Consider the following 450,907-nt stretch of genomic DNA (forward strand, 5'->3'; position numbering starts at 1 on the left):
GCGGCGGGAGCGCCGTCGCCGACCTCCCGGTCGCCCGAAGCGCACGTTAGCACTCCCCCAAGCCCACCTTGAAGGCAGGGTGACGCACCCCGTCATGCGGGCACGTCAGCGGCCCTCGCCGCGCGGGCGTCGGCTCAGGCCTGCCCGCCGTCGAAGTAGGCGCGGAGCTCCTCCGCCACGGGCGGCACCTCGAGCGGCACACCGCCGCTGCGGATCGACTCCGCGCCGCGGATCCCGGTCGCGACGGCCTCGCGCGCCGCGAGGGCGGAGACGTCGGTCGCGCCGCCGCTGCGGGCGAAGCGCAGGAACTCGGCGACCAGCCGCGGATCCGCGCCGCCGTGGCCGCCGTCGGTGTCCTCCGCCCGCGCGACGACCTCGACCGCGTCCGGCCGGCCGGGCCCCGAGCGGCGGGACTCCCAGAGGTGGATCTGGTCGCCGCTGCCGTCCCCCATGTTCTCGATCCGCCCGGCGTCCCCGATCACCGTGTAGTTCCGCCAGTAGTCCGGGGTGAAGTGGCACTGCTGATACGAGGCGAGCACCCCGTTGTCCAGGGTCATCTGCAGCATGGAGATGTCCTCGACGTCGACCACGGGGTTCAGCTCCTTCTGCGCGGTGGGCGGCCAGATGTCCTCGTCGTACCAGTCCCACATCCGGCGGTCGGTGTTGTCGCGACGGTCCTCGATGTCGCCGTAGACGGCGAGGTCGCCGATGCCGGAGACGCGGCGGGTGTAGCCGCCCGCGAGCCAGTGGATGACGTCGATGTCGTGCGCGCCCTTCTGCAGCAGCAGGCTCATCGCCTTCGCCCGCTCGGCGTGCCAGTCCTTGAAGTAGAAGTCGCCGCCGGTCCCCACGAAGTGGCGGCACCAGATCGCGCGCACCCGGCCGATCCGCCCCGAGTCCACGATCGCCTTCATCTGCCGCACCACGGGCATGTGCCGCATGTTGTGGCCGATGTACAGGCGGGCCCGCTTCTCCGCGGCGAGCGCGAGCATCGCGTCCGCGTCCTCGAGCCGGATCGCGAGCGGCTTCTCGCAGAAGGTGGGCAGGCCCGCGCCGAGGGTCGCGAGGGCGACCTCGGCGTGCGCGAAGTCCGGGGTGAGGATCATGACCGCGTCGACCTCGTGCTCGGCGAGCAGCTGCTCGACGCTCCCGACGGTCGCGACCTCGGCGCCGATCTCCTCCCGCGCGGTCTCGCGGCCGCGCTCGCTGGGATCGGCGACCACGGTGATCCGTGACCCCTCCCCGGGCCGATGGGCGTGGAGCGCGACGGAGCGGCGCATGCCGAATCCGATGACGCCGATGCGCAGGTCCTCGGTGGGCTCGGCTGGGGTGGCGGGGTCGAGCGGGGTCATGGCGAGGTCCTTCTCTGCGTCCGACGGCGGATCGCACCGGCTGGCGCACAACCTTTCACGCGACGCTATCGGCGCTCCCGGGGGCGGTCAAGGGATCCGGCCGGGATCCTCCCGAGGCTCGCGGGCCCACTCGACCCGGCCGGGACCCTCCGCCGCGCCGTCGGCCCCACCGCCCGAGGTCCCGGAGTGGTCACGGTCCCCCGGGCGCCCGCACCCCGCCGGGCCGTCGGTCGTAGTGTCGACGGGTCAGTGCCGTCGCTCCGGAGAGGTCCTCACCCCCGATGTCATCCAGCCCGCTCACCGCTCTGCTCGATGCCGCCCGCCTGGGCGCACTGCTCACCACCCGGGGCGGGAGGGTCGTCGCGAAGGTCTCCCGGCCCGACGCCAAGGGCACCGCCTATCGCACGGGGCTCGTCGAGATCACCGACGCCGGCCTGCTCACCCTCACGCGCGGCGACGCCTCCGTGGGCACCGTCGCCCTCGCGGAGGACGGCACCACCTTCTTCACCGCGAAGCGCACCGGCGAGGACGGCTCCGAGGCGGAGGACGCGCAGCTGTGGGGGCTGCCGCCGCGCGGCGAGGCCCGCGAGCTCGCCTCCCGGCCCGGCGGCTTCGGCGACCTGCACCTGGGCAAGGACGCGCTCGTCGCCCAGCTCTCCGTGCACTCCCAGGCCACGACCGAGGCCGAGCACCGCGAGCTGTCGAGCCGGCGCGAGGACGCGAAGGTCACCGCCGTGCTGCACGACGGCTTCCCCACCCGCTACTGGAGCGACGACCTGGGGCCGGCGCGCGAGGTGCTCGCCGTCGCCGAGCTCCCCCGCGACCTCTGGACCGCCGCCGCGGTCGCGGAGGACGGCGACACGGACGCCGAGAGCTCCGACGCGAAGGACACCTCCCGCTCGGTGCTGCGCTTCCGGCACGTGGCCCTGCCCCCGGGCCGCCTCGTCGACTGGGTCGCGGACGACGCCGGCACCCGCGCCCTCGTCTCGATGCAGGACTCCGTGGGCGAGCTGGTGGGCGTGCCGCACCTGCACCTCGTGGACCTCACCGGCGCCGAGGCGCCGCGCCTGATCCTCCCCGGCACCGCCGAGGTCGAGCACTCCCCCGTCTCCTTCAGCCCGGACGGCCGCCGCGCCGTCGTCTCCCGCGAGCAGACCTGGAGCGGGAGCGCCTCCCTCGACGTGCGTCCCCTGCTGCTGGACCTCCGCACCGGGGACCTCACGGAGCTCTGGCCGGAGCTGGACCGCTGGGTGCAGCCGATCTGGCTGGACGACGCGACCCTCGTCGCGGAGAGCGACGACACCGGACGCGGCTCGCTGTGGATCGGTGGCCTCGAGGACGCCGCCCCGCGCCTGCTCGCCTTCGGCCCCGAGCAGGAGCTCAGCCCCGCAGGGATCTCCGTGGCGGGCGGCGCGATCATCGCCTCCGTCTCCGGCGTCGCCTCCCCGCCGCGCCCCGTGCGGGTGGATCCCGCGAGCGGCACGGTCACGGACCTCCCCCACCCCGCCGGCGCCTCCTCCCCGCAGCCCGTCTCCCCGGGCACGCTCACCGAGGTCACCGCGACCGGGGTGGACGGCACGGGCGTGCGCGCCTGGCTGCGGCTCCCCGAGGGCGAGGGCCCGCACCCGCTCGTCGTCTTCGCGCACGGCGGCCCCTGGGGGTCGTGGAACGCGTGGACCTGGCGCTGGAACCCGGACCCGTTCGTCGCTGCCGGCTACGCGGTGCTGCTGCCGGACCCGGCGATCTCCACCGGCTACGGGCAGTCGATGATCGAGCGCGGCCAGCACGAGCTGGGCGGCGCCCCGTTCACCGACGTCATGGCGCTCACCGACGCCGTGATCGCCCGGGAGGACGTCGACGCCGAGCGCACCGCCTTCGCGGGCGGCAGCTACGGCGGCTACATGGCGAACTGGGTCGCCGGGCACACGGGTGACCGCTTCCGCTGCATCGTCACCCACGCGTCCCTGTGGGACACGCGCGTCATGGGCCGCACCACGGACAACGCGGGCTGGGAGCCGCCGATGCGCACCCAGAACGACCGCTTCGACCCGAGCGCGAGCGTCGCCGACATCGAGGTGCCGATGCTCGTCATCCACGGCGACAAGGACTACCGGGTGCCGATCTCCCAGGGCCACGCCCTCTGGTACGACCTGCTCACCTTCTCCGCGACGCCCAAGGACGAGCACGGCCGCACCCGCCACCGCTTCCTGTACTTCCCCGACGAGGGCCACTGGGTGCTGGGCCGCGGCAACGCGCAGGTCTGGTACGAGACGTTCCTGGCCTTCCTCGACGAGCACGTGCGCGGCGAGCACACGGAGCGCCCCGCGACGCTCGGCTGATCCGCGACCTCGGCGATCGGCCGACGGGCCCCCGCTCCCCCGGGGCCCCGTCGGCCGATGACGCTCAGCAGGTGGGGCTCACGTCCTTGCTCGCGGGGCCGTCCTGGTCGAGGGCGTCGAGCACGATCTGGTGCACCACGGGGTCGTTGGGGCTCTGGTCGTGCGCGAAGGGGTCGCGCGGGCAGAGGTCCTGGAGGACGAGGTTGGTGACCTGCTCCTCGGGGCCGTCGAGCGCCTGCGAGGTGTAGGGCGTGACGATCTCGTCGTGCTCGGTGGAGATGACGGTGTAGTCGACGCCGGGGACCGTGTCAGGGATCGAGGCGAGCTCCTGCATGAAGGCGCTTCCGGCCTGCTGGTCGATGCAGGCGGCGCAGGTCCTGTAGGCGATGCCCTGGTCGGCGTGGGCGAGCGCGCTGCCCTCGCCGTCGTCGTCGCGGACGATCAGGCCCTGTGTGCCGTGGCTCGAGGGGGCGATGCCGACGAGGTCGTCGACCTTCGCGGCGCCGCCCTGGAAGCCGATGTACCAGCGGGGCATCATGCCGCCCTGGCTGTGGCCCACGAGGTCCACCTCCTGCGCGCCGGTCGCGCTGAGCACGCGGTCCACGAAGGTGCCGAGCTCGGTCGCGGAGTCGCGCACGGGACCGGTCGCGGGGACGACGTGGGTGACGCCGTAGTCGAAGGCGTAGACGCAGTAGCCGGCGTCGGCGAGGACGGGCGCGAGGGTCCACCAGTTCTTCGCCATCGTCTCGAAGGTGCCGTTGACGAGGACCACGGGCTCGGGGTGCTCGGCGGAGGGAACGCAGTCCCAGTCGTTCGCACCGGGCGGGCTGATGCCGAGGGCGTCGGCGCGCGTCGTCGGCGCGGCGGCGAGGGCGAGGACGGCGAGGATCGCGGCGAGGAGGGCGAGCAGCGGGCGCGAGGGACGCCGTCGCAGCAGCGGTCGGGGCAGGGTCAGGGACGGTGCGGTCATGGTGATCTCCTGGTCCGCCGGGAGCATCCGAGAGCCACGTTACTCATCGGTCACCGGCTTGCTGCGGGACCGTAGCAGGCTGCCCCGACGTCCGGAAGGGACATCCGCACATCGACACGGGACAGACCATCGACGCAGGTCAAAGCCCTGCGTTCGACTCAGGCGGCCGATGATCTGCGCGAGCGTGCCGGCGCCCTCCCATGTGCCGGAGCGGATCAGCGCGGTCCGCTGCGAGGAGAGGGGGACCGCGTTCCGGGGGACCGCGTTCCGGGGGACCGCGGCGCTCAGCGCGTCGCGCGGGGGTCCCCGACCCGGCCCGCGACGAGCGGCGCACCGGTCGAGGTCTCGAAGGCGACGAGCACGTAGGGCGCGTCGATCACGAGCTCCTTCGGCTCGGCGGGCGCGGAGGTCGCGCCGACGCTCACGGCCGTCGCTGCGGCCGCCTCCATGCCCTCCTCGTCGACGGTGATCACGGCCTTCTGCATCACACCGGTGATCCGGAGCTGCTCCTCAGCGGTGATGCCGGTGAAGTCCGCGTCGTCGGTGAACGGCGCGTCCATCCCGAGCTCCTGCAGCACCGGGACGAGGTCCCCGTCCCAGCCGAGGTCGATCTTCGGGACGGTGAGGGCGACCGTGTCCGAGGAGTCGCGGATCCCGGCGAGCACCGCGCCGAGCCCCTCGGCGGTGGGATCCGCGGCGCCGTCGGCCGTCTCCGCCCAGGCGTCGAGCAGCTCCTGCGCGGTGCCGGCGGGTCGCACGAGCGCGAGACCGAGGTCGTCGCCCTCGGTGGGCAGGGCGGTCGCGGTGCACAGCTCGTCCTCGTACCAGCCGTGCGCGTCGCCGTGGAGCATCGGCGTCGTCACCTCCTCCCCGCCGTCGAGGGTGAACGGACCGTCCTCGAGGGTGAGCGGGCTGGGCCAGGCGGCCTTGAGGTGCAGGGTGTTCACGAGCACGAGCCGCGTGGCCTCGGTGAGCATGCCCTGCGGCACGAGCTCCTCGATGAGGCCCGCGGTCTCCTCCTCCACCCAGTCGTTGATGCGGGTGCGGGCCTTCTCGCGGGGGCCGTCGGCGGTGAAGTCCGCGGTCCAGACGCCGCTGCCGAACCAGCGGGCGAGCGCGTCGAGGTAGTCCTGCCCGGCGTCGAAGCCCTCCTGCGCCCAGGTGGCGCAGGCGAGGGAGGCCACGGCGGGCTCCGCCGCGTCCGGATCGTCCTCCTCGCGCTCCACCTCCCCCACGGCGGCGAGCACCTGGTCGAGGGTGTTCGCGGCGGCGGCGATGGTCTCGGCGTCCCCGCCGAGCACCTGCTCCATCTGCTCCCGGGTGCTGCCCGCGGCGCCGAGCGCGGCCATGGTGAGCGCGATCTGCGCGGAGAGCGGGGAGCACACGAGGTTCACGGCCTCGCGGTCCGCCGCGGCGAGCAGCCGGGCGGTGAAGGGGAGGACGGCGGCCGCGACCTCCTCCGCGGGGCCCGCCGGCTCGCGGTCCACCTCGGCGCGCAGGTCCGGCTGGGCGGCGGAGCCCTCGTCGCTGCAGGCCGCGAGGCCCAGCGCGAGCGTGGGGAGCACGAGCCCGGCGCCCAGCACGCTGCGCCGTCGGGCCGTCGCGAGCGGTGATCGCGAGGAGCGGGTGGAGGGCAGCGGTGCGGCGTCCATGCCCCCATCCTGCCCGCCCCGCCCCTCCCGCGACACAGGACGGCCCCTGCCCCGGCGGCTCGTGGGAGTCGCAGGGCAGGGGCCGTGCCGGGCCCGTCGGGGCGTCAGCCCTTGACGGAGCCCTCCGTGAGGCCGCCGCGCCAGAAGCGCTGCAGCACCAGGATGAGGATCGCCAGCGGGATCACCGAGAGCAGCGCGCCGCCCACGGTGAGCTGGTAGAACTCGGGCAGGCGGTCCGTCTGCGCGCGCCAGTTGTCCAGGCCCAGGGTGATCGGGTACAGCTTCTCGTCCGCGAGCATGACCAGCGGCAGGAAGTAGTTGTTCCAGATGCCCACGAACTGGAAGAGCAGCACGGTGACGATCGCCGGCACCAGCTGCGGAAGGGCGATCCGGTGGAACAGCGCGATCTCGCCCACGCCGTCGATCCGCCCGGCCTCGAGCACCTCGTCCGGCACCGCCGCGTTCGCGTAGATGGAGGAGAGGAACAGGCCGAAGGGGCTCACGAGCGAGGGGATGAGCACCGACCAGTAGGAGTTGGTCAGGCCCACGGAGCTGAACAGGAAGAACAGCGGCAGCGCGGTCGCCGTGCCGGGCACGAGCACACCGCCCAGCACCATCGCGTAGACGAGCTTCTTGCCCCGGAAGTCGTACTTCGCGAGGGCGTAGCCGGCGGCGACCGCGAAGTAGGTCGCGAGCGCGGAGCCGAGGCCGGAGTAGATCAGCGAGTTCAGCGCCCAGCGGGGGAAGATCCCGCCGTTGGCGGTGAGCACGTTGCCGAGGTTCTCGAACAGCTGGAAGCCGCCGCCGAACCAGAAGCCGTTCGTCCCGAAGAGGGCGTCGGTGGACTTCGTGGCGTTGACGATCACCCAGTACACGGGCACCAGGAAGTAGATCGCGACGATCGCGAGGATCGCCGTGACGATGATCGTGACGGCAGGGTTCCGGCCGGCGGAGCGGCTGCCGGAGCGGCCGTCCTCGGCGGGGGTGCGGCGCTTGGCCGGCTTCTGCGCGGGACGGGGGCTGGTCGTGGTGCTCATCGGCGCTTCTCCATCCACTGCGAGATCCCCAGGGCGACGGCCGAGAGGACGAAGGCGGAGACGGCGATGATCACGGCCTGCGCGGCCGCCATGCCGATCTCGTTGTACTGGAACGCGTAGGCGTAGGCCGACATGTTCGGCGTGTACTCGGAGGTGATGCCCGCGCTCATGGTCTGCAGCAGGCGGGGCTCCGCGAACAGCTGCAGGGTGCCGATGATCGAGAAGATGATCGTCAGCATGAGGGCCGGGCGGATCAGCGGCAGCTGGATGTCCTTGACGACCCGGAAGGTGCCGGCGCCGTCGATGCGGGCCGCCTCGTAGAGCTCACCGGGGATCGCCTTCAGCTGCGCGATGATGATGAGCATGTTGTAGCCCGTGTAGGTCCAGGTCACGATGTTCGCGATGGACCACAGCACCACGCCCGGGGCGAGGAAGTCGACGTCGATCCCGATGATCCCGAGGGTGTCCACGATGGGGCTGAGGCCCGGGATGTAGAGGAAGGACCACAGGATCGTCGCGATGACGCCCGGGATGCCGTAGGGCAGGAAGTAGGTCGAGCGGAAGAAGCCCGGCCACTTCGCGCTCGCGCTCTCGAGCAGCAGCGCGAGCACGGTCGCGGCGACGATCATGACGGTCACCTGCACCACGCCGAACAGGATCATGCGCCCGATCGAGGCGATGAAGTTCGCGTTGGACAGCGCCGCGGCGTAGTTCTCGAAGCCGGCGAAGACGCTCTTCACGCCGTCCTCGCCCAGCAGCCCGCTGCGCTCGACGGTGGTGAAGCTGTAGCCGACGGCCATGATGATCGGCACCACGACGGTGCCGAGGAAGAGCACCAGGAACGGTGCCATGAGGATCCAGGGTGCGGTCTTCGACCTCATCGTGCCTCCTCCGCGTTCAGTCCCATGCCCTGCATGATCTCCACGATCTCCTTCTGCACGGCGGGGAGCATGTCCACGAGCGGCACCTCGCCGCTGACCGCCTTCGTCATGCCGTCGCCGATCATCGCCATGGCGCGCTGCATGAGCGGCGCCCAGGTCCACTCGAGGTTCTGGCCGGCGGCCATGGGGACGATGACGTCCTCGTTGTAGTTCTGGCCGGAGAAGAACTCCGAGGGCTGCTGGCGGATCTTGCCGATGTAGTCCTTCGCCGGCGACCAGCCGATGCCGGAGTACTGGATCATCGCGTCGATCCCGGCGGGGTCGGTGCACATCCACGTGAGGAACTCGAGCGCCTCGGCAGGGTGCTTCGCGGTGGAGAGCACCGCGGCGGAGGAGCCGCCGTGCGCGCCGGAGGCGTAGCCGTCCTCCCAGGTGGGCATCGGGGCGACGGCCCACTTGCCGGAGCCGCCGGGGACGGTCTCGATGAGGGCGTCGGACCACGACCCGGAGATCGAGGCGAGCACCTTGTCGTCGCCGGCCGCCGCGTACCAGGGGGTGGTCATGGCGCCGTAGCCGGTGCCGACGAGCTTGTCCTCGAGGATCCCGTCCCAGAACTCGGCGACGCGCATGGAGGCGTCGTCGACCATGTTCACGATCCAGCCGTCACCCTCGGGCTTGTACCAGACGGCGCCGGACTGCATGGCCCAGGCGACGGGGTGGGAGCCGTCGGAGGGGTCGAGGGTGATGAGCGTCTTCCCGGCCTCCTGGACGGCGCCCGCGGTCTCGCGGAACTCGTCCCAGGTGGAGGGGGCCTTCAGGCCCAGCTCGCCCTCGAGGACCTCACGGTTGTAGAAGGTCGCGACGGGGCCGGTGTCCTGCGGGACGCCCCAGACGTTGTCGCCGACCTTGGCCTGGCTGATCGCGCCGGGGTCGAAGGCGGAGAGCTTGTCGTCGAAGCCGTAGCGGGAGAGGTTCACGAGCGCGCCGGCGAGCGCGAACTCGGGCACCGAGCGCAGCTCGACCTGGGCGATGTCGGGACCGCCGCCCGCGGAGACCGCGGAGAGGATCTTGGCGTAGCCGCCGGAGTTGCCGCCGGGGATCCAGGTCGTCTCGACGCGGATGCGGTCCTGGCTCGCGTTGTAGACGTCCGCGACCTTCTGGAGGTCCTTCAGCCAGGCCCAGTAGGTGATGGTGACGGGGCCGTCGCTCGCGGGGATGGTGGACTCGGCGTTGACGTCGCCGGGGTTGGGCGGCGCGCAGGCGGCCAGGGCGGCCGTCAGGGCCGCTCCTGTTCCCACCAGCGCGGAGCGCCGGGTCAGACGGGGCTTCATCGCTCTCCTTCTCGTTCCTCGTCCTCGAGGTCGCGGCAACACTACCCACGAATCCGTGTGCATGCACTATTTGCCCGGCCTCCCCGGAGTCACGGTTCGGGAACGTTCACCACGTGGGGCCCGCCGCACCGCGGCACCGCCGCACCCGGGACGCGGGCCGTCGTAGGCTCGAGGCGCACCCACCCGCGCGAAGGAGCCCCGTGAACGCCGAGCCCGCCACCCCCTCCCCCGCCGAGGACGACTCCCCCGCCGCTCCCACCCGCGACGCCGCCGCGTCGGCCGCGACATCGGCCGCCGACCGCAGCAACCCGGCCGACCGCCTCGTCACCACCGAGCACAGCATCGACCTCCCGGGCGGCCCCCTCCGCTATCGCGCCGTGACCGGCACCGTCGTGCTGCGCGAGGAGCCCGAGGGCGGCGAGTACGGCCGCGCGAGCGCCTACGCCGAGATGTTCTCCGTCAGCTACCTCGCCCGGCCGGCCGACGGGGCCGACGGCACCGCTGCCGACACCGCCTCCCGGCCCGTCGTCTTCGCCTTCAACGGCGGCCCGGGCGCCTCGACCGTGTGGCTGCACCTGGGCGTGCTGGGCCCGCGCCGGGTGGTCGCCGGGGACGCCGGCTCCCCCGTCGGCCCGCCCTGGGGTCTGGTCGACAACCCCGAGACGCTGCTGCGCGACGCGGACCTCGTCATGGTCGACGCGATGACGACGGGCTACTCCCGCCCCGTCCCCGGCGCGAAGCACGACCGCCACCACGGCTTCGCCGCGGACCGCGACCTCATCGCCTCCTTCGTCGTGGACTGGCTGACCCGCCACGACCGCTGGAGCTCCCCGGTGCACCTGGCCGGCGAGTCCTACGGGACCACGCGCGCCGCCGCGGTCGCCGCCCGACTGCTCGAGCGGTACTGGGTCGCGGTCGCCGGCATCGCGCTGATCTCCCCAGTGCTGGACTTCGGGACGCTCGAGTTCACGGCCGGCAACGACCGCCCCTTCGTGCACTACCTGCCCACCTACGCCGCGATCGCGCACGCGCACGGCAAGCACGAGGGGCGCCTCCTGCAGGACGTGGTCGACGAGGCGGAGGCCTTCGCGGAGCAGGAGTACCCGGCGCTGCTCGCGGCGGGCCTGCGCCTGGGGCCCGAGCAGGTCGCCGAGGCCGCCGCCCGGATCGGCGCGCTGATCGGCGTGGACCCGGACTGGGTGGAGCGGGCGGATCTGCGCGTCGAGCACATGGCCTTCCTCGCCGAGCTGCTGCGGGACCAGGGCCTGGTCACGGGCCGGATCGACGGTCGCTTCACCGCCCCCGCCGGGGACCGCAATGCCGCCCAGATGGAGACGGACCCCTCGATCGACCAGCTCGCCCCGGCCTACACGGGCGCGCTGAACCAGTACCTCGCGACCGAGCTCGGCTACCGCGACGACGTGGTCTACGAGATCATGGCCGGCCGCGTGCACCCGTGGAGCTACCAGGACTTCGAAGGCCGCTCCGTCGAGGTCGCGACGGACCTCTCCCGACTGCTGCGCCGCAGCCCGCACACCCGGGTGCTCGTCTCCCACGGCTACCACGACGCCGCGACGCCGTTCCATGCGAGCGAGCACGTGCTCGCGCACCTGCAGATCCCGCGCGAGGTCGCCGAGCAGCGGATCCGCGTCGAGTACTACGAGGCCGGGCACATGATGTACTGCCACGAGCCGAGCCGCCTCGCGCTCTCTGAGCACCTCGCGGACCTGGTCCGCGGGGCCGTCGGCGCCTGGTCCGAGCGGTCCGACGGCGTCTGACCTGAGCAGGCCGACCGGCCGACCGGCCGGCGGGCCGACGGGCCGACGGGCCGACGGGCCGACGGGCCGACGGGCCGACGGGCCGACGGCGGATCCTGCCGCCGCGCCGGCTCAGCCCGCGGCGGTCCCGGAGCTGCTGCCGGAGCCGGTCGCCGCCCCACCCTGGGTGCTGCCGCTGCTCGAGCTGCCGGAGGAGCTGGATCCGCTCGAGGAGCTCGACCCGCTGCTGCTCGAGCCGGAGCGGCTGGAACCGCTGTCGGTCGAGCTCGACGAGCCGGAGTCCCCGGAGCTCGAGCTCGAGCCGCTGTCCGTGCTCGAGCTGTCGGTGCTCGAGGAGTCGGAGCTCGAGTCGCCCGTACCGGAACCGTCCGTGCTCGTGGAGCCCGAGCTCGAGCCGTCCGTGTCGGTGTCGCCCGTGCTCGAGGAGCCCGAGCTCGAGCCGTCGGTCGAGGAACCCGAGCCCGAGCCGTCGGTGCCCGTGCCGTCCGTGGTGGACGTGTCCGTGCTCGTGGAGTCCTCACCGGTCCCGTCGGTGCTCGTCCCGTCGGTGGTCGTGCTGTCGTCATCGGTGCCGCTCGAGTCGTCCGTGCCGCCGGAGTCGTCGCTGCTCGTGCGGGACTGCACGGCGTCACTCCCGGTCACCGAGCGCTGGATCTCGCCGGTCCCCGGGGAGAGCTCGACGCCGATCGCCCGCTGCACGCCGAAGACGGCGGCGAGACCGATCAGCCCCATGGCGAGGGTGGTCGCGGCGATCGTCGTCCAGCGCCGGCGCGGCGATCGGGCCGCGGCGCGGCCGTCACCCTCGAGGGGGCGACCGTCAGCGTCGAGCGCGGCGAGCCCGTCCTCGGCGCTGCGCACGGCGAGCCCGTCCTCGGTGCCGTCCGCCACGACGGTCGCACCACCGTCGGCCGCCGCCTGTGCATCCGCCCCGCGCTTCCGCCGCCGCCCCCGCAGGGTCGTCACCCGCTGGACGGTCTTCAGCGCGGCGGCGCTGCGCTTGACGGAGTCCGTGTAGATCGCGACGGCCCCGGCGGAGATCACGGAGGTGAGCGCGGCGCCGATGACGGTGCCGGCCACGCCGAGGTGCCCGCCGACCACGGAGGCTGTGGCCGCGGCAGCACCGCCCGCGAGCAGGCTCGTCGGCGAGAGGCTCCGCAGCGCCGAGTCGCGCTCCTTGCCGTCGCCGCCGTCGGGCGCGGGTGCCCCGCCCGTACCGTTCCCGGGAGGCGGGCCGCTCGGCCTCGCACCGGTGATGTGGTCGGTCCCGGCCCGTGCCGCGTCCCCCTGCCCCACGACCACCACGGCGGGCGGCCGGGCGGACTCGGAACTCGCGGCGGGCGACGTCTGGTGATGCACGGAGGAGGACATGGCACCACCGTGGAACGCTTTCGTCAGCGTTCCCCAGAGCCTTCCTCAGAGAACCCTGAAAGTCTCACGATCACCACCTTGACCTGCACCGATGCAGCCGATGAGCATCGTCACAGGCGGAACGTCCTCACGGTCCGCGCCGGCTCCGCACGAGCACTCCACCTCCCGCGCACGGCACCTCCGCGGCGCCTCCGCATCGGCACCCGTCGACCCGTCCACGACGGTCCGACTCGAGGGGCGGCACAGGGGCCGGAGGGGGCGCCGACCGGGCCGACCCACTCGCTGCGCCCGGCCACCCCACCGACGACGGGACCTCTACGTACGGGTCGGCCCCTCAGGGCGGGGACCCGTACGAAGAGGTCCCGTACACCCCGGCCCCCGGTGCCCGGCCCTGCGCCCGGCCCCGGCCCCCCACCTGCCACGGGACGTCCTCGCGCAGGTGTGCCCTTCACGGCAGGGACCTGCGCGATGACGTCCCGTGCGCCCAGGCGCGCAGCCGTGCACCGGACCCAGGGAGGCGCCCGTCAGGGACGGGCCGGCGAGGTCGAGTCGCGGACCACGAGCTGCACCGGGACCACGACGTTCGCACGCACCCCACCGTCGATCTGCTTGCCGAGGGCGTCCACCAGCTCCACGGCGATCCGGCGGAAGTCCTGACGCACGGTGGTGAGCGGCGGGTCCTCCGCCACGGCTCCGGCGGAGTCGTCGAAGCCGCCCACGAGCACGTCCTCGGGCACAGCACGGCCCGCCGCGCGCAGGGCGGCGATCGCCCCACGCGCCATGCGGTCGTTCGCGGCGAAGATCGCCTCGACGTCGGGGTGCTCGGCGAGGATCTCGGCGGCGCAGTCCTCTCCGCTGCGCTCCGAGTAGTCCCCGTGGCGGACGGTGACGATCCGCGCCGCGGCCCCCTCCGCGACGGACCCGTCAGCGCCCTCGGGCCCATCGGCCGCGCCCGTCCCACCGGCCCCGCCCGTCCTGCCGGCGTCACGGACCGCGTCGGCGAACGCCTCGGGGCGCAGGCTGCCGCCGGGTGTGTGCGCGGGGCCGGCGATCACGGCGAGGCGGCGGGCCCCGCGCTCCAGGAGGTGCCGGGCCATCATCCGGGCGCCCTCGCGGTCGTCCGCGGCGACGAAGGCGACGCGGTCCTCGAGGCCCGCCGGACTGCCCACGTTGACCAGCGGGATGCCGGCCGCCTGGATCCGCTCGAAGAGATGGTGCTGCGGCTGCGCGGAGGCCGTCACGGCACCGTCGACACCGCTCGTGAGCAGGAAGTTCTCCGCGCGCTTGGCGCTGTCCTCGTCGCCCGCGAGGAGCAGCACCATCGACTGGTCGCGGGCCGCGAGGGCCTGGCCCACCTCGATCACGAGGGACTCGAAGGTGGGGTCCTCGAAGAAGCTCGCGGGCGGCTCGTCGATCACGAAGGCGACGGTGCCGCTGCGGCCGGTGCGGAGCCGGCGCGCGGTGGAGTTCGCGACGTAGCCCGTCTCGCGGATCGCCCGAGCGATGGCCTTGGCGGAGTCCGGGGACACCCAGTGCCCGCCGTTGAGGTGCCGGGAGACGGTGCCCGTGGAGACGCCGGCGCGACGGGCGACCTCGGTGATCGTCGGGCGCTTGCCCGAACCGCTGGGTCGTGGGGTGGCCACGTGGCTCCTTCCTCGGGGCGGGTGCCGCGGGGAGGGCGGCGTCCGCTCGCCAGTATCGCCCAGCGGCGCGCCGCCCGCAGATCAGCCCTTGACGGCGCCGCCGGTGAGATCGGACTGCCAGTAGCGCTGCAGCAGGAGGAACAGGGCGATCAGCGGCAGGATCGAGACGAGCGCCCCGGTGACCACCGTCGTGTACATCGCGGGCTGGGAGGCGCCCTGGTTCATGAGCGTGGACAGGCCCACCGTGATCGGGAACAGGCTGTCGTCGCCGAGCATGATGTACGGGAGCATGTAGTTGTTCCACACGCCGACGAACTGGAACAGGAACACGGTGACCAGGCCCGGCATCATCATCGGCACGGCGAACCGGGCGAAGATGCGCAGCTCACCGGCGCCGTCCGTCCGGGCCGCCTCGATCATCTCCCGCGGGATCGACGCCCCCGCGTAGATGCGGGCGAGGTAGATGCCGTAGGGGTTGAGGATGCTGGGCAGCAGCACCGCCCAGTACGTGTTGGCGAGGCCCACCTCCGCGAACAGCAGGTACTGTGGGACGGCGAGGATCACGGCCGGGAGCAGCACACCGGCGAGGATGACGTTGAAGAAGAGCTTCTTGCCGCGGAAGTCGAACAGGGCGAGGCCGTAGCCGGCGGCGGCGGAGACCACGGTCGAGACGAGCGCGCCGCCCACCGCGTACAGGACGGTGTTCCCGGCCCACCGCACGAACAGGCCGTCGCGATAGGCGAAGAGGTCCCGGAGGTTCTCGATCAGGTGGGTCGAGGGGGCGAGCGTGAAGGTGGAGAACAGCTCGTCCGGGCTCTTGGACGCGGCCACCAGCACCCAGACGACGGGGAGCAGGCAGTACAGCGCGCCGAGCAGGAGGACCGCCGTGGCGAGGATCGAGGGGCGCTCGGCGCCGACCCCGCCGGAGGGTGCCGAACGGCCGTCGACGGGACGTCCGCCTCGGGAAGATCGTGCCGTCGCGGCGGGTCGCGCGGTCGTTCCGGCCGACGGGCCGGTCGCGGGGATGGCTGAGGTGCTCATGGTGGGGCTCACCGCTCTTCCTGGGCGAAGGCCTGGCCGCGCACGAGGCGCAGGAAGCCGAAGGAGATGACGAAGGTCGCGAGGGCCACGAGCACGGAGCCCGCGGAGGCGGAGTAGATGTCGTTCTCCGTGAAGGCGTCCTTGTAGATCAGCATCAGCGGCGACCAGGTCGTCGAGATCGAGCTGGTCAGCGGTCGCAGGAGCATCGGCTCGGCGAACACCTGGAGCGTCGCGATGATCGAGAAGACGCAGGTCATGATCAGCGAGGGCAGGATCATCGGGACCTTCACGCGGAGGGCGATCTGCAGCTCGGAGCAGCCGTCCAGGGTCGCCGCCTCGTAGAGCTCGCCGGGCACGGAGCGCAGCGAGGTGTAGAGGACGACCATGTTGAAGCCGGTGCCGCCCCAGATCCCGATGTTCGCGATCGCGAGGAGCACGAGCTGCGGGGACAGCACGTCCGGCAGGCTGCCGCCGAGGGCGTCCGCGACGAAGTGGAAAGGGCTGGTGCCGGGCAGGTAGAGGAAGCCCCACAGCAGCGAGGAGATCACCGCCGGGACGGCGTAGGGCAGGAAGATCGTGATCCGGGCGATGCGTCGCAGCCGGGCGCGCTTCGAGTCCAGCAGGAGCGCGAAGAGCAGGGCGAGACCCAGCATGACCGGGACGAGCACGAGCCCGTACAGGAGCACGCGGCCGGCGCTGCCGAGGAATTCCGGATCGGCGAGCACCTGTGCGTAGTTGCGCAGGCCCGCCCACTCCTGGTGGCGCCCGCCCTCGCCGAGGCCGAGGCCGACGACCTGCTCACGGCGCACGCTGACGTAGAGGGCGTAGAGGATCGGGATGGCGAGGAAGGCGAGGAAGCACACCGCGGCAGGGGCGACGAAGACGTAGCCGAAGCGGTCCGTGCGCCGGCGCAGGGTGGAGGCATTCGTGGAGCTCATGCGAGGTCGTACCCCTGGTTCTCGAGGTCGGCGACGGTGCCCGCCTGGATGGTGGCGAGGGCGTCGACGAAGGCTGCGGCCGTGGATCTCTGGGTCGCGGTGCCGAAGGCGTCGTTGAAGATCGAGTAGGCGACATTGACGTTCGGTCCGAAGGTGAGGGGGCGGACGCCCTCGGCGTTCGAGGTCGAGAGCTCGTAGAAGTCGGGCTGGTCGGCGAAGAACTCGGGCGGTGCGGAGAGGGCCTCGGCCGCGCCGGCCTGATCGGCGGGGAAGACGCCGCTCTTCTCGACGAGGGCGCGGACGCCGTCGGCCGAGGTGTTCATCCACTCGGCGAAGCGCACGGCCTGGGCGCGATGCGGCGAGCCGACCGTGACGGCGGTCGTGGAGCCTCCCCAGTTGCCGGTGGCCGTCTCCCCCGCTTCCCACTGCGGCAGCGTCGCCATCCGCCAGGAGCCGGCGGTGGAGCCCGCGTTGCCCGCGAGCACTCCGGGTGCCCACGCCGCGGAGACCCATCCCGCCTGTGTGCCGTTGTTCAGCGCCGCGTTCCACTGCGGGGTGTACATCGGGTCCCGGGCGATGACGCCCTCCTCGACGAGGCCGCCCCAGAACTCGGCGACGCGGCGTGCGGGCTCGGAGTCGACGTCCACCTTCCAGCGGTCGCCCGCGATCTGCCACCAGGAGGCGCCCGCCTGCTGGGCGAGGCCCATGAACAGGCCGGGGTCGGTCGAGGAGAAGGTCCCCAGGTACAGCGACGGATCCGCGCTGTGAAGGGCGCGGGCCGTCTCGGCATACTCGTCCCAGGTGGTGGGGACGCCCAGGCCGTGCTGCTCGAAGATGTCGGCGCGGTAGTAGAACTGCAGCGGCCCGGTGTCCTGGGGGATCGCATAGACGCTGTCGCCCTGAAGCTGCACGGAGGACCAGATCCCCTCGGCGAAGTGTCCCGCCGTGCTCGGCGCGAGGTCGGCGGAGATGTCCGCGACGGCATTCGCGGAGACCAGCGAGGTGATCGCCTGGTACTCGGCCTGGACGAGGTCGGGGGCGCCGTTGCCGGCGCGGACGGCCGTGAGCAGCTTGGTGACCGCGGCGTCGCCCGCGTCCTGCCGGCTCACGACGACCTGCAGGTCGGGGTTCTCGGCGTTCCACACCGCGACGACGTCCTCGATGCCGGGTGCCCAGCTCCAGAAGGTGAGCTCGGTGGTGGTGCCCGAGGATGCGGATCCGCACCCGGCGAGCCCGGCGGCGCCGACAGCGGTCCCGGCGAGCGCGGCGCCGGCGGTCAGCAGGGAGCGGCGTGACGTGCCGCGGCCGGGCCGGTGTGGTGGGGCACTGGTCATCGTCGCCTCCTCGCGATGGGCGCTCCGCTCGGGATCGAGCGGCGCTGGCGGGAAGCGTAGGACTGTGATCGTTTACAGTCAAGCGGCAGGCGTGGAGGTTGCTTAATGACCCGCCGCATGCCACAGTCCTGCACCATGCACCGTGATCGTTTCCAGTCCGACGGCCCCACGACCCCCGTGCCGCCCGTCGGAACGTCGAGTGCCGCTGGCGCCCTTCGCGACCCCGCCCGCCCCTCCTGGCCGCTGGACCTGGACGGCCTCGCCTACGGCGGCGACTACAACCCCGAGCAGTGGCCCCGGGAGACCTGGGCGGAGGACGCCCGCCTCATGCGCGAGGCCGGCGTGAACCTCGTGAGCGTCGGGATCTTCTCCTGGGCGACCCTCGAGCCCCGCCGCGGCGAGTTCCACTGGGAATGGCTCGACGAGGTGTTCGCGCTGCTGCACGCGCAGGGCATCCGCATCGACCTCGGGACCCCCACCGCGGCCCCGCCCGCGTGGTTCTTCCGCGACCACCCGGAGGCGCGGGTGATCGACCGCGAGGGCCGAGCCCTCGGGCCGGGATCCCGCGGCATGGCCTGCCCCTCCTCCCCCGCCTACCGCGCCGCGGCCACCGGGATCACCCGCGCGCTGGCCGAGCGGTACGGCGACCACCCGGCGCTCGCCCTCTGGCACGTCCACAACGAGTACGGCGCCCCCGTCGGCGAGAGCTTCTCGGACGCCGCGCAGGAGGCCTTCCGCGACTGGGCGCTCGCACGCCACGGCTCGCTCGACGCCGTGAACACCGCCTGGGGCACGGCCTTCTGGGGCCAGGTGCTCGGCACCCGCGAAGACCTGCACGCACCGCTGCCCACGCCCTCGATGCAGAACCCCTCGCTCGAGCTCGACTGGCGCCGCTTCAGCTCCGAGCAGATCCTCGACTGCTTCCGCGCCGAGCGGGACGTGCTCCGGGAGATCACCCCGCACGTTCCCGTGACCACGAACTTCATGGCGCACACCTGCCCCAACATCGACCTGTGGAAATGGGCTGACGAGGTCGACGTCGTCGCCAACGACCACTACCTCATCGCGGCAGACGAGCGGAACTTCGTCGAGCTCGCCCTCGACGCCGACCTCACCCGGTCGCTGTCCCGCGGGCGTCCCTGGATGCTCATGGAGCACTCCACCTCCGGGGTGAACTGGCAGGGCCGCAACGTCGCGAAGCGCCCCGGCGAGATGGCCCGCAACTCGCTGTCCCACGTGGGCCGCGGCGCAGATGCCGTGATGTTCTTCCAGTGGCGTGCTTCCCGCAAGGGCGCCGAGAAGTTCCACTCGGCGATGCTCCCGCACGCCGGGACCGGCAGCCGGGTCTGGCGCGAGGTCACCGAGCTCGGCGCGACCCTCGGGTCCCTCGCGGCGATCCGCGGATCGAGGGTCCGCGCCGACGTCGCGATCCTCTGGGACTGGGAGTCGCACTGGGCGCAGGACCTCCCCTGGCGCCCCTCCGACGCCCTCCGCCACCGGGCGCAGATCCAGACCTGGTACGAGCGACTGTGGCGCGACCACCTGGCGGTCGACTTCGCGCACCCCGAGGACGACCTCAGCCGGTACCGCCTGGTGCTCGCCCCCGCCTCCTACCTGCTCACCGACGCCGCGGCGGCGAACATCGACCGCTACGTCCGCGAGGGCGGCCGCCTCGTGGTGGGACCCTTCTCCGGCGTGGTCGACGCCGAGGACGGCGTGCGCGCCGGCGGTCTCAACGCCGCGCTCGCCCCGGTGCTGGGAGTCGCCGTGCACGAGTTCTGCCCGCTGCGCGAGGGCGACGAGGCACGGATCGTCCTCGACGGGAGCCCGCTGCGCGCCCGGATCTGGTGCGAGGACCTGCACCTGGAGGGGGCCGAGCCCGTCGGCACCTACGTCGACGGCCCCGTGCCCGGCGGCGTCGCCGCGACGCACCACGCCCGTGGCGAGGGGCACGCCTGGTACGTGGCCTCGGACGTCGACGTCGAGGACCTCGCGGCCGTGCTGCGCGAGCCCTACGCCGCCGCCGGCCTCACCGTGCGGGACCTCCCCGAGGACGTCGAGCTGCTCGAGCGCACCCACGGGGACGGTACCTGCCACCTCATCGCGATCAACCACACCGCGGAGCCGGCGCGCATCCCCGTCGGTGACGGGGACCGGCTCGAGGTGCCTGCCGGCGGCGTCGCCACGGCACGGCTCGCCGCGGGCGCCTGACAGCCCTGCACCGCACCACCGCAGAACCACGACAAGGGAGAACGATGACGTCCACCCCGCACCCCGCCCACCGCATCCCGACCGGCTCCCCCGGCTCCTCGATCTCGCGCCGGGGCCTGTCCCGGCTCGCCGTCGGCGGCGCCGCGGCGATCGGCGCCACGGCCGCCGTCGACGGCACGGCCCTCGCCGCTCCCCCGTCCGTGCGTCCCGGCCCCGGGGGCGGATCCGGCCTCGTGAACGCAGGGTTCACGGACGAGCTCTCCGGCTGGAGCGTCTCCGGCGCGCCGTCGGCCGCCTCCGTCGGCGCGGGCGGCCCGACGGGCGATCGTCGGCCCGACGTGCTCCGCCTCGAGCCGACCGACGGCGCCGAGGTCACCGCGCGCCAGCGGGTGCAGCTGGGCCGCGGCAGGGACACGGTGCTGCGCGCCCGGGTCCGCGCCGGCGGGGAGGGCGGCGCCGCTCTCGAGCTGCGCACGCGCGGCCGGGTGCATCGCACCTCCGTGCCGGTGACCGGGGATGACGGCCTCTGGTTGGATCTCGCCGTGGGCGCTCCCGAGGCGCGCGGCACCCTCGAGGTGTCCCTCACCGTCACGGGCCGCGACGGGGCGTGGGCGGAGTTCGACGACCTCGAGCTCGAAGCCGGCGCCGTCGAGCGCTCCGTGCGCGGCGTGGACCTCTCCGGCGTGCCGAAGAACGAGGCCCACGGCGCGGAGTACACGACGGCGGACGGCTCCGCCGCCGTGGACCCGGTCGAGGTGATCGGTGCGCACGGCGCGAACCTGGGCCGGCTGCGGGTCTGGGTCGATCCGGCGGACGGCTACTGCACCCCCGAGCACACGCTCGCGATGGCACGCCGGATCCGCGCGGCGGGGATGGACGTGCTCGTGGACCTCCACTACTCCGACGAGTGGACGGACCCGGGAGCCCAGCACGTGCCCGCGGCCTGGGCGGGGCTCGATGCGGACGGTCTCGTCACCGCCGTCGCCGAGCACACGCGCCGCACCCTGACCCTGCTGCGCGAGGCCGGGGTCGACGTCGCGATGGTGCAGGTCGGCAACGAGATCAACCCCGGGATGCTGTGGCCGCTCGGCCAGACCTGGGACGTCGACGAGTCCGACGACGTCGCGGGCGCCCAGTGGGAGAACCTCGCCCGCTTCCTCACGGCCGGCTCCCGCGCCGTCACCGAGGTGTACCCCGACGCCGCCGTGATGCTGCACCTGACCAACATCCACGACGGCATCGACGGCCTGACCTGGTGGCTCGACGAGGCCCAGGGCCGCGGCGTGCCCTTCGACCTCATCGGCCTCTCCTACTACCCCTACTGGCACGGCACGCTCGCCGACCTGCAGGAGGCGGTGGCCGTGCTCGGCGCGCGGTACGACCGGGACGTGATCGTCGTCGAGACCGCCTACCCGTTCACCCTCGAGGACGACCCGCGCGTGCCCTACCCGAACATCGTCACCGAGGAGACCCCGCTGCCGGAGGGCTATCCGGCGACCCCGTCGGGGCAGGCGGCGTTCTTCCGTGCGGTGCAGGACGTGACCGTCTCCGCCGCGGGCGGCCACGGCCGGGGTGCCGTCTACTGGGAGCCCGCCTGGACCGCGGTCGAGGGCGCCGGCTGGGACCTGCACGACCCCGCCTCGGGCAACGCCTGGGAGAACCAGGCCATGTTCGACCACGAGGGGCGCGCGCTCCCCGAGGTGCTCGCCGAGCTCCGCTGACCGCCCCGGGCCCCGGCTTCCCCGCCGCCGCACAGGCCACGGGACGTCTTCGTACGGGTCGGCCCCTCAGGGCGGGGACCCGTACGAAGAGGTCCCGTGCGTTCAGCGGCCCCGCCGCGCCCCGCCGCCCACCGGCTGCGGGCCGGCCCCACGCCGCGCCGCTCAGCAGCAGCGGGCGCCGGGGTTCGCGTCCTGCTCGGCGTACTTCGCGCGCCAGAACTCGCGCTCGGTGAGCGGCGGGTGGGTGCAGCCGGTGATGCGGTGGTGGTGGAGGTAGCGGTCGTAGGCGTCGGAGCCGAGGACCCCGCGCGCGAACCGTCGGACCTCCCGCAGCGCCGCGACCAGCGCGGCCCCGCTCATCAGTGGCCTCCCCCGGCGAGGTCCTTCTCCGGGTGCTCGGCGAGGTACGACTTCCACTGCCCGCCGAGCTCCTTCTCCGATGCCGTCGGCACCATGCCGGAGGGGGCGAAGTACTCGGACTCCACGTACGGCGCCTCCGTGTCCAGCAGGTTCACGCCGCGCAGGGCCTGGAGGGTGCGCCACAGGGACACGATCAGCACGATGATCGTGCACACCACGAACAGGATCGAGAGGGAGCCCTGCACGGCGGTGTTGAAGACGACGGCCTGCATGTCGTCGGCCGTCTTGGCGAGGCCCAGCTCGGTCTTCCCGGCGGCGAGGGCGTCGCGGTAGGCCATGTGGTTCGCCCAGTAGCCGACCTTCGGATCGGCGGAGAAGATCTTCTGGAACGAGCCGGTGATCGTGACGACCGCGGTGAACAGCAGCGGCACGGCGATCACGAGCAGGGAGCGGCGCCGGCCCTTGCGGGCGAAGACGACGAGGCAGATCGACAGGGCGATCGCGGCGAGCAGCTGGTTGGCGATGCCGAACAGCGGGAACAGCGTGTTGATGCCGCCCAGCGGGTCGAGCACGCCCATCATCAGGATCGATCCCCAGCCGGCGACCATTATCGCCGTGGTGAGCCAGGCGCCGAGCCGCCACGAGTGGTCGCGGAAGCGCTGGTTGATGCCGCCAAGGGCGTCGGAGAGCATGAAGCGGGCGACGCGGGTGCCGGCGTCGACGCTGGTGAGGATGAACAGCGCCTCGAACATGATCGCGAAGTGGTACCAGAACGCCATCATGCCGGGGCCGCCGATCAGGCGGTGCATGATCCCGGCGAGGCCCACGGCGAGGGTGGGGGCGCCGCCGGTGCGGGAGACGATCGACTCCTCCCCCACCTGCTTCGCGGTCTCCTCGAGGGTCGCGGGGTCGAGGTTCACGCCCATGAGGCCCAGGGAGTTGACGAACTGGGCGGCGCCCTCGACGGTGCCGCCGGTCGCGGCGGCGGAGGAGTTCATGGCGAAGTAGATGCCGCGGTCGATCGAGACGGCGGCGACGAGCGCCATGATCGCGACGAAGGACTCCATGAGCATGCCGCCGTACCCGATCATCCGGGTCTGCGACTCCTTCTCGACGAGCTTCGGGGTGGTGCCGGAGGCGATCATCGCGTGGAAGCCGGAGAGGGCGCCGCAGGCGATGGTGACGAAGAGGAAGGGGAACAGGGCGCCGGTGAAGACGGGGCCGTCGGTGCGGGAGGCGAACTCGGAGATCGCGGGGGTGTCGATCTGCGGGCGCACCAGGACGATCGCCGCGGCGAGCATGACGATCGTGCCGATCTTCATGAAGGTGGAGAGGTAGTCGCGGGGCGCGAGCAGCACCCACACGGGCAGCACGGCGGCGAGGAAGCCGTAGGCGATGATCGCCGCGGCGAGGACCGGGCGGTCGAGGTGGAAGAGCGCCTGGCCCCAGTCGCTCTCGGCGACCCAGCGGCCGGAGACGATCGCGGCGAGCAGCAGCACGACGCCGATCATGGAGACCTCGAAGACCTTGCCGGGCCGGAGGTAGCGCAGGTAGATGCCCATGAACACGGCGATCGGGATGGTGAGGCCCACGGAGTAGACGCCCCAGGCGCTCTCGCCGAGGGAGTTCACGACGACCATCGCGAGGATCGCGACGATGATCAGCATGATCGTGAGGGTCGCGATGAACGCGGCGATGCCGCCGACGATGCCGAGCTCGTCCCGGGCCATCTGGCCGAGCGAGCGGCCGTGGCGGCGCATGGAGATGACGAGGACGAGGAAGTCCTGGACGGCGCCCGCGAGGATGACGCCGACGATGATCCAGATGGTGCCGGGGAGGTAGCCCATCTGGGCGGCGAGCACGGGTCCCACGAGGGGGCCGGCGCCGGCGATCGCCGCGAAGTGGTGGCCGAAGAGGATTCGACGGTCGGTGGGGACGTAGTCCTTGCCGTCGTACGAGGTCTCGGCGGGGGTGGCGCGGGTGTCGTCGGGCCGGACGAGCTTGTCCTGGATGAACTTCGCGTAGAAGCGGTAGGCCACGAGGTAGGTGGCGACGGCGGCGAAGACGAACCAGATGGCGTTGACGGCCTCGCCGCGGGCGAGGGCGAGCATGAGCCAGCCGAGCGCGCCGACGAGGGAGATGCCGACCCACAGGGCGATCTTCGGCGGGGTCCAGCGGCGCTCCTCGCGGCGCGCGGCGGGGTCCACGGCGGCGGGCGGCGGGGTGGCGGTGGCCGTGGCGCCCGGGGAGGGCGCGGCGTCCGGCGGCGGGCCGGCGTGCGAGGAGGGGCCGGGGGAAGCGGGGGACAAGGGGGACCTCCTGGGGTCGTCGTCGACCGGCCGCCGGGGATCGCGGCCGTCGACAGGCTAACCCGCTCAGGTCAGCCGACGTGGCACTACCATCCCGACCCCACCCGTGTCCCCGTTCGCCGCAGGTGGCTCTCCCCTGTGAGCGAACTCGGTGGTAGCGTGGCCGCCCGGCGGCACCCCGCCATCGCCCCGCGGCCGACGCAACAGCGCGTCCCGAGCCCAGGGCGCTCCCCCATTCCTTCCCTCGAAAGCAGTCCCCATGGTCGACGTCCGCTTGGACGCGCAGTGGATCGATTACGCGATCATCGCGCTCTACTTCGTCTTCGTCCTCGGTGTGGGGTGGTTCGCCAAGCGCGGCGTCTCCAACTCCATCGAGTTCTTCCTCTCCGGCCGCTCGCTGCCCGCCTGGGTCACCGGCCTCGCCTTCATATCCGCGAACCTCGGTGCGGTGGAGATCATGGGCATGTCCGCGACGGGCGCCCAGTACGGCCTGCCCACCATGCATTACTTCTGGGTGGGCGCGATCCCGGCGATGCTGTTCCTGGGCGTCGTGATGATGCCCTTCTACTACGGCTCGAAGGTGCGCTCGGTCCCCGAGTTCATGCGCATGCGCTTCGGCACCGGCGCCCACCTCGTGAACTCGATCAGCTTCGCCGTGGCGCAGCTGCTCATCGCGGGTGTGAACCTGTCGCTGCTCGCGACGATCGTGAACCGCCTGCTGGGCTGGCCGATGTGGGTGGGGCTCATCCTCGCCGCCGCGTTCGTGCTCTTCTACATCACCGTCGGCGGGCTCTCCGCCGCGATCTACAACGAGGTGCTGCAGTTCTTCGTGATCGTCGCGGCGCTGCTGCCGCTGACGCTGATCGGCCTGCACCGCGTGGGCGGCTGGCAGGGACTCACGGAGAAGATCTCCGGCAACGGCATGCTCGGCTCCTCGGAGCTGCACACCTGGCCGGGCGAGCAGCTCTCCGGCTTCGACAGCCCGATCCTCTCCGTCGTCGGCATCGTGTTCGGCCTGGGCTTCGTGCTCTCCTTCGGCTACTGGACGACGAACTTCGTCGAGGTCCAGCGCGCGATGGCCAGCAAGTCGATCACCGCCGCGCGGATGACGCCGATCCTCGGCGCGTTCCCGAAGATGTTCATCCCCTTCATCGTCATCATCCCGGGCATGATCGCCGGCGTGCTGGTCACGGACCTCGCGCAGTTCAAGCAGATGGACTACGCGAAGGACGCCGCGGGCGCCGCCGCCACGGGCGTCACCTACAACGACGCGCTGCTGCTGCTCATGCGGGACGTGCTCCCCAACGGCCTGCTGGGCGTCGCGATCGCGGGCCTGCTCGCCGCGTTCATGGCCGGTATGGCCGCGAACATCTCGGCGTTCAACACGGTGGTCAGCTACGACCTCTACCAGCAGTACGTGAAGAAGGACGCGCCGGACGACCACTACATCAAGATCGGTCGCCTCGCGACGCTCGTGGCCTGCATCGTCGCGATCTTCACGGCGCTCATCGCCGGGCAGTTCTCGAACCTCATGGACTACCTGCAGACCCTCTTCGGGTTCTTCAACGCACCGCTGTTCGCGACGTTCATCCTCGGCATGTTCTGGAAGCGGATGACGCCGACGGCCGGCTGGGCGGGCCTCGTGGCGGGCACCCTCTCCGCGATCGTGCTGTGGGCGAGCTCGACCTTCTTCGAGGTGTTCACGCTGCCGGGCCAGGGCCTCGCGTTCCTCTCCGCGGCGACCGCCTTCGTGGTGGACATCGTGGTCTCGGTGATCGTCACCCAGTTCACGACGCCGAAGCCGGCGCACGAGCTCAAGGGCCTCGTCTACTCCGAGACCCCGCGCGCCGATCTCGTGGACCCGGACGAGAAGGCGCTGCCGTTCTTCCGCCGTCCGGTGCCGATGGCCGGGATCGCGCTGGCCCTCGTCATCATCCTCAACGTCGTCTTCGCGTGACCGCGGACCAAGGAGAACCTGACATGAACTCGCACAAGGACACGAGCCCTGCGGCCGATGCCGCTGCGGCCGACGGCTCGGCGGCCGACGTCCCCGGCGACGCGACGGTCCAGACCGCCGGCGCCTTCGACATCCGCAACTTCATCGGCCTCCTCGTCGGCATCTTCGGCGTGGTGCTGGTGCTCATGGGGCTGTTCGCCTTCGACCCGGCGGAGTCCGCGAAGACCGACGGCATGAACGCGAACCTGTGGGCCGGGATCGGCATGGCCGTCGTCGGCGCCGCCTTCCTGCTGTGGGCGAAGCTCGAGCCGATCCGGATCGTGGTCCGGGAGAACGAGCCGGGCGCCGAGGACAAGAAGGACATCGCGGCCCTCTGACGCTCGCCCCACCGCGACACCCGTCCCACCGCGGCGCGGCCCCGCTCCCCTCTCCGGGAGCGGGGCCGCGCTCGTCGGGCCCGGTGCGGGCCTTCCCCACGGTCCACCGCGCGGGCCGTCGTGGGTGCAGGATGGAGGCGTCCGCCCGATCCCGTCCCGGAGGAGAGCACCGTGACCACCGCCGTCAGCCCCGCCCGCATCGCCGAGCTCCTCGAGCGCACGCCGCGCAGCTCCTTCGTGGACGGCGCGTTCCTGGGCGGCACGCCCGCGCTGGACGTCGTCGACCCCGCGACCGGCCGCCCCCTCACCCAGGTCGTCGACGCCGACGCCCCCACGGTGGGCCTGCGCGCCCTCGATGCCGCGGCCGCCGCCCAGGAGGAGTGGGCCGCGACCACGTCCCGCGAGCGCGCCGAGATCCTGCAGCGCGCCTACACGCTGTGCCACGAGCGGGCGGAGGACCTCGCCCTGCTCATGACCCTCGAGATGGGCAAGCCGCTCGCGGAGGCCCGCGGCGAGGTCGTCTACGGGGCGGAGTTCCTGCGCTGGTTCGCGGAGGAGGCCGTGCGAGCGGGCGGTGAGTTCCGCCGGGCGCCCGCCGCGGACCACGCGATCCTCACGACCGTCCGGCCCGTCGGCCCCGTCCTCGCGATCACGCCGTGGAACTTCCCGCTCTCGATGGGCACCCGCAAGATCGCCCCGGCCCTCGCGGCCGGGTGCACCGTCGTGCTCAAGCCCGCCTCGCTCACACCGCTCACGAGCCTTGCGCTGATCCAGATCCTCGCCGACGCCGGCGTGCCCCGCGGTGTCGTGAACGCCGTGGTCACCTCGGACTCGACGGGCCTCTCGAGCACGCTCATGGCGGATCCGCGCCTGCGCAAGGTCTCCTTCACGGGCTCCACGGGCGTGGGCCGCACCCTGCTGGGCCAGGCGGCGGAGCACGTGCTGAAGGCGTCGATGGAGCTGGGTGGGAACGCCCCCTTCCTCGTGCTGCCCTCCGCGGATCCCGCGGCGGCGCTCGAGGCGGCTGTGCCCGCGAAGTTCCGCAACAACGGCGAGGCCTGCACGGCCGCGAACCGCTTCTACGTGCACGCCTCGGTGGCGGAGGAGTTCACCGCGGGCCTCGCCGAGCGGACGAAGGCCCTGCAGGTGGGGCCGGGGATCGCGGAGGGCACGACGATGGGCCCGATGATCGAGGAGAAGGCGCTCGAGAAGATCGAGGAGCTCGTCGCCGACGCCGTGGACCGCGGCGCGAAGGTCCTCGCGGGCGGCCGACGCCCCACCCCGGAGGAGCTGCCGGAGGGCTGCGAGGGCGGCTACTACTATCTGCCGACCGTCCTCGCGGACGTCCCGCTCGAGGCGCGCGTGCACCGCGAGGAGATCTTCGGTCCGGTCGCCCCGATCACCGTGATGGACGACGTCGACGAGATGGTCCGTGCCGCGAACCGCACCGAGTTCGGGCTCATGAGCTACGTCGCCGGCTCCGACCTCGCCGAGGTCACCTCGGTCGCGGGCCGCATCGAGTCCGGCATGGTCGCCGTGAACCTCGGCGTCGCCTCCGATGCCGCCGCCCCCTTCGGCGGGGTGAAGGAGTCGGGGCTGGGCCGCGAGGGCTCCCACGAGGGGCTCGACGAGTACCTCGAGAAGACCTACATGCGCCTGCCCCTGTGACGCCGGCGGACGCGCCCGTCAGGCTCCGCCGCTGCTCCCCCGCCGACGTGCCTCGCCTCGCCGCGATGCGTCGTGCACGGGAGCGGTGGATGGAGCGTCGGGGCGTGGTGCAGTGGGCGGTCGGCTCGCTCGACGACGCCACGATCCATGCCGAGGTGGGCCGCGCCGAGTGGCACGCCCTCGACGCCGGTGGGCCGACGGGGCCCGGCGCGTTCGAGGCCGCGGTGCGCCTGGTCGACGCGGACCCGCTGTTCTGGGGCGAGCACGAGCGCGCCGCGGACCCCGCGCTCTACGCGCACGGGCTCATGACCGATCCGGCCGCCTCCGGCCGCGGCCTGGGCGCACTGGTGCTCGACCTCGCCGAGGCGGAGGCCGAGCGTCGGTCCCGACGACTGCTGCGCCTGGACTGCGCGCCGCATCTCCTCCCCTACTACCTGCCGCTCGGCTTCACCGAGGTGGGTGCGAAGGACTTCCCGACCTTCCGCACCGTCCTGCTGGAGCGCCCCGCCGGCGCGATCCGCGCCGGTTGACGTGCCAGGACCCCCGGGCACGGTCGAGCATCGGTGCCGGTGCCGTTGCCGGTGCCCGTGCCCGTGCCTGTGCCGGTGCCTGTGCTGGGACGCTCCAGAGATGGCTTGAAAATGAGCCAAGGGCCCGGGGCCAGGGCTATGGCTATGGCTATGGCTATGGCTATGGCTCAAGAATCGACCACGCCTGGAGCGCCACGACCACACACCTGCCGACCCCGGGCGACCCGGTGATCCGCACGCGCGCCGACACCGAGCGCTCGGCTCCCGACCTGCATAGACTCGCGGGATGGGGACCACGATCTATCTGACCGGCGAGGCCAAGGCGCCGAGCAACAATCCGATCACGACGCAGTGGGGTTTGTTCTTCGTGGGCCTCGTCGTCGATACTGAGACCCACGTCATACGAGCTGCGGACTGTTCCGCCACCCTCCCGCTGACGACCGAGTTCGTGCGGGAGCTCCTGGTGGGGCGCTCCCTCCTCGACGACGACGCCCTGGTGGGAACCATCACCGACAGGTACCACGGCTCCTCGCAGCGGGCGCTCGCCGCCTCCGTGCGCAGCGCAGCAGCGAAGTACCGCGACTTGGCGGCCGGCTCCTCCGCCTGACCACAACCGCATACCCGCTCCGTCCGCCCGGGACCTCACCGAACCGGAACCCGTCGGAAGCATCCGCAGCGCGCCCTCGCGGCGCCCTGTGCGATGCTTCCGATTTTTTTGTCCCCGGAACCGGCCGGAGCCCTTCCCCCTCTGAGGAGTCCCCGTGATCACCGACGGCCTGCTCATGCTCGGCGTCCTGCTCGGACTGTCGTGCGTGCTCATCGTCCTGGAACGCACCACCGGCTGGAAGCTGTTCAAGTACGTCCCCGGCATGGTGCTGATGTACCTGCTGTGCGCCACCCTCAACTCGATCGGCGTGTTCGGTCAGGACGAGGCGACCCGCGCCCCCATCACCGAGGTCAAGAACGTCCTGCTGCCGGCGATGATCTTCCTGTTCCTCTTCGGCTGCGACCTGCGCAAGATCATCAAGCTGGGCCCCAAGCTCCTGCTGACGATGTTCGTCGCCTCCGCGTCCCTGTTCATCGGCATGGTGCTCGTGTACGCCCTGTTCCAGGGCGCGCTGCACCCCGAGGCGTGGAAGGTGCTCGGCGCGCTGCTGGCCTCCTGGACCGGCGGCAGCGCCAACATGGTCGCCGTGCAGGACATCCTGCAGGCGCCCGAGAACATCTTCGGCTACGCCCTGATCACCGACACGATCATGTACTCGGTGTGGCTCATGCTCATGTTCGCCTCGGTCGCGATCTCGCCGCGCTTCAACCGCTGGACGAAGGCGAACACCGCCTACCTCGACGTGCACGCGGGCGCCGCGGAGGAGGAGAAGCAGCCGATCACCGGCACCTCCCTCGCGATCGTCGCCTTCGGCGCCATCTTCGTCTCGACGCTCTCGATCTGGATCGGCGGCCTGCTGCCGGAGTTCGGTGCGGTCGTCAACGGCACCACCTGGTCGATCCTCATCGTCTCCGTGCTGGGCCTCGTCGTGGCGCTCACGCCGCTCGGCACCACGGCCGGCGCGAGCGAGATCGCGAGCCTCATGCTGTTCGTGGTGATCGGCCAGATCGCCTCGGGCTCGGACTTCTCCGCGATCACCGAGGCGCCGCTGTACCTGCTGATGGGCGTCCTCGTGCTCGTCGTGCACATCGTGATCATGCTGGCCTACGCGAAGATCGCGAAGGTCGAGCTGTTCTCCCTCGCCGTCGCCTCGACGGCGAACATCGGCGGCATCGCCTCCGCGCCGGTCGTGGCGAGCGCCTTCAACCGGCAGCTGGTGCCCGTGGGCGTGCTGTTCGCGCTGATCGGCTCGTTCATCGGCACGTTCGTGGGGCTCATCGCGGCGCAGGTGATGTCCGCGCTGTGAGCATCGACGACCGCTCCCCCGCCGCTCCCCTGCACGTGGTGGCGGTGCGCGCGCACCGCCACCGCTCCCCGCTGCTGCGCCCCTTCGTCACCGCCGCCCGCCGCACCGACTCGGTCGCCTTCGTCGTCGCGGAGGTGGAGCTCGACGGCGGCGTCGTCGGCCAGGGCTCCGCGGCGGAGACGGTCGCGGTCACCGGCGAGTCCGCCGCCACGATCCACGAGGCGCTCACGGGCCCGCTCGGCGCGGCCCTCACCGGGGCCCGCGGCACCCTGCCGGAGCTCGCCGCGCGGATCGCCGGCGCCCTCCCCGGGGCCACGAGCGCGAAGGCCGCGCTCGACGTCGCCCTGCACGACGCGGCCGCCCGTGCCGCCGAGGTCCCGCTCGTGGAGCTGCTGGGCGGCTCCACGGGGGGCGAGCTGCTCAACGACATGACCGTCTCCCTCGAGGAGCCGGAGGTCATGGCGCGGCGCGCCCGCGAGGCCGTGGACAGCGGCGAGCAGATCCTCAAGATCAAGCTGGGCCGCGACCCGGAGGAGGACCGTCGGCGGCTCGACGCGGTCCTCGAGGCGGCTCCCGGGGTGCGCCTGCGCCTGGACGCGAACCAGGGCTGGAGCCCCGAGGAGGCGATCCGCATCCTCACCGGGCTCGAGGCGGACGCCCTGCCGATCGACCTCGTCGAGCAGCCGGTCGCGGCCGCCGACCTCGACGGCCTCGCACAGGTGCGGGCCGCGGTGGGTCTGCCGATCATGGCCGACGAGGCCGTGTGGACCGCGGCCGACGCGCGCCGTCTCGTCGACGCGGGCGCCGCGGACCTCCTCAACATCAAGCTCGCGAAGACGGGCGGGGTCCGGGAGGCGCTCGCCATCGCCGACGTCGCCCAGGAAGCAGGCCTGACCTGCATGATCGGCGCGATGATGGAGCCGCGGATCTCGATCACGGCGGCCGCGCACCTCGCCGTCGCGCATCCGGCGATCACGCTCATCGACCTCGACCCGCCCGCCTGGTTCGCCTCGCCCCTGCCCGGCGGCGGATACGTCCAGGACGGTGCTCGTCTCCGCCTGCTGGGCGGCCCCGGGCTGGGCCTCGACCTCCTGGACCCGTCGAGCGATCCTGACGGGGGTGAGCACTGACCTCCTCCCCGCAGGACCTGGAACCCGGACCTCATCCCGATCCCCGTCGCGGCGGACCACCCGCCGCGGCCCCACCGGAAGGACCTCTCATGTCCCGGAACGACAGCACTCCCCGCAGCATCCGTCCCCTGACCGGCGCCGACGCCGGCTTCTCCCGCCGTGCCGGTCTGCACGCCGCCGCGCTCGGCGCCGCGGGCCTCGGCGCGGCCGGCCTCGCGACCGCCGCCGGCGCCTCGAGCGCCCTCGCGGCCCCGTCGGCCGTCGCAGGCCCGTCGGCCGCCACCACCCGCGCTCCCCGCGCCGGGGAGGAGGCCGTCGTCGCGGTCTCCGCGACCACACTCTGGGTGGAGCCGCGCACGAACCGGCCCGGCATCGACGACCCGTCGCTCACGAACCCCGTGGATCTCGACGCGTGGAACGCGAACATGCAGGACACGGAGACGCGGCGCTGGCTCACCGGCGAGCTCGAGTCCCAGGCGGTGCTCGGCAGCCGCGTGATCGTCGACGAGGTCGACGGCGACTGGGCGCACGTGGTCGTCACCGCGCAGCCCACCCCGCGCGACGAGCGCGGCTACCCCGGCTGGGTGCCGCTCGCACAGCTCGTCCCCGACGACCGCTTCCTCGAGCGGGCCGAGACCGCGCCGACGGCGACCGTGACCGCGCTGACCAGCCGCCTCACCGGCACCCCGTCGGGCAACCACCCGGGGATCCCCGTCTCCTTCGACACGGTCCTGCCGGTGCTGAGGCGCACCGCGAAGGCCGTGCAGGTGGCCGTCCCCGGCGGCGAGCCCGCCTATCTCCCCGCCGCCGACGTCGTGGTCCGTGAGCCGGGCGGGACGCCGCCGCTGCCCACGGCCGACGAGGTCATCGCGACCGGTGAGCGGTTCCTGGGCCTGCGCTACCTGTGGGCGGGCGTGAGCGCGTGGGGCTTCGACTGCTCCGGGTTCACGTACACGCTCTTCCACCACCACGGCATCACCCTGCACCGCGACGCCGGCCCGCAGATGCGGAACTCGGGTCTCGAGGAGGTCGCCCGCGAGGATCTCCAGCGCGGTGACCTGGTGTTCTTCCTGACGGAGCCGGGCGCGACCTCGATCCGCCACGTCGCCATGTACGTGGGCGACGGGATGATCATGCAGGCGCCGAACGCGTCCCGCAGCGTCGAGATCATGTCCCTCGAGGAGTACGACACGGACGGCGAGTACGCGGGCGCGCGACGCGTCCCGCTCGCCGGCTGATCTGGGAGGGAACGGGGCCCGTGGCCGGTCATCGACCGACTGCGGGCCCCGTCGCCGTTCAGGCCGGCGCGAGCACGGCGGGCGGCAGCAGCTCCCGCGCCGCCGCGACGATCCGTGCATCGGCCTCGTCCTGCGGCAGCCCGGAGGTGAGCACGGCGAGCACGCGCCGCTCGGGCGAGCCCGCCTCGCCGATCACGGCGACGTCGTGGCGGTAGCCCTCCACCCATCCCGTCTTCGAGCCGGCGTCCACGCCGTCCCGCAGCACGGTGGTGATCACGCGGATCCGCTGGGCGCGCAGGGCGTCCAGCGCGAGCGTGCGCGCGGCGTCCCCGAGCAGGTCGGGGTCCCCGGCGAGGGCGTGCACGGTGCGGGCGAGGTCCCGGGCGGAGGTCTCGTTCGTGGCGCCCGCCGTGATCGCGGAGGCGTCCCCGATGAGCCGCTCGACGCGCGTCGCCGTGAGGCCCAGGCGCGCGATGGTGCCGGCGACAGCGGCGAGGCCCTGTTCCGGGGGTGCGCCGACGCCGCCGCCGAGCAGGGCCACGGTGTGGTCCGTCGCCTCGTTGCTCGAGCGGTCGATCATCCGCACGAGCAGCTCGCGCACCGCGATCGGCGCCCCCTCGGCCGGGTGCGTGGGGTCGAGGTGGTCGCCGCCCAGGATGAAGGGGCGGCCGTCGGCGCCGACGAAGCCGCGCGTCGCGGGGACCTTGGCGTCGAGGTCGAGTGCGCCGCCCTGCGCCGCCTGCAGCGCGGCGAGCAGGACGTGCAGCTTGATCGTGCTCGCCGCGTAGAAGGGACGATCCGTGTCTCGCTCGTGCAGCACCCGGCCCGCCCCGTCCAGCAGGCACACGGCCACATGCTCCTCGGTGCTCGCGGCGGCGGTGGGCAGGGGCTCGGCACTCATGCCTCGACCCTACGGCCGACGGCACCGCGCCCGCTCACGGCGCCGAGAGCTGCACGGTCCGGGTCGTGCCGTCCTCGAGCGTGAGCGTGGCCTCCGGGGTCGGGTGGGGGTCGCCGTCGTCGGTGATCGGCCACCAGGCCAGGAACAGCCCGTCGTCGATGCTGGCCTCGACCGGCCCGGCCGAGGTCTCCAGGACCATGCTCTCCACCTGATCGCCCACATGGCCGGCGACGGCGGTGTGTCCGGAGGGCTGCCATCCGTTCTGCGCCTCGGCGGAGGAGAAGGCGGTGTCCACGACGACGGCGATCGCCCCGTCGTCCGGCACCTCCCCCGCCCCGGGCGGCTCGAGGGCCGAGGTGGTCCCTCCGACGGGCTCCTGTCCCGGCACGAGCGTCGCCAGGCAGAGCAGCTCGTCGCCGTCGCCGTCCTCGCCGATCGCGAGCGTGGTGTCTCCTCGCTGCTCCTGTACCCGCAGTCGCGGCTCGACCGGACCGGTCTCGGGGTTCGGCGTGCTCCACCAGGTGAGGCACTGCTGGGCACCGGCGCTGTCCGGGGCGGCCGGTGACCCGGCGGCGGTCCAGGAGGCGGCGGCGGTGGTGGGTCGCAGCGCCCCCAGCCCGGCGGCGGCGCCGACGCCGAGCACGCCCGCGACGACGGCCGCGAGGGCGAACCGGCGCACGCGCCTCCCCCGACGCGGCGGCACGGCGGCAAGGACGCGCCGGGGCGTCGTCCGGGGCGTGGCGAGGATGCTCTCGAGGTCCGCCCGGGCACGCTGCGGTCGAGCGGCGGGCGGGGCGGGATCGAGGCTGCGGGCGGCGGCGTCGAGATCGGCGGTCTTCATGAGGCGGGCTCCTGGGTGGCAGGACGACGGGCGGCGACGGGGAGCGAGTCCCTCCTCGGCGGTGACGGGGCGGGCCGCGCCTCCATCGAGGCGCGGAGCCGACGGCGCGCGCGGGACAGGCGCAGCCGGAACGCGACCGCGCTGATCCCGAGGACCTCGGCGGCCTGGGCCGAGGTGAGGCCGTCGAGCACCGCGAGGGCGAGAACCTCCTGCTCGGCGGCGGCGAGGGAGTTCCATGCCGTCGCGAGGTCGATCCGCAGCACGGCGGCGTCGTCCTCGTCGTCGACGATCCCTCGCGCGGAGCCGCTGTCCACGAGTCGCACCGCTAGCGCGTCCCGGCGGCTCGAGCCGCGACGCGAGTTCGCCATGATCCCGCGCGCGATACCGAACACCCAGGCACGTGCGTCGCCGTGGTCGGCGGGCAGGTCGTCGAGCCGGCGCCAAGCGACGAGGAACGCCTCGGCCGTGACGTCCTCAGCACCGTCCTCGAGGCGACGGCGGACGAATCGCAGCACCTGGTCGTACGCGTCCTCGAAGAGCGCGACGAATCGCTGCTGGTCCTCGGAGCCCTGTGGTGTCGTCACGTCCCGTTCCTGTCCGGCATCCCGCCGGGCGTGTCACCGGCTCGAGCCGTCGTGCGCTCCGGCGGGGGTCTGCGGCGACTCGTGCCCCCGGAGACAGGGCTCCACCCGTTCCCAGAGGAGGCGGGCGCAGTCCTGCGGCGACGTGTCACCCTCGGTGCGGATGATCGACGCCGGCGGCAGGAGCTCGCGGAGCGCGGCGGCGTCCGAGAGCGCATCGGCGACGAGCGGCTCCGGCTCGCCGCGGCCACGGAGCCGGGATGCCCGGGCGGCGTCGTCGATCTCCCAGCCGAGGACCGTGACCTGATCGGGCGGCGGGAGCTCGTCCGGCACCTGCACGAGGAGCACCATGTCGAACCCGGCGCGCGTCACCAGGGCAGAGATCCGCTCCCAGTGGCGGTCGTAGGCCGGCCAGAGCGATGCCGCGGACGGGTCGGCGATCCGGACGCCCAGCAGGGCCCCGTCCTCGAGCACCTCGTCGATGTCCACGATGACAGCGGAGCCTCGGGCCAGCGCGATGAGGTGGGGCAGCACGGTGCTCTTCCCCGTGCCCGGCGGTGCCGCGACATGGATCAGCTCTCCCGCTCCCTCGGTGCTCATGCCCCGACCCTACGGCCGACGGGCCCCGCACCAGAGAAGAATCGGCATCCCAGGGAGCATGCCGGTCGGGTCATGCTCCCTGGGGTGCCATCGGTGTGCCCGAGGGCTGCTCAGCGCTCGCGGCGCAGCGGATCGTCCTCGGTGAAGGGCTCGTCCTCGAAGGCGTCGACGTCCTCGTCGTCGCCGTCGAGCTCGGCGACCTCGCGGGGGTCCTCGCCCTCGGCGACCATCTCGTCACCGTCGCGGTTGCCCTGCTCCGCGGCGGCGACGTCCTCCTCGCCGAGCTCGACGGGGAAGTCCGCGGCGGAGTCGGTGCGCTCCTCGGCGTCCCGCTCGCGCTCGAGCTCGAGGATCGCGTCGGCGTCCTGGACCCCGTCGGGGCCGGTGAAGTCGCGGTCGACCTCGGGGCGGTCCTCGCCGCCGTCGGTGGTGACCTCGTCGTACGGGTTCTCGCTCATCTGATCCTCCTGGTTCTCGGTGCTGCGGATGCTGCGGGCGGTGGCCTCGGCTCAGGCGCCCTGGTGGCCGCCGAACTCGCTCGGGTTCGGGCCCTGGCGGCCGTCCTCGCCCTTGTGCAGGGCGCTGATCTGCGCGATCTCGTCCTCGGTGAGCTCCACGTCGAGGGAGGCGAGGTTCTGGGCGATGCGCTCCGGGGTGACGGACTTCGGGATGACGACGTTCCCGAGCGCGAGGTTCCAGGCGAGGATCACCTGGGCGGGGCTCACCTCGTGCGCCTGGGCGATCGCGCCGATCACCGGGTCCTCGAGCTCGCCGCCGCCCTGGCCGAGCGGTGACCAGGACTCGGTGACGATGCCCTTGCTCCTGTGCAGCTCACGCAGCTCGGGCTGGGTGAAGTACGGGTGCAGCTCGATCTGGTTGAGGACGGGCAGCACGCCGGTCTCCGCCTCGAGCTTCTCGAGGTCCTCGGCGCGGAAGTTGGAGACGCCGATCGAGCGGATGCGGCCCTGCTCGTGGAGCTCGACGAAGGCCTTCCAGGTCTCCACGGCGAGGCCCTTGCCGGGCGCGGGCCAGTGGATGAGGTAGAGGTCCAGCTCGTCGAGGCCCAGATCCGCCATGGTCGCGTCGAAGGAGCGCAGGGTCGCGTCGCGGCCCTGGTCCTGGTTGGGGCACTTCGAGGTCACGAAGATGTCGTCGCGCGCCAGCGAGGAGGCGGCGAGGGCGCGGCCCACGCCCTGCTCGTTGTTGTAGCCGCGGGCGGTGTCGATGTGGCGGAACCCGGTCTCGAGGGCGGTGCCCACCACCTCGGCGGCCTCGTCGTTCCCCACCTGCCACACGCCGAAGCCGAGCTGCGGGATGGAGCGGCCGTCGTGGAAGTCGATGCGGGGCGTCGTGGTCATGGGGGTGTCCTCCGTGAACGTCGATGGTGATCAGCAGGTACGGGATCCACCCTAGCCACGCCGGAGGGAACGCTCCCAGGAATCTCCGACCGTCCGGTCCTCAGGGGGCGGTGGGTCCGATGCCGACGGGCCTGCTGCTGGGATCGTCCTGCAGCCAGGCCCCCAGCTCCCGGGGGCGCACGTCGAACTCGTGGAGCCGGTCGATCGGCAGCCACACCGATCCCACCTGGCCGGGATCGGGATCGGTGCCCAGCCCCGGCTCCTCCCCCTCCGCGAGGCCGCACCAGTAGGCGACGTTGACCTGGTGGAACGGCGGGATCGGGGCGCCGTCGACGAGCCGCCGGCCCAGCTGCACCTCGTACACGCAGGCCACCTGGAAGACGTCGACGTCGGCGCCGATCTCCTCGCGGCACTCGCGCCGCAGCGCCTGCTCCTGGGTCTCGCCGTGCTCCTGGCCGCCGCCGGGCGGCCCGTACAGCTCCTCGCCGTCGGTGGTGAGGACCTGGTTCATGAGGACGTGGCCGTCGCGGACCACGAGCGCCTTCACGCCCAGTCGCGGTGAGCTCATGCGTCCTCCTCCCCGGCGAGCAGGCGCGAGGCGCGCCCGGCGAGATCGGTGTCGTCGGCCGCGTCGAGCAGCCGGGTCACCTGCGCCTCGTCCCGCAGCACCGCCATGAGGTGCTGGAGGGCGCGCAGGTGGGCGCGGGCGTCGGTGAGCAGCGGCATGGCGATCAGCCGCACCGGCAGGCGGCGCACCTGCCCGTCCTCGTCCGTGCCGCCGCCCATCTCGCCGAAGCCGACGGGCTCGGCGAGGGTCGCGATCGCGAGGCCGGGCCGATGCACGAACTCCGGGTCGGCGTGCGGGATGGCGGTGGGCAGCGGGGTGGGCAGGCCCGTGGGGTAGCTGCGCTCCCGCTCGAGCAGCGCGGCGGAAAAGCCCTCGGCGACGGAGCCTTCGTCCAGCAGGTGCGCGGCGAGGGTGCGCAGGGCGTCCTCGGCGTCCGCGGCGCGCAGGCCGCTGAGCGCGAGGACGATGTCGATCTCCCCCTCGGGCACGGGGGGTTCCGGTCGCGGTTCGGTGGGCGGCATCGCTCTCCCTCGTCTGGCCTCGGGCGGTGCCCTGATTCTGGCACCATCGGCGCCGCGACGGGGAGCCCTGCGTACGCTGGGCCCGTCCCCGCCGCGCCGATCCCCTGGAGCCTCGATGCCCGCGCCCCGTGACACCGCCGTCGTCGTCCGGGCGGCGCGCCTCTACTACGAGCTGGGCCGCTCGCAGACGGAGGTCGCGGAGGAGCTGGGGCTGTCCCGCTCGAACGTCTCCCGCATCCTCACGCAGGCCCGGGACCGCGGGATCGTCGAGATCACGATCCACGACCCGGACGGCCCGCCCCGCCGCGACGAGACGCTCGAGGCGGCGCTGCGCTCCGCGTTCTCCCTGCGGGAGGTGCACGTGGTCTCCGCGCCCCGCACCCCCGGGATCGACGCCGTGGCACGCGAGGGCGCGGCGCTGCTCTCCCAGCGCGCGCCGCAGGTGGGGAGCATCGGCGTCTCCTGGGGGCAGACGGTCCAGAGCGTCGTCGCGGCGCTCGAGTCGCTGCACCTGCGGCCGGCCCCGCGGGTGCTGCCGCTCGTGGGCGGGCACAGCGCCCTGGACCAGCTCGACGCGGGCGAGTCGGTGCTGCGCACGCTCGCCTCGCGGCTCGGCGCCCGCGCGGAGACGCTCTACGCCCCGGCGGTGCTCGAATCCGCGACGGCGGTCGCGACGCTGCGCGGGGAGTCGAGCATCGGCTCGGTGCTCGAGGCGGCCGCGCAGGTGGAGCTCGCCCTCGTGGGCATCGGCTCCGCGGGCGTGCACTCCTCCCCGCACATCGTGGAGCTCATGCGCCTGGACGCCGCGGAGCGCGAGCGGTTCCTCGCCCAGCGCCCTGCGGGGGACGTGTGCGGGCGCTTCGTGGACGGCGACGGCGTGCCGCTCGGCGCGCCCACGGATCAGCGGGTGCTCGCGGTGACCTTCTCCGAGCTGCTGCGGGTCCCCGAGGTGCTCGGGGTCGCGGCGGGCGCGGAGAAGGCCCCGGGCGTCATCGGCGTGCTGCGCTCGGGCGCGATCCACACGCTCGTGGTGGACACGGACCTCGCCCGGGCGATGCTCGAGCGGGCCTGATCTCCTCCTCTTCCGCGCTCAGGCGCGCCCGGCGATCGCGTCGCCGAGGCGGGCGGTGAGCGCGGCGTCCACGGGCAGGTCCACCCCGTCGAGCTGCCGGATCGGCGCGGCCAGACGGCCCGAGGAGAGCAGCCAGGCGGCGTCGGCCTCCCGCACCTGCTCGATGGTCAGCAGCTCCTCGCCGCACTCGGCACCCTCGGCCCGCAGCAGTGCGAACGCGCTGGCCACGCTCGTGCCGGGCAGCACGCCCGCGTCCACGGGGGTCGTCACCCAGCGGTCACCGAGTCGCACGAGCAGGGTCGACGTCGGCCCCTCGAGGGCGTAGCCCTCGGAGGAGACGAAGAGGACCTCCTCCGCGCCGCGCCGCTGGGCCTCGCGCAGCACGGCCATGTTCACGGCGTAGCTGAGGGTCTTGGCGCCCGCGAGCAGCCAGGGGCTCGACGCCGGCGCGGTGGTGGGCAGTCCGCGGTCCAGGGAGACGACGCTCAGCCCGGCGCGGGCGGGGGCGTAGTCGTCCGCGACGCGGGCGTGGATCCAGCAGCTGGGCACGCCGCTGCCCTCGACGCCGCGGGTGAGCGAGAGGCGCACGGTCAGCTCGGGCACCGGCGGGTGGGCGGCGACGGCCGCCTCGAGCGCGGCGCGGAGCACGTCGTGGTCGGGGCCCGCCAGGTCGATCATGGCGGCGCTGCGGGTGAGGCGGTCCAGGTGGGGGCCGACGTTCGCGAGCGTGCCGTCGAAGGCGCCGAGGGTCTCGAAGACCCCGTCGCCGCGGGTCGCGACGAAGTCGGTGACGAGGAGCTGCGCAGCCGACGGGTCCGCCTCGCGGAAGTCCGGTGCGCCGCCTGCGGCGGGACCGTAGGCGCGCTCGACGAGGATCAGCACCGGGGCGGGTGCGGCGCCCTCGGGGCGGGCCTGGTCGGTGCCGGGCTGGGCGGCGGTCGTGGACGTCATCGGTTCCTCCTGTCGGCGCGGCCGCGGGGGTGCGCGCGGCCGGGTCCAGGGTAGACCCGGCCCGGCAGGCTCAGGAGCGGCCGATCTCCGCCCCGGCACCGCCGGCCCGGGAGCTGCCCGGCCCCATGGCCTCACCCATCATCTGCAGGATCCGCTCGAGCAGGCTCATGCCGCCCTCCTCGGTCCGGACTCCGACGTGGGAGGCGACGCTGCCGCCGCTCTGGCCGGCGCCCTCGGCGGTCCCGCCGCCGGTGCCGCCCGATGCGCCACCGCCGGACCCGCTGCCCGAGCCGCCACCATCGGCACCGCTGTCGCCCGCGCCTCCGGAGCCGGAGCCGCCACCGGACCCGCCGCCGCCGCCCGAGCCGGAGCCCCCACCGGAACCGCCGGAGGAGCCGGAGCCCCCGCCCGAGGCGCCGGATCCCTCGGACCCCGCACCCTCCTGCGAGGGCGAACCGGCGGACCCCTCCGCCGCGCCACCGCCCGCGGAGCCCGTGCCGCCGCCGGCGCCGAGCTCGTCGCCGATGCCCAGGGCGTCCCCGACCCCGAGCCCGGCCCCGAGGTCACTGCCGAGCCCGCCGCCCGCACCGGAGAGGAGCTGCGCGAGCCCCATGCCGGCGCCCACGCCCGCGAGGAAGCTCTCGAGGTCCAGGCCCTCACCGCCCGCGCCGCCCATGCCCCCGCCGAGCATGTCGCTCAGTGCGGAGCCGATGAGCCCGCCGAGCAGCCCCGCGAGCAGGCCTGACTGCCCCTCCGGGGTGTCCAGGAGTTCGCCGAGCGCCTGCTGGAGCGGGCTGCCGCGGTCGCCGAGCAGCGCGTCGAGGATCGCCGCGGGGTCGCCCGAGGCGAGGGCCTCGGAGAACGCGGCGAGCGCGTCGCCGTCGGCCCCGGACTCCCCACCGGATCCGCCGGACGCGCCGCCGTCACCGGAGCCGGCTCCCGCGCCGCCACCGGCACCGGAACCCCCGCCGGCACCCGATCCCGCACCGCCGCCGCCCGACCCGGAGCCCCCGCCCGGGGCGTCCGGCGCCGAGGTGGCATCCTGCTCCTCCGCGTGGTGCAGCAGGCGACGGGCGTGCAGGCGCAGCTCGACCGCGCTGTCCTCGAGGCCCGCGCGCACGCTCCCGCTCCAGCGCGCGCGGAAGCGGTCCGCGTCCTCACCCGTCCACTCGGTCCCGTCGATCGCGGAGCGCAGCTGCGCGTACAGGCCGTCGATCTCGTCGGCCCGGCGCGAGACCGTCGCACCGAAGGCGCGCAGCGCCTCCGTGTCCGCCCCGATGAAGGTGCTCATCCGTCCTCTTCCCCTGCCTCGGCCCTGGTCGTCCCCCGGTCCCGCTCACCGTAGCGGCGGTCCCCCGCCCCCGGCGATGGGGAGCACTCCCCATCGACGGGGCGCGCTGAGCACCGGCACGGCCACCCCCTCCCGGGGCATACAGTGGTCGGCCGTGACCTCCCCCAGCACGCCATGGACGCCGTGATGACGACAGAGCCACCCGCCGCCGAACGGCCCGCATCCCACCACCACGTGCCTCGATGGGCCCTGCCCGCCGCCGTCGCCGGCGGTGTGCTCGGCGCGATCCAGTCCCGGGTGAACGCGGATCTCGCCGCCGCCCTCGACGACGGCTTCGTCGCGGCGGCGATCTCCTTCGGCTCGGGGCTCGTGCTGATCCTCGTGCTGCTCGTGTTCCTCCCGCGCGTGCGCACGCTCGCCCGGGCCTTCGTGGGTGACCTGCGCAGCGGCGCCTTCCCCTGGTACCTCGCGCTCGGCGGGCTGGGCGGTGCGAGCTTCGTGCTGGGCCAGGGCCTCACGGTGGGCCTGGTGGGCGTGGCCCTGTTCATCGTGTGCGTCGTCGCGGGGCAGACGGTCACCGGGCTCGTCGTGGACCGCACGGGCCTGGGCCCCGGCGGGGTGCGGCACCTGACGCCCACCCGGCTCGTGGGCGCCCTGCTCATGGTCGCCTCGGTGGCCCTGGCGATGTCCGGCGGGATCGCGACCGACGCGCCCTGGTACCTGCTCGCCCTGCCGATGGTCGCGGGCGTCGCGGTGGGCCTCCAGCAGGGGGTCAACGGCCGGGTGTCCCAGCACAGCGGCCACTTCGTGGTCGCGACGCTCGGCAACTTCGTCGTCGGCACCACGGCGCTGGTCATCGCCGCGCTCGTGCACGTGGCGGTCGTGGGGGCGCCGCAGCCGCCGCCCGCGAACCCGCTGCTCTACATCGGCGGGGCGCTGGGCGTCGCCTTCATCGCCCTCGCGGCGCATCTCGCGGTTCCGCTCGGCGTGCTGACCCTCGCGATGTCCACGATCGCGGGGCAGATCATCGGCTCCGTCGTGATCGACGCGATCGCCGCGCCGGGCCATCTGACGCCGTTCACGATCGCGGGCACGGTGCTCACGCTCGTCGCCGCCGGGGTCACGGCCTCGCGGCCCCGGCGGGTCTGACGGGCGCCTCCCGGCCGACCGTCCTGCTCAGTCGGGGACGACGGCGAGCACGCGACCGCCCGCACGCCAGGCGACGTGCCAGTCCAGCGGGTCCCCGGGCAGCTCCGCGTCGATGACGGCGACGCGAGCTCCGAGCGGGGCGCCGCGCAGGTCCGCGACGGCGGTCGCGCCCTCGGGCAGCGTGGGCAGGGGGCCGGCGCCGGCGCCGGCGGCCGCGACGATCGGCAGCTCGCGGGCGGCGAGCGCGGCCTCCCGCTCCGGGTCGTCCTCCGCGCCGAGGCCGAGGACGTCGGCGAGCAGGTGCTGCTCGAGCAGCTCGCCGAGCACCTCCGCGCGCAGGGTGTCCTTGCCGGCGGCGTCCTCCCCGTGCAGCTCCACCACGCGCGCGTCGAGCTGCGCGAGGGCGGCCTCGAGCGCGTCGGCCACTTGGGTCATCCAGCCGGCGAGGTCCTCCGCGGCGAGGGTCAGGGCGAGGTCCTCGCCGATCCCGTGCACCGCACCGGGGGTCCCGGCGTCGTCGAGGGTGAGCACCACCGCCACGTCCTCCCCCTCGTACAGGGGGTAGTAGGTGGTGTGCTCGCCGAGCAGCGTGTACGGGCCCACGTCCACGCGCTCCTCGACGAGGAGGTCGAGCACACGGGACCCGCCGGCCTCGATGCCGCCGATCTCGTCGACGATCTGCTCGAGCGCGGGCGGCGGATCCGCGGCGACCTCCTCCTCGCCGGTCGCGAGGCCCGGCAAGAGGGTGACGTCCTGCGCGTGGGAGGTCGCGATCGAGCTGAGGCGGTCCACGATCGGGCGGAGGTCCCGGATGGGAAGGACGGCGGCGGGGGCGGGCCAGGACAGGTGCGAGGGGACGGGCGCGGTCATGCGCTCATCGTGGCACAGCCGCCCCCGCGATCACCCTGCCGGGAGGGCCTGTCCGCGCAGGGCTCACTCCTCGGGGTCGAGGCGGTGCGCGCCGGGCCCGGGCCGGGTGACGAGCGTCGTGGCGCGGGCACCGGCCTCGGGGAACTCCTCGCGGTACGCGGCGAGCCACCGCCGCGCGAACTGGTCTGCGAACTCCTCAGCGGATTCCTCCGCCTGCGCGCCGTCCGCCCCGTCGGCTCCGTCGGCCCCGGCGGCCCCGTCGGGCGCCTCCGGACGGCCGACGAGGGCCCACACGCTGCCGCCGAAGCCGGCGCCGAAGGCGCTCGCGGCGTGCGCGCCGAGCTCCCGGGCGAGCCGCTGCAGGCGCACCGTCTCGGGGATCTGGTTGCCGAGGCCCGTCTCCGCACCCGCCTGGGACTCGTCCACGAGCGAGCCGAGCTCCGCGAGGTCACCCTCCTCGAGGGCGAGCGCGGCGGCGGGCACGATCCGCTCCGACTCGGCGACGAACTGCTCGAGCCGGCCGGTGAGCGGGCTGTCCTCCCCCACGAGCTCCCGCAGCCGGGAGAGCGCCGCCGGGCCCGTCGCGAGGGCATCGGCGAGGGTGCTCTCGGTGCGGCCGGTCGCCTGCTGCCAGCGGGTGACGATCTCGCGGGCGGCGAGGGAGATGCGGTTGTAGTCCGCGAGGGCGGCGCCCGTCTTCTCCGCGTCGACGCCGCTCACGGCGACTACGAGGGACAGCCCCGCGGGGAGCGCCACCTCCCGCTCGCGCCGCACGGGGCAGAAGGAGTACTGCACGAGCGCCCCCTCGACGCCGCACAGGATCGCCGTGTGGTCCTCGCTGCCGCCGAAGGTGCCCACCCCGTGGTCCCCCGCGAGGGAGCCGAAGCTCTGCCCGTTCTCCACGCAGCCCAGGTACTCGCCGAGCTGCTCGTCGGTCGTGATCTCGGTGGTGAAGGGCGGCTCGTCGGCGACGCCCGCGAGGTCGAGCAGGGCGAGGGCGAGGCCCACCACGAGCGCGGAGGAGCTGGACATGCCCGCGGCGAGCGGGAGCGTCGAGGTCACGTGCACCTCGGCGCCGCGCAGGCGGCCCGGGAAGTTCGTCTCGAGGCGCTCGACGACGGTGCGCACGTACCCGCCCCAATGCCCGGGCGGGGAGGGATGGCGGGCGGGGGCGTCGAGATCCACGACGACGGGATCGCCCGCGAGCGCGCTGGTCACGTGCAGCTCGCGGTCGGTGCGCTCGACGGCGCGCACGGTGTGGCCGAGGTCGACGGCGGCGAGCAGGGAGCGGCCGCCCGCGTAGTCGGTGTGCTTGCCGAGCACCTCGATGCGGCCGGGCACGAACCAGGTCGCGGTGCGGGGGCTGGACCAGTCCGCGTGGGTGGGCTCCTCCGCCTCGCGGCGCAGCTGCTCGAGGACCGTGCTCACAGGGACACCTCCACGCCCTCGAGCGCGCGGGCCACGGCGGAGACGTCGGCCCGGGAGGAGAGGTCGAGCACGCCGGCCTCGACGGGGACGACGGTGAACGGCTCCCCCTCGCTGATGAGCAGGCGCACGGCGTCGATGATCTCGAGCTCGCCGCGCACGGAGGGCTCGATGCGGGTGCAGGCCTCGAAGATCGCGGCGGTGAACAGCCACGCGTTCATCGAGATCGGGCAGTCCCGGCCGAGGTTCTCGAGGGTCTCCTCGTCCGGCTTCTCGATGATGTTGCGCAGCTGCCGGTGCTCGTCCACGGCGGCGACGGCGAAGGCGCTGATCCGGTCCTCGGCGATGTTGGAGCCGGCGACGAGGGCGTCCCGGTCGAAGCCGACGAGCCCGGCGCCCTGCACGGCGACGAGCGCCTCGAGCGCCTCGCGCGGGTAGAAGTTGTCCGAGTTCAGCACGACGATCCGCTCGTCGCCCGCGAAGTCCGCGGCGGCGGCGACGGCGTCGGCCGTGCCGCGCGGCTCCTCCTGGACGGCGGTGGTGACGGTGAGGCGGCCGCCGCTGCGGGAGGCGGCGTACTCGCGCAGCACGTCGTGCTCGGGGCCGAGCACGAGGCACACCTCGGCGATGCCGACGTCCGCGAGGGTGGACAGCACGTAGTCCAGGAACGGCCGGCCCACGTCGATCAGGGCCTTCACCCCGCTCGCGGCGACGCTCGCCTGCGCCTCGTCGAGATCGGCGTCCGCGTCCTCGCGGCGCATGCGGGTGCCGAGCCCCCGCGCGAGGATCACGGCGCGGCGGACGGTGTCGTTGTCTTCGGTGTCGTGGCTCACCCCGCCGAGTCTACGGAGCGCCCCGGCCGCGAGAGAGCTCCCGCCACCCCGCCGGCAGCGCCGCCGGGCGACCGTCCCGTCCGGAGGACGCCTAGGCTCGGGGCGACCGGAAGCATCAGATTCCAGGAGGCCGGGAATGAGCACGGAGCAGGCGTCGACGAGCACTCGCCGGTGGATCGGGCAGGCCGTCACCTCTCTGCTCCTCGCGGGAGGCGTGCTCATGCCGTACGCGCCGTGGCTGATCCCGAACGGCGTGGCGCGGGTGGTCGTCATGGTGGCGCTGCTCGCGGCGGGGCTGCTGGTCTACGGGATCGCGATCCGGCGGGCGGATCTGCCGCGGGCGGGCGCCGCCCCCACGCCCGTCGCCTCGCGGATGATCCTCGTGGGGGTCATCGGTCTGGCGGTGCTCTCCGCGCTCGTGATCGAGAGCATCCATGCGCCGCTGTGGTTCCCGCTGCTGATCGTCGTGGCGGCGCTGCTGCTCCTCGCCTTCCGGCTCGACGCCCGCCCGCGCGAGCCCTCCCGGCGCTGAGCCCGGGCGCTCACGCCGCGGGGGCCTCCACGGGCCGCGGCTCGCGGGCGCAGAGCGCGGTGACCACGGCGGCGGCGACGGCGAGCACCCCGTAGCCGATGACGATCTGCTCCACCCCGTACCAGCGGGTGAGCTGGCCCGAGATCAGGCTCGCGGCCATCGCGCCGCTGTAGGAGAGCAGGTAGACGGCGGCCATGGTGGGAGCGGTCTCCGCGGGGGTCGCGGTGGAGAGCACGGAGCGCACGCTCGCGCTCATCGCCATGCCCTGGCCTGCGCCCGCGACGACGCTCGCCGCGATGAACAGGACCACGCTGTCGAGGGCGAGCGCGGTGAGCACGCCGAGCACTCCGATCGCGAAGACGGTCATGCCGGTGCGCTGCGCGGTCGCGGCGCGCATCCGCCCGCCGATCGGCGCGCCGAGCACGCTCGGCAGCATGTAGGCGGAGAACACGACCGCGAAGACGACGGCGTCGTCGGTGCCGAGGCCGTCGGCGACGACCGACGGGCCGAAGGCCTGGTAGAAGGAGCCCATCGCCCAGGTGGAGACGACGACCGCGGCGAGCGCCGGCAGCAGCGGGCGGGCGGCGGCGGGCACGGCGACCCGGGGTCGGAGGGAGGCGAGGGCGCCGCGCAGGCGCGGGCCGGTCTCCGGGGCGATCGCGAGCGCGATCAGGCACAGCGTCATCGCGCCCGCGCCCACGAGGAACACGGTCGTGGTGGGGCGCGGGCCGTGCTCGACGATCAGCCCGGAGCCGAGCGCCCCGAGGGTGAGCCCGACCATCGGGGACTGCGATGTGATCATCGTGGCGAGCCAGGCGGGGCGGCGGGGTGCGGCGTCGACCACGTAGCTCATGACGGCGCTGCTCGCGATCCCGCAGCCGAGGCCCGAGAGGAAGCGGCCCAGGGCGAGCGGGGCGAGGGAGTCCACGCGGAGCATGACCAGCGCCCCGGCGAGCAGCAGCGCGGCGGCGGCGAGGGCGAGCGGGCGGCGGCCCAGGTGGGTGGAGAGCCGGCCCAGCACGAGCAGCGCGAGGATCGTCCCGGCGAAGTAGGCGACCGTGGCGAGGGAGAAGTCCCCGTCGGTGAGGCCGTCGGCCCGGCGGTAGGTCGTGAACAGCGGCACCGGTGAGGAGGAGACCGCGAAGGCGAGCACGAGGGTGAGGGTCGCGGCGACGAGGGCGCGCGGGGAGGCGCGGTGCTCCGTCCCGGGAACGGTGGCGGTGACGGGCTGCGCGGGGGCGGCGGGCATGGGGATCCAGGGGGGGTCGAGCAGGGTGGGTTCTCGCGGTGACGCGGGACGGGCGGGGCCGACGGGCCCGCGTCACCGTCCAGGATCCTCCGTCACCACGGCGCGAGGGAGTGCCCGCCGGTACCCCTCAGCGGTCCCTGCTCGCCGGCTCAGCCGCCCGGGGCGATCCGCTCCCGCAGCGCGGCGACGTCGGCCACGTCGATCTTCCCGTCGCGGGAGTCCGCGATCAGCTCGCGGGCGGCGGGCACGGAGTCCCAGGTGTTCCACAGCAGCACGCCGACGATCCGGCCGTCCTCGACGTGGTGGACGACGGCGGCGCCGCCCTCCTCGTCCCACAGCTCGACGTTCTCGCCGCGGCCGTCGAGCCGGCCCACGGCCTCGTAGCCGTCGTCGAAGAGGTCGGAGTAGAACAGCGGCGTGTACGCGTACTCGGCGTCCCCGCCCGCCATGGCCGTCCCGGCGGCGGTCCCGGAGGCCTCGGCGTGGTCGATGTGCTCGACGTGGCGGGCGCCCAGCAGGGGGTCCTCGAAGCGGATGACGTCCCCGGCGGCGTGGATGTGCGGGGCGGAGGTGCGCAGGTGGGCGTCGACGACAATCGCGCCCTGATCGTCGAGCTCGAGGCCGGCGTCCCGGGCGAGCTCGGTGCGCAGGCGGGCACCGAGGGCGAGCACGGCGACCTCCGCGGTGAGGGTGCGGCCGTCCTCGCCGCTCAGCGTGAGGCGCTCCCCCGCCTCGAGGCCGGCGAGGCGGAAGCCCTTCTCGAGCCGCACACCGTGGCCGCCGTACACGCGCCCGAGGTGCGCGGTGATCGAGGGTGGGAAGAGGCTCTCACCGATCGCCTGCCCGGAGATCACGAGGGTGACGGAGGCGCCCGCGACGCTGAGCCCGGCGGCGATCTCGGTACCGAGGTAGCCGCCGCCCACGACGACCACCTCGGTGCCCTCGCCCACGAGCTCGCGCAGGCGGCGGTAGTCGGCGACCTCGCGGAGGGTCACGATCCGCGGGTCCTCCGGGGCGCCGTCGAGGGCCCGCGCGGCGGACCCGGTCGCGAGCAGCAGCTCCCCGTAGCCGACGCTCTCCCCCGTGCTCAGGGTGACGGTGCGCGCCTGCGGGTCGATCGCGGTGACCTCGGTGCCGGTGAGCAGGGTCGCGCCGGTGTCATCGGCGGTGCCGAGGTCCTGCGAGGCGGGGTCCGGGTCCTCTCCCGTCCAGAGGTCCTTCGTGAGGGCGGGCCGGTACACGGGGCCGTCCTCCGCGGCGGAGACGAGCAGGATGCTCGCCCCTTCCTGCTGCTCGCGGATCGCGCGGGCGGCCTTGTCCGCGGCGATGCCGCCTCCGACGACGACGTGGTCGTAGCTGCTCTGCAGGGCGGGCGATGACGAGGTCATGGTGGCTCCTTCGCGAGGCGGACGCCGCCACCCTAGCCCTCGCCCAGCACCGCCGCGAGGGCACCGACCGCCTGCTCCGCCTGCGCGGCGGTGAGGTCCCCGGGGAGGGTGAGCCGCACGGCGGTCTGCGCGGCCTCCCGGTCGATACCGAGGGCGGTGAGCACGTGCGAGGGCTCGTCGCTGCCGGCGGCGCACGCGGAACCGGAGGAGGCGACGACGCCGCGCCGCTCGAGGTCCAGCAGCACGGACTCGCCGCTGCGGCCGGGGACCAGGAAGGAGGCGTGACCCGGCAGGCGCGCCTCACGTGGCCCCGTGAGCACGGCCCCCGCGCGCTCGGCGGCCTCGAGCAGCAGGTCCCGCAGCGGCGCGATCCGCGCGGCCTTCTCCTCCCGCTCGGCCTCCGCGAGCTCGAGGGCGACGGCGAGCGCCACCGCGAAGGCGACGTTCTCCGTGCCGGAGCGTCGACCACCCTCCTGCCCGCCGCCGTGGACGAGCGGCTCGATCGGCAGGCGGCCGCGGATCATCGCGAGGCCGGTCCCCTTCGGGGCGCCGATCTTGTGGCCCGCGAGGGTGAGGGCGTCCGCACCGAGCCCGCGCAGGTCGATCCACCCGGCGGCCTGCACCGCGTCGGTGTGGAACAGCGCGCCCGCGTCGTGGGCGACCGCGGCCAGCGCCGCGACATCGGAGACAGCACCGATCTCGTTGTTCGCGGCGGCGAGGGAGACGAGCGTCGTGTCCTCCCGCAGCGCGTCCCCGAGTGCGGCGGGGGTGATGACGCCGTCGGTCCCGGGGTCCACGACGGTCACCGAGAAGCCGTGCACGCGGCGCAGGAAGTCGACCGACTCGAGCACCGCCTCGTGCTCGAGGGGGGACGTGACCAGATGCTTCCCGCGCGGGGAGGCCAGTGCCAGGCCCTTGATCGCGAGGTTCGCGGCCTCGGTCCCGCCCGCGGTGAACACGATGTCGCTGCGGCGCGCGCCGAGCACGGCCGCGGCCCGGCGGCGGGCGTCCTCGAGCCCCGCGGCGGCGGCCTCCCCCACCGCGTGATGGCTCGAGGGGTTGCCGAAGGTGCCGGTCAGGTACGGCCAGGCCGCCTCGAGGGCCTCCCGCCGCACGGGCAGCGTCGCGGCGGCGTCGAGGTAGATCACGCGCGGCTCCCGCTCACGCGGAGACGGCCATGTCGAGCCCCAGGTCGAGACTGCGCACGGAGTGGGTGAGCGCGCCGGAGGAGATCATGTCGACGCCGGTGCGGGCGACCTCCGCGACGGTCTCCTCGGTGATCGTGCCGCTCGCCTCGACGATCGCGCGACCGGCGACCTGCTCGACGCCGCGGCGCAGGTCCTCGAGGGAGAAGTTGTCGAGCATGATGACGTCCACGCCGCCCGCGAGCACCGGCTCGATCTGGTCGAGGCGGTCCACCTCGACCTCGATGCGGGTCATGTGGCCCAGCTGCTCGCGCGCCCGGAGGATCGCGGCGGTGAGGTCGATGCCCTGCTCGCGGAGCACGGCGAGGTGGTTGTCCTTCGCCATGACGGCGTCGGAGAGGGAGAAGCGGTGGTTGACGCCGCCGCCGCAGCGCACGGCGTGGCGCTCGAGGGCGCGCAGGCCGGGCGTGGTCTTGCGGGTGTCGGTGATGCGGGCGCCCGTGCCCGCGACCGCGTCCACGAGCACGCGGGTGCGGGTCGCGATCCCGGAGAGCCGCTGGACGAGGTTCAGCGCGACCCGCTCCGCCTGCACGACGGCCCGGGCGGGGCCGGTGATGTCGGCGAGCACCGTGCCGGCGGGGAAGCGGTCGCCGTCGGCCGCCCGAGGCGTGACCTGCACGGTTCCGTCGGTGAGGCGGAAGGCGGCCTCGAGCACGTCGATCCCGGCGAGCACGCCGTCCTCCCGCGCCACGAGCTGCGCGGCGGCTCTCGCGCCGGCGGGCAGGAACACCTGACCGGTGAGGTCGCCCCAGGGGGCGTCCTCGGCGAGGGCGGCGGTGACGACGGGGTCGATCTGGGCGCGGGTGAGCATCAGCGGGTCTCCAGGGGGTGCAGGGAGGCGGGAGCGGCGGACGTGCCGGCGGGGCCGACGGTCGCGGCCTCGCAGGGGTCGTCGAGGCGGTGATGGGCGCCCACGGAGCGCGGCCGGGCGAGCGCCGCGGCGACGAGCAGGCGGCCCAGTTCGAGGAGGTTGCGGTCCTCGAGCGCGTTGATCGTGCGGGGCGCGGGGGCCTGCCAGCCCTCGAGCACCGCGGCGGCCTCCCGGAGCTGCTCACCGCTGCGCAGCAGGCCCGCACGGGACCACATCAGCTGCTGGAGATCGGCACGGGTCCAGGTCACGGGGCCCCCGGCACCAGCGGCAGCGGCAGCGGCGTCCGTCCCGGCCCCGTCGTCCGCGGCCTCCGCCGCGGCGACGGCGGCGGCGTCCTCCGCGGCGGCGACCCCGGCGCGCGCGCCGAGCACGGCACCCTCGAGCAGGGAGTTGGAGGCGAGGCGGTTCGCGCCGTGCACGCCGGTGCGGGCGCACTCCCCTGCGGCGAGCAGCCCCGGCAGGCTCGTGCGGCCGTCGAGGTCCGTGCGGATCCCGCCCATCCAGTAGTGGGCGGCGGGGGTGACGGGGATCGGCGAGCGCCCCCAGTCCAGGCCCGCGGCGCGCACAGCGGCGTCGATCGTCGGGAACCGCTCGCGCAGCCGGTCCCCGCCGATCCCTGTCGCGTCGAGCCGCACGGGCAGCCCGCCCTGGGCGGCCATGGTGCGCGCGATCGCGCGGGCGACGACGTCCCGCGGGGCGAGCTCGGCGCGCGGATCGACGGCGGGCAGGAAGCGTCGGCCGTCGGCGTCGCGCAGCACCGCGCCCTCCCCGCGCACGGCCTCGGAGACGAGGAAGCCGCCGGGCACGGCGAGCGAGGTGGGGTGGAACTGGTAGAGCTCGAGATCCGCGAGGGCCGCGCCCGCGCGGGCCGCTGCCGCGACCCCGTCACCGGTCGCGACCTGCGGGTTCGTGGTGTGGGCGAAGAGCTGGCCGGCGCCGCCGGTCGCGAGCAGCACCGCTCCGGCGCGCACCAGTACCGAGCGTCCGTCGGCCCCGAGGAGCCGCGCCCCGCGCACGCGCCCGTCGTGGACGACCAGGTCCGCCAGCGCGGTGCGCTCGAGCACGCGGATCCCGCGCTCGCGCACGGAGGCGACGAGCGCGAGCTCGATCGCGCGGCCGGTCGCGTCACCCCCGGCGTGGAGGATCCTCGGGCGACCGTGGGCGCCCTCGAGGCCGAGCGCGGGGGCGCCGTCCTCGTCCCGGTCGAAGGCGACGCCGCGCTCCACGAGGCGGGCGATCGCGGCGGGCCCCTCCTCGCAGAGCAGGCGCACGGCCGCCTCCTCGGCGAGGCCGGCCCCGGCGGCGAGCGTGTCCCGGGCGTGGTCGGCGGCGGTGTCCCCGGGGCCGACGGCCGCGGCGATCCCGCCCTGAGCGTGGAGGGTCGCGCCCGCGGCGAGCGCGCCCTTGGTCACGAGCAGCACGTCCGCGTCCCCGTCGATCTCGAGGGCAGCGGTGAGCCCGGCGATCCCGGAGCCGACGACCAGCACCTCGGCGCGCAGGACGTCGGCGTGCGGCGCCCCGCGGGTCGTCACCGGGCGCTCCCGGCGAGCGGTGCGGGCTTCGCGGCGAGCATCCGCTCGAGGGCCACGCGGGCGGGCTCGGCGACGTCCGGGGAGACGCTCACCTGGTTGACGACCTCGCCGCGCAGCAGCGCCTCGAGCGTCCAGGCGAGGTAGCCGGGGTGGATGCGGTACATCGTCGAGCACGGGCACACCACGGGGTCCAGGCAGAAGATCTCGTGCTGCGGGTGCTGGGCGGCGAGCCGCTGGACGAGGTTGATCTCGGTGCCGATCGCGAAGGTCGTCGGCTCCGTCGCGCCCTCGATCGCGCGGCGGATGACGTCCGTCGAGCCGGCCTCGTCGGCCGCGTCGACGACCTCCATCGGGCACTCGGGGTGGACGATGACGCGCACGTCCGGGTGCTCGGCGCGGGCCTTGTCGATCTGGGCGACGGTGAAGCGCTTGTGGACCGAGCAGAAGCCGTGCCAGAGCAGCACCCGCGCGTCGCGCACGGTCTGCTCGTCGTTGCCGCCGAGCGGCCGGCGCGGGTTCCACATGGCCATCTCGTCGAGGCCGATCCCCATGGCCTTCGCGGTGTTGCGGCCCAGGTGCTGGTCCGGCAGGAAGAGCACGCGGCGGCCCCGCTCGAAGGCCCAGGCGAGCACGGTGGAGGCGTTCGAGGAGGTGCAGACGATGCCGCCGTGGCGGCCCACGAAGCCCTTGATCGCGGCGGAGGAGTTCATGTACGTCACCGGGATGACGGGAGCCAGAGCGTCGCCGTCGGCGCCCTCGTCCTCGAGCACCTCCATGAGCTGCTCCCAGCACTCCTCGACCTGGTCGATGTCCGCCATGTCCGCCATCGAGCAGCCGGCGGCGAGGTTCGGGAGGATCACGGCCTGCTCGGGGGTGGAGAGGAGGTCCGCGGTCTCCGCCATGAAGTGCACGCCGCAGAAGATGATCGCCTCCGCCTCGGTGCGGGCCTTCGCCGCGGTCGCGAGCTGGAAGGAGTCGCCCACGTAGTCGGCGTACTGCACGACCTCGTCGCGCTGGTAGAAGTGGCCGAGCACGACGACGCGGTCGCCGAGCTCCGCCTTCGCCGCGCGGATCCGACGGTCGAGCTCCTCGGCGCTCGCCTCGCGGTACTCGGCGGGGATCTCGCCCTGGCGCGGGGCGACGGCGGGGATCGCATCGGCCATCGAGGCGCCGGGGCCGTAGCCGGGGTCCTCGCGGTCCACGTCCCAGGGGGCGTCGAGCAGGCGGGTGGAGCAGGAGCTGCCGGCGGCGGCGCCGGCGGAGATGTCGCGCAGCGTGAGCTCGACCGAGGCGGTGGTGGTCATCGGTGGCCTCCGTGGTTCAGGGGTGGTGGGACGGCGGGTCAGGCCCGGGTGAGCGGGCCGTTGTCGGCGAGGTGGATGGACTCGTCGTGGCGGAACAGCCGGGCGGGGCGGTGCCGCCCGCCGGTGCGGAACTCGTCGGTCGGGACGAGCCGGCCCGACGCCTCCATCTGGCGCCGGAAGTTCGCGGGGTCGAGCGGTCGCTGCAGCACGGCCTCGTGGACGCCGCGCAGCTCGGCGAGGGTGAAGGTCTCCCCGAGGAAGGCGGCGGCGATGCGGGAGTACTCGAGCTTGTTGCGCAGGCGCCACAGGGCGTACTCGACGATGAGGTTGTGGTCGAAGGCGAGCTCGGGCAGCTCGTCGGCGAGGAACCACTGGACGTTGACCCCGGCCACGCCCGCGTCGGCCTCCTCCGGGCGCACCATCGCCCAGTAGACGATCGAGACGGTGCGCTCGGCGGCGCTCGGGGCGCGGTCGGGGCCGCCGAAGGCGTAGAGCTGCTCGAGGTAGCGCGGGCGCAGCCGGGTGGTCTCCCCGAGGGTGCGGCTCGCGGCGGCGCCGAGCCCTTCGCTGGCCCCGAGCGGGCCCCCGGGGAGCGCCCATCGCCCCTGGTGAGGGGCGCGGATGCGGCGCACGAGCGGGAGGTGCACGGCGAGGCGGCGCGTGGTGGGGTGCGGGCGCAGCGCGAAGATGACCGTGGAGACGGCGAGCGCGACGCGCTGCTGCTCGTCCGGGGTCGCGGGATCGCTCATGGCCGTCCACCTCCTGTTAAAGTCACCGGCACCTTTACGTGTGGCGAGGAGCTTAGGCTCAGGCAGACCAGAAGCCGGAGGGATGACCCAGATCTCGTGATACGGATCACAGCTCCGATGACTCGAACTCCCCGGACCGACGGCGCCCCGACCCGCCCGCTCCCCTCGCCGCCCGCGGCGTGTGAGGCCCGTCGCCCCGCACCCCATCCGCCGTCTGACCTCCCTAGGCTCGGTGGGGCCGTCCGCCCCGGGGCCCGAAGGCCCGCGCACGGCAGAAGGCGAGGACCATGACCACCACCGCCCCCGCGCGCCCGGCACCCGGCAGCCGCAGGCCCGGCCGGATCGCGGCCGCCTCGATGATCGGCACCGCGCTCGAGCAGTTCGACTTCTACCTCTACGCCTACTTCGCGGCGTTCTTCGTGGGCCCGCTGTTCTTCGACCCGCTGGGCCCGGCCGGATCCACCCTCGCCTCCTTCAGCACGATCGCCGTCTCCTTCGTCATCCGCCCCGTGGGCGCGATCCTCTTCGGCCACATGGGCGACCGCCTGGGCCGGCGCGCCACGCTGCTGTGGACCGTGTCGATCATGGGCGTCGCGACCGGCCTGATCGGCCTCCTGCCCACCTATGCGCAGGCCGGCTGGCTCGGCGCGATCGGGCTCGTGGTGCTGCGCCTCGCGCAGGGCATGTCGCTGGGCGGGGAATGGGGCGGCTCCGTGCTGCTCGCGACCGAGCACGCGCACCCCGTGCGCCGCGCCTTCGCCGCCGCGATCCCCCAGCTGGGCTCGCCGATCGGCTCGATCCTCTCCGCGGCGCTCTTCCTCGTGCTGCCCACGCTCCTCACGGAGCAGGCGATGGCGGACTGGGGCTGGCGCGTGCCCTTCCTCATCGCCTTCCCGCTGCTGCTCATCTCGCTGTACCTGCGCCGTACGGTCGAGGAGACCCCCGAGTTCGCGCGGCTCTCCCGCGAGAAGCGTCGCGAGCGCATGCCCGTCTCCGAGCTGCTGCGCTCGCGGCCGCTGGCCCTCGTGCTCGCGATCGGTGCCGCCCAGCTGGGCATCGGCTCCTACGCGCTCATGAACACGTACACGATGAACTACGGCGCAGCCGTGCTCGGCTTCCCCTACACCGAGCTGCTGACGGCCGCGACGATCGGCGCCCTGCTGCAGCTGGTCACCGTGCCCCTGTTCGGGGCGCTCGCGGCCCGCACGAGCTCCTGGCTGGTCGTCGCGATCGGCGCCGCGGGCACGGCGCTCATCGCCCTGCCGATGTACGCGCTGCTGGGCTCGGCGACCTTCGGCGTGCTCGTCGCGATGATGGTGATCGGCGGGATCCTGCCCACCATGTCGTGGGCGGCGCTCGGCGGGCTCATGGCCGATCTGTTCCCCGGCCGCTTCCGAGCCTCCGCGCTCTCCCTCGCCTACGCGGTCGCGGCGACCGTGAGCGGCTTCGTCCCGCTGCTCACCGGTGCGCTCGGCGGCCTCACCGGGCAGGCCTGGTGGCACCCGGCGCTCGTGCTGATCGCCCTCTCCGTCGTGACCCTCGCCGCCGCGATCGGCGCCGGACGGATGGGCAGGCTGGAGGCTTGATCCTCTAGGGTCTTCTGCGGCGTCGCAGGGGGCGGCGCCGCCGATGAAGGGCCTCCATGCAGCACGACCTCGACCTCACGCCGCTCCGCCGACGGGTCCCCGTGGCGTCGTGGTGGCGGGCTCTCGCGAGCGACCCCCAGCTCCTCATGGGCGTCACCTGCGGCGCCCTCATGGTGCTCGCCCCGACGATCGCACTTCCCGCCGCGCTCGGGATGCACGCGCAGGCAGGCGTGCTCTGGTTCCTCACGATCCTGCTCGCCCTCGGCCTCGGGGTGCTCGGCATCCTCGCCGTCCCCGTGATGGCGTCCGCCCGCCTGGACGCCTTCGCCCGGGCGAACGGGATGGTCGTGAGCCGCTCCGTGACGGCGCGGCACTACGCCGCGGCGCCCTTCCGGGAGGGCCGACGGTTCATCCGGGAGTCCGTGCGCACGGGCGATGAGCTCTTCGTCGAGGTGGGCAACTCCCTCCTCACCGACGTCGTGGGGCTGTCCGTCTCACCGTCGGGGATCCGCCCGCGACAGAACGCCACCCCCGAGGTGTTCCTCCGCGCCCGGCTCCCCGCCCTCGTCGACCACACCGACCCCTCCGGCCCCACCCGCGCCGCACCCGGCCCCGAGGGTGCGATGGGCCTCCTCACCGCCGACCTCGACCGGGAGCTGCGCGAGCTCGCCGGGCACTACACGATCGGCGTCACCGGCCGGGACCTGACCGTGCTCGGGACGCGGTGGCTGAAGGTCGGCTCGACGGATCAGCTCACCCGGGCCTTCACGCTCGTCGACATCCTCGCCGCCCGGGCGACCGCCATGGCCGGTGTCACCTCGGTGGCCCCGTCCGTGCCCGCCCCCGCCCGGGCCTCCGTGGCGACCGCGCCGGCCCCCGACCCCGACCTCACGGCCCCGCGCCGGAAGGTGCACCCCCTCGTCGCCATCCCCGTGACACTCGGCCTGCTGATCACCCTCCCGATGCTCTTCGGCCTCGTGATGTCCCGGATCGACGGCCACCTCCGCGGCAACGAGGTCGGGACCATGCTCGTCATCGGGATCTTCCTCGCCGTGTGCGTCGGTGCGCTCCGGCTCGCCCTGTGGCTGCTGACCGCGCGCCGCGACCCCGACCACAACTGACCCGTCCACAGCGGACCCCCGGCACTTGCCCTCCACCCCTCCGAGGTCTAGGTTCTCCCCTCAGGTGACACGTTTCACCATTCCCCGGTCACCCCCGGACACAGGAGTTCGCATGGCCGTCGACCCCGCTCGTCCCGCTCGTTCCGCCCACCCCACGGGTTCGCGCCGCCCCGCGCGCCGCTCGGTGCTCGCCGCCGCGGCCGTCGCCGCGCCGCTGGGCCTCGTCGCGACCGCCGGCGCCCCCGTCGCGCGGGCGACCGGCCCCACCGGGCGCTCCACGACCTTCGACCTGCACTGCGAGGTCCTCGACAGCGGTGAGCAGGTCACCTCCCTGGTCATCGACGCCACCCGCCGCGGCCGGCTGCTCGCCGGCGACGCGCTCCCCTCGACCTTCTCCGTCTCCGTGCGCGGCACGAACCCCGTCTCCGGTGCGGTCGTCGTGGACACCGAGCGCACGGTCACCGCCGTCACCGTGGACCGCGCGGGCACAGTGACGATCACCCTCGAGCACGGCTACGGGGTCGAGGGCGCGTCCACGCTCGACTACCTGGCCGACGAGGGCCGCAACGTCCAGCTCGACCTCGAGTACACCGTCCTGCAGCACTCCCCGCTGCCGGCGAACGGCAAGGGCGCCGGCTCCGCCTGGCTCGGCGAGCTCACCCAGGGCGACCTCGTCTCCCCCGAGGTGGACGCCTTCACCTCCCACGTCACCGACTCGGGTATGAACTACCGCCTCTTCTCCCCCGCGACCCGCGGGCGGTCCCGCGCGCTCCCGCTGGTCATCTGGCTCCACGGCGGCGGCGAGGGCGGCATCGGCGAGGGCGGTGCGGTGCGCTACGACAACGAGGTCCACCTGCGCGCGAACCGCGGCGCCCTGGGCCCCGCGACCGCCGAGGCGCAGGAGATCCTGGGCGGCGCGCACGTCGTCGCCCCGCAGTGCACCTCCGCCTGGATGCTCGACGGCCCCGCCTTCGCGCCGCTGGTCTCCGAGGTCATCGCCGAGGTGCAGCGCACCCGCCGGGTGGACCCGGACCGCATCCACGTCATGGGATGCTCCAACGGCGGCTACATGACACTCAAGATGGTGGTCGAGAACGGCGGCGAGTTCGCCTCCGCCGTCCCGATCTGCGGCGTCGTCGACACCTTCTACGGCTCGACCGACCCTCTGGTCAGCGACGCCGAGCTCGCCGCCATCCGCACCCCCACCTGGCTGATCGCCGCCGCGGACGACACCACCGTCGACCCGCAGGCGAACACCGTCCACGCGCACGAGCTCATCGAGGACTCCCTGCTGAGCCTGTACGACGACGTCACCTACGACGGCGTCTCCTACCCCGGGCACTGGTCCTGGATCTACGCCGCCCGCAACGACCCGCGCGCCGAGGGCGAGAGCCTCTGGGGGTGGATGGCCGCCCAGCACCGGTGACGGCCCGCGGGCGCGGGGCGCGATCGGCCCGCCCGGCGTGCCAGGATTGGCCAGCGCATCCACGCACCGCCGGGAGGTCACCATGGGACGCGAGATCGGCTCGACCGAGTACACGCGCGGCCAGCGCACGCACTACCGCCACGAGCTGCGGAGGAACCTCGACCTCTTCGAGACCTTCCTCGACACCGCCGAGTTCGTCGACGAGGGCACGATCGGGGTCGAGCTCGAGCTGAACCTCGCCGACGCCGAGACCATGGCGCCCTCGCTCACCGCGGACGACGTCCTCGCGACCCTCGCCGAGCGCGCCGGGGCCGACGCCGACGACGGCGACTTCACGCACGAGATCGGCCGCTACAACGTCGAGGCGAACCTCCCCGTCTCCGCCCCGCACGGCCGCGGCCTCGCGGATCTCGAGCGGTCGCTCGGCGAGCGCATGCAGCGCGCGGACTCCGCGGCGCAGGAGCACGGGGCGCGCGTGGTGCCCGTCGGCCACCTCCCCACGATCTCCGCCGAGCTCTACGAGGGCGAGGAGTGGCGCGCACCCGGCCACCGCTACGCGGCGCTCGAGGCGAGCGTGCTCGAGGCGCGCGGAGAGGAGATCGCGCTGCGCATCAACGGCGAGGGCAAGGGCCTGGACGCGACCTTCGACTCGATCGCCCCGGAGTCCGCGTGCACCTCGCTGCAGCTGCACCTGCAGGTCCCGCCCGAGCAGTTCGCGGCCGCCTGGAACGCGGCGCAGGCGATCGCCGGGCCGCAGGTCGCCCTCGCCGCGAACTCCCCGTTCCTGCTGGGCAAGCGGCTGTGGCACGAGACCCGCATCCCCGCCTTCGTGCAGGCCCTCGACACCCGGCCGCCCGAGTACGCGGCCCAGGGCGTGCGGCCGCGCGTCTGGTTCGGCGAGCGCTGGATCACCTCGATGTTCGACCTCTTCGAGGAGAACGTGCGCCTGTTCCCGGCGCTCATCCCCGAGTCGCGGCAGATGGCGGAGGAGCCGCTGCTCACCGAGGGCGCCTCGCCGCGCCTGCACGAGCTCATGCTCCACAACGGCACCGTCTGGCGCTGGAACCGGCCGATCTACGATCCCGGCACGGACGTCCCCCACCTGCGGCTGGAGAACCGTCTCCTGCCGGCGGGGCCGACGGCCGCGGACATGGCCGCGAACGCCGCGTTCTTCTACGGGATCGTCCACGCGCTCGTCTTCGAGCGGCGACCGCTGTGGTCCCGCATGAGCTTCGAGCAGGCGGACGACGCCTTCCAGCAGTGCGCCCGCTGGGGCCTCGAGGCGCGGATCCGCTGGCCGCGGGTCACGGGCCGCGTGCGCGTCGCCGATCTGCTGCTCGAACAGCTGATCCCGCAGGCCATGGCCGGCCTGCGGGAGCTCGGCGCGGATTCGGCGGTGGTGGACCGCTACGAGTCGATCCTCACCGCGCGCGCCCGCTCCGGCCGCAACGGCGCCCGCTGGCAGATCGACACGGTCACCTCGCTCGAGCTGCGCGGCATGGACCGCCCTGCGGCGCTCGCGGAGATGACCCGCCGCTACCGCGCGGGCGTCGACTCCGGGGACCCCGTGCACGAGTGGCCCGTCCCCGCCCGCACCCCGCGGGTCTGAGCCGCCCGGCCCCGTCCCGCGGGACCCTGACCGCTCAGCGGCTCAGTCCCGCCAGCGCCGCATGACGACGAACTTCGTGACGGTGGCGATCACGGTCGCGGCGAAGAGCGCGACGGTCTGCACGCCGGTCGGCGCGGCGGGCCACACCCCGCCCAGCACGGCGAGCGATCCGGCGGTGAGCGCCCAGGTCAGCACCAGGATCGCGAATCCCTGCAGCTGGTGCAGCAGCGCCCCCTCCTTCGAGCGGACCCCGAAGGTCCAGCGCCGGTTCAGCGCGGTGTTCACGACGGTCGCGATCACGAGGGCCGTGAGGTTCGCGCCCTGGGAGCCCAGCAGCCCCAGCGCGTGGAGCAGCGCGAAGCCGCCCAGGTGCAGGACCGTCGTGAGACCGCCGACGAGCGCGAAGCGGATCACCTGCCCGCCGGTCTGGTGCGAGGGCCGCGTGCGCCCCATGCGGGCACGGATGTCCTCCACGGGGAGGCGGCCGGAGGCGAGGGAGCGGCGCACGCGGGCCACCCCGCGCAGGTCGTCGCGGGCCGTGCCGACGACGTCGACCCGGGAGTCGGGGTCGTCGTACCAGTCCACCGGCACCTCGTGGATGCGCAGCCCGCAGCGCTCGGCGAGCACGAGCAGCTCTGTGTCGAAGAACCAGGCGTCGTCCTCGACGAGGGGCAGCAGCTCGGCGGCGACGTCCGCCCGGATCGCCTTGAAACCGCACTGGGCGTCGGTGAACCCGGCGCCCAGCAGCACGGAGAGCAGGGCGTTGTAGCAGCGGGAGACGAACTCGCGCTTCGTGCCGCGCACCACCCGGGAGGAGCGGTGCAGGCGCGTGCCGATCGCGAGGTCGCTGTGCCCGGAGATCAGCGGCGCGACGAGCGGCCACAGCGCGTCGAGGTCCGTGGAGAGGTCCACGTCCATGTAGGCGAGCACGAGCGCGTCGGAGTCGGACCAGGTGCGGCGCAGCGCCCGCCCCCGGCCCCGCTCGGTGAGCTCGACGACGGCGACCTCGGGGTGGGCGGCGGCGAGCTCGCGGGCGATCTCCGCGGTGCCGTCGTCGGAGCCGTTGTCCGCGATCGTCACCCGGTAGGGGTACGGGAACGTCGCCTCGAGGTGCCCCAGGAGCCGCTGCACGCAGGCGCCGACGGTGTGGGCCTCGTTCAGCACCGGCACGACGACGTCCAGGACGGTCGTGCCGACGGGCGGCTCGGCGACCACCTGCGGCCGGGGGTCGGTCACGGCGCCCGCGCTCACGAGGCCGTCCCGGTGGCGTCGGCCCCGGAGAGCGGCTGGGTGAGGTCGTAGAACTGCGTGTCGCCGATGGTGACGGTCTCGTAGTTCTCCGCGGCCCACTCCTGGATCTCGGAGCCGGTGTCCGCGCCGCCGTTCTGCTGGCCGCCGAAGCCGCTGCTGGTGGCGAGGTAGTGGATCTCGCCGTCGGCCACGTCCTGCTGGAACTCGGCGAGGGTGGGGCTCGGGTCGCTGCCGTTGAAGCCGCCGATCGCCATGACGGGCCGCTCGGTGGCGAGCTGCAGCGCCGCGGCGTTCTGCGAGCCGATGGTCGCGGCGACCCAGGTGTACTGGTCCGCGTCCTCGAGCAGCGCGTAGACGACCTCCTGGGAGGGGGTCTCGCCGTCGAGCAGGCCGCTCATGCCGCCGCCTCCGCCGGCGCCGCCCGTGGCCGTCTCGCCCGTGCCGGACTGCCCGCCGGGAGCGGAGGGCATCTGGCCGGTCTGTCCCTGGGACTGGCCGGTCTGGCCCTGGCCCTGCGTCTGGCCGGTCTGGCCGCCGGGCGCGGCGGGCATCTGGCCCTGCCCCTGGCCCGTCTGGCTGGGCGGCTGGCCGCCGCCCTGGCCTCCGCCCATGCCGCCGCCGGGGCCCCCGCCCTGACCGCCGCCACCGGGCATGCCGCCCCCGGGACCGCCGCCCATGCCGCCCTGGGAGGCGGGGCCGGCGGTGACGATCGAGCCGGTCTTCGCGGTGCTCACCGTGTTCGCGGCGAAGGCCGCCTGCCCCGCGAAGGCGGAGACGAGGGCGAGCGCCGCGACGCCGATGAGCATGCTGCGCCGCAGCCGCGGGGCGAGCACGATGCCGATCGCGGCGAGCACGCCCGTGACGCCGACGACGATCGGCAGCGCGACCGGGTAGGCGCCGGTCCGCTCGAGGAGCACGCAGCCCCAGGCGGCGGTCACGAGCATGACGAGCGCGAGGATCGCGCGCACCCACCAGCGGCCGCGGCGCTCCCACAGCTCCCCGGCGCCGATGCCCACGAGGGCGGCGATCGCGGGGGCGAGGGCCACCGTGTAGTAGTCGTGGAAGATGCCGGCCATGAAGCTGAACACGAGCATCGTGACGATCAGCCAGCCGCCCCACACCATGAGCGCGGCGCGGCGCAGGTCGGTGCGCGGGGCGCGGAAGCGCAGCGCGACGGCGGCGACGAGCAGCAGCAGCGCGGCGGGCAGCAGCCAGGAGATCTGACCGCCGCTGGAGTCGCCGAACATGCGCAGCAGGCCCGTGCTCCCCCAGCCGCCGCCGCTGTTGCCGCCACCGCCGCCGCCCACGGAGCCCGTCTCGTCGCCGGTGAGGCGGCCGAACCCGTTGTAGCCGAAGGTCAGCTCGAGGAAGGAGTTCGTCTGGCTGCCGCCCACGTAGGGCCGCCAGCTCTCGGGGACGAGCTCGACGATCGCGACCCACCAGCCGCCGCCGACCACGAGCGCGGCGACGGCCGCGAGCAGGCCGAGGATGCGGCGGCGCAGGGTCGTCGCCGCGAAGAGCGTCCAGGCGAGGCCGAAGAACGGCACCACGAGGAAGGCCTGCAGGGTCTTGGTGAGGAAGGCGAACCCGATGAGCGCGCCCACGACCGCCATCCAGCGGATCGAGCCCTTCTCGATCGCCCGCAGGGTCGCCGCGGCCGCGAGGGTCATGAGCAGCACGAGCAGCGCGTCGGGGTTGTCGAAGCGGAACATGAGCACCGCGATCGGGGTGAGCGCCATGGCGAGCCCGGCGAGCAGGCCGGCGCCGATCCCGGAGTGGCGGCGCACGGTGGGGGCGACGACGGCGACCGTCGCGATGCCCATGAGCACCTGCGGGAGCAGGATCGCGAAGGAGCTCAGCCCCAGGATCCGCACGGAGATCGCCATGAACCACAGGGAGGCCGGGGGCTTGTCCACCGTGATCGCGTTGCCCGCGTCGAGGGAGCCGTAGAAGAAGGCCGTCCAGCTCTCGGAGCCGGCCTGCGCGGCGGCGGCGTAGAACTCGTTGGCGTAGCCGTTGACGGTGAGGTTCCAGAAGTACAGGACGGCGGTGCCCAGGAGCAGCGCGGCGAAGGCCGCGACCGCGCACCAGGGGTCGGTGGGGCGCAGGCGGTCGCGGAGCCCGGCGCGGTGCGCGCGGCCCGGCGGCGCGGGAGGTGCGGCGTCGGTCGAGGTCGGGGTCGTCGGGGCCGACGAGGGCTCGACGGACGGAGGTGTGGTCGTCATGTCCACGAGCGTCGGCGCGGACCCTATGCATCTGCTGTGCGGCGCCCATGGTGCTGATGAGAGCCCATCGGCGCAGGTGGCGCGGTGATCGCGCTCACCACGCCCGCAGCCGGAGGTCGCCGTGCCCACGCCCGGCCCGTGCCCCGCACAGCGGATCGACAGATCGGGGTCGCACCGTCGTGCCATGGCCTTCTCCACCGTGCACACCGCTCCCGCCCCGACCGTCGGCGTCCACCCCGCTGTCGACCCCGTCGACCCCGAGGACATCGCCGACGGCGCCCCCGTCGGCCCTGCCGCCGACGGCGCACCGGCCGCCGCGGCGCCCGCGTCGGCCCCGGCGCTCTCACCGGTGGAGTGGGCGGGCCGCAAGCCGGCCGTCCCCGCACGCCTCGCGCGCAGCGTGCGCCGCCACCGCGGCTGAGGCGCCGCCCGCCGCGGCGCACCGCGCCGGACACCCGCCCAGGATCCGAGATCTCGTCTCGGATCCTGGGCGGGCGCCCTATCGTGAGCGGGTGACCGAGAACTCCCCCTCCCCCTCCTCGACCCCCTCCGGCTCCTCCCCCGCCGGCGCCGCCGCCGACCGCGCGAAGGAGGACCGCTCCGCGCGCATCGCCGTGACGGTGTTCCCGCTGCTCGTCCTCGCGGCCGCCGCGGCCGGCTTCCTGCTGCCGGACACCACGAAGCAGCTGGTCCCCTACGTGAACCTGCTGCTCGGCATCATCATGTTCGGCATGGGGCTCACGCTGACGATCCCCGACTTCGCCCTCGTGGTGCGCCGCCCGCTGCCCGTGCTCATCGGCGTCGTCGCCCAGTACGTGATCATGCCGCTGCTGGGCCTCGGCGTGACCGTGCTGCTGCAGCTCCCGCCGGAGCTCGCCGCGGGCGTGATCCTCGTGGGCTGCGCCCCCGGCGGCACCTCCTCGAACGTCATCAGCTACCTCTCCAAGGCGGACACGGCGCTCTCGGTCACGATGACCTCGATCTCCACGCTGCTCGCCCCAATCCTCACGCCGCTGCTGACCCTGTGGCTCGCCGGTCAGTACATGCCGGTCAACGGCGGCGAGATGGCGCTGTCGATCGTGAAGATCGTGCTCGTGCCCGTGGTGCTGGGCCTCGTGGTGCGCCTGCTGCTGTCGAAGGTCGTGGACCGGATCCTGCCGGTGCTGCCCTGGCTCTCCACGATCGCCATCGCGATGGTCGTGCTCGCCGTGGTCGGCAACAGCGCGGACAAGGTCCTCGAGGCCGGCGCGGTCGTGCTGCTCGCCGTCATCCTCCACAACGTGCTCGGCTACCTCCTGGGCTACGGCTTCGCCCGCGTGCTCAAGCAGCCCGTGCGCTCCGCCCGCACCGTCTCGATCGAGGTGGGCATGCAGAACTCGGGCCTCGCCGCGGGCCTCGCCGCCCAGTACTTCTCGCCCGCCGCGGCGCTGCCGGGCGCCGTGTTCTCGATCTGGCACAACCTCTCCGGCGCGGTGCTCGCGATGATCTACCGCCGCTTCGGCACGGACGACGACGCCGCGACGCCGGCGCGCGCTGGGACCCCCTCCACCGACGCCTGATCCACGCCGATCCCGCCCGATTCAGGCCCGGTGTGCTGGGTCACATTCAGCCGGATTCCCCGTTCACGCATAAGCCGCTGACCTGCGGTGATGCCGCGATGGCCAGCGCCTGCCCAGCTGGGGGCACCCGCTCTCAGGTTCTTGGCAGGGGTGCTCCAGCGAACCTTCCGGGAGCCCGTGTGTAGTAATCCCATCGCGTCACGGAGGACCTGCTGACTGAGGAGGAGGCAGAGTCCACGGTTCCGGGACGCGGGGGAAAGGGATGGCCCCGGCTCGTGGGGACGAGCCGGGGCACCTTCTTGTGCGGACACGTCCTGTCACCCCTCTCGGCGCACACTGGCCCGATGACGACACCGGATCCCACCCCGCCGCGCGACGACGCCAAGGACACCCTGCACCGCTACCTCCGCGAGGCGAGCACGGCCCTCGTGAGCAAGGTCGAGGGCCTCCCCGAGCGGGAGCTGCGCCTGCCCCGCACCCCCACCGGCACCACGCTGCTGGGCCTCGTGAAGCACATGGCGAACGTCGAGGCCGGCTACTTCGGCGAGACCTTCGGCCGCACCTACCCGGCACCCGAGGAGCTCGTGCCGGAGGAGGCGGTCGACGCCGATCCGCAGGCGGACTGGGTCGTCGGCCCCGAGGAGAGCGCCGTGCAGGTGCTCGCGACGTACGCGCGGGTGCGCGCCTTCGCCGACGAGACCATCGCCCTCCTGCCCCTCGACGCGGCCGGGCACGTGCCCTGGTGGGGCGAGCGCGGCGAGGTCACCCTGCACCAGGTCCTCGTGCACGTCGCCGTGGAGGTCTCCCGTCATGCCGGGCACGCGGACATCCTCCGGGAGCAGGTGGACGGCGCCGCCGGGCTGCGCGGCGCCGGGGACAACCTGCCCGGCGCGGACTACGACCTCGTCGCCTACCGGGCCCGGCTGCAGGCGATCGCCGACTCCTTCTGAGCCGCCGCTCCCCCGCCCGTCAGGCGAGGGCCGCGTCGAGCGCCCGCCGGAGCCGCTCGAGACCGGCCTCGAGCACGGGCGTGGGGGTCGCGATGTTGAAGCGCTCGAAGCCCGCCCCCTCGGGCCCGAACACGGTGCCCTCGTCGAGGAACAGGGCGGCCTCCCCCGCGGAGAGACGCGCGAGGCGCTCGGCGTCCAGGCCCAGCGGCCGCAGGTCCACCCAGCTCAGGAAGGTGCCCTCGAGCGGTGCGACACGTGCGCTCGGGACGTGCTCGGCGAAGAACGCCGTGAGCACGGCCTGGTTGCGGCCCACGAGCGCGATGAGCTCGTCGAGCCAGCCCTCGGCGCGCGTGTACGCGGCCTGGACGGCGACCGCGCCGAGCACGTCGGGGTTGTCGAAGCCGAGGTCGTCGCGCGCCCGCGTGAAGCGGTCCCGCATCCCCGGGTCCGGGATGACCGCGTTCGCGATGCCGAGGCCGGCGATGTTGAAGGACTTGCTCGTCGAGGTGAGCACGAGGGTACGCTCCGCGAGCGCGGGGTCCACCTCGGTGACGACGGTGTGCCGGTGGCCGGGCTGGACGAGGTCGTGGTGGATCTCGTCGCTGATCAGCAGCAGGTCGTGCTCGACGACGATCCGGGCGACGGCCTCGAGCTCCTTCCGCTCCCAGACCCGGCCGGTGGGGTTGTGGGGGCTCGCGAAGAGCAGGGCGGTGGTGCGCGGGTCCCGGGCCTGCTCCTCGAGCAGGTCGAGGTCGATCCGGAAGCGGCCCTCGCGCTCCACGAGCGGGTTGCGCACCACGCGCCGGCCGCTCGACTCGATCGAAGGGAACATCGGGTAGTAGGCGGGCGTGTTCACGATGACGCCGTCGCCGGGCGCGGTGAACTCGCGGATCGCGAGGGTGAAGGCGGGGATCACGCCGGGCGTCACGCGCACCCACTCCGGCTCCACGTGCCAGTCGTGGCGCCGCGCGAACCAGCCGGTCACCGCGTCGAGGTAGGCCTCCGTCGGGACCGTGTAGCCGAGCACGAGCCCGCCGGCGAGCGCCTCCTGCAGGGCCTCGATGATCTCGGGCGCGTTGGGCAGGTCGAGGTCCGCCACCGAGAACGGGGCGATCGGCCCGTCGTGGGCCGTGAGGTCGGTGCCGTGCGCGGCGGCCGCGCGGTGCATCGCCGCCCACTTGGAGGAGCCCATGGCGGTGCGGTCCACGAGGGTCTCGAAGTCGTAGCGGGTCATGCGGGCGGTTCCTCCTGGGGCGCGGGCGGGCGGTCCCAGGCTAGGAGCTGCGGCGCCGACGCCCGCCGCCTGTCACGGACTGTGAACGGCGCGTGGTGCCGTCGGACGTGCTCAGCGGCGCAGGTCGATGCCGAACACGCGCCGGATCTGCGCGACCGCGTGCCGGGTGAAGCGGCGGTCCGACGGGGTCGAGGCGAAGGGCACGAAGAGCCCCGGATGATCGGGATGGGTGACGCGGCCGTGGCCGGATCCCGGGGTCACCACGAACCCAGCCTCCTGCATGCGCACGAGCAGCTCGCGGCGGGAGGTGGGGTGGCGGGTGCCGGTGCCGCCGCGGGCGCTGCGGCCGGCGGCGAGATCGGCGAGGTCGAGCGCGGGCTCGTACTCCTCGGGCCGCACGGACAGGGCGTAGGGCGTCGAGAACAGGCCGATCACCGCGTTGTCCGCGCGCCGCACCTGCACCACGATGCCGCCGCGGCGGAAGTGGTCGCTCGTCCCGGCGTCCGCGGTCCAGGCGTCCTCGGGGTCCGCGACGGCGAGCACGATCTGCTCGCTGTCCACCCCGTCCACGCCGACGGTGCGCACGAGCCCCTCGTCGATCCGCAGCGGCCTCGGCAGGGGACGGGGGTCGTCGGCGCGCAGCGAGTGCACGGCCTCCGCGGGCGGCGCCGGCTCGGGGCGCGGCAGCTCGACGGTGCGGGCGCGGCGGCGGGGCAGCGGGGCCGACGGACTGCGCGACGGATCGGCGGCGGCAGCGACATCCCCGCCGTCGGCTCCCTCCGCACTGCCGGCACCGGCGGGCCGGGCGCTCCAGTCCACGGGCCGCACGCGCTGCGCGGGCGGGGTGCTCCCGGCGAGCGCCGCCGGCGTCGGTCGCGGTGTCCTGGCCATGCGCTCCCCTCCTCGTCACTCTCGCCGTGTTCGCGGCGTTCCTCCGTGTTCCGGCAGGTCCTGCCGCTCCCCCGATGGTGCCACGGACGGGACCCGGGGATAGGGTCGGCCCGTCGCGGTGTCCCGCCGCGGCCCCTGACCCCGGAGGACTCCCCGCGTGACCCGCACCGCCGCCCGTCGCCCCTTCCACCGCTCCGGCCTGGGCGTCCTCACGTCCGTGCTCGCCGTGGGCCTGATCGCGGCCGGCTGCACGAGCGGCGTCGAGGACCCGGTCGCCTCTTCCTCCGCCTCCGATGCGGGCGGCGTGAGCGGCGCCTCCGACGGCGGCGGCGGCACCGTCGTCCTCGAGCCCTCCGACGGCGGCACCGGGCAGGCCACCGTCGAGGTATCGAGCGACCCGTATCCGGTCACCCCGGCGCCCGAGGGCTTCGAGCCGCCCGCCGCCTGCACCGGCGAGGGCGCCTATCTCACCGAGGTGGGCTCGCCGTCGACGCCGGACCTCCCCGAGCGCGGCGGCGAGTCGCTGAGCATCGAGGCCACCTCCATCGACGGGGACAAGGCGGTGCTCAGCGCCACCGTCGACGGCGGCACCCGCGCGATCGAGCCGGCGGCGATCGGCGAGACCGTCTCGATCGAGGACCAGTGGACGATCTCGGTGACGAGCGTCTGCGGGGACACGGACCAGGTCGAGTTCGACCTCATCGACTGACCCCGCACCGGCGCGGACCGCTCGGCTAGCCTTCCACGGTGACCGCGCCGCATCGCTTCGACCTCGACCGGATCGGCGAGGGCCTGCCCGTCGCCGCCGCCCGCGCGGAGCTCGAGGCGGCCGCCGCGACGGGTGCGCTCGTCGTCACCGCGCCGCCCGGCACCGGCAAGACGACCCTGCTGCCGCCGCTGATCGCGAACCTCCTCGCCGAGCGGTCCCCGTCGGCCGCCGCATCGACCCTGGTCACGCAGCCGCGGCGGGTGGCGGTGCGCGCCGCCGCGCGCCGGATCGCCCAGCTCGACGGCAGCCGCCCGGGCGGCCCCGTCGGCTTCACCGTTCGCGGCCAGCGGGAGGTCGGGGCGTCCACGCGCCTGGAGATGCTCACCCCGGGTGTGCTGCTGCGGCGCCTGCTCGCGGATCCCGAGCTGCCCGGCGTGGGCGCGGTGCTGCTCGACGAGGTGCACGAGCGCTCCCTCGAGACGGACCTGCTGCTCGGCATGCTCGCCGAGGTGCGCCTGCTGCGGGAGGACCTGCTGGTCGGGGCGATGTCCGCGACGCTCGACGCCGCTGCGGTCGCCGATCTGCTGGGCGGCGCCGCGATCGTCGAGGTGCCGAGCGCCCTGCACCCGCTGCGCCTGGACCTCGCGCCGCCGCCCACCCCGCGTCTCGACGCCCGGGGCGTGACCCGCGAGTACCTCGACCACCTCGCCCGCACCGCCGCCCGCACCCGGGCGGAGGAGGACTGCGACGCGCTCGTCTTCGTGCCCGGGGCGCGGGAGGTCGACGAGACGGTCTCCCGCCTGCGCGGCCTCGTCGGCGACGGGGTCGAGGTGCTGCCCCTGCACGGCCGCCTCGACGCCACCGCGCAGGACCGCGCGACGGGCGGCCGGCGCCCGGGCGAGCTGCCGCGGATCGTGGTCTCGACCGCGATCGCGGAGAGCTCCCTGACCGTGCCGGGCGTGCACCTCGTGGTCGACGCGGGCCTGTCCCGCGAGGTGCGCCGCGACCGCGGCCGGGACATGACGGGCCTGGTCACGGTGAGCGCCTCGCGGGCCGCGATCGAGCAGCGCGCGGGCCGCGCCGCCCGCACCGGCCCCGGCCGCGCGGTGCGGGTGCTCTCCCCCGCGGACCTCGCCGGCATGCCCGCGCACTCCGCCCCGGAGATCACCGCGGCGGACCTCACCGACGCGGCGCTGCAGCTCGCCTGCTGGGGCACGCCCCGCGGCGAGGGGCTCGCCCTGCTCACGCCGCCGCCGGAGCGGGAGATCCGCGCCGCCGAGGAGACCCTGCGGGCGATGAGCCTCGTCGACGAGGACGGCCGGGCGACGCCCGCGGGCGAGCGCGCCTCCCGCTGGCCCGTCGGGGTGCGCGAGGCGCGCGCCCTCGCGGACGGCGCCCTCGCCCTCGGCGCCCCGCGTCCCGCGGCGGAGGCCGTCGCCGCGCTCTCCGGCGACCACCGGCCCGTCGGCGCGGACCTCCCGCGCCTGCTGCGGGACCTGCGTGCTGGGCGCGCGACGTCGTCGGCCGCATGGCGCCGGGAGGTCGAGCGGCTCGAGCGGCTCGTGCGCGGCGAGCGTCGGGACGCGCCCCCGTCGGCCCTGCCGTCGCTCACCGCGGGCGGCGAGGAGGAGCGCGTGGGCGCCGTCCTCGCGCTCGGCCGGCCGGAGCGGATCGCCCGCCGGGTCGACGACGGCCCCCGCGGCGAGCACCGCAGCTACCTGCTCGCCTCCGGCACCCGTGCGGCGCTGCCCGCGGAATCGACCCTGCGCGGCGCCCCGTGGCTCGCCGTGTGGGAGGTGCAGCGGGCGGAGGGACGCGCGGCCGACGGCACCGGCGCCGTCATCCGCGCGGCCGCACCGCTCACCGAGGCCGATGCCCTGACGATCGGCGCCGGCCTGCTCGTGCGCGACCGGGACGCCCGCCTCGAGGACGGCGCGGTGCGCGTGCGGGAGCGGCGGCGCCTCGGCGCGATCGAGCTGTCCTCCACCCCGGTCGCCGCGACCGCCGAGGATGCCGCCCCCGCTGTGCTCGCCGCCGTGCGGGCCGAGGGGCTCGGGGCCCTGCGTCTCCCGGAGACCGCACGTGACCTGCGCGCCCGCCTCGCGCTCGTGCACCGCGAGCTCGGCGATCCGTGGCCCGCGATGGACGAGGCGTCCCTGCTGGACACGCTCGACACCTGGCTCGGGCCGCAGCTCTCCGGCCGACGGGGCCGCGCCGCGACCCGCCTCGACACGGTCGACGTGACCGCCGCACTCCGCACCCTGCTGCCCTGGCCGGAGGCCGCCGCGCTCGACGAGCTGGTGCCGCCGCGGCTCGCGGTCCCCTCCGGCAGCAGCGCCCGCATAGACTACCCGGACCCCGACGACCCGGGTGCCCGCCCCGTGGTCGCCGTGAAGCTGCAGGAGCTGTTCGGCCTCGCGGAGACCCCGCGGCTCGTGCAGGGGCGCGTGCCGGTGCTCTTCCACCTGCTCTCCCCGGCCCGCCGCCCGCTCGCCGTCACCGACGACCTGCGCTCCTTCTGGGACGGGCCCTACCAGGACGTGCGCAAGGAGATGCGCGGCCGCTACCCGAAACACCCCTGGCCGGAGGACCCGTGGACCGCGCCGGCGACGGCCCGCACCACGCGGCGGAGCTGAGGAGGGTCAGGACCCGCCGGCCATCGTGGTCGTGCTCGCGGAAGTCGCCATGGCGGCGTTGAGGGCGTCGATCATGCGGCGCAGGGCGGCGGCGGCCGGCACGTCGGCGTCGAGCGCCTCGACGGTCCGGTCGAGCTGTCGCCGGGACATGCCGCCGGACTCCTCGCGCAGGATCCTCTGCCCCACCCGGAGGGCCTTCAGGATCTCCAGCAGCACGGCGTCCTGCAGGCTCGCCCGCCGGGTCCCCTGCAGGACGGCGCCGAGGCGGGCGCGGAGCTCCGCCTCGAGGACCGAGCTGCCGGCGGGCCACGAGGTGAGGAACCAGCCGTCCTTGCGCCGCACCTCGCCGGCGGCCGCGAACGCGTCGCCGATGGTCTCCGTGACGTCGCAGTCACGCTTCCCGAGCAGCGAGCCCATCCTCGGGGACCGCAGCGTGGTCAGGTGCGCGAGGACCTGGTCCAGCTCCGCCACGCCGGTGGGGGCCGGGTCGAGCACCTCGACGCGGGGGCTGCGCCCCTCCGTCAGGGCGATCCGCTCGCGCAGCAGCAGCTCGGTCAGCACAGCAGCGACGAGCGCCTGTCGGCGGTACTGCGTCGCCTCCTGGCGGCCGGACTCGTGAGTCAGGAGCAGGAACATCTCGCCGGGGATCGAGGTCATGCCCCCAGTGTGCCCCGGGGCATGCGCGAGGTCACCACCCGATCGTCGGGGTCCTGCCCGACGCCCGTCGGCCCCGGGCCCGAAGTCCCGGTGAACCTCCAGCCGTGCCTGGCAGGATCGGCCGGACGCCCTCCCGCCCCGACCCGAGGACCCCATGCGCTCTGCCTTCTCCCCCGCCCGCCTCTACGGCACCCTCGCCCTCGCGGAGGCCGTGACCTGGGCCCTCCTGCTGATCGGCATGTTCCTCAAGTACGGGCCGCAGGTCACCGAGCTCGGCGTGCGGATCGGCGGCGGCCTGCACGGCTTCGTGTTCCTCGCCTTCGTCGTCGCGACCGTCGTCGTCGCGATCGACCAGCGCTGGCGGGCCGGCGAGCTGCTGCTGGGCCTCGCCTCCGCGATCGTGCCCTTCGCGACGATCCCCGCGGAGCGCTGGCTGCTGCGCCGAGGGAAGGTCGGCGAGCAGTGGCGTCTGCGGGAGGAGCCCGCGCGCACCGCGCCGGAGAAGCTCGTCTCGCTCGCCGTGCGCCGCCCGGTCCCGTCGGCCGTGATCGCCGTGGTGCTGGTCGCCGTGGTGTTCTCCGCGATGCTCGTGGTGGGCCCTCCCGGGAGCTGATCGCCCTCCGCGACCGCCCGTAGACTTCCCCGGTGCAGTGCCACCACTTCGACGCCGGGGAATGCCGCTCCTGCACCCTGCTGCCCCTCCCGCGCACCCGTCAGGTGCAGGAGGCCGGCGCACGGATCCGGGAGCTGCTCTCCCCCTTCGTCGACCCCGCCGCCGGCGCCGCGCCCGGTGACGTGTGGGGGCCGCCGGTCCTGGGCGCCGAGTCCGGCTTCCGGGCGCGCGGCAAGATGGCCGTCTCCGGCACCGCACAGGAGCCCGTGCTGGGCCTGCCCGGTCAGGCCGAGGGTGCGGACCTCTGCGACTGCCCCCTCTACCCCGCGGGCGTCGAGGCCGTGCTCGAGGGCGTGAAGGCCCTCGTGCGCCGCGCGCAGGTGCCGCCCTACAGCGTCGCCCGACGTCGCGGCGAGCTCAAGAACGTCCTGGTCACCGCCTCGCCCGACGAGGAGCACGTGGTGCGCCTGGTGCTCCGCACGGACGCCGCGCTGGGGCGGATCCGCGAGCACCTGCCGCGGCTGCTGGAGGAGCACCCCTCGATCGTCGCGGTCTCCGCGAACCTCCATCCCGAGCACACCACGCGGGTGGAGGGCGAGGAGGAGGTGCCGCTGTGGGGCGCCGCCTCGATCGGCGTGCGCACCGGGGACGTGGTGCTGCGGGCGCGACCGCGGTCCTTCCTGCAGACCCACACGGAGGTCGCCGGGCAGCTGTACCGCCAGGGCGCCGCCTGGATCGCCGAGGCGCTCTCCGCCCCCGCGCCCCGCGTCTGGGACCTCTACTGCGGCCTCGGCGGCTTCGCCCTGCACACCGCCCTCGCCGCGCCCGCCGCCCTCATCACCGGGGTCGAGGTCACGCCCGAGGCGATCGACGGCGCCCGCGAGGCGGCCGCGGCGCACGGTCTCCCGGTCACCTTCCTCGCCGACGACGCGACCGCCTGGGCGCGCCGCGAGGCGGAGGGTCCCGAGGGTCCGCCGGATGCCGCGATCGTCAACCCGCCGCGGCGCGGGATCGGCCCCGAGCTCGCCGGCTGGCTCGAGGGCTCCGGCGTCGCCGACGTCGTCTACTCCAGCTGCAACCCGGCCACGCTCGCCGCGGATCTCGCCGCCATGCCCTCGCTGCGGATCGTCGCCGCCCGCTACGTCGACATGTTCCCGCACACGGAGCACGCCGAGGTGATCGTGCGACTGCGCCGCACCCCGACCGCCGTCCCCTCCCCGAAGGATCCCCGATGACCACCGCCCCGGCCGCCGAGGCCGCCCGCGTCCAGCTGCTGTCCCTGGGCGGCACGATCTTCATGCACCAGGACGCGGACGGCCAGGGTGCCGTGCCCTCCGACGATGCGGGCGCCCGCCTCGCCGCGGGGCTCCGGGGCGCGGGCGGCGACGGCGGGATCGAGCTCGTGCACGAGGAGATCGCGAACGTCTCGTCCGCCTCGGTGCGGCCCTCCCACCTGCGCACGGTCCTGCAGCGGGCGCGCGCCGCTGTGGACGCGGGCGCCCTCGGCGTGGTCCTCACCCACGGGACGGACACGCTCGAGGAGACGGCGTTCCTGCTGAACCGGTTCTGGGACCGGGACGCGCCGCTCGTGGTCACCGGCGCGATGCGCCCCGCGAACGCCGCGGGGGCCGACGGGCCCGCGAACCTGCAGGACGCGGTGCATGCGGCGGCGGCGGCGCTCGCCCGGAGGCTCGGCGTGCTCGTCGCCTTCGACGGCGCGCTGCATCTCGCGGACCGGGTCACGAAGGCGTCCTCGCGGTCGGTCTCGGCCTTCGCCTCGGAGCCGTCGGGCCCCCTCGCGCTGGTCGACGGGCCGCTGCTGCGCCCCCTGTTCCCGGCGCCGATGCGGCCGGCGCTCGTGGGCGGCGACCTGCCGGAGGAGCTGCCGACGGTGGCGACGATGACGAGCGGGCTCGGCGACGACCTCACGCTGCTCGATGCCTTGGCGAGCAACGGGTCGGCGGCGGGACTGCGGGGCCTCGTCGTCGCGGGCGCCGGCATGGGCCACGTCGCGGCGGGCGCCGTCCCGCGGCTCACGGCCCTGCTCGAGGCCGGGGTGCCGGTGGTCGTCGCGACGCGGGTGGCGAGCGGCGGCACCTCGGAGACCCACTACGCCTACCCCGGCGCGGGGGCGGATCTGGTGGCGCGCGGCATCGTCATGGCGGGTCTGCTGTCCCCGCAGAAGGCGCGTCTCCTACTGCAGGTGCTGCTGGCCACCGGCGCCGATGCCGCGGCGATCCGGGAGGCGTTCGCCGGCTTCGGCTCCTGAGGGGTCGGCGCTAGACCGCGGCGTCCCGCAGCGACGGCGCGAGCGAGGTGTACTCGTGGCCCGTGGGGGTCGTGATGCGCAGGACCTTCCCCGACGCCACGGCGGCGTCACCGGCATCGGCATCGGCACTACCGGGCACGATGGCGGCGCTGGGCGCGAGGGTGGCACCGACCGCGAGGCCGGGCTCGAGGCGCGAGTCCCAGCCGGGCATCTCCCGCACGTGGTTGAAGCGCTCGCAGTGGCCGACGCCGTTGCTGAGGTCGGTGGCGCCGCCGTCGGCCGCGCGGTGCACGTGGTCGATGTCCCGGATCGGCGCATCGCACCAGGGCGTGCGGCAGTGCTGATCGCGCAGGCTGATGAAGCGGCGCACGGAGCCGGTGAAGAAGCGACGGCGGGTGTCCATGCCGTTCAGCTCCCCGGTGGCGGGATCCGTGTACAGCCGCCGGATCCAGCGCGAGGCCTCCTCCGGCGGGGCGATCGGCAGGGTGGTGCCCTGACGGTCCGACGGCGATGACTGCGATGGGTGCGGCGATGTTGCCTGCGACGGCGGTGGCGGAGGCGGAGGCGGCGAGATGACGCCGCGCGGCGGCGGTGCGCCGCCGGGTGGCAGTGGTCCAGTGCTGGGCGGAAGCAATCCGGTGCCGGGTGGCACCGATGTGCGATGCGGGGTGCGGAGCGCCGCGGTCGCCCCGAGCGCGAGGCCGCGGGCGACGCCGCCGGGGAGGGGCATGCCGTCGAGGGTGGCGGTCTCCTCCGCGCCGGCGAGCAGCGTGCGGTCCGTCATGAGCAGCTGGATCTCGATTGGCACCCCGACCATGGGGGACCGACCTGTCACGCGCTCCACGAGGAGATCCGCCATGACGGCCCCCGCGGGCAGCGAGCCGCTCTCCCCCGTGGCCCGGGCGGTCGCCGCCGCGGAGCGGAGCGCGGCGATCATGGCCACGCCGTCCTCGACGGGGACGAGGGCGTGGAGATGGCTCATGCCGTCCGGGGCCGGCCGCAGGCCCAAACGCCGGGAGGCGACCGCGAGGGAGCGGCGGCGGACGGCGGCCTCCGGATCCAGGGACTGCGCGAGGGCGAGGGCCCGGCGGCCGGCGGCTCCGGCCGTCAGGGACGGGAGGACCGGGGCGAGGGCCTCGTCGACCCGGTCGCGGTCCTCCTCGTCCAGGAGCAGGACGTTCCGCGCCACCTGGCTCGCACCCCAGTCGCTGATCCGGCCGCCCTCGAGGAGGCGCAGGGTGCGGGGAAGGCTCTCGACCAGCACGCGATGGAAGGTGAGCTGGTCCGAGGCCTGCTTGGGGGTGACCCGGCGGGCGAGGGCGAGCTGATCCGCGATCCCCCGACCCAGGTCCTTGCGGGGCACGCCGAGCCTGCGCTGCTCCTCCAGCTGCGCGTCGCGGAAGGCGACCTCCGCCCGCGCCTGGACGGCGCTCAGCGATGCGCGTGCGGACTCGAGCGCGGCGACGAGGTCGATCTGAGTGGAATCAGGGAGTGCGGAGAGCTGCTCCGACGAGGGCGCACCGGCGAGCAGATCCGCCATGTCACGCATCCATTCTTCGACCATCATTCCCCCTCCCCCAAGCGTCAGATCAATTATCCACGTCGACACACACCCATCGATCTGACCTGCGTCGTCCAGTGGATCCATTCTCCCAGAACACCCGTTCGACAACAACGCTCACTCGTCAGGAACATGAAATTGTGGATAACCACAGAGTGGGGAGGAACGATTCATCGCTCCTCCCCTGGCCGACTCCTCGGCTATGGGGAGGAACGGCGGGATCGGGGGCCGATCGAGCCGCGGAGCCGCGGAGCCGCGACGCTCAGCGCACGGGGGCGGGGTCAGGACCCGCTGCCGCCCCGGAGCGAAGACGTCGCGTCCGTCCCACGGCGCGGACGGAAGGCGGCGAGGGTGCTGCGCCAGGTCTCGTGGAGGGTGCGCCCGTGGCGCCATTCGCGCCAGGTCAGCAGGATGATCGCGAGGTCCAGCACGGTGAGCAGCGCCATGCCCCACGTCGGCCCCACCACGAGGGCATAGACCTGGTAGACGAGGAACACGCCGAGCGCCCCGATCGCCCAGGGGTAGACCCGGCGGGACCCCAGGAGGAGGGCGGCGACGATCGCGACCTTCACGACGCCGTGGAGGAGCACGTAGGCGGCGAGGAAGGTCGTGGTCCCCGTGTCGAGGTGGGCGAGGGAGTGCAGGAGCGCGCGGGCGATCGCGTCGTCGGGGTCCTCGCGCAGCTCACCGGCGGTGAGCAGACGGGCGAGGTGCTGCAGCTGCGCGGGGGTCGTGACGAGGAGCAGCACCCCGCCGATCAGCTCGAGCAGGCCGTCGATGCCCTTCCCCACCACGCCGACGAGGAAGACGAGGTCCAGGACCGGGCGGGAGCGATGGGCGTGCGGACTCGTGGCGACCATGCCGACTCCCCTCCCCCGGCGCAGGCTGCGACCGATGCGGCGAAGCGTAGCGCCGGGGGCCGGGAGGGCTCTCGGCGTCAGACGACGGAGTGCCGCACGAGGCAGAAGGGATGCCCGGCCGGGTCGAGGTAGACCTTGAACGACCCCGAGGCGGAGGGCTGCTGCTCGTGGACCGTCGCGCCGAGGGAGAGGACGCGCGGCTCGGCCTCCTCGACGTCGCTCACGGAGAAGTCGAGGTGGAACTGCTGGGGGTGGGTGCCCGTCGGCCAGGTCGGGGCGACGTAGTCGTCGATCCGCTGGAAGGCCAGGGTCGCCTCGCCCTCGAGGTTCTCCGGGGTGATGCCGCCGCGCGGCGGGGTGAGGGTCGTCCAATCGCGGTCGGAGCCCTCCTCGATGCGCCAGGTCAGCAGCTTCGCGTAGAAGGTCCCGAGCTCGAGCGCGTCCGGGCAGTCGAGGACGACGAGGTCGAGGCGGGGGATGACGGGGTCCTGGTCCAGGTTCTCCATGACGACACGGTAGGGCGCGAGGAGTGCTCCGGGAAGGCACTTCGCAGGTTCCGGCCCGCGGCGTCGCCCGCCGGACGCCCCGGGGACGCACGCTGTTCACACGAGCACCCCGCGGCACCATCGTCGCCTCCCGGGTGACAGACTGGTGGGGTCCGCATCGCCGGCGCGCGAGCGGCCCCGGACGGCGCCCCCGCGCCGCCCGCCCCGGCCCTCACGCCGCGCCGCATCGAAGGAGGCCCCATGCCCATCGCCCTCGACCCGAGTCCCGCACTGCAGGAGTTCGCGCATCCCGAGAAGCTCGTGACGACCGAGTGGCTCGCCGAGCGGATCGCCGCCGGCGAGGCCGACGGCCCCGAGCTCGTCGTCGTCGAGTCCGACGAGGACGTGCTGCTCTACGAGACCGGGCACATCCCCGGCGCCGTGAAGATCGACTGGCACCTCGACCTCAACGACACGGTCACCCGCGACTACGTGGACGGCGAGGCCTTCGCGGCGCTCATGGACCGCCACGGCATCACGCGCGGGACCACCGTCGTGCTCTACGGCGACAAGTCGAACTGGTGGGCCGCCTACGCCCTGTGGGTGTTCGAGCTGTTCGGCCACGAGGACGTGCGTCTGCTCGACGGCGGCCGTGCCGCCTGGCAGGCCGAGGGGCGCGAGCTGACCACCGCGGAGCCCACGCGCGCCGCGAGCAGCGGGTATCCCGTGATCGAGCGCCAGGACGCGCCGATCCGCGCCTTCCGCGACGACGTGCTCGGCTTCCTCGGCGGGCAGCTGATCGACGTCCGCTCTCCCGCCGAGTACACCGGCGAGCGGACCCACATGGCGGACTACCCGCAGGAGGGCACCGTGCGCGGCGGGCACATCCCCACCGCGCGCTCCGTGCCGTGGGCCCGCGCCGCCGCGGAGGACGGACGCTTCAAGCCGCGCGCCGAGCTCGAGGCGATCTACCTGCAGGAGCTCGGCTACGACGCCGCGCAGCCGACGATCGCGTACTGCCGGATCGGGGAGCGCTCCTCCCACACCTGGTTCGTGCTGCGGTACCTCCTGGGCTTCGAGGACGTCCGCAACTACGACGGCTCGTGGACCGAGTGGGGCAACGGCGTGCGCCTGCCCGTCGCGGTGGGCACCGAGCCGGGCGAGGCGCCGGCCCGATGAGCCCGATCGACCACACCGTGCCCGACGCCCAGGACGCCCTGCCGGAGGCCTTCCAGGAGATCGCCGACGACTTCCACGCCCTGGGCCCGAAGGACCGCCTGCAGCTGCTGCTGGAGTTCTCGCAGTCGCTGCCGGAGCTGCCCGAGCGCTACGCGGAGCACCCCGAGCTGCTCGAGCCGGTCCCCGAGTGCCAGTCGCCGATCTTCCTGGTCACGGAGGTGGAGGGCAGCGGTCGCGAGGCGATCGCGCACCTGTTCTTCTCCGCCCCGCAGGAGGCGCCGACGACCCGCGGCTTCGCCTCGATCCTCGCGGAGGCGCTCGACGGGCGCACCGTGGGCGAGGTGCTCGACACCCCGGAGGGCGTGACCCGGGGGCTGGGCCTCGCGGAGGTCGTGAGCCCGCTGCGGCTGAACGGCATGGCGGGCATGCTCGCCCGCATCAAGCGTCAGCTGGTGGAGAAGGCCGGGGCCTGAGCCCGCGCCGGGCGAGCCCGGGTCAGCTGCGGTCGCCGCGGCGGTCGTAGGCCTTCCGCAGCTTCCCGGCACCGTCCTTCGCGGCGTGGAACACCTTCTGACCCGCCTCGGAGCGGTAGAAGTCGTTCGCGGCGCCGAAGGCCCGGCGGCCGGTCTCCGAGTTCGCGAAGCGCCAGGCCGCGTCGAGGGGCACCTTCGCGCCCTGCGCGCCGGCGGTGCCGCGGCCGCCGTCCGCGTCGGTGGTGCCGGCCGACGGCGACGTCCCCGACGGCTCGCCCCGACCCGGGCGCCCCTCGCGCTCCGCCGCGGGGGCGGGGTCGCAGCGGCCGGCCTCGATCTCCTCGTGGCGACGTCGGGCGATCTGCAGCTCGAGCGGCGTGCGCACGAGCCGCACGAGCGCCTCGCGCACCTCCTCGCGGATCGTCGCGGCCTCCTTCGCCACGAACTCCTCCTCGCTGCGCGGGGTGCCCTCGGGCAGCAGGGTCGCCTCGCCGCGGGAGTCTCGCTCGGCGAGCTCTGCCTGCTGCAGCGCCCAGGCGCGGCCCAGCAGGTAGGAGACCAGATCGGCGGCGGCCTCGGGTCCCAGGCCGTAGCCGTCCCGAGCGGTCGCGGAGCGCAGCAGGGCGCGGGCGTCGTCCGCCTCGAGGGTGCTCGGGGCGATGTCGAGGGCGCCGATGACGTCCTGCGTGAACAGCTGGAACTCGGCGTCGCCGGGGATGTCGGCGCGACGCAGCTCGGCGCGGCCGAAGTCCGGGGGCAGGGTCACGTGGCGCACGCCGTCGCGCGCGAACTCGTCCTGCGCGGCGCGGCGGGCGAGTCGACGGGCGGAGCGGACCACGGCGGCCGCGTCGGCGGAGCGGGGCAGGTCGGGGTCGATCGCGCGCGCCTCGGCGAGCAGGCGCGAGCGCTCACGGGCGGCGGCGCCGAGCGGCAGTGACGGGAGCGTGCGGGGCAGCGGGAGACGTCGCGGGGACATCGGGTCACCTCCGGGATCGGCCTGGACCCCCATCGTAGGGCGGCCCGCTCCCGTGACGCCGGGTGACCTGGCTGTGGGCCGCGCAGTGCGGGGGGCGCTACCGTGGCGGGAGCACGTCCGAACCCGCCGGCCAGCACCTCCAGGAGCCCCCTCCATGCCCATCGCCGATCCCACCGCCGCCGAGCTCGAACAGCTGCAGGACGAGGCGGTGCGGCTCACCCAGGAGCTCATCCGCATCGACACCTCGAACTTCGGCGGGAACGATCCGGAGACCTGGGGCAAGGGCGAGACGGAGGCCGCCGACCACGTGGTCGCGCAGCTGCGCGAGGTGGGGCTCGAGCCGGAGGTGTACGAGTCCGCGCCGGGCCGGCCGACGGTGGTCGTCACCCTCCCCGGTGAGGACCGCGAGCGGGGCGGGCTCATCATCCACGGCCACCTCGACGTGGTCCCCGCGCGGGCGGAGGACTGGAGCGTGGACCCGTTCGGCGGGGAGATCCGCGACGGGATGCTCTACGGCCGCGGCGCCGTGGACATGAAGGACATGGTCGGGATGATGCTCGCGCTCGTCCGTCACATCGCCCGCACGGGCGCCACTCCCCCGCGGGACCTGCGCCTGATCTTCTTCGCGGACGAGGAGAACGGCAGCGTGTGGGGCGCGAAGTGGCTGGTCGCGGAGCATCCCGAGCTGTTCGAGGGGTACACCGAGGCGATCAGCGAGGTGGGCGGCTACTCGATCACCCTGCCGGAGCAGGCGACCGGCGAGGACGTGCGCGCCTATCTCGTGCAGACGGCGGAGAAGGGCTACGCGTGGGGCCGGCTGCGGGCCACGGGCCGGGCCGGCCACGGCTCCGTGCCCAACGACGAGAACGCGATCGTGCGCCTTGCGCGGGCGATCACCGCGATCGACGAGCACGAGTTCCCGATCGAGTACGTGGCGAGCGTGCGGGCCCTGTTCGACGGGGTCACCGAGATCACCGGCACCGCCTGGGACGAGGAGGACGTCGACGCGTTCCTGCCGCTGCTGGGCGGGGCGCGGCAGTTCGTCACGGGGACCCTGCGGGACTCCGCGAACATCACCCAGCTCGACGCGGGATACAAGGTCAACGTCATCCCGCAGACGGCGGAGGCGGGCTTCGACGTACGCTACCTGCCCGGGCACCTCGACGAGGTGCTCGACCTGCTGCGCGAGCTCGCGGGGGAGCACGTCGAGGTCGTGATCGACAACCTCGGCGTCGACACCGACGCCCCGCGCGAGGGCGCGCTGTACGACGCGATGGCGGCGGCCCTGCAGGCGGAGGACCCGGGCTCGAAGGTGCTGCCGTACTGCCTGAGCGCGGGCACCGACAACAAGCCGCTGACCCAGCTGGGCATCGCCGGCTACGGCTTCACGCCGCTGCAGCTCCCCGCGGATCTCGACTTCGCGCCGCTGTTCCACGGCATCGACGAGCGGGTGCCGGTGGACGCGATCCGCTTCGGCGCGCGGGTGCTGCTGCGCCTCGTGCGCGACTGCTGAGGCGCGCGGGCGGGCCGGTCAGGCCGTCGGCGCCGCCGTCGGCCCCGGCTCGTCGTCGACGCGCACGGGGACCTCGGGGATCGGGTCCTCGGGGCCGACGCCCGTGAACCAGGGCGGGAGGACGCGCAGCAGGATCGTGAGCAGCTCCCGCGGGTCGAGCTCCTCCCCGGCGAGGGCCTTCTCCTCGGTGTCCAGCAGCCACGCGGCGATGACGTGGATGTAGCCGCCCGCGAGGAAGCGGGACATCTCCCGCTGCGGGAGGTGCGAGGGCACCTCGTCGCCGAGCACCTGGAAGGCGTACTCGAAGAGCTCGGCGTAGATCCGCACGAGCCCCATGTAGGGGCGCTGGGTGAACTTCCAGTCGATCGCACCGCGCAGGAAGGCATGGTGCTCGACCACGTAGGCGGAGGTCACCGCGGCGGAGTACTGGACGATCTCCTGCACGCTGCGGCCCTGGTGGAACAGGGCGACCGTCTCGACGCGGATCCCGTCGAGCAGCTCGTGGACCATCGCGCCGATGAGGTCGTCGAGGCCTCCGAAGTGGCTGTAGAAGGCGGCACGACTGACGCCCGCCCGCTTGGCCAGTGCGTTGACGGTGACCTCGCCGTCCGCGGCGCTCAGCTCGCGGGCGGCGGCGTAGATCGCTGCGCGGGTACGGGCCGGACGGGGGTCCGGGGCGCGCTCATCGGATGCCATTCGCACATCGTAAGGCCGGTTCTTGGGGAACCGGGACAGGGCGCGACGGCGGTACCCTTTCCCGGACCGCCGCAGCACAGAGAGGCACTGCCGATGGCACAGCGCACCGTGAGGATCGCGAGCACGAGCGGGCTCCACGCCCGCCCCGCCGCGATCTTCTCCCAGGCCGCGACGGAGCAGTCCGTCGAGGTCACCGTCCAGAAGCAGGGGGGCGACGCCGTCCCGGCGCGGAGCATCCTCATGCTCCTGACGATCGGCGCCGACCACGGCGACGAGGTCACGCTGCGGGCCGAGGGCGAGGGCGCCGACGAGGCCGTCGACGCGCTCGCGGCGCTGCTCGAGAAGAACCTCGACGAGGAGTACTGAGCCCACCCTCACGAGCGGTCAGGCAGTGCGCGGACGCACCCGGATCGCCGCGAAGCCGACGACCGCGACGAGCGCGGAGCCCGCGCCGAGCAGCATGGCCGAGTCAGGGCCGCGCGCGTCGACGATCGCGCCGCCCACGACCGCGCCGATCATGATCGCGATCTGGAAGGCCGTGACCTGCAGCGCCACGGCGGACTCGACGCGCGTGGGCTCCGTCGTGGCGACCCACAGCTGGGTGAGCACGGGGACCATGTTGAAGCTGACGCCCCAGGCGACGACCGCGAGGGCGAGGACGGCCGTGTGCTCGGTGAGCGCCATGCCCACGAGGGCGAGGGCGAGCAGGGAGAGCGCCGCGACGAGCGCGGGGCGCAGGCGGCGGCTGCCCCAGCCGCCCAGCAGGTTCCCGGCGAGACCGCCGAGGCCCCAGGCGAGCAGCAGCACGGCGACCGCGGAGGCGTCGACCGCCTCGATCGCGACACGGATGTACGGGTAGGCGGCGAAGTTCGCGAAGGCCGCGACCATGATGACCGCGACGCCGGCGACGAGGCGGCGGTTGGCGAGGGCCGCGCGCATCATGGCGAAGCCCGCGCCGGGCGAGGCCGGGACCCGCGGCAGCAGCAGCGCGAGGATCACGCCCGCGAGCGCGGTGACCACGGCGACGAGCGCGAACACGGCGCGCCAGCCGATCACGTCGCCGAGCACCGAGGAGACGGGCACGCCGACGATCGTCGCGGTGCTCGTGCCGAGGGCGACGGTCATCGAGACGAGCGGGCCGCGACCGGTGACCTGCACGCCGACGGGGAGCGCGAAGGACCAGAAGCCGGCGATCGCGGCGCCCAGCAGCACGCGGGCGAGGAGCACCACGGCGAGGCTCGGCGCGATCGCGACGACGAGGTTGGAGAGGACGGCGAGGCCCAGCAGGGCCAGGAGCACGGTGCGACGGTCCGCGCGCGGCACGATCGAGGCGATCGTGGGGGCGGTGAGGGCACCGGCGAGGGCGGTCGCGCCGACGGTGAGCCCCGCACGCCCCTCGGTGACGGAGAGGTCCGCGGCCATGCCGGGCAGCACGCCCGCGGGGATGAACTCGGCGCTGACCAGCGCGGCGGTCCCGGCGGAGAGCGCGAGGGCGATGACCACGGGGTGGCGGGTGCGGCCCGCGGCGGCGTCCTCCGTGAGGGCGCCGGGCATGATCACGGGGACCTCGAGGGTCGTGGTGGGGACGGCGGGAGCGGGGGTGCCCGTCTCGCAGGAGGAGGGGGACGATGCCATGGGGAAATCCTCCACCCGGAGGTTCCGTGCTGGCGAGACCCCCGGACCGCTCTGGTGACGGGCACCACGACCACGCTCCGGGACGCGCTTGTCCGCCTCACGAGACCGTCGCGGTGCCCGGACACGACGAAGGCCCCCACCGTGCGGTGGGGGCCTTCGCGGACCGGGACGGCGTCCCTGGTCACGAGCGGTAGCGGCGGGATTTGAACCCGCGGTACGGGGTTACCGTACACATCATTTCGAGTGATGCACCTTCGGCCGCTCGGACACGCTACCGCCGATCACCCTACCGGCCCGCCCGCCCGCCGTTCAATCCGTCCTCCCCACCTGCGAGCGGGCTCACAGCGCACCACCGCCCGCGCGCCGCGGATAGGCTCGCCGTCATGACCTCGACCTCCACCGCCCCGGGCGCCGCCGCCGGCCCCGACGCCCCGCGCCCCGCCCACCGCGAGACCCTCCGCACGCACCACGGGGACACCGTCACCGATCCCTTCGAATGGCTCCGTGACAAGGAGGACCCCCAGGTCATCGCGCACCTCGAGGCGGAGAACGCCTATGCGGACGCCCGCACCGCGCACCTCGCGGGCCTGCGAGAGGAGCTCGTGCAGGAGTTCGTGGGCCACACCCAGGAGACCGACCTCTCCGTCCCCGTGCGCCGCGGCGACTGGTGGTACATCACCCGCACCACCGCCGGGGACGACTACCCCGCCTTCACGCGCGTCGCCGAGTCGCCGGAGCTGCCCCGCGGCGCGGGCGGCGTGCCCGCGATCGAGCCCGGGGAGCTGCTGCCCGGCGAGCAGATGCTGCTCGACGCCCAGGCCGCCGCGAAGGACGCCGAGTTCTTCTCGCTCGGCGGCCTCGCCCCCTCCCCCGAGCACGACCTGCTCGCCCACGCCGTGGACCTCGCGGGCGACGAACGCTTCACGATCGTCGTCAACGACCTCACGACCGGGACCGTGATCGACGAGTCCGTCACCGGCACCGGCTACGGCCTCGCGTTCTCCGCCGACCAGCAGTGGATCTTCTACGCCCGCGTGGACGACGCCTGGCGCCAGCACCAGATCTGGCGGCACCGGATCGGCGGCGACCCGTCGGCCGACGACCTCGTGCTCGAGGAGCCCGACGAGCGCTTCACCGTCTGGTTCGAGCGCTCCCGCGACGGGAAGGCCCTCGTGCTGCAGTCGAGCTCGACGACGACCGCGGAGGCCTGGATCCTCGACCTCGCCGACCCGACGGCCGCCCCGCGCCCCGCGGGCGGGCGCCGCGACGGCGTCGACTACACGGTCGAATGGGCCGGTGACCGCCTCCTCGTCGTGCACAACGACGGGGTGGAGGGCTTCGCGCTGGCCGAGGCGCCGCTCGACGCCGCGGACTCCTCCGCCTGGACGCCGCTGCTGAGCGCCGGGGAGGGCGAGCGCCTGCTGGGTGTCGAGTCCTTCGCCGGCTGCGTCGCCCTCGAGCTGCGCGCGGGAGGCCTCGCCGCGGTGCGCGTCATCCCCCGCCGGGCCGACGGCTCCCTCGACGTCGAGGCCGCCTGGGACGTGGATGACGGCGGGGAGCTCGACGTGGTCGAGCTCGACACGAACCCCGCCTGGGACTCCCCCGCCCTGCGCTACCAGCTCACGAGCCTGCTCACCCCCGCGACGGTCGCCCAGGTCGACGTGGCCTCCGGGGAGCGCACCGTGCTGCGCCGCACCCCCGTGCCCGGATACGACCCCGAGCTGTACCGCGAGCAGCGGCTCTGGGCGACCGCCGAGGACGGCACCGCCGTGCCGATCTCCCTCGTGGCCCGCACGGACGTGCCCGCGGACGGCACCGCCCCCGGCTACCTCTACGGCTACGGCTCCTACGAGGTGAGCATCGACCCGTCCTTCGTGCCCACGCGCCTGTCCCTCCTGGACCGCGGGCTCGTCGTCGCGATCGCCCACGTGCGCGGCGGCGGCGAGATGGGCCGCGACTGGTACGAGCAGGGCAAGATCCTCGCGAAGAAGAACTCCTTCTCCGACTTCGTCGCCGCGGCCGCGCACCTCGTGGACCAGGGCCTCGTGGCGCCGGACCGGCTCTCCGCGGAGGGGCGCAGCGCCGGTGGCCTGCTCATGGGCGGCGTCGCGAACCTCGCGCCGGAGCGCTTCCGGGCGATCATCGCCGGCGTGCCCTTCGTCGACGCGCTCACCACGATCCTCGACCCGAGCCTGCCGCTCACGGTCGGCGAGTGGGAGGAGTGGGGCAACCCGCTCGAGAGCGAGGAGGTCTACCGGTACATGAAGGAGTACACGCCCTACGAGAACGTGCGCGCCGTCGAGTACCCGGCGATCTTCGCCTCGACCTCCCTCAACGACACCCGCGTGTTCTACGTCGAGCCGGCGAAGTGGGTCGCGCGGCTGCGGGAGACGGTCACCTCGGACCAGACGGAGCGGCCGATCCTCTTCCGCTGCGAGATGGTCGCCGGGCACGGCGGCCGCTCGGGCCGCTACCGCAAGTGGGAGCAGCGGGCGGACGAGCTCGCCTGGCTGCTCGACCAGCTCGGGGCGACCGCGCGGGTCTGAGCGGGCCCGTGACGTCCGGAGGGCCCGCCTGCAACTGCAGGCGGGCCCCCCGTGGTGGCGCGTCGGAACGATGTCCGCGCCGATCAGAACGCCGGGATGACCGAGCCGTCCTTGTAGGTGTCCGTGATGAAGGTCTTGACGTCCTCCGAGTGGAGGAGGTCGTCGAGCTTCTTCAGGGCCGCGTTGTCCATGTCCTCGGTGCGCACGGCAAGGAAGTTGGCGTAGGGGTTGCCCTCGCCGGCCTCGAGCACGAGCGCGTCCTCGGAGGGGACGAGGTCCGCCTCGATCGCGTAGTTGCCGTTGACGACGGCCGCGTCGTAGTCCGCGAGCGTGCGGCCGATGAGCGCGGCGTCGACCTCGGAGAAGGTGAGGTTCTTGGGGTTCTCGGCGACGTCGTCCGGGGTGGCCTCGGTGGGCTCGATGCCGTCGGTGAGGGTGATGACGTCGTTGTCCGCGAGCAGCGCGAGGGCGCGGCCGCGGTTGGTCGGGTCGTTCGGGATCGCGATCTCGCCGCCGTCGGGCAGCTCGTCGATGCTCTTCAGCGCGTCGGAGTACAGGCCCAGCGGCTCGATGTGCACGCCCTCGAAGGCCGTGATCTCGTAGCCGTTCTCCTTGATCTCGGTGTCGAGGTACGGCTTGTGCTGGAAGTAGTTCGCGTCCACCTCGCCGTCGGAGAGCAGGCGGTTGGGGACCTTGTAGTCGGACTGCTCCTGCAGGTCGAGCTTCAGCCCGGCGCCCTCGGCGAGGTTGTCGGAGACGAACTGGAGGATCTCCAGGTGCGGCTTGGGGGTCGCGGCGACGCGGATCGTGGTGACGCCGCCGTCGGAGGCGAGGGAGTCACCGTCGGAGGAGCCGCCGCCGCAGGCGGCGAGGCCGGCGGCCGCGAGGCCGACGCCGGAGACGGCGAACAGGGAGCGACGGTTCAGGATGCTCATGAGGGGTGGACCTTCCGAGGAGGGGTGGGGAGGGGGCTCAGGCGGTGCGGGCGCGGTGGTCGACGGCGCGCCCGAGGCGCGAGCCGATCCACTGCACGGCGATGACGATGAGGACCAGCAGGATCACCGTCGCGACGATGATCTCGGTCTGGTAGCCGGTGTAGCCGCGGTTGTAGGCGAGCTGGCCGAGGCCGCCGCTGTTCACGGAGCCGGCCATCGCGGTGTAGCCGATGACGGCGATCGTGGTGGTGGTGATCGAGCCGATGATGCCGGGCAGCGCCTCGGGGATCAGCACCTGGCGGATCACCTGCCAGCGGGTCGCGCCCATCATCTGCACCGCCTCGATCTTCCCGGCGGGGATCTCGCGCAGGTTCAGCTCGAACAGCCGCGCCGCGAAGGGCACGGAGGCGATGACCAGGGCGAGCATCGCCGCGTTGGGGCCGGTCGAGCGGCCCAGCAGCAGCTGGCTGAGCGGGATCAGCGCGATGATGAGGATGAAGAAGGGGAACGAGCGCAGCACGTTCACGACGAAGCCCACGACCCGGTTCGCGGCGCGCACGGCGGGGCGCGGCGAGGATTCGGTCTCGAAGAGCGCGACGCCGAGCGGCAGCCCGAGCAGCACGGTCAGCACCATCGTGCCGGCCGTCATGTAGAGCGTGACGAGGATCGACCACCAGAGGCTGCCGGTGCCGGTCCACTCGGTGAAGGCGCGGTTCTGCGCCCACTCCTGCAGGGTCTCGATCATGCGGCCACCTCCCGGGCGACGACGCCGGCCTCGGTGAGCTCGGCGGTGAGGGCGGCGAGGAGCTCGGGCCCCGCGGGGCGGCCGTCGGCCCCGCGCAGCGCGAGCTGCACGCGACCCACCTGGCGGCCGCCGATGGTCTCGATGGTCCCGGCGACGATCTGCGCCTGGGCGCCGTGGCGCTCGGCGGCGCGCACGAGGTCCTCGCTCGTGCGGAGCGTGCCGGAGTCGCCGTAGTCGCAGGTGAGGATCGTGCCGACCACGCCCGTGGGCACGGGCGGCAGCGGGATCAGCTCGCCGGAGAGCGGGCCGTGGGGATCCGCGGCGACGTCGACGAGGTCGCCGGTCTGGGTGACGCGGCCGTCCTGCAGCAGGGTCACGGTGTCGCAGACCTCGCGGACCACCGCCATCTCGTGCGTGATGATGACGACCGTGATGCCGAGGCGCTCGCGGAGGTCCGCGAGCAGCCGCAGGATCTGGCGGGTGGTGCCGCCGTCCAGGGCGCTCGTGGGCTCGTCGCACAGCAGCACCTTGGGCTCCGCGGCGAGGCCGCGGGCGATGCCGACGCGCTGGACCTGGCCACCGGAGAGCTGGGCGGGGTGGTTGTGCTCGCGGCCGGAGAGGCCCACGAGCTCCACGAGCTCGGCGACGCGCGCCTCGCGCTGGGCGCGGGGCACGCCGGCGATCTCGAGCGGGTGGGCGATGTTCTGGGCGGCGGTGCGGGAGTCCAGCAGGTTCGCGTGCTGGAACACCATGCCGAGGTTCCGCCGCGCGCCGCGCAGGGCGGCGCCGTCGAGGGCGGCCACGTCCGTGCCGTCGATCTCGACGCGGCCCGAGGTGGGCTTCTCGAGGCCGGTCAGGCAGCGGATGAGCGTGGACTTGCCCGCGCCGGAGCGGCCGACGATGCCGTGGATGCGGCCGGCGTCCAGGTGGAGGTCGATGCCGTCGAGCGCGACGACGGGGTCTCCGCCGCCGGGGGCGGGGAAGACCTTGCGCAGTCCGTCGAGAGTGATCACGTCAGGCAGTGAAGCATCCAAGCGCCCCTTTCCGGCACCCCTGTTCATACGGAGAAACGAAGTTCACAGGACTACCCTCGGCCCATGAGCGACCACCTGCCCCGCTTCGGCGACGCCCCCGCCGGCCCCTCCTCGACCCTCGATCCGGACGGTCGCCTGGCGATCCGTCGCCTGCTCCCCGGCACCGTCGAGGACGCCTGGAGCGCCCTCACCGACCCGGCGCAGACCGCGACCTGGTTCGGCACCTGGCGCGGCGACCCCGCCACGGGGATCGAGGTGCAGATGGACGCCGAGGAGGGCCGGCCGTGGATGGAGGCGAGGGTCCACGTGTGCGACGGCCCGCGGCGGCTCGAGCTCGAGACCGGGGAGGCGGGAGACCCGTGGGTCCTCGAGCTCACGGTCGAGGAGGCCGGCCCCGGGTGGACGGCGGTGACGCTGCGCCAGCGGGTCGCGGAGGCGGAGGCCGCGGAGATGATCGGCCCCGGCTGGGAGTTCTACCTCGACCGCCTGGTCGCCTCGCGCACGCGCGGGGACGTGACGGCCATCCGCTTCGAGCCGGACTACGTGCCCGGGCGCTGCGACCACTTCCGGGCGCTGTACCCCGCGACCTGAGGAATGTCATGACCGGGGCGTGAGGATCGCACCGGAGCCGATGACCGGGCGCCCTGCCGCCCCGCCGCCCGCGGCGGCAGGCTGGTCCCCATGACGAACAGCACCGCAGACCCCGTCCTCTCCGCCAGGGGGCTCACCCGCCGCTACGGCCGCGGCGCCTCCGCCTACACCGCCGTCGACGGCATCGACCTCGAGGTCCGCCGCGGCGAGCTCTTCGCCCTGCTCGGCACCAACGGCGCCGGGAAGACCTCGACCCTCGAGGTGCTCGAGGGCCTCGCCCCGGCGAGCGCCGGCACCGTGAGCGTCCTCGGCATGGACCCCGTGGCGGACCGCCGCGCGGTGCGCCCCCGCCAGGGCCTCATGCTCCAGAGCGGCGGCTTCCCCGCGGACCTCACGGCCGCGGAGGCTCTGCGCATGTGGACCTCGACGCTCTCGGCCCCGCGCCCCGTCGGCGAGCTGCTGGCCGCCGTCGACCTCACCCACCGCGCCGGGACCCGCATCTCCTCCCTCTCCGGCGGCGAGGTGCGGCGCCTCGACCTGGCCTGCGCGATCGCCGGGGACCCCGAGCTGCTCTTCCTCGACGAGCCCACGACGGGCCTGGACCCCGAGTCCCGCTCCCGCGCCTGGGAGCTCGTGCGGGGCCTCAAGGAGCAGGGCACCACGATCGTGCTCACCACCCACTACCTCGACGAGGCGGAGTCCCTCGCGGACCGGCTCGCGATCATGCACCAGGGCCGGATCGTCCGCGAGGGCACGGTGGACGAGGTCGTCGCCGGGCACCCCTCCCGGATCCGCGCCGACCTCCCCGAGGACGCCCCGCTCCCGCCGCCACTGCACGGGGAGGCCGTGCTGCGCGGCGGCCGGCTCGAGGTCTCCACCGAGTCCCTCGCCGATGACCTCCACACGCTGCTCACCTGGTCCCGTACGGAGCAGGTCCCGCTGCGCGGACTCGACGCGCGCGCCGCGAGCCTCGAGTCCGTGTTCCTCGCCCTCGCCTCCTGACCCCTGCCCCACCCACGGAAGGACCTCCCATGCCTGCCATCGTCGGCCTCTCCCGCGCCGAGCTCACGCTCCTGGTGCGCAACCGCACCCAGCTCTTCCTCGCCCTCGCGTTCCCGCCCGCGATCACGGTCTTGTTCGCCGCGCTGCTCAAGGACCAGCAGCTCGCGCCCGCCCAGCTGATCCCCCTGCTGGGCGCCCAGTTCGTCATCGCGCTCGTGTTCATCGTCTACTACAACCTGCTCTCCACCTATGTCGCGCGGCGCCAGGAGCTCGTGCTGAAGCGCCTGCGCACCGGCGAGGCCTCGGACGCGACCGTGCTCGCCGCGGCCGCCGTGCCCGCGCTCGCGATCGCCGCCGTCATGACCGTGCTCATGACCGTGCTCGCGATCGTGCTCATGGACCTGCCGCTGCCCGAGCGGCCGGTGCTCGTCATCGCCGGGATCGCCGCGGGCGCGCTCGTCATGGTCCCGTTCGCCCTGCTCACCGCGAACCGCACCCGCACCGTCGAGGCGGCGGGCGTGACCTCCCTGCCCGTGATCGCCCTGCTCGTGATCGGCGCCGGCGCGATCCCCACGGACGGCCTGCCCGAGGTCGCGCAGCGGGCGATCTCCCTCATCCCCTCGGCCGCGATGGACGACCTGCTCCAGCTCGGCTGGCTCGCGGAGGATCCGTGGTCCGCGGCGCTGAAGCCCCTCGGCGTGCTCGTCGCCTGGCTCGTGCTAGGCCTGTGGGCGGTGCGGCGGGAGATGCGCTGGGAGCCGCGCGGCTGATCCGGCCCGGAACACCTGCGGACCGCCTGACCTGAGAGGATGACCATCATGACGCGGACGATCGAGGGGAAGGCGCCGGGCGTCGGCCGGCCGTGGGAGGTGTTCCGCGACTACACCATCTGGTCCGTCGCGCTCCTCGTCGGCTCCATCCCGGCGCTCGCCGCGCTCTTCCTCCGCGCGGCCGGCGAGGGCGTCCCGGGGACCGTCACGACCGTCGCCCTGGTGGGGGTCTCGACCGTGCTCTGCAGCGTGGCCGGGTGGCAGGTGACGGCCGCCTGGGCCCGGCGCCCCGCCGCTCCCGGCCCGGCCGGCTCCCTCCCCCGCGTGGGCTGGATGCGCGGCCCGCTGCACACCCTGGTCCTGCCCGTGCTCCCCGCCATCGCCTCGCTCGTGGTGCTCGCCCTCGGTGCGACGACGGTGAACGTCGCGGTGGGGTGCGTAATCGGCGGGGTCTCGACGCTCGCCCTGCGCGTCCCGTGGACCTGGGCGGGCGGCGCGATCACCGTGGCGGCCCTGCTCATGGTGCCGCTGGGCCTCTCGCTGTTCGCCGCGGTGATCCTCGCAGTCGTGCTCACGAGCCTCGTGGGCGCGTGCCGCAGCTCCCTGTGGCTCGCCGCCCTGGTGCGCGAGCTGGACCTCGCCCGGGTCGCTCAGTCGCGGCTCGCGGTCGCCGAGGAGCGGCTGCGCTTCGCCCGCGACCTGCACGACGTCACCGGCCGGGACCTCTCCGCGATCGCCGTGACCGGGGAGCTCGTCGCCCAGCTGGTCGAGCGGGGCGATCCGCGGGCGGCCGAGCACAGCCGGGAGGTGGCCCGGATCGCCCGCGGCTCCCTCGCCGAGACGCGGGCGCTCGTACGCGGGTACCGCGAGGTGGACCTCGCCGCCGAGCTGCGGGGCACGGTGTCGCTGCTCCGCTCGGCCGGGGCGTCGGTGACGGTGATCGGCGGGGCGGAGGACGTCCCCGCCGCGCTCGCGGAGCCCGCCGCCTGGGTGCTGCGCGAGGGCGGCACGAACGTGCTGCGCCATGCGGACGCCCGGTCGGTGCGGATCCGCCTGGGCGGCGACGGCGTCGAGGTCGACAACGACGGGCTGCGCCCGCAGCCGGAGCGGGCCGAGCAGGAGGAGCACATGGAGGGCAGCGGGATCACGGGCCTGCGGGAGCGCTTCGGCGAGCGTGCGCGCATCACCGCGGGCCGGGAGGGCGAGCGCTTCGTCCTCCGCGCCGCGTTCACGGGGACCACGGAGGCGAGGGAGCGATGACGGAAGGGATCGAGAGGACCACGGTGATCCTGGTCGACGACGAGCACCTGATCCGCTCGGCGCTCGCCACGATGCTCTCGCTCGAGGAGGACCTCGACGTGGTCGGCGAGGCGTCGAGCTGCGCCGAGGGCGAGGCGCTCGCGCGGCGCCTTCAGCCGCAGGTCGCGCTGCTGGACCTGCAGATGCCCGACGGCGACGGCCTCGAGCTCGCGCGGCGGGTCGCGGCGGTCTCCCCCGCCACGCGGGTGCTGGTCGTGACCTCGCACGCGCGGCCCGGCTACCTCAAGCGCGCCCTCGCCGAGGGGGTGCTGGGCTTCCTGCCCAAGACCGCGGCCGCCGGGGAGCTCGCCGCCGCGGTGCGGACCGTCGCCGCGGGCCGCCGGGCGATCGACCCCGAGCTCGCCGCGGAGACGATCTCCTCGGGCGACTCCCCGCTCACCCCCCGCGAGGCCGACGTCCTCGAGTACGCGGCCGACGGCGCCCCGGTCGACCAGATCGCCCGCCGCGCGCACCTCGCCGAGGGGACGGTGCGCAACTACCTCTCGAGCGCGCAGGCGAAGCTGCAGGCCGCGAACCGGCACGAGGCCGCCGCGATCGCTCGCCGCCACGGCTGGATCTGAGGGCGGCGGCGCTACAGCCGCCCGAGCGCCTCGATGTCCTCGAAGAAGTCGGAGACGACCTCCGCGCTCACGGTCGGGCGGAGGCCGGAGAGCGCCTCGAGGTAGTCCGCGGTCGACGGCCCGGACCCCTGCTCACCGTCGGACGGCGCCTCGACGGCCCGCTCGAAGGCGCGCTGGGCGGCACGGCGGGCGCCGTGCTCGATGTCCGCAGGGGTGAGGCCCTCGCTCGCCGCGACGAGCGCCTCGAGGTCCACCTCGGCGGCGACCGCGGGCGGCACGTAGCGGCCCCAGATCGCGTGCCGGGCGGCGGCGTCGGGCAGGCCGATCGGGAGCACGAAGTCGAAGCGGCCGTGGCGCAGCAGGGCGCTGTCGAGGGAGCGGATGAAGTTCGTGGCGCAGATCAGCAGGCGGTCGTCCTGGTCGCGCACGGCGGGGATGATCTTCAGCAGCTCGTTGGTCACGCCCTGCGTGGGCGAGGGCGGGTCGCCCTTGCGGTGGGAGGCGATCTCCTCGACCTCGTCGATGAAGACGACGGCCTTCTCGAGCTCGGAGATCCGCGAGAAGGTCTCGCGCAGGGCGGAGGCGAGCCCGGCCGGGTCCCCGCCGAGCCGCGAGGGGATCACCTCGACGAAGGGCCACTGCAGGCGGGAGGCGACGGCCTTCGCGAAGGTGGTCTTGCCGGTCCCCGGCGGTCCGAAGAGCACCACGGCCCGCGGCGGCACCACGCCGAAGCGCTCGGCGACCTCGGGCTGCGAGAGCGGCATGACGAGCCGGCGCTCGAGCAGCTCCTTCTCCGCGGTCATGCCGCCCACGGCGTCCCAGGCGCCGCGGGGCAGGATCCGGCCGCCGAGCTCGCGCAGCAGGGCGAGGTCCCGCGCCTGGACGGGGATGCGGCGCTCGGCGTAGCGCAGCTCGTGCTCGAGCGTGAAGCCGGCGCCCGCGAGCACGTCCCGCGCGAGCGGGTCATCGGCGGGGACGAGGCTGCACAGGGTCGCGATGCCGCTCAGGGCGAGGCGCCGCTCGAGGGCGTCCAGGAGGGTGCGGCCCAGGTCGCCGTCCCGGTGGTCCGGGTGGACGCCGAGGTAGACGATCCAGCCCTGCTCGTGGGCGGCGCGGCCGACGGCGGCGCCGAGCAGCGGGCCGTCCTCGTCGGCGAGGGCGACGACGGCGACGTCGGCCTGCGCGGAGGCGAGGACCTCGGAGAGGCCGTAGACGGGTTCCCGCTCGCTGACGTCCGCGGCGCGGGTCGCGTCCCAGAGGGCGACCAGGCGGCCCAGGTCGTCGGAGCGGATCTCGCGGATGATCGGTGCGGCCACGGCGGGTCCCCTGTCCTCGGCGGCGGGGCCTCGAGCCCGCCGGTGAGCTGGATCACAGGCCAGGATCGTACGACACGGGCGGCGGGCGGCCCGGCGGCGTCCCGCGGGCGGGACCTCAGCGCCGGCGGCGCGCGCGGAAGAACTCCCGCAGCAGGTCCCCGCACTCCTGCCCGCGCACGCCGGTCGTGAGCTCGACCCGGTGGTTCAACCGCGGCTCGCGCACGAGGTCGTAGAGGGAGCCCGCGGCGCCGGCCTTGGGGTCCATCGCCCCCACGACGACCCGCTCCACGCGCGAGAGCACGATCGCCCCGGCGCACATCGTGCACGGCTCGAGGGTGACGACGAGCGTGCAGCCGGTGAGGTTCCAGCGGCCCTGCACACGGGCGGCCTCGCGCAGGGCGAGCACCTCGGCGTGGGCGGTGGGGTCCTCGTCGGCCTCACGGCGGTTGCCGGTCACGGCGAGCACCTCGCCGCCGGGGCCGACGACAACGGCGCCGATGGGGACGTCCGCCGGCTCGCGGTCCGCGGCGGCGCGCGCCTGGGCCAGGGCGAGGCCCATCAGCTCGTCGTCGGTCATGGGACCATCCTCCCCCGTGTCAGGAGCGCGCCTCCACCACCCGGTACCGCGCCTCGAGGAAGCCGGCGTTGCGTCCGGTCTCGAGCAGCTCGAGGTCGAACCGTCCGCCCAGCAGCGGCTTCCCCGCTCCGAGCGTGACCGGGGCGATCGAGACGAACAGCTCGTGGAGCATCCCGGCCCGGGCGAAGGCGGCCGCGAGGTCCCCGCCGCCGACGATCCAGACGTCCTTCCCGCCGGCGGCCGCCTCGATCGCGACGCGGTGCTCGGCGGGCGGACCGGAGACGACCGTGATCCCCTCCGGGACCCCCGCGGGAGCACGATGCGTGAACAGGAAGGTGGGCTCGGTGTAGACCCAGGCGCCCTCGACGGCACCCTCGTGCGCCTGCACCCAGTCGTAGGTGGAGCGCCCGGTGACGATCGCGCCCACGTCGGCGATGAACGCGTCGTAGGGCAGGACGCTCTCCTCCCCGGTGGGCTGGGACAGCAGCCAGTCGAGGCTGTCGTGCTCGTCCGCGAGGAACCCGTCGAGGGTGACGGCCGTGAAGAAGCGGTAGCGGGTCATGGTAACGAGTATCCGGTCGATGCCCGACGTCCGGGAGCCTCCGGTAGATTCGCCCCCATGCGCACCCTCGAGATCGATCATCCCCTCGTCGCCCACAAGCTCACGGTGCTGAGGAACAAGGAGACCCACTCCTCGGTGTTCCGCCAGCTGGCCGACGAGCTCGTGACGCTCCTGGCCTACGAGGCGACCCGCAACGTCGCCGTGGCCCCCGTCGAGCTCGAGACCCCGGTGACCCCGATGACCGGCACGAAGCTCGCGAACCCCAAGCCGATGGTGGTGCCGATCCTGCGCGCCGGCCTCGGCATGCTCGACGGCCTCACCCGCCTGCTGCCCACCGCGGAGGTCGGCTTCCTCGGCATGGTCCGCAACGACGAGACCCTCGAGGTCACGACCTACGCGAACCGTCTCCCGGACGACCTCTCCGGCCGCCAGTGCTTCGTGCTGGACCCGATGCTCGCGACCGGGCACACGCTCATCGCGGCCGTCGACTACCTCCACGAGCGCGGCGCCCGGGACATCACCTGCGTGACCCTGCTCGCCGCGCCCGAGGGCCTCGCCGCGATGGAGGCGCAGATCGATCCGGCGATCGACCTGACGATCGTCACCGCCTCGATCGACGAGAAGCTCAACGAGAAGGGTTACATCGTCCCGGGCCTCGGCGACGCGGGCGACCGCCTCTTCGGCGTCGTCGACTGATGACGCACCCCTCCCCCCACCCGGACCGCTCCCCGCTCGAGCACTGGGAGGAGCGCTACGGCTCCGCCCCGATCTGGTCGGGGAAGGTCAACGCGACCCTGGCCGACGTCGCCGCCGCGTGGACCCCGGGCCGCTCGATCGACCTGGGCTGCGGGGAGGGCGGGGACGTCCTCTGGCTCGCCGAGCACGGCTGGGACGCCCTGGGCCTGGACCTCTCCCCCACGGCGATCGGCCGCGCACGCGAGGAGGCCGCCCGCCGGGGCGCCGCGATCACCGGTCGCGCCCGCTTCGAGGCGCAGGACCTCTCCGCCTGGGAGCCGGCGGCGGGGAGCGCGGATCTCGTGACGGCGTCCTTCCTGCACTCCGACGTCGCGCTGGACCGGACGGGCATCCTGCGCCGGGCGGGCAGCGCCGTCACCGCGGGCGGACGCCTGGCGATCCTGTCCCATGCGGCGCCGCCGCCGCGGTCCGCCGCCCTGCACGAGGGCCACGGCCCGCGGATGCTCGGCGCGGCCGAGGAGCTCGAGCTGCTCGCCCCCGCGGAGGAGGACTGGGAGGTCGAGGTCGCGGAGGACCGCTCGCGCCCGGTGACCGCACCCGACGGCTCCCCCGCGGCGCTGCCCGATGCGCTGATCGTCCTGCGCCGGCGCTGAGCTCTGCGGCAACCTGCACGGATTCCCGCAAGATCGATCTTTTCAAAAAGGTCACCGTTTTCTATTCGGAGAATGTTTCCGAATGGACGCAGGCAATGCATTCCTTCCTGGAATTCTCGGCGGAACGGGTCCACACTGGCGCCAGCGCCCCCGGCGCGATCCGCAGCACCGCCACCCCCAGGAGGACCCATGACCGCCGTCGACATGCCCCGCGTCTCCGAGTGCACCGTCTCGGGATGCTCCTACAACCACGAGCACGCCTGCGGCGCCTTCGCCGTGACCGTCGGCCAGGACACCTCCTGCGCGACCTTCATCCCGCTGGACGTCAAGGGCGGCCTCAGCAAGGTCGTCACCCAGGTGGGCGCCTGCCAGAAGGCGGACTGCATCCATAACCAGGACCTCGAATGCACGGCGGAGTCCGTGCGCGTGGGCGCCGGCGCCGACGCCGCGGACTGCCTCTCCTACGAGAAGCGCTGAGCGAGGTCCCAGACCCCCTGCCGCGACCCCCGCACCTCCCCCTGCACGCCCGCCGTCCCCACCCCGGGGACGGCGGGCGCTGTGCGTCCGGGCCTGCGTGACACTTCAGGCTCCAGGGAACTCACAGTTCAGAGCCCTTTTGACCCTCTCGCGGTCCCGGAATGTGAACAGCCCCTTGCTCACGGGGCGGCTTCCCGGCATGCTTCCTGGCATGTCATCGATCAGCACGCGCACCGTAGTGCGCCCCGCGCCGGCCGCCCTCCGGGCTGCCCGCGCCATGATGTGCTCGATGATGATGATGTGCATGATGATGCGCATGATGCGCCGTCAGCCGAGCCTCTGATCGCTCGAGACACCCACGGGGTCGGCTGACAGGAGCCGGCCGGAAGGCGCGGGCTCCAGGTGCCCCCGGGAGTACAGCCCCTTCGATCCGCCACCGGCAGGATCACGCAGGGATCCCGGATCCACCACCCGCCGCGCACCGCGCCGCACCCTGGAGATCCGCATCATGACCATCGCCCTCGATCGCCCCGCCACCCTCGGCCCCACGCATGCCCGCCCGGTCACCGGCCGTCCGCTGCAGCGGGCCGCCGCCCCCGTGGAGGACGGCGTCACCATCACCCTGACCCTCACCCTCCCCGCCGGCACCGGTGACGTGGAGGCGGCGCTCATCGCCGACGAGCTCCGCAGCCACGCCCAGCGCCAGACCGCGACCCGCCAGGGCCGCACGTCGGTCTCGGTGAACAGCCCGCACACGTTCCGCGCCACGGGCGCCGTGCGCTCGCTCCCGCCGCGCCGCACCGGCGAGGCGGCGATCAGCCCGCTGCGTCCCCGCCGCGGCGGGGTCGTCTCGCCCAACTCCCCGGCCCGCCGGGACGCGGAGGCCGCACGCCGCCGCGCCCTGCAGGCCACGGCCGTGAGCCCGTCGAGCGCCTCCTCCGCCCCGGACGACTCGCTCATCGCGGACCTCTACGGCCGCCGCGTGCGGATCGACGGCACGGACGTCGACCTCACCTACAAGGAGTTCGAGCTGCTGGCCCATCTCGCACGCAACGCGCGACGCACCGTCTCCCGCGAGGAGCTCATGGAGACGGTCTGGGCCGGTGCGCCCGAGGAGACCGGTGAGCGCACGGTGGACGTGCACGTGCGTCGTGTGCGCACCAAGCTCGGTCGCTACCGCAAGCTCATCTCGACGGTGCGCGGGGCGGGCTATCGCCTGGATCCCGGCAGTGACGTGAGCATCCTCGGCGCCTGAGCGCAGGACGACGGCGGCCGCCCCGGGATCGGGTCCCGGGGCGGCCGCCGTCGTGGCTCGCGCGCGTGCGCGACGGGGTGGAGAAGAAAGAGATGAGCGGCCCGGAGCGCTCAACCGCACGAGGCGGGGGCTCACGGACCGCTCATCAGGCCTGTCGTCCGTCAGGGGTGGGTGCGGGCGAACAGGCAGGACGGGCAGCCAAAGGTGGGGGAACCTGGCACAGAGCCCGTCCGGCCGCTCCCCATGAGGGGGGTCCTGAGAAGCGGCACATCTATGAAGCTATCACCGGGGGCGCCGCGGAGGAGCCCCCTCGAGCAGTTCGTCCCGGATCCTCCGGGGCCTCCCCCGAAGACCCCTCCGGGCCGTCCGCTCGGTAGCGAGTCTATGCCCCTCCGCGCCTCGTGACAACGCATGACGCCGACATGTTTTCGCAGGTAGCACCCAGTAACTGAGAAAACGTTGAAAAAGTGAGCAGCCGCCCGGACTCGTGGGCAGTCGTCAGAAACGACGCCCGGCCTGGACTCCTCCCGCTCTGCCGAGCCCTCGGCGGGGCCGGCCGCCCGGGACGCCCGCGGGCGCGGCGTGCCCTTCGCCACAGAGGGCGATCGTCCCGGCTGTGGGCGCTCAGGCCTCGTCGAGGCCCTCGAGCACCAGGAGCGTCGCGTCGTCGTGGATCTTCCACTGGCGGCGCGCGGGATCGAGCCCGAGCTCCGCCTCCCGGATCCGGTCGAGCAGAGCCTCGGGATCGGTGCGCAGCGCCGCGGCGAGGCCGTCGTCGTCCACGAGCCCCAGCAGGTCCACCGCGCGCGTGACCCCGTCGGAGACGAGGTGCACGCGGTGCAGGTCCGCGAGCGGGACGGCGCCCACGAGCGCCTCCCCCGCCGCCTCCACCTCGTGCCGCGCGACCCAGAAGCCGCCCGGGGCGTTGCGCAGCGACTCGACCACCTCCGGGTCACGGTGCGCGCGGACCGTCTCCTCGACCCGCTCGTCGCTGATCCGCTCGATCGTGCCGTCGGCGCGCTCGAGCAGGACGGAGGAGTCCGCGAGGACGAGGTGCTCGAGGAGACCCTTGCGCACGCGCACGGCGAGCACCGTCGCGGAGGGGCCACCGCGGTCCAGATCGCACGTGCCCGCGTGCAGCGCGGCGACCTCGCCGATCGCGCGGGCGAGGCTGCCCTGCAGGTCCGCGCCCTCGTCCTGAAGGGCGAGCAGGAGGCGGGCGGTCAGGGTGCGGGCGTACCAGGCCACCGAGTGGGAGCAGCCGGCGCGGAACCGGGCCGGCATCCCGGCCCCGTCGATGAGCACGGCCGCGGCGCCGAGCACCCCGGCCACGTCCTCGTTCGGACGCTCCGGGTCCTCGGGGGCGGCGGCTCGGGTCAGGAGGCGGGCGCGCATGGCGTCACGCTAGCCGACGGCCGCGGGAGTGGCGCCGTCCACCATCGGCGCCCCGGGCGGGCACGCGGGGGCCGGGCGCCCGTACAGTGGTGCGGTACGCGTGTCGCGCCGTCCGGGCGCCGGCCGTCCGGACCTGGGAAGGGACCATCGATGATCGCGCAGGCGCGGATCACCTCCGACACCTCTGCCACCGTGCATCTCCCCGCGGGGACGGTCGAGCTCGAGGGCGAGGATCTGGTGGAGATCCGGTCCCGGGTCAAGCAGGTCTTCATCACCGCCGCCCAGGAGGCCGACGCCCCCGTCGACGTCGTCATCGTCGAGCCGGACGTGCACCACCACCTGCGGGTCGAGCCCTCGGGCCGGATCACCGGCCGCGAGGCGGACGACCGCCCCTTCTACGGCCCCTCCGCCGACACCCCCCTCGAGGCCCCCTCCGCCGCGGAGACCACGGGTCAGCACGCCGCGATCGGCTCCCCCGCGACCGACGAGCACCCCGCCCTGGACGAGGACGGGAGCGTGCGCCCCAGCCGCGCCCACCGCCGCCGCGCCGCCGCGCTCCCGCCCGCGGGAGACCAGGACGGCGAGCACACCACCGCCTCCGCGGCCGACGCCCCCTCGCCGTGGGCCCCCGCCGCGGCGCGCTCCGCGGCGTCGGCTCGTTCGGCCGCATCGGCGGGCTCGGCTCTGTCGGCCGCATCGGCGAGCTCCGCGGCGCCCGCGCCGTCGGCCGTCCCGGGGCGCCCCGCCGCGTCGACCACCGCCGCCCCCACGGCCGCCCCCGCTCCCGCCGCGCGCCCGCTCCCCTCCGTCACGGCCGCCGCCGCCTCGCGACCCACGCTGCAGGACCTCCAGTCCTCGACAGCGAAGGGCGTGCACGTCAAGGCCGCGCAGGGATGGCAGGGCACGCTCACCAAGCTCACGGGCGGCCGGATCTCCCCGCGCCCGGGTCGCAAGGAGCGCCTCGAGCACGAGCGCCTCGAGCGCATCCGCCGCCCCCTCGAGGGCCCCCGCAACATCGCGGTGGTGAACCTCAAGGGCGGCGCCCACAAGACCACCTCCTCGCTCATGATCGCGGCGACGCTCGGCGTGACCCGCGGCGGCAACGTGCTGGCCTGGGACAACAACGAGACCCGCGGGACGCTCGGCTGGCGCGGCGTGCCCACGGACCACCACCGCACCGTCGTCGACCTGCTCCACGACATCGAGAGGATGCAGGGCCCGCACGCGAGCGCCGCGGATCTCGACCCCTACGTGCGCCCCCAGGGCGGCATGCGCTTCGACATCCTCGCCTCGGACGAGGACCCGGGCTCGATGGCCTCGATCGACGCGGAGGCGTTCAGCGAGCTCAACGACTCGCTCTCCCGCTTCTACCGGATCAAGGTCATCGACACCGGCAACAACGTGCGCGCCTCGAACTGGCTCGCCGCCGTCGAGAACGCGGACCAGCTGGTCATCGTCTCGACCGTCCGCGAGGACACCTTCAACGCGGCCGCCTGGATGATCGACGAGCTGCGCGCCACGGGGCTCGCCGGCCAGGTCGACCACGCCGTGACGATCCTGTCCCACGGCTCCGCCGGGAAGTTCGACCCGACCCTGCGCAAGCGCCTGCTCGCGCACTTCGGCGCGCACACCCGCGCGGTCGTCGAGGTGCCCTTCGAGAAGCAGTTCGTGGACGGCTCGCACCTGGACTGGTCGCGGATCCACCCGCGCACCAAGGACGCCTGGCTCGACGCGACCGCGCTCATCATCGACGGCCTCTGAGCCCGTCCGTCGGACCCGACGGCCATACTGCTGCGATGCCCTCCCGTCACCTGCACCTCGTCGTCGACGACGACCTGGGCCCCGCCCTGTGGGTGCGGGAGCAGACGGCGCCGGGCCGCGCCCGCGCCGCCGAGGACCTCACCGCGCTGCAGGAGACGGCCCCGGAGCCGCTCGCCGCGGCGCTCGCGGTGCTGCCCGATCGTCTGCGCCACCGGGTGCGGCTGCGCGGCCGCGCAGGAGCACCGGACCGCCGCGTGCCGGCCGCCGCGCTCACCGGCCCCGAGCTCGTGGGGCTCGTGGAGGCGGTGCGCGCCCTGCTCGAGGCGCGGTTCGGCGAGGACGCCCTCGAGAGGGTGAGCGCCCTCATCGCGCAGGGCACCCCGGTGCTGCTCGGCGAGGACGTCGCCGCCATGCCCGATCTCCAGGCGGCGACCGTGCTCGACGTCGAGGCCGCCCGGCTCGTGGCCCGCCGCGACCTGCGGATCCTCGGCACGGAGCGGCACGGCCTGGCGGGGCTGGTCTGGCGGGGACCGGACCCGGACCGGCCCCCGCTGCTCGACGCGCTCGTCGACGCCCGCGCCCGCGCCGCCTTCGCCGCGCATGTCGGGAGCGTAGGCGCCGAGGACAGGGACGGGGACGAGCAGGACCCGCTCGGCGTGCTGCCCGCGCTCACGGCCGACGGCGAGCTCGGCGGGGACCTGCCGGCGCAGCGGGCCGTCGCCGCCGCCCTCGAGGCGTTCCGCGACTCCGGCCGGGCGGTCGTGCTCGCCTCGACGGAAGACGAGCTCGTGGTGCGCCTGTTCGAGCCGGAGCCCGGCAGCACCGACTGGCTGCTGCAGACCTGCCTGCGCCAGGAGGACGGCACCGTGCACCCGGTGGACGCGCTGCGCGCCGTCGGCGGCCTCACCGCCGCGGGCGCCGCGGAGGCGGCCGCCGCGATCATGCAGCGCTCCCCCGTGGTGCGGGGCGCCCGCGTGGACACGACGGGGCTGGACTGGGTCCTCACGACCCCCGAGGTCTCCACCCTGCTCGCGGAGGACGCCGCCGCCCTCGAGCGGGCCGCCGTGACCGTGCTCCTCCCCCGCGGCTGGACCGCCCAGCGCACGACCGTGCGCGCTGAGCAGGCGGACGAGCCCGAGGACGCCCGGAAGAAGGGCTCCGGCGTGGGGATCGGGGCGATGGCGAGCTTCCGCTGGCGGGTCGCCGTCGGGGACACGGAGCTCACCGAGGAGGAGATGGAGGAGATCCGCGAGGCGCAGTCGGAGATCGTCCACCTGCGCGGGCAGTGGGTGCGGCTGGACACGACGACCCTGCGCGCCGCGGAGCGCTTCCTCGACGCCTTCGCCGCCCGCACGGGACAGCCGCGACGGCCGCGCACACCCGAGGAGCAGGCCGCCGCGGAGCGTCGCCGTGAGCAATGGCGGCGCGCGCAGGATGCCCGACGGCAGGGCGAGGCCGGAGGACCCGGGACACCCGAGCCGGAGCCGGAGCCGCGGCTCACCCCGGCGGAGTTCACGGGTGACACCACCTGGGCGGAGATCTTCTCCCTGCTGCTCTCCCCCGACGCCGCGGACATGGGCTTCGCCTACGACGCGATGACCTCGACGGGCGGCGAGGGCCTCGCGCGGCTCCTCCCCGGCGGCCGCGGTCCCGAGACGCTGCCCTCCCCCGCCACGCTGCAGGCGACGCTGCGGCCGTACCAGCAGGACGGCCTGGACTGGATGTGGGCGCTGGACCGGCTGGGCCTCGGCGGGATCCTCGCCGACGACATGGGCCTCGGCAAGACGATGCAGGTGCTCTCCCTGCTGTGCCGCGAGCGCGAGCAGGGTGACGACTCACCGGCGCCGGGGCCGACGTTGCTCGTGTGCCCCATGTCCGTCGTCGGCGCCTGGCAGCGGGAGGCCGCGCGCTTCGCCCCGCAGTTGCGGGTGCACGTCCACCACGGGGGCGCGCGGCTGCGCGACGCCGGCTTCGCGCAGCTCGCGAGGCGGCACGACGTGGTCCTCACGACCTACTCGCTGCTCGCCCGGGACCTTGAGCTGCTGCGCTCCGTGCCCTGGCACAGGATCGTGCTGGACGAGGCGCAGCACGTGAAGAACCCGGGCACGCAGGTCACGCGCGCCGCCCGCAGCCTGCAGGCCCCGCACCGGCTCGCGATGACGGGCACCCCGGTCGAGAACCGGCTCGGGGACCTGCACTCGCTCATGGAGGTCGTGAACCCGCGCCTGCTGGGCAGCGCCGTGCAGTTCGCCGAGCGCATCGCCGACCCGATCGAGGAGGAGGGGGACGAGGGGGCGCTCGCACGGCTGAAGTTCGTCACCTCGCCCTTCGTGCTGCGACGGGTCAAGACGGACCGCTCGATCATCGAGGACCTCCCGGAGAAGACCGAGCTCACCCGGGTCGTGAACCTGACCCCCGAGCAGGCCGGGCTCTACGAGGCGATCGTCGAGGAGCTCATGGCCTCGGTCGACGGCGCCGCCGAGAACCAGCGCCGCGCGCTCGTGGTCTCGACGCTCACCCGCCTCAAGCAGGTCTGCAACCATCCCGCGCACTACCTCGGCGACGGCTCCGCGCTCGTGCGCGGCGGCGCGCACCGCTCGGGGAAGCTCGAGCTCGTCGACGACCTGCTCGAGAACGCCTTCGCGGACGGCGAGAAGGTCCTGCTGTTCACGCAGTTCACGCAGTTCGGGCACCTGCTCGCCCCGTACTGGGAGGAGCGCTTCGCGGGCTACGGGATCGACGTGCCCTTCCTCCACGGCGGCGTCGCCAAGCCGGACCGGGACGCGATGGTCGCGCGCTTCCAGGAGCGCACGGACGAGCCGGGGCTCATGCTGCTGAGCCTGCGCGCGGGCGGCACGGGGCTCACCCTCACGGCCGCGAACCACGTCGTGCACCTGGACCGCTGGTGGAACCCGGCGGTCGAGAACCAGGCGACGGACCGCGCCTTCCGGATCGGGCAGCGCCGCGACGTCACGGTGCACAAGCTCGTCTCCGCGGGGACCGTCGAGGAGCGGATCGACGGGGTCCTCGCGGACAAGCAGCAGCTCGCGGATCTCACGATCGCCCCCGGGGAGGACTGGATCGCCTCCCTCGACGACGCGGCCCTGCGCGACCTGCTGAGCCTGGACGCGGCCGACTCCTGGGAGGGCGACGGATGAGCATCACGCTGCGGTCACGGCGCGGCGCGATCGGGAAGGGCTGGCACGCCGTCGCCCTCCGCACCGCCGCGGAGCTGCTGCTGGGCCCGGGCCGGGCGAGCGGCGGCCGGGCCGACGCCCGCGCGGGCCGCGTGCAGTGGCTGGACCTGTCCCCCGGCCGGGCCCGCGGCGCGGTGCTCGGCGCCGACGGCGAGGTCCACGAGGCGCAGCTCGACCTCGCGCCGCTGGTCGGGGCGGACCGCGCGGTGGTGCTGCGCATCGCCCGCGCGCACCCGGAGCTGCCGGCGCGGCTCGCGAGCGGCACGTACCCCGAGGAGATCGAGCGGGAGCTCGCCCGCGAGGAGGTCTCGCTGCTGCCGCGCGGCGCCTCCGAGCTCTCCCACGACTGCTCGTGCCTCGACTGGCCGGGCCCGTGCCGGCACGTCGCGGCGCTCGTCTACGTGCTCGTGGAGTCCGTGGACGAGGACCCGACGGGCCTGCTGACCCTGCGCGGCCTGTCCCTCGGCGACCTGATGGCGCCGCGGGACGAGGCTCCGGCGGGCGGCGTCCCCTCCGGCGCAGGGGCCGACGACCCGGAGGATGCGTCGGAGGCGGAGCCGGGCTCCCCGGGCGCCGGGGGCGAGGGCACTCCGGGGCAGGGCGCCGTGGATCCGCGGCGCCTGGACCCGGCGCCGCTCGCCGCCGTGATCGGCGAGCCCCCGGCGGCGCTGCTCGCGAGCTTCTTCGCGGCCGCCGAGCTCGAGGACGGCGAGCCCGAGGGCACCACTCCGGATCCCCCTACAGTGGAGCCATGACCTCCCCGAACGTCGCGCCCGACCCCTCCGCCGCAGGAAGCACCGTCCCCGAGGAGGCGCTCCGCGAGATCACCGCGCTCTTCGAGGAGGCCGTCGCGACGCACCGCACTGCGGGGATCACCTGGGCCGTGATCGGGGGTCACGCGCACACCGACGCCGTGCTCGCCCACGGGGCCGCGGGGCACCGGGCGCTCGAGGCGGGCAGCCCGGCCGCGGGCTCCTCCCCGATGGACCGCTCGACGGTCTCCCGCATCGCCTCGATGACGAAGTCCTTCACCGCGGCGACCGTGCTCGCGCTGCGCGACGAGGGCCGCCTGCGCCTGGACGACCCGGTCTCTGTGCACGTCCCCGAGGCGGCGGGCGCCTTCGAGCAGGAGCCGGACGACCCGGAGGTCACCCTGCGCCACCTGCTCACGATGAGCGCGGGCCTGGTCACGGACAACCCCTGGGGCGACCGGCAGGAGGCGATGACCCGGGAGCGCTTCGCAGAGGTGCTGGCCGGGGGCCTCGGCCACGTGCACGCGGCGGGCACCGGCTTCGAGTACTCCAACACCGGGTACGCCCTGCTGGGCCGCGTGATCGACGAGGTCACCGGGACCCCCTACGCCGAGGAGATCCGGCGCCGCTTCCTCGGGCCGCTCGGGCTCGACGCGACGGGGTGGTCCGCCGCGGAGGTCGACGTCGCCCATCTCGCCACCGGGCACCGCCTCGCGGACCGCACCGATGCCACCCGCTTCGAGCAGGTGCCGCTCGACTCCCCCGGCGTGTACGGCGCGATGGCCGGCCTGTTCTCGACCGTGGACGACGTCGCCGCCTGGGCGCGCTTCCTCGCCGCGGCCGACGCCCCCGCAGTAGCCCCCGCCGCGGGCGAGCACGCGGGGCTGCTCTCGATCGCCTCCCGCCGGGAGATGCAGCAGGGCCACCGGCTCCAGCCGTGGGCCGCCCTGCCCGCCGGGGAGGACGGCCGCTCCCCCGGTTTCGACCGGGTGCGCGCCTACGGCATGGGCCTCGTCGTCGAGACCTTCCCGGACCTCGGCGAGGTCATCTCCCATTCGGGCGGCTACCCCGGCTACGGCTCGTTCATGGTGTGGCACCGCGACAGCGGCGTCGGCATGGTGGCCCTCGCGAACAGCAAGTACGCCCCCGCGACCCCGCTGTCGATGGAGGCGCTGCGGATCCTGCGCCGCCACAGCCCCGCCCTGCTCGCGCGCCGCGCCCCGCAGGCCGCTCCGCGCGCCCTCGAGGCGGCGGCCGGCGCCCTGGAGTGGCTGCGCACCGACGACCCGGCCCTCGTGGAGGCGTGGTTCGCGGACTCGATGCTGCTGGACGTTCCGCTCGTCGAGCGCCGTCGTCGGCTCGACGCCTCCCTCGCCGCGGCCGGGCTCACGGCCGCGGACCTCGAGACGCTGACCCCGGGTTCGGCGCGGGCTCTGAGCCGCGCCCACCTGCGCTGGCGCCTCGCGGGCCGCGGGGACGGCGTGCCGGGGACCGCTCCGGTGGACGTGCAGGTGGACCTGCTGCTGGACCCGCGCCGGGAGGCGCTGCTGCAGGCGCTCGACGTCACCGCCGTCGCGCGGTGAGGGGCGTCAGAAGACAGGGTTCAGAAGACAGGGTTCAGAACACCGACAGCAGCACCGCGGCGACGATCGCGCCGAGCACGAGGGCGGAGCCGCCGCCGATCCCGATCGCCATGTAGGTGCCGGTGCGGTCCGCGGGCCGCTGGCCGGTCCCCGTGCCGGTGGCGCCCGTCCCCGTGTAGCCGGTCCCGGCCCACTGCTGGCCGGTCTGCGGGGAGCCGACCCCCGGCGACGGCACCCCCGGGGAGTGCTGGGCCCGGCCCTGCGGAGCGGGAGCGGCGGAGGCCGTCGTCGGCACGTACCCCTGCTGCACCCGGCCCGCGCGGATCGCCTCGAGGGACGGCGCGGCGGCGGACTGCGCGGGCCGCTCGGGGCGAGCGACGCCGGGGGCGTTCTCCGGCATCGGTGCGAGGGTGTCGTCGAAGCGCAGCGGGGTGCCGTCGGCGAGGGTGAGCGGGTATCCCGAGGGCACGCGCGGCAGGTCGCGGCGCACGGCCTCGGCGTCCTGGTAGCGCTGGTCCGGCTGCGCGGCGAGCAGCCCGCGGATCACGGCGGAGAGCTTGGGGGTCACGCCGCGCAGGTGCTGGTCGAGCTCCTCCGGGCGGAAGGCGCCGTCGTGCAGCTTGAGCGGCCCGTTGAGCGCGACGAGCGCGACCACCCCCGCCGCGTAGAGGTCGTGGGAGGGGGTGGGCTCGGCCATCGAGAACAGCTCGGGCGCCATGTAGCCGGGGGTGCCGTTGACCATGCCGACGTGCGTGAAGCGGACGTCGGACTCGTGCACGGCGATGCCGAAGTCCGCGAGCCGGGCATGGGGCCTCGCGGCGCCGCGGGCCTCGAACATGATGTTCGCAGGCTTCACGTCGCGGTGGATCCAGCCCTCGCGGTGCACGTGCGCGAGGCCGTCGAGGAGCTGGTCGAGGATGACGACGACGGCGGGCTCGGAGAGCTTCCCGCGGCGCTTGACGACCGATTCGAGGGTCCCGCCGCTCACGAGCGGCATGGCGATGACGACGTGCTCGTCCTCCGCGCCCCAGCCGTAGGGGGTGAGCAGGTGCGGGTGGTCGAAGCTGACGCCCTTCTCGCGCACGAAGCGCATGAGGTCCGCCGAGTCGCGCTGGCGCAGCACCTTCGCCGCGCACACCGCCTGCGCCTTGGCGTCCCAGGCGCGCCACACCGACCCGGAACCGCCGGTGGCGATCAGGTCGATGAGCGCGAACCGCCCCACGATCACATCTGCCATAAGGGGGCCAGCATATCGGCGGCGTCGCCCCGGCGTTATCCTGGCCGCTCCGGTGTGGACGCAGGAGGAGGGGATCCGATGGGCGGCGACGGCCTCGCAGGCTTCCTGGACCCCGTGGCCTTCTCCTGGATGATCCTGCTGCTCCTGCTGCTGGGGACCCTCCTGCTCACGATCGGCTCCGCGGTCTGGATGCTGCTGCAGCCCGACGAGCCCGAGCTCGACACGACCCCGCTCGTGGACGACGCCGTGCGCCGGGACCGGGAGGCTGCCGCGCTGATGCGCCGCCGCCTCGACGCGGACGCCGGCCGCACCGACACCACGGCGCCCGAGCTGCGCTGAGGCCCGTCGCCCGACGCCCAGGGTGAGGGCATCCGCCCGCTCCGCACCTCGTGTTCACCCCCGCGCCCCTCCCTGCTCATCCGGTCCTCGCACCGCGGAAATCCCCGCTCCCTAGCGTGCTCCGCACAGGCGCCGGCGGACGGGGGAGGGATGGCGATGAGGTCAGGACGCACCCTTCTCCTCGCGGTGGACGGTCTCGCCCCGGAGGACGCCGCGCCGCTGCGCGAGGCCGCCCGCGTGCCGGCCACGGCCGGGGAGCTGACCGTCCGCCCCGGCGGACCCTCCGAGCCGGCCCCCGCGCTCGCCTCCGTGCTCACGGGGACGACGGTCGCCCGCACCCGTGTCGCCTCGGAGATGCCCTTCCTCCCGGGCGCCCCGGGAGTCGTCTCCGCCTGGTACGCCTCCGCGCTCACGGCCCCCACCCTGCTCGACGCCGCCGAGGGCGAGGGCGCCGTGACCGCCGCCCTGCAGTGGCCCGCGACGGCCGGCGCCGGCGTGTCCCTCTGCCTCCCGCTCGTGGAGGACGTGCGCCATTACCAGAACCGCTGGGAGATGGCGGAGTCCACGAGCTCGCCGCGCATGGTCGCCGAGCACCTCGCGCCGCGCCGCGAGGCCGGGGTGCAGCTCTCGCAGGTCCCCCCGGACGCCCTCGTCGCCGAGATCGCGGCGGAGGTGCTCACCCGCTCCCCCGTCGGCCTCGCGGCCGTGCGGCTCACGGGCCTCGCCCGCGCGCGCCGGGAGGACGGGATCGGCTCCCCCGCCGTGCGCCGCGCCCTCGCGGACCTGCTCGACGCGGTCGCCCAGATCGCCGCGGCCTTCGGGGCGGGGCCCGACGATCGCACCGTCCTGGTCCCGGGGCGCCCGCTCGTGCCGACGGTGCTGCTCGTGCACCCGAACACGGCGCTCGCCGCCCGCGGCCTGATCCGCACGGACGGCCCGCGGCTCGCGTCCTTCCGCGCCCTGGTCTGGCCCGACGGCCCGCGCGGGGCGCTGCACGTGCGGCGCGAGGAGGGGGAGGCGGTGCGCCGCCTGGCCCTCGACGTGCTCGGCGAGCTCGCCGAGCACCATCACCTCACGCTGCGCGAGGTCGACGACGGGGTGGGCGCCACGGGGCAGACCGACGTCATCGCGGTGCTCGAGGGGGCGCCGGGGACCGTCGTGGGCCTGTCCCCCACGAACCGGCCGCTCGTGGACGGGGACGATCCGTACTACGCGGGGCCGCGCGCGGTGACCGACCCCTCCGCGGTCTCGACGGCGCTGCTCGCGGGGCCGGGCCTGCCCACCTCGCCCGTCGAGGGGAGCTGGGCGGATCTCGGGGCGACCCTCGCCGCCGCGCTCGACCTCCCGCTGCCCGCCGCGACGGGCCGGGCGCTGCGCTCCCCCGCGCCGGCCTGAGGGCTCAGCGCTCGCGCAGTCGGGCCCAGAGGCGGGGGAGCAGCCCGGGCTCCGGCGGGCGAAGGCGGTCGCGGAGCTCGTCGAGAGCGGGCGCGTCGTAGGCGATGTGGTGGGCGCCGTCGTGCACCGCGGGATGCGGCGGAAAGGCGTCGGCCTCCTGCGGCGTGACCTCGATGCCGAGGCCCAGCGCCACGCGCCGTTCGCCGTCGGCGTCGAGGACGACCTCGAGGGAGTCGGCCCCTGCGCCGCCGGGCAGGTGGAGCTCCGCGTCGACGTCGGCCTGCAGGCGGTCCATCGCCGCGGTGAGGCGCTCGGCGAGGTCCGGCTCCGCGAGCACCCGCTCGCGCAGCGGGATGACCACGAGGTTGCCGCCGACGTCGGTGATCGCGTCCGCGACGTGGTGGGTGCCGCGGCGCTCCCCGTGCTCGTGCAGCGCGAGGCGCTGGATCACGAGGCGAAGGGTGCCCTCCGGCGCGACGGTGCCGAGGAGCGCGGCGAGCGCGGCCGTCGCCGGGGAGCTGCCGTCCCAGGGGACGGTGGTGCCGATCTCGAGGGGGTCGACGGTCGCCTCCGGTGCGGAGGCCTCGTCCGGGGCGTCGATCTCATCCGGATCAGGTGGGAAGGTGCTGGCCACGGCCCCATCCTACCGAGCGGTCGGGCCGTTCTCAGTGCGCGTCCGCGGTCGCGGGACGGGCACCCACGGCGGCGCGCACGGCCGCGATCTGGGAACGCCAGGCGCGCTGCGCGGCGACGCCCGGTCGCACGATCGGGAAGCCGTCGCCGTGGCCGGGCTCCTCATGGAGCACGGCCTCGCCGCCCGCGGCGGCGATCCGCTCGACGAGCGCGCGGGAGTCCGGGGCGAGCAGGTCGTCCCCGCCCACGGCGAGGTGCACGGGCGGGAGCCCCTCGAGATCACCGCGCAGCGGGCTGATCCGCGGGTCCTCGCGGTCCGCGCCGTCGGCGTACATCCGCGCGGCCTGCCGGTGCTCGCCGTCGAGGCGGTGCTCCGCGGTGAGGTCCGCCCAGGGGACGGAGAGCAGCAGCAGGGACGGCTCGGTCACGCCGAGCGTGGCGAGCTGGGCCTGCACGCCGAGGGCGAGGCCGGCGCCGGCCTCGTCGCCGGAGAGCACCCAGCGCCCGGCGGGGAGCAGCGCGGCGCGGTCCAGGGCGTGGAGGGCGTGGAGCACGTCCTCGTCCGCCCGAGGGAAGGGGTGCCGCGGAGCGAGCGAGTAGTGGATCATCGCGGCGGCGACGTCGGCCCGCCGGGCGACCTCCTCGAGCCAGGTCCAGTGCTCTGTGCGCTCGCCGCGCAGGTAGCTCCCGCCGTGCAGGTGCACGATCACGCCCCGCGCGGCCTTCTGCTCGTCGATCCAGGTCACGGGGACGTGTCCGTGGCGGCGCCGGCGCACGCGGTCGCGGCTCGCGACCGATCGCGGGGGCGTGGTCGGGGACTGGGTGGCGAGGATCCTCAGGGCGCCAAGCGTGCCGATGCTCATGGGAGGAATCCTCGCACGAGACCCTCCCGGAGGGCAGGGACCTGCGTCAGGCGCCGTCGGCCGGGGTCGCGCGGAGGGCGAGGTCGTCGTCCACGGTGCCGGGCCGCGCGGCGACGAACCCGGCGACGCCGAGCACGACGCCGGTCAGGGCGAGGAAGGAGAGCACCGCGGGGATCGAGCCGGTCGCGTCGAGCAGGCCGCCGGCGACCAGCGGGCCGACGGCCGCGAGGACGTAGCCGAGCGGCTGCGCGATCCCCGAGAGCCGGGCGGTCACGGCGACGGCGCAGGTGCGCGCGGGGATGAGCGCGATCGCGGTCGGGAAGGCGAGACCGGCGATGCCGAGCACCGTCGCCCAGACGAAGGGGCTCACCTGCGGGAGGAGCATGAGCCCCACGTAGCCGGCGGCGGTGAGCACGCCGTAGCCCGCGCAGATCCAGGGCAGGCGGCGGGAGCGGGAGACGAGGGTCGGGACGATCAGACCGCCGACGATGCCGAAGGCGCTCAGCACGCCGACGACGACCCCGGCGGTCGCGGGCGAGGTGCCCTCCGAGGTGAGGATCTGCGGGAGCATGCCGAACTGGCAGTAGGCGTTGAGCGACTGCATGCCGAACATGACGGTGAGCGCGATCGCGCGCGGCGAGCGCAGGATGCGGCCCTGCACCTGCCCCTCGGGCGGGGGCGGCGGGAAGTCGTGGCCGGTGCGCGTGAGCACGACGGCCCAGACGAGCACGGGCGCGACCCCGATGAGCCCCCACAGCGGGAGGGAGTGGCGCCAGCCGTCGGCCTCACCGCCCGCGAGGGGCACGGCGAGCATCGCGGCGGCCGTGGCGCCGCTCGCGAGGACGACGGAGTAGAGGGTCATGAGGCCCACCACGCGGGTACCGCCGTGCTGCTTGATCCAGGCGGGCAGCAGCACGTTGCCGAGGGCGGGGCCCAGCAGGGCGACCACGGAGAGCAGCACGAACAGGCCGAAGCCGTCGACCGTGGGCCGCAGCAGCAGGCCGAGGGCGACGAGCACGAAGGAGGCGAGCACGGTGCCGGTGAGGCCGAGCACCCGCGCGACCGGCACGGCGAGCGAGCCGACGATGCCGAAGGTGAGGCAGGGCAGGGCCGTGAGCAGGCCGGAGGCGACGGCGCCCTGTCCGTAGTCCGCGACGATCTCCGACATGAGAGGGCCCACGGAGGTCGCCCCGGGGCGGAGGTTCAGGGCGAGGAGCCCGACGGCGATCACGGCCAGCAGGGGGCCGACGGCGCGACGGGAGGAGGGGGTCACCCGTCCCTTCTACACCCCGTGGGCACGCCGTGGTGGAGGCGTCCGCTTCGCGGGGGTGCGTCCGGTCCCCGCTGTGATCCGCGCCGCGCCGCGCGGACGACTCCCCAGGATTGGTTGCCTTTTCATCTATCGTGGCCGCTCCGCACTCCCCTCCGGAAGGACGACCATGTCTTCGCACGCCGCCCGTTCCACGACCTCCCACCTGGGTCTCCTGATCGCCCGCCTCGTGCTCGGCGTCATCTTCCTGCTCCACGGCTACCAGAAGGTGGTCCAGTGGGGCTTCCCCGCGGTCACCGACGCCTTCGCCGGCATGGGCGCGCCGATGCCGGGGATCACCGGCCCCGTCGTCGCCGTGCTCGAGCTCGTGGGCGGCGCCCTGCTGATCCTGGGCCTGCTCACGCGCGTGGCCGGCGTGCTGCTCGCGATCGACATGGTGGGCGCCGTCGTGCTCGTCCATGCGCAGAACGGCGTGTTCGTCGACGCGGGCGGCTGGGAGCTCGTGGGCGCGCTCGGCGCCGGGGCGCTCGCCCTCGCCGCCGCCGGCCCGGGCCGCTTCGCCCTCGACGCGCTGGGCGGCGGCTCCCGCCGTCGGCGCTTCGCGGCCCGCTCCTCCGCGACCGCGGAGGCCTGAGCGGTCACCGCGGCGGCCCGCGCAGCCGGACCGCAGAGGACCGTCGGCCCCGCCCCCTCGGGGGACGGGGCCGACGTCGTCGTGCGGACGGCGGGAGGGCCGCTCAGTGGTCGACGGCGGCCTTCTCGGAGCCCGCGCCGGTGAGCGAGCGGACCTCCATCTCCGCCTGCTTCAGCTCGTCGCCCGGCCCGGAGGTGATCGAGCCGAGCCAGCCGAGGAGGAAGCCGAGCGGGACCGAGACGATCGCCGGGTTCGTCAGCGGGAACCAGGCGAAGTCCACGCCCGGGAACATGGCCTTCTCGCCGCCGGAGACCACCGGGGAGAAGAGGATCAGCACGACCGCGCTGATGAGGCCGCCGTAGATGCTCCACAGCGAGCCGCGGGTCGAGAACCGCTTCCAGTACAGGGAATACAGGATCGAGGGCAGGTTCGCACTCGCCGCGACCGCGAAGGCGAGGGAGACGAGGAAGGCGACGTTCTGCTCCGCGGCGAGCACGCCGCCCACGATCGAGATCGCCGCGATGACGACGGCCGCCGTGCGGGCGACCTTCACCTCGCGCGCCGGATCCGCCTCGCCGCGCTTGAGCACGCCGTTGTAGATGTCGTGCGCGAAGGAGGCGGAGGCGGTGATCGTGAGGCCCGCGACCACCGCGAGGATCGTCGCGAAGGCGACCGCGGAGATGATCGCGAGCAGCACCGAGCCGCCGAGGGCGTAGGCGAGGGCGGGGGCCGCCGAGTTCGAGCCGCCGGGCAGCGAGCCGATGACGTCCACGCCCACCATCGAGGCGGCCGCGAAGCCCAGCACGAGGGTGCACAGGTAGAAGAAGCCGATGAGGGCGATCGCCCAGGTCACCGAGCGGCGCGCCTCCTTCGCGGTGGGCACCGTGTAGAAGCGCATGAGCACGTGCGGGAGCCCGGCGGCGCCGAACACGAGCGCGATCGCGAGGGAGACGAAGCCGAGCTTGCTCGATCCGGTCTCGCCGTACTGGAGCATCGGGTCGAGGATCTTCGTGCCGTCCGGGTGGGCCTCGACGGCCCGCTCGAGCACGGTCGAGAAGTTGAAGCCGTTCAGCGCGAGGATCCAGACGGTCGTCACGCCCACCGCGCAGATGAGCAGGACGGCCTTGATGATCTGCACCCAGGTGGTGCCCTTCATCCCTCCGATCAGCACGTAGGCGATCATCACGATGCCCACGACGACGATCACGGCGCTCTGCCCCACCCGGCCGTCGATGCCGAGCAGCAGGGAGACGAGCGCGCCCGCGCCGGCCATCTGCGCGAGCAGGTAGAAGAAGGTCACGGCGAGGGTCGAGCTCGCGGCGGCGGTGCGCACGGGCCGCTGGCGCATGCGGAAGGACAGGACGTCGGCCATCGTGAACTTGCCGGTGTTGCGCAGCGGCTCGGCGACGAGCAGCAGCGCGACGAGCCAGGCGACGAGGAAGCCGACGGAGTAGAGCAGGCCGTCGTAGCCGTAGAGGGCGACGGAGCCGACGATCCCGAGGAAGGACGCGGCGGAGAGGTAGTCGCCGGCGATGGCGATGCCGTTCTGGCGCCCGGAGAAGCTGCGGCCGCCGTGATAGAAGTCCGCGGCGCTCGTGTTCTGCCGGGAGACCCGGATGACGACCGCGAGGGTGACCACGACGAAGGCGAGGAAGATCGCGATGTTGAGGACGGGGTTGCCGACGTCCATGTCAGTCCTCCCCCTCGATCTCGACGCGCAGCCGCTCCGCGAGCGGGTCGAGCTTCCGGTTGGCGTGGCGGATGTACAGCCAGGTGATGAGGAAGGTCATGACGAACTGGCTGATGCCGAGCAGGATGCCGAGGTTCACGTGGCCGATCACGGGGATCGCCATGAGCCCCTCCGCGTACGTGGACAGCAGCACGTAGGCGAGGTACCAGACCAGGAAGGCGGCGGTCATGGGGAAGGCGAAGCTGCGGAAGGAGGTGCGCAGCTCGCGGAAGTCCGCGGAGTCCTGCACCTCCCGGTAGCGCTCCGGGGAGGGTTCGGGGGCCGGGCCGTGGGGAGGCACGGGCGTCGATGACGTCATCGCGGGCACAACTCCTTCGTTCTGCGCGGGTCCGAGGTGAGGAGTCCTCGGACGGCACCGAACCTAGCAGGCGTGATGCCGGTCACGCGGGAGGGTGTGGACCGCGGCGGCGCCCGGGGACGCCCGCGGGCTAGCCTGCTCCTCTCCCCGTTCCCGAAGGACCCCTCCATGACCAGCACCGACCCCGGCACGACCGCCGCCCCGCGTCCCCTGATCCGCGCCGCGCGCACGGAGGACCTCGCGGGCGTCGGCGGGATCCGCGAGCACGCGATCCGCACCTCGACCGGGCTGTGGACGGACGAGCTGCCCACCCCCGCCCAGCTCGAGGCGTGGTTCCGCGAGCACCTCGAGCGCGGGGCGATGCTCGTCGCGGTCGATCCCGCCCTCGAGGGACCGGAGGCCGTGCTCGGCTACGCCTCCTACGGTCCGCTCGTGCCGAAGAACGGCTACCGCTTCACCGCGGAGAACTCCGTGTACCTGCGGCCCGAGGCCCAGGGCCGCGGGCTGGGCACGGCCCTGCTCGGGGCGCTGCTGGACCTGTGCCGCGAGCACGGCATGCACTCCGTGGTCGCGCTCGTCGAGGCGGGGAACACCGCCTCGATCCGGCTCCACGAGCGCTTCGGCTTCGTCGAGGCGGGGCGCCTCGTCGAGGCGGGCTGGAAGTTCGACCGCTGGTGGGACCTGGTGCACCTGCAGCTGCGGCTCTGAGCTCGCCCACCACGACCGACTCACGGGAGCGGACTCGGGCCTGCCCCTCGCCTGAGCAGCGCGTCCTCCGCGGCGTTGCCCGGGCAGCGCAGCGCCTCCTGCGTCGCGGCGGCGGACTCCTCCTCGCGCCCCGCCACCCGCAGCAGCTCGGCGCGGGCCACGTGGAAGGGACGGTAGTCGGCGAGGTCCTCCGCGACCCCGTCGAGCTCCGCGAGGAGCAGGGTGGGATCGTCGCCGCGGCGGGCGCGGGCGACGGTGCGGTTCAGCTGCACCATCGGCCCCGGCCAGTGCCGCAGCAGGTGGTCGTAGAGCTCGACGACCTCGTCCCCGTCGACGTCCTCGGCGCGCTCGGGCACGCAGCGGGCGGCCGCGATCGCGCCCTGCAGCAGGTAGGGGCCGCGGTGCCCGCCGCGCAGGGCGTCGAGGACGAGCTCGTCCGCCCGGTCCACGGCAGAGCGGTCCCAGCGCGTGCGGTCCTGCGCGTCGAGCGGGACCGGCAGCCCCTCCGCGTCGGTGCGGGTCCCGGCGCGGGCCTGCACGAGCAGCGCCTGGGCGAGGAGGCCGTGCACCTCGCCCTGCCCGGGCAGGAGGCGCTTCAGCAGCTCGAGCAGCCGCACCGCCTCCCCCACGAGGTCCGGGCGGTCGTGCCGCTCCCCGGCGGGGGCGGTGTGACCGGCGGCGAGCACGAGGGAGATCGCGTCGAGGACCGCGGTGAGGCGGCCGGGAAGCTCCTCCGGCTCGGGGACGCGGCAGGGGATGCCGCTGAGCGCGATGCGCCGCTTCGCCCGGGTGAGGCGGGCGCCCATCGTCGGCACGGGCACGAGGAACGCCGCCGCGATCTCCTCGGTGCTCAGGCCCAGCACGAGACGCAGCACGAGCGCCACGCGGGACTCGGGGGCGAGGGCGGGGTGCGCGCACAGGAACAGCAGGCGCAGCCGCTCGTCGCGGACCACGACCTCGGACTCGTCGATCACGCGGGGGTCGCCGTCGGACGTGCCCCCGTCGGCCGCGCCGCCGTCGGCCCCTCCCCCGGTGTCCCAGAGCAGCAGCGGGAGCTTGCGCCGGAGGGTCTGCTCGCGGCGGCGGGCGTCGAGCGCGCGGCGCCGGGCGGTGACGGTGAGCCAGGCGCCGGGCCGCTCGGGCACCCCGTCCCGCGCCCACTGCTCGAGGGCCTGGGCGAAGGCCTCCGCGGTGGCGTCCTCGGCGAGGTCGAGGTCCCGCACGGCGCCGGCCGTCGCCGCGAGCACCGCGGCCCAGTGGTCGCGGTGCGCCGCGGCGACGGCACGGTCGACGGCGGCCCGATCGGCGGGCGCGCCCGTCGGCCCCCTCATGCGGTCATGGGCCGCACCTCGACGCCGCCGCCCTGGTGGAGGATCGGGTTGCGGCGCGCCACGGCGATCGCCGCGTCGAGGTCCGGGACGTCGAGCACGTAGAAGCCGACGACCGTCTCCTTCGCCTCGAGGTAGGGGCCGTCGACGAGGCCGCCGGCGCGGATGGAGGTGGTCGCGGTGTGCGCCGCGAGCGGGCTGCCGAAGGTCATGACGCCCTCGGCGACCATCTCCCGGGCGTAGGTGTCGTGCTCGGCGAGCTCGGCGGCGAGCTGCGCCTCGTCCGTGGTGCGCCGATCCTCCGGGTGGTACATGAAGACGGTGTAGCGGGGCATGGCGGGATCCTTCCCTCGGTCCGGCGCCTCTCGCCGGCTCTCACCCTGTCGTCGCACAGCCTCCCCCGGATCGACAGCCCTGTCAGGCCGGATCAGCCGCTGAAGCCGCCCCCGCCACCGGGCATGTCCTTGAAGCGCGAGTAGTGGCCCTCGAAGGCGACCGGGATGGTGGCGGTCGCGCCGTTGCGGTGCTTGGCGACGATGAGGTCCGCCTCGCCGGCGCGGGAGGACTCCTTCTCGTAGTAGTCCTCGCGGTGGATGAGGAGGATGAGGTCGGCGTCCTGCTCGATCGAGCCGGACTCGCGCAGGTCGCTCATCATCGGCTTCTTGTCCTGTCGCTGCTCGCTGCCACGGTTCAGCTGCGAGATCGCGATGACGGGGACCTCGATCTCCTTCGCGAGCAGCTTGAGCGCACGGGAGAACTCCGAGACCTCCTGCTGGCGGGACTCGACCTTCTTGCCCGAGCTCATGAGCTGCAGGTAGTCGATGACGACGAGGGAGAGGTCGTGCTTCTGCTTCAGGCGCCGGCACTTCGCGCGGATCTCCATGAGCGACATGTTCGCGGAGTCGTCCATGAACAGCGGGGCGTCGGCGATGCGGCTCATGGCGCGGGCCATGGCCTGCCAGTCGCGGTCGTCCATGGAGCCGTCGCGCATGCGGTTCATCGGCACCTGCGCCTCGGCGGAGAGCAGACGCATCGTGATCTCGGTCTTGTCCATCTCGAGGGAGAAGATGACGCTGGACTTGCCGTTGTGGATCGAGGCGGAGCGCAGCACGTCCATGCCGAGCGTCGTCTTGCCCATCGCGGGGCGGCCGGCGAAGATGATCAGCTGGCCGCCGTGGAGGCCCTGGGTGAGGTCGTCGAACTCGGCGAAGCCGGTGGGCACGCCGGTGACCTGGCCGCCGCGGTTCTGGGTCGCCTCGATCTGGTTGAGGGTCTCGTCGATGACCTCGCCGAGCGGCACGAAGTCCTCGCTCTGGCCGCGCTCGGTGACGGCGTAGACCTGCGCCTGCGCCTCGTTGATGACCTCCTCGACCTCGCCGCCGTCGGTCGCGTAGCCGAGCTGGACGATGCGGGTGCCGGCCTCGACGAGGCGGCGCAGGGTGGCCCGCTCGACGACGATCTCGGCGTAGTAGCCGGCGTTCGCCGCGGTGGGGACCATGTCGATGAGGTCCGCGAGGTAGGCGCCGCCGCCCACGCGCTGCAGCTCGCCGCGCTTGGAGAGCTCGTCGGAGACGGTGACGAGGTCCGCCGGTTCGCCGCGGCCGTAGAGGTCGATGATCGCCTCGAAGATCAGCTCGTGCGCGGGGCGGTAGAAGTCGTTGCCGCGCACCGTCTCGACGACGTCGGCGATCGCGTCCTTGGACAGCATCATGCCGCCCAGCACGCCGCGCTCGGCGTTGAGGTCCTGGGGCGGGGTGCGCTCCAGGCCGCGATCGGGACCGGCTTCGAAGGCTTCTGCTGTCGTCACCGGACCAGTGTAGGAACCCGGGCGGATCCTCGGGCCCCAGGGGGCGGCCGATGGGGGTGATGTGCGTCTGGGGAGGAAGGACCACGGTCGACGATGCCCGCATCGCCCCTTGAAGCCGGGCAGTGCACCGGAGGTACAGTGCTGACACGCATTGGACCACTGGTACACATCCCATGCACCGGATCGGAGACGACCATGAGCTCGGACGCGACCACGACCACGCGGGCCCACGCGAGCCTGCTGCCCTTCGCCCTCGCCCTGATCGCCGCGAACGCGGCGGTGCACGTGATCCTCGTGCTCGCGGGCAACCGGATCACCGTCCTCACCACGCTCCCCCTCCTCGCCGTCGCGATCGGCACGGCGATCTACCTGCTCACGAGCGGCCGCGCGCTGGGCCGGGTGCGCTACGGGCGCTTCGTCGCGCACGCGCTCTGCTACGCGACCGTCAACGTCGGCTACCTCCTGCACGCCTACCTGCTGATCGGCCTCGGCTCCCCCGCGATCGCCGGGAGCGGCAGCGGCACGGCGATCGATCCGACGTGGCTCGGCGCCTCCCTCGGCATGGCCGGCCTCTGGGGCCTGGGCCTGATCCTCCACGGCGTCGGCGCCGTGCTGGACCGCGGCTTCGAGGCGCCGCGCCGATGACCGGCGCGGCGGGCCTCGGCCCCGAGGACGCCGAATGGGCGGGAGAGCTCGCGCGCTCCTGGGTCGAGGTCTACAAGAAGTCGGCGACCACGCTCGCGCTGCTGCGCCTGATCGACGCGCACGGCCCGCTCCCCGCGGCGGGCCTCGCCCCGCTCTTCGAGGAGACGACGGGCTGGACCCTCACCGAGCGCGGGCTCTACCGCACGCTGCGGCGGCTCGCGGAGTCCGGGGTGCTCGCCATGGAGCGGGTCGACGTGGCCCGCACGGGTGCGAAGCGGCAGGACTTCTCGCTCACCGCCGTCGGCCGCGACTACCTCGAGCGGATCGAGCGCGAGCTCGTCTGAGGCGCCCTCACCCGTGCTCCCGCCGCCGGAACACGATCAGCTTCTGGACCACATAGCTGAGCGCGAACAGCAGCAGGTCGGAGGTGATCTTCGCGGCCACGAGCGGCATGCCGAGCGCGGTGAGGGCGCCGACGATCGCGACGCCGCCCGCGAGCACGACCGCGGCGAGCGCGACGTAGCCACTCAGCGCGCGGCGCAGCGGGGCGCGGCGGCCGGAGCGGAACACGAGGTGGCGGTTGATCGCGAAATTCGCGCCGCCGCTGACCACCCGGGCGAGGGTCATGCCGAGCCAGACGGGCGCCCCGAGCGCGACGGCGCCGAGAAGCAGCCCCGTGTCGATCGCGAAGGCGGCGAGGCCGCTGCCCGCGAAGGTGAGGACGGGGGCGAGCACGCGCAGGGAGTCCCGCAGCGGGCGGAAGTGGCTCGTCGCGTTCTCGTCGACGTACACGGTCGCGATCGGCAGCTGCCGCAGGGTGATCCCCTGGCGGGCGGCGGCGACGAGCATCGTGTACTCGTACTCGTAGCGGTCCCCGGGCACGGTCCCGGCCCAGTCGAGCAGGGTCGCGGGGATGCCGCGCAGGCCCGTCTGGGTGTCGCCCAGGCGCACCCCGGAGACGGCCTCGAACAGGCGGGCGCTCACGGCGTTGCCGAACCACGAGCGCAGCGGCACCTCGCCGCGGGCGAAGGAGCGCACGCCGAGCACGATCCCCCCGGGGCCGGTGGCCGTGCGCGGGGCGTCGAGCGCCTCGATCACGCGGAGCACGTCGGCCAGGGTGTGCTGCCCGTCGGCGTCCGCGGTGACGACGCCGCGACCGGGCAGCTCGGACTGCACGAGGGTGAAGGCGGCGCGGAGGGCCGCCCCCTTGCCGCGGTTCACGGGCAGGTGCAGGACGCGCGCGCCGAGCACCTCGCACACGTCGAAGGTGACGGCGTGGTCGGGGCCGGAGCCGTCGTCCACGACCACGGACTCGACGCCGTGGGCGGCGAGCGCGGCGACGAGCTCGACGAGCTCCGGGCCGGGCTCGAGCGCCGGGATGACGACGACCGCGGAGGGCGTCGTCGGGGCGTCGGGGCGGGACGGGGCCGGCGCGGGGGCCGTGCGGGAGGTCGCGGTGGGTCGCTTCTGGAACTGGATGGTCATGTCGTCACCCCGCCACGTAGAGGATGTCGCTGGTGGCGCGCTCGCCACCGTTGCTGGGCTGGTTGAGGATCGCGCCGTCGACGATCATGACGCTCGAGCCGCCTCCGTCGAGGTTGTAGCCGGTGGTGCAGCCGAGTCCGGCGAGGATCTCGCCGAGCTCCGGCAGGCCCACGCCGCGCGAGTAGCCCTCGCTGCGGCCGTCGACCACGAGGAACACCAGGTGGTTGTCGCCGATCACGCCGATCGCGGTGCGCGGCTGCTCGCCCTGGATCGAGTGGTTGCCGACGTTGGTGTCGATCTCGATGTCCTCGACGCCGTCCGGCACGGCGCCGTCGACGAGGACGGCCGGGCCGAAGCTGAGGGTCTGCCAGACGCCGGCGTCGAGCAGCTCCTGGGCGCTCGTGGCGGTCTCGTCGTAGACCTCGACGTGGCCGTCGGCGTAGAAGGCGAGGCCGTCGCGGGCGGGCTCGTCGCGGTAGATGACGCCGTTGCGGATCTCGATGCCGGTGTCGCGGAAGCCGTAGTAGTCGCCGTTGATGGCGAGCACGGCGTCGTGGTCCGAGGCCATGGTGCTGGGATTGTCGGTGATGTTCTGGCCGAACTCGTCCTGCGCGAAGGCGGAGCGGATGATGCTCGCGTCGTCCACCTCGATCTCCGCCGCGTACCAGGCGAGGGCCTCGGAGCCGGTGCCGGTCGCGGTGGAGGTGAGCGTGATCGTCGTGGTCGAGGAGGTGTAGCCGGTCTCGGTGTACGCGCCGTCGGTCGCGAGGGCGGCAGTGGTCGCGGAGGTGCCGGCGGCCTCCTCCGCGGCGGAGACGCTCGAGACCTCGACCTTCTCCCGCAGGAAGCGGTCGTAGGCCCAGGCGGCGGAGCCGCCGGTGCCGGCGAGCACCGCCACGCCGCCGCCGATCAGGGCGCGGCGGGTGACGGTGCGGCGGCGGGTGCGGGTCGTGGTGGTCGACCCGCCCGTCGGGGGCGGGGTGGGAGGGCTGGCGGGGTCCGGTGGAGTTCTCATGCCCTGGAGATTCCGCCGCGTGCCTATGCGGCGGTGCCCACGGATGCTGTGCCGTGCCTGTGCGTGCCCGCCGACCGCTCCACGCCGGCGCCCGCCACGCGTTCCCGCAGGTCAACGGCTCGGAGTAGGTCGAGGTCACCCGCTGTTCATCTCTCATACAGGTACGACAGGGCGGTCATAGGAGATCCATAGGCAGGCCCCGGAGGGTTGCTCCCATCAACCCCCGACCCCGAGGAGCCCCCGATGTCCGCCTACCTCCTGTACGCACTCGACCTCGCGGCCGTGCTGACGCTGACCTTCGGCGTGTACTGGCCGCGCCACCGCCGCCGCGACCTCGTCGTCGCCTTCCTCGGGATCAACGTGGGCGTGCTCGCCGTCGCCGCGCTGCTCGCCGGATCCGCAGTCTCCGCGGGCCTGGGCCTGGGCCTGTTCGGCGTCCTCTCGATCATCCGCCTGCGCTCCGACGAGCTCGCCCAGCACGAGATCGCCTACTACTTCGCAGTGCTCGCCCTGGGCCTCGTCGCCGGGCTCTCCACCACACCCTCGGTCCTCGCGGTCGTGTTCATGGTGCTCATCGTCGCGACGATGGCGATCGTGGACCACCCGGCGCTGCTGGGCAGCCACCGCCGCCAGCTGATCATGGTGGACCGCGCGATCGCCGACGAGCCCACCCTCCGCGCCCACCTCGAGGAGATGCTCGGGGCCGACGTCACCGCCCTCACCGTGCAGCGCCTCGACACCGTGGCCGACACGACCCTCGTGGACGTCCGCTACCGGGTGCGCCCGGGCCGCCGCTCCGCCGGGCACCTGGCCCCGTCGGCCGATCGACTCACCGCCCCCGCCGAGGAGCCCGCGCTCGCCGCCCGCACCGCCGAGGCCCCGGTGATGGCGCGATGACCGCCCTGGACACCCTGCCCGCGGTGGGCCTCGAGGAGATCACCGAGCGCGCCGCCCTCATGACCCGCGTGGACCGCAAGTACCTCGTCCCGCGCGCGGAGGTCGACGGGCTGCTCGCCGGCTCCCCCGCCGAGCTGCGGGCCCTCGAGATCGACGGCCGACGCCGCCAGGCCTACCTCTCCCTCTACTACGACACCGAGGACCTCGCCGCCTACCGGGCGGCGGCCACGGGCCGACGTCGCCGCTGGAAGGTGCGCCGACGGGTGTACGTGGACTCGGGCGCCTCGTTCCTCGAGGTGAAGACCCGCACCGGCCGCGGGGAGTCCTCGAAGCTCCGGATCGCCCTCCCGGCGGAGACGGACGGGGCCGTCACCGGGATCGCGGCGTCGGACCCGCTCACCGATCCGCTCGCGGGACCTGCGCTCGACTTCGTGCTCGAGACCCTCGCGGAGGCCGGCTGCGCCACCCCGGAGGGACCGCTCGTCCCGGTGCTCGCCACCACCTACGACCGCTCCACCGTGCTGCTCGCGGAGGAGGACGCCCGGCTCACCCTCGACGACGCGCTCGTCTGGACCGGCCCCGGCGGCGACGCCCGCCGGCTCGCGGACCAGGTCGTCGTCGAGACGAAGGCCGGCACCCGCCCCAGCAGCGTCGACCGGGCGCTGTGGCGGGCCGGCCACCGCCCGCAGCGCCTCTCGAAGTACGCGACGGGACTAGCCCTGCTGGACCCCGAGCTCCCCGCCAACCGCTGGCACCGCACGGTGTCGCGGCTCGACACCGCGCAGCACCTCCACACCGCCGCCTGACCCCATCACTCCCGGAAGGACCCCGCCATGACCTCCACGACCCCTCGCCGCCGCGGCCTCCGCCGCCTCACCACCGCCGCCGTCGCCGGCGCCGCGACCCTCGCCCTCGCCGCCTGCGGCGCCGCGACCGCCATCACGGGCGCGGACTCCTCGAGCGAATCGACCACCTCCACGAGCAGCAGCTCGTCCGCCGTCGCCACCACGGCCTCGGACGAGGGCCGCACCAACGACCTGCTCTCGAGCCTCGACCTCACGAGCCTCGACACCCATTACGACGAGGACGACCTCACCTGGGACTCCTCCGGGGAGCAGGCGATCACGCTCTCCGACTCGGGCTCCACCTCGGACTCCGACGGGGTCACCGTGGACGGCTCGACCGTCACGATCACCGAGGGCGGCGTGTACCGGGTCTCCGGGACGCTCTCCGACGGCCAGCTCGTCGTCGCCGCGCCGGACGACGAGACCGTCACGATCATCATGGACGGCGTCTCGATCACGAACAGCTCCGGCACCGGCATCGCCGTGACCAGCGCCGACGAGGTCACCCTGTCCCTCGAGGAGGGCACCGAGAACTCCGTCGAGGACGGCTCCGGCTACGAGGTCTCCGACGACTCCACGCCCGTCGCGGCGATCGCCTCCGCCTCCGACCTCACGATCGCGGGCAGCGGCTCGCTCACCGTCACCGGCAACACGAACGACGGCATCTCCACCAAGGACGGCGTCGTCATCGCGAGCGGCACCGTCACCGTGAACGCGGCGGACGACGCCGTGCGCGGCAAGGACTACGTCTCGATCCTCGACGGCACCCTCGACCTCACGAGCGGCGGCGACGCCATCAAGTCCGACAACTACGAGGACGAGGACCGCGGCTGGGTGCTCATCAGCGCCGGCGACATCACGATCGACTCCGGCGACGACGGCATCGACGCGGAGCAGGCGGTCGAGGTCCTCGACGGGACGCTCACCATCTCGCAGTCGGTCGAGGGCATCGAGGCGCAGGACGTGATGCTCGTGGGCGGCACCACCTCGATTACGGCCTCCGACGACGGCGTGAACGCGACCGCCGCGAACACCGCCGACTCGACCGACGGCACCACCGCGGACTCGGGCGAGACCGGCGGCCCCGGCGGCGGCGGTGGCGGCGAGGAGGACGACGGCTCGTGGCTGTCGGTCTCCGGCGGCACCCTCACGATCGACGCGGGCTTCGACGGCCTCGACTCCAACGGCTCGATCTCGCTGACCGGCGGCACGCTCGACATCACGAGCGCCGACAACGGCGGCGACTCCCCCGTCGACGCGAACGGCGACATCACCTTCGACGGCGCGACCCTCACCGCGAACGGCACCGAGATCACCTCTGCGGACGATCTCAGCTCCGGCGGCATGGGCGGCATGGGCGGCGGTCCGCAGGGCTGATCCGCAGGATCCCGTCGCAGGCCGTGGCGCGGCGACACCGGGCGGGTCGTCCCCTCGGGGGCGGCCCGCCCTCCTGTCAGCCCTGCTGGGCGCGGGAGGAGTCGATGATCTGCAGCGATCCGCCCTGCGGGTCCGCGATCGTCGCGACGCGGCCGAAGGGGCTGTCCATCGGGCCGTCGAGCACGCTCCCACCCAGGGCCGCGACCTGCTCGGCGGCCCGGTCACAGTTTTCGACGGCGATGTAGGGGCGCCAGTAACTGGGCACCTGCTCGGGCAGCCACGGCGAGGCGTCGCAGAGCCCGGCGCTCGCGCCCTCGCCGCCCTGGTCCGTCGCGTAGCGGAAGGAGTCGTCGTCCGACGGCATGCGCACCGCGTCCCAGCCGAAGACGCCGCGGTAGAACGGCTCGGCGACGTCGAAGTCCTTGGTCATGAGCTCGAACCAGGTGGGAGTGCCCGGGGTGCCGGGCGTGTCGAAGCCGGCGAAGGGGGCCGCCTGCCAGAAGCCGACGGCGGCGCCCGAGGGGTCCTGCGCGACGGACATGTGGCCGAGGCCCGGCACCTCCATCGGCGGGAAGAGCACGGTGCCGCCCGCGGCGGGGATCGCCTCCGCGGTCGCGGCGGCGTCGTCGGTCGCGAGGTAGACGGTCCAGGCGGTGGGCTGCTCGGCGGGGTCGGGGACGCTGCCGTCCGGGTTCATCGCGGCCATGAGCCCGCCGACGGGATGCCCCTCGCGGGTCGCCATCGTGTAGTGACCGAACTCCTCGCCGGTATCCGTGAGGTCCCAGCCGAAGAGCTCGCCGTAGAAGGTCTTCGCCCCCTCGATGTCATGGGTGAACAGGTCGATCCAGCAGGGCGTCCCGGCGCGCGGCGCGGGACGGGAGTCGGTGGCGGCGGGGTCCTGCGGCGTCGTCGGGCACTGCTCGGACATGACTGCTCCTCGATGGGTCAGCTGCGCCCCGGTGGGCGCGGGTCGTCGCCGCGAACGCTACTCGCGGCCCGTCGGGCGGGGAAGAGGACCGTCCGCGCGGAAGGGAACCGGCGGCGGGACGGTCTCAGCCGCGGTCGGTGGTGCCGAGCACGTAGGCGGCCTGGCCGAGGTGCTGGGCGGCGTCGTCGATGATGCTGACCAGGCGCACCGCCCGGGTGATGGGGGCGCCGTCGTACTCCCCGATGGCCTCGTCGAGGTCGGCGTCGGCGAGCGTGCCGAGGTAGTCGTGCAGCGCGTCGGCGGTGGCGAGCACGTAGTCGACGAGGGCGTCGCCGTCCTCGACGACGATCGCGCGGGCCTCCCCCTCGCTGTGCCCGTAGCCGACGGCGCGGCCGGCCTCCCCGAGGCCGAGCCTCTCGCCGAATCCCTGGGCGTTCCAGACCTCGGGCTGCCCCGAGAGGTGGGCGAGCTGCACGTCGATCTCGCGGCCCGTGTGCCAGAGCAGCCAGGCGAGGGAGTTCGGGTGGCCGGCGGGGTGGGCGTTGAGCACGGCGGGGTCGAGCTGCCCGCGCAGCGCCTCGGCGGCGTCGCGGGGGCGGGAGGCGAGGTCGAGCAGGATGCGGCGGGCGAGGGTTCCGGAGCTGCGCGTCATGGTGACGACGCTACTCCGCGGGTGGGACCGTCGAGCGGTCGGGGCCCGGGTCAGTCGGGGTCAGTCGGGGGCGATGACACCGGCGGACTCCTCGGGGTGGCGCTGGAGCCAGCTCTCGATGAAGGGGCACACGATGATGATCCTGAGGCCGGCGGCGCGGGACTCGCGGAGGGCGGTGCGGGCGAGCACGGAGGCCACTCCCCCGCCGCGCTGGGCGGGGTCGGTGACGGTGTGGAGCAGTTCGATGCGGCCGCGCCGGCGCTCGTAGGTGGTGATGCCGACGACCTCGCCGTCGCGCACCGCCTCGAAGCGGCGTGCCCCGGTGTTGTCCCGCACCTGCACGCGACCGGGTGGGCCGGGCGGCGGGCGCTCGGTGGTGGGCCGGTTGTCGGGGTCGTAGGAGGTGTCTGCCTCGGCGGTCATGGCCGTCTCCTCGGGCCGGGCTCCCTACGCTACGGCAGTTCGACGCGCCATGGCAGGGCTCCGCCGGGTCAGAACGGCGGCGGGACGTCGAACGGATCGGGTGGCGGAGGCGGGAGCGGGGGAAGCGGCGGCGGGGGCGGCGGGTCGATCCCGGCGGGCCCCTGCCAGTCCTCGTAGTACTCGACGAGCTGGGCGCTGCGACGGAGCAGGTACTCCTCGTGGAGCTCGTCCTCCACGGAGCGGGCGAAGAACCCCGCCGCCTCGAGCTCCCGCTCGAGGGCGGCGTCCCGCTTCGCGCGGAGCCCCGCCTGGTAGCGGTCCCAGGCCGTGCGGAAGTCCGCGGCGAGGACCTGTGTCACGAGGTCACGCTGCGCCTCGACCTCCGTGGAGGTCAGCTCCCCCACCGTCCACCTCGTGCTGCCGGTGTCGGTGCGTTCCGGGTCGAGAGCCCTGCTGGTCTTCATCCGATGGTGGGTGCGGCACAGCCGGTGCAGGTTCTCCGGGCTCGTGGCACCGCCTCTGCCCGGACGGATATGGTCGAATTCCTGGATATGGTCCGATTCCCCGATATCCACGACCCGCCGCGAACAGCCGGGCACGGCACATATCGGGTCGACGACCTTGAGATATTCCACCATCGCCGTGGACGGCCGGTACGTCGTCGCCGCGACGGGGAGGAATTCCCCGGTGACCGGATCCGTCAGAACCCGGTGCCAGGCGGTCGCGTTCGCCGCGAGGTCACGGGCCATGGCAGGAGGGATCGGCACCGTCCCGTCCAGCATCCCCGGCGCATCCGTCACGCCGAGGAGGGACAGGACGGGGACGACGAGGTTCATCCGCACCGCGGCGGCGGGGACGGGGACGCCGTCGGTCCCGATCTCGGAGCGGGTCAGGAGGACGTAGCGGATCGCACCGAGCGGCATCGGAGCCCCGGTGCGGGCGGCGTCACCGTGGACGTCCCAGGGGATCGCCACCCCCGCTTCGCCGGCGCCGATGCGGGCGAGCGCGTGGCGCTGCGCATCCTGGACGGCATGCGCGGCGCGGTCGAGGCGCTTGGCGAGGTCGAGGATCTCCGGGGCGGGGCCGGTCACGGTGAGCTGCGCGGTGCCGTCGTCCTCGCTGGGGAGGACGAGCTCGACGTCCCGTTTGGACTCGGCGGTGCCGCCCGCCGCGGCGGCTGTGTCGACCCAGGCGACGAGCTGCCGCAGCAGGGTCCAGAACCTGTCCGCCGGGAGCGTCTCGAGCTGCCAGGACGAGACCTGCTCGTCGACGAAAGTACGCTGAGCAGCGGTGAGACTGCGGACGGAGCGGAGCAGGTGATCGCACCATTCCGGCGGCAGGGCGCCGGACCCGACCTGGGCGAGGCATCGCGGGAGATCGGCGACGGCCATGCGCGCATCACGGAGGCGGCCGGCGGCGCGGCCGAGCTTGGCGCGCAGCACCACACCGACCGCGACGGCGTTCAGGTCGCCGTCGTCCCCCGCGTCCTCCACCCAGAGCTCCGCGAGGTCCGTCAGCTCCGCGACATAGGCGGCCGCCTGCACCTCGCGACGCCGGCGCAGGATCCGCTGCAGCGCCGCCGACTCGGGCGAGCCCTCCTCGACCTCCGCACGGGCATCGAGGTTCTCCTCCGTGACCCCGCTGCGCCCTCGCACGGAACCCCGCAGACGGCGCGGGAGGGAGCGAGCGTCCAGGGCGACGGGAGGGGGGGCGGCGCCCGAGGAAGCCTGCGGGGCAGGCGCCGAGGAGTCGGGCGGGACGGGCACCGAAGGGACCGCGAGGACGGACGCCAGGGGGTGCTGGGAAGCAGAGGCCTGCCCGGAGACAGCCTTGACCGGAGCCGACATCCCCACACCTCCTCGTGCTCATCGGGGCCGGGGATCCCCATGAATCCCCACCGTTCCGCTCCCCTTATTTTAGAACGTCTGATCGACGAAGGCGAGCACATCGAGAGAACCCATCGAAATTGTGGATAACGTCGAGTGGGGAGGAAAGGCGGCGGGATTCAGGCCTCCGCGGAGAGCCGGCCGACGAGGGCGTCGATCCGCTCGAGGTCGTCGGCCTCGGCGTCCTGGTTGCGCCACTGCGCCTGGGCCTGCAGCGCAGCGGCGAGCGCCGCCTCCCGCTCCCCACGGCGCTCGAGCAGCAGCGCATGCTGCTCGTCAAGGTAGGCGCGCCAGTACAGGGCGCGCTCCTCATGACCGCCCGGGGCGAGGCCGATCACCTCGCGGGCGCCGTCGAGCAGCTGAGGCAGCTCCTCGGCGTCGGGCTCCGCGGCGGCGACCGCCACGAGCTCCCCCACCCGCGCATCGACCCGGTGGTCCCACAGCAGGGCCGAGGGCAGCAGGAGCCGTCCGCCGTCGGGCCGGGTGCGGCGCTCGATCGCGCGGGCGGCGGCGCGCGCGGTCGGCGTCTCGCCGAGGTCCATCGCACGGCGCAGCACGAGCGCGAGCGCCTCGAGCTCGATCCGCAGGAACGGCCCGCGCCGCGGGGCGGGGGTCGCGAGGTCGTCGCTCAGCCAGCGGGCGTCCGCCGCGACCCGGCGCAGCTGGAGCAAGGAACCGCGCAGGTCACCCTCGCGCTCGTACAGCGTCGCGAGCAGGCGCGCGGCCTCGAGATCGGTCGACCGGTCGCGGTGATCGCGCGCGATCCGACGCACCTCCTCGAGCGCCTCGCGGGCCTCGTCTGCCCGCCCCACCCGGATCCGCTGGCCGGCGACCGCGAGCAGCGGTCCCGTGCGCAGCTCGTCCCGCCGCAGTGAGCGCTGCAGGGAGGCCAGGCGGCCCGCAGCGAAGGAGGCATCCCGCTCGAGGCCGGCCGCGGTCAGCGCCTCGAGCAGGTCCGTCACGAGGCCCACGCGCAGCGGCGCGTCCTCGACGCGGCGCATGACGCCGAGAGCATCGAGGGCGTGGCGCACCGCGGCGAGCGGATGCGAGGCGCGCAGGGTACGGGCGAGGACGGCGTGGGCGGCGATGCGCACCCGGTGCGGATCGGCCCGGCGCGAGGCCTCCGCCTCGGGGTCGGCGTCCACCTCCTCGAGCAGCTCGAGGGCGTCGAGCGCAGCCGTCGTCGCGGACTCCGTGAGACCCGCGGCCTCGAGCGCCTGGGCGAGCCGCAGGCGCAGCATCGGCTCCGGCGCGCCGAGCAGGTCCGCGCGCGCGGCCGGCAGGGCGTCGAGGGCCGCGCGGAGGACGCGGATCCGCCGACGGGGGTCCGTCGCGGTCGCGGCGGGGTCCGCGGGGCCCGCGGGGCCCGCGAGATCCGCGCACGCGGGGCCGACGGCGCCGCGGGCCCGGCGATGCGGGACGTCGAGCTCGCGGACCACGGCGAGCAGCTCCGGGGTGACGGTCGCCGGGGCGGCGCGACGCCGGCCGGCGCGGGGGCCGTCGGACCCTTCGCCGCCGTCGGCCGGCTCCCGCAGCACGCCCCGCTCGAGGAGGACCTGCGCGGTCGCCACGGCCTGGGCCGCGTGGCCGGCCCGGCGCTGCGCGCGCAGCAGATCGCCGGCGGCGGCGGCGACCTCCTCGTCCGTGCCCACGCGCGCGAGCGCCGCGAGGCGGGCGGAGGCGAGCACGGCGAGGTCCGCGGCGACAGGAGCGGGAACAGGGGCATGGCCGACGACGGAGCCGCCCCCCGGGAGCGGCATGGCGGCGAGGGCCACCGCCTCGCGATAGCGCTCCGCGTGCGTGAGATCGCCCACACGCTGGGCGAGCTCGAGCGGCGTGCGCGGGGCAGGCAGCGGGAGCTCCGGTGGCCGCAGCGCGACCCGCAGCTCCTCGGGATCGGGGAGGCCGACCTGGTCGTCGCGGCCGCCGGTCTCCGGGAGGGAGGAGGCACCGGGGACGATCACGCGACGAACCTACCAACGAACCCTTCGCGCATCTTGGGGAGACGGGGACCACCCGAGAACGCCCCTCACCGGGCGCGACGCCGAACCTCCGGAGCCGTAGGATGGACGCGGTGCCCAGGGCCCCCGGGGCTCGTCCGGGCACCGTCGGCAGGCATGGTGAGGAGCCCCTTTCGTGACGATCAGCGCGGGCGCGACGATCCGACCTGTCACGGACCCCGCACGCGGGCTCCACGACGGGCACCTCCACCTCGACGACAGCATCGACCGCGTGGTCGTGACCGACGTCGACCTCGACGGCTACCTCGAGACGCCCCACCGTCGGCTCCCCGTGGACACGGCCGCCGTGGCCGCCCAGCCCCTCGACCCGGCCGTCGCGCGCACGCTCGGCGTGATCCAGCGGCTCGAGGGATCCGCGCTCGCGGAGTCCCGCGCCATGCTCGCCACCTGGACCGGCAACGAGGCGCGCGTAACCGCGTTCCTCGCGACCTGGCTCGTGGAGCGCTACTGGCAGGCCCGGGCCCTGCGCGACGTGCTCACCCTCGACGACCCCGTCGAGCGCCCCCGCCCGCTCGCCGCCGCCGGCCCGGCCACGACGCTGCGCCGGATCCACGTGGCCCGCGTGCAGCCGCTGCTCTCCCCGCTGTGGACCGTGCTCGCCGGCGAGGCCGTCACCGCCGGCCACATGATGCGCCTCGCGATCCAGGAGACCTGGCTGCGCGAAGCCCTCACCCTGCTCGCGGGACGGCTCGACGGGGAGGCCCGACGGGTCGCCCTCGAGGTCGCCGGCCGCCACGACGACGCGATCGCGTTCCTCCGCGCGGAGGCGACCGCCCGCGTCACCCGCTCGCGCCGTGAGGCGATCGCCGCGCGGCTCGTGCTCACCCTCGACGACCCCCTGCACGGCGGCGGCGTCCCCGACCCGGACCTGCCCGCCGCCCTCGCCGAGCTCGGCGCCGACCCCGCCGATCTCGCCGCCCTCGACCGCGCGCGCCACGACCTGACGCGCCTCCTGCCCGGGGCGGACCTCCCCCTGGGCCCCTCCTCCCGCGTGAGCGCGCGCACCCGCGCTGCCCTCCCCTCGCTCACCGCTCGCGACTCCGGAACAGGAGCCTGAGATGGCCTTCGACCTCGACAAGTTCACGACGACCTCCGAGCCGCTCCAGTACGACGACCTCGATTTCTCCCTCTTCGAGAGCCAGCCGCTGGACGAGGCGACGCTGCGGGACCTGCGCTACATGTGCGACGTCGAGTTCCACACCAGCTGCTACCTGCGGGACATGCTCGTCACCCCCTCCCATCACGAGGAGGACGCCGGCGGCTTCATGACCATGTGGAACCGCGAGGAGTTCTGGCACGGCAAGGCCCTCGCGGACGTCCTCGCCCGCCACGGCATCCTCGTGGACTACGACGAGGTGAAGGCCAAGCGCGTGAAGCTCGGCTGGTACAGCTCCCTCGCCGCCTTCAAGCAGTCCGCGCTGACGAACCTCGCGGGCACCGACTTCGTCGCCGTCCACATGACCTGGGGCGCCGCGAACGAGCTCTCCGCCGTCGCCGCCTACCGCCGCCTCGCCGCGATGGTCGAGCACCCTGTGCTCTCCCCGCTCCTGCAGCGCATCGCCCAGCAGGAGACCCGGCACGTCGCCTTCTACACGACGCAGGGCCGCGAGCGGCTCGAGGCCTCGACCGCCGCGCAGAAGCTCACCCGCATGATCCTCGCGAAGGTGTGGCGGCCCGTCGGCTCCGGCGTCATGGACGACTCCGAGGTCAAGCACGTCATGGGCCACCTCTTCGAGGGGCACTTCGACGAGCTCGACAAGCTCGACAAGCGCGTCCAGAAGATGCCCGGCCTCGAGGGGCTGACGATCTTCCGCGGCGCCTTCGCACGCCTCGGCCTGGCGGCCTGACCAGGCGCCTCTCCGTCTGAGAGAGCTCTCATCGGCCGCTCATCGCGGCCTCACCCCTCCGCGGTCCACTTCTCGGGTCAGCAGCCGGCAGCGTCCGGCCCCGCGCCCCGCCCGAGGAGTCCCCCATGACCACGATCGACCGGTCCGCCGCCCCCCTACCCCGCCTCCGGCCGCCCCCAGACGTGGGCGGCCGCGAGCGCGGTGCCGATCGCTCAGGCGCTCAGGCTGGTCCCGATCCAGTAGCGCCGCAGGGAGCGGCCGTCGTCGTCCTGCACCGCGTCCTCGAAGCGGCCGCCGCAGCGCTCGATGACCGCGCGCGAGGCGGGGTTCTGCTCGTCGCAGATCACGAGCACCTCGTCGATGCCGCGGCGGCGGGCGAAGGGGAGGATCCCTCGCAGGGCCTGCGTCGCGAGGCCGCGGCCCCGGGCCGACGGTCGCACGCCGTAGCCGACGTGCCCGCCGAACCGTGCGAGGAAGTCGTTCAGCTCGTGCCGCAGGGCCACGCTGCCGAGGTACTCGCCGTCCTCGACCAGCCAGCGGTAGGTGCAGGTGACGAAGCCCGGTCCGGCGGGCTCCGCCTCCTCGGCGAGCAGCTGCGCCACCCAGGTCTCGAAGCCGTCCCGCTCGAGCAGCGAGGCCGCGTCGCGGATGCCCGCGCCGTCCTGGTGGGCGCCGTCCCATTCGCGCATCGAGGTGCGGAAGGACGGGAACAGGGCGGGGTCCGGGGCGACGAGGTCCATCGTGCGAACCTACCAAGCCGCCCCGGCCCCGAGCCCACGGGACCGGCCGGGCTCAGCCCTTCTCGAGCGACCCGTCGTAGGCGCAGATCGCGTCGACCTTCTCCGCGGAGGAGGAGGTGGGGTCGAACTCGAGGTCGAGCCAGACCTTGACGAGCTCCTTGGCGAGCTCGAGACCGATGACCCGCTCACCCATGCACAGGACCTGCGCGTTGTTCGACAGCACGGACCGCTGCACCGAGTAGAGGTCGTGGGCGGTGACGGCGCGGATGCCGCTCACCTTGTTCGCGGCGATCGCGACGCCGAGGCCCGTGCCGCAGACGAGCAGGGCGCGGTCCGCCTCGCCGGCGGCGACCTTCTCCGCCGCGGCGACGGCAACGTTGGGGTACAGCTCGCCATCCTCGCGGCCTCCGACGCCGACGTCGGCCACGGAGGCGACGCGGGGGTCGTTCTCGAGCAGCTCCTTCAGGGCGGACTTGTGGCCGAAGCCGGCGTTGTCGGATCCGGTGATGATGCGCAGAGCCATGGGAGGACCTTCCAGGTGAGGGTGGATGTTCGGGGTCAGGAGAGCTGCTCGCCGAGCAGCGTGACGATGCGGGAGAAGGAGATCGCGCCCGGGTCCGGCGTGCCCACGGACTTGTCCCCGTGGTTGCGGGCGCGGCCCTTGGTCGCCGCGATCTCGGCGGTGCCCTCGGCGGCCGCCGTGGCCTTCGCCGCGGCCTCGGTGATCGCGGCACCGGTGGAGCCCGCCGCCCCGCCGTCGGCGCCGCCCGCCGCGGCGAGGGACTCGCGGAACGGGACGGCCGCGTCGACCATCGTCTTGTCCCCCACCTGCGCGCCGCCGAGGCGCTCGATCGCCTCGACCGCCTGGATCAGCCCCGTGCGCAGGGCGTCGCCCGTCACGGCGGCGTCGTCGGCGAGCGCCCGGCCGAGGCTCGTGAGCGCCGCGCCCCACAGCGCACCGGAGGTGCCGCCGGCCTCCGCGGACCACGCCGCCCCGGCCTGCACGAGGACCGTGCGGGCGCCCGCGCCGCCCTCGACGCTGCGCTGCGCGGCCGCGCGCGCGGCACGGATGCCGAGCAGCATGCCCTGCCCGTGGTCGCCGTCCCCGGCGACCTGGTCCATGCGCCCCAGCTCCGGCTCGAGCCCCGTGAGCAGCTCCTCCACCGCGCCGAGCACCTCGAGCACGCGCGCGGCGCCCTCCTGTGACTCCGCCGAGGCCTCCGGGATCGGGTCCTCGCCCGGGGCGTAGACCTCCCCGCGCTCCTCGCCGAGCGGACCCTTTACGACGGCGCCGCGGCGGAAGGCCGGGGCGTCCGCCGGGGCGAGCCACAGCCGCTCGAGCTCCTCGTCCAGGCGCATCACCGTGAGCGAGAGGCCCGCCATGTCCAGGCTCGTCACGTGCTCCCCCACCTCGGGGCGCACCACGGTGAGGCCGCGCTCGGCGAGGAGCCCCGCGACGTGCTTCCACACCACGAACATCTCCTCGTGCTTCACGGTGCCGAGGCCGTTGAGGACCACGGCGACGCGGTCCGAGTCGAGCTCGGGGGTCTCCTCGAGCACGCCGTCCACGAGCACGCGGGCGAGATCCGCCGCGCTCGGCATGTCCACCTCGTCGATGCCCGGCTCGCCGTGGATGCCCAGGCCGATCGCCATCCGCCCCTCGGGGACGTGGAAGAGGGCGTCCTCCGCACCCGGCAGGGTGCAGCCGTCGAAGGCGACGCCGAGCGAGCGGGTCGCGTCGTTCGCCTTCCACGCGAGGCGCTCCGCCTCGTCGAGGTCCGCGCTCTCCTGGATCGCGGCGCCCGCGACCTTGAAGACGGTGAGGTCGCCGGCGATGCCGCGCCGGTCGCGGTGGTCCCCGCCCTGCCCCGAGGCGATGTCGTCGCTCACGGCGACGATGCGCACGTCGATCCCCTCGGCGCGCAGCTTCTCGGCGGCGACGCCGAAGTGCAGCACGTCCCCGGCGTAATGGCCGAAGCCGAGGATCACACCGCCGCCGTTCTCCGCGTTCCGCGCGACCGCGTGGACCTGGTCCGAGGACGGCGAGGAGAACACGTTCCCGCAGGGCGCGCCGTGCGCGAAGCCCGGCCCCACCCAGCCGGCGAAGGCCGGGTAGTGCCCCGAGCCTCCGCCCACCACGAGCGCGGGCTGCCCCGCCGGGGTGGCCGCGGCGCGGACCACCCCGCCGTGCACGCGCAGCAGCTCCTCGGGGTGCGCCGCGACGAGGCCCTCGACGGCGTCGGAGGGGAAGGACAGGGGATCGTCGAACAGGTAGGTCATGGGACTCTCTCCGGGATGAGGGGCAGGACGGGGCCGTCGGGGGCCGTCAGGCGGCCGTGTAGCCGCCGTCGATCGAGAGGACCGAGCCGGTGACGAAGGAGCTCGCGTCGGAGGCGAGGTACACGGCGGCGCCCGCGAGCTCGTGCGGCTCCCCCGGGCGCTTCATCGGCGTCATGAGGTTCCACTGGTCGATCTGCGGGCCGCCGGCCTCGTAGAAGCCGCGGGTCAGCTCGGTGCGCATGTACCCCGGGGCGATCGCGTTCACGCGCACGCCGCGCTCGGCCCACTCGAGGGCCGCGGAGCGGGTGAGGTTGTGGACCGCGGCCTTCGAGGCGTTGTAGGACGCCTGGGTCTGCGGGACGTTCGCGATGATGCCGCTCATCGAACCGGTGTTGATGATGCTGCCGTGGCCGCGCTCGAGCATCCTCCGGCCGACGGCGGAGAGCACGTGGTACACGCCGTCGAGGTTGAGGGTCATCACCGCGCGCCACTTCTCGGCGTCGCCGTCCTCGAGCGGGTGGTGGATCGTGCAACCCGCGTTGTTCAGCAGGATCTCGATGCCGCCCACCTCGTCGTCGATCGCGGCGACGGTCTGCTCGACCTCCGCCTGGTCGGTGACGTCGAGGTGGCGGTAGTCCACGCGCACGCCGGTCTCGGCGGCGAGGTCGCGGGCGGCCTGCTCGCCGGTCTCGTCGTCGATGTCGGCGAGGACGATCGGGGCGCCGTGCTGGGCGAGGCCGCGGGCCATGGCGAGGCCCAGGCCCTTCGCGCCGCCGGTGACGAGGGCGGTGCGGCCGGTGAGGTCGAACAGCGGGGACGGGGTGGGGGTGGTGCTCATGGGGTGCTCCTTCGTGAGGTGCTGCGGAGAGGGGGTGCCGGGTGGGGTCAGGCGGCCTCGTCGGCCGACTCGAGGACGGGGCCGTGCAGCCGCGGCTGATGGACCTTGAGGAAGTAGGTCATGGCGAAGGCGCACGCGTAGAGGGCCACGAACGCCCAGACCACGGCCACGTTCCCGCCGAGCGGGCGGACGATCGCGACGACGGCGCTGCCCAGGAAGGTCGCCCCGCCCGCGGCGGTCGTGTACATGGCCATCGCGGCGCCGGTGTGCTCCGGGGCGATCGCCGGCATGATCGCGCCGAGCGGCACGAAGCCGGCGAGCATGATGCCGAAGACGGTGCCCGCGGCGACCGAGACGGCGAAGCCCCAGTCGGAGCCGGCCGGCACCATGTGCGGCACGTACCACCACAGCAGCAGGCCGATCGCGGAGCCGAGGATGCCGAACCAGCGCACGGTCGTCACCCAGCCGACCCGGTCGCCGAGGGCGCCGAAGGCTGCGTTGAACAGGATGTTGCCGGCGTAGACGATCGACGTCATGACGAGCCACTGGGACTGGCTCCAGCCCAGTCCGCCGTCGGCCACGGAGCCCGCGATGACGTTGGGCAGGATGATGAACATGCCGAACTCGGGAGCGGTGTTGATGAGGCGGGTCAGGAAGCCCATCGCGATGCGCTTGTTCGTGAAGGTGAGGCGCACGCCCGCGGTGATCACCTGGCTCGCGGTCTCGCCCTCGGGGGCGAGGCGGCGCGAGCCGTGCCCCTCGCGGACGCCGAACCAGGCGACGAGGAAGCCGGCGATCACGAGGACGCTCGAGCCGAGCATGGCGGCGGACTCGCCGGCGAAGCCGCCGCCGAGGCGCGGGATGAGGAACGCCGCGACGAGGGAGCCGAGGGTGGGCAGACCGCCCGTGAACATGACGTAGAACCAGCCGACGCCCGCGCCGTTGCGCTCCTTGTCCACGACGTGGTTGATCCACACGAGGAACGCGAAGGCGAACAGCGGGAAGCCGAAGCCGCGCAGGAAGTAGCTCAGCGCCACCAGCGGCACCGACTCGATCGCGAGGGATCCGAGGAAGGCGAGCTCGAAGACGACCCAGACCCCGACGCCGAGCGCCATCACGCGGCGCGGCCCGAAGAGGTCCGAGAGGGCGCCGGCGAGGTAGGAGCCCACGAGCACCGCGAGCGAGTAGGCCGCGATGATCTTCGCGGCGAGGTCGATCTTGTCGTCGCCGCCGCCGAAGGCCTCGGCGATGTGCGTGGAGACGAAGTTCGACTCCACGCCGTTGCCCGTCATGAACAGCAGCACGCCGAGGAAGCCCCAGCGCAGGACGTGGGGGATGCCGAGGCGGTCCAGGAAGGTCTCGCGCCCGGCCCCGGGGGCGGTGCCCGCCGAGGACGAGGTGGTCGAGGGGAACGTCATGTCTGCACTCCTTCGTGCACGGGGGAAGGGGGAAGGGGCGGATCAGAGGCCGGGGACGATCGAGACCTTCACGGAGGCGCCGGAGGAGTCGCCGACGGTGTCGAGGGCCTTCTGGACGTCGCCGAGGCCGAACTGGTGGGTGCAGATCTCCTCCATGGGCAGCACGCCGGACTCGATGATCCCGATCGCGGCGGGCCAGCAGTTCGGGCCCAGGTGGGCGCCGAGGACGTCGAGCTCCTTGTCGTCGGAGATGATCGACCAGTCGACGGTGACGTCGTCCTTGAAGACGGAGTACTCGACGAAGCGGCCGAGCTTGCGCAGCAGGTTCAGCCCCTGGGAGACGGCGCTCGGGTGGCCCGTGCACTCGATGTAGACGTCCGCGCCGTAGCCGCCGGTGAGCGCCTTGATCTCGGCGACGACATCGACCTTCGAGGGGTTCAGGGTGAGGTCCGCGCCGCACTTCGCGGCGAGGGCGAGCTTGTCGTCGTCGAAGTCGAGGGCGATGACCTGCTTGGGGGTCTTGTGGCTCGCGCCGATGATCGCGCCGAGGCCGATCGGGCCGCAGCCGGCGACCACGACGACGTCGTCGAAGGTGAGCTGCGCGCGCTCGACGGCGTGCAGCGAGCAGGAGAGCGGCTCGGAGAACGCCGCGTGGTGGGGCGGGAGGTCCTTGCTGACCTGGTGGGCGCGGGCGAGGGAGGGGACGATCATGTACTCGGCCATGGCGCCGCTGTAGTGCTTGAAGCCGAACATGTCGTGGGGCCCGCACATCCAGTACCAGCCGCGCCGGCAGTACATGCACTCGCCGCAGGGGACGATCTGCTCGCAGGCGATGCGGTCGCCGATCTGCACGCCGTGGTGGGCGAGGGCCTCCTCCGAGCCGGCGACGACCTCGCCGACGAGCTCGTGGCCGGGGGTGATGCCGGGCTCGACCCAGCGGTCGCGGTTCTCGTCGCCCCAGAACTTCGCGGCGCCGTGGTAGCACTTCAGGTCGCTCGCGCAGACGCCCACGGCCTCCACGCGCAGCAGGAGCTCGTCCGCGGCGGGGCGCGGGACGTCGATCTCCTCGAGGCGGTAGTCCTCCGGCGCGTGCATGACGACGGCCTGCATCGTGCTGGGGATCTGGGGGGACTGGCTCATGGGGGACACATCTCCTTCGATACGTTCCGGCCCGGCGGCGCGGACGTGTCGAGACTAGGCAAACCTACGAACATTCGTCAAGCACAAATGTTCCGATTGAGGGCGCCGCAGGTCAGAGGAGGAATCAGGAGGCTCAGACCGCGGAGTCGGGATGCGCGAGCACCGCGAGCGCCGTCGGCTCGTCGGTGATCAGCGTCGAGAACAGCCCCGCCCGGGCGCCCGCGAGGATCGACGGTGCCTTGCGGACGTCCGCCGCGAGCGCGATCGCGTCCGGGATGTCCCGCATCAGCTCCCGCGAGGGCCGCACCAGGCAGTCCGAGCCCGGGAAGGCGACCGCCTCGCCCGCGGCGTCGTAGAAGTGGAGGTTGATGTCCCCCACCGCCGGCTCGAGCAGCGGCTCGTCCCGTGGCACGACGGAGGTCAGCGACTCACGGCCGCGGTACGGCTCGCCGACGCCCACCACCACCGCGCGCGCCCGCCGCCACAGGTCCGTGATCGCGAGGAAGCTCGGATCCGCCTGCAGCGAGTCCCACAGGCTCGGCGAGGGCTGCGCCGGAGCGAACATGAACCGCGGCTCCGCATGCGTGCGATCCGCGAAGCGCCGCACGATCTCGTTCGTCTGGAACGACGGATCGGGCTCCTGCTGCCCGCCCACCGTGGGCGCCACGATCACGCCCGGCAGCTCCGGCAGCCCCGCCATGCCGCTCACCGCATAGGTCGTCTTCCCCGAGGACAGCAGCAGCACGTCCCCGCGCCGCAGGCCCAGCCCCCGCAGCTCCTCCCCCAGCAGGTCGCCGACCCCCCGGAAGCCCCGCTGCACCTGGTCCCCCGCCGCGATCCGCACCCGGGCGACGCCCAGGCGCTCCCGCAGCCGCAGCTCGAGGTCCGCGAGATCCCCCGCGCTCGGGTCGAGCACCTCGAAGCGCACCATGCCGATGCGACGCGCCTCCGCGATGAGCTTGGAGACCGTGGGCCGCGAGACGTGCAGCAGCTCCGCGATCTCCGCCTGGCGCAGATCGTCGAGGTAGTACGCCGAGGCGGCGCGGTGCAGCAGCTGCACGTCCATCGTCGTCTCGAGCACGGGCTCTCCTCCGCAGCGGGGTCACGGGGCGGCACCCCGACGGTGACAGGATAGGGGCGGCGTCGAGGCCGTCCTGCCCGATGCCGTCCCGAGACGGAGGACAGGGCATGCGAGCAGGCGTGACGCGGGCACCGCGCACGGACGCACCGCGCGGGGCCACCCCCGCCGTGCTGGGGGTCGACGTCGGCACCTCCGCGAGCAAGGCGATCCTCGTGACGCTCGACGGCACCGTCCTCGCGACCGCCGTGCGCGAGCACACCGTGGACCGGCCCCGCCCCGGGCACGTCGAGATGGACGGCGGGATCTGGTGGGACGAGCTCGTCTCCATGGCCGCCGAGCTGCTCACCGGCCCCGCCGGCGACGGCGTCGAGGTCACCGGGATCGGGCTCTCCGGCATGGGACCGTGCGTGCTCCTCGCCGGGGCCGACGGCACCCCCGTGCGTCCCGCGATCCTCTATGGCGTGGACACCCGCTCCGGCATGCAGATCGACCGCCTGCGCGCCGAGCTCGGCGACGACGCGATCCTCGAGCGCTGCGGCTGCGTGCTCACCGCCCAGGCCGCCGGACCCAAGATCGCCTGGGTCGCCGAGGAGGAGCCCGAGGTCTATGCTCGCGCCCGTCGGCTCTTCATGACCGCGAGCCACCTCGCCTTCCGCCTCACCGGGCAGTACGTGCTCGACCACGCCTCCGCGAGCCAGGCCGCACCCCTCTACGACCTGCGGTCCGGGCGCTGGGACGAGGAATGGGCCGCGCGCGTCGCCCCCGGCATCGAGCTGCCCGAGCTGCGCTGGGCCGGCGAGGCCGCCGGGACCGTCACCGCGCAGGCCGCCGCGGCGCTCCCCGGGATCGCCGCGGGCACCCCCGTCATCACCGGCACCATCGACGCCTGGGCCGAGGCCCGCGGCGCCGGCACCGAGCACCCCGGCGACATGATGCTCATGTACGGCACCACGACCTTCCTCGTCGCCCGCACCGCGGAGCTGCTCCCCGGCCGCGAGCTCTGGGCGACCGCCGGCACCGCGCCCGGCGGCTGGACCCTCTCCGGCGGCATGGCGGCCTCCGGCGCGATCACCGGCTGGCTGCGCGAGCTCACCGGCGGGGACGACTACGGCGACCTCGTGGGCGAGGCCGCCGCGAGCGGGCCCGGCGCGCGCGGCCTGCTCATGCTCCCCTACGTCGCCGGGGAGCGCTCCCCGCTGCACGACCCCGACGCCCGCGGCGTGATCGCCGGGCTCACCCTCTCCCACACCCGCGGCGACCTCTACCGCGCCGCCCTCGAGGCCGCCGCCCTCGGCGTGCGCCACCACCTCGAGGCGATGGCCGCCGCCGGCGCCCGCATCGACCGGGTCGTCGCCGTGGGCGGCGGCGCCCGCACGGACCTGTGGCCGCAGATCGTCTCCGACGTCACCGGGCTCCCCCAGCGCATCCCCCGCTGCACGATCGGCGCCTGCTACGGCGGGGCGATGCTCGCCGCGGAGCTCGCCCACGGCATCGACACCGGCCCCTGGCAGGGCACGGACCACGAGGTACGCCCCGACCCCGCCCTGCGGGAGACGTACGACGAGCTCTACGGCCTGTACCGGGACCTCTACCCCGCGACCCGGGACGTCGCCCACGCCCTCGCCCGGCGGCAGCGGGAGGCCTGAGGCGGGCACGACGAGGGCCGGCGGTCACCTCCCTCGGGAGGTGACCGCCGGCCCCTGGCGTCGGACGCGGTCGATCAGCAGATCAATGAATCAGCCGTACTGGATGGCTGATCTCCTACCGCTCGTCCCTCGCAGCACGTCGATCAGCCGTTCAGAGCCTCGACGTCGTCGTCCACCCAGTCGAAGGTGCGCTCCACGGCCTTCTTCCAGAGGCGGAGGCTGCGCTCACGGGTCTCCGGGTCCATGTCCGGCTCCCAGCGCTTGTCCTCGTCCCAGTTGTCGATGACGTCCTGCTCGCCGGACCAGAAGCCCACCGCGATGCCGGCCGCGTAGGCGGCGCCGAGGGCGGTGGTCTCGATGACCTTCGGGCGCACCACGGGCACGCCGAGGATGTCGGCCTGGAACTGCATGAGCGTCTCGTTCATGACCATGCCGCCGTCGACCTTGAGCTCGGTGAGGTCCACGCCGGAGTCCGCGTTCATGGCCTCGAGCAGCTCGGCGGACTGGAAGGCGGTGGCCTCGAGGGTGGCCCGCGCGATGTGGTTCTTCGTGATGTAGCGGGTCAGGCCCACGATCGCGCCGCGGGCGTCGGCCTTCCAGTACGGGGCGAAGAGACCGGAGAAGGCGGGGACGACGTAGCAGCCGCCGTTGTCGTCGACCTTCTTGGCGAGATCCTCGATCTCCGGGGCGGTCCTGATCAGGCCCAGGTTGTCGCGCACCCACTGCACGAGCGAGCCGGTCACGGCGACCGAGCCCTCGAGCGCGTAGACCGGCTTGCTGTCGCCGATCTTGTAGGCGACGGTCGTGAGCAGACCGTTCTCGCTGCGCACCAGCTCCTCGCCGGTGTTGATGAGCATGAAGTTGCCGGTGCCGTAGGTGTTCTTGGCCTGGCCCACCTCGAAGCAGGCCTGGCCGAAGGTCGCGGCCTGCTGGTCGCCGAGGATGCCGGCGATCGGGGTGTCGATGAGCAGGTCGTTCTTGCGGCCCTTGCCGTACACCTCGGAGGAGGACTTGATCTCGGGGAGCATGGAGAGCGGGATCCCCATGTCCTTCGCGATGTCCTCGTTCCAGTCGAGGGTGTCGATGTTCATGAGCATCGTGCGGGAGGCGTTGGTGACGTCGGTGACGTGCACGCCGCCGTTGACGCCGCCGGTCAGGTTCCAGACGAGCCACGAGTCGGTGTTGCCGAAGAGCAGGTCGCCCTTCTCCGCCTTCTCGCGGGCGCCGTCGACGTTGTCGAGGATCCACTTGACCTTGGGGCCGGAGAAGTAGGTGGCGAGCGGGAGGCCCACGCGCTCCTTGTACTTGTCCGCGCCCTCGTCGCCGCCCAGCTCGTCGCAGATGCGCTGCGTGCGGGTGTCCTGCCAGACGATCGCGTTGTAGACGGCCTCGCCGGTGGTCCTGTCCCACACCACCGCGGTCTCGCGCTGGTTGGTGATGCCGACGGCGGCGAGCTGGTGACGGTTGATGTCGGCGTTGACGAGCGCCTGGCCCACGACGTCGCGGGTGTTCTTCCAGATCTCGGCGGGATCGTGCTCGACCCAGCCGGCCTTGGGGAAGATCTGCTCGTGCTCCTTCTGACCGGAGGCGACGATCTGGCCGCCGTGGTCGAAGACGATCGCACGGGTCGAGGTGGTGCCCTGGTCGATCGCGAGGATGTACTGCGGTGCGTCGGACATGGTGACTCCTTCGTCGGATGGTTTCACGGTAGGGGGTGGGAGCGGCGGCGGGGACGGATCGCCGCCGCCGCGGGGCTCAGGAGAGGGGTGCTGCAGCTCAGAAGAACACGAGCGAGGCCACACCGGCGAGGATGCCGCCGATCACGGGGCCGACGACCGGGACCCACGCGTAGCCCCAGTCCGAGGAGCCCTTGTCCTTGATCGGCAGCAGCGCGTGCGCGATGCGGGGGCCGAGGTCACGGGCGGGGTTGATGGCGTACCCGGTGGGGCCGCCGAGGGAGGCGCCGATCGCGACGACCAGCAGCGCGACGGCGAGCGGGCCGAGGCCGCTCGGGGTGTTGCCGAACTGGATGATCACGAAGACGAGCACGAAGGTCGCGATGATCTCGGTGACCAGGTTCCAGCCGTAGGCGCGGATGCCGGGGGCGGTGGAGAAGGTGCCGAGCTTGGTGGGGCCGTCGGGGGTCTCGTCGTAGTGCTTCTTGTAGGCGAGGTACACGATGACCGCGCCCAGGATCGCGCCGATCATCTCCGCCGCGAAGTAGGTGATCGTGGTCCCGAAGGTGACCGGGATGCCGGGGGCGTACTCAGCGGCGCCGCTGGCCAGCAGGCCCACGGTGACCGCGGGGTTGAGGTGCGCGCCGGTCTTGTAGGCGACGAACACGCCCGCGAAGACCGCGAGGCCCCAGCCCCAGTGGATCATGAGCGGGCCGCCGCCATGGCCGCCCGTCTTGTTCAGGGCGTGGTTCGCGACCACGCCGACGCCCAGCACGATGAGCATCGCGGTGCCCGCGATCTCCGAGAGCAGGATCGTTCCGATGGTTCCCATAGGTTCTCCTCGTCGAGAGCCGTCCCGCAGGTGGCGGGCCGGGGGCCCCGGTGGTGCCGGGGCGGGGTGCGCACGCTGGCGCGGGGGCGGGGCGAGGGCGGGCTCCGTGCCCGCCCTCGGGGCGCCGGGGAGGGGTGTCCCCGGCGCCGACCGGATCAGGCCCTGACGGGCACCTCCGGGACCGCGGCGATCGCCGCGGCGACCTCCGCGTCGGTATGGGTCGCCTCGCCGGCGAGGCGGGCGTCGATGTAGGCGCGGTAGGTCTCGACCTCGCGCTGGGCGGTGGCCTCGTCCCAGCCGAGCTCGGGGGCGATGAGGGCGGCGATCTCCTCGGCCGCCGCGACGCCGCGGTCCCGGGTCTCGTAGTCCAGGCGGGTGCGGCGCTGGAGGACGTCGGCCAGGTGGCGGGCGCCCTCGGCGCGCACCGCGTAGACGGCCTCGGCGCGCACGTAGCGGGGGGCGTGCTCGAGCGGGGTCGCGAGCGAGGGGTCCTCGTCGATCAGCGTGAGGACGTCCCGCAGCAGGGTGCCGTAGCGGAAGATCAGGCGGTCGATACGGATCTCCTCCCAACCGTGCTGCACGGCGATCGCGCCCTTGTCCCGCTTCAGCTCCGCGAGGCCCTGCGCGCCGATCACGGGGACCGTGCGGGTGAGGCTCGGGCGGCCCGGGAAGCTCGTGCGGGTCGCGAAGTCCACGACGTCCTCCGCCATGACGCGGTAGGTGGTGTACTTGCCGCCCGCGATCGCGGTGAGGCCCGGCTCCACCTCCATGACGGTGTGCTCGCGGGAGACCTTCGTGGACGTCGAGCCGTCCGAGCCCTTCTTCACCGGCTGCAGCAGCGGGCGCAGGCCCGTGTAGACGCCGATGACGTCCTCGCGGGTGAGGTCGTGGGAGAGCACGGCGTTCGCGTGCTCGAGCACGTAGTCGATGTCGTCGGAGGTCGCGCCGACGGCCGTCGGGTCCTCCTTCCACGGGGTGTCCGTGGTGCCGATGACCCAGTACTCGTCCCACGGGATGATGAAGAGGACGGACTTCTCGGTCTGCGTGATGATGCCGGTGTCCGGCACGGCGCGGATGGTGTCGCGGGCGACGGTGATGTGGATGCCCTTGGAGGCGAGGACCTCGAGGCCGGCGTCGGCCCCGGCGAGCTCCTGCTGGTCCTGGGTCCAGACGCCGCCGGCGAGGATGACCTCGCGAGCGTGGACGTCGAACTCCTCCCCGGTCTCCTCGTCGCGCACGCGCACGCCGACGACGCGCTCGCCCTCGTGGAGGTAGGAGACGACGGAGGTGTAGTTCGCGACCGCGGCGTCGTGCTGGGCGGCGGAGCGCACGAGCATCATGACGAAGCGGGCGTCGTCCACCTGCGCGTCGAAGTACTCGAGGGCGCCGACGATCTTCTCGCCGTCCAGGCCCGGGAACACCTCGAGCATCTTCTCGTGCATGAGGTGGCGGTGGAAGGGCACCGCGCGCTTGCGACCCACGGACTGCATGGCGTCGTAGAGGGTCACGCCGGCGCCGATGTACGTGCGGTCGATCACCTTGCGGAAGAACGGGAAGACGAACTTGATAGGCCGCACCAGGTGGGGGGCCGTCGTCTCGAGCAGCAGGTCGCGCTCGCGCAGGGCCTCGGCGACGAGCTTGAAGTCGAGCATCTGCAGGTAGCGCAGGCCGCCGTGCATGAGCTTCGAGGAGCGGGACGAGGTGCCGGAGGCCCAGTCGTGGCGCTCGACGAGGCCGACGGAGAGCCCGCGGGTCGAGGCGTCGAACGCGGCGCCGGCGCCGTTGACGCCGCCGCCCACGACGAGCACGTCCAGCGGCGACTCGGAGGTGGCGGCGCGGAGCCGCGCCAGGTGCTCGGCACGGTTCTCGGGGGTGAGGGCGGACCGCTGCAGTGCGGACATTCGAGGAGCTCCTTCGCTGTTGCCGTGTTCGCCGACCATCGTGGAACTGTCGTGCAGCGTTGGCAAGCGGGGTGCACGAACGTGCAAGACTGGTGCCATGAGCGCCGGGAACCGCCTCGAGCACGCCTTCGCGGCTGCACGGATGTACTACGACGAGGGCCAGACGATGGAGACCATCGCCCAGTCCCTCGCCGTCTCCCGCTCCACCGTCTCCCGCCTCCTGCGCGACGCCCGCGACGAAGGCCTCGTCACCATCTCCCTCCACCCGCCCGGCGCCTACCGGGCCGACGAGCTCCGCCACCGCCTCGCCGAGCGCTTCGGCGTCCGCGCCCACGTCGTCGCCGCCCCCGAGCCCGGCGAGCGCGAGCGCCTCGCCGCCGTCGCCGAGGCGGGCGCGTCACTGCTCGAGGAGATGCTCGAGCCGGACATGACCATCGGCCTCGCCTGGGGCACCACCACCTCGAACCTCGTCGCCCGCCTGCGCCCCGCGCCCACCCCCGGACTGCGCATCGTCCAGCTCAACGGTGCCATCAACACCGAGGGCTCCGGCATGACCTACGTGTCCGCCGTGCTCGCGAAGGCCGCCGGGCTCTGGGACGCGACCGTGCACCACTTCCCCGTGCCCGCCTTCTTCGACCACGCCTCCACCCGCCAGGCCATGTGGCAGGAGCGCTCCGTGCAGCGGGTCCTCCACGTGCAGCGCCAGTGCACGCTCGCCGTCTTCAGCGTGGGCGCCTTCGACGCCGAGGTCCCCAGCCACGTCTACACGAACAACTACCTCACCCCGGAGGACCGCCGCTCCCTCCGCGCCGACGGCGCCGTCGGCGACGTGTGCACCGTCTTCCTCCGCGCGGACGGCACCTGGAAGGGCATCGGCATGAACAACCGCGGCACCGGCCCGAGCCCCGCCCAGCTCGCCCGCATCCCTCGCCGCCTGCTCCTCGCCGCCGGCAGCCGGAAGGCCGTGCCATTGCGCGCCGCCCTCCGCGCGGGCGTCGCCACCGACCTCGTCGTCGACGAGGTCACCGCCCAGAGCCTGCTCGCCCTGGGGTGAGCGGGCGCGGCCGGCGCGTCGCGGCGGGCGCCCAGCAGCTCCCCGCCCCCGCGACTTCTCCCGCCCCCACTTCGCCGCCCCCCGGCCCGACCGCGCGCCCCTGCCCCCTCCGCTCCCCTATGGATGGTCCGATTCCGTTCCATCCGGGGCGCCGTTCTGGAACGGAATCGGGCCATCGGAGAGCGGGACGGGGAGCGATCAGGCCGTGAGCCCGGCGAGCAGCGCCGGATAGGCAGGGTGCGCGAGCCGTGACGAGATCGGGGTCAGCTCTCCGGACGGGCGGGATGCACGACGCGGAAGCGCTCGCAGACCACGGGCATGTCCGGCGCGAACCCGGCGGCCGAGTAGTCGCGCCAGAAGCGCTCGTGGATCTCGCGCCAGGCGGCGAGGCTGCGGTCCCCCTCCCCCTCGGCGTGCGCATGCTCGGCCGTCACCTCGTCGAAGGGCACCACGTCGACGCCGGTCACCTCGAGCACCGCGCGCGGCGCTCCCGCACCGTCGAGGATCACGGAGAGGAGGCCGACGACGGGCATCGGCTCGCTGTCCGGCTCGTCGTAGTCCGCGAGGGAGCTCGCGGTGGCGGACTTCGTCCCGTCGAGCACGAGGGCCAGCAGGCCGTCGGCGTGCTCGGGCGTCGCACCGAAGGCCCAGGCCTCGGGCGGATCGGCCGGCAGCTCGGGGTGGGCGGCCCGGGCCTCGGCCCAGAAGCTGCGGACGGCGGCGTCCGATGAAGCGGCGTCAGTGGTGTCGGCGGGGGCGGCAGCGTCGGGGGCGGCGGGGCCGGGGGCGGAGTCGGAGGCGGAGGCGGAGGCGGAGGCGGAGGCGGGAGCAGCGTCGTCGGAGGTCACTCCGCGATCCTAGGGAAGCTCCCTCGAAGGTCCGATTCCGTTCCATTGCGAGCTCAGATCTGGAACGGAATCGGACCATCGGGCGCGAGAGGCGGGTCGCTCCCCGGGGCGCGCGCACCGGAGCAGGAGCCGGGCCACGCTGCCGTCACCGATCCATGCGTGCCGCGGGGTGTGTCGCGACGACCGCGGCGAGCCGGCGTCGGATCCGTGCGGCGTCGGGCACCACCGCGCCGTGGCGAGCCAGGGCGTCCCGGATCCGCAGCAGGATCCGCAGCGGCCGCCGGAGGTCATCGCCGTTCGCGCGGACGAGCGTCCACCCCAGCCCCGCCAGCTGGTCCCGCCGCTCCTCGTCACGGCGCCATTGCCCCTTCGTGGTCCGATGCCCGTCGCCGTCATACTCGAGCCCGAGCCGAACGTCCTCCCAGGCCAGGTCGATGTAGCGCGCGCTCCGGTCGCGGGGGTCGGAGACACGCAGGTTCGGCACCGGCTGAGGGAGTCCGACGGCCTCGATCACCAGACGCATCACCGTCTCGCCCGGGGAGCGGACATCCGGCAGCGCCCTCCCGAGCGCACGGCGCGCCGCCGGCGTCCCCGCTCGACCAGGATTCGACGCGAGCACCGCATGCAGCGTGTCGACGCTCTGCCCCGGGTAGCGGGACTGCGGTCCGATCATCGCCTCGACCACGGCGACGAGGTCCCACGGGCGCAGCACCGTCCCGAGCTGGCGGAGCACCTCACCCTGGACCGGGAGGTGAAGCTTGCCGACCTGGGACGTCGCCACCGGGCCGCCACGATGGACCACCGCCCCGCGCCCGATCCGAGTGCGCCCGCCTCGAGGGAGGAGGCAGTGCAGCACGGGCAGCGTCGCATCGTCACCGAGGGCGGTGCCGGTCGGCACGGCGGGGACCACGAGGGTCCCGTCGCCCAGCTGCTCCGCCACCGGGAGCATCCCGATCCCGCCCTCGATCCGGGCGGGCAGCGGCAGCCCCCACAGCAGCGCGGCCGTCGCGTGGCTCGGCATGCTCCCGGGCAGCGCCCTGTTCTGCAGCACCCAGCCCATCGCGTTCAGCGAGCACGGGAACGCGGTGGGCGTGAGGTAGCCGGGGAAGACGGTCGTGAAGGAGTCCGAGGCGAGATCGCGCGGGTGCATGCCGACCGAGATCCAGACGGAGCGGTGCTCCAGGACGCCGGCGAAGCGGGGCAGAGCAGGGGGCATGGGCCGACGCTACGAGCGGACCAGGGCTCCGCGCCGGCGGGGGCTGCGGCTGTGGAGAAGGGCGCGGTGGGGAGGAGAGGCGCGCTGCACGCCGCACCCACGCCCACGCCCACGCCCACGCCCACGCCCACGCCCACGCCCACGATGGTCCGATTCCGTTCCAGATCGGCGCCAGAGATGGAACGGAATCGGACCATCCGGAGGGGGAGAAAGAAGGGGCACGCTCAGCCCTCGACGGCGGAGAGGTCGAGGCGGTCCTCGCCGGTGTAGACGTTGAGGCGGCCGTCGCCGTCGTCGGCCGCGCGGGCGAAGCCCAGGAGCGTCATACCGAAGGCCTCGGCCGTGTCCACGGCGAGGGAGCTCGCGGCGGAGACGCAGGCCAGCAGCGGCACCCCGGCGAGCGCCGCCTTCTGCGCGATCTCGAAACTCGCACGGGAGGAGACGAGCAGGAAGCAGTCGGCGAGCGGCAGGCGGTCCTCGAGCAGCGCCCAGCCGATGACCTTGTCCACCGCGTTGTGACGGCCCACGTCCTCCCGGACCACGAGGATCTCGCCGTCGCGGCCCACGAGCGCGGCCGCGTGGACTCCGCCGGTGCGGGCGAAGACGGGCTGGCGCTCCCCCAGCTCACGCGCCGCCTGCAGCACGACGCGCGGGTCGATCCGCCAGTCGGCCCCGAGGGTGAAGCGGCCGCGCCGTCGGACCGCCTCGATGCTCTCCGCCCCGCACACGCCGCACGCGGAGGAGGTGGCGAAGGCGCGGGAGGCGACGGGCAGCAGCTGCGGCCGCGCGGTCGTGAACTCCATGACGTTGTAGGTGTTGCGGGGCAGGCCGGTCTCGTCCTCGACGACGGCGCCGTCGCAGTAGCGGGCCTCGGCGACGTCCTCGCGGCGCTCGATGAGCCCCTCGCCGTGGAGGAAGCCGTGGATCAGCTCGACGTCGTGGCCCGGGGTGCGCATCGTGAGCGAGAGCCGCTGCCCGTTCAGGCGGATGTCCAGCGGCTCCTCGACGGCGACGTGGTCGCCCTTGCGGCCGGCGTACAGCTTCCCGTCGCGGACGCGGACGGTGCGCACGCGCGCGGTGTCGGTGACCCTGCCCATCCCTCGAGGATAGTCGCGGCGGGCACGTCAGGGGGACATCGAGGCGGGGCCCTCGCGACCCTCCGTCTGCTCCGCGGCCGCCTTGAGCCCGGCGAGGCGGCCCTCCCAGCCGGTCGCGACGAGGCCCAGGAGGTCGGAGACCTCGCGCACCCGCTCCGGGGTCACGGTGTGGACGCGCCGGCGGGCGCTGCGCTCGGCGCGCACGAGCCCGGCCTGCTCGAGGACCGTGAGGTGCTTGGCGACGCCCTGGCGGGTGAGCTCGAGGTCCCGGGCGACGGCGCCGGCGTCGTCCGGCCGCTCGGCGAGGCGCACGAGGATCCGGCGGCGGGTGCGGTCCGCGAGGGCGGGGAGCAGGAGGTCCGCCGCGGGGTCGAGGAGGGCGAGAGCGGCCGACGGAGCGCTCACTCCGCCGCCTCGCACACGGCGCGGGCGACGCCCAGCTCCTCGATCCAGCCGTCGGCGTTCTCCTCGAACCGGCGCCGACGGATGGCCGCGTCCCCGGCGAGACTCGCGAAGCCGCTCTCGCGGACGGTGAGCTCCACGCCGTCGCCGTGCGGGGCGATCGTGAACTCGACGGTGGTGCTCACCGGCTCGGCGTCCCCTGCCTCGCCCTCGCCTTCGCCGCCGAGCCAGCGGAAGACGGCGCGGTGCGGCGCCTCGAGGGTCACGGTCTCGATGACGAAGGCGCCGTGCACGGGATTGAGGACCCGGGTGCGGCCGCCGCCGAGGTCGGTGAGCTCGTGCTCGCGGCGGGTGCCGTCGTTGATGAACCAGCCGGGCTCGCTGACAAGGGCGAAGACACGTTCGGCGGGGGCGGCGATCGCGATCGAGCGGACGATCTCGTCGGGGACGTCCTCGGTGGTGAGGGCGGTGGGGTCGGGGGCGGCGGTACCGGCGGTGGATCCGGTCATGAGGAGCTCCTCGGTCGGGCGGGACCTGTCCCGCGTGACCTCAGCGTGGCATGACGGAGCCCGTAGTGCAACCCATCTGTTGCACTACGGGCTCCTCGGCGGCTCAGGCCTCGCTGACGGCGGCCGCGAGCAGGTTCAGCGACTGCTCGAGCTCGGCCTCGGTGATGAGCGGGAAGCCCACCTTCTCGAGCAGCTTCTTGTCGGTCACCTTGTCCCAGGAGTAGGTGAGCACGACCTCGGTGGTCGAGGCGTCCTGGGCGCGCAGCTCGTAGAGCCACTCCCAGCCCTTCGGGGCGTCCGGGGCGTCGTCGTTCGCGGGCTGCCAGCCCACCATCTTGTTCTCGTCGAAGGCGGTGACGTGGTTGTGGATGCGGTAGTCGCCGCCCTGGTCCTCGCGGTGCATGTTCATCACGAACTTCTCGCCGGACTTCGTGATGCGCTCCGTGTCCTCAGAGGACCGGACGCTGCCGGAGCCGTCGAAGTACGGGTGCTTCGCCGGCAGCGTGAGCAGCGCGAAGATGTCCTTCGCGGGGGCGTCGATGATGCGGGAGACGGTCACGTGCGTGTCGGAGGTCGTCATACCCCCACCTTGCCGCAGTCCCCGGCCGCTGTCACCCGATTCCCGACCACCAGGTCGTTCCCGCTGGTCAGCGGGGGTCACCGGCTCATGCCCGCACGACGTCCTCGAGGCGCAGCGGCTCGCGGCCCAGCACCTCCGCCACGTGCCCGCTCACCGCGGCGAGCGCGCCGGAGGCGATCGCGGTGTACGTGCTGATCCAGGCCTCGACCTCCCAGTCCGGCGCCCCGTAGGGCGCGCGGGAGGCGCGGGCCTCCTCCATCGTCTCGTCGACGTAGCGGTGCTCGAGCCCGGTCGCGGCCGTGAGCCGCGCGGCGACCTCGCCGAGGGTGGGCGCCTCGGCGCCCGTGAGCTCGAGGACCCTCCCCGCGAAGGCCGACGGGGCCGCGAGGATCCGTGCGGCGACCTGGGCGACGTCCTCCCGCGCGACGAAGGCGCAGCGCCCCTCGCCGGCGGGGCCGCGCAGGGTGCGGTCCTCCCCCGCCCAGGGCTGCAGCACGTCGAGGTAGAAGCAGTCCCGCAGCAGGGTCCAGCGCATGCCGGTGGCCTCCGCCGCCTCGCGGATCGCGTCCTCGGTGGCGCCGTGGTCCCGGGCGAGGGTGAACTCGGCGTCCGAGGACGCGCCCGTGAACGAGGTGTAGACGAGGTGGCGCACGCCGGCCGCCGCGGCGGCCGTGACCGCCGTGCGGTGCTGGTCGACCCTGTCCGCGCTCTCCCCGGCGGAGACGAGCAGCAGCGTCTCCACCCCGGCGAAGGCGGCGGTGCAGGCCTCGAGGTCCCCGTAGGTCGCGACGGCGATCTCGGCCCCGTCGATCCGCGGGGCGCGCTCGGCGGCGCGGACCACGAGCCGCAGGTCGGCGCCCAGCACCGCCTGCGCGAGGAGCGCCGCGACCCGGCCGCCGAGCTGCCCGCTCGCGCCGGTGACGGCGATCCGCGCGTGCACCGGCGCCGCGGCGCCGTCGACAGTCCCGGCGACCGCGCCGTCGCCCGCGCCGTCGTCCGTGCCGGTGGTGCCCGGCGTGCTCATGAGCCCAGCAGACCCTTCTCGGTGAGCCAGGCCTTCGCGATCGTCGCGGAGTCCTGCTTGTCGGTGACGCTCTTGGTGTTGAGCGCGATGAGCTCCTCGGTGGTGAGGACGTCGGTGACGGTCTTGATCGCGGCGGCGGCGTCCTCGTCGATCCGCTCGGAGACGAGCGGGGCGACGTTCTGCGGCAGGATCATCGACTCCGGGTCCTCGAGGGTGACGAGGTCGTTCGCGGCGATGGACGGGTCCGCGGTGTAGATGTCCGCGAGCTGCGTGGTGCCGTCGAGCAGCGCCTGCAGGGTGAGAGGGCCGCCGGAGTCGGAGACGGGGACGACGGTCACGTCGGCGTCGTAGACGCTCTTCGCGCCCTGGGGGCCGTAGGGGCGCTCCTCGAACTCGGGGTTCGCGGCGATCTTGAGGTCCTCCACCCCGGCGAGGTCGCCGATGGCGGCGAGCTGGTTCTGGGAGGCGAAGTCCTTGGTCGTCGTGTAGGAGTCCTGGTCGGTGGCCTCCGCGTGGGGCAGCACGCGCAGGCCGTCCGGGAGGGCCTCGCCGAGGGCGGTCGCGAGATCGTCCGCGGTGCCGGTCGCGGCGGACTCGTCGAGGTACTGCAGGAGGTTCCCGAGGTACTCGGGGAGCAGATCGATCGCCCCGGACTCGAGCTCCGGCATGTACACGTCCCGCTGGCCGATCTGGTACTGCCGCTCGACGCTCGCGCCGGAGTCCTCGAGGACCTGCGCGAACAGCTCAGCGATGATCTCGTTGGAGTAGTACTGCTGCGAGCCGATGACGAGGGCGCCGGTCGCGGCGCCACCGCCGTCGGACGACCCGCCGGAGGCGGAGCCGGACTCCTTCGCGAGGGGGTCCTCGTTCGAGCAGGCCGCGGCGCCGGCGGCAACGAGGCCGGTGCCCGCGAGCGCGGCGAAGGAGCGCCGGCCGAGCGCGGGGCCGCGCGAGGGACGGGGGGTGCGGGATGTGGTCATGGTGTCCTCCTGGACGCGGGCGGTGCGGATCGGGTGAGGGGCGGGTGGAGCCGGGTCAGGTGCGGGCGGCGCCGCGCGGGGCGGTGAGCCGCTCCACGAGGCGCAGGGCGAGGTCGATGACGAGCGCGAGGGCGACCACGAGGATCGACCCGCCGAGCATCTGCGGGTAGTCGGAGAGGTTCAGGCCCAGGAAGATGAAGCGACCCAGGCCGCCGTTGCCGATGTAGCTCGCGAGCATGACCGTCGCGACGACCTGCACGGCCGCGAGCCGCACCCCGCCGATCAGCAGCGGGAGGCCCAGCGGCACCTCGACCCGGGTGAGGATCTGCCATTCGGTCATGCCCTGGGCGCGGGCGGCGTCCACGGTGCGCGGGTCCACGGCCTCGCACGCGGAGTAGGCGCCGGCGAGCAGCGAGGGGATCGCGAGGATCACGAAGGCGAGCACGGGCGCGGTGAGCCCGATCCCGAGCCACAGCCCGAAGAGGGTCACGAGGCCCAGGGTGGGCAGGGCGCGGGCGGCGCCGCTGAGCGCGACGACGGGACCGCGGCCGCGGCGGGTGTGGCCGACGAGCAGTCCCACCGGGATCGCGACGAGCGCGGCGATGCCGACGCCCAGGAGCGTGTACCAGAGGTGCTCGAGCAGGCGCACGGGGATCGAGCCGGGACCGGACCAGCGGGTGGGGTCGGCGATCCAGGCGAGGGCCTCGAGGAGCTGGGTCATGCTCGCGCCCCCTTCCGGCGCGGGGTGCGCGCCCAGGGCAGAGCGACCCGGGCGCCGAGGACGATCAGCAGATCGAGGAGCAGGGCGAGGGCCACGGTGAGCACGATCCCGGAGAGGATCTCCTCGAGGATGCCCCGCTGGAAGCCGTCGATGAAGAGCATGCCGAGGCTCGGCACGCCGAGCACGCCGCCCACGGTCACGAGGGACACGGTGGAGACGGCGAGGACGCGCAGCCCGGCGACGAGGGCGGGACCGGCGAGCGGCAGCTCGACCTGCCAGAACCGCTGGAGGGGGGCGTAGCCCTGGGCGGTCGCGGCGCGCAGCGTGTCCCCGCTGACGGCGCGCAGGGCCTCCGAGGCGCTCGGCACCATGAGGGCGAGCCCGTAGATCGTGAGCGCGACGACGATGTTCAGGGGGCTGCGGATCGAGGTGCCGAGGAACAGCGGGAGCACGATGAACAGGGGCAGCGAGGGGATCGCGTAGAGCAGACCGGCACCCGCGGTGAGGGAGGTGCGCAGCCAGCCGCGCACGGCGATGAGCTTCGCGATCGGCAGCGAGAGGACGAAGGCGAGCAGGATCGGCGGGATCGCCTGGAGGACGTGGGCGAGCAGGCGGGAGCCGAGCAGGTCGAGGTTCTCGAGGACCCAGGTCATGCGCGGGCCGCCCCGCCGGCAGGGGGCTCGAGGACGCCTGCGGCGCGGCCGTCGGCGTCGACGACGATGCGGCGGCCCTCGATCTCCTCGACGTGGAGGGTGCGGGTGCCGCGGTCCGCGCCGACGAAGCTGCGCACGAAGTCGTCCGCCGGGGCGGCGAGGATCTCCTGCGGGGTGCCCTGCTGGGCGACGACGCCGCCGGGGCGCAGCAGCACGACGCGGTCGCCGAGCAGGAAGGCCTCGTCGATGTCGTGGGTGACGAAGACGATCGTCTTGTGCAGCTCCTTCTGGATCCGCAGCATCTCCTGCTGGAGGTCCGCGCGGACGATCGGGTCCACCGCACCGAAGGGCTCGTCCATGAGCAGGATGTTCGGATCCGCGGCGAGGGCGCGGGCGACCCCCACGCGCTGCTGCTGGCCGCCGGAGAGCTGGGAGGGGTAGCGGCGGGCGAGGGCCGGGTCCAGGCCCACCGTCTCGAGCAGCTCGAGGGCGCGGGAGCGGGCCTCGCGCCGGGAGGTGCCGCGCAGCACGGGGACGGTGGTGACGTTGTCGAGCACGCTGCGGTGCGGGAGCAGCCCGGAGGCCTGCATGACGTAGCCGATCGAGCGGCGCAGGCGCACGGGGTCGAGGCCGGCGACATCCTCGCCGTCGATCGCGACGCGGCCGCTGCTGGGATCGACCATGCGGTTGATCATGCGCAGCAGGGTGGTCTTGCCGGAGCCGGAGGTGCCCACGAGCACGACGGCCTCGTGGGAGGCGATCTCGAGGCTGAAGTCCTCGACGGCGGTGGTCCCGTCGGGATAGGTCTTGCCGACGTTCTCGAAGGCGATCAACGGGGCCTCCCGTGCGGGTGCGTCAGTCGGGGCGTCGTACAGGTGTTCGAGGGACGTGCGCGGCCGACACTACTGCATCGCCGCCCTCGTGGCAGGACGTGGCCGGCGATTCTTCCCGGCCTCGAGAAAAATACATCGAAACGAGGTACCTCGCAACGAGGTATCTGCGGTACGGTCGCTCCGTGATCGAGCTGATGATCCTCGGCCTCCTGGCCGACGGCCCCCTGCACGGCTACGCGCTGCGCCGCCGCATGGAGCAGCTGTACGGCCACGCCCGCGCCGTGAGCGACGGCGCACTCTACCCCGCGCTCCGCCGGCTCCGCGAGGCCGGCGCGATCACGGAGACCGTCGACGAGCGGCCCCGCATCGCCGCGGCCGAGCGCCGCACCCTCGCCCTCACCGACGCCGGCCGCGAGCGCCTCGAGGAGATCCTGCGCGGGGCCGACGGCGCCCTCGTGAGCGACCAGTCCCGCTTCTTCGTCGTCCTCGCCTTCCTCTCCCACCTCTCCGACGCCGACGGGCGCACGGCCGTGCTGCGCCGCCGGCTCGCCTTCCTCGAGGGTGGCAGGAGCTTCTTCGTCGACGCCGAGGACCGCCCCCTGCGCTCCGCCCAGCTCGAGGACCCCTACCGCCGCGGCATGCTCCGCATCGCCCGGGACGTGCGCGCCACCGAGGTCGCCTGGCTGCGCGAGCAGATCGAGGACGCCCCCACCGAGGAGACGACATGACCACCATGCGCGCGATCGTCCTGGACGCCCCGGGACCGCCCGCGGCGCTGCGCCTGCGCACCCTCCCCGTCCCCTCCCCCGGTCCCGCTCAGGTGCGGATCCGGGTGCGGGCCGCCGGCATGAACCGCTCCGAGCTCCACACCCGGATCGGCCTCGCCGAGGGCGTCACGCTCCCCCGGGTGCTCGGCATCGAGGCGACCGGCGAGGTCGATCTCGACCCCGCGGGCGAGCTGGCCCCGGGGACGACGGTCGTGACGATGATGGGCGGGATGGGCCGCACGTTCGACGGCGGCTACGCCGAGTTCACCTGCGTACCCCGCGAGCAGGTGATCCCGGTGCGCAGCACGCTGCCGTGGGAGCAGCTCGGCGCGATCCCCGAGATGCTGCAGACGGCGTACGGCGCGCTCACCCTCGGCATGGACGTCGGCCCCGGGGACACGGTGCTGATCCGCGGCGGGACCTCCGCCGTCGGGCTCGCCGCGGCGGTCGTCGCGCGGCGTCTCGGCGCGAGCCGGGTGCTCGCCACGACCCGCAGCGCCGAGCGGGCGGAGGCCCTGCGCGCGGTCGGGGTCGACGAGGTCGTCGTGGACGACGGCCGCATCGCCGGGCGCGTGCGGGAGCTCGTCCCCCGCGGCGTGGACTCCGCGCTCGAGCTCGTGGGCGCCCCGACCCTGCGCGACACCCTCGAGTGCGTGCGCGAGCGCGGGACCGGCTGCTTCACGGGCATGCTCTCGAACCGATGGATCCTCGAGAACTTCTACCCGATCGGCTTCCTGCCGCGCGGGGTGCGCCTGAGCGCCTACGGCGGCGAGGCCTCCGACCTCCCGGCGGACGTGCTCCAGGACTACGTGGACGACGTCGCCCCGGGCCGGGCCGCGCTGCCGCTGTGGCGTGCGTTCCCGCTCGAGGAGGCGCCGCGCGCGCATGCGCTCATGGAGTCCGGCGAGGCGCTCGGGAAGATGGTGCTGCTGCCCTGACCCGCCGGGCCGGGGCGGATCAGCGCAGGTGGTCCTCCACGAACTCGGCGACCAGGTCGTCGAAGGACGCGTCCTTCCCGAAGCCGAGGGCGAGCGCGCGCTCGACGTCGAAGGCGCCGGGCCAGGAGCCGACGATCTCCTCGACCGCCGGGTCCGGCTCGTCGGTCACGAGGGCCCGCGCCTCCGCGCCTCCCGCGCGCTCGAGGGACGCGAGCATCTCCCCCACCGTGACGGTGAGGCCGGGCAGGTCGAGCACGGGCCAGTCGCCGAGGGCGCCGGGCGGCAGGGTGAGCGCGTGGACGAGGTTCGCGACGACGGTGCGTGGGCCCGCGAGCCACAGCCGCGTCGAGTGCGGGACGGGGCAGGTCGAGGCCACGCCCTGGAGCGGCTCGCGGATGATGCCGCTCGCGAAGGAGCTCGCGGCGGAGTTCGGGGCGCCGGGGCGCACGGCGATCGTGGGCAGGCGGCACACGCGGCCGTCGGCGAAGCCCTTGCGGGTGTGCTCGGCGACGAGCAGCTCGCCGATCGCCTTGAAGGCGCCGTAGGTGGAGGCGGGACGGGCGGCCCAGGTGGCGGGGACGATCTCCGGCACCTCCCCGCCGAACACCGCGAGCGAGCTCGTGAACACCAGGCGCAGCGGCTGCTCCCGGAGCGCGGAGAGCGCGCGCACGCGGCCCAGCAGGGCGCGGGTGCCGTCGAGGTTGACGCGCTCGGAGAGGTCGAAGTCCTGCGCGGAGCCGCCGGAGAGCACCGCGGCGAGGTGGAGCACGGCGTCGGTCCCCTCGGGCAGGGCGTCCTCGAGGACCGCGGGGTCGGTGAGGTCGCCGACGACCGAGCGCACCCGCGGGTCCTGCACGCGGGAGGGGGCGAGGTCGAGGGAGACCACCTCGCGGGCGGTCCCTCCGGCCAGCAGGGCCTCGGTGACGAGGGTGCCGAGGAATCCGGCTCCTCCGGTGACGACGATGCGCATGGTGCTCCTTCGGACGGTGCGGTCGGTTCGGGTGTGCGGTCGGTGCGGGGCGGGTCAGTCGAGGGAGACGCCGTCGGTCGCGGCGGCCGTCTGCTCCATGTGGCCGGACATGGCGCGCTCGGCGGCGTCGGCGTCCCGGGCGGCGAGGGCGTCGAGCAGGGTGCGGTGCCAGCCGATCGCCGCGACCCGCACGGGCCGGGGCGTCGAGGTGCGCACGCGCACGCTCAGCAGGACCTCCTGCAGCGGGGCGAAGGCGCCGGTGAGATAGGGGTTCGCGGCGGCGTCGACGATCACCTCGTGGAAGGCGACGTCGGCCCGGGCGGTGCGCTCGGCGTCGCCGTCGACCTCCGCCTCCATGATCTCGATCTGGCGGCGCAGGCTCTCGAGGTGCGCCTCGGTGATGCGGGGCGCGGCGAGGCGCGCGATGCCGACCTCGAGCACGCGGCGCGCGTCCATGAGCTCGGCGACGACGGCCGCGGTGTCCCCCGTGAGGCGGGCGCGGACGGCGAGCACGGCGGGGTCGAGCACGGACCAGCGCTCGGGCGGGGCGATGCGGCCGCGCCGGCCCTGCTGCACGTCGAGCACGCCTGCGGCGGCGAGGGTGCTCACGGCCTCGCGCACGGTGAGGCGGGAGACGCCGCAGCGCTCGGCGAGGTGCGCCTCGGAGGGCAGCGGGTCGCCGACGACGAGCTCTCCCGCGGCGATGGCCTCGAGGATCTCGCCCCGGGCACGGTCCGGTGCCTTCATCGCCGCTCCTCCTCGATCCTCGTCGACGTCGTCCGGGCCGGTCGCGTTGACAGCATCCCGGCTCACCCCTAACTTATCTGATATCTGACAGGTCCGCGGGAAGCGGCCCGCCCCCGATGTCGATGAGGATGTCATGTCACCCACCGTGCTGGTCCTGCTGGGCCTCGCCTCCGTCGCCGCGATCCTGGTCCTGATCATCAGGGCGCGCGCCCACCCGTTCATCGCGCTGCTGCTGGTCTCCGTGGCCCTCGCGCTCGTCGCGGGCATCCCGCTCGGCGACGTGGTCCCGCTGCTCCAGGAGGGCATGGGCAAGACCCTCGGCTCGGTCGCCCTGATCGTCACGCTCGGCGCCATGCTCGGCAAGATCGTCGAGCTCTCCGGCGGCGCCGAGGTCCTCGCCCGCGCCCTGCTGCGCGCCTTCGGCGAGCGCCGCGCCCCCTGGGCCCTCGGCGCCGCGTCCTTCCTCTTCGGCATCCCCGTCTTCGTCGACGTCGCCACGATCGTGCTCGTGCCGATCGTGCTCGCCGTCGCGCGCCGCCTCCCCGGCCGCGTCAACATGCTCACCTACGCCCTGCCCACCGTCATGGCGCTGCTGACGGTGCACGTCGTGCTGCCGCCGCACCCGGGGATCGTGGGCGGCGCCGAGCTGATGGGGGCGGACGTCGGCCTCGTCCTGCTCATCGGCCTCGTCCCCGCCGTGCTCATGTGGCTGTTCGCGCAGGTGCTCAGCGGGTTCCTCGCCGGGCGCATCCACTCCGCCGTGCCCGCGGAGGGCACGCTCGCCGCCGGCACCGGGAACGACGAGGGCGCCGCGCAGGACGGCGAGGGGCATGCGGGCGCCCCCGGCGTGGGCCTCGTGCTCACCGTCATCCTCGTGCCGCTGCTGCTCATCATGGCCGGCACGGTCTCCGCGCTCGTCCTGCCCGAGGGGAGCCTGCTGCGGGACGTGCTGGGCCTCGTCGGCGCCTCCCCCATGGCGCTCCTCATCGGCGTGCTGCTCGCGATCTGGTCCCTGGGCCTGCGCCGCGGCTGGGGCGCCGGTCGTGTGGAGGACGTGCTCGCCGCCGCGCTGCCCGCGACCGCCGCCGTCATCCTCATCACCGGCGCGGGCGGCACCTTCGGCCACGTGCTCGCGAGCACCGGTGTGGCGGGCGCCGTCTCCGACGTGCTCGTGGGCACGGGCCTGCCGATCCTGCTGCTCGCCTGGCTGCTCGCCGCGTTCATCCGCGCCGCCCAGGGCTCCGCGACCGTCTCGACCCTCACGACCGCCCCGCTCATCGCGCCGATGACCGTCTCCGCCGGCCTCGACGCCCCGCAGATCGCGCTCGTCGCCGTGACGATCGGCGTGGGGTCGATGGCGCTCTCCCACGTCAACGACTCGCTGTTCTGGGTGTGGAGCCGCTACTTCCAGGTCCCCACCGGCGCGGCGCTGCGCTCCTACACCGTCGCGACGACCGCGACCTCGATCGTGGGGCTCGGCATCGTGGCGCTCCTGTGGCCGGTCGTCGCCCTGCTCTGACCGCGCCCGCTTCACCCCGCCCACCCGCACCCTCCGGAAGGACACCCCTCATGACCACCGACCGCCGCCTGCTCGTCCTCGACGACGACCCGACCGGCTCCCAGTGCGTGGCCGGGGTGGACGTCGTGCTCGGCCCGGACGCCGCGCTCGCCGCCGCGGCCCTCGCCGAGCCCGGCTCGACCTGCTTCGTGCTCACCAACAGCCGCGCGCTCGAGGAGGCCGAGGCCGCCGGGCTCGCCGCGGAGCTCGTGGACGGCGTGATCGCCGCGGGCGTGGACCCTGCGAGCCTGCACGTCGTCTCCCGCTCCGACTCGACCCTGCGCGGGCACGTCATCGCCGAGCCCGCCGCGATCGCCGCCGCCCTCGCCCACCACGGGCGGGAGGTCGACGGGATCCTGCTGGTCCCCGCGATGATCGAGGCCGGCCGCACCACCACCCACGGCACGCACCACGCCCTCGTCCAGGGCGAGCGGCTCCCCGTCGCCCAGACCGACTTCGCCCGCGACGCGACCTTCGGCTACACCCGCTCGGACCTCCCCGGCTTCCTCGAGGAGCGCTCCGGCGGGGCCGTCCCCGCCCCGGAGGTGCTGCGCGTGGACCTCGAGGACATCCGCGGCGGCAGCGCGGACCGCGTCGAGCAGATCCTCGGCGCGGCGCACGGGGGCCGATGGATCGCGGTCGACGCCGAGGAGTACGACGACCTCGAGGTCGTCGCCGAGGCCGTGACCCGCCTGGAGGCGCGCGGCCGCACCCTCCTCACCCGCTGCGCGCCGAGCTTCGTGCGGCCCCTCGCCGGGCAGCGCGGCGCGCGCGTGCTCACCGCGGAGGACCTCGAGGTGCCCGCGGACCGCGCCGGCCACGGCCTCGTCGTCGTCGGCTCGCACGTGGGCCTCACGACCCGGCAGCTGGGCGTGCTGCAGGAGCGGGGCGGGCACGCGGAGGTCGAGCTCTCGGTGCCCGCGCTGCTGGACCCGCTGACCCGCGGCACGCACCTGCGCGAGGCCCTCGAGGCGGTGCGCGCGGCGCTCCGCGAGCAGGACGTCGTGCTCTCCACGAGCCGCGACCTCGTGCGCGGCGAGGACGGCGCGGATTCCCTCGCGATCGCTCGCAGCGTCTCCGACGCCGTCGTCGAGCTCGTCGCCGCGCTGCGTGGCGACCGCCCCTCCTGGGTGGTCGCCAAGGGCGGCATCACCTCCCACGAGGTCGCCGCCTCGGGGCTCGGGATCCGCCGCGCCGAGGTCGCCGGGCAGTTCTTCCCCGGCCAGATCTCCCTGTTCACCCCGCACGAGGCGCCGCCCGAGGTGCTCGGCATGCCCTACGTCGTCTTCCCCGGGAACGTGGGCGGGGACGACGCCCTCGCGGAGGTCGTCGAGCGCCTGCGCGCCGCGACGCCCGCCGCCTCCACCCCCACCAGCGCCACGACCGACGGAGCACGCCATGCCTGAGCACCCCGATCACTCCCCCGCCCTCCCGCGCGTAGCCTGGATCGGGCTCGGCGCCATGGGCGCGCCGATGGCCCGCCGGCTCGGCGAGTCCGGCGTGCCCGTCACCGCCTTCGACGTGAACCCCCAGGCGGCGCCCACCCTCGCCCCCGCCGTCACCACCGCCGCGTGCGCCCGCGAGGCCGTGGCCGGGGCAGGCGTCGTCGCGGTCATGGTCGCGACCCCCGCCCAGCTCGAGGAGCTGCTCCACGGCGAGGGCGGCATCGCGGGCGCCCTCGATCCGGGTGCCGTGCTGCTCGTGCTCTCGACCGTCGGCCCCGCCGCCGTCGAGGCCGCCGCCGCGGGCCTCGCGGAGCGCATCGCCGGGGTGGTCGACGCCCCCGTCTCCGGCGGCACCGCGCGCGCCGGCACCGGGGAGCTGCTCATCATGGTGGGCGGGGCCGACGCCCCCGTCGCCGCCGTGCGCCCCCTCCTGGACCTGCTCGCCGCCACCGCACCCGTCGTGGGCGGCCGCGTGGGCGACGGCCAGCGCTTCAAAGCCGTCAACCAGCTGCTGTGCGGGGTGCACATCGCCGCCGCCGGCGAGGCCCTCGCCCTCGCCGACGCGATGGGCCTCGACCTCGCCCAGGTGCACGAGGTGCTCGGGGCGGGCGCCGCCGCCTCCTTCATGTTCTCCGACCGCGGCGCGCGCATGATCGCCGAGGAGGAGCCCGAGGTGCGCTCCGCCCTCGACATCTTCGTCAAGGACATGGCGCTCGTGACCGACGCGGCCCGCACCGCCGGGCAGCCCGTCCCGCTCGCCGCTGCCGCGGAGCAGATCTACCAGCGCGGGAAGCAGGCGGGGCTGGGCCGGCAGGACGACTCCGCCGTGTTCCGCCTCGCCCGGGGCCGCTGAGCCGCCTGCCGCGCTGCGCCGCGCCGCAGGGACGTGCTCAGAGCGGCGGGTGCTCGGTGACGGCGAGCGTGGTGCGGCCGATGCTCAGCGCCCCGCCCTGCGGCAGGGTCGCGAAGTCCGCCCGCTCGTAGCCGGTGGAGCTCACGAGCACCCGCTCGGTGTCCTGGCGCCAGCGCAGGTCGTAGACCTCGCGGGGCTGGTCCGCGGGGGCCTGCGCCGGATCGTGCTGGGCGAAGGCGATGAGCGCGTCCGGCGTCGTGAGCAAGCAGTTCAGGGACTCCGGCGGCCGTCCCGCGATCTCCTGGAGCCAGGCGGTGAGCTCCGCCGCGGCGCGCTGCACGGCGAGCGCCCAGTCCTGCGGGGACGGGCCCGCAGCGGCAGCGCCGTCGGCCGCCGCCTTCCGCGCATGCGCGGTGATCAGCGAGAGGAACAGCTCCGAGTCCGTGGTGCCCTCGGGGCGGCGCCCGCCGCGCGCGAGGATCCGCTCCCGCAGCTCCGGGGAGAGGTCGAACTGGCCGTTGTGGCTGAAGGTCACCTCCCCCTCCACGAAGGGATGCGTGTTCGTGAGCTCGAGGGCGAGGCCCACGCTCGCCCGGCGCAGGTGCACCGCGATCACCTCGCCGTGGGCCTCCGCGACCGCGTCCCCGTAGGCGTTCGAGGCGAGCGCCGTGTCCGTTCCCTTGCGCAGCTCCGGCGTGCGGGAGCGGTGCGGATCCGGGTACCAGGCCACGCCCCAGCCGTCCTTGTGCCGCTCGGAGAGCGCGGTGAACAGGGGCAGCTCCGCCGGCACGATCCGCTCGAGCGGGCGCGGGGTGAAGCTGACGACGCCGAGGAGTCGGCACATGGGGAGGTCCTTCCGTCAGGCCGGGTCAGCCCGTCGCGGCACGGCGCCGCATACGGGCGTCGAGCAGGTGCGCTGCGCGCGTGAGCAGGATGTTCAGCACGATGTAGATCCCGGAGACCACAAGATACGTCTGCACGAGATAGCGGGTGATCGAGACCATCGTCTTGCCCTGGAACTGCAGCTCGTTCACGCTCACCACGTACCCGAGCGTCGAGTCCTTCAGCAGGCTCACGAGCGCGAGCACGAGGCTCGGCAGCACGAGCCGCACCGCCTGCGGCAGGATCACCGCGCTCATGGTCTGCCCCGAGGTCAGGCCGATCGCCGCGCCCGCCTCGTGCTGGCCGCGGTCCACGGCCCGGATCCCCGCCCGGAACACCTCCGCCGTCGTCGCGGAGCTCACGAGGATCATCGGGATCACGAGCATCCAGAAGCGCGGGAAGGTCACGCCGTAGGCGGGCAGGGCCAGCAGGAACGCGTAGACCACGAGCAGCATCGGGATGCCGCGGAAGAACTCGATCCACGCCGCGGCGACCGCGCTCAGCACCCGCAGCCGGGACAGCCGGCCGAGCGCGAGCAGCAGGCCGAAGGGGAAGGCGACCACGGCCGCGACCGCCGTCGCCCGCAGGGTGCCCAGCAGACCCTCACCGAGGAAGGCGAGGTAGTCGCGGCGCAGGTACGGCAGCCACTTGTCGGCCGCGAGCTGCCCGTTGCGGCCGAACTGCCACAGCCCCAGCCCGAGCACGGCGGCGATGGCCAGCACCGAGAGGACGGAGAGGAGACGGATCCTGGCCCGGCCGCGGGGGCCGGGCGCGTCGAAGAGCACCTGGGTGGCGCTCGCGCTGCGGGTGCTCATGCCTGCGCCGCCCCCTGGAGCCGCACGGACGGGCGCAGCCGGCCCGAGCCGCCCGGCGCGAGGCGCGCCTCGAGGCGGCGCCCGCCGTAGGCCGCGAGCAGCGACAGCGCGAGGTAGACGACGCCCGCCACGAGGAACAGCAGCACCGCCTCCGCCGAGCGGATGTTCAGCTGCTGCGTGACGTACGTGGTCTCGCCGACGGAGATCGCCGCGCACAGCGAGGAGCCGATCAGCGTGCCGATGAAGACGTTCACGAGCGGCTGGACCATCGTGCGGAACGCCTGCGGCAGCACCACGAAGCGCAGCACCCCGAAGAAGCCCAGGCCGATCGAGCGGGCCGCCTCCGCATGGCCCACGGGCACCGTGTTGATGCCCGAGCGGATGTTCTCGCCCACGAACGCGGCGCTCGAGAGAGTCAGGCCCAGCACGCCGCACCAGAAGTACGGCAGCACGAGGCCCGCGTCCGGCAGCCCGAAGGCGAGCAGGATCAGCAGGCTCAGCAGCGGGATGTTCCGGAAGATCTCGACGTACACCGTCCCCGCCCAGCGCAGCGGCGGGATCGGGCTGACCCGGCACACCGCGACCACGGTGCCCAGGACCAGCGCGAAGGCGTAGCCGAGCAGCGTCAGGGCGATCGTGGTGCCGATGCCCTGCAGCAGCAGGGGCCAGTTCTCGACGAGGATCTGCATCCGGGTCGCCTCAGGCGGGGAGGTCGCCGACGGTGGGCGGCTCGGGGGCGTCGCCCTCGATGACCTGGCCGATGGTCGCCTCGTAGAGCTTCTTCCAGGTGCCGTCGGACTCGATCGCCTCGAGGAAGGCGTTGACGAGCTCGAGGGCGTCCGCGTGCTCCTTGTTCAGCCCGATCCCGTAGGGGTCCTCGGTGAAGGGCTCCCCCACCACGGTGACGTCCGGGTCGGCCTTCGAGTTCCCCAGCAGCACGCCCTGGTCCAGCACGTACGCGTCCACGCGCTTCTGCTTGAGCGCGGCGACGCAGGACTCGTTGTCCGCGAGGGTCTCGACGTCGCCCGGGTCCGTCACGTTGTCCTCGATCGCCTGGATGCCGGTCGAGTTGGACTGGGTGACGAGCTTCTTGCCGGTGAGGTCCGCGGGGCCGGTGATCGAATCCTTGTCCTCGGTGCGCACCTGGATGGAGGTGCCGGAGAGGTAGTAGGGGCCGGCGAAGTCGATCTTCTCGAGGCGCTCGGCGGTGATCGAGTACGTCGCGATGACGCAGTCCACGGTGTCGTTCTGGACCATCGTCTCGCGGGTCTCGACGGTCGTGTCGATGTACTCGACCTTCTCCTCACCGCCCTCGCCGAGGATGTAGCGCGCGAGCAGCTGGGTGATGCCGGCGTCGAAGCCGGTGACCTTGTCGGTCGCCGGGTCGATGATCGAGAAGACCTGGTTGGCGGTGGTGCCGCCGCGCACGAGCTTGCCCTTCTCCTTGATCGCGGTCGCCCAGGCGCTGCCGGAGATCGCGGAGTCCTCCGCGACGGGGCCGCCGGCGATGACGGCGTCGTACTCGCCGCTCGCCGCGCCGCCGTCGCTCGCCCCGGAGCCTCCCAGGGACGGGGCGTCGGTCGAGTCGGAGGAGCAGGCGGCGAGGGCGGCGACCGCGGGCACGGCGGCCGCGGCGGCGAGCAGGGAACGGCGGCCGGGACGGATCTTGCGGGTCATGAGGGGCTCCTGGGGTCGAGGGATCGGGTGGGGTCAGTGCGGGAGGATCGTGGAGAGGAAGTCCCGGGCCCGCTGCGTGCGCGGGGCGGTGAAGAACTGCTCGGGCTCGCCCTCCTCGACGATCTCGCCGCGGTCCATGAACACCACGCGGTCGCACACGTGGCGGGCGAAGCCCATCTCGTGCGTGACCACGAGCATCGTCATGCCGCGCTCGGCGAGGGAGCCCATGACGTCGAGGACCTCGTTGATCACCTCGGGGTCCAGGGCCGACGTCGGCTCGTCGAAGAGCAGCGCCTTGGGGTCCATGGCGAGCGCCCGGGCGATCGCGACTCGCTGCTGCTGCCCGCCGGAGAGCTCCGCGGGGAGGCTGTGCGCCTTGTCCGCGAGGCCCACCCGCTCGAGCAGCTCGCGCGCCCGCTGCTCGGCCTCCGCCTTCGAGGCGCCGCGCACCTTGCGCGGGCCGAGCGTGATGTTGTCGATCGCGCGCAGGTGCGGGAAGAGGTTGAAGGACTGGAACACCATGCCGACGTCGGAGCGGAGCCGGGTGAGCTCGCGACCCTCCTCCGGCAGCAGCTCGTCGTCGATGCGGATCTCGCCCGAGGTGATCGTCTCCAGGCGGTTGATGCAGCGGCACAGGGTCGACTTGCCCGAGCCCGAGGCGCCGATCACCGCGACGACCTCGCCGCGGCGCACGTCGAGGTCCACGTCGTTCAGCGCGACGAAGTCCCCGAAGTGCTTGCTCACGCCGCGCACGGAGATCAGCGGCGGCGCAGGGTCCGGGCCCGCGCCCTGGGCGGCGGGATCGGCGTCGGGGAGGCTGTGATCCATGTCCCGATCCTGGGCAGTTCGAGGGCGCTTGTCCACTTGTGTGGCCGGATGGCCGGGATCCGGGATGCTTCCGTGACCTCGGAGGGCCGGCGCGGGGAGGCGGCGGGGCGGGCAGGGGCGGGCAGGGGCGGGCAGAGGGGTACGGGACCTCTTCGTACGGGTCACCCCCGAAAACGAGGGGACCCGTACGAGGACGTCCCGCGGCCCCGACGGCGGGGTGGGCGGGAGCGCGGGGAAGGCCGGGCTGGGCCGCGGGCGGGCATGACGGGTTCCCGACATGACGACGGGACGTCTTCGCGCAGATGTCCCCGAAATCGAGGGAACCTGCGCGAAGACGTCCCGTGGCCGGTCGCCGGGCCGGCGGGCCGGTTCGGGCCGGCGGGCCGCGCCGGGCCGTGGCGGGTCAGGCCCGGTAGGCGCCCTGGTAGACGGCCTCGAAGGGGGCGTGGCCGCCCTGGCGGTTCTCGATCGAGCTCGTGACCACGGCCTTCGCGGTGCGCGCGGCCTCGAGCTCGCTGGCGCCCTTGGCGAGCTCCGCGGTGACGGCGGCGGCGAGGGTGCAGCCGGCGCCGGAGACCCGCTCCTCGCCGATCTTGGGGCTGGACAGCTGGACGATCTGCTCGCCGTCGTAGAACACGTCCACCGCGTCGACGCCGGGGAGGACCACGCCGCCCTTGGCGAGGACGGTGACGTCGTACGTGTCGTGGATGCGCTTCGCGGCCTCGGTGAGGTCCTCGACGGTCTCGATCGACTCCATGCCGGAGAGGGAGAGCGTCTCGAAGTGGTTCGGGGTGACGAACGTGGCGAGCGGCAGGATCTTCTCCTTGAGCGCGTTGTCCGTGTCCAGCGCGGCGCCGGGCTCCTGACCCTTGCAGATGAGCACCGGGTCCAGGACGACGTTCGTGAAGTCGCGCTCCGCGAGGGAGGCGGCGACCGCGTCGATCGTGGCGGGCGTGCCGAGCATGCCGATCTTCACCGTGTCGATGTCGTGCACCGCGGTGGTCGCCTCGATCTGGTCGCGGATGACCTGCGGCTCGACGGGGACGAAGCGGTGGCCCCAGTCGTTCTTCGGGTCGAAGGAGACGATGCAGGTGAGCGCCGCGGTGCCGAAGGTGCCGAGCTGGTGGAACGTCTTGAGGTCCGTCTGCGCGCCGGCGCCTCCGGTGGCCTCGGATCCGGCGATGGCGAGGGCGACGTGGGTCATGGTGGCCTTCCGTGAAGAGGTGGTCCCCGGCCTCCGGGGCCCGTGGCGGGCCCCTGGTCCGGGTGTCCGCGCGCTCCCAGGGAGCCGCGTCCCCGCCGGGCGCGCGGTCATGACCGGCGCCGGCAGGACGGGGTCCCGTCGCTGCGGATCTGCCGCGCGCTCCCAGGGACGTCCGTTCCGGTCCCGTCGCAGCGGCAGGACTCCCAGGGTAGCGCGCGCCCTCCGGTACAGTGCCGTGCGTGTCGAAGCCCGGGACCCGCCAGAGCGCGCCGGCCGGGAACAGCCAGAGCGCTCCGGCCGCGGCCCCGTCGGCCCTGCCCGCCTCCCGCTCCGCACGGCTCGGGGCGTTCCTGCTCTCGCACCTGCGGCCGTCCCTCGCCTTCCTCACCGTGGGCGGGATCGTCTTCCTGCTCGACGCCGCGATGTACAACCTGCTCGTGTTCTGGACGCCCGGCGGCGGCTGGGGCGAGGGCGTCCTGCACGCGCACCCGATCCCCGCGAAGATCCTCACGATCGCCGTCGCCTCGTGCTTCACCTACGTCGGCAACCGGCTGTGGACCTTCGGCGACCGGCCGGCGCCGCACACGACCCGCTCGATCCTCGCCTTCGTGATCGTCAACGTGATCGCCGCGGGCCTGCAGCTCGCGTGCCTCGGCTTCTCCCGCTACGTGCTGGGCCTCGACTCCCCGCTCGCGGACAACATCTCCGGCACGCTCATCGGCCAGGTCGTCTCGACGTCGTTCCGCTACGTCACCTACGGCCGGTTCGTCTTCCCCCGCGAGCGCTGAGGCCCGCCGCGCGACGGCTCTGCGACACTGCCGGGCATGGACGTGAACGGACCCTGGACCCGGGCCTCGCAGGCCGCCGGACTGCTCGTGGACGGGCAGGCCCGCCCCACCGTCTTCGCGCGGATGTCCGCGCTCGCCGCCCGCACGGGCGCCGCGAACCTGGGTCAGGGCTTCCCTGAGACGGACCCGCCCGAGGTCGTCGCGGAGGCAGCGGTCGCCGCGATCCGGGCCGGCCGCAACCAGTACCCGCCGGGGGCGGGCGAGGCGGTGCTGCGGGAGGCCGTCGCCGAGCACCAGCAGCGCTTCCACGGCCTCGTCTGGGATCCCGCGAGCGAGGTGCTCGTGACGACGGGGGCCACCGAGGCGCTCGCCGCGACCCTGCTCGCGCTGGTCCGGCCCGGCGACGAGGTCGTGACGCTCGAGCCGTTCTACGACCAGTACGCGGCGGTGATCGCGCTCGCGGGCGGCGTGCACCGCACGATCCCCGTCTCCTCCCGCACGGACGAGCGCGGGGACCTCGTGCTCGAGGTCGAGGAGGCCGCGGTCGCCGCCGCGTTCTCCGCGCGCACACGGCTCGTGCTCGTGAACACCCCGCACAACCCGACGGGGCTCATGCTCCCCTCCCCCGTGCTGCAGCGGCTCGTGGACGAGGCCGCGGCGGTCGACGCCGTGCTCGTGACCGACGAGGTCTACGAGCACCTCACCTACGACGGCGCCGTGCACACCCCGCTCGCCGCGCTGCCCGGCGCGCAGGACCGCACCGTCTCGATCTCCTCCGCCGGCAAGACCTTCTCGGTGACCGGGTGGAAGATCGGCTGGGTGACGGCGCGGCCGGAGCTGCTCACCGCGATCACCGGCGTGAAGCAGTGGCTCACGTACACCTCCGGGGCACCCTTCCAGGGGGCGGTCGCGGAGGGACTGCGCCTGCCCGACGAGGCCTTCACCGCGATCGCGGAGGACCTCCGTGCGCGCCGTGACCTGCTCGTGGGAGGCCTGCGCGAGATCGGCTTCCGCGTCGCCGTCCCGGCCTCGGGCTACTTCGTCGTCGCCGACGCCGCCCCGCTCGGCGAGGCCGACGCCGCGGCCCTCGCGGAGCGGCTCCCGGCGGAGGCCGGGGTGGTGGGGATCCCGCTCAGCGCCTTCTACCGTGAGGGCGCAGCGGCGCAGGCGCCCGGTGGGGACGCCCGCGCGTACCTGCGGCTCGCCTTCTGCAAGGACGTGCCGACGATCGAGCAGGCCCTCGAGCGGCTCGACGCCTGGGCGGCCCCGCGCCGCTGAGCTCGGGCGCCGGACGCACGACGGCCCGCCGTCCCCGAGGGGAGGGCGGGCCGCCGCGCTCGGCGAGATCCGAGGCGGGCTCAGCCGAGCTTGACGTACACCGGGTCGGCGGAGAAGTCCGCGAAGGACATCACCGCGACCATGCCGGAGCCGGCCTTGTCCTTCGGCACCTCGAAGACCTGGTCGAAGGTCCCGGAGTCGCCGTCCTTGAGCTCCTGGATGTACCCGTCGGAGTTCGGGCCCAGCGCGCTGGACGAAGGCAGCTCGTTGCCGTCGGAGTCCACGAAGGTCGGGTACATGGCGAGGCCGCCGATGATCGAGGAGTCACCGTGGTAGGTGACGGTCACCGGGACGGTCACGTAGACGCTGCCCTCGGCGGGCTTCTCGTTGCCGGAGTACGAGTCGAGCACCGCCTGGGTGTTGTCCCAGTTCACCTCGCCGAAGGAGATGTCCACGGTGCCGCCGGCGCCGTCGTCGAGGGTGAAGGTCTCGCCGATCGCGTAGGGCTGGTCCTTGGTGCCCTTGCCATCGCCGGCGGCCTGGGTGGTCGGCTCCTCGGTGGTGGTCTCCTCCGTGGTGGGATCGGTGGTCTCGGGCTCGGTGGTCGGGTCCGTGGTCTCCGGCTCGGAGGTGGTGGTGCTGGGCGGATCCGTCGGATCGTCGCCGCCGCTGTTCGAGAACAGGAAGATCCCGCCGCCCACGAGGACGAGGAGCAGCGCGAGCACGGCGCAGCCGATGCACACGAACAGCGCGATCTTCCCGCCGTTGCCCTTCTTGGGCGGCTCGCCGCCCTGGGGCGCTCCGCCGAAGGCCGGGGAGAAGGAGGGGTTCTGCGGGTCGCCGAAGCCGGGCGCGGGGGTGCCCTGCCCGAAGGAGGGCTGACCGGCCCCGTTCGCCGACGGCTGGCCGTAGCCGTTCGCGGACGGCTGCCCGTACCCGCCCGCCTGGCCGTACTGGCCGGCGGCGTCGTACTGGCCGGGCTGCTGGGCGAAGTCCCCCTGACCGGCGGCCGGATCCTGCTGCCAGCTGCCCTGCTGGCCTGCGGGGTCCTGCCCGCCGAGGCCGTCGTCCGACGGCGGCTGCCCCCAAGGGTTCTGCGGTGGCTGCGACATGCTCCTGCCGACGCCGATGCCACGGCGCCGCCCCCTTCCTCGTGTCATGCCTGGACGTCGGGCCGCGGCCCGATCGCCACATCGTAAGGGGCGGGAGACCTCCCTCACCCCGTCAGGCCGCGCCCGCACGGTCACGACATGACAACGGCCGCCGGGGCCCGCGGGCCCCGGCGGCCGTGCCGCTCCTGCTCCGGGGACTCAGGAGCGGGCGAAGCGGTCCCCGTGGAAGCGGCGGCCGGCGGCGCGCTCGGAGGCGCCCACCTGGTCGAGGTACGGCGTGATGCCGCCGCGATGGCGCGGGAAGCCCGCGCCGAGGATCATCCCGAGGTCGATCTGGTCGGGGCTCTCGACGACGTGCTCGTCGAGCATGAGGCCGATCTCCTCGGCGAGGCCGTCCTGGACCACCTCGAGCAGGGCATCGCCCACGGGCGCGCTGCCGCTCGCCCCGCCGGCGCCGAAGACCTCGCCCACGGCCGCGGAGACCGGTGCGTGCACAGCGCCCTTGACCCGGTCGGTGAAGCGGCCGCCGCGCTCGGCCATCTCGTGCAGGCCCGGGGAGGCGTGGAACCGCTCGCCGAGCTCGCCGCGCAGCACCTCCCCCACGTGGTCGGCGACCTTGAGGCCCACGAGGTCGAGCAGGGTGAAGGGCCGCATGGGCAGGCCCAGCGGGTCCAGGGAGGCGTCGACCTCGGCGGGATCGGCGCCTGCGTCGAGGGAGGCGAGCACGGCGCCGAGCACGCGGAACAGGAGCCGGTTGACGATGAACCCGGGGGCGTCGGCGCTGCGCACGCCGAACTTCCGCAGGCGGCGCACCACCTCGAGACCGGTGGCGAGGGTCGCGTCGTCCGTCTGCTCGGTGTGGATCACCTCGACGAGCGGCATCTTCGCGACCGGGTTGAAGAAGTGCAGGCCGACCACGCGCTCGGGGTGCGCGAGGCCCTCCGCCATGGCGGCGACGGAGAGGGAGGAGGTGTTGGAGACGAGCAGCGCCTCCGGGGAGAGCACGCCCTCGAGCTCCTGGAACACGGAGCGCTTGATCGCGAGCACCTCGGGGACGGCCTCGAGGACGAGGTCGCAGCCGGCGAGGTCGGCGACGTCGGTCGTGACGGAGAGCCCGGCGGCGACGGCGCTCGCGGCGCTCTCGTCGAGCAGGCCGCGGGAGGCGGCCTCGGCGACGACCTCGCGGGCGTGCGCGAGGCCCTTCTCCGCGATGGCGGCGTCGAGGTCGCGCATGATGACGGGGACCTGCAGGCCCAGGGCGAGCTGCGCGGCGATCTGGGAGGCCATGAGGCCGGCGCCGGCGACACCCACGGAGCGGATCTCGCGCGCGCCCTCGACGGGCCGGCGGCCGGGCTTGCCGTGGCGCAGGAGCTCCGCGGCGTGGATCGCCCCGGCGGCGGCGGGGGTCGCGGCGAGCTCCGTGAGGGCGGTCGCCTCGCGGGCTAGGGCGTCCTCGAGGGTCGAGCCGGGCAGCTGCTGGAGCAGGTCGAGGGCGCGGGAGACGGACGGCGCGCCCTGCGCCTCGAGGCGTGCGGCCCACTGACGGCGGGTCTCCGCGGAGGTGTGCGGGGCGTCGAGGGCGTCGGCGAGCTCCTCCGCCTCGGGGCTGCCGGCGGCGGGCAGCGGGGAGATGCGGCCGGCCCAGGCCGTCGTGCTCCCGGCGCCGTCCTCGGCCTCCTCGTCGTCATGGGCGGCGACGATCGCGGCGAAGGCGTCGAGCGCGGCGGGGAGGTCCTCGGCGAGCTCGTCGACGAGCCCGATCTCGAGGGCCTGCGCGGCGGAGAGCTGCTTGTCGCGGGCGGGGTCCTCGAGCACCATCCGCACGGCGGTCTCGGGGCCGACGACGCTCTGGAGGAGGGTGGTGCCGCCCCAGCCGGGGAGGATGCCGAGGCCGGTCTCCGGGAGGCCGATGCCGCGGGCGCCGGGGACGGCGGTGCGGACGTCGGCCATGAGGGCGACCTCGAGGCCGCCGCCGAGGGCGGCGCCGTTGAGGTGGGCGAGCACGGGGACGGGGCTCGTGCGCACGCGGACCTGGAGGGCGTGCGCGCGCTCGGTCATGGCGGGGACGCTGCCGGCGGCCTGCGCGTCGGCGAACATCGAGAGGTCGGCGCCGGCGAGGAAGACGCGGCCGGTGCCGGTGAGGGCGATCGCGCCGATCTCTCCGGCCTCCGCGCGGTCGAGCGCCGTGTCGATCGCGCCGGTCACGGCCTCGATGGACTGCGGGCCGAGGGTCGCGGGGCGACGCTCCTCGCCCTCCGGCGGGGCGAGCGTGAGGACGGCGACGGTGCCGAGGGCGGGGTGGTCGAGGTCCTCCGTCAGGACGCGGGTGACGTGCTCGGTGTAGCTGCTCATCAGGGGGTGCCTTTCGCGGACTCGTCGTCGAGGTCGTGCGCCACGGATGTGTAGTACCGCGGGTTTCACATAGATCATGCCGCGCGGCCGGGCCGCTTGTCCACCGCGGCCGCGGCTCAGCCCCTCCGTGACCTCAGGGCAGCTCCCAGGAGAAGTCCCCCTCGCCGCTCGACGCATCGATGATCACGCCGTCCTCCTCGCCCGCCGGGACGACGAACACGGCCGTGAAGGCGACCGTCCCGCCGTCCTCGAGCGGCGGCAGCTCGCCGAGCGAGCCCTGGACCACCCCGGGGGACATGTCGTCCACGTAGACGAGATCGGTCTCGGCGCCCAGCCAGAGCTCGTCGGTGAGCACGAGGCTGCCGGGACCCTCGTAGGCCACCGTCCCCTCGACGCTCACGAGCGTGAAGCCGGTGCGCGGCAGGTCCTCGTGGCCGGGGATCGTGCCGCCGACCTCCGCGCTGTCGATGCCCACGCTCATGGTGCCGCCGTCCCAGGTGCCCCAGGCGACCGTGTGCTCGCCGACGGTTCCGGGGTGGTCGTAGCCGCCCGTGCCGTCGTCGACCACGGTGCCCGAGGAGTCGGTGACGACCCCGCCCACCTCGTCGCTCCCGGAGTACGTGTCCAGGGCGAGGTCGTCGCCCTGGCTCAGCCGCAGCGCGACGAGCACGGTGCCGGCGACGATGCCGAGGGCGAGCAGCAGCCCCACGACGACGGTCGCGGTGATCACCGGGAGCACCCATCCGGGCCGGCCGCCGCGGGGCGCCGAGGGCGGGGCGACGGCTCCGGGGGCCGACGGCACGGCAGGCGCGAGGGGCGGGGCGCTCTCATGGGGGGCGCGGGAGGACGGCAGGCTCATGATCCGGATGCTAGGGGTGCGCACACCCGTCCACAAGTCACGGTTCGGTCACCGTGCGCGCAGGTCAGATGGGGTTCTGCGAGGGGCGGGCCGGATCAGCCCAGCGCATAGTGCAGCGGCTCCCCGTCGTAGGGCTGGAGCACGATCCGTGCGCCGTCCATCTGGGTGGAGACGAGCACGAAGGCGCAGCGGGCGCTCGCGTGCTGGCCGTCCCGGATCGCGCCGACGGTGTCGATCGCGTCCGGCGCCATGCCGGGCAGGACGTCCGTCGCGTAGCCGAGGTCGGTCTGCGCGGAGAACCACATCTCGGAGAGCGGCTGGAACTGCCCGGGCCCCTCGTAGGAGATCTCGAGGGTGACGAGCACGAGCTGGTGGCCGTCCTCGACGACATCGGTGCCCGGTGCGTGCGGAAGCTCGGCGTCCGGGTCCACCTCGGCGGCCCGGACGTGCACGGTGCCGCCGTCCCAGGTGGGCCAGCTCAGGGTGTCCTCGCCGACGGTCGCGGGATCGGAGAAGCTGCCGTCGGGGGCGGCGCCGCCGCCCGCCCGGTCGACGCTGCCGGGACGCAGCGACGGGTCGCCGGTCGCGGGCGTCGAGCGCGGGCCGGGATCCGTGGGTGTCGTGGCCGTGGTGGGCGCCGTGCGGAGGCGCTCGGCGGTGTCGAGCGCGCCGGCGACGATCACGAGGCCGGCGAGCAGCCCGATCACCAGAAGGGCGACGACGCTGACGATCGCCCAGGGCGGGAAGGGCCGGTCCCCCGCCTCCGCCTCGTCGCACTCCAAGCCGGGCGCCGGCGCGGGTGCGGCGTGCACGTCGCGTGCCGCGTAATCGGGCAGCGCGGTCCCGTCCTGCCCTGCGGACTCGTCCGACGGCGACGGGACCCCGAGGGGATCGGCGTCGGTCGGCGCGGGACGCTCGGACATGGCCTCGATCCTAGGCCCGGACGCACGGCCGGCGCCGACTCGTCGTCGGCGCCGGCCGGGGCCGGATCCCGCGGTCCCCCGACCGCGCCCCCTGATCCGTCCCCTTCCGCTCCCGTCCCGCACCCGGTACGGACGGAGCCCGCTCCGCCGGCCCGTGGGCCGACGGCCGTGTCAGTCCTCCGGCAGCGCCGTGAAGACGTAGGTGAGGTCCTCGTTGACCTGCGAGGTGGCGTAGTAGGTGCCGTCCGCGCCGTCGGTCCCGTCGAGGGTGCACACCGCGTGGTGGCCCTCGTCGAGCACGGTGCACTCGCTCGTGATGCCCGCAGGCAGGTCGCCGTCCGCGGCCCGGCCGAGCATCACCGCGTTGATCGAGGCCTCCTCGATGTCCTCCGCGGTGGCCTCCGAGGCGGAGGGCGCGTCGGCCCAGGACAGCGAGATCTCGGCGCCCTTCGCGACCGGGAGCTTCTGCGCCGCGTCCGGGTCCTCGAGGACGAGCAGCGCCCGACCGAAGGGGGTCCGCACGAGGCGCACGGTGGACGTGTCCTTCTCCCCCGTGTCCGGGTTCGTGGACGTGCAGTGGGAGGCGCGGCCGTCGAGCACGGCCTTCCCGGTGCAGACGGCGTCGTAGCCGCCGAAGTACTCACCGCCGGCGATGGACCTCGCGCTGACCGAGGTCACGGCGCGATCCTGGTAGAGGTGCTCGAGGCCGACGCCCCCGCCCTCGTTCCCGACCCGGCTCGTGGAGACGGTGCCCGCCCAGCTCGAGGGGAGCGTGACGCCGGAGCCGCCCACGTCGAGCGCGGTGACCACGTATCCCGGCCCGCCGTCGATCGCGGTCTGCTGGGTGAGGTAGTAGGTGCCGTCGCCGCCGCCGGAGCCGGTGATCGTGCAGGTGCCGTGGGCGCCGCGATCCAGGACGGTGCAGCCCGCGGCGAGGTCCTCCGGCAGGTCGCCGTCGGAGTCGGAGCCCATCATCACGGCGTTGATGACGGTGTGCTCGAGGTCGGAGGCCGTGACCCTCGCGGGCGAGGGGGCGTCGGCGCCCCAGTACCCGATCTGCGCACCCTCGGGCACCGTCGCCCGAGGGGCGTCCTGGTCATCGGCGGCGACGATCAGGGCACGGCCGGCGAAGGGCGTCGCCACGAGGCGGACGGTCGCCCGGAGCTGTTCGCCCGAGTCGTCGTCGGTGAAGGTGCAGCGGGAGGCACGGCCGTCGAGCACGGTCTTCCCGGAGCACACGGCGTCGGAGCCGGCGAAGAACTCCTGGCCGGCGATCGTCGCGGCGCTCATCGAGCTCGCCCCACGGCTCGCGCCGTAGAGGTAGTCCACGGCGACGTAGGAGGAGGAGCTGCCGATCTCGCTCGCGGAGATCGTGCCGTCCCACGAGTCGGGGACGTCCACGACGGGGGCGGCTGCGTCGCCCGTGCCCCCGGCGACGTCCCCCGTCCCGGCGGCGACGTCGGCGGGAGCGGCGGCGGCGCCGACCCCGCCGGCGAGCCCGGCGGCCGTCCCGCCGCCCGCGGCGAGGATGCCGACGGCGGCGAGGGCGAGGATCCTGGTGCGGCGGCCGCCTGCTCTGCGGCTGATGGTGTGATGCATGACTGTTCCCCCTGGATCGGGATCCGTGGCCGACGGCCGGGACCCGCGGTGCGCCCGCCGAGCGGCGGGCGCGAAAGAACTTTACGAAGTCTTGAACATCTTTGCCAGTCTCTTTACAAGATCGTCACATCTCTGACGCGCGTCCATCAGCGCAGGCCACAGGGCATTTCTTCCGACGCCGTCCGCCTCGCACGGTGCTACCGACCCGTCACCGAACAGATCCCCGCCGGTCGAGGAGCCGCAGCACCGAGGCCGTGCTCGACCCCCGAGCGGCTCCCCGCGGGCGATGACCCGGCGCCCCCCGCGGTCAGCGTTCGTCACATACCGTCCCGCGCGCGTGACCGCGTACGCGGGACGGACCTACGGTGAGCTCCTCGCACCACCGCGCAGAGAGGGCGATCCGTGGCCACGATCGAGAACGTCGCGCAGCCGAAGCAGCCGCAGCAGGACCCGTCGCCGAGCGACGCCCCGTACGCCGAGGAGAGTGTGCTGGACCGCCCCGCCTGGTCCGCGCTCACCGGAGCCCATGCGCACCTCGCGATCGGCAACGAGCTCGTCAAGCACTACCCCGCGGACGTATCCCCCTTCGTCGGCGTCCGCGACTGGGAGGACCCGGGCGTCTGGGGCGCGATCCTCGAGGTCTTCGGGCACGACGCCGTCGTCGGCGTCTCCCATGCCGATCCCGTCATCCCCGACGGCTGGACCTGGGAGTACCGCGTGCCCGGCGTGCAGCTCGTCCAGACCGACGCCCTCGCCCCGCGTCCCTTCGCCGAGGCGGAGGAGCTGGGCCTCGCGGACGCCGAGGAGATGATCGCCCTCGTCGAGCGCACCAAGCCCGGCCCCTTCCTCCCCCGCACCGTGGAGATGGGCCGCTACGTGGGCGTGCGCCGCGAGGGCCGCCTCGTCGCCATGGCCGGCGAGCGCCTCCACCCCGACGGCTGGACCGAGATCAGCGCCGTGTGCGTGGACCCCTCCCAGCGCCGCCAGGGCCTCGCCTCCGCGCTCGTGCTCGACGTCGCCCACGCCGTGCAGCAGCGCGGCGACCGGGCGCTGCTCCACGCGAGCGCCGCGAACACCGGCGCGATCGCGGCCTACGAGAAGCTCGGCTTCGCGCTGCGGCGCACGCTCGTCTTCGGCGGCGTGCGCACGCCCTGAGCCCCGCCGCTGCCCCGCTCTCCGCTCAGGGCAGGCGCAGCTCCCAGGCCTGCTCGACCTCGCCGCGGAAGCGCACCGCGTCCCCGCCCTCGGGGTAGAGGCGCACGGTCGACGGGGTGCCGGCCTCGGGCAGCAGCTCGAGGATGCCCGCGTCGAGCAGGAGCGTCGCGGGGCCGCCCGCGTGCGCGAGCAGAGCCTCCTCGGCGCCGCCCGCCCGGTGCAGCGTGACGGTGACGGGGCCGGCCGTGCGGACCTCCGCCCGCAGCGGCGCGGTGACCTCGAGCGTGCCCTCCTGGACGGTCATCTCCTCCCCGCGCAGGGCGGTGAGCTCGGCGGGCGCGGAGGAGACGAGCAGGTCGCCGTCGAGGCCCAGCTCGCGCGGGAAGGTGAGGCAGCCGGCCCATCCCTGGGCGTCGGTCTGCTCCTGCGTGCGGCCGGCGTGCTCCCAGGACCAGCCCCACAGCAGCACCCGCTCGCCGTCGGGGTCGACGACGGCCTGCGGCGCGTAGAAGTCCGGGCCCGCGTCCACGGAGCCGCCGGTGCGGGGCGCGAAGCGGGGCAGGCCGTCCTCGCCCGTGGTCAGCGAGCCCAGCAGGTATGCGGATTCGGTGATGGAGCCGGGGACGCGCTCGGAGCGGTACCAGAGAGAGACGAGCAGGGCCCACTCGTCGCCGAGGCGCACGAGCTGGGGGCACTCCCAGATCTCCGCGGGGACGTGCTCCGCGGCGACGGGGTCGTGCCCGGTGAGCAGGGTGCCGCGGTACTCCCAGTGCTCGAGGTCCGTCGCGTCGTAGAGCAGGATCGCGGGGACCACGGCCTCGCCCTCGCGGATCCCGGCACCCTGGACCGCCCAGCGGCGACCGTCGAGGGTGAGCACGAACGGGTCCCGCACGCCCTCGAGGTCGAGCTCCTCGGGAACGGGGGCGGCGACGACGGAGCGGGTGACGCCCTGCAGCTGCGCGTCGGTGCGGGCGACGACGACCTGGGAGAGGTCGTTGCGCACGCCGTCCACGCCCGAGTAGACGAGGGTGGGCAGCGCCGTGCCGTCCTCCGCGGTGTCCACGAAGCCCACGCCGCTCCAGCAGCCGCCGCGGTCCGCCTCGCCGGGACGGGGCACGGGGCCGTGGGGCTCCTCGCGCCAGCGCACGAGGTCCGGGGAGGACATGTGGCCCCAGAGGATGTCGCGGTGGCGGGGCTCCTCGGGGTGGTGCTGGAAGTAGACGTGCCAGCGCCCGTCGTGGTGGAGGATCCCGTTGGGGTCGTTGAGCCAGCCGCGGGGGTGGACGCGGTGCAGGGCCGGGAAGTGCAGGGCGGTCATGGGGGTCTCGTCTCTCTCGCGGGGCGGATGGGGATCGTCGTGGGCAGAGGTCACTTCGAGGCGCCGGCGGTGAGGCCCTCGCGGAGGTAGCGCTGACCGAAGAGGAACACGACGACCGCGGGGACCATCGACAGCACCACCCCGGCGAGGACCACGGAGATCGACCCCGTGCCCAGGTTGCCCTGGAGCGTGACCAGCCCCAGGGGCAGCGTGTAGTTCTGCTCGGAGATCATGAAGATCAGCGGGCGGAAGAACTCGTTCCAGTGGAAGTTGAAGGCGAGCACCCCCACGATCGCCATGCCCGGCAGGGCCAGCGGCGCGTAGATCGAGGAGAAGGTGCGCCAGGGGCTCGCGCCGTCGATCGCGGCGGCCTCGCCGAGCTCGAGCGGCAGGCCCAGGAAGTACTGGCGCATGAGGAAGGTGCCGAAGGCCGTGGGGATCGCCGGGAGGATCAGCGCGAGCAGCGTGTCGGAGAGACCCATGCCGCGGATCAGCATGAACACGGGGACGATCGTCACCTGCGCGGGCACCATCATCGTGGAGAGCACGGTCGCGAAGAGGGCGTTCTTCCCGCGGAACTCCATGCGGGCGAAGACGTAGCCGGCCATCGCGGCCGTGATCATCTGGCCCACGGCGATGACGCCGGTGACCAGGGCGCTGTTGAGCACGAGCAGCGGCACGCCGATCTGCTCGAAGACGGCGGCGTAGCTCGAGAAATCGGGGCTCAGCGGGAAGAAGCTCGGCGGCAGGGAGAAGGACTCCGCGGCCGGCCGCAGCGAGGTGGTGAAGGTCCACCAGACGGGGCCCAGGGTGAGCACCGCGGCGACGGCGAGCGCGGCGTAGCGGGCGAGGGAGGGGAGCTTGCGGGTCATCGGACGCCTCCGGACGGAGAGGGGTGAGGGGTCATGGGAGGGACGCTCCTCACTGGTAGAAGACGAAGCGGCGGGCGAGGCGGAACTGGGCGGCGGTGACCAGCATGATCAGCACCATGAGCACGAGGCCGATCGCGCTCGCGCGGCCGAACTCGAGCTCCCGGAAGGCGCTCTCGTAGATGACCATGACGACGGTGCGGGTCGAGTCGCCGGGGCCGCCGCGGGTGAGCACGTAGGGCTGGTCGAAGACCTGCAGCGCGGAGATGATCGCCATCACCGAGGCGACGAGCACGGTGGGGCTCACGAGCGGCAGCGTGAGGTGCCGGAAGCGCCGCCACCCGGTCGCGCCGTCGATCGCTCCGGCCTCGTAGACCTCCTGCGGCACCGCGGCGAGGCCGCCGATGAACAGCAGGAACGGGAAGGCGAAGTTCTGCCAGACGTACACCGCGATGACGACGACCATCGCCCACTGCGGGCTGGTCAGCCAGGGCACGGCGGGGATCCCGACGAGCGACAGCGCCCAGTTGATGACGCCGTAGCTCTCGTTGAAGAGGTACTTCATGAGGATCGAGACGCTCGCCGCGGAGAGCACGAGCGGGAAGAAGAAGGTGGAGCGGAAGAGCACCCGCAGCCAGGCCGGCATCCGCGTCTGCACGAGCACCGCGAGCAGCATGGCGATCGCGAGCTGCGCGGCGACCGCGACGACCACGAACACGGCGGTGTTGAGGAAGGAGACGGCGACGGTGGAGTCCGCGGCGAGGTCGGTGAAGTTCTGGAGGCCCACGAACCGCGGCGAGGTGATGATGTCCCAGCGGAAGAAGGCCAGGACGAGGGAGCCGACGATCGGCACGAGGACGAACAGGCCCACCCCGAGCATCGTGGGGGCCAGGAAGATCCAGCGCAGCAGGGTGCCGCGGGAGTCGGTGGTCATGCGTCCTCCTCGGTGAAGACGGCGCGCAGGTCGCGGTCCAGCGCGGCGAGGGCGCGGGCCACGCCGCCGGCCCCGCCGGAGAGTGCGGTGGAGATGTTGCGGATGAGGGCGGTCTCGACGGCGGCCTGCTGGGGCGGCGCGGGGATCGGGCCGGAGGTCGGGAAGCGGTCGAGGGTGTCGTAGAAGCGGGACCAGTGCTCGGGGCCCACGCCCGTGTAGAGCGAGTCGGTGACCATGGAGCGCCGGGTGGGCGTGGTCGACGGCGTCGGGAAGGCGAGCTGCATGGCCTGCTTCGAGGCGGTGAACTTGATCCACTCCCAGGCCTGGTCGGCCTTCTCCGTGGTCTTCATGACCGCGTAGCCGGCGGCGCCGAACTGGTGGCGCTGGGTGCGCCAGCGGGGGAAGAACTGCACGTCGTACTGCTCGGGGGTCATGCCGCCCTCGGCGAGGCCCTGGACCCAGTAGCCGCCGGCGGGGGTGGAGCCGATGCGGCCGGAGGCGAAGAGCCCCACGAGGGTGTTGCCGCCGCCCTCCTCGGGGCGCACGGCGAGGCCGTCCTGGACGAGGGTGCGGAGGTACTCGACGCTCTCGTGGACCCGTTCGTGGGTGGCGTTGGAGCCGGTCCACAGGTAGCCGCCCGAGCGCTCCTCCCCCGGGTAGAAGGTGGACCAGATCTGCTCGCCGCCGTCGGCCTTCTCCTCGACGAGGAAGGAGGTGTCGTTGACGTAGAGCCAGGGGACGATGCCGCCGAAGAGGCGGTTGGTCCAGTAGTAGGGGCGGGCGTCGCCCTGCATGCCGCGCAGCAGCTCGGTGAAGTCGTCGCGGCTCCAGTCCTCCTCCGGCATCTCGAGCCCGTTGCGCTCGAGGACGTCGAGGTTGAGGTACATGTTCGCGGCGTTGAAGTCGAGGGGCAGCTGGTAGAGCGAGCCGCGGTACATGAACGCCTCGACGAGGCTGGGGTGGACGTCCTCGAAGTAGTCGCGCATCTCCTCGGCGTCGCGCAGGAGGTAGTCGTCCAGCGGCAGCGCGAGGCGGTCGGCGAAGAGCTGGGCGCCCTCGGTCGCGGTGTAGACGACGTCGGGCTGGGTGCCGGAGGCGACCATGGTGAGGATCTTCGCGAAGAAGTCGCCCCAGTCGGTGGCCTGCACGGACTGGATGCGCACGGGGATGTCCGGGTGCTCCTCCATGAAGGCGTCGGCGATGGTCTGGCGGCCGGCGGCGTCCTGGGCGGTGCCGAGGATGAGGACGGTGAGGGCGTCCTCGCCGCGGCCGGGGACGTCGGCCCCGGTGAGGCGCGGCCAGGCGGCGGCGGTGCCGGCGACGCCGGCGAGACCGGCGGCGCCGAGCAGCGCGCGGCGGGTGAGGGGTGATCGGGTGGCCATGCGGTCCTCTTCGTCGAGCAGCGGCACAGGGGGGTGATCCGGAACCACACTTCTTCACGTGTCGAAGTGAGGTGGGATGAGTATGCGGCGCAGCTTTCACACGTGTCAAGGCCGGCCGACGGAACCCTGTCCGGACCGCGCCGGAGAGGCCGGGGGCGCGGGGCTCAGCCGGCCGGCGGGCGCGCCACCGAGGAGCGCTCGACGAGCGGGCACGCGACGACGACCGTCCCGGCCGCAGCGGCCGCAGCGGCCCCGTCGGCCCCGTCCTGCTCCTCCGCGCCCGCGTCGACGAGGTCGAGCAGGGCGGCCATCGCGGTGCGGCCCATCTCCGCGTGCGGCAGGGCGATCGTCGTGAGCGGCGGGGTGAGCACCTCGGCGAAGAAGTCCTCGTCGTCGAAGCCGATCACCGAGAGCTCCCGCGGCACCGCGACCCCGGCGACGGCCGCCGCATGGATCGCGCCGGCGGCCACCCGGTCGCGGATGCAGAACAGCGCGGTGGGCGGTACCGGCTCGGCGAGCAGCTCCGCGGCGGCGCGGAAGCCGTCGTCCATCTGCCAGCCCGTGCGCACGATCCGCGGGGCGAGCCCGGCCTCCTCGAGCACCTCGGTGAAGCCCTGCTGCCGCTCGCGCGTGGCGACGGAGTCGTCGTCCCCGGAGAGCAAGACGATCCGGCGGTGCCCCACCTCGAGCAGGCGCCGCGCGGCGCGGCGCGCGCCCTGGAGGTCGTCCGGGACCACCGCGACGGGGGCCGCCGCCTCCTCCTGGGGCAGGGCGTCGCAGTTCAGCAGCACGAGCGGGATGCCCGGCGGCGGGGTGGGCGCCGTGATGCGGGTGCGGCCCATCGCCGCGTAGACCAGGCCGTCCACCTGGCGCTCCGCGAGCATCCGCACGGCGCCCTCCACGGTCGCCTCGCGCAGGGAGAGATCCGCGGTGAGCACCATGTACCCGCGCTCGGCCGCGGCCATCGAGGCCTCGCGGACCATCCGGCCCGCCCACGGTGATGTCGCGATCTCGTCGCTGATCAGGCCGATCGTGCGGGTGCGCCGCTCGCGCAGGGACATGGCGACCGCGGATCGCGTGTAGCCGAGCTCCGCGGCGGCCGCGAGCACCTTCTCCTGGTTCACCGTCGAGACGGTGCCCTCGGTGCGGCCGTTCAGGACCATCGAGACCGTCGCCCGAGAGACGCCGGCACGCTCGGCGACATCGGCGGAGGTGGGACGGCGAGCGGCGGGGGTCACCGTGCCAGCCTACGGCGACGCGGCCGGGTCCCGTGCCCGAGAGGACGGAATACCGCGGGCCGCGAGGCGTTGGGGGGACGGTAAGGCACCGCGCCGTCACACCGCGGTCGCCACGCACCACGACCAGAAGGAGCCCCCATGGCCCGCATCCCCCGCACCGATATCGACATCCTGCCCCTCGTCCTCGGCGGCAACACCTTCGGCTGGACCTCCGACGAGCAGGCCTCCTTCGCCGTGCTCGACGCCTTCGTCGCGGCGGGCGGCAGCGCGATCGACACGGCCGACGGCTACTCGGCATGGGTCCCCGGCAACTCCGGCGGCGAGTCCGAGACGATCCTCGGCGCCTGGATGGAGGCTCGCGGCAACCGCGACGAGGTGGTCCTCGCGACCAAGGTCGCCTCGAAGCCGGACCGCCAGGGCCTCTCCCGCGAGAACGTGCTCGCCGCGCTCGACGAGTCGCTCCAGCGCCTGCGCACCGACCACGTCGACCTGTACTACTTCCACTTCGACGACGAGAACGTCTCGATCGAGGACCAGGTCGCGACCGCGCGCGAGGTGCTCGACTCCGGGAATGCGCGTCACCTGGCGCTGTCGAACTACTCCCCCGAGCGCCTGCGCGCCTTCCTCGAGACCGCCCGCGAGCAGGGCGTGACGCTGCCCGTCGCCCACCAGCCGCAGTACAACCTGCTGCACCGCGCGCAGTTCGAGCAGGAGTTCGCACCGATCGCTGCGGAGTTCGAGCTCGCGACCTTCCCCTACTACGCCCTCGCCTCCGGTGTGCTGACGGGCAAGTACCGCACGGCGGCGGACGCCGAGGGCGCCCCGCGAGGCGGCGCCGCGACGGAGCTGCTGGGCCAGCCCGGGACCCCCGCGGTGCTCGAGGCGCTGCACGCGGTCGCCGAGGCGCACGGCGTCGAGGTGACCTCGGTGTCCCTCGCGTGGCTGCGCGCGAAGGGCGTCACCGCCCCGATCGCCTCCGCCTCCCGCCCCGAGCAGGTCGCCGCGCTGATCGCCGGCGCGACGCTCGAGCTGGACGCCGCGGAGGTCACCGCGCTGGACGACGCCTCGCAGCCCTTCGCCTGATCCCCGTCGGCCGTCGGTCCCGGAGGTCCCCTGCGCTCAGGGAACCTCCGGGGCCCGGTCCATCGTCATCCGCGCGACGTGCAGGGCGAGGTAGGCGACCTCGTCCGGCGTGAGCCGGTCCCCGAGGCGCAGCTGGACGATCGTCGCGAGCTGCTCCGCCGTGCGCACGGCCTCCGGGTAGCTCTCCCGGATCGAGCGGCCGATGGTCGACTCCTGACCGTCGAGCTGCCGGTGCTGTTGGATGCGCACGAACATGTAGCGCACGTGCGTGATGAAGCGGGCGGCGGTCATCGAGCTGCGGGAGACGTCCACGCCGTAGCGCTCACCGATCACCGCGAGCAGCTGCTGGATGACCCCCGTCATCGTGTACGTGAAGGACAGGTCACCGGAGGCGAAGCCCGCGTTGACCAGGTGCAGCGTGAGCGCCGTGGCCTCCCCCGCCGCGAGCGGCGGGTCCACGTGGAGGTTGATCTCCTCCAGCAGGCGCTCCGCCTGCGCGTACTCGGTGCCGTAGAGGGTCCCCACCTCCGCGCGCAGCGGGTACTCGATCTCCTGGCCCTTCCGGGCCCGCTCGAGGGCGCCCGCGACATGGTCCGCGACGGCGATCGCGAGGGTGGGGCGGGTGGACTCGCGGCCCTCGATCCCGGCGGCGCGCAGGGCGATGACGACGCCGCGCAGGACGTCCTGGTCGATCATCGCGAAGACCTCGGCGAGATGATCGGGGTCGCGGCCGTCGGAGGGGACGAACACCCGCACGATCAGCTCCGGGTCCACCTCCTGGCCGGGGCGGGCGCGGAAACCGATCCCGCGGCCGGTGAGGATGACCTCCTGGCCCTGGCCGTCACGGGAGATGACGACGTTGTTGTTGAGGACCCTCAGCACCTTCATGCCCGCTCACCTCCTTCGCGCTCGGGACACATCCTCCCAGCACGGGCGCGGGCGCGCACCGCCCCCCCCCGCGGGGAGCGGCGCGCGCCCGGCCCGACCGCTCAGCGGCGGACGGCCACCACCGGGGCGCCCGCGGCGACCTGCTCGCCCACGGCGAGCGGACGCACCTCGGCGAGGCTCGCGGTGTTGATGACGGTGACCAGGGTGAGGGCGGGGTGCCCGGCCGCACGGATCGCCGCGAGATCCACCTCGGCGAGGAGGTCCCCGGCGCGCACCTGCTGGCCGGCCTCGACGCGCACGTCGAAGCCCTCGCCGTTCATCTGCACGGTGTCGATGCCGACGTGCACGAGCACCTCGACGCCGCCCGCGCCGCGGATCCCGAAGGCGTGCCCGGTGCCGGCGACGGTGATGAGCTCCCCGTCGAGCGGGGCGAGGACGGTGCCGTCGGCCGGCTCGACGCCCACGCCCTCGCCGAGGGCGCGGGAGGCGAAGACCGGGTCGCCGGCGTCGTCGAGGTCCAGCACGCGACCCGCGACCGGGGAGACGATCTCGAGATCGGCCTCGGCGAGCAGGGTCGCGGTGGGGGCCGCACCGCCCGCGGTCCCGGCGGCGGCGTCGGCGCCGTCGGTCGTGGCGGTGGCGGCGCCGACGACCGGGGCGGTCGTCGTCGCGGAGGTCGTGCTCGTCGCGGAACCGGAGGACTCCGACGCGGCGGTCGCCGCGGCGCGCTCGTCGGCCTCGCGGAGGTCCCGCGCGGCGTTCGCCGCCGCACGCTGCTCGCGCGGCATGTAGTCGGAGAAGTAGACGAGCACCATCGCGGTGACGAAGGCCGCCGCGATCGCGATGACGTACACGGGGATCGGATCGAAGACGGGGATCGTCAGCAGCGAGGTGAACGCGAAGGCGCTCGTGTCCACGCCGCCCAGCAGGCCCACGATCAGGCCGCCCACGAGGCAGCCTACGAGCATGCGCGGGTAGATCCGCTTGAAGCGCAGGTGGATGCCGTAGAGGGAGGGCTCGGAGATGCCGCCGAACAGGCCCGCGGCGAGCGCGCCGGTGGCGGTCTGCCGCATCTCCGGCTCGCGGTGGCGCAGGGACAGCAGGAGCACGCCGGCGGTCGCGCCGAAGCAGGCGAAGTTCCACGCGCCCATCGGGCCCTGGATGAAGTCGTAGCCGAGGGTGTTGATGTTCTGCAGCATCAGGGCGTTCAACGGCCAGTGCAGACCCAGCGGCACCAGGAACGGATACAGCAGCGGGATGACGACCGCGAACACGATCGGGGCGTTGCCGTTCAGCCAGGCGAGGCCCGCGCCGATCCCGTTGCCGGCCCAGATGCCGAGGGGGCCGATGAGGAACGCGGTCACCGGGATCATGACGAGCATGGAGAAGAACGGCACGAAGACGAGCTGCACGTTCGCGGGGAAGATCTTCGCCAGGCCCTTGTAGACGAGGGCGAGCAGGGCGACCATCAGCAGCGGCACGAACACCTGGCCGCCGTAGTCGTTCAGCTGCATGGGCAGGCCGAACACCGTCGCCGTGCACTGCTCGGTGCCGAGCGTCGCGTTGGTGGTACAGGTGACGCCCGGGATGGTGCCGGCGCCGGAGAGCATGCCGGTGTAGTTCGGCGTCATCACGGCCGCCATCACGGCCGCTCCCACCCACGGGTCGATCTGCAGCTTCTTCGCGGCGTTGTAGGCCACCATGATCGGCAGGAAGTAGAGCACGGAGCGCCACATCGCATCGACGAAGACCCAGGTCGCAGACTTGTCGTCCGCGTAGTAGTCGATGACCCCGAAGGCGTCCAGTGCGGACACGATGGCCACGATCAGGGAAGCGCCGAGCAGCACGCCCATGAGCGGCCGGAACGAGTCCGAGAGGTACTCGAAGACGTTGTCGAGCCAGGCGAAGCGGCCGCGGCCCTTGGCGCGGATCGCGGCCTTGACCTCGGCGTCGCTCTGCGGGCGGGGCGCGGGGCCGCCGCTCATGGAGGGCAGGTTCATGATCTGGGAGTAGACGCCGGCGACGGCGCCTCCGATGACGACCTGGAAGCGGTCGCCGGACTGCGGCACGGTGCCCATGACGCCGGGGAGGGCGTCGAGCGCGGTGCGGTCCACCTGCTCGGCGTCGTGCAGCTGGAAGCGCAGCCGGGTCGCGCAGTGGGTGAGGCTCTCGATGTTCGCGGGTCCGCCGACGCCGCGGACGATGTCCTCGGCCTCCGACGTGTTCGAGCTGGGGGTGTTCATGATGCGTCCTCGCATCCTTCGCGGGTCGTGGGCACGTGCCGGCGACGACGCCGGCCGTACCCGGGGCACAAAAAAAGACCCGGACCGCGCAGTGCGGTCCAGGTCTTGCTCCGTCACGGCGGGCCGCGGCGGATGACAATCCTGTGGACGATGTCCGGGCGGGAGCATAGCAGGCTCCCAGGAGCACGCAAGCCCGCCGGGGCGGGGTCAGCCGATCCCGAGCGCCTCCGCGGTGCACGGATCGGCGTCGACGCGGGCGTCCGCGATCGTGAAGCGTCCCTGCTCATCGAGTTCGAACCGTGCCCCGTGCCGATCGGTCGCGACGAGGTGGTGCAGTGCGCCACGTCGGTGCACGCGGCCCAGGTCGGTGAAGCCGTTCTCGGCGAGCACCTCCTCCACGGGTTCCGCGTACTCGTCCCAGCCCGCGCGCTCGGTGAGGTCCCCGTCGAACGACTGTCCCGACTCCCCTTGGCCGGCCCGGTACAGACAGGTGCCGCCGTCCTCCGTCACGGACTGCGACGGCGCGAGATAGCTGAACTCTCGCCCACTCGATGCGAGGGCGCCGGAGACGCCGGCGGCGACGTCCTCGTAGTGGCCGACGGCCCCAAAAGCCCGCGATAGGTTCGCGCCATGGCCTCCCCCTCCCCCGCCCCGGATCCGCTCGCGACGCTCGAGGACACGGACCGCAGCGATCCCGCGCTGCGGGACTGGGTCGCGGAGCGGGTGCGGCGGCTCGACGCGGACGACCGCCGCTCCGCGGACACCCACCTGCTGCGGCTCGCTCTGCCGGCGGAGTGGGGTGTGGACCTGTATCTGAAGGACGAGTCCACCCACGTCTCCGGGAGCCTCAAGCACCGCCTCGCCCGCTCGCTGTTCACGTACGCACTGGTCAACGGGTGGCTGCGTCCGGGGATGCCGGTGATCGAGGCGAGCTCCGGCTCGACCGCGGTGAGCGAGGCGCACGTGGCGCGGATGCTCGAGGTGCCCTTCGTGGCCGTCGTCCCGCGCAGCACGAGCGCCCGCAAGGTCGCGCTCATCGAGGCGGCCGGCGGCAGCTGCCACTACGTGGACCACGCCGAGCAGATGAGCGACGCCGCCCGCGATCTCGCGGTCGCGCGCGGGGGCCTGTTCCTCGACCAGTTCACGCACGCCGAGCGGGCCACCGACTGGCGCGGCAACAACTCGATCGCCGTCTCCGCGATGGAGCAGATGAGCCTCGAGCCGCACCCGGTGCCGCGCTGGATCGTGGTGGGCGCGGGGACCGGCGGCACGAGCGCGACCTTCGGCCGGTACCTGCGCTACCGGCGCCTGCCCACGGGCCTGTGCGTCGCCGACGTCGAGGGCTCCGCCTTCTTCCCCGGTTGGCGCGACGCGGACCGCGGTGCCGCCACGGACGCATCCTCGCGGATCGAGGGCATCGGCCGGCCGCGCATGGAGCCGAGCTTCGAGCCGGGCGTCGTGGACCGGATGATGCGGGTGCCGGACGCGGCCTCCGTCGCCGCGGCGCGCCACCTCTCCGAGCGCCTGGGCCGCCGGGTCGGCGCCTCGACGGGGACGAACCTCGTCGCCGTCGCGCGCCTGGTCACCGAGCTGCGGGAGCGGGGCGAGCAGGGCTCCGTGCTGACCCTGCTGTGCGACAGCGGCGACCGCTACGCGGGCACCTACTTCGACGACGACTGGGTCGCCGCGCAGGGCTGGGACCTCGCGCCCTGGCTGCGGCACCTGGAATCGGCGCTGCCCGTCGTCCCCGCCTGACCTCGGGTCACGGAGGGAGCGGGCCGGGACGGCCCCGCTCCGCTCCCCGACCGCTCACACGAACGCGCTGACACCGGTGATGCGGCGGCCCACGATGAGCGACTGCATGGTGTCGGTGCCCTCGTAGGTGTGCAGGGCCTCGAGGTCGCTGCGGTGGCGCACCACGCGGTTCTCGAGCAGGATCCCGGAGCCACCGAGGAGGTCGCGGGCGTCGGCGGCGATCTCGCGGGCGGCGCGGGTGTTGTGCACCTTGGCGAGGGACGCCTGCTCGGGCAGCAGGGTCCCGGCCGCCTCGAGCTCGGCGAGGCGCACGCAGTACAGCTGCATCGAGGTGAGGGTCTGCAGCATGTCCGCGAGGCGCACCTGTACGTGCTGGGCCTTCGCGAGCGGGCGGCCGAACTGCACGCGGGTGGTCGCGTGCTCGAGGGCGGCCTCGTAGCAGGCGGTCGCATGGCCCAGGGCTCCCCAGGCGACGCCGGCGCGAGTCGCGAAGAGCACGCGCGAGGTGTCCTTGAAGGAGCGGGCGCCGGGCAGGCGCGCGTCCAGCGGGAGGCGCACGTCGGTCAGGCGGATGTGCGCCTGGTGGATGGCGCGCAGGGCGACCTTGCCGCGGATGATCTCCGCGTCGTAGCCGGGCAGGGACTGGTCCACGAGGAAGCCGGAGACCTGGCCGTCGAGGGCCGGGTCCGACGGGTCCTGGACGCGGGCCCAGACGACGGAGACGTGGCCGCCCGCGCCGTTGCCGATCCAGCGCTTCTCGCCGCTGAGCACCCACTGGTCGCCGTCGCGGCGGGCCATGGTCTCGAGCGAGACGGAGTCGGAGCCGTGGGTGGGCTCGGTGAGGGCGAAGGCGCCGAGCTCGGTGCCGGCGGCGAGGGGGTCCACCCAGCGGGCCTTCTGCTCGTCGGAGCCGAGCAGGGCGATCGAGCGCAGTGCGAGGCCGCCCTGGACGCCGACCATGGTGCCGAGCGAGCCGTCGATCCGGGAGAGCTCCATGTTGACCAGGCCGGTGGCGAGCGGGCTCAGGTGCCGGTGGCCGGGGAGCTCGAGGCCGTCGGTGAAGAGGTCCTTCTCGCCGAGCGCCGCGAGCAGCTCGGTGGGGTACTCGTAGTCCTCCCACGCCTGGTTCAGGCGGTCGAGGTGCACGGCGAAGGAGCGGGCGTCGGCCCACGCCTCGAGGTCCTCACCATCGACCTGCTGGAAGAGGGCGACGTGGTCCGCGGGCGGCGGGAGCAGCTCGGCGGGGGTCGCGGCGGCCGGGTCCGGAGCGCTCACGACGGGGGCGGAGCCGATGCTCGTGCTCTGCTCGGCGGTGGTCATCAGGACATCCTCTCGATGATGAGGGCCATGCCCTGGCCGCCGCCCACGCAGAGGGTGGCCAGGCCCAGGCTCGCGTCGCGCTCCTGGAGGCCGTGGATCAGGGTGGTGGTCATGCGGGCGCCGGTGGAGCCCCAGGGGTGGCCGAGCGCGATCGCGCCGCCGTGCACGTTGAGCTTGTCGTGGTCGATGCCGAGATCTTCCGCGGAGGGGATGACCTGGGCGGCGAAGGCCTCATTGAGCTCGACGAGGTCCACGTCGTCGATGCTCATGCCGGCGAGGTCGAGGGCGCGGCGGGTGGACTCGACAGGGCCGAGGCCCATGATCTCGGGGCTGAGGCCGGAGACGCCGGTGGAGACGATGCGAGCGAGCGGGGTGAGGCCCAGCTCCTTCGCGCGGACGTCGGACATGATGACGAGGGCGGCGGCGCCGTCGTTCAGGGGGCAGCAGTTGCCGGCGGTGACCGTCCCGCCCTCGCGGAAGACGGGGTCGAGCCCGGCGACGGCGTCATAGGTGACGCCCGCGCGCGGGGAGTCGTCGGCGGAGACGACGGTGCCGTCGGCGAGGGTGACGGGGGTGATGTCGCGGTCGAAGAACCCGGCGGCGCGGGCGGCCTCGGCGCGGTTCTGGGAGCGGACGGCGTACTCGTCCTGCTCCTTCCGGGAGACGCCGCGCAGCTCGGCGACGTTCTCGGCGGTCTGCCCCATGAGGATGTACGGGTCGGGCAGCTGGCCGTCCTCGCGCGGATCGTGCCAGGGGGCGGGGATCGCGCGGGAGGCGCGGGCCTCGGTGCGCTCCCAGGCCTCCTGGAAGAGCGGGTCGCGGGCGTCCTCCTCCATGAGCTTGCCGGTGCTCGTGGAGATCGACTCGACGCCCGCGGAGATCACGGTGTGCGCCTCACCGGCGCGGATGGCGTGGAAGGCGGCGCGGGTGGTCTGGATCGAGGAGGCGCAGAAGCGGGTGACGGTCGCGCCGGGGACGGTGTCCAGGCCCAGACGGATCGCGACGGTGCGGGCGAGGTTGCCGCCCTGGTAGCCCTCGGGGATCGCGCAGCCGAGCTGGAGGTCGTCGATGGTGGCGGGGTCCAGCGCGGGCACCTGGTCGAGGGCCGCCCGGATCATCTGACCGGCGAGGTCGTCCGGGCGGACGCCCTTGAGGGAGCCCTTGCGGGCCCGGCCGATCGGGGAGCGGGCGGCGGACACGATGACGGCCTCGGGCACGAGGGTCTCCTTCGACGACGGTGTCTGGACGGGCGCGGGGCCCGTCGGGCACCGCGAATGTACCCGATACTAGCGGTTCTAGATAACCGTGCAAGAGGCGACGACACCGGACCCTGCGCGGAGTCCGGGTCCCCGTGACCTAGCCTTGCCCGGAGGGTCCCGCGTCGGCCGGCCCCTCCCCCGACCACCCGAGGACACCCGCCCGTGACGACTCCCCCGCCGCCCACCCGACCGTCACGCCGCGCGCGGACGGAGCGGCGCCCGTGATCCCGGTGCTCGTGGGCGGCATGGTCGCCCTGCTCGTCGGGATCGTCGGCACCCGCGCCTACACCGCGCTCGCGAAGCGCAAGGGCTGGGCGCAGTACGTCCGCGCGGACGGACCCGTCAGCCACCACTCCAAGCGCGGCACCCCGCAGATGGGCGGGATCGCGATCTTCGCGTCCACGCTCGTCGGCTACGCGGCCGCGCACCTGGCGACCTGGTCCCCGCCCACGGTCTCCGGGCTGCTCGTCCTCTTCCTCATGCTGGGGCTGGGGTTCATCGGCTTCCTCGACGACTGGACGAAGATCCGCCGCGAGCGGTCGCTCGGCCTGCGCTCCGGGCAGAAGCTGCTCGGGCAGACGCTCGTCGCGATCGTCTTCGGCGTGCTCGCCACGCAGTTCGCCCGGGACGGGATCACCCCTGCGAGCCATCGCATCTCGGTGGTGCGGGACACCGCGATCGACCTCGGCGTGCTCGGGGCCGTCGCCGGGACGGCGCTGCTCATCGTGTGGATCGTCCTCATGATCACCGCGACCAGCAACGGCGTGAACCTCACCGACGGGCTCGACGGCCAGGCCGCGGGCGCGTGCGCCATGGTCCTCGCCGCATACACGCTGATCGGCATCTGGCAGGCACTGAAGAGCTGCGCGAGCGCCGTGGCGCCGGGCTGCTACGCGGTGCGGGACCCGCTGGACCTCGCCGTGGTCGCCGCCTGCCTCGGCGCCGCGTGCATCGGCTTCCTGTGGTGGAACACCCCGCCCGCGGCCCTGTTCATGGGCGACACCGGCTCCCTGGGCCTCGGCGGGGCGCTCGCGGGCCTCGCGATCCTCAGCCGCACCGAGCTGCTGCTCATCGTGCTCGGCGGCCTCTTCGTCTTCGAGACCGTCACCGTGATCCTGCAGGTGAGCGTCTTCAAGGCGACCAAGCGCCGCAACGGCGGCGTGGGCAAGCGGCTGTTCCTCATCACCCCGATCCACCACCACTTCGAGCAGCTCGGCTGGAGCCAGGTGACCGTCTCCGTGCGCTTCTGGATCATCTCCGCGGTGTGCGTCGCCGCCGGGCTCGGGCTGTTCTACGGCGAATGGGTGCTGCTCGCCTCCTGAGCGGCACCCCATGGTGGAATGCACCATGCCCAACTCCTCCTCCCCACTGGTGCTCATCCTCCTGAGCGTCGAGCACCTCTCGCCGGAGAGACGGGCGGAGATCGGCACGGTCTTCGACGCCCACCCCCTCCTCCGGCCAGGGAAGGTCGGCCAGGACCCGCCGAGGACACGAGTCGGCTCGACACTCGTTCCCCACCTCGCCCAGCCGGACCTCCCCCTGTTCCTCTTCGGCGGGGAGGGCGCTCGAACCGAGGAGAGCGCCACCTGGATCTTCGAGCTCGAACCCGCATGGATCGTGGTCGGTGGGAGAGGCGACGCAGGGGAGGTCGTTCGCCCGGTGAGCTCCCTGACGATCGTCATCGGCCCCGAGCGGGCCGCCGCATTGGGGGCTCACGGCCTCGAGATCTTCCTCGGCGAGATCGGAGACGCGATCGGAGGCGCCTACGGCTGCATCTTCCCCGAAGCTACCTATGAACAGCTCAATCGCTGGTACGCGGACGGACCAGCCCGTCCCGATCTCTCCTGGGGGCTGGGGAGCGTCTACTGGATGCAGTACCTCGGGCCGGCATTCGTGGAACGACGCCCGGCCCTGGCGCAGCTCGAGCGTTCCACGACGACACCGCGAGGAGCGGTGATCCACCGTGCGACGGAGCAACCCGAACACTCACTCGAGAACTCCGGCAGTCCGCTCGACGGGGAGTGGCGAGCTCCTCTGCTCTCCGCCCTCGGCGAGGACGTCATCCTGATCTCGCTCGAAGAGCGGGACACGATGCCCTCGCTGGAGCACCATGCGTCATTCGACCCCGGGCGGGTCGGCCCTCCAGAGGACCTCGTGCGCCGGATCCGTGAGGACGCGGAGCGACGCCGACGACGACGGGAGGCGGAGTACGACCGCGCCCGGACTCGGCGTCTGCGGCTGGAGGGACGCCGGACCCCTCCTCATGTGCACGGGATGGCGGAGTGGTCCACGAACGTTGACGCCAATGAGGTCCCGCACTTCTGGAGGACGCTGCGAGAACGCCTCGCTCCGGAGATCACCAGCCCTTGCGCGGGTGCTCTTGGCCGGGAGATCGCGAACACGCCGACCAGTGCCGGTGATCGTGTGACAGTGGATTCCCCGCATGGACCGTTCGCCGTGGCCTGGTTGTCCGACGACGAGGAGTCCCTCGTCCTCACCCTCGAAGGGCCCGGCGACCTCGTGGAGCGATGGGAGGACTTCTTCGAAGCAGGCCGATGAAGCCTCAACTTGGGAGGAACGTGCTGGTCACCACACGTTCCGTGCGCAACACCGGCGCCCCGCGACAGCCTCGGCGGCGCTACGCTCCGGCACCATGAACGACGCCTCCGCCGAACCCGTCATGTCCTTCCGCACCCGCAAGTGGGTGCGCCCCGAGGACCTCAACGCGAACGGCACGCTGTTCGGCGGCAGCCTGCTGCGCTGGATCGACGAGGAGGCCGCGGTCTACGCGATCATCCAGCTCGGGCAGCAGCGCGTCGTCACGAAGTACATGTCCGAGATCGTCTTCGTCTCCTCCGCCCGCGAGGGCGACATCGTGGAGATCGGCCTCGTCGCCACCGCCTTCGGCCGCTCCTCGCTCACGATGCGCGCGGAGGCCCGCAACCTGTTCACGCAGAAGAGCATCCTCACGATCGAGGAGATGGTGTTCGTGCACGTCGACGAGCAGGGCCGCCCCGCGCCCCACGGCTTCACCGAGATCACCTACGACCGGGACCGGGTCCCGGCCCGTCACCGCGCCTCCGAGGCGGAGGGAACGTCGGACCGGTCGTGAGCGCCTGCTGAGACTGCCTTCCGGCACCCCTTTCACCGCACCGCTCATCGTCGGTAGTTTCAGGTGATGGCACCGACGAGCACGCCCAGCCGCCCCGAGGATCTCCGCGCCGTACTCCGTTCCGCACTCGAGGCCGGGGAGAACAGCGGCGAGGCGGAGCCCTTCGACGTCGATGCCTTCATCGCCGGCAAGATCGCCGAGACCGACTCGGACCCGCGCGGAGGGCGGAAACCCTCGCTCCACCTGTGAGCAGGCAGGCGACAGCCGCGAGGGCTCACCCCGCCTCGCCGCCGCCGTCGCGGAAGGTCGCGCGGTAGGCGGTCGGGGAGGTCCCGACGATCACGCCGAAGTGCCGCCGCAGGTTCGTGTCCGTGCCCAGGCCCGTGGCCTGCGCGATCCGGGTGACGGTGAGGTCGGTGGCCTCGAGGAGCTCGCGGGCGCGGTCGATGCGGGCACGCAGCACCCACTGCAGCGGGGTGAGGCCGGCGTCGGCCGTGAAGCGCCGGGAGAAGGTGCGCGGGGAGACGTTCGCGCGCCGGGCGAGGGCCGCGAGGGTGAGGTCGCCGTCGAGGTGCTCGAGCGCCCAGGCGCGGGTGCGGGCGAAGTCGTCGCCGAGGGGCTCGGGGATGCTGCGGGGCACGTACTGGGCCTGCCCGCCGCTGCGGTAGGGGGCGCTCACGAGGCGCCGCGCGACCTGGTTGGCGAGGGCGACGCCGTGGTCGCGCCGGAGGAGGTGCAGGCACAGGTCGATGCCGCTCGCGGCGCCCGCGCTCGTGAGCACCTGCCCGGCGTCGACGAAGAGCACGTCGCCGTCGACCTCGACCTGCGGGTACCGCTCCTGGAGGGCGTGCGTGTAGTGCCAGTGGGTGGTGGCGCGCCGGCCGTCGAGCAGCCCGGCGGCGGCGAGGGTGAAGGCGCCGGTGGAGATCGCGGCGATGCGGGTGCCGCGCTCGTGGGCGGCGCGGAGGGCCGCGATCACGGCGGGCGGGGTGGTGACGGTGGCGGGGTCGCGGAACCCGGGGACGAGGATCGTCCCGGCCCGCTCGAGGGCGTCGAGCCCGTGGCCGACGGCGTAGGCGAGGCCGTTCCAGCCCTCGACGGTGCCGGCCCGCTCCGCGCAGACCTCCACCTCGTAGGGCATGCCGGGCCGCTTCGCGAAGACGTGCGCGGCGATGCCGACGTCGAGCGCCTTCGCGCCGTCGAGGACGAGCACCGCCACCCGGTGGTCGGCGCCGGTCACGGGCGGCCGACGATCAGGCGCAGGGACCCGGGGAAGGCGGGGAGGGTGCGCAGGTCCCCGTGCCGGGCGTCCCAGGCCCCGGAGTCGAGGTCCGCGCGCAGGGTGCGCACGAAGCGCTCCTCGACCTCCGCGCCGACGAAGCTCCACGCGGAGTTCGCGCGCCGCGCCCCGGGGTCCAGCAGCATCTCCGGGCGCCCGTAGTACGCCTCGGAGAAGCCGTCGACGCAGGCGAGCGGGATGGGCAGCGCGTGCACCTCGACGCTCCCGCCGAGGCCCTCGCGCAGCGCGTCGATCGCGGGGTAGCGACCGGCCTCCGTGGCGATCACCTCCGGGGCGTACTCGGTGATCCACGAGCGGTCCAGGGCCGCGGGATCGCAGGTGAGGACCACGACGGGGCCGCGGGTGACGCGCCGCAGCTCCGCGAGGCCGCCGCGCAGGTCCTGCCACTGGTGCACGGTGAAGGAGGCGAGCGCGGCGTCGAAGGCGCGGTCCGCGAAGGGCAGCTGCTCGGCGACCGCGTCGACCACCGGGGCGGAGCCCCCGGGGCGCTGCGCGCGCATCGCGGCGCTCGGCTCGACGGCGGTGACCTCGAGATGGTCCGGCTCGTAGGACCCCGCGCCGGCGCCGACGTTCACGAGGGTGCGCGCCGGCCCGAGCGCCTCCCGGATCGCGGCGGCGAAGGCCGGCTCGGGGCGCCGATAGCGGGAGTAGCCGGGGCCGATCCGGCTGTAGTCCGCGTCCCCGGCGCTGCCGTCGGGTGCCTGGCCGGGGGTCGTCGCGCTGCGTTCGAGGTCCATGACGCCATCCCACTACGCCTCCCCGCCGTGCACCATGTGCCGCGCGGACGCCGGCCGCACGGATCGCGCCAGGCCGCCCGACGGGCGGGGCTCCGCTACGTTGACCCGATGGACACGATCCTGCTGGTGCGGCATGCGGAGGCGAACGGGCACGACGGGGAGGACCCGCCGCTCGCCCCGCGCGGCGTGCGACAGGCGGGACTGCTCGGGGAGCGGCTCGCAGGCACCGAGGCGACCCGGCTGCTGCACGGGCCGCGACGTCGTGCGCGGCAGACGGCGGAGCTCCTCGCCCCGCACCTGGACCTCACCCCCGAGGAGTCCGCCCTGCTCGAGGACCGCACCCCGTTCCCCTCCCCCGACCGTCGGGAGGACTACCCGCCGCATCGCGAGGACTTCCTGCGCCAGGTTCCCCTCGAGGAACGCGACGAGGACGGCGCGGCCCTCGCCGCCGCCTGGGATCACCTGAGCGCCCCGGGCGAGGCGGGCACCCTGGTGGCCGTCACGCACGCCTTCGTGGTGGGCTCCTTCGTAGCACGGGTGCTCGGCGCCCCGCCGGCCGCCTGGATGCAGCTGCCGATCGCGAACGCGAGCCGCACCGAGCTGCGGCGCCGGCCCACGGGCGAGTGGTCCGTCCTCGGCGTGAGCGACGTCGGGCACCTCGTGGGGATCTGAGGAGCGAGTCCCTCAGGCGAACACGTCGAGCAGGCGGCGGCACTTCGGCGGGTCCCGGGTGAGCCCCTGGTCGAGGCCCCACAGCAGGTAGGACAGGGAGCGGAGCACGATCCAGGCACGGGCCCGCTCCCCGTGGACGCCGGTGCGGCGCGCGAAGAGGTCCACGAGGCGGCGCAACTCGGGGTCGTCCGCCACCTCGTCGAGCCGGGACCAGAGCACCCGGGCGAGGTCGTGCTCGAGGTCGCCGCGCAGCAGCACCGGGTCCACCACGAGCCACGGCTCCCGCTCCCCCGCGAGCACCTGCTCGCAGTGCAGGTCCCCGTCCACGGCGTCCCCTCCCGGCGGCAGGGCGGCGAGCTCGGCGGCGATGCCCAGTGCGATCTCGAGCTGACGCCTCGGCACGGGGCGGCCCAGCCGCTCCCAGTCGCGCGGGAACTCCTCGAGGTGGGCGGCGGCGATCCGGGCGGTCGAGGTCGCGCCGGGCGGCGCCGGGACCGCCATCCGCGCGGCGAGGTCCGCGATGACCGGCACGGCCTCCGCCAGCGGCACCGACTGCAGGCTGCGGGCGGAGAGCCGCTCCAGGATCATCGCGCGGGCCGGGACGTCGGCCTCGAGCAGCCGCACGGTCCCCCGCCCGTCCCACCAGCGCAGCGCCTCCGCCTCGCGGGACACGTCGTCCCCGGGCGGGGCCAGGCGCAGCACGGCCGCCTCGGCGCCGCGCCGCACGGGCACGACCAGGGCGTTCGAGCCGTGGAGCGGGCCGCCGTCGACCTGCAGGTCCCAGCGTCGGCACTGCTCCGCGACAAGGGACGGGAGGCGGTCCAGCCATTCCCGGCCGGCAACGTCGTGCCACCAGCGGGGCATCCCGCGGAAGGCGGCGGGGACGGTGATCATCGGAGCAGACCACCAGGGCGAGCGGCAGGGGTCAAGCGGATTGCCGTCGGCTCACCCGCCACGGGAGGAACAGGCCGGAGAGGATCAGGCCGACGACGCCGACGAGCAGACCGCCGCGCGCCCCGATCCCGGTCGCGACCAGTCCCCCGAGCAGGGCGAACACGGGGGCGGCGCCGCGGGAGGCGAGCGTGAACGCGGTGGTCTCCCGGGTCGGCTCACCCCTCCCAGATCTGGGCGATGTGCTCGGGACCGAACTCGACCACCTGATCAGCGCTGAGGAGCCCCGCCAGGTCCACCGGATCGTTGTCGATGTAGCCGGTGAGACGATCCGCCTCCTTCGCCGTCACCTGCACCCACAGTCGTTCGCCGCGGTCGGAGAGCGGCTCCTCCCAGATGAGCTTCACCGCGTCCCCGACCGCGGCACCACGACGCTGCTCGAGAGGCAGGATCCCGAAGGTCTCGGGATGCTCCCGGTGACGCTCGTCCACGTCGACGAGATGCAGCGCCTCGGCGCGCTTCCAGCGCGGGATGCGCTTCTCCCGCCGTCTCACCGCGCCGTGCCGCCGAACTCCTCCGCGTAGCGCGCCCGCCGCTGCGCCTGCTCGACCGGGTCCGGCACGGGCAGGGAGGCGATGAGGCGGCGCGTGTAGGGGTGCTGCGGGTCGTGGAGCACGTCCGGGCCGTGGCCCTGCTCCACGAGCTCGCCGCGCAGGAGCACGCCGATGCGGTGGGCGAGGGAGTCGACGACGGCGAGGTCGTGGGAGATGAACAGGGCCGCGAAGCCCAGGTGCTCCTGCAGCTCGCGGAACAGCTCGAGCACCGTGGCCTGCACGGACACGTCCAGCGCGCTCGTCGGCTCGTCGGCGATGAGCAGCTCCGGGCCGAGCACGAGGGCGCGGGCGAGGGACACGCGCTGGCGCTGCCCGCCGGAGAGCTCGTGCGGGTAGCGGCGGGCGTAGGCGCCGGGCAGCTCGACGGCGTCCAGCAGCTCCTGCACCTTCGCCTCGCGCTGCGCGGCGCCGAGGCCCTTCTCGTGCACGACGAGCGGCTCGGCGATGCATTCGGCGATCGTGAGGTGCGGGTTGAACGACGTGGCCGGGTCCTGGAACACGAACCCGATGCGCCGGCGCACGGGCCGGAATGCCTTCTCGCGGATCCCGTTCATCTCGTGGCCGAGCACCTGCAGGCTGCCGCCGCTCGTGCGCTCGAGCCCGGCGATCGCGCGGCCGATGGTCGTCTTGCCGGAGCCGGACTCCCCCACCAGGCCGTACACCTCGCCGGCGCGGATCTGCAGGTCCACGCCATGGACGGCGCGGAACGCGGGCCGGCCCAGCCGCCCCGGGTACTCGATGACGAGGTCCTTCGCGGTGACGACGGGCTCCGCCAGCTCGATCGCCTGCTGCCGCTCGGGCGGGAGCGCGCTCCAGGCGCTGTTCCGTCCCAGGTGCGGGACGGCGGCGAGCAGCTGCTTCGTGTAGTCCTGCTGGGGGCTCGCGAACAGCTCGCGGGTCGCGGCCCGCTCGATCACCTTCCCGTGCCGCATGACGGCGACGGAGTCGGAGAGGTCCGCGACGACGCCCATGTTGTGGGTGATGAGGATGATCGAGGTGCCGAAGCGGTCCCGCACGTCGCGCAGCAGGCCCAGGATCTCCGCCTGCACGGTGACGTCGAGCGCGGTGGTGGGCTCGTCGGCGACGATGAGCTCCGCCCCGAGGGCGAGCGCCATCGCGATCATGATGCGCTGCTTCTGGCCGCCGGAGAACTCGTGCGGGTAGCGGTCGATCCGCTCCTCCGGGTCGGGGACGCCCACGGAGGCGAGCGCCTCGACGGCCTCGGCGCGGATCTGCCTGCGGGTGAGCTTCGGGCGGTGCGCGCGGAGCCCCTCGCCGATCTGCCACCAGATCGGGTAGACGGGGTTCATGGCGCTCGAGGGCTCCTGGAACACCATGGAGACGTCCTCGCCGCGCAGGGCCCGCAGCCGGGCGCCGCGCAGGCCCACGACGTCGGTCCCGGAGACGAGCACGGCCCCGGTCGCGTCGGCCGTCTCGGGGAGCAGGCCGAGGATCGAGCGGGCGGTGACGGACTTGCCGGAGCCGGACTCGCCGACCACGGCGAGGATCTCCCCGGAGGCGACCTCGAGGCTCACGCCGTCCACGGCGTGCACGTCGCCGGCGTCGGTCGCGAAGTGCACGTCGAGGTCGCGGATCGCGAGCCGCGGCTCGACCCGTGCGCGGTCCTCGGCGCGAGGCGTGGCGGCGGTCATCGTCGGGCTCCCTTCCGTCGCCGGCGGGAGCGCAGGCGCGGGTCGTCGAGGTCGTTGACGGACTCGCCCACGAGGGTCACGCCGAGCACGGCGGCGACGATCGCGAGGCCCGGGAACAGGCCGGTCCACCAGATGCCGGAGGTGGCGTCCGCCATCGCCCGGTTGAGGTCGTAGCCCCATTCGGCGGCGCTCGTCGGCTCGATGCCGAAGCCGAGGAAGCCGAGCGCGGCGAGGGTGAGGATCGCCTCGGAGCTGTTGAGGGTGAAGATCAGCGGCAGCGTGCGGGTGGCGTTGCGCAGCAGGTGCGTGCCCATGACCCGCCGGTGCGGGGTGCCGATCACCTTCGCGGCCTCGACGAAGGGCTCGGCCTTCAACCGCACCACCTCCGCGCGGATCACGCGGAAGTACTGCGGCACGAACACCACAGTGATCGAGAGGGCCGCGGCGAGGATGCCGCCCCAGGCGCTCGACTGGCCGCCGGAGATGACGATCGACATGACGATCGCGAGCAGCAGGGACGGGAAGGCGTAGATCGCGTCCGCGAGCATGACGAGGATCCGGTCGAGCCAGCCGCCCACGTAGCCGGAGATCAGCCCCAGCAGCACGCCGAGGAACAGGGAGGCGACGACCGCGCAGGCCATGACGGCGACCGCGGTGCGGGTGCCGAAGACGACGCGCGAGAGCACGTCGTATCCGGCGACGGTGGTGCCGAGCGGGTGCGCGGCCGAGGGCGGCTGCTGCGTGCCGAAGGCGGTCCCGTCCGCCGACGTCGCCGCGAAGGGGTAGGGCGCGATCAGCGGGGCGAGCAGCGCCGTGAGCAGGAGCCCCGCGACGAGCACGAGACCCGCGATCAGCATCCCCCGCTGCAGGCCGACGCTGCGGCGCAGGTGGGAGACGATCGGCAGGCGCAGGTACCAGGGGGCGTGGGCGGTCGCGGCGACCGCGCCGGCCTGCACGGCGACGGACTCGTCGCCCTGGAGGCCGCCGTCGGCGCCGGGAGGGGCCGGGTTCGGGATCGTCATGTCAGTACCTCACGCGGGGGTCGATGAGCGCGGCGATCACGTCGACCAGGAAGTTGGAGACGGCGACGATGACGGCGAGCATCATGACGATGCCCTGCACGGCCACGTAGTCGCGGGCCGCCATGTACTCGGCGAGCTGGTAGCCGAGCCCCCGCCATTCGAAGGTGGTCTCGGTGAGCACGGCGCCGCCCAGCATCATCGCGACCTGCATGCCCATCACGGTGATGATGGGGATGAGGGCCGGGCGCAGGGCGTGCCGAGTGGTCAGGCGTGACTCGGCGACGCCGCGGGAGCGGGCGGAGTCCACGTACGGCATCTCGAGCGTGCCGATCATGTTGGTGCGCACCAGGCGCAGGAAGATCCCGCCGGTGAGCAGGCCCAGCGCCACGGCGGGCAGCGCGGCGTGGCGCAGCACGTCGCCGATCAGCGCCGGGTCCCCCAGCCGGATCGCGTCCAGCAGGTAGAAGGGGCTGGGGTTGAGGATCGAGCCCATGGTGCGCTCGCCGCCCGTGGAGAGACGACCCGCGACGGGGAACCAGCCGAGGCCCACGGAGAACACGAGCTTGAGCAGCAGGCCCACGAAGAACACCGGGGTCGCGTAGCCGAGGATCGCGAGGACCCGCAGGGCCAGGTCGCCCCAGCGGTCACGGTTCCGTGCGGCGATCATGCCCAGCGGCACGCCCACCACGAGCGCGACGATGATCGCGTAGAGCACGAGCTCCGCCGTCGCCCCGCCGTACTGCAGCAGGATCGCGGAGACCGGCCGGCCGTCGGTGTAGCTGGTGCCGAAGTCACCGCGCAGCACCCCGCCGAGGTAGTCGAGGTACTGGATGATCAGCGGCCGGTCGTAGCCGGCCTCGGCGCGGCGGGCGGCGAGCTCGTCCGGGGTGAGGCGGCCGCCCAGGGCCGCCGTGATCGGGTCGCCGGTGATCCGCATGAGGAAGAAGACGACCGTCATGAGGATGAGCACGGTCGGGATGATGAGCAGGAAACGGGTCAGCACGTACCGCCCCAGCCCCCCACCGCTCCGTCGGGAGGAGCGGGAGGGGGCGGAGGCGGCGGGCCCGGGCTGCGTCTCGGCGGCCGCGGTCACTTCGACAGCGGGACGAGGCGGAACTTGAAGGAGGAGTCGAGGGTGACGCCCTGGAGGTCCTTCGTGGACACCGCGATCTGCGAGCCCTGCAGCAGCGGCAGGGTCGAGACGTCCGCGGCGACCTTGTCCTGGATCTCGACGAAGGTCTTCTCCCGCTCGGCGGCGTCGGCGATGCCGCGCTGCTTCGCGATGAGGTCCTGCACCTCCGCGTTGTCGTAGTGGTTGACCAGGAAGTTGTCCTTGATGAAGAACGGGGAGAGGTAGTTGTCGGCGTCGGAGTAGTCCGGGAACCAGCCCAGCTGGTACGCGGGGTAGACGTCGGCGGTGCGGTCCTCGGAGTACTGCACCCACTCGGTGGACTGCAGGTCCACGGCGAACAGGCCGTCGGCCTCGAGCTGCGACTTCACCGCGGCGTACTCGTCGCCCGAGGAGGAGCCGTAGTGGTCGGGGTTGTACTGCAGGGACAGCTGCACGGGGATCTCGACGCCCGCGTCCTCGAGACGCTTCTTCGCCTTCGCGGCGTCCGGCCCGCCGGAGCCGTCGCCGTAGAGGTCCTGGAACTGGGTGCCGGCGCCCGGCAGGCCCTCCGGGATGTACGAGTACAGCGGGGTGTAGGTGTCCTTGTAGACGGAGGTCGCGATCGCCTGACGGTCGATGAGGTCCGCCGCCGCCTGCCGCACGGCGAGCGCCTTCTTCTCGTCGGCCTGCTCCGTCTTCGCGCCGTAGGGCTGGGTGTCGAAGTTGAAGACGATGTAGCGGATCTCGCCGCCGGGGCCGTCGTGCACGGCGACCGCGTCGTCCTTCTTGAGGTCCTCGACGTCGGTCGCGGAGAGCGAGCGGAAGACGGCGTCGACGTTGCCCTGCTGCACGTCGAGCTTCATGTTGTTCTGGTCCGCGTAGTAGGAGATCGCGACGTCGGAGGTCTTGGGCGTGCCGTACAGGCCCTGGTAGCCGTCGAAGGCCTGGAAGGAGGCGAGCTCGTTGAGCTTCCACGAGGTCAGCTGGTACGGGCCGCAGAACGCCTTCGCGGAGACGATCTCGTCGTCGGAGAGCACCTTGTCCGCGGGGAAGACCTCGGAGTCGACGATCGGGCCGGCGGGGCTCGAGAGGATGTACGGGAAGGTCTGGTCGTCGGGCTCCTTGAGGTGGAACTCGACGGTGAGCTCGTCGACCACGTTCACCGAGTCGAGGTTCGCGAGCAGGCTCGAGGGGCCGTTCGGGTCGGCGATCGCGACCTGCCGGTCGAAGGTGTGCTTGACGTCCTCGCTCGTGAGCTCGTTGCCGCTCGCGAAGGTGAGGCCGGACTTGAGCTTCACGGTGTAGACGGTGTCCGAGGTGAACTCGGCGGACTCGGCGAGGTCCGGCTCGGGCTTGCCGTCCGTCGAGCCGATCTTGGTGTTGAGCAGGTAGCCGTAGACCTGGGTCCAGACGACGGAGGAGCCGTTGTCGTACGCGGCGGCCGGGTCGAGGGCGGTGACCTTGTCGGTGGTGCCCACGGTGAGCGCGGAGCCGCCGGCCCCTCCCCCGTCGCTGCCGCCGGACTCCGTGGTCTTCGCGCACGCGGCGAGCAGCAGCGGCACGCCTCCCATCGCGATCAGCATCGAACGTCGGCGGGGCGTGAGGGCATCGAACATGGGGTTTCCTCCAGGGGACCGTGGCGCGGGGATGACGCACGCGGGGCAGATGACCGTGTGACGTGGGTCCCACGCCATCGGTGGTGGGGAACGCTAGCACCGGAGCGCGGCCCGGGAGACCGCGGCGGCGTCCTGCGGCACCTTGTTTCCGGATCGTGACGTCCTGTGGCCGTTCATGACATGCGGGCGAACGGGACGGGGTGGGACAGGGGCCGCCCCGGGATCAGACCCCGGGTGGAGCGGTCCGCCCCGCCGGGAGGACGCGACGACCGGGGCCGACGGCGGAGGGTGGGACCCATGAGAACCGCACGCATCGCCACCAGCCGCACCCCCACCCGCGACCAGGGCGCCCTGATCACCTACCGCCCGCTGCCCGAGTCCTACGGCGACGCCGCGCTGCTGCGCGCCGTGCGCCGCGCCCGCCGCCGCGCCGAGGCCGCGGGCCTGGACCCCTCGCTCGTCGAGGTCGACGTGGACGCGCTGCGCCCGGCCCGCCGGCCCCGGCGGGACCGGAGCACCTCCCGCGGCGGCGAGGTCCGGGGCGGCGGGGCCCACCCGCTCGGTGCGCTGCTGCAGCCCCGCCACCGGCACGCCTAGTATCCCGGGCATGACCGACCCGCTCGCCGACTCCCGCACGGACTACCTCGCCGGAGCCCTCGCCGACGACGCCCCGCCGAGCCCCTCCGCCCTGCTCGGCACCTGGATGCAGGAGGCGCTCGACCGGCACGAGCAGGAGGGCGACCTCCCCGACCCGACGGCCGCCGTGCTCTCCACCGTCGCGCTCGACGCGGACGGCTCCCCGCGGCCCCGCTCCCGGACCGTGCTTGTGAAGGGCCTCGGCGAGGACGGCGAAGCGCTCACCGCGACGCTGTACACGAACCGCGACTCCGCGAAGGGCCGCGAGCTGGCCGCCGTGCCGCGGGCGGCGCTGCTCCTGCCCTGGTACGCCCTGCAGCGGCAGGTGCGGATCGAGGGCACCGTCGCGCAGCTCGACGACGACGCCTCGGACGGCTACTTCGCGCGCCGCCCGCGCGCCTCGCAGCTCGGCGCCTGGGCCTCCCGGCAGTCCGCGCCGATCGCCTCGCGCGCGGAGCTCGAGGCGCAGCTCGCGGAGGCCGCCGCGCGCTTCGAGGGGACCGACGTGCCGCGCCCGCCCTTCTGGGGCGGCTACCGGATCACCGCGGAGCGCGTGGAGTTCTGGCAGGGCCGCTCGGGCCGCCTCCACGACCGGATCGCCTACGAGCGCGGGGCGGGCGGCTGGACGCGGGAGCGCCTGCAGCCCTGAGCGCGGCCCCTCAGATCCCGAAGGCGGTCGGATAGCCGACGAGGCCCTGCGGCACCGGGCGCGCCGGGGCGAGGGCCAGGGACATGAACGCCTCGGGCGGGACGTCGAACGGGGCGAGCACCCCGGCATCGGCCGCAGGGGTGAAGCCGAAGCGCGGGTAGTACTCGGCGTGCCCGAGCACGACGACGAGGTTCTCCCCGCCCTGCTCCGCCCGCCGGGTCGCCGCGGCGAGCGCCGCCCGGATCGCGGCGCTCCCGGCGCCCTGCCGCTGGTGCGCGGGCACCACGGCGCAGGGCGCGAGGGCGAGCGCCGGCTCCCCGCCCACGGTGCAGCGGGTGAGCAGCGCATGCGCGAGGACGGCTCCGTCCTCGCCGGTGGCGACAAGAGACAGTTCGGGGATCCAGGCGGCGTCGTCGGCCCGCAGCGCGTCCACGAGGTCCGCCTCCTCCGCGGTGGGGAAGGCGGCGAGGAGCATCTCCCGGATCGCCGCGGCGTCACGGGGATCGGCAGGGTCCTCGGGGCGCGTGGTCCAGCTGCTCATACGCTCACGCTACCGGCGCGCGTTCTCATCACGACGCGGGGGTGAAGCCTCGGCGACACCTGCTCGAACACCTGTCGACGCCTCCCCGTCGCCCCTCGCCGCGCCCCGGGGGCGCCCCTAGTGTCGGAGCCATGGAGACCGAGCTCGAGCCCACGCCCCCCGGCCTCACCCGCGACGCCGGCTGGCAGCTCGGGGTGCGCCGCACCGTCCCCGCGCACGTCGACGAGGTGTGGCGGGGCCTGCTCTCCGAGTGGCTCCCCGCCTGGCTGGGCGTCGACTCCGTCCCGCAGATGGTCGGGGCCCCGCTGCGCAGCGGCGGTTCGCTGCACGGGCGGATCGTCGGCTGCCACGTGGGCCGCCGGGTGCGGGTGCGCTGGACGCCGCGCACCCTCGACCACGAGACCGTCTTCCAGGTGACGCTGCAGGAGGCCGGCGAGGGCACGGTGCTCGCCGTCCATCAGGAGCGGCTGCTGGGCGCGGCGGAGCGGCAGGCGCTGCTCGAGCACTGGACGACGATGCTCGACGCGCTCGTGGTGCAGCTGCGCGCCGAGCGCAAGACCAGCCAGGACCTGCGCGGCTGACCCTCCGCGCCTAGCCCTCCGCGGCCGGGGCGTGGGTGAGCGCCCCCTCGCCGTCGGCGATCTCGGCGTGCTCGCGCAGCGACTCGATCCGGGCCACGTCCATGTCGACGCGGCCGTCGATGCCGGCGACCTTCCCGTCGAACCGCAGCTGCCACAGCGACCAGTCCTCCTGGTCGGGGCGGCCGGAGTCGGAGAACAGCCAGTCGGGGCGCGCGTCGGTGACGGGCAGCCCGTAGTGGCGGCGCCAGTCGCTCGAGGAGTAGATGACGAGCCTCCGGCCCCATGCCTTCTCGACCGCCGCGGTGAAGGCGTCGATCTCGCGCTGGGCGTCCTCCGCCGAGGGGCGCTCCTCGCAAGCGCCGTCGAACTCGAGGTCCAGGGCCGGCGGGAGCGCGGCATCGTCCGGCGGGGCGGCGGCGAGGAAGTCCCGTGCCTGGTCCGCGCCAGGCGAGCACAGGGTGAAGTAGTGGTACGCGCCGGGCGTCACCCCGGCGGCGCGGGCGCCCGCCCAGTTCTCCGCGAAGCGCGAGTCGGTGAATCCGGCGCCCTCGGTGGCCTTGATGTACGCGAAGCCGATCCCGTCCCCGGCGACGGCCTGCCAGTCGATCTCGCCCTGGTGCGCGGAGACGTCCACGCCGAGCACCTCGTCCTCGCCGAGCTCGAGGTCGCCGGGGAGCTGCGCGAGGGCGGCGGCGTCCTGCGCGGTGGCGGGGACGGTCATGGCGGCATCGTCGGCCGTGTAGGGGACGGGGACGCTCGCCGCCTCCTCGTCACCGCCGCGAAGCGCGCCGACGACCAGCCGGGTGCATCCGCCGACGAGGACCAGGCCGACGACGGCCACGATCGCCGCGGCGATCTGCCGACGCCGCCGGACCTGCTCGCGAGTGAACCGGGGCACGGGTCGACGCTACCCGAGGTCAGGGCCTCGATCGGGGACCCTGTGGGCACGGACAGGATGGTCTCAGCGGGCGAAGTGCTCCGCGAAGCCGCGCAGCAGCAGCGGCGCCTCGTCCGCGTGCTGCTGGCCGAGGGCCCCGAAGAGCTCGTCCATCTGCTCCGGGTCGAAGTAGCCGTGCTCCTGGTAGCGGGCCGCGCGCTCGAGCAGCAGCGGCACGTCCATCTCGGGATGGAACTGGGTCGCGTACTGGCGGGTGCCGATGCGGAACATCTGCACGGGGCACGCCTCGCCCGTGGCCAGCACCGTCGCCGCGGGAGGCAGGGTGTGCACGGCCTCCTTGTGGCCGACGAGCCCGGTGAACACCGGCGGCAGCCCCGCGGCGCGCACGAGCGGATCGGCGAGGCCCTCCTCGGTGAGCGCCACCTCCACGGCGGAGAGCTCCTCGCCGTAGGTGCGGTCGATCCGCGCGCCCTGGTGGGTGCCGAGCGCGCCCACGCCGTAGCAGGCGCCGAGGAAGGGCAGGTCCTGCGCGATGACCTGGTCGAGCACCGAGAACAGCTTCGGCTCGGTCGCGAGCTCGAGCGCGGACTTCGTCTCGGCGGGCTCGGAGACGGTGAAGGGGCTGCCGGCGAGGATGACACCGGAGACCTCGTCCGCGCGGAGCACGGGGGCCTCCTCCTTCTCCAGGCGCACGCGGCGCAGGTCCCGCTCGTCGAGGCCGGTGAAGCGGAGCACGGACTCGTGCTCGCGCTCGGCGACGTCGTCCTCGGGGCGGGTGGAGATCAGCACGAACGGTTTCACGGAAGAATGCTAGACCCGACGGCGGCATGCCCCGCCCCGCCGCCGTCCCGCCTGCTGACCCACCCCCCGCGCCGAAGGAGCCCGCCGTGCCGGAGAGCACCCCTCCGTCCCTCTCCCCCGCCCCCGAGGGCACGACCGCACCGTCCCTGAGCAGGGACGCCGTGCGGGACGTCGCCGCGATCCTCCCCGGCTGGCTGGAGACCGTGCGCCACCTGCACCGGCAGTCCGGCATCCAGGCGGCGATCTGGCACGACGGCGAGCTCGTCGCCGAGGTCGCCGTGGGCCCGGCGGACGCCGAGGCCGGCATCGACCTGCTGCCCACGCACCGCCTGCGCATCGCCTCGCACTCCAAGACGATGACCACGCTCGCCGTGCTCCGGCTCGCCGAGGAGGGCGCGCTGCGCCTGGACGACACGCTCGGCGCGCACGTCCCCGAGCTCGCCGGCTCCCCCGTCGCCGCCGCGACCCTCCGCGACCTGCTCGCCCATGCGGCGGGACTGTCCCGCGACAGCGCCGACGCCCGCTGGTGGCGGCTCGGACGCCCCTTCCCCGACCGCGAGCAGCTGCTCGCCATCGCCCGCACCGAGCCCCTCGCGGCCCCCGCCGGCACGCACCTGCAGTACTCGAACATCGGCTACGGGCTCGTGGGGCTCGTCATCGAGGCAGTGACCGGGGAGGACTTCGCCGCAGCCGTCACCCGCCTCGTGATCGAGCCGCTCGGCGTCGAGGACATCGGCCCGGACCTCCCCGCGGACGCCCCCGGCCCCGAGACGCCCCACGGCTTCGCGCCCGGGCACACCTCGCTGCTCCACGGACCGCGGCGGATCGTCGAGCAGGTCCCCACCGGCGCGCTCGCCGCCGCGACCGGCTTCTGGGCGACGGCCGGCGCGATCGCGACCGTCGCGGGCCGCGCCCTCACCACCGACGCGCTGCTGGGGGAGGACGCCCGGCGCGCCATGCGGCGGCGCGTGTGGACCGTCGCCGAGGGGCGGCACTACGCGCTGGGCCTGCAGCAGGGACGCCTGCACGGCTTCGAGGCCGTCGGCCACTCCGGCGGGTTCCCCACCGGCCTGTCCCGTACCTGGGCGGTGCCCGCGGAGCGCCTCGCCGTCTCCGTGATCGGCACCGCCGTGGACGCCCCCGCCTCGGAGATCGCGGCGGGGCTGCTGGGCCTGCTCGCCCTCGCCGCGGGCCGGCCCGCCCCGCAGGCCGACGCGGCCGAGGCGCCCGGCGCGCAGGGCGGCGGAGGCTCGGGCCGGCCGCGCCCGCTCCCGCTCGCCGAGCAGGAGGACGCCGAGCAGGAGGGTGTCGGGTCCCTCACCGCCGGGGAGGTCGCCGATCTCGCGGCCGGGACCTACGACTCGCTGTGGGGCCGCACCCGGGTGGCGCGCCTGGGCGGGCGGCTCTTCGCGCTCGACGACGCGGCCTTCGACCCCGCCGCGGGGGCCCTCGAGCTCGCGACCGCGGGCGGCGCGGCGGACCCGTACGAGCCCGGCGCGCGCACGATCGCGCTGCGCACCTGGGGAGATCCGGGCTACGGCACCTGGGCGGAGCCGATCCTCGTGCGGCTCGAGACGGTGGACGGGCCCGGTCCGGGAGAAGGCACCGACGGCGCCCCGACGCTCCGCTGCCGCGGCCTGATCCGCAGCGGCCAGCTGCATACAGCGAGCGCCGAGTTCACGATGCCGGAGCGCGTCACCCGGCCCGAGGAGGGGCAGGGGCCACCTGGGGAGGGACGCCGATGAGCCCGTCGGAGCTGCTCGTGCTGGGCAGGCCGCTGCCGCCGCTGCTCGCCGCGAACACCCACGCCCCGGTGGCCGCCTGGCGCGAGGGCCTGCCCACGCTCGTGCCCGCCGCGCTCGAGGAGTGGTCGCTGAGCGCCGGGGATCCGTACCTCCCGGGCGGCTCCGCCTCCTGGGTCGCGCCCGTGCGGGACGCCGAGGGCAGGCGTCTGGTGCTCAAGGTGACCATGTCCCATGACGAGGCCCGGGACGAGGCCGCCGGGATGACCGCCTGGCAGGGGCACGGCGCCGCGACGGTGCTGCGCAGCGAGGAGCGGGGCTCGACGACCCTGCTGCTCATGGAGGAGGTGCGCCCGGGGACGCCGCTCGCCGAGCTCCCCGATCCCGCCGCGCAGGACGAGGCGTTCGCCGCACTCGTCACGCGGCTCCACGTCCCTGCGCCGACGGGCGGCCCGTTCCGCCCCCTCGCCGACATGTGCGCGTGGTGGGCGGACGAGGCGCAGGAGCGCCTGGACCGCATGCCCGGCCTGCTCCCCGCGCACCTGGTGGCCCAGGGACTCCGCCTCTTCCGCGAGCTGCCCCGGGAGTGGGACGGCGAGCCGGTGCTGCTCGCGACCGACCTGCACCCCCACAACATCCTGCGGCGCGAGCACGGTGGGACGGGCGAGGACGGCGACTGGGTGCTCATCGACCCCAAGCCCTACGTGGGCGATCCGCACTACGACCTGCTGCAGTACCTGCTGAACCACGAGCAGCGTCTGCTCACGGACCCCTCGGGACTGGTGAGGGATCTGGCGCGGCGCACGGGTCTGGACCCGCACCGCGCTCGGGACTGGATGTTCGCCCGCTGTGTCCAGGAGGCCGGCGAGATGGACTCGGCCGCGGAGATCGCCCTGCGCCTCGCGGAGGAGGAGGGGGCGGGCTGAGCTGAGGAGATGAGCTGAGCCCGACCCCACGCGCAGGCGCCGTGAACCGCGTGGGCGTGGTGGTGCGCCGGGCGAGGCTCGCGCTCGTCCACGTGACCTGGTGCCCGGCGCCGGCATCCACGACTCCGTGCTCGTCGGGCTCCCGCTCGACCGACACCGCGTCCTCCTCCTTCCGCTGGCAGCGTGCGCACAGGCCCTCCCCGTTGGCGAGGGTGGTCGGGCCGCCGGCGGCGACGGGCAGGATGTGGTCGTACTGCCGCACGGGGGCGTCGCAGAACGGGGCCCGGCAGGTCGTGTCCCGCCAGTGGAGGAACCGCCGCATCGACCTCGGGAACAGCCGCGCCCGGGACTCGCCCGCCACCAGCTCCCCCGTGACCGGATGGGTGAACAGCCGCCGTAGCAGGGCGCCGCGCTCGGTCCCCTCGGCGAGCGCCTCCCGCAGGGGTCCCCGGAGGGCATCGGCGGGGACCGCCCCGTAGCCCTCGATGTGCGCGACGTCCCCGAGGTCCGGCGAGAGCAGCGCCCGTTCGGTGATGATCACGCCGACGTCCAGCACGACGGGATCCATGGCGTCCTCGCGGCCCAGCAGGGTGGCGACCAGGGACTGCGCCATGATCCGGCCGTGACCGCGACGGTCGCCCTGGGCGCGCAGACCCTCCGCCTCGAGGGAGAGGCGCTTGCGGATCGCGGCGGCCTCGAGACCGGGCAGCCGGGCGGAGAGGGTCGCCATGCCGTGCTCGCCCGGCGTGACGCGCACGTGCTGCTCGTCGAGCGCGCGGGCGTGCCGCCAGCCCGCGGCGAGCGGCTCGATCTGCTCCACGAGCGTGGAGATCTCGCGCCGCCAGCGGCGGTGCCCGGCACCGTTGAGGTACGGCGCACGCTCGGCGAGGGCCGCGTCGAGGTCGCGCCGCTGCTCCGGCTCCAGCACCCGGGCCACGGTCGCGGCGTCCCCGGCCACGCGGGCGGTCACGGCGCCGGAGCCGAGGGCATGGAGCATCTGCGGCATGTCCTCGACCAGGCGGCGCGCCGAAGCGAGCGACAGCGCGGCCTGCGCCGGGGAGCTGCGCAGGATCATCGAGGCGTCGCGCACGGCCGCCCGTTCGGCCCCCGCGGCGACCGCCTCGAGGTCCGGATCTCCCGCGCCCTCCTCCTCCCGCGCCGCGCGCTCCCGGGCCTCCGCGAGCCGCTCACGCCGCAGGGCGTCCGCATGGATCACGCGGGCGCGCACGTCGAGCGCGTCGAGCCGGGCGCGGACCTGCGCGGAGGCCCCGAGCAGCTGCGCCGCCCCGGCGGAGGTCATCCCCGCGGCGACGTCGGGCAGGGGGGACCCCAGGGTGTGGGCGAGGTCCACGAGGACCTCGGACACGGGCTGCACAGGAGTGGTCATGCCCCCATCCCACGCCGGGCGGGAAGGGGAGCAAAGCACGCTCCACGAACTGTGGACCAGGAGGCGATGGGGAGGAACGATCGCGCCGCCCGAGCCCGCCCTCAGGCGCCGAGCAGCGCCCGCAGCTCCGGACCGACCCCCTCGACCTCCACCTCGACGGCGGGGCGCACGACGGTCCCGGGCGTGACGACGAAACGCTGCAGGGTGAGGGCGCGGCCGTCCTCCGCCGTCACCTGGGTGCCGTTGTCGACGTACCCGCACGCCCGCGAGACGCCGAAGGAGCGGTCGTTGCCGAGCACCGCGGAGGACTCCGCGCGCACCGCGCCCAGGTGGTCGAAGGCGAGCACGAGCATCGCCTGCCGCATGAGCTTGCCGTAGCCCCTGCCGTGCTGGTCGAGGGTGAGCCACGAGCCGGAGCCCACGGTGCGCCGCACGGCGAAGTCCCTGGCCGCGAGGTCCTGGCAGCCGATCATCTCGTCCCCGGCCCACACGCCGAGCGGCAGCGACCAGTCCTCGGCGCTCAGCTGGGCGCGCAGCCGCCACTGGAAGCGCACGGCCTCGCGCACCCGGGCGTCCGGGTCCACCGCGTACCAGGGGAAGACCAGGTCGGACTGCGGGTCCTCGAAGATCGGCCGACGCAGCAGCGCCGTGTACTCCTCGAGGTCCGCGTCGCGCAGCACCCGCAGCGTGAGGTCACCGGCGCGCACGGAGAGCGCGAAGGGCGGGTGGAGGAGGGCGAGGGCGTCCGGCTGCGTCATCGCGCCAGGTTACGGACCTCGGCCCCGGGCGGCGAACGGATTCCGGTCCCGGCTACGGTGCCGTCATGAGCTCCTCCCCCGCGTCCCCCGCCTCTCCCGACTCCCCTGTTCTCCTCACGGGCTTCGCGCCCTTCGACGGGGCCGCGAGCAACCCCTCCTGGGAGGCCGTGCAGGAGGCGGCCGCGCAGCTGCGCGGGCGCGGCGTCGCGGTCGAGGCGCGGGAGCTGCCGGTGGTCTTCGACCGTGCGGGGGACCTGCTCGCCGCCGCGATCGAGGAGCTCGCACCGCGGCTCGTCATCGCCGTCGGGCTCGCCGACGGCCGCGCCGCGATCACCCCCGAGCGGGTCGCGATCAACGTGCGTGACGCGCGCATCGCCGACGAGTCCGGGGCCGCGCCGGTGGACGAGCCGGTCGTCGCTGGCGGGCCCGTCGGCCGCTTCTCGACGCTGCCGATCAAGGCGATGGTCGCCGCGGCGGCCGCGACCGGCGTCCCGGCCGCCGTCTCGCAGACCGCCGGCACCTTCGTGTGCAACGACGTCTTCTACCGGGTCCTCGAGGCGCTCGAGGGGACCGGGGTGCGGGGCGGCTTCGTCCACGTCCCCGCGGCCCGCACGGTGCCCGTGCCGCAGGCCGCGAGGGCGCTCGTCGCGATGGTCGAGACCGCCCTGTCCACGACGGTGGATCTTCACCGCAGCGGCGGCGCCGTCCACTGAGGAGGGGTCCTCGAGGGGTGATCGTCCACACCCGCACCAGTTGTCCACAATCTTCTCCACAGTGGTGGACGAATGACAGACCTGTAGTTCCGCAGGTGCGGCGGCTGGGGACGACGACGGCCGGGCGTGTCGCGATCAGGGTGGTGCATCGTCCGTCCACAACCCCGACAGGGAGCGGCTTGACAGGGCGCCGAACACGGTCCTGGCAGGTCACGGGCCCATTCCAGGCACAAACCCTGAAGTTCCGCTTGATGGTCCGAGAGCTGCCGAGGCAGGCGGGATCACATCGGTGACGCTGTGGAGGAACGGATCGAGGGCGGTGAGGGCGACCCGGGGGGCCGTTTGTCCCCACCGTCCGTCCACAACGGAGGCCCGTTCGTCCACACTCTCAGCCGGTCATCCCCCGACCTCGCGCAGTTGTCCACAATCGTGTCCACACTCTGGGGATAGTCACACCGTTGTAATTCCCCAGGTGGCCGGGAGAGGGCCCGCGCTCAGGCGATCGCGCTGACCATCGCGACGCGCACGATGACGAGCAGCACGCACACGAGCACACCTGCACCGATCACCGCGGCGTGCACGAAGGCGGAGCGCCGCGCGATCGAGGCGCGGTCCGCGACGGGGCTGAGCTTGGGGCGCAGGGCGAACATCGTCGCGGTGAGCGCACCGCCCATGACGAGGCCGCCCAGGTGCCCCTGCCACGAGATCCCGGGGTTGAGGAAGGTGACGGCGAGGTTCAGGCCGATCAGCACAAGGATCTGCGCGACCTGCCCGCCGAGCTTGCGGTTCACCACGAACATGGCCGCGAACAGGCCGAACACGCCGCCGCTCGCCCCCACGGTGCCGCTGTACCAGGACTGCGAGAGCGGGTCCGTCAGCATCAGCACGGCCGTGTGGCCCGCGAGGATCGAGACGAGGTAGACCGCGGCGAAGCGGGCGCGGCCCATGGTGCGCTCGAGGTACTGCCCGCACACGTACAGCGCCCACATGTTCAGGGCGAGATGCAGGATCCCGCCGTGCAGGAAGCCGGACGTGAGGAAGGTCCACGGCATGGCGATCGCGCGGAACGGGGCGAACATCGCCCACTGCTCGACGAGCCCGCCGGAGAGCGCCTGACCGGCGTAGGCGAGCACGCACAGCGCCATGATCGTGTAGGTGACGATCGGGGTCTGCGGGCCCATCCGGCCGCCGAGGGCGTTGCGCGGGCGGGTCTGCGCCTGCTGGCGCTCCACGTCGCGGGCGCAGTCCACGCACAGCACGCCCACGGAGGTGGGCCGCTGGCAGTCGGGGCAGGCGGGACGGTCGCACCGCTTGCACCGCACGTAGCTCACCCGATCGGGGTGGCGGGGGCAGACGGGCTGGTCCTGCGGCTGCGAGGCATCATCGGCGCTGTAGCCGTAGGTCGGTCGCTCCATGGAGACATTCTCCACGAGCGGCCTGGACGCGGAGTGGGCCTCAGCCGCCGACGGCCGGGAAGCGCTCGTGGAGCCGCGTGAAGCGCGTGAGCTGCGGAGCGGTGAGCGGCGTGAGCTCCTCGATCTCGAGCCGGCGCCGGGCGCCGCTGCCCGCCCGCCTCCAGGTCCCCACGATCTCGCCGCGTCGGATCGCCGGCCGACGGAACACCCCGTTGCCGCCGGGCACGAGCGCCTCCACGCGCGCCTCGTCCCCGAGGAATCCGCGGTCCCGGTAGCCGAGCACGAGCTCGTCGAAGCCGGGCAGCAGCAGCTCGGCCATCGCCTCCTTCTCCCGCTCGGCGTACTCCTCGACGAGGCCGGCGCGGAACCAGCGCCGCTCCCCGTCCCCGCCGCGCGCGTCCTCGGCGCGGGCGTGGAGGCGGCCGTCGCGGTCCGCGTAGCCGCTCTCGAGCTCGCGCGTGGCCGCGGGCCAGGCCGCGCGGATCTCGCCGAGGGTGAGCTTGCTCCACCAGGCGAGGTCGCGCTCGGTCACGGGGCCACGGCTCGTGACGTACCGGCGGGCGAGCTCCGCGACCGCGGCGACCCGGTCCCCGCCGAAGGCGCCCTCGAGGTCGCTGCCCGCGGGCAGCCAGCGCCGCGCGAGGACGACGGCGGTGTCCCCGTCCCGCCAGGGCCCGTAGGCGGCGACGCCGAGCGCGACGAGGTGGGAGAGCAGGTGGTAGCCGCGGCCCTTCGCGGTCGCGAGGCCCGCCGCCTCCCATGCCGCGAGGAGCTCCGCGCGGGGCACGCCGCGGCCCGTCCCGGGAGAGGAGCGCGGCCCCGCGACCTCCTCGAGCACCGCGCGGGCGCGGTCCACCTGGTCCTGGTCGAGGCCGAGCGCGGGGCGCCGCGCGACCTGGGCGCGCAGGGGCCCCGCGGCGCACAGCTCCGTGATCCAGGCGAGGGAGTCCGCGGCGACCACGAAGACGGTGCCGCGCATGGGGTAGCCGCGCACGATCTCGCCGCGGTCGAAGGCGTCGAGCACCTGCTGCACGGCGGCCGTCCCGGTCCGGGCGCGCGGCGCGCGGCTGCGCAGGGCGAGGGAGGAGACGGCGCCGGGGAGGTCCTGCCCCTGGTGGGCGGCGAAGGAGCGCGCGACCTCGACCGGGGTGGGCGGGGCCCCGTCGGGGGCGAGGAGCCCCTGGGCGAGCAGGCGGGCTCCGACGAGGTGGCGCGGGGTCATGCCCGGAGGCTACCCGCGGCGCCTCGCGCGCACCCCGTCACAGGGCGGATCCATCGAAGGATTGATCCGCTCCGACCTGCACGTTCCTAGCCTCGAAGGGTCGCTTCACCGCTCGCTCGCCCCGGAGGTCCCCTCGTGTCCCGTCTGCTCACCGGCCGCCGCTCCGCCCCCGTGCTGGTCGGCCTGTTCCTGCTGCTCGCCCTCGCGGCGATCGGCCTGCTCAAGGGCTCCGGCCCGGTCGCGGGCATGGACGCCGTCCCCGACTCCTTCGAGTCCTCCCGCGCGGCGGCGCTCGTCGCCGAGGCGGACGCCGACGGCCGCGACCAGCTGCTCGTGGTCCTCTCGCGGGCCGACGGCGGCGAGCTCACCAGCGAGGACGCCGCGGACGTCGAGACCCTCCGGACCGCCCTCGCCGAGGAGACCGGCGCCGAGGCCCTCGGCCCGATGCCGTCGGAGGACGGGAAGGCAGATCTCCTCGTCGCCTCGATCCCCTCGGACGCGTCGAAGGACGCCGCCGATGCCCAGGTGGAGGAGCTGCGCACCCTCGCCGGCTCCACGGCCCCGGAGTCCCTGAGCGTCGAGATCACGGGCGGCCCGGCCGTCGCGGCCGACGTGCGCGGCGCCTTCGCCGGGGCGAACTTCACGCTGCTCGCCGTGACCATCGCGGTGGTCGCCGTGCTGCTCCTGCTCACCTACCGCTCCCCCGTGCTGTGGATCCTGCCGCTCGCGGTGGTGGGTCTCGCCGAGCGCGTCACGATGGGCCTGCTCGACGTGCTCGGTGAGCGTGCCTCCCTGGCCTTCGACGCGGGCGTGGTGAGCGTGCTGGTGTTCGGCGCGGGCACGAACTACGCGCTGCTGCTCATCTCCCGCTACCGCGAGGAGCTGCACCGGCACGAGGACCACCGCGCGGCTCTCGCGGCCGCCTGGCGCGGCACCGTGCCCGCGATCCTCGCCTCGAACGCGACGGTCGTCATCGCCCTGCTGAGCCTGCTGCTCGCCGTCATGCCCGCCGCTCGCGGCATCGGCATCGCCGCCGCCTGCGGCCTGGTCATCTCCCTGGTCGCGGTGCTGTTCCCGCTCACGGCGCTGCTCGCCGTGGCCGGCCGCCGGGTGTTCTGGCCGCTCGTGCCCCGCCCCTCCGACGAGGCCCCCGACGCCGCCCCGCACGGGGTCTTCGCCCGTGCGGCCCGCGGCGTGGTGCGCCGCCCTCTGATCAGCGTGCTCGGCAGCCTGCTCGTGCTCGGCGTGCTCTCCACGGGCCTGATCGGCATGCGGGTGGGTCTCGCGCAGGACGAGCAGTTCGCGACCGCGACCGAGGCGCAGGCCGGCTTCGACACCCTCGCCGCGCACTACGGCGCCGGCCAGGGATCCCCGCACACGGTCGTCGTGCCCACCGCGGAGCTGGACGCGGTGACGACGGCCGCCGAGGGCTCCGCGGGCGTCGTGAGCGTCTCCCCCACCGGGACGACGCCCGAGGACAGCACCGTGCTCAGCGTCGTCGGCACGGCGTCGCCGGGCTCCGCCGCGGCGCTCACCGAGGTGCGGGAGCTGCGCGCCGCGGTGCACGGGGTCGCTCCGGACGCCCTCGTGGGCGGGCCGAGCGCCGAGGCGCTCGACGTGCGCGAGGCGTCCTTCCGGGATCTCGCCGTGGTCGCCCCGGCGATCCTGCTGGTGGTGCTCGTGGTCCTCGCGCTGCTGGTCCGGGCCCTGGTCGCGCCCGTGCTGCTCATGCTCGTGAACCTCCTCAGCGCGGTGGCCTCGATCGGCCTCGGGCTGGGGGTGGGGCGCGCGCTGCTCGGCGTGGAGGCGCTCGACGTCACGGTCCCGCTGCTCGCCTTCCTGTTCCTCGTGGCGCTCGGCGTGGACTACACGATGTTCCTCGTCCACCGCGCCCGGCACGAGGCCGCCGGGCACGGCACGGCGGAGGGCATGGTGCGGGCGGTCGGCGCGACGGGCGTGGTCATCACGAGCGCGGGTGTGGTGCTCGCCGCAGTGTTCGCGGCGCTCGGCGTGCTGCCGCTCGTGGTGCTCGGTCAGCTGGGGCTGATCGTGGGGCTCGGGGTGCTGCTGGACACCGTGCTCGTGAGGACCGTGCTGGTGCCGGCCCTGTTCGCGCTCGTCGGCGATCGGATGTGGTGGCCCTCGCGGCCCTGAGCGCCGAGTGCATTCCGCACCGACGGAGTGATCATCGCAGGCCAGGGCAGGCTTACCTTGCTTGTCTGGACCGAGTCCAGATAACTACTCTGTCCACATGAGCCTCGTCGACAACATCCGCCCCCTCGGCGCCGCGCATCCCGCCGGCCCCACCTCCACCGCGCAGGCCGACGAGCGCTCCCGGCGCGCCGGCCGTCTGAACCGGCTGCGCGCCGGGGTGCTCGGCGCGAACGACGGCATCGTCTCCGTCGCCGGCCTCGCCGTGGGCGTCGCCGGCGCCACCACGGACACCCGCTGGCTGCTCATCGCGGGCCTCGCCTCGCTCGTCGCGGGCGCCCTGTCCATGGCGATGGGCGAGTACGTCTCGGTCTCGACCCAGCGGGACACCGAGCGCGCCCTCATCGCCCGCACCCGCCGCGACCTCGCCGCGCAGCCCGAGGTCGAGCACCGCGCCCTCGTCTCCGCGCTCGAGGACACCGGCATCCCGTCGGACGTCGTCGAGCCCGTGGCCCGCTCGATGGAGCGCCACGACGCGCTCGAGGCGCACACGCGCTTCCGTCACGGCGTCGAGGACGACGCGGTCGCCTCGCCCGTCGGGGCGGCGCTCGCCTCGCTCGTCTCCTTCACCCTGGGCGGGGTGGTGCCGCTCGCGGCGATCCTGCTGACCCCGCCCGCGCTGCGCCTGCCGGCGACGCTCGCCGCGGTCGTGCTCGCCCTCGCCGCCCTCGGCGTGGTCAGCGCCCGCCTCGGCGAGGCGGACGCCCGCCGCGCGACCGTCCGCACCATCATCGGCGGCGTGCTCGCCCTGCTCGTCACCTACGGACTGGGCTCCGCCCTCGGCGTCGCGATCGGCTGACCCAGCGGGAGGAGACGGCAGCACAGAAGAGCAGCGGCCCGCCCCCTTCCCCAGGGACGGGCCGCTGCAGTCTCAGTATGTCACCTCTCGACGGTGACCTTCTCGATGACGACGTCCTCGAGGGGACGGTCGCGCATGTCGGTGCGCACGGAGCCGATCTCGTCGACGACCTTCTTCGACTCGTCGTCCGCGACGACGCCGAACACGGTGTGCTTGCCCTGCAGGTGCGGGGTGGGGCCGACGGTGATGAAGAACTGCGAGCCGTTGGTGCCCGCGGGCTGGCCGGTGATCGCGTTGCGGCGCTTGCCGGCGTTGGCCATGGCGAGCACGTAGGGCTCGTTGAAGTTCTTCTCGGAGATCTCGTCGTCGAAGGTGTAGCCCGGGCCGCCGGTGCCGGTGCCCAGGGGGTCGCCGCCCTGGATCATGAAGCCGGAGATGATGCGGTGGAAGACGACGCCGTCGTAGAAGGGGCGCGTCACCTTCTCGCCGGACTCGGCGTCCGTGAACTCCTTGGTGCCCTCGGCGAGGCCCACGAAGTTCTCGACGGTCTTCGGCGCGTGGTCCGGGAACAGCTCGAGGCGGACGTCCCCGTGGTTGGTGTGCAGAGTTGCGAACATGCGCGCAATCCTCGCACACGGGCGGCGCCGGGCGCGGGGTCGACCGTCGGGTCGGAATCCCCTGGGAGCCCCGTCACCCCCGCGCGTTAGAGTTGTGGCACACGGGCCGCGTCACCCCGGGAGATCCTCGGATCCCCCGGCGGATCACGGCCCAGGGACCACCGTCGGCCCGACCCGGCGGATACACCGAAAGGGGAACGACCATGGCGCTGACCACCAAGCGTGAGGCCAAGAAGGCCGAGAAGCACGCCCAGAAGGCCGCCGATGCCGTGTCCGGCACCGGCCAGAAGGCGGAGCAGGCCGTCCAGGAGCTGCAGAAGCTGGCCGCGCAGGCCGGCCCCGTCGCCTCCGAGGCGGCCCGCGAGGCGCGCGCCCGCGCGACCGAGCTCTACGGGCAGTACGCCCCCGCCGTCGAGGAGCGCCTCCGCGCCCAGGGCGACAAGCTCTCCCAGAACCTCGGGCCCCGTGCGGACAAGCTCGTCCAGGACGTGCAGGAGGACTACCTCCCCCGTGCGCGCCGGACCGCCGAGACCACCGGCACCGTGCTCAAGGCCGCCGTGGACGCGGCCCGCAAGGAGCTCGCCACCGGCCAGGACGACATCAAGGCCGCCGCCCTCACCGCCCCGGCCCCCGTGAAGAAGAACCGCGCCGGCAAGGTGCTGCTCGTGCTGGGCCTGGCCGCCGCCGGCGCCGCCGCGGGCTACATCGCCTGGAAGAAGACCCGCCCCGTCGAGGACCCCTGGGCCCCGCCGGCGGACTTCGCCCGCGCGCACTACCCCGCCTCCGCCGGGGACGACTCCGACTCCTCGACCGTCTCCGACACCGTCGGCGCGGCCGACGCCGGCGACGTCGCCTCCTCGCTCAAGGGCGACTCCCACGGCGCGGACACCACGCCCAAGGAGGTCAAGGTCGAGTCCGCGGACTCCACCGAGGCCGAGGAGAAGCGCGGCAACCACCGCGGCGACGCCTGAGCGTCCCGATCGCAGCCATGAACGGCGCGGCACCCCCGTCCCCGGACGGTGAGGGCCGCGCCGTTCTGCGCACCCCGCGCCTGCGGCTCCCGCTCGTCACCGAGCAGGACCTCGAGGAGCTCTGGCGCCTGCACTCCGATCCCGCCGCCTTCCTCCACGACTCCACGGCCCCGCTCACCGCGAAGGGCCAGATGGCCTGGGTGCTGCGGCAGTGGGTGGCGCACGCCGAGTCCGGCGGGGCGGCCGGGTACCGCCGCGTGCTCCCGGCGGGCGGCGGGGACCTGCTGGGGATCGTGGGCCTCGCCCCGCTCGACTCAGCCGCCGGCCCGCTGCTGAGCGCCTACTGGAGGCTGCACCCCGCGGCGCAAGGGCAGGGTCTCGCGACGGAGGCCCTGCGCGCCGTGCTCGGCATGCTGCGCCCCGGGGATCCCGAGGTGGTCGCGGTGACCGCCGCCCGCAACGCCCCCTCCCTCGCCCTCGCCCGCCGGCTCGGCTTCCGCCCCGGCCGGCCCGGGCGCGAGGTGCCGGGCGGCCGCGCCGGGGACGTGCTGCTCGTCCTCGATCGCCCCGCGGCCCGCGGCTGACGGAGACTGGGGCCATGACCGCACTCCCTCCGGCCGGGCGCTACGCCCCCTCCCCGAGCGGCGACCTGCACCTGGGGAACCTGCGCACCGCGATCCTCGCCTGGGCCCTCGCCCGCGGGACCGGCCGCGCCTTCCGTCTGCGCGTCGAGGACCTCGACCGCGTGCGCGAGGGCGCGGAGGCCCGCCAGCTCGAGGACCTCGCCGCCGTGGGCCTGGACCATGACGGCGAGATCGTGCGGCAGTCGGAGCGCGGCGACGCCCACGCCGCCGCGATCGCGGAGCTCACCACGCGGGGCCTCGTCTACGAGTGCTACTGCACCCGCCGCGAGATCCTCGAGGCGCCGAGCGCCCCGCACGCCCCGCCCGGCGCTTATCCCGGGACCTGCCGCGACCTCACCGCGCGCGAGCGGGAGGCAGGACGGGAGCGCATGCGCGCGCTGCGCCGCGAGCCCGCGCTGCGGCTGCGCGCGGAGGTGAGCACCTGGAGCGTGCGGGACCGCTTCGCCGGGGAGGTCACCGGGGCCGTCGACGACCTCGTGCTGCGCCGCGGCGACGGGGTGGTCGCCTACAACCTCGCCGTGGTCGTCGACGACGCCGCGCAGGGCGTGGACCAGGTCGTCCGCGCCGACGACCTGCTCTCCTCCGCCCCGCGGCAGGCGCACCTCGCCCAGCTGCTGGGACTTCCCGTGCCCGAGTACGCGCACGTGCCGCTCGCCGTGAACGCCCTCGGGGAGCGCCTCGCGAAGCGGGACGGCGCGGTCACCCTCCGTGACCGCCTCGCGCTCGGCGAGAGCGCGGAGCAGGTGGTCGAGCGGATCGGGGAGTCGCTGGGCCTGCCCGGATGCCGGAGCGCGCGCGACGTGCTCGAGCGCTGGGACCCGCGGAGCCTGCCGTCGGAGCCGTGGGTCGTGGACCTGCCCGCCTGACCTCGGACGACGCACCCCGGAGTTCGGCCCGCCACAGTGCGACCCGGGCGCTTCCCGATCTCGATACATGAATGTATCGTGGCCGCGTGCACCGAATCTCCTCCGCGCTGCGCGCATTCGTCGACCTCTTCCCCTCCGAGTGGAAGAAGCCCATCGCGGCTCTCTTCGTCACCGGGCTCGCCCTGGTGCCGCTCATCTATGCCGGGAACCTCACCTGGTCCTTCTCCGACCCCTCGGGCCGGATGGACGGGATCACCGCGGCCGTCGTCGACCTCGACGAGGGCGCGACCTCGACCTCCACGGACGGCACGAAGACCCAGCTGCACGTCGGCGAGGACTTCACCGAGGAGGTGCTCGACATCGACAAGAACACCTCCTTCCGCTTCGTCGAGGTGAGCGAGGCGGAGGCGAAGCGCGGGCTCGAGGACGGCACCTACGGCGCGACCGTCGTGATCCCGAAGGACTTCTCGGCGAACGTGGCCTCGCTGGGCGGCGACGCGGAGGACGCCGCCCCCGCGCTGCTCACGGTCACCACGAACGACACGATCAACTACGTGGGCGGCAACTTCTCGAAGTCCGTGGGCGCGGCCCTCACCGACACGCTGCGCACGAGCGTGCTCGACGAGTACCTCGACAACGTCTACATCGGCTTCACCTCGATCCACGACGGCCTGGGGGACGCCGTCGACGGCTCCGGCGACCTCGAGGACGGCGCGACCGAGCTGACCGACGGCGCCGGTGACCTCACCGACGGCGCGACCACCCTCGACGAGGGCGCGACCGAGCTGCACGACGGCACCGGCCAGCTGGCCGACGGCGCCGACACCCTCGCCGACGGCACCGCGCAGCTCGCCGACGGCTCCTACGACCTCGTCGTGGGCCTCGACCAGCTCACCGCGGGCGCCGTGACCCTGCACGACGGCACCGCGACCCTCGACGCGGGCGCCCAGCAGCTCTCCGCCGGGCTCGACACCCTCGACTCGAAGCGCACCACGCTCCAGGACGGCGCCGACTCCCTCGCGAGCGGCACCTCGCAGATCGCGGACGGCGCGAGCTCCCTCGCCGACGGCGCCTCCCAGGTGGCCGACGGCACCGCGCAGCTCGACCGGACGATCACCGACGCCCGCGACAAAGCGAAGGACCTCGGCATCACCGAGGACTCCGTGGACCAGGCGAGCCAGGACCTGCAGGACGGCATCTCCGCCCTCCAGCAGGCCGTCGAGGACGCCGGCACCGCGCTCGACGCCCCCGCCACGGACTCCACGACCCTCTCCGACGCCGCGACCGCCCTCGACGACACGGCGACCTCCGCCGACGACGCCGCCCAGGCCCTCGCGCAGGACACCGCGGACGGCTCCGAGGACGCCACGACGATCCGCGACGGCGCCTCGAGCATCCAGGACGAGATCGGCAACCTCACCGACGCCGCCGCGAGCGCCGCCGACGCGGCCTCGACGGCGAAGGACAGCGCCGCGACCTCCGACGACGCCGTGCAGACCTACACCGGCAGCGTCGACGACCTCGCCGCGACGTGCGAGGACTCCGGGGCCGACGAGGCCTTCTGCTCGCAGCTCTCCGAGGTCGCGGGCACCTCCGGCGACACCCGCGACGCCTCCTCCACCGCCCTCGAGGACGCGAAGGCCGCGGACACCGCCGCCGGGGACGCCGCCTCCGCCGGCACCGACGTCTCCGACACCGCGGACTCCGTGGCCGAGGCCGCGGACCGGGTGGGCACCACGCTCGACGACCTCGCCACGACCACCTCGACCGTCGCCGACGGCACCTCGAAGGTCGCCGACGCGACCGGTTCCCTCGCCGAGGACGCCTCCTCCCTCGAGGACACCATCACGAGCGCCCGCCAGGACGCCCGCGACGCCGCCGCGGCCGCGACCGGCTCGGACCAGGACACCTCCACCGCGGACCTCGCCTCCCGGCTCGCCCAGCAGGCGAAGGACGCCGCCGCGGCCCTGCCGGACGCCTACGACACGCTCTCCCAGGGCGCGGACGACGTGGACCGCCTCAACGACGGGGCCCAGCAGGTCTCCGACGGCGCGGACCTCCTCGCCGAGTCCACCCGCACCGCGGCCGACGGCGCCGCGACCCTCTCCTCCGGGATCGGCCAGTACACCGACGGCGTCTCCACCGCGGGCGACGGCGCGGACCAGCTCGCCGCCGGCACAGGGAAGCTCGAGAGCGGCAGCGCGCAGCTCGTGAGCGGCCTGTACTCCGCGGACTCGGGCGCCCGCACCCTCGCGAGCGGCCTCTCCCAGGGGCAGACCGGCGCGGAGAAGCTCGCCGCGGCCGCGCACCAGGTCGACTCCGGCGCCGGCCAGCTCGAGGACGGCACGGGCCAGCTCGTGGACGGCTCCGAGAAGCTCGAGGACGGCGCCCAGCAGCTGCAGGACGGCTCCGGCGAGCTGCACGACGGCCTCGTCGACGCCCAGGACGAGGTCCCCTCGTACACCGACACGGAGCGCGCGGACCTCACCGACGCCGCCTCGGACCCCGTGCAGATGGACTTCGTGCGCGACCACGGCCTGGACCGCTTCGGCGAGGGCCTCGCCCCGCTGTTCCTGGGCATCGGCCTCTGGGTGGGCGGCATGTCGATCTTCCTCATGATGCCGCCGTTCTCCCGCGAGGCCGCGGCCAAGGGGGCGGGCGCCCTGAAGCTGCTCGTGGGCGGTCTCGTGCCCTCCTTCGCCCTCGCCCTCGTGCAGACGGCGATCACGGTCGCGGTGCTCCACCTCGCGATCGACATCACCGCGGTGCACCTCCTGCAGTTCACCCTCATGGCGGCCCTGACGAGCATCGTCTTCGTGGGCCTGAACCACGGGTTCGGCGCCCTGTTCGGACCGATCGGCAAGTTCGTGGCGCTCGTGCTCATCGCCCTCCAGGTGGCGGGGGCCGGTGGCACCTACCCCGTCGGCACGCTGCCGCAGTTCTTCCAGACGATCCACCCGTTCCTGCCGATGACCCACGCGGTGGACGCGTTCCGCGGCACGATCGGCGGCGGCTGGGTGGACCCGGTCGGGGACATCACCTGGCTGTGCGGCTGGCTCGTGCTCGCGCTCGTGCTCGGCTTCCTGGGCGCGCGGAAGCTGCGCCGCGAGGTCGACGCCGACGGCGCGGAGGACCCGGAGGACGCACCGTCGGACGCGGAGCCCGCGGCCGCCTGACCGCCTCCTCGGGATGATCTTCGGGTCCCCGGGCGTTGTGCCCGGGGACCGCGGGCACCGCCCGCACCCCACGGAACGGACGGACCGATGACCGCAGCAGCCCCCACCCCCGCCACCCCCACGCCGCTGTTCGGCATCGACGTCTGGACCGACGTCGTGTGCCCCTGGTGCTACGTGGGCGAGGCGCGCCTGCTCGAGGCGATCGAGGCGGAGGGGCTCACGGGACGCGTCACGCTGCGCGCCCACTCCTTCGAGCTCGACCCCACCGCGCCCACCGGCTCCACGGAGGACAACGTCACGGGCCTCGCCCGCCGCAAGGGCATCCCCGTGGAGAAGGTGCGCGAGATGGAGGCGCAGATCGGCGACCTCTCCCGCGAGGTGGGCCGCGAGTACGTCTCCCCGCGCCCCATGGGCAACACGCGCGGCGTGCACCGGGTCCTGCAGGCCGTCCAGGAGGCGCGCGGCGCGGAGGTCGCCACGGAGTTCTTCCTCGAGCTCCAGCGCGGGCACTTCACCGACACGGTGAACCCCTTCGACGAGGAGGTCGTCGTCACCCGTGCGATCGCCGCGGGCCTCGCGGAGGCCGACGCGCGCGCCGCCTGGGCGGGCACCACGCATGACGACGCGGTCGAGGAGGACGTGCGCGAGGCCGTGTCGATGGGGGCGCGGGGCGTGCCCTTCTTCCTCTTCGACGACCGCTACACCGCGCCCGGCGCGCTGCCCACCGAGACCTTCCGGCAGGCGCTGCGCCAGATCGCGGCGGAGGCCGAGGAGCGTGCCTCGACGGAGGCCTGAGCCTCTCAGCGGGCGAGGACCTGCTCGGCGCTCGTGCCGGGCAGGCTCACCGTGACGGGGGTGCCCCAGGGGTCGGTGAGGCGCACCGAGCGGCCGTCGTCGGCGAGCGGCAGGGCGGCGGCGCGGGCCCGGGCGACGAGCGCGTCGAGGTCCTCGCGGCCGGGCACGGTGATGGCGACATCGGCCAGGCCCAGGCTCGTGGCGCGCGGCCCGGCGCCGCGGCTGTTCCACGAGTTCATGGCGACGTGGTGGTGGTAGCCGCCCGCGGCGGCGAAGAGCGCGCCGGGGTGCGAGCCCACGGTGACCTCGAAGCCGAGCGCGTCGATGTAGAAGGCCCGCGCGGCCTGCACGTCCCCCACCTGCAGGTGCACGTGGCCGACGATCCCGGGCAGCGCGCCGGGCTCGCCGGCGGTGCCCTCGGTGAGGTGCTGCTCGAGGTAGGCGTTCGGGTCGAGGTACAGGGTGTCCATCGCGACCTGGCCGTCCTTCCAGGTCCACTCCGCGCGGGGGCGGTCGCGGTACAGCTCGATGCCGTTGCCCTCGGGGTCCGCGAAGTAGAAGGCCTCGGAGACGAGGTGGTCGCCGCTGCCCGCGAAGCGCGAGCGGGGGTCCTGGGCGGCGCGCAGGAGGGTGCCGGCGAGGGAGGCCTCGTCCTCGAAGAGGAAGGCGGTGTGGAACAGCCCGGCCTCGCCGCGGCCGGGCACGGGCAGCCCGGGGGTGGAGACGAGCCGCACGAAGGGCACGTCGCCGCGGCCCAGCACGCGGTGGACCTCGCCGCCGGTGCGGGCGGTCTCCTCGATCGGGGCGAGGGCGAGGGCGTCCGCGTAGTAGGAGCTCATGAGCTCGAGGTCGCCCACGCGGAGGGTGACGGCGTCCATCGCGAGATCGGCGGAGAGGTGCTGCTCGTCCACGGGGGTGACAGCGGTGGCGGGGGTGACAGGGGTGGGTGCCATGAGGGGTCGGTCCTTCCGGGGCGGTGCGGCGATGGCCCCAGCATGCACCCTTTTGGTTGACGGTTCAACCAAATGGAGCCGCGGTGTGCCCCACCGGACACCCCGGGAGGGATCAGCCCTGCCCTCAGCGGGCCGCGAGCTCCTCCGCCCGCGCGAGCACCTGCGACCGCAGGTCGCCGTCGGCCGCGACCCGGCGCACCACGTGCGCCATCGCGGCGGCCGCGTCGTCGAGCAGCCGGTAGCCCTCCGGCCCCGCGGACTGCGCCGCGAAGTCCGCCGTGTGCAGCGCCGCGTCCACGCCCGTGATGCCCACGAAGGGATGCAGGGAGGGCACGTGCTGGGACACGTTGCCCATGTCCGTCGAGGCGGCCATGACGCCCGTCGACCCCGCGAGCGGGCGGCCGCGCTCGGCCATCGCCTCGTTCCACAGGCCGCCCAGCAGGTCGTCCTGCCGCAGCGGCTCGTAGAGCGGCTCGAGCGCCTCCACCTCGAGCGTGCAGCCGGTCGCGAGGGCGCCCGCCCGCAGGCAGTCCAGCAGGGACTCGTGCAGGGCGTGGAACTCCTCGAGGTCCGGCGCCCGGCACTCGAAGTCCACGACCGCGGTCGCCGGGATGATGTTCGTGACCCCGGACTGCTGCGGCACGAGGGCCAGGCGCCGGCCGTCCTTCACCCGCTGGCGCAGCAGACCGGCCGCGACCTGGGCGATCACGGCCGCATCGTTCGCGTTGACGCCCTCGGAGGGGTTCGCGGCGGCGTGCGCGCCGCGGCCCGTGTAGGTCGCGCGCCAGCGGCCCACGGCCTGGCTCGTCGAGCCCACCGGGTCGTAGGTGTCGGTGTGCGGGGTCGGGTGGGTCATGAGGGCGAGGTGCACGCCCGCGAAGACGCCGCGCTCGATGAGCAGCTGCTTGCCGCCGCCGTGCTCCTCCGCCGGCGTGCCGATCACCTGCACCGTGAGGTCCAGGGACGGATCCGCGGCGAGCGCGTCCGCGAGCAGCAGGGCCGCCCCCACGGAGGCGCCCGCGATGAGGTGGTGGCCGCAGCCGTGGCCGATCCCGGGCAGGGCGTCGTACTCCACGCACAGCGCGGCGACGAGGGAGCCGGAGCCCCGGCTCGCGCGCAGCGCGGTGGGCAGCTCCCCCACGCCCCGCTCGACCGTGAAGCCCTCCGCCTCGAGCAGCGCGGAGACCCGCTGGGCGGAGCGGTGCTCCTCGAAGGCGAGCTCGGGATCCGCGTGCAGCTCCCGGGCGAGGGCGTGGACCCGCTCGCGGCGGTCCCCCTCGAGCAGCGGCAGGCTCATGCGCTCTCCTCCCCCGAGCGCAGCAGCGGCGGCTGCAGCGTGGTGCCGCTCCCCGCGCGGTACAGGCGTGCGGGCCGGCCGCCCGTCGGTGCGGCGAAGCGGTCGAGCTCCTCGACGAAGCCCGGCGTGCGGGTCGCCTTGCGGTGGAAGTTCCCGGCGTCGAGGCTGCTCCCCCACACGGCCTCGTAGACGCCGCGCAGCTGGGAGACGGTGAACTCCGCGGGCAGGAAGGTCACGGCGAGCGTCGAGTACTCGAGCTTCGCGCGGGCGCGCTCGAGCGCGCAGTCGAGCACCTCGCGGTGGTCGAAGCCGAGCTCGACGCCGGCGAGCTCCTCGACGGCCCACCAGCGGGCGTCGGCGACGTCGGCCCCGCGGCGCGGGGCGGGGAGGTCCGCGCCGAGCGCCATGAAGGCCACGGAGACCACGCGCCCGCGCGGGTCGCGGCCCGGGGCGCCGAAGGTGCGCAGCTGCTCGACGTGCACCGACTCCTCGCCGATCATCGCCTCGTTCTCGAGCACCCGGTAGGCGGACTGGTCGAGGTCCTCGTGCTCCCCCACGGGCCCGCCGGGCAGCGCCCACGTGCCCGCGAAGGGCTCCTCCCCGCGCTGCACGAGCGCGACGCTGAGCCGCCCCTCGTGCAGGGTGAGGATGACGAGGTCGACGGCGACGCCGACCCCGCTGCCCGGCGCCGCGGAGGTGTCCATGGGCGCCACCCTATGGCGCCGGGGTCAGCGCGCAGGAATCGCCGGCACCTGGTGGGACGCGCCCCCGCGCTCGCGCACGGCGGCGCGGAGGGCGACGAACAGGGAGACGAGGCCGACGGTCAGCAGCATGTGCCCGAGGCCCGCGGTCCCGGGGATCGCGGCGCTCGTCGTCGCCGGGTCGTGGCCGCCGAGCGTGAGGATGCCGCGTACGGCCTGCATCGCGACCGTCACGACGAGGCCGATGTTGTAGGTCCACCAGAACACGGTGAAGGAGCGGCGGCCGGTCAGGCCCAGGACCGCGTCGAGCGCGAGGACCACCAGGAACACGATCATGCCGAGGGTCAGCAGGTGCGTGTGCAGGGTGTTCAGCGGGGTGTGGCTGAGCAGGGCGTCGGTGTGCTTCGTGAACTCGCGGTAGAAGAGCCCCGAGGCGAGGCCGAGGATCAGGTAGGTCAGGGCGGTGTACAGGGATCGCGTCATGCCCTCGATCCTGCTCGTGCGCGCGGCCCGGCGGATCAACCCTTCGATGGATCGCTCAGGCGCCTGCGGGGGCGACCGCCGAGGCCCCGCCGCGGGTCGCCGCGAGGTGCCAGACCCACAGGGCCGTGCCGCCCGCGGCGAAGAGCAGCGACGCCGTGCCCACCGCGAGCAGGCTCGTGCTCACGATCGGCATGATCACCCCCGCGAGCAGCGCGTTCAGCACGAGGGAGAAGAAGGTGCCGAGCGAGGCGGCCGCCCCGCGCTCATGGGGGAACAGGTCGAGCACCTCGAGCTGGATCGGCGCGAAGACGAGCGAGACGGCGAAGGCGAGCAGCATCGGGCCCGCGACGAGCGGGATCAGGGCCGGGGAGATCGTCCCGTCGGGCGCCGGGGACACCGCCACCAGCAGCAGGTTCACGAGAGCCGCGAGGATCGCGGCGAGGTAGCCGATCGTGATCAGCCGGGGCCGGGGCACGACCGCCGCCGCCCGGCCCACCACCCACGAGCCGCTCATCATGCCGATGATCAGCGGCACGAAGAGCACCCAGAAGTCCTGCTCGCCGAGACCCAGCAGGCGGTCCACGATGATCGAGGCGCCCGCGATGAACAGGAACTGCGCGGCGAAGCCGAGGGCGGAGGCCGAGGCGATCCGCAGCATGACCGGGCTGCGGCCCACGTGCACGAGCGACCCCAGCAGGGAGCGCAGGCGCAGCGGGGTGCGCTGGTCCCGCGGCAGGGTCTCCGGCAGCAGCGCCGTCAGCACGAGCGTGACCACGCCGTACAGGCCCACCCCCGCGAACACCCACCGCCAGTCGCCGAGCAGCAGCAGCCAGCCGCCGAGGATCGGCGCGAGCGCGGGGGCGACGGAGAAGATCATCATGACGCGGGCCATGAGCCGCTGCGCCTCGGGGCCCGCGAACATGTCGCGGATGACGACGCGGGAGACGATCGTCGCGGCGCCCGCGCTCATGCCCTGCAGCACCCGCAGCGCGACGAGACCGCCGAGGCCCGGGGCGAGGATCGAGCCGAACATGCCGATGAGGTAGATGACGAGCCCGCCGATCGTCACCGGCTTGCGGCCCAGGGCGTCGGAGAGCGGTCCGTGCAGGATCGACATGACCGCGAAGGCCGCGAGGTAGGCGGAGACCAGCTGCTGGAGCCCCACCTCGCTCGCGCCGAACTCGGTCCCGATCCGCCCGAAGGCCGGGAACACGGTGTCGATCGTGAAGGGCCCGATCATGGCCAGGGTCGCGAGGGTGAGGGTGATGCGGGCGCTGGCCCGGGACGGGGTGGGAGACGAGGTCACCGGCATGATCCTATCGGCGTAGGCTCGCCGAGGACCTCGCCCCTGCACCGCGCGGCAACCGCTTCCGCCGCGGGCCGGGACCCGCGAGGATGACCCATCCACTCCCCGTCCACGCGCCGCGCCGTCGCGGCAGGAGGCAGCACAGATGACCCAGCGCGCCCGCCGCATCGGCCTCGTCGGATACGGCGACGTCTCCGTCGTCCACGTGGACGCGATCGCCGCGATCGACGGCCTCGAGCTCGTCGTCGTCGCCGACGCCGACCCCGCCGCCCGGGAGCGCGCCGCGACCGCCCTCGGCGTGCCCGTCCACGACTCCGTCGAGGCGATGCTCGACGCCGAGCGGCTCGACGCGATCCATGTGACCACCCCGCACCACGAGCACGTGGGCCCGAGCCTCGCGGCGATCGCCCGCGGCGTGCACGTGCTCCAGGAGAAGCCCGTCGCGCACACCCTCGCCGAGGCCGAGCGGCTCGTCGCGGGCCTCGCCGCCGCCCCCGCGCGGGCCGACGGCGGCGCGGGCGCCCCGCACGTCGCGATCTGCTTCCAGAACCGCTACAACCGGGCGAGCCAGGAGCTGCGACGGCTGCTCACGAGCGGTGAGCTGGGCGCCGTGCAGGGCGCCTACGCCTCCGTGGTGTGGACCCGCACCGCCGAGTACTACGCCGCGAAGCCGTGGCGCGGGCGCCAGGAGACCTCCGGCGGCGGCCTCCTCATCAACCAGGCGATCCACACCCTCGACCTCGTGCAGTGGCTGCTCGGGCCGGTCGAGCGCACCGACGGCCTGGTCTCGCAGCGCAAGTTCGCGGGGGTCACGGAGGTCGAGGACACCGCCGAGCTGCTCCTGCACCACGAGGGCGGCGCCACGACGACCTTCTACGCGACGCTCACCGCGCCCGTCGCCCGGCCCGTCGAGCTCGAGGTCGCGACCGAGAACGCGTACCTCGAGCTGCGCTCCGGCGCGGGCGGCGGCCTCACCGTGCGCTGGGCCGACGGCCGCGTCGACACCTTCTCCGACCGGGTCGCGACCGCGGGCGGCCGCTCCTACTGGGGCGTCTCCCACGAGGAGCTCATCGCGGACTTCTACGCGACCCTCGACGGGGCCGAGCCGTTCTGGATCGGCCCCGCGGAGGGCATCGCGTCCCTGCGGATCCTCAAGGACGCCTACGCGATCAGCGGCCCGGAGTTCGCGGGCTGCTGAGCAGCACCACCTCGGTGTCGAGGTCCTGGGAGCGGCGCATGGTGCCGCGGAACCACGTGACGGCCGCGCGGCCCGGGTCCCCGGGGATCGCGACGGGGCGCAGGTTGTCCCCCGCCGACCCCTCGGTGACGGGGGTCCACGCGATCGTGGCGCCGCCGTCGGCCGTGCGGCCGTGGAAGATCTCGTGCACGCCGAGGGTCCGGCCGTCCCGCGGATCCGTCTCGAGCGAGGCCCAGAGGGCGTCGAGGTCGTCCGGGTCGATCGCGCCGAGTCCCGTGTAGTCCTCCTCGTGGGGCATGAGCTGGGGCCCGGCGACGGCGATCTCGTGCACCTTCCACGCGCCCGCCCCGGGCGCGAGCTCGGCGCGGAAGAGTCGGTGGTCGATCGCGGGGACCTCGTGCGCGGGGGCGTCCCAGGCGTGGCGGGCGGTGTCGGTCCCGAGGGCGTCGTCCGCCCGGGCGGTGAACAGGGCGACGAGGCGGCCGTCGGCCGCGCGCCGCAGGTCCGTGGTCCACGCGTGGGTCATGACGGACCCGCCCCACGTGCTGCCGCTCGTGAACAGGGGCGTGAGGTCCTCCGCGCGCGGGGTCACGTCCTCGATGCCGCGGCCCAGGGCGGAGACGACCGTGCCGTCCGCCCGGTGCAGGGAGCCGCCCGCGAGGTAGCCGTGCCAGATCGAGGTCGCGTGGTCGCGCGGGTGGTGCTCGGTGATGATCAGGTCGATGCGGTCGTCGGTGCCGTGCTGCGTGCCCGAGGCGTAGCGGGCGTAGCCGTTGACGTAGCCGATCTTGGGCCGCGTGAGCAGGCGCCCGCCGAACTCCCAGGTGCTGCCGTCGTCGTCGGAGACGAGATAGCAGGGGTCGTCGTTCACGGCGCGCACGAAGCAGTACAGGCGGCCGTCGAGCGGGTGCACGTTCTGGTAGGTGACGCCGCGGCCGGGGGTGTGCGGCGGCGCGGGCTCGGTCGCGCCGAACAGCAGGGTCCACGAGTACGCCTGCTCCTCGCCCCACTCCCCCGCGGGGTCCTCGGTGTCGCTGATGCGCCAGCGGGTGAGCTCGTCGGTCTTGTGGCGGGAGTAGACGGCGAGCCAGCGGCCGTCGGCCCGGCGCCACAGGGCCGGGTCGTCGTGGTCGTCGGACTCGAGGCCCGCGTGGAGCACGACGCGCGAGGAGCTGCCGTCCTCGCGGGCGACGATCAGCTCGACGTCCCCGCCGCGCTCCTCGCCGTCCATCCCGCCGGCGGAGGCGACGGCGCCGATGACGACGGTGCCGGTCTCCGGATCGGCGAGGGAGCGCTCGTCCTGGAACCAGCACCAGGAGCCGTTGTCGTCGACGATGCGGATGTCAGTGCTGGGGGCGGCGTCGGCGGTGACCCGCTGCTCGGTGCTCATGAGATCCATCCTCCCCGAACGGAATGCGCTTGCCAAGGCCTGCGCGCGGGCGATCTGTGCGCGCGATACGCCGGCCACCGCCCATCAGCCGCCGCCCCCCAGCCGCGAGCCGCCGCGCCCCCTCCCCCGATGGTCCGATTCCGTTCCACTCCGAGCTCAGATCTGGAACGGAATCGGACCATCGCCCGCGAGAGGCGGGTCGCTCCCCGGGGCGCGNGCTGCGGCGAGGGGTGGGCTGGCAGCCCGGACTCAGCCCCAGCCCTCGGTGCGCTCCTTGAGCGCGCGGTAGGCGTCCAGCACCTCGCGCGTGGCCTCCGCCTCGAGGGTGCGCGCGCCGCCGAGCTCCCAGACGGGCGGCTCGTCGGTCCCGGCGAGGGCCCAGGCAGCCTGGCGGGCCGCGCCGAGGGCGACGTACTCGCCGTCGGGGGCGAGGGTGACGGGACGGCCCAGCACGGCGGGGGCGAGCTCCTGCACGGCGCGGCTGCGGGCGCCGCCGCCGATGAGGGTGACGCGCGCCGGGGAGACCCCGGTGACCTGCTCGAGCGCGGCGACGCCGTCGGCCAGCGAGCACAGGAGCGCCTCGACGTAGGCGCGGGCGAGGTCCTCGCGGGTGGTCGAGGTGGTGAGGCCGGTGAGGGTGCCGCGCGCGTCGGGGCGGTTCGGGGTGCGCTCCCCCTCGAAGTAGGGCAGCAGGCTCACGCCGTGGGCGCCGGGCACGGAGGCGAGGGCGAGGGCGGAGAGCTGCTCGTGGGTGACGCCGAGCAGCGCGCGGCCCGCCTCGAGGATGCGGGAGGCGTTGATCGTCGTGGTCATGGGGAGGAAGCGGCCGGTCGCGTCGGCGAAGCCGGTGACGGTGCCGGAGGGGTCGTCCGGGCGCACGTCGCTCACCATCGCGCACACGCCGGAGGTGCCGATCGAGATCGACACGTCCCCCGGCTGCTGCCCGAGCCCCAGGGCCGCGCCCATGTTGTCGCCGGTGCCCGCGGCGAGGACGGCGCCGCCCGCGGTGCGGGCCATGACCTCCTGCGGCGCACCGGGGAGGCGCGGCAGGTCGAGGGAGCGCCCGATCGCGGCCTCGGCGAGCTCGGGCCGCCAGGCCTCGGCGGCGGTCGAGTAGTAGCCGGTGCCCGAGGCGTCGCCGCGGTCGGTGAAGGGCTCCGTGCCCGGCGCCGCGAGGTGCAGGGACACGTAGTCGTGCGGGAGCAGCACGGAGCGGGCGCGCTCCGCCGCCTCGGGCTCCTCGTCGCGCACCCAGCGCAGCTTGCTCGAGGTGAAGGAGGCGACGAGCAGGCTGCCGAGCTCGCCGACGCTCGCCTCCGCCCCGCCCTGCTCCTCGATCAGGGTCGCGGCCTGCGGGGCGGAGCGGGTGTCGTTCCACAGCAGCGCGGGGCGCACCACCTCGCCCGCCCCGTCCAGCAGCACCATGCCGTGCTGCTGGCCGCCCACGGCGACGGCCTCGGCCCGCTCGAGCAGCGGCCCGGCCGCCTCGTCCACCGCCGCGAGCCAGGCCCGCGGGTCCACCTCGGTGCCGTCCGGGTGGGCGGCGCGGCGCTCCTCGACGACCTCGCCGGTGGCGGCGTCGACGAGCAGGGCCTTGGTGGACTGGGTGGACGAGTCGATGCCGAGCACGAGCGTCATGAGCGGGAGCCTTTCACGGAGCGGGCGAGGTGGGCGGGCTCAGGCGCGGAAGCCGAGCAGGTGCTGCATGGCGAGCTGCTGGAGGCGCACGAAGCCGAAGTTGCGCTCCCCGGCCTTGTCCGCGTCGAACTCCTCGAAGGTCGAGCGGTCCGCGAGGAGGTCCTCGAGGGTCTCGCCCTCGGCGATCGTGGGCTGCGCGAGCTCGTCGATGCCGGAGTAGCTCAGGGCCTCCTGCACCTCGGGGTCCTGACGGAACGCGAGGGCGCGCTCCTTGAGCATCAGGTACATCTCCATGTTCGCGGCGGCCGCGTCGTACTGGCCCTTCTCGTGCTCGGTGCGCGAGGGCTTGTAGTCGAAGTGGCGGGCGCCGTCGTAGGCGCCGGGCTTGGACGGGAAGCCGTTCTCGAGCAGGTCCACGGTGAAGAAGGCGCTGATGAGGTCGCCGTGGCCGAACACGAGGTCCTGGTCGTACATGGGGCCGTGCTGGCCGTTGAGGTCGATGTGGAAGAGCTTCTCGCTCCACAGCGCCTGGGCGAGGCCGTGCGTGTAGTTCAGGGTGGCCATCTGCTCGTGGCCGGTCTCGGGGTTGATGCCGACGATGTCGCCGTGCTCGAGCTGCTCGATGAAGGCGAGGGCGTGGCCGACGGTGGGCAGGAAGATGTTGCCGCGGGGCTCGTTGGGCTTGGGCTCGAGGCCGATCCGCAGGTCGTAGCCCTTGTCCTTGATGTAGCCGGCGACGGTGTCGAGGCCCTCGCGGTAGCGCTCGAGCGCGGCGAAGAGGTCCTTGGAGCCGTCGTACTCGGCGCCCTCGCGGCCGCCCCACATGACGAAGGTGCTCGCGCCGAGCTCGGCGGCGAGGTCGACGTTCGCGAGGACCTTGCGCAGGCCGAAGCGGCGCACGGAGCGGTCGTTCGAGGTGAAGGCGCCGTCCTTGAAGACGGGGTGGGCGAAGGTGTCGGTGGTGACCATCTCGATCTCGAGGCCGGTCTCCGTGGTGACGGACTTGAGCTGGTCGATGATCTTCTGGCGCTCGGCGGGGGTGGCGTCGAAGGGGACGACGTCATTGTCGTGGAAGGTGAAGCCCCAGGCGCCGAGCTCGGCGAGCCTGCGGATGTGGGCGCTCAGCTCGAGGGCGGGGCGGGTGGCGAGGCCGAACTGGTCGCGGGCCTCCCAGCCGGTGGTCCAGAGGCCGAAGGAGAAGCGGTCCTCGCGGGTGGGGGTGGGTGCGGTCACGGTGTGCTCCTGGGGTGATGTCGGCGGTGACGGGTTCGCTTAGTAAGTTTCCATTACTAACCGCGAAATGGCAAGCTGACCCCCACGATCCCCACCCCGACCCGAGGACAGGACGGCCCGGCATGCAGTCCACCCACCTGCGCGAGCACAACCTCTCCGCCGTGCTCCGCGCCCTGCAGGCCGCCGGCGAGCCCACCTCCCGCGCGGGCCTCGCCTCCCTCACGCGGCTCACCAAGCCCACCGTCTCCAAGCTCGTCGAGGAGCTCATCGGGGCGGGGCTCATCAGCGAGGGCGACCCGATCTCCGCGGGCGCCGGGCGCCCCATGGTCCCGCTGCGCCCCGCGGCCGGGACGCTGCTCGCGATCGGCCTCGAGATCGCCGCGGACCACGTCTCCTGCCTCGGCGTGGACCTCACCGGCAGCGAGCTCTCCCGCCGCACCGTCTACGGCCGCGCCGCCTCCGCCGAGGAGGCGATCGCCCGCGCCGCGCAGCTCGTGCGCGAAGTCCGGGCCGACGCCCCCGACCTCCCCGTCGTCGGCGTCGTCGCCGCCGTGCCCGGCCGCATCTCCCCCGACGGCCGCCTCGTGCTCTCCGCCCCCAACCTCGACTGGACCGACGTCCCCCTCGTCGAGGGACTGCGCACCCACCTCGCGCCCGAGGCCGGGGACATCGTCGCCCTCAACGACAACCGCCTCTCCGTGCTCACCGAGATCGACCGTCGGCCCGGCGAGTCCTTCCTCTACGTGCGCGGCTCGACCGGCGTGGGCGGCGCCGTCGTCCTCGAGGGCTCCGTGCTCGAGGGCACGCACGGCTGGGCCGGCGAGCTCGGCCACACGGTCGTCGAGCCGGGCGGCCTCACCTGCCGCTGCGGCCGCCGCGGCTGCCTCGAGGCGTACATCTCGTACCACGCCCTGGTCGAGCAGGCCGGGCTGGGCCCCGAGGTGCGGATCGAGGACCTCGTCGACGAGCTCTCCCGCTCCTCGAGCCGCACCGAGGTGATCGGCGTGATCGGCCGCTCCCTGGGCCTCGCGATCGCGAACGCCCTGAACATCCTGGACCTCTCGACCGTCGTGCTCTCCGGCTACCTCGCCCCGATCGCGGAGGAGATCACCCCCGTGGTGCGCGAGACCGTCACCGCCCACGCCCTCGCGGCGGAGGCCGGCCCGATCTCGATCGAGCGCTCCGACACGACCCCCGACCCCGCCCTGCGCGGCGCCGCTCGGGCCGCGCTCCAGCCCGTCTTCGACGCCCCCGGCGCATGGATCTCCCGCGCCGCGACCCCCGCCGGGAGGACCGCATGATCACCCGCACCGCACCGGCCGCCCGCTGGCTCGAGGCGCTCCCCCTCGGCAACGGCCGGATCGGTGCGATGGCCTGGGGCGACCCCGCCGCCGCCCGGTTCGGGCTGAACGAGTCGACCCTGTGGTCCGGCACGCCCGGCGTGGACGCCGGCCGCCGCACCGGGGCCGACGTCGCCGCGGCCGCGCGCGCCGAGTCGCGACGGCTCTGGGCGGCCGGGGACGTGCCCGGCGCGGAGCAGGCCCTCGGCGCCCTCGGTGCGAGCTGGGGCCAGGCCTACCAGCCCGTCGGCGACCTGCACGTCGAGGTCCCGGGGGCGGTCCCCGGGCCTCGCGAGCTCGACCTCGACGCGCGGCTGCACCGGGTGCGCACCGCGGGCGGGGACCACCTGAGCGCCGTGAGCGCGGCCGACGAGGTCCTCCTGCACGCCGTGCCGCTCGCCGCGGGCGACGTGCTGCGCGTGCGTCTGGAGTCCCCGCAGCACGAGGAGCACCGGTCCGAGCGCGAGGACGGGCTCGACGTGATCCTCCGCGTCCCCTCCGACGCCCCTCCCGGCCATGCCCCCGGCGCCCCGGGCCTGGCCTGGGGCGAGGACGCCTCCCGCGCCGCCGTCGCCGTCCGCTGGCGGCGCGAGGGCGAGCGCGCCCTGCTCGTGTGCGCGATCGCCACGAGCTGGCGGGGCCTCGGCGAGCGCCCCGACCGGCCCCCCACGGAGGTGCTCGCCGAGGCCGCGGCCACGGCGGAGGCCGCCCTCGCGCGGGGCGAGGAGGAGCTGCTGGCCCGCCACGCCTCCACGCCGGGCGAGGACGCCTTCGCCCTCCGCCTCCCGGGCGCGGCGCTGCTCGAGGAGGTCGTGGCCTACGGCCGCTACCTGCTCCACGCGTGCTCGCGGCCCGGCCTGCCGCCCGCCAACCTCCAGGGGCTGTGGAACGCCGAGGTGCGCGCCCCGTGGTCCTCGAACTACACGACCAACATCAACCTCGAGATGAACCACTGGGCCGCCGGCACCGCGCACGTCCCCGCGGCCGCGGCGGCCCTCGAGGAGTACACGGCGCTGCTGCGCCGCACCGGCCGCGACACCGCGCGCCGGCTCTACGGCGCGGGCGGCTGGACCGTGCACCACAACAGCGACCCGTGGGGCTACTCCGATCCGGTGGACGGCGAGACCCGCTGGGCGATCTGGCCGATGGGCGGCCTCTGGCTCGAGCTGCAGCTCGAGGACCTCGCCCGCTTCACCGGCCTGCCCGCCGCGGAGGTCGCCGCGCAGCGCATGCCCGCCCTGCGCGAGGCCGCCGCCTTCGCCCTGGACCTGCTGCACCCCACCGACGGCGACCGCCTCGTCACCGTGCCCTCGACCTCCCCGGAGAACCAGTGGCGCACCCCCGAGGGCACCGCGGTCGCGCTCACCGAGGGCTCGGGCATGGATCGCTGGCTCGTGCGCGGCGTGCTCTCCTCCCTGCTCGCGGCCGCCGAGGTCACGGGGGCAGCGGAGGACGACCTGCTCGCGCGGGCGCGCGCCGCCCTCCCACGCGTCGACGGGCCGCGCATCGGCCCCGACGGCCGACTCCAGGAGTGGCACGCGGACCTCGAGGAGCCCGAGCCGCACCACCGGCACGTCTCCCACCTCGCGCCCGTCTACCCCGGCACCGAGGCGCTCGCGCCGGGCATCGAGGAGGCCGCGACCGCCTCCCTGCTCGCCCGCGGCGACGAGGCCACCGGCTGGTCGCTCGCCTGGAAGGCCTGCCTGTGGGCGCGCCTGCACCGCCCGGACAAGGTCGAGGACCTGCTCACGCTGTTCGTGCGCCCCGCGGAGACCGCCGACGGCGAGCGCTCGGGCCTGTACCCGAACCTCTTCTCCGCCCACCCGCCCTTCCAGATGGACGCGAACTTCGGGATCGTCGCCGCCGTCGCCGAGTGCCTGCTGCAGAGCCACCGCGGCGAGATCGAGCTGCTGCCCGCCGTCCCGCCGCTGCTCGCGAGCGGCTCCGTGCGCGGGCTGCGGGCCCGTCCCGGCGTCGCCGTGGACCTCGACTGGGCCGGCGGCGAGCCCACGCGCCTCGTGCTGCGCGCGCTCGGCGCGGGCGCCGCGGGCGAGCACCGGGTGCGCTGGGGCGGGCGCACGCTCCCCGTCGACCTCCCCGCCGACGGCGCCCCGGTCGCGCCCGACCTCGTGGGACGATGAGGCCCATGGCCACCATGACGGACATCGCCCGCGAGGCCGGGGTGTCCCTGAGCACCGTGAGCTACGCGCTGAGCGGCAAGCGCACGATCTCCGCCTCCACGCGCGAGCGGATCGAGGCGGCGATCGCCCGGCTCGAGTACCACCCCGCCGCGAGCGCCCGCGCCCTCGCCAAGGGCCGCACCTCCCTGCTGGGCGTCGCCGTGCCCCGCCACGAGGCCGTCGACGACCACGTGATCATGGAGTTCGTGGGCTCGATCCTCGAGGCCGCGCACGAGGCGGACGACGACGTCCTGCTCGTCGCCGCGGAGGACCACGCGCGCACCCTCAAGGTCGTCGAGGAGGGCAAGGTCGACGCCCTCGTCGTCATGGACCTCGTCGAGGACGACCCGCGGCTGCCGGCCCTCGCGCGCCTGCACCGGCCCGTGGTGCTCATCGGCTACCCGCAGGACGCCGCCGGGATCGCCTGCGTGGACTTCGACTTCCTCTCCGGGGCGATGCTCGCCGTGCGCGAGCTGTCCCTGCGCGGCGCGCGCCGGATCGCGCTGCTCACCCCGCACCGCGACCCCGCGGGACCGGTCCCCACCTATGCCCGCCGCGCGGGCCTCGGCTTCGAGATGGGCTGCCGGGAGCTGGGCCTGCCGGCGCCGCGCCTCGAGGTGGACGCGGAGCCGGAGGCGATCGCCGCGCTCGTCGCCGAGCACCTGAGCGGGCCCGATGCGGTGGACGCGCTCGTGGTGCACCACGAGCGGGCGCTCCCGCACCTCACCCGGGCGCTCTCCGCCGCGGGCGTGGACGTGCCCGGGGCGCTGCAGCTCGTCGCGATCGCCCCGGACGACGTCGCCGCCGCCGGGGCCCACTCCTCGATCGAGCTGCCGATCCCGGCGATCGGCCGCACGGCGGTGACGATGGCCCTCGAGCTCGTCGAGGATCCGTCGGCACCGCCGCACTCCCGCCTGCTGAGCCCCACCTTCGTGCCCCGGGAGACCACCCGGGACCGCTAAGGGTCAGCCGAACTGCTCCGCGACGTTCTTGCGAGCCGCGTCCTGCTCCTTCGCGTTCGCCATGTCGACGTCGAGCACCTTCTGGTAGCCGAGACCCTCCGCAGTCGAGGTGAGGTCCTCGAGCAGGGCGTCGAAGTCCTTCTCGCTGCCGGCGAAGGCCATCTTCCAGGAGCTCTGGACGATCGCGGCCTTGACCTGGTTGCGGATCGTCTCGATCTCCGAGGAGTCCTGCGGGGCGACGTAGCTCGCGCCGGGGGCGACGGCGAGCTGGTCGTTGGCGACGAGGTACTCCATGGTCGTCGCGGCGCCGCCCATGCGGCCCGCCCAGTCCTCGGTGAGCGGGTTCGCGACGCTCTCCTGGTAGGTCTCCCACATCTTGTAGTTGTAGGGGTAGCCGGTGTCGGGGTCCTCGTCGCTGCCGAGCACGGTCGTGGTGTTCAGCCAGGAGACGCCGTCGGCGTAGGCGCCGCCGCCCCATTCGGCGGGGAGGTCCGCGCCGTCGCCCAGCAGGGCCTTCCGCCCGAGCTCCGTGAGCTCGGGCTTCTTGTCCCCGTTGAGCTCCCAGGTGAGCCCCTGCGGTCCCGCGGCGCCCATGGTCTGGCTCGAGTTCGCGTAGACGCCGGCCGGTGAGTAGAGCCAGTCGATGAAGGCGGCGGAGCGCTGCGGGTCATCGCCCTGCGAGCCGACGGCGAAGACCTGCTGCGCCCCGTAGATCGAGGCGCCGTAGGAGAAGATCCTCTGGTCCGCGAGCGGGGCGAGCATGAAGCCCTTGCCCTCGGCGACGTGCGCCTCGGTGTTGAAGGCGGCCTGCCCCTGCCAGGGCCAGAAGGAGAACAGCACGTTCCCGGACTGCATCTTCGAGTAGAGGGTGTCGTAGTTCTGGGTCGTCGAGTCGGGATCGACGAGGCCCTTCTGGTTGAGGTCGAAGAACCAGCGCAGCGTGCGCACGTAGAGGCCGTCGGGGTCGATGATCGACTGGAAGTCGGAGCCGTCCGCGGCGGCGAGCACGAAGCCGACCTCGTCGTAGCCGTAGTAGCAGCAGGGCTGCTTGGCGTTGTTCATGAAGTTGCCGTCCCAGTCCTTGAAGAGCGACAGGGCGTAGACCTTCTTGCCGTTCTCGGTGGTGGGCTGCGCCTTCTGCATCTCCTCGAGCACGGGGGTGAGGTCCTCGAGGGTGCCGATCTCCGGGTAGCCGATCTCCTTGTAGACGTCCCAGCGCAGGAAGGGGCCGAAGGTGGGGTCGATGCCCTCGCTGGGCTCGGTGGGCTTGAGGGAGGAGACCTGCGTGGGGATCGCGTAGATCCCGTCCTTGCCCTCGTTGACCTTCTGGATCGCGGTGTCGAAGCGGGCGGCGCTGGTCATGTGCTCGTAGTACGGCGTGAGGTCCGTGAGCAGGCCGCCCTCGACGAGCTCGTCGAGCTTCTGGCCGACGTCGGTCACGACCACGTCGCCCAGGTCGCCGGCGGCGACGCGCGTGTTGTAGAGCGTGTCCCCGCCGCCCGCGACGTTCGGGGCGATGACGTTGAGGGTGAGCGCGAAGTCCTTCTCGACGAGGTGCCCGAACCAGCCGGGCTGCTCGCCCATCTGGTTGGCGAGGCCGTCGAAGACGTCGATCGTGAGCGCCTCGTCCCAGCTCTCGGGGAAGGGGCCGGAGTCCGCGGCGGCGTCGCCGTCGGTCGAGCAGCCGCTGAGGCCCAGGCCCAGCAGCGTGAGGCTCAGCCCCCCGCCGATCAGCGAGCGGCGGGAGGGGCGGTGCGGGGGGAGGGTGGAGCCGGTCATGTCGTGTCCTTTCACGGGGGCGGCGGGGTCAGCCCTTGACCGCGCCGAGCATGATGCCCTTGACGAAGTAGCGCTGGAACAGCGGGTAGACGAAGAGGATGGGGAGCACGACGACGACCGCGACGGTGGTGCGGATCGAGGTGGCCGTCTGCGAGGTGGCGGCCGAGGCGATGCCGGAGAGGTCCCCGCCCGACTGCTGGGCGGCCTGCGCGAGGGAGTCCGCCTGGTTGATGTACATGTAGAGCAGGAACTGGAGCGTGTAGAGGCTCTGGTCGGTGATGTACAGCAAGGTGTCCTGGAAGCTGTTCCACTGCGTGACCGCGCTGAAGATCGCCACCGTGGCGAGGATCGGGGTCATGTTGGGCAGGTAGATCCGGAAGAACACCGAGAGGATCCCGGCACCGTCCATCTCCGCCGCCTCCTGCAGCTCGCGGGGCATGGCCTCCACGAAGGTCTTCACGAGGATGATGTTGAAGGGCTGCACGACGAGCGGGAGGATGTAGACCCAGAAGCTGTTGGTCAGGCCCAGGGTCTTCATGATGATGAAGACGGGGATGAGGCCCGCGTTGAAGTACATCGTGATGACCACGGCCCGGTACCAGAAGGACCGCTTCCACAGCCGGGGCTGGGTGAACATGAAGCCGAGGTACGCGGAGGCGAGCACGGTCGCCGCGGTGCCGATCACGGTGCGCGCGAAGGAGACGAGCGCGGCCTGCGGGAGGCCCTGGAGGTCGAGCACCTGGCCGTAGTTGTCGAGGTGGAGACCGCGCGGGAGCCAGCGGATGTCGCCGAGCGCGGAGAGGTCGTTCGCGCTGATCGAGTTGATGATCAGGTAGTAGAACGGGTAGCCGCACACGAGGGCGAACAGCGCGAAGAGCGTGCAGTTCACGATCGTGAAGGGCACGTGGCCCCGTTCGCGGGTCAGGGATGCAGTGGTCATCTCGGCCTCCTCAGACCAGCGAGGTCCCGCGCACGCGCTTGGACAGGGCGTTCACCGACAGCAGGAGCACCACCGAGATCACGCTCTTGAGCATGGAGATCGCCGTGGCCAGGGACAGGTTGTTGCCCGTCATGCCGATGTTGTAGACGTACAGGTCGAGCACCTGGATGTGCTCGCGGTTGAAGGCGTTCTGGAAGACGTAGAACTGCTCCATGCCGTTGTTGAGGATGTTCGCGATCGAGAGCATCAGCAGCACGAAGAAGGTGGGCATCAGCTGGGGCACGGTGATGTGCCACATCGTCTGGAAGCGACCGGCGCCGTCGACCTTCGCGGACTCGTACAGGGACTGGTCGATGCCGGCGATCGCGGCGAGGTAGAGGATCGCGCCCCAGCCCACGGTCTTCCAGATCCCCCAGAGCGCCATCTTGAGCCAGATGTGCTGGTCGCTGTCGAGGAACTTGAGCGGCTCGTCGATGAGGCCGAGGTTCTCGAGGGTCCCGTTGACCATTCCGGTCGTCGAGAACATCGAGAAGGCGATCATGTAGACGAGCACCCACGAGATGAAGTTCGGCAGGGTGGTGAGGGTCTGCACGAGGTTCTTGAACCAGGTCGCGCGGATCTCGTTGAGGAAGACGGCGAAGGCGAGCGGCAGCACGGAGGCCGCGATCCCGAGGAAGCTCATGGCGAGGGTGTTGGCCATGACCTGGAGGATCTGCTGGACCTGGGTGGGCGAGCCCACGAGCATCCGGAACCACTGCAGGCCCACGAACTCGCTGCCGCCGAGGCCGCGCGCGGGGCGGTAGTCGTACAGCGAGTAGATCCAGCCGTAGAGCGGGAAGTAGCTGAAGAGGAAGACGAGCACCAGGAACGGCACGATCGTCAGGAAGAGCCCGAAGGACTGGCGGCGGTGCGAGGCCCGCGCGCCTCGACGCCCGCGGCGCCGCGGGCGTCCCTCGACCTCGGAGGCGACGACGGCCTCGACCTGCACGGGGGCGGCCATCACCGCTCCCCTCCCGGGCTCATGCTCACTGCGTCCACTCCGCACTCCCTCGTGGGTCGGTTAGTTCGGGTCGGACACTAAACGCTTCGACGGCGCCTCGTCAAGAGAATCGCCGAAGCGCTTCGACACCAGCCCTCGGGAGGCGGCGACCCGTCGAGGGATGGCTCAGGCGAGGGCGCCCAGGCGGCGATAGGAGGCGCGCAGGAGCAGGGCCGCGAGGTAGCCGCCCGCGCTCGCCCCGATCGTCAGCAGCAGCCAGCCCGCGCCGGGGACCACGAGCGCGAGCGCGATCATCCCGGCGGGGATCAGCACGAGGCCCGCAGTGCGCAGCGGCTCCGCGCCGGGCAGCAGCAGGGCGTTGCGCAGGGTGGCCCGCACGGGCTCGTCGACGGCGGCGATGAGGGCCAGCCCGTGCAGCAGCGCGCCCAGCAGGTAGAGTGCCATGAGCACCGCCATCAGCGTCCCTGCCAGGGACAATGCTCCTCCGACGGTGAACCAGAAGCGCGCCGCGAAGAGCAGCGCGAGGACGGGCACCCCGAGGGTCAGGTGCACCGCGGTCGCCCGCAGGAGGTTCGCGCGCAGGGCGCGCAGGAAGTCGACGAGCGGCCGGCCGCGCTCGTGGTCCGCGTAGCGGAGCATGACCTCGAGCAGGGCGCTCGTCGCGGCCCCCGCGGTCACGAGCGGCACGCAGGCGAGGAGGTAGAGCAGGTTCAGCACGACCATCACGGCGAAGGCGCCGATCCCCTGGACCGTGCGCCCCTCGAGGTCGATGGCCATGACCGCTCCGTCCTGCGGCACCACCCTGGCGCCCACCCCTCGAGGATACCCGTCGCACCCGCCGCGCAACAGGGGACTTGACGTTCGGGAGTCGAAGCGATTCGATTACCCCTGACCCCACCCCTCCCGCACGGATGCGCGAGGATCCCCCGATGAAGGACGCCATGCCCCTCGCCGCCCCCGCCCCGCTCGACCCCCACGACCGTCGACGGCTCGACTGGGCGCGCGGGATCGTCGGCGAGCTCACGACCGAGGAGAAGGTCGCGCTCCTGCACCAGTACGCCCCGGCCGTGCCGCGGCTCGGGATCGGCCCCTTCGTCACCGGCACCGAGGGCGTGCACGGGCTCGCCTGGCGGGGCCCCGCCACGCAGTTCCCGCAGCCCGTCGGCCTCGCCGCGACCTGGGACCCCGAGCTGCTGCGCCGCGCCGCCGCCGTGGTCGCCGAGGAGGTGCGCGAGCTGCGTGCCGGAGACCCGTCCGTGAGCCTCACCGTGTGGGCGCCGGTCGTGAACCTGCTGCGCCACCCCCTCTGGGGCCGCACCGAGGAGGCCTACACCGAGGACCCGCTGCTGAACGCGGAGCTCGGCACCGCCTTCTCCCGCGGGCTGCGCGGGGACGGTCCCACCTGGCGCACCGTGCCCACGCTCAAGCACTTCCTCGCCTACTCCAACGAGACGGACCGCTGCGCCACGAGCTCCGACCTGCCCCCGCGGGTGCTGCACGAGCTCGAGCTGCCGGGGTTCCTGGCCCCGCTCGCGGCGGGCGCGGCCGGCTCCGTGATGCTCTCCTACAACCTCGTGGACGGCCGCCCGGCGCACCTCAGCGACCTCGTCGACTCCGCCCTGCGCGCGGCCCTCCCCGATCCCGACCTGCTCTTCGTGGTCTCCGACGCGGGCGCGCCCGGCAACCTCTTCCGCAGCCAGAAGGTGGTCCCGGACGCCGCCCACGCCTACGCCGCGATGCTCCGCGCCGGGGTGGACTCCTTCACCGACAACGACACCGACCCCACCGAGACGGTCACGGCCGTGCACGCGGCGCTCGCGGCGGGCCTCGTGGAGGGGGCCCACGTGGACCGCGCCGTGGTGCGCCAGCTCGTGGCCCGCGCCCGCACCGGCGAGTTCGCCGCCCTCCTCGGGGAGGACGCGGATCCTGCGGCCCCCGCCCCGGGCGTCCCCGCGGACCGCGCCGGCCGCCGCGCCCTCGCCCGGGAGGCCGCGACCCGCGGCGCCGTCCTGCTCGCCCACCGCGACCCCCGCGCGCTCCCGCTGCCGGCGGGACCGCTCGCCGTGCTCGGCGCGCAGGCCGGGACGGTGCTCGGCGACTGGTACAGCGGCGACCTCATCGACCCCGTCCCGCTCTCCCGTGCGCTCGCCGCGCGCCGGGAGGACGTGCGCGTCGCCGACGGCCTCGACGTGGTCGCCCTCGAGGTCACCGGGGAGGGGCCCGTGCTCCGCGCCGCGGACGGCTCCCTGCACGTGGACCGCCCCGCGCACCGCCCCGCCGCCTCCGAGCCCGAGCGGCTCGTGCTCACGGATCTCGGGGAGGGCGTGCTCACCCTCCGCTCGCAGGCCACCGGGCTGCTCGTCGCCCCGGACGACCGCGGCCGGCTGCTGCCGCGCTCCGCCCGCGTGGGCGGCTGGGTGGTGCAGGAGACCTTCGCCCGCGAGGCCCTGCCCGCCGCGGCGGGCGGGCACCGGCTGCGCCACCGCGGCAGCGGCCGCCTCGTCGGGATCGAGCACCACACCGGTGACCTCGTGCTCCTGCCCGTCGGCGCCGAGGTCGGCGCCGCGCACCTCACGGCCACGGTGCTCGGCAGCGGCGGAGCCGCCGTGGAGGAGGCGACGCGCGGCGCGGCCGCCGCGGTGCTCGTGCTCGGCAACGAGCCGCACGTCCACGGCCGCGAGACGGAGGACCGCCCGCACCTGGGCCTCCCCGAGCCGGACCGCGCGGCCCTGCGCGCCCTCGCCGCCCTGCCCGCCGAGGTCGCGACCGTCCTCGTGATCACCTCCTCCTACCCCTACGACCTCGAGGGGCTCGAGGAGCAGGTGGGCGCCGTCGTGTGGTCCGCCCACGCCGGCGAGGCGGAGGGCGAGGCGCTCGCGGACCTCCTCACCGGCGCGCGCGACTTCTCCGGCCGGCTCGCCCAGACCTGGCCCACGAGCGCGCCCCTGCCCTCGGTGCTCGACTACGACACCATCGGCACCGCCATGACCTACCGGTACGGGCAGGAGGCCCGCTTCGGCTTCGGCCACGGGCTCACGCTCGACGCGTGCGACTGGCACGGCATCGACGCCCGCTGGGACGGGGACGAGATCGCGGTGCACGTCGAGGTCACCGCCCCCGCCGAGCGCCGCACGGGCGGCCCGCTGCACGAGGTCGTCCAGGTCTACGCCGACGTCCCCGCCTCCTCCTTCTCCCGCCGCCGCCACGAGGCGCCCGTGACGCGCCTCGTCGGCAGCGCCGCCGTGGAGGTCCCGGCCTCCGGCGCGGCGACGGTCGCGCTGCGGATCCCCGCGCGACGCCTCGCCCTCCACGCCCCGGACCTCGAGGCGTGGGAGCTGCCGGACGGTCCCGTCACCGTGCGGATCGCCCGCTCCGCCGCCCGCACCGCGGAGGCGTTCACGCTCCCGGCGCCGCCGTCGGCCCCGCCGGAGGCCGCGACCGGGGACCACGTCCCCGCCCACCGGGCGGAGGAGGTGCAGGGCCTGCTCCGCTCCCCCGCGAGCCTGCTCGAGGGGACCGTGCTGCGCGCGGCCACCGCCGCAGGCGGCACCGCCGCCTTCGTGCTCCCCGCCGGGGCCGTCGTGGCCGCCGTCGAGACCGATGGCGAGGGCGAGGCCGTGCTGCTCGAGGGCCCGCTCCCCCACACCGTCGTCGCCGACGGCGACCGCCCCACCGGCACCGTCCGCGTGCACCTGACCCGCCGCGCCGCCCTCACCGGCCTGCGCCTCACCACCCACTGACCACCACTGCTTCCCCAGGAGACCCACCCCATGAAGTTCACCGACGGCTACTGGCTGATCCGCGACGGCGTGACCCTGCAGCGCCCTGCCGAGGTCCACGACGTCGAGGACCTCGGCGACACGCTGCGGGTCCACGCGCCCGTGCGCCGCATCGAGAGCCGCGGCGACACGCTCAACACGCCGTCGATCACGGTGACCTTCACGGCGCCGCGCGAGGACGTCATCGCCGTGCAGATCGAGCATTTCGCGGGGCGGCGCGAGTCCCTGCCCCGCTTCGACCTCACCTCCGCCCCCGTCACCCCGGTGATCACCCGGGACGAGGAGCAGGCCACCTTCCGCTCCGGCCGGCTCGAGGCGCGCGTGGCCCTGCACGGCCCGTGGCAGGTGGACTACCGGTGGGACGGCACCGTGCTCACCTCCTCGACCGCCCGCTCGATCGGCTACGCGCAGGTCGAGGGGACGGGCCCGTTCGTGCACGAGCAGCTCGCGCTCGGCGTCGGCGAGCAGATCTACGGGCTCGGCGAGCGCTTCGGCGCCTTCGTGAAGAACGGCCAGAGCGTCGACATCTGGAACGCCGACGGCGGCACCTCCTCCGAGCAGGCCTACAAGAACGTGCCCTTCTACCTCTCCTCGCGCGGCTACGGCGTGCTCGTGGACGACGCCGGCCCGGTCTCCTTCGAGGTGGGCTCCGAGAACGTCACCGCGACCCAGTTCTCCGTGCCCGGCGAGCGCCTGCGCTACGAGGTGGTCGGCGGCGGCACCCCGCTCGAGGTCATCGACCGCTACACGGCCCGCTCGGGCCGCCCGCCCGCGCTGCCCGAGTGGTCCTTCGGCCTCTGGCTCTCGACCTCCTTCACCACCCAGTACGACGAGGAGACGGTGCTCTCCTTCGTGGACGGCATGGCGGAGCGCGGCATCCCGCTGAGCGTCTTCCACTTCGACTGCTTCTGGATGCGCGGCTTCCACTGGTCCGACTTCCGCTGGGACCCCGCGACCTTCCCGGACCCGCGCGGCCTCATCGCCAAGCTCCACGAGCGGGGCCTCAAGGTCTGCGTGTGGATCAACCCGTACATCGCCCAGCGCTCGGAGCTGTTCGCCGAGGGCGCGGAGGCCGGCCACCTGCTGCGCACCGAGGACGGCTCGGTGTGGCAGACGGACCTCTGGCAGGCGGGCATGGGCCTCGTCGACATGACGAGCCCCGCCGCGCGGGAGTGGTTCGCGGGCAAGCTCGACGCGCTGCTCGAGGACGGCGTGGACGCCTTCAAGACGGACTTCGGCGAGCGGATCCCCACCGAGGGCGTCGTCTGGGCGGACGGCTCCGACCCCCTGCGCGAGCACAACTTCTACACCCAGCAGTACAACCAGGTCGTCTTCGACCTGCTCGAGGAGCGCCGCGGGAAGGGCGAGGCTGTGCTCTTCGCCCGCTCCGCGACGGCCGGCGGGCAGCGGTTCCCGATCCACTGGGGCGGGGACTGCGAGTCCACCTACGTCGCCATGGCGCAGTCGCTGCGCGGCGGGCTCTCGCTCGTCTCCTCGGGCTTCGGCTACTGGAGCCACGACATCGGCGGCTTCGAGGGCACCCCCGACCCCACGCTTTTCAAGCGCTGGGTCGCCTTCGGCCTGCTGAGCTCCCACTCGCGGCTGCACGGCTCGAGCTCCTACCGGGTGCCGTGGCTGTTCGACGAGGAGGCGGTCGACGTCATGCGCGAGTTCGCGGAGCTCAAGCAGACCCTCATGCCCTACCTGCTCGAGGCCTCCGCGACGACGACCCGCACCGGCGCCCCGGTCATGCGGCCCATGGTCTTGCAGTTCCCCGAGGATCCCGCCTGCCGCACCCTCGACGCCCAGTACATGCTCGGCGAGGACCTCGTCGTCGCGCCCGTCCTGCAGGAGGACGGCGCCGTGGACGTGTACCTGCCCGCGGGCCGCTGGGTGCACCTGCTGGACGGGGAGGAGGTCGACGCGAGCGCGGGCGGCCGCTTCCTGCGCCGCACCTACGACGTGCACTCGCTGGGCCTGTTCGCCCGCGCCGGCTCCGCCCCGCTCGCCCTCCTGGGCGGCGCCTCATGAGCGGGCCCTTCGCCCCGGGCGGGCTGCTCTTGGGCGGGGACTGGAGCCCCGAGCAGTGGGACCCCGCGACCTGGGACGAGGACGTGGAGCTGCTGCGCGAGGTCCGCGCGAACACCGTGAGCCTCGGCATCTTCTCCTGGTCGACCCTCGAGCCGGAGGAGGGTCGGTTCGAGACCGCCTGGCTGGACGAGGTCCTGGACCGCCTCGACGGCGCCGGGATCGGGTACTTCCTGTCCACGCCCACGGCCTCCCCGCCGCCGTGGTTCTCCCTCGCCCATCCCGACGCCCTGCCCGTGCGGCCCGACGGCGTGCGCCTCACCCACGGCTCGCGGGACACCTACGCCGTGAGCGCCCCCGCCTACCGGGAGGCCTCGCGCCGGATCGCCCGGCTGCTCGGCGAGCGCTACGGCGACCGTCCCGGGCTGCGCGGATGGCACCTGCACAACGAGTACGGCACCCTCGACCACGGCCCGCACGCGGCCCGCGCCTTCCGGGCGTGGCTGCGGGCACGGTACGGCACCATCGAGGCGCTGAACCGCGCCTGGTGCACGGCCTTCTGGTCCCAGGGCTACAGCTCCTTCGCGGAGGTCGAGCCGCCGCGCGCGACCCAGTACCTCCCCAATCCCTCCCAGGCGATCGACTTCCGCCGCTTCTCCTCCGACGAGATGCGCGCGGCCCTGCGCGAGCAGCGCGAGGAGATCCGGGCCGCGGGCTCCCAGGCCCCGGTGACGACGAACTACATGCTGCCCACCTGGAACCACCTCGAGCAGTGGTCCTGGGCGGACGAGCTCGACGTCGTCTCCCTCGACCACTACCTCGACACGGCGGGCCCCGACGCGGAGGCCCACGTCGCCTACGGCTCGGACCTCGCGCGCTCGTGGTCCGGCGGCCCGTGGGTGCTCATGGAGCAGAACGCGACGGGCATCAAGGTCGACGGCCGCACCCTCGCGAAGAGCCCCGAGCGGATGCTGCGGCACTCGCTGGGCTACATCGCCCGCGGCTCGCAGTCCTCCCTCTTCTTCCAGTGGCGCCAGAGCACGGGCGGCGCCGAACAGTGGCACGGCGCGCTCGTGCCCCATGCGGGCCGCGACTCGCGCGCCTTCCGCGGGGTGAGGCGGCTCGGCGAGGTGCTCGAGTCCCTCGCCCCCGTGGCCGCACTGCCCGAGGAGGGGCCCCTGGTCGAGGCCGAGGTGGGCCTGCTGTGGCATGCGGACGGCTGGTGGGCGCTCGAGACGCCGGACCTGCCGAGCGCGCAGCTGCGCTACGGCGAGGAGCAGCGGGCCACCCACCGCTCCTTCCACCGCGCGGGGATCCCGACGGACTTCGTGCGCCCGCTCGCGGACGTCTCCCGGTACCGCCTGCTGGTCCTCACCTGCCAGTACCCGCTCTCCGACGCGGAGGTCACCTGGCTCGAGGAGTACGTCGAGGGCGGCGGCCACCTCGTGGTCACCTACCTCTCGGGCCTCGCCGACGAGCACCTGCACGTCGCGACCGGCGGCTACCCGGGCCGGCTGCGGGAGCTGCTGGGCGTGCGCGGCGAGGAGATCCTCCCGCTGCCCGCGCGGGAGGTCGTCACCCTCGACGACGGCACCGTCGCGGAGGAGTGGACCGAGCTGCTCGCGGCGACGGACGCCGAGGTGCTCGCCCGCTACACGCATGCGGACCTCGCGGGGCTGCCCGCGATCACCCGCGCCCGCCGCGGCGCGGGCACCGCGACCTACGTCTCCGCCCGCTGGACCCAGGAGTCGCGGGACACGTGGCTGCGCGCGGCGGCGCAGGAGCTCGGGATCGGCCCGACCCTGCCCGGCGCCGCGGAGCGCGGTCTCGAGGCGGTGCGCCGGCGCGGCCACGGGGTGGACCACCTCTTCCTCCTGCACCACGGGGACCGTACGGTGCGCGTGCAGGCCGAGGGCACGGACCTCGTGAGCGGCGCGGCCGCCGCGCAGGGCCTCGCCGTCCCCGCCGGCGGCGTCGCCGTGCTCTCCCTGCCCCCGGGCACCGCCGCCCGCCTGCTCCCCTGAGAGGACCCCTGATGGCCCTGTTCGACCTGCCCCTGCCCGCCCTGCGCGAGCACCGTCCCGAGCTCGACGAGCCCGCGGACCTCGACGCCTTCTGGGAGGGCACACTCTTCCGCGCCCGCGAGCACGAGGTGCTCCTGGACGTCACGCCCGTGGAGACCGGCCTCGACCTCGTCGACGCCTTCGACGTGACCTTCGCGGGCCACGACGGCACGCCCGTGCGCGCCTGGTACCTGCGGCCCGCCGCGGCGACCGGCCCCCTGCCCGTCGTCGTCCAGTACATCGGCTACGGCGGCGGTCGCGGGCGCCCGATCGAGCACCTCGTGTGGGCGTCCGCCGGCTACGCGCACCTGGTCATGGACACGCGCGGCCAGGGCGGGGCCTGGGGCAGCGGCGGCGACACCGCGGACCCGGTGGGCTCGGGCCCCGCGGCGCCGGGCTCGATGACCCGCGGCATCACCTCCCCGGAGACCTCCTACCTGGTGCGCCTGCAGACGGACGCCGCGCGCGCGGTCGACGCGGCGCGGGCGCTGCCGGGGACCGACGGCCGGGTGGTCGTCACGGGCGGCAGCCAGGGCGGCGGACTCGCGGTCGCGGCGGCGGGCCTCGTGCCCGACGTCGACGCGGCGATGCCGGACGTCCCCTTCCTGTGCGCCATCCGCCGCGCGATCGACATCACCGACGCGGATCCGTACCAGGAGATCGTCCGCTTCCTCGCCGCGAACCGGGGCGCGGAGGAGGCCGCCTGGCGCACGCTCTCCTACGTGGACGGGGTGCACCTGGGCCGGCGGGCCCGCTGCCGGGCGCTGGTCTCCGCCGCGCTGCGAGACACGATCGTGCCGCCCTCGACCGTCTTCGCGGCCGCGAACCACTGGGGCGGGCTGCACGGGGAGCCGGGCGCGCTCGCCGAGGTCGAGGTCTACCCGTACAACGGGCACGAGGGCGGCGGCACCGTGCAGCGGGAGCGTCAGCTCGCGTGGCTCGCGGAGGCGGTGCCGCTCACGCCGCGGGGCTGAGCGCGCTGGTCAGCGCGAGGGCGGCGGCCCCCACGGAGCACGGGTGCGGCTGGACGGTCGAGACGGCGACCTCGTGCCCCGGGGGCAGGGCGCCCGTGCGGGAGCGCAGCACGCCCGCGAAGGCCTCGCGGTAGATCCGCGGCGCCATCGAGACGCTCGTGCCGCTCAGGACGACCCGCTCGATGCCGAGCGGGCCGGCGATCCCGGCGACCGCTCCCGCGATCGCCCGTGCGCTCGCCGTGACGACGGCGGCGGCGCGCTCGTCCCCGTGGCCGGCGGCCTCGGTGAGGCGGGCGTGGTCGGAGAGGACGCGCTCCCCCGCGGGGTCCAGGCCGAGCTCCGCGCCGAGCCCCTGGTCGAGGGCGCGGCGGACGTCCGCCGCCGGGGAGGCGATCTCGTGCAGGGGCGTGCCGTCGGGCCCTGCGGCGACGTGGTCGAGCTCGCCGGGCCAGCCCGTCGCGGGCAGCAGCGGGCGGCCGTCGCGCAGCAGGGCCACACCGATCGTGGGCCCGAGGTGCACGGTGAGGCAGGGGCGCTCGGGGTCCTGCTCGCCCACCCAGGCGCTGCCGAGCCCCGCGCAGACCGCCGCGGTCCCGATCACGACGGGGGCGCCCGTGAGCTCCCGGACCGCGGCGCCGAGCTCCTCGACGCCGAGGCCGTGGCCGCGGAGGTCCGCGATGCCGATCCCGGTGAAGGCCGGGCGCTGGGCGGGGTCGAGGGCGCCGAGCTCGGTGAGCGCGGCGCGCAGCGGCTCCGTGAGATCCGCCCCGTCGAGGGCCCCGAGGGGCAGCATGACGCGGCCGCGCAGGGCCCCGGTGACGCCCATCGCGACGAGGGAGAGGCGGTCGCTCTCGACCGTGCAGCCGATGGCCCAGCGGGAGGTCGTCGAGACGCGGAGCAGGGAGGCGGGCTTGCCGCCCGTGGAGCGGGCGCGGCCGGACTCGAGGACGAGGCCGTCGGCGATGAGGCGCTTGACGGAGTTGGTGACGGTCGCGGCCGTGACGCCGAGCTCGCGGGCGATCGCGACACGGGTGGTGTCCGGGGAGCGGCGGATCGCGTCGAGGATCGCGGCGTCGGTCCGAGCGCCGCTGCGGGCGGGGATCGAGCTCATGCGGGCCTCCTCGAGGGGCGCGGGGATGTCGTGACGTCATCGTGACCGGTCGCGGCCGCGGTGTCCGCTTGACGAGCCGTGAGCATGGTCGCATACTTCCTCGTACTTCCTTAAGTTAGTCAATGAAGTTACTCGGGAAGTCATGCAGCCGCACCATCCGCACGCACAGTCGCGTCCCCAGGAGAGCAACGATGCACCTCAGCCGCCGGACCCTCGGAAAGCTGTCCCTCGCCACCGCCCTGCCGCTCGGCCTCGCCGCCTGCGCCGGTCAGTCGAACCTCGACACCGGCAGCGGCGACGGGGAGAGCAAGCCGATCATCACGACCTACAACGGGGCCGGCGCCGGCTTCACGAAGAACTTCAACCCCCACTCCCCGACCGTGCTGAGCATGGTCCAGGGCATGATCTTCGAGCCGCTCTTCTACTACAACCCGCTCGCCGCGATCGACGTGGACCCCGTCCCCCAGCTCGCCGAGTCCTTCAGCTGGAACGAGGACGGCACCGAGCTCACCGTCACCACCCGCGCGGGCGTGACCTGGTCCGACGGCACCGCCTTCACCGCGAAGGACGTCGCCTTCACCTTCAACCGGATCAAGGACACCGAGGCCCTCAACCCCGCCGGCACGGCCCCCTCCGCCGAGGCGAGCGACGACACCACCGTCGTCCTCACCTACGCCATCCCCTCCTTCGTCGAGGGTCCGACGGCCCTGGGCCGCACCTGGATCATCCCCGAGCACCTCTTCACCGACGTCGAGGACCTCTCCACCTACACGAACGAGGAGCCGATCGGCACCGGCCCCTTCACCCTCGGCGACTTCACCCCCGAGTCCTACCTGCTCAACGCCAACGGCTCGTACTGGGAGGAGGGCAAGCCCGCGATCGGCGGCGTACGCGTCATGTCGCTCTCCGGCAACCAGTCCGCGACCGACAAGTGGCTCGCCGGCGAGATCGACTACACCTCGACCTCCATGCCGAACCTCGACGACCACGTGAAGTCCAACCCGGACCTCAGCTACACCAACTCCCCCACCTCGCAGTGCGCCCTCTTCGCCTCGTCGAACCCGGACCTCGGCAGCGAGGGCCCGCAGACGGACCCCGCCGTGCGCCAGGCCCTCTACTACGGCATGGACCGCGAGCAGCTCTCCAAGCTCGCCTTCTACGACCTGGGCACCGCGATCTCCCCCTCCTTCGGTCTGCCCGAGCGGGACAAGGACTTCATCGACCCGTCGATCGAGGACGCGCCCTGGAACGCGGACACCGCGAAGGCGCAGCAGGTCCTCGAGGACGCCGGCTGGGAGAAGGGCTCCGACGGCGTCTACGCGAAGGACGGCGAGCGGCTCTCCATGACGATCAGCTGCCCCACCGGCTGGTCCGACTTCGTCACCGCCCTGGACACCCTCGCCGAGCAGTACAAGAAGGTCGGCATCGAGCTCGTCCCCCAGCAGGTCTCCGTCAACGAGTGGAACGACTCGAAGTCCACCGGGAAGTTCCAGCTCGTCATCGACTCCCTCGGCCAGGGCCCCGCCCCGGACCCGTACTACCTGTACAAGACCTTCTTCGCGACGGACTCGACCGTGAAGGTCGGCGAGAACGGCAACCCGTACCAGAACTCCGCCCGCTTCTCCGACCCCGACGTCGACGCCGCGCTCGAGGTCGCCGCCGGCACCGACGACCCGGCCGTGAAGAAGGAGCAGTACGCGAAGATCCAGAAGATCATCGTCGAGGCCATGCCCTACGTCCCCGTGCTGATCGGCTCGAGCCTCACCGAGTACAACAACTCCAAGGTGACCGGCTGGCCCACCCAGGACGACCTGTACTGCTACCCCATGTCGTGGTCCGCCCCGGACAACGCCCAGGTCCTCAAGACCGTCACCCCCGCCTGATCGCCCGCTGCCGCCGCCCCCGTGCGGGGCGGCGGCGGCACCGCGGACGAAAGGACCCCCGGTGCACATCCTCCGGAAGCTCGGCTTCTACCTGGTCGCCCTCTGGGCCGCCGTCACCCTGAACTTCTTCATCCCGCGCGCGCTGCCCGGCAGCCCCGTGGACGCCGTGCTCGGCAAGCTCGCCCTGCGCGGCCCCGTCTCCCCCGAGACCCGGCAGGCCATCGAGGTCATGCTCGGCACCGACTCCCAGGGCTCGCTCCCCCAGCAGTACGTCCAGTACCTCGGGAACCTGCTGCGCGGCGACCTCGGCGTCTCCGTCACGTACTTCCCGACCCCCGTCGGCCAGGTGATCGGGCAGTCGATCCCCTGGACCCTCGTGCTCGTCGGCGTCTCGACCGTGATCACCTTCCTCATCGGGATGGCGCTCGGGACGATCGCCGGCTGGAAGCGCGGGACCTGGCTGGACTCGCTCATCCCCGCGACCACGATCATGCAGTCGGTGCCCTACTTCTGGCTCGCCCTGCTGTTCGTCTACATCCTCTCGGTGAACCTCCACCTGTTCCCGATCTCCGGCGGCTACGACGTGACCCTCGTGCGGCCCGCGCTGGACTACCCCTTCGTCTCCAACGCGATCTACTACGCCTTCCTGCCCGCGCTGACGATCGTGCTGAGCTCGCTCGGCGGCTGGCTGCTGGGCATGCGCAACATGATGGTCTCCACGCTCAGCGAGGACTACATCCTCACCGCGGAGGCCAAGGGCCTGCACCCGCGCCGGATCATGCTCACCTACGCGGCCCGCAACGCGGTGCTGCCCAGCGTCTCCGGCTTCGCGATCTCGCTCGGCTTCGTCGTCTCCGGCTCGATCGTCGTGGAGTCCGTCTTCTCCTACCCGGGGATCGGCTACACGATGCTGCAGGCCGTCAACAACAACGACTACTCGCTCATGCAGGGCCTGTTCCTCATCATCACCGTGTCCGTGCTCGCCGCGAACCTCGCGGTGGACCTCCTGTACGGCATCATCGACCCCCGCACCCGGGCCCGTGGCTGAGGAGGCCCCCATGACCACTGAGACCACCGAGACCGCCGCTCCCCCCACCACGACCGCCGCGATCGCGACGACCCGCGCGCCCCGCCGCCGGCCCGCCCCGACCCTCGTCATCGGCGTCGGCATCGTCCTGGTCATCGTGCTCTTCGGGCTGATCGGCCCGCTGCTCGTCCAGGACCCGCTCGCGATCGGCAACGACGGCATGCAGCCGCCGAGCGCGGCCCACCTGCTGGGCACCACGCAGACCGGCCAGGACGTGCTCGCCCAGCTCGCCTACGCGACCCGCGGCTCGCTCCTCGTGGGCGTCCTCGTCGCCGTGCTCGCCCTGTTCCTCTCCGCGTTCTTCGGGATCCTCGGCGGCTACCTCGGCGGCTGGCTCGACGAGGGCTTCTCGCTCTTCACGAACGTCGTGCTGATCCTCCCCGGGCTGCCGCTGATGATCGTCATCGGCTCCTACGTCGAGCAGCGCGGACTGCTGCTGATCGCCGTGGTCCTCGCGATCACCTCGTGGGCCGCCTCGGCGCGCGTGCTGCGCTCGCAGACCCTCTCGATCCGCAACCGCGACTACGTGCAGGCCGCGAAGATCGCCGGGGAGAAGCCCTGGCGGATCATCTCCGTGGAGATCCTGCCGAACCTGCTGCCGGTCATGTCCAGCGGCTTCGTCTTCGCGCTGATCTCCGCGATCCTCGGCGAGGCGGGCCTGAGCTTCATCGGCCTCGGCGTCGTCGGCACCCAGACCTGGGGCTCGATGCTCTTCTACGCGCAGAACGGGCAGGCGCTCACGTTGGGCGGCTGGTGGTGGTTCGTCCCGCCGGGCTTCCTCATCGCAGCCCTGGGCTGCGGGCTCTCCCTCATCAACTTCTCCATCGACGCGATCATCAACCCCCGGCTGCGCAGCGCGCCCGCCAACGCGCGGCGCGTGCGCCGGGCCGAGAAGAAGGAGGAGGCAGCGGCATGAGCACCCCCACCCCCGATCCCGCGAACCCGCTCGAGGCGGAGATCGCCCCGGACATCGAGGAGGTCCGCGCCGGCGCCGACTCCCCCGTCTCCGAGGAGGCCGTGCTCACGGTCGAGGGCCTCGACGTGGTCTACGAGGTCGAGACGCCCGTGCACGCCGTCCAGGGCGCGAGCTTCACGCTGCGCCGCGGCGAGATCCTCGGCCTCGCCGGGGAGTCCGGCTGCGGCAAGACGACCCTCGCCTACGGCCTGAACCAGCTGCACCGCCCGCCCGCCCGCATCACCGGCGGCTCCGTGACCTTCCACGGCCGCGACGGCGAGGACGTCGACGTGCTCGCCCTCGAGGGCGAGGCCCTGCGCGCCTTCCGCTGGTCCCGCATCGCCATGGTGTTCCAGGGAGCGATGAACTCCCTGAACCCCGTGATCAGCATCAAGGCGCAGCTCGAGGACGTCTTCACCACGCACCGCCCGGGCATGGACGCCGCCGCGCGCCGCGCCCGCAGCGAGGAGCTGCTGCGGCTCGTGGGCGTGGACCCCTCCCGCATCACCGCCTTCGCCCACGAGCTCTCCGGCGGCATGCGCCAGCGCGTCATGATCGCCATGGCGCTCGCCCTGGACCCGGACCTCATGATCATGGACGAGCCGACGACGGCCCTCGACGTGGTCGTGCAGCGGGAGATCCTCCAGGAGATCCTGCGCCTGCGCAGCGAGCTCGGCTTCGCGGTCGTCTTCATCACCCACGACCTGCCGATGCTGCTGGAGATCTCCGACCGCATCGCCGTCATGCGCGCCGGGCGGATCGTCGAGCTCGACACCGCGGAGAACCTCTACTTCGCCCCGCAGCACCCCTACACCCGCCGCCTGCTCGGATCCTTCCCCTCGCTCACGGGCGACGCCGGGGACTTCCTCCGCGCCGGCTACTCCACGGAGGGCACCCGATGACCACCCTCACCGCCCAGGACCTCGACAAGACCTACACCCTGCGCAGCGGCCTGCGCTTCTCGCAGCTGCGGGCCGTCAAGGGCGTCTCCTTCGAGCTGCGCCCCGGCCGCACGGTCGCGCTCGTCGGCCAGTCCGGCTCCGGCAAGTCCACGATCGCGAAGCTGCTCATGCAGCTCGAGCGGCCCACCTCCGGCAGCCTGCTGCTGGACGGGAAGCCGATCGGCCGCCGCGGGAAGGCCCTCGCGGACTACCGCCACCAGGTGCAGATGGTCTTCCAGGACCCCTTCGCCTCGCTCAACCCGTACCACTCGATCGGCCACCACCTCGTGCGGCCGCTCATCGTGCACGGACGGGCGACCTCCCGCACCGCGCCCGGGGCGGCGAAGGAGCTGCTGGACCGCGTGAACCTCCCCGCGGACGACGCCTTCATGGCCCGCCGCCCGCACGAGCTCTCCGGCGGCCAGCGCCAGCGCGTCGCGATCGCCCGCGCCCTCGCCCCGGGGCCGACGGTCCTCGTGGCCGACGAGCCCGTCTCGATGCTCGACGTCTCCGTGCGCCTGGGCGTGCTGAACCTCCTCGCCCGCCTGCAGCGGGAGGAGGAGCTCGCGATGCTCTACATCACCCACGACCTCGCGACCGCCCGCCACTTCTCCGACGAGATCCTCGTGATGTACCGCGGGGAGGTCGTCGAGCGCGGTGACGCCGACGAGGTGATCCTCAACCCGCAGCAGGAGTTCACCCGCAAGCTCCTCGCCGCGGCCCCCGAGCCCGGCACCAACCAGCGCTTCCTCGCGGAGGCCCGTCGGCGCGGCGTGCCGATGCCCGACCACCTCGCCCCCCAGGAGGACCTCGCATGACCCGCACCGATCTCCACGACGGCTGGACCCTGACCGTCGTGGACGGCCCCGTGCCCTTCCCGGTGCAGGACCTGCCCGCGACGGTCCCCGGCACCTTCCTCACGGACCTCCTGGACGCCGGGCTCATCCCCGACCCGTACCTGGACCGCCACGAGGCGGAGCTCGCCTGGAGCGGCGAGTGCGACCTGCTCTACCGCACCGCCTTCACCCTCGACGAGGTGCCCGCGGGCCGCACGGACCTCGTCGCCGCCTCCCTCGACACCGCCGCGACGGTCGTGCTGAACGGCGCCGAGGTCGCGACCGTGCAGAACCAGCACCGCTCGTGGCGCTGGGCCGTGGGGCCGCTGCTGCGCGCCGGGGAGAACGTGCTCGAGATCCGCTTCGCCTCCCCGCTGCGCACGGCCCGCGAGAACGCCGCCGCGCAGGGGGACCTGCCGTACATCGGCAACCTGCTGCCCTACAACGCGATCCGCAAGATGGCCTGCAACCTCGGCTGGGACTGGGGGCCCGTGCTCGTCACGAGCGGGATCGCCGGCCCGATCGGGCTCGAGAGCTGGACGGGCGCGCGCCTGGACGCGGTGCGCCCGCAGGTCACGCCCGACGCGGAGGGTGCGGGCGGCACGGTCGCCCTCACCGTGCCGATCGAACGCGAGGGCGCGGACGGCGGAACGCTCACCGCGCGGCTCGAGGTCGCCGGGCCCGACGGCGCAGTGCTCGGCACCGCGGAGGTCGCCGTCGACGCGGAGGAGCAGGGGCCCGCGATCGCCGTGCACCTCGACGAGGTCGAGCGCTGGTGGCCCCGCGGCTACGGCGAACAGCCCCTGTACACGGCGCTGGTCGTGCTCGAGGACGCCGCCGGCGCCGAGCTCGACCGCGTCGAGCACCGCGTCGCCTTCCGCACCGCGGGCTTCGTCGAGCGCACCGACGAGGTCGGCACCTCCTTCACGATGGTCGTCAACGACCGCCCCGTGCTCGTCAAGGGCGCCAACTGGATCCCCGACGACTGCTTCCCCACCCGCCTCACCGGCGACGACTACGCGCGCGGCCTCGCCGACGCCTTCGACGCCGGCATGAACATGCTGCGGATCTGGGGCGGCGGGCTCTACGAGTCGGACCTCCTCTACGACCTGTGCGACGAGGCCGGGGTGCTGGTCTGGCAGGACTTCGCCATGGCCTGCGCCGCCTACAGCGAGGAGCAGCCGCTGCGCGGCGAGATCGAGGCGGAGGCGCGGCAGAACGTCGTGCGCCTCGCCTGGCATCCCTCGCTCGTGCACTGGAACGGCTCGAACGAGAACGTCGAGGGCTACCACCACTGGGGCTGGAAGGACACGCTCCCCGAGGGCACGGGCTGGGGGAACGCCTACTACACGGAGATCCTGCCGGCCGTGCTCACCGAGCTCGACCCCACCCGCAGCTACACGCCCTCGAGCCCCTACTCGCGCGGCGCCCTCGACCGGCCCCGCGACCCCGACCACGGCACCGTGCACAACTGGGTCGTGTGGGCGAGCGACGAGGACAACGACTACACCCACTACCGCGACACCTCCCCCCGCTTCGCCGCCGAGTTCGGCTTCCAGGGCCCCGCCTCCTGGGCGACCGTCGAACGGGCGATCAGCGAGCGGCCGCTCGTCGCGGACTCCCCCACGATGCTCGCCCACCAGAAGGCGATCGACGGGCAGAGGAAGCTCGTCGCCGGCTACCGGCCGCACTTCCCCGACCCCGTCGACTTCGTCGACTTCCACCTCACGACCGCGCTCAACCAGGCACGGGCGCTGCGGGTGGGGATCGGGCACTACCGGGCCCTGTGGCCCCACTGCGGGGGCACGATCATCTGGCAGCTCAACGACTGCTGGCCGGTCACCTCGTGGGCCGCGGTGGACGGCGACGGCCGCCGCAAGCTGCTCTGGTACGCCATGCGGGACCTGTACGCGCCCGTGCTGCTCACCGTGCAGCCGCGCGAGGGCGGGCCGGTCCCGGCGATCGGCAACGACACCGAGGGGACCCTCGCGGGGACCCTGCGGCTGCGCCGGATCGACGTGGACGGCACCGTGCTCGCCTCCACCGCGCTCGAGGCCGAGGTCGCCCCGCGCTCCACGGGCCTGCTCCCGCTGCCCGAGGCGCTCGTCTCCCCCGGCGATCCGGCGCTCGAGGCTCTCGTCCTCGAGCTCGAGGTCCCGGGCACCGAGGTGCTGCGCGCGCTGCACTGGTTCGCGGAGGACAAGGACCTCCAGCTCGACCCGGACGCCCTCTCGGTGAGCGCCCGGCGGCGCGGCGACGGGGTCGCCCTGACCCTCAGCGCCCACTCCCTCGTGCGGGACGTCGTGATCGTCGCCGACCGCGTGCACCCCGATGCCGTGGTGGATCGCCAGATGATCGACCTGCTTCCCGGCGAGGCCGTGACCGTGCAGGTCAGCGCACCGGAGGGCGTGGAGCTGGACCCGGAGGCGTTCCTCGCGGAGCGCGTCGTGCGCCACGTGGGCGAGCTCGTGGCGCGCTCGCGTCGCACGGAGCCGCTCGCAGGGGCCACCATGGCCCCATGAGCACCTTCGGCTTCATCGCCCCCGAGGACATCTGGTCGGCCCGCTCCGAGCAGTACTTCAACCAGGTCCTCGCGGGGATCGAGGACGCGGTCGCCGGAGCGGGCCACACGGTGCTCACCCGGGCCGTCGCCTCCCGCGAGGAGGAGATGGCCGCCTACCGCGACTGGGCGGCGCGCGGCACGGTCGCGGCCGTGGTGCTGCGGGACCTCGTGCCCGAGGACCCGCGGCCCGCGCTGCTCGCCGAGCTGGGACTCGGCCACGTCCTCGAGGGGGACGTGGTCCAGGACGGCGAGGCGCCCTCGGTGACGGTGGACAACGCCGCCGTCATGCGGGGCGTGCTCGACGCCCTGCGCTCCCGCGGCCTCGAGCGGATCGCCCACCTGGGCGGCCCGCAGGGGCTCGTGCACTCCGCCCTGCGCCGCGGCGCCTACCTCGACTGGTGCGACACGGCCGGGGAGACCCCGCGCACCGCGGAGGGCGACTACACCGGGGACAGCGGCGCCCGCGCCCTCGACGCCCTGCTCACCGCGGCCGACGACGGGCCCGACGTGCTCCTCGCGGACAACGACGCCATGGCCCTCGGCGCGCTCGAGCGGGCGCGGCTGCGCGGCATCGCCGTGCCCGGCACGCTCTCGATCGTCTCCTGGGACGACTCGATGGCCTGCCAGCTCCACGAGCCGCCGCTCGCCGCCCTCGGCGCCGCCCCCCGCGCGACGGGCGCCGCCGTGGGCCGCGCCCTCAGCGCCCTCGTCGAGCAGCCGCCGCGCGTGCTCCACGAGCGCCGCCCCCAGCCCGTGCTGCTGGACCGGAGGACGCTGCGGGGCTGATCACGCGCGCCGCGGCGCCGTCGACTCCCGCTGGACCAGCTGGGTCTCGAGCTTGAACGGATGGGCGAACAGCCCGGGATCCGCGGAGAGCGCGAGCAGACGCTCCACCGCGACCTGCCCCATCTGGAACAGGGGCTGGCGCACGGCGGTGAGCTGGGGGTGCGTCCACTGGGCGATCATCGTGTCGTCGAAGCCGACGACGCTGAGGTCCTCGGGGACGGAGAGCCCGCGCTGGCGTGCGGCGCGCATGACGCCGACGCCGAGGGTGTCCGCGACGGCGAAGATCGCGGTGGGCGGCTCGGCGAGCGCGAGCAGCCGGTCGGCGCCGTCCTGCCCGGCTCGGTAGCCGAAGTCGCCGTGCTCGATGAGCTCCTGGTCCACGGCGATCCCGGCCTGGGCGAGGGCGCTGAGGTACCCCTGGACGCGCTGACGCGCGGGGACGGAGTCCTCCGGCCCGCCGACGATCCCGATGCGGCGGTGGCCGAGCTCGAGGAGGTGCTGGACGGCGCTGCTGCCGCCCTCCCAGTTCGTCGCCGAGATCGCGACGACGCCGCGGGTGTCCGGCTCGATGGTCACGGGGTCGATCGCGATCAGCGGGAGGGAGAGGTCCTTGCTCCAGCGGGCGTGCTTCGGCCCGATCGGCGAGGTCACGGCGATGAGCCCCTCGACGCCGCGGGAGGCGAGGTCGGCCATCATGGCGCGGGTGGGCCCCGCGGGGACCGCACCGTCGCCGCCGTCGGCGCTCGAGACCATGATGTCGACCTCGGCCCGGCGGGCGGCCTGCTCCGCCCCTTCGAGCACCTGCAGCGCGTAGGGGCTCGTGAGCGTGTCGAAGTGGATCATCACGGCGCGCCGCCGCTCGACCTCGCGGCGGCGGGGGCGGTAGCCGAGGGCCTCGGCGGTCGCGGCGACCTCCTGGCGGGTCGAGTCGCGCACGTCGGAGCGGCCGTTCATCACCTTGGAGGCGGTGGCGAGGGAGACCCCCGCCCGCTCCGCGACGTCCTTGAGCGTCACCTTGTCCTGACGCGCTGCGCTGTGCGCCATCAGCACTCCCCTCTCGTGGCTCACCGACGGCTCAGGCTACTAGGAGAAGCGGGGCGTCCTAGTCCCTCAGCGCGGGGTGCCCCGCTCGTCCGCTCGCCGCAGCGAGCGCGTGCTGGACGGCGTCGTAGGCGGGCTTGCGTGTGAGGTCGTCCCGCAGGACGGTCGCCGCCCCCTGCCCCGGGAAGGTCACGGGGACCCACGAGTACCGGTCCACGACGCCCCACAGGGTGAGCGAGCCGCAGCCCTCGACGGCCAGCACCGCCTCGGTCGTGCGGCGGTAGTACTCGGCCTGGGTCGCCAGCTGCTCCGCCGTCGGCTCGCCGCCCTCGGGCAGGTCGATCCGCACGTCGAGCTCGGTGATCGCGGTCCGCAGGCCGAGGTCCGCGAAGCGGCGGAGGTTCGCGGCGAGGTCGTCCGGGAAGCCGTAGCGGGTCGAGAGGTGCCCCTGGGTGGAGAACCCGTGCACGGGCACGCCGTCGGCGAGGAGCTCCTGGACGAGCGCGTGGTACGCGTCGGACTTGGGGTTGATCCCCTCGACGTTGTAGTCGTTGAGGAACAGCTGCGCCTCGGGGTCGGCCTCGTGGGCCCACCGGAAGGCGTCGGCGATGATCCCCGGCCCCAGCTCGCGGATCCAGATGTTGGCCTCGGTGCGCAGCGCGGCGGAGTCGTCGAAGATCTCGTTGGCGACGTCCCACTGCTGCATGCGACCGGCGTAGCGGCCGACGACGGTCTGGATGTGGTCCCGGAGGATCTCCCGCAGCTGCGCGGGCGTGTGGTCGCCCTGCTCGAGCCAGGCCGGGTTCTGGTTGTGCCAGAGCAGCGTGTGCCCGCGCATGACATGGCCGTTCTGGGCGGCGAAGTCCGCGATGGCGTCCGCATCGGTGAAGTCGTAGACGCCCTCCGCCGGGCGGAGATGGTCCCACTTCATCTGGTTCTCCGCCGAGAGCGAGGTGAACTCGGCGGCGAGCACCTTCCGGTAGGGCTCGTCGTGGGTGAAGGGGTCGGGGTAGGGCTGCGAGAGGTGGTGCCCGCCGCCGGCGACGGCGCAGCCGATCTCGAGGACGTCCCCCACGGCGAACGCGAGGGTGTCCTTCTTCGCGAGGCCCGGGGGCGTGGGCTTCCGCTCCGCGTGCGCCGCGGCGGGGGTCGCGGCGGCGAGCGTCGTGGCGACGGCTCCGGCGGTGAGGATCTGACGGCGTCTCATGGTGTCTCCTTCGACGGTGATGAGGGTGCTGCAGAGGGGGTGCCGCGTGGTGGGCCGCTCAGCCCTTGACCGAGCCGAGCATGACGCCCGAGACGAAGTACCGCTGCACGAAGGGGTACACGCACAGGATCGGGACGAGGATGAGGATCATCGTCACGGACTGGATGTTGGCGTTGATGTCCGCGACCGCGGAGCCGGAGGCCGCGGCCCCCTCGGAGGCCGCCGTGGAGGCGCCCGCGATGAGGTTCCTCAGGTACAGCGTCACGGGGAAGAGGTCCGTCCGGTCGAGGTACAGGAACGCGGCGAACCAGTCGTTCCAGTACTGCACCGAGTAGAAGAGCACCATCGTCGCGATGACGGCCTTCGACAGCGGCAGCACGATCCGGAAGAAGATCCCGAACCAGCCGAGGCCGTCGATGTGCGCGGCCTCCTCGAGCTCGGTGGGCAGGTTCTCGAAGAACGCCTTCATGACGAGCAGGTTGAACACCGAGAGCGCCGGCGGCAGGATCACCGCCCACATCGTGTTCTTCATGCCGAGCGAGGAGATGAGCACGTAGTTCGGCACGATGCCGCCGTTGAAGAACATCGTGAACACCGCGATGCCGATCAGCAGGCCGCGCCCCCGCAGGTGCTTCTTGGAGAGCACGTAGGCGTAGGTCGTGGTCAGCACCATCGCGATCGAGGTGCCGATCAGCGTGTACAGCACGGTGTTGCCGTAGCTGCGCCAGAACGTGTCGTTGTTCGCGACCGCCCGGTACGTGTCCAGGTTCGGGTCCACGGGCAGGAGGTTCACCTTGCCCGCACTGATCGCGCCCGCCGAGCTGAAGGACTGCGCCAGCAGCATGACGAACGGATAGAGCATCACCGCGCACAGCAGGAGCAGCGCGATCATGTTGACCGTGCTGAAGATCCGGTAGGACCGGGAGTCCCGGATCCGGGTCGTCGTGCTGCGCGGGCTCGTCGTGGGCGCCGCCTCGGGCGCCATCGCCTCGATCACCACAGGCTCGTCCCCACCAATCGTCTCGAGATGAAGTTCGCGGCCATGACCATGACGAAGCCGATGATCGCCTGGAACAGGCCGATGGCCGCCGCATAGCTGAGGTTGTTGGACACCAGGCCCACCCGGTACAGGTAGGTGGAGATGACGTCCGCGGTCGAGTAGGTCATGGGGTTGTAGAGCAGCAGGACCTTCTCGAAGCCGACGTTGAGGAAGGAGCCGATGTTGAGGATCAGCAGCGTCACCATCGTCGGCCGGATGCCCGGGAGGGTCACGTGCCAGGTCTGCTGCCAGCGGTTCGCGCCGTCGATCCGTGCGGCCTCGTAGAGGGCGTCGTCGACGGCGGTGAGCGCCGCGAGGTAGAGGATCGTCCCCCAGCCCACCGTCTGCCACGCCTCGGAGACCACGTAGATCACGCGGAACCACTCGGGTCGCTGCAGGAAGGTGATCGGGTCCCCGCCGAGGGCCTCGACGATCTGGTTCGCAGTGCCCTGCAGCGAGAGCAGCTGGTAGACCATGCCGACCACGATGACGACGGAGAGGAAGTGCGGCAGGTAGCTGATCGACTGCACGATCTTCTTGAAGTGCCGGCGCCGCACCTCGTTGAGCATGAGCGCCAGGATGATCGGCAGCGGGAAGCAGACCAGGAGGGTGGTCCCGCCGATGATCGCGGTGTTCGCGAAGACCTTCCAGAAGGCGGGGTCCTGGATGAACATGCCGACGTAGCGCATGCCGACCCATTCGTCGCCGAAGATGCTGCCGCCGGGGCGGAAGCGTCGGAAGGCGATGACGTTCCCGGCCATGGGCAGGTAGCGGAAGACCAGCAGGAACAGCAGCGGGAGCGCCGCCATCGCGTAGAGCGGCCAGTCGCGTCGCAGGGCCCGCCTCCACCCGCCGCTGCGCCGACGGGGCGCCGCGGTGCGCGGCTCGGCGACGGTCATCCGTTCGCCTCGACGAATCGGGCCCGCGCGCCGTTGAGCAGCTCCATGTACTGGCTGAGCCCCGCGGCCTCGAGCTCGGAGACGTACGCGTCCCACTCGTCCATGGACCGCTCCCCCATGATGAAGCGGAGGGTCGCGGTGTCCACGGCGTCCTTGATCGGGGTGGCGAGCAGGGAGGCTTGCTCGAGCTCGGCCTCGTCGAGCGGGGCGGGCGGGAACGGATCGCGCGGGGTGCGCGTGGTGAGCACGTCGTCGACGTACTGGACGAACTCGGGGGTGCTGTAGGACTCCTTGAGCGCCCGGGACTCGGTGGACTCCGCCGGGAAGGTCGAGTAGCCGAGGTCGATCTTGATGTCCTCGCCGGCGCCCTTGTTGATACCGAAGTCGTCGAGCGAGTAGCCCTCCTCGAGCGTGATCGTGCCGTCGCCGGCCTTGGAGTAGGTGGTGCCCTCCTCGCCCCAGCGGAGCATCTCGCGCGCCTGCGGGCTGTAGTAGAGCCAGTCCACGAACTGCAGCGTCGCGAGGAAGTTCTCCGACTCGGTGACCGCGGAGCTGAGCATGAACCCGTGCCAGAAGTTGCGCGGCTCGACGTGGTCGCCGGCCGGGCCGCCCGGCGGCGGGACGAGGGTGATCTCGAAGTTGCCCTTGCCGACGGTCTCCTCGAGCGCCTGGGAGAACTCGATGGCGGTGCCGGAGGAGCCGGAGGCCGCGAAGCAGGTCTCGGCGGCGAACTTCTCGCTCACGCTCGCCGCGCCGCTGCCGTCGTTCGAGGCGGTGAACGACTCCTTGTCGAGCAGGCCGTCGGCGACGAGGCCGCGGAAGAAGTCGACGAGCTGGCGGTACTGCTCGGTGGTCGCGGCGTAGACGAGGTCGTCCCCGTCACCGTCGATCGCCCCGTCACCGAAGCCCCACCCGGCCTTGGTGCCGAAGGCGTGGGCGGCGTAGTTGAGCATCGACTGCCCCTCGAAGCCGTCCGCGAGCGGGACGGCGTCGGGGTGCTTCTCCTTGATGAGCACGAGCGCCTCGCGCACCTCGTCCCAGGTCTGCGGCACGGAGCCGGCGACCTCCTCGAAGACGTCCTTGCGCAGCACGAGGCTGAACACGGGGACCGAGACCTCCTGGAGGCCGGGGGTCATGTAGTACTTGCCGTCCGCCTGGCGGAGGTTCTCGACCATCTCCGCGAGGTCCCACTCCTTCACGTACTTCTGGAAGTTCGGCATCCTGTCCACGTAGTCGCTCATCGGCACCACGGCGCCGGAGGAGACGAAGGCGGCCTCCTCGCCGGTGTAGACGAGCGGGATCAGGGTCGGTGCGTCGCCCGCGCTGATCAGCAGGCTGCGCTTCTCGATCGCGTCGCTGAAGGGGATGTGGGTGAGGGTCAGCTCGACGTTCGTGAGCTCCTTGATGTGCTCGAAGATCCGCCAGGTCTTCTCGACGGGGACGTCGGGCCAGTCGGTCCAGAGCATGCTGATCTGGATCGGCTCGGTGGCCGTGAACTGCATGTCCGCGGCGTACTCGTCCATGGCGCCCACGTTCTGCGTGCTCACGTCGACCTTCTCCTCGGAGCCGGAGCCGGTGCCGCAGGAGGCGAGGGTCAGCGCGCCGAGGCCGGCCGCCGTGAGGCCGACGAAGCCTCGCCGGGTGGGACCGAGGGGGAAGGGATGTGCCGTTGCCATGGTGTCTCCTCGTCGAGAGCGGAGCCGCACGGGATGTGACGGCCGATGGTGGTCCACTGCCGCGAAGTGCCCCGATGCCGACGACCCGCTGCTCTGCGGGAGCATCGCGCTTTGATGCTTTCGAGAAGTTTCGCGCTGCCGTCACGCTAGTGCGCCCCTGCCGCGTGGTCAAGACCTCACACTCCTCGACCTGCATCGATCCTCGGCGCGCTCGACAGGCCCGCGACCAGCGAGGATCGCGACCTGACATGCCATGAAGGCGCGGAACGGCCCGTCCGACAATGTCACGATCCCGCAACATTGCGACCGTCACGGTCGAAACTTTTCGCCCCCGGGTGCCAGACTGTCGCCGCCAGCAGGCCCGACCCAGGAGCAGCGATGACGCATCCGGACGCATCCCCCAGCCCGCGGCGGCCGCTCGCCGCCGTCACCGTGATCACGGAGGGCGTCTACCGGGCGCTCGTCATCGAGGTGCTCCTGGTCCTCGCCGCGGTGCCGGCGCTCCTCGCCTCGTCGCTGCTGCCCGCCGGCCCGCTCGGCACGACCCTGCTCGTCCTCGCCGCGCTGCCGCTGCTGCCCGCGCACGCCGCGGCCCTCCACGCCTGGAGTCGGCGCAGCACCGGCGGGGACCTCGCCCCTGCCGCCGATCTCCTGCGGGGCCTCCGCCTGAGCACGGCGGACAGCCTCCGCCTCGGCCTCCCCGCCCTCGTCCTGCTCGCAGCGCTCACGACCGTCGCCTCCACCGCGACGTCCGTGCAGCGCGGGGTGCTCCTCGCGGCGGCGGGCGTCCTCGCCCTGCTGCTCGCTCGCGGCCTGACGATCCTCGCGCGGTTCCGCTTCCGCACGGTCGACGTGCTGCGCCTCGCGGTGCACACCCTGCTCGCACGGCCGCTCGCGACCCTCGCCCTGCTCTCGCTCGGGATCCTCACGGCCGGCTCGGCGGTGCTCGTGGGCGCCTTCGTGCCGCTCCTGTGCGGGAGCCTGCTCCTGCTCGCGCTCTCCCGCTCCGAGGCGCCCGTCGTGGCGCTGATCGAGGAGCGCTTCGTCGCCTGAGCCTCAGGCCCCCGCCGGCACGACCCGCTCCACGCCCACGGGCGTGACGAGCTCGCGGGGACCATCACCCACCTCGCGCACGGGGCCGACGATGCGGAAGGAGCCCTCGAGGGTCGCGTCCTCGCTCGAGGCGCCCACGCGCACGCGCAGCTCCCCGGGCTCGACGATCCGCCGATAGCCCTCGTCGAGGAAGGAGGTGCAGTCCGCGTGGAGCGTGAAGGTCACGCGGGCGCTCTCGCCGGCGGCGAGTCCGATCTTCGTGAAGCCGACGAGCCGCTTGAGCGGGCGCACCACGCTCGCGACGGGGTCGGAGAGGTAGAGCTGGACGACCTCGCGGCCCTCGCGGTCCCCCGTGTTGGTGACCGTCGCGGAGATCTCGACGGCGCCGTCGGCCGCGATCTCCTCGGCGGAGAGCGTGAGGTCGGAGTAGGCGAAGCGGGTGTAGCCGAGGCCGAAGCCGAAGGGGTACAGCGGCTGCGGGTCGATGTTGGAGATCCCCTCGCTGACCCAGGCGAGCACGGGGGCGAGGTAGGTGCCGGGCTGGCCGCCCATGCCGCGGGGGATCCCGAGGGGGAGGCGACCGGAGGGGTTCACGCGCCCGGAGAGCACGCCGGCGATCGCACCGCCGCCCTCCTCGCCGGGCATGAAGGCCTGCACGATCGCGGCGCAGCGGTCGGCGTACTCGCCGAGCGCGTAGGGGCGTCCGGTGACGAGCACGAGGACGACGGGGGTGCCGGTCGCGAGGACCGCCTCGACGAGCGCGTGCTGCGACCCGGGCAGGCGGAGGTCCGCGACGTCGCAGCCCTCGCCGGAGGTGCCGGCGCCGAAGAGGCCGGCGAGATCACCGACGGCGAGCACGGCGACGTCGGCCGCCTCCGCCGCGGCGACGGCGGCCGGGATGCCGCTCGTGTCCTCGTCGTTGATCGCGACGCCGGGCAGAGCGGTGACCTGCGCTCCGGGGAGCTCGGCGGCGAGGGCCTCGACGAGGGTGGGCACGGGCACGGAGGTGCCGTGGTCCTCGAGCCGGGAGAGGACGTGGTTGGTGAAGCTGTAGCAGCCCAGGAAGCTGCGCGCCTCGAGGCCGGTGGGGCCGAGGAGGGCGATCCGGGCGCCGGGGGCGAGCGGGAGGCCGCCCTCGTTGCGCAGCAGCACGACCGACTCCTCGGCCATGCGGCGGGCGAGGGCCCGGCTCTCCGGCGGGTCGAGGTCGATCGCCTCGCCGGCGGTGGTCGGGTCGTGGCCCGGGTCCAGGAGGCCGAGCGCGATCTTCTGGCGCAGCACGCGCCGCACGGCGGTGTCGAGCACTTCCTGCTCGAGCTCGCCCGCGGCGATCGCGTCGAGCAGCTCGGGGAAGGTGCTGGTCTCCGGCAGCTCGACGTCCATGCCGGCGCGGAGCGTCGCGACGGCGGCGTCACGGGTGGTCCCGGCGACCCGGTGCATGGACTGCAGGAAGTTCACGGCCCAGTAGTCGGAGACGACGGTCCCCTCGAAGCCCCAGGTGTCGCGGAGCAGCTCGGTGAGCAGCCAGCGGCTCGCGGCGGGCGCGATGCCGTCGAGGTCCGCGTAGGAGTTCATGACGGCGCCCGCGCCGCCGAGGCGCACGGCCATCTCGAAGGGGACGAGGTCGATCTCGTGCAGCTCCCGGCGGCCGATGGAGACGGGGGCGTGGTTGCGGCCGGCGCGGGAGGCGGCGTGGCCGGCGAAGTGCTTGAGGGTCGCGACAACGCCCTCCCCCTGGAGGCCGCGCACGTAGGCGGTCGCGAGCATGCCGGCGAGGTAGGGGTCCTCGCCGAGGGTCTCCTCGATGCGGCCCCAGCGGTAGTCGCGGACGACGTCGAGCACCGGGGAGAGGCCCATGTGGGTGCCGAGGCCGCGCATGTCAGCGCCGATGCGCGCGGCCATCTCGCCGATCAGCTCGGGGTCGAAGCTCGCGCCCCAGGCGATCGCGGCAGGATAGGTGGTCGCGCCGTGGGCCATGAGCCCGGTGAGGCACTCCTCGTGGGCGATCGCGGGGATGCCCTGGCGGGATCCGGCGATCACGACGGCCTGGAGGGCGCGGAGCTGCTCGACCCCGGCCTGCGCGTCGAGCGGGGCGCTGCCGAGGGCGCGGGTGAGGTGGCCGAGCCCGTGCTGCGCGGCGGCCTCGAAGGGGTCGCGGCCCTCGTCGAAGGTGGACTGCATCGGCGCGAAGCCCTCGGCGTCGCCGATCTCGGGGCGCTTCCAGTAGCTGCCGAGCTGGGCGATCTTCTCCTCCGGCGTGAGGTCCGCGAGCAGCGCCTCCGCGCGCTCGGCGGTGCTCAGCGAGGGGTCCCTCCAGGGGGCAGCGATCACGGGGGGCTCCTTCGCACGGATCTGAACCAGAAGAAAGGTTTCTCTCTACTTTCGATGCGATTCACCCTAGGGCCACCGCTACCCGTCGTCAACATCCCACGACCTGCACCAGCACGATGTCACGATACAGAGCCGCCCCGAAACCTTTCGGCCTATCGTGGCGCCGGACCCGTCGACTCGCGCGCCACGAGCTGCGTCTCGAGCTTGAAGGGGTGCGAGAACACGCCCGGATCCGCGGCGAGGGCGAGCAGCCGCTCCACGGCGACCTGCCCCATGGCGAACAGCGGCTGGCGCACGGCGGTGAGCTGCGGGCTCGTCCACCCGGTGATCATCGTGTCGTCGAAGCCGACGACGCTCAGCCCCTCGGGCACGCCGATCCCGCGCGCGCGGGCCTCGCGCAGCGCGCCGACGGCGAGGGCGTCCGAGGCCCCGAAGACCGCGGTGGGCGGTTCCGCGAGATCCAGCAGCGTCGCCGTGCCGCGCCGCCCGTCGGCCTCGCGGAACGGACTGTGGATGACGAGCCCCTCGTCGACCGGCAGCCCCGCCTTCGCGAGCGCGCTCACGTAGCCCTCGAGCCGCTGCTGGGCGGGGACCGAGTCGCGGGGCCCGGCGAGCATGCCGATCCGGCGGTGCCCGAGCTCCAGCAGGTGGTGCACGGCGGAGGCGCCGCCCTCCCAGTTCGTCGAGGTCACGGAGACGACGCCCGGCGCGAGCTCCCCCTCGACGATCGGGTCCACGGCGACGAGCGGGAGCGAGAGGCTCCGGCTCCAGCGCGCGTGCTGCGGCGCGATCGGGGTGACGAGGGCGACGAGACCGGCGGCGCCGCGCGCGGCGACCTCGGTCATCCAGGCCCGGTCGAGCCCCTCCCCCTCGGAGCTGCTGAGCAGCAGCTCGACGCCCGCCCGCCGCGTGGCATGGGCGATGCCGGCGAGCACGCCCATCACGTAGGGGCTGTCCACGGACTGCAGGTGCACGGCGACCGAGCGCGGCGCCTCCGGTGCGGCCCGGCGGCGCGGCGTGTAGCCGAGCTCCTGCGCGGCCTCGGCGACCGCCTCGCGCGTCGCGGCGCTCACCGCGGCGCGCCCGTTCATGACCTTCGAGGCGGTCGCGAGGGACACCCCCGCGCGCCGCGCGACCTCCTCGAGCCGCACGCGCCTCCGCGGTGCCGGCTCCGTCCCTGCCGTGCGCTGTCCCATCACCCCTCCGTCCGTGGTCCTGCCCGAAGCATACGAGAGAAAGTTTCTCTCGGGGCCATTAGGCCCGCCAGACCCCGCAGCCGAACGCCGCGGGAAAGCGCTAGCCCATCGAGCGGCCTCGGCGGCGTCCACCCCATCCCCGCATCACCCCAGGCCACAACCGTATCGATACACGGACCACGCGGTTGACGGCACTGCGGATCGTTGGTAATTTTCCCTTACTTACCGCTGTTCCCCCGCGTGCACCGCCACGCTCGACCACCCGTCAACGATGACATCCAGGAGCAGGTCATGAGAAACTTTTCCTTCACCCGACGTTCCCTCCTCGGCGGCACCGCCGGCGCCGCCGCCCTGACCCTCGCGGCGTGCGGCACCTCCGGCCCCGGCGGCTCCGCGGGCGGCGGCGACTCCGCCTCGATCTGGCAGCTCTCCGGCCAGCCGAACGAGACGATCTACCAGGACTCGATCGACGCCTTCAACGAGCTCGGCAAGGGCAGCCTCGAGGTCACGTTCTTCCAGAACGACGCCTACAAGCAGAAGATCCGCACGGCCATCGGCGCGGGCGAGGCGCCCACGATCATCTACGGCTGGGGCGGCGGCGGCCTGCGCACCTACGCCCAGGAGGAGCAGGTCGACGACCTCACCCCCTGGCTCGAGGAGAACGCCGACTTCCAGAAGCGCTTCATCGACTCCGTGTGGGGCGCCGCGACCGTCGACGACAAGATCTATGCGCTCCCCATCGGCGCGACGCAGCCGATCATCATGTTCCACAACAAGACGGTGCTCGAGTCGATCGGCGCGGAGGCGCCGGAGACTTGGGACGCCCTGCTCGACGTGATCGACAAGGCGAACACGAAGGGCGTCGCCCCGATCTCGCTCGCCGGCCAGTCCCGCTGGACCTCGATGATGTGGCTCGAGTACCTCCTGGACCGCATCGGCGGCCCCGAGGTCTTCGCGCGCATCGCCGCCGGCGAGAAGGACGCCTGGCTCGACCCGGCCGTCATCGAGATGGGGAACAAGGTCACCGAGCTGCTCGAGGTCAAGGCCTTCGCCGAGGGCTTCGAGTCCATGGCCGCGGACTCCAACACCGACCAGGCGCTGCTGTGGTCGGACAAGGCCGCGCTCATGCTCCACGGCGGCTGGACCTTCGGCGGCATGAAGTCCGGCGGCGGCAGCTTCGTCCAGGACGGCCGTCTCGGCTTCGGCCCCTTCCCCACGATCGACGGCGGCAAGGGCGAGCTCGCGAACCTCGTGGGCAACCCCTGCAACTACGTCTCGCTCTCCGCGGTCGCCTCCGAGGAGGAGAAGACCGTCGCGAAGGCCTACTTCCTCGAGGGGATGATGACGGACGACGTCGCCGCCGACTTCGTGGCCTCCGGCTCCGCCCCCGTCGTCACCGGGCAGGAGGACGCCCTCGCCGCGAGCGACGACGCCGAGTACCTGCAGTGGGTCTACACCTCGCTGCAGGACGCCCCCTCCTTCACGCAGTCCTGGGACCAGGCGCTGCAGCCCACCGCGGCGGAGCAGCTGCTGGTCAACACCGAGCAGCTGTTCCTCGGCAAGGCCACGCCGGAGCAGTTCGCCGAGGCGATGAACGCGACCCTGGAGGGCTGAGGTGACGACGACCCCCGCCTCCCCGCACCGCGAGCGCCTGCGGCTCTCGCACCTGCTCTTCGCCGCCCCGGCGCTGCTCTTCTTCCTCGTCTTCGCGATCCTGCCGCTGCTCGGCGTGGTCGCCCTGTCCTTCACCTCGTGGAACGGAATCGGCGCGATCGAGTTCACGGGCCTGACGAGCTGGACCGAGGCGCTCTCCCGCGAGACCACCTGGCACGGCCTGCTGCTGGTGCTGCTCATGATCGTCGCGACCTGGACCCTGCAGACCCCGCTCAGCATCCTGCTGGGGACCTTCCTGGCGGGGCAGCAGCGGTACCGCGGCGTGCTCGCGGTGCTCTACTTCCTGCCGCTGCTGCTTTCCTCCTCGGCGATCGCGATCACCTTCAAGTCCCTCATGGACCCGAACTTCGGGCTCGCGAGCGGGCTGGGCCTGCCCTTCCTCAAGCAGAACTGGCTGGGCGACTCGACCCTCGTGTGGATCGTGCTGCTCGTGATCATCGCGTGGCAGTTCATCCCCTTCCACACGCTCATCTACCAGGGCGCCGTGCGGCAGATCCCGCAGAGCATGTACGAGGCGGCGCAGATCGACGGCGCGGGCCGCGTGCGCCAGTTCTTCTCGATCACGCTGCCGCAGCTGAAGTACACGCTCATCACGAGCTCGACGCTCATGGTCGTGGGCGCCCTGACCTACTTCGACATCATCTTCGTGCTCACCCAGGGCGGTCCCGGCGTCTCCACCCGGATCCTGCCGCTGGACATGTACCTCACGGGCTTCCGCGGGAACGAGATGGGCGTCGCGAGCGCCCTCGCGGTGATCCTCGTGGTGCTCGGCCTGGGGCTCGCCCTCGGGGTGCAGCGGCTCGGCGGCAAGGACGCCTCCGCGAGCCAGACGGAAGGAGCCTGACATGAAGCGCAACTGGATCGGCGGCACCTTCGGGTGGCTGTGGCTGCTGGCCGTGCTCCTGCCCCTCTACTTCGTGGCGATCACGAGCCTGAAGTCGATCAGCACGTACTTCGGCTCGAACCCGGTGCTGCCCTCCCCGCAGCTCGCGTTCGAGAACTTCACCGCCGTGCTCGAGGCGGACTTCACGACCTACCTGCTCAACAGCGTGCTCGTCGCGCTCGGGACCGTGGTGCCGCTCGTGCTCATGGCCTTCATGGCCTCGTACGCGACGGTGCGCAGCCGGCACCGGCTGTTCCGCCCGGTGCGGAGCCTGTTCCTGCTGGGCCTCGCGATCCCCGTGCAGGCCACGATCGTGCCGATCTACCTGGTGATCATCCGCATGCACATGTACGACTCGCTCGCGGCGCTCATGCTGCCGGGCATCGCGTTCGGCCTGCCGCTGAGCATCCTCATCATCTCCAACGCCCTGCGGGACGTGCCCGGGGAGCTGTTCGAGGCGATGGACATCGACGGCTGCACCGAGTGGCAGAAGATGTGGCGCCTGGCCTTCCCGATAGTGCGCCCCGCGCTCGTCACGGTCGCCGTCTACCAGGCGCTCATGTCGTGGAACGGCTTCCTGTTCCCGCTGATCCTCACGCAGAGCCCGGACATGCGCACGCTGCCGCTCGCGCTGTGGAGCTTCCAGGGCGAGTACGCGACGAATGTCCCGGTCGTCATGGCCGCGGTGGTGCTCTCCTCGATCCCGATCGTGCTGCTCTACATCGTGGGCCGGCGCTATCTGGTGAGCGGCATGACCGCCGGGTCCGGCAAGTGATCGGCGGGGTCAACGGTCACCCGGCCGACGGTCGAGGTGGTCACGAAGGGGTCACGGCCGGTGACCGGCGGGTCACCGTCGGCCGGCCGACGGTGAGGGTGGTGGCGAGCGACGGAACCCCTCCGTCCCTGCGTCACCGGCCTCGTCGGCGGTCTCCTCGGCGGCATCCTCTGACCTCATCCCCACCCGGGGACGGGGGGAGCCGCGACGACGGCTCCCCCCGTCTTTCTGTTCCCTGACCTGCGCGACCATGATAAGTTCGAGATGTTAACCAGTGGTCGGCGCCCCGCGCGGCCGCACTCCCCTCACCGCCATTGTCCGCTCACCGAGGAGCCGTGACCCCTGCCGTGACCACTCAGACACCCCGCCCGCTGCGCGTCGGCCTCATCGGCCACGGCTTCATGGGCGCCGCCCACTCCCACGCCTGGCGCACCGCGCACCGCTTCTTCGACCTCCCGCTCACGCCGGAGCTGCGCACCCTCGCCGGCCGCAACCCCGAGACCCTCGCCGCGGCCGCCGAGCGCTACGGCTTCGCCGGCACCACGACCCGCTGGCAGGACGTGGTCGAGGACCCGGAGATCGACGTCGTCGACATCTGCACCCCCGGTGACACGCACCGCGAGATCACCCTCGCGGCGCTGGCCGCCGGCAAGCACGTGCTGTGCGAGAAGCCGCTCGCGAACTCCGTCGCCGAGGCGGAGGAGATGGCCGCCGCGGCCCGCGAGGCCGCGGCCCGCGGGATCCGCTCGATCTGCGGCTTCAGCTACCGCCGCACCCCGGCCCTCGCCTACGGCCGCCGGCTCGTCGAGGAGGGCTTCGTGGGCGAGATCCGGCAGGTCCGCGCGCAGTACCTGCAGGACTGGCTCGCGGACGCCGACGCCCCCATGACCTGGCGCCTGGACAGGGAGAAGGCCGGCTCCGGCGCGCTCGGCGACATCGGCGCGCACGTCGTCGACCTCGTCCAGTGGATCACCGGCACCCCGATCGAGGCGGTCTCCGGCACCCTCGCGACGGTCGTCCCCACGCGGCCCGCGGCCGGGGACATGCAGGGCCTCGGCGGCAAGGGCGACGTCTCCGGCGAGCGCCAGCAGGTCACGGTCGACGACACCGCGCTGTTCTCCGCGCGCCTCGCCGGCGGCGTGCTCGGCTCCTTCGAGGCGACCCGCATGGCGCAGGGCCGCAAGAACGCGATGCGCGTCGAGATCAACGGGTCCTCGGGCTCCGTCGCCTTCGACTTCGAGCGCATGAACGAGCTCGAGATCTACGACGCGACCGCCCCCGCCGGTCGCCAGGGCTTCACCCGGGTGTTCACCACGGAGCCCGAGCACCCCTACGCCGCGGCCTGGTGGCCCACCGGTCACGGCCTGGGCTACGAGCACACCTTCACCCACGAGGTCGTGGACCTCGTGCGCGCGATCGGCGAGGGCACCGACCCCTCCCCCTCCTTCGACGACGCCCTGCACGTCCAGCGCGTGCTCGCCGCCGTCGAGGCCAGCCATGACGACGGCTCCCGCTGGACCGCCGTCTCCCCCACCGAGCAGGAGCAGGACCGATGACCACCACCCCCACCCGCGAGGCCCTCGTCGTGCGCGGCGGCTGGGACGGGCACCAGCCCGTCGAGGCGACGGACCTCTTCATCCCCTTCCTCGAGGAGCACGGCTTCCACGTGCGGATCGAGGAGTCCCCCGCGGTCTACGCGGACGCCGCATACATGGCGACCGTGGACCTCGTGGTCCAGTGCATGACCATGTCCACGATCGAGCGTCCCCCGTTCGAGGGGCTGCGCGCCGCCGTCGAGGCGGGCACCGGCCTCGCCGGCTGGCACGGCGGCATCGCGGACTCCTACCGCAACGAGTCGGACTACCTCACGCTCATCGGCGGCCAGTTCGGCTGCCACCCGGGCAAGCACCCGGACGAGCGCCGGGGCGAGCAGGCGGACAACTACGTCCCCTACACGGTGACCATGCTCCCCGAGGCCGCCGATCACCCCATCACCCAGGGCATCTCCGACTTCGACCTCGTCACCGAGCAGTACTGGGTGCTCGCGGACTCCTACATCGATGTGCTCGCGACGACCACGCAGAAGGTACGCGAGTGGGACCCGTGGCACCGCGAGGTGACCTCCCCCGCGATCTGGACGCGGCAGTGGGGCGAGGGCCGCATCTTCGTCTCGACGCCCGGCCACCGGGTCGAGGTGCTCGAGGACCCGAACGTCCGCACGATCATCGAGCGGGGCCTGCTCTGGGCCGCCCGCACCACCGAGAAGGAGACCACCCGATGAAGGTCGGCATGATCGGCTGCGGGAACATCTCCGCGCAGTACCTCGCCACGTTCCCCTCCCTGCCCGACGTCGAGCTCGTCGCCGTCGCGGACATCGACCTCGAGCGGGCCCGCACGGTCGCCGCCGCCCACGAGGGCGTGCGCGCCCTGAGCGTGGACGAGCTGCTCGCCGACCCGGAGGTCGAGACGGTCCTGAACCTCACGATCCCCGCCGCCCATGCGGAGATCGACCGGCGCGCGATCGCGGCCGGCAAGAACGTCTACTCGGAGAAGCCCTTCGCGGTCGCCACGGCCGACGGCGCCGCCGTGCTCGAGGCCGCCGCGGTGGCCGGCGTGCTCACGGGCTCCGCCCCGGACACGGTGCTCGGCACGGGCACGCAGACGGCGCGCGCCGCGATCGACGAGGGCCTCATCGGCACCCCCATCGCGGCGACCGCGACGATGCTGACCCCGGGCCACGAGCGCTGGCACCCGGCGCCGGACTTCTACTACGTGCCCGGCGGCGGCCCGCTGCTGGACATGGGCCCGTACTACATCCATGCCCTCGTGACCCTCCTGGGCCCGGTCGCCTCGGTGATCGGGGCGAGCAGCCGCACCCGCTCCGAGCGCACGATCGGCTCCGGTTCCCGCGCCGGGGAGTCGATCCCCGTCACCACGGACACGCACGTCACCGGGGTGCTCGTGCACGAGTCCGGGGCGCTGTCCACGCTCGTCATGAGCTTCGACGCGGTCGCGACGACGATCCACCCGATCGAGGTGCACGGCAGCGAGGGCACGCTCGCGGTGCCGGACCCCAACCGCTTCGACGGGGACGTCGAGCTGCACCGCCTGGGCGGCGAGGGCTGGGAGACGCTGCCCGTCAGCGCCGGCTACCCGGAGGCATCCCGCGGCATCGGCCTGCAGGACATGGCCGAGCGCGGCGCGGGGCTGCGGGCCTCCGGTGCGCTCGGGCAGCACGTGCTCGAGGTGATGAACGGGGTGCTCGAGGCGGCCGCGTCGGGCTCCCGCGTCGAGATCGTGAGCACCGTGGAGCGCCCGGCGGCGGTGCCGCTGGCAACCCGCGGCACCCCTGCCCCGGCCTCTTCCTGAGCCCACAGACTGTCCCTGCCCCCCATCTCGACCGAAAGGACTGTCGATGCCTGCCTCCGAAGGCGCCAACTACGCCCCCGCCGCGATGCCGAAGCCGGTCGTGGAGCCCGGGGAGTTCGTGTTCGCCGCGATGCACCTGGACCACGGCCACATCGGCGGCATGACGCAGGGCCTGATCGGCGCCGGCGGCACGCTGAAGTGGGTGTACGACCCACAGCCGGAGCGCCTCGCGGCCTTCGCCGAGCAGTTCCCGGGCGTGAGGGTCGCCCGCAGCGAGGAGGAGGTCCTCGAGGATCCCGCGGTGCGCCTGGTCGCGGCCGCGGCGGTCCCCGGTGACCGCGCCGCGCTCGGCATCCGCGTCATGGAGGCCGGCAAGGACTACTTCACGGACAAGACGCCGCTGATCAGCCTCGAGCAGCTCGCCGAGGCGAAGGCGGCCGTGGAGCGCACGGGCCGCAAGTACGCCGTGTACTACTCCGAGCGGATCCACGTGGAGTCCGCGGTGCTCGCCACGCAGCTGATCCAGCAGGGCGCCCTCGGCGAGGTCGTGCAGGTGCAGGGCATGGGCCCGCACCGCCTGGGCGATCCGGCGAGCCGCCCCGACTGGTTCTACGAGCGGGCGCGCTACGGCGGCATCCTCACGGACATCGGCTCGCACAACTTCGAGCAGATGCTCACCTTCACCGGGTCCGACGACGCCGAGGTGCTCTCGAGCGCGATCGGCAACTTCGCGCATCCCGAGCACCCCGAGCTCGACGACTTCGGCGAGGCGCACATCGCGCTCTCCTCCGGCGCCTCGGGAGCGGTGCGGGTGGACTGGTTCACGCCGGACGGCCTGCGCACCTGGGGCGACGGCCGCACCTTCGTGGTGGGCACCGAGGGCTACCTCGAGCTGCGCAAGTACATCGACGTGACGACGGACAACGGCCCGGACCAGGTCATCCTCGTGAACGGCGAGGGCGAGCAGCGGATCGAGGCGCACGGGAAGGTGGGCTACCCCTTCTTCGGGGAGCTCGTGCTCGACGTGCTGAACGGGACGGAGAAGGCCATGACCCAGGCGCACGCCTTCAAGGCGGTCGAGCTCGCGCTCATCGCCCAGCGCGACGCCCGGGTGCTGCGGGCCGCCGGCCAGTGACCCCCTGACCCGACCGACCCGAGCCCCGTCCTCCCCCAGGGAGGGCGGGGCTCGGTCGTGTGCGGTCGGCGATAGTTCGTGATCCGAACTTGTTTTGATTCGCATTGCGAACTATCGTGGCTGCTCGTGAGCCCCTCCACCCCGATCCCCCGCGACGACCTCCCCCAGCAGCTGACGCTCCTGTGCAGCCAGTTCGCCCGGATGGCCGCCCGCTCGGCGAAGGTGGGCGTCTCCTCCGTCTCCTGGCGCGTGCTCGCGACGATCCAGCGCCGCGGCCCGCTGCGGCTCAGCGAGATCGCCGAGCGCGAGAACGTCTCGCGCTCCACCGCGACCGCCGTGATCCAGCGGCTCGAGGACGAGGGGTTCGTGGACCGCGCGACGGACCCCACCGACTCCCGCTCCTGGCTGGTGAGCCTCACCGCGGCCGGGGACGAGCAGCTCGCCGTCTGGCGCGGCCAGATGGCCGAGCACGTCGGCCCGCTCCTGGACGCGCTCCCCGAGGCCGACCTCGACGCCCTCTCCCGCGCCGCCGGCGTGCTCGCCGCCCTCGTGGAGACGCACGACTCCTGACCCCCTCCTCCCACCACCCGCACCGCGAAAGAAGACCCCCTGCATGAGTGCGACCACCGCCGCCCCCACGGCATCCACCACGAGCACCGCGCCGACCCTGCGCGACGCCTTCCACCAGCCCCGCGCGGTCTGGGCGATCGCCTTCGCCGCGACCGTCTCCTTCATGGGGATCGGCCTCGTCGACCCGATCCTCCCCGCCATCAGCGCCCAGCTCGACGCGACGCCCTCGCAGGCGATGCTGCTGTTCACGAGTTACCTGTTCATCACCGCGATCGCCATGTTCTTCACGAGCTGGTTCGCCTCCCGGGTCGGCGTGCGGACCACGCTGCTGATCGGGCTCGCCCTCGTCGTCGTCTTCGCGGCCCTCGCCTCGACCTCCGGCTCGGTCAACGAGATCATCGGCCTGCGCGCCGGCTGGGGCCTCGGCAACGCCCTGTTCATCTCCACCGCGCTCGCGGCGATCGTCGGCGCGACCGCGGGACCCTCGGGCGGCGCGATCATCCTCTACGAGACCGCCCTCGGGATCGGCATGGCGCTCGGCCCCCTGCTGGGCGGTCTGCTCGGCTCGATCTCCTGGCGCGCCCCGTTCATCGGCACCGCCGTGCTCATGGCGATCGGCCTCGTCGCGATCCTCGTGCTGCTGCGCCGTGAGCCGCGGCCGTCGCACGTCTCCCCGCTCGCCGCGCTGCGCGCCCTGCGCCACCCCGCGCTGCGCACCCTCGCCCTGACGGCGGTGTTCTACAACTTCGCCTTCTTCACCCTGCTCGCCTACTCGCCCTTCCCGCTCGAGGCCGCGGCGGCCGCGCGGGGCACGGAGTTCGGGGCCATGGGGATCGGCGGCGTGTTCTTCGGCTGGGGCGTGTGCCTCGCGATCACCTCGGTGTTCGTCGCGCCGGTGCTGACCCGGAGGATCGGTCTCATCCCGACCCTGCTGACCACCCTCGCGCTGATCGCGGTGCTCATGGTGGGCCTGTTCTTCCTGCACACCTCGATGACCGGGATCGTCGTGCTCATCATCGTGGGCGGGCTGCTGCTGGGCATCATGAACACCGCCCTCACCGAGACGGTCATGGAGGCGACCGACCTGCCGCGCGGCGTCGCGAGCTCCGCGTACTCGGGTGTGCGCTTCCTGGGCGGTGCGATCGCGCCGGCCGTGGCCGGTCCGCTCGCCGCCGCGACCTCCGCCGGCACGCCCTACCTGCTGGCCGCACTGACCCTCGTGCTCTCGATCGCGATGCTCGTCATCGGTCGACGTCACCTCGCTGCGGTGGGCCACGAGCCCCTGCACCTCGAGGCCGAGGAGGAGGCCGAGGCGATCGCCGTGGGCGACGGCGCCTGAGCCCCACACATTTCCCGACGGGACGGCCGTCGCGCCCCGGCGCGGCGACCGTCCCGTCGTCGTGACCCACGGAGCCCTTGACTCTCTCCTCGTGAACGATATATCGTGATGCTGTCGCGACACACACGGTGCGCGGCACCCCGGACCCGACAGAGGAGTTCCCCCATGCGACAGCATCATCACGATCATCACCACCACCATTCCCCCGACGACCTCCGCGAGGGCTTCCGCGGCGAGCGCCGCTACCGACCCGAGGACGGCGACCCGCGCGGTCGTCGCGGCGGCGGGCCCGGCCGCGAGGGTCGCGGGGAGTTCGGCCCCGGCGAGGGCTTCAACCCCCGCGGCCCCCGTGGCCCGCGCGGTCCCCACGGCCGCGGACGGCGCCCCCGCGGCGACGTCCGCACCGCCGTCCTGCTGCTCCTCGCCGAGGAGCCGATGCACGGCTACCAGCTGATGCAGACCATCTCCGATCGCACCAGCGGCCGGTGGACCCCGAGCCCCGGCGCGATCTACCCGACCCTCTCCCAGCTCGAGGACGAGGGGCTGGTCGAGACCGCGAAGGAGTCCGGCCGCAAGCTCGCGAGCCTCACCGAGGCGGGCGCCGCGCACGTCGCGGAGCAGCGCGAGGGCTGGAGCGACCCCTTCGCCTCGCCCGACGGCGATGCCGACCAGCAGATCCCCGACGTTCGCATGGCGCTGCACGACCTCGCGGGCGCCGTCCGCGAGGCGGGCCGCTCCGCGGACGCCGTGCAGCTGACCCGCGTGGCCGCGCTGCTCGCGACCGCCAAGCGGGACGTGTACGGAATCCTCGCCGCTCCCGGTTCGCAGCAGGACCCGGACGCCGAGGCATGAGTCGTCGGCCCCTCGCAGAACACCGCGCCCGCATCCCCTCCCCGGGGGTGCGGGCGCGGCGCATGTGGGGGCTCGGGCGCGGTGGATGTGCGCGTCGGCGTCCCCGCCACGTTGGTTCGCGCTGCGGTCGGCGAGGATGCCGACGATCACGTGCCCGAGCCGCCAGGCGATCGTGGTGACGGGGGCGGGGCCCGGCTCGGGCGAGGGTCCGCACCGCGGGTCTCGGTGGTCGTGCCGTCGTCGGCGCCTCGGAGGACAGTTCCTGTCCGCAGAGCGGGGCACACTGTCCCCATGAGCGAGGTGACGCGGCGTGCCCTGCGGCTGCTGGCGCTGCTGCAGTCCCGGACGGTGTGGACCGGGCCCGAGCTCGCCGACGAGCTCGCGGTCACCGTGCGCACCGTGCGGCGGGACGTGGACCGGCTGCGCGAGCTGGGCTATCCCGTGCTGACCTCCGCGGGGCACGGCGGCGGCTACCAGCTGGGTGCGGGCCAGGCGCTGCCGCCGCTGCTGCTGGGGCCGGACGAGGCGGTCGCCGTGGCGGTGGGGCTGCGGCTCACGGCGAGCTCCGGGATCGACGGCCTCGACGAGGACGCCCTGCGCGCCCTCACCTCGCTGGACCGGATCCTTCCGCCGCAGGTCCGCTCCCAGATCTCGGCGCTCACCGCCGCCATGCAGGTCCTCACGGGACCCAGCCCGTCGGCCCGACCGGAGGTGCTCATGACCCTCGCCGGCGCGGTGCGCGACGGGGTGCGGGTGCGCGTGGACCACGAGCGGGCGGACGGCTACCGCGCCGAGCGCCGCCTCGAGCCGTACCGGATCCTCTCCTTCGAGCGCCGCTGGTACCTCTTCGCGTGGGACCTCGAGCGGGAGGACTGGCGCACCTTCCGGCTGGACCGGATGCACGCCGTGCACGCCTCCACGCTGACCTTCGCGCGACGCGAGACCCCGGACATCGAGGCGACCGTGCGCGGCGCCGTCACCCACGGCCCGTACCCGACGGGCGCCGTCGTCCGGATCCTCTGCCCGCTCGCCCAAGTCGCCGAGCGGATCCCCGGCCGGACCGCGACCCTCGAGGCCGACGGGCCGGACGCCTGCATCCTCCGCGCCGGGGCCGACGACATGCAGTGGGTCGCCATGCGCCTCGCCGTGCTCGGGGAGCCGATCGAGGTCATCGACCCGCCCGAGCTGCTCGACGTCATCCGCGGGATCGGGGACTGGGCGAGCGCCGTCGGCCGGTCAGAGGATCAGCAGGGCGAGCGCTGAGACGACCGTCAGGACCAGGACGACCGACTCGAAGGCCTTCTGCGGGATGCGCCGCGCGATCCGGGTGCCGAGGAAGGCGCCGATCAGCACGACCGGCACCAGCATCAGGTCCATGACGAGCGTCGAGGAGGAGAGCAGGCCGAGGCTCGCGGAGAACGGCAGCTTGAGGATGTTGACGACCGCGAAGAACCAGGCGGAGGTGCCGAGGAAGGTCAGCACCGGCATCCGCATCGCGTAGAAGTACATCGACATGACCGGGCCGCCCGCGTTCGCGACCATCGTCGTGAACCCGCCGAGCAGGCCGTAGCCGGCACGGGCCGCGGTGACGCCGGCGCCGACGTGCTCCTCCCCCTCGGGCCGCTCGGGGGCGGGGCGGCGGCGTCGGATCACCGTCACCGCGACGAGGGCCAGCAGGATCACGCCGATGGTCGTGCGGACCACGTCCCCGCCGGCCAGCCAGAAGAAGATCGTGCCGACCACGAGGCCCACGAGCACGCTCGGGATGAGCCGCAGCAGCGTGCGGACGTCCGGCTCGCGGCGGTAGGCGTACAGCGCCGTCCAGTCGCCGACGATCAGCAGGAGCAGCAGCGCCGCCGTCGACTCCTTCGCAGGCAGGGCCAGGGCGAACAGCCCCACGGCGATCGTGCCGCCGCCGGGCAGCGCGGTCTTGGACAGCCCGACGACGAGCGCGCCGAGGACCACGAGGAGCCACGAGGCGACAGACAGGGCGGGGAGCAGGGAGACGAGGTCCATCGGGGGACGGGATCCTTGGTCGAGCAGGGCGACGCCGGGCGGGCGCGGGGACGACCGATCCTTTCACCGGGCGGGGGTCGCGTGCAGGACGGGTCAGCTCCGGCGCAGCCGCACCACGCCGAGCAGCACCATCCCCGCGACGGGCAGCAGCGGCCAGGCGGTCACGCCGCCCTCCCCCACGACTCCCACCGAGGCGACGACGCCGAGGCCCGCGGTGACGGTGACGGCGGCGAGGACGGGACGCCACGGGGCCGGAGCGGGGCGGGGATCCTCCCGGGGGTCCTCGAAGCGACCCATGACCAGCACCACGAGTCCGGTGAGGACGAGCAGCGCCGCGGCCCACAGCGGTCTCGTCGCCCACCAGGCGCCGCTCGCCGGCTCGGGCAGCAGCACCCTCGCGTCGAGGGCGAGCAGCAGCTGGGCGAGGGCGACCATGGCGGTGAGATGCCACAGGAACCAGGTCATGATCCGACGGTTGACGAGCACGGTGACGAACCACAGGCGCGGCCGGCGCAGCAGCGCCTCGAGGGGCTTCTCGAGGCTCAGCACGAGTCCGGCCTGCAGCATCCCGAGGAATGCCATGGTCACGCGGGTGGGGCTCGAGTTGGAGAGGTCGTCGGCCGCGGACGTGATCATCGAGACGGGGTACGGCCCCGCGAGCACGAGCAGCAGCAGCCCCGCGAGCCCGATGGCCGCGAGCAGGAGCCGCCGTCGGAGGCCGTCGAGCCGACCGTCGAGCCAGGCGTAGCCGAACTGGTGGAACGCCGCCCACACCAGCAGGTAGTTCGGGAAGCCGAGCAGGGGCTGGTCGGCGGCGATGCTGATCGCGTCGACCGCCCCGGCAAGCGCGATGCCGCCGACGATCGACCACCAGCCCCACCGCTCCCACAGCAGCAGGCACGGCGGCGCGACGAGGATGACCATGACGTACGCGGCGAGGAACCAGGTGGGGATCAGCGCCATCTGCGAGGCGAGCTGCACGACTGCATATGGCGCATCGGCGGCGACCGCCACGATCCCGATCACCTGCCATGCGAGGAGCAGCGGGATCAGCGGGATCCCGAGCCGGCGCAAGCGCGTGCGCAGCCACTGACCGTAGCCGACGCCCTTCCGGCGGGCCGATCGCCAGGACAGGGCGTTGGAGTAGCCGCCTACCAGGAAGAAGATAGGCATCACCTGGAACACCCAGGTCAGCGGGTGGGTCCAGGTCGCGATGTCGAGCACGCCGTGGGGAAGGATGCCGCCGTCGGCATCCACCGCGATGATCGTCCAGTGCCCGAGCACCACCACGGTGATCGCGGCGGCCCGCAGCAGGTCCACGACCCGGTTGCGGCTCGCCGGGGTCGCGGCGTCGACCTGCTCGGCACGGCTCGGTCGCGGGGTCGTCATCGGCCGAGCGTAGCCGCTCAGGGCAGGATCGCGTCCGTGTACCCGCCGTCGACGCGCAGCGCCCCGCCGGTCGTCGCCGAGGCGAGCGGGAAGCTGAGGTAGACGACCATGTTCGCGATCTCCTCGGGGCGGATCAGGCGCTGCACGAGGGACTGCGGGCGGTGCAGCCGCATGAACTCGGCCTCCGCCTCCTCCCACGGCAGGGACGTGTCGACGAGCTGGTAGACGAAGTCCTGCACGCCCTCGGTGTAGGTGGGGCCGGCGATCACGGAGTTCACGGTGACACCGGTGCCGGCGGCGTCCTTCGCGAAGCCGCGGGAGACGGCCAGCAGCGCCGTCTTGGAGACGCCGTAGTGGATCATCTCCGCCGGGGTGACGATCGCGGAGTCGCTCGCGATGTTCAGGACCCGGCCCCAGCCCGCCTCCTTCATGCGCGGCAGCGTCGCCCGGATCAGGCGCACCGCGGCGAGGACGTTGACCTCCCAGTACCGCTGCCACTCCGCGTCGGTGATCTCGAGCGCGGGCGTCGCACCGAACACCCCGAGGTTGTTGACCAGGATGTCGACGTCGCCCACCTCCGCGAGCGCGGCGGCGAGGCCGTCCTCGGTGGTGACGTCCCCGGGTGCGGCGACCAGGAGCTCGCGCGGGACACCATCGCCGACGAGCGCGTCGACCGCCTCGGCGAGCCGCTGGACGATCGCGAGGCCGATGCCCTGCGTGGATCCGCTGACGAAGGCGGTGCGATCGGTGAGGTCGAGGGTGAGCGTGCGGTCCTCCTTGATGGGTGCCGGCGCTCTGCCGCGACCCTACTCGCAGCCCACCCCGTCACCGTCGCCGTCGAGGTGCTCGGCGTAGCCGGGATCGCCGCGGTGGATCGGATCCGCGCCGGCCTCTCGGACCTCGGTGCAGTTCTTGTAGTACACCGAGCCACCGGAGGAGCTCTGCTGCTTCTCGGGCGTTTCCGTCGTCGGTTCCGGCTCGGCCTCCTCGGGGGCGGTCGTCACCACGTCGCCGTCGCCGCGGTCCGGCGTCGGGTCGTCGTCCTCGACCGCGGCGAAGCCGTCGCAGGTCCCGAGCACGCGCTCCATGGCGTCGCCCTCGGCGGGCTTCACCCACAGCTCGTACTTGGCCTTCACGGCGATCTGCCGTGCCACGTACTCGCAGCGGAAGTCCTTCGCGGGCGGCAGCCAGGTGGCGGCGTCGCCGTCGCCCTTCTGCCGGTTCAGGCCCGCGTCCACCGCGAGCAGGTTCAGCGGGTCGTTCGCGAAGGCCCGGCGGGTGTCGTCGTCCCAGCTCGCGGCACCGGACTGCCAGGCGTCGGAGAGAGCGACGACGTGGTCGATGTCGACCTCGGAGTCGCTGCGGTCGAAGGCGATCTCCTCGCCGCCGTAGGGGTCGTCGAGGGTGCCGGTGAGCACGACGCAGCCGTCGGTCCCGGCCTTGAGGGTGATCGCCGTGAGGTCGCGCCGCAGCACGTCGTTGCGGGTGTCGCAGCCGTTGCGGTCCACGTCGTCGCGCCAGTGGAACAGCTCCCGGTCGTAGCCGGTCTTCGGTGCACGTCCCTTCTCCTCGAGCCCCGCGAGCACGGCGAGCGCCGTGCCGGCCCCCGGGGACTCCGTCGTGGGAGCCGCGGTGGTCGGGGCAGCCGTCGTCGGCGCGGCAGTCGTGGGCGCTTCAGTCGTCGGAGCGGCCGTGGTCGGCGCCTCGGTCGTGGGGGCCTCCGTCGTCGGCGCTGCCGTCGTCGGATCCGGCTCCTCGATCTGCTGCACGGCGATCGTCGGTGCCCCATCGGCGGGGGCCGGCGGCTCCACGGCGGACCCCAGCGCGATCAGGCCGACGAAGCCCGCGACGAGCGCGGAGCTGATGATGCGGCTCGCCCATCGGGTGGGGGTGTCGGAGACGAGCGGCCGGCCATGCGCATCGCGAGTCCGACCGACGAGCAGGAGCACGAGGTCCACGAGCCACCACAAATAGAGCCCGCCGAAGGTGAGGAGCTTCAGCGCCCCTGTCCTCCACCGGCCCAGGTAGAAGCGGTCCGCTCCCAGCGCCCCGAGGAACAGGGAGAGCACCCAGGTGATCGCGTAGCTCTTCTGCCCGCGTCGCTGCGGCGATCGCCCGCTCCGACCGTCGTCCTGCACCTGTCCGTCCCCCTTGCGACACTCCTTGTGTCCACCTGACAAGAGTACGGAGGAGTCCGACATCCGAGTCCCTGCTCCCGCGTGCTCCCCGAGGGCTGGCCGCAAGGACCGACCTCTGCGCAGCGGCTCGATTCACCGGACGTCGCCACGTTCTGCGGGCCGAACGGCTGAGCGGTCCTCCGGCTCAGAAGGGCGGCGGCTCGGGCTCGGCGATCTCCTCGTCGAGCGGGGCGAGCGAGGCGATGAGGCGCTCCGCCTCGTGCTCCGCCCAGGCGTCCTCGAGCAGCTCCACCATGGCAGGGGTGAGCAGGTCCGTGTTCTGGCGGGTGTCAAGGGTGAGCAGCTGACCGATCTCCCAATGGGTCGTCGTGCCATCCGGCGCCTTCTCGGGATCGATGAGGCGTTCCGTCTTCAACCGGTGGTGCCACCAGCACAGTCGGTGGAGGTTCCGGATCTCCGTCGCTCCCCCGCTCCCCGGATCCTCGTGGCTGAACTCCTCGATGTGGTCGATCTCCGCCGGGGTGAGCCGGCCGCGGATGCAGCCGGGCACCGCACACACCGGGTCCCGCAACCGCAGGTGCTCGGCCATCGCGGTCGTGGGCCGGTACTGAGCGGCAGGGACGGGGAGGAAGGCGCCGTCAGCCGGGTCGGTAAGGATCCGGTACCAGGTGCGGGACCCTGCGGCGAGCCGGCGCGCGAGCGGCGCCGGCAGCGGGATGACGCCGTCGAGCGTGCCGGGGGCATCGGCGAGCCCCAGGAGGGTCAGCGCGGGGACCACGACGTTGACATGGGCATCCACACCCCGGCGCTCGACGCCGGGCGTCTCCAGCTGGCTGCGGGTGAGGATCGCATAGCGCAGCGCGGCGAGCGGGAGCGGGTGACCGCTCGCGACGACGTCGCCGTCGAGGTCGAAGGGCACCGGCTCCCCGGCCTCGAGCGCGTGGCGCTGGGCGCGCTGGACGGACGGGGCAGTGCCGTCCACCTGCTTCATGAGCGCATAGATCTCGGGGATCGGGCCGAGGACCGAGAGGCAGGCGAGTCCCGAGCCCTCCGCCAGGATCTCGCATCGCACGTCCCGCATCGCCGCGGGGCCGGGGCGCGCAGCATCCGTGTCCCACCAGGTCACGAGCAGGGACAGCTCGCGACAGTAGCGATCCGCCGGGATGTTCTCGAGGTCCCATTCCGCGACATAGGAGTCCACCACGCGGCGCTGCTGCGGCGCGAGCGGGCGGACCTTGCGCACGAGGTGCTCGAAGGCGGGGACGGAGATCTCCCCCGCGGCGAGGCGCCGGAGGACGAGCGGCAGGTCGGTCACGGCGAGGCGTGCGTCGCGCAGCAGGCGCTCCGCGGTGGGGAGGTCCGTGCGCAGCGTGTTCGCGATGACGACGGCGTTGACGTCCGCCTGGTCGTCGGCGTCCTCGACCCACAGCAGGTGGATCTCGCCGATCTCCTCGGCGAGCTCGCGGGACTTGCGGCGCTGGCGCACGAGGAGACGCTCCGCGATCGGGACCTCGACGCCGTCCATGCGGACGTCCGACTCCGCGGCGATGCGCTCGAGGGTGAGCGGCCTGCGCGCGCGGATGATCCGTCGCGGCGGGAAGGACGGCGGCGCGGCGACGGCGAGCGGTGCCCCGATGGGCGCCTCGGCGCCTGCCGTCCCCTCACGCATCTCCCCCTCCCCTCCCGTGCCGCCGACGGGCCATCAACCCCGTCGCCTGTCATCCCAGTTTAGAACACGCGTTCACCCACGGGAAGTGATTCGATGCGGAAACCTGAAATTGTGGACAACAGGGCGGTGGGGAGGAACGACTGGGCACCGACCTGTACCGATTCCCTGTGGCGTCGCCGGCGGGACTCGCGCCGGTTATCCACCACCCCGTCCACCAATGTGGATAACCGGGCGATGTGGAGGAAACGCTCGAGCCTCGTCCGCCGCAGCGCGACGGTGCCCCGCGCCCGCCGCCTCCCCTGCACGGGGCAATCGGGGACGATGCCCTCGAGGAAGCGGTGGGGATACCGGGGGTGGGCGGCGCGGCGGCGCCCCGATGCCCAGCGGGGTGAGCTCGGGGGCGCGGGTGACCCGAGCGCGGCCCCCTCCGCCGCGACGGGCGCGGTGAGCGGCGAGCGGGTCCCGGTCCGCACCTGGGCCGGCGGCTCTCGCGGGACCGCAGGCGCAGGCCGAGTGCACGAGGGGATGCGCGTGAACGACCGGTCAGCGGCCCGCGATCGACGGCGGCACGATCACCCTGCGCACGCGGCGCTGATCAGGAGTCGACGAGCGTCACCGAGAAGGAGTAGCGGCTCGCGCGGTACACGTGGAAGCCGTACTCGACGACGCTGCCGTCGTTCGCGAAGGACTTCCGCTCCATCGTCAGCAGGGCCGCGCCGATCTCCTCGTCGAGCAGCTCCGCATGCTCCTCGTCCGCCACGGTCGCCCCGATCCGCTCCTGCGCGAGCACCGAGACGATGCCCCGCTCCCGCAGGCACGCGTACAGGCCGTTCGCGGCGAGCTCCGCGCGCGAGGGGGCGATCCGCTCGGGGACCACGTTGCGCATGACCGCGAGCGGCTCGTCGTCCGCGTAGCGCACGCGCAGGAGGTCGAGCACCTGGTCGCCCGGGGAGAGCTGGAGCCGGTCCACGGCCTCCGGGGAGGGACGCCCCACCCGGTACTCGACGATCTCCGTGCGCGGGGACTTCCCCGCCGTGCGCAGGTCGTCGTAGAGGGAGGTCAGCGCCACCTGCCGGCTCACCGGGGCCTGCACCACCTGGGTGCCCACGCCGCGCTTGCGCACGAGCATGCCCTTGTCCACGAGGTCCTGGATGCCCTGGCGCACCGTGGGCCGGGACAGACCCAGCCGCTTCGCGAGCGCGAGCTCGTTCTCGAGGCGGCTGCCCGGGGGCAGGGCCCCCGAGCGCACGGCCTCCTCGATGGCGCCCGCGAGCTGCAGGTAGAGCGGCGTCGAGGAGGACCGGTCGACCTGCACCTCCACGAGGGTCCCCTCGGGCGGGATCGTGGTCATCGCGGGCTCCTTCGTCGCCGGATGCTGGTCCGGACAAATATACGGGCGCTGTCAGCTGTCCTGCTTGAGCTTCGGGAGGTAGATCTCGCCGGTCGTGACGTCCTCCTCGAGCTGCTCGAGGGTGCGGCCGCGGGTCTCCGGCACCCACCTCAGGACGAAGAGGAAGGCGACGACGTTGAGCACGGCGAACACGAAGAACGTCGAGGAGAGCCCGAGCCCCGCGATGATCGAGGGGAAGAACAGGCCCAGGATCGAGTTCGTCATCCACAGCACGAACACGCTCACGCCCATGCCGAAGGCGCGCATCTTCTGCGGGAAGATCTCCGAGAGCGTCACCCAGGTCGCCACGTTCAGGCACAGCTGCATCGAGCCGACGAAGGCGGTGATGAGCGCGAGCAGCACGAAGGGCTTCGCGGTCCCCTCCGGCATGACCGAGGCGGTCGTGCCGATGAGCACGTGGAACAGGGCGACCAGGCCGTAGCCCCACAGGAAGGTCTTGCGGCGGCTGAAGCGGTCCATCATCTGCAGCGCGACCACCGCGGCGACCACGGAGATCGTGGCGGGGGCGATGCTCGCGATGAGCGCGCCACCGCGGCCGAATCCCGCGACCTCGAGCACCCGCTCGCCGTAGTACTGGATCGCGTTGATGCCCGTGGTCTGCTGGAAGAAGCCGAGACCGCAGCCGATCAGCACGATCTTCACGAGATTCTTGTTCCTCAGGATCCCGGCGACGCCCATCGAGGTGCGCTGGGACTCCGCGTGGCGGGCGAGCGCGATGTCCTCGAGCTCGGGCTCGGCGCGGCCCGCGGGGCGCAGCCGGTCGAGGATCTCGAGGGCCTCCTGCTGGCGACCCTTGTCGACGAGCCAGCGCGGCGACTCCGGCATGCGCACCATGCCGATGAGCAGCAGCACCGCGGGGATCGCCGCGAGCAGGAACATGACCCGCCAGATGCCGGGGAACTGCTCGCCCCAGACGTTGCCGATGATCGCGTTCATGACGATCGCGAGCAGCTGGCCCAGCACGATCATGAACTCGTTGCGGCCCGCGAGGGAGCCGCGGATCTCGTAGGGGGCGAGCTCCGCGAGGAACACGGGGACCACCACGGAGGCGGCGCCGACGGCGAGACCGAGGACGATCCGACCGGTGACCACGAGCGCGAGGCCCGGCGCGGTCACCACGAGCAGGACGCCCACGATGAACAGCACGGCCATGACGAGGATGGTGGTGCGTCGGCCGATCGCGTCGGAGACCCGGCCGCCCGTGAGGGCGCCGACGGCGCTCGCGAAGAGCAGGGAGCTCACGGCGACGCCGAGGCCGATCTCGGAGAGCCCGAGATCCTCGGTCATGAAGCCGCCGGCGCCGTTGATGACGCTCGTGTCGTAGCCGAAGAGCAGGCCGCCGAGCGTCGCGACGAGGGCGACGAGGCCCAGCCGGCGCTTGTAGGGGCCGGGGGTCAGCGGCGGGAGCTGCGTGGTGCCCTGGGAGACCGGGGGGACAGGACTGTGGGACATGTCGAGACTCCGTTGTCGGCGAGGGGTCAGGGACGGGGACGGGCGGTGACCGCGACGAAGCCCTCGGCGGTGAGGGCCTGCTCCGCGGCGCGGCAGGTGGCGGCGGCGAGGTAGCCGTCCCAGGAGGTCGCGGAGCGCTCGGCGACATTCGAGCCGTCGGCGATCGCGGCGATCCAGGCCTGCACCTCGGCGTCGTAGGCGTCGACGAAGCGGGGGCGGAAGTCCGCCGGGATCGCCCCGCCCCAGGTGCCGCCCTCCTGGTGGGTGGTGACGCGGCCGTGCTCGAGGCCGATGGTCGCGATGCCCGCGGAGCCCACCGCCTCGGTGCGCACCTCGTAGCCGGACGCCGTGTTGACGTACAGCTCGTCGGTGACGATGCGGCCGGCGTCGGTGCGGAAGAGCAGCAGCATCGGGTCGTGCTGGCCCTCGGCGGCGCGCGGGCCGGGGACGGGCAGGATCACCTGCACGCCGGTGACCTGCTCGCCGAGGAAGTAGTGGATCGCGTCGACCTCGTGGACCGCGGAGTCGTAGACCATCATCGTGTCCGTGAAGCCGGGCAGGGTGTGGGCGTTGCGGTGCTTGAGGTTCAGCAGGCTGATCTCGCCCAGCGCGCCCGCGGCGATCGCGTCCCGCAGCTCCGCGTACTCGCGGTCGAAGCGGCGCATGAAGCCGAGGGACACGTAGGGCACGCCGGTCGCCGCGCGGGCCGCGGCCTCCGCCTCGACGACCGTGTAGGCGTCCTCGGGGTTCATGGCCAGCGGCTTCTCGCAGAGCACGGGCTTGCGGGCGTCGATGCAGGCCACGGCCTGGTCGCGGTGGAAGCTGCCAGGGCTCGCGATGAGCACTGCGTCGACGTCCTCGGCGGCGATGAGCTCCTCGGGGGTGTCGACGACGCGGCAGCCGGGGACCGACGCGGCGATCTCCTCCGCCTTGTCGCGGAAGTAGTCGGTGACGACGGCGACGCGGGCCCCCTTGATGCGGCGGGCGATGCGGGTGACGTGGTCGGCGCCCATCTGGCCCACGCCGATCACGCCCACGCGGATGTCGCTGGCAGGGGCTGTGGTGGTCATCGGGTCTCCTCCCAGGTGCCGCGCACCCAGGTCTGGTCGGGGTGGTCGGTGATGTCCCAGGCGCGCTCCGGGGCGGGGCCCGCCATGACGTTGAGGTAGTACATGTCGTGGCCGGGGGCGGCCGCGCAGGGGCCGTGCCAGCCGTGGGGCACGAGGACGGTGTCCCCCGAGCGCACCTCGACGAGCAGGTCCAGCGGCTCGGCCTCGCGGCTCGAGGTGGTCCGGTGGAAGCCGAAGCCGGGCGTGCCGGCGGGGGCGTCCTGGATCTCGTAGTAGTAGATCTCCTCGAGCTCCGATTCGGAATCCGTGGTCTCGTCGTGCTTGTGCGCGGGGTAGCTGGACCAGTTCCCGCCGGGGGTGATGACCTCGCAGGCGATGAGGCTATCGCAGTCGTCGAAGGAGCCGACGGTGCCGAAGTTGCGCACCTGGCGGGTCATGGTGCCGCCGCCGCGGGTCTCGACGGGGACGTCCTCGGCGCGGATCACCGCGGCCGGGAAGGGCCGGGTCGCGACGGCGGCGGCGAGCGCGAAGCGGCCCCCGTCGTCGCTCGCGACGACGAGGTGGGAGTCGATGCCGACGTAGGCGACGTCGGTCGCCCCCGCGAAGACGCTCTCGCGGCCGCGCAGCACGAGCTCCTGCATGCCGCGGGCGTCGCTCACGGTCACGGTGCAGGCGCCGCTGAGCGGGACGACCATGAGCTCGGTGCGGGCGGTGCCGATCTCGGCGCGGCCGCCCGGCTCGAGGGCGAGGACGCGCAGGCCGGTGTGCTCCCAGCCGTCCCGCTCCCCCGGGTCCACGACGGTGTCGTAGGGGCCCTGGGCGGTCGAGCCGGCGGGGAGGTGCAGCTGTGTCCCGGTCATGGGGTTCTCCTTCCGGTGGGTCAGCGGATCATGGCGACGGAGGCGGCCACGGCCGCGTTGACGTCGTCGTCCGCCGGGTAGAGGAGGGTGCGGCCCACCACGAGGCCGCGCACGTTGGGGCGGTCCAGCGCGCGCTTCCAGGTCGCGCGGAGGGTCGCGGGGTCGTCCTGCGCGGGGTCGCCGCCCAGGATGAGGGTGGGCAGCGTGGTCGCGTCCATGACGCGCTCCATGTCGTCCACTGCGGGCAGCTTGAGCCACGTGTAGGCGCTCGTCGCGCCGAGGCCCTGGGCCACGTGGATCGAGCGGATCACGGCCTCCGGGGAGAGGTCGTTGACGACCTTCGTGCCGGGGCCGCCGGGCCGTGAGGACCAGAACGGCTCGACCATGGCGATGAGCTCGTGGCGGGCGAGGTCGGTGACGCCCTGCGCGGTCGCCTCGAGGATGAAGGAGGTGCGGTCGTCCTGCAGGTCGATGCGGGTGAGCATCTTGCCGCCGTCGAAGCCGGAGGCCTTGATCGACGCCGCGTCGTAGGCGGTGAAGCGGTCCTCGATCTCCCACGAGCCGCCCTGGAGGCCGCCGCGGTTCATCGAGGCGAAGACGATCTTGTCCTCGAGGGCGCCGAGCAGCAGGAGGTCCTCGAGGACGTCGGCCGTGCCGAGCACGCCGTCCACGCCGGGCACGGCGAGCGCCTCCCGCATGCGGTCGAGCATCTCGGTGCGCGAGGCCATGGCGGTGGGCCGCGAGCCGACGCCGAGGGCGCCGCGGGCGGGGTGGTCGGCCGCGATGATCATCATCGTGCCGTCCGTGTCCGCGACGGTGCGGCGGGAGCGGGAGGCGGCGAGCCGCGCGATCCGCGCCGGGTCCTCGATGCGGATGCGGGTGACGTCCTCGTAGGAGGTCGCGAACTCGCTCATGCGCGGGCCTCCTGGCCGGTGCCGCGGGAGCGCAGCGCGGAGAGCATCTGCTCGACCGTCTGCCCCTGGTTGGGGTCGCCGCCCGCGAGGAGCGTGTCGATCTCCTCGGTGGTGGGCATGGCGGTCGAGCACTCGAGGCGGCTCGTGACGATCGCCCCGGCCGCGTTGCAGCGGGTGAGGGTCTCCTCGAGGGACTGCCCGGTGAGCAGCCCGTGGCAGAGGGAGCCGCCGAAGCTGTCCCCCGCGCCGAGGCCGTTGATGACCTGGATGAGGTTGGGGGCGACCTCGACGCGCTCGTCACGGGTCTTGCCGAGCACGCCGCGCGGGCCCTGCTTGACGATCGCGATCTCGACGCCGGCCTCGAGCAGGGCATCGGCCGCGCGCTCGGGCTCGGTCTCGCCGACGGCGACCTCGCACTCCTCCTTGTTGCCGACGGCGACGGTCGCGTACTGGAGGGCCTCGCGGTACTGCTCACGGGCCTCCCGGACCGAGTCCCAGAACATGGGGCGGTAGTCGAGGTCGAAGACGGTGTGGGTGGTGCGGCCGCGGGCCTGCAGGGCCGCGTGATGGGCGCTGCGGCTGGGCTCCTCGGAGAGGCCGGTGCCGGAGAACCAGAACAGGGGGACCTCGCGGATCGCCTCGAGGTCGAGGTGCTCGGGGGCGATCTGCAGGTCCGGGGCGCTGGGCCTGCGGTAGAAGTACAGCGGGAAGTCGTCCGGCGGGAAGATCTCGCACAGGGTGATGGGGGTGTTCAGCTCCCCGTTCGGGACGACGTGGCGGCCGGAGACGCCGAGGCGCTCCATCTCCTGGACCACGTAGCGGCCGAAGGGGTCCTCCCCCACGCCGGTGATGACGGCGGGGCGGTGGCCCAGGCGCGCGGCGGCGACGGCGACGTTCGTGGGGCTGCCGCCCAGGAACTTGCCGAAGCTGCTGATGTCCTCGAGTCCCTTGTCGATCTCGAGCGGGTAGAGGTCCACGCCGCTGCGACCGACGGTGATGATGTCGAGCTCTGCCATGGGGATCCGTTCCTCCAGGTCCTGCATCGTTGCGGGCGGGGCGCCGGCGGCTCGGCCGACGTCCCTGTCGGATCATCCTCGCACCGCCGCTGCCATTTGTCCATACAAAGTTGGAGATTGTTCGGCGGCCTCTAGGTGAGCTCGCCGGTCAGGAACTGCGCGCGGCCGTGGCCGAAGGACCAGTCCTCCCGCGCGTTCTCCACGACGGAGACCACGAGGTCCTCGGGACGCACGAGCCCCGCCCCGCCGAGCCGCTCCGCGAGGGCCGCGTAGACCGCCTGCTTCTGCGCGGCCGAGCGCCCCTGCTGGGTGATCTGCACGATCACGACGCCCTCGCCGCGGTCGATGCCGAGCCCCGTGTCCTCCGCGATGATCGCGCCCACGGGCAGCGTCTCGAGGATCTGGTAGCGGCCCCCGGGCGGGGCCGCGAAGTGCTCGAGCATGACCTCCTGGACGAGATCGGCCAGGCGGCGGGACTGCTCGGGCGTGCGCACGGCCTGCTGCGTGATCCGGACGAGCGGCATCACAGCCCCGCTTCCCGGGCCGCGGCGAGCAGGGCGCCCGCGCCGCGCTCGAGACCCTCGACGCGGTCGAACGCCGCGTCCTCGTGCTCGATGTTGATCGCGAGGTCCGGGTCCACCGCGGCGAGCGCCCGCAGGAAGCCCGCCCAGTAGTCCACGTCGTGGCCCTCGCCGATCGCGACGAAGCGCCACGCCGGATCCTCGGGCCAGGTCGAGCAGAAGTGCCCCACGCCCGTGGGCGTGCGCGCCGCCGGGTCCTCCGGCACCGGGCCGAAGGCCGGGTCGAGCACGCCGCGCACGGCCGCCCCGGGCAGCACCGCCGTGTCCTTCGCGTGCACGTGCGTGATGTGCGAGCCCAGGCGCTCGATGCAGGCCACGGGGTCCATCTGCTGCCAGAAGAGGTGGCTGGGGTCGAGGTTCACGCCGAGGTGCGTGGGCTCCACGCGGTCCAGCAGCTGCTCGAAGCTCAGCGGCGTGAACACGAGGTTCCGCGGGTGCATCTCGAGGGCCACGCGCACGTCCCGCTCCCGGGCCAGCGCGTCGATCTCCTTCCAGAAGGGCACGGCGACGGACCACTGGTACTCGAGCACCTCGAGGTCGATCCCGTTCCACGGGTTCACGACCCAGCTGGGGTAGCGGGCGCCCGGGTCCGAGCCCGGGGTGCCGGACATGGCGACCACGTCCCGCACCCCCAGCTCCCCCGCGAGCTCGATCGTGCGCCGCAGGTCGTGGGCGTGGGGCACGCCCTCGGTGGGCAGCGGGGAGAGCGGGTTGCCGGAGACGGTGAGCCCGTTCAGCGTCATGCCGCGGCCCTCGAACTGGGCGAGCAGCTCGCGCCGGGCGCGGTCGCTCGCGAGCAGCGCGTCCACGTGCGCGTGCGGCGAGGGGATGAAGCCGCCGGTGTTGATCTCCGCGCCGGTGAGGCCCGCGCCCGCGAGCACGTCGAGGGCCTCGGGGAGGGTGCGGTCCTGCAGGCAGGCGGTGTAGGCGCCGAAGGTGAAGCTCATGATGCTCTCCTCTCGGGGGGGACGGGTCAGTCGATCGCGACGGCCGCGCCGCCGGCCGCGGCGGAGTCCGCGACCGCGCCGAGGATCCGCATCTGGCGGTAGCCGTGCTCGAAGCTCGCGCAGGGCGGCAGCGCCCCGTCGGTGATGCCCGCGACCTGCTGCAGGAAGGCGTGCGCCTGGTAGGTGAACTGCTCGATCTGGTTCAGGCCCACGCCGCCGAAGGCCATCGAGGAGCCGTTCGCGAAGTAGGGGAAGGAGGGGTTCACGAGCACCTGGCGCAGCCCGCCGAGGCCCTCCGGGGAGGAGGAGTCCGCGAGCTGGATCTCGCCCGTGCGGTCGAGCGACCAGGTGGCCGTGCCGCCCGTGCCGAGCACCGCGAGGTTCTTGTAGTTGGGCAGGCCGTGGGCCACGCGGGAGACGGAGAAGGTGCCGGCGGCGCCGGAGGCGAAGCGCGCGGTGAAGGTCGCCATGTCGTCGTTCTCGACCTCCTCCTTGGGGGCGTCGGCCGCCGCGGCGACCCCGCGGCCGCCCGCGACGGCGCCGCCCGCGACGGGGCGCTCGGCGATCGTGCGCACGAGCTGCGCGCCGGAGACCTCGACGACGGGGCCCATGATGAGCTCGGCCGAGTCCACGAGGTGGGAGCCGACGTCGCCGAGGGCGCCGGTGCCCATGGGGCCCTTGTAGCGCCAGGCCATGGGCACGTTCGGATCCGCGCCGTAGTCGCACCAGTAACGGGCGTCGAGGTGGGAGAGCTCGCCGAGCGCGCCCTCCTGGGCGAGCTGCGCGAGCTTCGCGATCCCGGCGTTGCGGCGGAAGGTGTAGCCCGTCGCGAGCACGAGCTCGGGGTGCGCCCGCTGGAGGGCGGCCATGGCGGCGGCGTCCTCGAGGGTCCCGGCGAGCGGCTTCTCGCACAGCACGTGCTTGCCGGCCGCGGCCATGGCCTCGGCGATCTCGCGGTGCAGGGCGTTGCCGACGACGATCGAGACCACGTCGATCGAGTCGTCCTCGGCGACGGCGCGCCAGTCGCCCACGGCGTTCTCGTAGCCGTAGCGGGCGGCGGCGTCCTCGGCGAAGGGCAGGTGGGCGTCCGCGATGGTCGCGAGGCGCACGGGCGGCAGGCCCAGGTCGTAGACGGTGCCGGCCTGGCGCCAGGCGTTGGCGTGGGTGCGGCCGGCCATGCCGGCCCCGATCACGGCGACGGAGAGGGGTGCGGTCGTCATCGAGAGCTCCTGTCGGAGGGGGGAGTTTGTCAGCACAGTGCGCAAGCGTCATTGCTGGTTTGTTCTGTCGATACGGCGGATCGACCCTGACGAACGGGGACGCTAGCACGCGGTCCACGGCCCATGGAAGGCCTTGGACACCCCTGTTGGTGTCGCATGTTCTGACAAAGTGTTGACAGCGGGGAGCGTGCTCGTCATGCTGGTCCCCGTACGAACTCACCGTCGAGTCGCCCTGCCCGACGGTGCCATCCCGAGGCCCGCTCCCCCGGAGCGCGGCCGGTCACCCGGAGGCAGCATGAGCGTCCCCCGTCCTGCAGAGACCGCAGGCAGCGACACGATCCGGCTCACCGTCGGCCAGGCCGTCGTCCGCTTCCTCGCCGCCCAGCACACCGAGCGCGACGGCGTCCGGCAGCGTCTGGTCCCCGGCACCTTCGGCATCTTCGGCCACGGCAACGTCGCCGGCATCGGCCAGGCGCTGCTGCAGAACGCCGTCGACCCCGCCGAGGGCGAGGCGGACATGCCCTACTACCAGGCCCGCAACGAGCAGAACATGGTGCACACGGCCGTCGCCTACGCCCGCACCCGCAACCGCCTGCAGACCCTCGCCTGCACCGCCTCGATCGGCCCCGGCTCCACGAACATGGTCACCGGCGCCGCGCTCGCCACGATCGACCGCATCCCCGTGCTGCTCCTGCCCAGCGACGTCTTCGCCAACCGCGCCGTGGACCCCGTGCTCCAGCAGCTCGAGGACGAGCGCGCCATGGACGTGAGCGTCAACGACGCCTTCCGTCCCGTCTCGCGCTACTTCGACCGCATCTGGCGGCCCGAGCAGCTCATCCCCTCCCTGCTCGCCGCGATGCGCGTGCTCACCGACCCCGCCGAGACCGGCGCGGTGACGATCTGCCTCCCGCAGGACGTGCAGGCCGAGGCCCACGACTTCCCCGCCGCGCTGTTCCGCGAGCGCACCTGGCACGTGGGCCGTCCCGTCCCCGAGCCCGCCGCCCTCGAGCGCGCGGCGGAGGCGATCCGCGGGGCCCGTCGGCCCGTGCTCGTCGCGGGCGGCGGCACGATCTACTCCGAGGCCTCCGCCGCCCTCGAGGCCTTCGCGGACGCCACCGGGATCCCCGTGCTCGACACCCAGGCCGGCAAGGGCGCGCTCAGCGCGGACCACCCGCTGTGCGTCGGCGGCGTCGGCGCGACCGGCAACGACGCCGCCAACACGCTCGCCGCCGAGGCGGACCTCGTGATCGGCGTCGGCACCCGCTACACCGACTTCACGACCGCCTCCCACACCGCCTTCCGGAACCCGGACGTGCGCTTCGTGAACCTCAACGTCAAGGCCTTCGACGCCGCGAAGCACTCCGCCGAGATGGTCGTGGCCGACGCCCGCGCCGGCCTCGACGCGCTGCGCGAGGCGCTCCAGGGCTGGCAGGCGCCCGCCGAGCACGGCGAGCGCGCCCGCGTCCTGCGCGACCGGTGGGAGGAGCTCGTCGCCCCCTGCTTCGCCCCGCACGACCAGGAGCTGCCCGCCCAGACCGAGATCTTCGGCGCGCTCAACGAGCTCATGGGCGACGAGGACGTGGTCATCAACGCGGCCGGCTCCATGCCCGGCGACCTGCAGGCCCTGTGGAAGGCCCGCTCCCCGAGGCAGTACCACCTCGAGTACGGCTACTCCTGCATGGGCTACGAGCTGCCCGCCTCCCTCGGCGTGAAGATGGCCGCGCCGGAGGCGGAGGTCGTCGCGATCATCGGCGACGGCACCTTCCAGATGGCGCCGCAGGAGATCGCGACCATCGTCGCGGAGGATCTCAAGGTCATCCTCGTGATCCTCCAGAACCACGGCTGGTCCTCGATCGGCGCGCTCTCGGAGTCCCACGGCTCCCAGCGCTTCGGCACGAAGTACCGCATGCGCAGCGGCGAGAGCGGCCTGCTCGACGGGGACAAGCTCCCCTTCGACATCCCCGCGAACATCCGCTCCTACGGCCTCGAGGTCGCCGAGGTCAGCTCCACCGCCGACTTCCGCGACGCCTACCGCCGCGCCGAGGCCTCCGAGCACGCCACCGCGATCGTCGTCAACACCGACCTGTACGGCCCGCACCCGCCGGGCAGCGGCTGGTGGGACGTGCCCGTCTCCGCGACGAGCCGGCTCGAGTCCACCCAGGCGGCCCGCACCGAGTACGAGGCGGCCCTCGCGCCGCAGCGCCACTACCTCTGAGGAGAGACATCACCATGACCTACGACGTCCAGCACTGGATCGCCGGCGCCGAGACCCCCGGCAGCGGCTCCACCCAGCCCATCCTGAACCCCGCGACCGGCGAGCAGGTGGGCACCCTCCACCTCGGCGACGCCTCGACCGTCGACCGCGCCGTCGAGGTCGCCGCCGCGGCCCAGCGGGAGTGGGCCCAGGTGTCGCTGTCCAAGCGCACCCAGATCCTCTACCGCATGCGCCAGCTCATGATCGAGCACACCGACGAGATCGCCGAGGTCATCACCCGCGAGCACGGCAAGACCGTCGCCGACGCGAAGGGCGAGATCGCCCGCGGCCTCGAGACCCTCGAGTTCGCCACCTCCATCACCCAGGACCTCAAGGGCGGCTTCTCCGAGAACGTCTCGAGCGGCGTGGACGCGCACACCATGCGACAGCCGCTCGGCGTCGTCGCCGGCATCACGCCCTTCAACTTCCCCGCGATGGTGCCCTTCTGGATGCACCCCGTCGCGATCGCCACCGGCAACGCCTTCATCCTCAAGCCCTCCGAGCGGGACCCCTCCGCCTCGAGCATCGTCGCCCGCCTCTACCAGGAGGCCGGCCTGCCCGACGGCGTCTTCCAGGTGGTCCAGGGCGGCAAGGAGGTCGTCGACGCGCTGTGCGCCCACGACGGCATCGCCGCCGTGAGCTTCGTCGGCTCCACCCCGATCGCCAGGCACGTCCACCAGGCCGCCTCGGCGACCGGCAAGCGGGTCCAGGCCCTGGGCGGCGCGAACAACCACGCCGTCGTCATGCCGGACGCGAACATCGAGTTCGCCGCGGCGCAGATCTCCTCGGGCGCATTCGGCTCCGCGGGCGAGCGCTGCATGGCCGTGCCGGTCGCTGTGACCGTCGGCGACGTCCACGAGCGGTTCCTCGAGGCGATCGCGGCGGAGGCGAAGAAGCTCCGCGTCGGCCCCGGCTCCGACCCGTCGACGGACATGCCGCCCGTCATCACCGCCGACGCGAAGGCCCGCGTGCTCCGCATGACCGACGAGGCCGAGCAGGCCGGCGGGCGGATCGTCGTCGACGGTCGCGGCCTCGTCGTCGAGGGCTTCGAGAACGGCAACTTCGTGGGGCCGACGGTCATCACCGACCTCGACGCCACGCACCCGACCTACACCGACGAGGTGTTCGGGCCGCTGCTCGTGGTCATGCACGTCGACAACTTCGACGAGGCGGTCGCGCTCGTGAACTCCTCGCCCTTCGGCAACGGCACCGCGATCTTCACCGACTCCGGCCACTACGCGCGCCGCTACCAGGAGGAGATCCAGGTGGGCATGATCGGCGTGAACGTGCCGATCCCGACCCCCGTGGGCTACTACTCCTTCGGCGGCTGGAAGGACTCGCTGTTCGGCGAGCACCACGCGCACGGCCCCGAGGCCGTCGGCTTCTACACCCGCCAGAAGGCGATCACCACGCGCTGGCCCGCGCAGAACGAGTCCGTCGAGAGCTCCATGAGCTTCCCGACCCACGACTGAGCCGGGCCCGCCCCCTCGCACCTCGCCCCCTTCTCTGCGATGGTCCGATTCCGTTCCAGATCCCGCTCCGGAGTGGAACGGAATCGGACCATCCGCGAGGGGGCGGGCGGAGCCAGCAGCAGACATGACCTCCGCATCGAAGGAGATGCCCCTGATGACCAGCACTTCCCCCGACGTCGCCGTCGACCGCTCGCGGAATCCCGAGAACCGCCTCACCATCGGCGTGTGCCCCGACCAGTGGGGCGTGTGGTTCCCGCAGGACGAGAAGCAGATCCCCTGGCGCACCGCGCTCGGCGAGATGGCGGAGGCCGGCTTCTCCGTCATGGAGACCGGACCGTGGGGCTACTTCCCCCAGGATGCGACGGAGCTGCGCTCCGTGATGGACGAGCACGGCTTCCGGGTCGTCGCCGGCACCGGCTGGGGCGTGCTCCACCAGGAGGAGGCGTGGGCGGAGACCGAGCGCACCTTCCGCGCGATCGCGCAGACCCATGCCGAGGTGGGCGCCGAGTACATGGTGCACCTGCCGCCGCTGTACCGCGACGACAAGACCTGGGAGTTCACCGACGAGCGGCATCTCACCGGGGACGCCTGGCGGCTCTACGTCCAGAACGCGAACCGGCTCGGGAAGCTCCTCAAGGAGGACTACGGGCTCACGATGGTGCTGCACCCCCACGGCGACAGCCACATCGAGACGCCCGAGGAGATCTCCCGGATCTTCGAGGCGACGGACCCGGAGCTCGTCTCCTTCTGCCTGGACACCGGCCACGTCGTCTACGGAGGCGGCGACCCCGTGCAGATGATCGAGGACTACCCCGAGCGGATCGGCTACGTGCACATCAAGGCCTTCGACCCGGACCTCACCCGGCAGGCGCACGAGAACGACTGGCCCTTCGGCGAGGCCGTCGCCAAGGGCGCCTCGGTGCGCCCGCCCGCCGGCCTGCCGGACATGAAGGAGCTCGTCGCGAAGCTGACGACGCTCGACCGGGACCTGTACGTCATCTGCGAGCAGGACCTGTACCCCTGCGATCCGGGGCTGCCGCTGCCCAACGCGATCGCGACCCGCGAGTACCTGGCCGAGTGCGGCCTGGGCGTGAAGTGACGGAGGCGCACCCATGGTGAAGGTCCTGCTGGATCCGAGCATGTACCACCCGCACCTCAGCGTCGCGGACGAGGTGCGCAAGGCCGCGGAGCTCGGCTACCGCTACCTCGAGCTGTCGCCGCGCGCGGACTTCCACGAGTGGCACCACCGGCCCAAGGTGGACCGCCACCAGATCGCCGAGGTCAAGGCCGCGATCAAGGAGACCGGGGTGCGGATCCACTCCTTCAACCCCGTCTTCGACTGGTCGAGCCCCGACGAGGAGGAGCGGCAAGCGCAGGTGCGGAACTGGCGGCGCCTGCTCGAGATCGCCGACGCCCTCGAGGTGCCGCTGATCGCGACCGAGTTCTCCGGCGACCCGACCAACCCGCGGCGCAGCGAGGCGCAGTTCTACCGCTCGATCGAGGAGCTGATCCCCGACTTCGAGCGCTACGGGCTCGAGTGCACGATCGAGGCGCACCCCTACGACTTCGTCGAGGACAACGACCGGGCCGTGCAGATCGTGCGCGGCGTGGACCGCGACTGGCTGAACTACGAGTTCTGCTTCCCGCACGCCTTCCACCTGGGGCAGGGCCGCAGGACGCCCCGCCAGATGATGGAGTACGCCGGGGACCGCCTGCGCCACCTGCACGTCGCGGACGTCTTCGACCACACGGCGAACGTCGGCAACCGCTACATCGTGAACCCGCCCGGGGTGGACGCCCGCGTGCACCAGCACAACGAGATCGGCAACGGCGAGATCGACTGGGACGACGCCTTCGCGTACCTCCGCGAGCGCGGCTACGACGGCACCGTCTCCGTGTGCGTCTTCGGCTGGGAGGAGGACGCCGACGCGATCCACCGCCGGATGCGCGAGCGGATCCTCGCCGAGCTGGGAGGGGAGTGATGATGCGGGAGATCGGCGTCGCCGTCGTGGGGCTCGGCTGGATGGGGCGGCTGCACGCCTCCTCCTACCAGCGGCTGCCCTCGCGCTACCCCGAGCTGGGTGTGCGGCCGCGGCTCGTGGTCTCGGCGGACCCGGTGGAGGCGAACCAGCGGGCGGCCGTGGAGCAGTTCGGCTTCGAGCGGGCCGTGCCGAGCCTCGAGGAGGCCCTCGCCGACCCCGCCGTGGACGTCGTCTCGATCTGCTCGCCGAACTTCCTGCACCGCGAGCTCGCCCTGCTCGCCGCGCGGGCCGGGAAGCCGTTCTGGATCGAGAAGCCGATGGGCGTCTCCGCCGCGCAGTCCCGGGAGATCCGCGACGCCGCGCGCGAGGCCGGGGTCGCCACGGCGGTGGGCTTCAACTACCGCCACGCCCCCGCGATCGCGCACCTGCGCGCGCTCGTCGCGGAGGGGCGGCTGGGGCGCGTCACGAACGTGCGCTGCCACCTCGACGCGGACTACGCCTCCTCGTCCGACGGGCCCCTCACCTGGCGCTACGACCGCGAGAAGGCGGGCAGCGGCGTGATCGGGGACCTGCTCTCCCACGGCGTGGACCTCGTCTCCCACGTCACCGGGCAGGCGATCACCGAGGTCAGCGCCATGACCGACGTGTTCATCCGTGAGCGGCCGATCCCGCTCGGCGCGGGCGTGGGCCACGGCGGCATGGAGCTGAGCGGCGAGCACGGGCCCGTCGGCAACGAGGACTGGGCCGCCGCGCTCGCCCACCTCGACGGCGGCGCCCACGCGACCCTCGAGACCAGCCGCGTAGCCCGCGGCCACCGCTCCGACTACGCCCTCGAGGTGTTCGGCACGGAGGGCTCCGCCCGCTGGTCGTTCACCCGCATGAACGAGTTCGAGGTGATGATCGGCGACGGCGGCACCGAGCACGGCTACACGACCGTGCTCGCGGGCGCCGGCCACGGCGACTACGCGCGCTTCCAGCCCGGCCCCGGCATCCCGCTGAGCTTCGACGACCTCAAGACCATCGAGGGCGCGGCCTTCCTCTCCGACGTCACGGCCGGCACCGCGCTCGCCCCGAACGCCGAGGACGGCCTGCGCGCGGCCGAGGCGTGCGAGGCGATCGTCCGCTCCGCCGCGAGCCGGGCGTGGGAGGCGGTCAGCGCGAGCTGAGGCGGCGCTCGGGGTCGGGGATGCTCGCGAGCAGGGCGCGGGTGTACTCGTGCTGCGGGGAGCCCAGCACCTCGCGCGCGGTGCCCTGCTCGACGGCCTGCCCGGCGCGGAGCACGGTGACGTGGTCCGCGAGGGAGCCGACGACGGCGAGGTCATGGCTGATGAAGACGCACGCGAAGCGCGCCTCCTCGATCGCCTCGCGCAGCACATCGATGACATGCGCCTGGATGGTGACGTCGAGGGCGCTCGTGGGCTCGTCGGCGACGAGCAGGGACGGCCTGCGGATCAGCGCGCGGGCGATCGAGACCCGCTGGCGCTGCCCGCCGGAGAGCTCGTGCGGCAGCCGGCGCGCGTAGGAGGCGGGCAGGCGCACCTGCTCGAGCGCCGCCGCCACCCGCCGCGCGGCATCGGCGCGGCTCGTGGTCCCCTCGAGCTGCAGCGGCTCTCCCACGCTCCAGCCCACGGTGCGCCGCGGGTTGAGCGAGGAGGCCGGGTTCTGGAACACCATGCCCACCTGGGCGTACGCCTTCCGTCGGGCGGCACGGCCCAGGGTGCGCGGGTCCACGCCGTCGAGCTCGAGGGTGCGGGCCTCGACGGGGACGAGACCCGCGAGCGCCTTGCCCCAGGTGGACTTCCCGGAGCCGGACTCCCCCACGAGACCGTGGATCTGCCCGGGCCGGATCTCCATGCCGACCCCGTCGAGCGCCCGGTGCGCGCCGCCGCGACGGCGGTACTCGACCGAGAGCCCCTCGACGCGCACGACGGGCTCCCCCTCCTCCGCGGCGTCGTCGGCCGCGGAGGCGTGCTCGAGGGCCTCGGCGAGCCGCGGCACCGCGGTGAGCAGCTCGCGGGTGTAGGGCGCCGAGGCGTTCCCGAGCACCTCGCGCACGCTCCCCGTCTCGACGACGGCGCCGTCCTTGAGGACGACGACCTCGTCGGCGATCTCGCCCACCACGCCCATGTCGTGCGTGATGAGCAGGACCCCCACCTCGCGCTCCTCGACGATGCGGCGCAGCAGCTGGAGGATGCCGCGCTGCACGGTGACGTCGAGGGCGGTGGTGGGCTCGTCGGCGATGAGCAGGTCCGGGTCGCCGCTCAGGGCGAGGGCGATGACGACGCGCTGCATCTCGCCGCCGGAGAGCTCGTGCGGGTACGAGGCGGCCGTGCGGTCCGGATCGGGAAGGCCGACGGAGGCGAGCAGCTCCCGCATCCGCTCCCGCACGCGGGCCGCGCCGCGGAGGTCCTCGCGCACCGCGAGCACGTCCCGGAAGGCCGCGGAGACCTTCATGACCGGGGACAGCGACTGCCCCGGCTCCTGGAAGACGGTGCCCACGCGGTGCGCGCGCACCTGCCGCAGCGGCCCCGGGGCGAGGCCCACGAGCTCCTCCCCGTCCAGCCGCGCGCTGCCCCGGACCTCCGCGCCCGCGGGCTGGAGTCCGATCGTGGACAGGGCGCTGATGCTCTTGCCCGAGCCGGACTCGCCCACGAGGGCGGTGATCCGGCCGCGGCGCACGGTGAGGTCCAGGCCGGACACGATGGTCCGGCCCGCGATCGCCACGTGCAGGGCGTCGAGGACGAGGAGGTCGCTCGCGGTGGTCATCAGCCCAGCGTCACCGTGAGGTAGTTCGGGTAGGCCGGGAACTCGCCGATGACGAAGTCCTTCACGCCGGAACCGTGGAGGAAGGAGTTCTTCGAGTAGATGAGCGGCACCAGCGGGGAGTCCTGCAGGATCTGCTTGTCCACGGCGGCCCACTTCGCGGCGGCCTCGTCGGCGTCGACCGTCGAGGAGGCGTCCAGCAGGGCCTTGTCCACCTCGGGGTTCGAGTAGCGGGCGAGGTTGTAGTTGCCGCCGCCGATCTGGCTCGAGTCGAACAGCGGGGTGAGGTTCGCGTCCGGGGAGGGGACGTCGGGCTGCCAGGAGCCGAGCACCAGGTCGTAGCCGGAGCCGTCGCCCGCCGGGACCTCGGAGGTGTAGGCGTTCTCGTCGAGCGGCTGGATCGTCACGGTGATGCCGGCGCGGGCGAGACCCTGCTGGATCGCCTCCGCGGCGGCGGTGTCGTCCTCGGTGATGACCAGGCGCAGGCTGAGGTCCTTCACGCCGGCCTCGGCGAGCAGGGACTTCGCCTTCTCGGCGTCGCCCGCGGGCGCGTCGCCGTACAGCGAGTACTCCTCGCGGCCCTCGATGCCGGGGGTGATGAGGGTCGTCGCGTAGTCGCCGGAGATCTCGCCGCCCTTGGCGGTGCGGTAGGCCTCCTTGTCCACGGCGTACTGGATCGCGGTGCGGACCTTGACGTCCTTGAGCGCCTCGGACTGCGTGTTCATGGCGAGGTACTCGAGCGCGCCGGGGCCGGAGGTGACGAGGCGGTCGCCCACCTTGGGGTCGTTCTGCGCCTGGACGAGCTGGGCGGCCGGCACGAAGCTCGCGAGGAAGGCGTCCTGCGCGTCGGAGCGGTCGGCGATGAGCGACTGGGCGACGACGCTGGAGTCCTGGGCGAGGGCGAACTCGATGCTGTCGGGGCCGCCGGTGCGGGCCTGGTCCGTCGAGGAGTCCCACTTCTCGTTGCGCTCGAGGACGACCTGGCTGCCGGCCTTGTACGAGGCCACGCGGTAGGGGCCGCTCGCGACCGGCTTGGTCGCGTAGCTCTCGGGCTCGCCGGAGTCCTCGGGGACGGGCGCGAAGGCGGGCGTCGAGGCGATCCAGCCGAAGGCGCCGTAGGGGCGGTTGAGGTGGAAGACGAGGGTCGTCTCGTCCTTCGCCTCGATCGAGTCGAGGTGCTTCCCGGAGAAGGGGCCCTCGTAGTCCTCGCCGCCCTCGAGCAGCACCTTGTGGTAGGTCAGGCCGCCCGTGAGCTCCTTCGCGAAGGAGCGCTCGAGGCCGTACTTCACGGTCGCGGCGGTGATCGCCGTGCCGTCCTCGAAGGTGAGTCCGTCCTGGAGGGTGAAGGTCCAGGTCCTGCCGTCGTCCGACGGGGTCCCGGTGTCCGTGGCGAGGTCGGGGATGAGCTCGGTGGGGGCGTCGGCCGAGGTCTTCCAGGCGGTGAGGCGGCGCGCCGTGAGGCCCAGCGAGGTGATCGCGAGGCTCTGGCTCGTCGCGGGGTCGAAGCTCATGTCCTCGCTGGTGGAGAAGATCGTGAGGGTGCCGCCCTGGGCGCCGCCGGCGTCGGACGAGGAGGAGGAGCCGCCGTCGGTGCACGCGGCGAGCGCGCCGAGTCCGAGGACGACGGGGCCGGCGGCGAGGAGGCCGCGACGGGGGAGGCGGGGGCTGGTCATGAGGATGTCTCCTGGGTGGTGGGGGTGGCGGGGCGGCGGCCGCCGACGGCCAGACGGCGGTCGAGCAGGGGCCGGGCGAGGTCCGCGGCGAGGTTCGCGAGGACGATGAGCAGGGAGCCGACGAACGTGGTCCCGACGATGACGGGGAGGTCCGCGGTGGAGGTCGCGTCGAGCAGCAGCGCGCCGAGGCCCGGCAGGCCGAAGATCCGCTCCGTGATGACGGTGCCGCCGAGCAGGGCGCCGAGGTCGAGGGCGACGAGGGTCGTGAGCGGCAGGGCGAGGTTGCGCAGGGCGTAGCGGTCGATGCGGCGCTCGGGGAGGCCGGCGGCGCGGGCGGTGCGCGCGTAGTCCAGGCCCAGCTGCTCGATCATCAAGGAGCGGACGAGCCGGGCGTAGACGGCGCCGTTGAGGAAGGCGAGCGTGGCCCACGGCAGGATCAGGTGCAGCGCCCACGGGCCGGGGCCGTCGGCCAGGTTCTCGTAGCCGCCGCTGGGCAGCAGGCCCAGGCGCAGGGCGACGACGACCACCGCGAGCAGGCCCACGACGAAGGCGGGGGCGGAGGCCGAGATCACCGAGACCGCGGTGACGACCCGGTCGAGGATCCCGCCCTGGCGACGGGCGGCGAGGGCGCCCGCGGCGATGCCGAGGACGGACTGCAGCACGACGGCGCCGATCGCGACCGAGACGGTGACCGGGAACCGCTCACCGATGAGGGTCGTGACGTCCTGGTGGTATTGGAAGGAGTAGCCCAGGCACGGGGCGGCGCAGTGCACGAGCACGTCGCCGGAGCCGTAGGTGCGGCCCACGACGAGCGCGGCGAGGAAGCTGCCGAGCTGCGCCCACCAGGGGCGGTCGAAGCCCATGAAGCCGCGCGCGGCCTCGAGGTCCTCCGGGGAGCAGGGCTTGCCGCACATGCGCAGGGCGGGGTCGATCGGGGCGAGGTAGAAGATCGCGTAGGTGAGCGCGAGGACGACGAGCAGCACGCCGAGGCTGCGGGCCACGCGCTGGAGGGCGGGGATCACGGGCGGCCTCCCCGCGGGTCGAGGGCGTCCCGGAGGGTGTCTCCGAGGATGGTGAAGGAGAAGGTCACGAGGAACAGGGCCGCCGCGGGGAAGAGCAGGAAGGCGGGGTCCACGAGCAGCCAGTTGATCGCGTCGCCGATCGAGCGGCCCCAGGACGGGGTGGGCGGGAGCATGCCGACGCCGAGGAAGGACAGCGTGGCCTCCGCGGCGATGCGCCCGGGCAGCGAGATGCAGGAGAAGACGATGACGGTCGAGGCGACGTTCGGCAGCACCTGATGGCGGAAGACGTGCCCGAAGCGGGCGCCCATGACGCGGGAGGCGACGACGTAGGGCTGGCGGACGATGACCCGGGTCTCCGCCGCGACGACGCGCGCGATCGAGGGCCAGCCGAACATGCCGATGACGAGGGTGAGCAGCAGGGCGCGGGGCGCCTCGAGCGGGAACAGCGCGCTGAGCGCGATCGCGAAGATGAGGAAGGGGAAGCCGAGGGTCACGTCGGTCGCGAAGTCCACGAGCTTCTCGACGACGCCGCCGACGGCGCCCGCGACGATCCCGAGCACCACGCCGATCACGGTCGCGAGCAGGGTCGAGGCGAGGCCCACGAGCAGGGACACGCGCGCCCCGTAGACGACGAGGGAGAAGAGGTCGCGCCCGGTGCCGGGCTCGACGCCGAACCAGTGGTCGCCGCTCACGCCGCCCAGCGCGCCGGCGGGCGCGGTGTCGGGGCCCAGGGCGTCCGCGTGGTAAGTGAACGGGTCGTTGCCGCTGAGCGCGGCGAGCTGCGGTGCGAGGAGCGCGGCGAGCACGCTCACCAGCACGACGACCGCGGCCGCGAGGGGCAGCGGGCGCAGGAAGGCGCGGCCCACCGAGCGGCGGGCGGGGCGCTCGTCGAGCGAGGCGGCCGCCTCCGCCGGCAGGGCATCGCTGGTCGTCATCATCAAGGCTTTCGATTGTCCCAACGTGAACGTTGGTCAGTATCCCACCGCCCACCCGCCGCGGTCGCCCCGGAGGACACATGCGGTCAAGGCCACAGGCGGATCAGTCGGTGCGGGCGAGGTGCTCGTGGATGCGGGAGACGACCCCGGCCCCCTCCCCCGTCGCCGAGGCCACACGCTTCATCGAGCCGGAGCGCACGTCCCCCGCGCAGAAGACGCCCGGCACGGAGGTCTCGAGCTCCGCGGGCGGCAGCCCGCCGCGCCAGTCCTCCCCCGGCACGTCACGGCCGGTGAGCACGTAGCCCTTCGCGTCGCGACGCACCGCGTCGGGCAGCCACTCGCAGTGGGGCTCCGCGCCGAGCAGCAGGAACAGGCCCTGGACGGGGCGGCGCTCGCGGGAGCCGTCGCGCTCGAGCTCGAGCCAGGCGAGGTCGCCGTCCTCCGCGCCGCCGTCGACCACCCGTGTGGAGCCCTCGACGGTGATCCGCGGGTTCGCCGCGATCTCGGTGATGAGGTAGGCGCTCATCGTGGAGCGGAGGTCCGGGCGGCGCACCGCGATCGTCACCGAGCGGGCGAAGCGGGCGAGGTGCACGGCCGCCTGACCGGCGCTGTTGCCGCCGCCGACGACGACCACGTCCTGCCCCTCCATCTCGCGGGCGGCGGTCATCGCGGCGCCGTAGTGCACGCCGCGGCCCACGAGCTCCTCGAGCTCGGGCACCCCGAGCCGGCGGTAGGCCACGCCCGTCGCGACGACGACCGTGCGGGCGAGCAGCTCCCCCGCCTCGGTGCGCACCCGGTGCGGGGCGCCGTCCTCGCCGGGAACGAGCTCCTCCGCCTCCCAGCCGGGGAAGAAGCGGGCGCCGAAGCGGATCGCCTGGCTGCGGGCGCGGGTGGACAGGCGCATGCCGGAGATGCCGCGCGGGAAGCCGAGGTAGTTGCGGATCATCGAGCTGCTCCCGGCCTGCCCGCCGACGGCGCCCGCCTCGAGCGCGAGCGTCGTGAGCCCCTCGCTCGCCGCGTAGACGCAGGCGGCGAGGCCCGCGGGTCCCGCGCCGACGACGACCACGTCGAGCACCTCGTCGACGTCCGCGAGGGAGGCGGCGTCGGACCGGCCGACCAGCTCACGGGCGAGGGTGCGCACGTCCGGCACGTGGCGGGGCGGGCGGTCCTGCGTGACGACCTGCGGGTACGGGCCGACGTCGCCCGGGCCGGGCGGGTGCACGCCGTGCGGGGTGCCGCCGCGGAAGAGGTAGTCGTGCAGCTCCCGCGCGACCGGCTCCCCGGGCGGCGCGATGATCCGCACGGTCTCCACCTGCGGGGCGGCGATCGTCGCGGTCCACTCGTTCAGCAGCTCGACGACGGCGGAGTGGAACTCCTCGTCCCGCACGCCGCGCGGCATGAGCAGGTGCGCGTCGAAGGCGCCCATGGCGACCTTGTGGCGCAGCGCCTGCGCGTGCTCGAGGAACCGCGGCCAGGGGGTCACGGCGAGCCGGCGCGCGGTGGGGACGAGCGCCCGCTGCTCGTGCAGGGCGTGCTTGAGGGAGGGCGTGGGCAGGGTCGTGTCCAGCACCATGAGGGCGAGCGGGGCGCCCTCCTCCTCAGCGCGGCGGATCAGGGCGACGCCCTCCTCGAGGGACGGCGCGACGGTCACCGCGTACTCCGCGGCGTAGCGGCCGAACTGGGCCCGCAGCACCTCCTCGTTCTCGGCGGTGACCAGCAGGATCATCGGATCGCTCATGAGAACTCCTCGCGTCGTCAGGCGGTCGCGTGGTGGATGTAGCACCAGCGCCAGGTCTCGCCCGCCTCCGCGGACTGCATGACCGGGTGGCCGGTGTCGTGGAAGTGGTTCGTCGCGTGCTGTGCCGGGGAGCTGTCGCAGCAGCCCACGTGCCCGCACTCGAGGCACTGGCGCAGGGCGACCCAGCGGGCACCCTCGGCCACGCAGCTCGCGCACACGGGGTCCTCGGGCGTCTCCGCGATGGGGAAGGCCTGCAGCTCCTCGCACCAGCCGCCCTCGCCGGCGCCGGTCGCGACCATGTCGCCGTGCGCGCCCTCCGCCTCGTCGAGCATCGACTCCTCGAGGTCGAGCATGCCGAGCACCTCGCGGATCACGTGGGACGGCGTGCGGCCCTTGCTGCGGATCTCGAGCACCTTCGTGCGCTCGGCGCGCAGCATCCTCCGCCGCACGCGGGTGTACGCCTGGCTGGGCGTCTCGTCGTCCGAGGAGGTGGACAGCCGCTCCCAGGCGGCGAAGCTGCGCTGGTCCACGCGGGCACGGACCCCGGCGATCACGTCCTCCGGGGTCTCCCCCGCGCAGGTCTCGAGCTCGGCGAGGCCGGCCTCCCCCGCCTTGTGCAGCACGGTCGCGCGGGCGAGGGCCTCGACGGCCGGGTCCTCGGGGCGCACCCGCAGCAGCCGGGTGAGCCAGGGCAGGCTCAGGCCCTGGAGGTAGAGCGTGCCGAGCACGACCGTGAGCGAGGCGAGCACGAGCAGGTCGTGGTGCGGCACGGAGGCGGGGATGACGAAGACCGCCGCGATCGTCACGACGCCGCGCATGCCGGCCCAGGAGACGACGAGCGCATGGGACCACGGCTCCCGGTCCCGGTCCTTCCGGGTGAGGTTCTGGATCCCGTGGACGAGGCTCACCCACAGCACGCGCAGCACGATCACCGCGGCGAGCACGGCGAGGCAGAAGCCGATCGCCCGGAGCGCGGAGACGCTGCCGTCGAGGCCCGCGACGATGCTCGCCGCCTGCAGTCCGATCAGCAGGAAGACGGCGTGCTCGAGCAGGTAGGCGATGCTCGTCCAGGTCACCCGCTCGGTGATGCGGGAGGCGGAGGTCTGCACGATCGGTGCCTTGTGGCCGATCAGCAACCCCGCGACGACCACCGCGATGACGCCCGAGGCCTCGATCTCCTCCGCGACCAGGTAGGCGGCGAAGGGGATGACGAAGGAGATGCCGGTGTCGATGAGCGGATCGTGGACGAGCCGGCGCACCTGCACGACGACGAGCGCGACGAGCAGGCCGATGATCAGCCCGCCGCCCGCGGCGACGACGAAGTCCTCCGCGATGGTGGCGACGGCGACCGTGCCGGAGATCGCGGCGATCGCGGTGCGCAGGGAGACCAGGGCCGTCGCATCGTTGAGCAGCGACTCGCCCTCGAGGACGGTGACGATCTGCCGGGGCAGACCGATCCGTCGGGCCACCGCGCTCGCGGAGACCGCGTCCGGCGGGGCGACGACGGCGCCGAGCGCGATCGCGACCGGCCAGCCGACGTCGGGCATGATCGCCATGACCACGGCGGCGACGCCGAGCGTCGTGAGGACGACGAGCGCGACGGAGAGCAGCAGGACGGGGACGATGTTCGCCTTGATGTCCTGGATCGAGGTCTGCAGCGAGGTCGAGTAGAGCAGCGGCGGCAGCAGGCCGAACAGCACGAGCTCCGGGGAGAGCTCGACCGCGGGGATCATCGGCAGGAACGAGCCGACGAGGCCGACGGCGAGCAGCACCATCGGCGGCGGAAGGCGCAGGCGCTCGGCGAGCGCGGTGCCCACCAGGGTGGCGACCGCGAGGCCCACGACGAGAAGGAGGATGTCCACTCCAGGGATCATGCCGCACCCGGGCCGCGTCCGGGAGGCTCCGGGCGTACCCCCAGGGGGCGGCGATAGGCTCGGGGGGTTCCGCCCTCGACCAGGACCGGGGTGACCGTGACCGACAGCAGCGACCGCCCGGACCCGGGGCCCACCGCGCCCGGGGAGCAGGACCTGCCCTGGAAGGCGACGGCGGAGCGCCGCGACCTGTGGGGGCCGGTCGAGAAGCCCCCCGAGGGCACCGTGCACACGCCCGGCGCCCCGCGCCGCGGGCGCCTGCTCGGCCTGGGGCTGCCGCTCCTGCTGGGCGTGCTCGCCGGCACCGCGACCCTCCTGCTCGGCATCGGCGGGATCGGCGGGATCGCCCTCGCCGCCGGGGTCGGCGTGGTCGCCGCGGGCGGCAGCGGGGTCGGCCTGCGCGCCCTGCGCCCCGAGCCGCCGCTCCTCGAGCCCGCCGGGGCGGAGGTCGCCGACGGCACCCGCACCCTACTCGAGGGGATCCTCCGCGACGCCGCCGCCGGCCACGAGCGGATCGCGGGGCTGCGCGCGAGCAGCCGCGACGCGGCCGTCGGCCCCGTGCTGGGCCGCGCGGAGGACCTCTACACCCGGATCGAGGCGCTCGCCCGCACCGAGGAGGTGCAGTCGCGGCGACCGTCCGACGGCGGCCTCGCCCTGCTCGAGGGCATGGCGGACCGCTACGTGCCCGAGCTGCTCGACGCCGTCGAGGACACCTCCGGGTTCCTCGCGACCTTCGCGGGCACCGCCCGCGAGGAGGCCCTGACGAACCTGCGCGGCATCGACGAGCAGCTCACCGTGCTCGGCGAGAGCCTCGAGGAGATCGAGAAGGACCTCGTCGCCGGCGTGACCCGCTCCCTCGACGTGCACGCCGAGTTCCTCCGCACCCGCTTCGCGGACCACCACGTCACCCCGACCATCGACCTCTGACCCGCACGAGACCAGGAGAAGCCATGGACAAGCTGCAGCCGCCCACCCCCGAGCCGGAGATCGTCGCCGCGGAGCCCGTCGAGGAGCTCAGCGAGGAGAAAGCCGTCTCCCTCCTGAACGACCTGCCCGCCGAGCAGGCGAAGGAGCTCGAGCAGCGGGCCGGCAGCTGGATCGACGAGGTCTCCGCGCTGAACCCGCACTCGCAGGAGTTCAGCGCGCAGGTCGCCGCGATCGGCGCGGTCGCCAAGAAGACCTTCGAGCGCACGGGCGCCTCGAGCTCCCGCTTCATGGAGCAGTCGATGCGGGACGCCCGCGACGGCGGCGCCCAGGAGAAGGTCGCCCAGAGCCTCGTCCAGCTGCGCACCCGCATGGAGGACCTCGCCCCGAAGCCGGACACCTTCGCCACCAAGGCGCTGTCCTTCCTGCCCGGCCGCGGCGCCGCGAAGCGCTACTTCCGCGGCTTCGAGTCCAACCAGAAGCAGCTCGACGAGGTGCTCCAGGCGCTGGGCCGCGGGCAGGAGATGCTGCAGCGGGACAACGCCGAGCTCGCCGTGGAGCGCCGCGCCCTGTGGGAGGACCTCCAGAACCTCCAGAAGGCCTCCCACCTGCTGGGCCAGCTCGACTCGCAGGTCGTGGACCGGGCCGCGCAGGCGCGGGCGGAGGGCCGGGCCGACGTCGCCGACGGTCTCGAGCGGGACGTGCTCTTCGCGGTGCGCCAGCGCCGCCAGGACGTCGCCACCCAGATCGCCGTGACCGTCCAGGCCTACCTCTCGATGGGCCTCATCGAGGACAACAACACCCAGCTCGCGCGCGGCGTGGACCGGGCCCGCACCACGACCGTGACCGCGCTGCGCACCGCCGTCATCACGGCGCAGGCGCTCGAGAACCAGCAGATCGTGCTCGACCAGATCGACGCGGTCAACCGCACCACGAACGACCTCATCGACCGCACCTCCCAGATGCTCGCCCAGAACACGGCGCGCATCCAGGAGCAGGCGGCCACCTCGGGCGTCTCCCCCGAGACGCTGCAGCGCGCCTTCGACAACCTCTTCACGACCATGGACGGGATCGACGCCTTCCGCGCGAAGGCCAACGAGAACTTCCTGACCACCGTGAACGCCCTCGAGCAGCAGGTGGGGCGTGCCCACCCGTACGTCGAGCGGCTCCAGCACGACGCCGCCGAGGGCCGCACCCTCGAGGGCGGGACCCGCACGAACCTGTCCATCGAGGACTGAGCCGGCGCACGCGGGCGGCCCTGCCCCCGGTGACTCGGGAGCAGGGGCCGCCTGCGTGCTGCGGGAGCGACCTCAGACGGACGTGTCCACGCGGGTGCCGTCCGGCTGGACGCCCGGGGTGGCCTCGACCGGGTTCCGGCCGGCCCAGGCGCGCATGCCGATCGCGGCGCCGATCGCCCCGAGCACGAGGACCGCGCCCAGGAAGAACATGCCGTTGACCGGGTTGCCGGTCGCGTCCGAGACCGCGCCGACCACGTAGGGGCCGACGAAGCCGCCGATGTTGCCGAAGGAGTTCACGAACGCGATGCCGACGGCCGCGGTGGCGCCCACGAGGTAGCGGGTGGGCAGCGCCCAGAACACGCCGGCGACCGCGTAGAGGAAGAACGCCGCCATGGACATGGCCGCGATCTGCAGCGGCCCCGGCGGGGCGACGGCGGCGAGCAGGATGCCGATCGCCGCGCCCACGTAGATCACGATGAGCGGGATCCAGTTCTCGCTCATGCGGGCGGCGAGCCGCGAGGTGACGAAGATGCCGATCACGCCGAAGAGGTACGGGATCGTGGCGAGCCAGCCCGTCTCCGCGGAGGAGTCGCTGAAGGCGCTGATCACGGTGGGCAGCCAGAAGCTCAGGCCGTAGATGCCGACGGTCGAGGGGAAGAAGAGCAGGGCGAACACCCACACGTACTTCGAGCGCAGGGCCCGCAGCGGGTTCGCGTGCGACTCCTGGCCGTAGAGCAGGCGGTCCTTGTCCAGCTCGGTCTCGATCCAGGTCGCCTCCGCGTCGGACATCCACGGGGCCGAGCGCGGGGTGTCCCGCAGCCACAGCAGGGTGGGGACCGCGGCGATCATCGCGACGACGCCCGCGAGGATGAACAGCCAGTGCCATCCCTGCAGGCCGAACCAGCTCAGCTCGAGCACGACGCCGGAGAGCGGGCCCATGACGAGGAAGGCGATCGGGGCGGCGAGCACGAAGGTGCCGGTGGCCTTGGTGCGGTGGCGCTGCGGGAACCAGAAGGTCAGGTAGAACAGCACGCCCGGGTAGAAGCCGGCCTCGGCGACGCCCAGCAGGAAGCGCAGCAGGTAGAACAGGCCGGTCGAGTTCGTCAGCGCGGTGAGGGCCGTGATGAGACCCCACGTGAAGAGGATCCGCGCGAACCACTTCCGGGCCCCGACCTTGGGGAGGATGTAGTTCGAGGGGACCTCGAAGAGGAAGTACGCGAGGAAGAACAGGCCCGCGCCGAGGCCGAAGGCGGCGTCGCTGAGGCCCACCTCCGCGGACATCTGGGTCTTCGCGAAGCCGAGCACGGAGCGGTCGATGTACGCGATCGTGTACAGGACCATGACGAAGGGCACGATGTGCCAGGTGATCTTGGAGATGAGCTGGCGCTCGTCGATCTGGGCGGATGATTCCACGATGAATCCTCTGGGCGAGTAGGGCAGGGGGATGCGCCGCCGGGCCGGCGGGCGCATGGCCCGCCGGCGGCGGTCAGGGTGCTGCTGGGGTGGAGGCCCGGGTCAGGAGGCCTTGGGGGCGGGGCCGAGCTCGGCGAGGAGCTGCGACATCTTCGCGTAGGCGTTGTTGCGGTAGGCGACGAGCTCGGCGCTCGTGGCCTCGTCGTAGGTGCCGAGCAGGCCGGCGCCGTTCTTCACGCCCTTGCGGTCCGCGGCGACGGCGTCCTTCAGCAGCTGCGGGGTCGCGAGCCGCTCGCCGAAGGCGTTCTCGAAGGTCTCGAAGCAGTTGGCGTAGACGTCGAGGCCGGCCTGGTCGGCGATCGCGAAGGGGCCGAAGAAGCCCAGGCGGAAGCCGAAGGTCGTGCGGACGATCGTGTCGACGTCCTCCTTCGTGGCGACGCCCTCCTCGACGATCGACATGGCCTCCTTGAGCAGCACGTACTGCAGGCGGTTGAGGACCATGCCGGGGGTGTCCGCGACCTGTGCGCCCTGGTTGCCGGAGCGCTCGAGCAGCGCCTTGACGGCCGCGACGGTCTCCGGCGTGGTGGCCTCGCCGGCGACGAGCTCGACGCCCGGGATGAAGGGAGCCGGGTTGGAGAAGTGCACGGTGAGGAAGCGCTCGGGGTGCTTCACGGCGCTCTCGAGCTCCTTCACCGGGATGGTGGAGGTGTTGGTGCCGATGATCGTGTCGGGGCGGGCGTGCTCGGAGATGAGGCCGAGCACCTGGCGCTTGACGTCGAGCCGCTCGAAGACGGCCTCCTCGACGAGGTCGACGTCCGCGACGGCCTCCTCGATGGTCCTGCCCGCGGAGATGTTCTTCTCGACGAGGTCTGCGCTGCCGGGGGCGAAGAGCCCCTGGGCCTCGAACTCGCGGGCCTCGTTGCGGAGACGCTCGAGGGAGGCGTTCGCGGTCTCGACGCTGACGTCGGCGAGGGTCACGTCGAGGCCGGCGATCGCGAGGACCTGGGCGATGCCGCCGCCCATGTAGCCGGCGCCGACGATCGTCACGGTGGAGATGGTCATGCTGGGGGACTCCTTCGTCTGTGCTGGGCCGCGGGCCCGGGTCGTGCCCGGTATCTCTCGCCGCGGCGACAGCAGTGATCCTATGGGATATCTGGTGAGTGTGGGGGGCCGGTCAGACCATGTGCTTGCCGCCGTCGACGAAGACCGAGTCCCCGTTGACGAAGCTCGAGTCCTCGCTGGTCAGGAACTTGATGAGGCCCGCGACCTCCTGGGGCTGGCCGACGCGCTGCAGCGGGATGTCGGCGGACATCCCGGCCTTGCGCTCGTCGGTGAGGGTGCCGCCCATGATGTCGGTGTCGATCGGGCCCGGGACGATCGCGTTGCAGGTGATCCCGTGCTTGCCGAGCTCACGGGCGCCGCCGCGGGTCAGGCCCAGCACGGCGGCCTTCGCCGCCGCGTAGCCGATCTTGGAGAAGGTGCCGCCGCCGTCGTAGGCGGTGATCGAGGCGGTGTTGACGATGCGGCCGCCGTGACCGCCCTCGATCATGCGGGTCGCCGCGGCCTGCATCATGAACAGGGTGCCCTTGGCGTTGACGTTCATGACGCGGTCCCAGGTCTCCCCGTCGAGCTCGAAGATCGAGTGCGGGCTGGGGATGCCGGCGAGGTTCACCTCGGCGATGACGGGCGGGAGCTCCCGGTCGATCACCGCGAAGGCGGCCTCCACGGAGTCCTTGTCGGAGATGTCGACGCCGACGCCGATCACCGTGCGGCCCGACTCGGCGGCGAGCTCCGCCGCGAACTCCTGCACGGCGGCCTCGTCGATGTCGAGGGCGGCGACGTCCCAGCCGGCGGCGGCCAGGGCGCGGGCGACGTGGCGGCCGATGCCGCGCGGGGCGCCCGCCCCGGTGACGACGGCGGTGCGCTCCTGGGGAAACGTGCTGGTCATTGCTGCTCCTTCGCAGGGTGATGACGAGGGGATCGGGGTCAGGCGAGGGCCGAGGTGAGCACCTGGCGCACGTACTGCACGTTCTCGGCGATGACGCCGAGCGAGTCCGAGCCGTAGTGCTCGCAGCAGAACGGGCCGGTGTAGCCGAGCTCGACGGCGCGGCGGATCACCTGGCGGTAGTTGATGTAGCCGTACTTGAGCGGGGTCGGTGCGGTCGCGTAGGCGCCGGTCGCCGGGTCGAAGTCCCGCGAGTAGTTCTTGATGTGCCAGAAGTTCGCGTGCGGCAGCACCTTCTCGAACATGTCCTGCCAGGGCTCGACCTCGCGGTGCAGGCGCACGATGTTGCCGATGTCCGGGTTCAGTCCCACGTTCGCGTGGTCGACGTCGCCCAGGAAGGAGACGGCGTCGTCGGCCGTGCCGACGTAGGTGTCCTCGTACATCTCGAGGCTGATCTGCACGCCGTTCTCCTGGCCGAGGTCGCCGAGCTCGCGGATCCGCTCGATCGCGAGGTCGCGCAGGGCCGGGTCGTCGTGGTGGCCGTCCTCGAGCCAGAACCACACCGAGTCGTTCTGCGCCGGGGTCGTGGCCTGCATGAAGCCGGTGTTCACGACGGTCACGCCGAAGCTCGGGGCGAGCTCGACGAAGCGGCGGGCGTCGGCGAGGTTCTGTTCGCCGTTCTCGACGTCCACGACGGAGTTGCGGGTCATGGAGATCGAGGCGAGGGACAGGCCCTCGCCGTCGAGCACGCGGCGGAACTCCTCGAGGCGCTCGTCGGAGAGCTTCGCGAGCGGCAGCCAGGCGTCGGTGGGGTCGATCTGGTCGACGCCGAGCTCCTTGACCTGTCGCAGCTGCGAGGCCCAGACCGAGGACGAGGCCTCCAGGGTGGGGGTGCCGTCCGGCGTGGTGTTGCCGAAGGACAGCATGTTGGCGCCGATCGGCCAGTTCTCAGCGGTGAGCATCAGGTGCCTTCCTCGATGAAGTGTTCGCCGGGAATCCTATAGGAAGATTCGCGAGGTGGCGACCCGCGGCTCTCGTCGACCCCGCCGAGGCCGCTCGAACCTCTCCTGCCGCGCCCACCCTGCGGCAGCATCCGAGCAGGTAGGAGCAGAACTTTCCCGCCATCTCGCCGCGCGCCGCATGTTCCTATAGGATCGTTTCCGTCGACGGGTCGTCCCCACGCCCCGAGCGGTCGACGACGACCCCGCCCCGTCCACCGCGCCGCACCGCCGCCGGCGCCCGCCCAGGAGTTCCCGATGACGAAGCTCTACAACGACCCCGCCCAGTTCGCCGCCCAGGCGGTCCGGGGTCTCACCCTGTCCCACCCCGAGCACGTCGCCGAGGTCCACGGCGGCGTCGTGCGCCCCACGCTGACCCCGAAGGGCCAGCCCGCCCTCGTGATCGGCGGCGGCTCCGGCCACTACCCCGCCTTCGCCGGCTGGGTGGGCCCCGGCATGGGGCACGGCGCCCCGTGCGGCAACGTCTTCGCCTCGCCGTCGGCCTCGCAGGTGTACTCCGTCGCCCGCAACGCCGAGAACGGCGGCGGCGTGATCCTCGGCTTCGGCAACTACGCCGGGGACGTGCTGCACTTCGGCCTCGCCGCCGAGAAGCTCCGGGCCGAGGGCGTGGACGTGCGCATCGTCAAGGTCAGCGACGACATCGTCTCCAACACCCCTGACCAGCACCGCGACCGCCGCGGCATCGCCGGCGACCTGCCCGTCTTCAAGATCGCGGGCGCCGCGATCGAGGCCGGCGCGGACCTCGACGAGGCCGAGCGGATCGCCTGGAAGGCCAACGACGCCACCCGCTCCTTCGGCGTCGCCTTCGACGGCTGCACCCTCCCCGGCGCGGACGACGCCCTCTTCCACGTGCCGGCCGGCCAGATGGGCGTGGGCCTCGGCATCCACGGCGAGCCCGGTGTGCGCGACGAGCCCGTCGGCTCCGCCGACGAGATCGCGACCCTGCTCGTCGAGGGCCTGCTCGCCGAGCGGCCCGAGGGATCCTCCGGTCGCGCCGCCGTGATCCTCAACGGCCTCGGCACCGTGAAGTACGAGGAGCTCTTCGTGGTCTACGCGAAGGTCGCCGAGCTGCTCGAGACCGCCGGCATCACCCCGGTGCGCCCCGAGGTCGGCGAGTTCATCACGAGCCTCGACATGGCCGGTCTCTCCCTCACCCTCGTCTTCCTCGACGAGGAGCTCGAGCAGCACTGGCTCGCGCCCGTCGACACCCCCGCCTACCGCCGCGGCGCCGTCGCACCCGTCGAGCGCGAGCAGCGCGAGAGCTACTGGACCCCCGGCGCGGACCCGGTCCCCGCCGCGAGCGACGACTCCCGCGCGACCGCCGCGAAGGTCGCGGACGTCCTGGACCTGTTCCAGGCCGTCTGCGCCCGCGAGGAGGCCGAGCTGGGCCGCATCGACCAGATCGCCGGTGACGGCGACCACGGCCAGGGCATGGCCTACGGCTCCACGGGCGCCGCGAAGGCCGCCCGCGCCGCGCTCGACGAGGGCGCCGGCGCGCGCACCCTGCTCGTCCGGGCCGGTGAGGCGTGGTCCGAGTCCGCCGGCGGCACCTCCGGCGCGCTCTGGGGCGCGGCGCTCACCGCCGCGGCGGGCGTCTACTCCGACGACGACGGCGCCACCCCGCGCACCGTCGTCGACGCGCTCGACTCCGGCATCGACGCGGTGCTGCGCCTCGGCGGCGCCCAGGTGGGCGACAAGACCATGGTCGACGCCGCCGTCCCCTTCCGTGCCACCCTGGAGAAGGCGTTCACCGGGGAGAACCCGGCCGTCGCGATCCTCGAGGCCGCGGGCGCCGCCCGCGAGGCGGCCGCCGCGACCGCGGAGATCACCGCCCGCCTCGGCCGCTCCCGCGTGCTGGGCGAGCGCTCGCTCGGCACCCCCGACCCGGGCGCGATCTCGTTCTCGATCCTCATGACCGAGCTCGGCGAGCACCTGTCCTGACGTCCTGACCAGCACCACCACCCCTGAGGAGATCACCATGGCCCTGCGCATCGTCACCGGATCCGACAACGCCGGCTACGGCCACAAGTCCGCCCTGAAGGAGCTGCTCGAGAACGACCCGCGCGTCGAGTCCGTGACCGACGTCGGCGTCGGCGGGCGCGAGGACGGCGAGCTGTACCCGAACGTCGCCGTCGCCGCGGCGGAGAAGGTCGCCGCCGGCGAGGCGGACCGCGCCCTGCTCATCTGCGGGACCGGCCTGGGTGTCGCGATCGCCGCGAACAAGGTGAGCGGCATCCGCGCCGTCACCGCCCACGACCTGTACTCCGTGCAGCGCTCCGTCCTCTCGAACAACGCGCAGATCCTCTGCATGGGCGAGCGCGTCATCGGCCTCGAGCTCGCCAAGGAGCTCGTGAAGGTGTGGCTCGACCTCGAGTTCGACCCCACCTCCTCCTCCGCCGAGAAGGTCGACGCGATCTGCGCCTACGACGGCTCCCTCGAGCAGGCCTGATCCCCATGAGCACGCTGTGGGTGGGCACCAGCTGGAAGATGACGAAGACCCTCACCGAGGCGCGGGCCTGGGCGGAGGGGCTGCGCGAGCACCTCGACACCGTCCCGGACGGCGTGCAGCCCTTCGTCATCCCCTCCTTCACCGCCACCACCACGGTGCGGGAGATCCTCGGCGAGGACTCCCCCGTGCTGCTCGGCGTGCAGAACGCGCACTGGGAGGACACCGGCGCCTGGACCGGCGAGGTCTCCGTCCCGCAGGCGAAGGACGCCGGCGCGCAGATCGTCGAGATCGGCCACTCCGAGCGCCGCGAGCACTTCGGGGAGACCGTGGAGACCACACGGCTCAAGGTCGCCGCGGCCCTGCGCCACGGCCTCACCCCGCTGCTGTGCATCGGGGAGAGCGCGGGGGTGAAGGAGGCCGGCGGCTCGAGCGCGTTCATCCTCGAGCAGGCCGCGGGCGCCCTCGAGGGCCTCTCCGAGGAGGAGCTCGCGCGCGTGGTCATCGCCTACGAGCCGATCTGGGCGATCGGCGAGAAGGGCCGACCGGCCACGACCGAGGAGCTCCGCGAGCCCTTCGCCGCCCTCGGCGCGCAGTACACCGGCCGCGTCGCCGGGCTGCTCTACGGCGGCTCCGTCAACCTCGACAATGCCGCGGAGCTGCTCGGCATCGAGCACGTGACCGGCCTCTTCGTGGGCCGCACCGCCTGGGAGCTCGAGGGCTACCTCGAGCTGCTCGCGATCGCCGGGCGGTCCTGAGAGCCCTCTCGGGGAGCGGTCGTATCCTGGTCCGCACGGCGACGTCAGGGGGAACCATGGCACAGCGGATCGGCACGCTCCGGGTCCGGCCGCGGCGACGCGGCCGATGGCTCACGATCGGTGTGCCCGTCACCTCCGGGCTGGTGCTCGGCATCGGCAGCTTCCTCACCCTCGGCGTCGCGAGCCTGATCGGCGGCGGCACCCTGCTCGCCCCGCTGCTCGCCGGCCTCGGCATCGGCGTGCTCGTGGGCGGCACCCTGGGCCTCGCCCTCCGCAACCGCCGCGCCGCCCCCGTGCGACTGCAGGACTCGGGCGTCGCCATGCCCGAGGGCACCCTCCCCGCCCTCGAGGGGATCGTCCGCACCACCCGCCGTCGGCGCCGCGACCTGCAGCGGGTGCGCCGGCACGTGCGCGATCGCACCGTGCGGCCCGTCCTGCGGCGCGCGGAGACGCTGCTGCTGCGGATCGACGCGCTCGTCGCGAGTCCCGCGCTCCGGACCCGCCGCCCCTGGGACGACGACGTGCTCCTGCTCGAGGGCATGGCCGAGCGCTACGTCCCGGACCTCGTGCGCGCCGCGGAGGACAACGCGGGCTTCCTCACCGCCCCCGGCGACGGCCTGCGGCAGACGGCACTCGCGAACCTCCGCAGCATCGACGCCCAGCTCGACGCCCTCGCCATGCGGCTCGACGAGGTCGAGGGGCGGCTCGTCTCGGGCGTCACCCGGGAGCTCGACGTCCACGCCGAGTTCCTGCGCGTGCGCCTCGCCCAGGGCGAGCCGGTGCGGGTCAGCCCTCCGCTGCGCTGAGCGAGCGGGCGAGCACCCCGTCGAGGTGCGCGGCGAGGGCCTGCAGCGCCCCGTCGTGATGGTGCTGGCGCACCTTCTCCAGCACCATCCCGTGCTCCTCGTGGGCCACGCGGCCGTCGAAGGTCTCGGGCCCGCCGGACCAGGTCTGCCGCATGCGGTGGCTGTAGGTGCTGAGGTTCTCGACCATGGTGCGCAGGTAGCGGTTGTCCGCATGGGCGAAGAACACCTGGTGGAAGGCCCAGTCCGCCCGGAAGTGCTCGTTGAGCAGCTCGTAGTCCTCGGCGCCCGCGGCGTCGATCTGCGCGAGCACCTCGGCGTGGCGGGCGTGCGCGGCCTCGAGATCGGCGACGAGCGCGTCCCACTGGGTGAAGGCGCGACCCAGGGCCGCGGACTCGACGACCTTGCGGGCGTCGAGCAGCTCGGTCATGTGCTCGGCGTCTAGCGGCGGGGCGACCACGTAGCCGCGCAGCGCCACGTACTCGACGAGGCCGGAGCGCTCGAGGGCCACCATCGCCTCGCGCACCGGGGTGGGTGAGACCTCGAGGTCGCGGGCGAGGCCGTCGATGCTGAGGCGGGAGCCGGGGGCCCAGCGGTTCTCGAGGAGGCGCTGGAGGATGAGCTCCTCGACCTCGTCGCGCAGGACCTGTCGTCGGATGGCCAAGGGGCGGCTCCTTCGGGCGGGGCGGCGGCTCCCGGTGTCCGGACTGCCGATCGGGCTTCCCATAGGATAACGGGGCCCGCGCCGAGCCGAGGAGCCTCCCACGACCACCATCGCGCCCCGCCGCTTCGGCGCCCTCCGTGACCCCCATTCGCGGCCCTACCTGCTCACCGCCGGCCTCTCGATGATGGCGGACAACATCGAGCACGTCATCACCTACTGGTTCCTCTGGCAGGCCTTCCACTCCCCCGCGCTCGTCGGCTTCCAGGTGATCAGCCACTGGCTGCCGTTCCTGCTGTGCTCGGTGTGGTTCGGCGAGCTCGCCGAGCGCCACGACTGCCGCCGGATCATCCAGATCGCCCAGGGGCTTTTCGCCTTCGTCTCCGTGGCCTGGGGCGTCCTCTTCCTCACCGGCACGCTGACGATGTGGGAGGCGTGCATCCTGCTCGTGCTGCACGGCTGCGCGGGCGCCCTCTGGGGACCGGCGGAGCAGCTCATGCTCCACGACTTCGCCGAGGGGCGGGAGCTGCCCGGTGCGGTGCGGCTGAACGCGACCTTCAAGAGCCTCGGCGTGCTCGCCGGGCCGATCGTCGGCTCCGCGCTGCTGCTCGCCCTGGGCCCGGCGATCGGGATCCTCGTGAACGTCCTGTTCTACCTGCCGATGACCCTGCTCATGCTGCGCACCCCCTACACCGGGCACACGCGCGACGGCGTGGTCCGACGCGAGCGGCTCGGCCCGCTGCGCTCCCTCGCCGTGCTGCGCACCGTCGCCGGGGACCGCGTGCTCGTCGCGATGATCGCGCTCGGCGGGCTCATCGCGGTGGGCGTCGGCTCCTCCCTCCAGGTCGCCATGCCCTCCCTCGCCGACGCCCTCGGCGCCGGGGACGCGGGCGCCGCCTACGGCCTGCTCCTCTTCGCGAACGGCGTGGGCGGCGTGGTGGGCGGCGTGCTGCTCGAGGCGACGGGTGTGATCCGGCCCAGCACCCGCGCCGCCGTCGTCGCGACCTTCCTCTTCGGCGTGACCACGATCGTGGTGGCGACCTCCCCGAGCTTTCTCGTCACCGTGCTCGCGCTCGTCATCGGCGGCGTCGCGAACATGGCCTCGATGACGATCGGCCAGGCCGTCGTGCAGCTGCGCGCGCCGGTCGACCAGCGCGGCCGCGTGATCGGCGTCTACAGCATGCTCACCACGGGTCTGCGCACCGGCAACGGGATCACCCTCGCGGTGCTCGGCTCCCTGATCGGCGTGACCGGGACCGTGCTCGTCGGCGGCGGCGTGCTCGCCGTCGGGGCGGTCGTCATCGCGGCGCTCATCGCGCTGGCGACAGCCCGACGGCGCGCGGCGGGCTAGAGCGCGGCGAGCGGGACCGGCTGCCCCGTGCGCACCGACTCCTGGGCGGCGGCGACCACGCGCGTGGTGCGCAGGCCCACCTCGCCCGTCGGCTCAACCGCCTCACCGGCGCGGACGGCGCCGAGGAACGCCTCGAGCAGTGCCGCGTCGAGGTCCGTCCCGTAGGGCAGCCAGCGGCCGGGGCCGCCCACGTGCTGGGCGAAGGCGTCGATCTGCAGCTGCCCGCCGGTGCCCACGGCCTGCAGGGTGAGCCCGCCCCAGGTGGGGGCGTCCGCCGGCTGCGACCACGAGCAGTCGATCGTCGCGACGAGCCCGCCCGGGTAGGTGAGGGTGACGAGGCCGCCGGTCTCCGCGTCCCCTGCCCGGTCCTCCCAGAGGATCCGGTTGGTGACGGCGTGGACCGTCTCCGGCTCGCCGAGCAGCGAGTCGAGGATCTGGGCGAGGTGCACCGTGTGGTCCACGAGGGCGCCGCCGCCCGCGAGCTCCGGGTCCGCGAACCAGTCGCGGCCCGCGGGCAGCTTGCCGTTGTTCGTGCCGGTCAGCCCGATGACCTCGCCGAGCGTGCCGTCGGCGGCCGCCGTGCGGAGCGCCGCGACGGCCGGGGAGAAGTGCACGGGGAAGGCCGTCATGAGCACGACGCCCGCATCCCGGCAGGCCGCGACCATCTCCTCGGCGTCCGCGACGGTGGTCGCGAGCGGCTTCTCGCACAGCACGTGCACACCGCGCCGCGCGGCCTCGAGCACGAGGTCGCGGTGGTGGGCGTTCGCGCTGGTCACAACGATCGCCTCGGGGCCGTCGGCCCAGCGGTCCCAGGCCTCCTCGTAGGAGCCGACGACACTGCCGGCGCTCACGTCGCCGAAGCCGTCCGGGTCCGCGACGACGAGGTCGACGTCGTCCCGGTTCTCGAGCAGCGCGGCGTAGCCCGCGGCATGGGTGTGGGCGCAGCTCATGAGCGCCACGCGGAGGGGGGTGGGGGTCAGCATGCGATGCTCCGTCCGGTGCGCAGGGACTGCAGGGCCGCGCCGGCCACGCGCACGGCCTCGGCGCCGTCCGCCCCGTCCACGCGCGCGGCGCCGCCGCCGGTCAGGGCCGCCACGAAGTCGAGGATCTCCTCGGCGTAGGGGCTGGGGAAGGTCGTGACCTCCGGCAGGAAGCCGTCGCCGGAGGCCTGGCGGGCCGCCGCGACCGCGTCGAAGGTGATGCCGGAGTCGCCCGCGGAGTCGTAGCGCAGGCGGCCGCCGGAGCCGGCGAGGTCGAAGGTGTAGCGGAACGCGGTGCCGGGCGCGCCCCACAGGCCGCGGCAGTGGCTGATCGCACCCGAGGCGTGGGTGAGGACCACGTGGGCCGTGCGCACCTCGTCCGTCGCGGCGGCCGTGTGCTGGCGGGCGTGGACGTTCACGGCAGGGCCGGCCATCCACAGCGCCTGGTCGATGTCGTGGATCATCTGGTCCATGACAATGCCGCCCGAGAGCGACTCGTCCCCGAACCAGGGCTGGCGCGGGAAGGATCCGGTGCGCTCGAAGCGCAGCACGGCGATCTCGCCGATCTCGCCTGCGTCGATCGCCCGCTTCGCGGCCGCGTACTGCGGGAAGTAGCGGACGACGTGCGCGGGCAGCAGGCGTCGGCCCGCCCGCTCGGCGTGCGCGACGAGATCGTCGGCTTCCTCCGCGGTGAGCGCGATCGGCTTCTCGCAGACCACGTCGAGCCCCGCGTCGAGCGCAGCGTGCACGATCGCGCCGTGCTCCGGAGTGGGGGTGCAGACGTCGACCACGTCGACGGCCGCGAGCAGGGAGCCGAGGTCCGCGTGGACCCGCGCGCCGAACTGCGCGGCGAACTCCTCCGCGCCGGCGACGCTGTGGCAGTGCAGCTCGGCGCCCGCCTCGACCCAGCCGGGGGCGTGGGCGCGGGAGATGCCGCCGGTGCCGACGATGCCGACGCGGAGCGGGGACGAATGCTGGTCAGGTGCCGGGTCGGCGCTGATCTGGGGCATGGGTCGAACCTATCGCGCAGCGGGCATCCCTGGCCCGGCGTCCGCAGGTCCCACTAGGGTCGATGCACACGACCCGGTCGCGCCTCCGACGCCGCGCGGCCCGAGGGGTCACCGATGGCCCTGCACGGCACGATCCATCTCCACCCCGCGCACGTCGTGGGACCGGTGCGGCGGCGCACCTTCGGCAGCTTCGTCGAGCACATGGCCCGCTGCGTCTACACCGGCATCCACGAGCCCGGCCACCCCCTCGCGGACGCCGACGGCCTGCGCACCGACGTCCTCGCCCTCACCCGCGAGCTCGGCGTGAGCAGCGTCCGCTACCCCGGCGGGAACTTCGTCTCCGGCTACCGCTGGGAGGACGGCGTCGGCCCCGTCGAGCAGCGGCCGCGGCGCCTCGAGCTCGCCTGGCACTCCACCGAGACCAACGCCTTCGGCCTCGACGAGTTCATGACCTGGGCGGACAAGGCGCAGGTCGAGCCGATGTACGCGGTGAACCTCGGGACGCGGGGCACGCAGGAGGCGCTCGACGTGCTCGAGTACACGAACGCCCCCACCGGCACCGCCTGGGCGGATGCCCGCGCCGCGAACGGCCACGAGGAGCCCTACGGGATCCGCATGTGGTGCCTCGGCAACGAGATGGACGGCCCCTGGCAGATCGGCCACAAGACCGCCGAGGAGTACGGCCGGCTCGCCGCGGAGACCGCGCGAGCCATGCGCCGCATGGACCCCGACCTCGAGCTCGTCGCCTGCGGCTCCTCCTTCCCCTCGATGCCGACCTTCGGCGCCTGGGAGCAGGCGGTGCTCGCCGCCGGCTACGAGGCGATCGACATGATCTCCGCGCACATCTACTTCCGCGAGGACCATGCGGCGAACCAGGCCTCCTACCTCGCCGCCGGCGAGGAGCTCGACGACTACCTCGACGCCGTCGTCGCCGCCTGCGACCACGCCCGCACCCTCGGCAAGCACTCCAAGCGGATCATGATCAGCGTCGACGAGTGGAACGTGACGAACGCGAGCCGCGGCGGCGACGCCGGGGAGGACCCGAGCGGTGAGGACTGGCCCGAGGCGCCCGCCTTCGCCGAGTCGACCTACACCGCGCAGGACGCCGTCGTCGTCGGCAACCTGCTGATCTCCCTGCTGCGGCACACGGATCGCGTGGCCTCTGCCTCCCAGGCGCAGCTGGTCAACGTGCTGGGCCCGATCCGCACCGTGCCCGGCGGCCCCGCCTGGCGGCAGACGATCTTCCACCCCTTCGCCCTCACCTCCCGCCACGTGAGCGGGCAGGTGCTCACGACCGTGAGCGAGTCGCCGCAGCGGGCGAACCCGCGCCGCGGCGGCACGAGCCCCGTGCTCGACGCGGTCGCGACCTGGGACGAGGGCACCGGCTCCCTCGTGGTGCTCGCCGTGAGCCGTAGCCGCGGCCAGGACCTCGAGGTCGCCGTGCCGCTCGGCGCGTTCGGGGAGGACTTCGCGGTCCAGGAGGCGGTGGTCCTCCACGACGAGGACCCGTACGCGGTCAACACGGCCGACGATCCCGACCGCGTCCTCCCCCGCCCGCTCGCGGGGGCACGGATCGAGGAGGGCACGCTGCGGGCGACCCTCCCGCCGATCAGGTGGGCGATGATCCGGCTGGGCCGGCAGGGCTGACCGTCGGCCCCGTCCCCTCCTTCTCGCGGAACAGGGTCGCGAAGAACAGCGCCACGCCCACGGCGAGCGCGGCCGGGATCAGCCAGATCGCCCGCCAGGCATGGGTGCCGTCGGCCGCGAGGAAGGCGTCGACGATGGGCCCGGAGATCAGCGAGCCGATCAGCAGCGTCCACTTGATGCCGAGCTTCTTCAGCATGAGCGGCATGATCAGCAGGAACAGCGCCTCGGAGACCTGCCCGAGGGACTGCACCGCCGCCGCGGACCTCACCCCGATCTCGTTGAGGTAGAGGTTGGTGAAGTTGTAGTAGAAGGCCAGCGGGATGCAGATGAGGATCGAGGAGAGGAAGAAGACGAGGAAGGAGCGGCTCCTCAGCAGGGCGAGGGCGTCGAGGCCCAGCACGTCCCGCACGGTCGCGCGGCCCTGCGCCGGCTGCGGCGGCGTGTGCGGGAGGGTGAAGGCATAGATCCCCAGCAGCGCCGAGCCGATCGCGGCCATGACGAAGGTGTTCGCGAGCGCGCCGCCCGCCTCCCAGCCGAGCCAGCCGATGAGCAGGCCCGCGATGATCCAGCCGATCGTGCCGAACACGCGGATCGACGGGAACTGCTTCTCGGGGCTTGCGAGGCGCCGGAAGGAGATCGAGTTCGCGAGCGCGAGGGTGGGCATGAAGGACACCATCGCGAGCAGCGCGAGCACGAAGAACGGCCCGAACTCCTCCTGCCGCCCCGCGAGGAACAGCATGACGGCGCTGACCACGTGCAGCACGCCGAGGATCCGCTGGGCCGCGAAGAAGCGGTCCGCGATGAGGCCCACGATGAACGGGGCGAGGATCGCGCCGAGGGACTGGGTGAGGAAGGCGAGGGAGATCTGGCTGCCGCTCGCCTGCAGATCGGTCGCGAGGTAGGTGCCGAGGGTGACGAACCAGGCGCCCCAGACGAAGAACTCCAGGAACATCATCGTCGAGAGCCGCGCACGGGTGAGGAGGTCGAGGTCCATGCCCCAGGAATCCAGCCCGGCACAGGGCACCATGGGGGCATGATCGACGACGAGCATCCGCTGCTGACGGCGCTCACCGGGCAGTGGGTGGAGGCCGCCGACCCGGCGCCGCAACCCGTCCTGGTGACGAGCCGCGCGGCCGTGCTGCACGGTGACCTGCGGGGGCCGAGCGGCGCTCCCACCAGGGACGACGCCCGCGTGCTGGGCGCCTTCGTCACCTCGAGCGTGCTCGCCGCCGACGGGACGCTGACGCTCCTGCTCGCCGATGCGGACGGCGGCCGGCCGATGCCGCTCGCGGTCGCCGCGCCCTGGGGCCTCGCCCTTCCGGACGGCTCCGCCCTCGCCGCCGCGGAGGACGGCCGGATCGGCGTGCGTCCCGGGGATCCTGCCCCGCGCTTCGCGACCCCCGCGGCCATGGCGGCGTGGGCGGCGAGCGACCCGGACGAGGTCGAGCTCGCGGTGCTCGAGGCGGGGCTCGACGACTGGGTGACCCCGGGGGACGTCGTCGCCGAGCTCGTGGAGCGCGACGTGCGGGACCCACGGGAGATCGCCCGCCACGGCGCGGCGGCGCTCGCCCGCCTCGTGGCCCGCGGGGACCTCGAGGCCGGCTCGATCGGCGAGCAGGGCTTCACGCCCGCCGCTGAGGGACGGTCCGCCTCGATCGAGCACGTGGCGGCGCTGTGGCACACCCTCGGCGGGATCGGGAGGCGGCCGGGCCCCGGTCAGATCGCCTGGTTCGCGATCACCGACCGGGGCCGGTCCCGCGTGGCCGTCAGCCGGTGACGACCTCGAGGCGGGAGCCCGCGCGCACCCGCCCGCGGTCGATCGCGACGCCCGCGGCGCGGTAACGGCGCTCGAGGCCGCGCACGCCCTCGCCCGCGAGGTCGATCTCCTGCCCGTCGATCCGGAGGGAGCGCACGCCGCAGCCCGTCGCCCCCACGGTGACCTGCACGGTGATCATGCCGCCGTCAAAGGGGACCTCGGCGGTGGTGTCGTCGAGCGCGGCCGGCAGCACCGGGTCGATCTCGAGCCGGCCGGCGCGGGCGCGCACGCCGAGCACGTCCTCGACGACGAGGCGCAGCAGCAGCCCCGGGCCGGAGGAGTAGACGCGCCAGCCGCCCTCGAAGCCCGTGGACTCCTCGAACAGCGCCGCCCCGTTCCTCGCGGCGACGTAGCGGTCCGGGAAGACGGCGTCGGAGCTCGAGTAGTAGCAGTTCGCCTGCCGGGGCCGGGCCCCGCGGATCCGCTCGGTGACCCCGATCGGGACGGCCTTCAGCAGCTCCTGCCAGGCGCGCTCCGCCTCGCCCAGGCGGGTGAGCGCCTCGATGAAGCGCAGGTGGGAGTGCATGTACATGAGGCCGATCTCGCGGCCCCAGAAGGTCGCGGTCTCCGCCCGCTGGAAGACCTCCATGACGCCGCCGTGGTACTCGACGGGATGGTCGAAGAGGTACACGCCGGTGGGGCCGGCGAGGTGCTCGTCGATGAGGTCGAGGTGGTGGCGGGCCTGCTCGGGCGTGAGCAGCTCGTCGGTGAGGGCGTGGATCATCTGCAGGGAGCCGTGCTGCAGCCCCGTGGTGGTGTCGGTGGGGTGCACGAGGTGGCGCAGGCGCCCCTCCTCGAGCCAGCCGTAGCCGGCGAGCTCGCCGTCGACGAGCAGCAGCTCCGCGAAGGCCTCCGCGGCGCCCGCGGCGATCGTGCGGCAGCGCTCGACGAGCGCCGCGGTCTCCTCGCCGGCGTGCTCGGCGAGGGCGTCGGCGAGGCCGGTGAGGGCGGTGATCTCGAGCTCCGTGGTCCACGTGGAGCACAGGTGGCGGGCGAGCTCGGGCCGCGCGGGCTGGAGGGAGTCGTTCCAGTCGCCGTGGCCGTAGGCGGGCAGGCGGGGGTCCTCGGTGCGGGCGCCCTCGATGTGGGCGACGGCGCGGGTGAGGTGGTCGAGCACGCTCGTGGGCGCCCCCATCGCGGCATCCCCCACCCAGGGGGCGGTCTCGCCGAGGATGCTCGCATCGCCGGTCGCGTCGAGGTACTCGCCGAGCGCGCGCAGCGGCCAGTAGACGACGTCGCCGTGGCTGTCGCGCAGGCCGGGGCCGGCATGCCCGGGCAGGTAGTCGAACCACTGCGGCCAGGTGCCGTCCTCCTGCTGGGCGCCGAGCACGGAGAGCAGGGTGCTGCGCAGGGCCGCGGGCTCATCGGTCGCGAGCAGCAGGCCCAGCGGGCCCTGGCACACGTCGCGGGTGCCCCAGGCGCCGCCGCTGTACTGCTCGAGGCCGCGCGGGGAGCGGAAGTGCACGGCGGCGTTCTGGGCGAGCCAGGGCAGCATCTCGCCGACCGCCTCCGCCTCGGCCGTGGCGGCGCCCGTGAGAGCGGGCAGGCGCGGGGCGTAGGCGGGCTCGGACTGGGAAGAGCCGAGCAGCACCTCAGCGGTGCGGGCGGTGCCGAGCGCGGCGGTGCGCAGGCCGCTGCCGTGCTCGCGGGCGTCGGCGAACAGGGCGGCGTCGCCGTCCACCGCCACGGGCGCGCCGTCGGCCGTGACCTGCAGCGCGAGCTCCTCGGAGCCGTCGACGACGAGCAGCAGCTCCCCCGCGGTCGAGGTGATCGTGATCCGGGCGGCGCCGGGCAGCTCGACGGCGGAGCGCACCTCGATCCCGCCGTGCTCGGTGACGTAGCGCCAGGTGCTCGCGGCGGCGGCGGTCGACCAGGCGGAGGGCACGCCGAGCAGCTCCCAGTCGCCGCCCTCGGCCCGGTGCAGCAGGCGCACGCCGCTGCGGCGCTCGAGGCCCAGGTAGGAGCGGCGCACGGTCGTGGTCTCGCCGCTCGAGGCGTGCCCCTCGGTGAGCTGGGAGCAGAAGACGCCCCGCATCCAGACGGTCGAGGCGACGGTCGCGAGATCGGCGACGGCGCCCGCGGTGGCCTGCTGGATGTGGCCGTGGGGGCGCAGCACGTCGCGCTCCTTCGCGGCGCTGACCACGTGACCGGTGGGGCCGAAGCCGGAGAGCAGACCGGAGCGGCCCTCCTCGACGAGGCGCAGCTCGCCGCCCGCGAGATCCTCGAGCAGGGCGCGGTCACCGGGGTGGACGGGCAGCTCGGCGGCGAGGGCGAGCAGGCTCGCGGCGAGGGGCGTGCCCGGCTCCGCGTCGGGGAGGGCGGGGAGCTCGAGGCCCTCGCGCACGGCGAGCACGAGCTCGGCGTCCGCCGCCGACGTCGCCTCGGGGTGGTCCGCGACGACGGCGCCCCAGAAGCTCGTCACCTGCTCCTCGCCCGGGGCGAGGGTCACGGCGGCGGTGCGGAGGGCGGCGAGGGTGTGCTCGTGCTGGAGCCGCTCGGAGGGCAGGTCCAGCGCGGCGTCGAGGCCGGAGCCGGTCGCACGGTCCACGAGCTGGAGGGCGTCGGTGCCCCACTGGGCGACGGGGGCGTCGGCCCCGATCACGGCCCAGGGGACGTCGCCGGCCGGCATGTTCTGGCGCACCGCGAGGGCGAGGGTGCCGCCGGGCAGGTCCACGGGCGTGAGGTCGAGGTACTGGGCGACGTACTGCTCGTTCCTCCGCACGGCGTCCATCGCGGTCAGCGCCACGTCGAGGGTGTGCAGGAGGTCCGCCTCGACCGCCTCGGCGCCCTCGTTGCGCAGCGCGACCGTCCACGCCCAGCCGGCGCCGTCGGCCGTGGCGGCGAGGCGGGTGCGGGCGGTGAGGACGCCGTGGGTGGTGGTGACGGTGCCGCCCGCGGTGATGCTGCCGCCGCTCGCGGGGCCGGTGAGCGGGGCGGCGGTCCAGGCGGCGTCGCCGGGGCGCCGGTGGCGCAGGTGCACGCCCGCGGGACCGGAGCCGGCGGCGGTCGCGGGGTACTGGAGCAGGCTGAGGCCGGCGGCGTCGAGGCGGGCGGCGTCGCCGGCCTCGGTGCGCTCGAGGGTCACCGGGAGGGTGCGCACGGCGGTGGTGGAGGGGGTCACGGGGTCTCCTGGGGAGCGGGGGTGGGGGTCAGCTCCTCGCCGTCGCCGGGCGCGGCGCAGCCGCAGCTGGACCGGTGGACGATGCGGGAGTCGAGCACGACGGGCTCGGGGTCGGGGTCGGCGCCGTCCACGAGCTCGGCGAGGCGGCGCGCGGCGAGCGCCCCGAGCTCCTCCACGGGCTGGGCGACGGTGGTCAGGTCGGGGCGCACGTAGCGGGCGGCGTGGACGTCGTCCCAGCCCACGACCGCGATCCTCGCGGGGACGTCGACGCCGAGGTCCTGCAGCTCGTGCTGGACGGCGAGGGCGAGCTCGTCGTTGCCGCACACGAGGGCGTCGATGTCGAGGCCCTCGGAGTGCAGCTCGCGGGCCACCTCGGCCCCCTCCTCCTCGACGGGGTCGACGGCGAAGGTGGCGACGGGCTCGAGGCCGGCGTCGGCGAGGGCGCTGCGGAACCCCTCGTGGCGGGCGCCGATGTCGGAGTCCGGCTCGGGGCGGCCGACGAAGGCGAGGCGGCGGCGGCCGGTCTCGATGAGGTGCGCGGTGAGGCGGGCGGCGGTGACGGTGTTCTCCGCGTAGAGCGCGTCGCGGCCGGGAATGCGGCCGCGGGCGGCGACGACGACGGGACGGCGGGCGGCGATCTCGGTGATGAGGGCGTCGTCCACGGCGCTGCGGGCCATGAAGGCGACGCCGTCCACGTTCCCGGCGAGCCGGCGCACGGCGCGGTCGGGGTCGGTGTCCGGGCCGGCGAGGTCGAGGACGACGGAGAGGCCCATCTCGCTCGCGGCCATCTCGAAGCCGACGAGCACGGCGGCGTAGTAGGGGCCGTCGATGTGCGGGAGCACGAGGCCCAGGGCGTTGGTGCGCCGCCCGGCGAGGGCGCGGGCGGCGCCGTCGGGCACGTAGTTGAGCTCGCGGGCGGCGACGAGGACGGCCTCGCGGGTGCGGGGGGCGACCTTGTCGCTGCCGCCGAGGGCGCGGGAGACCGTCGCGGTGGAGACGCCGGCGCGCTGGGCGACGGCGTAGATGGTGGCGGCGCGATCGGGGGTCCGATGCATGCTCCTCACCTTCCTGGGGCGTGTGCTGCGGGTGGGGTCCGGGGCGGGGGTCATGGGGTCCCGCCTGGTGGCCTCGTGCTTGCGCTCCCGGAATGGAAGCGCTTACATAGTCTCACGGTAGACGAGGACGCCTCCCGCGTCCACGTCGCCCACCTGACGGCGGGGTCCCTGGTCCCACGCCACCCAGCCACGGACGGGACACCCTCATGATCACCATCGACCGCCGCCGGATCCTCGTGGACGGCCGGCCCCGCCTGGTCCTCGCCGGGGAGATCCACTACTTCCGCCTGCCCCGCGACCAGTGGGCCGCGCGCATCGAGCAGCTCCGCGCGGCCGGCGCGAACGCCGTCGCGAGCTACCTCCCCTGGATCTGGCACGAGCTGCCCGGCGGCGACCTCGACGTCACCGGGGACACCCGCCCCGAGCGGGACCTCGGCGCCTTCGTCGACCTCTGCGCGGAGGCCGGGCTGTGGTTCATCGCCCGTCCCGGCCCCTTCCAGATGGCCGAGCTCAAGAACGAGGGCCTCCCCCACCGCCTCTACCGCGAGCACCCCGAGATCGTGCCCGTGGGCTGGGACGGCACGCCCGCTCCCACCGCGGCCGTCGATTACCTCGCCCCCGCATTCCTCATCGAGGCCGAGCGCTGGTACGACGCCGTCCTGCCCGTGCTCGCCCCGCGGCTGGCCACCCGCGGCGGCCCCGTGATCGCCGTCCAGCTCGACAACGAGATCGGCATGCTCGCCTGGGTCTCCAACTCCCCCGACCTCACCGACCACCTGCTCGCGGACCTCCGCACCTGGATCCTCGAGCACCGCGAGGACGCCGCTGGGACCTACCCCGCGATCACGGAGGGGGCGGACGCCTGGGCGCGCGCCGTGCGCAGCCCCGAGGAGGCCTGGGCCGGGCCGCTGCGTGTGGACCTCACCCGCTTCATGCGCGGCCGCTTCGCCCGCTACGTCGGCCGTCTGCGCGCGGCCGCCGAGGCCCGCGGGATCACCGGCGTGCCCTTCCTCATCAACATCCACGGCACGGGCGACGGCTCCGGCGAGCCCTTCGGGATCGGCATCAGCCAGCTCGAGGAGACCTACGCCGGCCTGCCCGGCATGGTCTCCGGCTCGGACCACTACACGGGCGACATGACCCTGGACACCACCACGGACCTCTACGTCATGAACGCCCTCCAGCAGGCGGTCCACGACGAGGACCAGCCGCTCACCTCCCTCGAGTTCGAGGCCGGGACCGGCGACTACGGGGACGGGTACGAGCGTCTCGCCGAGCCCTCCACCGCGGATCTGAAGTCCCGCCTCTTCGTCGCCCAGGGCAACCGCCTGCTGAACCACTACCTCTTCGCGGGCGGCGTGAACCCGCCGCTCGAGGAGGCCCTGGGCGACGGCAACGACCGCCTCGCCTTCACCGGCGAGCGCCACGGCTTCGCCGCCCCGATCACCCCCGAGGGGCTCGAGGGGCCCGCCTACGCGCCGCTCGCCGCGTCGATCTCGCGCCTGCTGCTGCACGAGCGGCACCTCGCGAGCGCCGTCGAGGAGCTCGACGACCTCGCCCTCGGCTTCGTCGTGGACTCCTACGCGACCGAGTACGCCCACCCCCGCAGCGCGCTCATGCAGGAGGTCGTCGAGGACCTCCGCGCGCACCGCGGCGCCGGGCAGCGCAAGGCCCTCGCCCGCAGCGCCCTGCTGCGCGGGCACCGCTTCGACGCTGTGGACCTGCGCCGCCCGCGGCCGCGGCCGGACGGCGAGGGCCGGCGCGTGCTCATGCTCGCCGCCTCCCGCCACCTCGACCCGCTCGTGCAGAGCCACCTCGTCGAGCACGTGGAGGCGGGCGGGAGCCTGCTCCTGCTGGGCCCGCTGCCCGAGAGGGACCTCGAGGGCCGCCCCTGCCGGATCCTCGCCCGCGCCCTCGGCGTGCAGGCCGGGGAGCTGCGCCGCGACTCGCCGCACCACTACCCCTCCGTGCGCGGGGAGGCCGCGGCGGCGGCGCTCGGCGAGACCCGCGTGTCCTGGTTCCAGGAGCTGCGGGTGCCCGCGGGCACCGCGCTGCTGCGCACCGTCGACGGGGAGGTCTGCGGGGCCGACGTCACCGTCGGGACGGGCCGCGCGGTGCTGCTCGCGGCGGGCCTGCCCTCGCACCCGCGCCTGTTCGGGGAGCTGCTCGAGTCGCTCGGATCCGGCCGGGGCCTGGCCCTGACCAGCGACGTGCCCGGCGTGTTCGCGCTCAGCACCCGCGACGAGGAAGGCGGGCGCATGCTGCACCTGCTCAACGTCACCGGCTACCGGCCGCGCGTGCGGATCGTGCTCGACGGCGAGGAGATCGACCTCGAGCCCGCCCCGCACACCGGCTACCTGCTCGCCCGCGGCCTGCGGATCGGCGGGGTCGAGGTGTTCGCGGCGAACGCCGAGATCGACCACGTCGGGACGGGAGTCCTCGGCTTCGACGCGCCCGCCGGACCGCGGGCGCGGATCGTGCTGCGCACCGACGCCCCGGTCACCGCGGAGGGCCCCGGCGCCCGCGCCGTCCGCACCGGGGACGGGGTCGTCGTCACGGCCGACGGCCCCGTCCGCGTGCACCTCGGCTGAGCTCCCCATCCCGGGCCCCTACGGCTTGTAGATGTCCGCGAAGGGGTTCGGGATCGCGTCGAGCAGGCGCCGCGTGTACTCGTCCTGCGGGTCGCGGATCACGTCGATCGCGATCCCGTGCTCCGCCACGCGCCCCTGGTTCAGCACGACGACGTCGTCCGCGAGCATGCGCGCGGAGAGCAGGTCGTGGGTGATGTAGAGGATGCCGACGTCGGAGTCCGCGACGAGCCGCTGCAGCAGGTCCAGCACCTCCGCCCGGATCGACACGTCCAGGCTCGAGATCGGCTCGTCCGCGATGATCAGCTCCGGCTCCGCGGCGAGCGCCCGGGCGATGACGACGCGCTGGCGCTGCCCGCCGGAGAGCTCGAAGGCGTGCCGGCTGCGGTAGCGGCGCGCCGGGGTCAGCGCGACCCGCTCGAGCAGCTCGTCGATCGCGGCGCCCAGCTCCGCCCGGCCCATCTGCCGGTGGTTCCGCAGCGGCCGCGACAGGATGTACTCGAGGGTCTTGTTCGGGTTCAGCGAGGAGTACGGGTCCTGGAAGACCATCTGCACGAGCGAGCGGTAGCCGCGCAGGCCGCTCCCGCCCAGCGTGCCGACGTCGACGGGCCCCTGCCGGCCGTGGAAGGTGATCGACCCGGAGGTGGGGCGGTCCACGCCCGTGATCATCCGGGCGAGCGTCGACTTCCCCGATCCGGACTGGCCCACGAGCGCCGTGACCATGCCGCGGCGCAGCTGGAAGCTCACGCCGTCCACGGCGAGCGTCTCCCGCCGGCGCAGACGCTGGCGGGAGCTGAACACCTTGGTCACGTCGGCGACGTCGAGCAGGACCTCCCCGCGCAGCGCCTCCGTCGTCTCCCCCACCGACTTCTCGAAGGCGGGACCGGCGAAGCGCACCGTCCGCTCGGGCAGGCCGGGGGTCCCCGGCTCCGTGCGCTGCAGCAGCGCCCCGTGGCAGGCGGCGCGCGGCGGCCGCCAGGTTCCGGCCGCGTCCAGGCGCAGCGCGGTCACGGCGCCCTCGGTGCGGGTCGTCGGCATCTCCACGAGCGGCGGCGCGTCCGTCAGGCAGCGGTCGATCCTCTCCGGGCAGCGCGGCGCGAAGGGGCAGCCCTGCAGCGGCTGGGAGAGGTCCGGCGGCCGGCCCGGCACGTAGGTGATCCGCACGGTCTCCTGGCGGGGGTCGCCGTAGGAGCCCAGCAGGCCCTTCGTGTACGGGTGCAGCGGCTCGCGCAGCAGGTCGTCGGTGTCGTGCTCCTCGACGATCCGCCCCGCGTACATGACGAGGATGCGGTCGGAGAGGTCCATGACCGTGCCGATGTCGTGGCTGATGAACAGCACCGCGAAGCCCTGCTCCGCCTGCAGGCGGCGCACGCCCTCGAGGATCGAGCGCTGCACCACGACGTCCAGGCCTGTCGTCGGCTCGTCCAGGAGCACGAACTTCGGGTCGTTGGCGAGGGCGAGGGCGAGGTTCACGCGCTGCTTCATGCCGCCGGAGAGCTCGTGCGGGTAGGCCCGGATGAACCGATGGTCGATGAGCACGAGGTCGAAGAGCTCCTTGATCCGCTCGACGACCTCCCCGCCGCGGCGGGAGGAGTGCAGCTCGATCGCGTCGCGGAACTGGTCCTCGACCCGCACCACGGGGTTCAGCGCGTTCATCGAGCTCTGGAAGACGGTCGAGAAGTCGCGCCAGCGGTAGGGGCGCAGCTCCTCCTGGCTCATGCTCGTGATGTCCATGCCGTCGAAGCGGATCGTGCCGCCCGTGATCGAGCCGGGTCGCTCGGTGAGCCGCAGCACCGCGGTGCCGAGCGTCGACTTGCCCGAGCCGGACTCGCCGATCAGGCCCACGAACTCGCCGGGCCGGATCGAGAAGGACACGTGGTCCACGGCGTCCAGGGCCGGGTGCAGCTTCGGGGCGTAGCGGACGGTGAGGTCCTCGACCTCGAGGATCGGGGTCACGTCGTCGGGCGCGGATGCGTGGCGGTCCATGTCAGCCGTCCTCCCGCAGGTGCGGGTTCGAGATGAGGTCGATGCCGAAATTGATGAGGGTGAGCGCCATGATCAGGCCGGACAGCGCGAGGCCCGGCACCAGCAGCCACACCCACAGCCCCTGCGCGAGCGCCCCCTGCAGCTGGGCCTGGTAGAGCATGGTCCCCCAGGAGACGGACTCGGTGTTCCCGAGCCCCAGGAAGCTCAGCCCGGCCTCCGCGCCGATCGCGCCGGTCGCCGCACCGAAGAAGCCGGCGGCCACGAGCGAGGTCATCTGCGGGAGGATCTCGCGGGCGATGATCGTGGGCGTGCGGTCCCCCGCGAACTTCGCCGCGGTGACGAAGTCGCGGTGGCGCAGGGTGATCATGAGGGCCCGCTTCGAGCGGGCGGCGCCGGCCCAGGAGATGATCCCGATGATGAGGATCGTGAACCAGATCGAGCGCACCTCGGAGTACGCCATGAGGGTGATGATCAGCGGCAGCGTCGGCACCACGAGGGCGACGTTCGTGAGCAGCGAGAGCACGTCGTCGATCCAGGTGCCCTCGAAGTAGCCCGAGGTCAGGCCGATCACGAGGCCCACGGCCGTCGCGAAGAGCCCGCCGAACAGGCCCACGACGAGCGAGACGCGGGTGCCCCAGATGAGCTGGCTGAAGATGTCCGCGCCCTGGGTGGTGGTGCCCATGAGGTGCTCGCCGCCGGGCAGCAGCACGGGCGCGAAGCTCGTGTCGTCCCCGCGGTACGGGGCGATGACGGGCGCGAGGATCGCGAGCAGCACGTACAGGCCCAGCAGCACGATCCCGGCGCGGGCCTTCCTCGAGGACCACAGGATCCGGAACCAGCCGGGCCCGTGGTCGATCCGGTCCGTCTGCTCCGCCTCGGCGAGCGCGAGATCGGCGACGTCGGGGGCCGGGGTGGGGTTCGAGGGGTTCTCGCTCATCTCAGGCCGCCTTCCGGGCGCGCGGGTCCAGGACGCCGTAGAGCATGTCCGCCACGAGGTTCGCCACGAGCGTGCCGACGATCGTGAACAGCAGCAGCGCCTGCAGCAGCGGGTAGTCCTTGCCGGAGGCGGCCTGCTGCATGAGCCGGCCCAGCCCCGGGTAGTCGAAGGTCGTCTCGATGAGGATCTGCCCGCCGAGGATCCCGCCGAGCGCCATCGCGAGCCCCGTCACCGAGGGCAGCAGCGCGTTGCGGGCCGCGTAGCGCAGGGCGATCTGCTTGTCCGGCACGCCCTTCGCGCGGGCGAGGCGGATGTAGTCCTCGCCGAGGTTGAGGATCATCGTGTTGCGCATCCCGAGCACCCAGCCCACCGGGCCCAGCAGCATGAGCACCGCCGCCGGCAGCACCGAGTGCTTGACCGCGTCGAGCAGGAACTCGAGGTTCAGCCCCGGCATCGAGGCCTCGTAGCCGCCCGCCGTGGGGAACCAGCCCAGCACGTAGCCGAAGACGAACAGCAGCAGCAGGGCCACCCAGAAGGACTGCAGAGTCCCCACGAAGGTCGAGCCGAGCGTGACGATCGAGTCGAACGGGGAGTTGCGCCACCAGGCGGCGAAGGCACCCAGCACCGTGCCCAGCACGAAGGAGAGCACGAGCGTCACGCCCACGAGCACGAGGGTCCACAGCAGGGCCCGGCCGATCACGTCCGTCACCGTCGCCGGGAAGTACGTGTAGGAGTAGCCGAAGTCGCCGCGGGCGAGCTGGCCGAGGTAGGCGAGGTACTGCTCGAAGAGGTTGCCGTCGGGCTGGCCCAGCATGACCCGCATCGCCTCGATGCGGGCGGGGTCGATCTCGGTGTCGCGACCGGAGATCTGGCGGATCATGAGCTCGGCGGGGTCGCCGGGCTGCAGCCTCGGGATGAGGAAGTTCAGGGTGATCGCGGCCCACAGGGTCAGCAGGAAGTAGCCGATCCGGCGCAGGAAGTACTTCACGGAGCGCTCCGTTCCACTCGGGAGGGCACGACCGGGGCGGTGCGCTCACGCCCCGGCCGTGGCGTCAGGAGGCGCTCGGCGGCACCAGGCGGGTGATGATCATGAGCATCTCGGAGTTCGTCCCGTAGGGGTCCTCCTCCGAGGGCCAGCCCTCCGCCTTGTCGGTGCGGTAGATCATCCGGGCCGGGGCGTAGAACAGGCAGGTCACGGGGTACTGGGTCATCATGATCTCGACCAGCTCGCCGGTGAGCGCCTTCTGCTTCTCCGGGTCCGTCTCGCCGGAGAGCTCGGCGACGATCTCGTCGGTGTGCGCGTCCTCCCAGCGGCCCACGTTCGCCTTGACCGTGTCCTTCGTGGGGACCTGGTCCGAGGCGAGCTTGGAGCCCAGGTTGCGCGCGACCTCGCAGCCGCCGTGGAGGTACTCCAGGCACATGTCGAAGTCGGCGTCCTTCTTCGCCTGGTCCACGGCCTCTGGCGGGGAGGTCTGCACCGAGGCGTTGATGCCCATGGTCTGCAGGTTCCGCACGACGACGTCGGCCGCGGCCTGATAGTCGATCCAGCCTGCCTGCACGAGGAACTTCGGGGCGAAGGGGGAACCGTCGGGCAGGGTGCGGAAGCCGTCGGAGCCCTTCGCGTAGCCGGCCGCGTCGAGCAGCTCCTCGGCCTTCGCGGTGTCGAAGGGGAGGACCGTCTCCTGGTCCTTGTAGGAGTCCGGGAGCAGGTTCTCGGCGTAGGGCAGCTTGAGGCCGGTCTGCGAGGCCGGCTTCATCACCGAGTAGGTGGCCTTCGCGCTGATCTCGTCCTTGTCCAGCCCCTGGGAGATCGCCTCGCGCAGCTTCGCGTCGTCGAAGGGCGCCTTGGTGAGGTTGTAGGTGAGCACGGTCGAGCCGGCCGGGGCGTACCAGAAGTGGTTGAGCTTCTCGTCCTTCGAGGCGAAGGCCTGCTCGGGGTTCGGGATCTCGCCCCAGAAGGCGTCGAGGTCGCCGGCGGTGAGCTTGAGGGCGGCGTTCGTGGCGTCGTAGTTGCCCTCGAGGATCAGCTCCTGGACCTTGACCTTGTCCGCCTGCCAGTAGTCCTCGCGGCGGGTGAGCTGGAGGCGGCGGCCGTTGTAGGAGCCCAGGTCGAAGGGGCCGGAGCCCACGGGCTTCTCGTCGACGTGCTGCGTGGGGTCCCCGGCGTCCTCCCAGACGTGCTGCGGGAGCACCTTCGCGGTGATGAGCGAGTCGAACTTCGCGGCGGCGAGGCCGGAGAAGGAGATGACGACGTCCTGGCCGTCCACCTCGACGGACTCGGCGGGGGCGCCGAAGACGTCGTTCCACAGGCCGATGTCGTCCGCCGCGGGGTACTGCTTGCGGAGGTTGAGGGTGAAGGCGACGTCGTCCGGGGTGAGCGGCTTCCCGTCGGACCAGGTCACACCGTCGCGGATGGTGAAGACGAGGGTGGTGTCGTCCTTCCAGGCGAACTCGGTCGCGATCCAGGGGACGACCTCGCAGTTCATGGAGCTGCGGATCATGATCGGCTCGTAGAAGTAGTTCTTCGAGGTCACGTTCGGGGAGAACGGGTTGAAGTTGGTGATGCCGGCGACGTTCTCGGCGACCTCGGCGGGGAAGGTCAGCTGCGGGATCGTGGTGCCGTCCCCGGAGGTCGCGGCGCCGCCGCCCTGGTTGGTCTGGATCTGGCCCGAGCACGCGGCGGTGCCGGCGACGAGCGCGGCGGCCAGCGGTCCGGTGGCGAGGAGGGTCCTTCTCTTCATCGAGTGCTCCTAAATGCGGCGGTCGCGCCCGACGGTGGGCGCCGACCTGGGGGTCCCGGCGGTGGAGAGGCTGGTGGGACCGGGGGTGGGGATCTCGGAGGCGCCGGCTCTGGCGCTCCGATGGCAATGATGTTAGCGCTTACACTCACAATGTCAACGCTTACATCACGGGGTGGGCGGGTCCGACGGGCGCGCGATCCGCTCGCGGGACGGCCCGGCGGGGTCAGTCCGCGACGGCGGCCGCGAGATCCGCGGCGAGGCGCTCGAGCTCGGCGTCGTCGAGGTCGTGCACGGTGAGCCGCAGGTGGCGTGAGGGCTCCTCGCCCACTTCGAGGCGGAACTCCTCCCCCGTGCGCACGAGCCAGCCGCTGCGGGCGAGGGCCGCGGCGACCTCGGGGGCGGGGCGCGGCACGGGGACCCAGAGGCTCATGCCGTCCCCCGCCGCGGCCTCGATCCCGTGCGCGGCGAGGGCGCGGGCGGCCGCCGCCCCGCGCTCGGCGTAGTGCGCGCCGGCACGCTCGATGAGCGCGAGCGCCGCCTCGTCCCGCAGCACGCCGTGGGCGAGGCGCTGCAGGAGGTGGCTCACCCAGGTGGTGCCGGGACTGAGGCGCAGGGCGAGGCGCTCGGCGGTGGCGGGGTCCGTCGCGGTGACGGCGAGGCACAGGTCCGGGCCCAGGAACTTCGAGACGGAGCGCACGAGGGCCCAGCGGTGGTGCCCGGGGCCGACGATCGAGCGGAACGGCGAGCGGGAGAGGAAGGAGTAGTAGTCGTCCTCGATGACCAGCACGTACGGATGCTCGGCGAGGATCGCGCGCAGCTCGCGGGCACGGCGGGCGCTCAGCGAGGCGCCGGTGGGGTTCTGGGCGCGGGGCGTGGTGACGACGGCGCGGGCGCCGGCCTCGAGGGCGGCGCGCAGGCCGTCCGGGGTCATGCCCTCGGCGTCGACGGCCACGGGGATCGCGCGGTAGCCGCCGTGGCGCACGGTCTGGATGCTCGCGAGGAAGCACGGGTCCTCGAGGGCCACGGCGTCGCCGCGCACGAGGGCCTGGGCGAGCAGCCGCTCGATCGCGTCGACGGCGCCGCTGGTGAGGGTGAGCGCGGCGTCGGCCCCGGTGGGGACGTGGGGGGCGACCCAGTCGCGAGCCCAGGCCTCGAAGCCGGGGTCGATGACGGGCTCGCCGTAGAGCACGGGCCGGCCGACGGCACCGGCGAGCGCGGGCGCGAGATCCGGGATGAGGGCGGGGGCGGGATTGCCGGTGCCGAGGTCGCGGAGGGTGCCCTCGGGCACCTCGCCTGCGAGGCGGCGGAGCGTGCCGGCGGGGGCGAATCCCTCCTGGGCGACGGCGGGGCGGCCGGCGACGCGGGTGCCGGCGCGGCCCTGGGCGATGACGGCGCCGTCGCGGGCGAGGCGCTTGTAGGCGGCGACGGCGGTGTTGCGGTTGACGCCGAGCTGCTCGGCGAGGGCGCGCACCGGGGGCAGGGCGGCGCCGGGCGGGAGGTCGCCGCGCTCGATGAGGCCGCGCACGCTCGCGGCGATCTCCGCGGCCGTGGCCCCGGTGATCGTCGCGCTCGATGTGCTCCCCACCTGCCCGAGTGTAGGGCCGGGCGTCTCACGGGGTGGCGGGCCCTCGCGCGCTCCCCGCGCCCCGATGCTACTTTCGGCCTAGGCCAATGATTGGCCTAGGCCATAGATGCGGGGCGGAGACTCCGCCCGACCCGAGGAGAGCCCCATGAGCGCACCCACCACCGGCACCGGCACCGTCAAGCGGGGCCTCGCCGAGATGCTGAAGGGCGGCGTCATCATGGACGTCGTCACCCCCGAGCAGGCCCGCATCGCAGAGGACGCCGGCGCCGTCGCCGTCATGGCCCTCGAGCGCGTCCCCGCGGACATCCGCGCCCAGGGCGGCGTCTCCCGCATGAGCGACCCGGACATGATCGACGGCATCATCGAGGCCGTCTCCATCCCCGTCATGGCGAAGGCGCGGATCGGCCACCAGGTCGAGGCGCAGGTGCTGCAGGAGCTCGGCGTGGACTACGTCGACGAGTCCGAGGTCCTCTCCCCCGCCGACTACGTGCACCACATCGACAAGCACCGCTTCACCGTGCCCTTCGTGTGCGGCGCGACGAACCTCGGCGAGGCCCTGCGCCGCATCACCGAGGGCGCCGCGATGATCCGCTCCAAGGGCGAGGCCGGCACCGGCGACGTCTCCGAGGCGACCAAGCACATCCGCACCATCACCGGCCAGATCCGGGAGCTCGCCGCGAAGAGCGAGGACGAGCTCTACCTCGCCGCGAAGGACCTCCAGGCACCGTTCGCCCTGGTCAAGGAGGTCGCGGAGACGGGCGCGCTGCCCGTCGTCCTGTTCACCGCGGGCGGGGTCGCGACCCCGGCGGACGCCGCCTTCATGATGCAGCTGGGGGCCGACGGCGTGTTCGTGGGCTCCGGCATCTTCAAGAGCGGCGATCCCGCGAAGCGCGCGGCAGCGATCGTCAAGGCCACCGCCTTCCACGACGACCCGAAGGTCATCGCGGAGGCCTCGCGCGGCCTCGGCGAGGCGATGGTGGGCATCAACGTCGCGGACCTCCCCGCCCCGCACCGGCTCGCCGAGCGCGGTTGGTGAGCGGAGCGCGGATGACGAGCGCGCCGCGGATCGGCATCCTCGCCCTGCAGGGGGACGTGCGCGAGCACGCGCGCACCCTGCGGGGTCTGGGCGCCGAGGCGGTGCCCGTGCGCCGCGCGGAGGAGCTCGAGACGGTCCAGGGGCTCGTGCTGCCCGGCGGCGAGTCGAGCGTGATCGACAAGCTCACGCGAACCTTCGGCCTGCGCGAGCCGCTCGTCGCCGCGATCCGCGGCGGCCTGCCCGTGTACGGCACTTGCGCGGGGATGATCCTGCTCGCGGACCGCGTCGAGGACGCGATCGCCGGGCAGCAGACCCTCGGCGGGCTCGACGTGACCGTGCGGCGCAACGCCTTCGGCCGGCAGAACGAGTCCTTCGAGACCACGCTGCCGGTGCCCGCGCTCGGCCCCGTGCCGGTCGCCGCGACGTTCATCCGGGCGCCCGAGGTCACGGGCGTCGGCCCCGCGGCGGAGGTCCTCGCGCGCCTCGAGGACGGCCGCATCGTCGCCGTCCGGCAGGGGGCGCTGCTCGCGACCGCCTTCCACCCGGAGGTCGCGGGCGAGGACCGCTTCCACCGGCTCCTGCTCGACCTCGCGCGCGAGCGGGGCTGAGGGGGCGGGTCTCACACGAGGTGGAGCGGCGCGGGGCGCGGTCGGTACCGTCGAGGTGACGGACGAGGGTGACCGTGTCCCTGCACCGTCCACCCCAGGAGCCCCATGACCCCCGCCCCGCACCCCTCCGCCGCCCCGTCGGCCCCGATCGGCCGACGCACGCTGCTGCGCCGCACCGGCCTCGGCGCGGGCGCTGCCGGCGCGGTGCTGCTCGCGGCCTCCTGCACCCGCGAGGACGGGGGCGGGAGCGGGGGCTCCCCGACGACCGCCGCGCCCACCCCCGACGCCGCCTCGTTCCGCGCGCGCCTGCACCTCACGCCTGCCGCGGGGTGGGTCGGCGACCCGCAGCGACCGCTCGTCCTGGACGGCGTGCACCACGTGTACGGGCTGCTGCACGCGGAGGAGCCGGCCCCCGGGGCGACGGTCTGGGGCCACTGGACGAGCACCGACCTCGTGACCTTCGAGCCGCAGGCCCCGGCGCTGACCGGGGATGACGTGGCGGACGTCTGGTCCGGCTCCGCGGTGGTCGACGAGCGCGGCACGGCGGGTCTCGGCGAGGGGACGGTGGTCGCGCTCGCGACGCGCCCCACCGACGGCAAGGCCGAGCTGCAGGAGCAGTACCTCGCCTCCTCCCCCGACGGCGCGACCTTCACCCTCGAGCCCGAACCGGTGCTGCGCAACGAGGAGGGCCCCGCGGCGCGCAGCGAGGAGGAGATCGCCCAGGCCTCGTGGTTCCGCGACCCCAAGCTGCAGCGGGACGAGGAGCGCGACCAGTGGGTGTGCGCGATCGGCCGCGACCACCGCGTCGCCCTCTGGACCTCGCCGGACCTTCGCTCCTGGGAGCGGCGGGAGGACTTCGCCTACCGCGACGCCGCGCCGGACCTCCCGGACCTGGGCGGTGTGGAGTGCCCGGACCTGTTCACGCTCACGGCGAGCGACGGCAGCGCGCACTGGGTGCTCGGCGCGAGCCTGGACGGGAGCGGCGCGGGTGAGCCGACGGCCTACGCGTACTGGGTGGGCACCTGGGACGGGGAGCGCTTCACGCCGGAGGATCCCGCCCCGCGCTGGCTGGACCGGGGATGGGACTGGTACGCGGGCGTGACCTGGCCGTCCCCGGAGGATCCCGAGCACGTGCGGCTCGGGATCGGCTGGATGAACAACTGGGCCTATGCGCGGGAGGGCTCCGCGACCGCGGACTCCGACGGCTACGACGGGCAGTACTCGGTGGTGCGGGAGGTGCGCCTGCAGCGGGACGAGGACGGCTCGCTCACCCTCGTGAGCACCCCGGTCCCGGCGCTCGCGGCGGCCGCCTCGGCCACCCGCACGCTCGGGGACCAGGAGGTGGACGGCGAGGCGGATCTGGGCGACCTGGGCCCCGCCTTCACCCTCGAGATGGACCTGGCCTGGGAGGACGCGAGCGCCGTGGGCCTCGTGGTGCTCGGCTCCGAGGACGCCGCGCGCGGCACCCGGATCACGATCGGCGGGGGCGCGCTCACGGTGGACCGCAGCGGGAGCGCCGCGACCGACGGGACCCTGGGCGAGGGCGATCCCTTCGCCGGGCTCACCGCGGCGAGCGCCCCGGTGGACGAGGCGGCGCGATCGGCGCACCTGCACGTCGTCGTGGACACGCAGAGCGTCGAGGTGTTCCTCGACGACGGCCGCACGGTGATCTCGCTGGGCGCGCATCCCGCGGAGGGCGAACAGCAGGTGCGGCTGCTCGCCGAGGGCGGGACCGCGCAGGTCACGGGGATGGTGCTGCGCTCGCACTGAGCGGCCCGGGCCGCGGACGGTCGCCGCTCGGCGCCCGGCTCCGCGAAATCGATGTGATCAAACGCTTGACCACATGACGACCGGAGATCTACAGTCCGTGATCAAACGATTGATCACGAGGATGTGACATGCACCGAGCACCGTTCTTCACCCCCGCGCCGGACTGGGTGGGCGACACGATCCCCTTCGTCCACGAGGACACGCTGTACGTCTACTACCTGCACCATCGCCGCGAGGCGATCGGCGAGGGCACCTCCTGGCACCTGCTCACCACGACCGATCTGGTGACCTGGACGGACCACGGCGAGGTGCTCCCCCACGGCGGCCCCGAGGACGAGGACCTCAACTGCTACACCGGCAGCGTCGTCACCGACGACGACGGCCTCCACCACCTCTTCTCCACCGCTCAGAACCCCGCGCGCACCGCACCGGACGGCCGGCCCCTCCAGCTCGTCGCCCACGCCACGAGCACCGACCTCCTGCACTGGGACAAGCAGCCCGCGCACACCTTCGGCGCCGCCGAGGGCTGGGACCCCGCGGACTTCCGCGACCCCTTCGTGCACCGCACTGCCCCCGGCGAGCCCTGGCAGATGCTGCTCGCCGCCCGCCGCAGCACGGGCCCCGAGCGCCGCCGCGGCATCGTCGGCCGCCTCACGAGCACCGACCTGCAGCGCTGGGAGCCGGCCGCCCCGCTCTGGGACCCGCGCCGCTTCCTCACCCAGGAGTGCCCCGAGGTGTTCCGCATCGGCGAGTGGTGGTACCTGGTGTACTCCGAGTTCACCGACGCCTTCGTCACCCGCTACCGCATGTCCCGCTCCCCCGAGGGCCCCTGGCACGCCCCCCGCCACGACTCCCTCGACGCCCGCTCCTTCTACGCCGCGAAGTCCGCGACCTGGAAGGGCCGGCGGATCTTCGCCGGCTGGATCGCGACCCGCGAGGGCCGCCGCGACGACGGCCCCTGGCAGTGGGCCGGGACCCTCTCCCTGCTCGAGGCCGTGCAGCAGTCCGACGGCACCCTCGACCTGCGCCTCCCGCCCGAGGTGCTCGCCGCCGACGCCGCCCCCGTCGAGACCGGGCTCGCCCCCACCACGATCGCGGCGCCCACCCACTACGAGTCCGCCGTCGGCTCCCACGAGCTCCCCGCCCGCGCCACGATCCGCGCCCGCCTGCGGCTCGACCCCGAGGGCCGCGCGGGCGGGCTGCTGCTGCGCACCGACGCCGAGGGCGAGCGCGGCTACGTGCTGCGGCTCGAGCCGCGCGCCGGGCGCATGGTCCTGGACCGCTGGCCCCGCAGCGTCACCGGCACCGAGCAGTGGCAGATCTCCGGCGACGTCCCCCACCTCATCGAGCTCGAGCGCCCCGCGGACCTCTCCTCCCCCGAGCACCGCCTGGACCTCGTGCTCGAGGAGGACCTTCTCGTCGCCGTCCTCGACGAGAAGGTCGCCCTCTCCACCCGGATCTACGACCACCCCGCCGGCCGCCTCGGCGTCTTCGCCGAGGACGCCACCCTCAGCCTCACCGATCTGCACGTCACCACCGCCTGACCCGCTCGGACCTGTCGAAGGAGACACTCATGAAGCGCAAGCAGTTCCTGGCCCTCGCCGCCGGTGCGGCCTCCCTCCCCCTCGTCGCCGCGTGCGACGGCTCCTCCGGGGGCGCCGCCTCCACGGCCGCCGCCGTCGACGGCGAGATCGAGCCCCGCGCCATCTCGTGGCTACTCTCGCGGCCCGCGAACGGCCCGGTCATCGAGATCATGACGGCCCTCGCGGAGGACTACGCCGCCGAGCACGACGGCTTCTCCCTGAAGCTCATCACCACCCCGGACCGCCCCAGCTACATCCAGAAGTACGAGACCCTCGCCGCCGCGAACGAGCTGCCCGAGCTCTTCGACACCGACGCCACGCCCTTCGCCGCGAAGCTCAACAGCGCCGGGCGCATGATCGACGTCGAGGACCTGCTCACCCAGCTCGGGGTGCTCGAGGACTTCCGGCCCGCGGCGCTCGACTACCAGCGCTTCGACGACGGCTCCCTGCGGATGATCCCGCTCGAGTTCGGCGTCGAGCTGTTCTGGTACAACAAGGGCCTCTTCGAGGAGGCCGGCGTCGAGGTGCCCACCACGCTCGACGAGCTCACCTCCGCGTGCGAGGCGCTCGCGGCGACGGGCGCCACCCCGATCGCCGTGGGCGGGCAGGACGCCTGGCCGCTCGAGCGGTACGTCGCCTATCAGCCCTTCCGCATCTCCGGCCCGGACTACGTCACGAAGCTGAAGTCCGCCGACGCCGCCTTCGCGGACGAGCCCGGCGCGGCCTCCGCCGCCTGGCTCGCGAAGCTCGGGGAGGTGGGCGCCTTCCAGCAGGGCTTCTCCTCCGTGGGCTACGCGGACGCCCAGGCGCTGTTCACCTCCGGGAAGGCCGCGATCTACAACATGGGCACCTGGGAGCTGCCGAACCTCGCGACCGCCGCGTTGCCCGAGGCGATGCGGGAGCAGATCGGCTTCTTCACCCTCCCCGTGACCGACGGCTCCGTCACCGGGGCCGACGAGTTCGTCGCCCCCTCCGGCATCGGCGTCGCCGTCAACGCGCAGACCTACGACCCGCTCGTGCGGGACTTCCTCGCCTTCGTCCTCGAGCGCTACCCCGCGGAGTACGCGAAGAGCGGCCTGCTGGGCCCCACCGGCATCGACCCGGTGGTCCCCGAGGACGCGCTGCCGATCTACCAGGAGGCGACCGATGTCGCCGCCGAGCTCGGCGAGGCGACCCTCATGCCCTGGGACACGCAGCTGGACCCGGCGACGAACTCGCGCCTCCAGCAAGAGCTCGTGCTGCTGGTCCAGGGGGACGTCACCCCGGAGCAGTTCCTCTCCACGATGGACGAGGCCCTGACCACCAACGCCCCGAAGTATTTCGAGGACTGAGCGGCTCCCGCTCGTCATGGAAGGAGGAGGCATGCTCCCCCATCGCTCACGGCTCTCCGTGCTCGTGTTCCTCGCCCCGCCCCTGCTGCTCTTCGGCGGCGGCGTGCTGCTGCCGATCGTGCAGTCGCTCGTGCTGAGCTTCTTCGAGTGGGACGGCATCACGGGCCTCGACTTCGTGGGGCTCGAGAACTACCGCGCGCTGCTGCTGCACGACGACGTGTTCCGCACGGCCTTCGGCAACCAGCTCGTCTACCTCGTCATCTGCCTGCTGCTGCAGGTGGGCGGCGGCCTGCTCGTCGCGACGCTGCTCATGACGATCACCCGCGGCCGCGAGGTGCTCAAGGTGCTCTACCTGATGCCGGCCGTGATCTCGACCCCCGCGATCGCCCTGCTCTTCCAGCGCATCTACTCCTTCGAGCCCGAGGGGCTCGTGAACACGCTGCTGGGGGCCGTGGGCCTCGACGCGCTCGCGCGGCCCTGGCTCTCCGACGTCTCCACGGTGCTCACCGCGGTCTCCGTCCCCGAGGGCTGGAGGTTCCTGGGCCTGTACACGGTGATCCTCTACGCGGCGCTGCTCTCCGTGCCCCGCGAGCTCGAGGAGGCCGCGTCGCTGGACGGCGCGAACGCCTGGCAGGTGTTCGCCCGGATCCGCTTCCCGCACATCATGCCGGTGTTCGTCACGACGCTGATCATGGCGACGACCTACGCGCTGCGCGGCTTCGACATCCCGTTCCTGCTCACGAACGGCGGGCCCGGCCAGGCCTCCGAGCTCGTGACCACCTACATGTACAAGACGGCGTTCACCTCCGGGCACTACGGCTCCGCGAGCGCGATCTCCGTGATCATCGTCCTCGAGTGCCTGGTCGCGGTGGGTCTGATCCTGCTGGTCCTGCGCAGGAAGGCGGACTGACATGACCTCCGCACCGCTCGCTCCCCCCGTCCCCGCCCGTGAGGCGGCGGCCCCCGCCCTCGGGCGCCGTCCCCCGGCCCGCCGCCGTCGGGAGCGCCCCACCGGCCTGCGGATCTCCCGCATCGTCTCCCGGGTGCTCATCGCGGCCGTGCTCGTGATGCAGGTGTACCCGTTCCTGTGGCTGCTGCAGACGAGCCTCCGGGACCGGGAGGACTTCGCCGCCGCGAACCCCTTCTCGATCCCCACGCAGCTCACGCTCGACAACTTCTCCCGGGCGTTCGAGCAGGGGCATCTGCTGCGCAGCATCCTCAACAGCCTGATCATCACGGGCGGTGCGTGCCTGCTGCTCGTGGTGTGCGGCATGGCGGGCGCCTACGCGATCGCCGTGCTGGGCTTCCGCTTCTCTGGCCTCGTGCGGGGACTGTTCCTGCTGGGCATCGTGGTGCCGGTGCAGGTGGCGCTCGTGCCCCTGTTCATCGACTACTCGCGGATCGGTATGCTGGACACGCACCTGTCGGTGATGATCCCGCTCGCGGGCTTCGCCCTGCCGATGGCGCTGTACCTGTTCCTCTCCTTCTACAGCTACATCCCGCGCGAGCTGTACGAGGCGGCGACGCTCGACGGCGCCGGCCCGTACCGGATCTTCGCGCGGATCACGCTGCCGATGTCCTGGAACACCGTGGTGACGGTCGTGATGGTCAACGCGATCTTCATCTGGAACGACTTCGTCTTCGCGAACACCTTCATCCTCAGCGAGGAGCTCAAGACGATCCCGCTGGGCCTGCAGGACTACGTGGGGGCGATGGGCAACACGGACTGGACGGCGACCTTCGCGGCCGTGTCGATCACGGTGACGCCGCTGCTGCTGGTCTTCCTCGTGCTCAACCGCGCCATGATCTATGGTCTCGAGAGCGGAGCGAGCAAGGGATGACGGGAATGACGAGCACGGGGCGAGCGGACCGCACGGTCACGATGCGCGAGGTCGCCGAGCGCGCCGGCGTCTCGGTGACCACGGTCTCCCACGTCGTCAACGACAAGGCCGGCGCCCGGATCGGCGCCGAGGCCCGGGCCCGCGTGCAGCAGGCGGTCGTGGACCTCGGCTACCGGCCCAACGTCCTCGCGAAGAACCTCGTGCAGGGCACGAGCGCCTTCATCGGCCTGGTCGCGGATTCGATCGCGACCACGCCCTTCGCGGGGCAGATCATCCGCGGCGCCCAGGAGGAGGCCTGGCGGCACGGTCACGTGCTGCTGGTCGCCAACACCGAGGCCGACGAGGCCGCCGAGCGGGACGCGCTCGCGATGATGCTCGAGTACAAGGTGCGCGGCATCCTCTACTCGACCTGGACGCACCGGGCCACGCAGCTGCCGCCGGCGCTCGCGGAGACGGACCACGTGCTCGTGAACTGCTACGCCCCGGGCACCGCGACCCGGGCCGTGGTGCCGGACGAGGTCGCGGGCGGCCGCTCGGCGACGGCGCTGCTGCTCGCGCAGGGGCACCGTCGGATCGCCTTCGTCAACACGACCTCGCCCTCCCCGGCCCGGGAGGGCCGTCTGCAGGGCTACCGGGAGGCGCATGCGGAGGCGGGCGTCGAGGTGGACGAGGCGCTGGTCCTCGACGCCTCCCCCGAGCAGGAGGGCGGCTACGGCGCCGCGGAGCGGATCCTCGCGCTCGGCGCCACGGGCGTGTTCTGCCACAACGACCGGGTCGCGATGGGCCTGTACGACGCCCTGCGCGAGCGGGGCCTGCGGGTGCCGCGGGACATGGCGGTCGTCGGCTTCGACAACCAGGAGGTCATCGCCGGGCACCTGCGCCCGCCGCTGTCCACCGTGGCCCTGCCGCACTACGAGCTGGGCGCCGCCGGGGTGCGGGTCCTGCTGGGCGAGCAGCGCGTGGAGCCGGGCGCGTCGCTGCGCGTGGCCTGCCCCGTGATCCCGCGGGACTCGATCTCCGCGCGCTGAGCGCGCGCACCACCCTCCTCCGCCGCCACCCCGGGACGCCACGTCGGCCCCCGGCCGTTCGCTGCACCCCTCCGATCCCCGCTGTGCCGATCCCACCGACGATGATGGAGAACGCCCGATGATCCGACCCACCCGACGCGACCTCCTCCGCAGCACGGGCTGCGGGGCCCTCGCGCTCACCGGAGCCCTCTTGACCACTCCGCTCACCGCCCGCGCCGAGGGACCCGAGTCCCTGCGGGCCCGCTTCCACCTCACCCCGCCGCAGGGCTGGCTGTGCGACCCGCAGCGTCCCGTCGTCACCGGCGGCGCAACCCAGCTGTACTACCTGCACTCCGCGGAGAACTCCGGGGACGGCGGCTGGGACCGCGCCTCGACCACGGACCTCGTCACCTTCACGCACCACGGCGAGGCGATCCCGCTGCGCCCGGACTTCCCCGCCTGGAGCGGCTCCCTCGTCATCGACGACGAGGACGACGCCGGGTTCGGGGCGGGAGCCGTGCTCGCCTTCGCGACCCAGCCCACCGACGGCGTGCGCCGGTACCAGGAGCAGTACCTGTACTGGTCCCTCGACGGCGGGGCGACGTTCACGCAGGTCGAGCAGCCCGTCATCGTCAACGAGGACGGCCGCGAGGCGAGCACCCCGGAGGAGGTCGAGAACGCGGAGTGGTTCCGCGACCCGAAGATCCACCGGGACACCGCGCGCGGCGAGTGGGTGTGCGTGATCGGCCGCCACCGCTACGCGGCCTTCTACACGTCCACGGACCTGCGCACCTGGACCCTGCGCCGCAACTTCGACTACCGCCTCGACGCCGCGGAGCCGGACCTCGGCGGCATCGAGTGCCCGGACCTGTTCGAGATGACGGCGAGCGACGGCAGCTCCCACTGGGTGCTCGGCGCCTCGATGGACGCCTACGGCGCGGGACTGCCGATGACCTACGCCTACTGGACCGGCAGCTGGGACGGGGAGCAGTTCCTGCCCGACTCCCGCACCCCGCAGTGGCTCGATCACGGCTGGGACTGGTACGCGGCGGTCACCTGGCCCTCGGAGGAGGACCCGGCGGGCGTGCGGTACGCGATCGGCTGGATGAACAACTGGCAGTACGCGAACCGCGAGGTCCCCACCGATGCGAGCGACGGCTACAACGGTCAGTTCTCGGTGGTGCGGGAGCTGCGCCTGCGGCGGGAGGCCGACGGCCGCTGCGCGCTCGTCTCCGCCCCCGTCCCCGCCCTCGCCGCCGCGGCGACCGCGGAGCGCACCCTGCCCGACGTGACGGTCGAGGATGCCGCGGTGCTCGACGTCGATGCCCGCGCGTACGAGCTCGAGCTCGACCTGACCTGGGGCGCGGCGACGAACGTGGGCCTCTCCGTGGGGCGTTCGGCGGACGGCGCCCGGCACACGAACATCGGGGTCACGGGCGGCCGGGTGTACGTGGACCGGGGCCCGTCGGACCTCGAGGGCTTCTCCTTCGGGGAGTTCCGCCAGGCGGAGGCCCCGATCGATCCGGCGGCCCGCACGGTGCACCTGCGGGTGCTCGTGGACACGCAGAGCGTCGAGGTGTTCGTGGACGACGGGTACACGGTGCTGTCCCAGCAGGTGCACCTGCTGCCCGGGGACACGGGCGCCTCGCTCTACGCCGACGGCGGGCCGTTGCAGGTCACCGGGGTCTCGCTGCGCGAGCACTGACCCCGCCCGCGCAGCGACGCGGCGCCGCCCCCGTTCCCGGGGACGGCGCCGCGCGCGTCAGCTCAGCAGGGGCCGCCGATCACTTGTAGTGGCCGACGCCGCCCTTGCGCTTGTTGGTGGGGATGTAGGCGTACGGGCCGAGGCCGTTGTCGCCGAAGGAGTAGTCCACCGCGGAGGTCGCGGTCGCGCCGTCGACGTCCACCTTCACGGTGGGCGAGAGGGTGCCGCCGCGGCGGCCGTCGACGTTGTCGATGAAGGACTGCACGAGCCCACCGGGCTGGATGTAGTGCGAGTACGCCTGGAACTGGCGCGGGTTCTGGCCCGCGGTGGGCGACTCGGGGGCGTCGGCCGGGAGGTTGAGGTCCACGGGGCTGCCGAGCACCACGCCGGAGGAGTTCAGCGGCTGGAAGTCGGAGCGGATGCCGTCGCCGACGAAGCCGTAGACGCCGTCGGGGCCGCGCAGGCCGGCCGCGTAGGTGAACTGGTGGGAGATCGTGAAGAGGAAGTACTTGCCGTCCTCGATGATCATCTGGGGGCGCTCGGTCTGATCGTTCACGCCGTAGGCGGTGAGGATCGGGGGGAGCATCGTCCAGGAGGTGAGGTCGCTCGAGTCAGCCCAGGCCAGGCCGATGTTGCCGCGCTGGTACTGGACGCCCTTGGCGTTGACCTCGTCGACGGTCTCCGCGAAGGGATCGCCGTCCACGTAGCCGAGGTCCTCGGCGGTCGCGTTCGTCTCCTCGGTGCCGGGGACGCCGGCGCCGCAGCCCTCGAAGAGCATGAAGGTGATCCCGGGGGTCGCCGGGTCCTCGAAGGTGAAGGGGTCGCGGAAGGAGAAGTACTGGTTCTGCTCCTGCGTCTGGTACCAGGTGCCGTCGGGCTCGGCGATCTCGACGTGCTCACCGAAGCCGGAGAAGCTCACGCCCTTCTTGGTGGCCTTGATCTTGCCGAGCACGGTCGCGAGCACGGCGGGCTTGCCGTCGGTGCCGGGGCGCTTCTCGCCGAAGGTGGTGGCGGTGTAGAAGACGCGGATCTTGTTGCCCTGGAGCAGGCGGGCGGAGCCGGACCACTCGGTGTTGGACAGGGAGGTCTCGTCCTCGAAGAGGTAGCCGCCGTAGGTCCAGGCCTCGTCGGGGTCGGCGCTCGAGGGGCGGGTGAAGTAGCCGATGCGGGCGCTCCAGTGGCGCTCGTCGAAGGGGATGTCGCGCGGGGCGACGAGGGAGAAGATGACGTCCCAGCCCTTGTAGCTCATCTGGTTGGAGTGCTCGTCGGTGAGCGACCAGGTGTCCCAGACCCAGACCTCGTCAGTCATGATCGGGAAGTCCTTGGGGATCTCCGGCATGGTGATCGACTCGGGCATGGAGTTCTCGCCGCGCTCGACGGAGGTGTCGTTCTGGGTGCGCATGATCTGACGGGCGTCGGCGCGGGTCCAGCGGCCGTGGAAGTCGCTGTCGATCGGGTCGTACGCCTTCTGGGTGTGCGGCGTGGGCTGAGGTCCCTCAGCGGCCGGAGCGGCCGGGGCGGCCGCGGCGCGGGGAGCGCCGAGCACCGAGGTGGTGCCGGCGGCGGCGAGGGCGCCCAGGGCGAGGGCGCCGAATCCGCGGCGGGTGGGGTTCAGGGGGGTCATGTGGGGGGACACGTCTTCTCCTGGGGTGGGGGATGGCGGTGACGTGGTCCGGGGCTGACGGCGGGACTGCGGCCGTCGACCTCCAGCGCTCGTCGGGATCGACCTTGACACGTGGCGAAGCAGCGTCGTCAAACCCCTGTGAGGTGACCCACGAGTCCCTGAAACCGTTCAGCCGTGGATCGTGAACGTGACCGACGATCGCGCCGTGAACGATAACGTCGCAGGTCAGAGCGTTGCAGTGGGAAGCGCTCCGCGAGCCCAGCGCCCGGCCGCCGCGAGATCGCGGAAATCACCCGTCGGCGTCCCCATCGCGCGCAGCAGCGCGCGCTCCGTCGCCGGGATCCGGTCCATCAGCACCCACCCGGGGAGGTTCGCGGTCGCGACGGGGCGCAGCGGGGTCCACTCGAGGAAGCGGTCCATCGCCCGCTGCCGCCCCTGCTTCGCGGGATCCGCGGCGGAGCCCGAGCACGTGAACACCGCGAGCGGCCGGGCGGCGAGGGCCTCGCCGTGGTGGCGGGTCCAGCGCGCGAAGGACTTCTCGACGGACTCCCCGCGCACCGCGGAGCCCGCGATCACCGCCTCGTGCTGGGCGGGGTCCGGATCATCGGCGACGTCCGCGAGGACGACCTCCCGCCCCTCCTCCTCGAGGGCCGCGGCCATCGCCTCGGCGAGGGTGCGGGTGGCGCCGGAGTGGGTCGCATAGGCCAGGAGCACGCTCATGCGTCCATCCTCGAGCGGCCCTCCCCCGGCATGCCAGGGACCGAAGGCCCGACCGCACTCCCCCTCCTCCACCGGGCCCGAGGTGCCCGGACGGTCACGTCACGATCCGGTGGTCATCGCCCCCTGCCCTCTCGCGCTCCGTGCGACGGAAACGGATAATCCAGGCACGGTCCTGGTCGCAGGGGCCCGGACCCGGGCACGAAGGAGTGCACCATGACACGGTTCCTCGCCGCCCTCGCCGGCGTGCTGCTGCTCGTCGGCCTCGGCGCCGTCGCCCCCACGGCCGCCACTGCCGCGCCCTCCTGCGGCATCGGCTGGGGCTCCGTCACGAAGGTGAGGGCGGGCACGTCCGCCACCCACCTCACCGACCTGCGCACCGGTGAGCACACGTGCTACGACCGGCTCGTCATCGATCTCGACCACAAGGCGACCGGATACACCGTGCGCTACGTGAGCGCGGTCCACCGCCCCGGCTCCGGTCAGGTGGTGCCGCTCGCCGGCGCCGCGGACCTCGAGATCATCGTGCGCGCCCCCGCGTACGACGACGCCGGGCGTCCCACCTTCCCCGTCTCCCGCTGGTCCCGCGCCGCGGACGTCACCGGCTACGCCACCTTCGAACAGGTGACCGTCGCCGGGAGCTTCGAGGGCGAGACCACGATCGGCCTGGGCGTGCGCGCCCGGCTGCCCATGCGGGTGCTCGTGCTCGACGGCCCCGGGATCGGCTCCCGGATCGTCGTGGACGTCGCCCATCGCTGGTGAGCACACCACCCACCGACGCCCGTGCGCCGTGCCCCCGCGGAGGAGGGCACGGCGCACGGGGCCGTCCGGGGGCGATCAGGCGGCCTGCTGCCGACGGTCCTCCCGGGCATGGCGCAGGTGCTGGACCACGGAGACCACGACGATGCCGACCAGCACGATGTACACGCCGATCGTGATCGGGCTCGAGACGAGGATCGAGGGATCCCCCTCGGAGACCGCGAGCGCGCGCCGCAGCTCCGTCTCCGCGAGCGGGCCCAGGATCACGCCGATCATGAGCGGCGCGAGCGGCATGCCGAAGCGGCGCATGAGGAAGCCGAGCACACCGAGCCCCACCAGCAGGTAGAGGTCCACGTAGGAGGAGGAGGTCGCGTACACGCCGAGCATGGCGAGCACCGTGATCCCCGCGTAGAGGTAGTGCTGGGGGATGAACAGCAGCCGCGCCCACACCGGGGCGAGCAGCATGTTCAGCAGCAGCAGCACCACGAGGCCGATGAACAGCGAGGCCAGCAGGGTCCACACGAGCTCACCGGAGCGCTGGAAGAGCAGCGGCCCGGGCTGCATGCCGTACTGCTGGAACGCGGCGAGCAGGATCGCGGCCGTCGCGGAGGTGGGCAGGCCCAGGGCGAGCAGGGTGCCGAGCGCCGTGCCGGCGGTCGCGTTCGCGGCGGCCTCCGGGGCGGCGAGGCCCTTGATCGACCCGCTCTTCCCGAACTCCGGGTCCTGGCGGCGGTCCGCGAGGCGCTTCTCCGTGCCGTAGGCGAGGAAGGTGGGGACCTCGGCGCCGCCCGCGGGGATCATGCCGAAGGGGGCGCCGAAGGCGCTGCCGCGCAGCCAGGCGGGCAGGGCCTTGCGGAAGTCCTGCTTCCCGATCCGGGCGATTCCGCCGGTGGGCAGCGTGATCGAGGAGGGGTCGCGGTGGATCCGGGAGGCCGCGTGGAGCACCTCGCCGAGGGCCAGCAGGCCCACGGTGACGACGACGATGTCGATGCCGTCGAAGAGGTTCGGGATGCCGAAGGAGTAGCGCTCGGTGCCGCTCGGGCCGTCGATGCCCACGAGGGCGAGGGCGACGCCGAGCAGCAGCGCGCCGATGCCGCGCAGCACGGACTCGGAGACCACGGAGGAGATCGCGAGGAACGCGAAGACGGCGAGGGCGAAGTACTCCGCGGGGCCGAACTCCGTCGCCATGGTGACGAGCACGGGCGAGAAGAACACGACGATCGTGGTGGAGATGAGCCCGCCGATGAACGCGCCGATCGCGGCGGTCGCGAGGGCGACGGCGGCGCGGCCGTTGCGGGCCATGCGGTGGCCCTCGAAGGTGGAGGCGATCGCGGAGGACTGCCCGGGCGTGTTCAGCAGGATGCCGGCGGTGGAGTCGCCGAACAGGCCGCCGAAGTACACGCCCGCGAACATGATGAACGCGGCGGTGGGGTCCAGGGCGAAGGTGATCGGCAGCAGCAGGGCGACGGCCATCGACGAGCCGAGCCCCGGCAGCACGCCGACGGCGGTGCCGAGCACCGCGCCGATGAGCACGAACAGCAGGTTGTACGGGGTGAGGGCGGAGGCGAAGCCGTCCAGCAGCAGGGGGATCTGTTCCATCAGAGGGCACCTCCGAGCAGGACGGGGAGCGAGAGGCCCAGCAGGCCGCCGAACACGAGCTGGATGAAGGAGGAGAGCAGGAGGGCCACGCCGAGGTCGATCCAGGTGCGGCGGGAGCCGAGCGCCCGGGCGACGCACCAGAACAGGGCGGCGGCGGAGAGCACCCAGCCGGCCCAGGGCAGGATCAGCACGAAGCCGACGAGGCTCGCGAGCACGTACCCGGTGGTCCGCAGGTCGCTCGCGACGGGCTTCTTCGCGGTCTCCTCCGCAGCAGGCTCGGCGGCACTGTCCGACGTCGCGGCGGTGGTGGTCGAGCCTGCGGGGCTCGCGTCCTCGGCGAGGTCGGCGACGCCGACGGCCCGGAACTCCGCGGTCCCGGTGTCGGAGAGGTCCTGGAGGAGGTCGCGGGAGATATCGCGGCCCTCGTCGGGCAGGACCCGCTCCTCCTCGGGGTGGCGGATCACCTCGATTGCGAGGATCACGGCGACCACGAGCAGGGCGACGCCCACGATGACGGGCACGAACTGGGGCCCGGGGGCGGAGTCGCCGAGGACGTCCATGGTCTGCGCGCCGATCAGCAGCACGAGGCCCACGATCAGCAGGATCGCGGCCATGACCAGCTCCTTGCGGCGCCAGAGGGCGCCGCGACCGGAGGTGCGGGTGGGGGTGGATGTGCTCACGGTGCTCCTCACAGCCCGAGGTCCGAGACGATGCCCCGGGCCTGCTCGGTCTCGTCGGCGATGTACTGGGCGAAGTCGTCGCCGGTGAGGAAGGAGTCCGTCCAGTCGTTGCGCTGGAGGGTGTCCTTCCACTCGGCGCTCTCGCGCATCTCGGTGATGATCGCGGTGAACTCCGCGCGGGCCTCCTCGGTGATCCCGGGGGCGGCGACGAGGCCGCGCCAGTTGGACATGGCGATGTCCACGCCGAGCTCGGTGAAGGTGGGCACGTCGATGCCGTCCAGGCGCTCCGGGGAGGAGATCGCGAGGGCGCGCAGGGTGCCCGCCTCGATCTGGTCGGAGAGCTCGTTGTACCCGGAGCTGCCGGCCGTCGTGGTGTGCGAGAGCAGGGAGTTCAGGGCCTCGCCGCCGCCGGAGTAGGCGATGTAGTTGAGGTCCTTCGGGTCGATCCCGGCGAGCTGGGCGAGGCGCCCGCTCATGAGGTGGTCGATCGAGCCGAGGGAGCCGCCGCCGATCGAGGTGCCGCGGGGGTTCTCCTTCCAGGCCGCGAGGAAGCCGTCGAGGTCCTGGATCTCGGAGTCCGCGGGGACCACGAGCGCGGCGAAGTCGTCGGCGAGGCGGGCGATGGGGACGACGTCGGCGAGGGTCGTGTCGCCCTCGTCGAGGGCGATCGCGCCGACCATGACGCCGCCGGTGACGAGCAGGGTGTCCTCGGAGCCGGTCTGGCCCACGAACTGGCTGAGGCCGATCGTGCCGCCCGCGCCGGGGATGTTCACCACCTGCACGTTGTTGACGATCGAGGCGCCGCGCAGCACCTGCTGGGCCTCGCGGGCGAAGCCGTCCCAGCCGCCGCCGGGGGCGGCGGGTGCGATCAGGGTCAGGGTGCTGCGGGCCTCGGCGCGCCCGCTGGATCCGGCGGCGCTGGCGAGGGCCGCTCCCGTGGTCACGGCGACCACCGCCCCGAAGGCGCCATGGAGGAGGGTCCTCCGCTGCATGCTCCACTCTCCTCGAACATCGTCGTCCCGCCGGTCTGGCGGAGTGGTCCGGTGAGTGTATGCACGGCGAGGAAGCGGCGCGCAACACGCTTGCCGTCTGTTCTCTCTGGACACATGTGTATCCATCTGAGAACATCAGGATGCGCGACGAGGACCTGTCGCGACCGGACCGAAGGGATGCCCCATGCAGCACGACGCCGACGTCATCGTGGTGGGAGGCGGCAACGCCGGCTTCAGCGCGGCCCACGCCGCCGCGGAGCGCGGCCGCTCGGTGATCGTCCTCGAGCGCGGCGAGGGCCCCACGGCCGGCGGCAACAGCTTCTTCACCGCGGGCGCCACCCGCATCGCCCACGAGGGCCTCGCCCAGCTCCAGGAGTTCGTCGAGCCGGACGACCGCCACGCCGTCTCCACCGTCCCGACCTACTCCGAGCAGGAGTACCTCGCGGATCTCGAGCGCGTCACCGAGGGCCGCAACGACCCGGAGCTCAGCGCCGTGCTCGTCGCCGAGGCCCAGCCCACCCTGCGCTGGCTCGCGGGCCTGGGCCTGCGCTACCGACTCATGTACGAGCGCCAGGCCTACGCCCGGCCGGACGGCACGTACCTCTTCTGGGGCGGACTGCACGTGGGCAACGTCGGCGGCGGCGAGGGCCTCGTCGCCGATCACACCGCCGTCGCCGCGCGCCTCGGGGAGGACGTCCGCTACGGGCACCGCGCGCTCGAGCTCGTCGTCGAGGACGGCGCCGTCGTGGGCGTGGTCGCCGAGCACGCGGGCGAGCGGGTGACCCTCCGCGCCGAGTCCGTGGTCCTCGCCGCGGGCGGCTTCGAGGCGAGCGCGGAGCTGCGGGCGGAGCACCTCGGCGAGCGCTGGGCCGCCGCGAAGGTGCGCGGCACGGCCTTCAACGTCGGGGACATGATCACCGCGGGGCTCGCCGTCGGCGCCGCGAAGGGCGGGGACTGGTCCACCTGCCACAGCGTCCAGTGGGACGCCTTCCACCCCCGCAACGAGGGCAACCTCGAGCTCACCAACCGCCTCACCCGGCAGTCCTACCCGCTGGGGATCCTCGTGAACACCGACGGCCGGCGCTTCCTCGACGAGGGGGCGGACTTCCGCAACTACACCTACGCCAAGTACGGCAAGGTCATCCTCGAGCAGCCCGGCTCCCTCGCCTTCCAGGTGTTCGACGCCGCGACCCGGCCGCTGCTGCGCGCCGAGGAGTACGAGATGCCCGGCGTCTCCGAGCTGTGCGCGGGGACCCTCGAGGAGCTCGCCGCGCTCATGGAGGTCCCCGCGGAGCAGCTGCGCCGCACCGTCGAGGACTTCAACGCCTCGATCGTGGAGGCGCCGCTGGATCCCACGGTCAAGGACGGCCGACGGTCCGAGACCACGCCGCCGAAGTCGAACTGGGCGAGCGCGATCGCCCAGGCGCCCTTCTACGCCTACCCCGTGACCTGCGGGATCACCTTCACCTTCGGCGGACTCAAGGGGGACACGGAGGGCCGGGTGCTCGATGCGCAGGGTGCGCCGATCACGGGCCTGCTCGTGTGCGGGGAGATGCTCGGCGGGCTGTTCTCCACGAACTACCCCGGCGGCTCGGGTCTCGCCGCGGGCGCCGTCCTCGGCCGCCGCGCAGGAACGATCGCGTAGCGCCCACTAGGCTCACCGCTCAGCACACCCCGCACCCGCCAGGAGGACCGGCATGAGTGGTCGTCACGACCGCGAGAGCATCTTCGCGCTCCTGCACGCGGAGATCCTCGACGGAACCCTCGCCCCCGGCACGCCCCTGCGCGAGGTGGCGCTCGCGGAGCGCTTCGAGGTCTCCCGCACCCCCGTGCGGGACGCCCTGTCCCGCCTCGAGCAGGCGGGCCTGCTCACCCGCGCCCAGCGGGGCCTCGAGGTGCAGAGCGTGGACCCGCAGACGATCATGCAGGTCTACGACGCGCGCATCCTGCTCGAGGAGCAGGTCGCAGGGGACGCGGCCCTGCAGCGCACGGTGAGCGACGTGCTGCGCATCGAGGCCCTGCTCGAGCGGGACCGCGCGCTCACCGCCCGGGACGACGCCGCGCTCATCCGCGCGAACCTCGAGTTCCACCACGCCGTGTGGACGGCGAGCCACAACCCGGTGCTGCAGGACCTGCTCGCCCAGCTCTCCCGCCACCTCGTCCACGCCCCCCATTCGACGCTCACCGTCGAGGGCCGCTGGGAGCAGGCGCTCGAGGAGCACGCCCGGCTCGTCGCCGCGATCTCCGCGCGGGACGTGGGCGCCGCCCGCGCGACCGCCCGTGCGCACTTCGAGACCGCCCGCGCGATCCGCCTGGACCTGTTGCGCGCCTCCGCGCGCGAGGAGACCACGGCCTCCGCCGCCGGCTGACCTCGTGCGCACCGCGCGCACGTCGGCGCCGGCAGGTCCGAGGACCCGCCGGCGCCGAGGTGCTCCGGCTCAGCTGAGGAAGCGGTCGTAGGCGGCGTTGGTGAGGAAGGCCGGGAAGTCCTCGCCGAGGACGGCGTCCCGCAGCAGCTCGGCGGCGTCGGCCGCGCGGCTGCCCTCCTCGCGGCCCATCTCCTCCGCGTAGCGCTCGATGAGGAACTCGACCTTCTCGCGCACCACGGGCATCCCGTCGGCCGTGGTCATGCCCTGGTTGATCCACAGCCACAGCTGCGAGCGGGAGATCTCGGCGGTCGCGGCGTCCTCCATGAGGTGGTCGATCGCCGCGGCGCCCTGGCCGCGGAGCCAGCTGTCGAGGTAGCGCAGCGCGACCCGCACGTTCTGGCGGACCCCGGTCTCGGTGATCGCGGCGCCCTCCACGGACATGTCCAGCAGGTCCTCCGCGGTGACGTGCACGTCCTCGCGCAGGCGGTGGCGCTGGTCGGGGTCGGTGCCGAGCACGGCGTCGAACTCCGCCTGCGCGGCGGGCACGAGGTCCGGGTGCGCCACCCAGGTGCCGTCGAAGCCGTCGGTCGCCTCACGGCGCTTGTCCTCGGAGACCATCTCGAGCGCCTGCCGGGTGACCTCCGGGTCGCGGCGGTCCGGGATGAAGGCGCTCATGCCGCCGATCGCGTGGGCCCCGCGCTGGTGGCAGGTGCTCACCAGCAGCTCCGTGTACGCCCGCATGAACGGCACGGACATGGTGAGCTCGCCGCGGTCCGGCAGCACGCGGCGCCGGCCGCGGTCGCGGAACATCTTGATGACGCTGAAGAGGTAGTCCCAGCGGCCCGCGTTCAGGCCCGCGCAGTGGTCGCGCAGCTCGTAGAGGATCTCCTCCATCTCGAAGGCCGCGGGGAGGGTCTCGATGAGCACCGTCGCGCGGATCGTGCCGTGCTCGAGGCCCAGCTCCCGCTCGGTCTCCGTGAACACCTCGTCCCAGAGCCGCGCCTCCTGGTGGGACTCGAGCTTGGGGAGGTAGAAGTACGGGCCGCGGCCACGCTCGATCAGCTCGCGGGCGTTGTGGAAGGCGTAGAGGCCGAAGTCCACGAGGCCGGCGACGGCCCGCCCGGTGCGGCCGCGGGGGCAGGTGTAGCGCAGGTGCGCCTCGCTCAGGTGCCAGCCGCGGGGGCGCAGCACGATCGTCGGGGTCTCCTCGCCGAGGCGGTACTCCTTGCCCTGCGGGGAGGTGAAGTCGATCTGCCGACGGATCGCGTCGAACAGGTTCACCTGCCCGCCGACGATGTTCTCCCAGGTGGGGCTGAGGGCGTCCTCGTGGTCGGCGAGCCAGACGCGGGCGCCGGAGTTCATGGCGTTGATCGCCATCTTCCGGTCGGTGGGGCCGGTGATCTCCACGCGGCGGTCCTCGAGGCCGGGGCCGGGGCCCGCGACCCTCCAGCCCGGGTCCTCGCGGATCGCGGCGGTCTCGGGGAGGAAGTCGAACATGGAGCCCGCGCCGATCGCGTCGCGGCGCAGCTCGCGGGTGCGCAGCAGCTGGTAGCGGCGGTTCTCGTAGAGGTCGTGGAGGTGGGCGACGAAGCCGAGCGCCTCGGGGGTGAGGATCTCGTCGAACCGGTCGTGCATCGGGCCCAGCACGGTGAGCGTGCCGCGGGGCTCGTCGCCCCGCTCGGTGGTGGTGGTCGTGGTGCGGTCCTGGGTGATGGTCATTGTTCTGCTCCTGCTCGGGAGGTGGGGCCGGATGGTCGGGGGCCGGCGGGCGCTCAGTGGAACTGGGCGGTCTCGGTGGAGCCGGCGAGGGCGAGGGTGCTGCTGCCCGGGTTCAGCGCGGTCGCGACCCGGTCGAAGTACCCGGTGCCCACCTCGGCCTGGTGGCGATGGGCGGTGAAGCCGGCGGCGGCGGAGGCGAACTCCGCCTCCTGCAGGTCGACGAAGGCGCTCATCTGGCGCTCCTCGTAGCCCCGGGCCAGCTCGAACATGCCGTGGTTGAGGGAGTGGAACCCGGCGAGGGTGATGAACTGGAAGGCGTAGCCCATGGCGGCGAGCTCGCGCTGGAAGCGGGCGATCTCGTCGTCGTCGAGGTGGCGCTTCCAGTTGAAGCTGGGCGAGCAGTTGTAGGCGAGGCGCTGCTCGGGGAAGTCCGCGTGGATCCGCTCGGCGAAGGCGCGGGCCAGCTCGAGGTCCGGCTCCGCGGACTCCACCCACAGCAGGTCCGCGTAGGGGGCGTAGGCGAGGCCGCGGGCGATGACGGGCTCGATGCCCGGTCGCACCTCGTAGAAGCCCTCCGCGGTGCGCTCCCCGGTGAGGAACTCGCGGTCCCGCTCGTCGATGTCGCTGGTCAGCAGGTTCGCGGCGAGGGCGTCGGTGCGGGCGATGATGACGGAGGGCACGCCGGCGACGTCCGCGGCGAGGCGGGCGGCGTTCAGGGTGCGCACGTGCTGGGAGGTCGGGATGAGGACCTTGCCGCCCATGTGCCCGCACTTCTTCTCGCTCGCGAGCTGGTCCTCCCAGTGCACGCCCGCGGCGCCCGCCTCGATCATCGAGAGCATGAGCTCGTAGGCGTTCAGCGGGCCGCCGAACCCGGCCTCGGCGTCGGCGACGACGGGCGCGAGCCAGTCGCGGCTCGTGGTGCCGGTCTCCGCGTGCTCGATCTGGGCGGCGCGCATGAGCGCATTGTTGATGCGCCGCACGACGTGGGGCACCGAGTTGGCTGGGTAGAGGGACTGGTCGGGGTAGGTCTTGCCGGAGAGGTTCGCGTCGGCCGCGACCTGCCAGCCGGAGAGGTAGATGGCCTTGAGGCCGGCGCGCACCTGCTGCACGGCCTGGTTGCCGGTGAGGGCGCCGAGCGCCCGGACCCAGCGGGTGGGGTCCTCGGCGTTCTCCTCGACGAGCTGCCAGAGGGTCTCGGCCCCGCGGCGGGCGAGGGTGTGCTCCTCGCGGACGGGGCCGGCGAGGGAGAGGACGTCCTCCGCGGTGTGGTCCCGGCGGACGCCGCGCCAGCGGGGGTCCACCTCCCAGGAGGCGGCGAGCTCGGCGGCGGTGACGTCCTGGTCTCCGTGGCGACGGGTGAACTGGTCCATGATGGCCTCCTTCGGCCGCAGCGTTGCGGGGGAACACCGGTGAACTTCACCGGGTGCTCACACTCTGGTGCCCCCGCAACCCCCTGCGAAGGGGAGATTCCGAAGAACTTTCCCCGAAGTTCTGTCCTGGAGAACTTCCACGTGGCACCCTGCCTCCATGGCGCACGACGACGTGACCCCCGCCCCCGGCCGCTCCCCCGCGGCCACGTTCCCCGACGAGGACCCCACCGACCAGCTCACCGTCGGCCGGCGCATCCGCGCCCGCCGCCTCGAGCAGGGGCTCTCCCTGCGCGAGCTCGCGCAGGCGCTGGACCGCGCCCCCTCCCAGCTCTCCGTCATCGAGAACGGCCGCCGCGAGCTGCGACTCGGCGAGCTGCGCCGCATCGCCGCGGTGCTCGAGGTGGAGGTCGCGGACCTCCTGCGCCCCGAGCCGCCCACGCGCCGCGCGGCCCTCGAGATCGCCCTCGAGCGGGCCCAGGCCGGCGCCCTCTACCAGGGCCTCGACCTGCCCGAGCTGCCCGTGCGCCGCTCGCTGAGCGACGCCGCGATCGAGACGATCCTCGGGCTGCACGAGGAGCTGCGACGGCTCCATGAGGAGCGCGCGGCGACCCCGGAGGAGGCCCGCCGCGTCAACGGCCAGCTGCGCGAGGAGCAGTCCCGCAGCGGCAACTACTCCCCCGAGCTCGAGGCCACCGCCCGGGAGCTGCTGGACCGGATCGACCACGCCGGCGGCCCCCTCTCCCACCGCAAGGTCTCCCTGCTCGCCGGGGAGCTCGGCTTCACCCTGCACTCGGTGCCGGACCTCCCCCACTCCACCCGCTCGATCACCGACGCGGAGACGATGCGGATCTACCTGCCGCTCGAGCGGGGCGGTGCCGACCCGCGGATCACGGTGCTGCAGGCGATCGCCGCGCACGTGCTCGGCGAGCAGGAGCCGGCGGACTACGGCGAGCTGCTGCGCCAGCGGGTCGAGGTCAACTACCTCGCCTCCGCGCTGCTGCTGCCGGAGGAGGGCGCGGCGGAGTTCCTGCGGGCCGCGAAGGCGCAGCGGGAGCTGTCCGTGGAGGACCTGCGGGACGAGTTCGCGGTGAGCTACGAGATGGCCGCGCACCGCTTCACGAACCTCGTCACCCGCCACCTCGACATCCCCGTGCACTTCCTCAAGACCCATTCGAGCGGGGCGATCCTCAAGGCGTACCAGAACGACGAGGTGCGCTTCCCGACGGACGCCCTCGGCGCCGTCGAGGGGCAGGTCGTGTGCCGCTGGTGGAGCGCGCGGCAGGTGTTCATGAGCGAGGACCGGATGAGCCCGTACTGCCAGTACACGGACAAGCCCGGCGGCACCTACTGGTGCACCTCGCACATCGAGTCCGGGCAGGGCGGGGAGTACTCGATCTCGGTGGGCACGCGCTTCGAGCACACGCGCTGGTTCCGCGGCCGGGAGACGACGCGCCGCTTCGCCTCCTCGTGTCCCGATCCCACGTGCTGCCGTCGCCCCCGGCCCGAGCTCGCGGAGCGCTGGCAGGGCTCCGCGTGGCCCGTGGCGCGGCTGCACGCCTCGCTGCTCGCGGCGATGCCGTCGGGCACCTTCACCGGGGTGGACCGGGTCGCGATGCTCGAGTTCCTGGACCGGCACGCCCCGCAGCAGCAGTAGGGCGGGAGCTCAGCGGCTCAGAGGAGACTGCCGAGCAGCAGGCCGATCGCGGCCGACGTGGTCGCCGCGACGAGCGTGCCCAGCGCGTTCACGATCCCGTCGCGGCGCCGGCCCGCCTGCAGCAGCCGCACCGTCTCGAGGCTCGCGGTGGAGAAGGTCGTGTACCCGCCGAGGAAGCCCGTGCCGAGCACGAGCTGCGCCGATCCGGCCAGCAGGTGCTGGCCGACCATCCCCGTGACCAGGCCCAGCAGGAAGGAGCCGGTCACGTTGATGAGGATCGTGCCCCAGGGCAGCGACTCCCCCGCCCGGGAGCGGATCACGCCGTCCAGGGCGAAGCGGGTCGCGGCGCCGAGCCCGCCCGCGAGGGAGAGCAGCACGAACAGCAGCGGGCTCATCGCTCACCCCGGCGCCGGGCGAGGGCGGCGCCGGCCATGATGCCGGCGAGGCTCGCCCCGGCGCCCAGCAGCAGTGTCGCCGCGACGTAGGCGAGCGCGAGCAGCGGTCGGCCCGCGCCGAGCAGGCCGGCGGTCGCGACCGCGAAGGTCGAGTAGGTGGTGAAGCCGCCGAGCACGCCCGTGCCGAGGCCCAGGCGCAGCAGGCGGCGCCGTCCCGCGTCCGGTCCGCTGCGGGCGAGGGCCTCGAGCAGCAGGCCCAGCAGGGACGCGCCGATCACGTTGATGCCGACGATCACCCAGGCCACGCCTCCCGTGGCGGGGAACGCGAGGCTCAGCCCCTCCCGCGCCGCGGTGCCGAGCGTGCCGCCCGCGAGGACCACGGCGAGCAGGCCGGGGCGCAGGTGCGCGGGGCGGCTCTCCGACGTCGTCACGCGCTCTCCCCGGCGAGGATCGCGGTGTACCCCGCGCGATGGTCGGGCACCTCGAGATGCCCGAGGAGGCGGTGGAGCGCGGTGCCGTCGAGCACGGTGCCCGCGCCCGGGTCCGGGAGTGCCCGAGGAGGCACCGGCAGGTCCAGCTGCGCGGCGATGTGGCCCACGACCTCGCCGAGCGGCGCCGGTGCGGCGTCCACCGCGTGCAGCAGCCGGGGCGGTTCGGGGACCTCGAGCAGGGCGACGACGGCCCGGGCGAGATCCTTCTCGTGGATGCGGTTGGTGCGGCGGTCGTGCTCGACGGGCCGCTGCTCGCGCACGGCGCGGATCAGGCGGTCACGGCCGGGGCCGTAGATCCCGGCGGCGCGCAGCACGATCGCGTCGAAGAGCTCCCGCGCCGCCTCCTCCCCCTCCACGAGCCGGCGCGCCCGCTCCGATCGGGGGCGCGGAGGATCCGCCTCGGTGAGCGGGCGGCTCGCGTCGTACCCCTCGAGCACCCGCGTCGAGGAGATCAGGACGGTGCGGACGGGCAGCGCCGGCACGGCGTCGCGGAGATGCTGCAGCGGCACGCGCAGGTCGGCGAAGCCCGAGGGCGGCAACGTGATGACCAGGGCATCCGCCGGCGGCAGCGGGGACGTGAGCGGTGCGGAGAGATCCGCGACGACCGGGGTGATCCGCACCGGCAGATCGCGGGGATCACGCCGGAGCCCCAGGACCTCGCCGCCGCCCTCCTGGAGCAGCGCGGCGATGCGCAGACCGAGCCGCCCGCAGCCCGCGATCAGCGTCGTCCGTCCCATCAGGCGCCTCCCTCTCCGTGCTCTACCGACGTTCCCGCCGCACGAGCTGCGGCGATGGCTGACACTACCCCGCCCCGCAGCGCGGCCCGACCCACGGCCCGGGTCGCGGAGGGCGCTGCACGCAGGGCACGCCCGCGAGCGTCGAGTAACACGCGTAGCGTTTCTGCTGATACGAACGTTACGTACGTTAGACTGGGGGAGCGTGCAGAGATCCACACGCGCCGGACCAGGGAGAACGTCATGACCGAGCAGAACAGCACCGAGACCCAGCCCCTCTCCGAGGCCGAGGAGCGGGCGCTGCAGGCCGCCGAGGCCCTCGCCGCCGCCGATCAGCCGGTCACCGCGCGCTCCGTCCGCGAACGGGCCGGCGTCGCCATGGCCGTCGCGAGCGCCGCCGCCACCGCCTGGAACGAGAAGGTCGCCGCCGCAGAGGCCGTCCCGGACATGCCCGACGACGTGCTGCGCCGCTTCGCAGGCGTCTGGGCGGCCGCCCACGAGCAGGCCAAGGGCGCCTTCACCGAGGAGCGGGACGGCCTCCGCGCCTATGTGCGGGAGGTCGAGGCCGAGCGCGACGGCCTGATCTCCGACCTCGAGCAGGAGGAGAGCCGGCGCGAGCAGGAGGTCGCCGCCGTCGAGGACCAGCTCGAGGAGGCGCGGCTCGTCATCACGGACCGCGAGCGCCAGCTCGAGGAGCAGCGCGAGCGGTACGAGGAGCAGGTCGCCGCCCAGCAGGACGAGCTGATCGAGACCCGCACCCGGGCCGAGCGCGCGGAGGCGGCGCTCACGGCGCTGCAGGACGCCCTGGGCCCCGCGCTGGCTCCGCTCATCGCCGCGGCGCAGAAGAACACCGCCGAGGAGCCCTCGGCGCGCTGACGACCGCACCTCAGACGGACATGCAGAAGGCCCCTCCCGGAGGAGGGGCCTTCTGGTGGATCTGTCCGTGGAGACTAGGGGGGTCGAACCCCTGACCTGAAGCTTGCAAAGCTACCGCTCTACCAACTGAGCTAAGTCCCCTGATGCAGTTGTGGTGCTGCAGCCCGTGGCCGCGTCCCGCCGGGAGGTCAGGCCCGCGGTGCGGGGACGGACTCCGTGGTGTAGACGGTCTCGGCGCGAGGAGCATCCTGCTCGGAGGAGATCTTCTCGGCCTCGGCCCAGAGATCGTCGCGGTGCTGGTCCGCCTCGACCTTGCGCCAGACGAGGACTCCTGCGACGGCGCTTCCGGCCAGCAGGGCGGTGTACGCGAGAAGCTTCTTCACGAGTCCTCCGATCATGGGAGTGGGCCTAACTGGACTTGAACCAGTGACCTCTGTCTTATCAGGACAGCGCTCTAACCGACTGAGCTATAGGCCCATGGGGGCTGGAACCGGATCGTACCGGGTGGGCCACCGACGCACTACTGTACGGGCGCCCCGCCTGAACGTCCAACCGAGAGCCCGTGCTGTACCCGAGGTCACAGCGGATTCGGAGGCTCGGGGCGCACGCTGGCCCTCGTAGCCCGCACGACCACCGCAGGGAAGGGGAGCCCATGACCGCCTCGCCCCCTGCCGTGCGCACCCGCTCCGCTCTCGCGGGCGTGGCCGCGGGGCTCGTGCTCGTCGCCGTCGCGGAGCTCGCGTCCCTGCTGTTCAGCGCGTCCTCCGCGCCCTTCGTCGCCGTCGGCGGCGCCTTCGTGGACCTGATCCCGGGCGCTCTGAAGGACGTGGTCGTCGCCCTGTTCGGCACGGCGGACAAGCTCGTCCTGTTCCTCTGCATGGGCGTCGTGCACCTCGCCCTCACGGCCGGGATCGGGCTGCTCGGCACGCGCCGCATCGGGGACGCGGTGCTCGCGCTCACGGCGCTCGGGGTGCTCGCCGCCGTCGTCGTCATGACCCGGCCGGAGAACGCCCCGGCGAGCATGCTGCCCACGCTGCTCGGCACCGCCGTCGGCGCCCCCGCCCTGCTGCTGCTCCTGCGCGGCGCCGCCCGGGCGCGGGAGCCCGGTGACGGCGCCGGCCGGCGCGACCTGCTCGTCAGCGGCGCCGTCGCGATCGGTGCGGTGCTGCTGGGCGCCGGCGCGCGGGTCGTGAACGCCGGGCGCTCCGCCGCGGAGGCCGCGGCCCGCCGCTTCACGATCCCCACGCCCACAGCGCCGGCCCCCGCGGTCCCGGCGAGCGCGCAGGTCACTCTCGAGGGCATGCCCGACGTTGTCACCACGAACACCGACTTCTACCGCATCGACACGGCCCGCGCCGTGCCGCGCGTTGACCCCTCGACCTGGTCCCTGCGCATCGTGGGCCTCGTGGACCAGGAGCTCACCCTGAGCTTCGAGGAGCTGCTCGCCGAGCCCGCGATCGAGACCACGGTGACGCTCACCTGCGTCTCCAACACGGTGGGCGGGGATCTCGCCGGCAACGCCCGCTGGATCGGCGTGCCCGTGCGCACCCTGCTCGCCCGCGCCGGCGTGCAGGACGGCGCGGACATGGTCCTCTCCCGCTCGGTGGACGGCTTCACCGCCTCCACCCCGCTCGAAGCGCTCACGGATGACCGCGACGCGATCCTCGCGGTCGCCATGAACGGGGAGGCGCTGCCGCCGGAGCACGGCTACCCGGTGCGGATGGTCGTGCCGGGCCTGTACGGCTACGTCTCGGCGACCAAGTGGGTCGAGGGGCTGACGGTGACCCGCTTCGCCGACGCGACCGCCTACTGGACGGACCGCGGCTGGTCGGAGAAGGGGCCGATCAAGACCGCCTCCCGCATCGACGTGCCGCGCGACGGGGCACGGGTGCGGGCGGACGACGCCGGCGCCGTGACCCTGGGCGGCACCGCCTGGGCGCAGCACCGCGGGGTGAATGGCGTGCAGGTCCAGCTCGACGACGACCCCTGGCAGGACGCGACCCTCGCCACCGCCATCAGCGGCGACACCTGGGTGCAGTGGTCGCTGAACTGGGCCGACGCCACTCCCGGCGAGCACACGGCCCGGGTGCGGGCCACGGACGGCACCGGGGAGCTGCAGACCTCGAAGGTCGCCTCCCCCGCGCCCGACGGGGCGAGCGGCTGGCACGAAGTGTCCTTCACCGTGCGCTGAGCCCGGGGGTCGGGGCGTGTCTCAGGGACGGGGCAGTCCGTCGGGCAGGTCGAGGCCGTGGGAGGCGAGCAGGGCGCGGGCGTCCTCCGGATCCGCGGCGAGGCGCGCGCAGACCTCCGCCGCGTCCCCCTCGAAGGGATCGGGGTCCACGAGCGCGGCGAGCCGGTCGAACAGCTCCTGCTGGCTCGCATGCAGCGGCAGCGGGCGCAGGCGGCCGATCACCCCGTGCCGGCTCGCGTAGACCTCCGCCGCCGCGGGAGCCTCTCCGGCGGCGAGCTCGAGCGGGAACGGGCCGACGGGGAGGGCAAGACGCTCGTAGTTGGGCTCGGTGACGTCGATCGCCTCGCGCTGCTCGGTGGTGACCCACAGCCCGGTGACCTCCGTGCGCGCGCCTGGCGCGGCGAAGGGCGCGGCGGGGACGTAGCCGGGGGCGGAGGCGTGCGCGCTGTGCCCGACGGCGATCCCGGTGACATGAGCGGTGACCAGCACGGTCGCGGCCTGCGCGTCCTGCAGCAGCCCGGCGTGGGCGTACTTCGCGGCGATCACCTGCGGGTTCCGGTTGGAGCCGACGGCGAGCACAAGATGACGGCCCTCGAGCCCTGCGGCGCCGAGGCGGGCGAGCGCGGCCTCGGCGGCGGGGAGATCCGCGGCGGGCTCGGCGGCGCCGCCGGCCCCGAGGACGGCGAGCGGCGGGAGCGCCTCGGGCCAGGGGTAGTCCTGCGGGGGGCGGGGCGCGGCGTCATGCATGTCGCCGAGCGTAGCGGTGCAGGACGCCGCCGGGCGCGCCGCATCCTGGCCGTCGCCGCAGGGCAGGCTCGTCGCCGCGGAGACTGGTGCCATGACCTCCCCCGCCGCCCTGGATCCCGCCTACGAGCTCACGACCGAGCGCGAGCGCATCGACGTCGCGCGCGTGCACCGGCTGCTGCTGGACCACGCATACTGGGCGGCCGGTCGGAGCCGCGAGCAGCAGGTGGCGATCGTCGCGGTGTCCCGCAACTACGGCCTGCTCGAGCGGGCCACGGGACGGCAGGTCGGCTACGCGCGCATCGTCACCGACAGCGTGACCTTCGCCTGGCTCGCGGACGTCGTTGTCGACCCCGCCCATCGTTCCCGGGGACTCGGCGCCGCCCTCGTGGACGGGATCCTCGCGGACCTCGAGCCCCTGGGCCTGAAGCGCGTGCTGCTCAAGGCCTCGCCGGAGGGGGCTTCGCTCTACGTCCGTGCGGGCTTCGAGGCGCTCGAGGACCCCGAGGCGTGGATGGTGCGGCGGCGGCGCTGAGCCGCTCGGGCGGGCGCGCGCCTAGGCTGGCGGCATGAACGAGCAGCGCGCGATCGACGCCCTGGAGGCCTCGGGCCTCGACTTCGAGATCACCCGCCACGGGCGGGTGGGCTCCCTCGCGGAGGCGGCGGCCGCCCGCGGCGTGCAGTCGCGGGACATCGTGAAAACACTCGTGGTGCGGCGCGGCGAGGGCGACTTCCTGTTCGTGCTCGTCCCCGGGGACCGGGAGATCTCCTGGCCGCTGCTGCGGTCGCTGCTCGGCGTGAACCGCCTGTCCATGCCGGACAAGGAGGTCGCGAAGGACGTCACCGGATACGAGCGCGGCACCATCACGCCCTTCGGTTCGACGACGGCCTGGCCGGTCGTCGCGGACGCCTCCCTCGTGGGGGACCCGGAGCGTCGGATCTCCGTGGGCGCGGGGGCGCACGGCACGGCCGCAACGGTGAGCGCCGAGGCCGCGCTCGGCTTCCTCGACGCACAGGTCGCCGACGTCACCGAGCTCCAGCAGGGCTGAGCGCCCTCGCCCCGCTCAGGCGGCGAGGGCGTGGTCCACGAGCACCTCGGCGGCGGCGCGGGCATGGGCCGCGGCGCTGGGCTCGCCGGCGATCGCGGCGGTGGACTGAGCGCCCTCGGCGAGCAGGGAGAGCTGGGCGGCGAGCTGCTCCCCGCCGGCCACGTCCTCCCCCACGAGCTCGACCATGGTGCGCTGGAAGGCGGCCTTGTGGTCGCGGACGATCTGCGCGACCTGCTCGTCGGTCCCGGAGAGCTCGCCCCAGGCGCGCAGGAAGGCGCAGCCGCGGAAGGTGGGGTCCACGAACCATTCGGCGAGGTGGTCGAAGACGGCGAGCATGCGTGCGCGGCGGTCCTCCCCGGCGAGGTCGACCTTCGCGGCGAGCGCGTCCTCCCACTCCACGCGGCGGCGGGCGAGCACCGCAGCGACGATGTCCTCCTTGGAGGGGAAGAGCCCGTAGAGCCGGCGCAGGGAGACGCCGGCCTCGGTGCGCAGCGCGTCCATGCCGACGGCGCCGTAGCCGCGCTCGTAGTAGAGCCGCTCCGCCGTCGCCAGGATCCTCTCGCGGGCCTCGTCCTCGTCCATCCCGTCATGGTACTTGACACGAGAACGCGCGTTCTCTAGTTTGTGATCCATCGGCGAGAACGCCCGTTCTCACCTCTTCCGGAAGGACACCCGTCATGGGGACCATCACCGTCGGCACCGAGAACTCCACCCCCGTCGAGCTGTACTACGAGGACCACGGCGAGGGCCGCCCCGTCCTCCTCATCCACGGCTACCCGCTCGACGGCCACAGCTGGGAGCTGCAGACCCGCGCCCTGCTCGAGTCCGGCCACCGCGTCATCACCTACGACCGCCGCGGCTTCGGGAAGTCCTCGAAGGTCACCACCGGCTACGACTACGACACCTTCGCCGACGACCTCCACCAGGTCCTCGAGACCCTCGACCTGCGCGACGTCACCCTCGTCGGCTTCTCGATGGGCACCGGCGAGCTCGCCCGCTACGTCGCCCGCCACGGCCACGAGCGCATCGCGCGCCTCGCCTTCCTCGCCTCGCTCGAGCCCTTCCTCGTCCGGCGCGAGGACAACCCCGAGGGCGTGGACCAGAGCGTCTTCGACGGCATCGTCGAGGCCGCCCGCGGCGACCGCTACGCCTGGTACACCCAGTTCTTCGCCGACTTCTACAACCTCGACGAGACCCTCGGCTCCCGGATCAGCCAGGAGGCCGTGGACGGCAGCTGGAACGTGGCCATCTCGAGCGCCCCCACCGGCGCCTACGCCGTCGTCCCCAGCTGGATCGAGGACTTCCGCGGGGACGTCGCCGCCGTGAAGGAGACGGGTCTGCCCGTGCTCATCCTCCACGGCACCGGAGACCGCATCCTCCCGATCGACGCGACCGGACGCCGCTTCCACGCGCTGCTGCCGGACGCCGAGTACGTCGAGATCGAGGGCGCGCCGCACGGCCTGCTGCGCACCCACGCCGAGGAGGTCAACGCGGCGCTGCTGCCCTTCGTCGGCGCCTGAGGCACCAGGGACGACGACAGCGGGCGCGCACCCCTCGAGGGGTGCGCGCCCGCTGCTCTCCGCGCCGGGGCCCGGATCAGTCGTCGGTGAAGGTGAACTTCAGCCCGCCCAGCAGGGCGGCGACGAGGTTGTACAGGAACGCCAGCAGCGTGCCGAGCGCCGTGATGATCACGACGTTCACCACGGCCACCACGGTCCCGTAGGAGACGAACTTCGAGAAGCTGAAGAAGTCCATGAACGGCAGCGCGTCACCGCCGTTGAGGTCCTTGCCCAGCTGGTCGATCTGCGCCCACAGGCCGATCGCGTCGACGAGGTTCCACAGCAGCACCACGGCCACCACGGTCGCCAGGCCGATCGCGAGCGCGACGAGGAAGGACAGCTTCATCACCGAGAACGGGTCGATCCGGGCGAGGGTCAGCCGCACACGGCGCGGGCCGCGGCGCTCGGCGTCCCCGGCGGGCTTCTTCACGGGGCTGCGGGAGGCGCCCTTGCCGGCGGACCCCCTGCCGCTGCCCAGGCCGGCCTCGGAGGGCGAGGGCGCGCTGCCCGTGCGGGCGGCCTTCCCCTTCTCCTGGAAGGCGGGAAGCGACGAGGTCTCGTCGGGCGAGGTCCCCTTGGAGGTGCTCGAGGTCACGGATCACTCCTCGGTGATGTCGGCGTCGGTCCCGGCTTCGGCCGGGTCGGACTGGTCAGAGCCTAGCCCGTCAGCGGTCCCCGGTTCCGCACCGGCGTCACCCTCGGACGGAGCCTCCACAGCATCGCCACCCGCGGCCGGCTCGAGATCGGGCCGCTCCTCGGGGTCGACCGCCTCCTCGTCGATCTCGGACTCGGCGCTCGTGGTGACCAACAGGATGGTGTCGGCCTTGTCGGGCTTGGCGAACGTGACGCCCATGGTGGTGCGGCCCTTCGCGGGGACCTCCGCCACCTTCGAGCGGACCACGCGACCCTTGGCCATGACGACGAGCAGCTCGTCGGTCTCCTGGACGACGGCCGCGCCCACGAGGTGACCGCGGTCGTCGGGCAGCTTCGCGACCCGGATGCCCAGGCCGCCGCGGCCCTGCACGCGGTACTCATCGACATCGGTGCGCTTGGCGAAGCCGCCGTCGGTCACGGTGACCACGAAGGTCCCCGGCCGCACCACGTCCATCGCGAGCAGCTCGTCGTCCTCACGGAACTTCATGCCGGTCACGCCGCTCGTGGAGCGGCCCATCGGGCGCAGGACGTCGTCCGCGGCGGGCATGCGCACGCTCTGGCCGTTGCGGGAGACCAGCAGCAGCTGATCGTCCTCGTCCACGGCCCGCGCGGCGATCACGCGGTCCGGCTCGGGGCCGTCGGGACCGTCGACGTCGCGCAGGTTGATCGCGATGATGCCGCCGGTGCGGTTCGAGTCGTAGGCCGTCATCGCGGTCTTCTTCACGAGGCCCGAGCGGGTGGCGAGCACCAGGTACTCGGCGTCCTCGTAGCCGTCGATCGCGAGCACGGAGGCGATGTGCTCGTCCGGCTGGAAGGCCATGAGGTTCGCGACGTGCTGACCCTTGGCGTCACGCGGCGCCTCGGGGAGCTCGTAGCCCTTGGCACGGTAGACGCGCCCCTGGTTGGTGAAGAACAGGATCCACTGGTGGGTGGTCGTGGTGAAGAAGTGCTCGACCACGTCGTCCGTGCGCAGGGACGCGCCGCGCACGCCCTTGCCGCCGCGCTTCTGGGCGCGGTACTGGTCGGTGCGGGTGCGCTTGACGTAGCCGCCCCGCGTGATCGTGACGACCACGTCCTCCTCGGGGATGAGGTCCTCCATCGACATGTCGCCGTCGAAGGGCAGGATGCGCGTGCGGCGCTCGTCGCCGTACTTGTCGACGATCTCGCCGAGCTCCTCGGAGACGATCTGCCGCTGCCGCTCGGGGGAGGCGAGGATCGCCTTGTACTCCTCGATGAGCGCCTGCAGGCGGTCGTGCTCGTCGATGATCTTCTGGCGCTCGAGGGCGGCCAGGCGTCGCAGCTGCATCGCGAGGATCGCGTTGGCCTGGATCTCGTCGATCTCGAGCAGGCCCATGAGGCCCACGCGCGCCTCGTCGGCGTCCGGGGAGCGGCGGATCAGCGCGATGACCTCGTCGAGCGCGTCGAGCGCCTTGAGGTAGCCGCGGTAGATGTGGATCTGCTCCTCGGCCTTGCGCAGGCGGTACCGGGTGCGCCGCACGATGACCTCGATCTGGTGCTTCGTCCACTCGCGGACGAAGGAGTCGATCGAGAGCGTGCGCGGCACGCCGCCGGCGAGCGCCAGCATGTTCGCGGAGAAGTTCTCCTGCAGCTGGGTGTGCTTGTAGAGGTTGTTCAGCACCACCTTCGCCACGGCGTCCCGCTTGAGGGTCAGCACGAGGCGCTGGCCGGTGCGGCCCGAGGTCTCGTCGGTGATGTCGGCGATGCCCTGCAGGCGGCCGAGCTTCACGAGCTCCGCGATCTTGCGGGCGAGGGTGTCGGGGTTGACCTGGTAGGGCAGCTCCGTGACGACGAGCGACATGCGCCCGTTGATCTCCTCGGTGGAGACGACGGCGCGCTGGGTGATCGAGCCGCGCCCGGTGCGGTACGCCTCCTCGATGCCCTTGGTGCCCACGATCGTCGCACCCGTGGGGAAGTCGGGGCCCTTGATGAAGCGCAGGCACGCCTCGAGCAGCTCCGGCTTCGTCGCCTCCGGGTTCGTCAGCAGCCACTGCACGGCCTCGGCGACCTCGCGCAGGTTGTGCGGCGGGATGTTCGTCGCCATGCCGACCGCGATGCCGGCGGAGCCGTTGACCAGCAGGTTCGGGAAGCGGGCCGGGAGGATCATCGGCTCGTCGACGGTGCCGTCGTAGTTGTCCTGCATGTCGACCGTGTCCTGGTCGATGTCGCGGACGAGCTCGAGGGCGAGCGGTGCCATCTTGCACTCGGTGTACCGGGGGGCGGCCGCGCCGTCGTCGCCGGCCGAGCCGAAGTTGCCCTGGCCCAGGATCAGCGGGTACCGCATCGACCACGGCTGCACGAGGCGCACCATGGCGTCGTAGATCGCCGAGTCGCCGTGGGGGTGGTAGTTGCCCATGACCTCGCCGACGACCTTCGCGCACTTCGAGAAGGAGCGGTCGGGGCGGTAGCCGCCGTCGTACATCGCGTAGACGATGCGGCGGTGCACGGGCTTCATGCCGTCGCGGACGTCCGGGAGCGCACGCCCCACGATCACGCTCATCGCGTAGTCGAGGTAGGACCTCTGCATCTCCTGGTTGAGGTCGACCTGGGTGACGCGGTCGCCCTCGCCGTCGTCGAGCGGGTCGACGAGGGTGACGGTGCGGGCCTCGGCCTCCGCGGCGGAGACCTCCGTCGCGCCCTCGGGGGTGGGGCCGGCGGGGGCGCCCGGCAGGGCGGCGTCGCCGACCCCGCTCATGGCGTCGCCCGCGGCGCCGTCCTCGGGGACGACGGGCTCATCGGGGGTCGTGGGGTCCTGAGGCGTGTCAGGGGTGTCGCTCATGGAAGGCCTTTCAGCGGTGGCCGGTCAGGGGAGGGACCGCGGGCGCGCGGGGCGCTGCGCCGGGGTCCGGGATCAGATGTCGAGGAAGCGGACGTCCTTCGCGTTCTCCTGGATGAAGCGACGGCGCGCATCGACGTCGTCACCCATGAGCACGGAGAAGATGGTGTCGGCGTCGGCCGCCTCGTCCACGGTGACCTGCTTGAGGGTGCGGGAGTCGCGGTCCATGGTGGTGGTCTGCAGCTCCTTCCAGTCCATCTCGCCGAGGCCCTTGTAGCGCTGGATGCCGTTGTCCTTGGGGATCCGCTTGCCGGCCGCGCGGCCCGTCTCGAGGTTCGCGTTGCGCTCCTCGTCGCTGAACACGTACTCGTGCGGGGCGTTGGACCACTTCAGGCGGTACAGCGGCGGCATCGCGATGAACACGTGGCCGAGCTCGATGAGCGGGCGCATGTAGCGGAACAGCAGGGTCAGCAGCAGGGTGCAGATGTGCTGGCCGTCGACGTCGGCATCCGCCATCAGGATGATCTTGTGGTAGCGGAGCTTGGTGGCGTCGAAGTCCTCGCCGATCCCCGTGCCGAAGGCCGTGATCAGCGAACGGACCTCCTGGTTGTCCAGGGCGCGGTCCAGCCGCGCCTTCTCGACGTTGAGGATCTTGCCGCGGATCGGGAGGATCGCCTGGGTGCGCGGGTCGCGCCCGGAGACGGCGGAGCCTCCGGCCGAGTCGCCCTCGACGATGAAGATCTCGCACTCCCCGGGGTTGCGGGAGGAGCAGTCACGCAGCTTGCCCGGCATGCCGCCGGTCTCGAGCGGGGACTTCCGACGCGTCGCGTCGCGCGCCTTGCGGGCCGCCTCGCGGGCGGCCGCGGCGGCCTGGCCCTTCAGGACGATCGACTTGGCCTCCTGCGGGTGCGACACGAACCAGTCCTGCAGCTGGTCCGTCATGACCTTGACCATGAAGGTGCGGGCCACGGTGTTGCCGAGCTTGGTCTTGGTCTGGCCCTCGAACTGCGGCTCGCCGAGCTTCACCGAGATCACGGCGGTGAGGCCCTCGCGGATGTCCTCGCCCGTGAGGTTGGCGTCCTTCTCCTTGAGGATGCCCTGCGCCTTGCCGTAGCGGTTGACGATCGAGGTCAGCGCGCTGCGGAAGCCCTCCTCGTGGGTGCCGCCCTCATGGGTGTTGATCGTGTTGGCGTAGGTGTGCACCGACTCGGAGTAGGCGGTTGTCCACTGCATGGCGACCTCGACGCTGATCTGCGCCTCGGTGTCCTCGGACTCGAAGGAGACGACGTCGGGGTGGATGACCTCGGCGCGCTTGGCGGAGTTGATGAACTCGACGTAGTCCTGCAGCCCCCGCTCGTAGCGGTAGGAGACGGTGCGCGGGCCCTTGTCCTTGGCCTCCGTGGCGTCGGGGCCGTCGATCTCGACGTCGACGAGGTCCGGGTCCTCCTCGGCCTCCGGGGTGCGCTCGTCGGTGAGCGAGATCCGCAGTCCCTTGTTGAGGAACGCCATCTGCTGGAAGCGCTTGCGGAGCGTCTCGAAGTCGTAGACGGTCTCGTCGAAGATCTCGCCGTCAGCCCAGAAGGTGATCGTGGTGCCGGTCTCCTCGGTCTCCTCGCCCTTCTCGAGCGGGACCTCGGGCACGCCGCGCGCGTAGGACTGGCGCCAGACGTGGCCGTCGCGACGGATCTCCACCGCCATCCGGGTCGAGAGGGCGTTGACGACGGAGGAGCCCACGCCGTGCAGGCCGCCGGAGACGGCGTAGCCGCCCCCGCCGAACTTGCCGCCCGCGTGGAGGACGGTGAGCACCAGCTCGACGGCCGGCTTGCCCTCGGTGGGGTGCATCGCGACCGGGATGCCGCGGGCGTGGTCGACGACGCGGACGCCGCCGTCCTCGAGCAGCGTGACCTCGATCGAGTCGCCGTGGCCGGCCATGGCCTCGTCCACGGAGTTGTCGACGATCTCCTGCACCATGTGGTGGAGGCCGCGCTCACCGGTGGAGCCGATGTACATGCCAGGGCGCTTGCGCACCGCCTCGAGGCCCTCGAGGACGGTGATGTCCGAGGCGTCGTAGTGGGTGGGCGCGTGCGCCGCGACCTCACCTGCGGAGAGCGTCACCTCCGGTCCCGGGGTGCCGGAGGCGGGTGCGCCTCCTGCGGTGTCTCCGGGGACGGTGCCCTCGGGGCCGGCTGCCTGCTCGGCCGTGCTGTGGTCGCTCTCGCTCACCTGTTGCTGCTCCTCGCGATCTGGGACCCCCGGCGGGTGGAGCTCCGGGGGCGGGCGGTCCGGCGTGACCGACGATCGGCACCTCCGCACGGCGACGGCCCATGATGGTGGCGCGCGCACGCGCGCGAGCACCGCGGGCCGCGGTGGCGGGATGCCGGCCGCATCCGGTCCCCTCGCGAGGGCCGGAGGCTCGGGCGGCGGCAGGCGCGCACCGGGCTCCCGGGCGTCGCCGGCGACCGTCGGCCGGACCTCGCCCAGTCTACCGGACGGGGGCGGTGCACAGCCGCAGGAACACCCTGGAGCTGTGGACGACGCAACGCCCAGATCCCCTCAGGCGGTGCATGACGGCCGCTGGGACCGTCCCGCAGGGGTGAGGACGAGGGCCCGTACCCCTCCCGGGGTGCTGACGCGGCAGCGGGGCGCCTGCGGGGACGGCTCCCTCCCCGCGGACGGGGCTCAGCCGTAGGTGTCCCGCGGGCCCCTCCACTGGACGGTGCGGCGCCCCTTCTTCCAGCTGCGCTCCGCCGCCGCGGGGCCGGTCACGCGCAGCTCGGAGACCACGTGCGCACCCACGTGCTCCTCGATCGAGGTGATCAGCTGCGGGGTGAGCATGCGCATCTGCGCCGCCCACGCGGAGGAGCTCGCGCTCACCACGAGCACGCCCTCCTCGAAGGAGACGGGCCGGCAGTGGGTCGCGACGCGCTCGCCCACGATCTCGTCCCACTCCTCGAGCACACGTCCCGTGCTCATCCCCGCGTTCCAGCCCAGGTTCCCGAGCACCTTGCGCAGCACCGACTCGATGCCCTGCGGGTCGCGCGGGTCGGGGCGTGCTCCCGAGTAGCCGGGTGAGCGGCCCGAGCGGTCGCGGGCGTCCCGCGCCTGGGTCTTGGCGGAGATCGGGAAGAGACCGCGGTCGCGCGCGGCGGCGCGGGAGCGGTTCACGGCGCGGCGCGCGAGCTCGAAGGGATCGTCCGGCCGCGGCAGCGGCGGCGGGTCCACCTCCTCCTCGGCGACGGGGGACGGCTCGGCGTCGTCCCGTGCCCCCGCCCACGGCTCCGGGTCGCGGTGCGCGCTCGGTGCGGAGCCACGCGCGCCCCGCGACGGGGAGCGGCGGTCACCCGTGGTCCGTGCGGGGGTCGCGACGGGCTCGGTTCCCGGCTCCGGCTCGGGCTCCGGTGCCGCGGCAGGGGTCCCGGACCAGGTCGAGAGGTCGTAGGGGTTCGCGAGCCGCGGTCGCCGCGGTCCGTGCGCGGGCGGCCGCCCGCTCATGGCGCGGTGCCCTGCGCCGTGCCGTCACCCCGCGGGACCGCGTGCCCGAGGGTCACGTCCACGAGCTGGATCGACCCCTCGAGCGAGGCGGGGATGTCGCTGTCGTTCGCAGTCGTGATGAGCACCTGCGAGGCGCCCGTGACGATGCGGCCCAGACGCTCCCGACGGTGCACGTCGAGCTCGCTGAAGACGTCGTCGAGCACGAGGATCGGCTCCCCGTCCCCGAGGTCCCCCTCCTCCAGGCGCAGCAGGTCGTAGCTGGCCAGGCGCAGGGCGAGCGCGAGGGACCAGGACTCGCCGTGGCTCGCGTAGCCCTTCGCGGGGAAGTCGTGGAGACGGATCTCGAGGTCGTCGCGATGCGGTCCGGTCAGGGTGACGCCGCGGTCGATCTCCTCGTCGTGCCGGGCGGCGATCAGGGCCAGCAGCGCGTCATGGATCTGCGCGGTCGGCGGCAGCTCACCGGGGGCCGCGCCCAGCTCGTCGAGCACGGCGGAGCGATAGGCGACGTCCGCCGGGGAGCTCACCTCGCCGCGCTGCGCGGGAGGGAGGTCGAGCGCGGAGTCGGCGCCCTCGTCAGTCGCGACCCGCAGGTAGGAGTAGCCGAGGTGCGGGCGGAGCCGGTTCACGAGGTGCAGGCGCGCGCGCAGCAGCTCCGCGCCGTGGCGGGCGAGCTGCTGGTCCCACACCTCGAGCGTGCTCGCCGCGGACTCGGCCGGGTCCAGCCCTCCCACGCTGCGACCGATGCCGCCGCGGCGCATCGAGCGCATCTGCTTGAGCAGGTTCGAGCGCTGCTTGAGCACCCGGTCGTAGTCCGCCTTGACCGAGGCGTAGCGGGGGGCGATGACGAAGAGCAGCTCATCGAGGAAACGTCGCCGGCCCTCGGGATCACCCTTGACCAGGCCCAGGTCCTCGGGGGCGAAGAGCACGGCGCGCACCTCGCCCAGGAGGTCACGCAGGCGCGAGACGTTCTGCCCCTGCAGTCGGGCGCGGTTCGCGCGGCCCGGCGTGATCTCGAGGTCCACCTGGAGCGGTCGCCCCGCGCGCACGAACGAGGCGCGGACGATCGCGGTCGAGGAGCCGCGGTGCACGAGGGCCGCGTCGTGGGGGACGCGATGGCTCGAGAGCGTCGCGAGGTACCACAGCGCCTCGACGACATTGGTCTTGCCCTGGCCGTTCCGGCCCACGAGCACGGTGATGCCGGGGCGGACGGGCAGGTCGAGACGGGGGTACGAGCGGAAGTCGGTGAGCTCGAGGGAGGTCAGCTGCACGGAGGGAAGTCTCCCTCCCTCAGATCCGCATCGGCATGATCAGGTACCGGTACGAGGTGTCCGGGGTGCCCTCGAGGGACTCCTGGCCGCACATGACGGAGGGCTTGATCGAGTCGGTGAAGGTGAGCCGGGCGAAGTCCTTGCCCAGCGCGCCGAGGCCGTCGAGCAGGAAGCCGGAGTTGAAGCCCACCACGAGGTCCTCGCCCTCGAGCTGCGCCTCGAGCACCTCGCTGGCCTGGGCGTCGTCACCGGCGCCGGCCTCGAGGGCGACCTGGCCCTCGGTGAAGGACAGCCGCACGGGGGTGTTGCGCTCGGCGACGAGGGAGACGCGCTTGACCGCGTCGATCAGGGCGGCGGTGGAGACGACGGCGGTGATCGCGGTGGTCTCGGGGAACAGCCGGCGCACGGGCGGGTACTCGCCGTCCACGAGGGTCGACGTGGTGCGGCGACCGCCGGCCTCGAAGCCGATGAGGTTCGCGGAGGACTCCTGCGCGAGGGCGATCTCGACGCTGCCGCCGGTGGAGAGCGAGCGGGCGACCTCGTGGAGGGTGCGGCCGCGCACCAGGGCGGTGTGCTCGGTGCCGGGGGTGTCCGGGTTCCAGGTCAGCTCTCGCAGCGCGAGGCGGTAGCGGTCGGTCGCCATGAGCGTCATGGTCTCGCCGCTGGTCTCGACCTTCACGCCGGTCAGCAGGGGCAGGGTGTCGTCCTTCGAGGCGGCGACGGTGACCTGCGAGATCGCCTCGGAGAAGACGTCCGCGGGCACGGAGCCGGCGCGGTCGGGCATCGCCGGCAGCTGCGGGTACTCCTCGACGGGGAGGGTCGCGAGGGCGAAGCGCGCCGATCCGCAGCGGACCTGGAGCTTCGTCCCCTCGAGGGCGACGCTCACGTTCTTGTTCGGGAGGGCGCGGACGATGTCGGAGAGCATGCGGCCCTGGACGAGCACCTCACCGGGCTGCTCCACCTCGGCGTCGAGCGAGATCTGCGCGCTGACCTCGTAGTCGAAGGTCGAGAGCTGCAGCTGGCCGGCGGCATCGGCCACGATCCGCACACCCTGCAGGATCGGCATCGCCGGGCGGACGGGGAGGGTGCGGGTGGCCCAGGTGACGGCGTCCCCGAGGACGCCGCGGTCGAGGTGGAACTTCACCGTTGCCACTCCTTCGCAGTGGTCGATCGTCAGAACGGGGCCCAGCGTATCGGTAACTCCGCGCTCCCGACGACGCACCGGCGAGGATCCTTGACATCCGCGCTCGCGCTGATGCGGCGAACCGCCCACGCTCGAGCCTTCTCCGTCCTTGCCGCCCTCCCCGCGCCCCGCGATCACCGCCGCCGGATCACACGTCCCGGCAGCGCCCCCTCATCCACATCCCCGTCGAGCTAGAGAACTACAGACCTCTTCTTCACGGCTGTGGATCCGGTGGACAACCCTCATCCGTGCAGGTCGTACGCGGAACATGTCATCCCCTCGATCTGTGGAGACGTCGATCCTCGACGTGGGCGGAGTGTGCACACCCTCCGCTCATCGCCGGATTCCTGTCATTCATCCGTGCACATCGGCTCCTGCGGGAACATCCGTCGATCCACACTGTCCACAGAGTTGTCCACATTGGGGACGACAGGGACTCGCGGAGACCTGTCATCTCCCGCTCCTCGCGCAGGTCGCAGCGCTGCTGCGGCCCGATCCGCGGGACCCCTCAGGAGCGCGAGGCGGAGTTCGAGCTCTTGATCTTCGCGGTGAGCTCGGTGACCTGGTTGAAGATCGCGCGTCGCTCCTTCATGAGCTCCGAGATCTTCTTGTTGGCGTGCATCACGGTCGTGTGATCACGGCCGCCGAACTCCTCGCCGATGCGGATCAGCGGCATGTCCGTGAGCTCCCGGCACAGGTACATCGCGATCTGCCGTGCCGAGACGAGCCGGCGGCTGCGGCCGGTGCCCACGATCTCCTCGACGGAGAGCCCGAAGTACGTGGCCGTCTGCGCGATGATCGTCGAGGCCGTGATCTGGGTGCCGTCGTCGTGGGAGAGCAGGTCCTTGAGGACGCTCGCGGCGAGGGTGACGTCCATCGGCTGCCGGGAGAGCGAGTGCAGCGCCTGCACGCGGATCAGGGCCCCCTCGAGCTCGCGGATGTTCGTCGCGATGTGGGAGGCGATGTACTCCAGGACGTCGTGCGGGACCTCGCCCGTGTTCTCCTGCGCGACCTTCTTGCGGAGGATCGCGATGCGGGTCTCGAGGTCCGGCGGCTGCACGTCGGTCATGAGCCCCATCTCGAAGCGGGAGCGCATGCGGTCCTCGAAGCCCCCGAGCTCCTTGGGAGGGAGGTCCGAGGTGATGACGATCTGCTTGTCCGTGTTGTGCAGCGAGTTGAACGTGTGGAAGAAGGCCTCCATCGTCTCCGGGGCCCGCTGCAGGAACTGGATGTCGTCGATGAGCAGGATGTCGATGTCCCGGTACCGCCGCTGGAACTCCTGCGCCTTGCCGAACTGGCCGGACTGCACGGAGTTGATGAAGTCGTTGGTGAACTCCTCGGAGTTCACGTACCGCACGACGACGTCCGGGTAGAGGCTCTTGGCGTAGTGGCCCACCGCGTGCAGCAGGTGCGTCTTTCCCAGCCCCGAGCCGCCGTAGATGAACAGCGGGTTGTAGGCCTTCGCGGGGGTCTCCGCGACGGCGGAGGCCGCGGCCTGCGCGAAGCGGTTCGAGGAGCCGATGACGAAGGTGTCGAAGGTGTACTTGGCGTTGAGCCGTGAGTCCTCGCCGAGGGTCGAGCCGCCCGGGTCCACCGGACGGGGTCGGCGCGGGGCCGGCATCGGGGAGGGGGCGGAGGCGCCCGAGTAGCCCGTGTAGGGGGAGGTCTCGGAGAAGCCGCGACCGGCCTCGGCGACGTCCGCCGGGGCGATCGCGCCGTCGGCCTCGGCGCTCGTGGAGGCGGCGCTCGAGGAGGACGGCGTGACGGGGAGCACGGCGCGGGCGCCGTCGCGCCCGTCGGGCCGGACGGACCCGTTCGCGCGGAACGGGGCCTCGCGGTGGACCTCCGCCGCAGCGCTGTCCACAGAGTTGTCCACATCCTGTGCATTCCGCGGGGCGGAACCCGAGGTCGCGGCGGGGGGACGTGCCGGCTCGTCGTCGTCCTCGAGCATGAGCGACTCGTCGACCGTGACGGCGAAGCGGGTCTCGCGTCCGGTCGCCTCCCGCAGCGCGTCCTTCAGGGCGCCCGCGATGCGGTTCTCGAAGAGCTCCTTCGCCGAGGTGTTCGGCGCTGCGAGCAGGGCGGTGTCCGCCACGACGGCCATCAGACGGGACAGGCTGAGCATCGCGAACGCGCGCGTGGAGACGGCGCTGTCCTGGCGCAGGGTCGCCAGGGTGCGATCCCAGATCGCATCGGGCTGCGCGTCGTTCATCTCGGTCTCCATCGCGGGGCGGGTGTCGGGGTAGTTTTCCACAGGTTCCCCGTCCATTGTGGACCGGGACTGTGGAGAACTGTGGATCCTCGGGACCCCTCACGAGGGAGAGGTGCGCCACGAGCGACACGTGAGAATCGGGCCACACCGGGCGCCCCGGCGCCTAGGATCCGTTGACCCCCTGTGCACCCGCCCCTAAACTCGTGCAGTCAGCGCTGCGCGTCGGCCCGACGGTTCCCCGGTCCCCTCCGGACCCGCCGTCGGACCGTGTGAATCGTCCGCCGGTCGGTCCTTCCCCCGGCTCACGTCCTGCCTCCCCGGCAGGAGAACCGATCCGTCCGTGCAGCGGACCACACGCCACCGTGAGGGGCACGTCAGTGCCCACGACCGAGGAGAACCGATGTCCAAGCGCACGTTCCAGCCGAACAACCGCCGCCGCGCCAAGAAGCACGGCTTCCGCGCCCGCATGCGCACCCGCGCCGGCCGCGCCATCGTCAACGCCCGCCGCGCCAAGGGCCGCTCCGAGCTCTCCGCCTGAGGCTCGGCGACCGCGAGCGGGTTCCCGTGGCCGGCTCGACCTGGTCCCGGCACCGCCTGCGCTCCTCCGACGACTTCAGCGCCGTCACCCGAGGAGGCGTCCGCAGCGCCCGATCCCACGTGGTCGTGCATCTCGCCCTGCTGGAGCAGGGCGATGATGCACCCCGCGTGGGATTCGTCGTGTCCAAGAAGGTCGGCAACTCGGTGATCCGCCACCGGGTGGCCCGCCGCTTCCGGGAGATCGTCCGCCATCACCTCGCGGAGTTCCCGACCGGGTCGACCACCGTGCTGCGAGCCCTGCCCGGGATCGAGCAGATCCCGTTCACGGACCTCGAGGACGAGGTCCTGGGGGCGCTCGGGACCGCGACCCGCAAGCTCGAGAAGCGTCGCGCCGCAGCGTCGGGCGCGTCATGAGCGCCCTGCGCGCGATCGCCCGGGCGCCGCGACGGCTGCTCATACTGCCGTTGCGCGCCTACCAGGTGGGGATCTCGCCCTACACCCCTCCGGCCTGCCGGTACTCCCCGGTGTGCTCGCAGTACGGCATCGAGGCCCTGCACGTGCACGGCGCCGTCAAGGGGACCCTGCTGACCACGTACCGCATCCTGCGGTGCAACCCCCTCACCCGAGGGGGGCACGATCCGGTGCCCGCCCCGGGCATGTGGAGCAATCCACGCCGTCTACGGCGCCCTGCCGCCGAGGGCCTACCCTTGTCCGAGACTCCCGACCACAGCCGTCACATCGCATGAACGACATGCGCATCCGGGCGGCAGGAAGACCAGGCCGATGAATCCCCTGTACCCCATCGAGTGGGCCGTCGCATGGATCATGGTGAAGTTCCATGCGCTCCTGGGCCTCGTCATGGACCCGAACTCCGGCTGGACGTGGATGCTCTCCATCGTGGCCCTCACCGTCGTGGTCCGCGTCATCATCACGCCGCTGTTCATCCGGCAGATCCGCTCCTCCCGCGCGATGCAGGCGGTCTCCCCGCAGCTGCAGGCGCTGCAGAAGCGGTACAAGGGCAAGACCGACCCGGAGTCCCGCCAGAAGATGGCGACGGAGATGCAGGCGGTCTACAAGGAGGCCGGAGCCTCCCCGCTCTCCTCGTGCCTGCCGCTGCTGCTGCAGATGCCGATCTTCTTCGCCCTGTTCCGCGTGCTCTTCTACAAGCTGCCCGAGGCGGCCGGCGGCGCGGCCTTCGGCCCGCTCACCGTGGACCTCGCGAAGAGCGCCTACCACGCGACCCTGCTGGGCAGCACGACCATCGCGGACAGCTTCCTCAAGACCGGTGACGGCGGCATCACGTCGAAGATCGTCGCCGGCGTCATCATCGCGCTCATGTGTCTGACGACCTTCATCACCCAGAAGGAGCTGACCATGCGCAACATGCCCCCGTCGGCCCTCGAGGGCCCGATGGCGAGTACGCAGAAGATGATGATGTACATGCTCCCGTTCATCTACGTGATCACGGGACCGGGCATGCCGATCGGTGTGCTCATGTACTGGCTCACCACGAGCCTGTGGACCCTGGCCCAGCAGCTCATCGTGGTCCTCACCTACCCCACCCCGGGCTCCCCGGCGGAGGCCTCGCGCCACCGCCGCATCAACGACAAGCGCGAGCGCAAGGGCCTCGAGCCCCTCGACTTCACGCCGAAGAAGCCGGCCGTGGTCGTCGAGGAGGAGTCCGCGCCGATCCGCGTGCAGCCCAAGAAGGCCGCCGGCGGCAAGAAGCTCTCCGACCAGGAGCGCCTCGAGCAGGCCCGCGCCGCCCGCGAGAAGGCGCAGGCGGACCGCCGCGCCGCGCAGGAGGCGAAGGCCGCCGAGGAGAAGGACAAGCCCTCCTCCGGCTCCGCGCTCTCGAAGAAGAACCAGGGCGGCAAGAAGCGCCGCAAGTGACCTCCGACGGCGGGAGCACCGGTGCTCCCGCCGTCGACCGCACCGCCTCCCCGCATCCCGATCATCACGGAGATCCCCATGACTGACACCACCGTCGACCCGACCCCGGGCGAGGACCGCACCGACGTCGAGAGCCCTGCCGTCGAGAGCGCCGCCGCCCCGACCCCCGCGGCCGCGACCCCCTCGGCTCTCTCGGCTGAGGGGGCCGAGGTCGAGCATCCCGAGTCCGCCGTCACCGAGGAGGAGCCGCGCGAGAGCGCGGAGGAGCGCATGCGCCGTCTCGAGGAGGAGGGCGACATCGCCGCCGACTACCTCGAGGAGCTGCTCGACATCGCGGACCTCGACGGCGACATCGACATCGACGTGGACGGCGACCGGGCCTCGGTCGAGATCGCCGGCGCCGAGCGCCTCGCGAAGCTCAACCGCCCGCGCGGCGAGCTCCTGGATGCGCTGCAGGAGCTGACCCGCCTCGCGGTGCAGACCCGCACCGGGAACCGCTCGCGCCTCATGCTCGACATCGGCGGCTTCCGCGCCGAGCACAAGGGCGACCTCGAGCAGCTCGCCGAGGACGCCGTGGAGCAGGCGCGCACGGGCGGGGAGCCGGTGCCGCTGCGCCCGATGAACCCCTTCGAGCGCAAGGTGGTCCATGACGTCGCGAAGGGCGCGGGGCTGCGCTCCGAGTCCGACGGTGACGGCAAGAACCGCCACGTCGTGATCTACCCGGCGTCCTGAGGCCCGTCGTGCTGGCGCTTCCCGAGCACCTGCGCGCCCCGGCCGAGCGCCTCTTCGGCGACCGTCTGGAGCTCGCGCAGCGCTACACCGACCTCCTCGCCGAGCAGGGCGTGGAGCGCGGCCTCATCGGCCCGCGCGAGGTGGAGCGGCTGTGGGAGCGCCACATCATCAACTGCGCCCTGCTGAGCGACGCGATCCCGGAGGACGCCGCCTCCCTCGCCGACGTCGGCTCCGGGTCGGGGCTGCCCGGCGTGGTCATCGCGATCGCCCGCCCCGACCTGCCCGTGACCCTCATCGAGACGATGCAGCGGCGCACGACGTGGCTCGAGGAGGTCGACGCCGAGCTGGACCTGAGCCTCGAGGTGGTCCGCGCCCGCGCGGAGGAGCTGCACGGGGACCGCGACTTCGCCGTCGTGACCGCCCGGGCGGTCGCGGCCCTCGACAAGCTCGCCAAGTGGACGATGCCGCTCGTGGCCGACGGCGGCTCGCTCATCGCCATGAAGGGCTCCTCCGCGCAGGACGAGCTCGACGCCGCGCAGAAGGTGCTGCGGCGTCTCGGCGGGGACGAGGGGACCGTGCTCCGCTGCGGGGAAGGGGAGGTCGACCTTCCCACTACAGTGGTCCACGTGCGCCGCCGCGCACGAGCAACCAGGAAGGGAGACCCCCGTGGCTGATCGGCCAGGCGACGCCTCCGCGACCGGGGGCGCCCTCGACGACACCCCGCTCATGCGGGAGCTGACGCGGGACCATGCCCGGCGCCGGGAGCTCGAGAAGGCGGCCTTCTCCGCTCCGGAGACGACCCGCATCATCACCGTCGCGAACCAGAAGGGCGGCGTGGGGAAGACCTCCACGACCGTGAACCTGGCGGCGGCGCTGGCGATGGGCGGCCTGCACGTGCTCGTGATCGACGCGGACCCGCAGGGCAACGCCTCGACCGCCCTCGGCATCGCGCACCACGCCGAGGTGCCGAGCATGTACGAGGTGCTCGTGGACTCCGCCCCGATCGCGGACGTCGTCCAGGACGTGCCGGACATGCCGCGCCTGCAGTGCGCCCCCGCGACGATCAACCTCTCCGGTGCGGAGATCGAGCTGGTCTCGCTCGTGGCCCGGGAGAACCGCCTGCGGAACGCCATCCGGGACTTCCTCGCGCACCGCGGGGAGGAGGGCCTGCCGCGGCTGGACTACGTGCTCGTGGACTGCCCGCCCTCGCTGGGCCTGCTGACGGTCAACGCGCTGGTCGCGGCCCGTGAGGTGCTCATCCCGATCCAGGCGGAGTACTACGCCCTCGAGGGGCTCACGCTGCTGCTGAACAACATCGATCTGATCCGGCAGCACCTGAACCCGGATCTGCAGGTCTCCTCGATCCTCATGACGATGTACGACGCCCGGACGCGGCTCGCCGCGCAGGTCGCCGCGGAGGTGCGGGAGCACTTCCCCGAGCAGACCCTCGTCACGACGATCCCGCGCTCGGTGCGGATCTCGGAGGCGCCGAGCTACGGGCAGACGGTCCTCACGTACGATCCCGGGTCGAGCGGGGCCCTGGCCTACCGGGCCGCGGCGCACGAGATCACCGTCCGTCCCGCCCCGTGACTCCCCTCTTCCCGTCCGCCGTTCGGCCGTCCCCTGCGGACCGGGATCGACTTCGGCCCATGCACGTTTGCTTCTCGGAAGGACCACGGAGATGACGCAGAAACGAGGACTCGGACGCGGACTCGGCGCCCTGATCCCCGGCGCGGGATCGGCACCGGCGGCCGCGCCGACCCCGGAGCTGCGCACCCGCACGCCCCGCACCGATTCCCCGAGTGAGCGCGTTGCGTCGGAGCGCCCCGTGGACATGTTCTTCAGCGGCGACCGCGTGGGCGAGGACGATGCCGCATCCCGTGGGCGCAGCAACCCCCGTGACCTCGCCGGCGACATGGCCAAGGCCGCCGCCGAGCGCCGCGGCCGGGGCACGCGCACCGCCTCCCGCGCCGCTGCGGAGGAGGAGAAGGCGCCGAGCACCCGCCGCCGCAGCTCCTCCACGAGCGCGCCGGCGAAGAGCTCCCCCGCGAAGAAGAGCACCCCGGCGAAGAAGAGCGCCGCCGCGTCCTCGGCATCGAAGTCCACCTCCTCGAAGGCGTCCTCGTCGACGACCACCAGCTCGAAGCCGGCTGCTGCGAAGAGCTCCTCCTCGAAGGCCGCGGCATCGACGTCGGCCACCTCGAAGCAGGCCACCTCGAAGGCGACGCCGTCGAAGGCCGCTGCCTCGACGAGCACGGCCTCGAAGGAGAACTCGGCGTCGACGGCCGCTCCCTCGACGGCCGCCGCCGAGAAGCCCTCGTCGTCCTCGAAGGCCGCCGGGTCCACGTCAGCCGATGAGTCCTCGACGCCCTCCGCGTCCACGACGGCTGCGGAGACCCCGGCGAGCACGGCCCTGGCGCCCGCCGCCGAGAGCGCCCCGTCGGCCCCGGTCGAGCCGACCACCCGGGTGACCGCTCCCCCGGAGGAGGAGACAGCTCCGGAGGTGTCGACGGCGGAGAGCACCGAGGCCCCGGCGGCGGAGGAGGCCCTCTCCTCGCCCGCCGAGTCGAGCCCCGTGGTCGACGTGCAGCCGGTCGAGTCGACGCCCGCCCAGGCCCGTGCCGCGGCGTCGGGGACCGAGGAGATCGAGGAGCCCGCCGCGTCGGAGGAGCCCTCCACGACCGAGGAGCCCGTCGCGTCCGCCTCGGACGACGCCAGCCTGCTCCCCGTCCCCGGTGCGGAGTTCGCCGAGATCCCGATCCACGAGATCCGGGAGAACCCGCGGAACCCCCGGACGCTCTTCGACGACGACGAGCTCGACGAGCTCGCCTTCTCCGTGCGCCACGTCGGCGTGCTGCAGCCCGTCGTCGTCCGCCCGATCCCGGTCAGCGAGGACGGCGAATCCTTCGAGCTCGTCATGGGCGAGCGCCGTTGGCGCGCCGCCCGCCGTGCCGGCCTCCCCTCGATCCCGGCGATCATCCGGGAGACGAGCGACGACGACCTCCTGCGGGACGCGCTGCTCGAGAACCTCCATCGGTCTCAGTTGAACCCGCTCGAGGAGGCCGCCGCCTACCAGCAGCTGCTCGACGACTTCGGCTGCACGCAGGACGAGCTCGGTGAGCGGATCGGTCGCTCGCGCCCCCAGATCACCAACACCCTGCGGCTCCTGCGCCTCCCCGCGCTGGTCCAGCGCCGGCTCGCGAGCGGCGCCCTGAGCGCCGGTCACGCCCGTGCCCTGCTCTCCCTGGACGATCCCTCGCTCATGGAGGAGCTCGCGCAGCGCATCGTCTCGGAGGGGCTCTCCGTGCGCGCCGTGGAGCGTCTGGTGGCCCGTGGTGGGCAGCAGGCCCCCGCACGCACCGTGCGCCGCTCCAGCTACGATCCGCACGTCGTGGACCTCACCAGCCGGCTCTCCAACCGCCTGGAGACCCAGGTGCGCATCGACGTGGGCAAGCGCAAGGGCAAGATCACCCTGGAGTTCACCAACCTCGAGGATCTCGAGCGCCTGGTGGAGACCATGGGGCTCGAGACCTCCGTGGAGGACTGACCCTCCCCGACTGCTCTGCACGTCTCGGAGAACCTGCAGCGACTCTTCGTGCCACGGGCCCGCACCCACAGGGGTGCGGGCCCGTCGCGCATCCCCGGGAGGGGAGAGGGGGACGACTGTGATGTACCGATACACCCTAGAAGTCCGATGTGTACGGTTCACCACCGAGGTAAGTGGTGGAGTCCCCGAGAGCGCCCGTGGGATGCATGCGGCGAGGGCCGGGGTCGGCGCGGGTGAGGTCACTCGCTCGACGTTGTCCACCGATGTGCACAACTCTGTGGATTCGGCCCCCGACCCCGCGATGAGCTCCCGTCGCCGACCGTGAGCTCGGTTCGCGTACCGCATGACTGCCAGTAGAGAGGAGCGGTGGTGCTCGCGAGTGAGCGACCTGAACGTCAGCCGCCGGGTGGGCGCTCCCGCCTGGCGTCACGTGGGGCCGGGGCACCCGGGGGTCGGCGGAGGTGTCGGCATGCCCTTCGGACACACGTGAAACCCGCTCCCCCGGAGAGAGGGACCGGCGACCGGAGGACGGTGGCCGGACAGCACACCACTCCTCCCGGATAGAGAGTTGTGCCCCAACATTCTTGCAGGTCACAGGTATGTTCCCCGTGAAACGTGAGCGGCTTGCTGCGTCGGCATGGGCCCCGCGCAGAGCTGGGAGCACACCCTCGCTCCCTTCGACGCCTCCCTCCTTGCCTCTGCGATCCCCGCACTTCCGACACAGCACACCATTGGCGGGACGAGTGCCGAGGGAATCGCGCTAGGGGCGGGTTTCCCGTGAAACTGAACAGCGTGCGGGAGTGTGACAGGAGGCGTGGAGTAATCAGGTGCCCGCTTCCTCAGGGCCGGTGACGATCCTGCAGCTCCCTCCGCTCGACGACGACTTGACGTCCTACGGACTCGAGCAACCATGACTACCGAGGAGAGGTCCGCGTGCCTCGTCGATTCACGTGAAACGGGTGCGGGAGATCCCACAGGTGGGCGGCAACGCAGCGCCGCCGACGTGTGGACGTACACGCTGCTCGGGTCCGTGCGGTCCCGCGTGATCGGGTGGCTCTGTGGGCGGAGTTCCGTTCATTCCCCTCCGAGGAGACTCTGCCGCGATGCGGCCTTTGGCAACGCACGACGTGACGATCCCGTGGCTCGGCGACGCCGTTTCCCGTGAAACTCAGCCGGCCCCCATATGCGGATCGGATGGTTTCCCGTGAAACACGCGGCGGCGAAGAGTGGCGATGTCTTGCTTCCCGTGGAACGTCGGCCTCTCCCTGTACGAAGCACCAGCCGTGGCTCGGGGAGGAGAGGCGTCATCCTCGGGTGAGCATCGGCTCGCCCTGATCAGACGGGTGGCACCGCGCGAGGCAGACCGTGAATGGGGGCCGAATCTCAGCGAGATGGCGCAGCGACGGTGCGCTCGGCGACGCCATCGGTGTTTCCCGTGAAACACGCCAGTCGATCTGTCACCTCAGGAGAGAGATGGCCATGCATGGCGACAAGAGGGACGAAGAGTTAGGTGCCTGCTGCCGCGGACTCAGTGATGGATGTGATGGCACTACGCATGGAGATCCTTGACGCGACCCCTCCTCTTCTGAGGGTGTGCACGAGGGTTGATGGGCGACTGACACCTGGCTTCACGGGAAACTCACCCTCCCAAGGTCCCACTCTTGCGGCGAGCCTCGAGTCCAGTCCGCGCAGAGCACACTCGTCCTCGATGAGTTTCACGCGAAACCTCCTGTCCATCCCGGAACCACATGAGATGGGCGTAGAGGGCTACGGTGCCCAAGGCTGTCGATGGAGACGAACCGGAACCACACGCCGATGAGCCAGCGTTTCACGGGAAACTCTCGATGCCGCTCCTCTGCACGTATGAGGTCCGGCGCCGGAGGCAGGCCAGCGGTGTTTCACGCGAAACCAACCTTGACGTAGGCGCGGACCGCGAAGGAGGCACTGCCGTCGTCGCTCAGGTCATCTCTGCGGGTGTGGGCGCGTACGCGCTTAGCGTGCCTGCGTCGTCAGTATGCGCGACGCGAAATGCAGATTGTCACTCGGGGTCGATGTTTCACGGGGAACGAACGTCGCCAGCCGTTCCTTCACCCGAGCAAGAGAGCAGGCGACGACCACCAGCGTCTCTCCCGCGTGCGCACTAAGTGCCCGAGACCGGCCCCCGAGGGTTTCACGGCGAACCATGAAGATATGGGACCACGTCAGGTGGGACAGAGACAACCCCGCTAGGACGCGCCAAGCCAAAGCGGAGGCACGGGTCCTGTTTCGCGTGAAACCCGAGAAGAACGACATGATGAGTTGTTGTCGTAGATGAGAGAAGTCCCGCCGTGGCGCAGATGACGACGTGGTGGACGGCAGCTGGACGGACGGCGCGCAGTGTGGAGTGCCGGGGCGGGAGCGGTCGCGGTCAGCAGATGTCGTGAGCGCGCGACAGCGCTCAGATGTTCGTCGTGGAACCACTCCCCGGCTGCTCCGGCGATGTCCATACTCCGTTGGGAGATCAGGTAGAGAGGTCGGGGCGGTCGTGAGAGCTCGACGCCGCGCACACACGACATGAGTCGTCGCGACGTCACGACGATGCGGGGAGAGTGCTCCGACGCCACTTTTGCACACTGTGGGAAACGGTGTGGACAGCGATGGACGCGGTCCCCAAGAGATCGAACCAGATCGGCAGACTATGACCTATACCACAGGACCCGTCGCTGGGCACCCCTTCCTGGAGATCAGTATCACCGCAGGTCACAGCATGATTAGCCCGACACTCGGGCGATCAGATTCTCGCTGCTCTCTCCACACACCAATGTGGATAACTCTGTGGACGGAGCCCGCGAAGACTGTGGACATCGGTGTGGACAACCATGTGGATGCGGGGATCGGTGCACGTCATCGCGGTGAGTCCGGGGCAACTTGACGCGCCCGTCGGCGGCACTTCGTGGACTCCTGTGCAGCAGTCTCTCAGCTCCGCAACGGGCCGAACTCCTCGTCGATGACGTGCTTCGGGAGAGCTCCCGTGCGTCGATGCAGCTCTGTCCAGGAGCCACGGAGCTCGATCCGCTCCCCTGTGGGGGTCGGGAGGAGCGTGGAGGTGCGGACGGTCCGGCGGACGGTGGAGCGCCCGGTCGTGGAACGCTCAGCGTCGGGAGCGTCGGGAGCGTCGGGAGCGTCGGGAGCGGCGGAAGGGCTGGGCGCGGCGGAGGTATCCGGGACGGCGGCGGGTTCGCCGGGCTCCTCGTGCTCGAGCAGCAGCCAGGTGGGCAGCACCTCGACCCCGAGGGCATCCAGGAGCGCCGGTTCGGGGTCCAGGAGGTGCACGGCGGTGCGATCGGGTCCCCAGCGGCGGGAGAGCTCCCTCAGGATCGTCACCGCAGGTCGCGCCGGAGCGCACCAGGAGGCCGTCACGAGGACGAGCAGATCAGAGCCCGCAGGGGCGGCTCCCTGCTCGGGAGCCGCCCCTGCGGCCGGATCGGTGCTCTTCATCGATCGTCGCTGCTCATCGTGCCTCGTGCGGTCGGTGCGCCTCAGGCGCGGGCGGCGGCCTCGGAGACGAAGGCGGCGGTGGCGTCGGTCGGCGCGTCGGCGACGTCGGCCGTCTCCTCCGCCTCCGCGTCGCGATCCGCGAGCCAGCGCTCGGCGTCCAGCGCTGCCTGGCAGCCGGAGCCCGCGGCGGTGATCGCCTGGCGGTACGTGTGGTCGACGACGTCGCCGGCCGCGAAGACGCCCTCCACGGAGGTGCGGGTGGTGCGGCCCTCGACGACGATGTAGCCCTGCTCGTCGAGCTCGAGCTTGTCCTGGAACAGCTCCGTGCGCGGGAGGTGACCGATCGCCTCGAAGACGGCGGAGGTCGCGATCTCGCGCTCCTCACCGGTCTGCGTGTCGCGCACGGTGATCGACTCGACCTTCTCACCGCCGTTGATCGAGACCAGCTCGCTGTTCCACGCGAAGGACAGCTTCGGGTCGCTCTCCGCGCGGCGGGCCATGATCTTCGAGGCGCGCAGCGCGTCACGACGGTGCACGAGGGTCACCGTGCGGCCGAAGCGCGTGAGGAAGGTGGCCTCCTCGACGGCGCTGTCTCCGCCGCCGACCACGACGATGTCCTGGTCCTTGAAGAAGAAGCCGTCGCACGTGGCGCACCAGCTGACGCCCTTGCCGGAGAGGCGGTCCTCGCCGTTCACGTCGAGACGGCGGTACGCGGAACCGGTCGCGATGATCACCGACTTCGCCCGGTACACGGTGCCGTCCTCGAGCGTGATCGTCTTGACGTCGCCCTCGAGCTGCACGTCGACGACGTCCTCGAACTCGATCTGCGCGCCGAAGCGCTCGGCCTGCTCCTGCATGGTCGTCATGAGCTCGGGGCCCTGGATCCCCTCGGCGAAGCCGGGGAAGTTCTCGACGTCCGTCGTGGTCATCAGCGCGCCGCCGGCGTCGAGCGCCCCCGCGAGGACGATCGGCTTCATCTCGGCGCGGGCCGTGTAGATCGCGGCCGTGTAGCCCGCGGGACCGGAGCCGACGATGACGACCTCGTGCACCGTGCTGTCCTGCGCCGCGCCGTCCTGCGCGGTCTCGGGGGCCTCGCAGCCCTCGGGCCCGCAGGCCTGCGCGGAGGTGGCGGAGGCGCCGAGGATGTTGAGAGCCTGGATCGGCTGGGTCATGGGAGGTCCTTCCGGAGGTGGAGGGGAACGGCGCGGCGACGCAGACGAGCGTACGGCGCGAAGGGGTCGGAGGGGGCGGGCGAGGGACGAGGCGGGACGGCGCTCACACGCCCTCGATGAGCACGGTGCCGCTCCAGAGGCCCACCTGGGACGGATCCGCCTGCGTCGAGGCGTCGCCGCAGGTGGGGCGCACCACGGTGACCGAGACCGTGCCGCCCGTAGCCTGGAGCGTGTCGCGGTCCACGGGACCGTGCACGAGCAGCCAGGCCGACGTCTGGTCGGTTCCCCACGCGACCTCCTCCATGATCAGCACCGCATCCACGCTCCCGAGGGCCTGCAGGCAGGTCGCGGCGTCGAAGCTCGTCATCGGCTGGATGGTGCCGGCGTCGACGAGCCTCTGGACCTCGGTGCCCAGGGAGCTCTCCGTGACAACGGGCAGACCCGCCGAATTCTTCCCGGCACCGTTCTCCGTGTCGACCGCGACACCTGCCCGCGGGTGTGTGGTGCTCGACTGCTCGAGCGCCGTGGACAGCTGCAGCCCGATCAGCGCGGCCACGACCAGCACCGCGAGGATCACCACGACCGGGATCCCGAGGAAGTTCGGGAGCCGGGAGGACAGCCCGTGCACCCGCCGGAGGGCCGGGCGCGGGCTCATTCGACGCGGACCTCGGCGATCCGGCCGCGGTAGCGATCGGTCTCGACGCTGTCCTGCGGGAGGTCGGGGATCCACAGCGCGGCGCCGTCGGCCTCGAGGGGCTCCTTCGGGGTGAGGACGGCCTCGCCGTCCCCGTTGAACTGGGCGGTCGCGGCGACGTCGCGGAGGCTGCCGTCGGCGTTCACCGCGTGCAGCTCGATCGTCCCGCCCGTGTTGCGGGCGGTCGTCACGGTGACCTTCGTGATCGTGGACTCCTCCGCGAAGGTCAGCTTGATGCCCGTGCCGTCCTTGAGCCCGCCGAAGTCGGAGCTCGTGTACAGCTTCGTGGACCAGAAGGTGCCGGTGTCGCCATCCGTGATGCGCGAGGCCTGCTCCGGATGGTCGAGGGTGCTCGAGTTGAACTCCTCGACCCCGGTCACCTCGGGCGCGGGCAGGGTCGCGGTGGGCGACGGGCTCTCCTCCTCGGCGGTAGGGCTCGCCTCCTCGCTCGGTGCGGCGGTGGTCGCGGTCGCGACCGGCTGCGTGTTCAGCGGGTTCTCGACCCGCTGGCGCAGCCCCGAGGTGATCGACGTGATCGCGAAGACCATCGCGATGATGACCAGCAGCACGGCGCCCAGCAGGATCCATTGGGCCTGGCGCGAGCGGGCGGCGGGCTGTGCGGGGCCGAGGCCCCAGGTCTGCGGGTCGTCCGCATCGACCGCGACGCCGACGACCTCGCGCAGCAGGGAGCTGCGGGAGGCGGGGACCGTGTCCTCAGGGATGTCCGACTCGAGGGCGGAGCGGTCGCGGCCGCGCACGACGATCGGACCGGAGTCGACCGGTGCGAGCGACTCGGTGCGCCCGGAGACGGCGAGCGGGCCGGTGCCCTCCGCCGCGGAGGACGCGGAGTCATGACGGTGATGCGTGGCGGGGGTGAGCGCGGTGCTCGCGGTGGTGCCGGCGGCCGCGGGGAGGGCGGCCGTGCCGGGCTCCGCCGCGGCGGGGGCCACCCCGGACTCGGCGGATTCCGGTGCGGAGGTGCCCGGCGCGTCGGCCGGGGTCGAGGGACTCACCGGGGTCGACGGACTCGTCGGGGCCGACGGGTCCGACGGGTCGGCCGGTGAGGACGGGCCGGAGGGTGCGGCTGCGGCGACGGCCGCCGCAGCGCCGACGGTCGCGGCACCGGCCGCACCCGCGCCGGCGGCCAGGGGCGCGGCGTCATGAGCTGTGGCCGCGTCGGTATGCGCGGCGGATCCCGTCGCTGCGGCGGCATCGGTCCCGGTGTCGGTCGCTGCGGGGCGAGGCGCGGGAGCGGCGACATCGAGATGGCCCGGGAAGGCGCTCGAGGAGCGGCGCTCATCGAGATGCAGCTCCTTCACCAGTGCCTTCGCCTCGCCCTCGGCCGCGGAGGAGGAAGGCGCAGCGGTCGTCTCCTGCTCCTCGGCGGGCACCGAGGACTCGGGGGCCTCGGGGTTCTCGGGATCGACGGCGGCCGATGCCGCGCCGGCGCCGACGACCCCGGCCGTCGCCGCGGCGGCCGCGCCGGATGCGGCCGCGCCGGGGGTGCGGGAGACGGTGTCCTCCTCCGGGAGGTCGCCGTCGGCGGGGAGCGGCTCGAACGACTCGGTGGCCGGAGCAGCGTCGGCCTGCCGCTGACGGGTCGGGTCCGACGTCGGCGCCTCCTCCCCGGAGGTCGGCGCCGCGGAGCCCGCGCTCACCGAGGTCTCCCGGCCGGGCACGACGACGGGCGCGGCCGGAGCGGCATCGCGGGCGGAGGCAGCCGGGGTCGCCCCGCGACCCGCATAGGCCTCGAGGGTCACCGGGATCGACTGCCACGGCTCGAGGGCCTCGATCAGGTCCCGAGTGGTCTCCGGGCCCTCCTCCGCGGCGCCGCCCAGCACGAGCTCGCACAGCAGGTCGAGGTCCTCGGGGATCGGCGGGGCGCCCTCTGCACGCAGCGCGGATGGCCGTGGGATCGTCCCGTCGGCCCCCGGTCGCGGGCTGCGGCCCGTGAGCGCCCGGAACAGCAGCGCGACGAGGGCTCGCGTGTCCTGGAAGGAGGCGATCTCCCGCGAGCGGTCCAGATCGGTGTGCGCGGCGGCCTCGACGCCCACACCGAGCACGGAGACCGCCCCGGAGGCCGTGTCGACGAAGACGCGGTTGGAGTCGAGCAGCTGATGGCGCAGGCCACGACGGCGCGCGACCTCGAGCCCGGTCGCGGCCTCGCCGATCACGGCGCGCGCGGTCTCGGGGTGCAGGGGGCCGTCGGCGAGCAGCGCCGCGAGCGGCGGGGACGTGGGCAGCGGGTACTCGACGACCGTCGTCGGCTCGCCCGCGGTCCCGTCCGTCGCGCTCTCCTCACGGGGATCCTCGAGCACGACGATCTCGCGGACCGGCACGAGGTGCGGGTCCTCCACCAGATACGCGCGGCGCACGGCATCGGCGGCCTCGAGCGCGGCCGGGCCGTGCACGACCAGCAGCGCCACGTCCTCCCCGCTCGCGACCGTGCGGGCCCGGTGCCACGAGGCGCCCTCGGCGACCCCGGACAGGGGGATCCGCCCCTCCAGGGTCCACCGGGAGCGCAGCGCGTCCAGATGAGAGTTCGTGTCCACGGACCGTCCTTGTCGTCGGTGTTCGCCCTCGCTGCGAGCTCGGGCGGCTTCCATGCTACGAGGTCGCCCCGCGCAGGCGGCCGAGGGCCCGGGTTCCGGTGCCCACCATGCGCTGGACCTCCTCGACCCGCAGCAGCCAGGCCACGGCCAGGAACACCGCGGAGACCACCGCGCCGATCACGACGCCCAGGGCGATGGCGACCGATCGGTGGGACCAGATGGCCCCGTCCAGCAGCTGCACGAGCCCCGCCCCCACGGCCCAGGAGACGAGCGCCGCGAGCGCGAGCTTCCCCGCGAGCACCAGACCCTTCCGTGTGCCCGGCACGGCCTCGCCGAGGGCAGCGGCACGGCGCCGCAGGAACCACAGGGCCATGAGCCATCCGGCGAGGTTGCCGACGCTGCTCACCGTCGCCGCGGTCGCCGTCGCCCACGCCGGGTCCACCACGGCGAGGATGATCGGCGCACCCACGAGGGAGGCGAGCGTGTTCGGGATCTGCGTGTAGAAGGGCACGCGGGCGTCCTCGTACGCGTAGAACACGCGCTTGACGAGGTAGAGGGCCGCGAAGGGCACGAGGCCCAGCATGTAGCCCACGAGCACCGCGCCGTTCGCCCGGGCTCCGATCGGCCCCGTGCCGCCGCCGATCGCCCACATGATCGGGCCGGCGAGGGCGATGAAGAGGACCGTGCACAGCACCATCGGCACCGCGAGCAGGCGGTTCGTGCGGGCGTACGCGGCGAGCGCCGCGGCGTGGTCCCCCGCGGCGGCGCTGCGCGAGATCGCCGGGAAGGCGGCCGTGACCAGGGAGACCGCGATGATGCCCTGCGGAATCATGAACGCGAGGTAGGCCCAGTCGATCGAGAGCAGCCCCGGATAGCGGGCCGCGAGGTCGGAGTCCTTCCCGGCCGCCTCCGCCGCGTGCACCGCACCGCCGGTGGACCAGCGGGTCGCCCACACGCCGAGCTGGCCGAGGCCCAGCATCGCGAGGGTCCACAGGCCGATCCTGCTGAGCTTGCCGAGGCCCAGCCCGCGGAAGCCCCATCGCGGCCGCAGTCGCAGGTCGAGCTTCTTGACGAACCAGGTGAGGAAGACGACCTGGCCCGCGGAGCCGCCCACGTTGATCGCCGCCATCGCCACGATCATCGCGAGGGTCCACTGCGACGGGTCGCCGACGGCGCCCCACATGCCCAGGAACAGGGCCGCGCCGACGATGCCGATGAGGTTGTTGACCACCGGCGCCCACTGGTACGGGCCGAAGGAGTCGTGCGCGTTCAGCAGCTGCCCGCACATGACGTACAGGGCGGAGAAGAAGACCTGCGGCATCATCCAGTAGCCCAGCTGCACCGCGAGCGCGTAGGTCGCCGGCGGCAGGCTGCCGCTCGTGAGCACGAGCAGCACGGGCACGAGCAGCATGCACAGCCCCGTGAGCACGAGCGACACGAGGGACACGAGGGTCATGAGGCGCGAGACGTAGTCGCTGCCGCGGTCCGGCCGCTTCACGGCGCGCACGATCGCGGGCACCAGGATCGCGTTGAGCGTGCCGCCGCCCACGAACAGCCACACCGTGTTGGGCAGGGCGTTCGCGGCGCTGAAGGCGCTGCCGGCGGAGGACATGGAGCCCGCGAGGATCGAGCCGAACAGGAAGTTCCGCACGAAGCCGAGCAGCCGCGAGACGATCGACCCCGAGGCCATGACCACGGAGGCCTTCATGAGGCGGGAGCTGCTCCCGGGGGTGCCGTGGCGGCGGTGGCGGGGAACGTGATGGGTGCGGAGCTCGCGGGGACGTGTCGTCACGGGCGCTCCTCCTTCTGCTCCGGGTCCTCGGCCGCGGCGGCGGCCTCGTCCCCGGTCTCGGTCGTGGGGTCGGGATGGGTCTCGGCGTCGTCGGCGTCGTCGGCGGTGGGCGGCAGCGGCTCGGTGGTGGGCTCGGAGCGGCCGGTGCGGGCGAGGACCACCGGGTCCTCGGGGCCGTGCACGGCCGGGGCGCGGTGCGAGGAGCCCGTGCGGCGGGCGCGCGCGACGCCCACCACCACGAGCGCGCCCATGCCGATCACGAGCAGCAGGGTCGTCCAGTTCTCCCACGCCGGGTTCACTGTGAGCGGCACCTCGGAGGTCGAGGTGAGCGCCTGCGCCCCGCCGTCCGGGGCGTCCTCGGCGTCGGGATCGCTGGTCAGCTGCACGGAGAGGGTCACGGTGCCGTTCGCGATCGCCTCGACCGGGACCGTCTTGTCGATCTGGCCGCGGGCGGGGACCGTCACGACGGGCTGCTCGCCCACCCGCACGATCGGGCGGTCCGAGGACACCGCGATCCGCACCGTGATCGGCGTGTCCAGGGAGTTCTTCACCGTGATCGGCACGCCCGCCGAGTCGGAGATGAGGTTGTAGCCGGAGGTCGGGACGACGGAGATCGCCCCGGTGAGGTCCGCGACGGCGGACTCCGCCAGATCCGCCCGCGCGGAGGAGTCCGCGGCGGAGCCCCAGTGCTCCGAGGCGGCGGAGAGCACCTCGAGGCGGGGACCGTCGAGCGCGGCGTCGTCCTCCATGACCGCCCCGAGCGTGTCGAGCTCGCCCCAGAGGTCCTGCAGCCGACGGGCGAGGGCGGGCTCGACGTCCGTCGCGGCGACGTCGGCCGGGTCGGTGCGCGTCCAGGTGCCGTCCTCGGACTCCGCCGAGGGAGCCACGGTCGCCGCATCGATCGCCCCGAGGGCGTAGAGGTCGTCCCCCGATGTCGAGGGGTTCGTCGTGACCGCGTCCTGCTCCGCGGCGGAGAGCAGGGCATCGGTGGTCCCGCGGGTGAGCCAGGGGGCCTCGTCGAGGGCGTCGAGCGCGGTGCCCGCGGCCTCTGCGTCCAGGGCGGCCTCCGGATCCGGGCTGATCAGCAGGTGCCGCGGTGCCTGCGAGTACTCCGAGGCGATCGTCGCGGTCTCCGCGAGCATCCGCTGGGTCACGAGCTCCGGGTCGGTGCTGCCGTCGAGCGAGGCGAACTCGGCGGAGAGCTCCGGATCCGGCGCGAGCACCCGCAGGTCCCGCCCGGATCCCGTCGCGCCCGTCGCCTCGTAGGTGCCGATCGAGCTGGGGGTGACGGCCGATCCCGGATCCTCCCGCACCGACGTGGAGGGCACGATGACGGTGTCCGCCCCCGCCGCGGCCGCCTCGTCGAGGGCGTCGGCGGTGACCTCGTCACCGGGGATGCCGACGGCCCGCGAGCGCAGGACGATCCCCGACTCCTGCCAGGTGTCCCGGCCCAGGGCATCCGCCGCGTCCGCGAGGTCCGTGGCGCCGCCTTCCCGGAGTCCCGCGAGGTCCGTGCGCGCATAGGGCATGGCGAGCACGGTGCGGGAGCCGACGGCGTCCTGCAGCGTCGAGGCGATCGCCTGCGCGGTCTCCGGGACGGCGTACTCGGCGGCCGCGTCGCCGTTCGTGGTCTGCGGATCGCCCTCCTCGGCGATCGCGAGCCGCGGCGGGTCCAGCAGCTGCGGGTCCAGCCACCAGTCCACGTCCTCGCGCGCGGCGAGGGCCTGCAGGGAGGCGAGGTGCCCGGAGGCGGCGGAGTCCGCGTAGGCGGAGGGATCGGCCGCCGCGGCCCCCGGATCCGTGCCGGTCATGGGCAGCAGCACCGACTCGGTGATGCTGCCGCTCGCCCCCTCGGGGCGCCACACCACGAAGGTGCGGATCGCGTCCTGGGGACCGTCGGACGTGGAGAGCGTGAGCGAGATGCGGCGCGTGCCCCACAGATAGGACTCCCCGCTGAAGCCGAGGTCCTCCGCGGGGACGCGGATCTGCAGCGTCGCGGAGTCCCCCGGCGCGATGACCGTCGGATCGGAGGAGGCGACGGGCTCACCCGCCGTGTCCGGCCCCGTGAGGCCCTCCCACTGTGAGAGCTGCGCGCGGTCGGTGACGCGCGAGCTGCGGGTGCGCAGCTCGAGGGACGCCGCGTCGAGCGACTCCTCGGAGGTGTTGGTCACCCTCACCCGCGCGGTGAGCGTGCCGCCGGGCGCGAGGGAGGTGGGATCCAGGGAGGTGAGCGTGAGGTCGACGGCGGAATCCCCACCCTCCGACGGGGCCGACGGGGCCGCGGGTGCGGCGGGGGACGCGGGCGCGGCGGCGCTCGCCGGGCTCGCGGCGCCGGCCAGCAGCGCGGGAGCGAGGAGCATCGTCACCGTCAGCAGCGCCGCGAGGACCGGGCGCAGCAGCGGACGGGTGGACGGCATGGGGACACTGTATGCGGCCGCTACCGTAGTTCCCTGCGCGGGCGCGCGTGCTCCGCAGACCCTCGCACCACCTTCACATCGACCGCAGGACAGGACCCCCGTGACCGAACCCGCCGCCGAGGCCGCCCGCCGCCTCGAGAACGCCCGCACCCGGGCCGCCGCCATGTTCGAGGCGCTGCCCGCGGAGATCCACGACCTCGGCCGCCGCTTCGAGGCGGCCGGTCTCGAGCTGGCCCTCGTGGGCGGCCCCGTGCGCGACGCGGTCCTGGGCAGGGTGAGCGCCGACCTCGACTTCACGACCTCCGCCCGCCCCGAGCAGACCGAGGAGATCCTGCGCGGCTGGACCCACGACGGCGGCATCTGGGACATGGGTCGCGAGTTCGGGACCCTCGGCGGGATCCGCGACGGGGTCAAGGTCGAGATCACGACCTACCGCACCGAGACCTACGACCCCGCGTCCCGCAAGCCCCAGGTCGCCTACGGGGACACGCTCGAGGGGGACCTCTCCCGGCGCGACTTCACCGTCAACGCGATGGCCGTGCGCCTGCCCTCGCTCGAGCTCGTCGACCCCTTCGACGGCCTCGAGGACCTCGCCAAGGGCGTGCTGCGCACCCCGGTCGCCCCCGAGCAGTCCTTCGACGACGACCCGCTGCGGATGATGCGCGCGGTGCGCTTCGTCTCCCAGCTCGACCTGCGGATCGAGCCGATGACCGCCGCCGCGGTCGCGGACCTCGCCGAGCGCATCACCATCGTCTCCGCCGAGCGGGTCAAGGACGAGCTGGTCAAGCTCATGACGGGCGTCGCGCCGCGCCGCGGCCTCGAGCTCATGGTCGAGCTGGGCCTCGCCGACCACGTGCTGCCCGAGCTGCCGGAGATGCGGCTCGCGATCGACGAGCACCACCGCCACAAGGACGTCTACGAGCACTCCCTCACCGTGCTCGACCAGGCGATGGACCTCGAGAGCCCCGCCGGCTCGGGCGGCCCCTGCGAGGCGCCGGACCTCGTGCTGCGCCTCGCCGCGCTGCTCCACGACATCGGCAAGCCCGCCACCCGCCGCTACGAGGACGGCGGCGTGGTGACCTTCCGCTTCCACGAGACGGTGGGCGCGAAGATGGCCGCCAAGCGGCTGCGGGCGCTCGCCTTCGACAAGGACACCATCAAGAAGGTGTCCCGGCTCGTCGAGCTGCACCTGCGCTTCCACGGCTACGCGGACTCCCCGTGGACCGACTCCGCGGTGCGCCGCTACGTCACCGACGCCGGGGACCTGCTCCAGCGCCTGCACCGGCTCACCCGGGCGGACGTCACCACCCGCAACCAGCGCAAGGCCCGCGCCCTCTCCCGCGCCTACGACGAACTGGAGGAGCGGATCGACCGCCTCGCCGAGCAGGAGGAGATCGGGCGGATCCGCCCGGACCTCGACGGCAACGCGATCATGTCGATCCTCGACCTCCCCCCGGGCCGCGAGGTGGGCGAGGCCTACAAGCACCTCCTCGAGCTGCGCATGGAGCACGGCCCGCTGGGCGCCGAGCGCGCCGAGGCGGAGCTGCGCGCCTGGTGGGCGGCCCGCGCCGAGGGCTGAGCGGGCGGTCGGCCCGGGGGATCGGGTGACGCGCGCCGCACGGACGCTGGATGCCTCCCCGCCTCCGTGTGAGGAGGATGTGAGGGACCGCCCGGCAGACGTGCACACCGTGTGTGCTTCACCGCCGGGGCTTCCCGCCGGCGGGGGTGGGATGCTCATACTGTGAGGTCGCCTGCCCGTCGGCAGTCGCGTCCTCGACCCCTTCAGACCAGGAGCAGCAGCCATGAGCGATTCCGGACGCTCTTCCCGCGGCTCGTCGCGCCGCACGAACCCGTCGGCCGGCAATCGTCGCGCCGCAGGTGTACGTCGCGCCTCCGGGGCCTCCGACGCGAAGAAGCCGGCGCCGGGCGCCGCGGCCTCCGCGAGCAAGGGCACGAGCCGCACGCCGAAGAAGGCCGGCGCCGCCGCGGGCGGTGCGGCCGCGGCGGGGGCAGGGAGCCGCTCGGCGGCGTCCCGCCACGCCGCACCGGCGCGCAGCGGGCGCGGGAAGGGAAGCGGCAAGGTCGCCGCGACGAACTTCCTGAACTACCCGCGGGCCGGGAAGAACGGCTTCTGGCGCTGGCTGCCGTCCTTCCGCCTGCTCGCCGGCGCCTTCGCGCTGATCGTGCTGCTGGGCCTCGCCGGCACCGTCTGGCTGTACAAGACCACCGAGGTCCCCGAGCCCTCCGACTTCGCCCTCGCCCAGTCCTCCCGCGTCTACTTCTCCGACGGCGAGACGGAGATGGGCAAGTTCAGCGACATCAACCGCACCCCGATCGCGAACGACGAGATCCCGCAGACCGTCAAGGACGCGGTCGTCGCGAGCGAGGACGCGACCTTCTACGAGAACCGCGGCATCTCGCCCAAGGGCATCCTCCGAGCCCTGGTCAACAACCTCTCCGGCGGTGCGCGCCAGGGCGGCTCGACCATCACGCAGCAGTACGTGGAGCGGTACTACACCGGCACCAACACGAGCTACGTGGGCAAGGTCAAGGAGATGTTCATGGCGATCAAGATCGACCAGGAGCTCCCCAAGGACGAGATCCTCTCCCGCTACCTCAACACCATCTACTTCGGCCGCGGCGCGTACGGCATCGAGGAGGCCTCCCAGGCCTACTTCGGCAAGCCCGCCTCCGAGCTCGACGAGTCCGAGGCCGCGCTGCTGGTCGCCGTGATCCCCGGACCCTCGTCCTACGACCCCGCGGTCAACGAGGAGAAGGCGCAGTCGCTGTGGGCACGCGTGATCGAGCGCGAGGTCAACGACACCGGGGTGCTCACCGCTGCGGAGGCGGACGCCCTCGAGTTCCCGAAGACCGCCGAGCCCAAGAAGCAGAACAGCCTGGGCGGCACCAACGGCTACCTCCTGGACCAGGTGCGCACCGAGCTCATCAACCAGGGCTACACGCAGGACGAGCTCAACACCGGCGGCTTCAAGATCGTCTCCACGGTGGACAAGAGCGTCCAGGACAACACCGTCCAGTCGATCGAGGACCTCGGCGACCGCCCCGAGAACAACCGCGTGGGCACGATGACGCTGGACCCGTCCAGCGGCGCGATCCGCGGCATGTACGGCGGCGAGGACTACGTGAAGCAGTCCATCAACGACGCGACCCAGTCGCGCATGCAGGCCGGATCGATCTTCAAGACCTTCACGCTCGTTGCGGCCCTCCAGGAGGGCTACTCGCTGTACTCGACCTGGGACGGCAACTCGCCGAAGTCCTTCCCCGGCTGGACCGTGAACAACTTCAACAAGGTCGACTACGGCACCGTGAGCCTCGCGCAGGCGACCACGAACTCGATCAACACGGCCTTCGCCGAGCTGAACGTCGAGATGGGCCCCACGAAGACCAAGGAGGCCGCGATCGAGCTGGGCCTCCCGGAGACCACGCCGGGCCTGGACGACTACGCCTCGAACGTGCTCGGCAGCGCCTCGCCGACCGTCCGCGAGATGGCGGAGGCTTACGCGACGATCGCCTCCGGCGGCGTCTACCACTCCGCGTACATCGTCGAGACGATGACCAACGCCGACGGCTCCAAGGAGTACGAGCACAAGGACACCGCCAAGCGCGTGCTCGACGAGGGCGTGGCCACCAACGCCACCGTCGCCCTCCAGGGCCCGCCCAGCACGGGCTCCGCGAAGGCGCTCGTCGACATCATGGACGGCCGCCCCGTGGCCGGGAAGACCGGCACCTCGGAGTCCTTCCGCTCCGCATGGTTCGTGGGCTTCACCCCGCAGCTCGTGACCGGCGTGGGCATGTTCCAGCCGAACGCGGACGGCGGCGAGGACCCGCTCACCCCGTGGGGCGACTACTCGAACATCACCGGCGGCTCGTACCCCACGGAGATCTGGGGCTCGATCATGTCCCGCTCCCTCGAGGGCCAGGACTTCGAGGACTTCCCCGAGGCCGTGCGGCTGGACAACCAGAAGGCCGTCGCGAGCACCACGACGACCCGCAAGTCGACGCGGACCCAGGCCCCGACGACGAAAGCCCCCACCACCGAGGCGCCGACCACGGAGGAGCCCACCACGGAGGAGCCGACGACGGAGGAGCCCACCACAGAGGCGCCGACCACGGAGGAGCCGACGACGGAGGAGCCCACCACCGAGGAGCCCACGACGGAGGAGCCGACGACGGAGGAGCCCACCACGGAGAAGTCGACGACGACGAAGAAGCCCGCGGAGAAGACGACGACGGAGAAGCCGGCGGCGGAGAAGACGACCAAGCCGTCGTCCACGAAGCCGACCACCGAGGCGGGCGCCGAGGAGGGCAAGACCGACACGGGGACGACCGGGGACTGACCCTCCGATCCCCTGTCCACGATGCGGCCCGCTCGTCCTCCGGGACGGGCGGGCCGCGTCGTCGTCGGCCCCGGCTGTGATCCCCCGCGCAGCTCCCGCCCCGCTCTTCTCCCCGTCCCCCGGGACCGGTAGGGTTGCACGGTCCGTGACATGCGCCGCCGGCGGCTGCGCGGATGGCATGAACCCTCCTGCCACGGAGAGACCGTGGCCGTTGAGACCACAGGAGGTGGGTACCGAAACATGCGCGCTTACGAAATGGTCGTGATCCTCGACCCGTCCGTCGATGAGCGGACCGTCAGCGGGACCTTCGAGAAGCTGGTCCAGGTCGTCCCCACCGAGGGCGGCACCATCGACAACGTCGACGTCTGGGGCAAGCGGAAGTTCGCCTACGAGATCGACAAGAAGTCCGAGGGCATCTACATCGTCCTCACCTTCACCTCGACCCCCGCCACCGCGCAGGAGCTCGATCGTCAGCTGGGGCTCAACGAGTCCGTGCTGCGCACCAAGCTCATGCGGGCCGACGCGAAGTGATCCTTCGGGACGCGCCCCCGCTCCGCGGCGGCTCGTCCCTCCCGATCGCCTCCGGCTCACGCCGACGGGCGATCCGCGGCCCCCGGGCCGCCTCCCAGTGACACCACTGACCCCACCGAACTCGGAGCAGAGGAGCACCCATGGCGAATGACACCGTCATCACGGTGATCGGCAACCTCACCGCCGACCCGGAGCTGCGTTTCACCAACTCCGGAGCGGCCGTGGCGTCGTTCACCGTCGCGTCCACCCCCCGCACCTTCGACCGTCAGGCGAACGAGTGGAAGGACGGCGAGGCGCTGTTCCTGCGCTGCTCGGTCTGGCGCGATGCCGCCGAGAACGTGGCGGAGTCGCTGGAGAAGGGCACGCGCGTCGTCGTGCAGGGCCGTCTCCAGCAGCGCTCCTACACCGACCGTGAGGGCAACAACCGCACGTCCGTGGAGCTCCAGGTCGACGAGGTCGGCCCGTCGCTCCGCTACGCCACCGCCAAGCCCACCAAGGTGCAGCGCGGCGGAGGCGGCGGCGGTCGCGGCTTCAACGGCGGCGGTGGTCAGCAGGGCGGCGGCTTCAACGGCGGCGGCCAGGGTGGCTACGGCCAGCAGGGCGGCGGTCAGGGCGGCTACAACGGCGGTCAGCAGGGTGGCTACGGCAACGCTCCTCAGGGCGGCGCCGACCAGGACCCGTGGGCCGGCGGCAACCAGGGCGGGTACGACGACCCTCCCTTCTGATCCGCAGAGGGCTCTCCGGAGCCTGCTGACCAGGATCGACACTCATCCATTCCATCCCGGGTGCATGCCCGGGCTCCACAGAAAGAAGGAGCACCACGATGGCCAAGCCTGTTCTTCGTAAGCCGAAGAAGAAGCTGAACCCGCTGAAGGCTGCGGGTCTCGAGACCGTGGACTACAAGGACGCGGCGCTGCTGCGCAAGTTCATCTCCGACCGCGGCAAGATCCGCGCGCGTCGGGTGACGGGCGTGTCCGTGCAGGAGCAGCGCAAGATCGCGAAGGCCGTGAAGAACGCCCGCGAGATCGCGCTCCTGCCCTACTCGACCTCCGGTCGCTGAGCAAGGAAGGCATACCCATGACCACCAAGCTCATCCTCACGCACGAGGTCTCCGGCCTCGGTGCCGCCGGCGACGTCGTCGAGGTCAAGGACGGCTACGCCCGCAACTACCTGCAGCCCCGCGGTCTCGCGACCCCGTGGACCAACGGCGGTCAGCGTCAGCTCGACCAGATCCGCGCCGCCCGCGGCAAGCGCTCGATCACGAACCTCGAGGACGCCCAGGCGCTCAAGGCGACGCTCGAGTCGAAGCCGGTCGTCGTCTCCGAGCGCGCCGGCGAGAACGGCCGCCTCTTCGGCGCCGTCTCCTCCAAGGAGATCGCCGACGGCGTCAAGGCCGTGTTCGACAAGGACATCGACCGTCGCACGGTCGAGTTCCCCGCCGCCATCAAGGCGCTGGGCGAGCACAAGGCGACCGTGCGTCTGCACAACGACGTCTTCGCGAACCTGGTCATCCAGGTCGTCGCCGCCAAGGGGTCCGTGAAGGCCTGATCCGAGGCTCTCGCACCCTGCGCTCGACGCCCCGCCCACCGTTCCGGTGGGCGGGGCGTCGTCGTGCGGGGGGGGTGGTGCGCGCTCCAGCCCCACGGATGGTCCGATTCTGTTCCGGATCCGACGTCGATGTGGAACACAATCGGACCATCCGCCGTGTGTGAGGGCTTCCGGGGCGGGTGGCGGAGGCGGCGCGTGGTCGGCCCTGTGGTGAGGGGCCGATGATGGGCGAGCATGATGCCATGCCCTCCGCCCTCCAGAACGTGCCGCTGCGCGAGCAGCTGCGAATCGACCGCCTCCCCCTGCGACTGCTGACCCTGTTCCTCGGCCTGACCGGCTTCGGCGCCGGCATCGGCCTGATCCTCCGTGCCGGCCTCGGCGCCGCCCCGTGGGACGTGCTCTCCGTCGCGATCGCCGGCCGCACCGGGCTCAGCATCGGGACGATCACGATCCTCACGAGCTTCGTCGTGCTGCTCGCCTGGATCCCGCTGCGCCAGCAGCTCGGCATCGGCACGCTCGCCAACGCCCTCTGGGTCGGCGTCTCGATGGACCTCACCCTGCACCTCGTGCCGCCCGTCGAGGGCCTGCTCCCTGGCATCGCCCTGCTCGTCGCCGGGCTCGCCCTCAACGCCGTCGCCGACGCCGTCTACATCGGCGCCCAGCTGGGCCCCGGCCCGCGCGACGGGCTCATGACCGGGATCCACCACCGCTGGGGGCTGCCCGTCGGCCCCGTCCGCGCGGTCATCGAGGTCGGCGTGCTCGCGATCGGCTGGATGCTCGGCGGGCCCGTCGGCCTCGGGACCGTCGTGTACGCCCTGGGCATCGGCCCGATCGTGCACCTCGTGCTGCTGTGGGTGACGATCCCCGTGCGCCGCGGGGCGGCGCCGGTCCCCGCGACGGCCGCCCTCGCCGACTAGGGTCAGGCAGGGTGAGCACCCCTTCCCCCACCCCCTCCCACCCGGACGCCGGCTCCTCACCGGCCGCCGGCCACACCCTCGCGCGGTCCCTCGGCCACGGCCAGATGGCGATGATCGCCATGGGCTCCGCCCTCGGCACCGGCCTGTTCCTGGGCTCCGGCGAGGCGATCGGCTACGCCGGACCCGCCGTCATCGTCTCCTTCGCCGTGGGCTCCCTCATCGCCGCGACGATCGCGCTCGCGATGGGCGAGATGGCCTCCCGCCACCCCGTGCGCGGCGGCTTCGGCACCCTCGCCGCCCGCTACCTCTCCCCGTTCTGGGGCTACCTCAGCCGCTGGCTGTACTGGATCGTCACGGTCGCCGTGACCGGCGCGGAGCTCGTCGCCTGCGCCGCCTACCTCGCGTACTGGTTCCCGGCCGTGCCGATCTGGGCGGGGATCCTGCTCTTCGCCGCCGTGATCGTGGGGATCAACCTCGCGACCGTCGGCTCCTTCGGCGTCATCGAGTTCGCGCTGAGCTCGATCAAGGTCGTCGCCGTCCTCGTCTTCATCCTCATCGGCCTGTTCCTCGTGCTGTTCGGCATGCCGGGGGAGAGCGCCCCCGGGCTCTCCCTCCTCACGTCCGACGGGGGCTTCGCCCCCAACGGCTGGGGCGCCGTCTGGATCGCGCTCTCGGTCGTCATGTTCTCCTTCGGCGGGATCGAGCTGCTCTCGATCACCGCCGCCGAGGCGAAGGACCCGGCCCGCTCGATCCGCACCGCCGCGCGCACCACGATCGTGCGCCTCGCGTTCTTCTACGTGCTGTGCATCGGCATCGTCGTGAGCCTCGTGCCGTGGCAGGAGGCCGCCGGCACCGGCGAGGACGTCGCGACCTCCCCGTTCGTGATGGTCTTCGACAGGATCGGCATCCCCGGCGCCGCGAGCATCACGAACCTCCTGGTGCTCGTCGCGGCGCTCTCCGCGGCGAACGCGAACCTCTACGCGGGCAGCCGCATGCTCCACTCCCTCGCCTCCGACGGCCTCGCCCCGCGCCTCTTCGCGCGCACCACGCGCCGTCACGTGCCCTACGTGGGCATCGTCGCGAGCTCCGTGGGCCTGCTCGCCGCCGCGATCCTCGCGTTCTCCGGGGTGGGCGGCGTGTTCGGCTACATGATGAGCCTCGTCGTGTTCGCGGTGCTGCTCGTGTGGTTCCTGATCCTCGCGACCTTCGTCGCCTACCGGCGTCGCGGCGTCGAGGGCGCGACCTTCCGGGTGCCCGGCGGCGTCGTCACCGCGGTCGTGGGCATGATCGGCCTGCTCACCGTTCTCTCCACGGTGTTCGTGCGCGAGAGCATGCAGATCGCCGCGGCCGTCGGCGTGCCCGCGGTGCTGCTCGCGACGCTCCTCTACTTCGCCGTCGTGCGGCGCCGTCTCGACACGGCCGCGATCGAGGAGGCCTTCGACGAGGCCGAGTCGATGCGCTGACGTCGCTGTCGCCGACGTCCGTCGGGACCGGCTCCGACGGACGTCGCGGCCGGTCCCGGCGTCCCGGTCGCTAGGGTCAGGGCATGTTCGGATCCTCGAAGCAGCTCCAGGCCCAGCAGGCCCACATCGCCCGGCTCGAGGAGGAGGTGCGCGGCCTGCGCGGGCTCGTGGAGCGTCTGGCCGACCGCGCCGACGTGGGACCCGAGGAGCTCGAGGAGCTGCGGGCCCAGCTGCGCCCGGCCTTCCCGCCGCGGGTGGACGAGCTGATCGCGCAGGACCAGCTCATCGCCGCGATCAAGGAGTACCGCACCGCCACGGGAGCCGGGCTCAAGGAGGCGAAGGACGTCGTCGAGGCACGGCGCGACGGCCTGCGCTGACATGCCCTGACGCCCAGGCCGGCGGGGTGGCCGCGCGGGAACGTGTCGTCCGCAACACTCCCTCGGACGGATTGGGTCCCCCGGTGAACGCGGGGTACCCTGAGGGAACCTTCGGCGTTGGTGTGTACGTACCTGGTGTCGGAGACATGCGCGAGTGGCGGAATTGGTAGACGCGCACGGTTCAGGTCCGTGTGCTCGAAAGGGCGTGGGGGTTCGAGTCCCCCCTCGCGCACGCATGGAAGAGCCCCTGGTCGGTGAGAGCCGATGCAGGGGTTTCTTCGTGTCCGGGGCGCGTCACGCCGGGGCGGCCGGGGGGGGCACCGGCCCGCCGGCCGGCGGTCACTCCCGCTCGTGGGCGGCGAGGAGGGCGAAGCCGCCCGCGATCGCGATGAGCGCGGCGACCATGCCGATGAGCGCCGGCCAGCCGCCCGCCACGAAGAACATGCCGCCCACGAAGCCGAAGACGCTCGAGCCCACGTAGTACCAGAGGTTGTAGAGGCTCGTCGCCTGGGCGCGATCCTGCGCGGCCTGCACGCCGGCCCAGCCCGAGGCGATCGCGTGCGCGCCGAACAGCCCGGCGGTCATGACCACGAGCCCCGCCACCACGAGCACGAGCGGCTGCGCGAGGGTGAGCAGCGCGCCGGCGAGCATGATCCCCATCGACGTGAGCAGCACCCGCCGCCGGCCGTGCCGGGCGACGAGGCCGCCCGCGATCCGCGAGGACGCGGTGCCGGAGAGGTAGGCGATGAACAGCAGGCTCGTGAGGCTCGAGGGCATCGCGTACGGGGCGCCCTCGAGGCGGAATCCCAGGTAGTTGTAGATCGCGACGAAGGCCCCCATGAGCAGGAAGCCCTGCGCGTAGAGCACGAGCAGGCGGGGCGTGCGCAGATGACGGCCGACGGCGGCGACCACGTGCCGCACGGAGACCGGGTGCGGGGAGAAGCCGCGCGGCGGCGGGGTGATCGTGAAGAAGACGAGCGCCGCGGCGGAGGCCATGAGGGCGACGGCGAAGGTGCCCACGCGCCAGTCGGTGAGGTCCGCGACGGGGCCAGCGACGAGGCGACCCAGCAGCCCGCCGATCGTCGTGCCGGAGACATAGGTGCCGGCCGCGATCGCGGCGTGCCGGCGGTCGATCTCCTCTCCGAGATAGACGACGGCGATCGCGGGGATCCCGCCGAGGGCCGCGCCCTCGAGGACCCGCACCACCATGAGCGTGCCGAACCAGGGGATCCACGGCATGAGAAGGCCCAGCGCGGTCGCGGCGACGAGGCTCACGCGCATGGCGGCGACCCGGCCGATCCTGTCCGCGACGAGCGACCACGGCAGCACGGAGGCGGCGAGGCCCAGGGTCGCCGCGGAGACGGTGAGGCTCGCGCGGGAGGCGTCGACCCCCATGTCCGCGGCGAGGATCGGCAGCACCCCCTGCGGGGAGTAGAGCTGGGCGAAGGTCGCGATGCCCGCGCAGAGCAGCGCGAGCAGGATCCGGCGGTAGGCCGCGGAGCCGCGGTCGTGCCCCGCCCACGGCGCGGCCGCCGGCGTCGGTGCGGTGGGCGGCGCGACGGCGGGGGCGTTGTCGGTGAGGTCCGACGGCCGGAGGACGGGGGTGGGGAGGGTGGGGGTGGTCGACATGTGCGGGAGGCGCTCCTCGGGAGATCGCCGCTCACGCTAGGAGCCGCCGCGCCCCCGCACAAAGGTCATGGAGCGATGCTCAGCATAGCGATACCGGCATAGGATCGTGTGACCGGCGACGACGATCCCGTGCGGGCCGGCCGACGCGCCCGCGGAGTGAGCGAGCAGACGTCACGGGCAAGGGAGGAGGGCCGATGGAGCAGCAGGGCGACGCCTCCGGTCGTAGCGGTCATGAGGCGGCTGAGGGCCTCGAGGGTCTCGAAGGCCTGGACCGCGGCCGCGTGCTGCGGGACCTCCCCGTGTTCTGCGCCGTCGCGGAGGCCGGCCAGGTCACGCTCGCCGCCGCGGAGCTCGGCCAGCCGCAGTCGATGGTCTCGCGCACGCTGGGCCGTCTCGAGGCGACCCTCGGGGTGCGCCTGTTCGAGCGCCGGGGCCGCGGGATGGAGCTGACCGAGGCGGGGCGGCACCTCCTGCCCTACGCGCAGGCCGGACTGCAGCAGCTCGACGCGGGCCTGCGCGAGGTGCAGGGGCAGCAGGTGATCGGCCGGGACACGCTGCGGGTGGCGGTGCAGTCGCTGCTGGGCCTGCGCGTGGTCCCGCCGCTCATCGCACGCTTCCGGGCCTCGTACCCGGAGGTGGACTTCGAGCTCGTGCAGGGCTCCCGCCGCCGCGGCCTCACCCTGCTCGAGGAGGGGCGGATCGACATGGCGCTGCTCTCCTCGCCGCCGCGGATGCCGCGCACCACCACCATCGAGATGGCCGCGGAGCCGCTCGTCGCGCTCGTGCCGGCGGGCCACCCGCTGCAGCGGAGCGCACCGGTCGGGGTCGAGGAGCTCGCCGACGAGGAGCTCATCATGCTCTCCGCGGACTTCGACGTGCACGGTCTCGTCCACGCCATGTTCGCCTCCGCAGGCCGGACCCCGCGGATCGGGATGACGACGGAGGACTACTACACGGTGCGCGGGCTCGTCTCGGCGCGGCTCGGGGTGAGCATCATGCCGCCGATGCCGACGGTCTCCGACGGGGTCCGTGAGCTGCGGATCGATTCACCCATGGCCCGCCGCACGATCGGCGCGGTCGTGCACGAGGACGCGGGTCGGCCGGCGCTCGCGGCCTTCGTGCGGATGCTCGCCGCCTCCGACGGGCCCGCCGAGGTCGGGGCCCGCTGAGGTCTGTCCTCGGCCCGGCGGCTCAGGCCGGGCCGACGTGCAGGATCGTCGTGAGCAGCTCGCGGGCGCGGTCGAGCACGTCGTCGTAGCTGCGCTCCTCGCCCTCCGGGGTCGACCCCGCACCGTGGTGGGCGAGGTGGCCGAGCGAGCGGATCATCCCCGCGATGAGGCTCGTGATCATCTCCGCCGTCGGCTCGACCTCCTCCTCGGGGAGGTCGGGGTGCTCGTTGCGGACGCGGAGCTGGATGATCTCGCCGAGCTCCTCCTCGAGGGCGAAGATGCGCTGCATCTGCGCGGCGAGGAGATCGGGGTGCGAGGTCACCACCCGCATCCGCTGCTCGAGGGAGAAGGGGAGGTCCATGGGCGGCGGCGTGACGATGCCGACCGCGTCGAGCAGCACCGGACCCGTGCCCACGATGAAGCGGCGGGCGGCGCTCTGGTCGATCCGGGGCATGTGCCGGCCCAGGAGCGCGTCCTCCTTGGTGGGGTAGTGGTTGAAGAAGGTGCGCTGGCTGATGCCGGCGGCCTCGCTGATCATCGCGACGGTGACGTCGGCGTAGCCGTGCTCGGCGACGAGCTCCAGGGCGGCCTTCTCGATGGCGTCGGCCGTGCGCTCGCCGCGACTCCTCGCCACGGGGGCGGACTTCTCGCTCATGGGGCCACAGTACGGCGCGCCACACCTCTCTGGACGCTCCTAGTGGCAGTCGCTACAGTTTCGAGTTGCAGTCACTGCAGTTCTGAGTGTGAGTCGATGAAAGGCACCCCATGACCACCACCGCCGCACCGATGGTGCTGACCCGTCGCCGGGTCTGGACGATCTTCGCCGCGCTGCTCGCGGCGATGTTCCTCTCGAGCCTCGACCAGACCATCGTCTCCACCGCCATGCCCACGATCGTCGGCCAGCTGGGCGGCGTCGAGCACCAGATGTGGATCACCACCGCCTACCTGCTCGCCTCGACGATCGTCATGCCGATCTACGGCAAGTTCGGCGACGTCCTCGGTCGCCGCCACCTCTTCCTCATCGCGATCGCCCTGTTCACGCTCGCCTCGCTCGGCGCCGCGCTCTCGAGCACCTTCTGGGCCTTCGTGATCTTCCGCGGCCTGCAGGGCCTCGGCGGCGGCGGGCTCATGATCCTCTCCCAGGCGATCATCGCCGACGTCACCCCGGCTGACCAGCGCGGCAAGTACATGGGTGTGCTCGGCGCCGCCTTCGGCGTCTCCGCGATCGCCGGCCCGCTCCTCGGCGGCTACTTCGTCGACCACCTGACCTGGCACTGGGCCTTCTACATCAACATCCCCGTCGGCATCGCCGCGTTCCTCGTGGGCGTGTTCGCCCTGCAGCTGCCCAGCAAGCTCGCCACCCGCCGCATCGACGTCCCCGGCGTCGTCGCGCTCTCCGCCGCGACCGCGAGCCTCATCCTCTTCGCCGACCTCGGCGGGGACGACGCTCACGGCTGGGACTCGCCGCTCACCTGGGGCTTCGGCGCGCTCTTCCTCCTCGCCGCCGCGGCCTTCGTGCTCATCGAGTCCCGCGCCGAGGACCCGATCATCCCGCTCTCGCTCTTCCGCAACCGGCTGTTCGTGCAGTCCACCGCGATCGGCCTCGCCCTCGGCATCGGCATGTTCTCCGTGCTCGGCTTCATGCCCACCTTCCTGCAGATGGCGTCGGGCACCTCCGCCGCGGAGTCCGGGCTGCTCATGATCCCGATGATGGCCGGCATGATGGCGACCTCGATCGCCTCCGGCGCCTACGTCTCCCGCACCGGGCGCTACCGGATCATCAGCGCCGCCGGCGTGCTCGTCATGATCGGCGCGGTCCTGCTGTTCACCACGATGACCGCGCAGACCCCGATCTGGGTGATCATCGCCTACCTCATGGTCTTCGGCGCCGGCCTCGGCCTGGTCATGCAGAACATCGTCCTCGTCGCCCAGAACGCCGTCAGCGCGACCGTCGTCGGCACCGCGACCAGCACCACGAACTACTTCCGCGAGGTCGGCGCGACCCTCGGCACGGCGGTCTTCGGCACCGTCTTCGCCAGCCGCCTCACCGAGCGCCTCGTCGCCGTGTTCAGCGGGAGCGGGGCGAGCGCCGACCAGGCCTCCTCCGCGGCCTCCTCGATCGACCCCTCGACCCTCGCGGAGCTCCCGCAGACGATGCGGGACGCGATCGTCGGCGCCTACGCCGAGGCCCTCTCCCCGGTGTTCTGGTACGTGCTGCCCTTCCTCGCCGCGGCCGTGCTGCTCGCGATCACCCTGAAGCAGGTCCCGCTCTCCCACGAGGCCGGGCTCGTCGCCCGCGGCGAGGCCGTCCTCGAGGAGCCGGCCGACGGGACGCCGGCCGATGGTGCCCCCGTGGGGACCGCCGCGCAGGAGTCCTCCCGGACGGACGAGGACCCGGTGCCCGCGACCCTGCGCTGAGGCCCGCGCACCGGAGTGCGCTCGCGCTCGCCACACGCCCCGTCGGGGGCCGCAGCGTCGACGCGGCCGGCAGGGACGTCCGCCCGCTCGCCGGACGCACCCGGGACGGCCCTGCTCAGCGGCCGGGCGCGGTGAGCAGGAGCTCCACGTTCCGGTCCTGGGCCTCGCCCTCCTGGGAGGGGTCCGCGTGGATGTCGTTGAAGGACAGCTCGCGGTAGAGCGTCGCGAGGGAGTCGCCCTGGTACGGCGCCGCGGACTCGATGATCGTCGAGAGCAGGGACAGGGTGCCGTCGCGGTTGTCGACCACCTCGATCACGCGGGCCTGCTGCGGGAAGTCCACGTGCGAGGCGGTGTTGATGGTCCAGTAGCGCCGCTCGGGCACGTCGTGCCCGCGCAGCTCGACGGCGTTGGTGTGCGTGTGCCCGTTGACCCAGGCGAGCACGTTCGGGAAGCGGCCCAGCAGGTTCGCCACGTCCCAGCCGGCGTGCCGCAGCTCGGGCTCGCCCGGCGCGAGCAGGAGGTTGTTCATCGTGCCCGGCGTGTGGTGGCTGAACACGAGGAAGTAGGTGTCCTCTGCCCGCCGGGTCACGAGCCGCCCGAGCGCGTCGTAGGAGCGGCTCGAGCCCTCGGTGAGCACCCGCTCGAGCCAGCGGTACTGGGCGTGGCCCAGGGACCCCTCGGTGAAGCCGGCCCGGTTCGTGGAGTCCAGCGCGATGCCGACCACGCCTTCGGCGATCCCGAAGGTGTAGTAGCCGGTGCGCTCGGCGACGTTCTGCTCGGTGTAGCCGTGGCCCGGCGCGCCCGCCCGGGGCGCCGAGTCGAGGTGCGCGCGCAGGTACTCCTCGATCGTGAACGGGGCGCGACGCTCGTCCGGCGTGACCTCGTGGTCGTGGCGCGGATCGGCGCTCGTGGTGATCTCCGGGGTGCGCGTGCCCTCGATCGAGGAGGTCGCAGCGGTGCGCACGCGGGACTCGAGCTGGCGATTCGCGGCGTCGGAGGTGAATCCCGTGAACTTCCACGAGCCGGTGTAGATCTCCGTGAGGAAGCCCCAGTCCGACGGCAGCGTGCCGGATACGGAGTCGTCGTGGTTGCCGAACACGCTGAACCAGGGCACGTCGAGGCCCGGGCTGCGGTGGCTCGCCGTGGCGCGGTCCAGGAGGTCGGGGATCGGGGCGAAGCCGGCCTGCTCATAGCGGTCGTCCACGCCGCCGGCGGGGTTCCAGTAATTCGGGTCGCCGCTGGTCTGCACTCCCTCCCAGGTCCCGTCGGCCCCGGTGCTCGCGGTGATCTCGCCGCCGTCCATGACGGTGAGGAACCAGTCGAGCTCGACGGTCTCGTGGTTGTCGGTGTTGTCCCCGGTGGTGACGACGCAGTCGAGGGGGCGGCGCGTGTGCGGGCCCTTCCCCAGGGCGTTCACGCGCTCGACGAGTGAGACGGAGCCCTGGGTGGTGAGGGACTCCTGCGGGCGGAAGGCGGAGCCGGTGACGTCGTGGAGGTACTCGAAGCGCATCGGGGACTGGGCGTCGAGCAGGTGCTGGTCGGTGAACTGGACGAGCGCGGCGAGCGGGACGCGGGTGTCGGTGCGGGCCTTCCGTGGAGGGTTCTCGAGCGCGTCCTCCCGCACGAGGAAGGGGGAGGGGTCCCCGGCGGTGAGGCGGCGGTAGGAGCCCTCGGGGCCGGCCTCGGGCACGGCGCGCTCGGCGAGGGTGGTGCCGGTGGGGTCGAGCCCGGCGTCCTCGGCGAAGGCCCGCTGGGCGGGGAGGGTCGCGGCGGTGGTGCCGGCGAGGGTGAGGGCGGAGCCGGCGAGCAGCGTGCGCCGGCGCAGCGGGGAGGAGGGGGCGGGGACGTGGGGATGCGCCATGACCCCCAGCCCAGCAGCCCAGGGTTACCCCTGGGTAAAGGCTGGGGGAGCGGCACGTGGCGACCGCGCGGCCCGCCGGCGACGGGCCCCGCTGAGCCGTGCCGGCGGCGTCAGAGGATGAACTCGAGCGGGTCGAACTCGTCGATCTCGATGATCCGCACGCGCGGCAGCTTCGAGGTGAAGGCGTGGACGTCGTGCTCGAGGTCGAAGAACTCGATCCCCGGGACGTTGCGGAGATCCGCGGCCATGAACTCCTGGAAGCCGACGATCCCCGTGCGGCGCTCCGGATCGGCGGCGAGCGCCTGCATCTGCGGCACGAAGTCCTTGTCGTGGCTGACGAGCAGGACGTCCGCCTCGCGCTCCGCGAGGGCCTCGGCGGTGCGCTGGATCGCGATGTCCACGACCTTGCCCTCGCCGCGCAGCGGGACGGTGCGGTAGCCGATCGCGATGAGCGCCTGCACGAAGCCCAGCGGCAGCGTGTCGCCCACGGCGAGGAAGAACAGGCCGGTCACCGGTTGCTGCCAGGCGGACTCGGCGTGCTCGAGGAGCTTGTTCCAGCGGGGCCGCTCATCGGGCTGGGGCCGGCGGTTCAGCACCGACACCCCCAGGGTGGCGTCGATGTTCTCCCCGTCGACCAGCATGTACGTGCGGCGATCGCTCATGGGGCGAGCCTACGCGCTCCCCGCCCCGCCCCCGCCCGGACGGGGGCGACGACCGTAGGCTGGACCGATGGCGACCACCCGGAACGCGCTGCCCGCCCTCGCCCAGTCCACCGCCGCGGCGGTGCCGGCGCTGTCCGTGCCCTGGCAGGCCGATCCCGTGCCCGCCGCGCGGATCGTGTGGCTGAACGAGGCGCTCGCCGCGGAGCTCGGTATCGACCCGGACCTGCTGCGCGGTCCCGAGGGCCTCGCCCTGCTCACCGGCAGGATCGGGGCCGACGGCCGCCCGCTCGCCCCCGGTGAGGTCCCGCCGGAGCCGCCCTTCACCACCGCGCAGGCCTACGCGGGCCACCAGTTCGGCCAGCCGAACCCGCAGCTGGGCGACGGCCGCGCCGTGCTGCTCGGCGACCTCGAGGACGACCGCGGGCGCCGCGTCGACCTCCACCTCAAGGGCTCCGGTCGCACGCCCTTCGCCCGCGGCGGCGACGGGAAGGCGCCGCTCGGGCCGATGCTCCGCGAGGCGATCATCGGGGAGTTCCTGCACGCCGCCGGGGTCCCCACCACCCGGGCGCTCGCCGTGCTCGCGACCGGGGAGCGGATTGCACCCCGTCGCGGGGAGGAGACCGAGCCCGGTGCGCTGCTGGTGCGGGTCGCCGCGAGCCACCTGCGTGTGGGGACCGTGCAGCACGCCGCCTGGCACCACGGGGAGGGGACCGTGCGGGGTGTCGTCGACCTCGCGATCGCCCGCCACCACCCGCGCGCCGCGGCGGCGGAGAACCCGCCGCTCGCCCTGCTCGAGGCGGTCACGAGGGCGCAGGCGGAGCTCCTGGCGCAGTGGATGCTGCTGGGCTTCGTGCACGGCGTCATGAACACCGACAACATGGCGCTGTCGGGGCAGAGCATCGACCACGGTCCCTGCGCCTTCCTCGACGCCCACGTGCCGGGCGCCGTGTTCAGCTCGATCGACCGGCAGGGACGCTACGCCTACGGCAACCAGCCGGGGATCGCGCTGTGGAACCTCTCCCGCCTCGCGGAGGCGCTGCTCCCGGCCATCGACCCGGAGGATCCCGAGCGCGGGGTCGCGGCGGCGACCGTCGTCCTCGAGGGCTTCGAGCCGGCGTACCTCGAGGCGCGCGCCCGGGGGTTCGCGCGGAAGCTCGGCGTGCCCGGCGTGGAGGACCCGGTGCGGCTCGCCGCGGCGGGCGAGCTCGGCGAGGAGCTGCTCGCCCTGCTCGCGGAGCACGGGGCGGACCACACGCTCGCGTTCCGCGCGGTGGCGGAGTCCCGGCCGGGCGTGGTCCTGCCCGGGGCGCCGTCGGCCGCGATCGAGGCGTGGTGGGCGCGGCTGCTCGCGCTGCGCGGGGAGGGCCCGGAGGCCCGCGCCGCGCTCGCGGAGGCGGGGCGGGCGAACCCCCGCCGGATCCCCCGCAACCGGCTGCTCGAGGACGCGCTCGCCGCCGCTCAGGCGGGCGAGGAGGCGGCCGCGCTGCGCGTGCTCGCCGGTGTGGCCGAGCCCTTCGAGGAGCGTCCGGAATATGCGGACATCGAGAGTCCGGCAGGTGGCGCGGATCCCGTGGTCACGTTCTGCGGCACCTGAAAGAGGTGTGTCGTCACCGGTTCTGGACGACCCTGCAGGTGGGGTCCGTGCTGTCCGCTGCGAAGGACCCGCGAAGGGCGCTTCCCGAGGCGTCTCGGATCTCCGACGTGACTCGTCACGTTCAGGGCACGTCCATCGACACCGACGTCCGGAGGACACCGCGAATACCCTGGCGAACCACGACCGTGCGGGACGGCGCCTCACGGTCCTCTCCGCCATCGTCGTCCTGATCATCGCCGCGATCCTCGCGAAGGCCCAGGCCTCCCCGGCGCCCGCCGGCCCCGCGCCCGCCGGCGCGAACGTCGTCCCGCCCCGTCCCGACGAGCAGGGCTGGTGCACCCCCTCGGGCGCCTCTGACCTGCGTGTTCCTCCCACGGATAAATACCTTGTCGCCCTCGGGTGGACAGACCTACCGTGGTGGCACACGGAAAGGAGGTGATCCGAGGAATGATTTCCCATCGGACATGTGAGGTGGCTCGCCGCTGAGGCGACCATCGACTCTGACCCGCAGCAGCGGGCCCCAGATCGACGGACCGCAGCGAATACCAGCGAGCTGCCCGGACCCGCAGGGGTCGGCCATCGTCCAGCCGGCACGCGCACCGCGCACCCTGCGGGTCCGCCCGTGCCCGGGCCCGGATCGCGGCACTACGCTCGAGCCGTGAGCACCCCCAGCTTCCCACCGGTCACCCGGCTGACCCCGGCCCCCTCCGCGATCGACGACGCCGCCGTCCGGTACCACCCGCACGCCCCCGGCCCCGAAGACAGGGTCGTCCTGCTCCTCCACGGCCTCGGCAGCCACGAGGAGGACCTGCTCGGACTCGCCCCGATGCTGCCGCCCGGCCCCGTCTACGCCTCCCTGCGCGGCGTGCTCGCCTGCGGCGCGGGCTACGCCTGGATGGCCCCGCCACCCGTGGACCCGAGCGACCCGTCCCTCATCGACGAGTCCTCCGCCGCCGTCGAGGACTGGATCGCCCGCACCCCCGGGACCGTCGTCGGCGCGATCGGCTTCTCCCAGGGCGGCATGCTCGCCCTCCACCTGCTGCGTCGCGACGCCCGCGCGTTCGAGTGGATCGTGCAGCTCTCTGGCCGGCCCTTCGGCGCCCCGCAGCCGGGGGACGCCGCGCTCGCGGAGCGCCGGCCCCCGGCGCTCTGGGGCCACGGCGGCCTGGACCCGCTGTTCGACCCCGCCATGGAGGACGAGGTGCGCGCGTTCATGACCGCGCACACCGCCCTCGAGGAGGTGCACCGCCCGTACCTCGGGCACGGCATCGACCAGGAGGAGCTCGCCGCGATCGCAGGCTTCGTCGGCCGCATGCTCGAGGGGGCCGACGGGGGCACCGCCGGCGTCTCCGCCGAGGGCTGAACGCCCCAGCGGCGCGGTCCCGCCCCTGGTCACGGTGCGGACCGTTGAGGATCGGAGGAAGGTGCCCGATCCCATCGGTGCGCGGGTGCACAATCCTCTGCCGCGGCCCAGGGGAGGCGCTGTACGCTTCCCTCATCCCGCGCCGAGAGACGGCGCCGGAGTCGAGGAGAACAAGGAGACCATGAGCGCCGCCAGCGACGCCCCCGGTGACAGTCCCAGGCCTTCGGGCCACCCAGATACTCACCTCCCGGACGGGGGGAACCGATGGAACTGATCGGTCCGCTCCTGTCCCTCGCAGCCACACTGCTGCTGATCCTCGCGTGCGGCGCCTTCGTCGCCGCCGAGTTCTCCCTCATCACCGTCTCGCGCAATGACGTCGAGGCCGCCGCCGGCAAGGGCGACCGCCGCGCCGCGAGCGTGCTCGAAGGGATGAAGACCCTCTCCACGCAGCTCTCCGGGGCGCAGCTGGGGATCACGGTCACCAACCTCGCGATCGGCTTCCTCGCGGAGCCCGCGATCGCCGCGATCGTCGCGCCGCCGCTCGAGGGCTGGGGCTTCAGCCCCGTCGCCGCGCGCAGCGTCTCCGTCGCGATCGCGCTGATCCTCGCCACCGGTCTGACGATGATCTTCGGCGAGCTCGTGCCCAAGAACCTCGCGATCGCGAAGCCGCTGGGCACGGCCAAGGCCGTCGTCGGCTTCCAGCGGATCTTCTCGCGGATCCTGCACTGGCCGATCCGCCTGTTCAACGGCAACGCGAACGCGATCGTGCGCCGCCTCGGCATCGAGCCGCAGGAGGAGCTCGGCTCCGCCCGCAGCGCCGAGGAGCTCTCCGTGCTCGTGCGCCGCAGCGCGGACGAGGGCGCCCTCGCCGCGGAGACCGCGACGCTCGTGCAGCGCACCCTCGCCTTCGGCGACCGGCGCGCCCACGACGCGATGGTCCCGCGCGGCCGGATGGACGTGCTCGGGACCGACGAGACCGTCCAGGACCTGCTCGAGCTCGCCCGCGAGTCCGGGCACTCCCGCTTCCCCGTGCTCGACCCGGAGAACGAGATCGCCGGGGTCGCCCACGTGCGCCGCGGCCTCGCCGTCCCCTTCGCCGATCGCGCCACGACGCCCATCACCGCCGTGATGGGCGAGGCGACGTTCGTGCCGGACACCGTCCCGCTCGACGACCTCATGGACACGCTCCGCGCCGGCCACCTCCAGATGGCCGTCGTCATCGACGAGTTCGGCGACCACGCCGGCCTCATCACCCTCGAGGACCTCGTCGAGGAGATCGTCGGCGAGGTGCGCGACGAGCACGACGAGGAGCCGGACGACGCCCCCGAGCCCGACGGCTCGTGGGAGTTCTCCGCCCGGATCCGGCCCGACGAGGCCACCGACCGCCTCGGCGTCACCGTCCCCGAGCACGAGGACTACGACACCCTCGGCGGCCTGGTCACCATGGAGCTCGGCCGCCTGGCCGAGGTGGGCGACGAGGTCGTGGTCGACACCGACCCCGCCCCCGGTGAGGACCCGGCACGCCTGCGGATCGAGGTGCTCGAGGTCGACGGCCTCCGCATCGAGACGCTGCACGTGACCGTCGAGCCCGCCGCCGAGGACGAGGACGGCGAGACCGCCTCCGACGACGCGGACGACGAGAAGGGGGATGAGCGATGAGCGACCTCGGCGGCATCGCCCTCACCCTCGTCCTGCTGCTCGCGAACGCCTTCTTCGTGGGCGCGGAGTTCTCGCTGATCTCCGCGCGCCGCTCCGTCATCGAGCCCAAGGCCCTCGAGGGCAACTGGGCCGCGAAGGTGACGATCAGCGCGATGGAGCAGGTCAGCCTCATGATGGCGGGCGCCCAGCTCGGCATCACCGTGTGCTCGCTCGCACTCGGCGCGATCAGCGAGCCCGCGATCGCGCACCTGCTCGAGGTGCCCTTCGGTGCGCTCGGCATTCCCGAGGGCTTCCAGCACCCGATCGCCTTCGCGATCGCGCTGTCCGTCGTGACCTATCTGCACGTGGTCTTCGGCGAGATGGTCCCCAAGAACATCGCGCTCGCCGGCCCGGAGCGGATGGCGATGATCCTGGGCCCCGTGCTCATGGGCGTCGTCACCGTGCTGCGGCCGCTGCTGTGGCTGTTCAACGGGATCGGCAACCTGGCCCTGCGGATCCTGGGTGTCGAGCCCAAGGACGAGGTCACCAGCGTGTTCACCCGGGACGAGGTCGCCGCGATGGTGAGCGAGTCCAAGGAGGGCGGCTACCTCGAGGACAACGACGAGGCCCTGCTGCTGGGTGCGCTCACCTTCGAGCAGCGCTCCGTCGCGAACCTGGTCATCCCGCTCGCGAAGGTCTCCACCCTCCCGGTGGGCGTCACGCCCGCGGGCGCCGAGGCCGCCGCGGTGGAGGGCTTCTCCCGCTTCCCCGTGCTCGGGGAGGACGGCGCGCTCGCCGGGTACATCCACATCAAGGACGTGCTCGAGGCCTCCGAGGAGGCCCGTGACCTGCCGATCCCCGCCGAGCGGATCCGCACCCTGCCGCGCATCGGCGCCGATCAGCCGCTGCGGCAGGCGCTCGCGAACATGCAGGGCTCCGGCGCGCACCTCGGCGCCGCGACCGACGCGGACGGCACCGTGATCGGCATCGTCACCCTGGAGGACATGCTCGAGGAGCTCGTGGGCCAGATCCGCGACGACTCGCGCGTCGCCGCCTGACGCCCGGGCCCCGGCCCGTCACCCACCGCCCCGTCGGCCGTCCTGGCCGGCGGGGCGGTGCCCGTCGCGGCGCCGTCGGAGCGCCCTGCCCGGAGGTGACCGAAGCGGGCAGGACCCGTCACGGTTCGCGCAGTCGCGCCGCGGATCGACGTGACCTGGACCACCGACACGGTGAATGTCCTGGTCCGCGGCCTGCTCCCCGCTACGGTGTCGCCACACGACGACGTGACCCGGCGGGAGCTCCTGCCGAGGGGAGGTGCCCGATGACCCGTCCGCTGCCCGTCCCACCGCCGCTGCCGCGCCCCGCCGCGCGCCCGGAGCCCGTACCCGTGCAGCCGTCGACGCCCGTCCCGGCACCCGAGCCGGCAGAGCAGGACCACCTGCCCGCGGTGCCGGTCTACTTCGTCTCCGACTCCACCGGCATCAGCGCCGAGACGATGGGCAACGCCCTCCTCCTGCAGTTCCCCTCGGTGCCCTTCGAGCGGCACCTCTTCCCCTTCCTGCGCACCCCGGCCGACGCCGAGCGCGTGCGCGAGCAGCTCGACGCGGCCGCCGGCGGCCCCGTCCCGCCGATCGTCTTCCTCACCGTGGTCGACGACGCCGTGCGCGAGGTGCTGCTGGGCACCGTCGCGCCCGTCGTCGACTTCGTCTCCGCCCCGCTCGCGCAGCTCGAGGCGCAGCTCGGCGTGACCGGCGACCACGCGCCCGCCCGCCTCCACGGCGTGGGCGACGTGCGCCGCTACAACCGGCGCATGCAGGCCGTCGAGTTCGCGATCGAGCACGACGACGGGCAGTCCGTGCGGGCCCTCGAGCGGGCGGACGTCATCCTCATCGCCCCCTCCCGCTGCGGGAAGACCCCCACCAGCATGTACCTCGCGCTCATGCACGGCGTGTTCGTCGCGAACTACCCGCTCGTGGACGAGGACTTCGCGGCGGGGGCGCTGCCCGGGGCGATCCGGCACCTCGCCGATCGCTGCTTCGGCCTGGTGACGAGCCCCGAGCGGCTCGCCGAGGTGCGCGGGGAGCGCCGCGCCGCCTCCCGCTACGCCTCGATCGAGCAGACCCGCTGGGAGCTCGACGCCGCCCGCCGCCTCTACGACCGCCACCGCATCCCCTCGATCGACTCCTCCTCCACGAGCGTCGAGGAGATGTCCACCCACATCCTGCAGACCCTCACCGGCCGCAGGCCCCCGAGCTGACCCGTCCCCACCCCATCCCCTCAGACGGCGCCGCCGTCGGAAGGAGCCCCTCATGAGCCGCACGATCCGCTGGTACTCCGAGCTCGGCATGGACGACCTCGAGCAGGTGGGAGGCAAGAACGCCTCCCTGGGCGAGATGGTCTCGCACCTGGCCGACCTGGGGGTGAGCGTGCCCGACGGCTTCGCGACCACCGCGGAGGCCTATCGGGAGTTCCTCGGCGCGACGGGGCTCGCGGAGCGGATCGACGAGGAGCTGCGGGCGCTCGACACGGAGGACACGCAGGCGCTCGCCGCGGCCGGCCGCCGGATCCGCGAGCTCGTCATCGCCCAGCCCTTCCCCGCCGAGCTCGAGGCGGGGATCCGGGAGGCGTACGAGACGCTCGCCGCGGGCAGCGGGGACGAGGCCTCCTTCGCGGTGCGCTCCTCCGCCACCGCGGAGGACCTCCCGGACGCCTCCTTCGCGGGCCAGCAGGAGACCTTCCTCAACGTGCGCGGCATCGACGCGGTGCTGCTCGCGATCCGGGAGGTGTTCGCCTCCCTCTACAACGACCGCGCGATCGCGTACCGGGTCCACCACGACTTCGAGCACGCGGCCGTGGCGCTCAGCGCCGGCGTGCAGAAGATGGTGCGCTCCGACATCGGCGCCGCGGGCGTCATGTTCACGATGGACACCGAGTCCGGCTTCGACGGCGCCGTGTTCGTGACCTCGGCGTACGGCCTCGGCGAGGGCGTCGTCCAGGGCGCCGTGAACCCCGACGAGTTCTACGTCCACAAGGCCGGTCTCGAGGCGGGCCGGCCGGCGATCCTCGCCCGCCAGGTGGGGGAGAAGGCCCTGAAGATGATCTACACCGACGACGCCGCCGTCGGCCGGACGACCGCCTTCGTCGACGTCGACCCCGAGCAGCGCCGCCGTCTCTCGCTGACGGACGAGCAGGTCGAGGGGCTCGCCCGACAGGCGCTCGTCATCGAGAAGCACTACGGCCGGCCGATGGACATCGAATGGGGCCTCGACGGGGCCGACGGGCAGCTGTACATCCTCCAGGCCCGCCCCGAGACGGTGCAGTCCCGCGCCGGCACCATGATCGAGAAGCACCGCCTCGCCGAGCGCGGCGAGGTGCGGGTCGAGGGCCGGGCGATCGGCGCGCGGATCGGCGCGGGCCCGGTGCGGGTGCTCACCTCGATCGAGCAGATGCACGACTTCGTGCCCGGCGAGGTGCTCGTCGCGGACATGACGGACCCGGACTGGGAGCCGATCATGAAGCGCGCGAGCGCGATCGTCACCAACCGCGGCGGCCGCACCTGCCACGCCGCGATCATCGCACGCGAGCTGGGGATCCCGGCCGTCGTCGGCACCGGCAGCGCCACGCGGACCCTGCAGGACGGGGAGACGGTGACCGTCTCCGCCGCGGAGGGGGACACCGGCTACGTGTACGCCGGGGAGCTCGAGTTCACGGTGACCAGCACCGACGCGGGCGCCATGCCGGAGATCCCCACCCGGATCATGATGAACGTGGGCAACCCCGAGCAGGCCTTCGCCTTCTCCCGCCTGCCGCACCAGGGGGTGGGCCTCGCCCGCCTCGAGTTCATCGTGAACCGGCAGATCGGCATCCACCCGCGGGCGCTGCTCGAGCTCGACGCGCTCGAGGCGGAGCATCCGGAGCTCGCCGCGCAGGTGCGTGAGCGTACCGCCGCCTACGACTCCCCGCGCGAGTACTTCGTGCGGCGCGTCGCGGAGGGCGTCTCGATGATCGCGGCGGCCTTCGCGCCGGAGCCCGTGATCGTGCGGATGAGCGACTTCAAGTCCAACGAGTACAAGAACCTGCTGGGCGGGGAGGTGTTCGAGCCGGACGAGGAGAACCCGATGATCGGCTACCGCGGCGCCTCCCGCTACGTCTCCGCGGACTTCTCGGAGTGCTTCGCGATGGAGTGCGAGGCGCTGCGCTACGTGCGTGAGGAGATGGGCCTGACGAACCTCAAGCTCATGATCCCCTTCGTGCGCACCCCCGCGGAGGGCAAGGGCGTGATCGAGCTGCTCGCCTCCCACGGCCTGCGCCGCGGGGAGAACGGGCTCGAGGTCGTCATGATGTGCGAGATCCCGTCGAACGCGCTCGTGCCGGAGGCTTTCCTCGAGCACTTCGACGGCTTCTCGATCGGCTCGAACGACATGACCCAGCTGGTGCTGGGACTGGACCGGGACTCGGCGCTCGTCGCGGACGGCTTCGACGAGCGGGACCCGGCCGTGAAGATCATGCTGCAGCGGGCGATCGAGGCGTGCCGCGCGGCGGGGAAGTACGTGGGGATCTGCGGGCAGGGTCCCTCCGACCACCCGGACCTCGCGGAGTGGCTCGTGGAGCAGGGCATCGCCTCGATGTCCCTGAACCCGGACACGGTCGTGGAGACCTGGCAGCGGATCGCGGCGCTGCCCGTCGCCCGCTGAGGCGCGCCCGCGTCATTCCCCTCGCGGCGGGGCGCTCAGAGCTCCAGGTGCGCCCCGCCGTATGACTCCGTGCCGGGCACGGAGGTCACCGTGGTCAGCAGGAACACCGTGTCGTCGAGGGACTCGACGGCGTGGCGCTGGTGGGTGAGCGCCTCGATCTGGCCGGGGGCGATCTCGACCGGCTCGTCCCCGGTGATCCGCAGCCGCCCGCGGATCACGTGGATCGAGGCGGCGGGCGGGGAGTTGTGCTCGGCGAGCGTGATGCCCTGGCGCAGCGCGATGAGGCTCTGGCGCAGCGGGCCGTCGTGGACGAGGACCTCGGCGTGGCGGCCGTTCGGGGCCTTGCGGGCCTCGGCGACGGCGCGGGTGATCGCATCGGACAGGGCGGCCATGGGGTTCCTCCTCGCGCGGCGACTGGGTCTCCAGTATGACCGGCGCCGCAGCGTGCGTCAGGGGAACCGGGAGGTCCGACGGCGGGGCCGACGGGCGCGCCCGTCGGACGAGCTCAGCCGCGCAGGGCCTCCGCGGCGGCCCGGGCGCGGCCCAGCATCTCCCGCTCGCTGATCCCGAGGGCCGCGGCGGCCGCGGCGACGTCCCGGAACTCCGGCTCGCGGCGCACGACGGCGCCGTCCGGGGCATGGGCGATCTTCACGGCGATCCTCCGGCCCTCGACCGTGACCTCGGTGAACGCGCGGCGGCGGATGATCCGCTCGACGTGGTGCGAGCGCACGCCGAGGCTCCCGGTGCGGTCCATGACCAGCTCCGCGATCGCCTCGCGGTCCTCCCTGCGGGCGAGGACGTGCAGGGTCGTCGCGGGGCGGCCGCGCTTCATGACGATCGGCGTGGTCCAGGCGTCGAGCGCGCCCGCGTCCAGGAGCGCGTCGATCGTCCCGGGCCACAGACGCGGGTCGAGGTCGTCGACGTTCGCCTCGAGCTGCACGGCCGCGGTGGGGGTCGCGTGGGCGTCCGCCGCGGTCTCGCCGAGCAGCACGCGCACCACGTTGGGGCGCCCGGGGGTGTCCTTCGTGCCCGCGCCCACGCCGAGCGCGGCGAGGGTCATCGCGGGCTGCGGGCCGGCGGTCGCGGCGAGGCCCCGCACGAGGGCGACGCCGGTGGGGGTCGCGAGCTCGCCGATGCCGGGGGCGACGCCGCCCGGGACCCGCCGGCCGCCGTGCTCGTGCGGGCCGCCCTGCATGTGCGCGGGGAGCTCGGCGTCGGAGCCGGGGACCGGTGCCGGGTGCTCGTGCGGCGTGTGCTCGTGGCCGTGCGGGTGGTCGTGCGTGTGCGTGTGCGTGTGCGTGTGCGCGTCGCCGTGCCCATGGCTGTGCGGGTGGGCGTGGCCGCGGGGCGGGAGGATCTCCCCGGCGACCGTCGGCCAGCCGACGGCGAGCCGCGCGACGGCCGGGACCGGCACCGGGATGTCCCCGTGGGCGGCGCGGATCCGGCCGCTGCCCACCGCGATGACGCTCGCCGCGCCCTCGGTGATGCCCAGCTGCCGCCACGCCTCGCACGCGCCGATGACGTCCGCGAGGGAGTCCAGCGCGCCCACCTCGTGGAAGTGCACCTCGTCCGCCGGGACGCCGTGGGTCGCGCCCTCGGCGTCGGCGAGCCGGCCGAACACCGCGAGAGCCAGGTCGATCGTGCGACCCGGCACCGCCTCGTCCCCGCGCGCCTGCTCCAGCATCTCCCGGATCGAGGCCCAGGTGCGGTGCGGCGGGTCCTCGACGAGCACCTCCACGTCCACCTTCAGCGCGCGCTGGCCGCCCCGGTCCACGACCGCGCGCGTGACGCGCATCGACCCCGGGACCAGGGCGTCGAGCACCCGCTGCACCCCGTCGAGATCCGCGCCCGCGTCCACGAGCGCCGCGAGCAGCATGTCCCCGGCCACGCCGGCCGAGGCGTCGATGTAGGCGAGACGGCGGGGCAGAGCGGGCGCGGAGGTCATGGGCACGATCGTAGGCGGGCCCGGGCGGAGCGGCGCGGGGTGGCCGGGCGTTGCAGCGGGGGGATCAGCCCTTTCGCAGAGCCGCGGCCTGAGCCGGGGTGAGCGGGGCGGTGCGGTGGCCGTGCAGCAGGAGATGGAGGCGTGCCGTCTCCTCGAGCTCCTCGAGCGCGTCCATCGCCGCCGCGAGGTCCGCTCCGGCGACGACCGGGCCGTGATTCCGCAGCAGCAGCGCGCGGTGGGTGCGTGCGGTCTCTTCGGCCAGAGGGCCGAGGTTCGGATCCCCCGGCGCATGGAACGGGAGAAGCGGGAGAGTGCCCACCCGCATCGCGTAGTACGCGGTCAGCGGTGGGAGGACGTCGTGCTCGTCGACGTCGGCGAGGCAGGACACCGCGGCGCTATGCGCCGAATGGGTGTGCACGACCGCGGTGTCCTGCGGGCGGGCGCGCAGCACGGCGGCATGGAGGAAAGCTTCCTTCGAGGGCGGCGCGCCCTCGAGATGGCTCCCGTCGAGAGCGATCACGGAGAGCTCGGAGGCGGTGAGCGCGCCGAGGCTGCAGCCGGTCGGGGTGACGAGGATGCGGTCACCGGTGCGGATGCTGAGATTGCCGGTGCGTCCGTGGGTCAGGCGGCGGTCGAAGAGGGAGTGCGCGGCGTCGACGAGGCGGGCCCGCAGCGAGGCGTCGTTCATCGGGTCTCCTGAGAGTGCAGGGCGTCGTGGAGCAGGGTGGGGCCGCCGAAGTTGCCGGACTTCAGCAGCAGTGCGAGGCCGGGCCGGTCGTCGGGGAAGATCCAGGGCACCCCGGTCGAGACCTCGTCACCGATGCGGGCGCTCGCGACCTCCAGCGCCGTGGTGACGGCGCCGGACGTCTCTCCTCCCGCGACGACGAGCCGCTGCACGCCGCGGTCGACGAGGCCGCGGGCGATCAGACTGACGGCCGCCTCGAGGATCTGCGAGGCCCGCTCGGTGCCGAGAAGCTCCTGGGTGCGCCGCAGCTCCTCGGGCGGCTGGGAGGAGAACAATAGCGGCGTCGCCTGGGGATCCTGCGCGTCGAACCAGTTCAGCGCCTCCGCGGCGAGCCGCTCGGGATCGGCGAGCGTGCGGGCGTCGAGGAAGTGGTGCGGGTGCTGAGAGCACATCACGGCGACCTGCTCGAGCGTGCGGGCGGAGCAGCTGCCGGCGAGGGCGGCGCCGGGAGAAGCCGGGTCCGGCGCGCCGTCCCCATCCGCATCGGGCGTCGGGAGCCCGGCCTCCACGCGGCGGCGGGCGAGGGCTGCGCCGAGCCCGGAGGCGAGCCCCGCCGCGCCAGTGACGAGGACGTCCTCCGCGACGGCAGCGCCGATCGCCTCGAGGTCCGAGGGTGCGGTTGCGTCGACGACGACGTAGTCGGCGCCGCCGGTTGCGGCGTCTTCGAGTGCGGCGCGGATCGCGGCGGGGCCCGAGCGGACGGCGTGGAGGTCGACGAGCCCGACGCCGTGGGCGGTCTGCCGCGAGAGCACCCGCGGGATCGAGGAGTCCGTCATCGGGGTCAGCGGATGGTGGCGCATCGGGGACTCGGAGAGCAGGTCGTGGCCCACGAACAGGTGCCCGTGGACCTGGGTGCGGCCGTGCTCGGGCGAGCTCGGGACGAAGACCGTGCGCGGTGCGCGTAGGCGCGCGGACACCGCATCGGCGACTGGGCCGATGTTGCCCTCGTCCCGGGAGTCGAAGGTGGAGCAGTACTTGAGGAAGTACCGCCCGGCCCCCGCCGCCTGCAGGTGGTCGAGCGCCTCGAGCGTCTGCGCGACCGCCTCCGCTGCGGGCAGCGTGCGGGTCTTGCGGGCGATGACGACGACGTCGGCCGCATCCGGGCCGAGCGACGTGGAGCGTACGAGGTCGAGCACGAGCAGGACTCGCGCGCCGGAGCGGCGGAACGCGACCGCGACGTCGGTCGCGCCGGTGAAGTCGTCCGCGATCACGCCGATCATCGGGCGCCCCCGCTCGTGAGAGCCTCGCGGAGAGCGGTGACGGCGAGCGCTGGCCCGGCGAGGACCGGGACGTCGTCGATGGTCCCGGCGGCGGGGGAGAGGGAGTACTGGCCGAGGACCACGAGCTCCGGCGGTGTGCCGCCGGCCGCCTCGCGCTCGCGCACGGCGGCGGCGACCGCCTCACGCATCGCGGCGTCGTCCCCGGCGCGGGCGGCGGGCGCCGCGCCCTCGGCGAGCACACCGATGAGCACGGGCCCTCCGCCGAGCCTGGCGCGCAGCCGGGAGATCGAGTCCTCGAGCGGGCCCGGGGCGGAGGACACGACGGCGATCCGCGTGGCGGCGGAGCGGGCGGCGGCCTCGAACAGCGCCGTGTCCGGGCCGAGCACGGGGACGGCCCGCGGGGGCTCGTGGTCGGCGGCGACTGCGGAGTAGAAGGAGCAGGAGAGGAGGACGGCGTCCGCGCCCGAGAGGACGGCGTGGTCGATCAGGCGCGCCATGCGGGCGCTGAGCTCGGGGGTCAGAGGGCCGTCGCCGGCGTCGGCCAGCAGTCGGTCGTCGAGCAGGTTCACGAGCTCCGCCTCGGGCATGCCCTGGGCGAAGGCGGCCTGCACGGGCGGCACGGCGGTGGTGACCGCGCTGATCACGGCGATGCGGGGAGCGGGGGACATCGTCCGTCGTCCTTTCTTCGGGGAGGAGGGGCCGCCGGGCGGTCGCCCGGCGGCCCCGGGGGATCAGGAGGGGTCGAGGGCGGAGACCACGGCGTCGCCGAAGGATGTGGTCGTGGCGGTGCCGCCCATGTCGGGGGTGACGGTGCCGGCGGCGACGGTGCGGTTCACGGCGTCGTCCACGAAATCGGCGGCCTGCAGCAGCGTCGGGTCGTCGTGCTTCCCGGCGAGCCAGCGCAGCAGCATCGTCGAGGACAGGATCATCGCGATCGGGTTCGCCTTCCCCTGCCCGGCGATGTCTGGGGCGCTGCCGTGGGAGGCCTGCGCCATGGCGTGCTGGTCCGAGGAGTTGATGGACGGCGCGATGCCGAGGGAGCCGGCGATCTCGCCGGTGAGGTCCGAGAGGATGTCACCGAACATGTTCTCGGTGACGATCACGTCGAACTCCTGGGCGCGGCGCAGGAGATGGACCGTGGCGGCGTCGATGTGGAAGTCGTCGAGCCGCACCTCGGGGTACTGCGCGGCGATCTCCCGGCACACGTCGCGGAAGAGCCCCGTGGTCAGCTGGAGCACGTTGGCCTTGTGCACGATCGTGACGTGCTTGTCCCGAGTCATGGCCAGGCGGAACGCCTCGTGGGCGATCCGCTCGGTGGCGGCCCGGGTGATGATGCCGTGCATGATCGCGACGTCCGGGGTGGGCATCATCTCGCCCGTGCCGGCGAAGGTGTTGCGGTCCGCGTAGAAGCCCTCGGTGTTCTCGCGGACGATCACGAGGTCCGTGGCCTGGTTCAGCGAGGAGCTTCCGGCGATCGCCTTCGCGGGCCGGATGTTCGCGAAGAGGTCGAAGTGCTTCCGGATGGTGCCGGAGGGGTTGAGGCCCGCGTTGAAGGGGGCGGGGTAGGAGACGCTGTCGTGGGGGCCGAGCAGCCAGCCGTCGACGTCCTTCAGGGTCTCGAGGGTCTCCTCCGGGACAGGGCGACCGTGGGTGTCGATTGCCTCGCGTCCCAGCGGCAGCTCGATCCAGTCGACAGCCGGGGCGCCGGCCGCACGGAGGCCGGCGTCGAGGGCGCGGGCGGCGACGGGGACGATCTCGGGGCCGATGCCGTCGCCGAGGAGGAGTCCGAGGCGGTAGGTGGTGGTCATGGTGTGTCCTTTCATGGTGTCGCGGCAGGCGCCGCAGGAGGGGGAGGGGTCAGAGGGAGATCGGGATGGTTCCGGTGACGACCTGCATGAGGATGAAGGCGAGGCTCGCGAGCACCGCCCAGGGGATGACGTGCCGCTGGAGGTCGCCGAGCTCGGCCTTGAGCAGGCCGAGGAGCACCCAGAGCGGGGCGGAGGTGGGACCGGCCATGTGCAGGATCTGGGAGACGACGGCCGCGTGGGCGGTGGTCATCGGGTCCACCCCGTACGAGGAGGCGGACTCGGCGAGGACCGGCACCACGCCGAACATGAACGCGTCGTTGGACATGAAGAAGCCCAGCGGGATGGAGATCAGGGCCGTGAACAGCGGCATGAGGCCGCCGAGCTGGTGGGGGACGATGCTCAGGACGGCGTCGGCCATCGCGGTGATCATCCCGGTCTCCGAGAGGATGCCGGTGAAGACGCCGGCCGCGAGCACGAGCATCACGACGGGGACCGCGCTGGTGGCGTGCCGCTTGATGAGCTCCGCCTGGTCCTCGAGGCGCGGGTGGTTGACGAACAGAGCGATGACGAACCCGCCGATGAACAGGACCTGCAGGGGCGCGACCCCCATGACCAGCAGCACCATGAGCATGACGGTGAGGACGGCGTTGGCGTACATGCGCCAGCCGACCTTCGTGCGGGGCTGGTCCCGCTGCTCGGCGATCTCCGCGCGCAGTGCGGCGACAGCATCCGGGTCGACGTGCCTGCGCTGGCCGAGCCCGAGCACGAAGGCGATGAGCAGCACGGTCGCGGAGGTGAGGACGAGCGAGGGGACCAGGTCCACGAGGTAGGTGGTCGGGTCCAGGTGCAGCACGCTGATCGCACGGGTCGCCGCGCCGCCCCAGGGGGTGGTGCCGGAGATCAGACCCAGGGAGATGATCGCGACGGTGCCGATCACCAGCGGGTTGATCCCAAGCCTGCGGTAGATGGGCAGGAAAGCTGAGCAGATGATCATGTAGCTGGTGGTGCCGTCACCGTCGAGAGCGACGATCATGGCGAGCAGGGCGGTGCCCACGCAGATCTTGACCGGGTCGCCGCCGGAGACGCGGACGATGAGGTTCGAGACGGGGTCGAACAGCTTGTTGTCCATCATGACCCCGAAGTACAGGATCGCGAACAGCAGCAGCACGGCCGTGGGGGCCACGGTCTCGAGGCCTGACATGACCATGTCCGGCAGCTGGAGGCCGAACCCGGCGATGACGGCGAACAGCACGGGGGCCGCGATGATCGCGACGAAGGCGCTGGCCCATTTCCGGATGACGGCGACCATGAAGGCCGCGAGGGTGGCGAAGCCGAAGACGGCGAGCATCGTTGCTCCTTCTCGTGGAGAGGACTGTGGTTCCCGGCGCTGGGTGCTCGAGGACGGAGGAGGTCGTCGAGCAGCGAGCACTGTTATAACACAAGAATCGGCGACGACGGAAGGGATGTCGCTTCTCAGGGGCTTGACCTGGGACGAAAGGTCGTTGCTGACGGAGGGTGGCAACCGAACGCACGCGCTGGGGCGCGTGGGTTATAACGCCGCGGGCCGCTCTGCGCCGATCAGGATCCGTCGGTTCGGTCAGCCGTCGAGCTTGCGGATCGCCGTGACGGCGAGGCTCGTGTCGATGTGCTCGAGCATCACCTGGGAGGCGGCGTCCGCGTCACGTGCGGCGATGTGCTCGACGAGCAGCCGGTGCTCCTCGTCCTTGCGGTCGCGCGCCTCCTGACCGCGGTCCTCGGTGCGCAGGGCGAGCAGGCGGTAGCGATCCGCTTGGTCCCACAGCCGGTCCAGTACGGAGATGAGGAGGTCGTTCTGCGAGGCGCGGTAGATCGCGGCATGGAAGCGCCGATGCATCATCAGCTCCTCCAGATCGGGGTTCACGGAGAGCGCGGAGAGGCCGTCGGCCGCGGCGCGGATCTCGGCCAAGTCAGCGTTCGAGCGCCGCTCGGCCGCGAGCCCGGCGGCCAGCGGGTCCAGGGAGCGCCGCACCTCGAGCAGGTTCCGGGCGTCGTCGATCCGCATGGGCCGCACACGGGCGATCTGCCGGTCGCCGAAGTCGATGAGTCCCTCGCTCGCGAGGCGCCGGAGCCCCTCGCGCAGGGGTGTTGTGCTCACGCCGATCTCGGCGGCGAGCTCGCGCTGGGGGATGACCGTCCCCGGCGTCATCTCCCCGGAGAGGATCTTGTCGCGGATGCGCACGTAGGCGACATCGGCCTTGCTCTCGCCTGCCATGCTGCCGGCCCCTTCCCCTGCGACGTCGTCGGTCAACCTTACCGAGGTCGCGGAGGGATCTGAGGCTCCCGCCTGCAGGCGGGGCCGCGGCAACCATCGGCCCGCCCACTACCGTGGCCCCATGGAGACCAGTCCCGCGACCACCCCCTTCACCCCCGGTTTCGGGCTCACGCCGCGGGTGCTCGCCCTGCAGGGCTCCCCGGTCGAGGAGTTCGCCGAGGCCCTCGCCGGGCGTCGCGCCGCCGGGGAGCGCTCCGTGCTCATCGCGGGCGCGCGCGGCGTGGGCAAGACCGTGCTGCTCAGCCAGCTGCGGGACGCGGCCGCGCTCGCCCACTGGCGGACGATCGTGCTGCACACCTCCTCCACCTCGATGGTCGAGGAGCTGCGCGGATCGGCGGCGGACCTGCTGCGCGAGCTGGACCCCGACGCGGAGCAGGTGCGCGCCACCTCCGCCGAGGG

The 450,907-nt window shown here is 73.3% G+C and carries 393 protein-coding genes and 4 tRNA genes (1 of these 397 cut by a window edge); 173 read left to right on the top strand and 224 right to left on the bottom strand.

Annotation, left to right across the window (positions count from 1 at the left end; all coding sequences use genetic code 11):
- Nucleotides 1–134: 134 nt before the first annotated feature.
- Nucleotides 135–1,352: a Gfo/Idh/MocA family protein gene (locus ABD080_RS02940; protein WP_343903587.1), complete on the bottom strand. Its 1,218-nt coding sequence runs from the start codon at nt 1,350–1,352 to the stop codon at nt 135–137.
- A gap of 281 nt (nt 1,353–1,633) precedes the next feature.
- Here ABD080_RS02940 and ABD080_RS02945 point away from each other — a divergent pair, with 281 nt between their 5' ends.
- Complete coding sequence (locus ABD080_RS02945) at nt 1,634–3,691, top strand: S9 family peptidase (protein WP_343903588.1); 2,058 nt, start codon at nt 1,634–1,636, stop codon at nt 3,689–3,691.
- Between the two features lie 64 nt (nt 3,692–3,755).
- On the opposite strand, the gene ABD080_RS02950 is transcribed toward ABD080_RS02945, so the two are convergent.
- From ABD080_RS02950 to ABD080_RS02970, 5 genes are all read right to left on the bottom strand, one after another.
- Nucleotides 3,756–4,661 (bottom strand): lipase family alpha/beta hydrolase, encoded by a 906-nt coding sequence (locus ABD080_RS02950; protein WP_343903589.1) that lies wholly within the window; start codon nt 4,659–4,661, stop codon nt 3,756–3,758.
- Between the two features lie 284 nt (nt 4,662–4,945).
- Nucleotides 4,946–6,313, bottom strand: a complete 1,368-nt coding sequence (locus tag ABD080_RS02955) for a serpin family protein (protein ID WP_343903590.1) — start codon at nt 6,311–6,313, stop codon at nt 4,946–4,948.
- Nucleotides 6,314–6,417: 104 nt separating this feature from the next.
- Entirely contained in the window at nt 6,418–7,350 is a 933-nt protein-coding gene (locus tag ABD080_RS02960; RefSeq protein ID WP_137769073.1) for a carbohydrate ABC transporter permease, read from the bottom strand.
- Nucleotides 7,347–8,231, bottom strand: coding sequence for a carbohydrate ABC transporter permease (locus ABD080_RS02965; protein ID WP_137769074.1), 885 nt, complete (start codon nt 8,229–8,231; stop codon nt 7,347–7,349). Before ABD080_RS02965 ends, ABD080_RS02960 begins: the two co-directional genes overlap by 4 nt.
- Nucleotides 8,228–9,562 (bottom strand): ABC transporter substrate-binding protein, encoded by a 1,335-nt coding sequence (locus tag ABD080_RS02970; RefSeq protein ID WP_137769075.1) that lies wholly within the window; start codon nt 9,560–9,562, stop codon nt 8,228–8,230. The genes ABD080_RS02965 and ABD080_RS02970 overlap by 4 nt, the downstream gene beginning before the upstream one ends.
- Nucleotides 9,563–9,762: 200 nt before the next feature.
- Here ABD080_RS02970 and ABD080_RS02975 point away from each other — a divergent pair, with 200 nt between their 5' ends.
- Nucleotides 9,763–11,340: a S10 family peptidase gene (locus tag ABD080_RS02975; RefSeq protein WP_343903591.1), complete on the top strand. Its 1,578-nt coding sequence runs from the start codon at nt 9,763–9,765 to the stop codon at nt 11,338–11,340.
- A 111-nt stretch (nt 11,341–11,451) separates the two neighbouring features.
- On the opposite strand, the gene ABD080_RS02980 is transcribed toward ABD080_RS02975, so the two are convergent.
- The 5 genes from ABD080_RS02980 to ABD080_RS03000 all read right to left on the bottom strand — a co-directional run bounded on the left by ABD080_RS02980 (nt 11,452) and on the right by ABD080_RS03000 (nt 17,664).
- Nucleotides 11,452–12,708, bottom strand: coding sequence for a hypothetical protein (locus tag ABD080_RS02980; RefSeq protein WP_343903592.1), 1,257 nt, complete (start codon nt 12,706–12,708; stop codon nt 11,452–11,454).
- Nucleotides 12,709–13,232: 524 nt separating this feature from the next.
- Nucleotides 13,233–14,351 carry a LacI family DNA-binding transcriptional regulator gene (locus ABD080_RS02985; RefSeq protein ID WP_137769078.1) on the bottom strand — a complete coding sequence of 373 codons (1,119 nt, stop codon included), beginning with the start codon at nt 14,349–14,351 and terminating at the stop codon, nt 13,233–13,235.
- 81 nt (nt 14,352–14,432) lie between these two features.
- The gene (locus tag ABD080_RS02990; protein ID WP_137769079.1) at nt 14,433–15,392 is read right to left on the bottom strand and encodes a carbohydrate ABC transporter permease; all 960 of its coding nucleotides are present in this window, start codon (nt 15,390–15,392) and stop codon (nt 14,433–14,435) included.
- Between the two features lie 8 nt (nt 15,393–15,400).
- Nucleotides 15,401–16,330 carry a carbohydrate ABC transporter permease gene (locus ABD080_RS02995; RefSeq protein ID WP_137769080.1) on the bottom strand — a complete coding sequence of 310 codons (930 nt, stop codon included), beginning with the start codon at nt 16,328–16,330 and terminating at the stop codon, nt 15,401–15,403.
- A complete protein-coding gene (locus ABD080_RS03000; protein ID WP_343903593.1) occupies nt 16,327–17,664 on the bottom strand; it encodes an ABC transporter substrate-binding protein in 1,338 nt (445 codons plus the stop codon). Before ABD080_RS03000 ends, ABD080_RS02995 begins: the two co-directional genes overlap by 4 nt.
- Before the next feature lie 135 nt (nt 17,665–17,799).
- Between ABD080_RS03000 and ABD080_RS03005 the strand changes: the two genes are divergently transcribed.
- Both ABD080_RS03005 and ABD080_RS03010 read left to right on the top strand, forming a co-directional pair.
- Nucleotides 17,800–19,875 carry a beta-galactosidase gene (locus ABD080_RS03005; RefSeq protein ID WP_343903594.1) on the top strand — a complete coding sequence of 692 codons (2,076 nt, stop codon included), beginning with the start codon at nt 17,800–17,802 and terminating at the stop codon, nt 19,873–19,875.
- A 44-nt stretch (nt 19,876–19,919) separates the two neighbouring features.
- Nucleotides 19,920–21,596 (top strand): glycoside hydrolase family 53 protein, encoded by a 1,677-nt coding sequence (locus ABD080_RS03010; protein WP_343903595.1) that lies wholly within the window; start codon nt 19,920–19,922, stop codon nt 21,594–21,596.
- A 162-nt stretch (nt 21,597–21,758) separates the two neighbouring features.
- On the opposite strand, the gene ABD080_RS03015 is transcribed toward ABD080_RS03010, so the two are convergent.
- Both ABD080_RS03015 and ABD080_RS03020 read right to left on the bottom strand, forming a co-directional pair.
- Complete coding sequence (locus tag ABD080_RS03015; protein WP_343903596.1) at nt 21,759–21,956, bottom strand: YbdD/YjiX family protein; 198 nt, start codon at nt 21,954–21,956, stop codon at nt 21,759–21,761.
- Nucleotides 21,956–24,163 (bottom strand): carbon starvation CstA family protein, encoded by a 2,208-nt coding sequence (locus tag ABD080_RS03020; protein WP_343904624.1) that lies wholly within the window; start codon nt 24,161–24,163, stop codon nt 21,956–21,958. Before ABD080_RS03020 ends, ABD080_RS03015 begins: the two co-directional genes overlap by 1 nt.
- 361 nt (nt 24,164–24,524) lie before the next feature.
- Here ABD080_RS03020 and ABD080_RS03025 point away from each other — a divergent pair, with 361 nt between their 5' ends.
- From ABD080_RS03025 to ABD080_RS03060, 8 genes are all read left to right on the top strand, one after another.
- A complete protein-coding gene (locus ABD080_RS03025) occupies nt 24,525–26,222 on the top strand; it encodes a sodium:solute symporter family protein (protein ID WP_137769084.1) in 1,698 nt (565 codons plus the stop codon).
- Between the two features lie 23 nt (nt 26,223–26,245).
- Nucleotides 26,246–26,599: a hypothetical protein gene (locus tag ABD080_RS03030; protein ID WP_137769085.1), complete on the top strand. Its 354-nt coding sequence runs from the start codon at nt 26,246–26,248 to the stop codon at nt 26,597–26,599.
- A 171-nt stretch (nt 26,600–26,770) separates the two neighbouring features.
- The gene (locus ABD080_RS03035) at nt 26,771–28,267 is read left to right on the top strand and encodes an NAD-dependent succinate-semialdehyde dehydrogenase (RefSeq protein WP_343903597.1); all 1,497 of its coding nucleotides are present in this window, start codon (nt 26,771–26,773) and stop codon (nt 28,265–28,267) included.
- Between the two features lie 65 nt (nt 28,268–28,332).
- Nucleotides 28,333–28,797 (top strand): hypothetical protein, encoded by a 465-nt coding sequence (locus ABD080_RS03040; RefSeq protein ID WP_343903598.1) that lies wholly within the window; start codon nt 28,333–28,335, stop codon nt 28,795–28,797.
- A 286-nt stretch (nt 28,798–29,083) separates the two neighbouring features.
- Nucleotides 29,084–29,404 (top strand): DUF3870 domain-containing protein, encoded by a 321-nt coding sequence (locus ABD080_RS03045; protein WP_137769089.1) that lies wholly within the window; start codon nt 29,084–29,086, stop codon nt 29,402–29,404.
- Between the two features lie 154 nt (nt 29,405–29,558).
- Nucleotides 29,559–30,710 (top strand): DUF819 family protein, encoded by a 1,152-nt coding sequence (locus tag ABD080_RS03050; protein WP_343903599.1) that lies wholly within the window; start codon nt 29,559–29,561, stop codon nt 30,708–30,710.
- Nucleotides 30,707–31,840 carry a dipeptide epimerase gene (locus ABD080_RS03055; RefSeq protein WP_343903600.1) on the top strand — a complete coding sequence of 378 codons (1,134 nt, stop codon included), beginning with the start codon at nt 30,707–30,709 and terminating at the stop codon, nt 31,838–31,840. The genes ABD080_RS03050 and ABD080_RS03055 overlap by 4 nt, the downstream gene beginning before the upstream one ends.
- Nucleotides 31,841–31,929: 89 nt before the next feature.
- Nucleotides 31,930–33,078: a C40 family peptidase gene (locus ABD080_RS03060; RefSeq protein WP_343903602.1), complete on the top strand. Its 1,149-nt coding sequence runs from the start codon at nt 31,930–31,932 to the stop codon at nt 33,076–33,078.
- Nucleotides 33,079–33,136: 58 nt separating this feature from the next.
- Here the strand turns inward: ABD080_RS03060 and ABD080_RS03065 are convergent, their stop codons facing one another.
- The 8 genes from ABD080_RS03065 to ABD080_RS03100 all read right to left on the bottom strand — a co-directional run bounded on the left by ABD080_RS03065 (nt 33,137) and on the right by ABD080_RS03100 (nt 38,415).
- A complete protein-coding gene (locus ABD080_RS03065; protein ID WP_343903603.1) occupies nt 33,137–33,979 on the bottom strand; it encodes a serine hydrolase in 843 nt (280 codons plus the stop codon).
- 34 nt (nt 33,980–34,013) lie between these two features.
- Nucleotides 34,014–34,820: a hypothetical protein gene (locus tag ABD080_RS03070; RefSeq protein ID WP_343903604.1), complete on the bottom strand. Its 807-nt coding sequence runs from the start codon at nt 34,818–34,820 to the stop codon at nt 34,014–34,016.
- Complete coding sequence (locus tag ABD080_RS03075; protein ID WP_343903605.1) at nt 34,817–35,404, bottom strand: RNA polymerase sigma factor; 588 nt, start codon at nt 35,402–35,404, stop codon at nt 34,817–34,819. The genes ABD080_RS03070 and ABD080_RS03075 overlap by 4 nt, the downstream gene beginning before the upstream one ends.
- A 33-nt stretch (nt 35,405–35,437) precedes the next feature.
- A complete protein-coding gene (locus ABD080_RS03080) occupies nt 35,438–36,001 on the bottom strand; it encodes a P-loop NTPase family protein (RefSeq protein ID WP_343903606.1) in 564 nt (187 codons plus the stop codon).
- 110 nt (nt 36,002–36,111) lie between these two features.
- Nucleotides 36,112–36,459, bottom strand: coding sequence for a hypothetical protein (locus ABD080_RS03085; protein ID WP_343903607.1), 348 nt, complete (start codon nt 36,457–36,459; stop codon nt 36,112–36,114).
- 51 nt (nt 36,460–36,510) lie between these two features.
- The gene (locus tag ABD080_RS03090; RefSeq protein ID WP_343903608.1) at nt 36,511–37,359 is read right to left on the bottom strand and encodes an aldo/keto reductase; all 849 of its coding nucleotides are present in this window, start codon (nt 37,357–37,359) and stop codon (nt 36,511–36,513) included.
- 100 nt (nt 37,360–37,459) lie between these two features.
- Nucleotides 37,460–37,927, bottom strand: coding sequence for an NUDIX domain-containing protein (locus tag ABD080_RS03095; protein WP_137769099.1), 468 nt, complete (start codon nt 37,925–37,927; stop codon nt 37,460–37,462).
- Nucleotides 37,924–38,415 carry a PTS sugar transporter subunit IIA gene (locus ABD080_RS03100; protein WP_343903609.1) on the bottom strand — a complete coding sequence of 164 codons (492 nt, stop codon included), beginning with the start codon at nt 38,413–38,415 and terminating at the stop codon, nt 37,924–37,926. Before ABD080_RS03100 ends, ABD080_RS03095 begins: the two co-directional genes overlap by 4 nt.
- A gap of 148 nt (nt 38,416–38,563) precedes the next feature.
- On the opposite strand from ABD080_RS03100, the gene ABD080_RS03105 reads away from it, so the two are divergent.
- The gene (locus ABD080_RS03105) at nt 38,564–39,520 is read left to right on the top strand and encodes a sugar-binding transcriptional regulator (RefSeq protein ID WP_259361099.1); all 957 of its coding nucleotides are present in this window, start codon (nt 38,564–38,566) and stop codon (nt 39,518–39,520) included.
- A gap of 18 nt (nt 39,521–39,538) precedes the next feature.
- Here the strand turns inward: ABD080_RS03105 and ABD080_RS03110 are convergent, their stop codons facing one another.
- Both ABD080_RS03110 and ABD080_RS03115 read right to left on the bottom strand, forming a co-directional pair.
- Nucleotides 39,539–40,471, bottom strand: a complete 933-nt coding sequence (locus ABD080_RS03110) for an aminotransferase class IV (protein ID WP_343903610.1) — start codon at nt 40,469–40,471, stop codon at nt 39,539–39,541.
- A gap of 70 nt (nt 40,472–40,541) precedes the next feature.
- On the bottom strand, nt 40,542–41,762 hold the full coding sequence (locus ABD080_RS03115; RefSeq protein ID WP_343903611.1) for a WXG100 family type VII secretion target: 1,221 nt from the start codon (nt 41,760–41,762) through the stop codon (nt 40,542–40,544).
- Between the two features lie 234 nt (nt 41,763–41,996).
- Between ABD080_RS03115 and ABD080_RS03120 the strand changes: the two genes are divergently transcribed.
- On the top strand, nt 41,997–42,911 hold the full coding sequence (locus ABD080_RS03120) for a DMT family transporter (protein ID WP_343903612.1): 915 nt from the start codon (nt 41,997–41,999) through the stop codon (nt 42,909–42,911).
- Nucleotides 42,912–42,938: 27 nt separating this feature from the next.
- On the opposite strand, the gene ABD080_RS03125 is transcribed toward ABD080_RS03120, so the two are convergent.
- From ABD080_RS03125 to ABD080_RS03135, 3 genes are all read right to left on the bottom strand, one after another.
- Entirely contained in the window at nt 42,939–43,781 is an 843-nt protein-coding gene (locus ABD080_RS03125; protein ID WP_343903613.1) for a hypothetical protein, read from the bottom strand.
- Nucleotides 43,782–43,844: 63 nt separating this feature from the next.
- Nucleotides 43,845–45,209 (bottom strand): GHMP family kinase ATP-binding protein, encoded by a 1,365-nt coding sequence (locus ABD080_RS03130; RefSeq protein ID WP_343903614.1) that lies wholly within the window; start codon nt 45,207–45,209, stop codon nt 43,845–43,847.
- Nucleotides 45,206–46,039 carry a sugar phosphate nucleotidyltransferase gene (locus tag ABD080_RS03135; RefSeq protein WP_343903615.1) on the bottom strand — a complete coding sequence of 278 codons (834 nt, stop codon included), beginning with the start codon at nt 46,037–46,039 and terminating at the stop codon, nt 45,206–45,208. Before ABD080_RS03135 ends, ABD080_RS03130 begins: the two co-directional genes overlap by 4 nt.
- A gap of 136 nt (nt 46,040–46,175) precedes the next feature.
- Between ABD080_RS03135 and ABD080_RS03140 the strand changes: the two genes are divergently transcribed.
- Nucleotides 46,176–46,571: a hypothetical protein gene (locus tag ABD080_RS03140; RefSeq protein ID WP_168197973.1), complete on the top strand. Its 396-nt coding sequence runs from the start codon at nt 46,176–46,178 to the stop codon at nt 46,569–46,571.
- Between the two features lie 10 nt (nt 46,572–46,581).
- Here the strand turns inward: ABD080_RS03140 and ABD080_RS03145 are convergent, their stop codons facing one another.
- From ABD080_RS03145 to ABD080_RS03175, 7 genes are all read right to left on the bottom strand, one after another.
- Nucleotides 46,582–47,820: an MFS transporter gene (locus ABD080_RS03145; protein WP_137769107.1), complete on the bottom strand. Its 1,239-nt coding sequence runs from the start codon at nt 47,818–47,820 to the stop codon at nt 46,582–46,584.
- A 149-nt stretch (nt 47,821–47,969) separates the two neighbouring features.
- The gene (locus ABD080_RS03150; protein WP_343903616.1) at nt 47,970–49,208 is read right to left on the bottom strand and encodes an NAD(P)/FAD-dependent oxidoreductase; all 1,239 of its coding nucleotides are present in this window, start codon (nt 49,206–49,208) and stop codon (nt 47,970–47,972) included.
- A gap of 32 nt (nt 49,209–49,240) precedes the next feature.
- Entirely contained in the window at nt 49,241–50,356 is a 1,116-nt protein-coding gene (locus tag ABD080_RS03155) for a cysteine desulfurase family protein (RefSeq protein ID WP_137769109.1), read from the bottom strand.
- Between the two features lie 13 nt (nt 50,357–50,369).
- Nucleotides 50,370–51,224, bottom strand: coding sequence for a carboxylating nicotinate-nucleotide diphosphorylase (gene nadC / locus ABD080_RS03160; RefSeq protein WP_137769110.1), 855 nt, complete (start codon nt 51,222–51,224; stop codon nt 50,370–50,372).
- On the bottom strand, nt 51,224–52,816 hold the full coding sequence (nadB, locus tag ABD080_RS03165) for an L-aspartate oxidase (RefSeq protein ID WP_343903617.1): 1,593 nt from the start codon (nt 52,814–52,816) through the stop codon (nt 51,224–51,226). The genes nadC and nadB overlap by 1 nt, the downstream gene beginning before the upstream one ends.
- Nucleotides 52,813–54,120 (bottom strand): quinolinate synthase NadA, encoded by a 1,308-nt coding sequence (gene nadA / locus ABD080_RS03170; protein ID WP_264451640.1) that lies wholly within the window; start codon nt 54,118–54,120, stop codon nt 52,813–52,815. Before nadA ends, nadB begins: the two co-directional genes overlap by 4 nt.
- Nucleotides 54,121–54,158: 38 nt before the next feature.
- Nucleotides 54,159–54,869 (bottom strand): NUDIX hydrolase, encoded by a 711-nt coding sequence (locus ABD080_RS03175; RefSeq protein ID WP_137769112.1) that lies wholly within the window; start codon nt 54,867–54,869, stop codon nt 54,159–54,161.
- A 287-nt stretch (nt 54,870–55,156) separates the two neighbouring features.
- Here ABD080_RS03175 and ABD080_RS03180 point away from each other — a divergent pair, with 287 nt between their 5' ends.
- The 4 genes from ABD080_RS03180 (at nt 55,157) to ABD080_RS03195 (ending at nt 60,611) form a co-directional block, all read left to right on the top strand.
- A complete protein-coding gene (locus ABD080_RS03180; RefSeq protein WP_343903618.1) occupies nt 55,157–56,455 on the top strand; it encodes an MFS transporter in 1,299 nt (432 codons plus the stop codon).
- A 56-nt stretch (nt 56,456–56,511) separates the two neighbouring features.
- Complete coding sequence (locus tag ABD080_RS03185; protein WP_343903619.1) at nt 56,512–57,576, top strand: hypothetical protein; 1,065 nt, start codon at nt 56,512–56,514, stop codon at nt 57,574–57,576.
- Between the two features lie 112 nt (nt 57,577–57,688).
- Nucleotides 57,689–59,002 carry a carboxylesterase family protein gene (locus tag ABD080_RS03190; protein ID WP_343903620.1) on the top strand — a complete coding sequence of 438 codons (1,314 nt, stop codon included), beginning with the start codon at nt 57,689–57,691 and terminating at the stop codon, nt 59,000–59,002.
- An 82-nt stretch (nt 59,003–59,084) separates the two neighbouring features.
- Nucleotides 59,085–60,611: a glutamate-cysteine ligase family protein gene (locus ABD080_RS03195; protein WP_137769116.1), complete on the top strand. Its 1,527-nt coding sequence runs from the start codon at nt 59,085–59,087 to the stop codon at nt 60,609–60,611.
- Nucleotides 60,612–60,653: 42 nt separating this feature from the next.
- Here ABD080_RS03195 and ABD080_RS03200 read toward each other — a convergent pair whose 3' ends face one another.
- Both ABD080_RS03200 and ABD080_RS03205 read right to left on the bottom strand, forming a co-directional pair.
- On the bottom strand, nt 60,654–61,847 hold the full coding sequence (locus ABD080_RS03200; RefSeq protein WP_343903621.1) for a bifunctional glycosyltransferase family 2/GtrA family protein: 1,194 nt from the start codon (nt 61,845–61,847) through the stop codon (nt 60,654–60,656).
- 11 nt (nt 61,848–61,858) lie between these two features.
- On the bottom strand, nt 61,859–64,087 hold the full coding sequence (locus ABD080_RS03205) for an ArnT family glycosyltransferase (protein WP_343903622.1): 2,229 nt from the start codon (nt 64,085–64,087) through the stop codon (nt 61,859–61,861).
- Nucleotides 64,088–64,271: 184 nt separating this feature from the next.
- On the opposite strand from ABD080_RS03205, the gene ABD080_RS03210 reads away from it, so the two are divergent.
- From ABD080_RS03210 to ABD080_RS03220, 3 genes are all read left to right on the top strand, one after another.
- A complete protein-coding gene (locus ABD080_RS03210; protein ID WP_343903623.1) occupies nt 64,272–64,508 on the top strand; it encodes a hypothetical protein in 237 nt (78 codons plus the stop codon).
- Between the two features lie 91 nt (nt 64,509–64,599).
- The gene (locus tag ABD080_RS03215) at nt 64,600–65,646 is read left to right on the top strand and encodes a bile acid:sodium symporter family protein (RefSeq protein ID WP_137769120.1); all 1,047 of its coding nucleotides are present in this window, start codon (nt 64,600–64,602) and stop codon (nt 65,644–65,646) included.
- A gap of 344 nt (nt 65,647–65,990) precedes the next feature.
- Nucleotides 65,991–66,596, top strand: a complete 606-nt coding sequence (locus tag ABD080_RS03220; RefSeq protein ID WP_343903624.1) for a DinB family protein — start codon at nt 65,991–65,993, stop codon at nt 66,594–66,596.
- A 19-nt stretch (nt 66,597–66,615) separates the two neighbouring features.
- On the opposite strand, the gene ABD080_RS03225 is transcribed toward ABD080_RS03220, so the two are convergent.
- On the bottom strand, nt 66,616–67,830 hold the full coding sequence (locus ABD080_RS03225; protein WP_343903625.1) for a MalY/PatB family protein: 1,215 nt from the start codon (nt 67,828–67,830) through the stop codon (nt 66,616–66,618).
- 111 nt (nt 67,831–67,941) lie between these two features.
- Entirely contained in the window at nt 67,942–68,721 is a 780-nt protein-coding gene (locus ABD080_RS03230; protein ID WP_137769123.1) for a hypothetical protein, read from the bottom strand.
- A 157-nt stretch (nt 68,722–68,878) separates the two neighbouring features.
- Between ABD080_RS03230 and ABD080_RS03235 the strand changes: the two genes are divergently transcribed.
- Together ABD080_RS03235 and hrpB are read left to right on the top strand one after the other, a co-directional pair.
- Nucleotides 68,879–69,430, top strand: a complete 552-nt coding sequence (locus ABD080_RS03235; protein WP_137769124.1) for a hypothetical protein — start codon at nt 68,879–68,881, stop codon at nt 69,428–69,430.
- Between the two features lie 38 nt (nt 69,431–69,468).
- The gene (gene hrpB / locus ABD080_RS03240) at nt 69,469–72,066 is read left to right on the top strand and encodes an ATP-dependent helicase HrpB (RefSeq protein WP_343903626.1); all 2,598 of its coding nucleotides are present in this window, start codon (nt 69,469–69,471) and stop codon (nt 72,064–72,066) included.
- 6 nt (nt 72,067–72,072) lie between these two features.
- Here the strand turns inward: hrpB and ABD080_RS03245 are convergent, their stop codons facing one another.
- A complete protein-coding gene (locus ABD080_RS03245; protein WP_343903627.1) occupies nt 72,073–72,723 on the bottom strand; it encodes a GOLPH3/VPS74 family protein in 651 nt (216 codons plus the stop codon).
- A 154-nt stretch (nt 72,724–72,877) separates the two neighbouring features.
- Here ABD080_RS03245 and ABD080_RS03250 point away from each other — a divergent pair, with 154 nt between their 5' ends.
- From ABD080_RS03250 to ABD080_RS03260, 3 genes are read left to right on the top strand one after another with little or no spacing between them, the layout of a single operon-like run.
- Nucleotides 72,878–73,336, top strand: coding sequence for a DUF3817 domain-containing protein (locus ABD080_RS03250; RefSeq protein ID WP_343903628.1), 459 nt, complete (start codon nt 72,878–72,880; stop codon nt 73,334–73,336).
- A 32-nt stretch (nt 73,337–73,368) separates the two neighbouring features.
- On the top strand, nt 73,369–74,571 hold the full coding sequence (locus ABD080_RS03255; RefSeq protein WP_343903629.1) for a methyltransferase domain-containing protein: 1,203 nt from the start codon (nt 73,369–73,371) through the stop codon (nt 74,569–74,571).
- Nucleotides 74,568–75,605 carry an asparaginase gene (locus tag ABD080_RS03260; RefSeq protein ID WP_343903630.1) on the top strand — a complete coding sequence of 346 codons (1,038 nt, stop codon included), beginning with the start codon at nt 74,568–74,570 and terminating at the stop codon, nt 75,603–75,605. Before ABD080_RS03255 ends, ABD080_RS03260 begins: the two co-directional genes overlap by 4 nt.
- A gap of 10 nt (nt 75,606–75,615) precedes the next feature.
- Here ABD080_RS03260 and ABD080_RS03265 read toward each other — a convergent pair whose 3' ends face one another.
- The 3 genes from ABD080_RS03265 to ABD080_RS03275 form a co-directional block, all read right to left on the bottom strand.
- Nucleotides 75,616–77,145 (bottom strand): HNH endonuclease signature motif containing protein, encoded by a 1,530-nt coding sequence (locus ABD080_RS03265; protein ID WP_343903631.1) that lies wholly within the window; start codon nt 77,143–77,145, stop codon nt 75,616–75,618.
- A gap of 302 nt (nt 77,146–77,447) precedes the next feature.
- Entirely contained in the window at nt 77,448–78,026 is a 579-nt protein-coding gene (locus tag ABD080_RS03270; RefSeq protein WP_137769131.1) for a DUF2127 domain-containing protein, read from the bottom strand.
- Nucleotides 78,027–78,103: 77 nt separating this feature from the next.
- Nucleotides 78,104–78,532, bottom strand: a complete 429-nt coding sequence (locus tag ABD080_RS03275) for a VOC family protein (RefSeq protein WP_343903632.1) — start codon at nt 78,530–78,532, stop codon at nt 78,104–78,106.
- A 240-nt stretch (nt 78,533–78,772) separates the two neighbouring features.
- Between ABD080_RS03275 and ABD080_RS03280 the strand changes: the two genes are divergently transcribed.
- Nucleotides 78,773–79,690 carry a sulfurtransferase gene (locus tag ABD080_RS03280; RefSeq protein WP_343903633.1) on the top strand — a complete coding sequence of 306 codons (918 nt, stop codon included), beginning with the start codon at nt 78,773–78,775 and terminating at the stop codon, nt 79,688–79,690.
- Entirely contained in the window at nt 79,687–80,163 is a 477-nt protein-coding gene (locus ABD080_RS03285; protein ID WP_137769134.1) for a SufE family protein, read from the top strand. Before ABD080_RS03280 ends, ABD080_RS03285 begins: the two co-directional genes overlap by 4 nt.
- 22 nt (nt 80,164–80,185) lie before the next feature.
- Here ABD080_RS03285 and ABD080_RS03290 read toward each other — a convergent pair whose 3' ends face one another.
- Nucleotides 80,186–81,139 carry a hypothetical protein gene (locus ABD080_RS03290; RefSeq protein WP_343903634.1) on the bottom strand — a complete coding sequence of 318 codons (954 nt, stop codon included), beginning with the start codon at nt 81,137–81,139 and terminating at the stop codon, nt 80,186–80,188.
- 154 nt (nt 81,140–81,293) lie between these two features.
- Here ABD080_RS03290 and ABD080_RS03295 point away from each other — a divergent pair, with 154 nt between their 5' ends.
- Nucleotides 81,294–82,652 (top strand): M20/M25/M40 family metallo-hydrolase, encoded by a 1,359-nt coding sequence (locus ABD080_RS03295; protein ID WP_264450975.1) that lies wholly within the window; start codon nt 81,294–81,296, stop codon nt 82,650–82,652.
- Between the two features lie 18 nt (nt 82,653–82,670).
- Here the strand turns inward: ABD080_RS03295 and ABD080_RS03300 are convergent, their stop codons facing one another.
- Entirely contained in the window at nt 82,671–83,348 is a 678-nt protein-coding gene (locus ABD080_RS03300) for a TetR/AcrR family transcriptional regulator (RefSeq protein ID WP_264450976.1), read from the bottom strand.
- 93 nt (nt 83,349–83,441) lie between these two features.
- Between ABD080_RS03300 and ABD080_RS03305 the strand changes: the two genes are divergently transcribed.
- Nucleotides 83,442–83,714 carry an HPr family phosphocarrier protein gene (locus ABD080_RS03305; protein ID WP_137769138.1) on the top strand — a complete coding sequence of 91 codons (273 nt, stop codon included), beginning with the start codon at nt 83,442–83,444 and terminating at the stop codon, nt 83,712–83,714.
- Between the two features lie 18 nt (nt 83,715–83,732).
- Here ABD080_RS03305 and ABD080_RS03310 read toward each other — a convergent pair whose 3' ends face one another.
- Together ABD080_RS03310 and ABD080_RS03315 are read right to left on the bottom strand one after the other, a co-directional pair.
- Nucleotides 83,733–84,983 (bottom strand): MFS transporter, encoded by a 1,251-nt coding sequence (locus ABD080_RS03310; protein WP_343903635.1) that lies wholly within the window; start codon nt 84,981–84,983, stop codon nt 83,733–83,735.
- A gap of 188 nt (nt 84,984–85,171) precedes the next feature.
- Nucleotides 85,172–85,259, bottom strand: a tRNA-Ser gene (locus ABD080_RS03315).
- Between the two features lie 107 nt (nt 85,260–85,366).
- On the opposite strand from ABD080_RS03315, the gene ABD080_RS03320 reads away from it, so the two are divergent.
- Nucleotides 85,367–87,529 (top strand): S9 family peptidase, encoded by a 2,163-nt coding sequence (locus tag ABD080_RS03320; protein ID WP_343903636.1) that lies wholly within the window; start codon nt 85,367–85,369, stop codon nt 87,527–87,529.
- A gap of 83 nt (nt 87,530–87,612) precedes the next feature.
- On the opposite strand, the gene ABD080_RS03325 is transcribed toward ABD080_RS03320, so the two are convergent.
- The 3 genes from ABD080_RS03325 to ABD080_RS03335 are packed head-to-tail and all read right to left on the bottom strand — an operon-like array spanning nt 87,613 to nt 90,222.
- The gene (locus ABD080_RS03325; protein ID WP_343903637.1) at nt 87,613–88,464 is read right to left on the bottom strand and encodes a MetQ/NlpA family ABC transporter substrate-binding protein; all 852 of its coding nucleotides are present in this window, start codon (nt 88,462–88,464) and stop codon (nt 87,613–87,615) included.
- Between the two features lie 37 nt (nt 88,465–88,501).
- Entirely contained in the window at nt 88,502–89,209 is a 708-nt protein-coding gene (locus tag ABD080_RS03330; RefSeq protein WP_264450980.1) for a methionine ABC transporter permease, read from the bottom strand.
- On the bottom strand, nt 89,206–90,222 hold the full coding sequence (locus tag ABD080_RS03335) for a methionine ABC transporter ATP-binding protein (protein ID WP_168197986.1): 1,017 nt from the start codon (nt 90,220–90,222) through the stop codon (nt 89,206–89,208). The genes ABD080_RS03330 and ABD080_RS03335 overlap by 4 nt, the downstream gene beginning before the upstream one ends.
- Nucleotides 90,223–90,306: 84 nt before the next feature.
- Here ABD080_RS03335 and ABD080_RS03340 point away from each other — a divergent pair, with 84 nt between their 5' ends.
- The 5 genes from ABD080_RS03340 (at nt 90,307) to ABD080_RS03360 (ending at nt 94,486) form a co-directional block, all read left to right on the top strand.
- Nucleotides 90,307–90,834 carry an SRPBCC domain-containing protein gene (locus tag ABD080_RS03340; RefSeq protein WP_343903638.1) on the top strand — a complete coding sequence of 176 codons (528 nt, stop codon included), beginning with the start codon at nt 90,307–90,309 and terminating at the stop codon, nt 90,832–90,834.
- 90 nt (nt 90,835–90,924) lie between these two features.
- Entirely contained in the window at nt 90,925–91,836 is a 912-nt protein-coding gene (locus tag ABD080_RS03345; protein WP_343903639.1) for an ABC transporter ATP-binding protein, read from the top strand.
- A 29-nt stretch (nt 91,837–91,865) separates the two neighbouring features.
- Nucleotides 91,866–92,606 carry an ABC transporter permease gene (locus ABD080_RS03350; RefSeq protein WP_343903640.1) on the top strand — a complete coding sequence of 247 codons (741 nt, stop codon included), beginning with the start codon at nt 91,866–91,868 and terminating at the stop codon, nt 92,604–92,606.
- 48 nt (nt 92,607–92,654) lie between these two features.
- Nucleotides 92,655–93,866, top strand: a complete 1,212-nt coding sequence (locus tag ABD080_RS03355; RefSeq protein WP_343903641.1) for a sensor histidine kinase — start codon at nt 92,655–92,657, stop codon at nt 93,864–93,866.
- Complete coding sequence (locus ABD080_RS03360; RefSeq protein ID WP_137769147.1) at nt 93,863–94,486, top strand: response regulator transcription factor; 624 nt, start codon at nt 93,863–93,865, stop codon at nt 94,484–94,486. Before ABD080_RS03355 ends, ABD080_RS03360 begins: the two co-directional genes overlap by 4 nt.
- 11 nt (nt 94,487–94,497) lie before the next feature.
- On the opposite strand, the gene ABD080_RS03365 is transcribed toward ABD080_RS03360, so the two are convergent.
- From ABD080_RS03365 to ABD080_RS03375, 3 genes are all read right to left on the bottom strand, one after another.
- Entirely contained in the window at nt 94,498–95,802 is a 1,305-nt protein-coding gene (locus ABD080_RS03365; protein ID WP_343903642.1) for an ATP-binding protein, read from the bottom strand.
- A gap of 115 nt (nt 95,803–95,917) precedes the next feature.
- A complete protein-coding gene (gene tadA, locus ABD080_RS03370; protein ID WP_137769149.1) occupies nt 95,918–96,379 on the bottom strand; it encodes a tRNA adenosine(34) deaminase TadA in 462 nt (153 codons plus the stop codon).
- A 19-nt stretch (nt 96,380–96,398) separates the two neighbouring features.
- Entirely contained in the window at nt 96,399–96,941 is a 543-nt protein-coding gene (locus tag ABD080_RS03375) for a dihydrofolate reductase family protein (RefSeq protein ID WP_343903643.1), read from the bottom strand.
- A 57-nt stretch (nt 96,942–96,998) separates the two neighbouring features.
- Between ABD080_RS03375 and upp the strand changes: the two genes are divergently transcribed.
- The 3 genes from upp to ABD080_RS03390 all read left to right on the top strand — a co-directional run bounded on the left by upp (nt 96,999) and on the right by ABD080_RS03390 (nt 98,767).
- Entirely contained in the window at nt 96,999–97,637 is a 639-nt protein-coding gene (gene upp / locus ABD080_RS03380) for a uracil phosphoribosyltransferase (RefSeq protein ID WP_137769151.1), read from the top strand.
- Nucleotides 97,637–98,290 (top strand): class I SAM-dependent methyltransferase, encoded by a 654-nt coding sequence (locus tag ABD080_RS03385; protein WP_343903644.1) that lies wholly within the window; start codon nt 97,637–97,639, stop codon nt 98,288–98,290. Before upp ends, ABD080_RS03385 begins: the two co-directional genes overlap by 1 nt.
- Nucleotides 98,291–98,479: 189 nt before the next feature.
- Complete coding sequence (locus ABD080_RS03390; RefSeq protein WP_137769153.1) at nt 98,480–98,767, top strand: DUF1540 domain-containing protein; 288 nt, start codon at nt 98,480–98,482, stop codon at nt 98,765–98,767.
- 105 nt (nt 98,768–98,872) lie between these two features.
- Here ABD080_RS03390 and ABD080_RS03395 read toward each other — a convergent pair whose 3' ends face one another.
- On the bottom strand, nt 98,873–99,085 hold the full coding sequence (locus ABD080_RS03395) for a hypothetical protein (RefSeq protein ID WP_343903645.1): 213 nt from the start codon (nt 99,083–99,085) through the stop codon (nt 98,873–98,875).
- Between the two features lie 190 nt (nt 99,086–99,275).
- Between ABD080_RS03395 and ABD080_RS03400 the strand changes: the two genes are divergently transcribed.
- Nucleotides 99,276–100,022 carry a winged helix-turn-helix domain-containing protein gene (locus tag ABD080_RS03400; protein WP_343903646.1) on the top strand — a complete coding sequence of 249 codons (747 nt, stop codon included), beginning with the start codon at nt 99,276–99,278 and terminating at the stop codon, nt 100,020–100,022.
- Nucleotides 100,023–100,646: 624 nt separating this feature from the next.
- Here ABD080_RS03400 and ABD080_RS03405 read toward each other — a convergent pair.
- Complete coding sequence (locus ABD080_RS03405) at nt 100,647–101,417, bottom strand: protein phosphatase 2C domain-containing protein (protein WP_137769155.1); 771 nt, start codon at nt 101,415–101,417, stop codon at nt 100,647–100,649.
- Nucleotides 101,418–101,567: 150 nt separating this feature from the next.
- Here ABD080_RS03405 and ABD080_RS03410 point away from each other — a divergent pair, with 150 nt between their 5' ends.
- The 4 genes from ABD080_RS03410 to ABD080_RS03425 are packed head-to-tail and all read left to right on the top strand — an operon-like array spanning nt 101,568 to nt 108,710.
- Entirely contained in the window at nt 101,568–103,178 is a 1,611-nt protein-coding gene (locus ABD080_RS03410; protein WP_343903647.1) for a chromosome partitioning protein, read from the top strand.
- Nucleotides 103,179–103,213: 35 nt separating this feature from the next.
- Nucleotides 103,214–106,336, top strand: a complete 3,123-nt coding sequence (locus ABD080_RS03415) for a DEAD/DEAH box helicase (protein WP_343903648.1) — start codon at nt 103,214–103,216, stop codon at nt 106,334–106,336.
- Nucleotides 106,333–107,130: an SWIM zinc finger family protein gene (locus ABD080_RS03420; RefSeq protein WP_343903649.1), complete on the top strand. Its 798-nt coding sequence runs from the start codon at nt 106,333–106,335 to the stop codon at nt 107,128–107,130. The genes ABD080_RS03415 and ABD080_RS03420 overlap by 4 nt, the downstream gene beginning before the upstream one ends.
- Nucleotides 107,127–108,710, top strand: coding sequence for a serine hydrolase domain-containing protein (locus ABD080_RS03425; RefSeq protein WP_343903651.1), 1,584 nt, complete (start codon nt 107,127–107,129; stop codon nt 108,708–108,710). Before ABD080_RS03420 ends, ABD080_RS03425 begins: the two co-directional genes overlap by 4 nt.
- A gap of 34 nt (nt 108,711–108,744) precedes the next feature.
- Here ABD080_RS03425 and ABD080_RS03430 read toward each other — a convergent pair whose 3' ends face one another.
- Nucleotides 108,745–109,947: a serine/threonine-protein kinase gene (locus ABD080_RS03430; RefSeq protein WP_137769160.1), complete on the bottom strand. Its 1,203-nt coding sequence runs from the start codon at nt 109,945–109,947 to the stop codon at nt 108,745–108,747.
- 78 nt (nt 109,948–110,025) lie between these two features.
- Between ABD080_RS03430 and ABD080_RS03435 the strand changes: the two genes are divergently transcribed.
- Nucleotides 110,026–110,286 (top strand): hypothetical protein, encoded by a 261-nt coding sequence (locus tag ABD080_RS03435; RefSeq protein ID WP_137769161.1) that lies wholly within the window; start codon nt 110,026–110,028, stop codon nt 110,284–110,286.
- A 156-nt stretch (nt 110,287–110,442) separates the two neighbouring features.
- Nucleotides 110,443–111,681, top strand: a complete 1,239-nt coding sequence (locus ABD080_RS03440; RefSeq protein ID WP_343903652.1) for a phosphodiesterase — start codon at nt 110,443–110,445, stop codon at nt 111,679–111,681.
- A 4-nt stretch (nt 111,682–111,685) separates the two neighbouring features.
- On the opposite strand, the gene ABD080_RS03445 is transcribed toward ABD080_RS03440, so the two are convergent.
- Genes ABD080_RS03445 through ABD080_RS03455 form a run of 3 tightly spaced genes read right to left on the bottom strand, consistent with a single transcriptional unit; the run spans nt 111,686 to nt 114,450 of the window.
- The gene (locus tag ABD080_RS03445) at nt 111,686–112,315 is read right to left on the bottom strand and encodes a hypothetical protein (RefSeq protein WP_137769163.1); all 630 of its coding nucleotides are present in this window, start codon (nt 112,313–112,315) and stop codon (nt 111,686–111,688) included.
- A 31-nt stretch (nt 112,316–112,346) separates the two neighbouring features.
- Complete coding sequence (locus ABD080_RS03450; RefSeq protein WP_343903653.1) at nt 112,347–113,177, bottom strand: alpha/beta hydrolase fold domain-containing protein; 831 nt, start codon at nt 113,175–113,177, stop codon at nt 112,347–112,349.
- Between the two features lie 46 nt (nt 113,178–113,223).
- The gene (locus tag ABD080_RS03455; RefSeq protein WP_343903654.1) at nt 113,224–114,450 is read right to left on the bottom strand and encodes an MFS transporter; all 1,227 of its coding nucleotides are present in this window, start codon (nt 114,448–114,450) and stop codon (nt 113,224–113,226) included.
- A 166-nt stretch (nt 114,451–114,616) separates the two neighbouring features.
- On the opposite strand from ABD080_RS03455, the gene ABD080_RS03460 reads away from it, so the two are divergent.
- Complete coding sequence (locus ABD080_RS03460; RefSeq protein ID WP_343903655.1) at nt 114,617–115,081, top strand: DoxX family protein; 465 nt, start codon at nt 114,617–114,619, stop codon at nt 115,079–115,081.
- A gap of 103 nt (nt 115,082–115,184) precedes the next feature.
- Here ABD080_RS03460 and ABD080_RS03465 read toward each other — a convergent pair whose 3' ends face one another.
- Nucleotides 115,185–116,771, bottom strand: coding sequence for a solute symporter family protein (locus ABD080_RS03465; RefSeq protein WP_343903656.1), 1,587 nt, complete (start codon nt 116,769–116,771; stop codon nt 115,185–115,187).
- 1 nt (nt 116,772) lies between these two features.
- Nucleotides 116,773–117,129, bottom strand: a complete 357-nt coding sequence (locus ABD080_RS03470; RefSeq protein WP_137769168.1) for a DUF485 domain-containing protein — start codon at nt 117,127–117,129, stop codon at nt 116,773–116,775.
- Nucleotides 117,130–117,297: 168 nt separating this feature from the next.
- Between ABD080_RS03470 and ABD080_RS03475 the strand changes: the two genes are divergently transcribed.
- The gene (locus ABD080_RS03475; protein ID WP_343903657.1) at nt 117,298–117,837 is read left to right on the top strand and encodes a GNAT family N-acetyltransferase; all 540 of its coding nucleotides are present in this window, start codon (nt 117,298–117,300) and stop codon (nt 117,835–117,837) included.
- Between the two features lie 20 nt (nt 117,838–117,857).
- Here ABD080_RS03475 and ABD080_RS03480 read toward each other — a convergent pair whose 3' ends face one another.
- The 3 genes from ABD080_RS03480 to dnaB form a co-directional block, all read right to left on the bottom strand.
- Nucleotides 117,858–119,168, bottom strand: coding sequence for an RNA polymerase sigma factor (locus ABD080_RS03480; RefSeq protein ID WP_137769170.1), 1,311 nt, complete (start codon nt 119,166–119,168; stop codon nt 117,858–117,860).
- Nucleotides 119,165–119,500 (bottom strand): YciI family protein, encoded by a 336-nt coding sequence (locus ABD080_RS03485; protein WP_343903658.1) that lies wholly within the window; start codon nt 119,498–119,500, stop codon nt 119,165–119,167. Before ABD080_RS03485 ends, ABD080_RS03480 begins: the two co-directional genes overlap by 4 nt.
- Before the next feature lie 92 nt (nt 119,501–119,592).
- On the bottom strand, nt 119,593–120,972 hold the full coding sequence (gene dnaB / locus ABD080_RS03490; RefSeq protein WP_168197987.1) for a replicative DNA helicase: 1,380 nt from the start codon (nt 120,970–120,972) through the stop codon (nt 119,593–119,595).
- 195 nt (nt 120,973–121,167) lie between these two features.
- Between dnaB and ABD080_RS03495 the strand changes: the two genes are divergently transcribed.
- Together ABD080_RS03495 and ABD080_RS03500 are read left to right on the top strand one after the other, a co-directional pair.
- Nucleotides 121,168–121,617: a hypothetical protein gene (locus tag ABD080_RS03495; protein ID WP_137769172.1), complete on the top strand. Its 450-nt coding sequence runs from the start codon at nt 121,168–121,170 to the stop codon at nt 121,615–121,617.
- The gene (locus ABD080_RS03500) at nt 121,614–121,961 is read left to right on the top strand and encodes a helix-turn-helix transcriptional regulator (RefSeq protein WP_137769173.1); all 348 of its coding nucleotides are present in this window, start codon (nt 121,614–121,616) and stop codon (nt 121,959–121,961) included. Before ABD080_RS03495 ends, ABD080_RS03500 begins: the two co-directional genes overlap by 4 nt.
- 7 nt (nt 121,962–121,968) lie before the next feature.
- Here ABD080_RS03500 and ABD080_RS03505 read toward each other — a convergent pair whose 3' ends face one another.
- Together ABD080_RS03505 and ABD080_RS03510 are read right to left on the bottom strand one after the other, a co-directional pair.
- Nucleotides 121,969–123,102 (bottom strand): GtrA family protein, encoded by a 1,134-nt coding sequence (locus ABD080_RS03505; protein WP_343903659.1) that lies wholly within the window; start codon nt 123,100–123,102, stop codon nt 121,969–121,971.
- A 4-nt stretch (nt 123,103–123,106) separates the two neighbouring features.
- Nucleotides 123,107–124,117, bottom strand: a complete 1,011-nt coding sequence (locus ABD080_RS03510; RefSeq protein ID WP_137769175.1) for a phosphodiester glycosidase family protein — start codon at nt 124,115–124,117, stop codon at nt 123,107–123,109.
- 243 nt (nt 124,118–124,360) lie between these two features.
- Here ABD080_RS03510 and ABD080_RS03515 point away from each other — a divergent pair, with 243 nt between their 5' ends.
- From ABD080_RS03515 to ABD080_RS03525, 3 genes are read left to right on the top strand one after another with little or no spacing between them, the layout of a single operon-like run.
- Entirely contained in the window at nt 124,361–125,014 is a 654-nt protein-coding gene (locus ABD080_RS03515) for a DUF4956 domain-containing protein (protein ID WP_137769176.1), read from the top strand.
- Complete coding sequence (locus ABD080_RS03520; protein WP_343903660.1) at nt 125,011–125,820, top strand: VTC domain-containing protein; 810 nt, start codon at nt 125,011–125,013, stop codon at nt 125,818–125,820. The genes ABD080_RS03515 and ABD080_RS03520 overlap by 4 nt, the downstream gene beginning before the upstream one ends.
- A gap of 27 nt (nt 125,821–125,847) precedes the next feature.
- Complete coding sequence (locus tag ABD080_RS03525; protein WP_137769178.1) at nt 125,848–127,236, top strand: carbohydrate-binding domain-containing protein; 1,389 nt, start codon at nt 125,848–125,850, stop codon at nt 127,234–127,236.
- 76 nt (nt 127,237–127,312) lie between these two features.
- On the opposite strand, the gene ABD080_RS03530 is transcribed toward ABD080_RS03525, so the two are convergent.
- From ABD080_RS03530 to ABD080_RS03550, 5 genes are all read right to left on the bottom strand, one after another.
- The gene (locus ABD080_RS03530) at nt 127,313–128,164 is read right to left on the bottom strand and encodes a VOC family protein (protein ID WP_343903661.1); all 852 of its coding nucleotides are present in this window, start codon (nt 128,162–128,164) and stop codon (nt 127,313–127,315) included.
- A gap of 124 nt (nt 128,165–128,288) precedes the next feature.
- Entirely contained in the window at nt 128,289–128,816 is a 528-nt protein-coding gene (locus ABD080_RS03535) for a DinB family protein (RefSeq protein WP_343903662.1), read from the bottom strand.
- Nucleotides 128,817–128,876: 60 nt separating this feature from the next.
- Entirely contained in the window at nt 128,877–129,239 is a 363-nt protein-coding gene (locus ABD080_RS03540) for a GNAT family N-acetyltransferase (RefSeq protein ID WP_137769181.1), read from the bottom strand.
- 68 nt (nt 129,240–129,307) lie between these two features.
- Nucleotides 129,308–130,894, bottom strand: coding sequence for an HNH endonuclease signature motif containing protein (locus ABD080_RS03545; RefSeq protein WP_168197988.1), 1,587 nt, complete (start codon nt 130,892–130,894; stop codon nt 129,308–129,310).
- A gap of 350 nt (nt 130,895–131,244) precedes the next feature.
- Nucleotides 131,245–133,089 (bottom strand): hypothetical protein, encoded by a 1,845-nt coding sequence (locus ABD080_RS03550; protein WP_343903663.1) that lies wholly within the window; start codon nt 133,087–133,089, stop codon nt 131,245–131,247.
- 172 nt (nt 133,090–133,261) lie between these two features.
- Between ABD080_RS03550 and ABD080_RS03555 the strand changes: the two genes are divergently transcribed.
- Both ABD080_RS03555 and ABD080_RS03560 read left to right on the top strand, forming a co-directional pair.
- On the top strand, nt 133,262–134,203 hold the full coding sequence (locus ABD080_RS03555; protein ID WP_343903664.1) for a hypothetical protein: 942 nt from the start codon (nt 133,262–133,264) through the stop codon (nt 134,201–134,203).
- Nucleotide 134,204: 1 nt separating this feature from the next.
- Nucleotides 134,205–134,993 (top strand): ferritin-like domain-containing protein, encoded by a 789-nt coding sequence (locus tag ABD080_RS03560; RefSeq protein WP_137769183.1) that lies wholly within the window; start codon nt 134,205–134,207, stop codon nt 134,991–134,993.
- Between the two features lie 212 nt (nt 134,994–135,205).
- Here the strand turns inward: ABD080_RS03560 and ABD080_RS03565 are convergent, their stop codons facing one another.
- The 7 genes from ABD080_RS03565 to ABD080_RS03595 form a co-directional block, all read right to left on the bottom strand.
- Nucleotides 135,206–135,733 carry a GNAT family N-acetyltransferase gene (locus ABD080_RS03565; RefSeq protein WP_343903665.1) on the bottom strand — a complete coding sequence of 176 codons (528 nt, stop codon included), beginning with the start codon at nt 135,731–135,733 and terminating at the stop codon, nt 135,206–135,208.
- Nucleotides 135,734–135,785: 52 nt separating this feature from the next.
- Nucleotides 135,786–136,256: a ribose-5-phosphate isomerase gene (locus ABD080_RS03570; RefSeq protein ID WP_343903666.1), complete on the bottom strand. Its 471-nt coding sequence runs from the start codon at nt 136,254–136,256 to the stop codon at nt 135,786–135,788.
- A gap of 35 nt (nt 136,257–136,291) precedes the next feature.
- Nucleotides 136,292–138,013: a dihydroxyacetone kinase family protein gene (locus ABD080_RS03575; RefSeq protein ID WP_343903667.1), complete on the bottom strand. Its 1,722-nt coding sequence runs from the start codon at nt 138,011–138,013 to the stop codon at nt 136,292–136,294.
- A gap of 46 nt (nt 138,014–138,059) precedes the next feature.
- Nucleotides 138,060–138,851, bottom strand: coding sequence for an SDR family oxidoreductase (locus tag ABD080_RS03580; protein WP_343903668.1), 792 nt, complete (start codon nt 138,849–138,851; stop codon nt 138,060–138,062).
- A gap of 47 nt (nt 138,852–138,898) precedes the next feature.
- Nucleotides 138,899–140,269, bottom strand: a complete 1,371-nt coding sequence (locus tag ABD080_RS03585) for an RbtT/DalT/CsbX family MFS transporter (protein ID WP_343903669.1) — start codon at nt 140,267–140,269, stop codon at nt 138,899–138,901.
- Nucleotides 140,270–140,311: 42 nt separating this feature from the next.
- Nucleotides 140,312–141,409, bottom strand: coding sequence for a zinc-binding dehydrogenase (locus tag ABD080_RS03590; protein WP_137769189.1), 1,098 nt, complete (start codon nt 141,407–141,409; stop codon nt 140,312–140,314).
- Between the two features lie 133 nt (nt 141,410–141,542).
- On the bottom strand, nt 141,543–142,490 hold the full coding sequence (locus tag ABD080_RS03595) for a sugar-binding transcriptional regulator (RefSeq protein ID WP_343903670.1): 948 nt from the start codon (nt 142,488–142,490) through the stop codon (nt 141,543–141,545).
- Nucleotides 142,491–142,597: 107 nt separating this feature from the next.
- On the opposite strand from ABD080_RS03595, the gene ABD080_RS03600 reads away from it, so the two are divergent.
- Nucleotides 142,598–144,136, top strand: coding sequence for an FGGY-family carbohydrate kinase (locus ABD080_RS03600; protein WP_343903671.1), 1,539 nt, complete (start codon nt 142,598–142,600; stop codon nt 144,134–144,136).
- 143 nt (nt 144,137–144,279) lie between these two features.
- Here the strand turns inward: ABD080_RS03600 and glpK are convergent, their stop codons facing one another.
- The 3 genes from glpK to ABD080_RS03615 all read right to left on the bottom strand — a co-directional run bounded on the left by glpK (nt 144,280) and on the right by ABD080_RS03615 (nt 148,545).
- A complete protein-coding gene (gene glpK, locus ABD080_RS03605) occupies nt 144,280–145,815 on the bottom strand; it encodes a glycerol kinase GlpK (RefSeq protein WP_264451424.1) in 1,536 nt (511 codons plus the stop codon).
- Between the two features lie 97 nt (nt 145,816–145,912).
- Entirely contained in the window at nt 145,913–146,644 is a 732-nt protein-coding gene (locus ABD080_RS03610; protein ID WP_343903672.1) for an MIP/aquaporin family protein, read from the bottom strand.
- Between the two features lie 155 nt (nt 146,645–146,799).
- Entirely contained in the window at nt 146,800–148,545 is a 1,746-nt protein-coding gene (locus ABD080_RS03615; protein WP_343903673.1) for a glycerol-3-phosphate dehydrogenase/oxidase, read from the bottom strand.
- Nucleotides 148,546–148,642: 97 nt separating this feature from the next.
- Between ABD080_RS03615 and ABD080_RS03620 the strand changes: the two genes are divergently transcribed.
- A complete protein-coding gene (locus tag ABD080_RS03620) occupies nt 148,643–149,599 on the top strand; it encodes a sugar-binding transcriptional regulator (RefSeq protein ID WP_343903674.1) in 957 nt (318 codons plus the stop codon).
- A 263-nt stretch (nt 149,600–149,862) separates the two neighbouring features.
- On the opposite strand, the gene ABD080_RS03625 is transcribed toward ABD080_RS03620, so the two are convergent.
- From ABD080_RS03625 to ABD080_RS03675, 11 genes are all read right to left on the bottom strand, one after another.
- Entirely contained in the window at nt 149,863–150,273 is a 411-nt protein-coding gene (locus ABD080_RS03625; protein ID WP_343904628.1) for an ASCH domain-containing protein, read from the bottom strand.
- 319 nt (nt 150,274–150,592) lie between these two features.
- On the bottom strand, nt 150,593–151,663 hold the full coding sequence (locus ABD080_RS03630) for a hypothetical protein (protein ID WP_343903675.1): 1,071 nt from the start codon (nt 151,661–151,663) through the stop codon (nt 150,593–150,595).
- A gap of 224 nt (nt 151,664–151,887) precedes the next feature.
- Nucleotides 151,888–152,760, bottom strand: coding sequence for a formate dehydrogenase accessory sulfurtransferase FdhD (gene fdhD / locus ABD080_RS03635; RefSeq protein ID WP_343903676.1), 873 nt, complete (start codon nt 152,758–152,760; stop codon nt 151,888–151,890).
- A 27-nt stretch (nt 152,761–152,787) separates the two neighbouring features.
- Nucleotides 152,788–153,165, bottom strand: coding sequence for an ArsR/SmtB family transcription factor (locus ABD080_RS03640; protein ID WP_343903677.1), 378 nt, complete (start codon nt 153,163–153,165; stop codon nt 152,788–152,790).
- Entirely contained in the window at nt 153,162–153,671 is a 510-nt protein-coding gene (locus ABD080_RS03645; protein ID WP_264451417.1) for an SRPBCC domain-containing protein, read from the bottom strand. The genes ABD080_RS03640 and ABD080_RS03645 overlap by 4 nt, the downstream gene beginning before the upstream one ends.
- A gap of 103 nt (nt 153,672–153,774) precedes the next feature.
- Entirely contained in the window at nt 153,775–154,251 is a 477-nt protein-coding gene (locus ABD080_RS03650) for an SRPBCC domain-containing protein (RefSeq protein WP_343903678.1), read from the bottom strand.
- A gap of 85 nt (nt 154,252–154,336) precedes the next feature.
- Nucleotides 154,337–155,275, bottom strand: a complete 939-nt coding sequence (locus ABD080_RS03655) for an NmrA family NAD(P)-binding protein (protein ID WP_264451416.1) — start codon at nt 155,273–155,275, stop codon at nt 154,337–154,339.
- Nucleotides 155,272–156,255: an ABC transporter substrate-binding protein gene (locus ABD080_RS03660; protein ID WP_264451415.1), complete on the bottom strand. Its 984-nt coding sequence runs from the start codon at nt 156,253–156,255 to the stop codon at nt 155,272–155,274. The genes ABD080_RS03655 and ABD080_RS03660 overlap by 4 nt, the downstream gene beginning before the upstream one ends.
- Nucleotides 156,256–156,310: 55 nt before the next feature.
- A complete protein-coding gene (locus ABD080_RS03665; RefSeq protein ID WP_137769202.1) occupies nt 156,311–156,976 on the bottom strand; it encodes an ABC transporter permease in 666 nt (221 codons plus the stop codon).
- Nucleotides 156,973–157,629, bottom strand: coding sequence for an ABC transporter permease (locus tag ABD080_RS03670; protein WP_137769203.1), 657 nt, complete (start codon nt 157,627–157,629; stop codon nt 156,973–156,975). Before ABD080_RS03670 ends, ABD080_RS03665 begins: the two co-directional genes overlap by 4 nt.
- Entirely contained in the window at nt 157,626–158,462 is an 837-nt protein-coding gene (locus ABD080_RS03675; protein WP_343903679.1) for an ABC transporter ATP-binding protein, read from the bottom strand. The genes ABD080_RS03670 and ABD080_RS03675 overlap by 4 nt, the downstream gene beginning before the upstream one ends.
- Nucleotides 158,463–158,644: 182 nt before the next feature.
- On the opposite strand from ABD080_RS03675, the gene ABD080_RS03680 reads away from it, so the two are divergent.
- Together ABD080_RS03680 and ABD080_RS03685 are read left to right on the top strand one after the other, a co-directional pair.
- Complete coding sequence (locus ABD080_RS03680) at nt 158,645–159,190, top strand: PadR family transcriptional regulator (RefSeq protein WP_343903680.1); 546 nt, start codon at nt 158,645–158,647, stop codon at nt 159,188–159,190.
- Nucleotides 159,187–160,167 (top strand): zinc-binding dehydrogenase, encoded by a 981-nt coding sequence (locus ABD080_RS03685; RefSeq protein ID WP_343903681.1) that lies wholly within the window; start codon nt 159,187–159,189, stop codon nt 160,165–160,167. Before ABD080_RS03680 ends, ABD080_RS03685 begins: the two co-directional genes overlap by 4 nt.
- A 19-nt stretch (nt 160,168–160,186) precedes the next feature.
- Here ABD080_RS03685 and denD read toward each other — a convergent pair whose 3' ends face one another.
- Nucleotides 160,187–161,137 (bottom strand): D-erythronate dehydrogenase, encoded by a 951-nt coding sequence (gene denD / locus ABD080_RS03690; RefSeq protein ID WP_343903682.1) that lies wholly within the window; start codon nt 161,135–161,137, stop codon nt 160,187–160,189.
- Between the two features lie 54 nt (nt 161,138–161,191).
- Nucleotides 161,192–161,884 (bottom strand): FadR/GntR family transcriptional regulator, encoded by a 693-nt coding sequence (locus tag ABD080_RS03695; RefSeq protein ID WP_259361223.1) that lies wholly within the window; start codon nt 161,882–161,884, stop codon nt 161,192–161,194.
- A gap of 133 nt (nt 161,885–162,017) precedes the next feature.
- Between ABD080_RS03695 and ABD080_RS03700 the strand changes: the two genes are divergently transcribed.
- From ABD080_RS03700 to ABD080_RS03710, 3 genes are read left to right on the top strand one after another with little or no spacing between them, the layout of a single operon-like run.
- Nucleotides 162,018–163,403, top strand: coding sequence for a GntT/GntP/DsdX family permease (locus ABD080_RS03700; protein WP_343903683.1), 1,386 nt, complete (start codon nt 162,018–162,020; stop codon nt 163,401–163,403).
- Between the two features lie 50 nt (nt 163,404–163,453).
- Nucleotides 163,454–164,848 (top strand): four-carbon acid sugar kinase family protein, encoded by a 1,395-nt coding sequence (locus tag ABD080_RS03705; protein WP_343903684.1) that lies wholly within the window; start codon nt 163,454–163,456, stop codon nt 164,846–164,848.
- Nucleotides 164,841–165,740, top strand: a complete 900-nt coding sequence (locus ABD080_RS03710; RefSeq protein ID WP_343903685.1) for an NAD(P)-dependent oxidoreductase — start codon at nt 164,841–164,843, stop codon at nt 165,738–165,740. The genes ABD080_RS03705 and ABD080_RS03710 overlap by 8 nt, the downstream gene beginning before the upstream one ends.
- Before the next feature lie 37 nt (nt 165,741–165,777).
- On the opposite strand, the gene ABD080_RS03715 is transcribed toward ABD080_RS03710, so the two are convergent.
- From ABD080_RS03715 to ABD080_RS03740, 6 genes are all read right to left on the bottom strand, one after another.
- Nucleotides 165,778–166,584, bottom strand: coding sequence for a class II glutamine amidotransferase (locus ABD080_RS03715; protein ID WP_343903686.1), 807 nt, complete (start codon nt 166,582–166,584; stop codon nt 165,778–165,780).
- Nucleotides 166,585–166,609: 25 nt separating this feature from the next.
- Entirely contained in the window at nt 166,610–167,437 is an 828-nt protein-coding gene (locus ABD080_RS03720; RefSeq protein ID WP_137769206.1) for an amino acid ABC transporter permease, read from the bottom strand.
- On the bottom strand, nt 167,434–168,126 hold the full coding sequence (locus tag ABD080_RS03725; RefSeq protein WP_137769207.1) for an amino acid ABC transporter permease: 693 nt from the start codon (nt 168,124–168,126) through the stop codon (nt 167,434–167,436). Before ABD080_RS03725 ends, ABD080_RS03720 begins: the two co-directional genes overlap by 4 nt.
- Nucleotides 168,127–168,136: 10 nt before the next feature.
- Nucleotides 168,137–169,114, bottom strand: coding sequence for a glutamate ABC transporter substrate-binding protein (locus ABD080_RS03730; RefSeq protein WP_137769208.1), 978 nt, complete (start codon nt 169,112–169,114; stop codon nt 168,137–168,139).
- Between the two features lie 33 nt (nt 169,115–169,147).
- Nucleotides 169,148–169,942 carry an amino acid ABC transporter ATP-binding protein gene (locus ABD080_RS03735; protein ID WP_137769209.1) on the bottom strand — a complete coding sequence of 265 codons (795 nt, stop codon included), beginning with the start codon at nt 169,940–169,942 and terminating at the stop codon, nt 169,148–169,150.
- A 403-nt stretch (nt 169,943–170,345) separates the two neighbouring features.
- On the bottom strand, nt 170,346–171,146 hold the full coding sequence (locus ABD080_RS03740; protein ID WP_137769210.1) for a hydroxymethylpyrimidine/phosphomethylpyrimidine kinase: 801 nt from the start codon (nt 171,144–171,146) through the stop codon (nt 170,346–170,348).
- A gap of 239 nt (nt 171,147–171,385) precedes the next feature.
- Between ABD080_RS03740 and ABD080_RS03745 the strand changes: the two genes are divergently transcribed.
- Nucleotides 171,386–171,934: a GtrA family protein gene (locus ABD080_RS03745; RefSeq protein ID WP_343903687.1), complete on the top strand. Its 549-nt coding sequence runs from the start codon at nt 171,386–171,388 to the stop codon at nt 171,932–171,934.
- Nucleotides 171,935–171,970: 36 nt separating this feature from the next.
- Nucleotides 171,971–173,212: an aminotransferase class I/II-fold pyridoxal phosphate-dependent enzyme gene (locus tag ABD080_RS03750; RefSeq protein WP_343903688.1), complete on the top strand. Its 1,242-nt coding sequence runs from the start codon at nt 171,971–171,973 to the stop codon at nt 173,210–173,212.
- A gap of 80 nt (nt 173,213–173,292) precedes the next feature.
- On the opposite strand, the gene ABD080_RS03755 is transcribed toward ABD080_RS03750, so the two are convergent.
- The 5 genes from ABD080_RS03755 to ABD080_RS03775 all read right to left on the bottom strand — a co-directional run bounded on the left by ABD080_RS03755 (nt 173,293) and on the right by ABD080_RS03775 (nt 180,057).
- Nucleotides 173,293–174,324, bottom strand: a complete 1,032-nt coding sequence (locus tag ABD080_RS03755) for a proline-rich domain-containing protein (protein WP_343903690.1) — start codon at nt 174,322–174,324, stop codon at nt 173,293–173,295.
- A 198-nt stretch (nt 174,325–174,522) separates the two neighbouring features.
- Nucleotides 174,523–176,676, bottom strand: a complete 2,154-nt coding sequence (locus ABD080_RS03760; RefSeq protein WP_343903691.1) for a 3-hydroxyacyl-CoA dehydrogenase NAD-binding domain-containing protein — start codon at nt 176,674–176,676, stop codon at nt 174,523–174,525.
- Nucleotides 176,677–176,809: 133 nt separating this feature from the next.
- Nucleotides 176,810–177,535, bottom strand: a complete 726-nt coding sequence (locus ABD080_RS03765; RefSeq protein ID WP_137769215.1) for a hypothetical protein — start codon at nt 177,533–177,535, stop codon at nt 176,810–176,812.
- A gap of 95 nt (nt 177,536–177,630) precedes the next feature.
- Nucleotides 177,631–178,458, bottom strand: coding sequence for a hypothetical protein (locus ABD080_RS03770; RefSeq protein ID WP_343903692.1), 828 nt, complete (start codon nt 178,456–178,458; stop codon nt 177,631–177,633).
- A gap of 171 nt (nt 178,459–178,629) precedes the next feature.
- Nucleotides 178,630–180,057, bottom strand: coding sequence for a hypothetical protein (locus ABD080_RS03775; protein WP_343903693.1), 1,428 nt, complete (start codon nt 180,055–180,057; stop codon nt 178,630–178,632).
- 411 nt (nt 180,058–180,468) lie between these two features.
- On the opposite strand from ABD080_RS03775, the gene ABD080_RS03780 reads away from it, so the two are divergent.
- On the top strand, nt 180,469–181,212 hold the full coding sequence (locus ABD080_RS03780) for a GNAT family N-acetyltransferase (RefSeq protein WP_168198135.1): 744 nt from the start codon (nt 180,469–180,471) through the stop codon (nt 181,210–181,212).
- 25 nt (nt 181,213–181,237) lie between these two features.
- On the opposite strand, the gene ABD080_RS03785 is transcribed toward ABD080_RS03780, so the two are convergent.
- From ABD080_RS03785 to ABD080_RS03805, 5 genes are all read right to left on the bottom strand, one after another.
- Complete coding sequence (locus ABD080_RS03785) at nt 181,238–182,530, bottom strand: glycoside hydrolase family 32 protein (protein WP_343903694.1); 1,293 nt, start codon at nt 182,528–182,530, stop codon at nt 181,238–181,240.
- A gap of 50 nt (nt 182,531–182,580) precedes the next feature.
- Entirely contained in the window at nt 182,581–183,402 is an 822-nt protein-coding gene (locus ABD080_RS03790; RefSeq protein WP_343903695.1) for a carbohydrate ABC transporter permease, read from the bottom strand.
- Between the two features lie 49 nt (nt 183,403–183,451).
- A complete protein-coding gene (locus ABD080_RS03795) occupies nt 183,452–184,333 on the bottom strand; it encodes a carbohydrate ABC transporter permease (protein WP_343903696.1) in 882 nt (293 codons plus the stop codon).
- A complete protein-coding gene (locus tag ABD080_RS03800) occupies nt 184,330–185,715 on the bottom strand; it encodes an extracellular solute-binding protein (RefSeq protein WP_343903697.1) in 1,386 nt (461 codons plus the stop codon). The genes ABD080_RS03795 and ABD080_RS03800 overlap by 4 nt, the downstream gene beginning before the upstream one ends.
- A gap of 164 nt (nt 185,716–185,879) precedes the next feature.
- Nucleotides 185,880–186,953 (bottom strand): LacI family DNA-binding transcriptional regulator, encoded by a 1,074-nt coding sequence (locus ABD080_RS03805; protein WP_343903698.1) that lies wholly within the window; start codon nt 186,951–186,953, stop codon nt 185,880–185,882.
- A gap of 138 nt (nt 186,954–187,091) precedes the next feature.
- Here ABD080_RS03805 and ABD080_RS03810 point away from each other — a divergent pair, with 138 nt between their 5' ends.
- Nucleotides 187,092–188,036 (top strand): aldo/keto reductase, encoded by a 945-nt coding sequence (locus tag ABD080_RS03810; protein ID WP_137769223.1) that lies wholly within the window; start codon nt 187,092–187,094, stop codon nt 188,034–188,036.
- 36 nt (nt 188,037–188,072) lie between these two features.
- Here ABD080_RS03810 and ABD080_RS03815 read toward each other — a convergent pair whose 3' ends face one another.
- The 3 genes from ABD080_RS03815 to ABD080_RS03825 form a co-directional block, all read right to left on the bottom strand.
- Nucleotides 188,073–188,924, bottom strand: coding sequence for a PRD domain-containing protein (locus ABD080_RS03815; protein ID WP_343903699.1), 852 nt, complete (start codon nt 188,922–188,924; stop codon nt 188,073–188,075).
- 101 nt (nt 188,925–189,025) lie between these two features.
- Nucleotides 189,026–191,167, bottom strand: a complete 2,142-nt coding sequence (locus tag ABD080_RS03820; protein WP_343903700.1) for a glucose PTS transporter subunit IIA — start codon at nt 191,165–191,167, stop codon at nt 189,026–189,028.
- 207 nt (nt 191,168–191,374) lie between these two features.
- Complete coding sequence (locus ABD080_RS03825; RefSeq protein ID WP_343903701.1) at nt 191,375–191,677, bottom strand: hypothetical protein; 303 nt, start codon at nt 191,675–191,677, stop codon at nt 191,375–191,377.
- 120 nt (nt 191,678–191,797) lie between these two features.
- On the opposite strand from ABD080_RS03825, the gene ABD080_RS03830 reads away from it, so the two are divergent.
- Nucleotides 191,798–192,922: a PLP-dependent cysteine synthase family protein gene (locus ABD080_RS03830; RefSeq protein WP_137769227.1), complete on the top strand. Its 1,125-nt coding sequence runs from the start codon at nt 191,798–191,800 to the stop codon at nt 192,920–192,922.
- Between the two features lie 54 nt (nt 192,923–192,976).
- Here ABD080_RS03830 and ABD080_RS03835 read toward each other — a convergent pair whose 3' ends face one another.
- Entirely contained in the window at nt 192,977–194,242 is a 1,266-nt protein-coding gene (locus ABD080_RS03835; protein ID WP_137769228.1) for an acyl-CoA dehydrogenase family protein, read from the bottom strand.
- On the bottom strand, nt 194,242–195,459 hold the full coding sequence (locus tag ABD080_RS03840) for an acetyl-CoA C-acetyltransferase (RefSeq protein ID WP_137769229.1): 1,218 nt from the start codon (nt 195,457–195,459) through the stop codon (nt 194,242–194,244). The genes ABD080_RS03835 and ABD080_RS03840 overlap by 1 nt, the downstream gene beginning before the upstream one ends.
- 263 nt (nt 195,460–195,722) lie before the next feature.
- Between ABD080_RS03840 and mraY the strand changes: the two genes are divergently transcribed.
- The 4 genes from mraY to ABD080_RS03860 all read left to right on the top strand — a co-directional run bounded on the left by mraY (nt 195,723) and on the right by ABD080_RS03860 (nt 198,862).
- Complete coding sequence (gene mraY, locus ABD080_RS03845) at nt 195,723–196,823, top strand: phospho-N-acetylmuramoyl-pentapeptide-transferase (protein WP_137769230.1); 1,101 nt, start codon at nt 195,723–195,725, stop codon at nt 196,821–196,823.
- Nucleotides 196,824–196,848: 25 nt separating this feature from the next.
- On the top strand, nt 196,849–198,060 hold the full coding sequence (locus tag ABD080_RS03850; RefSeq protein ID WP_343903702.1) for a hypothetical protein: 1,212 nt from the start codon (nt 196,849–196,851) through the stop codon (nt 198,058–198,060).
- A gap of 94 nt (nt 198,061–198,154) precedes the next feature.
- On the top strand, nt 198,155–198,613 hold the full coding sequence (locus ABD080_RS03855) for an acyl-CoA thioesterase (RefSeq protein WP_240811195.1): 459 nt from the start codon (nt 198,155–198,157) through the stop codon (nt 198,611–198,613).
- A gap of 66 nt (nt 198,614–198,679) precedes the next feature.
- Nucleotides 198,680–198,862, top strand: a complete 183-nt coding sequence (locus tag ABD080_RS03860; protein WP_137769232.1) for a type II toxin-antitoxin system ParD family antitoxin — start codon at nt 198,680–198,682, stop codon at nt 198,860–198,862.
- A gap of 25 nt (nt 198,863–198,887) precedes the next feature.
- On the opposite strand, the gene ABD080_RS03865 is transcribed toward ABD080_RS03860, so the two are convergent.
- On the bottom strand, nt 198,888–199,853 hold the full coding sequence (locus tag ABD080_RS03865; RefSeq protein ID WP_240811196.1) for a GlxA family transcriptional regulator: 966 nt from the start codon (nt 199,851–199,853) through the stop codon (nt 198,888–198,890).
- Nucleotides 199,850–200,650 (bottom strand): class I SAM-dependent methyltransferase, encoded by an 801-nt coding sequence (locus ABD080_RS03870; protein WP_343903703.1) that lies wholly within the window; start codon nt 200,648–200,650, stop codon nt 199,850–199,852. Before ABD080_RS03870 ends, ABD080_RS03865 begins: the two co-directional genes overlap by 4 nt.
- A gap of 108 nt (nt 200,651–200,758) precedes the next feature.
- On the opposite strand from ABD080_RS03870, the gene ABD080_RS03875 reads away from it, so the two are divergent.
- On the top strand, nt 200,759–201,322 hold the full coding sequence (locus tag ABD080_RS03875) for a histidine phosphatase family protein (protein ID WP_343903704.1): 564 nt from the start codon (nt 200,759–200,761) through the stop codon (nt 201,320–201,322).
- A 12-nt stretch (nt 201,323–201,334) separates the two neighbouring features.
- On the opposite strand, the gene ABD080_RS03880 is transcribed toward ABD080_RS03875, so the two are convergent.
- From ABD080_RS03880 to ABD080_RS03910, 7 genes are read right to left on the bottom strand one after another with little or no spacing between them, the layout of a single operon-like run.
- Nucleotides 201,335–202,216, bottom strand: a complete 882-nt coding sequence (locus tag ABD080_RS03880; protein WP_343903705.1) for an aminoglycoside phosphotransferase family protein — start codon at nt 202,214–202,216, stop codon at nt 201,335–201,337.
- A 31-nt stretch (nt 202,217–202,247) separates the two neighbouring features.
- On the bottom strand, nt 202,248–202,379 hold the full coding sequence (locus ABD080_RS03885) for a hypothetical protein (protein WP_255430897.1): 132 nt from the start codon (nt 202,377–202,379) through the stop codon (nt 202,248–202,250).
- Between the two features lie 52 nt (nt 202,380–202,431).
- Entirely contained in the window at nt 202,432–202,767 is a 336-nt protein-coding gene (locus ABD080_RS03890; RefSeq protein ID WP_137769235.1) for a hypothetical protein, read from the bottom strand.
- Nucleotides 202,764–204,479, bottom strand: a complete 1,716-nt coding sequence (locus ABD080_RS03895) for an ABC transporter ATP-binding protein (protein ID WP_343903706.1) — start codon at nt 204,477–204,479, stop codon at nt 202,764–202,766. The genes ABD080_RS03890 and ABD080_RS03895 overlap by 4 nt, the downstream gene beginning before the upstream one ends.
- On the bottom strand, nt 204,476–205,501 hold the full coding sequence (locus ABD080_RS03900; protein ID WP_137769237.1) for an ABC transporter permease: 1,026 nt from the start codon (nt 205,499–205,501) through the stop codon (nt 204,476–204,478). The genes ABD080_RS03895 and ABD080_RS03900 overlap by 4 nt, the downstream gene beginning before the upstream one ends.
- A 1-nt stretch (nt 205,502) precedes the next feature.
- Nucleotides 205,503–206,594, bottom strand: coding sequence for an ABC transporter permease (locus ABD080_RS03905; protein ID WP_343903707.1), 1,092 nt, complete (start codon nt 206,592–206,594; stop codon nt 205,503–205,505).
- Nucleotides 206,591–208,228: an ABC transporter substrate-binding protein gene (locus tag ABD080_RS03910; protein ID WP_137769239.1), complete on the bottom strand. Its 1,638-nt coding sequence runs from the start codon at nt 208,226–208,228 to the stop codon at nt 206,591–206,593. The genes ABD080_RS03905 and ABD080_RS03910 overlap by 4 nt, the downstream gene beginning before the upstream one ends.
- A gap of 297 nt (nt 208,229–208,525) precedes the next feature.
- On the opposite strand from ABD080_RS03910, the gene ABD080_RS03915 reads away from it, so the two are divergent.
- Both ABD080_RS03915 and pdxH read left to right on the top strand, forming a co-directional pair.
- A complete protein-coding gene (locus ABD080_RS03915; RefSeq protein WP_137769240.1) occupies nt 208,526–208,825 on the top strand; it encodes a hypothetical protein in 300 nt (99 codons plus the stop codon).
- Nucleotides 208,826–208,835: 10 nt separating this feature from the next.
- Nucleotides 208,836–209,513: a pyridoxamine 5'-phosphate oxidase gene (gene pdxH / locus ABD080_RS03920; RefSeq protein ID WP_137769241.1), complete on the top strand. Its 678-nt coding sequence runs from the start codon at nt 208,836–208,838 to the stop codon at nt 209,511–209,513.
- 10 nt (nt 209,514–209,523) lie between these two features.
- Here pdxH and ABD080_RS03925 read toward each other — a convergent pair whose 3' ends face one another.
- Nucleotides 209,524–210,054 carry a GNAT family N-acetyltransferase gene (locus ABD080_RS03925; RefSeq protein ID WP_343903708.1) on the bottom strand — a complete coding sequence of 177 codons (531 nt, stop codon included), beginning with the start codon at nt 210,052–210,054 and terminating at the stop codon, nt 209,524–209,526.
- Between the two features lie 131 nt (nt 210,055–210,185).
- Between ABD080_RS03925 and ABD080_RS03930 the strand changes: the two genes are divergently transcribed.
- A complete protein-coding gene (locus ABD080_RS03930) occupies nt 210,186–210,635 on the top strand; it encodes an SRPBCC family protein (RefSeq protein ID WP_343903709.1) in 450 nt (149 codons plus the stop codon).
- Between the two features lie 10 nt (nt 210,636–210,645).
- Here the strand turns inward: ABD080_RS03930 and ABD080_RS03935 are convergent, their stop codons facing one another.
- Both ABD080_RS03935 and ABD080_RS03940 read right to left on the bottom strand, forming a co-directional pair.
- The gene (locus ABD080_RS03935) at nt 210,646–211,533 is read right to left on the bottom strand and encodes a GH25 family lysozyme (protein ID WP_343903710.1); all 888 of its coding nucleotides are present in this window, start codon (nt 211,531–211,533) and stop codon (nt 210,646–210,648) included.
- A gap of 63 nt (nt 211,534–211,596) precedes the next feature.
- Nucleotides 211,597–212,334: a glutamine amidotransferase gene (locus ABD080_RS03940; RefSeq protein ID WP_343903711.1), complete on the bottom strand. Its 738-nt coding sequence runs from the start codon at nt 212,332–212,334 to the stop codon at nt 211,597–211,599.
- An 86-nt stretch (nt 212,335–212,420) separates the two neighbouring features.
- Between ABD080_RS03940 and ABD080_RS03945 the strand changes: the two genes are divergently transcribed.
- The gene (locus ABD080_RS03945) at nt 212,421–214,079 is read left to right on the top strand and encodes a serine hydrolase domain-containing protein (protein ID WP_343903712.1); all 1,659 of its coding nucleotides are present in this window, start codon (nt 212,421–212,423) and stop codon (nt 214,077–214,079) included.
- On the top strand, nt 214,076–215,002 hold the full coding sequence (locus tag ABD080_RS03950) for an aminoglycoside phosphotransferase family protein (protein WP_137769247.1): 927 nt from the start codon (nt 214,076–214,078) through the stop codon (nt 215,000–215,002). The genes ABD080_RS03945 and ABD080_RS03950 overlap by 4 nt, the downstream gene beginning before the upstream one ends.
- A 1,488-nt stretch (nt 215,003–216,490) precedes the next feature.
- On the opposite strand, the gene ABD080_RS03955 is transcribed toward ABD080_RS03950, so the two are convergent.
- Nucleotides 216,491–217,147, bottom strand: a complete 657-nt coding sequence (locus ABD080_RS03955) for a GNAT family N-acetyltransferase (protein ID WP_137769249.1) — start codon at nt 217,145–217,147, stop codon at nt 216,491–216,493.
- A 65-nt stretch (nt 217,148–217,212) separates the two neighbouring features.
- Here ABD080_RS03955 and pcp point away from each other — a divergent pair, with 65 nt between their 5' ends.
- On the top strand, nt 217,213–217,860 hold the full coding sequence (gene pcp / locus ABD080_RS03960) for a pyroglutamyl-peptidase I (protein WP_137769250.1): 648 nt from the start codon (nt 217,213–217,215) through the stop codon (nt 217,858–217,860).
- A 494-nt stretch (nt 217,861–218,354) separates the two neighbouring features.
- Here the strand turns inward: pcp and ABD080_RS03965 are convergent, their stop codons facing one another.
- Nucleotides 218,355–219,275, bottom strand: a complete 921-nt coding sequence (locus ABD080_RS03965; protein ID WP_343903713.1) for a rhomboid family intramembrane serine protease — start codon at nt 219,273–219,275, stop codon at nt 218,355–218,357.
- A gap of 40 nt (nt 219,276–219,315) precedes the next feature.
- Nucleotides 219,316–220,497: a DNA glycosylase AlkZ-like family protein gene (locus ABD080_RS03970; RefSeq protein WP_343903714.1), complete on the bottom strand. Its 1,182-nt coding sequence runs from the start codon at nt 220,495–220,497 to the stop codon at nt 219,316–219,318.
- A gap of 135 nt (nt 220,498–220,632) precedes the next feature.
- Between ABD080_RS03970 and ABD080_RS03975 the strand changes: the two genes are divergently transcribed.
- Both ABD080_RS03975 and ABD080_RS03980 read left to right on the top strand, forming a co-directional pair.
- Nucleotides 220,633–222,651, top strand: a complete 2,019-nt coding sequence (locus ABD080_RS03975; RefSeq protein ID WP_137769253.1) for an MMPL family transporter — start codon at nt 220,633–220,635, stop codon at nt 222,649–222,651.
- Nucleotides 222,652–222,748: 97 nt separating this feature from the next.
- Complete coding sequence (locus tag ABD080_RS03980; protein ID WP_343903715.1) at nt 222,749–223,507, top strand: VIT1/CCC1 transporter family protein; 759 nt, start codon at nt 222,749–222,751, stop codon at nt 223,505–223,507.
- An 80-nt stretch (nt 223,508–223,587) separates the two neighbouring features.
- On the opposite strand, the gene ABD080_RS03985 is transcribed toward ABD080_RS03980, so the two are convergent.
- The gene (locus ABD080_RS03985) at nt 223,588–224,124 is read right to left on the bottom strand and encodes a peptidylprolyl isomerase (RefSeq protein ID WP_137769255.1); all 537 of its coding nucleotides are present in this window, start codon (nt 224,122–224,124) and stop codon (nt 223,588–223,590) included.
- Between the two features lie 203 nt (nt 224,125–224,327).
- Here ABD080_RS03985 and ABD080_RS03990 point away from each other — a divergent pair, with 203 nt between their 5' ends.
- The 5 genes from ABD080_RS03990 (at nt 224,328) to ABD080_RS04010 (ending at nt 230,576) form a co-directional block, all read left to right on the top strand.
- A complete protein-coding gene (locus tag ABD080_RS03990; RefSeq protein ID WP_137769256.1) occupies nt 224,328–225,095 on the top strand; it encodes a hypothetical protein in 768 nt (255 codons plus the stop codon).
- Nucleotides 225,096–225,112: 17 nt separating this feature from the next.
- Nucleotides 225,113–225,679 carry a GNAT family N-acetyltransferase gene (locus ABD080_RS03995; protein WP_137769257.1) on the top strand — a complete coding sequence of 189 codons (567 nt, stop codon included), beginning with the start codon at nt 225,113–225,115 and terminating at the stop codon, nt 225,677–225,679.
- Between the two features lie 14 nt (nt 225,680–225,693).
- Nucleotides 225,694–226,605 carry a tRNA glutamyl-Q(34) synthetase GluQRS gene (gene gluQRS, locus ABD080_RS04000; protein WP_343903716.1) on the top strand — a complete coding sequence of 304 codons (912 nt, stop codon included), beginning with the start codon at nt 225,694–225,696 and terminating at the stop codon, nt 226,603–226,605.
- A gap of 86 nt (nt 226,606–226,691) precedes the next feature.
- Entirely contained in the window at nt 226,692–229,781 is a 3,090-nt protein-coding gene (locus ABD080_RS04005) for a YhgE/Pip family protein (RefSeq protein WP_343903717.1), read from the top strand.
- 87 nt (nt 229,782–229,868) lie between these two features.
- The gene (locus ABD080_RS04010) at nt 229,869–230,576 is read left to right on the top strand and encodes a DsbA family oxidoreductase (RefSeq protein WP_343903718.1); all 708 of its coding nucleotides are present in this window, start codon (nt 229,869–229,871) and stop codon (nt 230,574–230,576) included.
- A gap of 5 nt (nt 230,577–230,581) precedes the next feature.
- On the opposite strand, the gene ABD080_RS04015 is transcribed toward ABD080_RS04010, so the two are convergent.
- The 5 genes from ABD080_RS04015 to ABD080_RS04035 all read right to left on the bottom strand — a co-directional run bounded on the left by ABD080_RS04015 (nt 230,582) and on the right by ABD080_RS04035 (nt 235,322).
- Entirely contained in the window at nt 230,582–231,529 is a 948-nt protein-coding gene (locus tag ABD080_RS04015; RefSeq protein WP_343903719.1) for a VOC family protein, read from the bottom strand.
- A gap of 124 nt (nt 231,530–231,653) precedes the next feature.
- Nucleotides 231,654–232,826: a M20 family metallopeptidase gene (locus ABD080_RS04020; protein WP_137769262.1), complete on the bottom strand. Its 1,173-nt coding sequence runs from the start codon at nt 232,824–232,826 to the stop codon at nt 231,654–231,656.
- The gene (locus tag ABD080_RS04025) at nt 232,823–233,530 is read right to left on the bottom strand and encodes an NUDIX hydrolase (RefSeq protein WP_137769263.1); all 708 of its coding nucleotides are present in this window, start codon (nt 233,528–233,530) and stop codon (nt 232,823–232,825) included. The genes ABD080_RS04020 and ABD080_RS04025 overlap by 4 nt, the downstream gene beginning before the upstream one ends.
- Nucleotides 233,531–233,554: 24 nt before the next feature.
- The gene (locus ABD080_RS04030) at nt 233,555–234,010 is read right to left on the bottom strand and encodes a DUF2871 domain-containing protein (RefSeq protein ID WP_343903720.1); all 456 of its coding nucleotides are present in this window, start codon (nt 234,008–234,010) and stop codon (nt 233,555–233,557) included.
- Nucleotides 234,011–234,065: 55 nt separating this feature from the next.
- Nucleotides 234,066–235,322, bottom strand: a complete 1,257-nt coding sequence (locus ABD080_RS04035; protein ID WP_377827270.1) for an MFS transporter — start codon at nt 235,320–235,322, stop codon at nt 234,066–234,068.
- Between the two features lie 139 nt (nt 235,323–235,461).
- On the opposite strand from ABD080_RS04035, the gene ABD080_RS04040 reads away from it, so the two are divergent.
- A complete protein-coding gene (locus tag ABD080_RS04040; protein WP_343903722.1) occupies nt 235,462–236,514 on the top strand; it encodes a Gfo/Idh/MocA family protein in 1,053 nt (350 codons plus the stop codon).
- Here ABD080_RS04040 and ABD080_RS04045 read toward each other — a convergent pair.
- The 3 genes from ABD080_RS04045 to xylA all read right to left on the bottom strand — a co-directional run bounded on the left by ABD080_RS04045 (nt 236,486) and on the right by xylA (nt 240,775).
- Entirely contained in the window at nt 236,486–237,904 is a 1,419-nt protein-coding gene (locus ABD080_RS04045) for a sialidase family protein (RefSeq protein ID WP_343903723.1), read from the bottom strand. The genes ABD080_RS04040 and ABD080_RS04045 overlap by 29 nt on opposite strands.
- Before the next feature lie 249 nt (nt 237,905–238,153).
- Nucleotides 238,154–239,542: a xylulokinase gene (xylB, locus tag ABD080_RS04050; RefSeq protein WP_343903724.1), complete on the bottom strand. Its 1,389-nt coding sequence runs from the start codon at nt 239,540–239,542 to the stop codon at nt 238,154–238,156.
- A 39-nt stretch (nt 239,543–239,581) separates the two neighbouring features.
- Nucleotides 239,582–240,775, bottom strand: a complete 1,194-nt coding sequence (xylA, locus tag ABD080_RS04055; RefSeq protein WP_343903725.1) for a xylose isomerase — start codon at nt 240,773–240,775, stop codon at nt 239,582–239,584.
- Nucleotides 240,776–240,897: 122 nt separating this feature from the next.
- On the opposite strand from xylA, the gene ABD080_RS04060 reads away from it, so the two are divergent.
- The 3 genes from ABD080_RS04060 to ABD080_RS04070 are packed head-to-tail and all read left to right on the top strand — an operon-like array spanning nt 240,898 to nt 245,257.
- Entirely contained in the window at nt 240,898–242,076 is a 1,179-nt protein-coding gene (locus ABD080_RS04060; protein WP_343903726.1) for an ROK family protein, read from the top strand.
- The gene (locus ABD080_RS04065; RefSeq protein WP_343903727.1) at nt 242,073–244,256 is read left to right on the top strand and encodes a glycosyl hydrolase family 95 catalytic domain-containing protein; all 2,184 of its coding nucleotides are present in this window, start codon (nt 242,073–242,075) and stop codon (nt 244,254–244,256) included. The genes ABD080_RS04060 and ABD080_RS04065 overlap by 4 nt, the downstream gene beginning before the upstream one ends.
- Nucleotides 244,257–244,261: 5 nt before the next feature.
- Nucleotides 244,262–245,257, top strand: a complete 996-nt coding sequence (locus ABD080_RS04070; RefSeq protein WP_343903728.1) for a LacI family DNA-binding transcriptional regulator — start codon at nt 244,262–244,264, stop codon at nt 245,255–245,257.
- Nucleotides 245,258–245,260: 3 nt separating this feature from the next.
- Here the strand turns inward: ABD080_RS04070 and ABD080_RS04075 are convergent, their stop codons facing one another.
- The 4 genes from ABD080_RS04075 to ABD080_RS04090 form a co-directional block, all read right to left on the bottom strand.
- A complete protein-coding gene (locus tag ABD080_RS04075) occupies nt 245,261–247,036 on the bottom strand; it encodes a type 2 periplasmic-binding domain-containing protein (RefSeq protein ID WP_343903729.1) in 1,776 nt (591 codons plus the stop codon).
- A gap of 28 nt (nt 247,037–247,064) precedes the next feature.
- On the bottom strand, nt 247,065–247,976 hold the full coding sequence (locus ABD080_RS04080; protein WP_137769274.1) for a carbohydrate ABC transporter permease: 912 nt from the start codon (nt 247,974–247,976) through the stop codon (nt 247,065–247,067).
- Nucleotides 247,977–247,986: 10 nt separating this feature from the next.
- Nucleotides 247,987–248,976 carry an ABC transporter permease gene (locus ABD080_RS04085; RefSeq protein ID WP_343903730.1) on the bottom strand — a complete coding sequence of 330 codons (990 nt, stop codon included), beginning with the start codon at nt 248,974–248,976 and terminating at the stop codon, nt 247,987–247,989.
- Between the two features lie 165 nt (nt 248,977–249,141).
- Complete coding sequence (locus tag ABD080_RS04090) at nt 249,142–249,753, bottom strand: YesL family protein (protein ID WP_343903731.1); 612 nt, start codon at nt 249,751–249,753, stop codon at nt 249,142–249,144.
- A 152-nt stretch (nt 249,754–249,905) separates the two neighbouring features.
- Here ABD080_RS04090 and ABD080_RS04095 point away from each other — a divergent pair, with 152 nt between their 5' ends.
- The 4 genes from ABD080_RS04095 to ABD080_RS04110 are packed head-to-tail and all read left to right on the top strand — an operon-like array spanning nt 249,906 to nt 257,820.
- A complete protein-coding gene (locus ABD080_RS04095; protein ID WP_343903732.1) occupies nt 249,906–252,716 on the top strand; it encodes a glycoside hydrolase family 3 N-terminal domain-containing protein in 2,811 nt (936 codons plus the stop codon).
- A 30-nt stretch (nt 252,717–252,746) separates the two neighbouring features.
- Nucleotides 252,747–254,786 (top strand): alpha-xylosidase, encoded by a 2,040-nt coding sequence (gene yicI, locus ABD080_RS04100; RefSeq protein WP_137769278.1) that lies wholly within the window; start codon nt 252,747–252,749, stop codon nt 254,784–254,786.
- On the top strand, nt 254,783–256,807 hold the full coding sequence (locus ABD080_RS04105) for a beta-galactosidase (protein WP_343903733.1): 2,025 nt from the start codon (nt 254,783–254,785) through the stop codon (nt 256,805–256,807). The genes yicI and ABD080_RS04105 overlap by 4 nt, the downstream gene beginning before the upstream one ends.
- Before the next feature lie 11 nt (nt 256,808–256,818).
- Nucleotides 256,819–257,820, top strand: a complete 1,002-nt coding sequence (locus ABD080_RS04110; RefSeq protein ID WP_137769280.1) for an acetylxylan esterase — start codon at nt 256,819–256,821, stop codon at nt 257,818–257,820.
- Here ABD080_RS04110 and ABD080_RS04115 read toward each other — a convergent pair.
- Complete coding sequence (locus tag ABD080_RS04115; protein WP_343903734.1) at nt 257,804–258,931, bottom strand: ROK family transcriptional regulator; 1,128 nt, start codon at nt 258,929–258,931, stop codon at nt 257,804–257,806. The genes ABD080_RS04110 and ABD080_RS04115 overlap by 17 nt on opposite strands.
- Before the next feature lie 191 nt (nt 258,932–259,122).
- Between ABD080_RS04115 and ABD080_RS04120 the strand changes: the two genes are divergently transcribed.
- From ABD080_RS04120 to ABD080_RS04150, 7 genes are all read left to right on the top strand, one after another.
- Nucleotides 259,123–260,814: an ABC transporter substrate-binding protein gene (locus tag ABD080_RS04120; protein WP_343903735.1), complete on the top strand. Its 1,692-nt coding sequence runs from the start codon at nt 259,123–259,125 to the stop codon at nt 260,812–260,814.
- Between the two features lie 61 nt (nt 260,815–260,875).
- Nucleotides 260,876–261,862, top strand: coding sequence for an ABC transporter permease (locus ABD080_RS04125; protein ID WP_343903736.1), 987 nt, complete (start codon nt 260,876–260,878; stop codon nt 261,860–261,862).
- A 10-nt stretch (nt 261,863–261,872) separates the two neighbouring features.
- A complete protein-coding gene (locus tag ABD080_RS04130) occupies nt 261,873–262,817 on the top strand; it encodes an ABC transporter permease (protein WP_343903737.1) in 945 nt (314 codons plus the stop codon).
- Entirely contained in the window at nt 262,814–263,758 is a 945-nt protein-coding gene (locus ABD080_RS04135; protein ID WP_137769285.1) for an ABC transporter ATP-binding protein, read from the top strand. The genes ABD080_RS04130 and ABD080_RS04135 overlap by 4 nt, the downstream gene beginning before the upstream one ends.
- Nucleotides 263,755–264,615, top strand: a complete 861-nt coding sequence (locus ABD080_RS04140) for an ABC transporter ATP-binding protein (protein ID WP_343903739.1) — start codon at nt 263,755–263,757, stop codon at nt 264,613–264,615. The genes ABD080_RS04135 and ABD080_RS04140 overlap by 4 nt, the downstream gene beginning before the upstream one ends.
- Nucleotides 264,612–267,155 (top strand): beta-mannosidase, encoded by a 2,544-nt coding sequence (locus tag ABD080_RS04145; RefSeq protein ID WP_343903740.1) that lies wholly within the window; start codon nt 264,612–264,614, stop codon nt 267,153–267,155. Before ABD080_RS04140 ends, ABD080_RS04145 begins: the two co-directional genes overlap by 4 nt.
- A complete protein-coding gene (locus tag ABD080_RS04150) occupies nt 267,152–267,982 on the top strand; it encodes a LacI family DNA-binding transcriptional regulator (protein ID WP_343903741.1) in 831 nt (276 codons plus the stop codon). The genes ABD080_RS04145 and ABD080_RS04150 overlap by 4 nt, the downstream gene beginning before the upstream one ends.
- On the opposite strand, the gene ABD080_RS04155 is transcribed toward ABD080_RS04150, so the two are convergent.
- The 5 genes from ABD080_RS04155 to ABD080_RS04175 are packed head-to-tail and all read right to left on the bottom strand — an operon-like array spanning nt 267,983 to nt 273,844.
- Nucleotides 267,983–269,026: a LacI family DNA-binding transcriptional regulator gene (locus tag ABD080_RS04155; protein WP_137769289.1), complete on the bottom strand. Its 1,044-nt coding sequence runs from the start codon at nt 269,024–269,026 to the stop codon at nt 267,983–267,985.
- Between the two features lie 58 nt (nt 269,027–269,084).
- Nucleotides 269,085–270,230: an endo-1,4-beta-xylanase gene (locus ABD080_RS04160; RefSeq protein WP_343903742.1), complete on the bottom strand. Its 1,146-nt coding sequence runs from the start codon at nt 270,228–270,230 to the stop codon at nt 269,085–269,087.
- Between the two features lie 58 nt (nt 270,231–270,288).
- On the bottom strand, nt 270,289–271,215 hold the full coding sequence (locus tag ABD080_RS04165) for a carbohydrate ABC transporter permease (RefSeq protein WP_343904631.1): 927 nt from the start codon (nt 271,213–271,215) through the stop codon (nt 270,289–270,291).
- Between the two features lie 8 nt (nt 271,216–271,223).
- A complete protein-coding gene (locus ABD080_RS04170) occupies nt 271,224–272,168 on the bottom strand; it encodes an ABC transporter permease (protein ID WP_343903743.1) in 945 nt (314 codons plus the stop codon).
- Nucleotides 272,165–273,844, bottom strand: a complete 1,680-nt coding sequence (locus ABD080_RS04175) for an ABC transporter substrate-binding protein (protein ID WP_343903744.1) — start codon at nt 273,842–273,844, stop codon at nt 272,165–272,167. Before ABD080_RS04175 ends, ABD080_RS04170 begins: the two co-directional genes overlap by 4 nt.
- Before the next feature lie 378 nt (nt 273,845–274,222).
- Here ABD080_RS04175 and ABD080_RS04180 point away from each other — a divergent pair, with 378 nt between their 5' ends.
- Nucleotides 274,223–274,897 carry a hypothetical protein gene (locus ABD080_RS04180; RefSeq protein ID WP_137769293.1) on the top strand — a complete coding sequence of 225 codons (675 nt, stop codon included), beginning with the start codon at nt 274,223–274,225 and terminating at the stop codon, nt 274,895–274,897.
- 3 nt (nt 274,898–274,900) lie between these two features.
- On the opposite strand, the gene ABD080_RS04185 is transcribed toward ABD080_RS04180, so the two are convergent.
- Together ABD080_RS04185 and ABD080_RS04190 are read right to left on the bottom strand one after the other, a co-directional pair.
- Nucleotides 274,901–277,228 carry a beta-glucosidase family protein gene (locus ABD080_RS04185; RefSeq protein WP_343903745.1) on the bottom strand — a complete coding sequence of 776 codons (2,328 nt, stop codon included), beginning with the start codon at nt 277,226–277,228 and terminating at the stop codon, nt 274,901–274,903.
- A 152-nt stretch (nt 277,229–277,380) separates the two neighbouring features.
- Nucleotides 277,381–278,424, bottom strand: a complete 1,044-nt coding sequence (locus ABD080_RS04190) for a LacI family DNA-binding transcriptional regulator (protein ID WP_343903746.1) — start codon at nt 278,422–278,424, stop codon at nt 277,381–277,383.
- 291 nt (nt 278,425–278,715) lie between these two features.
- On the opposite strand from ABD080_RS04190, the gene ABD080_RS04195 reads away from it, so the two are divergent.
- The 11 genes from ABD080_RS04195 (at nt 278,716) to ABD080_RS04250 (ending at nt 290,284) form a co-directional block, all read left to right on the top strand.
- Nucleotides 278,716–280,038 (top strand): extracellular solute-binding protein, encoded by a 1,323-nt coding sequence (locus ABD080_RS04195; RefSeq protein WP_137769296.1) that lies wholly within the window; start codon nt 278,716–278,718, stop codon nt 280,036–280,038.
- Between the two features lie 37 nt (nt 280,039–280,075).
- On the top strand, nt 280,076–280,942 hold the full coding sequence (locus ABD080_RS04200; protein ID WP_343904632.1) for a carbohydrate ABC transporter permease: 867 nt from the start codon (nt 280,076–280,078) through the stop codon (nt 280,940–280,942).
- A gap of 1 nt (nt 280,943) precedes the next feature.
- Nucleotides 280,944–281,756, top strand: coding sequence for a carbohydrate ABC transporter permease (locus ABD080_RS04205; protein ID WP_343903747.1), 813 nt, complete (start codon nt 280,944–280,946; stop codon nt 281,754–281,756).
- Between the two features lie 401 nt (nt 281,757–282,157).
- The gene (locus ABD080_RS04210; RefSeq protein ID WP_377827291.1) at nt 282,158–283,312 is read left to right on the top strand and encodes a Gfo/Idh/MocA family protein; all 1,155 of its coding nucleotides are present in this window, start codon (nt 282,158–282,160) and stop codon (nt 283,310–283,312) included.
- Nucleotides 283,309–284,037 (top strand): ThuA domain-containing protein, encoded by a 729-nt coding sequence (locus ABD080_RS04215; protein WP_343903749.1) that lies wholly within the window; start codon nt 283,309–283,311, stop codon nt 284,035–284,037. The genes ABD080_RS04210 and ABD080_RS04215 overlap by 4 nt, the downstream gene beginning before the upstream one ends.
- On the top strand, nt 284,034–285,125 hold the full coding sequence (locus tag ABD080_RS04220) for a Gfo/Idh/MocA family protein (protein ID WP_343903750.1): 1,092 nt from the start codon (nt 284,034–284,036) through the stop codon (nt 285,123–285,125). The genes ABD080_RS04215 and ABD080_RS04220 overlap by 4 nt, the downstream gene beginning before the upstream one ends.
- Before the next feature lie 46 nt (nt 285,126–285,171).
- The gene (locus ABD080_RS04225) at nt 285,172–286,260 is read left to right on the top strand and encodes a Gfo/Idh/MocA family protein (RefSeq protein ID WP_137769302.1); all 1,089 of its coding nucleotides are present in this window, start codon (nt 285,172–285,174) and stop codon (nt 286,258–286,260) included.
- 126 nt (nt 286,261–286,386) lie between these two features.
- Complete coding sequence (locus ABD080_RS04230) at nt 286,387–286,830, top strand: MarR family winged helix-turn-helix transcriptional regulator (protein WP_240811201.1); 444 nt, start codon at nt 286,387–286,389, stop codon at nt 286,828–286,830.
- 43 nt (nt 286,831–286,873) lie between these two features.
- On the top strand, nt 286,874–288,169 hold the full coding sequence (locus ABD080_RS04235; protein WP_343903751.1) for an MFS transporter: 1,296 nt from the start codon (nt 286,874–286,876) through the stop codon (nt 288,167–288,169).
- A gap of 165 nt (nt 288,170–288,334) precedes the next feature.
- The gene (locus ABD080_RS04240; protein ID WP_343903752.1) at nt 288,335–289,021 is read left to right on the top strand and encodes a PadR family transcriptional regulator; all 687 of its coding nucleotides are present in this window, start codon (nt 288,335–288,337) and stop codon (nt 289,019–289,021) included.
- Nucleotides 289,022–289,312: 291 nt separating this feature from the next.
- The gene (locus tag ABD080_RS04250) at nt 289,313–290,284 is read left to right on the top strand and encodes a helix-turn-helix transcriptional regulator (RefSeq protein WP_137769305.1); all 972 of its coding nucleotides are present in this window, start codon (nt 289,313–289,315) and stop codon (nt 290,282–290,284) included.
- Here ABD080_RS04250 and ABD080_RS04255 read toward each other — a convergent pair.
- From ABD080_RS04255 to ABD080_RS04320, 14 genes are all read right to left on the bottom strand, one after another.
- Complete coding sequence (locus ABD080_RS04255) at nt 290,258–291,037, bottom strand: sulfite exporter TauE/SafE family protein (protein WP_137769306.1); 780 nt, start codon at nt 291,035–291,037, stop codon at nt 290,258–290,260. The genes ABD080_RS04250 and ABD080_RS04255 overlap by 27 nt on opposite strands.
- A gap of 93 nt (nt 291,038–291,130) precedes the next feature.
- The gene (locus tag ABD080_RS04260; protein ID WP_137769307.1) at nt 291,131–292,426 is read right to left on the bottom strand and encodes an acyltransferase family protein; all 1,296 of its coding nucleotides are present in this window, start codon (nt 292,424–292,426) and stop codon (nt 291,131–291,133) included.
- Nucleotides 292,427–292,443: 17 nt separating this feature from the next.
- The gene (locus ABD080_RS04265; RefSeq protein ID WP_343904634.1) at nt 292,444–293,208 is read right to left on the bottom strand and encodes an SDR family NAD(P)-dependent oxidoreductase; all 765 of its coding nucleotides are present in this window, start codon (nt 293,206–293,208) and stop codon (nt 292,444–292,446) included.
- Nucleotides 293,209–293,232: 24 nt separating this feature from the next.
- Nucleotides 293,233–294,564 (bottom strand): GmrSD restriction endonuclease domain-containing protein, encoded by a 1,332-nt coding sequence (locus tag ABD080_RS04270; protein ID WP_343903753.1) that lies wholly within the window; start codon nt 294,562–294,564, stop codon nt 293,233–293,235.
- A gap of 184 nt (nt 294,565–294,748) precedes the next feature.
- Nucleotides 294,749–296,233: an HNH endonuclease signature motif containing protein gene (locus ABD080_RS04275; protein ID WP_343903754.1), complete on the bottom strand. Its 1,485-nt coding sequence runs from the start codon at nt 296,231–296,233 to the stop codon at nt 294,749–294,751.
- 595 nt (nt 296,234–296,828) lie between these two features.
- Entirely contained in the window at nt 296,829–297,584 is a 756-nt protein-coding gene (locus ABD080_RS04280; protein ID WP_137769311.1) for a GntR family transcriptional regulator, read from the bottom strand.
- 51 nt (nt 297,585–297,635) lie between these two features.
- Nucleotides 297,636–299,096 carry a sugar porter family MFS transporter gene (locus ABD080_RS04285; RefSeq protein ID WP_343903755.1) on the bottom strand — a complete coding sequence of 487 codons (1,461 nt, stop codon included), beginning with the start codon at nt 299,094–299,096 and terminating at the stop codon, nt 297,636–297,638.
- Nucleotides 299,097–299,122: 26 nt separating this feature from the next.
- Nucleotides 299,123–300,166 (bottom strand): Gfo/Idh/MocA family protein, encoded by a 1,044-nt coding sequence (locus tag ABD080_RS04290; RefSeq protein WP_343903756.1) that lies wholly within the window; start codon nt 300,164–300,166, stop codon nt 299,123–299,125.
- Nucleotides 300,163–301,026, bottom strand: a complete 864-nt coding sequence (gene iolB, locus ABD080_RS04295) for a 5-deoxy-glucuronate isomerase (RefSeq protein WP_137769314.1) — start codon at nt 301,024–301,026, stop codon at nt 300,163–300,165. The genes ABD080_RS04290 and iolB overlap by 4 nt, the downstream gene beginning before the upstream one ends.
- Nucleotides 301,027–301,046: 20 nt before the next feature.
- Nucleotides 301,047–301,940 (bottom strand): Cgl0159 family (beta/alpha)8-fold protein, encoded by an 894-nt coding sequence (locus ABD080_RS04300; RefSeq protein WP_137769315.1) that lies wholly within the window; start codon nt 301,938–301,940, stop codon nt 301,047–301,049.
- A complete protein-coding gene (gene iolC, locus ABD080_RS04305; RefSeq protein ID WP_343903757.1) occupies nt 301,937–302,956 on the bottom strand; it encodes a 5-dehydro-2-deoxygluconokinase in 1,020 nt (339 codons plus the stop codon). Before iolC ends, ABD080_RS04300 begins: the two co-directional genes overlap by 4 nt.
- A gap of 131 nt (nt 302,957–303,087) precedes the next feature.
- Nucleotides 303,088–303,480, bottom strand: coding sequence for a tautomerase family protein (locus ABD080_RS04310; RefSeq protein WP_343903758.1), 393 nt, complete (start codon nt 303,478–303,480; stop codon nt 303,088–303,090).
- Complete coding sequence (locus ABD080_RS04315) at nt 303,480–304,484, bottom strand: sugar phosphate isomerase/epimerase family protein (RefSeq protein ID WP_343903759.1); 1,005 nt, start codon at nt 304,482–304,484, stop codon at nt 303,480–303,482. The genes ABD080_RS04310 and ABD080_RS04315 overlap by 1 nt, the downstream gene beginning before the upstream one ends.
- Nucleotides 304,485–304,510: 26 nt before the next feature.
- Nucleotides 304,511–305,704: a Gfo/Idh/MocA family protein gene (locus tag ABD080_RS04320; protein ID WP_343903760.1), complete on the bottom strand. Its 1,194-nt coding sequence runs from the start codon at nt 305,702–305,704 to the stop codon at nt 304,511–304,513.
- 295 nt (nt 305,705–305,999) lie between these two features.
- Here ABD080_RS04320 and iolD point away from each other — a divergent pair, with 295 nt between their 5' ends.
- From iolD to ABD080_RS04345, 5 genes are all read left to right on the top strand, one after another.
- The gene (gene iolD / locus ABD080_RS04325) at nt 306,000–307,919 is read left to right on the top strand and encodes a 3D-(3,5/4)-trihydroxycyclohexane-1,2-dione acylhydrolase (decyclizing) (protein ID WP_343903761.1); all 1,920 of its coding nucleotides are present in this window, start codon (nt 306,000–306,002) and stop codon (nt 307,917–307,919) included.
- A 14-nt stretch (nt 307,920–307,933) separates the two neighbouring features.
- Entirely contained in the window at nt 307,934–309,430 is a 1,497-nt protein-coding gene (locus ABD080_RS04330; RefSeq protein WP_343903762.1) for a CoA-acylating methylmalonate-semialdehyde dehydrogenase, read from the top strand.
- Between the two features lie 154 nt (nt 309,431–309,584).
- Nucleotides 309,585–310,529: a TIM barrel protein gene (locus ABD080_RS04335; RefSeq protein ID WP_343903763.1), complete on the top strand. Its 945-nt coding sequence runs from the start codon at nt 309,585–309,587 to the stop codon at nt 310,527–310,529.
- Nucleotides 310,530–310,542: 13 nt separating this feature from the next.
- Nucleotides 310,543–311,412, top strand: coding sequence for a sugar phosphate isomerase/epimerase family protein (locus ABD080_RS04340; RefSeq protein WP_343903764.1), 870 nt, complete (start codon nt 310,543–310,545; stop codon nt 311,410–311,412).
- Nucleotides 311,412–312,578: a Gfo/Idh/MocA family protein gene (locus ABD080_RS04345; protein WP_343903765.1), complete on the top strand. Its 1,167-nt coding sequence runs from the start codon at nt 311,412–311,414 to the stop codon at nt 312,576–312,578. Before ABD080_RS04340 ends, ABD080_RS04345 begins: the two co-directional genes overlap by 1 nt.
- On the opposite strand, the gene ABD080_RS04350 is transcribed toward ABD080_RS04345, so the two are convergent.
- The 6 genes from ABD080_RS04350 to ABD080_RS04375 form a co-directional block, all read right to left on the bottom strand.
- Nucleotides 312,565–314,178, bottom strand: a complete 1,614-nt coding sequence (locus ABD080_RS04350; RefSeq protein WP_343903766.1) for an ATP-binding cassette domain-containing protein — start codon at nt 314,176–314,178, stop codon at nt 312,565–312,567. The two genes, ABD080_RS04345 and ABD080_RS04350, sit on opposite strands and share 14 nt — an antisense overlap.
- Nucleotides 314,178–315,848 carry an ABC transporter substrate-binding protein gene (locus ABD080_RS04355; protein ID WP_137769326.1) on the bottom strand — a complete coding sequence of 557 codons (1,671 nt, stop codon included), beginning with the start codon at nt 315,846–315,848 and terminating at the stop codon, nt 314,178–314,180. The genes ABD080_RS04350 and ABD080_RS04355 overlap by 1 nt, the downstream gene beginning before the upstream one ends.
- The gene (locus ABD080_RS04360) at nt 315,845–316,870 is read right to left on the bottom strand and encodes an ABC transporter permease (RefSeq protein ID WP_343903767.1); all 1,026 of its coding nucleotides are present in this window, start codon (nt 316,868–316,870) and stop codon (nt 315,845–315,847) included. The genes ABD080_RS04355 and ABD080_RS04360 overlap by 4 nt, the downstream gene beginning before the upstream one ends.
- Nucleotides 316,867–317,805 (bottom strand): ABC transporter permease, encoded by a 939-nt coding sequence (locus ABD080_RS04365; RefSeq protein ID WP_343903768.1) that lies wholly within the window; start codon nt 317,803–317,805, stop codon nt 316,867–316,869. The genes ABD080_RS04360 and ABD080_RS04365 overlap by 4 nt, the downstream gene beginning before the upstream one ends.
- 103 nt (nt 317,806–317,908) lie before the next feature.
- A complete protein-coding gene (locus ABD080_RS04370; RefSeq protein WP_343903769.1) occupies nt 317,909–319,543 on the bottom strand; it encodes an NAD(P)/FAD-dependent oxidoreductase in 1,635 nt (544 codons plus the stop codon).
- 17 nt (nt 319,544–319,560) lie between these two features.
- Nucleotides 319,561–321,405 carry a Na+/H+ antiporter gene (locus ABD080_RS04375; RefSeq protein ID WP_343903770.1) on the bottom strand — a complete coding sequence of 615 codons (1,845 nt, stop codon included), beginning with the start codon at nt 321,403–321,405 and terminating at the stop codon, nt 319,561–319,563.
- Between the two features lie 108 nt (nt 321,406–321,513).
- Here ABD080_RS04375 and ABD080_RS04380 point away from each other — a divergent pair, with 108 nt between their 5' ends.
- Together ABD080_RS04380 and ABD080_RS04385 are read left to right on the top strand one after the other, a co-directional pair.
- Nucleotides 321,514–322,341, top strand: a complete 828-nt coding sequence (locus ABD080_RS04380; RefSeq protein WP_343903771.1) for a hypothetical protein — start codon at nt 321,514–321,516, stop codon at nt 322,339–322,341.
- Between the two features lie 23 nt (nt 322,342–322,364).
- Nucleotides 322,365–323,576, top strand: coding sequence for a toxic anion resistance protein (locus tag ABD080_RS04385; protein WP_343903772.1), 1,212 nt, complete (start codon nt 322,365–322,367; stop codon nt 323,574–323,576).
- A gap of 72 nt (nt 323,577–323,648) precedes the next feature.
- Here the strand turns inward: ABD080_RS04385 and ABD080_RS04390 are convergent, their stop codons facing one another.
- The 4 genes from ABD080_RS04390 to ABD080_RS04405 all read right to left on the bottom strand — a co-directional run bounded on the left by ABD080_RS04390 (nt 323,649) and on the right by ABD080_RS04405 (nt 327,896).
- Nucleotides 323,649–324,989: an MFS transporter gene (locus ABD080_RS04390; RefSeq protein ID WP_343903773.1), complete on the bottom strand. Its 1,341-nt coding sequence runs from the start codon at nt 324,987–324,989 to the stop codon at nt 323,649–323,651.
- Between the two features lie 102 nt (nt 324,990–325,091).
- Nucleotides 325,092–326,051 carry a 3-hydroxyacyl-CoA dehydrogenase family protein gene (locus ABD080_RS04395; RefSeq protein WP_137769334.1) on the bottom strand — a complete coding sequence of 320 codons (960 nt, stop codon included), beginning with the start codon at nt 326,049–326,051 and terminating at the stop codon, nt 325,092–325,094.
- A 112-nt stretch (nt 326,052–326,163) separates the two neighbouring features.
- Nucleotides 326,164–326,937: an SDR family NAD(P)-dependent oxidoreductase gene (locus ABD080_RS04400; protein ID WP_343903774.1), complete on the bottom strand. Its 774-nt coding sequence runs from the start codon at nt 326,935–326,937 to the stop codon at nt 326,164–326,166.
- A gap of 38 nt (nt 326,938–326,975) precedes the next feature.
- Nucleotides 326,976–327,896, bottom strand: coding sequence for a sugar phosphate isomerase/epimerase family protein (locus ABD080_RS04405; RefSeq protein ID WP_343903775.1), 921 nt, complete (start codon nt 327,894–327,896; stop codon nt 326,976–326,978).
- Nucleotides 327,897–328,190: 294 nt separating this feature from the next.
- Here ABD080_RS04405 and ABD080_RS04410 point away from each other — a divergent pair, with 294 nt between their 5' ends.
- Genes ABD080_RS04410 through ABD080_RS04425 form a run of 4 tightly spaced genes read left to right on the top strand, consistent with a single transcriptional unit; the run spans nt 328,191 to nt 331,963 of the window.
- Nucleotides 328,191–329,894, top strand: coding sequence for a dihydroxyacetone kinase family protein (locus tag ABD080_RS04410; RefSeq protein ID WP_343903776.1), 1,704 nt, complete (start codon nt 328,191–328,193; stop codon nt 329,892–329,894).
- Between the two features lie 37 nt (nt 329,895–329,931).
- A complete protein-coding gene (locus ABD080_RS04415) occupies nt 329,932–330,402 on the top strand; it encodes a ribose-5-phosphate isomerase (RefSeq protein ID WP_137769338.1) in 471 nt (156 codons plus the stop codon).
- A gap of 5 nt (nt 330,403–330,407) precedes the next feature.
- Nucleotides 330,408–331,157, top strand: a complete 750-nt coding sequence (locus ABD080_RS04420; RefSeq protein WP_343903777.1) for a triose-phosphate isomerase — start codon at nt 330,408–330,410, stop codon at nt 331,155–331,157.
- Nucleotides 331,158–331,213: 56 nt separating this feature from the next.
- On the top strand, nt 331,214–331,963 hold the full coding sequence (locus ABD080_RS04425) for a hypothetical protein (RefSeq protein WP_343903778.1): 750 nt from the start codon (nt 331,214–331,216) through the stop codon (nt 331,961–331,963).
- On the opposite strand, the gene ABD080_RS04430 is transcribed toward ABD080_RS04425, so the two are convergent.
- Nucleotides 331,944–332,624 carry a GntR family transcriptional regulator gene (locus ABD080_RS04430; protein ID WP_343903779.1) on the bottom strand — a complete coding sequence of 227 codons (681 nt, stop codon included), beginning with the start codon at nt 332,622–332,624 and terminating at the stop codon, nt 331,944–331,946. The two genes, ABD080_RS04425 and ABD080_RS04430, sit on opposite strands and share 20 nt — an antisense overlap.
- Nucleotides 332,625–332,784: 160 nt before the next feature.
- On the opposite strand from ABD080_RS04430, the gene ABD080_RS04435 reads away from it, so the two are divergent.
- The gene (locus tag ABD080_RS04435) at nt 332,785–333,972 is read left to right on the top strand and encodes an MFS transporter (protein ID WP_343904636.1); all 1,188 of its coding nucleotides are present in this window, start codon (nt 332,785–332,787) and stop codon (nt 333,970–333,972) included.
- Here ABD080_RS04435 and ABD080_RS04440 read toward each other — a convergent pair.
- On the bottom strand, nt 333,969–334,955 hold the full coding sequence (locus ABD080_RS04440; RefSeq protein WP_343903780.1) for a Gfo/Idh/MocA family protein: 987 nt from the start codon (nt 334,953–334,955) through the stop codon (nt 333,969–333,971). The two genes, ABD080_RS04435 and ABD080_RS04440, sit on opposite strands and share 4 nt — an antisense overlap.
- A complete protein-coding gene (locus ABD080_RS04445) occupies nt 334,949–335,962 on the bottom strand; it encodes a Gfo/Idh/MocA family protein (protein WP_343903781.1) in 1,014 nt (337 codons plus the stop codon). The genes ABD080_RS04440 and ABD080_RS04445 overlap by 7 nt, the downstream gene beginning before the upstream one ends.
- Nucleotides 335,963–336,076: 114 nt before the next feature.
- Here ABD080_RS04445 and arfA point away from each other — a divergent pair, with 114 nt between their 5' ends.
- A complete protein-coding gene (gene arfA / locus ABD080_RS04450) occupies nt 336,077–337,609 on the top strand; it encodes an arabinosylfuranosidase ArfA (RefSeq protein ID WP_343903782.1) in 1,533 nt (510 codons plus the stop codon).
- On the opposite strand, the gene ABD080_RS04455 is transcribed toward arfA, so the two are convergent.
- Nucleotides 337,572–338,636, bottom strand: a complete 1,065-nt coding sequence (locus ABD080_RS04455) for an MFS transporter (RefSeq protein WP_343903783.1) — start codon at nt 338,634–338,636, stop codon at nt 337,572–337,574. The two genes, arfA and ABD080_RS04455, sit on opposite strands and share 38 nt — an antisense overlap.
- Before the next feature lie 6 nt (nt 338,637–338,642).
- Here ABD080_RS04455 and ABD080_RS04460 point away from each other — a divergent pair, with 6 nt between their 5' ends.
- Complete coding sequence (locus ABD080_RS04460) at nt 338,643–339,386, top strand: hypothetical protein (RefSeq protein WP_343903784.1); 744 nt, start codon at nt 338,643–338,645, stop codon at nt 339,384–339,386.
- On the opposite strand, the gene ABD080_RS04465 is transcribed toward ABD080_RS04460, so the two are convergent.
- Together ABD080_RS04465 and ABD080_RS04470 are read right to left on the bottom strand one after the other, a co-directional pair.
- Nucleotides 339,376–342,546 carry a GH36-type glycosyl hydrolase domain-containing protein gene (locus ABD080_RS04465; RefSeq protein ID WP_343903785.1) on the bottom strand — a complete coding sequence of 1,057 codons (3,171 nt, stop codon included), beginning with the start codon at nt 342,544–342,546 and terminating at the stop codon, nt 339,376–339,378. The genes ABD080_RS04460 and ABD080_RS04465 overlap by 11 nt on opposite strands.
- Entirely contained in the window at nt 342,543–343,601 is a 1,059-nt protein-coding gene (locus ABD080_RS04470; RefSeq protein ID WP_343903786.1) for a LacI family DNA-binding transcriptional regulator, read from the bottom strand. Before ABD080_RS04470 ends, ABD080_RS04465 begins: the two co-directional genes overlap by 4 nt.
- A gap of 206 nt (nt 343,602–343,807) precedes the next feature.
- On the opposite strand from ABD080_RS04470, the gene ABD080_RS04475 reads away from it, so the two are divergent.
- Nucleotides 343,808–346,192 (top strand): beta-galactosidase, encoded by a 2,385-nt coding sequence (locus ABD080_RS04475; RefSeq protein WP_343903787.1) that lies wholly within the window; start codon nt 343,808–343,810, stop codon nt 346,190–346,192.
- A gap of 18 nt (nt 346,193–346,210) precedes the next feature.
- On the opposite strand, the gene ABD080_RS04480 is transcribed toward ABD080_RS04475, so the two are convergent.
- From ABD080_RS04480 to ABD080_RS04500, 5 genes are all read right to left on the bottom strand, one after another.
- Nucleotides 346,211–348,175, bottom strand: coding sequence for an ABC transporter ATP-binding protein (locus tag ABD080_RS04480; protein ID WP_343903788.1), 1,965 nt, complete (start codon nt 348,173–348,175; stop codon nt 346,211–346,213).
- A 1-nt stretch (nt 348,176) separates the two neighbouring features.
- Nucleotides 348,177–349,112 carry an ABC transporter permease gene (locus ABD080_RS04485; protein ID WP_137769350.1) on the bottom strand — a complete coding sequence of 312 codons (936 nt, stop codon included), beginning with the start codon at nt 349,110–349,112 and terminating at the stop codon, nt 348,177–348,179.
- 1 nt (nt 349,113) lies between these two features.
- A complete protein-coding gene (locus tag ABD080_RS04490; protein ID WP_137769351.1) occupies nt 349,114–350,100 on the bottom strand; it encodes an ABC transporter permease in 987 nt (328 codons plus the stop codon).
- A gap of 64 nt (nt 350,101–350,164) precedes the next feature.
- Entirely contained in the window at nt 350,165–351,853 is a 1,689-nt protein-coding gene (locus tag ABD080_RS04495; protein ID WP_343903789.1) for an ABC transporter substrate-binding protein, read from the bottom strand.
- A 223-nt stretch (nt 351,854–352,076) separates the two neighbouring features.
- A complete protein-coding gene (locus tag ABD080_RS04500) occupies nt 352,077–353,438 on the bottom strand; it encodes an aminotransferase class I/II-fold pyridoxal phosphate-dependent enzyme (RefSeq protein WP_343903790.1) in 1,362 nt (453 codons plus the stop codon).
- A 145-nt stretch (nt 353,439–353,583) separates the two neighbouring features.
- Between ABD080_RS04500 and pdxS the strand changes: the two genes are divergently transcribed.
- From pdxS to ABD080_RS04545, 9 genes are all read left to right on the top strand, one after another.
- Complete coding sequence (gene pdxS / locus ABD080_RS04505) at nt 353,584–354,474, top strand: pyridoxal 5'-phosphate synthase lyase subunit PdxS (protein ID WP_137769353.1); 891 nt, start codon at nt 353,584–353,586, stop codon at nt 354,472–354,474.
- An 11-nt stretch (nt 354,475–354,485) separates the two neighbouring features.
- Entirely contained in the window at nt 354,486–355,082 is a 597-nt protein-coding gene (gene pdxT, locus ABD080_RS04510) for a pyridoxal 5'-phosphate synthase glutaminase subunit PdxT (protein WP_343903791.1), read from the top strand.
- Between the two features lie 105 nt (nt 355,083–355,187).
- Nucleotides 355,188–356,852 (top strand): glycoside hydrolase family 32 protein, encoded by a 1,665-nt coding sequence (locus ABD080_RS04515; protein ID WP_343903792.1) that lies wholly within the window; start codon nt 355,188–355,190, stop codon nt 356,850–356,852.
- A gap of 128 nt (nt 356,853–356,980) precedes the next feature.
- The gene (locus tag ABD080_RS04520; protein WP_343903793.1) at nt 356,981–358,396 is read left to right on the top strand and encodes a glycoside hydrolase family protein; all 1,416 of its coding nucleotides are present in this window, start codon (nt 356,981–356,983) and stop codon (nt 358,394–358,396) included.
- Between the two features lie 29 nt (nt 358,397–358,425).
- Nucleotides 358,426–359,766, top strand: coding sequence for an ABC transporter substrate-binding protein (locus ABD080_RS04525; RefSeq protein ID WP_343903794.1), 1,341 nt, complete (start codon nt 358,426–358,428; stop codon nt 359,764–359,766).
- A 31-nt stretch (nt 359,767–359,797) separates the two neighbouring features.
- Nucleotides 359,798–360,676: a carbohydrate ABC transporter permease gene (locus ABD080_RS04530; protein ID WP_137769358.1), complete on the top strand. Its 879-nt coding sequence runs from the start codon at nt 359,798–359,800 to the stop codon at nt 360,674–360,676.
- 1 nt (nt 360,677) lies between these two features.
- A complete protein-coding gene (locus ABD080_RS04535; protein WP_137769359.1) occupies nt 360,678–361,607 on the top strand; it encodes a carbohydrate ABC transporter permease in 930 nt (309 codons plus the stop codon).
- 5 nt (nt 361,608–361,612) lie between these two features.
- Entirely contained in the window at nt 361,613–362,635 is a 1,023-nt protein-coding gene (locus tag ABD080_RS04540) for a LacI family DNA-binding transcriptional regulator (RefSeq protein ID WP_343903795.1), read from the top strand.
- Between the two features lie 118 nt (nt 362,636–362,753).
- Entirely contained in the window at nt 362,754–364,319 is a 1,566-nt protein-coding gene (locus ABD080_RS04545) for a glycoside hydrolase family 32 protein (RefSeq protein WP_343903796.1), read from the top strand.
- A gap of 79 nt (nt 364,320–364,398) precedes the next feature.
- Here ABD080_RS04545 and ABD080_RS04550 read toward each other — a convergent pair whose 3' ends face one another.
- A complete protein-coding gene (locus ABD080_RS04550) occupies nt 364,399–365,943 on the bottom strand; it encodes a glycoside hydrolase family 68 protein (protein ID WP_137769362.1) in 1,545 nt (514 codons plus the stop codon).
- A 225-nt stretch (nt 365,944–366,168) separates the two neighbouring features.
- Entirely contained in the window at nt 366,169–366,663 is a 495-nt protein-coding gene (locus ABD080_RS04555; protein WP_343903797.1) for a flavodoxin domain-containing protein, read from the bottom strand.
- A gap of 213 nt (nt 366,664–366,876) precedes the next feature.
- Between ABD080_RS04555 and ABD080_RS04560 the strand changes: the two genes are divergently transcribed.
- Entirely contained in the window at nt 366,877–367,422 is a 546-nt protein-coding gene (locus ABD080_RS04560; protein ID WP_137769364.1) for an AMIN-like domain-containing (lipo)protein, read from the top strand.
- Nucleotides 367,423–367,497: 75 nt separating this feature from the next.
- On the opposite strand, the gene ABD080_RS04565 is transcribed toward ABD080_RS04560, so the two are convergent.
- From ABD080_RS04565 to ABD080_RS04575, 3 genes are read right to left on the bottom strand one after another with little or no spacing between them, the layout of a single operon-like run.
- Entirely contained in the window at nt 367,498–369,018 is a 1,521-nt protein-coding gene (locus ABD080_RS04565; RefSeq protein ID WP_343903798.1) for a tripartite tricarboxylate transporter permease, read from the bottom strand.
- Nucleotides 369,018–369,698 (bottom strand): tripartite tricarboxylate transporter TctB family protein, encoded by a 681-nt coding sequence (locus ABD080_RS04570; protein ID WP_343903799.1) that lies wholly within the window; start codon nt 369,696–369,698, stop codon nt 369,018–369,020. The genes ABD080_RS04565 and ABD080_RS04570 overlap by 1 nt, the downstream gene beginning before the upstream one ends.
- A gap of 8 nt (nt 369,699–369,706) precedes the next feature.
- Nucleotides 369,707–370,690 (bottom strand): Bug family tripartite tricarboxylate transporter substrate binding protein, encoded by a 984-nt coding sequence (locus tag ABD080_RS04575; protein ID WP_343903800.1) that lies wholly within the window; start codon nt 370,688–370,690, stop codon nt 369,707–369,709.
- Between the two features lie 184 nt (nt 370,691–370,874).
- Here ABD080_RS04575 and tcuA point away from each other — a divergent pair, with 184 nt between their 5' ends.
- Both tcuA and ABD080_RS04585 read left to right on the top strand, forming a co-directional pair.
- On the top strand, nt 370,875–372,335 hold the full coding sequence (tcuA, locus tag ABD080_RS04580) for an FAD-dependent tricarballylate dehydrogenase TcuA (protein ID WP_343903801.1): 1,461 nt from the start codon (nt 370,875–370,877) through the stop codon (nt 372,333–372,335).
- Nucleotides 372,336–372,387: 52 nt separating this feature from the next.
- Nucleotides 372,388–373,059, top strand: coding sequence for a GntR family transcriptional regulator (locus tag ABD080_RS04585; RefSeq protein ID WP_343903802.1), 672 nt, complete (start codon nt 372,388–372,390; stop codon nt 373,057–373,059).
- Nucleotides 373,060–373,128: 69 nt separating this feature from the next.
- On the opposite strand, the gene aceB is transcribed toward ABD080_RS04585, so the two are convergent.
- Together aceB and aceA are read right to left on the bottom strand one after the other, a co-directional pair.
- Entirely contained in the window at nt 373,129–374,778 is a 1,650-nt protein-coding gene (aceB, locus tag ABD080_RS04590) for a malate synthase A (protein ID WP_343903803.1), read from the bottom strand.
- Nucleotides 374,779–374,831: 53 nt separating this feature from the next.
- Nucleotides 374,832–376,148 (bottom strand): isocitrate lyase, encoded by a 1,317-nt coding sequence (gene aceA / locus ABD080_RS04595; RefSeq protein ID WP_137769371.1) that lies wholly within the window; start codon nt 376,146–376,148, stop codon nt 374,832–374,834.
- Nucleotides 376,149–376,305: 157 nt separating this feature from the next.
- Here aceA and ABD080_RS04600 point away from each other — a divergent pair, with 157 nt between their 5' ends.
- Nucleotides 376,306–377,802, top strand: a complete 1,497-nt coding sequence (locus ABD080_RS04600) for a helix-turn-helix transcriptional regulator (protein ID WP_137769372.1) — start codon at nt 376,306–376,308, stop codon at nt 377,800–377,802.
- 17 nt (nt 377,803–377,819) lie between these two features.
- Here ABD080_RS04600 and crcB read toward each other — a convergent pair whose 3' ends face one another.
- From crcB to ABD080_RS04615, 3 genes are read right to left on the bottom strand one after another with little or no spacing between them, the layout of a single operon-like run.
- A complete protein-coding gene (crcB, locus tag ABD080_RS04605; protein WP_137769373.1) occupies nt 377,820–378,197 on the bottom strand; it encodes a fluoride efflux transporter CrcB in 378 nt (125 codons plus the stop codon).
- Nucleotides 378,194–378,628 (bottom strand): CrcB family protein, encoded by a 435-nt coding sequence (locus ABD080_RS04610; RefSeq protein WP_343903804.1) that lies wholly within the window; start codon nt 378,626–378,628, stop codon nt 378,194–378,196. The genes crcB and ABD080_RS04610 overlap by 4 nt, the downstream gene beginning before the upstream one ends.
- On the bottom strand, nt 378,625–379,425 hold the full coding sequence (locus ABD080_RS04615) for a Rossmann-fold NAD(P)-binding domain-containing protein (RefSeq protein WP_343903805.1): 801 nt from the start codon (nt 379,423–379,425) through the stop codon (nt 378,625–378,627). The genes ABD080_RS04610 and ABD080_RS04615 overlap by 4 nt, the downstream gene beginning before the upstream one ends.
- Before the next feature lie 240 nt (nt 379,426–379,665).
- Between ABD080_RS04615 and ABD080_RS04620 the strand changes: the two genes are divergently transcribed.
- Nucleotides 379,666–380,298 (top strand): DNA-binding protein, encoded by a 633-nt coding sequence (locus tag ABD080_RS04620; RefSeq protein WP_168197998.1) that lies wholly within the window; start codon nt 379,666–379,668, stop codon nt 380,296–380,298.
- 68 nt (nt 380,299–380,366) lie between these two features.
- Here the strand turns inward: ABD080_RS04620 and ABD080_RS04625 are convergent.
- From ABD080_RS04625 to ABD080_RS04635, 3 genes are all read right to left on the bottom strand, one after another.
- Nucleotides 380,367–380,439: transfer RNA gene (locus ABD080_RS04625), tRNA-Ala, on the bottom strand.
- A gap of 47 nt (nt 380,440–380,486) precedes the next feature.
- The gene (locus ABD080_RS04630; protein ID WP_168197999.1) at nt 380,487–380,696 is read right to left on the bottom strand and encodes a DLW-39 family protein; all 210 of its coding nucleotides are present in this window, start codon (nt 380,694–380,696) and stop codon (nt 380,487–380,489) included.
- A 5-nt stretch (nt 380,697–380,701) separates the two neighbouring features.
- Nucleotides 380,702–380,775, bottom strand: a tRNA-Ile gene (locus ABD080_RS04635).
- Nucleotides 380,776–380,950: 175 nt separating this feature from the next.
- On the opposite strand from ABD080_RS04635, the gene ABD080_RS04640 reads away from it, so the two are divergent.
- Nucleotides 380,951–382,489: a molybdopterin-dependent oxidoreductase gene (locus ABD080_RS04640; RefSeq protein ID WP_343903806.1), complete on the top strand. Its 1,539-nt coding sequence runs from the start codon at nt 380,951–380,953 to the stop codon at nt 382,487–382,489.
- A gap of 21 nt (nt 382,490–382,510) precedes the next feature.
- On the opposite strand, the gene ABD080_RS04645 is transcribed toward ABD080_RS04640, so the two are convergent.
- Complete coding sequence (locus ABD080_RS04645) at nt 382,511–383,236, bottom strand: hypothetical protein (RefSeq protein WP_343903807.1); 726 nt, start codon at nt 383,234–383,236, stop codon at nt 382,511–382,513.
- Nucleotides 383,237–383,327: 91 nt separating this feature from the next.
- On the opposite strand from ABD080_RS04645, the gene ABD080_RS04650 reads away from it, so the two are divergent.
- Both ABD080_RS04650 and ABD080_RS04655 read left to right on the top strand, forming a co-directional pair.
- The gene (locus ABD080_RS04650) at nt 383,328–383,768 is read left to right on the top strand and encodes a GNAT family N-acetyltransferase (RefSeq protein ID WP_137769379.1); all 441 of its coding nucleotides are present in this window, start codon (nt 383,328–383,330) and stop codon (nt 383,766–383,768) included.
- A 34-nt stretch (nt 383,769–383,802) separates the two neighbouring features.
- Nucleotides 383,803–384,282, top strand: a complete 480-nt coding sequence (locus ABD080_RS04655; protein WP_137769380.1) for an aminoacyl-tRNA deacylase — start codon at nt 383,803–383,805, stop codon at nt 384,280–384,282.
- 15 nt (nt 384,283–384,297) lie between these two features.
- Here the strand turns inward: ABD080_RS04655 and ABD080_RS04660 are convergent, their stop codons facing one another.
- Entirely contained in the window at nt 384,298–384,864 is a 567-nt protein-coding gene (locus tag ABD080_RS04660) for a TetR/AcrR family transcriptional regulator (RefSeq protein ID WP_137769381.1), read from the bottom strand.
- Between the two features lie 95 nt (nt 384,865–384,959).
- On the opposite strand from ABD080_RS04660, the gene ABD080_RS04665 reads away from it, so the two are divergent.
- Nucleotides 384,960–385,802 (top strand): alpha/beta fold hydrolase, encoded by an 843-nt coding sequence (locus tag ABD080_RS04665; protein ID WP_137769382.1) that lies wholly within the window; start codon nt 384,960–384,962, stop codon nt 385,800–385,802.
- A 76-nt stretch (nt 385,803–385,878) separates the two neighbouring features.
- On the opposite strand, the gene ABD080_RS04670 is transcribed toward ABD080_RS04665, so the two are convergent.
- The 7 genes from ABD080_RS04670 to dnaA form a co-directional block, all read right to left on the bottom strand.
- Complete coding sequence (locus ABD080_RS04670) at nt 385,879–386,436, bottom strand: DUF3566 domain-containing protein (protein WP_103385031.1); 558 nt, start codon at nt 386,434–386,436, stop codon at nt 385,879–385,881.
- A 3-nt stretch (nt 386,437–386,439) separates the two neighbouring features.
- Nucleotides 386,440–389,292, bottom strand: coding sequence for a DNA gyrase subunit A (gene gyrA / locus ABD080_RS04675; protein ID WP_343903808.1), 2,853 nt, complete (start codon nt 389,290–389,292; stop codon nt 386,440–386,442).
- Nucleotides 389,293–389,364: 72 nt separating this feature from the next.
- The gene (gyrB, locus tag ABD080_RS04680; RefSeq protein ID WP_137771614.1) at nt 389,365–391,404 is read right to left on the bottom strand and encodes a DNA topoisomerase (ATP-hydrolyzing) subunit B; all 2,040 of its coding nucleotides are present in this window, start codon (nt 391,402–391,404) and stop codon (nt 389,365–389,367) included.
- A 564-nt stretch (nt 391,405–391,968) separates the two neighbouring features.
- Nucleotides 391,969–392,781 (bottom strand): DciA family protein, encoded by an 813-nt coding sequence (locus ABD080_RS04685; RefSeq protein WP_343903809.1) that lies wholly within the window; start codon nt 392,779–392,781, stop codon nt 391,969–391,971.
- On the bottom strand, nt 392,778–394,049 hold the full coding sequence (gene recF, locus ABD080_RS04690) for a DNA replication/repair protein RecF (protein WP_343903810.1): 1,272 nt from the start codon (nt 394,047–394,049) through the stop codon (nt 392,778–392,780). The genes ABD080_RS04685 and recF overlap by 4 nt, the downstream gene beginning before the upstream one ends.
- Nucleotides 394,050–394,068: 19 nt before the next feature.
- Nucleotides 394,069–395,193, bottom strand: a complete 1,125-nt coding sequence (gene dnaN, locus ABD080_RS04695; protein WP_137769385.1) for a DNA polymerase III subunit beta — start codon at nt 395,191–395,193, stop codon at nt 394,069–394,071.
- A gap of 547 nt (nt 395,194–395,740) precedes the next feature.
- Complete coding sequence (dnaA, locus tag ABD080_RS04700; protein ID WP_137769386.1) at nt 395,741–397,444, bottom strand: chromosomal replication initiator protein DnaA; 1,704 nt, start codon at nt 397,442–397,444, stop codon at nt 395,741–395,743.
- Between the two features lie 400 nt (nt 397,445–397,844).
- Here dnaA and rpmH point away from each other — a divergent pair, with 400 nt between their 5' ends.
- The 8 genes from rpmH (at nt 397,845) to ABD080_RS04740 (ending at nt 404,153) form a co-directional block, all read left to right on the top strand.
- Nucleotides 397,845–397,982: a 50S ribosomal protein L34 gene (rpmH, locus tag ABD080_RS04705; RefSeq protein ID WP_137769387.1), complete on the top strand. Its 138-nt coding sequence runs from the start codon at nt 397,845–397,847 to the stop codon at nt 397,980–397,982.
- 26 nt (nt 397,983–398,008) lie between these two features.
- The gene (gene rnpA, locus ABD080_RS04710; RefSeq protein WP_343903811.1) at nt 398,009–398,395 is read left to right on the top strand and encodes a ribonuclease P protein component; all 387 of its coding nucleotides are present in this window, start codon (nt 398,009–398,011) and stop codon (nt 398,393–398,395) included.
- Nucleotides 398,392–398,727, top strand: a complete 336-nt coding sequence (gene yidD / locus ABD080_RS04715) for a membrane protein insertion efficiency factor YidD (RefSeq protein WP_343903812.1) — start codon at nt 398,392–398,394, stop codon at nt 398,725–398,727. The genes rnpA and yidD overlap by 4 nt, the downstream gene beginning before the upstream one ends.
- A gap of 37 nt (nt 398,728–398,764) precedes the next feature.
- A complete protein-coding gene (gene yidC, locus ABD080_RS04720) occupies nt 398,765–399,874 on the top strand; it encodes a membrane protein insertase YidC (protein ID WP_343903813.1) in 1,110 nt (369 codons plus the stop codon).
- Between the two features lie 78 nt (nt 399,875–399,952).
- Nucleotides 399,953–400,606, top strand: a complete 654-nt coding sequence (locus tag ABD080_RS04725; RefSeq protein ID WP_343903814.1) for a Jag family protein — start codon at nt 399,953–399,955, stop codon at nt 400,604–400,606.
- Between the two features lie 8 nt (nt 400,607–400,614).
- Nucleotides 400,615–401,280, top strand: coding sequence for a 16S rRNA (guanine(527)-N(7))-methyltransferase RsmG (rsmG, locus tag ABD080_RS04730; RefSeq protein ID WP_343903815.1), 666 nt, complete (start codon nt 400,615–400,617; stop codon nt 401,278–401,280).
- A 52-nt stretch (nt 401,281–401,332) separates the two neighbouring features.
- Entirely contained in the window at nt 401,333–402,196 is an 864-nt protein-coding gene (locus ABD080_RS04735; protein WP_137771615.1) for a ParA family protein, read from the top strand.
- A 91-nt stretch (nt 402,197–402,287) separates the two neighbouring features.
- Nucleotides 402,288–404,153 (top strand): ParB/RepB/Spo0J family partition protein, encoded by a 1,866-nt coding sequence (locus ABD080_RS04740; RefSeq protein WP_343903816.1) that lies wholly within the window; start codon nt 402,288–402,290, stop codon nt 404,151–404,153.
- A 2,955-nt stretch (nt 404,154–407,108) separates the two neighbouring features.
- On the opposite strand, the gene ABD080_RS04745 is transcribed toward ABD080_RS04740, so the two are convergent.
- From ABD080_RS04745 to ABD080_RS04770, 6 genes are all read right to left on the bottom strand, one after another.
- Nucleotides 407,109–407,630, bottom strand: coding sequence for a YbbN family protein (locus ABD080_RS04745; protein ID WP_343903817.1), 522 nt, complete (start codon nt 407,628–407,630; stop codon nt 407,109–407,111).
- Between the two features lie 41 nt (nt 407,631–407,671).
- Nucleotides 407,672–408,802, bottom strand: a complete 1,131-nt coding sequence (gene trxB / locus ABD080_RS04750; RefSeq protein WP_137769395.1) for a thioredoxin-disulfide reductase — start codon at nt 408,800–408,802, stop codon at nt 407,672–407,674.
- A 103-nt stretch (nt 408,803–408,905) separates the two neighbouring features.
- The gene (locus tag ABD080_RS04755) at nt 408,906–409,457 is read right to left on the bottom strand and encodes a hypothetical protein (protein ID WP_343903818.1); all 552 of its coding nucleotides are present in this window, start codon (nt 409,455–409,457) and stop codon (nt 408,906–408,908) included.
- Nucleotides 409,454–412,048: a hypothetical protein gene (locus ABD080_RS04760; RefSeq protein WP_343903819.1), complete on the bottom strand. Its 2,595-nt coding sequence runs from the start codon at nt 412,046–412,048 to the stop codon at nt 409,454–409,456. Before ABD080_RS04760 ends, ABD080_RS04755 begins: the two co-directional genes overlap by 4 nt.
- A 55-nt stretch (nt 412,049–412,103) precedes the next feature.
- Entirely contained in the window at nt 412,104–413,840 is a 1,737-nt protein-coding gene (murJ, locus tag ABD080_RS04765; RefSeq protein ID WP_240811207.1) for a murein biosynthesis integral membrane protein MurJ, read from the bottom strand.
- Nucleotides 413,837–416,257 carry a DUF6049 family protein gene (locus ABD080_RS04770; RefSeq protein ID WP_343903820.1) on the bottom strand — a complete coding sequence of 807 codons (2,421 nt, stop codon included), beginning with the start codon at nt 416,255–416,257 and terminating at the stop codon, nt 413,837–413,839. The genes murJ and ABD080_RS04770 overlap by 4 nt, the downstream gene beginning before the upstream one ends.
- A gap of 100 nt (nt 416,258–416,357) precedes the next feature.
- On the opposite strand from ABD080_RS04770, the gene ABD080_RS04775 reads away from it, so the two are divergent.
- From ABD080_RS04775 to ABD080_RS04820, 10 genes are all read left to right on the top strand, one after another.
- Nucleotides 416,358–417,836, top strand: a complete 1,479-nt coding sequence (locus ABD080_RS04775) for a CCA tRNA nucleotidyltransferase (protein WP_377827272.1) — start codon at nt 416,358–416,360, stop codon at nt 417,834–417,836.
- A 223-nt stretch (nt 417,837–418,059) separates the two neighbouring features.
- Complete coding sequence (locus ABD080_RS04780) at nt 418,060–420,615, top strand: transglycosylase domain-containing protein (RefSeq protein ID WP_343903821.1); 2,556 nt, start codon at nt 418,060–418,062, stop codon at nt 420,613–420,615.
- A gap of 240 nt (nt 420,616–420,855) precedes the next feature.
- Nucleotides 420,856–421,146, top strand: a complete 291-nt coding sequence (gene rpsF, locus ABD080_RS04785; protein WP_137769398.1) for a 30S ribosomal protein S6 — start codon at nt 420,856–420,858, stop codon at nt 421,144–421,146.
- 140 nt (nt 421,147–421,286) lie between these two features.
- Nucleotides 421,287–421,871 (top strand): single-stranded DNA-binding protein, encoded by a 585-nt coding sequence (locus tag ABD080_RS04790; protein WP_137769399.1) that lies wholly within the window; start codon nt 421,287–421,289, stop codon nt 421,869–421,871.
- 98 nt (nt 421,872–421,969) lie between these two features.
- Nucleotides 421,970–422,206 (top strand): 30S ribosomal protein S18, encoded by a 237-nt coding sequence (gene rpsR, locus ABD080_RS04795; RefSeq protein ID WP_137769400.1) that lies wholly within the window; start codon nt 421,970–421,972, stop codon nt 422,204–422,206.
- Between the two features lie 17 nt (nt 422,207–422,223).
- On the top strand, nt 422,224–422,694 hold the full coding sequence (gene rplI, locus ABD080_RS04800; RefSeq protein WP_343903823.1) for a 50S ribosomal protein L9: 471 nt from the start codon (nt 422,224–422,226) through the stop codon (nt 422,692–422,694).
- 242 nt (nt 422,695–422,936) lie between these two features.
- Entirely contained in the window at nt 422,937–423,611 is a 675-nt protein-coding gene (gene yczE / locus ABD080_RS04805) for a membrane protein YczE (protein WP_137769402.1), read from the top strand.
- Between the two features lie 11 nt (nt 423,612–423,622).
- Nucleotides 423,623–425,074, top strand: coding sequence for an amino acid permease (locus ABD080_RS04810; RefSeq protein WP_343903824.1), 1,452 nt, complete (start codon nt 423,623–423,625; stop codon nt 425,072–425,074).
- Between the two features lie 83 nt (nt 425,075–425,157).
- Nucleotides 425,158–425,451: a ribosomal protein L7/L12 gene (locus ABD080_RS04815; protein ID WP_343903825.1), complete on the top strand. Its 294-nt coding sequence runs from the start codon at nt 425,158–425,160 to the stop codon at nt 425,449–425,451.
- 148 nt (nt 425,452–425,599) lie between these two features.
- Nucleotides 425,600–425,683: transfer RNA gene (locus tag ABD080_RS04820), tRNA-Leu, on the top strand.
- A 107-nt stretch (nt 425,684–425,790) separates the two neighbouring features.
- Here ABD080_RS04820 and ABD080_RS04825 read toward each other — a convergent pair.
- Nucleotides 425,791–427,080 (bottom strand): MFS transporter, encoded by a 1,290-nt coding sequence (locus ABD080_RS04825; RefSeq protein ID WP_343903826.1) that lies wholly within the window; start codon nt 427,078–427,080, stop codon nt 425,791–425,793.
- A 194-nt stretch (nt 427,081–427,274) separates the two neighbouring features.
- Between ABD080_RS04825 and ABD080_RS04830 the strand changes: the two genes are divergently transcribed.
- Nucleotides 427,275–428,249, top strand: coding sequence for a LysR family transcriptional regulator (locus ABD080_RS04830; RefSeq protein ID WP_343903827.1), 975 nt, complete (start codon nt 427,275–427,277; stop codon nt 428,247–428,249).
- 22 nt (nt 428,250–428,271) lie between these two features.
- Here the strand turns inward: ABD080_RS04830 and ABD080_RS04835 are convergent, their stop codons facing one another.
- Entirely contained in the window at nt 428,272–428,904 is a 633-nt protein-coding gene (locus ABD080_RS04835) for a TetR/AcrR family transcriptional regulator (RefSeq protein ID WP_343903828.1), read from the bottom strand.
- 110 nt (nt 428,905–429,014) lie between these two features.
- Between ABD080_RS04835 and ABD080_RS04840 the strand changes: the two genes are divergently transcribed.
- Nucleotides 429,015–430,667 carry an MDR family MFS transporter gene (locus tag ABD080_RS04840; RefSeq protein ID WP_343903829.1) on the top strand — a complete coding sequence of 551 codons (1,653 nt, stop codon included), beginning with the start codon at nt 429,015–429,017 and terminating at the stop codon, nt 430,665–430,667.
- A gap of 115 nt (nt 430,668–430,782) precedes the next feature.
- Here the strand turns inward: ABD080_RS04840 and ABD080_RS04845 are convergent, their stop codons facing one another.
- Entirely contained in the window at nt 430,783–432,528 is a 1,746-nt protein-coding gene (locus ABD080_RS04845) for a TIGR03767 family metallophosphoesterase (protein WP_343903830.1), read from the bottom strand.
- 110 nt (nt 432,529–432,638) lie between these two features.
- Nucleotides 432,639–433,190 carry an NYN domain-containing protein gene (locus ABD080_RS04850; protein WP_137769410.1) on the bottom strand — a complete coding sequence of 184 codons (552 nt, stop codon included), beginning with the start codon at nt 433,188–433,190 and terminating at the stop codon, nt 432,639–432,641.
- Nucleotides 433,191–433,257: 67 nt separating this feature from the next.
- Here ABD080_RS04850 and ABD080_RS04855 point away from each other — a divergent pair, with 67 nt between their 5' ends.
- The 6 genes from ABD080_RS04855 to ppsA all read left to right on the top strand — a co-directional run bounded on the left by ABD080_RS04855 (nt 433,258) and on the right by ppsA (nt 442,479).
- Nucleotides 433,258–434,784, top strand: a complete 1,527-nt coding sequence (locus ABD080_RS04855) for a protein adenylyltransferase SelO family protein (protein ID WP_343903831.1) — start codon at nt 433,258–433,260, stop codon at nt 434,782–434,784.
- Between the two features lie 658 nt (nt 434,785–435,442).
- Nucleotides 435,443–436,147, top strand: coding sequence for an alpha/beta hydrolase (locus ABD080_RS04860; RefSeq protein ID WP_240811210.1), 705 nt, complete (start codon nt 435,443–435,445; stop codon nt 436,145–436,147).
- Nucleotides 436,148–436,411: 264 nt separating this feature from the next.
- Nucleotides 436,412–437,806, top strand: coding sequence for a hemolysin family protein (locus ABD080_RS04865; RefSeq protein ID WP_137769412.1), 1,395 nt, complete (start codon nt 436,412–436,414; stop codon nt 437,804–437,806).
- Entirely contained in the window at nt 437,803–438,843 is a 1,041-nt protein-coding gene (locus tag ABD080_RS04870; RefSeq protein WP_343903832.1) for a hemolysin family protein, read from the top strand. Before ABD080_RS04865 ends, ABD080_RS04870 begins: the two co-directional genes overlap by 4 nt.
- A gap of 263 nt (nt 438,844–439,106) precedes the next feature.
- Nucleotides 439,107–440,042 carry a pyruvate, water dikinase regulatory protein gene (locus ABD080_RS04875; RefSeq protein WP_343903833.1) on the top strand — a complete coding sequence of 312 codons (936 nt, stop codon included), beginning with the start codon at nt 439,107–439,109 and terminating at the stop codon, nt 440,040–440,042.
- A gap of 52 nt (nt 440,043–440,094) precedes the next feature.
- Nucleotides 440,095–442,479 (top strand): phosphoenolpyruvate synthase, encoded by a 2,385-nt coding sequence (ppsA, locus tag ABD080_RS04880; protein WP_343903834.1) that lies wholly within the window; start codon nt 440,095–440,097, stop codon nt 442,477–442,479.
- Between the two features lie 35 nt (nt 442,480–442,514).
- Here ppsA and ABD080_RS04885 read toward each other — a convergent pair whose 3' ends face one another.
- The 8 genes from ABD080_RS04885 to ABD080_RS04920 all read right to left on the bottom strand — a co-directional run bounded on the left by ABD080_RS04885 (nt 442,515) and on the right by ABD080_RS04920 (nt 450,448).
- Nucleotides 442,515–442,871 (bottom strand): cupin domain-containing protein, encoded by a 357-nt coding sequence (locus ABD080_RS04885; protein ID WP_343903835.1) that lies wholly within the window; start codon nt 442,869–442,871, stop codon nt 442,515–442,517.
- 113 nt (nt 442,872–442,984) lie between these two features.
- The gene (gene larC, locus ABD080_RS04890; RefSeq protein WP_343903836.1) at nt 442,985–444,424 is read right to left on the bottom strand and encodes a nickel pincer cofactor biosynthesis protein LarC; all 1,440 of its coding nucleotides are present in this window, start codon (nt 444,422–444,424) and stop codon (nt 442,985–442,987) included.
- A gap of 64 nt (nt 444,425–444,488) precedes the next feature.
- Nucleotides 444,489–445,112: a 3-oxo-tetronate 4-phosphate decarboxylase gene (gene otnC / locus ABD080_RS04895; protein ID WP_343903837.1), complete on the bottom strand. Its 624-nt coding sequence runs from the start codon at nt 445,110–445,112 to the stop codon at nt 444,489–444,491.
- A complete protein-coding gene (gene otnK, locus ABD080_RS04900) occupies nt 445,109–446,380 on the bottom strand; it encodes a 3-oxo-tetronate kinase (RefSeq protein ID WP_377827273.1) in 1,272 nt (423 codons plus the stop codon). Before otnK ends, otnC begins: the two co-directional genes overlap by 4 nt.
- A gap of 5 nt (nt 446,381–446,385) precedes the next feature.
- Nucleotides 446,386–447,057: a hypothetical protein gene (locus tag ABD080_RS04905; protein ID WP_343903839.1), complete on the bottom strand. Its 672-nt coding sequence runs from the start codon at nt 447,055–447,057 to the stop codon at nt 446,386–446,388.
- 63 nt (nt 447,058–447,120) lie between these two features.
- On the bottom strand, nt 447,121–448,197 hold the full coding sequence (locus tag ABD080_RS04910) for an isocitrate/isopropylmalate dehydrogenase family protein (RefSeq protein ID WP_343903840.1): 1,077 nt from the start codon (nt 448,195–448,197) through the stop codon (nt 447,121–447,123).
- A 49-nt stretch (nt 448,198–448,246) separates the two neighbouring features.
- Entirely contained in the window at nt 448,247–449,626 is a 1,380-nt protein-coding gene (locus ABD080_RS04915; RefSeq protein ID WP_343903841.1) for a CitMHS family transporter, read from the bottom strand.
- 168 nt (nt 449,627–449,794) lie between these two features.
- Nucleotides 449,795–450,448 (bottom strand): GntR family transcriptional regulator, encoded by a 654-nt coding sequence (locus ABD080_RS04920; protein ID WP_343903842.1) that lies wholly within the window; start codon nt 450,446–450,448, stop codon nt 449,795–449,797.
- A 121-nt stretch (nt 450,449–450,569) separates the two neighbouring features.
- Here ABD080_RS04920 and ABD080_RS04925 point away from each other — a divergent pair, with 121 nt between their 5' ends.
- Nucleotides 450,570–450,907 carry the 5' portion of an ATP-binding protein gene (locus ABD080_RS04925; RefSeq protein ID WP_343903843.1) on the top strand. The gene runs 859 nt beyond the window's last position, so the window shows 338 of its 1,197 coding nt (coding positions 1–338); it begins with the start codon at nt 450,570–450,572; its stop codon lies beyond the right edge, outside the window.

This window comes from Brachybacterium rhamnosum (assembly GCF_039526185.1).
Lineage (GTDB): Bacteria > Actinomycetota > Actinomycetes > Actinomycetales > Dermabacteraceae > Brachybacterium > Brachybacterium rhamnosum.

What these genes read in the sequence shown, in the direction of transcription:
- ABD080_RS03860 (WP_137769232.1), top strand. Translation starts at nt 198,680, where the DNA reads ATGGCACCGACGAGCACGCCCAGCCGCCCCGAGGATCTCCGCGCCGTA.
- ABD080_RS03430 (WP_137769160.1), bottom strand. Translation starts at nt 109,947, where the DNA reads ATGGCAGATGTGATCGTGGGGCGGTTCGCGCTCATCGACCTGATCGCC.
- ABD080_RS04685 (WP_343903809.1), bottom strand. Translation starts at nt 392,781, where the DNA reads ATGAGCGGGCGGCCGCCCGCGCACGGACCGCGGCGACCGCGGCTCGCG.
- ABD080_RS03615 (WP_343903673.1), bottom strand. Translation starts at nt 148,545, where the DNA reads ATGTCCGCACTGCAGCGGTCCGCCCTCACCCCCGAGAACCGTGCCGAG.
- ABD080_RS04350 (WP_343903766.1), bottom strand. Translation starts at nt 314,178, where the DNA reads ATGACCACCGCGAGCGACCTCCTCGTCCTCGACGCCCTGCACGTGGCG.
- ABD080_RS04150 (WP_343903741.1), top strand. Translation starts at nt 267,152, where the DNA reads ATGAGCACCTTCGGCTTCATCGCCCCCGAGGACATCTGGTCGGCCCGC.
- ABD080_RS03710 (WP_343903685.1), top strand. Translation starts at nt 164,841, where the DNA reads ATGCCTGAGCACCCCGATCACTCCCCCGCCCTCCCGCGCGTAGCCTGG.
- ABD080_RS04095 (WP_343903732.1), top strand. Translation starts at nt 249,906, where the DNA reads ATGAAGGACGCCATGCCCCTCGCCGCCCCCGCCCCGCTCGACCCCCAC.
- ABD080_RS03345 (WP_343903639.1), top strand. Translation starts at nt 90,925, where the DNA reads ATGACGAACAGCACCGCAGACCCCGTCCTCTCCGCCAGGGGGCTCACC.
- ABD080_RS04770 (WP_343903820.1), bottom strand. Translation starts at nt 416,257, where the DNA reads ATGCCGTCCACCCGTCCGCTGCTGCGCCCGGTCCTCGCGGCGCTGCTG.
- ABD080_RS03875 (WP_343903704.1), top strand. Translation starts at nt 200,759, where the DNA reads ATGGACACGATCCTGCTGGTGCGGCATGCGGAGGCGAACGGGCACGAC.
- ABD080_RS03870 (WP_343903703.1), bottom strand. Translation starts at nt 200,650, where the DNA reads ATGGACCTCGAACGCAGCGCGACGACCCCCGGCCAGGCACCCGACGGC.
- ABD080_RS04090 (WP_343903731.1), bottom strand. Translation starts at nt 249,753, where the DNA reads ATGGCCATCGACCTCGAGGGGCGCACGGTCCAGGGGATCGGCGCCTTC.
- ABD080_RS04525 (WP_343903794.1), top strand. Translation starts at nt 358,426, where the DNA reads ATGAAGCGCAAGCAGTTCCTGGCCCTCGCCGCCGGTGCGGCCTCCCTC.
- ABD080_RS03665 (WP_137769202.1), bottom strand. Translation starts at nt 156,976, where the DNA reads ATGACCCAGCTCCTCGAGGCCCTCGCCTGGATCGCCGACCCCACCCGC.
- ABD080_RS03140 (WP_168197973.1), top strand. Translation starts at nt 46,176, where the DNA reads ATGAGCACGGAGCAGGCGTCGACGAGCACTCGCCGGTGGATCGGGCAG.
- ABD080_RS03460 (WP_343903655.1), top strand. Translation starts at nt 114,617, where the DNA reads ATGTCTTCGCACGCCGCCCGTTCCACGACCTCCCACCTGGGTCTCCTG.
- ABD080_RS04780 (WP_343903821.1), top strand. Translation starts at nt 418,060, where the DNA reads ATGAGCGATTCCGGACGCTCTTCCCGCGGCTCGTCGCGCCGCACGAAC.
- ABD080_RS02990 (WP_137769079.1), bottom strand. Translation starts at nt 15,392, where the DNA reads ATGAGCACCTCAGCCATCCCCGCGACCGGCCCGTCGGCCGGAACGACC.
- ABD080_RS03515 (WP_137769176.1), top strand. Translation starts at nt 124,361, where the DNA reads ATGTCCGCCTACCTCCTGTACGCACTCGACCTCGCGGCCGTGCTGACG.
- ABD080_RS04655 (WP_137769380.1), top strand. Translation starts at nt 383,803, where the DNA reads ATGAACGAGCAGCGCGCGATCGACGCCCTGGAGGCCTCGGGCCTCGAC.
- ABD080_RS03320 (WP_343903636.1), top strand. Translation starts at nt 85,367, where the DNA reads ATGACCTCGACCTCCACCGCCCCGGGCGCCGCCGCCGGCCCCGACGCC.
- aceB (WP_343903803.1), bottom strand. Translation starts at nt 374,778, where the DNA reads ATGACCATCACCCAGGACCGCACCACGACCACCACCACCGAGCGGGGC.
- iolD (WP_343903761.1), top strand. Translation starts at nt 306,000, where the DNA reads ATGAGCGTCCCCCGTCCTGCAGAGACCGCAGGCAGCGACACGATCCGG.
- ABD080_RS04190 (WP_343903746.1), bottom strand. Translation starts at nt 278,424, where the DNA reads ATGGGACAGCGCACGGCAGGGACGGAGCCGGCACCGCGGAGGCGCGTG.
- ABD080_RS03425 (WP_343903651.1), top strand. Translation starts at nt 107,127, where the DNA reads ATGACCTCCCCGAACGTCGCGCCCGACCCCTCCGCCGCAGGAAGCACC.
- ABD080_RS04905 (WP_343903839.1), bottom strand. Translation starts at nt 447,057, where the DNA reads ATGTCCCCCGCTCCCCGCATCGCCGTGATCAGCGCGGTCACCACCGCC.
- ABD080_RS03790 (WP_343903695.1), bottom strand. Translation starts at nt 183,402, where the DNA reads ATGACCCGCAAGCTCCCCTCCCTCGCCCGCTACGCCGCGCTCGCCGTC.
- ABD080_RS04640 (WP_343903806.1), top strand. Translation starts at nt 380,951, where the DNA reads ATGACCGCCTCGCCCCCTGCCGTGCGCACCCGCTCCGCTCTCGCGGGC.
- ABD080_RS04290 (WP_343903756.1), bottom strand. Translation starts at nt 300,166, where the DNA reads ATGACCACCACAGCCCCTGCCAGCGACATCCGCGTGGGCGTGATCGGC.
- dnaA (WP_137769386.1), bottom strand. Translation starts at nt 397,444, where the DNA reads ATGAACGACGCGCAGCCCGATGCGATCTGGGATCGCACCCTGGCGACC.
- glpK (WP_264451424.1), bottom strand. Translation starts at nt 145,815, where the DNA reads ATGTCCGACGCACCGCAGTACATCCTCGCGATCGACCAGGGCACCACC.
- ABD080_RS03520 (WP_343903660.1), top strand. Translation starts at nt 125,011, where the DNA reads ATGACCGCCCTGGACACCCTGCCCGCGGTGGGCCTCGAGGAGATCACC.
- ABD080_RS04445 (WP_343903781.1), bottom strand. Translation starts at nt 335,962, where the DNA reads ATGCCCCAGATCAGCGCCGACCCGGCACCTGACCAGCATTCGTCCCCG.
- ABD080_RS03580 (WP_343903668.1), bottom strand. Translation starts at nt 138,851, where the DNA reads ATGAGCACCACCCCCACCCCGTCCCCGCTGTTCGACCTCACCGGCCGC.
- ABD080_RS04335 (WP_343903763.1), top strand. Translation starts at nt 309,585, where the DNA reads ATGACCAGCACTTCCCCCGACGTCGCCGTCGACCGCTCGCGGAATCCC.
- ABD080_RS04415 (WP_137769338.1), top strand. Translation starts at nt 329,932, where the DNA reads ATGGCCCTGCGCATCGTCACCGGATCCGACAACGCCGGCTACGGCCAC.
- ABD080_RS03965 (WP_343903713.1), bottom strand. Translation starts at nt 219,275, where the DNA reads ATGGAGCGACCGACCTACGGCTACAGCGCCGATGATGCCTCGCAGCCG.
- ABD080_RS03930 (WP_343903709.1), top strand. Translation starts at nt 210,186, where the DNA reads ATGGAGACCGAGCTCGAGCCCACGCCCCCCGGCCTCACCCGCGACGCC.
- ABD080_RS04540 (WP_343903795.1), top strand. Translation starts at nt 361,613, where the DNA reads ATGACGAGCACGGGGCGAGCGGACCGCACGGTCACGATGCGCGAGGTC.
- rplI (WP_343903823.1), top strand. Translation starts at nt 422,224, where the DNA reads ATGACCACCAAGCTCATCCTCACGCACGAGGTCTCCGGCCTCGGTGCC.
- ABD080_RS03410 (WP_343903647.1), top strand. Translation starts at nt 101,568, where the DNA reads ATGATCGCGCAGGCGCGGATCACCTCCGACACCTCTGCCACCGTGCAT.
- ABD080_RS03735 (WP_137769209.1), bottom strand. Translation starts at nt 169,942, where the DNA reads ATGGATCACAGCCTCCCCGACGCCGATCCCGCCGCCCAGGGCGCGGGC.
- ABD080_RS04520 (WP_343903793.1), top strand. Translation starts at nt 356,981, where the DNA reads ATGCACCGAGCACCGTTCTTCACCCCCGCGCCGGACTGGGTGGGCGAC.
- ABD080_RS03145 (WP_137769107.1), bottom strand. Translation starts at nt 47,820, where the DNA reads ATGCCCGCCGCCCCCGCGCAGCCCGTCACCGCCACCGTTCCCGGGACG.
- ABD080_RS03355 (WP_343903641.1), top strand. Translation starts at nt 92,655, where the DNA reads ATGACGCGGACGATCGAGGGGAAGGCGCCGGGCGTCGGCCGGCCGTGG.
- ABD080_RS03180 (WP_343903618.1), top strand. Translation starts at nt 55,157, where the DNA reads ATGACCACCACCGCCCCCGCGCGCCCGGCACCCGGCAGCCGCAGGCCC.
- ABD080_RS03305 (WP_137769138.1), top strand. Translation starts at nt 83,442, where the DNA reads ATGGCACAGCGCACCGTGAGGATCGCGAGCACGAGCGGGCTCCACGCC.
- ABD080_RS03800 (WP_343903697.1), bottom strand. Translation starts at nt 185,715, where the DNA reads ATGGCCACCCGATCACCCCTCACCCGCCGCGCGCTGCTCGGCGCCGCC.
- ABD080_RS04155 (WP_137769289.1), bottom strand. Translation starts at nt 269,026, where the DNA reads ATGGCGCACAGCGCAGCGCGTCAGGACAAGGTGACGCTCAAGGACGTC.
- ABD080_RS04345 (WP_343903765.1), top strand. Translation starts at nt 311,412, where the DNA reads ATGATGCGGGAGATCGGCGTCGCCGTCGTGGGGCTCGGCTGGATGGGG.
- ABD080_RS04440 (WP_343903780.1), bottom strand. Translation starts at nt 334,955, where the DNA reads ATGCTGACCCCCACCCCCCTCCGCGTGGCGCTCATGAGCTGCGCCCAC.
- ABD080_RS03470 (WP_137769168.1), bottom strand. Translation starts at nt 117,129, where the DNA reads ATGACGTCATCGACGCCCGTGCCTCCCCACGGCCCGGCCCCCGAACCC.
- ABD080_RS03585 (WP_343903669.1), bottom strand. Translation starts at nt 140,269, where the DNA reads ATGACGTTCCCCTCGACCACCTCGTCCTCGGCGGGCACCGCCCCCGGG.
- ABD080_RS03660 (WP_264451415.1), bottom strand. Translation starts at nt 156,255, where the DNA reads ATGACCACATCCCGCACCCCCCGTCCCTCGCGCGGCCCCGCGCTCGGC.
- ABD080_RS03880 (WP_343903705.1), bottom strand. Translation starts at nt 202,216, where the DNA reads ATGATCACCGTCCCCGCCGCCTTCCGCGGGATGCCCCGCTGGTGGCAC.
- ABD080_RS04920 (WP_343903842.1), bottom strand. Translation starts at nt 450,448, where the DNA reads ATGGCAGGCGAGAGCAAGGCCGATGTCGCCTACGTGCGCATCCGCGAC.
- ABD080_RS04425 (WP_343903778.1), top strand. Translation starts at nt 331,214, where the DNA reads ATGGCACAGCGGATCGGCACGCTCCGGGTCCGGCCGCGGCGACGCGGC.
- ABD080_RS03485 (WP_343903658.1), bottom strand. Translation starts at nt 119,500, where the DNA reads ATGCCCCGCTACACCGTCTTCATGTACCACCCGGAGGATCGGCGCACC.
- otnC (WP_343903837.1), bottom strand. Translation starts at nt 445,112, where the DNA reads ATGAACGACGCCTCGCTGCGGGCCCGCCTCGTCGACGCCGCGCACTCC.
- ABD080_RS04855 (WP_343903831.1), top strand. Translation starts at nt 433,258, where the DNA reads ATGGCGACCACCCGGAACGCGCTGCCCGCCCTCGCCCAGTCCACCGCC.
- ABD080_RS03895 (WP_343903706.1), bottom strand. Translation starts at nt 204,479, where the DNA reads ATGACCGCCGCCACGCCTCGCGCCGAGGACCGCGCACGGGTCGAGCCG.
- ABD080_RS03670 (WP_137769203.1), bottom strand. Translation starts at nt 157,629, where the DNA reads ATGACCTGGGTCCTCGAGAACCTCGACCTGCTCGGCTCCCGCCTGCTC.
- ABD080_RS03620 (WP_343903674.1), top strand. Translation starts at nt 148,643, where the DNA reads ATGAGCGCCGGGAACCGCCTCGAGCACGCCTTCGCGGCTGCACGGATG.
- ABD080_RS03915 (WP_137769240.1), top strand. Translation starts at nt 208,526, where the DNA reads ATGAGAACCGCACGCATCGCCACCAGCCGCACCCCCACCCGCGACCAG.
- ABD080_RS03600 (WP_343903671.1), top strand. Translation starts at nt 142,598, where the DNA reads ATGCGAGCAGGCGTGACGCGGGCACCGCGCACGGACGCACCGCGCGGG.
- ABD080_RS03225 (WP_343903625.1), bottom strand. Translation starts at nt 67,830, where the DNA reads ATGACCCGCTACGACTTCGAGACCCTCGTGGACCGCACCGCCATGGGC.
- ABD080_RS04495 (WP_343903789.1), bottom strand. Translation starts at nt 351,853, where the DNA reads ATGAAGAGAAGGACCCTCCTCGCCACCGGACCGCTGGCCGCCGCGCTC.
- ABD080_RS03910 (WP_137769239.1), bottom strand. Translation starts at nt 208,228, where the DNA reads ATGTTCGATGCCCTCACGCCCCGCCGACGTTCGATGCTGATCGCGATG.
- ABD080_RS03220 (WP_343903624.1), top strand. Translation starts at nt 65,991, where the DNA reads ATGACGACACCGGATCCCACCCCGCCGCGCGACGACGCCAAGGACACC.
- ABD080_RS03275 (WP_343903632.1), bottom strand. Translation starts at nt 78,532, where the DNA reads ATGGAGAACCTGGACCAGGACCCCGTCATCCCCCGCCTCGACCTCGTC.
- ABD080_RS03195 (WP_137769116.1), top strand. Translation starts at nt 59,085, where the DNA reads ATGGGACGCGAGATCGGCTCGACCGAGTACACGCGCGGCCAGCGCACG.
- upp (WP_137769151.1), top strand. Translation starts at nt 96,999, where the DNA reads ATGCGCACCCTCGAGATCGATCATCCCCTCGTCGCCCACAAGCTCACG.
- ABD080_RS03260 (WP_343903630.1), top strand. Translation starts at nt 74,568, where the DNA reads ATGACCACCGCCCCGGCCGCCGAGGCCGCCCGCGTCCAGCTGCTGTCC.
- ABD080_RS04585 (WP_343903802.1), top strand. Translation starts at nt 372,388, where the DNA reads ATGAGTGGTCGTCACGACCGCGAGAGCATCTTCGCGCTCCTGCACGCG.
- ABD080_RS04850 (WP_137769410.1), bottom strand. Translation starts at nt 433,190, where the DNA reads ATGAGCGATCGCCGCACGTACATGCTGGTCGACGGGGAGAACATCGAC.
- ABD080_RS03575 (WP_343903667.1), bottom strand. Translation starts at nt 138,013, where the DNA reads ATGACCTACCTGTTCGACGATCCCCTGTCCTTCCCCTCCGACGCCGTC.
- ABD080_RS03185 (WP_343903619.1), top strand. Translation starts at nt 56,512, where the DNA reads ATGCAGCACGACCTCGACCTCACGCCGCTCCGCCGACGGGTCCCCGTG.
- ABD080_RS04070 (WP_343903728.1), top strand. Translation starts at nt 244,262, where the DNA reads ATGGCCACCATGACGGACATCGCCCGCGAGGCCGGGGTGTCCCTGAGC.
- ABD080_RS04885 (WP_343903835.1), bottom strand. Translation starts at nt 442,871, where the DNA reads ATGGCCGCCCTGTCCGATGCGATCACCCGCGCCGTCGCCGAGGCCCGC.
- ABD080_RS03265 (WP_343903631.1), bottom strand. Translation starts at nt 77,145, where the DNA reads ATGGCGGATCTGCTCGCCGGTGCGCCCTCGTCGGAGCAGCTCTCCGCA.
- ABD080_RS03010 (WP_343903595.1), top strand. Translation starts at nt 19,920, where the DNA reads ATGACGTCCACCCCGCACCCCGCCCACCGCATCCCGACCGGCTCCCCC.
- yicI (WP_137769278.1), top strand. Translation starts at nt 252,747, where the DNA reads ATGAAGTTCACCGACGGCTACTGGCTGATCCGCGACGGCGTGACCCTG.
- ABD080_RS04475 (WP_343903787.1), top strand. Translation starts at nt 343,808, where the DNA reads ATGATCACCATCGACCGCCGCCGGATCCTCGTGGACGGCCGGCCCCGC.
- ABD080_RS02995 (WP_137769080.1), bottom strand. Translation starts at nt 16,330, where the DNA reads ATGAGCTCCACGAATGCCTCCACCCTGCGCCGGCGCACGGACCGCTTC.
- ABD080_RS04485 (WP_137769350.1), bottom strand. Translation starts at nt 349,112, where the DNA reads ATGAGCGAGAACCCCTCGAACCCCACCCCGGCCCCCGACGTCGCCGAT.
- ABD080_RS04455 (WP_343903783.1), bottom strand. Translation starts at nt 338,636, where the DNA reads ATGGTGCCCTGTGCCGGGCTGGATTCCTGGGGCATGGACCTCGACCTC.
- ABD080_RS03090 (WP_343903608.1), bottom strand. Translation starts at nt 37,359, where the DNA reads ATGACCACGACGCCCCGCATCGACTTCCACGACGGCCGCTCCATCCCG.
- ABD080_RS04210 (WP_377827291.1), top strand. Translation starts at nt 282,158, where the DNA reads ATGGGCGCCGCCCACTCCCACGCCTGGCGCACCGCGCACCGCTTCTTC.
- ABD080_RS04330 (WP_343903762.1), top strand. Translation starts at nt 307,934, where the DNA reads ATGACCTACGACGTCCAGCACTGGATCGCCGGCGCCGAGACCCCCGGC.
- yidD (WP_343903812.1), top strand. Translation starts at nt 398,392, where the DNA reads ATGAGCGCCCTGCGCGCGATCGCCCGGGCGCCGCGACGGCTGCTCATA.
- ABD080_RS03350 (WP_343903640.1), top strand. Translation starts at nt 91,866, where the DNA reads ATGCCTGCCATCGTCGGCCTCTCCCGCGCCGAGCTCACGCTCCTGGTG.
- ABD080_RS03110 (WP_343903610.1), bottom strand. Translation starts at nt 40,471, where the DNA reads ATGACGTCCACGACCGCCGCCCAGCCCGGCACCGACCAGGCCCGCCCC.
- ABD080_RS04285 (WP_343903755.1), bottom strand. Translation starts at nt 299,096, where the DNA reads ATGTCCCACAGTCCTGTCCCCCCGGTCTCCCAGGGCACCACGCAGCTC.
- ABD080_RS03205 (WP_343903622.1), bottom strand. Translation starts at nt 64,087, where the DNA reads ATGACGACCACACCTCCGTCCGTCGAGCCCTCGTCGGCCCCGACGACC.
- iolC (WP_343903757.1), bottom strand. Translation starts at nt 302,956, where the DNA reads ATGGCAGAGCTCGACATCATCACCGTCGGTCGCAGCGGCGTGGACCTC.
- ABD080_RS03565 (WP_343903665.1), bottom strand. Translation starts at nt 135,733, where the DNA reads ATGGACCTCGTCGCCCCGGACCCCGCCCTGTTCCCGTCCTTCCGCACC.
- ABD080_RS04220 (WP_343903750.1), top strand. Translation starts at nt 284,034, where the DNA reads ATGAAGGTCGGCATGATCGGCTGCGGGAACATCTCCGCGCAGTACCTC.
- tcuA (WP_343903801.1), top strand. Translation starts at nt 370,875, where the DNA reads ATGCAGCACGACGCCGACGTCATCGTGGTGGGAGGCGGCAACGCCGGC.
- ABD080_RS04240 (WP_343903752.1), top strand. Translation starts at nt 288,335, where the DNA reads ATGCGACAGCATCATCACGATCATCACCACCACCATTCCCCCGACGAC.
- denD (WP_343903682.1), bottom strand. Translation starts at nt 161,137, where the DNA reads ATGCGCATCGTCGTCACCGGAGGAGCCGGATTCCTCGGCACCCTCGTC.
- ABD080_RS04735 (WP_137771615.1), top strand. Translation starts at nt 401,333, where the DNA reads ATGCGGGAGCTGACGCGGGACCATGCCCGGCGCCGGGAGCTCGAGAAG.
- ABD080_RS03400 (WP_343903646.1), top strand. Translation starts at nt 99,276, where the DNA reads ATGACCATCGCCCTCGATCGCCCCGCCACCCTCGGCCCCACGCATGCC.
- ABD080_RS04160 (WP_343903742.1), bottom strand. Translation starts at nt 270,230, where the DNA reads ATGAGACGCCGTCAGATCCTCACCGCCGGAGCCGTCGCCACGACGCTC.
- ABD080_RS03525 (WP_137769178.1), top strand. Translation starts at nt 125,848, where the DNA reads ATGACCTCCACGACCCCTCGCCGCCGCGGCCTCCGCCGCCTCACCACC.
- ABD080_RS04470 (WP_343903786.1), bottom strand. Translation starts at nt 343,601, where the DNA reads ATGCATCGGACCCCCGATCGCGCCGCCACCATCTACGCCGTCGCCCAG.
- ABD080_RS03440 (WP_343903652.1), top strand. Translation starts at nt 110,443, where the DNA reads ATGAGGTCAGGACGCACCCTTCTCCTCGCGGTGGACGGTCTCGCCCCG.
- ABD080_RS03045 (WP_137769089.1), top strand. Translation starts at nt 29,084, where the DNA reads ATGGGGACCACGATCTATCTGACCGGCGAGGCCAAGGCGCCGAGCAAC.
- ABD080_RS03125 (WP_343903613.1), bottom strand. Translation starts at nt 43,781, where the DNA reads ATGACCGCGCCCGTCCCCTCGCACCTGTCCTGGCCCGCCCCCGCCGCC.
- ABD080_RS03985 (WP_137769255.1), bottom strand. Translation starts at nt 224,124, where the DNA reads ATGTTCGCAACTCTGCACACCAACCACGGGGACGTCCGCCTCGAGCTG.
- ABD080_RS04115 (WP_343903734.1), bottom strand. Translation starts at nt 258,931, where the DNA reads ATGAGCTCGATCCCCGCCCGCAGCGGCGCTCGGACCGACGCCGCGATC.
- ABD080_RS04170 (WP_343903743.1), bottom strand. Translation starts at nt 272,168, where the DNA reads ATGACCGTCGCCGAGCCGCGCACCGCGGCGCCCCGTCGGCGCAGCGGC.
- ABD080_RS04120 (WP_343903735.1), top strand. Translation starts at nt 259,123, where the DNA reads ATGCACCTCAGCCGCCGGACCCTCGGAAAGCTGTCCCTCGCCACCGCC.
- ABD080_RS04420 (WP_343903777.1), top strand. Translation starts at nt 330,408, where the DNA reads ATGAGCACGCTGTGGGTGGGCACCAGCTGGAAGATGACGAAGACCCTC.
- ABD080_RS04530 (WP_137769358.1), top strand. Translation starts at nt 359,798, where the DNA reads ATGCTCCCCCATCGCTCACGGCTCTCCGTGCTCGTGTTCCTCGCCCCG.
- ABD080_RS03115 (WP_343903611.1), bottom strand. Translation starts at nt 41,762, where the DNA reads ATGAGCACCTTCATCGGGGCGGACACGGAGGCGCTGCGCGCCTTCGGT.
- ABD080_RS04140 (WP_343903739.1), top strand. Translation starts at nt 263,755, where the DNA reads ATGACCACCCTCACCGCCCAGGACCTCGACAAGACCTACACCCTGCGC.
- ABD080_RS04830 (WP_343903827.1), top strand. Translation starts at nt 427,275, where the DNA reads ATGGAGCAGCAGGGCGACGCCTCCGGTCGTAGCGGTCATGAGGCGGCT.
- pcp (WP_137769250.1), top strand. Translation starts at nt 217,213, where the DNA reads ATGAGCTCCTCCCCCGCGTCCCCCGCCTCTCCCGACTCCCCTGTTCTC.
- ABD080_RS03770 (WP_343903692.1), bottom strand. Translation starts at nt 178,458, where the DNA reads ATGTCCGAGCGTCCCGCGCCGACCGACGCCGATCCCCTCGGGGTCCCG.
- ABD080_RS03700 (WP_343903683.1), top strand. Translation starts at nt 162,018, where the DNA reads ATGTCACCCACCGTGCTGGTCCTGCTGGGCCTCGCCTCCGTCGCCGCG.
- ABD080_RS03420 (WP_343903649.1), top strand. Translation starts at nt 106,333, where the DNA reads ATGAGCATCACGCTGCGGTCACGGCGCGGCGCGATCGGGAAGGGCTGG.
- ABD080_RS04740 (WP_343903816.1), top strand. Translation starts at nt 402,288, where the DNA reads ATGACGCAGAAACGAGGACTCGGACGCGGACTCGGCGCCCTGATCCCC.
- ABD080_RS03375 (WP_343903643.1), bottom strand. Translation starts at nt 96,941, where the DNA reads ATGACCCGCTACCGCTTCTTCACGGCCGTCACCCTCGACGGGTTCCTC.
- ABD080_RS04045 (WP_343903723.1), bottom strand. Translation starts at nt 237,904, where the DNA reads ATGAGCACCGAGCAGCGGGTCACCGCCGACGCCGCCCCCAGCACTGAC.
- ABD080_RS04550 (WP_137769362.1), bottom strand. Translation starts at nt 365,943, where the DNA reads ATGACCCCCCTGAACCCCACCCGCCGCGGATTCGGCGCCCTCGCCCTG.
- ABD080_RS04910 (WP_343903840.1), bottom strand. Translation starts at nt 448,197, where the DNA reads ATGACCACCACCTACCGCCTCGGACTCCTCCTCGGCGACGGCATCGGC.
- ABD080_RS02980 (WP_343903592.1), bottom strand. Translation starts at nt 12,708, where the DNA reads ATGTCCTCCTCCGTGCATCACCAGACGTCGCCCGCCGCGAGTTCCGAG.
- ABD080_RS04065 (WP_343903727.1), top strand. Translation starts at nt 242,073, where the DNA reads ATGATCACCCGCACCGCACCGGCCGCCCGCTGGCTCGAGGCGCTCCCC.
- nadA (WP_264451640.1), bottom strand. Translation starts at nt 54,120, where the DNA reads ATGACCACCACCGCCTCGGTCGAGCTCACGCTGCGCGACATCTCCGCC.
- gluQRS (WP_343903716.1), top strand. Translation starts at nt 225,694, where the DNA reads ATGACCGCACTCCCTCCGGCCGGGCGCTACGCCCCCTCCCCGAGCGGC.
- ABD080_RS03650 (WP_343903678.1), bottom strand. Translation starts at nt 154,251, where the DNA reads ATGACGACCTCCGACACGCACGTGACCGTCTCCCGCATCATCGACGCC.
- ABD080_RS03325 (WP_343903637.1), bottom strand. Translation starts at nt 88,464, where the DNA reads ATGAGCATCCTGAACCGTCGCTCCCTGTTCGCCGTCTCCGGCGTCGGC.
- ABD080_RS03415 (WP_343903648.1), top strand. Translation starts at nt 103,214, where the DNA reads ATGCCCTCCCGTCACCTGCACCTCGTCGTCGACGACGACCTGGGCCCC.
- yczE (WP_137769402.1), top strand. Translation starts at nt 422,937, where the DNA reads ATGCCCTCCGCCCTCCAGAACGTGCCGCTGCGCGAGCAGCTGCGAATC.
- ABD080_RS03695 (WP_259361223.1), bottom strand. Translation starts at nt 161,884, where the DNA reads ATGAAGGCACCGGACCGTGCCCGGGGCGAGATCCTCGAGGCCATCGCC.
- ABD080_RS04460 (WP_343903784.1), top strand. Translation starts at nt 338,643, where the DNA reads ATGATCGACGACGAGCATCCGCTGCTGACGGCGCTCACCGGGCAGTGG.
- pdxH (WP_137769241.1), top strand. Translation starts at nt 208,836, where the DNA reads ATGACCGACCCGCTCGCCGACTCCCGCACGGACTACCTCGCCGGAGCC.
- ABD080_RS04025 (WP_137769263.1), bottom strand. Translation starts at nt 233,530, where the DNA reads ATGGACACCTCCGCGGCGCCGGGCAGCGGGGTCGGCGTCGCCGTCGAC.
- ABD080_RS04790 (WP_137769399.1), top strand. Translation starts at nt 421,287, where the DNA reads ATGGCGAATGACACCGTCATCACGGTGATCGGCAACCTCACCGCCGAC.
- ABD080_RS04615 (WP_343903805.1), bottom strand. Translation starts at nt 379,425, where the DNA reads ATGGGACGGACGACGCTGATCGCGGGCTGCGGGCGGCTCGGTCTGCGC.
- ABD080_RS04035 (WP_377827270.1), bottom strand. Translation starts at nt 235,322, where the DNA reads ATGCCGGTGACCTCGTCTCCCACCCCGTCCCGGGCCAGCGCCCGCATC.
- ABD080_RS02945 (WP_343903588.1), top strand. Translation starts at nt 1,634, where the DNA reads ATGTCATCCAGCCCGCTCACCGCTCTGCTCGATGCCGCCCGCCTGGGC.
- ABD080_RS04040 (WP_343903722.1), top strand. Translation starts at nt 235,462, where the DNA reads ATGACCCAGCGCGCCCGCCGCATCGGCCTCGTCGGATACGGCGACGTC.
- ABD080_RS04620 (WP_168197998.1), top strand. Translation starts at nt 379,666, where the DNA reads ATGACCGAGCAGAACAGCACCGAGACCCAGCCCCTCTCCGAGGCCGAG.
- ABD080_RS03740 (WP_137769210.1), bottom strand. Translation starts at nt 171,146, where the DNA reads ATGACCCACGTCGCCCTCGCCATCGCCGGATCCGAGGCCACCGGAGGC.
- pdxS (WP_137769353.1), top strand. Translation starts at nt 353,584, where the DNA reads ATGAGCGCACCCACCACCGGCACCGGCACCGTCAAGCGGGGCCTCGCC.
- ABD080_RS04075 (WP_343903729.1), bottom strand. Translation starts at nt 247,036, where the DNA reads ATGACCGGCTCCACCCTCCCCCCGCACCGCCCCTCCCGCCGCTCGCTG.
- ABD080_RS03405 (WP_137769155.1), bottom strand. Translation starts at nt 101,417, where the DNA reads ATGCGCGCCCGCCTCCTGACCCGAGCCGCCGCCCCCGAGGACCCGGAG.
- ABD080_RS04575 (WP_343903800.1), bottom strand. Translation starts at nt 370,690, where the DNA reads ATGCAGCGGAGGACCCTCCTCCATGGCGCCTTCGGGGCGGTGGTCGCC.
- ABD080_RS04365 (WP_343903768.1), bottom strand. Translation starts at nt 317,805, where the DNA reads ATGACGACCAGCGATGCCCTGCCGGCGGAGGCGGCCGCCTCGCTCGAC.
- ABD080_RS03095 (WP_137769099.1), bottom strand. Translation starts at nt 37,927, where the DNA reads ATGAGCTCACCGCGACTGGGCGTGAAGGCGCTCGTGGTCCGCGACGGC.
- ABD080_RS03990 (WP_137769256.1), top strand. Translation starts at nt 224,328, where the DNA reads ATGGCGCTGACCACCAAGCGTGAGGCCAAGAAGGCCGAGAAGCACGCC.
- ABD080_RS03685 (WP_343903681.1), top strand. Translation starts at nt 159,187, where the DNA reads ATGACCACCATGCGCGCGATCGTCCTGGACGCCCCGGGACCGCCCGCG.
- ABD080_RS04105 (WP_343903733.1), top strand. Translation starts at nt 254,783, where the DNA reads ATGAGCGGGCCCTTCGCCCCGGGCGGGCTGCTCTTGGGCGGGGACTGG.
- ABD080_RS03000 (WP_343903593.1), bottom strand. Translation starts at nt 17,664, where the DNA reads ATGACCAGTGCCCCACCACACCGGCCCGGCCGCGGCACGTCACGCCGC.
- ABD080_RS03030 (WP_137769085.1), top strand. Translation starts at nt 26,246, where the DNA reads ATGAACTCGCACAAGGACACGAGCCCTGCGGCCGATGCCGCTGCGGCC.
- ABD080_RS02960 (WP_137769073.1), bottom strand. Translation starts at nt 7,350, where the DNA reads ATGAGCACCACGACCAGCCCCCGTCCCGCGCAGAAGCCGGCCAAGCGC.
- ABD080_RS04370 (WP_343903769.1), bottom strand. Translation starts at nt 319,543, where the DNA reads ATGAGCGATCCGATGATCCTGCTGGTCACCGCCGAGAACGAGGAGGTG.
- ABD080_RS03505 (WP_343903659.1), bottom strand. Translation starts at nt 123,102, where the DNA reads ATGACCATCCAGTTCCAGAAGCGACCCACCGCGACCTCCCGCACGGCC.
- ABD080_RS03730 (WP_137769208.1), bottom strand. Translation starts at nt 169,114, where the DNA reads ATGACCCGCAAGATCCGTCCCGGCCGCCGTTCCCTGCTCGCCGCCGCG.
- ABD080_RS03480 (WP_137769170.1), bottom strand. Translation starts at nt 119,168, where the DNA reads ATGAGGGGGCCGACGGGCGCGCCCGCCGATCGGGCCGCCGTCGACCGT.
- ABD080_RS03950 (WP_137769247.1), top strand. Translation starts at nt 214,076, where the DNA reads ATGAGCCCGTCGGAGCTGCTCGTGCTGGGCAGGCCGCTGCCGCCGCTG.
- ABD080_RS03295 (WP_264450975.1), top strand. Translation starts at nt 81,294, where the DNA reads ATGCCCATCGCCGATCCCACCGCCGCCGAGCTCGAACAGCTGCAGGAC.
- ABD080_RS04385 (WP_343903772.1), top strand. Translation starts at nt 322,365, where the DNA reads ATGGACAAGCTGCAGCCGCCCACCCCCGAGCCGGAGATCGTCGCCGCG.
- ABD080_RS04825 (WP_343903826.1), bottom strand. Translation starts at nt 427,080, where the DNA reads ATGTCGACCACCCCCACCCTCCCCACCCCCGTCCTCCGGCCGTCGGAC.
- ABD080_RS04410 (WP_343903776.1), top strand. Translation starts at nt 328,191, where the DNA reads ATGACGAAGCTCTACAACGACCCCGCCCAGTTCGCCGCCCAGGCGGTC.
- trxB (WP_137769395.1), bottom strand. Translation starts at nt 408,802, where the DNA reads ATGACCCAGCCGATCCAGGCTCTCAACATCCTCGGCGCCTCCGCCACC.
- ABD080_RS04255 (WP_137769306.1), bottom strand. Translation starts at nt 291,037, where the DNA reads ATGGACCTCGTCTCCCTGCTCCCCGCCCTGTCTGTCGCCTCGTGGCTC.
- ABD080_RS03900 (WP_137769237.1), bottom strand. Translation starts at nt 205,501, where the DNA reads ATGACGATCCCGAACCCGGCCCCTCCCGGCGCCGACGGCGGCCTCCAG.
- ABD080_RS04395 (WP_137769334.1), bottom strand. Translation starts at nt 326,051, where the DNA reads ATGACCATCTCCACCGTGACGATCGTCGGCGCCGGCTACATGGGCGGC.
- ABD080_RS03810 (WP_137769223.1), top strand. Translation starts at nt 187,092, where the DNA reads ATGGCCCGCATCCCCCGCACCGATATCGACATCCTGCCCCTCGTCCTC.
- ABD080_RS04300 (WP_137769315.1), bottom strand. Translation starts at nt 301,940, where the DNA reads ATGAGCGAGTTCGCGACCTCCTACGAGGACGTCACCCGCATCCGCATC.
- ABD080_RS03495 (WP_137769172.1), top strand. Translation starts at nt 121,168, where the DNA reads ATGAGCTCGGACGCGACCACGACCACGCGGGCCCACGCGAGCCTGCTG.
- ABD080_RS04310 (WP_343903758.1), bottom strand. Translation starts at nt 303,480, where the DNA reads ATGCCGCTCGTCCGGATCACGCAGCAGGCCGTGCGCACGCCCGAGCAG.
- ABD080_RS03785 (WP_343903694.1), bottom strand. Translation starts at nt 182,530, where the DNA reads ATGACCGCCCTGCACTTCCCGGCCCTGCACCGCGTCCACCCCCGCGGC.
- ppsA (WP_343903834.1), top strand. Translation starts at nt 440,095, where the DNA reads ATGAGCCGCACGATCCGCTGGTACTCCGAGCTCGGCATGGACGACCTC.
- ABD080_RS03980 (WP_343903715.1), top strand. Translation starts at nt 222,749, where the DNA reads ATGAGCCTCGTCGACAACATCCGCCCCCTCGGCGCCGCGCATCCCGCC.
- ABD080_RS03285 (WP_137769134.1), top strand. Translation starts at nt 79,687, where the DNA reads ATGAGCCCGATCGACCACACCGTGCCCGACGCCCAGGACGCCCTGCCG.
- ABD080_RS03955 (WP_137769249.1), bottom strand. Translation starts at nt 217,147, where the DNA reads ATGACGCAGCCGGACGCCCTCGCCCTCCTCCACCCGCCCTTCGCGCTC.
- arfA (WP_343903782.1), top strand. Translation starts at nt 336,077, where the DNA reads ATGGCCCTGCACGGCACGATCCATCTCCACCCCGCGCACGTCGTGGGA.
- ABD080_RS04250 (WP_137769305.1), top strand. Translation starts at nt 289,313, where the DNA reads ATGAGCGAGGTGACGCGGCGTGCCCTGCGGCTGCTGGCGCTGCTGCAG.
- ABD080_RS04340 (WP_343903764.1), top strand. Translation starts at nt 310,543, where the DNA reads ATGGTGAAGGTCCTGCTGGATCCGAGCATGTACCACCCGCACCTCAGC.
- aceA (WP_137769371.1), bottom strand. Translation starts at nt 376,148, where the DNA reads ATGGACCAGTTCACCCGTCGCCACGGAGACCAGGACGTCACCGCCGCC.
- nadC (WP_137769110.1), bottom strand. Translation starts at nt 51,224, where the DNA reads ATGCTCACCCGCGCCCAGATCGACCCCGTCGTCACCGCCGCCCTCGCC.
- ABD080_RS03715 (WP_343903686.1), bottom strand. Translation starts at nt 166,584, where the DNA reads ATGTGCCGACTCCTCGGCGTCGTCAGCTTCACCCCGCGCCCGCTCGAG.
- ABD080_RS03610 (WP_343903672.1), bottom strand. Translation starts at nt 146,644, where the DNA reads ATGGGAACCATCGGAACGATCCTGCTCTCGGAGATCGCGGGCACCGCG.
- ABD080_RS03175 (WP_137769112.1), bottom strand. Translation starts at nt 54,869, where the DNA reads ATGAGCGATCCCGCGACCCCGGACGAGCAGCAGCGCGTCGCGCTCGCC.
- ABD080_RS03290 (WP_343903634.1), bottom strand. Translation starts at nt 81,139, where the DNA reads ATGTCCCCGCGACGTCTCCCGCTGCCCCGCACGCTCCCGTCACTGCCG.
- ABD080_RS03835 (WP_137769228.1), bottom strand. Translation starts at nt 194,242, where the DNA reads ATGACCACCGCCGAGCAGAGCACGAGCATCGGCTCCGCCCCCGTCGTG.
- ABD080_RS04015 (WP_343903719.1), bottom strand. Translation starts at nt 231,529, where the DNA reads ATGGCACCCACCCCTGTCACCCCCGCCACCGCTGTCACCCCCGTGGAC.
- ABD080_RS04275 (WP_343903754.1), bottom strand. Translation starts at nt 296,233, where the DNA reads ATGCGTGAGGGGACGGCAGGCGCCGAGGCGCCCATCGGGGCACCGCTC.
- ABD080_RS03850 (WP_343903702.1), top strand. Translation starts at nt 196,849, where the DNA reads ATGCCCAACTCCTCCTCCCCACTGGTGCTCATCCTCCTGAGCGTCGAG.
- ABD080_RS03500 (WP_137769173.1), top strand. Translation starts at nt 121,614, where the DNA reads ATGACCGGCGCGGCGGGCCTCGGCCCCGAGGACGCCGAATGGGCGGGA.
- ABD080_RS03815 (WP_343903699.1), bottom strand. Translation starts at nt 188,924, where the DNA reads ATGAAGGTGCTGAGGGTCCTCAACAACAACGTCGTCATCTCCCGTGAC.
- ABD080_RS03070 (WP_343903604.1), bottom strand. Translation starts at nt 34,820, where the DNA reads ATGAAGACCGCCGATCTCGACGCCGCCGCCCGCAGCCTCGATCCCGCC.
- xylB (WP_343903724.1), bottom strand. Translation starts at nt 239,542, where the DNA reads ATGACGCTCGTGCTCGGCATCGACTCGTCCACCCAGTCCACCAAGGCC.
- ABD080_RS03465 (WP_343903656.1), bottom strand. Translation starts at nt 116,771, where the DNA reads ATGGACGTCGGCAACCCCGTCCTCAACATCGCGATCTTCCTCGCCTTC.
- ABD080_RS03725 (WP_137769207.1), bottom strand. Translation starts at nt 168,126, where the DNA reads ATGCAGATCCTCGTCGAGAACTGGCCCCTGCTGCTGCAGGGCATCGGC.
- ABD080_RS03395 (WP_343903645.1), bottom strand. Translation starts at nt 99,085, where the DNA reads ATGCGCATCATCATGCACATCATCATCATCGAGCACATCATGGCGCGG.
- ABD080_RS04840 (WP_343903829.1), top strand. Translation starts at nt 429,015, where the DNA reads ATGACCACCACCGCCGCACCGATGGTGCTGACCCGTCGCCGGGTCTGG.
- fdhD (WP_343903676.1), bottom strand. Translation starts at nt 152,760, where the DNA reads ATGGGCAGGGTCACCGACACCGCGCGCGTGCGCACCGTCCGCGTCCGC.
- gyrA (WP_343903808.1), bottom strand. Translation starts at nt 389,292, where the DNA reads ATGAGCGACACCCCTGACACGCCTCAGGACCCCACGACCCCCGATGAG.
- ABD080_RS04845 (WP_343903830.1), bottom strand. Translation starts at nt 432,528, where the DNA reads ATGGCGCATCCCCACGTCCCCGCCCCCTCCTCCCCGCTGCGCCGGCGC.
- ABD080_RS04875 (WP_343903833.1), top strand. Translation starts at nt 439,107, where the DNA reads ATGACCCGTCCGCTGCCCGTCCCACCGCCGCTGCCGCGCCCCGCCGCG.
- ABD080_RS03190 (WP_343903620.1), top strand. Translation starts at nt 57,689, where the DNA reads ATGGCCGTCGACCCCGCTCGTCCCGCTCGTTCCGCCCACCCCACGGGT.
- ABD080_RS04135 (WP_137769285.1), top strand. Translation starts at nt 262,814, where the DNA reads ATGAGCACCCCCACCCCCGATCCCGCGAACCCGCTCGAGGCGGAGATC.
- ABD080_RS03765 (WP_137769215.1), bottom strand. Translation starts at nt 177,535, where the DNA reads ATGAGCCTGCCGTCCTCCCGCGCCCCCCATGAGAGCGCCCCGCCCCTC.
- ABD080_RS04645 (WP_343903807.1), bottom strand. Translation starts at nt 383,236, where the DNA reads ATGCATGACGCCGCGCCCCGCCCCCCGCAGGACTACCCCTGGCCCGAG.
- rpsF (WP_137769398.1), top strand. Translation starts at nt 420,856, where the DNA reads ATGCGCGCTTACGAAATGGTCGTGATCCTCGACCCGTCCGTCGATGAG.
- ABD080_RS04175 (WP_343903744.1), bottom strand. Translation starts at nt 273,844, where the DNA reads ATGGCAACGGCACATCCCTTCCCCCTCGGTCCCACCCGGCGAGGCTTC.
- ABD080_RS03005 (WP_343903594.1), top strand. Translation starts at nt 17,800, where the DNA reads ATGCACCGTGATCGTTTCCAGTCCGACGGCCCCACGACCCCCGTGCCG.
- ABD080_RS04835 (WP_343903828.1), bottom strand. Translation starts at nt 428,904, where the DNA reads ATGAGCGAGAAGTCCGCCCCCGTGGCGAGGAGTCGCGGCGAGCGCACG.
- ABD080_RS04865 (WP_137769412.1), top strand. Translation starts at nt 436,412, where the DNA reads ATGGAACTGATCGGTCCGCTCCTGTCCCTCGCAGCCACACTGCTGCTG.
- ABD080_RS04355 (WP_137769326.1), bottom strand. Translation starts at nt 315,848, where the DNA reads ATGACCAGCCCCCGCCTCCCCCGTCGCGGCCTCCTCGCCGCCGGCCCC.
- ABD080_RS04480 (WP_343903788.1), bottom strand. Translation starts at nt 348,175, where the DNA reads ATGGACCGCCACGCATCCGCGCCCGACGACGTGACCCCGATCCTCGAG.
- ABD080_RS04235 (WP_343903751.1), top strand. Translation starts at nt 286,874, where the DNA reads ATGAGTGCGACCACCGCCGCCCCCACGGCATCCACCACGAGCACCGCG.
- ABD080_RS02950 (WP_343903589.1), bottom strand. Translation starts at nt 4,661, where the DNA reads ATGACCGCACCGTCCCTGACCCTGCCCCGACCGCTGCTGCGACGGCGT.
- ABD080_RS02970 (WP_137769075.1), bottom strand. Translation starts at nt 9,562, where the DNA reads ATGAAGCCCCGTCTGACCCGGCGCTCCGCGCTGGTGGGAACAGGAGCG.
- ABD080_RS03970 (WP_343903714.1), bottom strand. Translation starts at nt 220,497, where the DNA reads ATGACCCCGCGCCACCTCGTCGGAGCCCGCCTGCTCGCCCAGGGGCTC.
- ABD080_RS04165 (WP_343904631.1), bottom strand. Translation starts at nt 271,215, where the DNA reads ATGGCGCCCGAGGCGGCGCCCACGACGAGCCCGCGCAGCACGACGACC.
- ABD080_RS03245 (WP_343903627.1), bottom strand. Translation starts at nt 72,723, where the DNA reads ATGACCTCGATCCCCGGCGAGATGTTCCTGCTCCTGACTCACGAGTCC.
- rpsR (WP_137769400.1), top strand. Translation starts at nt 421,970, where the DNA reads ATGGCCAAGCCTGTTCTTCGTAAGCCGAAGAAGAAGCTGAACCCGCTG.
- ABD080_RS03540 (WP_137769181.1), bottom strand. Translation starts at nt 129,239, where the DNA reads ATGACCGCCGAGGCAGACACCTCCTACGACCCCGACAACCGGCCCACC.
- ABD080_RS03795 (WP_343903696.1), bottom strand. Translation starts at nt 184,333, where the DNA reads ATGACCACCGACTCCCGCGGCACCCTGCTGCGCTGGATCTTCCTGGCC.
- pdxT (WP_343903791.1), top strand. Translation starts at nt 354,486, where the DNA reads ATGACGAGCGCGCCGCGGATCGGCATCCTCGCCCTGCAGGGGGACGTG.
- ABD080_RS03065 (WP_343903603.1), bottom strand. Translation starts at nt 33,979, where the DNA reads ATGAGTGCCGAGCCCCTGCCCACCGCCGCCGCGAGCACCGAGGAGCAT.
- ABD080_RS03590 (WP_137769189.1), bottom strand. Translation starts at nt 141,409, where the DNA reads ATGAGCCAGTCCCCCCAGATCCCCAGCACGATGCAGGCCGTCGTCATG.
- ABD080_RS03280 (WP_343903633.1), top strand. Translation starts at nt 78,773, where the DNA reads ATGCCCATCGCCCTCGACCCGAGTCCCGCACTGCAGGAGTTCGCGCAT.
- ABD080_RS03330 (WP_264450980.1), bottom strand. Translation starts at nt 89,209, where the DNA reads ATGATCGAGACCCTGCAGGAGTGGGCGCAGAACCGCGCCTTCACCGAG.
- ABD080_RS04650 (WP_137769379.1), top strand. Translation starts at nt 383,328, where the DNA reads ATGACCTCCCCCGCCGCCCTGGATCCCGCCTACGAGCTCACGACCGAG.
- ABD080_RS03830 (WP_137769227.1), top strand. Translation starts at nt 191,798, where the DNA reads ATGGCCTCCCCCTCCCCCGCCCCGGATCCGCTCGCGACGCTCGAGGAC.
- ABD080_RS03560 (WP_137769183.1), top strand. Translation starts at nt 134,205, where the DNA reads ATGGCCTTCGACCTCGACAAGTTCACGACGACCTCCGAGCCGCTCCAG.
- ABD080_RS04565 (WP_343903798.1), bottom strand. Translation starts at nt 369,018, where the DNA reads ATGGAACAGATCCCCCTGCTGCTGGACGGCTTCGCCTCCGCCCTCACC.
- ABD080_RS03755 (WP_343903690.1), bottom strand. Translation starts at nt 174,324, where the DNA reads ATGTCGCAGCCACCGCAGAACCCTTGGGGGCAGCCGCCGTCGGACGAC.
- ABD080_RS04745 (WP_343903817.1), bottom strand. Translation starts at nt 407,630, where the DNA reads ATGAAGAGCACCGATCCGGCCGCAGGGGCGGCTCCCGAGCAGGGAGCC.
- ABD080_RS03925 (WP_343903708.1), bottom strand. Translation starts at nt 210,054, where the DNA reads ATGAGCAGCTGGACCACGCGCCCCGAGGACCCTGCCGATCCCCGTGAC.
- ABD080_RS03025 (WP_137769084.1), top strand. Translation starts at nt 24,525, where the DNA reads ATGGTCGACGTCCGCTTGGACGCGCAGTGGATCGATTACGCGATCATC.
- ABD080_RS04030 (WP_343903720.1), bottom strand. Translation starts at nt 234,010, where the DNA reads ATGACGCGATCCCTGTACACCGCCCTGACCTACCTGATCCTCGGCCTC.
- ABD080_RS03535 (WP_343903662.1), bottom strand. Translation starts at nt 128,816, where the DNA reads ATGACGCGCAGCTCCGGAACCCTCGCCCGCCGCATCCTGCTCGACCTC.
- ABD080_RS03080 (WP_343903606.1), bottom strand. Translation starts at nt 36,001, where the DNA reads ATGAGCACCGAGGGAGCGGGAGAGCTGATCCATGTCGCGGCACCGCCG.
- ABD080_RS04145 (WP_343903740.1), top strand. Translation starts at nt 264,612, where the DNA reads ATGACCCGCACCGATCTCCACGACGGCTGGACCCTGACCGTCGTGGAC.
- ABD080_RS03060 (WP_343903602.1), top strand. Translation starts at nt 31,930, where the DNA reads ATGTCCCGGAACGACAGCACTCCCCGCAGCATCCGTCCCCTGACCGGC.
- ABD080_RS03760 (WP_343903691.1), bottom strand. Translation starts at nt 176,676, where the DNA reads ATGAGCAGCTACACCGAGCACGTCACCCGCGTCCTGACGGAGGACCTC.
- ABD080_RS03645 (WP_264451417.1), bottom strand. Translation starts at nt 153,671, where the DNA reads ATGACCGGATCCACCGCCGGTACCGCCGCCCCCGACCCCACCGCCCTC.
- ABD080_RS04870 (WP_343903832.1), top strand. Translation starts at nt 437,803, where the DNA reads ATGAGCGACCTCGGCGGCATCGCCCTCACCCTCGTCCTGCTGCTCGCG.
- ABD080_RS03390 (WP_137769153.1), top strand. Translation starts at nt 98,480, where the DNA reads ATGACCGCCGTCGACATGCCCCGCGTCTCCGAGTGCACCGTCTCGGGA.
- ABD080_RS03385 (WP_343903644.1), top strand. Translation starts at nt 97,637, where the DNA reads ATGACGCACCCCTCCCCCCACCCGGACCGCTCCCCGCTCGAGCACTGG.
- ABD080_RS03720 (WP_137769206.1), bottom strand. Translation starts at nt 167,437, where the DNA reads ATGAGCACCCGCAGCGCGAGCGCCACCCAGGTGCTCTTCGACGCGCCC.
- ABD080_RS04815 (WP_343903825.1), top strand. Translation starts at nt 425,158, where the DNA reads ATGTTCGGATCCTCGAAGCAGCTCCAGGCCCAGCAGGCCCACATCGCC.
- ABD080_RS04755 (WP_343903818.1), bottom strand. Translation starts at nt 409,457, where the DNA reads ATGAGCCCGCGCCCGGCCCTCCGGCGGGTGCACGGGCTGTCCTCCCGG.
- ABD080_RS03775 (WP_343903693.1), bottom strand. Translation starts at nt 180,057, where the DNA reads ATGCATCACACCATCAGCCGCAGAGCAGGCGGCCGCCGCACCAGGATC.
- ABD080_RS04225 (WP_137769302.1), top strand. Translation starts at nt 285,172, where the DNA reads ATGCCTGCCTCCGAAGGCGCCAACTACGCCCCCGCCGCGATGCCGAAG.
- ABD080_RS04280 (WP_137769311.1), bottom strand. Translation starts at nt 297,584, where the DNA reads ATGACCACGATCCCGCCCGAGGGGACCCTCGTGGAGGTGCAGGTCGAC.
- ABD080_RS04630 (WP_168197999.1), bottom strand. Translation starts at nt 380,696, where the DNA reads ATGATCGGAGGACTCGTGAAGAAGCTTCTCGCGTACACCGCCCTGCTG.
- ABD080_RS04560 (WP_137769364.1), top strand. Translation starts at nt 366,877, where the DNA reads ATGACACGGTTCCTCGCCGCCCTCGCCGGCGTGCTGCTGCTCGTCGGC.
- ABD080_RS04665 (WP_137769382.1), top strand. Translation starts at nt 384,960, where the DNA reads ATGGGGACCATCACCGTCGGCACCGAGAACTCCACCCCCGTCGAGCTG.
- ABD080_RS03230 (WP_137769123.1), bottom strand. Translation starts at nt 68,721, where the DNA reads ATGGCCAGGACACCGCGACCGACGCCGGCGGCGCTCGCCGGGAGCACC.
- ABD080_RS02940 (WP_343903587.1), bottom strand. Translation starts at nt 1,352, where the DNA reads ATGACCCCGCTCGACCCCGCCACCCCAGCCGAGCCCACCGAGGACCTG.
- ABD080_RS03270 (WP_137769131.1), bottom strand. Translation starts at nt 78,026, where the DNA reads ATGGTCGCCACGAGTCCGCACGCCCATCGCTCCCGCCCGGTCCTGGAC.
- ABD080_RS04080 (WP_137769274.1), bottom strand. Translation starts at nt 247,976, where the DNA reads ATGACCACTGCATCCCTGACCCGCGAACGGGGCCACGTGCCCTTCACG.
- ABD080_RS03040 (WP_343903598.1), top strand. Translation starts at nt 28,333, where the DNA reads ATGCGTCGTGCACGGGAGCGGTGGATGGAGCGTCGGGGCGTGGTGCAG.
- ABD080_RS04545 (WP_343903796.1), top strand. Translation starts at nt 362,754, where the DNA reads ATGATCCGACCCACCCGACGCGACCTCCTCCGCAGCACGGGCTGCGGG.
- ABD080_RS03855 (WP_240811195.1), top strand. Translation starts at nt 198,155, where the DNA reads ATGAACGACGCCTCCGCCGAACCCGTCATGTCCTTCCGCACCCGCAAG.
- rpmH (WP_137769387.1), top strand. Translation starts at nt 397,845, where the DNA reads ATGTCCAAGCGCACGTTCCAGCCGAACAACCGCCGCCGCGCCAAGAAG.
- ABD080_RS04535 (WP_137769359.1), top strand. Translation starts at nt 360,678, where the DNA reads ATGACCTCCGCACCGCTCGCTCCCCCCGTCCCCGCCCGTGAGGCGGCG.
- ABD080_RS03300 (WP_264450976.1), bottom strand. Translation starts at nt 83,348, where the DNA reads ATGGCATCCGATGAGCGCGCCCCGGACCCCCGTCCGGCCCGTACCCGC.
- ABD080_RS03995 (WP_137769257.1), top strand. Translation starts at nt 225,113, where the DNA reads ATGAACGGCGCGGCACCCCCGTCCCCGGACGGTGAGGGCCGCGCCGTT.
- ABD080_RS04555 (WP_343903797.1), bottom strand. Translation starts at nt 366,663, where the DNA reads ATGAGCGTGCTCCTGGCCTATGCGACCCACTCCGGCGCCACCCGCACC.
- ABD080_RS03250 (WP_343903628.1), top strand. Translation starts at nt 72,878, where the DNA reads ATGCGCTCTGCCTTCTCCCCCGCCCGCCTCTACGGCACCCTCGCCCTC.
- ABD080_RS03475 (WP_343903657.1), top strand. Translation starts at nt 117,298, where the DNA reads ATGACCAGCACCGACCCCGGCACGACCGCCGCCCCGCGTCCCCTGATC.
- ABD080_RS03360 (WP_137769147.1), top strand. Translation starts at nt 93,863, where the DNA reads ATGACGGAAGGGATCGAGAGGACCACGGTGATCCTGGTCGACGACGAG.
- ABD080_RS04600 (WP_137769372.1), top strand. Translation starts at nt 376,306, where the DNA reads ATGGCGCACGACGACGTGACCCCCGCCCCCGGCCGCTCCCCCGCGGCC.
- ABD080_RS04085 (WP_343903730.1), bottom strand. Translation starts at nt 248,976, where the DNA reads ATGGCCGCCCCCGTGCAGGTCGAGGCCGTCGTCGCCTCCGAGGTCGAG.
- ABD080_RS03105 (WP_259361099.1), top strand. Translation starts at nt 38,564, where the DNA reads ATGCCCGCGCCCCGTGACACCGCCGTCGTCGTCCGGGCGGCGCGCCTC.
- ABD080_RS04020 (WP_137769262.1), bottom strand. Translation starts at nt 232,826, where the DNA reads ATGAGCCTGCCGCTGCTCGAGGGGGACCGCCGCGAGCGGGTCCACGCC.
- ABD080_RS02955 (WP_343903590.1), bottom strand. Translation starts at nt 6,313, where the DNA reads ATGGACGCCGCACCGCTGCCCTCCACCCGCTCCTCGCGATCACCGCTC.
- ABD080_RS04195 (WP_137769296.1), top strand. Translation starts at nt 278,716, where the DNA reads ATGAGAAACTTTTCCTTCACCCGACGTTCCCTCCTCGGCGGCACCGCC.
- ABD080_RS03630 (WP_343903675.1), bottom strand. Translation starts at nt 151,663, where the DNA reads ATGCCCCCTGCTCTGCCCCGCTTCGCCGGCGTCCTGGAGCACCGCTCC.
- ABD080_RS03210 (WP_343903623.1), top strand. Translation starts at nt 64,272, where the DNA reads ATGGCCTTCTCCACCGTGCACACCGCTCCCGCCCCGACCGTCGGCGTC.
- ABD080_RS02965 (WP_137769074.1), bottom strand. Translation starts at nt 8,231, where the DNA reads ATGAGGTCGAAGACCGCACCCTGGATCCTCATGGCACCGTTCCTGGTG.
- ABD080_RS04660 (WP_137769381.1), bottom strand. Translation starts at nt 384,864, where the DNA reads ATGGACGAGGACGAGGCCCGCGAGAGGATCCTGGCGACGGCGGAGCGG.
- ABD080_RS03510 (WP_137769175.1), bottom strand. Translation starts at nt 124,117, where the DNA reads ATGAGAACTCCACCGGACCCCGCCAGCCCTCCCACCCCGCCCCCGACG.
- ABD080_RS04215 (WP_343903749.1), top strand. Translation starts at nt 283,309, where the DNA reads ATGACCACCACCCCCACCCGCGAGGCCCTCGTCGTGCGCGGCGGCTGG.
- ABD080_RS03655 (WP_264451416.1), bottom strand. Translation starts at nt 155,275, where the DNA reads ATGAGCACGCCGGGCACCACCGGCACGGACGACGGCGCGGGCGACGGC.
- iolB (WP_137769314.1), bottom strand. Translation starts at nt 301,026, where the DNA reads ATGACCGGGACACAGCTGCACCTCCCCGCCGGCTCGACCGCCCAGGGC.
- ABD080_RS04515 (WP_343903792.1), top strand. Translation starts at nt 355,188, where the DNA reads ATGACCCCCGCCCCGCACCCCTCCGCCGCCCCGTCGGCCCCGATCGGC.
- ABD080_RS03750 (WP_343903688.1), top strand. Translation starts at nt 171,971, where the DNA reads ATGGACGTGAACGGACCCTGGACCCGGGCCTCGCAGGCCGCCGGACTG.
- ABD080_RS04180 (WP_137769293.1), top strand. Translation starts at nt 274,223, where the DNA reads ATGACGCATCCGGACGCATCCCCCAGCCCGCGGCGGCCGCTCGCCGCC.
- ABD080_RS04725 (WP_343903814.1), top strand. Translation starts at nt 399,953, where the DNA reads ATGACTGACACCACCGTCGACCCGACCCCGGGCGAGGACCGCACCGAC.
- ABD080_RS04110 (WP_137769280.1), top strand. Translation starts at nt 256,819, where the DNA reads ATGGCCCTGTTCGACCTGCCCCTGCCCGCCCTGCGCGAGCACCGTCCC.
- ABD080_RS03340 (WP_343903638.1), top strand. Translation starts at nt 90,307, where the DNA reads ATGAGCGACCACCTGCCCCGCTTCGGCGACGCCCCCGCCGGCCCCTCC.
- ABD080_RS03150 (WP_343903616.1), bottom strand. Translation starts at nt 49,208, where the DNA reads ATGACCTCGTCATCGCCCGCCCTGCAGAGCAGCTACGACCACGTCGTC.
- ABD080_RS03085 (WP_343903607.1), bottom strand. Translation starts at nt 36,459, where the DNA reads ATGAGCGAGAACCCGTACGACGAGGTCACCACCGACGGCGGCGAGGAC.
- ABD080_RS04405 (WP_343903775.1), bottom strand. Translation starts at nt 327,896, where the DNA reads ATGCTCACCGCTGAGAACTGGCCGATCGGCGCCAACATGCTGTCCTTC.
- ABD080_RS03435 (WP_137769161.1), top strand. Translation starts at nt 110,026, where the DNA reads ATGGGCGGCGACGGCCTCGCAGGCTTCCTGGACCCCGTGGCCTTCTCC.
- ABD080_RS04060 (WP_343903726.1), top strand. Translation starts at nt 240,898, where the DNA reads ATGCAGTCCACCCACCTGCGCGAGCACAACCTCTCCGCCGTGCTCCGC.
- ABD080_RS03705 (WP_343903684.1), top strand. Translation starts at nt 163,454, where the DNA reads ATGACCACCGACCGCCGCCTGCTCGTCCTCGACGACGACCCGACCGGC.
- ABD080_RS03570 (WP_343903666.1), bottom strand. Translation starts at nt 136,256, where the DNA reads ATGGCTCTGCGCATCATCACCGGATCCGACAACGCCGGCTTCGGCCAC.
- larC (WP_343903836.1), bottom strand. Translation starts at nt 444,424, where the DNA reads ATGACCTCCGCGCCCGCTCTGCCCCGCCGTCTCGCCTACATCGACGCC.
- ABD080_RS04010 (WP_343903718.1), top strand. Translation starts at nt 229,869, where the DNA reads ATGACCGCAGCAGCCCCCACCCCCGCCACCCCCACGCCGCTGTTCGGC.
- ABD080_RS03450 (WP_343903653.1), bottom strand. Translation starts at nt 113,177, where the DNA reads ATGAGCATCGGCACGCTTGGCGCCCTGAGGATCCTCGCCACCCAGTCC.
- ABD080_RS03820 (WP_343903700.1), bottom strand. Translation starts at nt 191,167, where the DNA reads ATGAACACCCCCAGCTCGAACACGTCGGAGGCCGAGGACATCGTCCGC.
- ABD080_RS03530 (WP_343903661.1), bottom strand. Translation starts at nt 128,164, where the DNA reads ATGTCCGAGCAGTGCCCGACGACGCCGCAGGACCCCGCCGCCACCGAC.
- crcB (WP_137769373.1), bottom strand. Translation starts at nt 378,197, where the DNA reads ATGAGCCCGCTGCTGTTCGTGCTGCTCTCCCTCGCGGGCGGGCTCGGC.
- ABD080_RS04320 (WP_343903760.1), bottom strand. Translation starts at nt 305,704, where the DNA reads ATGACGACCGCACCCCTCTCCGTCGCCGTGATCGGGGCCGGCATGGCC.
- ABD080_RS04260 (WP_137769307.1), bottom strand. Translation starts at nt 292,426, where the DNA reads ATGACGACCCCGCGACCGAGCCGTGCCGAGCAGGTCGACGCCGCGACC.
- ABD080_RS04315 (WP_343903759.1), bottom strand. Translation starts at nt 304,484, where the DNA reads ATGAGCTTCACCTTCGGCGCCTACACCGCCTGCCTGCAGGACCGCACC.
- ABD080_RS04205 (WP_343903747.1), top strand. Translation starts at nt 280,944, where the DNA reads ATGAAGCGCAACTGGATCGGCGGCACCTTCGGGTGGCTGTGGCTGCTG.
- tadA (WP_137769149.1), bottom strand. Translation starts at nt 96,379, where the DNA reads ATGACCGACGACGAGCTGATGGGCCTCGCCCTGGCCCAGGCGCGCGCC.
- ABD080_RS04130 (WP_343903737.1), top strand. Translation starts at nt 261,873, where the DNA reads ATGACCACTGAGACCACCGAGACCGCCGCTCCCCCCACCACGACCGCC.
- ABD080_RS03310 (WP_343903635.1), bottom strand. Translation starts at nt 84,983, where the DNA reads ATGGCATCGTCCCCCTCCTCCTGCGAGACGGGCACCCCCGCTCCCGCC.
- ABD080_RS03015 (WP_343903596.1), bottom strand. Translation starts at nt 21,956, where the DNA reads ATGAGCGGGGCCGCGCTGGTCGCGGCGCTGCGGGAGGTCCGACGGTTC.
- yidC (WP_343903813.1), top strand. Translation starts at nt 398,765, where the DNA reads ATGAATCCCCTGTACCCCATCGAGTGGGCCGTCGCATGGATCATGGTG.
- ABD080_RS04400 (WP_343903774.1), bottom strand. Translation starts at nt 326,937, where the DNA reads ATGACCAGCACGTTTCCCCAGGAGCGCACCGCCGTCGTCACCGGGGCG.